The 398,800-nt window shown below is 41.1% G+C and carries 318 protein-coding genes, 3 tRNA genes, 2 rRNA genes, 7 pseudogenes and 1 riboswitch (2 of these 331 cut by a window edge); of the genes and pseudogenes, 181 read left to right on the top strand and 149 right to left on the bottom strand.

Going from position 1 to position 398,800, the window contains the following annotated elements; all coding sequences use genetic code 11:
- Window positions 1-2,898: the 3' portion of an exonuclease subunit SbcC gene (gene sbcC, locus AACU25_RS05030; protein WP_096574179.1), read on the top strand. Its footprint begins 129 nt before the window's first position; the window shows 2,898 of its 3,027 coding nt (coding positions 130-3,027); its start codon lies off the left edge, out of view; it ends in the stop codon at window positions 2,896-2,898.
- 208 nt (window positions 2,899-3,106) lie between these two features.
- On the opposite strand, the gene AACU25_RS05035 is transcribed toward sbcC, so the two are convergent.
- Window positions 3,107-3,547, bottom strand: a complete 441-nt coding sequence (locus AACU25_RS05035; RefSeq protein WP_096574180.1) for an SRPBCC family protein — start codon at window positions 3,545-3,547, stop codon at window positions 3,107-3,109.
- Window positions 3,548-3,923: 376 nt separating this feature from the next.
- Between AACU25_RS05035 and AACU25_RS05040 the strand changes: the two genes are divergently transcribed.
- The gene (locus AACU25_RS05040; RefSeq protein WP_096574182.1) at window positions 3,924-5,582 is read left to right on the top strand and encodes a mechanosensitive ion channel; all 1,659 of its coding nucleotides are present in this window, start codon (window positions 3,924-3,926) and stop codon (window positions 5,580-5,582) included.
- Window positions 5,583-5,742: 160 nt separating this feature from the next.
- Here AACU25_RS05040 and AACU25_RS05045 read toward each other — a convergent pair whose 3' ends face one another.
- Window positions 5,743-5,946, bottom strand: a complete 204-nt coding sequence (locus AACU25_RS05045; protein WP_096574183.1) for a hypothetical protein — start codon at window positions 5,944-5,946, stop codon at window positions 5,743-5,745.
- Window positions 5,947-5,986: 40 nt separating this feature from the next.
- Window positions 5,987-6,382: a hypothetical protein gene (locus AACU25_RS05050; RefSeq protein WP_096574184.1), complete on the bottom strand. Its 396-nt coding sequence runs from the start codon at window positions 6,380-6,382 to the stop codon at window positions 5,987-5,989.
- Window positions 6,383-7,094: 712 nt separating this feature from the next.
- Here AACU25_RS05050 and AACU25_RS05055 point away from each other — a divergent pair.
- Window positions 7,095-7,886: an SGNH/GDSL hydrolase family protein gene (locus tag AACU25_RS05055; RefSeq protein ID WP_096574185.1), complete on the top strand. Its 792-nt coding sequence runs from the start codon at window positions 7,095-7,097 to the stop codon at window positions 7,884-7,886.
- Between the two features lie 574 nt (window positions 7,887-8,460).
- Window positions 8,461-9,318 carry a KPN_02809 family neutral zinc metallopeptidase gene (gene ypfJ / locus AACU25_RS05060; RefSeq protein WP_096574186.1) on the top strand — a complete coding sequence of 286 codons (858 nt, stop codon included), beginning with the start codon at window positions 8,461-8,463 and terminating at the stop codon, window positions 9,316-9,318.
- Window positions 9,319-9,470: 152 nt separating this feature from the next.
- Here the strand turns inward: ypfJ and AACU25_RS05065 are convergent, their stop codons facing one another.
- Both AACU25_RS05065 and AACU25_RS05070 read right to left on the bottom strand, forming a co-directional pair.
- Entirely contained in the window at window positions 9,471-9,809 is a 339-nt protein-coding gene (locus tag AACU25_RS05065) for a hypothetical protein (protein ID WP_096574187.1), read from the bottom strand.
- Window positions 9,810-9,843: 34 nt separating this feature from the next.
- Window positions 9,844-12,363 carry an AAA-type ATPase lid domain-containing protein gene (locus AACU25_RS05070; RefSeq protein WP_096574188.1) on the bottom strand — a complete coding sequence of 840 codons (2,520 nt, stop codon included), beginning with the start codon at window positions 12,361-12,363 and terminating at the stop codon, window positions 9,844-9,846.
- Window positions 12,364-12,826: 463 nt separating this feature from the next.
- Between AACU25_RS05070 and AACU25_RS05075 the strand changes: the two genes are divergently transcribed.
- The 7 genes from AACU25_RS05075 (at window position 12,827) to AACU25_RS05105 (ending at window position 19,848) form a co-directional block, all read left to right on the top strand.
- On the top strand, window positions 12,827-13,825 hold the full coding sequence (locus tag AACU25_RS05075; protein ID WP_096574189.1) for a hypothetical protein: 999 nt from the start codon (window positions 12,827-12,829) through the stop codon (window positions 13,823-13,825).
- An 803-nt stretch (window positions 13,826-14,628) separates the two neighbouring features.
- Window positions 14,629-14,790: a hypothetical protein gene (locus tag AACU25_RS05080; protein WP_190445569.1), complete on the top strand. Its 162-nt coding sequence runs from the start codon at window positions 14,629-14,631 to the stop codon at window positions 14,788-14,790.
- A gap of 423 nt (window positions 14,791-15,213) precedes the next feature.
- Window positions 15,214-15,411, top strand: a complete 198-nt coding sequence (gene rpmI, locus AACU25_RS05085; RefSeq protein ID WP_045872149.1) for a 50S ribosomal protein L35 — start codon at window positions 15,214-15,216, stop codon at window positions 15,409-15,411.
- 21 nt (window positions 15,412-15,432) lie between these two features.
- Window positions 15,433-15,792 carry a 50S ribosomal protein L20 gene (rplT, locus tag AACU25_RS05090; protein WP_096574190.1) on the top strand — a complete coding sequence of 120 codons (360 nt, stop codon included), beginning with the start codon at window positions 15,433-15,435 and terminating at the stop codon, window positions 15,790-15,792.
- Window positions 15,793-15,816: 24 nt separating this feature from the next.
- Window positions 15,817-16,686 (top strand): transporter substrate-binding domain-containing protein, encoded by an 870-nt coding sequence (locus AACU25_RS05095; protein WP_190445571.1) that lies wholly within the window; start codon window positions 15,817-15,819, stop codon window positions 16,684-16,686.
- A gap of 171 nt (window positions 16,687-16,857) precedes the next feature.
- Window positions 16,858-17,382: a tetratricopeptide repeat protein gene (locus tag AACU25_RS05100; protein ID WP_096574191.1), complete on the top strand. Its 525-nt coding sequence runs from the start codon at window positions 16,858-16,860 to the stop codon at window positions 17,380-17,382.
- A gap of 489 nt (window positions 17,383-17,871) precedes the next feature.
- Window positions 17,872-19,848, top strand: a complete 1,977-nt coding sequence (locus AACU25_RS05105) for a primary-amine oxidase (RefSeq protein ID WP_096574192.1) — start codon at window positions 17,872-17,874, stop codon at window positions 19,846-19,848.
- An 18-nt stretch (window positions 19,849-19,866) separates the two neighbouring features.
- Here AACU25_RS05105 and AACU25_RS05110 read toward each other — a convergent pair whose 3' ends face one another.
- Complete coding sequence (locus AACU25_RS05110; protein WP_096583511.1) at window positions 19,867-20,241, bottom strand: hypothetical protein; 375 nt, start codon at window positions 20,239-20,241, stop codon at window positions 19,867-19,869.
- A gap of 482 nt (window positions 20,242-20,723) precedes the next feature.
- Between AACU25_RS05110 and bchB the strand changes: the two genes are divergently transcribed.
- Window positions 20,724-22,250 (top strand): ferredoxin:protochlorophyllide reductase (ATP-dependent) subunit B, encoded by a 1,527-nt coding sequence (gene bchB, locus AACU25_RS05115; RefSeq protein WP_096574193.1) that lies wholly within the window; start codon window positions 20,724-20,726, stop codon window positions 22,248-22,250.
- A 279-nt stretch (window positions 22,251-22,529) separates the two neighbouring features.
- Window positions 22,530-22,751: a hypothetical protein gene (locus tag AACU25_RS05120; RefSeq protein WP_096574194.1), complete on the top strand. Its 222-nt coding sequence runs from the start codon at window positions 22,530-22,532 to the stop codon at window positions 22,749-22,751.
- Between the two features lie 53 nt (window positions 22,752-22,804).
- On the opposite strand, the gene AACU25_RS05125 is transcribed toward AACU25_RS05120, so the two are convergent.
- Entirely contained in the window at window positions 22,805-23,878 is a 1,074-nt protein-coding gene (locus tag AACU25_RS05125) for a tetratricopeptide repeat protein (protein ID WP_096574195.1), read from the bottom strand.
- Window positions 23,879-23,972: 94 nt separating this feature from the next.
- Between AACU25_RS05125 and AACU25_RS05130 the strand changes: the two are divergent.
- Window positions 23,973-24,248, top strand: a pseudogene (locus AACU25_RS05130) (ferredoxin:protochlorophyllide reductase (ATP-dependent) subunit B); the annotation flags it as partial.
- A 113-nt stretch (window positions 24,249-24,361) separates the two neighbouring features.
- On the opposite strand, the gene AACU25_RS05135 reads toward AACU25_RS05130, so the two are convergent.
- A complete protein-coding gene (locus AACU25_RS05135) occupies window positions 24,362-26,536 on the bottom strand; it encodes a serine/threonine-protein kinase (protein WP_096574196.1) in 2,175 nt (724 codons plus the stop codon).
- A gap of 166 nt (window positions 26,537-26,702) precedes the next feature.
- The gene (locus tag AACU25_RS05140; protein ID WP_096574197.1) at window positions 26,703-28,391 is read right to left on the bottom strand and encodes a serine/threonine-protein kinase; all 1,689 of its coding nucleotides are present in this window, start codon (window positions 28,389-28,391) and stop codon (window positions 26,703-26,705) included.
- 604 nt (window positions 28,392-28,995) lie between these two features.
- On the opposite strand from AACU25_RS05140, the gene AACU25_RS05145 reads away from it, so the two are divergent.
- Window positions 28,996-30,654, top strand: a complete 1,659-nt coding sequence (locus tag AACU25_RS05145; RefSeq protein WP_096574198.1) for a dipeptide ABC transporter ATP-binding protein — start codon at window positions 28,996-28,998, stop codon at window positions 30,652-30,654.
- Between the two features lie 432 nt (window positions 30,655-31,086).
- Here the strand turns inward: AACU25_RS05145 and AACU25_RS05150 are convergent, their stop codons facing one another.
- The 5 genes and pseudogenes from AACU25_RS05150 to AACU25_RS05170 form a co-directional block, all read right to left on the bottom strand.
- Entirely contained in the window at window positions 31,087-33,372 is a 2,286-nt protein-coding gene (locus tag AACU25_RS05150; protein ID WP_096574199.1) for an amylo-alpha-1,6-glucosidase, read from the bottom strand.
- Window positions 33,373-34,909: 1,537 nt separating this feature from the next.
- The gene (locus AACU25_RS05155; RefSeq protein WP_096574201.1) at window positions 34,910-35,584 is read right to left on the bottom strand and encodes a rhomboid family intramembrane serine protease; all 675 of its coding nucleotides are present in this window, start codon (window positions 35,582-35,584) and stop codon (window positions 34,910-34,912) included.
- Window positions 35,585-35,637: 53 nt separating this feature from the next.
- Window positions 35,638-36,285 (bottom strand): annotated as a pseudogene (locus tag AACU25_RS05160) (RNA-guided endonuclease InsQ/TnpB family protein); the annotation flags it as partial.
- A 15-nt stretch (window positions 36,286-36,300) separates the two neighbouring features.
- A complete protein-coding gene (ltrA, locus tag AACU25_RS05165) occupies window positions 36,301-38,190 on the bottom strand; it encodes a group II intron reverse transcriptase/maturase (protein WP_199347133.1) in 1,890 nt (629 codons plus the stop codon).
- A 589-nt stretch (window positions 38,191-38,779) separates the two neighbouring features.
- Window positions 38,780-39,352 (bottom strand): RNA-guided endonuclease TnpB family protein, encoded by a 573-nt coding sequence (locus tag AACU25_RS05170; RefSeq protein WP_321206855.1) that lies wholly within the window; start codon window positions 39,350-39,352, stop codon window positions 38,780-38,782.
- A gap of 59 nt (window positions 39,353-39,411) precedes the next feature.
- Between AACU25_RS05170 and tnpA the strand changes: the two genes are divergently transcribed.
- The gene (gene tnpA, locus AACU25_RS05175; RefSeq protein ID WP_096574202.1) at window positions 39,412-39,816 is read left to right on the top strand and encodes an IS200/IS605 family transposase; all 405 of its coding nucleotides are present in this window, start codon (window positions 39,412-39,414) and stop codon (window positions 39,814-39,816) included.
- Between the two features lie 299 nt (window positions 39,817-40,115).
- On the opposite strand, the gene AACU25_RS05180 is transcribed toward tnpA, so the two are convergent.
- Window positions 40,116-40,838, bottom strand: coding sequence for a rhomboid family intramembrane serine protease (locus AACU25_RS05180; protein ID WP_096574203.1), 723 nt, complete (start codon window positions 40,836-40,838; stop codon window positions 40,116-40,118).
- Between the two features lie 536 nt (window positions 40,839-41,374).
- On the opposite strand from AACU25_RS05180, the gene AACU25_RS05185 reads away from it, so the two are divergent.
- Together AACU25_RS05185 and AACU25_RS05190 are read left to right on the top strand one after the other, a co-directional pair.
- Window positions 41,375-41,749, top strand: coding sequence for a response regulator transcription factor (locus tag AACU25_RS05185; RefSeq protein ID WP_096574204.1), 375 nt, complete (start codon window positions 41,375-41,377; stop codon window positions 41,747-41,749).
- Window positions 41,749-43,170, top strand: coding sequence for an ATP-binding protein (locus tag AACU25_RS05190; RefSeq protein WP_096574205.1), 1,422 nt, complete (start codon window positions 41,749-41,751; stop codon window positions 43,168-43,170). The genes AACU25_RS05185 and AACU25_RS05190 overlap by 1 nt, the downstream gene beginning before the upstream one ends.
- A gap of 771 nt (window positions 43,171-43,941) precedes the next feature.
- Here the strand turns inward: AACU25_RS05190 and AACU25_RS05195 are convergent.
- Complete coding sequence (locus tag AACU25_RS05195) at window positions 43,942-45,531, bottom strand: B12-binding domain-containing radical SAM protein (RefSeq protein WP_096574208.1); 1,590 nt, start codon at window positions 45,529-45,531, stop codon at window positions 43,942-43,944.
- Between the two features lie 652 nt (window positions 45,532-46,183).
- Between AACU25_RS05195 and AACU25_RS05200 the strand changes: the two genes are divergently transcribed.
- Window positions 46,184-46,630, top strand: coding sequence for a pentapeptide repeat-containing protein (locus AACU25_RS05200; RefSeq protein ID WP_096574209.1), 447 nt, complete (start codon window positions 46,184-46,186; stop codon window positions 46,628-46,630).
- Window positions 46,631-46,943: 313 nt separating this feature from the next.
- Here AACU25_RS05200 and AACU25_RS05205 read toward each other — a convergent pair whose 3' ends face one another.
- Window positions 46,944-48,284 carry a TldD/PmbA family protein gene (locus tag AACU25_RS05205; protein ID WP_096574210.1) on the bottom strand — a complete coding sequence of 447 codons (1,341 nt, stop codon included), beginning with the start codon at window positions 48,282-48,284 and terminating at the stop codon, window positions 46,944-46,946.
- Window positions 48,285-48,612: 328 nt separating this feature from the next.
- Complete coding sequence (locus tag AACU25_RS05210; RefSeq protein ID WP_096574211.1) at window positions 48,613-50,085, bottom strand: TldD/PmbA family protein; 1,473 nt, start codon at window positions 50,083-50,085, stop codon at window positions 48,613-48,615.
- 259 nt (window positions 50,086-50,344) lie between these two features.
- On the opposite strand from AACU25_RS05210, the gene AACU25_RS05215 reads away from it, so the two are divergent.
- The 3 genes from AACU25_RS05215 to AACU25_RS05225 all read left to right on the top strand — a co-directional run bounded on the left by AACU25_RS05215 (window position 50,345) and on the right by AACU25_RS05225 (window position 53,479).
- Window positions 50,345-51,130: a class II glutamine amidotransferase gene (locus AACU25_RS05215; protein ID WP_096574212.1), complete on the top strand. Its 786-nt coding sequence runs from the start codon at window positions 50,345-50,347 to the stop codon at window positions 51,128-51,130.
- Between the two features lie 178 nt (window positions 51,131-51,308).
- The gene (pip, locus tag AACU25_RS05220; protein ID WP_096574213.1) at window positions 51,309-52,247 is read left to right on the top strand and encodes a prolyl aminopeptidase; all 939 of its coding nucleotides are present in this window, start codon (window positions 51,309-51,311) and stop codon (window positions 52,245-52,247) included.
- 62 nt (window positions 52,248-52,309) lie between these two features.
- The gene (locus AACU25_RS05225; RefSeq protein ID WP_096583515.1) at window positions 52,310-53,479 is read left to right on the top strand and encodes a DNA cytosine methyltransferase; all 1,170 of its coding nucleotides are present in this window, start codon (window positions 52,310-52,312) and stop codon (window positions 53,477-53,479) included.
- On the opposite strand, the gene AACU25_RS05230 is transcribed toward AACU25_RS05225, so the two are convergent.
- On the bottom strand, window positions 53,466-54,194 hold the full coding sequence (locus AACU25_RS05230) for a restriction endonuclease (RefSeq protein WP_096574214.1): 729 nt from the start codon (window positions 54,192-54,194) through the stop codon (window positions 53,466-53,468). The genes AACU25_RS05225 and AACU25_RS05230 overlap by 14 nt on opposite strands.
- A complete protein-coding gene (locus tag AACU25_RS05235; protein ID WP_096574215.1) occupies window positions 54,191-54,439 on the bottom strand; it encodes a helix-turn-helix domain-containing protein in 249 nt (82 codons plus the stop codon). Before AACU25_RS05235 ends, AACU25_RS05230 begins: the two co-directional genes overlap by 4 nt.
- A gap of 116 nt (window positions 54,440-54,555) precedes the next feature.
- Between AACU25_RS05235 and AACU25_RS05240 the strand changes: the two genes are divergently transcribed.
- Window positions 54,556-55,305, top strand: a complete 750-nt coding sequence (locus AACU25_RS05240; RefSeq protein WP_096574216.1) for a DUF429 domain-containing protein — start codon at window positions 54,556-54,558, stop codon at window positions 55,303-55,305.
- Between the two features lie 186 nt (window positions 55,306-55,491).
- On the opposite strand, the gene glgP is transcribed toward AACU25_RS05240, so the two are convergent.
- Both glgP and AACU25_RS05250 read right to left on the bottom strand, forming a co-directional pair.
- Window positions 55,492-58,056: an alpha-glucan family phosphorylase gene (gene glgP / locus AACU25_RS05245; protein WP_096574217.1), complete on the bottom strand. Its 2,565-nt coding sequence runs from the start codon at window positions 58,054-58,056 to the stop codon at window positions 55,492-55,494.
- A 529-nt stretch (window positions 58,057-58,585) separates the two neighbouring features.
- Window positions 58,586-58,900, bottom strand: a complete 315-nt coding sequence (locus AACU25_RS05250; protein WP_096574218.1) for a hypothetical protein — start codon at window positions 58,898-58,900, stop codon at window positions 58,586-58,588.
- Window positions 58,901-59,355: 455 nt separating this feature from the next.
- Here AACU25_RS05250 and AACU25_RS05255 point away from each other — a divergent pair, with 455 nt between their 5' ends.
- The 4 genes from AACU25_RS05255 to AACU25_RS05270 all read left to right on the top strand — a co-directional run bounded on the left by AACU25_RS05255 (window position 59,356) and on the right by AACU25_RS05270 (window position 64,540).
- Complete coding sequence (locus AACU25_RS05255) at window positions 59,356-59,484, top strand: hypothetical protein (RefSeq protein WP_321206854.1); 129 nt, start codon at window positions 59,356-59,358, stop codon at window positions 59,482-59,484.
- A 708-nt stretch (window positions 59,485-60,192) separates the two neighbouring features.
- A complete protein-coding gene (locus AACU25_RS05260; RefSeq protein WP_096574219.1) occupies window positions 60,193-60,882 on the top strand; it encodes an acyltransferase in 690 nt (229 codons plus the stop codon).
- Window positions 60,883-61,475: 593 nt separating this feature from the next.
- Entirely contained in the window at window positions 61,476-61,592 is a 117-nt protein-coding gene (locus AACU25_RS05265) for a photosystem II reaction center protein I (RefSeq protein WP_071989442.1), read from the top strand.
- A 356-nt stretch (window positions 61,593-61,948) separates the two neighbouring features.
- Window positions 61,949-64,540, top strand: a complete 2,592-nt coding sequence (locus AACU25_RS05270; protein WP_096574220.1) for a DUF3769 domain-containing protein — start codon at window positions 61,949-61,951, stop codon at window positions 64,538-64,540.
- Between the two features lie 128 nt (window positions 64,541-64,668).
- On the opposite strand, the gene AACU25_RS05275 is transcribed toward AACU25_RS05270, so the two are convergent.
- The 4 genes from AACU25_RS05275 to AACU25_RS05290 form a co-directional block, all read right to left on the bottom strand.
- Complete coding sequence (locus AACU25_RS05275; protein WP_096574221.1) at window positions 64,669-66,177, bottom strand: hybrid sensor histidine kinase/response regulator; 1,509 nt, start codon at window positions 66,175-66,177, stop codon at window positions 64,669-64,671.
- Window positions 66,178-66,190: 13 nt separating this feature from the next.
- Complete coding sequence (locus AACU25_RS05280) at window positions 66,191-68,257, bottom strand: GAF domain-containing protein (RefSeq protein WP_096574222.1); 2,067 nt, start codon at window positions 68,255-68,257, stop codon at window positions 66,191-66,193.
- A gap of 600 nt (window positions 68,258-68,857) precedes the next feature.
- Complete coding sequence (locus AACU25_RS05285) at window positions 68,858-70,387, bottom strand: SagB/ThcOx family dehydrogenase (RefSeq protein ID WP_096574223.1); 1,530 nt, start codon at window positions 70,385-70,387, stop codon at window positions 68,858-68,860.
- A gap of 288 nt (window positions 70,388-70,675) precedes the next feature.
- Window positions 70,676-71,596 carry a DUF4349 domain-containing protein gene (locus AACU25_RS05290; protein WP_096574224.1) on the bottom strand — a complete coding sequence of 307 codons (921 nt, stop codon included), beginning with the start codon at window positions 71,594-71,596 and terminating at the stop codon, window positions 70,676-70,678.
- A 160-nt stretch (window positions 71,597-71,756) separates the two neighbouring features.
- Between AACU25_RS05290 and AACU25_RS05295 the strand changes: the two genes are divergently transcribed.
- From AACU25_RS05295 to AACU25_RS05310, 4 genes are all read left to right on the top strand, one after another.
- On the top strand, window positions 71,757-72,032 hold the full coding sequence (locus AACU25_RS05295; protein WP_339382004.1) for a helix-turn-helix transcriptional regulator: 276 nt from the start codon (window positions 71,757-71,759) through the stop codon (window positions 72,030-72,032).
- A gap of 345 nt (window positions 72,033-72,377) precedes the next feature.
- On the top strand, window positions 72,378-73,121 hold the full coding sequence (locus AACU25_RS05300) for a gamma-glutamyl-gamma-aminobutyrate hydrolase family protein (RefSeq protein ID WP_045871881.1): 744 nt from the start codon (window positions 72,378-72,380) through the stop codon (window positions 73,119-73,121).
- Window positions 73,122-73,461: 340 nt separating this feature from the next.
- Window positions 73,462-74,202 (top strand): cytochrome c biogenesis protein CcdA, encoded by a 741-nt coding sequence (locus AACU25_RS05305; protein ID WP_096574226.1) that lies wholly within the window; start codon window positions 73,462-73,464, stop codon window positions 74,200-74,202.
- A 3-nt stretch (window positions 74,203-74,205) separates the two neighbouring features.
- Window positions 74,206-75,603 (top strand): cytochrome c biogenesis protein, encoded by a 1,398-nt coding sequence (locus AACU25_RS05310; RefSeq protein WP_096574227.1) that lies wholly within the window; start codon window positions 74,206-74,208, stop codon window positions 75,601-75,603.
- Window positions 75,604-75,906: 303 nt separating this feature from the next.
- Here AACU25_RS05310 and AACU25_RS05315 read toward each other — a convergent pair whose 3' ends face one another.
- From AACU25_RS05315 to AACU25_RS05330, 4 genes are all read right to left on the bottom strand, one after another.
- On the bottom strand, window positions 75,907-76,359 hold the full coding sequence (locus tag AACU25_RS05315) for an Hsp20/alpha crystallin family protein (RefSeq protein ID WP_096574228.1): 453 nt from the start codon (window positions 76,357-76,359) through the stop codon (window positions 75,907-75,909).
- A gap of 472 nt (window positions 76,360-76,831) precedes the next feature.
- Window positions 76,832-77,284, bottom strand: a complete 453-nt coding sequence (locus AACU25_RS05320) for a YlqD family protein (RefSeq protein WP_045871907.1) — start codon at window positions 77,282-77,284, stop codon at window positions 76,832-76,834.
- A 39-nt stretch (window positions 77,285-77,323) separates the two neighbouring features.
- Window positions 77,324-79,297 carry an AMP-dependent synthetase/ligase gene (locus AACU25_RS05325; RefSeq protein WP_096574229.1) on the bottom strand — a complete coding sequence of 658 codons (1,974 nt, stop codon included), beginning with the start codon at window positions 79,295-79,297 and terminating at the stop codon, window positions 77,324-77,326.
- A gap of 236 nt (window positions 79,298-79,533) precedes the next feature.
- Window positions 79,534-79,701, bottom strand: a complete 168-nt coding sequence (locus AACU25_RS05330; protein ID WP_190445984.1) for a hypothetical protein — start codon at window positions 79,699-79,701, stop codon at window positions 79,534-79,536.
- A 634-nt stretch (window positions 79,702-80,335) separates the two neighbouring features.
- On the opposite strand from AACU25_RS05330, the gene AACU25_RS05335 reads away from it, so the two are divergent.
- Entirely contained in the window at window positions 80,336-80,506 is a 171-nt protein-coding gene (locus AACU25_RS05335; protein ID WP_190445983.1) for a hypothetical protein, read from the top strand.
- 869 nt (window positions 80,507-81,375) lie between these two features.
- Here AACU25_RS05335 and recQ read toward each other — a convergent pair.
- Window positions 81,376-83,538: a DNA helicase RecQ gene (gene recQ / locus AACU25_RS05340; RefSeq protein WP_096574231.1), complete on the bottom strand. Its 2,163-nt coding sequence runs from the start codon at window positions 83,536-83,538 to the stop codon at window positions 81,376-81,378.
- A gap of 288 nt (window positions 83,539-83,826) precedes the next feature.
- Between recQ and rtcA the strand changes: the two genes are divergently transcribed.
- A complete protein-coding gene (gene rtcA / locus AACU25_RS05345) occupies window positions 83,827-84,882 on the top strand; it encodes an RNA 3'-terminal phosphate cyclase (RefSeq protein ID WP_096574232.1) in 1,056 nt (351 codons plus the stop codon).
- Between the two features lie 587 nt (window positions 84,883-85,469).
- On the opposite strand, the gene AACU25_RS05350 is transcribed toward rtcA, so the two are convergent.
- Complete coding sequence (locus tag AACU25_RS05350) at window positions 85,470-85,841, bottom strand: zinc ribbon domain-containing protein (protein WP_096574234.1); 372 nt, start codon at window positions 85,839-85,841, stop codon at window positions 85,470-85,472.
- 321 nt (window positions 85,842-86,162) lie between these two features.
- On the opposite strand from AACU25_RS05350, the gene AACU25_RS05355 reads away from it, so the two are divergent.
- The gene (locus tag AACU25_RS05355; RefSeq protein WP_045871901.1) at window positions 86,163-86,486 is read left to right on the top strand and encodes a hypothetical protein; all 324 of its coding nucleotides are present in this window, start codon (window positions 86,163-86,165) and stop codon (window positions 86,484-86,486) included.
- A 748-nt stretch (window positions 86,487-87,234) separates the two neighbouring features.
- Complete coding sequence (locus tag AACU25_RS05360; protein WP_321206688.1) at window positions 87,235-87,588, top strand: hypothetical protein; 354 nt, start codon at window positions 87,235-87,237, stop codon at window positions 87,586-87,588.
- A gap of 212 nt (window positions 87,589-87,800) precedes the next feature.
- On the opposite strand, the gene AACU25_RS05365 is transcribed toward AACU25_RS05360, so the two are convergent.
- Entirely contained in the window at window positions 87,801-88,007 is a 207-nt protein-coding gene (locus AACU25_RS05365) for a hypothetical protein (RefSeq protein WP_096574236.1), read from the bottom strand.
- Window positions 88,008-88,628: 621 nt separating this feature from the next.
- On the opposite strand from AACU25_RS05365, the gene AACU25_RS05370 reads away from it, so the two are divergent.
- Window positions 88,629-89,144, top strand: a complete 516-nt coding sequence (locus AACU25_RS05370; RefSeq protein WP_096574237.1) for a hypothetical protein — start codon at window positions 88,629-88,631, stop codon at window positions 89,142-89,144.
- Window positions 89,145-89,723: 579 nt separating this feature from the next.
- On the opposite strand, the gene AACU25_RS05375 is transcribed toward AACU25_RS05370, so the two are convergent.
- Together AACU25_RS05375 and AACU25_RS05380 are read right to left on the bottom strand one after the other, a co-directional pair.
- Window positions 89,724-89,882: a YqaE/Pmp3 family membrane protein gene (locus AACU25_RS05375; RefSeq protein WP_096574238.1), complete on the bottom strand. Its 159-nt coding sequence runs from the start codon at window positions 89,880-89,882 to the stop codon at window positions 89,724-89,726.
- 138 nt (window positions 89,883-90,020) lie between these two features.
- The gene (locus tag AACU25_RS05380) at window positions 90,021-90,362 is read right to left on the bottom strand and encodes a translation initiation factor (RefSeq protein WP_096574239.1); all 342 of its coding nucleotides are present in this window, start codon (window positions 90,360-90,362) and stop codon (window positions 90,021-90,023) included.
- Between the two features lie 229 nt (window positions 90,363-90,591).
- Between AACU25_RS05380 and trpB the strand changes: the two genes are divergently transcribed.
- On the top strand, window positions 90,592-91,833 hold the full coding sequence (gene trpB / locus AACU25_RS05385) for a tryptophan synthase subunit beta (RefSeq protein WP_096574240.1): 1,242 nt from the start codon (window positions 90,592-90,594) through the stop codon (window positions 91,831-91,833).
- A gap of 91 nt (window positions 91,834-91,924) precedes the next feature.
- Here the strand turns inward: trpB and AACU25_RS05390 are convergent, their stop codons facing one another.
- From AACU25_RS05390 to AACU25_RS05405, 4 genes are all read right to left on the bottom strand, one after another.
- Window positions 91,925-94,384, bottom strand: a complete 2,460-nt coding sequence (locus tag AACU25_RS05390; RefSeq protein ID WP_096574241.1) for an endonuclease MutS2 — start codon at window positions 94,382-94,384, stop codon at window positions 91,925-91,927.
- Window positions 94,385-94,545: 161 nt separating this feature from the next.
- Window positions 94,546-94,791 (bottom strand): hypothetical protein, encoded by a 246-nt coding sequence (locus AACU25_RS05395; protein ID WP_096574242.1) that lies wholly within the window; start codon window positions 94,789-94,791, stop codon window positions 94,546-94,548.
- Window positions 94,775-95,050: a BrnT family toxin gene (locus AACU25_RS05400; protein WP_096583517.1), complete on the bottom strand. Its 276-nt coding sequence runs from the start codon at window positions 95,048-95,050 to the stop codon at window positions 94,775-94,777. Before AACU25_RS05400 ends, AACU25_RS05395 begins: the two co-directional genes overlap by 17 nt.
- Window positions 95,051-95,153: 103 nt before the next feature.
- Entirely contained in the window at window positions 95,154-95,378 is a 225-nt protein-coding gene (locus tag AACU25_RS05405) for a hypothetical protein (protein WP_096574243.1), read from the bottom strand.
- 614 nt (window positions 95,379-95,992) lie between these two features.
- Between AACU25_RS05405 and AACU25_RS05410 the strand changes: the two genes are divergently transcribed.
- From AACU25_RS05410 to AACU25_RS05425, 4 genes are all read left to right on the top strand, one after another.
- Entirely contained in the window at window positions 95,993-97,156 is a 1,164-nt protein-coding gene (locus AACU25_RS05410; protein WP_096574245.1) for a GuaB3 family IMP dehydrogenase-related protein, read from the top strand.
- A gap of 564 nt (window positions 97,157-97,720) precedes the next feature.
- Window positions 97,721-98,044 (top strand): thioredoxin, encoded by a 324-nt coding sequence (trxA, locus tag AACU25_RS05415; RefSeq protein WP_096574246.1) that lies wholly within the window; start codon window positions 97,721-97,723, stop codon window positions 98,042-98,044.
- Window positions 98,045-98,786: 742 nt separating this feature from the next.
- Complete coding sequence (locus tag AACU25_RS05420) at window positions 98,787-99,857, top strand: LOG family protein (RefSeq protein WP_096574247.1); 1,071 nt, start codon at window positions 98,787-98,789, stop codon at window positions 99,855-99,857.
- A gap of 748 nt (window positions 99,858-100,605) precedes the next feature.
- A complete protein-coding gene (locus AACU25_RS05425) occupies window positions 100,606-101,928 on the top strand; it encodes a D-alanyl-D-alanine carboxypeptidase (RefSeq protein WP_096574248.1) in 1,323 nt (440 codons plus the stop codon).
- An 82-nt stretch (window positions 101,929-102,010) separates the two neighbouring features.
- Here AACU25_RS05425 and lptC read toward each other — a convergent pair whose 3' ends face one another.
- The 3 genes from lptC to metG all read right to left on the bottom strand — a co-directional run bounded on the left by lptC (window position 102,011) and on the right by metG (window position 105,669).
- Window positions 102,011-103,273, bottom strand: coding sequence for an LPS export ABC transporter periplasmic protein LptC (gene lptC / locus AACU25_RS05430; protein ID WP_096574249.1), 1,263 nt, complete (start codon window positions 103,271-103,273; stop codon window positions 102,011-102,013).
- Window positions 103,273-103,902 carry a LabA-like NYN domain-containing protein gene (locus AACU25_RS05435; protein ID WP_045869190.1) on the bottom strand — a complete coding sequence of 210 codons (630 nt, stop codon included), beginning with the start codon at window positions 103,900-103,902 and terminating at the stop codon, window positions 103,273-103,275. Before AACU25_RS05435 ends, lptC begins: the two co-directional genes overlap by 1 nt.
- 165 nt (window positions 103,903-104,067) lie before the next feature.
- Window positions 104,068-105,669, bottom strand: coding sequence for a methionine--tRNA ligase (gene metG, locus AACU25_RS05440; RefSeq protein WP_096574250.1), 1,602 nt, complete (start codon window positions 105,667-105,669; stop codon window positions 104,068-104,070).
- A gap of 376 nt (window positions 105,670-106,045) precedes the next feature.
- Between metG and AACU25_RS05445 the strand changes: the two genes are divergently transcribed.
- The 10 genes from AACU25_RS05445 to AACU25_RS05490 all read left to right on the top strand — a co-directional run bounded on the left by AACU25_RS05445 (window position 106,046) and on the right by AACU25_RS05490 (window position 116,979).
- Window positions 106,046-106,771: a lysophospholipid acyltransferase family protein gene (locus AACU25_RS05445; RefSeq protein ID WP_096574251.1), complete on the top strand. Its 726-nt coding sequence runs from the start codon at window positions 106,046-106,048 to the stop codon at window positions 106,769-106,771.
- A gap of 353 nt (window positions 106,772-107,124) precedes the next feature.
- On the top strand, window positions 107,125-107,955 hold the full coding sequence (locus tag AACU25_RS05450) for an alpha/beta fold hydrolase (protein ID WP_096574252.1): 831 nt from the start codon (window positions 107,125-107,127) through the stop codon (window positions 107,953-107,955).
- A gap of 518 nt (window positions 107,956-108,473) precedes the next feature.
- Complete coding sequence (locus AACU25_RS05455; RefSeq protein ID WP_096574253.1) at window positions 108,474-109,580, top strand: EcsC family protein; 1,107 nt, start codon at window positions 108,474-108,476, stop codon at window positions 109,578-109,580.
- Between the two features lie 129 nt (window positions 109,581-109,709).
- Window positions 109,710-111,191 carry a leucyl aminopeptidase gene (locus AACU25_RS05460; protein ID WP_096583519.1) on the top strand — a complete coding sequence of 494 codons (1,482 nt, stop codon included), beginning with the start codon at window positions 109,710-109,712 and terminating at the stop codon, window positions 111,189-111,191.
- Between the two features lie 239 nt (window positions 111,192-111,430).
- Window positions 111,431-112,456, top strand: coding sequence for a phosphate acyltransferase PlsX (gene plsX, locus AACU25_RS05465; protein WP_045869183.1), 1,026 nt, complete (start codon window positions 111,431-111,433; stop codon window positions 112,454-112,456).
- A 121-nt stretch (window positions 112,457-112,577) separates the two neighbouring features.
- Window positions 112,578-113,570 (top strand): beta-ketoacyl-ACP synthase III, encoded by a 993-nt coding sequence (locus tag AACU25_RS05470; protein WP_096583521.1) that lies wholly within the window; start codon window positions 112,578-112,580, stop codon window positions 113,568-113,570.
- A 129-nt stretch (window positions 113,571-113,699) separates the two neighbouring features.
- On the top strand, window positions 113,700-114,581 hold the full coding sequence (gene fabD, locus AACU25_RS05475; protein WP_096574254.1) for an ACP S-malonyltransferase: 882 nt from the start codon (window positions 113,700-113,702) through the stop codon (window positions 114,579-114,581).
- Window positions 114,582-114,715: 134 nt separating this feature from the next.
- Window positions 114,716-115,354, top strand: coding sequence for a lysophospholipid acyltransferase family protein (locus AACU25_RS05480; RefSeq protein ID WP_096574255.1), 639 nt, complete (start codon window positions 114,716-114,718; stop codon window positions 115,352-115,354).
- Window positions 115,355-115,479: 125 nt separating this feature from the next.
- On the top strand, window positions 115,480-116,517 hold the full coding sequence (locus AACU25_RS05485; protein ID WP_096574256.1) for an AI-2E family transporter: 1,038 nt from the start codon (window positions 115,480-115,482) through the stop codon (window positions 116,515-116,517).
- 165 nt (window positions 116,518-116,682) lie between these two features.
- Window positions 116,683-116,979, top strand: a complete 297-nt coding sequence (locus AACU25_RS05490) for a DUF2288 domain-containing protein (RefSeq protein ID WP_096574257.1) — start codon at window positions 116,683-116,685, stop codon at window positions 116,977-116,979.
- A gap of 148 nt (window positions 116,980-117,127) precedes the next feature.
- On the opposite strand, the gene AACU25_RS05495 is transcribed toward AACU25_RS05490, so the two are convergent.
- Complete coding sequence (locus tag AACU25_RS05495) at window positions 117,128-118,543, bottom strand: isochorismate synthase (protein ID WP_096574258.1); 1,416 nt, start codon at window positions 118,541-118,543, stop codon at window positions 117,128-117,130.
- A gap of 310 nt (window positions 118,544-118,853) precedes the next feature.
- Here AACU25_RS05495 and menA point away from each other — a divergent pair, with 310 nt between their 5' ends.
- The 3 genes from menA (at window position 118,854) to AACU25_RS05510 (ending at window position 122,336) form a co-directional block, all read left to right on the top strand.
- Window positions 118,854-119,750, top strand: a complete 897-nt coding sequence (gene menA / locus AACU25_RS05500) for a 2-carboxy-1,4-naphthoquinone phytyltransferase (RefSeq protein WP_096574259.1) — start codon at window positions 118,854-118,856, stop codon at window positions 119,748-119,750.
- A 184-nt stretch (window positions 119,751-119,934) separates the two neighbouring features.
- Complete coding sequence (locus AACU25_RS05505; RefSeq protein WP_096574260.1) at window positions 119,935-120,954, top strand: o-succinylbenzoate synthase; 1,020 nt, start codon at window positions 119,935-119,937, stop codon at window positions 120,952-120,954.
- On the top strand, window positions 120,939-122,336 hold the full coding sequence (locus AACU25_RS05510) for an AMP-binding protein (protein ID WP_096574261.1): 1,398 nt from the start codon (window positions 120,939-120,941) through the stop codon (window positions 122,334-122,336). The genes AACU25_RS05505 and AACU25_RS05510 overlap by 16 nt, the downstream gene beginning before the upstream one ends.
- Before the next feature lie 304 nt (window positions 122,337-122,640).
- Here AACU25_RS05510 and AACU25_RS05515 read toward each other — a convergent pair whose 3' ends face one another.
- The 4 genes from AACU25_RS05515 to AACU25_RS05530 all read right to left on the bottom strand — a co-directional run bounded on the left by AACU25_RS05515 (window position 122,641) and on the right by AACU25_RS05530 (window position 127,381).
- A complete protein-coding gene (locus tag AACU25_RS05515) occupies window positions 122,641-123,087 on the bottom strand; it encodes an acyl-CoA thioesterase (RefSeq protein WP_096574262.1) in 447 nt (148 codons plus the stop codon).
- A gap of 336 nt (window positions 123,088-123,423) precedes the next feature.
- Window positions 123,424-124,512 (bottom strand): T3SS effector HopA1 family protein, encoded by a 1,089-nt coding sequence (locus tag AACU25_RS05520; protein ID WP_096574263.1) that lies wholly within the window; start codon window positions 124,510-124,512, stop codon window positions 123,424-123,426.
- A gap of 189 nt (window positions 124,513-124,701) precedes the next feature.
- Window positions 124,702-125,937, bottom strand: a complete 1,236-nt coding sequence (locus AACU25_RS05525; RefSeq protein WP_096574264.1) for a phosphotransferase family protein — start codon at window positions 125,935-125,937, stop codon at window positions 124,702-124,704.
- Window positions 125,938-127,060: 1,123 nt separating this feature from the next.
- Window positions 127,061-127,381 (bottom strand): TMEM14 family protein, encoded by a 321-nt coding sequence (locus tag AACU25_RS05530; RefSeq protein WP_096574265.1) that lies wholly within the window; start codon window positions 127,379-127,381, stop codon window positions 127,061-127,063.
- Window positions 127,382-127,468: 87 nt separating this feature from the next.
- Here AACU25_RS05530 and AACU25_RS05535 point away from each other — a divergent pair, with 87 nt between their 5' ends.
- The 3 genes from AACU25_RS05535 (at window position 127,469) to AACU25_RS05545 (ending at window position 131,775) form a co-directional block, all read left to right on the top strand.
- On the top strand, window positions 127,469-128,824 hold the full coding sequence (locus tag AACU25_RS05535; protein WP_096574266.1) for a DUF815 domain-containing protein: 1,356 nt from the start codon (window positions 127,469-127,471) through the stop codon (window positions 128,822-128,824).
- A gap of 102 nt (window positions 128,825-128,926) precedes the next feature.
- Entirely contained in the window at window positions 128,927-130,249 is a 1,323-nt protein-coding gene (locus tag AACU25_RS05540; RefSeq protein ID WP_422641099.1) for a tellurite resistance TerB C-terminal domain-containing protein, read from the top strand.
- A 197-nt stretch (window positions 130,250-130,446) separates the two neighbouring features.
- Window positions 130,447-131,775 carry an ATP-binding protein gene (locus AACU25_RS05545; RefSeq protein ID WP_096574267.1) on the top strand — a complete coding sequence of 443 codons (1,329 nt, stop codon included), beginning with the start codon at window positions 130,447-130,449 and terminating at the stop codon, window positions 131,773-131,775.
- A gap of 352 nt (window positions 131,776-132,127) precedes the next feature.
- Here the strand turns inward: AACU25_RS05545 and AACU25_RS05550 are convergent, their stop codons facing one another.
- On the bottom strand, window positions 132,128-132,262 hold the full coding sequence (locus AACU25_RS05550; protein ID WP_255325173.1) for a hypothetical protein: 135 nt from the start codon (window positions 132,260-132,262) through the stop codon (window positions 132,128-132,130).
- 361 nt (window positions 132,263-132,623) lie between these two features.
- On the opposite strand from AACU25_RS05550, the gene AACU25_RS05555 reads away from it, so the two are divergent.
- The gene (locus AACU25_RS05555) at window positions 132,624-135,830 is read left to right on the top strand and encodes a glycoside hydrolase family 15 protein (protein WP_096574268.1); all 3,207 of its coding nucleotides are present in this window, start codon (window positions 132,624-132,626) and stop codon (window positions 135,828-135,830) included.
- Window positions 135,831-135,919: 89 nt separating this feature from the next.
- On the opposite strand, the gene AACU25_RS05560 is transcribed toward AACU25_RS05555, so the two are convergent.
- The gene (locus tag AACU25_RS05560) at window positions 135,920-136,234 is read right to left on the bottom strand and encodes a YkvA family protein (protein WP_096574269.1); all 315 of its coding nucleotides are present in this window, start codon (window positions 136,232-136,234) and stop codon (window positions 135,920-135,922) included.
- Between the two features lie 453 nt (window positions 136,235-136,687).
- On the opposite strand from AACU25_RS05560, the gene AACU25_RS05565 reads away from it, so the two are divergent.
- From AACU25_RS05565 to AACU25_RS05575, 3 genes are all read left to right on the top strand, one after another.
- Complete coding sequence (locus tag AACU25_RS05565; protein WP_096574270.1) at window positions 136,688-137,461, top strand: MotA/TolQ/ExbB proton channel family protein; 774 nt, start codon at window positions 136,688-136,690, stop codon at window positions 137,459-137,461.
- Between the two features lie 108 nt (window positions 137,462-137,569).
- Window positions 137,570-138,244: an ExbD/TolR family protein gene (locus AACU25_RS05570; RefSeq protein WP_096574271.1), complete on the top strand. Its 675-nt coding sequence runs from the start codon at window positions 137,570-137,572 to the stop codon at window positions 138,242-138,244.
- 706 nt (window positions 138,245-138,950) lie between these two features.
- Window positions 138,951-139,316, top strand: coding sequence for a phage holin family protein (locus tag AACU25_RS05575; protein WP_096574272.1), 366 nt, complete (start codon window positions 138,951-138,953; stop codon window positions 139,314-139,316).
- Window positions 139,317-139,503: 187 nt separating this feature from the next.
- Here the strand turns inward: AACU25_RS05575 and psb29 are convergent, their stop codons facing one another.
- Window positions 139,504-140,211 carry a photosystem II biogenesis protein Psp29 gene (gene psb29, locus AACU25_RS05580; protein ID WP_096574273.1) on the bottom strand — a complete coding sequence of 236 codons (708 nt, stop codon included), beginning with the start codon at window positions 140,209-140,211 and terminating at the stop codon, window positions 139,504-139,506.
- Window positions 140,212-140,494: 283 nt separating this feature from the next.
- Here psb29 and AACU25_RS05585 point away from each other — a divergent pair, with 283 nt between their 5' ends.
- Complete coding sequence (locus AACU25_RS05585) at window positions 140,495-141,091, top strand: chromophore lyase CpcT/CpeT (protein ID WP_096574274.1); 597 nt, start codon at window positions 140,495-140,497, stop codon at window positions 141,089-141,091.
- 113 nt (window positions 141,092-141,204) lie between these two features.
- Here the strand turns inward: AACU25_RS05585 and AACU25_RS05590 are convergent, their stop codons facing one another.
- Both AACU25_RS05590 and hemF read right to left on the bottom strand, forming a co-directional pair.
- Window positions 141,205-141,573, bottom strand: a complete 369-nt coding sequence (locus AACU25_RS05590; protein WP_045869161.1) for an STAS domain-containing protein — start codon at window positions 141,571-141,573, stop codon at window positions 141,205-141,207.
- A 394-nt stretch (window positions 141,574-141,967) separates the two neighbouring features.
- Window positions 141,968-143,020 (bottom strand): oxygen-dependent coproporphyrinogen oxidase, encoded by a 1,053-nt coding sequence (gene hemF, locus AACU25_RS05595; RefSeq protein ID WP_096574275.1) that lies wholly within the window; start codon window positions 143,018-143,020, stop codon window positions 141,968-141,970.
- Between the two features lie 612 nt (window positions 143,021-143,632).
- Between hemF and AACU25_RS05600 the strand changes: the two genes are divergently transcribed.
- From AACU25_RS05600 to AACU25_RS05635, 8 genes are all read left to right on the top strand, one after another.
- Window positions 143,633-144,157 (top strand): SRPBCC family protein, encoded by a 525-nt coding sequence (locus tag AACU25_RS05600; RefSeq protein ID WP_045869159.1) that lies wholly within the window; start codon window positions 143,633-143,635, stop codon window positions 144,155-144,157.
- Window positions 144,158-144,373: 216 nt separating this feature from the next.
- Entirely contained in the window at window positions 144,374-145,444 is a 1,071-nt protein-coding gene (locus tag AACU25_RS05605) for an Mrp/NBP35 family ATP-binding protein (RefSeq protein WP_096574276.1), read from the top strand.
- Window positions 145,445-145,640: 196 nt separating this feature from the next.
- Entirely contained in the window at window positions 145,641-146,957 is a 1,317-nt protein-coding gene (gene rodA / locus AACU25_RS05610; RefSeq protein ID WP_096574277.1) for a rod shape-determining protein RodA, read from the top strand.
- A gap of 339 nt (window positions 146,958-147,296) precedes the next feature.
- Window positions 147,297-147,491, top strand: a complete 195-nt coding sequence (locus tag AACU25_RS05615) for an NAD(P)H dehydrogenase subunit NdhS (RefSeq protein WP_045869156.1) — start codon at window positions 147,297-147,299, stop codon at window positions 147,489-147,491.
- 71 nt (window positions 147,492-147,562) lie between these two features.
- The gene (locus AACU25_RS05620) at window positions 147,563-148,219 is read left to right on the top strand and encodes an HAS-barrel domain-containing protein (protein WP_096574278.1); all 657 of its coding nucleotides are present in this window, start codon (window positions 147,563-147,565) and stop codon (window positions 148,217-148,219) included.
- A gap of 247 nt (window positions 148,220-148,466) precedes the next feature.
- A complete protein-coding gene (locus AACU25_RS05625; protein WP_096574279.1) occupies window positions 148,467-150,605 on the top strand; it encodes a cation:proton antiporter domain-containing protein in 2,139 nt (712 codons plus the stop codon).
- A 370-nt stretch (window positions 150,606-150,975) separates the two neighbouring features.
- On the top strand, window positions 150,976-151,926 hold the full coding sequence (locus tag AACU25_RS05630; protein ID WP_096574280.1) for a UDP-glucuronic acid decarboxylase family protein: 951 nt from the start codon (window positions 150,976-150,978) through the stop codon (window positions 151,924-151,926).
- A gap of 148 nt (window positions 151,927-152,074) precedes the next feature.
- On the top strand, window positions 152,075-153,466 hold the full coding sequence (locus AACU25_RS05635) for a UDP-glucose dehydrogenase family protein (RefSeq protein WP_096574281.1): 1,392 nt from the start codon (window positions 152,075-152,077) through the stop codon (window positions 153,464-153,466).
- A 301-nt stretch (window positions 153,467-153,767) separates the two neighbouring features.
- Here AACU25_RS05635 and AACU25_RS05640 read toward each other — a convergent pair whose 3' ends face one another.
- Together AACU25_RS05640 and AACU25_RS05645 are read right to left on the bottom strand one after the other, a co-directional pair.
- Window positions 153,768-154,577, bottom strand: coding sequence for an LmeA family phospholipid-binding protein (locus tag AACU25_RS05640; RefSeq protein WP_096574282.1), 810 nt, complete (start codon window positions 154,575-154,577; stop codon window positions 153,768-153,770).
- A gap of 370 nt (window positions 154,578-154,947) precedes the next feature.
- Window positions 154,948-155,373, bottom strand: coding sequence for a GNAT family N-acetyltransferase (locus AACU25_RS05645; RefSeq protein ID WP_096574283.1), 426 nt, complete (start codon window positions 155,371-155,373; stop codon window positions 154,948-154,950).
- Window positions 155,374-155,698: 325 nt separating this feature from the next.
- Here AACU25_RS05645 and argZ point away from each other — a divergent pair, with 325 nt between their 5' ends.
- From argZ to AACU25_RS05665, 4 genes are all read left to right on the top strand, one after another.
- Complete coding sequence (argZ, locus tag AACU25_RS05650) at window positions 155,699-157,810, top strand: bifunctional arginine dihydrolase/ornithine cyclodeaminase (protein ID WP_096574284.1); 2,112 nt, start codon at window positions 155,699-155,701, stop codon at window positions 157,808-157,810.
- Window positions 157,811-157,842: 32 nt separating this feature from the next.
- A complete protein-coding gene (locus AACU25_RS05655; protein WP_199347305.1) occupies window positions 157,843-158,352 on the top strand; it encodes a DUF2085 domain-containing protein in 510 nt (169 codons plus the stop codon).
- Window positions 158,353-158,360: 8 nt separating this feature from the next.
- Window positions 158,361-158,471, top strand: coding sequence for a DUF2887 domain-containing protein (locus AACU25_RS05660; protein ID WP_321206689.1), 111 nt, complete (start codon window positions 158,361-158,363; stop codon window positions 158,469-158,471).
- A 664-nt stretch (window positions 158,472-159,135) separates the two neighbouring features.
- Window positions 159,136-159,816: a PEP-CTERM sorting domain-containing protein gene (locus tag AACU25_RS05665; RefSeq protein WP_096574286.1), complete on the top strand. Its 681-nt coding sequence runs from the start codon at window positions 159,136-159,138 to the stop codon at window positions 159,814-159,816.
- 538 nt (window positions 159,817-160,354) lie between these two features.
- Here the strand turns inward: AACU25_RS05665 and AACU25_RS05670 are convergent.
- Window positions 160,355-162,109, bottom strand: a complete 1,755-nt coding sequence (locus tag AACU25_RS05670; protein ID WP_096574287.1) for an N-acetylmuramoyl-L-alanine amidase — start codon at window positions 162,107-162,109, stop codon at window positions 160,355-160,357.
- 85 nt (window positions 162,110-162,194) lie between these two features.
- Here AACU25_RS05670 and AACU25_RS05675 point away from each other — a divergent pair, with 85 nt between their 5' ends.
- Window positions 162,195-163,817, top strand: coding sequence for a CTP synthase (locus tag AACU25_RS05675; protein ID WP_096574288.1), 1,623 nt, complete (start codon window positions 162,195-162,197; stop codon window positions 163,815-163,817).
- A gap of 537 nt (window positions 163,818-164,354) precedes the next feature.
- On the top strand, window positions 164,355-164,777 hold the full coding sequence (locus tag AACU25_RS05680) for a hypothetical protein (protein ID WP_096574289.1): 423 nt from the start codon (window positions 164,355-164,357) through the stop codon (window positions 164,775-164,777).
- A gap of 234 nt (window positions 164,778-165,011) precedes the next feature.
- On the opposite strand, the gene AACU25_RS05685 is transcribed toward AACU25_RS05680, so the two are convergent.
- The 4 genes from AACU25_RS05685 to trxB all read right to left on the bottom strand — a co-directional run bounded on the left by AACU25_RS05685 (window position 165,012) and on the right by trxB (window position 168,882).
- Window positions 165,012-165,908 carry an ROK family protein gene (locus AACU25_RS05685; protein ID WP_096574290.1) on the bottom strand — a complete coding sequence of 299 codons (897 nt, stop codon included), beginning with the start codon at window positions 165,906-165,908 and terminating at the stop codon, window positions 165,012-165,014.
- 159 nt (window positions 165,909-166,067) lie between these two features.
- On the bottom strand, window positions 166,068-166,271 hold the full coding sequence (locus AACU25_RS05690; protein WP_096574291.1) for a hypothetical protein: 204 nt from the start codon (window positions 166,269-166,271) through the stop codon (window positions 166,068-166,070).
- Window positions 166,272-166,430: 159 nt separating this feature from the next.
- Window positions 166,431-167,327 (bottom strand): ABC transporter permease, encoded by an 897-nt coding sequence (locus AACU25_RS05695; RefSeq protein WP_096574292.1) that lies wholly within the window; start codon window positions 167,325-167,327, stop codon window positions 166,431-166,433.
- A 181-nt stretch (window positions 167,328-167,508) separates the two neighbouring features.
- Entirely contained in the window at window positions 167,509-168,882 is a 1,374-nt protein-coding gene (gene trxB, locus AACU25_RS05700; RefSeq protein WP_096574293.1) for a thioredoxin-disulfide reductase, read from the bottom strand.
- 472 nt (window positions 168,883-169,354) lie between these two features.
- On the opposite strand from trxB, the gene AACU25_RS05705 reads away from it, so the two are divergent.
- The 3 genes from AACU25_RS05705 (at window position 169,355) to AACU25_RS05715 (ending at window position 173,761) form a co-directional block, all read left to right on the top strand.
- A complete protein-coding gene (locus AACU25_RS05705; RefSeq protein ID WP_096574294.1) occupies window positions 169,355-170,686 on the top strand; it encodes a class I SAM-dependent methyltransferase in 1,332 nt (443 codons plus the stop codon).
- A gap of 174 nt (window positions 170,687-170,860) precedes the next feature.
- Window positions 170,861-171,397, top strand: coding sequence for a type IV pilin-like G/H family protein (locus AACU25_RS05710; RefSeq protein ID WP_096583525.1), 537 nt, complete (start codon window positions 170,861-170,863; stop codon window positions 171,395-171,397).
- A gap of 114 nt (window positions 171,398-171,511) precedes the next feature.
- Window positions 171,512-173,761 carry an O-linked N-acetylglucosamine transferase, SPINDLY family protein gene (locus AACU25_RS05715; protein WP_096574295.1) on the top strand — a complete coding sequence of 750 codons (2,250 nt, stop codon included), beginning with the start codon at window positions 171,512-171,514 and terminating at the stop codon, window positions 173,759-173,761.
- A gap of 181 nt (window positions 173,762-173,942) precedes the next feature.
- Here the strand turns inward: AACU25_RS05715 and AACU25_RS05720 are convergent, their stop codons facing one another.
- The 3 genes from AACU25_RS05720 to AACU25_RS05730 all read right to left on the bottom strand — a co-directional run bounded on the left by AACU25_RS05720 (window position 173,943) and on the right by AACU25_RS05730 (window position 177,517).
- Window positions 173,943-176,495 carry a glycosyltransferase gene (locus tag AACU25_RS05720; protein WP_096574296.1) on the bottom strand — a complete coding sequence of 851 codons (2,553 nt, stop codon included), beginning with the start codon at window positions 176,493-176,495 and terminating at the stop codon, window positions 173,943-173,945.
- 25 nt (window positions 176,496-176,520) lie between these two features.
- Complete coding sequence (locus AACU25_RS05725) at window positions 176,521-176,985, bottom strand: isocitrate lyase/phosphoenolpyruvate mutase family protein (RefSeq protein ID WP_199347307.1); 465 nt, start codon at window positions 176,983-176,985, stop codon at window positions 176,521-176,523.
- A gap of 127 nt (window positions 176,986-177,112) precedes the next feature.
- Window positions 177,113-177,517 carry a tetratricopeptide repeat protein gene (locus AACU25_RS05730; RefSeq protein ID WP_096574297.1) on the bottom strand — a complete coding sequence of 135 codons (405 nt, stop codon included), beginning with the start codon at window positions 177,515-177,517 and terminating at the stop codon, window positions 177,113-177,115.
- An 839-nt stretch (window positions 177,518-178,356) separates the two neighbouring features.
- Between AACU25_RS05730 and AACU25_RS05735 the strand changes: the two genes are divergently transcribed.
- Window positions 178,357-178,578 carry a DUF4327 family protein gene (locus tag AACU25_RS05735; RefSeq protein WP_045869131.1) on the top strand — a complete coding sequence of 74 codons (222 nt, stop codon included), beginning with the start codon at window positions 178,357-178,359 and terminating at the stop codon, window positions 178,576-178,578.
- A gap of 58 nt (window positions 178,579-178,636) precedes the next feature.
- Here the strand turns inward: AACU25_RS05735 and AACU25_RS05740 are convergent, their stop codons facing one another.
- The 4 genes from AACU25_RS05740 to AACU25_RS05755 all read right to left on the bottom strand — a co-directional run bounded on the left by AACU25_RS05740 (window position 178,637) and on the right by AACU25_RS05755 (window position 184,963).
- Complete coding sequence (locus AACU25_RS05740; RefSeq protein ID WP_096574298.1) at window positions 178,637-179,890, bottom strand: FHA domain-containing serine/threonine-protein kinase; 1,254 nt, start codon at window positions 179,888-179,890, stop codon at window positions 178,637-178,639.
- Between the two features lie 122 nt (window positions 179,891-180,012).
- Window positions 180,013-182,007 (bottom strand): serine/threonine phosphatase, encoded by a 1,995-nt coding sequence (locus tag AACU25_RS05745; protein ID WP_096574299.1) that lies wholly within the window; start codon window positions 182,005-182,007, stop codon window positions 180,013-180,015.
- 264 nt (window positions 182,008-182,271) lie between these two features.
- Window positions 182,272-184,008 carry a sensor histidine kinase gene (locus AACU25_RS05750; RefSeq protein WP_096574300.1) on the bottom strand — a complete coding sequence of 579 codons (1,737 nt, stop codon included), beginning with the start codon at window positions 184,006-184,008 and terminating at the stop codon, window positions 182,272-182,274.
- A gap of 376 nt (window positions 184,009-184,384) precedes the next feature.
- Window positions 184,385-184,963 (bottom strand): pseudouridine synthase, encoded by a 579-nt coding sequence (locus AACU25_RS05755; RefSeq protein ID WP_096583527.1) that lies wholly within the window; start codon window positions 184,961-184,963, stop codon window positions 184,385-184,387.
- A 310-nt stretch (window positions 184,964-185,273) separates the two neighbouring features.
- Window positions 185,274-185,370, top strand: a riboswitch (TPP riboswitch).
- Window positions 185,371-185,376: 6 nt separating this feature from the next.
- Between AACU25_RS05755 and thiC the strand changes: the two genes are divergently transcribed.
- Together thiC and AACU25_RS05765 are read left to right on the top strand one after the other, a co-directional pair.
- A complete protein-coding gene (thiC, locus tag AACU25_RS05760; RefSeq protein ID WP_096574301.1) occupies window positions 185,377-186,750 on the top strand; it encodes a phosphomethylpyrimidine synthase in 1,374 nt (457 codons plus the stop codon).
- A 319-nt stretch (window positions 186,751-187,069) separates the two neighbouring features.
- Entirely contained in the window at window positions 187,070-187,345 is a 276-nt protein-coding gene (locus AACU25_RS05765) for a hypothetical protein (protein ID WP_096574302.1), read from the top strand.
- 285 nt (window positions 187,346-187,630) lie between these two features.
- Here AACU25_RS05765 and AACU25_RS05770 read toward each other — a convergent pair whose 3' ends face one another.
- The 3 genes from AACU25_RS05770 to pyrE form a co-directional block, all read right to left on the bottom strand.
- Window positions 187,631-187,945, bottom strand: coding sequence for a type II toxin-antitoxin system Phd/YefM family antitoxin (locus AACU25_RS05770; protein ID WP_096574303.1), 315 nt, complete (start codon window positions 187,943-187,945; stop codon window positions 187,631-187,633).
- Between the two features lie 49 nt (window positions 187,946-187,994).
- Complete coding sequence (locus tag AACU25_RS05775; RefSeq protein WP_096574304.1) at window positions 187,995-188,282, bottom strand: Txe/YoeB family addiction module toxin; 288 nt, start codon at window positions 188,280-188,282, stop codon at window positions 187,995-187,997.
- Between the two features lie 294 nt (window positions 188,283-188,576).
- Entirely contained in the window at window positions 188,577-189,197 is a 621-nt protein-coding gene (pyrE, locus tag AACU25_RS05780) for an orotate phosphoribosyltransferase (RefSeq protein ID WP_096574305.1), read from the bottom strand.
- Window positions 189,198-189,298: 101 nt separating this feature from the next.
- Here pyrE and AACU25_RS05785 point away from each other — a divergent pair, with 101 nt between their 5' ends.
- Complete coding sequence (locus AACU25_RS05785; RefSeq protein WP_096574306.1) at window positions 189,299-189,727, top strand: hypothetical protein; 429 nt, start codon at window positions 189,299-189,301, stop codon at window positions 189,725-189,727.
- Between the two features lie 138 nt (window positions 189,728-189,865).
- Here AACU25_RS05785 and AACU25_RS05790 read toward each other — a convergent pair.
- Window positions 189,866-189,938: transfer RNA gene (locus AACU25_RS05790), tRNA-Ile, on the bottom strand.
- A 322-nt stretch (window positions 189,939-190,260) separates the two neighbouring features.
- Here AACU25_RS05790 and AACU25_RS05795 point away from each other — a divergent pair.
- Entirely contained in the window at window positions 190,261-190,962 is a 702-nt protein-coding gene (locus tag AACU25_RS05795; RefSeq protein WP_096574307.1) for a hypothetical protein, read from the top strand.
- A gap of 295 nt (window positions 190,963-191,257) precedes the next feature.
- On the top strand, window positions 191,258-192,610 hold the full coding sequence (locus tag AACU25_RS05800) for a CNNM domain-containing protein (RefSeq protein ID WP_190445761.1): 1,353 nt from the start codon (window positions 191,258-191,260) through the stop codon (window positions 192,608-192,610).
- Between the two features lie 103 nt (window positions 192,611-192,713).
- Here the strand turns inward: AACU25_RS05800 and queC are convergent, their stop codons facing one another.
- Entirely contained in the window at window positions 192,714-193,388 is a 675-nt protein-coding gene (gene queC / locus AACU25_RS05805; protein ID WP_190445759.1) for a 7-cyano-7-deazaguanine synthase QueC, read from the bottom strand.
- A gap of 589 nt (window positions 193,389-193,977) precedes the next feature.
- Here queC and AACU25_RS05810 point away from each other — a divergent pair.
- The 4 genes from AACU25_RS05810 to fcmC all read left to right on the top strand — a co-directional run bounded on the left by AACU25_RS05810 (window position 193,978) and on the right by fcmC (window position 197,987).
- The gene (locus AACU25_RS05810; protein ID WP_096574310.1) at window positions 193,978-195,060 is read left to right on the top strand and encodes a Gfo/Idh/MocA family protein; all 1,083 of its coding nucleotides are present in this window, start codon (window positions 193,978-193,980) and stop codon (window positions 195,058-195,060) included.
- A gap of 425 nt (window positions 195,061-195,485) precedes the next feature.
- Window positions 195,486-196,109 (top strand): DedA family protein, encoded by a 624-nt coding sequence (locus tag AACU25_RS05815; RefSeq protein ID WP_096574311.1) that lies wholly within the window; start codon window positions 195,486-195,488, stop codon window positions 196,107-196,109.
- A gap of 211 nt (window positions 196,110-196,320) precedes the next feature.
- A complete protein-coding gene (gene fcmB / locus AACU25_RS05820; protein WP_045869118.1) occupies window positions 196,321-197,472 on the top strand; it encodes a filament morphology actin-like protein FcmB in 1,152 nt (383 codons plus the stop codon).
- 5 nt (window positions 197,473-197,477) lie between these two features.
- On the top strand, window positions 197,478-197,987 hold the full coding sequence (fcmC, locus tag AACU25_RS05825; RefSeq protein WP_096574313.1) for a filament morphology membrane protein FcmC: 510 nt from the start codon (window positions 197,478-197,480) through the stop codon (window positions 197,985-197,987).
- 211 nt (window positions 197,988-198,198) lie between these two features.
- Here the strand turns inward: fcmC and AACU25_RS05830 are convergent.
- Window positions 198,199-198,626, bottom strand: a pseudogene (locus AACU25_RS05830) (hypothetical protein).
- A gap of 412 nt (window positions 198,627-199,038) precedes the next feature.
- Here AACU25_RS05830 and AACU25_RS05835 point away from each other — a divergent pair.
- The 4 genes from AACU25_RS05835 (at window position 199,039) to AACU25_RS05850 (ending at window position 204,104) form a co-directional block, all read left to right on the top strand.
- Window positions 199,039-199,194, top strand: coding sequence for a hypothetical protein (locus tag AACU25_RS05835; protein ID WP_168160956.1), 156 nt, complete (start codon window positions 199,039-199,041; stop codon window positions 199,192-199,194).
- 323 nt (window positions 199,195-199,517) lie between these two features.
- Window positions 199,518-201,596, top strand: coding sequence for a thioredoxin domain-containing protein (locus tag AACU25_RS05840; RefSeq protein WP_096574314.1), 2,079 nt, complete (start codon window positions 199,518-199,520; stop codon window positions 201,594-201,596).
- A 175-nt stretch (window positions 201,597-201,771) separates the two neighbouring features.
- On the top strand, window positions 201,772-202,452 hold the full coding sequence (locus tag AACU25_RS05845; RefSeq protein ID WP_096574315.1) for a molybdenum cofactor guanylyltransferase: 681 nt from the start codon (window positions 201,772-201,774) through the stop codon (window positions 202,450-202,452).
- A gap of 752 nt (window positions 202,453-203,204) precedes the next feature.
- Window positions 203,205-204,104 (top strand): ABC transporter substrate-binding protein, encoded by a 900-nt coding sequence (locus AACU25_RS05850; RefSeq protein ID WP_096583529.1) that lies wholly within the window; start codon window positions 203,205-203,207, stop codon window positions 204,102-204,104.
- Between the two features lie 42 nt (window positions 204,105-204,146).
- Here AACU25_RS05850 and AACU25_RS05855 read toward each other — a convergent pair whose 3' ends face one another.
- The 7 genes from AACU25_RS05855 to AACU25_RS05885 all read right to left on the bottom strand — a co-directional run bounded on the left by AACU25_RS05855 (window position 204,147) and on the right by AACU25_RS05885 (window position 209,608).
- Entirely contained in the window at window positions 204,147-205,094 is a 948-nt protein-coding gene (locus AACU25_RS05855) for an FTR1 family iron permease (RefSeq protein ID WP_096574316.1), read from the bottom strand.
- A gap of 126 nt (window positions 205,095-205,220) precedes the next feature.
- Window positions 205,221-205,655 (bottom strand): ferritin-like domain-containing protein, encoded by a 435-nt coding sequence (locus AACU25_RS05860; protein WP_045869458.1) that lies wholly within the window; start codon window positions 205,653-205,655, stop codon window positions 205,221-205,223.
- A gap of 174 nt (window positions 205,656-205,829) precedes the next feature.
- Complete coding sequence (locus AACU25_RS05865) at window positions 205,830-206,870, bottom strand: ComEA family DNA-binding protein (protein ID WP_096574317.1); 1,041 nt, start codon at window positions 206,868-206,870, stop codon at window positions 205,830-205,832.
- Between the two features lie 302 nt (window positions 206,871-207,172).
- Complete coding sequence (locus tag AACU25_RS05870) at window positions 207,173-207,367, bottom strand: hypothetical protein (protein WP_096574318.1); 195 nt, start codon at window positions 207,365-207,367, stop codon at window positions 207,173-207,175.
- Window positions 207,368-207,392: 25 nt separating this feature from the next.
- Window positions 207,393-207,866, bottom strand: a complete 474-nt coding sequence (locus AACU25_RS05875; protein ID WP_096574319.1) for a hypothetical protein — start codon at window positions 207,864-207,866, stop codon at window positions 207,393-207,395.
- A 47-nt stretch (window positions 207,867-207,913) separates the two neighbouring features.
- Entirely contained in the window at window positions 207,914-208,537 is a 624-nt protein-coding gene (locus AACU25_RS05880) for a hypothetical protein (protein WP_096574320.1), read from the bottom strand.
- Between the two features lie 81 nt (window positions 208,538-208,618).
- Window positions 208,619-209,608 (bottom strand): multicopper oxidase domain-containing protein, encoded by a 990-nt coding sequence (locus tag AACU25_RS05885; protein ID WP_096574321.1) that lies wholly within the window; start codon window positions 209,606-209,608, stop codon window positions 208,619-208,621.
- Between the two features lie 820 nt (window positions 209,609-210,428).
- Between AACU25_RS05885 and AACU25_RS05890 the strand changes: the two genes are divergently transcribed.
- The 7 genes from AACU25_RS05890 to AACU25_RS05920 all read left to right on the top strand — a co-directional run bounded on the left by AACU25_RS05890 (window position 210,429) and on the right by AACU25_RS05920 (window position 217,746).
- On the top strand, window positions 210,429-211,352 hold the full coding sequence (locus AACU25_RS05890) for an energy-coupling factor ABC transporter permease (RefSeq protein WP_096574322.1): 924 nt from the start codon (window positions 210,429-210,431) through the stop codon (window positions 211,350-211,352).
- Window positions 211,345-212,010, top strand: a complete 666-nt coding sequence (locus AACU25_RS05895) for an energy-coupling factor transporter transmembrane component T family protein (protein ID WP_096574323.1) — start codon at window positions 211,345-211,347, stop codon at window positions 212,008-212,010. Before AACU25_RS05890 ends, AACU25_RS05895 begins: the two co-directional genes overlap by 8 nt.
- 55 nt (window positions 212,011-212,065) lie before the next feature.
- A complete protein-coding gene (locus tag AACU25_RS05900) occupies window positions 212,066-212,830 on the top strand; it encodes an energy-coupling factor ABC transporter ATP-binding protein (RefSeq protein ID WP_096574324.1) in 765 nt (254 codons plus the stop codon).
- A 597-nt stretch (window positions 212,831-213,427) separates the two neighbouring features.
- On the top strand, window positions 213,428-213,910 hold the full coding sequence (locus tag AACU25_RS05905; protein WP_096574325.1) for a hypothetical protein: 483 nt from the start codon (window positions 213,428-213,430) through the stop codon (window positions 213,908-213,910).
- A gap of 680 nt (window positions 213,911-214,590) precedes the next feature.
- A complete protein-coding gene (locus tag AACU25_RS05910) occupies window positions 214,591-215,247 on the top strand; it encodes a DUF1361 domain-containing protein (RefSeq protein WP_096574326.1) in 657 nt (218 codons plus the stop codon).
- 257 nt (window positions 215,248-215,504) lie between these two features.
- Entirely contained in the window at window positions 215,505-216,677 is a 1,173-nt protein-coding gene (locus AACU25_RS05915; RefSeq protein ID WP_096574327.1) for a baeRF3 domain-containing protein, read from the top strand.
- 247 nt (window positions 216,678-216,924) lie between these two features.
- The gene (locus tag AACU25_RS05920; protein WP_096574328.1) at window positions 216,925-217,746 is read left to right on the top strand and encodes a hypothetical protein; all 822 of its coding nucleotides are present in this window, start codon (window positions 216,925-216,927) and stop codon (window positions 217,744-217,746) included.
- A gap of 81 nt (window positions 217,747-217,827) precedes the next feature.
- On the opposite strand, the gene AACU25_RS05925 is transcribed toward AACU25_RS05920, so the two are convergent.
- Window positions 217,828-220,212 (bottom strand): putative PEP-binding protein, encoded by a 2,385-nt coding sequence (locus AACU25_RS05925; RefSeq protein ID WP_096574329.1) that lies wholly within the window; start codon window positions 220,210-220,212, stop codon window positions 217,828-217,830.
- Between the two features lie 865 nt (window positions 220,213-221,077).
- On the opposite strand from AACU25_RS05925, the gene AACU25_RS05930 reads away from it, so the two are divergent.
- Window positions 221,078-221,515, top strand: a complete 438-nt coding sequence (locus AACU25_RS05930; RefSeq protein ID WP_096574330.1) for an MgtC/SapB family protein — start codon at window positions 221,078-221,080, stop codon at window positions 221,513-221,515.
- A gap of 201 nt (window positions 221,516-221,716) precedes the next feature.
- On the opposite strand, the gene AACU25_RS05935 is transcribed toward AACU25_RS05930, so the two are convergent.
- The 3 genes from AACU25_RS05935 to AACU25_RS05945 all read right to left on the bottom strand — a co-directional run bounded on the left by AACU25_RS05935 (window position 221,717) and on the right by AACU25_RS05945 (window position 226,610).
- On the bottom strand, window positions 221,717-222,130 hold the full coding sequence (locus AACU25_RS05935) for a hypothetical protein (RefSeq protein ID WP_096574331.1): 414 nt from the start codon (window positions 222,128-222,130) through the stop codon (window positions 221,717-221,719).
- Between the two features lie 280 nt (window positions 222,131-222,410).
- On the bottom strand, window positions 222,411-223,544 hold the full coding sequence (gene recF / locus AACU25_RS05940; protein WP_096574332.1) for a DNA replication/repair protein RecF: 1,134 nt from the start codon (window positions 223,542-223,544) through the stop codon (window positions 222,411-222,413).
- Window positions 223,545-223,748: 204 nt separating this feature from the next.
- On the bottom strand, window positions 223,749-226,610 hold the full coding sequence (locus AACU25_RS05945) for a cation-translocating P-type ATPase (protein WP_096574333.1): 2,862 nt from the start codon (window positions 226,608-226,610) through the stop codon (window positions 223,749-223,751).
- 307 nt (window positions 226,611-226,917) lie between these two features.
- On the opposite strand from AACU25_RS05945, the gene AACU25_RS05950 reads away from it, so the two are divergent.
- On the top strand, window positions 226,918-228,588 hold the full coding sequence (locus tag AACU25_RS05950) for a transglutaminase domain-containing protein (RefSeq protein WP_096574334.1): 1,671 nt from the start codon (window positions 226,918-226,920) through the stop codon (window positions 228,586-228,588).
- Between the two features lie 93 nt (window positions 228,589-228,681).
- On the opposite strand, the gene AACU25_RS05955 is transcribed toward AACU25_RS05950, so the two are convergent.
- Window positions 228,682-229,536 (bottom strand): PD-(D/E)XK nuclease family protein, encoded by an 855-nt coding sequence (locus AACU25_RS05955; protein WP_096574335.1) that lies wholly within the window; start codon window positions 229,534-229,536, stop codon window positions 228,682-228,684.
- 105 nt (window positions 229,537-229,641) lie between these two features.
- Between AACU25_RS05955 and AACU25_RS05960 the strand changes: the two genes are divergently transcribed.
- Together AACU25_RS05960 and AACU25_RS05965 are read left to right on the top strand one after the other, a co-directional pair.
- On the top strand, window positions 229,642-231,069 hold the full coding sequence (locus AACU25_RS05960; protein ID WP_096583531.1) for a phosphohexomutase domain-containing protein: 1,428 nt from the start codon (window positions 229,642-229,644) through the stop codon (window positions 231,067-231,069).
- A gap of 84 nt (window positions 231,070-231,153) precedes the next feature.
- Window positions 231,154-231,429 carry a lipopolysaccharide assembly protein LapA domain-containing protein gene (locus tag AACU25_RS05965; protein WP_096583533.1) on the top strand — a complete coding sequence of 92 codons (276 nt, stop codon included), beginning with the start codon at window positions 231,154-231,156 and terminating at the stop codon, window positions 231,427-231,429.
- Between the two features lie 103 nt (window positions 231,430-231,532).
- Here the strand turns inward: AACU25_RS05965 and AACU25_RS05970 are convergent, their stop codons facing one another.
- Both AACU25_RS05970 and AACU25_RS05975 read right to left on the bottom strand, forming a co-directional pair.
- Window positions 231,533-231,922: a hypothetical protein gene (locus AACU25_RS05970; protein ID WP_096574336.1), complete on the bottom strand. Its 390-nt coding sequence runs from the start codon at window positions 231,920-231,922 to the stop codon at window positions 231,533-231,535.
- A 2-nt stretch (window positions 231,923-231,924) separates the two neighbouring features.
- Window positions 231,925-232,899 (bottom strand): hypothetical protein, encoded by a 975-nt coding sequence (locus AACU25_RS05975; RefSeq protein WP_096574337.1) that lies wholly within the window; start codon window positions 232,897-232,899, stop codon window positions 231,925-231,927.
- A 278-nt stretch (window positions 232,900-233,177) separates the two neighbouring features.
- Between AACU25_RS05975 and AACU25_RS05980 the strand changes: the two genes are divergently transcribed.
- Window positions 233,178-233,825: a Uma2 family endonuclease gene (locus AACU25_RS05980; RefSeq protein ID WP_096574338.1), complete on the top strand. Its 648-nt coding sequence runs from the start codon at window positions 233,178-233,180 to the stop codon at window positions 233,823-233,825.
- A 240-nt stretch (window positions 233,826-234,065) separates the two neighbouring features.
- Here the strand turns inward: AACU25_RS05980 and AACU25_RS05985 are convergent, their stop codons facing one another.
- Window positions 234,066-234,698, bottom strand: coding sequence for a hypothetical protein (locus tag AACU25_RS05985; RefSeq protein ID WP_096574339.1), 633 nt, complete (start codon window positions 234,696-234,698; stop codon window positions 234,066-234,068).
- 355 nt (window positions 234,699-235,053) lie between these two features.
- Here AACU25_RS05985 and acs point away from each other — a divergent pair, with 355 nt between their 5' ends.
- Window positions 235,054-237,024 carry an acetate--CoA ligase gene (acs, locus tag AACU25_RS05990; protein WP_096574340.1) on the top strand — a complete coding sequence of 657 codons (1,971 nt, stop codon included), beginning with the start codon at window positions 235,054-235,056 and terminating at the stop codon, window positions 237,022-237,024.
- 84 nt (window positions 237,025-237,108) lie between these two features.
- Here the strand turns inward: acs and aroA are convergent, their stop codons facing one another.
- A complete protein-coding gene (gene aroA / locus AACU25_RS05995; protein WP_096574341.1) occupies window positions 237,109-238,458 on the bottom strand; it encodes a 3-phosphoshikimate 1-carboxyvinyltransferase in 1,350 nt (449 codons plus the stop codon).
- Window positions 238,459-239,286: 828 nt separating this feature from the next.
- Here aroA and AACU25_RS06000 point away from each other — a divergent pair.
- Window positions 239,287-239,793: a hypothetical protein gene (locus tag AACU25_RS06000; protein WP_096574342.1), complete on the top strand. Its 507-nt coding sequence runs from the start codon at window positions 239,287-239,289 to the stop codon at window positions 239,791-239,793.
- Window positions 239,794-240,006: 213 nt separating this feature from the next.
- Here AACU25_RS06000 and AACU25_RS06005 read toward each other — a convergent pair whose 3' ends face one another.
- Complete coding sequence (locus AACU25_RS06005) at window positions 240,007-240,585, bottom strand: thioredoxin family protein (RefSeq protein ID WP_096574343.1); 579 nt, start codon at window positions 240,583-240,585, stop codon at window positions 240,007-240,009.
- Between the two features lie 67 nt (window positions 240,586-240,652).
- On the opposite strand from AACU25_RS06005, the pseudogene AACU25_RS06010 reads away from it, so the two are divergent.
- Both AACU25_RS06010 and AACU25_RS06015 read left to right on the top strand, forming a co-directional pair.
- Window positions 240,653-240,895 (top strand): annotated as a pseudogene (locus AACU25_RS06010) (IS630-like element ISMae25 family transposase); the annotation flags it as partial.
- Window positions 240,896-241,077: 182 nt separating this feature from the next.
- On the top strand, window positions 241,078-242,343 hold the full coding sequence (locus AACU25_RS06015) for an L-lactate MFS transporter (protein ID WP_096574345.1): 1,266 nt from the start codon (window positions 241,078-241,080) through the stop codon (window positions 242,341-242,343).
- A 77-nt stretch (window positions 242,344-242,420) separates the two neighbouring features.
- Here the strand turns inward: AACU25_RS06015 and AACU25_RS06020 are convergent, their stop codons facing one another.
- The 4 genes from AACU25_RS06020 to AACU25_RS06035 all read right to left on the bottom strand — a co-directional run bounded on the left by AACU25_RS06020 (window position 242,421) and on the right by AACU25_RS06035 (window position 246,092).
- Complete coding sequence (locus AACU25_RS06020) at window positions 242,421-243,299, bottom strand: FHA domain-containing protein (protein ID WP_096574346.1); 879 nt, start codon at window positions 243,297-243,299, stop codon at window positions 242,421-242,423.
- Window positions 243,300-243,620: 321 nt separating this feature from the next.
- Entirely contained in the window at window positions 243,621-244,343 is a 723-nt protein-coding gene (gene pgl / locus AACU25_RS06025; protein WP_096574348.1) for a 6-phosphogluconolactonase, read from the bottom strand.
- Window positions 244,344-244,605: 262 nt separating this feature from the next.
- Window positions 244,606-245,349, bottom strand: a complete 744-nt coding sequence (gene rph / locus AACU25_RS06030) for a ribonuclease PH (protein ID WP_096574350.1) — start codon at window positions 245,347-245,349, stop codon at window positions 244,606-244,608.
- A gap of 134 nt (window positions 245,350-245,483) precedes the next feature.
- The gene (locus AACU25_RS06035) at window positions 245,484-246,092 is read right to left on the bottom strand and encodes an adenylate kinase family protein (protein WP_096574351.1); all 609 of its coding nucleotides are present in this window, start codon (window positions 246,090-246,092) and stop codon (window positions 245,484-245,486) included.
- A gap of 342 nt (window positions 246,093-246,434) precedes the next feature.
- On the opposite strand from AACU25_RS06035, the gene AACU25_RS06040 reads away from it, so the two are divergent.
- Complete coding sequence (locus AACU25_RS06040; RefSeq protein ID WP_096574352.1) at window positions 246,435-246,971, top strand: P-loop NTPase family protein; 537 nt, start codon at window positions 246,435-246,437, stop codon at window positions 246,969-246,971.
- 269 nt (window positions 246,972-247,240) lie between these two features.
- Window positions 247,241-247,810, top strand: a complete 570-nt coding sequence (dcd, locus tag AACU25_RS06045; protein ID WP_045870119.1) for a dCTP deaminase — start codon at window positions 247,241-247,243, stop codon at window positions 247,808-247,810.
- Window positions 247,811-247,826: 16 nt separating this feature from the next.
- On the opposite strand, the pseudogene thyX reads toward dcd, so the two are convergent.
- The 3 pseudogenes from thyX to AACU25_RS06060 all read right to left on the bottom strand — a co-directional run.
- Window positions 247,827-248,261, bottom strand: a pseudogene (gene thyX / locus AACU25_RS06050) (FAD-dependent thymidylate synthase); the annotation flags it as partial.
- Window positions 248,262-248,264: 3 nt separating this feature from the next.
- Window positions 248,265-249,590 (bottom strand): annotated as a pseudogene (locus tag AACU25_RS06055) (HNH endonuclease); the annotation flags it as partial.
- A gap of 30 nt (window positions 249,591-249,620) precedes the next feature.
- Window positions 249,621-249,908 (bottom strand): annotated as a pseudogene (locus AACU25_RS06060) (FAD-dependent thymidylate synthase); the annotation flags it as partial.
- Window positions 249,909-250,107: 199 nt separating this feature from the next.
- Here AACU25_RS06060 and AACU25_RS06065 point away from each other — a divergent pair.
- The 6 genes from AACU25_RS06065 to AACU25_RS06090 all read left to right on the top strand — a co-directional run bounded on the left by AACU25_RS06065 (window position 250,108) and on the right by AACU25_RS06090 (window position 255,148).
- The gene (locus AACU25_RS06065; protein WP_096574354.1) at window positions 250,108-250,323 is read left to right on the top strand and encodes a chlorophyll a/b-binding protein; all 216 of its coding nucleotides are present in this window, start codon (window positions 250,108-250,110) and stop codon (window positions 250,321-250,323) included.
- A 455-nt stretch (window positions 250,324-250,778) separates the two neighbouring features.
- Window positions 250,779-252,869, top strand: a complete 2,091-nt coding sequence (locus AACU25_RS06070; protein ID WP_096574355.1) for a DUF4114 domain-containing protein — start codon at window positions 250,779-250,781, stop codon at window positions 252,867-252,869.
- A gap of 564 nt (window positions 252,870-253,433) precedes the next feature.
- Window positions 253,434-254,171, top strand: a complete 738-nt coding sequence (locus AACU25_RS06075) for a M50 family metallopeptidase (RefSeq protein ID WP_096574356.1) — start codon at window positions 253,434-253,436, stop codon at window positions 254,169-254,171.
- Window positions 254,172-254,176: 5 nt separating this feature from the next.
- Window positions 254,177-254,362, top strand: a complete 186-nt coding sequence (locus AACU25_RS06080) for a hypothetical protein (RefSeq protein WP_096574357.1) — start codon at window positions 254,177-254,179, stop codon at window positions 254,360-254,362.
- Window positions 254,359-254,619, top strand: coding sequence for a hypothetical protein (locus AACU25_RS06085; RefSeq protein WP_321206882.1), 261 nt, complete (start codon window positions 254,359-254,361; stop codon window positions 254,617-254,619). The genes AACU25_RS06080 and AACU25_RS06085 overlap by 4 nt, the downstream gene beginning before the upstream one ends.
- Window positions 254,620-254,683: 64 nt before the next feature.
- Complete coding sequence (locus AACU25_RS06090) at window positions 254,684-255,148, top strand: ribosomal protein L7/L12 (protein ID WP_096574359.1); 465 nt, start codon at window positions 254,684-254,686, stop codon at window positions 255,146-255,148.
- Window positions 255,149-255,154: 6 nt separating this feature from the next.
- Here the strand turns inward: AACU25_RS06090 and AACU25_RS06095 are convergent, their stop codons facing one another.
- Window positions 255,155-255,490, bottom strand: coding sequence for a XisI protein (locus AACU25_RS06095; RefSeq protein WP_096574360.1), 336 nt, complete (start codon window positions 255,488-255,490; stop codon window positions 255,155-255,157).
- On the bottom strand, window positions 255,478-255,897 hold the full coding sequence (locus tag AACU25_RS06100) for a XisH family protein (RefSeq protein ID WP_096574361.1): 420 nt from the start codon (window positions 255,895-255,897) through the stop codon (window positions 255,478-255,480). Before AACU25_RS06100 ends, AACU25_RS06095 begins: the two co-directional genes overlap by 13 nt.
- A 209-nt stretch (window positions 255,898-256,106) precedes the next feature.
- On the opposite strand from AACU25_RS06100, the gene AACU25_RS06105 reads away from it, so the two are divergent.
- A complete protein-coding gene (locus AACU25_RS06105) occupies window positions 256,107-257,231 on the top strand; it encodes a phosphotransferase enzyme family protein (protein ID WP_096574362.1) in 1,125 nt (374 codons plus the stop codon).
- On the top strand, window positions 257,228-257,779 hold the full coding sequence (locus tag AACU25_RS06110; RefSeq protein ID WP_096574363.1) for a DOMON-like domain-containing protein: 552 nt from the start codon (window positions 257,228-257,230) through the stop codon (window positions 257,777-257,779). The genes AACU25_RS06105 and AACU25_RS06110 overlap by 4 nt, the downstream gene beginning before the upstream one ends.
- Window positions 257,780-257,811: 32 nt before the next feature.
- On the opposite strand, the gene AACU25_RS06115 is transcribed toward AACU25_RS06110, so the two are convergent.
- The 7 genes from AACU25_RS06115 to AACU25_RS06145 all read right to left on the bottom strand — a co-directional run bounded on the left by AACU25_RS06115 (window position 257,812) and on the right by AACU25_RS06145 (window position 261,989).
- Window positions 257,812-258,474, bottom strand: coding sequence for an MnhB domain-containing protein (locus AACU25_RS06115; RefSeq protein ID WP_096574364.1), 663 nt, complete (start codon window positions 258,472-258,474; stop codon window positions 257,812-257,814).
- Complete coding sequence (locus AACU25_RS06120) at window positions 258,474-259,040, bottom strand: DUF4040 domain-containing protein (protein WP_096574365.1); 567 nt, start codon at window positions 259,038-259,040, stop codon at window positions 258,474-258,476. The genes AACU25_RS06115 and AACU25_RS06120 overlap by 1 nt, the downstream gene beginning before the upstream one ends.
- Window positions 259,033-259,311: a monovalent cation/H(+) antiporter subunit G gene (locus AACU25_RS06125; RefSeq protein WP_071989378.1), complete on the bottom strand. Its 279-nt coding sequence runs from the start codon at window positions 259,309-259,311 to the stop codon at window positions 259,033-259,035. The genes AACU25_RS06120 and AACU25_RS06125 overlap by 8 nt, the downstream gene beginning before the upstream one ends.
- Complete coding sequence (locus AACU25_RS06130) at window positions 259,308-259,559, bottom strand: hypothetical protein (RefSeq protein ID WP_096574366.1); 252 nt, start codon at window positions 259,557-259,559, stop codon at window positions 259,308-259,310. The genes AACU25_RS06125 and AACU25_RS06130 overlap by 4 nt, the downstream gene beginning before the upstream one ends.
- Window positions 259,559-259,945 carry a Na+/H+ antiporter subunit E gene (locus AACU25_RS06135; protein WP_096583535.1) on the bottom strand — a complete coding sequence of 129 codons (387 nt, stop codon included), beginning with the start codon at window positions 259,943-259,945 and terminating at the stop codon, window positions 259,559-259,561. The genes AACU25_RS06130 and AACU25_RS06135 overlap by 1 nt, the downstream gene beginning before the upstream one ends.
- Before the next feature lie 124 nt (window positions 259,946-260,069).
- Window positions 260,070-261,497 carry a cation:proton antiporter gene (locus tag AACU25_RS06140; protein WP_096574367.1) on the bottom strand — a complete coding sequence of 476 codons (1,428 nt, stop codon included), beginning with the start codon at window positions 261,495-261,497 and terminating at the stop codon, window positions 260,070-260,072.
- Between the two features lie 147 nt (window positions 261,498-261,644).
- Entirely contained in the window at window positions 261,645-261,989 is a 345-nt protein-coding gene (locus tag AACU25_RS06145; RefSeq protein ID WP_096574368.1) for a cation:proton antiporter subunit C, read from the bottom strand.
- Window positions 261,990-262,733: 744 nt separating this feature from the next.
- Here AACU25_RS06145 and AACU25_RS06150 point away from each other — a divergent pair.
- Together AACU25_RS06150 and AACU25_RS06155 are read left to right on the top strand one after the other, a co-directional pair.
- Window positions 262,734-263,645, top strand: a complete 912-nt coding sequence (locus AACU25_RS06150) for a hypothetical protein (protein WP_096574369.1) — start codon at window positions 262,734-262,736, stop codon at window positions 263,643-263,645.
- Between the two features lie 225 nt (window positions 263,646-263,870).
- On the top strand, window positions 263,871-265,793 hold the full coding sequence (locus AACU25_RS06155; RefSeq protein WP_096574370.1) for an Hsp70 family protein: 1,923 nt from the start codon (window positions 263,871-263,873) through the stop codon (window positions 265,791-265,793).
- 522 nt (window positions 265,794-266,315) lie between these two features.
- Here the strand turns inward: AACU25_RS06155 and AACU25_RS06160 are convergent.
- The gene (locus AACU25_RS06160) at window positions 266,316-267,500 is read right to left on the bottom strand and encodes a n-acyl-d-glucosamine 2-epimerase (protein WP_096574372.1); all 1,185 of its coding nucleotides are present in this window, start codon (window positions 267,498-267,500) and stop codon (window positions 266,316-266,318) included.
- 250 nt (window positions 267,501-267,750) lie between these two features.
- On the opposite strand from AACU25_RS06160, the gene AACU25_RS06165 reads away from it, so the two are divergent.
- The 3 genes from AACU25_RS06165 (at window position 267,751) to AACU25_RS06175 (ending at window position 270,341) form a co-directional block, all read left to right on the top strand.
- Complete coding sequence (locus tag AACU25_RS06165; RefSeq protein ID WP_096574373.1) at window positions 267,751-267,939, top strand: DUF4089 domain-containing protein; 189 nt, start codon at window positions 267,751-267,753, stop codon at window positions 267,937-267,939.
- Window positions 267,936-269,309 carry an AtzE family amidohydrolase gene (locus AACU25_RS06170; protein ID WP_096574374.1) on the top strand — a complete coding sequence of 458 codons (1,374 nt, stop codon included), beginning with the start codon at window positions 267,936-267,938 and terminating at the stop codon, window positions 269,307-269,309. The genes AACU25_RS06165 and AACU25_RS06170 overlap by 4 nt, the downstream gene beginning before the upstream one ends.
- 402 nt (window positions 269,310-269,711) lie before the next feature.
- Complete coding sequence (locus AACU25_RS06175) at window positions 269,712-270,341, top strand: hypothetical protein (protein WP_096574375.1); 630 nt, start codon at window positions 269,712-269,714, stop codon at window positions 270,339-270,341.
- Window positions 270,342-270,382: 41 nt separating this feature from the next.
- On the opposite strand, the gene AACU25_RS06180 is transcribed toward AACU25_RS06175, so the two are convergent.
- From AACU25_RS06180 to AACU25_RS06210, 7 genes are all read right to left on the bottom strand, one after another.
- Window positions 270,383-271,411 carry a 2-hydroxyacid dehydrogenase gene (locus tag AACU25_RS06180; RefSeq protein WP_096574376.1) on the bottom strand — a complete coding sequence of 343 codons (1,029 nt, stop codon included), beginning with the start codon at window positions 271,409-271,411 and terminating at the stop codon, window positions 270,383-270,385.
- Window positions 271,412-271,911: 500 nt separating this feature from the next.
- A complete protein-coding gene (locus tag AACU25_RS06185; protein ID WP_096574377.1) occupies window positions 271,912-272,229 on the bottom strand; it encodes a type II toxin-antitoxin system RelE/ParE family toxin in 318 nt (105 codons plus the stop codon).
- Window positions 272,229-272,483 (bottom strand): ribbon-helix-helix domain-containing protein, encoded by a 255-nt coding sequence (locus AACU25_RS06190; protein ID WP_096574378.1) that lies wholly within the window; start codon window positions 272,481-272,483, stop codon window positions 272,229-272,231. The genes AACU25_RS06185 and AACU25_RS06190 overlap by 1 nt, the downstream gene beginning before the upstream one ends.
- Before the next feature lie 54 nt (window positions 272,484-272,537).
- Window positions 272,538-272,813, bottom strand: a complete 276-nt coding sequence (locus tag AACU25_RS06195) for a hypothetical protein (RefSeq protein WP_096574379.1) — start codon at window positions 272,811-272,813, stop codon at window positions 272,538-272,540.
- Between the two features lie 281 nt (window positions 272,814-273,094).
- Window positions 273,095-275,698 (bottom strand): tetratricopeptide repeat protein, encoded by a 2,604-nt coding sequence (locus AACU25_RS06200; protein WP_096574380.1) that lies wholly within the window; start codon window positions 275,696-275,698, stop codon window positions 273,095-273,097.
- A gap of 286 nt (window positions 275,699-275,984) precedes the next feature.
- A complete protein-coding gene (locus AACU25_RS06205; protein WP_096574381.1) occupies window positions 275,985-276,383 on the bottom strand; it encodes a hypothetical protein in 399 nt (132 codons plus the stop codon).
- 288 nt (window positions 276,384-276,671) lie between these two features.
- Window positions 276,672-276,938, bottom strand: coding sequence for a hypothetical protein (locus AACU25_RS06210; protein WP_339382005.1), 267 nt, complete (start codon window positions 276,936-276,938; stop codon window positions 276,672-276,674).
- Window positions 276,939-277,262: 324 nt separating this feature from the next.
- On the opposite strand from AACU25_RS06210, the gene AACU25_RS06215 reads away from it, so the two are divergent.
- Window positions 277,263-277,658 carry a hypothetical protein gene (locus tag AACU25_RS06215; protein ID WP_096574383.1) on the top strand — a complete coding sequence of 132 codons (396 nt, stop codon included), beginning with the start codon at window positions 277,263-277,265 and terminating at the stop codon, window positions 277,656-277,658.
- A gap of 194 nt (window positions 277,659-277,852) precedes the next feature.
- Here AACU25_RS06215 and AACU25_RS06220 read toward each other — a convergent pair whose 3' ends face one another.
- Both AACU25_RS06220 and AACU25_RS06225 read right to left on the bottom strand, forming a co-directional pair.
- The gene (locus tag AACU25_RS06220) at window positions 277,853-279,676 is read right to left on the bottom strand and encodes a tetratricopeptide repeat protein (protein ID WP_096574384.1); all 1,824 of its coding nucleotides are present in this window, start codon (window positions 279,674-279,676) and stop codon (window positions 277,853-277,855) included.
- 19 nt (window positions 279,677-279,695) lie between these two features.
- Window positions 279,696-279,971 (bottom strand): hypothetical protein, encoded by a 276-nt coding sequence (locus tag AACU25_RS06225; protein ID WP_190446023.1) that lies wholly within the window; start codon window positions 279,969-279,971, stop codon window positions 279,696-279,698.
- A gap of 10 nt (window positions 279,972-279,981) precedes the next feature.
- Here AACU25_RS06225 and AACU25_RS06230 point away from each other — a divergent pair, with 10 nt between their 5' ends.
- From AACU25_RS06230 to AACU25_RS06245, 4 genes are all read left to right on the top strand, one after another.
- Window positions 279,982-284,076 (top strand): PAS domain-containing protein, encoded by a 4,095-nt coding sequence (locus AACU25_RS06230; RefSeq protein ID WP_096574385.1) that lies wholly within the window; start codon window positions 279,982-279,984, stop codon window positions 284,074-284,076.
- Between the two features lie 925 nt (window positions 284,077-285,001).
- Window positions 285,002-286,573, top strand: coding sequence for an ABC transporter substrate-binding protein (locus AACU25_RS06235; protein WP_096574386.1), 1,572 nt, complete (start codon window positions 285,002-285,004; stop codon window positions 286,571-286,573).
- A 10-nt stretch (window positions 286,574-286,583) separates the two neighbouring features.
- A complete protein-coding gene (locus tag AACU25_RS06240) occupies window positions 286,584-288,884 on the top strand; it encodes an ATP-binding protein (protein WP_096574387.1) in 2,301 nt (766 codons plus the stop codon).
- A gap of 72 nt (window positions 288,885-288,956) precedes the next feature.
- Window positions 288,957-290,264: a response regulator gene (locus AACU25_RS06245; protein ID WP_096583537.1), complete on the top strand. Its 1,308-nt coding sequence runs from the start codon at window positions 288,957-288,959 to the stop codon at window positions 290,262-290,264.
- Window positions 290,265-290,297: 33 nt separating this feature from the next.
- Here AACU25_RS06245 and AACU25_RS06250 read toward each other — a convergent pair whose 3' ends face one another.
- Complete coding sequence (locus AACU25_RS06250; protein ID WP_096574388.1) at window positions 290,298-293,402, bottom strand: plasmid replication protein, CyRepA1 family; 3,105 nt, start codon at window positions 293,400-293,402, stop codon at window positions 290,298-290,300.
- Between the two features lie 388 nt (window positions 293,403-293,790).
- Here AACU25_RS06250 and psb34 point away from each other — a divergent pair, with 388 nt between their 5' ends.
- Together psb34 and AACU25_RS06260 are read left to right on the top strand one after the other, a co-directional pair.
- Window positions 293,791-293,961, top strand: coding sequence for a photosystem II assembly protein Psb34 (gene psb34 / locus AACU25_RS06255; protein WP_045869854.1), 171 nt, complete (start codon window positions 293,791-293,793; stop codon window positions 293,959-293,961).
- A gap of 335 nt (window positions 293,962-294,296) precedes the next feature.
- A complete protein-coding gene (locus tag AACU25_RS06260) occupies window positions 294,297-294,659 on the top strand; it encodes a hypothetical protein (RefSeq protein ID WP_190446022.1) in 363 nt (120 codons plus the stop codon).
- A gap of 109 nt (window positions 294,660-294,768) precedes the next feature.
- Here the strand turns inward: AACU25_RS06260 and AACU25_RS06265 are convergent, their stop codons facing one another.
- Entirely contained in the window at window positions 294,769-295,611 is an 843-nt protein-coding gene (locus AACU25_RS06265) for a phytanoyl-CoA dioxygenase family protein (protein WP_096574390.1), read from the bottom strand.
- A 173-nt stretch (window positions 295,612-295,784) separates the two neighbouring features.
- On the opposite strand from AACU25_RS06265, the gene AACU25_RS06270 reads away from it, so the two are divergent.
- Window positions 295,785-296,930, top strand: coding sequence for an NAD(P)/FAD-dependent oxidoreductase (locus AACU25_RS06270; protein ID WP_096574391.1), 1,146 nt, complete (start codon window positions 295,785-295,787; stop codon window positions 296,928-296,930).
- A gap of 49 nt (window positions 296,931-296,979) precedes the next feature.
- Here AACU25_RS06270 and AACU25_RS06275 read toward each other — a convergent pair whose 3' ends face one another.
- The 5 genes from AACU25_RS06275 to AACU25_RS06295 form a co-directional block, all read right to left on the bottom strand.
- A complete protein-coding gene (locus AACU25_RS06275; RefSeq protein ID WP_096574392.1) occupies window positions 296,980-297,342 on the bottom strand; it encodes a DUF4864 domain-containing protein in 363 nt (120 codons plus the stop codon).
- An 18-nt stretch (window positions 297,343-297,360) separates the two neighbouring features.
- The gene (locus AACU25_RS06280; RefSeq protein ID WP_096574393.1) at window positions 297,361-298,425 is read right to left on the bottom strand and encodes an SGNH/GDSL hydrolase family protein; all 1,065 of its coding nucleotides are present in this window, start codon (window positions 298,423-298,425) and stop codon (window positions 297,361-297,363) included.
- Between the two features lie 741 nt (window positions 298,426-299,166).
- The gene (locus AACU25_RS06285) at window positions 299,167-300,081 is read right to left on the bottom strand and encodes a YsnF/AvaK domain-containing protein (RefSeq protein ID WP_096574395.1); all 915 of its coding nucleotides are present in this window, start codon (window positions 300,079-300,081) and stop codon (window positions 299,167-299,169) included.
- A 146-nt stretch (window positions 300,082-300,227) separates the two neighbouring features.
- Window positions 300,228-301,154: a DUF2382 domain-containing protein gene (locus AACU25_RS06290; protein WP_096574396.1), complete on the bottom strand. Its 927-nt coding sequence runs from the start codon at window positions 301,152-301,154 to the stop codon at window positions 300,228-300,230.
- Window positions 301,155-301,915: 761 nt separating this feature from the next.
- Window positions 301,916-302,755, bottom strand: a complete 840-nt coding sequence (locus tag AACU25_RS06295; RefSeq protein ID WP_096574397.1) for a DUF2382 domain-containing protein — start codon at window positions 302,753-302,755, stop codon at window positions 301,916-301,918.
- 526 nt (window positions 302,756-303,281) lie between these two features.
- Here AACU25_RS06295 and AACU25_RS06300 point away from each other — a divergent pair.
- Complete coding sequence (locus tag AACU25_RS06300; RefSeq protein WP_096574398.1) at window positions 303,282-303,620, top strand: hypothetical protein; 339 nt, start codon at window positions 303,282-303,284, stop codon at window positions 303,618-303,620.
- Window positions 303,621-303,719: 99 nt separating this feature from the next.
- On the opposite strand, the gene AACU25_RS06305 is transcribed toward AACU25_RS06300, so the two are convergent.
- From AACU25_RS06305 to AACU25_RS06320, 4 genes are all read right to left on the bottom strand, one after another.
- Window positions 303,720-305,300 carry a multicopper oxidase family protein gene (locus AACU25_RS06305; RefSeq protein ID WP_096574399.1) on the bottom strand — a complete coding sequence of 527 codons (1,581 nt, stop codon included), beginning with the start codon at window positions 305,298-305,300 and terminating at the stop codon, window positions 303,720-303,722.
- 702 nt (window positions 305,301-306,002) lie between these two features.
- Window positions 306,003-308,942 (bottom strand): RNaseH domain-containing protein, encoded by a 2,940-nt coding sequence (locus AACU25_RS06310; protein ID WP_321206794.1) that lies wholly within the window; start codon window positions 308,940-308,942, stop codon window positions 306,003-306,005.
- A 5-nt stretch (window positions 308,943-308,947) separates the two neighbouring features.
- Window positions 308,948-310,387, bottom strand: a complete 1,440-nt coding sequence (locus AACU25_RS06315) for a hypothetical protein (protein WP_190445870.1) — start codon at window positions 310,385-310,387, stop codon at window positions 308,948-308,950.
- The gene (locus tag AACU25_RS06320) at window positions 310,341-312,302 is read right to left on the bottom strand and encodes a hypothetical protein (RefSeq protein ID WP_096574401.1); all 1,962 of its coding nucleotides are present in this window, start codon (window positions 312,300-312,302) and stop codon (window positions 310,341-310,343) included. Before AACU25_RS06320 ends, AACU25_RS06315 begins: the two co-directional genes overlap by 47 nt.
- A 276-nt stretch (window positions 312,303-312,578) precedes the next feature.
- Here AACU25_RS06320 and AACU25_RS06325 point away from each other — a divergent pair, with 276 nt between their 5' ends.
- Entirely contained in the window at window positions 312,579-312,992 is a 414-nt protein-coding gene (locus tag AACU25_RS06325) for a GIY-YIG nuclease family protein (RefSeq protein ID WP_096574402.1), read from the top strand.
- Between the two features lie 13 nt (window positions 312,993-313,005).
- Window positions 313,006-314,322, top strand: a complete 1,317-nt coding sequence (locus tag AACU25_RS06330) for a DNA sulfur modification protein DndB (RefSeq protein WP_096574403.1) — start codon at window positions 313,006-313,008, stop codon at window positions 314,320-314,322.
- A gap of 284 nt (window positions 314,323-314,606) precedes the next feature.
- On the opposite strand, the gene glmS is transcribed toward AACU25_RS06330, so the two are convergent.
- Together glmS and psaC are read right to left on the bottom strand one after the other, a co-directional pair.
- The gene (gene glmS, locus AACU25_RS06335; protein WP_096574404.1) at window positions 314,607-316,484 is read right to left on the bottom strand and encodes a glutamine--fructose-6-phosphate transaminase (isomerizing); all 1,878 of its coding nucleotides are present in this window, start codon (window positions 316,482-316,484) and stop codon (window positions 314,607-314,609) included.
- Between the two features lie 229 nt (window positions 316,485-316,713).
- Complete coding sequence (psaC, locus tag AACU25_RS06340; protein WP_012411495.1) at window positions 316,714-316,959, bottom strand: photosystem I iron-sulfur center protein PsaC; 246 nt, start codon at window positions 316,957-316,959, stop codon at window positions 316,714-316,716.
- A gap of 630 nt (window positions 316,960-317,589) precedes the next feature.
- Here psaC and AACU25_RS06345 point away from each other — a divergent pair.
- A complete protein-coding gene (locus tag AACU25_RS06345; protein WP_096574405.1) occupies window positions 317,590-317,964 on the top strand; it encodes a DUF6464 family protein in 375 nt (124 codons plus the stop codon).
- Window positions 317,965-317,972: 8 nt separating this feature from the next.
- Here AACU25_RS06345 and fmt read toward each other — a convergent pair whose 3' ends face one another.
- Window positions 317,973-318,974 carry a methionyl-tRNA formyltransferase gene (fmt, locus tag AACU25_RS06350; protein ID WP_096574406.1) on the bottom strand — a complete coding sequence of 334 codons (1,002 nt, stop codon included), beginning with the start codon at window positions 318,972-318,974 and terminating at the stop codon, window positions 317,973-317,975.
- A gap of 223 nt (window positions 318,975-319,197) precedes the next feature.
- The gene (locus AACU25_RS06355) at window positions 319,198-319,332 is read right to left on the bottom strand and encodes a hypothetical protein (RefSeq protein WP_321206792.1); all 135 of its coding nucleotides are present in this window, start codon (window positions 319,330-319,332) and stop codon (window positions 319,198-319,200) included.
- A 642-nt stretch (window positions 319,333-319,974) separates the two neighbouring features.
- Between AACU25_RS06355 and AACU25_RS06360 the strand changes: the two genes are divergently transcribed.
- Window positions 319,975-321,291, top strand: a complete 1,317-nt coding sequence (locus AACU25_RS06360) for a hypothetical protein (protein WP_190445869.1) — start codon at window positions 319,975-319,977, stop codon at window positions 321,289-321,291.
- Window positions 321,292-321,819: 528 nt separating this feature from the next.
- Complete coding sequence (locus tag AACU25_RS06365) at window positions 321,820-322,044, top strand: hypothetical protein (protein ID WP_096574407.1); 225 nt, start codon at window positions 321,820-321,822, stop codon at window positions 322,042-322,044.
- A gap of 340 nt (window positions 322,045-322,384) precedes the next feature.
- Here the strand turns inward: AACU25_RS06365 and AACU25_RS06370 are convergent, their stop codons facing one another.
- From AACU25_RS06370 to AACU25_RS06380, 3 genes are all read right to left on the bottom strand, one after another.
- Window positions 322,385-323,674 carry a Glu/Leu/Phe/Val family dehydrogenase gene (locus tag AACU25_RS06370; protein ID WP_096574408.1) on the bottom strand — a complete coding sequence of 430 codons (1,290 nt, stop codon included), beginning with the start codon at window positions 323,672-323,674 and terminating at the stop codon, window positions 322,385-322,387.
- Window positions 323,675-323,953: 279 nt separating this feature from the next.
- Window positions 323,954-325,453: a carotenoid oxygenase family protein gene (locus AACU25_RS06375; protein ID WP_096574409.1), complete on the bottom strand. Its 1,500-nt coding sequence runs from the start codon at window positions 325,451-325,453 to the stop codon at window positions 323,954-323,956.
- A 125-nt stretch (window positions 325,454-325,578) separates the two neighbouring features.
- Entirely contained in the window at window positions 325,579-327,006 is a 1,428-nt protein-coding gene (locus AACU25_RS06380) for a folate/biopterin family MFS transporter (RefSeq protein WP_096574410.1), read from the bottom strand.
- Window positions 327,007-328,824: 1,818 nt separating this feature from the next.
- Here AACU25_RS06380 and AACU25_RS06385 point away from each other — a divergent pair.
- The 16 genes from AACU25_RS06385 to AACU25_RS06460 all read left to right on the top strand — a co-directional run bounded on the left by AACU25_RS06385 (window position 328,825) and on the right by AACU25_RS06460 (window position 347,130).
- Window positions 328,825-329,691, top strand: a complete 867-nt coding sequence (locus AACU25_RS06385; RefSeq protein ID WP_096574411.1) for a type 1 glutamine amidotransferase domain-containing protein — start codon at window positions 328,825-328,827, stop codon at window positions 329,689-329,691.
- A gap of 67 nt (window positions 329,692-329,758) precedes the next feature.
- On the top strand, window positions 329,759-331,465 hold the full coding sequence (locus AACU25_RS06390) for a thiamine pyrophosphate-binding protein (RefSeq protein ID WP_096574412.1): 1,707 nt from the start codon (window positions 329,759-329,761) through the stop codon (window positions 331,463-331,465).
- Between the two features lie 147 nt (window positions 331,466-331,612).
- Window positions 331,613-331,999: a nuclear transport factor 2 family protein gene (locus tag AACU25_RS06395; RefSeq protein ID WP_096574413.1), complete on the top strand. Its 387-nt coding sequence runs from the start codon at window positions 331,613-331,615 to the stop codon at window positions 331,997-331,999.
- 139 nt (window positions 332,000-332,138) lie between these two features.
- Window positions 332,139-332,582 carry a nuclear transport factor 2 family protein gene (locus tag AACU25_RS06400; RefSeq protein ID WP_096574414.1) on the top strand — a complete coding sequence of 148 codons (444 nt, stop codon included), beginning with the start codon at window positions 332,139-332,141 and terminating at the stop codon, window positions 332,580-332,582.
- 219 nt (window positions 332,583-332,801) lie between these two features.
- Window positions 332,802-333,194, top strand: a complete 393-nt coding sequence (locus tag AACU25_RS06405; RefSeq protein WP_045874463.1) for a nuclear transport factor 2 family protein — start codon at window positions 332,802-332,804, stop codon at window positions 333,192-333,194.
- 185 nt (window positions 333,195-333,379) lie between these two features.
- On the top strand, window positions 333,380-334,096 hold the full coding sequence (locus tag AACU25_RS06410) for an SDR family oxidoreductase (protein ID WP_096574415.1): 717 nt from the start codon (window positions 333,380-333,382) through the stop codon (window positions 334,094-334,096).
- Between the two features lie 6 nt (window positions 334,097-334,102).
- Complete coding sequence (locus AACU25_RS06415; RefSeq protein ID WP_096574416.1) at window positions 334,103-334,567, top strand: (2Fe-2S)-binding protein; 465 nt, start codon at window positions 334,103-334,105, stop codon at window positions 334,565-334,567.
- Window positions 334,568-334,673: 106 nt separating this feature from the next.
- On the top strand, window positions 334,674-335,435 hold the full coding sequence (locus AACU25_RS06420) for an SDR family oxidoreductase (RefSeq protein ID WP_096574417.1): 762 nt from the start codon (window positions 334,674-334,676) through the stop codon (window positions 335,433-335,435).
- A 19-nt stretch (window positions 335,436-335,454) separates the two neighbouring features.
- Entirely contained in the window at window positions 335,455-336,567 is a 1,113-nt protein-coding gene (locus AACU25_RS06425) for an XdhC family protein (RefSeq protein WP_096574418.1), read from the top strand.
- Window positions 336,568-336,637: 70 nt separating this feature from the next.
- A complete protein-coding gene (locus AACU25_RS06430) occupies window positions 336,638-337,585 on the top strand; it encodes an NADP-dependent oxidoreductase (RefSeq protein WP_096574419.1) in 948 nt (315 codons plus the stop codon).
- 13 nt (window positions 337,586-337,598) lie between these two features.
- Window positions 337,599-338,216: an NADPH-dependent F420 reductase gene (locus AACU25_RS06435; RefSeq protein ID WP_096574420.1), complete on the top strand. Its 618-nt coding sequence runs from the start codon at window positions 337,599-337,601 to the stop codon at window positions 338,214-338,216.
- A 659-nt stretch (window positions 338,217-338,875) separates the two neighbouring features.
- Window positions 338,876-339,892 (top strand): medium chain dehydrogenase/reductase family protein, encoded by a 1,017-nt coding sequence (locus tag AACU25_RS06440; protein ID WP_096574421.1) that lies wholly within the window; start codon window positions 338,876-338,878, stop codon window positions 339,890-339,892.
- A gap of 26 nt (window positions 339,893-339,918) precedes the next feature.
- The gene (locus AACU25_RS06445) at window positions 339,919-342,291 is read left to right on the top strand and encodes a xanthine dehydrogenase family protein molybdopterin-binding subunit (RefSeq protein WP_096574422.1); all 2,373 of its coding nucleotides are present in this window, start codon (window positions 339,919-339,921) and stop codon (window positions 342,289-342,291) included.
- Between the two features lie 180 nt (window positions 342,292-342,471).
- Entirely contained in the window at window positions 342,472-344,136 is a 1,665-nt protein-coding gene (locus AACU25_RS06450) for an FAD-dependent oxidoreductase (protein ID WP_096574423.1), read from the top strand.
- Entirely contained in the window at window positions 344,136-345,530 is a 1,395-nt protein-coding gene (locus AACU25_RS06455; RefSeq protein ID WP_096574424.1) for an ATP-binding protein, read from the top strand. The genes AACU25_RS06450 and AACU25_RS06455 overlap by 1 nt, the downstream gene beginning before the upstream one ends.
- A gap of 202 nt (window positions 345,531-345,732) precedes the next feature.
- Window positions 345,733-347,130 (top strand): ATP-binding protein, encoded by a 1,398-nt coding sequence (locus tag AACU25_RS06460; protein WP_096574425.1) that lies wholly within the window; start codon window positions 345,733-345,735, stop codon window positions 347,128-347,130.
- A 64-nt stretch (window positions 347,131-347,194) separates the two neighbouring features.
- Here the strand turns inward: AACU25_RS06460 and AACU25_RS06465 are convergent, their stop codons facing one another.
- Together AACU25_RS06465 and AACU25_RS06470 are read right to left on the bottom strand one after the other, a co-directional pair.
- On the bottom strand, window positions 347,195-349,192 hold the full coding sequence (locus AACU25_RS06465; protein ID WP_096574426.1) for an iron uptake porin: 1,998 nt from the start codon (window positions 349,190-349,192) through the stop codon (window positions 347,195-347,197).
- Between the two features lie 420 nt (window positions 349,193-349,612).
- On the bottom strand, window positions 349,613-349,828 hold the full coding sequence (locus AACU25_RS06470) for a hypothetical protein (protein ID WP_190445868.1): 216 nt from the start codon (window positions 349,826-349,828) through the stop codon (window positions 349,613-349,615).
- A 1,143-nt stretch (window positions 349,829-350,971) separates the two neighbouring features.
- Between AACU25_RS06470 and AACU25_RS06475 the strand changes: the two genes are divergently transcribed.
- The 16 genes from AACU25_RS06475 to AACU25_RS06550 all read left to right on the top strand — a co-directional run bounded on the left by AACU25_RS06475 (window position 350,972) and on the right by AACU25_RS06550 (window position 372,677).
- A complete protein-coding gene (locus AACU25_RS06475) occupies window positions 350,972-353,755 on the top strand; it encodes a hypothetical protein (protein WP_096574427.1) in 2,784 nt (927 codons plus the stop codon).
- A gap of 785 nt (window positions 353,756-354,540) precedes the next feature.
- A complete protein-coding gene (locus AACU25_RS06480; protein ID WP_096574428.1) occupies window positions 354,541-357,627 on the top strand; it encodes a calcium-binding protein in 3,087 nt (1,028 codons plus the stop codon).
- A gap of 378 nt (window positions 357,628-358,005) precedes the next feature.
- Complete coding sequence (gene sufU, locus AACU25_RS06485) at window positions 358,006-358,473, top strand: Fe-S cluster assembly sulfur transfer protein SufU (RefSeq protein ID WP_321206791.1); 468 nt, start codon at window positions 358,006-358,008, stop codon at window positions 358,471-358,473.
- A 565-nt stretch (window positions 358,474-359,038) separates the two neighbouring features.
- Window positions 359,039-359,920, top strand: a complete 882-nt coding sequence (locus AACU25_RS06490) for an FAD binding domain-containing protein (RefSeq protein ID WP_096574430.1) — start codon at window positions 359,039-359,041, stop codon at window positions 359,918-359,920.
- 205 nt (window positions 359,921-360,125) lie between these two features.
- Complete coding sequence (locus tag AACU25_RS06495) at window positions 360,126-361,115, top strand: zinc-binding dehydrogenase (RefSeq protein ID WP_096574431.1); 990 nt, start codon at window positions 360,126-360,128, stop codon at window positions 361,113-361,115.
- 9 nt (window positions 361,116-361,124) lie between these two features.
- Window positions 361,125-361,694, top strand: a complete 570-nt coding sequence (locus AACU25_RS06500; protein ID WP_096574432.1) for a DJ-1/PfpI family protein — start codon at window positions 361,125-361,127, stop codon at window positions 361,692-361,694.
- Between the two features lie 24 nt (window positions 361,695-361,718).
- Window positions 361,719-362,153, top strand: coding sequence for a VOC family protein (locus AACU25_RS06505; RefSeq protein WP_096574433.1), 435 nt, complete (start codon window positions 361,719-361,721; stop codon window positions 362,151-362,153).
- Between the two features lie 124 nt (window positions 362,154-362,277).
- Window positions 362,278-362,955 (top strand): TMEM175 family protein, encoded by a 678-nt coding sequence (locus tag AACU25_RS06510; RefSeq protein WP_096574434.1) that lies wholly within the window; start codon window positions 362,278-362,280, stop codon window positions 362,953-362,955.
- 150 nt (window positions 362,956-363,105) lie between these two features.
- Window positions 363,106-364,920 (top strand): AGE family epimerase/isomerase, encoded by a 1,815-nt coding sequence (locus AACU25_RS06515; protein WP_096574435.1) that lies wholly within the window; start codon window positions 363,106-363,108, stop codon window positions 364,918-364,920.
- Window positions 364,921-365,008: 88 nt separating this feature from the next.
- Entirely contained in the window at window positions 365,009-365,341 is a 333-nt protein-coding gene (locus AACU25_RS06520; protein ID WP_096574436.1) for an anti-sigma factor antagonist, read from the top strand.
- 48 nt (window positions 365,342-365,389) lie between these two features.
- Window positions 365,390-367,510 carry a glycogen debranching protein GlgX gene (glgX, locus tag AACU25_RS06525; protein ID WP_096574437.1) on the top strand — a complete coding sequence of 707 codons (2,121 nt, stop codon included), beginning with the start codon at window positions 365,390-365,392 and terminating at the stop codon, window positions 367,508-367,510.
- A gap of 91 nt (window positions 367,511-367,601) precedes the next feature.
- Window positions 367,602-367,940 carry an anti-sigma factor antagonist gene (locus AACU25_RS06530; RefSeq protein ID WP_096574438.1) on the top strand — a complete coding sequence of 113 codons (339 nt, stop codon included), beginning with the start codon at window positions 367,602-367,604 and terminating at the stop codon, window positions 367,938-367,940.
- Window positions 367,941-368,352: 412 nt separating this feature from the next.
- Window positions 368,353-368,769, top strand: a complete 417-nt coding sequence (locus tag AACU25_RS06535) for an ATP-binding protein (protein ID WP_096583543.1) — start codon at window positions 368,353-368,355, stop codon at window positions 368,767-368,769.
- A 258-nt stretch (window positions 368,770-369,027) separates the two neighbouring features.
- Entirely contained in the window at window positions 369,028-370,476 is a 1,449-nt protein-coding gene (locus AACU25_RS06540; protein ID WP_422641100.1) for a PP2C family protein-serine/threonine phosphatase, read from the top strand.
- A 130-nt stretch (window positions 370,477-370,606) separates the two neighbouring features.
- Window positions 370,607-371,233, top strand: coding sequence for a Coq4 family protein (locus AACU25_RS06545; RefSeq protein ID WP_422641101.1), 627 nt, complete (start codon window positions 370,607-370,609; stop codon window positions 371,231-371,233).
- 52 nt (window positions 371,234-371,285) lie between these two features.
- Complete coding sequence (locus AACU25_RS06550; RefSeq protein WP_096574441.1) at window positions 371,286-372,677, top strand: cytochrome P450; 1,392 nt, start codon at window positions 371,286-371,288, stop codon at window positions 372,675-372,677.
- 80 nt (window positions 372,678-372,757) lie between these two features.
- On the opposite strand, the gene AACU25_RS06555 is transcribed toward AACU25_RS06550, so the two are convergent.
- The 3 genes from AACU25_RS06555 to AACU25_RS06565 all read right to left on the bottom strand — a co-directional run bounded on the left by AACU25_RS06555 (window position 372,758) and on the right by AACU25_RS06565 (window position 374,911).
- Window positions 372,758-373,246, bottom strand: coding sequence for an SLOG cluster 4 domain-containing protein (locus AACU25_RS06555; RefSeq protein ID WP_096574442.1), 489 nt, complete (start codon window positions 373,244-373,246; stop codon window positions 372,758-372,760).
- Between the two features lie 123 nt (window positions 373,247-373,369).
- The gene (locus AACU25_RS06560; protein ID WP_190445867.1) at window positions 373,370-373,948 is read right to left on the bottom strand and encodes a hypothetical protein; all 579 of its coding nucleotides are present in this window, start codon (window positions 373,946-373,948) and stop codon (window positions 373,370-373,372) included.
- A gap of 357 nt (window positions 373,949-374,305) precedes the next feature.
- A complete protein-coding gene (locus tag AACU25_RS06565) occupies window positions 374,306-374,911 on the bottom strand; it encodes a DedA family protein (RefSeq protein WP_096574444.1) in 606 nt (201 codons plus the stop codon).
- A 147-nt stretch (window positions 374,912-375,058) separates the two neighbouring features.
- Between AACU25_RS06565 and AACU25_RS06570 the strand changes: the two genes are divergently transcribed.
- Window positions 375,059-375,841, top strand: a complete 783-nt coding sequence (locus AACU25_RS06570; RefSeq protein ID WP_096574445.1) for an ABC transporter permease — start codon at window positions 375,059-375,061, stop codon at window positions 375,839-375,841.
- Between the two features lie 216 nt (window positions 375,842-376,057).
- Window positions 376,058-378,751 carry an S-layer family protein gene (locus AACU25_RS06575; protein WP_321206795.1) on the top strand — a complete coding sequence of 898 codons (2,694 nt, stop codon included), beginning with the start codon at window positions 376,058-376,060 and terminating at the stop codon, window positions 378,749-378,751.
- 138 nt (window positions 378,752-378,889) lie between these two features.
- Here the strand turns inward: AACU25_RS06575 and AACU25_RS06580 are convergent, their stop codons facing one another.
- Both AACU25_RS06580 and AACU25_RS06585 read right to left on the bottom strand, forming a co-directional pair.
- Complete coding sequence (locus AACU25_RS06580; protein WP_096574447.1) at window positions 378,890-379,441, bottom strand: DUF2231 domain-containing protein; 552 nt, start codon at window positions 379,439-379,441, stop codon at window positions 378,890-378,892.
- Between the two features lie 12 nt (window positions 379,442-379,453).
- Window positions 379,454-380,197: an LmeA family phospholipid-binding protein gene (locus AACU25_RS06585; RefSeq protein ID WP_096574448.1), complete on the bottom strand. Its 744-nt coding sequence runs from the start codon at window positions 380,195-380,197 to the stop codon at window positions 379,454-379,456.
- Between the two features lie 417 nt (window positions 380,198-380,614).
- Between AACU25_RS06585 and AACU25_RS06590 the strand changes: the two genes are divergently transcribed.
- Window positions 380,615-381,667 (top strand): hemerythrin domain-containing protein, encoded by a 1,053-nt coding sequence (locus tag AACU25_RS06590; RefSeq protein ID WP_096574449.1) that lies wholly within the window; start codon window positions 380,615-380,617, stop codon window positions 381,665-381,667.
- Between the two features lie 79 nt (window positions 381,668-381,746).
- On the opposite strand, the gene AACU25_RS06595 is transcribed toward AACU25_RS06590, so the two are convergent.
- The 4 genes from AACU25_RS06595 to AACU25_RS06610 form a co-directional block, all read right to left on the bottom strand.
- Window positions 381,747-382,022 (bottom strand): type II toxin-antitoxin system RelE family toxin, encoded by a 276-nt coding sequence (locus tag AACU25_RS06595; RefSeq protein ID WP_096574450.1) that lies wholly within the window; start codon window positions 382,020-382,022, stop codon window positions 381,747-381,749.
- Window positions 382,015-382,266 (bottom strand): type II toxin-antitoxin system Phd/YefM family antitoxin, encoded by a 252-nt coding sequence (locus AACU25_RS06600; RefSeq protein WP_096574451.1) that lies wholly within the window; start codon window positions 382,264-382,266, stop codon window positions 382,015-382,017. The genes AACU25_RS06595 and AACU25_RS06600 overlap by 8 nt, the downstream gene beginning before the upstream one ends.
- Before the next feature lie 132 nt (window positions 382,267-382,398).
- A complete protein-coding gene (locus AACU25_RS06605) occupies window positions 382,399-383,589 on the bottom strand; it encodes an amidohydrolase (protein ID WP_096574452.1) in 1,191 nt (396 codons plus the stop codon).
- A 175-nt stretch (window positions 383,590-383,764) separates the two neighbouring features.
- Complete coding sequence (locus AACU25_RS06610; RefSeq protein WP_096574453.1) at window positions 383,765-384,295, bottom strand: pentapeptide repeat-containing protein; 531 nt, start codon at window positions 384,293-384,295, stop codon at window positions 383,765-383,767.
- A gap of 935 nt (window positions 384,296-385,230) precedes the next feature.
- On the opposite strand from AACU25_RS06610, the gene galK reads away from it, so the two are divergent.
- A complete protein-coding gene (galK, locus tag AACU25_RS06615; protein WP_096574454.1) occupies window positions 385,231-386,307 on the top strand; it encodes a galactokinase in 1,077 nt (358 codons plus the stop codon).
- 3 nt (window positions 386,308-386,310) lie between these two features.
- Window positions 386,311-386,691: a signal peptidase I gene (locus AACU25_RS06620; RefSeq protein ID WP_096574455.1), complete on the top strand. Its 381-nt coding sequence runs from the start codon at window positions 386,311-386,313 to the stop codon at window positions 386,689-386,691.
- A gap of 48 nt (window positions 386,692-386,739) precedes the next feature.
- Here AACU25_RS06620 and AACU25_RS06625 read toward each other — a convergent pair whose 3' ends face one another.
- Complete coding sequence (locus AACU25_RS06625; RefSeq protein WP_096574456.1) at window positions 386,740-388,008, bottom strand: ATP-grasp domain-containing protein; 1,269 nt, start codon at window positions 388,006-388,008, stop codon at window positions 386,740-386,742.
- A 660-nt stretch (window positions 388,009-388,668) separates the two neighbouring features.
- Between AACU25_RS06625 and AACU25_RS06630 the strand changes: the two genes are divergently transcribed.
- Window positions 388,669-389,454 (top strand): SDR family oxidoreductase, encoded by a 786-nt coding sequence (locus tag AACU25_RS06630; protein WP_096574457.1) that lies wholly within the window; start codon window positions 388,669-388,671, stop codon window positions 389,452-389,454.
- A gap of 113 nt (window positions 389,455-389,567) precedes the next feature.
- Here the strand turns inward: AACU25_RS06630 and AACU25_RS06635 are convergent, their stop codons facing one another.
- The gene (locus AACU25_RS06635) at window positions 389,568-390,479 is read right to left on the bottom strand and encodes a hypothetical protein (protein ID WP_096574458.1); all 912 of its coding nucleotides are present in this window, start codon (window positions 390,477-390,479) and stop codon (window positions 389,568-389,570) included.
- A gap of 930 nt (window positions 390,480-391,409) precedes the next feature.
- Here AACU25_RS06635 and AACU25_RS06640 point away from each other — a divergent pair.
- Window positions 391,410-391,904, top strand: a complete 495-nt coding sequence (locus AACU25_RS06640; RefSeq protein ID WP_045874507.1) for a GNAT family N-acetyltransferase — start codon at window positions 391,410-391,412, stop codon at window positions 391,902-391,904.
- Here the strand turns inward: AACU25_RS06640 and AACU25_RS06645 are convergent, their stop codons facing one another.
- From AACU25_RS06645 to glyQ, 3 genes are all read right to left on the bottom strand, one after another.
- A complete protein-coding gene (locus AACU25_RS06645; protein ID WP_096574459.1) occupies window positions 391,905-394,265 on the bottom strand; it encodes a ComEC/Rec2 family competence protein in 2,361 nt (786 codons plus the stop codon). It abuts the gene before it with no gap.
- Between the two features lie 130 nt (window positions 394,266-394,395).
- Window positions 394,396-394,875, bottom strand: a complete 480-nt coding sequence (locus AACU25_RS06650) for a DUF4079 domain-containing protein (protein ID WP_096574460.1) — start codon at window positions 394,873-394,875, stop codon at window positions 394,396-394,398.
- A 118-nt stretch (window positions 394,876-394,993) separates the two neighbouring features.
- Window positions 394,994-395,872 (bottom strand): glycine--tRNA ligase subunit alpha, encoded by an 879-nt coding sequence (gene glyQ, locus AACU25_RS06655; protein ID WP_096574461.1) that lies wholly within the window; start codon window positions 395,870-395,872, stop codon window positions 394,994-394,996.
- A gap of 310 nt (window positions 395,873-396,182) precedes the next feature.
- Here glyQ and AACU25_RS06660 point away from each other — a divergent pair.
- The 4 genes from AACU25_RS06660 to AACU25_RS06675 form a co-directional block, all read left to right on the top strand.
- Window positions 396,183-397,671: ribosomal RNA gene (locus AACU25_RS06660) — 16S ribosomal RNA — on the top strand.
- 121 nt (window positions 397,672-397,792) lie between these two features.
- Window positions 397,793-397,866 (top strand) — tRNA-Ile (locus AACU25_RS06665).
- Between the two features lie 81 nt (window positions 397,867-397,947).
- Window positions 397,948-398,020 (top strand) — tRNA-Ala (locus AACU25_RS06670).
- Between the two features lie 239 nt (window positions 398,021-398,259).
- Window positions 398,260-398,800 (top strand): 23S ribosomal RNA (locus AACU25_RS06675); it runs 2,282 nt beyond the window's last position.
- Together the 16S and 23S rRNA genes with 2 tRNA genes alongside form the textbook arrangement of a ribosomal RNA operon.

The raw sequence follows: 398,800 nt of genomic DNA on the forward strand, positions 1-398,800 counted from the left end.
ATCACTTGGGCGATTTGGGGTGAAAGCCGCGCCGCTGCTGAAGATGATGTTATTCATACAGGCTCTAAAGAAGTTCGGGTTGATTTCACTTTCCAAAGTAACCAACAAAAATATCGAGTGATTCGCACCCGCGTGCGGAGTGGAACTAGTGTTTTAGAATTCCAAATCGAAACGCCTAATGGTTTTCGTCCTCTGACTGGCAAAGGAGTGAGGGCAACCCAAGATTTGATTCTAGAACATATCAAGCTGGATTATGATACTTTTATTAATTCTGCTTACTTACGTCAAGGGCGGGCGGATGAATTCATGTTGAAGCGCCCGACGGAACGTAAAGAAATTTTAGCGGAGTTATTAAAGCTGAATCAGTATGATGATTTGGAAGAACGCGCTAAGGAATCATCCCGTCAGTTTAAAGCGCGGGTGGAGGAATTGGAACGTTCTTTAGAGTCGATTAAAATTCAGTTACAACAACGTGAAACAACGCAAGCGCAAAAAGTTGAGTTAGAAGCAGAACTTAATCAACTGCAACAAGTGCAAGCTTTTGAAACTATTCAATTACAAAGTTTGCAGGTTGTACAGCACCAACGCCAAACAAAAGTAGAACAACTAAATTTTGTAAGACAACAATACCAAAATCTGACTCAAGATTGCGATCGCCTGCAACAAGAGCAGTTAGCTGTTAAAAACCAAATTGCGGAATTAGAAAAGATATTAAGCCAAGAAGCGGAAATAAAAGCTGGATATCAACAATATCAAACCTTACAATCGCAAGAAGAGGCTTTTGCTAATAAATTTGCAGAATTTACCCGCGCACAACAAAACCGCCAGCAAAAGCAACAGCAGCTGACGAAACAAATTAATGAAATTGAACGCCAACTCCAACAAGCTCAAGCTCAATTAGAAGCTTTACAGCAACAAGAAAGGGAAATTCAGCAAACCCTGACTAAATCTGGTGAGGTAGAAGCTGGTTTGGCGCAACTCACTGCTGCGCGTCAAAGAGTAGCGCATTTCGATCAGTTGCAAATGCAAGTGTCTCCTTTGTTACAACAACGCGCCACTTTACAAAGCCAAATAGATAGATTCCATGCGGGTTTGGTAGCGCGCTTAGAACAGCTAGTAACCACAGAAAATCAACTCCAACGCCAGCAACATCGCCAACCCCAACTGCAACAAGCGGTGATGGATGTAGCGATTCAAATTGAGGAATTGGAGAAAAAGCGGGTTTATTTGCAACGCGTACAGGAGAAAGGACAAGAAAGACGACATTTTATTGAACGTTTACAAGCGCATCAAAGAGATTATGAAAAACTCTTAGGAGAACTAGAGCAAAAACTGCAAATGCTCCAGACTCCGAATGCACTTTGTCCCCTGTGCGAACGTCCCCTTGATGAGCATCACTGGGATCGAGTGGTATCGAAAACCGAAGAAGAATTAAAAGATACACAAGGGCAATTTTGGGTAGTCCGCGAACAGATGGCTGTATCCGATAGAGAGATTCAAGTCCTTAGGCAAGAATACAGAGATATTTATCAACAATTAGCTAGTTATGATACCTTGCGGGAACAAAGGGGACAGTTAGCCGCCCAGTTGGAAGCTACCAGCGATGTTCAACAACAGTTACAACAAATTGCGGCAGAAAAACAACATTTAGAGCGATCGCTCCAATTAGGTGATTATGCCCCGGACAAGCAAGCCGAACTACAGCAGCTAGACCAATATCTGCAAAAACTCAATTACAATGAGCAAGACCATGCGTTAGCACGTAGCGAAGTCGAGCGTTGGCGCTGGGCAGAAATTAAACAAGGGCAGATTAAAGATGCAATTAAGCGGCAAACTCAACTAGCCGCACGTAAACCAGAATTAGAAGCGACTATCGCCCAATTACAAACCAGAATTCAGCAAGAGCAAGTAAATTCTGAGTGCGCCCAACAAATAGCCGCCCTCGATCGCTATATTACAGAACTAGGTTATAGCCCTGAGCAGCACAATCAATTGCGTCTGGCTGTCAAGCAAAATCAAGCTTGGCATTTGCGCTATCAACAAATGCTGTCAGCCCAGCAACAGTATCCCCAACTGCTGACGCGATCGCAAGAATTGGCAGCAGCCAAAACTGCGAGATTAGCAGAACGGCAAACCCTAGCTAGCCAAATTGACAGCATTAGCGAGCAATTAGAGGAAACTGCTAACCCAACAGCCCAAATTCAAACCTTAGAACAGCAACTTCAAATTCGCAGACGACAACTCGACGAACAAATTGCCAAATTAGGGCGTTTGGAACAGTTGGCGGTACAGCTAGAATCACTGCAAATCCAGTACGAACAGCAGCAACAACAATTACAAGCCACTAAACAGCAACAACGTGTATATCAGGAATTAGCGCAAGCTTTTGGTAAAAATGGTATCCAAGCACTAATGATTGAAAACGTGCTGCCACAGTTGGAAGCTGAGACAAATCAGTTACTTTCACGACTCAGCGCCAATCAACTGCACGTACAATTTATTACCCAAAAAGCCGGACGCAATGGTAAATCCACCAAGAAGAATGTCAAGCTAATCGACACCTTAGATATTTTAATTGCCGATGCCAGGGGCACAAGATCCTATGAAACCTACTCTGGTGGTGAAGCTTTTAGAATTAACTTTGCCATTCGCCTCGCCCTAGCCAAACTCCTAGCACAAAGGGCGGGAGCAGCTTTGCAATTGTTGATAGTCGATGAAGGATTTGGTACACAGGATGCCGAAGGATGCGATCGCCTAATTGCAGCCATCAATGCGATCGCCTCCGATTTCGCCTGTATCCTCACCGTCACCCATATGCCCCACTTGAAAGAGGCTTTCCAAGCGCGGATTGAAGTTGATAAAAATCAGGAAGGCTCGCACGTGCGGATTTTGACTTGAGGATTGGGGAATGAGTAAGGCAGGGGGGCAGGGAGCAGGGAGCAGGGGAGAAATTCCCATTACCAATTACCCATTCATGCCCCATGCCCAATGCCCAATGCCCATTTCATACCAAATTAAAAAGAGAATGCGACAGATACACAGCCATAAACCTTGTCCTATCTGGATTCTTAATTTTGAATTTTGAATTTTGAATTTTGAATTGGTATCACATCCTTTCCACCACCTGTTTTAAACGAATCAATTGCGCTTGCATATCTTGTTTTGTCCAAGCGGCGGCGAAGGTATTGAAACCCCAACTGACTACAGGGTTGGGGATATCGAATTCAAAACGATTGATTAGCTGCGTTCCCTTTTCTAGCGGTTGACATTCCCAGCGATCGCGTCCTTGGAAAAATCCTTTAAATTCCCAAACAACTAAACCCGGTTGTCGTTCTGCGACAACCGTTTTTAATGTGGGTTGAATTACTGGAATTTGAATGGTGAAAAGGCTTTGACTACCAACATCTGTACTCCAGACTTCACCCACAGGTTCGCAACGTAAAACCGGATTTAGCCAGCGATGCATAAGAGTTAAATCGGTAATACAATGCTCCACCACTGTAGCTGGGGCATTAATTTGAATCGATTGTTCCAGAACTTGGGGCATATGGTTGATGCAGCTTTTGCAATTAGAGTAACTCAAAATGGGGACTGGGGATTGGGAAAAAGCAGGGGAGCAGGGAGCAGGGAGCAGGGGGAAAATAACAAACACCAATTACCAATTACCAATTACCAATTACCAATTACCAATTACCAATTACCAATTACCAATTACCAATTACCCATTACCAAATGACAAATAACCAATAACAAACCCTGAAGATTAAAAATTACTCCGGATACCAATGTCAAAGATACTTTTACTGGTACATTGTTAGGCTAAATACTCGTGAACTTACGGGGATAAAGGATTGAGTAAGACAATCCATGTCAGAACACTGAAGTGTTTTGGCGTAACAATCAACTTTTAATTCCGAAAAACCATGAATACAACTTGGCTAGGAATAACCCAGGTATTAGATATTGGTTGGTCAATCAGGGTGCAGCAGCTTTTGGCACAATCACCAAGCCTACCACCAGAGCAATCGGTGGTTAATCAAGGAATTGGAGAGGTGCGAGGAATTTTCGACCAGATAATTCTGTTTACACCTCGCTTGCTAGGAGCTGCAGCCATTCTGTTAATTGGTTGGCTAATTGCTGCAATTATTGCCGCAGTCACCAGGGGAATCCTCAATCGCACTGATATAGATAACCGCATCGCTTCAGGAGTAACGGGCCGTGAGAATGTTCCCAACGTAGAGCAATTAATCTCCGGCTTAGTTTTTTGGAGTATTATTCTGTTGACTGCGGTAGCTGTTCTACAGACTTTAGGGCTAGAGGTAGCCTCTCGACCATTAAATAATTTTGTCGATCAGCTTGCAGGCTTTTTGCCAAAGTTGTTTGGTGCAGCAATTCTTCTGGGCGTTGCTTGGTTATTAGCTACCGTTGTGAAGCTAGTAACGATCAGAGGACTGCAAGTGTTGAGGTTTGATGAGCGTTTGAATCAACAAGCGCAAGACGCTGACTCTACACCAGGACTGAATCAGTTATCTGTCACAGAGACAATTGGTAATGCTCTGTACTGGTTCATCTTTTTACTATTTTTGGTTCCAGTGTTAGATACTCTGGGGCTAAGGGAAGCATTACAACCAGTCAAAGCTCTGATAACAGAGATTTTGTCAATTCTGCCCAATATTTTAGCTGCAACATTAATTGCGGCTGTGGGCTGGTTTGTGGCAAATCTCATTCGTCGTGTTGTTACCAATTTATTGATTACAACTGGAATCGACCATTTGGGCAGTCGTTTTGGACTTTCGCCCAATGTTGGAGCGCAACCACTGTCGAATATTATCGGCACAGTGGTTTATATTTTGATTTTGATTCCTGTTGCGATCGCAGCGCTGAATGCTTTGAAAATTGAGGCGATTTCAGTCCCTGCGATCGCCATGTTACAACAGGTGCTTAATGCCTTACCTGCAATTTTTACAGCCCTCGGCATTCTGATTATTGGCTATTTCTTGGGAAGGTTTGTCTCGGAAGTCGTCACGAGTATCCTTACCAGTTTAGGCTTCAACAACATTTTTTCAGTGCTGGGTTTGCCATCCCCAAGACGAACAGCAGTCTACACGGAAGCCGGCGCACCAGTAACTACACCCACCCGTACCCCATCAGAAATTGTCGGTATTATTGTCTTCGTCGGCATTTTACTATTTGCAACGGTAGCAGCTGTCAATATCCTCAATATTCCCGCACTCACCGCGCTAGTATCGGGAATCTTGATTATATTCGGCAGAATTTTATCGGGATTAGTGGTATTTGGCATTGGGCTATTCTTAGCAAACCTGGCTTTTAGCATCATTGTTAGTTCCGAAAGCGCCCAAGCAAGGATTTTAGGACAAGTAGCGCGGATTGCCATCCTGACTTTAGTCTCAGCAATGGCACTGCGACAGATTGGCGTAGCCAGCGATATTGTAAATTTAGCATTTGGGCTTTTACTCGGTGCGATCGCAGTGGCTATTGCTCTAGCTTTTGGCCTTGGCGGTCGAGATGTAGCCCGCGAACAAGTTAAAGAGTGGTTAGACTCTTTTAAGAGTAAGGGTTAACCCATGTTTTTCTCGGCAGCTTGTCTGCAAATCTCGGCACTTGCTGCTAAAAGCATCATAATTTGAGAAAATATCTCGGCAACTCACCTTGAGATATTAAAACTTAAAGCTTTGAACTTGAATGTTCAACCATAGAAGTTGACATTCCGAGTTCAAAGCTTCAATTTTGCTGTTCCAAGCTCGACATTTCTAGTTCCAAGCTCAAAGGTTCTAGTTCCAAGCTCAAAGGTTCTAGTTTCAAGCTCGACATTTCTGGTTTCAAACTCGAAGGTTCTAGTTCCAAGCTCGAAAGTTCTAGTTTCAAGCTCGAAGGTTCTAGTTCCAAACTCGAAGGAATAGGTAATGAGTGAGAATTCCCACCCATTACCAATTACCAATTACCAATTACCAATTACCCATTCCACTTATCGTCCAACAGAGTTAGATATATCTCTACCTGCTTGAGCTGCGCTGTCTTTTACACCGCCAGCAGTTTCCTTAGCACCTTCTACATAGCCGGAGCCGAATTCTTTCAAAGCTTCTCCTGATTGTTGACCAATCCGTTGCAGTCTTTCGCCAGGATTACCTTTTGTTTCGCGAGCTTCGCGGTTCCATTGTCCTATAGTCTTTGGTCTTTGAGCATCATTTTGTTCTACACTTTCCCGAACTTGCTGGCGTAACTGTGAGTTACTGCGTCCAGAATCAACATTTGTGGTGAGTACAATCAAACCAACTACAGCTACAGCCAAAAAGCGCTTTACCTGAAGTCCTTGAAACAGAGAACTGATTTTAGCGATCGCATTAGAAATCCAATTTGTCATGCCAATACTCCGTTGATGCATTCTTAATTTTTGTCAGACCTTCGCAATATCATTGGCTCACTCTAAATTCAGTTAATGACACGATGAATAAGCTGAATTTCTAGATGTCACTAACTAAAAATTTAATTATTTTAGAGATTAAGTAATGCAATCTGGTGCAATACTGCCTATTTTGAAGCAAATTGTCTGTTTTGATTACAAATTCCAGACTAACTGTAAAAAAATAATAATTCCTCTAACAAAAGTCAGAGGTTGTTTCTAAATAAGCAATACTTATTTAGGTCTGTGGTATGGCAAATCTCTTAGTTTGCAACTGAATACAGCAAAATAAATTTCAATTTTCATACACATCATTAATTCTTATCGAGCCTCTATTGATTAAACAAGAGACTATTTATAAAGTAAATCTTAAGTAGGGTGTGTTACGGCTATGAAAGGATTTCGGACACAGAGACAATGATATTTAGCCGTAACGCACCGTCGCGTGGATGGTGCGTTAGGCGCTGGGATAGTTATTCCGTGACAAATTATATTGAAAGTCAGAGCCTAACACACCCTACAGTAATTTTATTTTTACTTTATAAATAACCTCTAAGAGAAAAACCATAAAAGTATATCTTGGTAGTAAAATCCAAGTTATTCTAGCTGCTGCGATTTATCTATTAAACCAAAATCTCAAAAAATATATCTCTAGGCTTATTCCTCAAGAAATATGAAATATATAGTTGGCATCAGCATATTGTTTTTGATTGCTGCCATTGCAATACTCAATTCAATCATTAGAAAAAAACTTTTACCAGAATCTGAGCAGCAATCATTGAAAGTATTATTTATTGGTAATAGCTATACCTATTACCACGAGCTTCCTAAACTGGTGCAAAATTTAGCACTAACCGCAAAAGAAGCTAAAAGATTTGAAACTGAAATGGTGACAGTTGGTGGAGCTACATTAGAACAGCTTTGGCAACAGGGTAAAGCTGTAAGCAAGATTAAGAATGGCAAATGGGATTATGTTGTCTTACAAGAACAGAGTACTTTACCTATCACTAATCCGAAGTTAATGTACGAATATGCTCGGTTATTTAACGAAGAAATTAAGAAAATTAATGCTCAAACTGTGTTTTACCTAACTTGGGCAAGACAGAATAAGCCAGAAACACAACAAGCACTGAACGATTCATATATGACCATTGCCCAAGAACTAAAAGCAATAGTCGCTCCAGTGGGAATAGTTTGGCAAAAAATTCAAGAACAGAATCAAAATTTAATGCTTTACGAGCCAGATAATAGCCACCCCAGCCCGATTGGTTCCTATGTAGCAGCTTGCGTATTTTATGCAACTATTTATGGTAAAAGTCCTGAAGGCTTAAACTATCCGAATAACAAAAATAACTCGAATAATACACCAGAAAATAATAAGACAAAATTAGAAGAATTAAATAATACAGATATGACAATGATTCAACATTTGGCTTGGGAAGTTGTTAGCAGAAAAACATCATAAACCTTACTTTAGCGAGGTTTATATCCCCGACATTTTCAAAAATTCGGGTGTCTAGGCAGTAACTTCTGCTTAACTAAGTGTCTTTCTAATGTAGGGTGTGTTAGGCGCATATTTTCGATATTATTTGTCACCAAATAACTATCCTTGCGCCTAACGCACCGCCGCGTGGATGGTGCGTTACGGCTAAGTTAAATTGTCTCGGTGTACCAAATCCTTTCGTAGCCGTAACACACCATAATTCAGATTTATTTAAGGCGATGCGTTACGGCTAAGTTTAATTGTCTCTATGTCCGAAATCCTTTCATAGCCGTAACACATCCTACATTTTATAAATGGTCTTTAAGGAAATCTGTTTTAGGGTTGATTATATTTTGAGTTTTAAATTTTGAATTTTTAATTCCCTCTTTGGGGGTACAGTATTGCTTTACTTTGGGCGGAAGATTTTGGTTTTCCTAACTATTAATATTTTTGCTTAATTATGCTGTTTTCTGTATGCGATACTCTTGATTTATCGCTATGGGAATATGCATTTTTCTCACTTCTGCCAGGTTAAATAATTTGGAGACTTGAAGTTATGCGCTGGGAATTTGGGCGAAGAAGTACCAATGTTGAAGACAGGCGAGGAACTAGGATTTCGGCTCCTGTGGTAGGAGGTGGTATTGGAGCAGTTATTTTATCGTTGATAGTTGCTTTTTTGGGTGGCGATCCTAGCGTCATTTGGGAGCAAACACAAAAACCGAGCGATCGCCCTAACTCGCAATCTCCCCAAACCCAAAGTTCCGCAAATAGCGATCGCATGGCTGATTTTGTTTCCGTTGTTCTCGCAGATACAGAAGATACATGGAGTAGCTTGTTTCAGCAACAAGGAAAAACCTATCGAGAACCAACTTTAGTTTTATATTCGGATGCAGTGGAATCTGCTTGCGGTTTTACGCGATCAGCTGTAGGGCCTTTTTATTGTCCTAGCGATCAAAAACTCTACATAGATTTGAGCTTTTATCAGGATCTCAAAAATCGCTACCAAGCACCAGGAGATTTTGCCCAAGCTTATGTGATTGCTCATGAAGTGGGACACCATGTGCAGAATCTCATGGGAATTTCCCAACAGGTGCGAACCCTACAACGTCAAGCAGATCAAGTAGAAGCCAATCAACTTTCCGTCCGCCAAGAATTACAAGCTGATTGTTTTGCTGGAGTTTGGGCTTATCATGCTGATCGCTCACGCCAAATTCTAGAATCAGGGGATATTGAAGAAGCACTCAATGCGGCTAGCAGTATTGGAGACGATCGCTTACAAAGTCAAGCCAGAGGATACGTAATTCCTGAGTCTTTTACTCACGGTAGTTCAGCTCAAAGAGTTCGTTGGTTTAAACGTGGTATTCAAACAGGTAATCCTGAACAATGTAATACTTTTAGAACCACAAATCTATAGAAGATAACGTAGTAGGATGCGTTAGCAGCAAGAGTACGGCATCAGCACTAATCCAAAATCCAAAATCTAAAATCCAAAATTGTATAAGGATGCTCAAATACTCGCTAAAGCTTTGCTCCAGCGAGTTGATCTGAGCCGATCAAATCGCCAAATTAGCTGTCAATTAACTTAAAGCCCCAAGGTTTGAGGGCTGCTTTGGCTATTTCTTTATCTATACCCTCATAAGCTTCCCATTCAAATGGGTGATCTTTAGGATGTCCTTCGCCGACATTACCCGCAACTTTAATGATGGGACAATTAGCCAAGCGATCGCGCTCCAGTCGTTTTGGCAATGCTAATTGGACTTTGCGCCCAATAAATTTCGATACACTTTCTTGAGCCACAGATTCACGGATTAAACAGATATCACCAGCCATACCCCAAGTAGTTTGGTAGATATAAAAGAAAGATATGTAGGTTTGTGGCTTTAGGGATCTTTTGATAACTTGCATTACTTGTAATCCTTACACAAGACGGAAAAATTCGTTAAAAAACGATAATCATCCACATACCAGCCGCCAGCCCAATCGTTGCTAAATGTTGCCAGAGTAGGGCTTTCAGCGGTTGACGTGCGATGTTTTGGGTTAATACTACGGTTAGCAACACGGATATAATCAGGGTGCTGCCTTGCAGAAAGTCAATTACTGCGGGGTGTGCTATCAATACGGGTAACTGTTCTCCATTTAAACCAAAGGTAGCAAAAGTTACAGGAAGAATTCGCCCACCTTCTCCTAAACCTAAACGCAGATAATGGGCAAAGTTACCTCCTAATACTAATGGTAGGTAACCATAAGCCAGCTCAATAAATTTTTTAGGTTTTCGTCCAGAATTAAACAGTTGCGTGAAGCCGTAAGCTAATAAGCAAATTCCTGCCGGAATAATCAACACTACCACAGACAATCCTAAATGCTGCCAAAAAATTGTTAAATCTAGGTTTAAGCCTAACCAAGCTTGTAATTCTGGCAAGCGATGCAGATATATACCACCCAAGAGCAAAAATAACAGTGCTACTTCATAGTTGTGGGCAACATGAGTTGTCCAGAGTTCAATTCCTGGCGGGCGTAAGTTAAACTCGACGGAACGATGGGGACAGGCTTTCAGGCAAGTCATGCACAGGACGCAATCTTTGTTATCTTCTAATTGTGCAGGATGGGAGTACAAAGGACAGCCGTTGGTTTCCATGCCCTCACCTTTTTGCGGCCCGCCTTTGTAGCATTGGTAAGTCGTACAACTGGCGGAACAAATACCTTGTTGGGCGCGGAGTTCTGTCATTGAGAGTTTAGCAAATAAACCATTCATACCGCCGATGGGACAAAGATAGCGGCACCAAAACCTGCGTTCAAACAGGGCGGAAAATATCATTGCCCCAGCGGTGATTAATAGCAGCAAGCAACCCGAAAGGTAAGCTGTATCTTCTAACTTCCAGAGTTCTTCCCATAGAAAAATTAGGGTGAATAGCCCAAATAAAAACCAGCCACCCCATTTCTCAGCTTTCTCTCGCGGCCAGCGCTGGAGTTTGTGCGGAAACAACTTCAGCGATAATTTTTGCGTAATTTCACCGTAAATCATAAACGGGCAGACAGAACACCAGATGCGCCCCAGAAAAGGGAAGAGAAACAGAAAGAACGGCCACCACCAAGCCCAAAAAAGATTTAAAGCAAAATTGCGATCGCGTGTTTGCGGGCCAATAAATAATACACCAACCAAAAAAGCAAAGGCTGCAAAGGTAAAACCATAATTAATGCGATCGGGCCACCAGTCACTACGCAAGAACCTCCGCAAACCAGGATAAGCATTTAATAAATTAACGCGAAATTGCTTCTTCTGGGGTTCGGCTGACCAAAAGATTTCTTCTGTGAGTTCTTTCCCTTCTCCTACCTGGACGATCGCCCGTTCTACCAAATTTTTCAATTCTTTGAGATTACCCGGGAAGTCGTAAGTTTGTAGGCGGCGTAAGGCTTCGGGGGTAATATGTGGTTTGGATAAACCGCGCGCACGGCTGTAGAGACTGATGTAATATTCCACCTGTACTTTAATATCTGCTTTGCGTACCCGCAACGGTGGTACTTTAATTACATGACCGATACAGCGCTCAATCTGAGAATCAGCTTTTTCAGAAACAATCAAAATTCTGGCGTGACTTTTACGAGATTCAGCTTTTGGTTCTCCCGGACGGCTAATAGGAGTATATGTATTTTTACTGAGTAAATCGGCAACCTCAGGTAATAATTCTGGTGGCAATTCTTGGAGGTTATTGAGGATTAAACTACCTTCCCCTAACCATTCTAATAATCCTGGTTTTCCGCCAGCACGACCGAATAATTCTGCGCCACTGGTTTGTAGAATCCCACAATTGATTTTAATAATTGGCTCTCGCCGCTTCGGAGAACTAAAGTGAATTAAAGTAGCGATATTATCTTTTTCTAACCCAGGTTCGCCAAAGATTTCTACAGATTTGCGATCGCTGCTAGCTTCTCGGATTTGCTCCCGCAGACGTACAGCATATCGGCTGGTACCCACAATTCCCCGTTGCGCCTTGGTGACTAAATATGGTCGCAAAGCTACAGTACGTTCTTGTTCATAGCTTAAAGCCGATGTTACCTCAGCCAATTCTTGCGCCAATAGCCGGAAAAACGCTTGATTAATTTCTGGGTATTGAGTGACTAAAGCGCGAAATTTATCCGCAGGTACAACCCATAATTGACATTCTGAGATGGTAGTAATTGTGAAGGGTGTTGATTCATCTAACAGTAATTCTTTGAGGTGAATCACTTCTCCCGGGAGAAATCCCCGAGGTAAGGCTGAGTTAGTTTCACTAGGTTCGCTTTCTAACTGACCACTTTGGACAATATAAAGTGCTTGCGGAGGAGAACCTTCGCTTACTAGAGTAGTGTTAGCTGGCACAACTTGTAACTCCATCACCTGAGCGATCGCTTCTAAAACCGTAGGTGAGAGAATTTCTAAAGCTGTACGTTCTTGTAGCCACACTGTATCTGGAGATGTCATCATCAGTTTCTCCATGCAGGCTGCTTACGGTATAAAAGGAATTATCCCTGATAATGGAATGGCTGCGTGATGAGTTGGTCAGATATCCCGAATCTCTGGGTTCCCTTGGCAATGTTAGGTTTAATTGTGATAGCCGCGGTGTTTTTCAGCCGTAGCGGTTAATTTTGCAACGCCAGACGCGATTAATCGCGTCTCTACAAAAGGCAAACAATCTTATTGACTTATCCCGTCAGAGAACTTGGTTTGGGGAAACTAGATTGCAACTGTAGCGTCAAAGAAACTATCTGAATACTCATTCGCTATCAGGATGCACTTAATATTTAGTAACTTCAGCGTCACCGCTAGTAGCAAAGTAGTACGCAAATTTAAATAATTCCCGAAAAATTATCATTATTAAGTGCTTATTCCTGAGAATTGGGATGAGTAGCTAGTTTAACTATGCAATTCTCAAGGTAATCAAAGCATGACAAATATTCATAAACAATCCCATGTGAGCAGCGTTACAAGTCACATACCACAAGGCGTGATTTTAACTCTAGCGCTAACCAGCCTCCTATCTTACGGAATTGGACTTAGCAGTAACAATACTGCTAATGCGGCTCCGCGTGCAGCGCAAGTACAGTTATCCCAAAATGTCCAAAATAGTGGAAACAGACTACCCAAAGCTGTTGCTCAAGCTGTACTTAATGATGCATCAAAGCGTTCGGGAGTAGCGATCGCTAATTTAAAAATCACGCAAGCTACAGCCAAAACCTTTGCTAATCCTTGTATTTTCCAGTTTGGGGAAGTTTGTACAAGAGAATACAGACCAATTCAGGGTTGGGAAGTAATTGTACAAGTTAATGAGCAATCTTGGACTTATCACGCTAATAGAAATGGCTCACAAATTCTCTTAGATCCCAAAATTAATGTATCGGGAAATGTTACTTTACCAAGAGCGATCGCTAATAAAGTTTTAGCAGATGCGGCTAAACGTTCTGGGGTAGCAGTTGCGAATTTACAAATTACCCAAGCTACAGCTAAAACCTTTGGTAACCAATGTCATTTTAATTTTGGCGAAGTTTGTGCAGAGATTTACAAACCAGTAGAAGGCTGGGAAGTTAGCGTCAAAGTAAAAGAGCAATCTTGGACTTACCATGTGAATAAATCTGGCTCACAAATTGTTTTAGATCCCAAAATTAAGACATCGCCAAATGCTACTTTACCAAGAGCGATCGCTAATAAAGTTTTAGCAGATGCAGCTAAACGTTCTGGGGTAGCAGTTGCGAATTTACAAATTACTCAAGCGACAGCTAAAACTTTTGGTAATCCTTGCGAATTTAACTTTGGTGACATCTGTACTAAAGAATTTAATCCTGTTGAAGGCTGGGAAGTCAGCGTCAAAGTAAAAGAGCAAGCTTGGACTTACCATGTGAATAAATCTGGTTCTCAAATCGTTTTAGATCCAAAAATTAAGGTATAGAACAATGTGACGTAAATGATATCGTTTTCGGTAAACGTGAACTCATAACATTGAAATCCAAAATTCGCTTTGGGGAAAATGCTAAAACCTCCCCAATTATCCAATTATAGGAGTTTATTTTTCCTTTTCCGTTTCATATAGGAATCCGATTTGATTTCTGAAAAAATCTCAGAATTTTGTCAGGTGCATTAAGGCTTATGCTTTAATGCACCTTACGCACTAATAGCACTTACTTAAGTACACATTGCTGCCTAAATGCCCGACCTTTTCCAAAAGTCGGGCATATAAATACCGCTACAGTAAATGACATTCCAGCCTAAGCACGTAATTTCAAAAATTAAATCTGAGTTTTATATATTTCCTGATTGATACTTAATTTGCGGGCAAATACTGTATATTTTTTTAAGGTTTTTGTGAACTTAGATTATGTATCCTAAGCAATACGGTAGTAAGATTACTGAGACATTTAATTAAATAAAATGAGGATCTAATTCATTTCGATAAATCATTATTATCTATGATTTTTAGATTTTTGATAACTCAAAAACCTTACACATCAATCATTTTCAATATATATTTCCTTATCCATGATGCAGCTTATCCCAAAAAGAGATACTAGCTATAGTAGGATTACCTGTTATTTATAAAAACTTTATGATAGAAATAAAATTTTTTATAAAACTGTCGGCTTTATTCTAAGTAATATTATTGCCCACTTTAATAAATATTGGTGAAATTGCAATCTTTTCATTCCGTCTATTTAAGTAGAGAATGGATTCACAAAACAATTGAGATGATTGAAAATGAAAAACGTAGTAGAAAATATTAGAGAAATAGACTCTTTAATTGAAGAATTAAGTGATGAAGAACTGGCAAGTTGTGTGGGTGGTTGTGGCTGGTATAACCCAGCAGGAAATGAATGCGAAATTGAAACACAAGAGGATGGAACATTTAAAATCACATAGTATGTTATAGTTGGTGAGCAATGGAATTCATCTTCATATACAACCAATTCCATAGCTGATTATTGGTACGATCCCAACGGTTCAGCCCGCTACAAATTCTATTAAATAGAGAAGATTATGGAATTAAGTATAAATAAAAGATCAGAGGGAAGTATCCAAACAAGATTAATACTATAAAGAATAGCGTTTTAAACTGTTGATTTGGTTTTGATCAAATGTGAATCGCTCAAGGTTAAAGATTTTTCTTTCTCCTTCTTCTCGCAACTGACAAGTATTACCGCCCTTAAAACTATCGCGGCTTTACCTCTATAAACTATATAGATCTGCCAATGGCAGATCTATTCGCATTTTGGGGTTATTTTTGGTCATGCAATCTGATGAGCTTAGTATATAATGATAGATTGTGTCGATCAAAGCCAAACCATGCCTAAACTCAAGACTCGTAAAGCAGCGGCAAAGCGATTCCGTGCCACCGGTACAGGTAAAATCGTTCGTCGCAAAGCTTATAAAAACCACCTTCTAGAGCATAAAACTTCAGATAAGAAGCGCAGTATGTCCAAGTCTGGACTTGTACATGAACGCGACGAAGATAATGTACGTTTGATGCTCCCCTATTTGTAAGTCCCTCAGGAAAATTAAGTTATGACACGGGTAAAACGCGGTAACGTAGCTCGTAAACGCCGCAATAAAATTCTCAAACTAGCTAAAGGTTTTCGCGGTTCCCACTCAACTCTGTTTAGAACCGCTAATCAACAGGTAATGAAAGCACTGCGGAGTGCTTATCGCGATCGCAAAAAGAAAAAGCGCGATTTCCGTCGCCTGTGGATCGCTCGTATCAACGCTGCTGCAAGGGTACATGGTTTAAGCTACAGCAAGCTCATCGGTAATCTCAAAAAAGCCGATATCCAACTCAATCGCAAAATGTTGGCGCAATTAGCAGTTGTCGATCCAGCTAGCTTTGGCAAAATTGCTGAATTAGCCGCCAGCCAAGCTAAAGGTTAAAGGATTAAGGATGAAGTATAAAGTATGAAGGCTGAAGTATACCCCAATAAATTGGGGGGCTGGAAGAAAGACAGCATACTACACAGAATGCGTGTCTCGCAGCAATACTGGTTTTCATCCTTTATCCTTTACTCTTTATCCTTTTTATTAATTGTTTGCTTGTGCTTTTTGGGGACAGTACCAATTGCATCTGCCGCCCAAATGCCAGAAATTCAGCGGCGAGGCTATTTTACTATTGCTGTCAAAGATAACTTCCGTCCCTTGGGATTTAGAGATGCCAATGGTAATTTGCAAGGCTTGGAAATTGACTTAGCACAGCGTTTGGCAAGTGATTTGCTAGGTAAAGCAAACGCTGTGAAATTACAACCCGTAGCCAATCGCGATCGCTTATCTGTAGTATTCAACAATCAAGTTGACTTTGCCATTGCGCGGGTAACAGCAACAGAGTCACGTTCTCGCTTGGTAAGTTTCAGTGTTCCTTACTACTTTGATGGTAGTTATGTAGTTGTAAAGGATACTGGAATACAGCGAATCAATGATTTAGCAAAACGCAAAATCGCTGTACTGAATAACTCCACGACAATTGCCGATGTCAGGTACTATGTGCCGAATGCTGAGTTAGTAGGAGTAAAATCCTATGAAGAAGCGAGAGAAAAAATAGAAAGCAATGCTGTCACCGCCTTTGCCGCCGATGCTAGCGTTTTGAGTGGTTGGGTGCAACAATATCCCCAATATCGGCTACTACCAAGCAAACTATCCACAGCCCCGTTATCTGTAGTCATGCCCAAAGGCTTGCAATACGATGATTTAAGACTAAAGGTAAATGGAGCGATCGCACGTTACATAGACGAAGGCTGGCTCAAACAACGCGCCCAATATTGGGGTTTACCATAAATTTGTCATTTGTCATTTGTTATTTGTCATTGGGTAATTGGTAATGGGTAATTGGTAATGGGTAATTAGATTTTCTCCCCTGCTCCCAGCTCCCTGCCCCCTTGCCTCATCCCCAGTCCCCTTGCAGCTGATAATAAATAAGAAGACTCTTTATATTCGTATTTCAAGACAATGGATAACAGTCTAGCGGTTGTTTATCTCTCGATTTTCATCGGTATACTCACATTTGCTGTTGTGGGTGTTTTTCAGCAAATTTTCAAAACTCGTAAGATTGAAAGTTCCTTGTCTCGCTTAAAAAAGAAGTTGAGTAAGGATAAAGGAACTGCTCAAGAATATTACGAGTTAGGCAGTATTTATTCTCAAAAGAAAATCTATTCCCAAGCGATCGCGCTGTTTCAAAAAGCCCTGAAAGCGGCTGAGGAAGAGGGAGAAGAAGCTGTTGCTCCTATCTACAATGGGCTAGGGTATGCTTACTTTGCCCAAGAGCAGTATGATTTAGCAATTCGTCAGTACAAAGAAGCGCTGAAGTTAAAACCTGATTATGTGACAGCGCTCAATAATCTCGGCCATGCTTATGAGCAGAAAAAATTAACTACACAAGCACTACAAACTTACGAAGAAGCCCTGAAATTCGCGCCTAATAATTCTACAGCTAAACGTCGTGCCGAATCTTTGCGCCGTTTAGTTTCTGCATAAGTAGTTGGTTTTGGGTGTTGGGTGTTTGGTGTTTGTTTTCCCATTACCAATTACCCATTACCCAATCCCCAAAAATATTATTTAGCTAACAGCAGTGAATATTTTCCTGGTAATTTGTAATTCGTAATTCGTAATTCGTAATTCAGAGGTAGGGTGTGTTACGCCGTAGGCTAACGCACCTTGAATTTCTGATTACATTTTGCAAATTCAAATAAATCTATTCGGGTTAGCAACACAACCTAGGAATATAGATAAAACCAGTTCTATAAAATTCGTATATCCAAATTTTGTAATTATACCAATTCAAATAATGTTTGCGACAGATAAATCCTTTGTCAGGGCACGGCATCCTCAATCTTTTGGCATATCAAATATCTTACTGGTGCCGTGCCCCTACTCATCTGTCGCGTTCTTTTTTCAAAATGGTATTACGAACTACGAATTACGAACTACGAATTGGTATTATACTTTCCTGCACATATCTAAAGAATGATTAAGACATTACGGTTCTTTAGTTTAGCTATTGCCATTATTATCTTTATGGTTGGCGCTTTAGGTTATCGGGAAATGTTATTTGCACAACAGCCTGCGATTTCCCATCCTTTAACAGCGTTAACATCAGCAGAAATTAATACAGCGGTTGCAGTGGTAAAGAAAGATAAAAATCTTACTGACAAAGCTGTATTTCCTTTAATAACTTTGCAAGAACCAGATAAAAAAGTAGTTCTTAATTTTACACCAGGCAAATCTTTTCAGCGTCAAGCTTTTTTAGTAGTGTATGAGAGAGAGAAAAATCAAACCTATGAAGCTGTAGTTGATATAAAAACTCAAACATTGAGTTCTTGGAAACAAATACCTAACGCCCAACCTGCATTAATTAATCCTGAATATGATTTAGCACGCGAAATTGTCAAGTCTGACCCCCAATGGCAAGCGGCAATGCAAAAACGGGGAATTACAGATTTTGATCAAGTTAAAATTAATTGTTGGGCACCTGGGATTTTAACTGATAGCGAAACGGATAAAGGTAAGCGTATTTGTCGTGCTTTATCTTACTACAAAGGCAAGAATTGGAATTATTTTAGCAGTCCGATTGAAGGTGTACTGGCTACTGTTGATTTAAACGCAGGTAAAATCGATAGTTTTATAGACAACGGAATAGTATCTTTCTCTCAACAAAATTGGAATTATGATATCCAATCTTTAGGTAAATTACTTTCCCCACCAAAATTATTAAAAATTCTCCAGCCTCAAGGTACTAGTTTTCGAATACGAAATAATACAATTAGCTGGCAAGGTTGGAATTTTCGCTATCTAATGCATCCCCGCAGTGGGTTAGTTCTTTATCAAGTAACTTATGATGACGGGGAAAAAATTCGCCCAGTTTTATACCGCGCTAGCCTATCAGAAATGGTAGTGCCTTATGGTCATCCTAATTTTACCTGGGCTTTTAGAAATGCCTTTGATGTTGGCGAATATAACTTTGGTTCTCTCGCAACTTCAATGGAGTTAGGTAAAGATATTCCCGAAAATGGCTTGTTATTAAATGCAGTGATGGCTAACGAACAGGGAGAACCTTACGAAATGCCCAGGGTAATTGGCATTTATGAACGAGATAATGGGATGTTGTGGAAACATTATGAATATAATATCCAGAAAAATTATGTCCGTCGTAATCGCGAATTAGTGCTGACCATGACGGCGGCGGTGGATAATTATGATTACAGCCTGAATTGGATTTTTCACCAAGATGGCAGTTTAGAAATTGAGAATGATTTAACAGGAATTGTTTTAGTACAAGGGACAGACGCAGAGAAACAGTCTCAAGATAATTCCTATGGAAGGTTGTTAGCGAAAAATATCTTCGGGGTAAATCATCAACACTTTTTCAACTACCGCCTAGATATGGATGTAGACGGACAGGCTAATTCTGTGATGGAAATGAATGTGCAAGCCTTACCGTTGGATAATCATAATTCTCTGGGAAATGCGATCGCAGTTACCGATACTCCCTTAACTACAGAAAAAGCTGCTGTGCGCGATTTGGATATGAAACACAGCCGCGAATGGATGATTGTTAACACCAAGCGCCAAAATACTTTAGGCACTCCCCCAGCATATATGCTGATGCCAGGCGGTAATACAGTATTCTTCCCTGTAGAAGGTTCAAAAATTCGTGAGAAAGCTGGCTTTGCAACACATCATGTTTGGGTGACAAAATATCAGCCAGATGAACTCTATGCTGGCGGCGATTATCCTAACCAAACGCAACCAGGAAAAGGTTTACCTCAATATATTGCCAACGATGAACCTTTAACTGGTGAAGATATCGTACTGTGGTACACAATGGGCGTTACCCATATTCCTCGCCCTGAAGATTGGCCTGTGATGCCAACGCATCGAGTTAGCTTTAAACTTGCCCCTAGAGGATTCTTTAGCCGTAATCCTGCGATTAATTTACCTTGAGCAGAAATTCAACCTCAACTATCTCCTTCTACGTTTTTTTGTTGAGAGTTTTGCAACTGTTCCTCTCATTACAATTAAAAGAGGAACTCCAGAAATCATTAAAGATGGGATTAAAGCGTAGGTGAAAGAAGATATAGCCACACTCAAAAGCAATAAAAACAACCCGCCAAACAATACCCAGCCTGAAATCAGTATCCACCAAGGCATGGTTCCAGAAGACATATTTCTCATTGCCCGACCTCTCAGGTAAATCTCACCCATCGGGTCATACCCAGAGGGAATCCGCTCCTGATAAGTTGGTTGTTGCTTGCTAGGAATCTCAACTCTAATTTTATCTGAGTCAAAATTGCTGCGATCGCCAAAAAAATTTTCTCTTTCGTCGTTATTGCTCATTGTTTGTAGCAGATCATTTTCACGGCACATCAAGGCATTGATATACTATACAACTGCTAATTGAGCAATTTCGGACGCTGGTTAACGCTCATTTTTTTGTTGTTGGGTGCGATCGCTTTTTTGTTTTAGGAAAGAGAAATTTTCACTTTACAGTTGTCTTGATTTCTGTTGGTCTACTGAATACTGCTAATTCATCTGATATCTAAATTCGCAGTTTTCATCTCCCTGGCTTGTTTAATGAAAGGTTGCAGAAAATAAAGATTTATGTCACTTAAACAACATCATTGTTGTTTAAATTAAGCGCTAAAACCTTGATGGTACAAGAGTTTGAGCAATATCACTTGTCTTGAAACTTAATAATTTCCCCGTTTTATTAGGGCTACAAGTTTTGAGACAATCAGACAACGATGAGAAAACCAGCAATCATAAGTCCACCTCTTAACGGACTCTGTGTTATTTCAGTTTAAAAGGGAGAAAACCTGATGAAATTGGCTTACTGGATGTATGCAGGGCCAGCGCACATTGGTACGCTGCGAATTGCCAGTTCTTTTAAGAATGTCCATGCCATCATGCACGCCCCACTAGGCGATGACTATTTTAATGTCATGCGCTCCATGCTATCGCGGGAAAGGAACTTTACTCCGGTAACAGCCAGTGTTGTAGATCGCAACGTTTTAGCACGCGGTTCTCAAGAAAAGGTAGTAGAAAATATTACCCGCAAAGATGCCGAGGAACACCCAGATTTAATTGTTTTAACTCCCACCTGTACTTCTAGTATTTTGCAAGAAGACTTGCACAACTTTGTGGAACGGGCACAAATAGAATCGAAAGGCGATGTCATGTTAGCGGATGTAAACCACTACCGCTACAACGAACTACAAGCTGCCGATCGCACTTTGCAACAAATAGTGCAATTCTACATTGAGAAAGCCCGGAAAAAAGGCGAACTACCAGAAGGCAAAACTGCAAACCCCTCAGTCAACATCATCGGGATTTCTACCCTGGGTTTCCACAACCAGCATGATTGCACCGAACTGAAAAGGCTGATGGCTGATTTGGGAATTGAGGTGAACACTGTAATTCCTGAAGGCGCTTCTGTCAACGAATTAAAGAAGATGCCCCAAGCTTGGTTTAACCTAGTACCTTACCGCGAACTCGGTTTAACAACAGCTCGTTACCTCGAAGAACAATTCGGCACTCCTTACGTAGATATTACGCCAATGGGTGTTGTAGAGACTGCCCGTTGTATCCGCAAAATTCAGCAGGTAATTAACGCCCAAGGTGCTGATGTCGATTACGAAGAGTTCATCAACGAACAAACTCTGTATGTATCTCAAGCTGCTTGGTTCTCCCGTTCCATTGACTGTCAAAACTTAACTGGTAAAAAAGCTGTGGTGTTTGGTGACAACACCCACGCCGCCGCCATGACTAAGATTTTGTCACGGGAAATGGGGATTCACGTTGTTTGGGCGGGAACTTACTGCAAATATGATGCAGACTGGTTCCGCGAACAGGTAAGCGAATATTGCGATGAAGTTCTCATTACCGACGATCACGGAGCAATTGGGGATGCGATCGCCCGTGTCGAACCCTCTGCTATCTTCGGTACGCAAATGGAACGCCACGTTGGTAAGCGCTTGAATATTCCTTGCGGTGTCATAGCTGCACCTATCCACGTGCAAAACTTCCCCATTGGTTACAAACCATTCTTGGGTTACGAAGGTACAAATCAGGTTACAGATTTAATCTACAATTCCTTTACTTTAGGAATGGAAGATCATCTGTTAGAAATCTTCGGCGGACACGACACCAAAGAAGTGATTACCAAAGGAATTTCTGCCGAATCTGATTTGAATTGGACAAAAGATGGTTTAGCAGAACTCAACAAAATTCCCGGATTTGTGCGCGGTAAAGTCAAGCGCAACACCGAGAAATTTGCACGCGATCGCGGCATTAAAGATATCAATTCTGAAGTTCTTTACGCTGCGAAAGAAGCTGTTGGTGCTTAATTGAATAGTTGAATTCAGAAAATTCAGGGTGAAGAGTAAGAGATACTTTTTACCCTGATTTTTTAATTATAAATGTAGCATTTACTACATTATTATAAGCCGACTGTGCGTAGGCTCTAAGCAAGTTGAAAAGACAATGCGACAGGTGGCTAGGCAAAACGCACTACCCACTGTGCTAAGTTAACGTGAAACCCTTGTAAATTTTCACGGTTACCTACTTAGGGATTACAAATAAAACGAAGTGTGTATAATAGTTAATCCTGCTTTCTAGCTATAGGTATGAAATTCCTTAAAATTGGGCATCGACTTATTAACTTAAATGCAATAGCAACTGTTGAGTTTTCCAGCGAAAAAGTGATTATTGGATTAGTTACTCCTACTCAAGAAAATATTGAATTTTATGGGCAGGAGGCTCAAGATATAAAAGATTACTTTTATGATTCAAATTTGATATATATTATTCCCCCACCGCCAAAACCACCACTAGAAGTCCTCAGTTAAATCTTTTTAATTCAAGGGCGTTGGTTAAAAAATGCCCTTGGTTATATAAATTATTAATAATTGTAAAGATAATTTTCTGGATTACTTAGGTCGCTCAAATAACCGTAATCCATAGATGTGTCATAATCCTCTTTATAAAAAGACTCTTGATTCCAAAAATCATCAAATTCTTCAGAATCTAAATATGCTTGCTCCAAAGCTTCTATATTATCTAGTTTATCTTTATTCTGCTTCTGGAGAGGTTTATTAGAATTAGCTCTGAATTCTTGTAATATATTGTTTGCTACTGTTCTATTATATTCCTGTGGATCATTATTAGCTATTTTTTCAATAATTGCAATTGCATTACTAGGTAATTTTATTACTGCGAGAGCTTTCAAAACATACTGCCTAACCTGTGGAGCAGGGTAAGTTAAGTTATCTAACAAAAGTTCAATAGCTAAATCAGGAATATTGCTGAATCTCATAGCAAGTTTACGCATAGCTGATGCAGCTAATCTCTTACCGTCGTAGGAGCTTTTTCTTGATAAGTATGGAATAAGATAGGTAATTGCTTCCTCTCTATTAGATTCACCTAACTCAAAAGGATTCCAAACAGCTAGTTTTTCTGATTGATCATTTTCGCAAAATAATTTGGCAGCTATTTGAAAGTCTTTAGCAGCTTCCTCATTTTTCTTCAGTTTATGAAAGCTTTTACCTCGATTATAGAATGCTGGTGCAAAATTGGAATTTATATGTAAAACTTGATTAAATTCCTTAATTGCTTCTTCATACTCTTGGAATTGTAACTTACGTAGTCCATTTTCATACTTTCTGAGATCTAGTTGAACTGGGTGCCCTGGTGGTGATAACTGTTGCCCATCTATATGTTGATAAATTTTTCCTATTTGATATTTAGCATTTGAAAACTTGGGTTCGAGATGAAGAGTCTGGCTCAAATCTTGAATAGCACCATCATAATCTTGTAGTTCAGCTTTAGTTTTACCTCTATTGTAGTAAGCATAAGCATTATCAGGGTTAATACTTATTGCTTCACTAAAAGCTAAAATTGCTCCTGCTTTATCTCCGTTCTGAAGAAAGTCTACTCCTCGGTTAAAGGCACGCACAAAAGCTGGATTTTCTGACATGACAGCACGATTTGAATATATATCTAAATTTTAAGTTTTAGATTAATAGTTAACCTCAGAAATTCTACTGTTTAGATTCGATGAATAATTTATAGTTACAGATTTAATCTACAATTCCTTTACTTTAGGAATGGAAGATCATCTGTTAGAAATCTTCGGCGGACACGACACCAAAGAAGTGATTACCAAAGGAATTTCTGCCGAATCTGATTTGAATTGGACAAAAGATGGTTTAGCAGAACTGAATAAAATTCCCGGATTTGTACGCGGTAAAGTGAAACGCAACACCGAGAAATTTGCACGATATCGCGGCATTAAAGATATAAATTCTGAAGTTCTGTATGCTGCGAAAGAAGCTGTAGGCGCTTAGGCTAAAAATTTATAATCAAAATAATTTAGAGCATCCATAAAGGACGCTCTTTTTGCTATTGTATTCCTCATTAATTACGAATTACGAATTACGAATTACGAATTACGAATTCTCTAAGGTGTTCTTGTCGGCGTAGGGGTAGCCGTCTCTGTCGGTATTGGCGTACTTGTCTCCGTGGGTGTTGGTATAGGTGTTTCGGTAACTGTTGGTGTGGGTGTTGGGTTTGGTGGGGTAGGAGATTCGGCTTTAATGCTGAGTTCATAATCTGCTGATTCTGAGGCTGTGGAAACAACCACAAACTCATAAAAACCATCTTCTGGGAGTTTGATTGATAAACTCCTTTTCGACGAATCTTCTAAAAATTTGATTTTGCCAGATGGCGAATAAGCTGATAATAAAACTTTGGTACTTGCTTTCAAATTCGCTGTTAAAGATTGTTCTTTAACTAATTGAGCAATGTAGACTTTGCCATTACTAGGAGAAAGAGTACCACTGACAGTTTTACTAACAGTACCTTGGTCAAAAATTATTTTTTCAACAGCGCTTCCAGATAAAATGGCGCTGAGTTTATCACTAACAAAGCCATACCAAACTTGTCCAATTGGTTTATCAATAAAATTTTTGTTGCGCTGGGTGGGAAATGCTGCAAAGAAAGCTGCATCGCCTAAATCATATAAAGAACGGCTACCAACATTAACTTGGTTAACTTCTACTTTCCAGCGATCGCGTTCTGCTGATGTGTAGGTTCCTAGTTGCTGACGTGCTTTGGCGCTGAGTAGGGCTAGTTTGTCTAAAGCTTCTGCGGCTTGTTTATCCCATTGCGCCCGTAAACTCTCATCTTCAGGGCCATCGCTGAGAGTTCTTCCCTGCAAACTGGGGTTTTTCTCCCAGAAAAGCTGATTTACCAAATTCACATAAAAGTTATAGTCTATTCCCAATTGTTGACGGCGATCGCGCAATTTATTTTTGCGTTGCTGTTCGGCTTGGGAATACTGGGGTGCGGGTGTGGTGGGCGTTGCGGTAGGTGTGGGTGTGACTCCGCCAATGTTACCACCGTCGGATTGAATTAAATTCTTGATTCCCCACAAACCAACTCCCGCAAGACTCGCCCCTACTAGCACCGCTAACACAGTCTTTAGGGGTGATGAGGAATTTTGCGGTTCCGGGGAACGAACGGGGATAGGGGGAGGGGGAGAGGGTGAAATCGCAATAGTTCCCGATTCAGTAGGTTGTGTAGGGCGTTGAATCGGCGGTTGGATTGGTGGTTGAATGGGGGGCTGTATTGGTGGTTGAGTCGGCGCTTGAGTTGGTGCATTCCCAATAGTCACTACTGGGGAATTCAGCAGTTGTAAAACTTGATGCACCGATTGATAGCGATCGCCTGGTCTGGGCGATAACATTTTATTGAATAATTGCCCCAAAGCTGGGCTGAGACTAACTTCCCGTTCCCATTGCCAACTGAGGGTATAAGTATCAATTAATTCGTTTGGCTGTTTACCTGTCAGTAAAACTAACATAGTAGCCGCCAAAGCATATAAATCGCTGTGGGGAGACACCAAGCCAGTTTGCATTTGTTCTGGAGGTGCAAATCCCACCTTACCTAGGAGAGTGGGTGAAGGAGGCGAGCCAGCAACACCCGGCTGGTAATATTGGGAAGCGACAGTGGCGACGACTTGCTTCACACCCCCAAAATCAATTAAGACTGGCAATTGATCGCTTTTACGAAGAATTAAATTATCTGGGGAAATATCGCGGTGAATCACTCCCAAGGAGTGAATGTACTCCAATACCGGGAGAATTTGCTGTAAAAGTTGACGAATTTCCGCTTCGGTAAACCGCAAACCTTGCTGCTGACGATTATTTAATAAAGAACTATAAGTTTGTCCTTCCACATAATCTTGCACCAAAAACAGATATTCCTTCCCACCCAAATTGATGCGTAACATTTCCCGAAAGCGGGGAATTTGGGGATGTTGTAGCTGGTAGAGAACACTGGCTTCACGCTGAAACAGTTCTTCCGCCTTTTGTAAAACATAAGCCGTTTGTACTTGCGGCGAAAACTCCTTTAAAACGCAAAGTTCGCGGAATCTGTTAACATCTTCCGCCAAATAAGTGCGCCCAAAACCACCTTGTCCAATTTGACGCAAAATCGCATAGCGATCGCCTAAAACTTTTCCCGCTTGGATACTATAACTTACAGGTTGATCTGCTAACTTCTCGCCGCAATTATGACAAAAGCGACTACCAGCCGGATTTTCATGTCCTTGAGAGCAATACACAGAAGGCATATTAATTTAGTTTAGATTCATAGGGCATGGGGCATGGGGCATGGGGCATTGGTAATGGGTAATTGGTAATGGGTAATTGGTGTTTGGTGTTGAGTGTTTGTCATTAATTATTTCTCCCCCTGCTCCCTGCCCCCTGCCCCGTTGCTTTTCCCAATCCCCAGTCCCCCTAATTGCCAGATTTTACTTTACTTACTTGATCGGCTGCGATCGCATACCAAATTTGACCATAGGTTTGTTGATTGAGTTTCCCACGCTCTTGACCGGGAAACAACCGATCAAATTTGGCGTAGGTATCTTTTGTTAATTGATTCAGGGTGTAATTACCAAATTCACCGTTGCTTGCTTGTCGCCTCCAAGTGTCGAAATCTTTTTGACTGTAGCTTCCTAGTTTACGACGAGCGGCTGAAGAGAGATTAGCTTGTTCCAATTTTTGCAACAGGTTGTCTGCAATCCCACTCCATTCATCTCGTAATCGCCCATCTTCGGCGCTAGAGGTAAGGCTACGCCCTTGTAATTCTGGATGTTTTGTATAGAACAAGTTATCTACCATGCGAATGAAAAAGCCTTCGGGAATTTCTAGTTGTTGACGGCGACTTAAAATATCACTGTTGCTGCTTTTTCCTTTATCGCTAACTGGTTGACCAATGGGTAAGGAAATCGAGGGAATTGATGGGACAGAAATTGAAGATACCGCCCGAATTACACCATTTACTACCGCAAAAGTACCTGCAACAATTAATCCTACTGCAGCCGTTCCTCCCAAGCTGACAATAAAAGGACGTAACCAAACTGGAGCAGGTATTTTATTACTAATTAATTGCGTTTGGCTCTGGATTTTACTAATAATTTTATTAGTCTGTTTACCTTGTTTACCTCCCGGAGCGACAATCATTGTCTTAATTTTGGTAATGTAAGAGTTTGGTGGTTTGGTAGACATTTTTGTGGGTAATTCTTTCAAGACTTGATTGGCATTTTGGTAGCGAGCATTCGGTTGATAAGCTAACATCTTTTTGAATACTGCTTCCAATTTGGGGCTGACTTTGATTTCCTTGCCCCAACGCCACATTCCTTGATAACTATCATAAAGCCCTTGCGGTTCTTTACCTGTGATCAATACTAAAGCTGTCACCGCTAAGGAGTACAAATCACTACTAAAAAATACTTTACCTTGTCGTAATTGCTCCTCTGGAGCATAGCCTTTTTTACCTAATAAAGTATTATTTGCCGCTAATTGCGTAAACCAAAACCCTTGAGAAGCTGGTAATTGTTTCACGCCACCAAAGTCAATTAAGACTGGTAAATTATCAGAACGCCGCCAAATTAAATTATCGGGAGAGATATCGCGGTGGACTACATCTTTTGAATTTAAATAAGCTAATACAGGTAAGATTTTTTCTAATAATAAAAGTACTTCTTCTTCGCTAAAAGTTTTACCTTGACTTTGGCGTTGTTCTAATAGCTGATAATAATTATCACCATCTATATAGTCTTGGACTAAAAAGAAAAAATCCCTACCACCCAACTTCTCTTGTAACGAAGCGTGAAACCGAGGAATTTGTGGATGCTGGAGTTTCGTCAGTACATTTGCTTCTCTCTCAAATAACTCCTTAGCTTTTTGTAAGTCCTGCGGTTCTTCTACCTGGGGTGCAAATTCCTTCAGCACACATTGCTGATCGCCTTGATTTTTATCCTCTGCCAAATAAGTACGCCCAAAGCCACCTTGCCCCAATTGACGTATAATTTTATAGCGTTTATCTACCAGCTGCCCTACAGGAAGAGGCAATGGTTCACCGCAATGAGTACAAAAACGGTTACTGCCATTATTTACGTGTTGTTTAGTGCAATATACCTGCATGGCGCTGAGGGATAAATAAGGATTTTTAATAAATTGCTACAAGAGGCTAGGCCCCATTTACAGAAATTGTCGCAACTTCTACCTTGAATCAGCAACAGGCAAAAAGTTTCCTTACATATATTAGTCGGAGAGACGCGATTAATCGCGTCTCTACAAAAGCTTGCGTAGGGTGTGTTGTCGCCAAGCGCCGCACCGAGACACCATCAAATATTTAAGGTGCGTTAGCCTACGGCATAATACACCCTTGTATATTGAATTTTTATAGCCGCTCATGTTGTTTGAATTGAGATTCAATTTAGCCTCATATAACTTTCATGCAACATCGTGCAGGGTTAAGGCTTAAAGTTGTAACTATCATGCAATATCGTGCAGCATTAAGGCTTAAAGTTGTAACCTAAAGGCAAAACCTTTCAGCATTAAGCCTTAAAGTTGTAACCTAAAGGGTTAATGTTGCAACATGAAGGCTTCAAGCCCATCACTAAGGAACTTCCCATTACCAATTACCCAGTCCCCAGTCCCCAATCCCCAGTCCCCAATCATCTGCTAGACTAGCGTAAATTTGCAATTATAAAAGCTGCTAGCTCAGGGTTGAATATATAAAAATATGAGTGAAGCCTTATTTCGTGTCGAAAATCTGCGAGTTGCCTATCCTCAGTCTAGCGAAGAAGAACTCAATTGGGCGGTTGATGATGTATCTTTTACGCTGCAAGCTGGCGAAAAAATGGGGCTGGTGGGAGAGTCAGGTTGCGGTAAGTCAACTCTGGGAAGGGCTGTCATGCGTTTATTGCCTTCATCTAGCAGGATTGAAGGCAGCGTAAATTTTCTAGGTAAAAAAGTATTTGATTTAACACCTCAAGAAATGAGGAAGTTTCGCGGGGAAGCGGTGGCGCTAATTTTCCAAGATCCGATGACGCGGTTAGATCCGTTGATGACAATTGGTAATCATTGTTTAGAGACACTACAAGCGCACTCACCAGAATTATCAGCGAAGCAAGCCAAAGAAAAAGCGATCGCAACTTTAGAAAAGGTAAAAATCCCCGCAAGTCGCTGGAATCAGTATCCCCATGAGTTTAGCGGTGGGATGCGTCAACGGGTAGCTATAGCTTTGGCTTTACTTCTCAACCCGAAGTTAATTGTGGCTGATGAACCGACTACTAGCTTAGATGTCACCGTCTCCGCCCAAATTTTGCAGGAATTAACTCGCCTATGTGCGGAAGAAAATATGGGACTATTGTTAATTTCTCACGATTTAGCAATGGTTGCCGAGTACTGCGATCGCATTGGCGTAATGTACCAAGGCAAAATGGTAGAGATGGGTTCTACCGAGTCAGTATTTCGCCAACCTCAACATGAATATACGCGATCGCTTTTACAAGCAGCTTTGCATATTCAAGCTGTTGATGATATCGCCAATGAAGATTGGGGATTAGGAAGCGAAGAGATTCCCGCGCAAAACCCCATCTTGAAGATTACGGAACTTAAGCAGCATTACACCATCGAACCAAATTTTATTGAACGCCTATTTAAAGGACAAAACCAAACCATTAAAGCCGTTGATGGGATTAATTTAGAACTATACCCAGGCGAAATTTTAGGCTTAGTTGGAGAATCCGGTTGCGGGAAAAGCACATTATCACGGACAATTTTGCAGCTTATTCGTCCTACTGCTGGTAAAGTCGAATTTTTAGGAAAAGAATTAACCAGCTTATCACGCCAAGAAATTCGTTCCTCACGGCGACAAATGCAGATGGTGTTTCAAGATCCTCATGCTTGTCTCAATCCAGCGATGACGGTGGGACAAAGTATTGGTGATCCGTTATTAATTCACAACTTGGCTGATGCGACGAAAGCCAAAGAACAAGTATTGTCGATGCTGGAAAAAGTCGGGTTAACACCAGCAGAAGTATATTATCAGCGTTATCCCTCAGATTTATCTGGTGGACAACAGCAACGAGTAGCGATCGCGCGCGCTTTAATTACTCGTCCTAAACTATTAATCTGCGATGAACCCGTGAGTATGTTAGATGCTAGCGTACAATCGCAAGTATTAGATTTGATGTTGCAATTAAAAGAAGAGTTTGAGTTAACATACTTGTTTATTACTCATGACTTGTGGTTAGCAAGATTTTTATGCGATCGCATTGCAGTCATGAATGGTGGACAAATTGTCGAACTCGGCCCCACAAAACGAATTTTTGCTAATCCTCAACATCCTTATACTAAAACCCTACTAGCTGCTGCACCTTTATTAGCACGCGCTTAGGAGATTTCAATACTTGACGGGGAAGGGATAAAAGGGGGAAAGGCTTTGTATTTACCCTTTACCTTTTACCCTTTACCCTTTGCCCATTTTTGCAAAATGATACAAATTCTCTGGCTCAAAATTCAGAAGAAAACATAAAAGGATTACAAGGTTAATCAGCAAGAAACAATAGTTACCTCTCCAATTGCTTGTAATCCTTAGACACCACAATAATCTTCCAGCATTAGAGCAAAACTTGTTATTAAAGTACCTAACTTTAGATACAGTACACTTCTATCTAAAGGCAGAAGTCAAGATTAAATCTTAATGTAAGATTTATCACACTTAAATTGATAATTGCTGAGATTGCTTCGTGATAGATTATATCACTAGCTAACGGGGCATGGAGCATTGGTAACTCTTCACCATGCCCCATGCCCTATGCCCCATGCCCTATGCCTCAATCACCACTCGTAAATTGCCGCGTTTTTTAGCTACACGACAAGCGGTAGTGCTACCAGAACGCTCAAATTCTAAATCGAGGACGGTAGGGCCGACGTGCAAATTATGCAGGGAAAGGCGATTGATTGACTCTGGTAAAGCCGGATCGATAATTCGCAAGCAGTTATTTTGCGCGTCAGGAACGAGGTTGACGATCATTTGCAGCAGTTGGAAGATACTACCAGTCGCCCAAGCTTGGGGAGTACAAGCGACAGGATACTGTACAGGCGCATTATCACCGTTGCGTTCGTAACCACAAAACAGTTCTGGGGGACGTTGATATGGTTGCTGGGTAGTCATATCTACCAAACCTTGGAAGAGTTCTAAGGCTTGGTCGATTAAACCTAGCGATCGCAATCCCATTGCAATGATGGCATTATCATGAGGCCACACTGAACCAATGTGATAGCCCATTGGGTTATAAGCTGGCGATAAACTGCTGAGTGTGCGAATCCCCCAGCCATTAAACATATCTGGGGCGCGTAACCTTTCGGCGACGCTGTAGGCTTTTTCGGGTGTAAAGATGCCCAAATGTAAACAATGGCCGGGGTTTGAGGTAATACTATCTACCTGCTTCCCGTCACCATCTAAAGCCAAGGCGCAGAAATCTTGGTCTTCCATCCAAAAATCATGGTTGAACCGCATTTTCAGATTTCTGGCTTCCTCTAGCCAACGATCTGCTAAATCCAGCCGCTTTTTCATCCGTGCAATTTCTGCTAGGCGCATTTTCGCTGCATAGACGTAAGCTTGCACTTCACAAAGGGCGATGGGGCCGTTAGCTAACTCTCCCTTATGGTCTACAATACAATCGCCGGAATCTTTCCAGCCTTGGTTAGCCAGACCGCGTTTGGATTTACGATAGTAGCTCAAGTAGCTAGTTTCTTTAGTGTTGCTGTCAATCCATTCCATTGCTGCTAAAGCATTCGGCCAAAGCTGCTCTAATGTTTCTTGATCGTGCGTCCAGGCATAATATTCAGCATAAAGCATCAGCCATAGGGGTGTGGCATCAACAGTACCGTAGTAAGGTGTATGGGGAATTTCCTGACACCTGGCCATTTCCCCTAAGCGCAACTCGTGTAAAATCTTTCCAGGTTCTTCTTCGCGCCACTCATCATCAACTTTGCCTTGATATGTCGCTAATAGCGTCAAGGTTTCTTTGGCGATGCGGGGGTTTAACATCAAAGTTTGGGAAGCTGTAATGAGGGAATCTCGCCCAAACAATGCCGAAAACCAAGGTACACCAGCCGAAACAGTTTTATTCTTACCAAATGACTGGCGCAACAAATACATATCTTGTTCCGCCCGTTCCACCACTCGGTTAAAAGTGCTTTTATCGGTACTGATGCGGGTAATTTGTTGCACCCAATGCTGTTCTTCCATTAATTCAGCGGCTTTGGCTTGTGCTAAAGTCACCGCCGCACTTACAGTTGAACTCGGCTGATTATTTCGCAACATATTCACCCGATAACCCAACTTTTGGGTTTCGTGAGAAGCCAACTCTAGCTGCCATACCGCAGTGTAACCCTTAAAATAGTCTGGTTGCCGATACTGGAAATTAATCCGCGATTCCATCACCAAACCATCCAAACCTTGATAGGCGAGGGTTAAGGATTCATCCCGCACCATCGTTGGTTGAGTTTGTAGCGGGGAACCACCATCAGCAGCTGTTCCATCTTCTGGTGTTGGCTCTACTAAGCGTAACAGCCTACCGCGCTTGTCTCTGCCATAGCCACGCACTTCAAATAAATCCACAAAATCGGCATCAAAGCTGATACTCAGTTCAAAGCTAACGGTAGTTGTGCTGTAGTTAGAAACTTCAATCTCTTCAAAAAGTGCGCCATTTAGCACCAGTTCGCGACGAATCCCGACGGTATCAGCTTTGAGGCGTTCATCAATTCTGGGATTAGTACACAAAACCGAGAGTGCAAACCCTTTATCTGCAGTACTGCTAAGTAAAACAGGCGATCGCCCTTCAATCTGCAACTCTAGGCGGCTCAAAAAACGCGTATCACAGCAAAACAGCCCCATGCTAGGATTACCATCGTTGAGAGAGCATCCAGAAATGTTACCTATTGTATCTGTGATAAAAAATAAGTCATCATCTTTGACCGTCAGCGTTGGTTGTGGTCTTTCGCTTATAACACAAGGCCACTCCGGTATAGGCAATTGTTCTGCTGGAATATAAGTCTTTCCGTCTAAGAAAATTTTTTCCGGTGTCATCAGTATATCCGATGTCATTAGCCAGTCTTCCGTGTACAGGTCTAGATTTTCGCGTCAGCATAGCCCGCCGTAGGCATTGCATCAGCGTCAACAGGAAACAAGCCCCAGTTGAGGTTTGCCTCATTCGGAACTTAGGCACTAAGCTGAGTAAACTCAGTTGAGCCATTCAAGCCTAGATAATACTTACACAATCTGGAAAAAAGGGCAGCTATTAAATCTACAACAATCAAATTTTTAGCAATTGATAATTTCGACTCAGAAGTGTTGTAAACTCTTGAAAGCAGAAGCTTTTGAGTGTGATAACCCGAAAATATAATTAATCAAAGCTTCAGGTTGCAACTGCCTTTATTAGAAATTTATATTTTTGCTCAATTTTCGAATGTTTCTTTAAGGTTTGAGCAGGAGAAAATTAAGCATAAATACAGATTCAACAATCAACCGATTTCAGAATTGCAGAATTGCGATCGCCTTCTGAACCTGAAACTATACCATTGTGAAAAAAGAACGCCACAGATAGGTAGGGGCACGGCATCAGTAAGATAATGGATACACCACAAAATTGTGGATGCCGTGCCCTTACAAAGAAATTATTTGTCGCAAACATTATTGAAATCAGTATTAAATTCGCGGCTGTGCTGTGTCAACTGTAAATGAAAGCTAGAATAGCCTATAGCTTGTGCGAATTATTCAGCACGCGCCTGAGCATATATTTATAGAAATTTGCTTAAATTAGCTGGTTTATCAATTGTGACGCTAATGCACGATTTGTAAACTTGATTCACGAGTTCGTGCACTTGATTCACGAGTTCGTGCACTTGATTCACGAGTTCGTGCACTTGATTCACGAGTTCGTGCACTTGATTCACAAGTTCGTGCAGTTGATTCACAAGTTCGTGCACTTGATTCACAAGTTCGTGCAGTTGATTCACGAGTTCGTGCACTTGATTTTTGAGTTGAAAAATAACTAATAGCAATTTGAACAAAGAATGCCACAGATAGGTAGGGGTAAGGCAGTGCCCATTGGTGTCAACTTCAGCTAAAAGCTATATGGGGCGCGCATTGTACAAATATCCTTGCCCTCATCCCCTAACCCCTTCTCCCCCGGGAGAAGGGGAACTAAATCTCTTGCTCCCCTCTCCTGGTGGGAGCTAAGGTGTACACACAATTTATCGAATCATTACCATTCCTCGAATTACCCCACCCTAACCCTCCCCTTGCAAAGGGGAGCCACTGCGTTGCGGGGGTTCCCCCCGTTGTAGCAAGTGGCGTGAGGGAACTTGATTTTCCGGTTTCCCCCCTTGCCAAGGGGGGATTAAGGGGGGTAAAACCCGGATCTCAAAATAACTCCGATTTGTGTGTACACCGTAGCCTGGTGGGAGAAGGGCACAGGGTGAGGGCGAAACCTTGCAACCAAGCAGGTTTCACGTTAAGTTGACACCTATGTGCCTTGCCCTTACCCGCATACCTCATCTACCTGAAATAGGCTGTATCATCAAGTCTCGAAGAGTTGATACAGTCTATCCTGTGTCAGCAGTAGAAACGGTAAACAAACAAACTAATACTCTTGCTTAAATAATCCTAATAAGGGAGCAAGAATTATGCCAAATACAAAACCCCCAATATGTGCCCAGTAAGCAACTCCGCCTGTTTCAACACTCATATTAGCTGCTGTTTGTAGGCTAACCACACCAGAAAGTACATTCTGAACAATGAACAGCCCTATTAATATCATTGCTGGAACTCTAATAGTGGTGACAAAAAATCCTAAAAAGGCTAAAGTCATAACTCTAGCGTGAGGGAAGCGGATAATATAAGCACCTAAAACTCCAGAAATGGCACCACTTGCACCCAAAGAAGGAATCCCAGAATTCATGCCAATAAACCATTGGCATAAAGCAGCTAAAGCACCGCAAGTCAAATAAAAAATTAGATATTTGAGATGACCTAAACGGTCTTCAATATTGTTACCAAATATCCACAGAAAAACCATATTCGAGATTAAATGCCACCAACCACCGTGTAAAAATTGTGATGTAAATAACGTTGTCCACTCTGAGGAAAAGTTGGTGGTTAATTCTCGTGGTACTACTGCATATAGTCGAAAAAATTGCTCTAGTTGTGCATTAGATAAACTCACTTCATGAAGAAAAACTAAAACGTTCATCCCAATCAGCCCATAAGTTAAGTATGGGGTGATGCGCGTCGGATTTTCGTCGTAAAGGGGAAACACAGGTGTTTTTCCTAACTATTATTATCTGCAATTTGACACTCGCCCGCTAATTGCTAACGCAATGTAGCGGGAGATTCTTGTTTCTCAGAAACACGCTTTTTGGTACAAGTACCAACGAGTCTTACTGCTTCTCCACAAGCTTGAATTTCTGTGTGCCCCACAGTATTTGTTGACAGTATTCTTATCCCTTCTGCTCTCAAGTTCCGTGATGCATTTTCATCCCTATCATGAGTTGTTTGGCAACCTAAACAAATCCACTCACGGATACTTAAATTCAGTAAATCATTTTTATGACCGCAGCATGAACAAAGCTTTGAACTAGGAAAGAATCTGTCAACTGGAACGAATTTACCTCCCTCTCTATCTAGTTTGTAGGTGATGAAATTGAGCAGCGTACTGAAACCAGCATCATGTATTGATTTGGCTAACTTGGTACGCGCTAATCCTTTAACACAAAGGTTCTCAGCTACTATAACTTGGTTATCGTCAACTAACTTTCGTGAGAGTTTATGGAGAAAATCTTGTCTTGTATTTGATATTTTTTCGTGAACTTTGGCAACTACTTTAACTGCTTTACACCTATTACTAGATCCTTTAACTTTGCGAGATAAAGATTTTTGTCTAACTCTTAGTCGTTTGGCGTATTTTCTTGTGGGTTTGATTGGGTCAACCTTATAACAGGTTTCACCGTCAAAAACAGTTACTAGGCTATTAAACTAAGCCGCTCCGTCACCAGAGCGACTCGTCTTCAAAACCGTGCGTGAGAGTTTCCCCTCACACGGCTCCTCAGTGGTTTGGTGCTTGTCCAAGTGCATACCTCCACCCAAATCATCTTTGGCTGTTTTTGAATCGTGGCAGTGTTTGTGAAGTACCTGAAGGTTTTTATATTCGTCTTTTCCCCCTTGACTCCGGGGTAATATGTGGTCTACTTCTAGGAGGTCTTCCATTTTGAAATACAATCCGCAGTGAGTACATTTTCCTTTCTGCTTTTTCAAAAGTGTTGTCACTCTTTTGGGCATTTCAGGATGTGTACCCATTCTTGAACTCCAGTAAACTAGGTCGCCATTGTATGGGCTGGATTCACCTTTTACTTTTATATGCCTAACTATTGAGGTGTCGGCATGGTCGAAAAGTCGCATTGGGTTTTTGCCTTCTTGCGGGGTGGAAAATACCCAGTTATCACCACCGATTGTGTGCCAATATTTCTTTGACACCCATTTCCCTGTTTTGTTGGGGTGGCGGTGTTGTGCCCAGGCTTTCAGCTTTGGATACATGAGATTATCTAACCTGGAGTAAGCTTCTTTGCTTACGACCGTTGAATAGTAATTAGACCATCCTTTGATTATTGGATTTAATTTTCCAATTAGTGCCTTCTGAGGCAATGCCTTATGGTCATAGATGATATTAGCTATTCTTTCGTAGTGTATCCTTTGCTTTTCTTCGCTGGGGGTGATGATTGTTTTAAAGCCTTGTTTTGAGTGGTATTTACCCACGGGGAATTGCCTAATATTAAAACCGAGAAAGTCGAATCCTGGTTTTTCATTTTCATACTTGTGGAGGGTATGGGTTAGGCGTGTTTTTGATGGCTTTAATTCCAAACCCATGTCTTTTAACCACTCAGATATGATTATCTGGCATCTTTGGACAACGGTTATGTCTTCATGGAGAATCACGAAGTCATCGGCATATCTCACAACAGTGAGAGAACTAATTTTATCCTTTGCTGCCATTATCTTCCCGTTAGGGTAGTATAGCTTTAGTGTCTGGGCTAATTGTTTAGTTCTTTCTTCAATTCCGTGGAGGGCAATATTTGCTAAGAGTGGGGAGATGACCCCACCTTGCGGTGTACCCTCAGATGTCTCTTGAAACTGCTTGTTATCCATCACCCCCGCTTTTAACCAAGCCTTGATTTGTCGGCGAATGGTGGGGAATGTATTTAATTTTTTTAGCAGTGCCGAGTGGTCGATTTTATCGAAACACTTGCTTATATCAGCATCTAATACGAATTTGGGCTTCTTATTGATGCTGTTAAAGATTGCTTCAATAGCGTCATGACATGAGCGTCCTGGTCTGAACCCGTATGAGTTCGGTTCAAATTTAGCCTCCCATTCTGGCTCAAGTGCCATTTTTACGAGGGCTTGCAAGGCGCGGTCATACATTGTGGGTATACCCAATGGTCTTTTCTCTTCCTTACCAGGTTTTGGAATCCATACACGCCTGGTAGGTTTGACCTTTGAGCCTAGTTTTAGTTTGGCAACTAAGGCGAAACGTTGCTTTGGGGTCAGTGACTTAACACCGTCCACACCCGCCGTTTTCTTGCCCTGGTTATCTTGTGTTACCCGCCTGACCGCTAAACATTTTGCTGACCAAGACTTCATCAACGTCTTTTGGAGTCTGCGAACTGCATTGACTTCACCACGTAATGAGGCTCTGTAAATTCTTTTTTGCAACTTAAAGACACGTTTTTCTAGCTGTCGCCAGTTAATATGCCTCCATTCCACCATCGATTTATCATCCTGATTTAGGGGAATTGCTTTGTCCTTCAAGGGAGGGGCACTTGCTTCCTTTGATTCAGTTATGACTTGTCGTGTTTTAGACTTATTCATTACATAATATGACTTTACATTCCAAATCACCGTGAGTTTGTCAGCATATCCCTGGCATTACCCAAGGCGTTCGCTTCTAACTCAATCTTTCCTAGCTGCTGCATACGGTTAGCACCTGCTTGGTATCGACCACCCAAGAGCAAACAGCTTTGTTACTTCGTTCCGATTGACAATTGGTTGAGCCTTTAGAGTTGATGCTATCCACCGGGTTTATTGGGAGTGCTGCTAGTCAGCTAAACATCTGCTAGCCCCTTATCCTTTTGCCTTTTGGCTCCTCCGTGCCAGCCTTATTACGGAGGTTCCTTGTAACGATGGTTTGGGCACATCTTCGCTTTCGCTACTCATAGGTTCTTGCTCGAAGGGAACCAGTTTTAGGCTGCCAGTTTTACCTCCTTTTCACCCCGCTTCAGGCTTTGATGGCTAGTCGCAAACCTGGGGGTGATGCTTTCACCGTTGCACCTACGGGGAAGGACTTTTAACTCCGTACTCTAGGATTTCTGAGTTAATCACCTTCATGGTCAGTCAGTTATCAGGTTTTGTTCTGGTTACCCAGTTCTTTTACCTGTCACTCATCCCTGAGTATTTCTACTCATTTCGAGCGAACGAATCGCACATTTAGCCCAAGGTCAATTCCTGATATCTTCCCAAGATGAGTTGTGGTTAATTCGTCAGTCTCGAACAGTATCGCCGCAAAATATTTATCTGTACTTGTCTTAGAAACAGTTACGGATTTAATCTTGCCATTTACACTCTTGGAAAGACTAACTTTAACCAATCCAAGTTTAGGAAGTTTTAAACTACCATTCTTAATCGAACAGCTTTCAGGAAAGCGGATTGACTGTTTAGAATGTTTACTTTTGAACTTAGGGAATCCAGTACGTTTTGAAAAGAAATTTTTAAACGCAGTTTCTAGATTTTTAAGCGATTGTTGTAGGACGGCAGCAGTCGGTTCTTGTAGCCATTCATAATCAGATTGTTTCTTCAACTGAGTCAGGTCTTTTGCCATTTGGCAGTAAGTCATCCCCGAACCTGTGTCTTGATATTGAGTATTAGTTTTGTTGAGGTAGAAATTCCAAACAAAGCGGGAACACCCAAAGCTCTTAGCTAAAGATATCTCTTGCTCTTTGTTTGGATAAATTCTGACCTTTAATACATCTAACATCAATATAATTTGCGCGAAACTAGTGGTAATATACTATTTACCGCTATGCTTGTCAATATATGTATAATAATGGTTTCAGGTCTGTTTACAGGCTTAACGCTCATATTGTTTTGGTCGTGAAATACCGCAGAAAAGCTATTAATGCAGAAATCCTAAACAGGCTAAAAGAAATAATCACGGACACCCTCAAAAAGTGGGATTGTGAGTTATTGGAATTTAATGGAGAAGCAGACCATGTACATTTATTAGTTGACTACAAGCCTGACAAGCCCCTCTCAACACTCATTGGAAATATCAAAACAGTGAGCAGCAGATTAATTCGCAAAGAGTTTCCCTGGCTAGCTAAAAAATACTTCTACAACAAACCTTACTTTTGGACTGGCGCGTATTTTGTAGCTAGTTGCGGGGGTGTCACAGTTGAACAATTAAAAAATTACGTTGAGAAGCAAGAACAACCAAAATAATGATTCGCTGTGCTCAGTTTTATATTGGTCGCAATTCATCTCCCGTTACAGTCGCAGACTTAACGGGAGATGAATTGCTCCATTAAGATAGCTTGAGCGACGCTTCGTTGCGAAGTTTAGGTATTTACACCTGTTTTGGTCATTTGTCATTTGTCATTTGTCATTTGGTAATGGGTAATTGGTAATTGGTAATTGGTAATTGGTAATTGGTAATAGGAATTTCTCCCCCAGTACCCAATCCCCAGTACCCAGTCCCCAATCCCCAATCCCCAATCCCCAGTCCCCAATCCCCAATCCCCTCACCCCCAATTCCTAGAGGCTGTTCGGGGTTTGTCGCTAAATAAGCCTAAGATGGGGCCGAGAATTGCGCCAAATAAGAACCCACCAGCGTGCGCCCAATATGCTATACCACCGTTTTCCATCCCGATGTTGGTGGGTGTTTCCAGGCTAGCAACGCCGTAAAAGGCTTGTTGAATGAACCAGAACCCTAAAAAGAAGTATGCTGGGACTCGGAAAGTGGGGAAGAAAAACCCTAAAGGGATGACACCAAGAATTTCGGCTGTGGGAAAGCGAAGAATATATGCTCCCATCACACCTGCGATCGCACCACTCGCCCCTAAAGATGGAATACTAGAATTTTGTGAAAAGTACCACTGGCTTAATGATGCCAAAATTCCGCAAGATAAATAAAATAGCAGATATTTAAAATGACCTAATTTATCTTCGACATTATTTCCAAAAATCCAGAGGAACAACATATTACCCGCTAGGTGTAATAAACCACCGTGCAAAAATTGTGAGGTAATTAAAGTAGCCCACTCTGGTACAGGTTGATGTACAGATATCCCAGCAAAACTTAAAGTCAGTTCTTTGGGAACTACCGCAGCCAAGCGTAAAAACCCATCTAAGGCTTGAGGAGGAAGACTAGCTTCATAAAGAAAAGCTAGAACATTGGCAGCAATTAGCCCAAAGGTGACATAAGGCGTGATTTCTGTAGGATTATTATCTCTAATTGGAACCACGGGCGTTTATTCCTCATCTATAAGCAACTAGCCTCACAATACTGAATTTTGCTAGTATTCGCTTCTACCTCATGGATGGATATCAACCTAACCCCAGTTAGGAATTGAATTTTTTCAAACGAAATAGGGAAGAGAATAAATTTTTATTTACAAATTTCTTCTATAAATTCAAGTTTTAAAAGTAGACACAGTTAAGAAGCTATTTATAAATTAAAAATAAAATTATTGTAGGATGTGTTAGGCGCTGGTTGCCAATATGATTATTCATGAAAAAACTATCCTAGCGCCTAACGCATCATCCATGCGGCGGGCGTTGCGTTACTACCATATCCCGAAGCAGCTACCTCATTTACCTAAAATATGCTGTATTTATTATTTATTATTAATAGTCACAATATTTTTTGAAATCAAAACTATTGATGATATATGTTTTAATCAGTATCTAAAAAATAAATTTATTACTTAAGATAGATGTGAAATATTCAGATTAACCAACAGCATTATATTAACAAGTTATCTCAAGCTTAAAAGTTAAAATGCCACACGTCTTACTCGTGGATGATGAAGCAGCACTGCGTGACAGTCTCACATATACATTACAAAAAGAAGGCTACACAGTAAGTACAGCCATTGATGGGCATAATGCAATTAAACAGTTTCACAAGCAAGTACCAGATATCATCTTGCTAGATTTGATGTTGCCAGAAGTTGATGGCATGGAAGTTTGTTGGCGAATTCGAGCCTTTTCTAATGTCCCTATCGTCATGCTAACTGCTAAAGATCAGGATGTAGATAAAGTGTGGGGATTGGAAGCAGGCGCAGACGATTATGTAACTAAGCCATTCAATACTCGTGAACTGTTAGCACGCATTAAAGCAGTGTTGCGTCGTCGTTTAGAGGAGCAGCCTTGATGAAAGGCTTTTTACCTCGAATTAAATTAAATACGATTCATGCGAAGCTGTTAGGCACATATTTAATGTTGACAGCTTTTGGAACATCGCTGTTAGCAGGTTATATTCTGTGGTCGTTCGCTAATTATTTTATGCGAATGCGACAAGTAGATTTGGATAACTGGACGAGTGCATTAAGTGAAAGTGTTGCAGATGGACTCGCAGAACAAGATATTCCCCGAGTACAGTTGCTAGTAAAAAGGTATGGCGCACCGCAAAATGTGACCCTGCGAGTTTTTACTCCAAAAGGTATCCTGATAGCAACTTCTGACCCCAAGCTAGACAGCCGAGTTAAAGACTGGTATGCAGTTCCAGGAATGCGCGCTGCTCTACAAAATCGCATACAACAAGGAATTGGTAAAGGAGTTTTATCAAAGCAAGACCGACTCTACATTGCTAGACCGATTCAACGCAACGGTCAATTTTTGGGTGTGTTGCGAATGTCGATTACTCTCGAGCAGTTTCAGCGACAGTTTGCTAGGGTGTTTTGGAGTGTTTTGGGCACGTTAGCTCTCACAATTCTACTCTGTGCATTAATTAGCAGTCGATTTGCGCGTAGTCTTGCAAAACCGATTGAGATTATGCAGAACTTTGCCATTCGCTTGGGTAGCGGTCATTTTGGCGATAAGCTAACGATCCATGAAAACAATGAGTTGGATCAATTAGCAACAGAACTCAACCGCATGAGTGAACGATTAGCTTCCCTAGATCAAGAACGCCGGGTGTTTTTAGCCAATGTTTCTCACGAACTGCGGACTCCCATCAGTAACGTTCAGGTAACAGTGGATGCACTCAAAGGCGGAGCCTATGAAGAACCAGAAATACGCGATCGCTTTTTTCAAACTATCGACAGCGAAATCAAACGTTTAGCAAGATTAATTCATGACCTCCTAGATTTAGGACGTTTAGAAGCGGGAGTCACGCAACTAGAACAGCAAAGCATCTCACTGCAAGGATTGATTAACCGTGCTGTGAATGCAATCGAACCGCGAATGCAAACTGTCAAAATTTCTGTCCAAGTGAATGTAGATTCCCTCACGATCCAAGGCGATCCAGAAAGGCTATTACAGGCAATTCTCAATTTATTAGATAATGCAATCAAACATTCACCAGCCAACTCGCAAGTTTTGATTTCTGGTTATAGCAGAGGAAAACAAGCAATTATTCAAATTCAAGACCAAGGTAAAGGTATCAAGGAAGGCGATTTACCCCGGATTTTTGAGCAATTTTATACCACAGACCCCTCACGTAAAAGTAGCGGTAATGGTTTAGGGTTAGCCATCACTAAGCGGATTATTGAAGCTCATCAAGGTAGTATTACAGCTACTAGCCTTCCCAATCAAGGCGCAACTTTCATAATTTCTTTACCACTCAAAGCCTAAGCTGGTATGCGTTTAGATCAAAAAATAGCTGTTGGGAAAAAGGTTAAAGGTGAAGGGTTAAAGGTTGTTTTTTCCCTTTTCCCATTCAATACAGTTCATACCAATTCAAAAAATTTTTGCGATAGATAAATGCTTTGTATGGGCACGGCACCTGTAAGATAATTGAATATACCAAAAGATTGTGGATGCCGTGCCCCTACCCATCTGTCGCGTGCTTTTTTAAAAATGGCATCAGTTAAAAAATAAATTGACAACAAAAACAATAATTTTGGAGGGGGTTTGGGGGACGCAACCGTCACCCAATCGGGGGTTTGGGGGAGAATCCCCCAATTGAGCTAGTACAACACGGCGTAAATAGCGCAAAGTTGGCGGTGTCGGTTTCCGTCCCGCCAAACTTTGTAAGAGAAACAGACCATTCCAATCATACAAATTCAAAAAATTTTTGCGATAGATAAATGCTTTGTATGGGCACGGCACCTGTAAGATAATTGAATATACCAAAAGATTGTGGATGCCGTGCCCCTACCCATCTGTCGCGTGCTTTTTTAAAAATGGCATCAGTTAAAAAATAAATTGAAAACAAAAACAATAATTTTGGAGGGGTTTGGGGGACGCAACCGTCACCCAATCGGGGGTTTGGGGGAGAATCCCCCAATTGAGTTAGCTGTTTTCATAACTGACAAATTAATCACTAATAATCTTATCTGAAATGTATTGTTTTCCCATTTCCCCTTAACCTAATTGACACTTGCGTAAGTCCTAGATATCAAATCAAGAAAGCTTCACAAGCACTGGTTTTGGCTGAGATAGAACCGGCGCTTCCAAAGGATCGTAGCCTAATTGTTGAGTAATCCTTTTTCTAGCTAAAATCCGATACTTCCAGAAATGTTCGCCAGCAGCGCATAAACCCAAATACATATTGAGCACTTGCGGCTTTTTCATCAGAATTATCCACAGTTGTCTCCAGAACTGTCCGCGAATTTCTGCTCTTTGAAAGCCTTGCAGCCAGATTAATTGTATAACCAGGCGCAATCCTTGACCTGGAGAAAACTGCATAGTTTGTTTTCCCTCTGTTCTTGAGTCAATATTGAGACATTGCTGCAAACAACGTCTGAGATAGTTTTGCGGTTCATACAAAGTCCAGAAGGTTTCTACATACTCTCTGGCAATTTCAGCTAAGGGGCGAGTCGGTTTAAAATTCATCAAGGAATTCTGATCTCCTACTTCCGTTGCACCCACACCCGTGACTAAACGCTGTTCTTGTTGCAGACGGTTCCATAAAGCAGTATTGGGTAAAGCTTGGAGAATACCCAACATGGGTTGAGGAATACTAGTTTGTTCCACAAAAGCTTGTATTCGTTTTCCTGCACCTGTGCGTTCGCCATCAAAACCGATGATAAACCCTGCATAGATCAACATTCCCGCTTGATTAATTTTGCGACAGGCTTCAATCAGGGGATTGCGAGTATTTTGTAATTTGTTTGTCACTTGCAAGCTATCTTGATCCGGGGTTTCAATCCCCAGGAAGACTGCATAGAAACCCGCTTCTCGCATTAAATGTAGCAGTTCGTCATCTTCTGCCAAATTCACAGAAGCTTCTGTGATAAAGGTGAAAGGGTAATTATGTTGCTTTACCCAAGGAATCAATTCTCTTAAGAAACGTTTGACGTTCCGCTGATTACCAATAAAGTTGTCATCAACAATAAATAGAGAACCCCGCCATCCTAAATCATACAGAGTTTGCAATTCTGCGATCGCCTGGCTTGGTTCTTTGGTGCGTGGTTTTCGCCCATACAGGGTAATGATGTCACAAAATTCGCAGCTAAAGGGGCAACCCCGAGAAAACTGCATCGCCATCATCAAATAAGCATCGCGCTTTAACAAATCAAAACGGGGCATAGGACTCAGGGTAACATCCGGTTTTTCAGCAGCGCGAAAGATTCCGCGGTTTTTACCTTGACTTAATGCTTCTAGAAATAGGGGAACCGTAATCTCTCCCTCATCCAAAATTAGATAATGCGCGCCAGAATCCAGCGCATCCTGGGGTAAAGAAGTGGGATAGGGGCCACCTACTGCGACTTGTTTCCCCAATTGCACAGCTTTTTTAATCAAAGCGTGGAAATCTGGCTTCTGCACCAACATCGCGGAGATGATTACCAAATCGCACCATTGCCAATCCTCTGCGGTTTCCAACGTGACATTGCGATCGCAAAATCTAATTTCCCAATCTTGAGGTAAAAGTGCAGCAACGGTAATAATTCCCAATGGGGGAATCGCCGCCTTTAACCCTGCAATTTCCATAAAGCGATCGTAAGACCAAAAAGACTGAGGAAACTGGGGATAAAGCAATAGTGCTTTCATAAACATCCTTAGAGCATCTGTAGTGGACTTTGAACTAAATCAAGATGCAGGGATTAGTTAAAGCCTTGGCACTAGTCCCTGCGATAGATTTCTCAACGAAAGACTTCGCGATCGCAGTGGCTACAACGCTGGTACATTATCTGTACCTCACAAAGCAATTTGCTGTATGTAATTGATTAGAAAGTACTTCGTATTAAATAGATATTTTGAGATAGTTTCAAACTCTATTTAGAGGTTATGTTTGCTCGTAAATCTATCTGATTATTCATTTGATTACCTCTATCTGTAGGCAGGTTTAATGTGTATTTCTGCACTTCCCTGCGTCAGTTTATATTTTTAAACTATCTCACCTAAAAGGTATATTTTATTGTTCCACTGAGAAAAATACAGAGAAAATTATTTTTCATTTAATCCTCAAACGCTTAAAAATAAAAGCTTTGGCTCACCTTGATATAACCTTGGTATGAGTAAGTAAACAATATTGAAGTTATTAATTACCTCGGTAGCATGAGGACATAATTCTGTAATTTGAGAAAATGAAATTGTAAGAGTGAAATATATTACCAATTAACAAACACAGTTTCTTTAGTAAAACACATCCGTAAATCTTTTACTGATGGTTGAGCTTTTAAAACTGCAGGGAGGAAGAATTATGAGACAGACATTGTTGACAGCAATAGCTTTATTTAGCACGCTATCTTTAGCTGCTCCAATTTCTGCTCAAGCAGGCGAAACCCCAGCTCAAGTAAAACGTTTATTACAAACCGGAGCCTGTTCTGGATGTGATTTAACAGGTGTTAATCTCAGCGGCGCTCACTTAATTGGCGCAGATTTGAGAAACGCAAATTTAAAAGGTGCTAATTTAAAAGGCGCAAATTTAGAAGGTGCTGATTTAGCAGGTGCAAATTTAGAAGCAGCGAATTTAACAAGAGCCTTCGCCAGTGGTACCAGCTTCAATAACGCTAACCTAACTAACGCTGATTTAAGCGATGCTCATCTACATAATGCTCAAGTAGATGGCGCTGTGATGATTGGAACTAATTTAACTGGTGCTGATGGATTTGATATCAATCTCGGTATCGGTGGCGGAGAAGAATAGCCACACAATTTTAGATTTTGGATTCTGAATTGCTGTCTAGTTGAGACTTGTGTGACTCCATCTGTCGCAATGATTTTTTAAATTGGTGTTAGACAATTTGGGATTTTGTTATATACCCCTTTTCTATGGAACGCTCCGCAAATAGGAAAGCAAGCTAATACCATTTTGAAAAATAATGCGACAGATGGGTAGGGGCACGGCATCCATAATCTTTTGGTATACTCAATTATCTTACTGGTGCCGTGCCCTACAAAGAATTTATCTTGTGCAAAGCAAAAGTCAGGAGTAGATAAATACTCCTAACTTTTAAACGCTAATCTCCAGTAATTGATAGTTCATTAACCCAGATGCGAGGACAAACGCCGCCTGGTGTTAACTCAGCTTCTTTTTCTACACAAACAATCGACTTCAGAACTTCTAAGAAATCACCCGCAACCGTTGCTGATTCAATACTCGTCTTCACACCTTTATTGATTAACCAACCATCAAAAGGTAAAGAAAACGAGCCTTGTAAAGCTTTTACCCCTGCATGGAGAGCTTGCAAATCATCAATTAAAACTACATTTTCAGCAGTTTCTAAGCTTAATTCTTGCTCAGGCTCGGCGGCTCTAAATACATGAAAAAAGTTAGGACTAACGCTAACCTTTGCACCAATACTCGCATTTCCTGTAGGTTGGGCATTCATTCTTTTCGCAGTTCCAGCACTGTGCAGAAAGCTGGTTAATACGCCTTTTTCAATTAGAGAAATGCGGCGAGTCGGTGTTCCTTCACCATCAAAACTTTCTGCACCAATGTTAGCAGGATGTAGTGCATCATCTGCCACTGAAAGCATAGGCGAAGCGATTTGCTTACCTAAATCATCAGGAGTAGATAAGCTTTGATTGTCCAAAATATTTTGAGCGTTGTACAAGTTAGAAAACGCGCCCAATAAACTTAAAAAAGCTTCAGGTGAGAAAACAACCAGATATTTACCAGTCTTAATTTTTTCATAGTTTAAGTGGCTGATAGTTTTCTCGGCTGTTTCTTGAATGCAACCATTAATATCGAGATTTTCAACACCACGGTTGATTCTAAAAGCGCCAGCACTGCGTGGTTTTTTCCCTTCTTCTTCAGTTTTGCTGTAAAGATAAACCGATGCTATGGAATGGGATTCAATTCTGGCTGCACCTTCACTATTGAGATAAAAACGGTCAATATCTCTCTGCGCCAAGCCATTATAAGGTACGCCTTTAATTGCTGGGTGCGCTGAAAGTAATTCTTTTTCAGCTACTACTAATTTTTCTATCAGTTCAGAAACAGGTGCTTGTGTGGCTTTATCGTGGGGTGTATTGTCGATAGGAACTGTAGCCTCTGGGCTAAAATCAGGCACATTTTCCTTGACACCAAAGAAACTAGCTTCGTAAGCAGTTTTCAAAGCTAATTCTAATCCTTTGGGGTCTACATCTGTAGTACTGGTAACACCCATTGTATTGTCTTCATTCCAAACACGAACTGTAACACCAGAACGGTTAGAAGCTTTAACTTGTTTTGGCTCACCTTGGTCTACTTGCACGCTAGTTTCGTCTACAGTAGAGCCATAAATGTCGAATTTTTTAATGCCAAGCTTTTCTGCATTTTCCTTGGCGTAATTTGCAATTTCGTTGATAGTTGCCATAGTCAATAGTCAAGTCAATTTGAATTTTTGATTTTTAACCGCAGATGGACGCAGATAAGCTAATCGACATTTATTTTGCATAATCATGGCGGGCAAGATGCCCACCCCACAAGAGTTGGATGAAATTTAATATGCAAATTAGATGTGTTTTAGCTTAGATATTGATTGATGTCCCGCTACAAGACTCACTTTATAAAACGCTTTATTATTTCGTACCCAATTATTTTTAGATACTCTGCGTAACTTTGCGTTTCCTTTGTGTTACTCTGCGCTTAAGAACTCTCAAAGAATCTATAAACGTTAATCTTGTAGCGAGCAGAAATAGCTATTAACGTCCACCTACAGTAATAGAATCAACCTTAATATGAGGTTGTCCTACTGTGGTGTAAATGCTACCGCTAACGGAACCACAGAAACCAGGTGCTAGTTCTAAATCTTGAGAACACATGGAAATTTTATTCATAATTTCCGTTGCTTCACCAATTAGAATTGCGCCTTTTAATGGTTTGGTGATTTTGCCATTTTCAATCAAATAAGCTTCATCAACACCAAAGTTAAATTGACCAGTAGCACCTACGCTACCACCACCCATTTTCTTGCAGTAAATGCCTTTATCAATGGAACTAAATAAATCATCAATACTATATTCACCAGTAGCGATGTAAGTATTTCTCATCCGACTGGCGGCAGCAAAGGTATAATTTTGACGGCGACCGCTTCCGGTTCTGGGGTGTCCAGTCCGCCAAGAACCTGTTCTGTCTGCTAAGAAATTCTTCAGAACGCCTTTTTCTATTAATAATGTTCTTTGAGCGGGCATACCTTCGTCATCCATGTCTATTGTGCCGAAGGCATTGTCAGCTCGCCCTTCATCCCAAGCTGTGAGGCTTTCGTGGGCAATTTTCTCACCTTTTTTGTCAGCAAAGGGAGAAGTATTACGTTCTATTTGAGTAGTTTCTAATAAGTGTCCGCAAGCTTCGTGGAAGATTACCCCGCCAAAGTGATTAGCCATAATAATGGGGTATGTGCCAGATTCTACATAATCTGCATACAGCATTTTCCCAGCAGATTCGGATATTTGCTCGGCTGCTTGTTGGTAATCCCAAGTTCTCAGGAAGTTAGCATCACTGGTATTACCAGCACGTTCGCCAATGGAGGCGCGGTTAGCTCCATCTGCACACAATAGGTTAAATCCTACAGATTGAGTGAGGCGGATATCACGGGCAAAAGTACCGTCACTGGCTGCAACTAATACTTCTTGCCAATCGCGGAAGTAAGTAGCGCGGCGGGATTGTACGTGGCTAGCTTTGCGCTGCAATTGGGCTGTACCATCAAGTAGAATTTCTCCCATTTCTCGGATAGAACTACACAGGGGTAACCAGCCATCTTTTCCTCTTTTTGTGGCGTAGTCTCGGAGTAATTCTAGATTGATTTCTGGGATAAAAGCGTTAGGTGCAGGTAATTGTAATCCCAGGATAGAAAGACCTTTTTCTAAGGCTGCTTTCAAACCGGAAAATGTCAGATTATTGGTGCTGACGTAGCAATCAGCTTTACCGCGAAAGACTCTAACTCCCGCACCTGTGGCGAGGCTAGGTGAAATACTGGTGATTGCGTCATCTTCTGCAAGGCAACTAATATAGTTGCGACGCTCTAGAAAAAATTCCACAAAATCTGCACCAGCAGCCCTTCCTAATCCTAAAAGGGTAGCTAGAGGAGCTTCCCAAGTGTCATCGAATCGTTCCGATGTGGAGGAATACTGTAAATTGGGCAGTTGGTTCGAGAGAAGTAGCGTACTTGTAAGCATTTATAGCCTCTTCTGCTGGCGTATTCAGAGATTTGACCGAAAGTTCCTGGTGTGTTCAGTCTAACAAATCAGTGAAAGACGCAGTCGGCAGTTAAGGTGTAGGGGTTTCCTCACCCCAAACACTCTACGATTTTGGATTTTGAATTACTGATGCTTAGGGGTTCTGTCAAGATAAATTCCCAGATTGAAGCGATCGCACCAGAAATTTTGCAGCGATCTGAAGTATTGTAATTCCATAGTGCAGCCCTGGATTTTTACAATGTGTCAACTGCTGGGAATGAATTGCAATACCCCAACAGATATCTGTTTTTCTTTTGAAGGTTTTTCTCTTCGGGGAGGAAGAACTGACGATCATTGCGATGGTTGGGGTATTGCTTTTTTTGAGGGTAAAGGATGTCGGATTTTTTTAGATGCTAAAGCCTCTGTTCATTCGCCAGTGGCAGATTTAGTCAGACGTTATCCGATTCATTCTACTCATGTAATTGCTCATATTCGCAAAGCTACACAAGGTGACATTGCTTTGCAAAATTGTCACCCTTTCCAAAGAGAACTTTGGGGTAGATATTGGGTATTTGCTCATAACGGCAATTTACCAGATTTTAATCCGGCGAATATGGGTTTTTATAAAGCTGTGGGTGATACCGATAGCGAAAAAGCATTCTGTATCATTTTAGAAACTTTGCGGCAAAGGTTTCCTGAAGGAAAGCCACCGTTAAAGGAACTGTATTCTACCCTCAGTAAAGTTACTGCGGAGATTGCAGCGCAGGGCGTGTTTAATTACTTACTGTCGGATGGGGAACACCTTTTTGCTTACTGTTCCACTAAACTGAGCTATATAGTGCGCCAAGCCCCATTTGCTGCGGCTCATTTAATCGATCAGGATATGACAGTGGATTTTCGCGAGTTGACTTCACCAAGCGATCGCGTCGCTATTATTGCCACTACCCCCCTGACTGACAATGAAGTTTGGACAATTTTGGAACCCGGACAACTCCTAGTTTTTCAGGATGGTTTACCAATCATGTCAGTAGATCGGTGCAATTAAGGCTGTTATTGGTCATTTGTCATTTGTCATTTGTCATTGGTAAGGGTTTTAAGTCTATTTACGTTTTTGAGATTTGTTTCTACCGACTTACTTATTAATATGATACTGTCAGAATTCATCACCTCACTATGAGGATTTCAATCAATCAATTAATAATCAAAATATAAATTTTATATTTATGTACCAACTTTACCCACCTATTGAACCATATAAACAAGGTTATTTACAAGTTTCAGAATTACATAAAATTCATTTTGAAGAGTCAGGAAATCCCCAAGGAAAGCCCATAGTTTTACTACATGGCGGGCCGGGTGGTGGCTGTCCACCTTTCTATCGGCAATATTTCAATCCTGAAAAATGGCGATTGATCATGTTTGATCAACGCGGTTGCGGTAAAAGTACACCTCATGCCGAACTGCGGGAAAATACGACTTGGGATTTAGTCAGTGATATTGAAAAACTGCGGGAATATTTAGGAATAGAAAAGTGGGCTGTCTTTGGTGGAAGTTGGGGAAGTACGCTGTCATTAGCATATAGTCAAACCCATCCTGAAAGGTGTAGCGGCTTAATTTTACGCGGTATATTTATGCTGCGACAAAAAGAATTACGCTGGTTTTATCAAGAAGGTGCTAGCTATATTTTTCCTGATGCATGGGAAGAATATCTCAAACCAATTCCCATTGATGAGAGAGATGATTTATTAACAGCTTATTATCAACGTTTAACTAGCCCAGATTCAAATATCAGATTAGAAGCAGCCCGTGCTTGGTCAATTTGGGAAGCTAGCACTAGTAGATTATTTCCCGATACAGCCTTGATGCGAAATTTTGGTCAAAATGATTTTGCTGAAGCCTTTGCGCGCATTGAATGCCATTATTTCATCAATAAAGGATTTTTAAATTCAGAAAATCAGTTACTGTTAAATGTTGATAAAATTCGGCATATTCCGGCTGTAATTGTTCAAGGTCGTTATGATGTAGTCTGTCCAATAGTATCAGCATGGGAATTACATCAAGCTTGGCCAGAAGCAGAATTTATTGTGGTTCAAGATGCGGGACATTCTATGAGCGAACCAGGAATACGTAGTGCGTTGATTGTAGCAACAAATAATTTGTGATATTGTTGGAATGGTCTGTAATAATACCCATAACTTCAGTCAAAATCAATATTAATCACCAAATGCAAGGGACACAACTTTCTTTTTTTCCTAATGAGGAGGAACACAATCCTACCAAGAAGCAAAAAAAACCTAAGTTAGGACGTTATGAACGTATCAAAAGAGAACTAGAAAAAAATGATTCTGACCCATATAAAGTATTTATTGATGTTGATAAGTTACCAATATCATCGTCTAAGTATACCTTTGTAGATCTATTTTGTGGTGCTGGAGGAATTACACAAGGACTAGTACAAGCTGGATTCCAACCATTAGCAAGTGTAGAAGTTAGTCCTATTGCTTCTGCAACTCATCAAAGAAATTTTCCCCAATCTCATCACTTTTGTGGAGATATTGAACAGTTTTATGCCCAAAATTGGCTTGAACAAATTGGGTCTCCAGAAGTGCATCTTGTTGTTGGGGGTCCGCCATGTCAGGGTTTTTCAGTAGCAGGAAAACGCGACCCTAAAGACCCTCGTAATAGGTTATTTTATGAATTTGTAAGGGTTGTATCAGAAATACGCCCTTGGTATGTAGTGATGGAAAATGTACCAGGGATTTTGACAATCCAAAAGGGAAATGTTAAGCAAGCAATTATTGAAGCTTTTGAGTCAATTGGATATCCTAATATTTCTGTAGCAATTCTAGAATCTGCTGCTTATGGAGTTCCACAAATTCGACCAAGAGCTATATTTATAGCTAACAGATTTGGAATGCAAAATCCCTACCCCAAGCCGCAATTATCACCCGAAGAATACAAACCTATTGAGTCAGCTATTGCAGATTTACCAGCATATACTCCCATCCCAGAAATTAATCATGAGTGGACTAAGCATTCACCAGAGTATATGGAGCGTATTGCTCAAGTCCCACCTGGTGGTTCTTTATATGAAAAATTTGTTGATGCTTTTAAACGTCAATATCCAGGGAAACCAAGTATGACTGTGAAAGAAAATCATGGTGGTACTCATATTCACCCTTATTTAAACCGTGTAATTTCAGCTCGGGAAATGGCAAGATTACAAACATTTCCTGACACATTTATTTTTGAGGGTACTATGAAAAAAGCTATGTGGCAAATTGGCAATGCTGTACCACCACGTTTAGCAGAGTGTATTGGCTATGCACTGATATCAAATCTAAACAATATCACACAAAAGACAAACACAAGAGTTAATATTAACAATCTTTAGCAGACCGAGCCAATTTTAGATTAAGGGCATTACGCCAAGCTTCAAAATCATACCAGCCGCATCCGATACAGCCATCTTCAGCCTCAGCACCTCGCTTATGTATAGAAGGCCAATCTTCACCTGCTTGATACCAAAACCGAATACCAAAAGGCGTACCGCGTTTACCAGTATTGATACAGCGCTCACAACTTCTAGATTTTAGAAGATTGTGATTACCAGATGTGTCTTTTTTAAGTAATTGAAACTTTTTCTGAATTTCTATATCACTCATAGAAATTAAGTGTGGAGGCTCATTATCTCCCCAACGTTCCATAGGAAATCTATGATCAATGACTAATTCATGAGCAGCTCGTTTTCGCTGTTCTATTACGTCTGTATATGAATAAACTTGGAGTATTCTTTGAACTAACGATTTTGGTATGTTAGCAGCAGAATTGGCTGATTTTATCTCTCCTGTCCAGCGATCCCACTTTACTTTTCTGCCACAAACTTCACAATACTTACTCTCAGTTTCGATAACAAGACCAGCACGCTGTTTGTTTCCACGTTGTAATCCTTGAATTCCACCACCACCAGCATACTGATCTGATGCAACGGCTTTGCCTTCATGCTTACGACAATGCCATTTGTGATCCGACAGCAGATCAAAGACTTTGAGTTGTATTGGAGCCGTTTTAAGTTGCGCTCGAATTTCTGCTATTAAGTTGTTACTCACTTTCTTTTATCGGCTTCTATTTCCAGATTTTCCAGAAGAATGGAAACACTAATGCCTAAGCCGCTTGCAAGGCTTACAAGAGCAGTAAGAGAAGGATTTCTAACTCCGCGTTCCACACCAGATATGTATGTGCGGTCTAAGTTAGCACGTAGTCCTAATTCCTCTTGTGAAATTCCTTGTTCTGTTCTGTATTGCCTCACAAGATAACCCAAAGCACAAAGAATCCTCTGTTTCGATTCATCCATGTGCCGATCTTGAATCTCTATGGACTATCAGTCTACGGACGATGTGTCACATTTGAAGGTATTGTCTAGCAATTTAGAAATAATGAGAGAATACACAAATATTTAAATTTATAGAAATGAAATTTCTCGGTATTGATTTAGGTTGGAAATCGCAACCCAGCGGATTGTGTTGTTTAGAATTAATTGATGGTAAATTACAAATTCTGGATTTAAACCGGAAAGAAGCGATCGCAGATATTCTCGCTTGGATTGATACTTTTGTTCTAGCAGAGGAACCAGCACTAATCGCCGTAGACGCACCTACTCTCATTCCCAACGCAGAGGGTAGTCGTCTACCAGATAAACTAACTCACAAGTATTTTGGTAAATATCATGCGGGATGCTACCCAGCCAATTTGGGTTTAGCTTTTGCAGAGCGTACTGTTAACTTTGGCTTAGAATTAGAATCTCGCGGTTTTGCACACGCACCCAGCATTGAAGCGCAAAAGCCTGGTAGATATCAAATCGAAGTTTTTCCCCACCCGGCGATTGTTCATTTATTCAATTTAGAACGAATTCTGAAATACAAAAAAGGACGCTTGGGCGATCGCCGTTTAGAACTGCTCAAACTCTATAATTATATTGGGGAAATCTTGCCCACTTTAGAACCGCCGCTACATTCTCAAATTCTGAGTAGTTCGTTTTTACCAGAAATTCCCCACACAGGTGCCGCGCTGAAAGCTGTTGAAGATAAATTAGATAGCCTCATCTGCGCTTATGTGGCTGCACATTGGTGGTATTGGGGTGAACAACGTAACTTAGTGCTAGGCGATCGCACTACTGGTTACATTGTCATCCCCAAATCAGTTCTGAGTGCTGAGTGCTGAGTAATGAGTAATGAGTAATGAGTAATGAGTAATGAGTAATGAGTGGTTAACTTGTCTACTGACTTGTTACTCAGGAATTGGTACTCGTGTCTTGAAGATACTCATTAGTGATGTACTTGGTAACTTGCAAGGACAATCATAAGCGATCTTTTAACTCGGCACTCAGCACTTTTAACTCAGCACTGTTTACTCAGCCCAAGCAATTAACCTGGGTTCGTAAGAGTTCGACAAATGCGGGTGTTTTGGTAACACGCGCAAAGACAAGCCTTGCAAACCAGAGACAGTGTAAATGATATTAGCCGTGTACACACTTAAACCCTGTTTATCTTCGCCTTGGTAATCCATGACCACAGGTATAGCGCTGACTATATCACCATTGGCATCAATTGCCCCTTGGTAAAGTTCTACTTGGACATCTTTGTTTGTTAAAGTTGCCAAATCTACTTTGGCTTTGACTGCAACGGTTTGGTTAACTTCAATATCTGCTGATGCTGATACGTCAATATCTTTGATTTTGATATTAAACCAGTGTTCGCTCAGATTAGCTTTCCATGCAGCTAATTCTTTAGCTGGCGAGTAATTATTTGCAGTCAGGGTATGGAAGCGATCGCTAGCTGGGAAGTAAGCGCGTTGAGCATATTCTCGCACCATGCGGGCGGTGTTGAAAAATGGACAATTCAGACGAATTGCATCTTTCATTTTGGCAACCCAAGCACGGGGTAAGCCATCAGCATCGCGGTGATCGTAGAATAAGGGCACAACTTCTTTCTCTAACAAATCGTAGAGCGCGTTGGCTTCGACTTCATCCTGGTAATTGGGATCTTCGTAATTTTCACCATGTCCAATCGCCCAACCGGTGCGAACGTAATCAGCTTCATCCCACCAGCCATCAAGGACGCTTAAATTGGGTAAGCCGTTCATAGCTGCTTTCATACCGCTAGTACCGGAAGCTTCCCGGGGACGACGGGGTGTATTTAACCAAATATCGCAACCAGCCACCATTAACCGGGAAATGTGGATGTCGTAATTGGGAACAAATACAACTTGTTTTTCTAAATGTTGTTCGCGGATGAAATGGTTGATATCACGGATGAGTTCTTTACCGGGAATATCTTTCGGGTGCGCTTTCCCAGCAATTACAAATTGGACTTTGCGATTTTTATCAGCTAGTAAAATCCGGCGGATTCTTTCTAAATCGCGCATCCACAGAGTAGCACGCTTATAAGTAGCAAAGCGGCGGGCAAAACCAACTGTTAAAACATTAGGATCTAAAACTTCCTGTGCTTGAGCAATTTCGGAACCTGACGCACCGCGATCGCGTAAATGCTTGACTAAATGATCTCGCACATACAAAACCATATCCAAGCGACAGCGTTCGTGATTGCGCCACAATTCCTCATCAGGAATCGCGTCCATCCTCTCCCACACTTGATTATCTGGTGGTGCTGATGACCAGTTAGGCCCTAAATAGCGATCGTACAACTCCTGTGTAGATTTTGCTACACAACTGCGCGCATGAACACCGTTAGTAATGGCTGCGATCGGGACTTCTTCAACTGGAACTTTCTTCCATAACCCTTGAAACATCTGGCGCGATACCACACCATGCAGTTGCGCTACACCATTAGAAAATGTCGCCATTTTCAGCGCCAACACCGCCATACTAAAGGGTGCAGATAAATCACCTGTATTTTCTCGTCCCAAACCTAAAAATTGTTCTTCAGGTAAGTTGAAGATATCTGCATAGTATCTCAGGTAATCCAAGATTTTCTGGGGCGGGAACAAGTCAATCCCGGCGGGAACTGGAGTATGGGTAGTGAAAATATTACTGGAAGCTACTACTTGTTTCGCATCATCATAATGCAACCCGTCTTCCTGGATCAGCATCCGAATCCGTTCTAGGGCGGAGAAGGCGGCGTGTCCTTCGTTCATGTGGTAAGCAGTAACTTTATACCCCAAAGCTTTTAACATCTGCACGCCACCGATACCCAGCATAATTTCCTGGTGGATACGCATATCGATATCACCACCATACAGCTGGTCGGTAATGTCGTGGTCGTAGGGGTTGTTGGGTTCAATATTGGTGTCCAATAAATACAATGGCACCGTACCCACCTGTACCCGCCAAACTCTGGCGTAAACTTTACGTCCTGGGTATTCTACGGCAATCCGCAATTCTGAACCATCAGAATTACGTTCCAGGTGTAAAGGCATATTGTAGAAATCATTGATGGGATAGCGTTCCTGCTGCCAACCATCGGCGTTAAGATACTGAGCAAAGTATCCTTGTTGGTAGAGTAACCCTACGCCTACTAAGGGTAGCCCTAAGTCACTGGCAGATTTCAGGTGATCTCCCGCGAGAACCCCCAAACCTCCCGAATACACAGGTAGACAATCTACTAAGCCAAATTCAGCCGAAAAATAGGCGTAGCATTCTTTGGGTGAATTAGTGCGCTGTTTTTGATACCAAGACCGTTCTTGTAAATAATCTTCTAGCTGACGCGCAGCTCTATCCATTTGAGCCAAGAAGCCTTCATCTTCTACAACTTCCAAAAGTCGCCCTTGGCTGATTGTACCTAGCATTAAGACTGGGTTATGGTGGCTAGTTTCCCACAAATCGGGGTCTAAGCGGCGAAATAAATCTTTGCTCTCAACGTTCCAGTCCCAATGCAAGTTATATGCCAGCCGCCGCAGCGGTTCGAGTCGCGGCGGAAGGGAAGGAGAAACGTTAAATGTACGAATTGGCTGCATAGGTTGGCAAAACTCCAAGTTTAGCTATGGTTATTGTTTACTGTCTTTAGCCAATGTTGCCAATTCTTTATACTACATTTGTGAAAATGCTATGACTTTGTTAAGCATTGAGAATCGTTCTTGATAATAGTTCCTAACGTTTACACTATATAGTATTTTTCAGCTTACGTGGTCTTGTTTTGCTGCTCCTGACGCTCGTAAAACTTAACTATTTCCTGTGTTTTCAGAATCACTCTCAAGATGACTTTGTGTATTTAATTTTATCCAGTATTTATATTTATTTAAGATTTCCCCCTAGACAGCCTAGAATTACTAAACTCCTCCCTGAGCTTACTTTCGCGGCTTCTAGCTGCAACTAAAAACAGTCTGTTGTTAGTTCCAGCAAAAAATAAATTTTTAATTATTTCTTAAGAAAACTTTCAGTTACTAATAGTTAATTGAGAGCAAAAAACTATTATCATGGCTGGTTGTCTGTGATTTTTTTGATGCAGTAAAGTGTGTTACCTTGACAACTAAATGATGTAGTATTTTATGCTCCTAAATAAGGAGAATCATTAGTATTTTTTGGTAGACTCAAAGCCATCGCCGCAACACAAGCAAGTTCAGCCGCCACCTGATAAGCAAGTTTAATATTTGATGCTTTATCCTTAGAGGTAGAGGAAACAGCAGTTTGATGATGGCGTGCTTCTTTGGTAACATCACCTGCCACAACAGCCCGCTGTAAAATAATGTAAGCATCTAAATCATCTGAGTCATAATCACTAGCGAGCAGCGATTGAATCTGATTTTGGGCTGCAATAGTCAAATATCCAGTAGTTAAAGCCTGTTCAACAATTTCTTTCATAAAAATTGCAATTATAGCTAAGTGTGGTCAATTCTCTTGGCGAGAAGAGTTACTTTGCTAGCCAAGAATCTCTAGGTTTTCTTCAAAATGTATAATGCCGACTGATGAGTACACATCACCCGAATGGGTTATCCAGGCGGGTGATTTACAAATTGTTAGGTAAAAGCGCTTAGGCAATTCCTAATATATGAGCGATGATTAAAAAATTAATGAAAGTAAACTTCAAAACTCTAAAATATTTTTATTTGTATGTATAAAATATTTCTTCTTATGAAGAGTAAATGAAAATTACAGCCTAATATTGTTATTTTTTTAGCCCAAGTTAAAGGAACCAATTAATTTATTATAGCGACCCATAAAAAATAAAATGTGTTATATTGATGGTCAATTGTTGTCAAAAGCCACTCATATAATAGCAAGAGTGATTTGTTTTGTACGTAACATCTGTGTGCAACATGATTAGAGCAGCATACTCTAGAAATCCGTTGCAAGAAAGCCGTCATAATAGTCGGGGAAGCGCTTACTTGTTTGCACCGATGGTTAATTTTAATGTGATGGCTGAAGTCGGAGACACTCCACCCTAGGCGGTTTTTACTAGGGCATAAATACTCATAATTATTTAACAATAATTACATTTTGCTAGCTTGGCTATATAGAAATCCTCAATCTAGCAATTTATCCCATTAATTTTGATGAGTTTTGAGATCCCCGACTTCTTGAAGAAGTCGGGGAGCTGACCACCAGTAAGTAACTTCTCATAACTAATGGGAAAAAACGCTAGTGTAAAAAATCTCAAGTATTGTAGAGCGGATAATGCCCAAAATAGAGTTTTTTTATTAGGCATTATTAGCCCCTAATTACTAGGATAAAAATATCTCATAGGAATTCTATTTGTATCAAAAAATGTAATTTTGTTAACATTAATATTTTGCTATAGCTATTGCATAGCATTTCGCTACAACTAGGTTTTGAAATTAAGCACCTAGAAATCAGCATATTCCTCTTCACTAAACAAATTGTGCAGTTTAGTAGCTGCATTTTTGTTGTTCAAAACTATGGCAATACTGCGCTTGAAAAATACTCAAGATTAAGGGCATAGCAATACTATTCGGTTAAGCGTTTTGAACTCCAAATTAGTTCTGGGGAAAAGGTTAAAGGTTGTTTCTTTTCCTTTCCACATTCCCCTTTTTCCCCTTAAACCACAAGTATCGAATGGCATGAGCATAACCCGAAATATAGTGACGACAAATTATCTTGACGAGTCACAAAATCTATTTGAGACAAATTCAATTATGAAAATTCAGCAATATTCTGCCAAATTTCAACGTATAGAAGAAATTATTGCCACAACTTTACTAGGAGAAATTCCTTCACTACTACTAGGCCCAAAGTTACGCAATTTTGCTTATCGCAGTATATTTGCTCGCTTAGATAGTCCGGTTTATATTCAAAATGGTGTGGAATTTATTAGCACTGATTGTATTGAAATTGGCAAAAATGTATTTATCTTTAAAGGTGTGCGGATAGATGCTAGAGGCAACAAAAATAGAATTTATATAGGAAATAAAGTGGCAATTGAGCGCAATGTAGACATTGGTTCTTTAGATAATACTTCTATATATATTGATGATGAAACATTCATCGGCCCGAATGTGTGTATTGCTGGCCCTGGGAATATCAGAATTGGCAAACACTGCATGATTGCATCCCACTCGGGAATATATGCGAATAATCACAATTTTGCAGATCCAATTGAGCCAATCAGAAACCAAGGGATCAGCCGCCAGGGAATCGTCATTGAGGATAACTGTTGGCTAGGGCATGGAGTAACTGTATTAGATGGAGTGACTATCGGTAAAGGTAGCGTCATTGGTGCAGGTGCAGTTGTGAGCAAAGATATTCCTCCCTTTTCTGTAGCTGTTGGTATACCTGCAAAAGTGATTAAAAGCCGTATGGGTCAGGGACTGGGGGTTGGGGATTAGGGATTGGGGACTGGGGATTGGGGACTCTGACAGGTGTAGGTATTTTACACGAAGGCTAAAACCCTGATGATTGCGTGGTCAATATGTAGGATTATGAATCTTAAAAAGGTGTGTTGTGTATGAATCCATAATTTTTGACCGACTTCTCGAACGATGATTCAAGTGTTCCAATCATTGGACAATTGAAGTGTGAAGTTTTAAGAGAGTTCAAAACGTTGATTTTCAAGTATGGACTCATACCCATGCAAAAAACCTACACCTGTGAGGATTGGGGACTGGGGACAAGGAGAAATTATTATTACCAATTACCGATTACCAATTACCAATTACCCAACACCAAACAAATTCTTTGTCTACAACTGGAAACCTAAACCGTGAGCCAACGTCACAAGAGTAGCGAGTCCACAAGTTCTTGATTGGGAATATCTCAAAGATAGATAGACAACAACAGCAAAAACAAATACTCGACCTGTCTCAATAGAGTCCTCCAAAAAAGGTACGAGATTTGGGTAATATAAAGGAGCTATCTTTTCTGCATAGCAGATACCGAGAGAGAGATTTGCTGTTTCTCATACCTTTTGGAGATATCTCTGATGCTTACTTTAAAAATCGTTGTTTATATTGTTGTTGCTTTCTTTGTGACTATCTTCGTTTTGGGATTCTTGTCTAACGATCCAGCTCGTAACCCCGGTCGTCGGGATTTCGAGTAAAAACGCGATCGCTCATCCGCGTAGGATTGCCGGAAGGCGGAAGACACCAGAAGCTATGGACACTTGCTATTGGGTTCCCTACGCCAGGCTAATCTATGTTGTAGGTTTGGCTTTGAGGTAAATAACTCACTGCCCAGACACATCAATAAAATAGTCAAAGCTAAAGGCATTTGCTACAAAGGAGGGAACCCTAAATTTTGTCCAACAGGAAGCCCTCCTGGCGGATTCTTGTAGTGCAAAAGTGTCCATCTCCGGCCAGCTTGCTGCAAATAGGCAGAAGGCATAGTCGGAAGGCAATAGGTGTATTCTCCTTCCGGCTACTAATTGGCTATTTGTTTGCTTGATTGTGCTGAAATATGCTTCATCCCGTCCTGCCTCCCGCCCTGCCTCCCGTCGCGGAAGCGTTACAACCTGCAAATCCTACCGCATCTGCTATTGATACTAAGTTCAAATTATCTGTAGCAGCCGATACTGGTACGCAGTCAAAACAAGAGAAATCCCAGCCGCAACAAGCAACGCCGCAGCCTTCGACTGTGGGGGAAAAATCTCAACCTCAGCCCGATGCCAACAAGTTGACGCGGGATAAATTAGTAGGTTCTCCAAATCTCAATCAACCAAATCCACCAAAAACCGTTACACCAGACTTTTCGCCCCCGAATGCGCCAATGAGTGCGGCGTTATTAGGGGAGCCGATGGGCATTGCTTACCCACAGCAAAATGAAAGCGATCGCTTAAATATCGGTGATGCGATTGTACCTAACCCCATCAGCAAGGAAAACTTCCCTGCACCTACCGCTACAAATAATCAAAGCTCATTCCCCACGCCGCAAGTAACACAGCCTAGCAAGACTCCAGCAGCGCCCACAACAGTTGCCCAAAACATCCAGCAACCGCCGCAACTCGTACAAAATACGATTGAGTTTAAGTCTCGCAGCCAGACAAACGGCCCGGTAGTGCCCTCAGCTATAGAATTTACTTCTCCTGCGCCAACTCCCACCCCCAGCCCACCCGCAACAGCGCCTCAGGGTGAAACCACGAATCAACAACCAACTCAACCAGCAAATACAACTCCTCCTGCGAATACACCGCCTCGACCGAGAACTGTAGAAGTCATTTCCGATCGCCAGGTATTTGACGACCAGCGCCGGATTGTGACTGCGGAAGGAAATGTGGTAGTCCGGTTTGATGGGGCTGTGGTTGATGCCGATCGCCTACAAATTAATTTAGATAACTTGATTGCCGTAGGTGAGGGTAACGTCGCCTTAACACGGGGCGATCAGGTGTTACGAGGACAAAGGTTTACATATAACTTTATTCAAGATAGTGGGCAACTGCAAAAAGGCCGGGGCGAAATTTATATGCCCACAGTGGAACAAGATGTGGCATTTTTACCCACAGATGTGACGGCGGGAGGAGTTTCACAGCGTCCGCCTAGCGATCACATTCGCGCCAATCAACCGGTTTCTAATGTCAACAGTCCAGGTGGAATTAATGTCACAGTAGGCGGGAGGTCAGGTGCCAGCAATATTCCCGCACCAAGATCAGGGGGTATAATTAAACGCCTACGCTTTGAAGCGGAAAATATTGATTTTTACCCCCGTGGCTGGCAAGCGAAAGATGTCAGCATCACTAACGACCCCTTTTCACCGCCAGAATTAGTCTTACGGGCATCTAACGTCACTTTAACTAGAGAATCGCCCTTAGTAGATAACGTTAAAAGCCAGGGAGCAAGGTTAGTTTTCGATCAAAACTTTGCTGTTGGTATTCCCCGCGAGCAGCAGCAGATTGACCGCCGAGAACGGGAAGTGACTCCCGCAATTGTTTCCCCAGGTTTTGATGGCGATCAGCGCGGTGGTTTGTATTTGGAGCGTGGTTTTGATGTTGTAACTACAGACAAGACACGCTGGACAATTTCGCCACAGTTTTTTGTGCAGAAAGCCGTACAAGATGGGACTGGTGATTTAGGAGCTTTGTTTGGTCTTAGAAGCCGACTGAGCGTGAATTTGAATCCCAAAGCTGTAATTGAGGGAAATGGAGAGTTAACCAGTTTTAACCTCAATAAAGTAGAAGATAACCTCAAAGCCAGCCTGCGTTTGCGTCAGCAATTAGGCAATCAAAATCCTCATATCTTAAATTTAGAATACAGCTACCGCGATCGCCTTTATAACGGTACACTCGGCTATCAAACCGTGCAAAGTAGCTTGGGCGGTGTGGTGAGTTCGCCAATCATTCCTTTAGGTAACAGTGGTATTGTCCTGAGCTATCAAGCCGGCGCTCAATATATTAACGCTAATACAGATAGACTCGACTTGTTAGCTGTGGATCGAGACAACGATCGCATTTCTCTCGGTCGCTTGCAAGGGAGTGTAGCCCTGAGTGGAGGTTTGTTGCTGTGGCAAGGGCAACCTTTACCCCCCACTGCCACTGGAGGCTTACGATACACACCTAACCCCGTGGTTCCTTACTTGCGAGCGATCGCTGGTGTTACAGGCACTACTAGTTACTACAGCAACGGCGATAACCAGAGTACCCTCATTGGCACAATTGGTTTAGAAGGGCAAATTGGTCATTTCTCCCGCCCTTATTTTGACTATACTGCCTTTAATGTCAGCTATTCCCAAGGTTTCAATAGTGGATTATCACCTTTCTTATTTGATCGCGCGGTTGATACTAGAGTGTTGAGTGCGGGAATTACCCAGCAAATCTATGGCCCATTCCGCTTAGGCTTCCAGACATCGGTCAACTTAGACACTGGTAGAGAAACTAGCACCGATTACATTCTCGAATATAGCCGCCGCACCTACGGGCTGACTTTACGTTACAATCCCGTACTGCAATTAGGCGGTATTAGTTTCCGCATTAGTGACTTTAACTGGAGTGGCGGTACCAATCCATTTTCAGGAGAGAATGTGAAGCCAGTCGTAGGCGGTGTGACGCAGGAGCCTTAGTCGGTAAAGCGGTGGGGAGCAGAGGAAGCAGAGGAAGCAGAGGGGCAGGGAGCAGGGAGCAAGGGGGAAATATCTATTACCAATTACCAATTACCAATTACCAATTACCAATTACCAATTACCTATTTTCATTCATTGAAGATAATTGGATTTAAGGGCAAATTCACTGTAAATTTAGTACCAACACCAACTTGACTGGTGAAACTGATTTGGCCATTATGAGCTTCTATTGACTTTTTAACAATTACTAAACCTAGTCCGTTTCCTTGGGTTAATTTAACATTAGAAGCTCGATAAAATGATTCAAAAAGTTTACTATAGTCTATTTCGGGAATACCAATTCCTTGGTCTTGAATTTCAAACGTAGCTATGCCTGTCAAAGAATCACATTGAAGATGCAGTTGAATTCTGCCACCTTCTGGCGAATATTTAACTGCATTGGAAAGTATATTTCCTAATATGTAATGCAAGAGGCGTTCGTCCATTACCGCATCTGTAGTTTGACTTTCGCAAGTAAAGACAAATTCATGGATGCTACCTTCAACAATTGTAAATTCTTCAATGATTTCTTGGCAGAATTTATACAAGTTTATGGGCACAGGGTTAAACAAAAGTTTTCCAGCTTCAGCCCTACCCATGAATAGTACGTCATCCATGAGATGCTTCATGGTTTGCACAGCAGTGAGAATGCGCTTGACGTAGGTTGTTCTTTTAGCATCTGGTAAATTTGCGCCTTTGAGATCAATCAACTCAACTGCGGTTTGAATTACTGTTAAGGGATTACGGAATTCATGAGAAACAGTAGAGATAAATAAAGATTTGAGACGATTAACTTCTTGCTCTTTTTCTAAAGCTTGCTTCAGCAATTCTGTTTCACGTTTAGCACTGAGATCCCAAAAAACCACAACTACACCACTGATTTGATTTGGCCTTCGCATCAACGGTGAAGCTTTATCGTTAATGGGTATTTTTTTACCATCTTTGGCAATTAGAGAAATATAATCTCCTGAAGAAACCACTTTTTGCTCTTGCAGCGCTCTGGTTACAGAGTTTTCTATTGTGGTGTTAATCACATCATCGATTAACCGAAAAATCTTTGTTATGTCATTTCCTAATGCTTCTTCTTTACACCAGCCAGTCAATTTTTCCGAGGCGGGATTCATAAATGTAATAATTCCGCGATCGTCAGTAGCAATCACTGCATCGCTCATGGAGTTTAGCAAAGTTGCTAATTGATCACGATTTTCTCTAAGTTCGCATTCTAGCTGATATTTTAAAAGGGCTATTTCTATCGCTATTTGTAAATCTTTAATCGTAAATGGTTTAACAATATACCCAAAAGGCTGAGTAATTTTTGCCCGTTCTAAAGTATTAGCATCGCCATAGGCTGTGAGAAAAATGACTGGAATATCTAATTGTTCCCGGATATAACTAGAGGCAGCAATACCATCCATTTCTCCTTTGAGAATAATATCCATTAACACAATATCTGGTTTAATTTCTAAAGCCTTGGCAATGGCAATATTCCCAGAAGAAGCTGTACCCGTAACAATATAACCAAGTTGGCTAAGTTGGCTAGCAATAGTTCTAGCCACAATCACTTCATCTTCTACAATTAAAACCCTCACATTAACCATTGGAGATTTACTACTATAAAGTTAATTGTGGAAATTGGATTTTGAATAATGTTCCTCGCGCATTATCTACACTAATATTGCCTTCTAATTGAGCAGTGGCTAAATCATAGACTAACGAAAGCCCTAGTGAGTTAGTATTTCTTAAATCAAAATCATTTGGTAAGCCAATACCATCATCTTGCACTACCATTTCTATGGTATTTACAAGATTATGCAGGCTGATAATAATGTTACCTACTTTTTGGTTTGTAAAAGCGTGCTTAAGAGCGTTGGAAATTAATTCGTTGATAATTAAGCCACAGGCAATTGCTTGATCAATATTCAAGCTCACTGCATCTATATAAGTTTCTAAACTAATTTTGGCAGGTTCTATTTGATAAGAAATTAATAAGTTAGTTGCTAAATTATCGATATATTCGGCAACATCAAGTTGTCCAATATTTGGTGCGGTATATAAGTTTTTATGAATTAAAGAGATAGAATCAATGCGATTTTGACTTTCTCTGAGGACTTTAATGGCTTCTTGGGAGTCGAGGGTTTGAGATTGCAGTTGCAATAGGCTAGAGACAATTTGTAAATTATTTTTAACTCGATGATGAATCTCTTTGAGCAACACTTCTTTTTCTGCCAATGCGCTTCTGAGCTTAACTTCAGCTTGCTGTCTCTGGGAAATTTCCATCTGAGCTTGCTGTAAAATGCTAGATTGTTGAATGGCGATCGCAATTGGCACAGTCAGTTGATCGAGTAAATCTATTTGATGTTCTTCCCATTTGCGAGGATGAGAACATTGGTGCGCCACTAATAAACCCCAGAGGCTAGAGCTAGGATTTTCCTCACTTACCTGCAAGAGAATCGGTACTACTAAACTTGCTTTGACTTCAAACTGTTCTAACATCTTAATATGGCAATCAGTAAGTCCGGCTTCGTAAATATTCGCGATCGCTTTGTTACGGCCTTGATAACACTCCAATCCTGTACCTGTTTGAAAACAGGTATCTTCTATCTCTACACCAATACAAGCAGTCCAGCCATTTTCTACTGATTCGGCAACAATTGTACCACTCATATCTGCAGCAAAGCGAAAAACTATCACTCGATCGACTTGAAGTATGTCTCGTACCTCTTGCACCGTGGCATTGAGTATATCTTGGAGATTCAAAGAGTGGCGAATTCTCCCAGAAACAGTTCGCATCAAATGCTCTCGTTCAAGTTGAGTTTTAATCGCCTGTTCAGTTTTTTTCCGTTCTGTAATATCGCGGTTATAAACTAAGCAAGCGTATTTACCATCATATTCTATGGCGTGTTTAACCACTTCAACATCAATAATATTGCCATTTTTGAGACGATGTTTAGCTTCTCCAGAAAAGCTAAATTTACTATTTTTGTGAACTAAACATTTCTGTAATAAAAGCACGTCTTCTGATAAATCTATTTCCGTAATATGCATTCTTAATAACTCTTTTCGAGAGTAGCCATAATGAATAAGCGCTGCTTCGTTGACATCCAAGAAATTCAGTGTATTGCCGTCATACACCCACATGGGATTAGGATGATTTCGGAATAAAAGATTAATCATTTTTTGTTGATAATTAGTATTTTTATCTCGATGTAAGTCTAAAGCCCTCACTACTTGTTTAGCTAATTTTTGTAAGATTGCTTGCTGTTGCAAAGTGAAGTGCCGAGGTACAATATCAATTACACAAAAGCTACCTATAGCTAAACCATCTGCGGCAATTAAGGGCACTCCCAGATAACTGCGACAATAAGGTTCAGAAGTCACAAGCGGATTTTTGATAAATCGCTCATCTTCTAATATGTCTGGAATCATCAATATTTGATTTTCGAGAATTGTGTAATTACCAAAAGCAAAGCTACGCGGCACTTCAGCTTGATTGATGCCAACTTTAGACTTAAACCATTCACGTTCAGCATCAACTAAACTAATCATTGCAATCGGCATTTCACATAAATCCGCAGCCAACTGCGTAAGTTCATCAAAAAATTCTTCTCTTTCTGTATCTAAAATCCGATATTGATAGAGTAATTCTAGACGTTGCCTTTCATTATCAGGTAACAGCATTAGTGCTTGTATATAAAAAATTTGCTCGATTGATTCCTGAAATTATTTGTGAAGGTAGGAAACAGTAAAGCTGGGAATAGATGTATAAGATAAATTCAAAATTCAAAATTAGCAAAACCCGATAGCAAAAGAGTTTTTGAGTTGGGATCTGTCGCTGAGTTGAGAGAATTGGTATAACAAGAATCTTCATTCCGCCTACTGTTTACTCCCAAATTTGTCACCAAAATATAGGTTAAATTGTCCAGATCCATGTTGGGTGGCGCTGCGCTTAACCCAACCTACATCTGCTATATCTCCTGCTTGCGAGAAATGCAGGTTACTATGGGTTGCCAAATAGAGAATCGGTTTTCTAGCTTCACAAAAATCAAATAGGAGTCCTAGAGATGAGATTGTCACTTAGAGAAATAATACTATCCCTACAAAATTACTAGCAGCCAATAGTTAATTTTTGTAACGGGATTAAGATTAATGGCATCGTCAATGAAGAGCGATCGCTATTTATATAGAAATCCATTTAAATATTGAAACAATTTCAGCATCATGTAGGATGTGTTAGGCGGAAGCCGTAACACATCAAAACCTTTCAAAAAGGTGTCAACATTAACGAGGTCTTCCCAAAGTGGTAATGTATAGAACTGCTTCCTCAATAGGAATACCTAAAACATCATTGACTTGATCGTCAAAAAAGCCACCAATACCGCTAACGCCTACATTGAGTTGAGTAGCAGCTAAATTGAGCCTTTGCCCTAAATGTCCGGCATCCATGTGTAAATAACGGTAAACGCGATCGCCATATTGAGCGATCGCAGATTTCAGATCGGCGGTATGAAATATTACGGCTGCAGCATCTCGCCCTAAATCTTGCCCTAAGCAAAGGTAGTGTAACTCTCTACGGAAGTTTTTAAAGCGAATTTGGCGTAATTCTTGAGCTTTAGGTGCGTAATAGTAACAGCCGTCTTCTAGCCGTTTAACTCCGCACACAGCAATAAAGGTTTCGATTAAATTCAAGTCAAAGTAGTCGGGGGCTGGATCTAAGCTTTGGTAAATGTAATTTTGCGGTTGATAAGTGAAATCTAGTAAGGCTTTGAGTTCATCAAAGGTGATGTCTTCACCACTGTAAGCGCGGGTAGAACGGCGCTTGTGCATGGTGTTTTCTAGGTCTACTAGCTTATTTCCCCACTCAATTGCCGTGGTAGCTGTGGGAATTTTCAGACAGAAGGGGAAGTTATATTTATCCTCAAGGGATTTTTCTTGTTTAACTGCTGGTAAATTGAGTTTGCCAGTTGTACCAGATTGAATTTGAGTGTGGTGATGAAAATATTTAAGTAACTGACCATCGGGTATGTGAGGATAATCGGTTTCGGTAGCAGAAGGTAGTGCTGTTCTTCCCGGTGGTAAATTTTGTTTGATATCTAATAAGTCTGCCAGAGGTAAAACTGCGATCGCACCTTCTTGTTGTGGATCGATATAAAGTAAATCGTTGATAGCTTCATCCACAAAACCGCCGATTAAATGGGGACGATAGTCATTGACAGATGCGGCTAACTCGATATTACCTAGCAGATGTCCTGTATCTAAAAAGATGCGGCGATAAGCGCGGTCTTCATATCGCCAAGCAGAACGGTAAAATACCGCAGTAATCACAATGGCAATTTGTGTACTTTCTAAGGAAGGGTGCCAAAAACAAGCTTCTTGTAAAGCAGTCCACACATCGCGTTCCCAATAATGCATCAGCGAATGACTCCGACATTGGTAGTTATATAGCCCCGGTGGTAACAACTCCGTTCCTCGGGAAACTATATACACCTCAGCTGGGTACAACCCACCCGCACTAGGCGCAGAGCGTAAATATACCGCGCTACCCATAGAAGGCATTTTCGCTGTTAGTCCATAACTACGAAACAGTAACCGAGAAATTCTTTGCCACCATTGAGCATTTGCAGTGTCAGGAACTGGGGTATTTTCGAGAATGTAGGGTTTGAGATCAAAAGACGAGCCAATTCTATATTCTTTAAACGGTACTGGTTGTTTAGCCCAATCTAACCTCTGGCTTTTTGCAGACAGAGTCTCAGGGTCATATTTAGTACGTTCGTGGTAGTGATGAGCAATTGATTGGTGTATTTCTGGCATAGTACTGTCAATAGCATTGGTCGTCCTTGTTTGATCTTGGCATTCCTGCGCCTAATTATTTCGTGTTAATTAGTACAATCTTAATAATTACAACTGAAGTTGAGTAACTCTAGTAATCAAGAGGGAACAGGGAACAGAAAGCTATCAAGAAAACCAGTAGGGAATAGGTAGTTTTTGAATAAAAAAGGTAAGACTCTGATTATTTAAGTAGTTAACTAATTTCTTAGTAAAAATAGCTGCATTAAACTGTTGCTACCCGGAGTTGTTTTTGCCTCAAACCTCAGTTGTTTACTCATAATTTTCTGCTGGTGGTGTTGGTCTTACAGGTTGTGAATTGCGTCGCCAACGGTTCAAACCATAGATAGCCGCAGCCAAAATCAACAAGTAAGGGCTGTATACCATTAACCAAATACCCAACTTCAGCAAACCCACGCTAAATTCCCCAACAGAGTGGCTAGAGTTATTCCAGGTTTCCTGAATTTGTGAACCTAAACCCCGCCCTTGACTGCTGCTAGAAACTGCTGCTTCCAAGTTTAAAGTAATAGTCGAGTAGGCAACTTGATTTTGAAGATTTTTTAATTGAGCGTCAATTTGCTCAATTGATTGCCGCACATTACTTAGTTCTTGAGCAACACTTAATACATCTCTAACGGAACCAGAGCGATCCATAATTTTTTGCAAATTGGCTTCTGTTTTCCGCAGGTTTGTTAATCTAGCTTGGACATCTACAAGTTGATTACTAACATCTTCTGCCGTAATATTACGATTTTCTACTGTACCTAATTTAGCTAGTTCGTTGAGAGTTGAGTCTAGCTGATTTTGCGGTATTCGCAGGGTAATAGATGCAGTATGACGGGCATTTTCTTTAGTTGGTTGATACTCGTTTAATCCGATTAAGTCTCCTTGTTTGTTATTGATAATTTTGGTAACTGCATCAATACTTGGATCTACAGAATTAACAATTACAGTCATCGCCGCCTTTTTAATTAGTTGCGGACGGGTTTGGGGTACTGGTGCAGCATCAGCTTTTTGAGATCCACCGCCACTTTCAACGGCAGGTGCAGCTTGATTAAGGGTATTCCCTGTACTGGGAGGTAATGCTTTACTCCTTGTTTGTGGAACCGAAGCACAGCTAGTAAAAATCACAGTTCCCAACAACGCACTAACAAATAAAGCCGATTTGCCTGGTAATCGAGTCGAGGCTGGCATAATCTAAACCTAAGAGAGATGAAATTAATTTCAGTATGGCTGATGGCACAATCGAAGTTTGTATTGTTGCAATTTATGTAACGCAAGCGGTATAAGCGAAAATAAAATTCTAAGTTTTGCAAAAGTCTGCCCAATGAATGGAAGAGAGTTTTACTCGAGTTTGATTAGACTTCACATTCTGCATCATGCAGTTCAGGAGCCAATTTTTGGGCTAGGCATTATTGAAGAACTGGCACATCACGGCTATAAACTTAGTGCGGGAACGCTCTACCCGATGTTGCACGATATGGAGCGCAAAGGATATTTATCTTCTGTTGAGGAGCGATCGGGGCGACAAAATCGACGAGTCTATCGCGCTACCGATTTAGGAAAAATTACTCTAGAAGATGCCAAAGAAAAAGTCCGAGAATTATTTGGTGAGTTATTTGAGCAATAACAAAGAATACTAGACATATTGCAAAAGTGCTTTTTGCAAGAGATGGAAAAAGGTTAAAGGGAAAACAAATCGCTTATGAATGCTTACAAAATGGACAATCGCATATTTGTCTTTTGAATATTTAAGAGATGATTGATAAAGTAGGGTGCATTAAAAAGATGTTGCCCTGCTTATTGCCTTGCCAGTAGTAGTGCAGATGGTATGATGATGCTTCGCTTCCAGAAACAGGAGAACTGAGGAAATTACTGAAATCTCAGCAACTTTATGAAGGTATAGATATAACAGATGTGGTTTATCTCACAAAAGTACAAATCAAAACTTTAAAAAGTTGAGGAGCAAAAAAAGATGAATAGAAAACTACAAAATGCTTTGATTGGGATTACCACTTATGGGCGCAAAGACGCATCACCATTTTCTTTGCCAAGTACTTACATAGATGCTGTCCGTGCCGCAGGTGGTACTCCCATCTTATTACCACCAGGAGAAACCGATCCAGCCAGGCTTTTAGAACCGCTAGATGGATTGATTATTTCTGGTGGTGGAGATATTCACCCCTTACACTACAACGGCTGTGACCACCCAAGCATTTATTCTGTAGATAGCGATCGCGATACCTTTGAACTGCAACTAGCTCAGTTAGCCCTGGAGTATCATTTACCTGTATTGGGTATCTGTCGGGGTTTGCAAATTCTCATTGTCGCTTCTGGTGGTACTCTCATTCCTCATTTACCAGAGGTATACGGTACTTCCGTCTTACATCGTCTAGATCCGGCACCTGGAAGGCGTTTATCAACAGAACACATGGTAAAAATTAGTCCAGATAGCCGTTTAGCTGATTGTGTCAAAAATACTCATATTTCTGTAGTTTCTTGGCACCACCAGGCTGTACACCAAGTTCCACCTGGATGGCGTGTTGTTGCCCATGCTTTAGAAGATGAGGTAATTGAAGCTGTAGAACACGAACATCATCCTTGGGCTATTGGCGTACAATGGCATCCAGAACTTTCAGCTAACGATCCAAATCATCAAAGAATTTTTCAGGCTTTTATTCAAGCAACATATACTAAACAACGGTTATTAATAGCTTGAATTATTATTAAATGCTGAGTTTATAGAATAATGTAGACGCGGTGTGGCTTGTTGTAGGCTACCGCAAATTATACAAAGAGAAACAACAAAATATAGACAGAAGGGTAGGGTGTGTTACGGCTATGAGAGGATTTGGCACCCAGAAACAATGAAATTTAGCCGTAACGCACGAAAAGCGTTGTGCGGATGCGTTACGCTATCGCTAACGCATCCTACCTGAACTTCAAAAATCAAATATGAGTCCTATATATTGCGATCGCCTTCCCTGATTCCTTCTACCCAAAGTCCCAAACTAAGCTAAAATTCAAGCATAGTAAGCATTTCCCGGTCATAATGCCCCATGCTTGAGACTTTGCAAATCCAACTTTACAAACTAGAACAATTTGCCAATGCCCTAGTCTCTAATCAGCTGGGACACCTCAGCGTGGTGAGTATTGGCGTTATTTTCGCGGCTGGTTTATTAACTAGCCTCACGCCTTGTATGCTTTCTATGCTGCCAATTACCATTGGCTATATCGGCGGTTATGAAGCTAAAAGTCGTCTGCAAGCAGCCGCCCAATCAACTTGGTTTGCCCTGGGATTAGCCACCACATTAGCTGGAATGGGGATTATAGCGGCTTTTGTGGGCAAGGTTTACGGTCAAGTGGGAATGGGTTTGCCGATTATTGTCAGTATTATCGCCATTCTCATGGGGCTAAACTTGCTGGAAGCACTACCGCTACAATTTCCTTCTTTGGGTGAAACAAATTGGATTTCCCAAGATTTACCCCCAGGAGTGCGTTCCTACTTAATAGGTTTAACTTTCGGTTTAGTTGCGTCACCTTGTAGTACCCCAGTTTTAGCCAGCTTGCTGGGTTGGGTGGCGAATACTCAAGACTTAATTTTAGGTGCGGTGTTGCTCATTGCTTACACAGCAGGTTATGTCGCACCATTAATTTTGGCAGGTACATTTACAGCGGCGATTAAAAGGCTGCTGGAATTACGCCGCTGGTCTGGTTGGATTAACCCCGTTAGCGGTGTGCTGTTAGTTGGGTTTGGTGTATTTTCCTTAATTTCGCGGATTCCGTTTGGAAGTTTTTAAGCAATGACAACAGACAATTCCACGACCACAGAATTAAGTTGGTGGTCAATACCTGGGCGATTTTTGCGGCGAGAGTTTTTACCTGTACTGACAGATTTACGATTAGCGATCGCACTTTTACTGCTGATCGCCCTATTTAGTATTAGCGGTACTGTCATCGAACAAGGTCAGTCACCCGCATTCTACCAAGCTAATTACCCAGAACACCCAGCTTTATTTGGTTTCCTCAGTTGGAAGGTAATTCAAGTAGTGGGATTAGACCATGTATATCGTACTTGGTGGTTTCTCAGCTTATTAGTTTTATTTGGGACTAGTTTGACTGCTTGTACTTTTACGCGCCAACTTCCCGCCTTAAAAGCTGCCCAAAGGTGGAAATATTATGATGAACCGCGACAATTTCAAAAATTAGCTTTAAGTGCAGAATTAGATAAAGGTTCCTTAAATAGCCTCATCCCCATATTACAAAAACAGCGTTATAAAATTTTTCAAGAAAAAGACGATATTCTTTATGCCCGTAAAGGAATAGTGGGACGCATTGGGCCGATTATTGTGCATATCGGCATCGTCACTATTTTATTAGGGGGAATTTGGGGGGCTATGACTGGGTTTATGGCCCAAGAAATGGTTGCTAGCGGCGATACATTTCAGGTAAAAAATATTGTCGATGCTGGGCCTTTGGCATCATCTCAAGTTCCTAAAGATTGGTCTGTAAAAGTTAATCGATTTTGGATTGACTACACACCCACAGGTGGAATTGACCAGTTTTATTCAGATATGTCTGTGTTAAATCAGCAAGGGCAAGAAGTTGACCACAAAAAGATTTTTGTCAATGAACCTTTGCGTTATCATGGTGTCACTTTTTATCAAACAGATTGGGGACTGGCGGGGGTTCGCATTCAATTTAATAACAGCCCCATTTTTCAACTGCCAATGGCACAACTAGATACTAATGGTGCAGGGCGAATTTGGGGTACTTGGATTCCCACAAAACCAGATTTAAGCGAAGGTGTTTCGTTAATCGCCAAAGACTTACAAGGGATGGTGTTAATTTATGATGCTACTGGTAAATTAATTGATACCGTCCGTGCGGGAATGTCTACCCAAGTGAATGGCGTAACCCTGAAAATTTTAGAAGTCATTGGTAGTACTGGCTTACAAATCAAAGCTGATCCAGGTATTCCCATTGTGTACACTGGCTTTGCCTTGTTGATGCTGGGTGTAGTCATGAGTTACTTTTCCCACTCCCAAATTTGGGCATTACAAAAAGGCGATCGCTTGTTTGTTGGCGGTAAAACTAATCGCGCCCAAGTTGCTTTTGAACAGCAAGTTTTGGAAATTTTAAATAGCTTGAGTAATCATTCAAATGATGAGCAAGTAATTACTGAAAGCAGCCCAAGTTGATATGAAGTACATGGTTAGAGAGAAATCGATTGACGCGATAAATCGCGTCTCCACAACCCCAAAATATGACGAAACATTTCTAATCTAACCTTGTTGAGGGCACGGCACCAGTAAGATTATTGAATGTACCAAAATATTGTAGATGCCGTGCCCCTACTTAGAATTTATCTGTTGCCAATATTATTAGACTTGGAATCACAAATAAATTCAAAAAAAAGCTCAGTTGTTAAGCAACTGAGCTTTTTTAAATTAAATTACAAAACGCGCAGAGATATTAGACTTGTGCATTCGTTGGAACTAGATTTACGCAGAAGCTTGATCCAAATTCACTTTGACAACTTTATTTTTTTCTGCTTCTACTTTTGGCAGTGTCAAATTCAAAATGCCATCTTTGTAATCTGCGGTAACGCTGGTATTTTCCACTCTTGCAGGTAGAGGAATTACACGTTGGAATTTACCATAGTAAAATTCGCTCTTGGTAGCGCCTTTTTCTTCAGTTTTGGTTTCTTGTTTGCGTTCACCGCTAATGTAAACTGCCTTTTCTGTTACTTGTACATCCAAGTCTTTAGCTTCCATCCCTGGAATTTCCAGCTTCAGCAGAATAGCATTTTCAGTTTCTTCTAACTCAGCAGCAGGAACTCTAACTATACCTCTTTCAAACAAAGCAGATGGAACTCTGGTGTCTGCAAAAATGTCATTAATTTGACGTTGTAGGGTGTCAATTTCTCTCCAGGGATTCCAACGAACTAATGCCATAACTTTTCCTCTTGAAATTTTCTCTTTATTGGTTTATTTGGCGGTTAGCTTTTTGCTTACATATTCATAATATGTAGAGTTTAACTAAGCGTAAATTCGGTTTTTATCACTGATTATTTGATGATTACCGCCCTAATCTAGGGCTCACAAAATAGGTACGGTAGACTCTAATTTTAGAGTTCGGTAAACCGAAATTAGTGTTTGGTAATTGGTAATGGGTAATTGGTAATGGGTGTGTAGGATGCGTTAGCGTCAGCTTAACGCATCTCTTGCTGCTTTCAAATTCCAATTACCCATTACCCATTCCATTAAAAAACCCACGTCCTTGCGTTTACCAATTTAATGCAAGTGCGTGGGCTGAAAATACAGCTAGTAAATAATGTTAGTAGATGCTGGGATTTTAGCCATGAGTCATAAGTTATGTAGTAATTGGCAGGAGAACATTAACAAATGACAAATGGCAAACAAATTTCTAAATATCTCCTCGAATTTCTTCGACAATACCATCGCGGATAACGATTTCAACTTGGGTTTTGCTGATTAAGTTATCGCCTGGTTCGATGCGGAAAAAGCCTTCCATTTGGAATTGGTTGACTTCCTGATCTAATTCCAAATACTGGACTTGCTGGAGATTTTGCAGGAATTGGTTTTTCTGTTCTAGCAATTCGCTTTTCTTTTGATTGACTTGCAGTTGAATATTATCAATCTGTTGGAGAGTTTGGGGCCCTGGGGGTTGCAAACTTTGCTTTTGAATGGCGGTAATCGCTCTTTGTCCTTCAACGTCTAGTTGTTGCAATTGCTGATCGGTTTGGTTAATCTGCGCTTGCAATTGCTGTTGTACTTCCTCTTTCCATAGAGGAGTGACAATGACTTTGACATTCACGATCCGTTTCAGAAGCAATTGTTGGGATTTGGAAGCATCCATAAAGTTTCACGTTCACTCTATATTTTGTAAGTGGAATTATCAAGCAAACATGGCGTTAACAATATCGCGATAGCGTTCGCTGACGACATGTCGCCGGATTTTTAGTGTTTGTGTCATTAAACCATTTTCAATAGAAAACGGCTCTGGAATGAGCTTAAATGGGCCGATGCGGTCATCTGCTCTATAGCCTGGACGATTTTGCACTTCCCGATTCAATTCCTTCCGAAATAATTCCTGGATTATTTTACTCTCCAAGTCTATTTTTTGACTGGCTGAGGCGGTAACATCTTCATTTGGTTTACTCAAATCGATATTTTGAGTTTCTGCCCATTTTACTAATGCTTCCAAATTGGGGACAATCAATGCACCAAGGCTACGCTGATCTTGACCAACTAGCATAATCTGATCGATGTAGGGCGATCGCAAACACGCGTCTTCGATTGGTTGCGGCTCGATATTCTCCCCATTAGTTAAGACAATCGTATCTTTTGCTCTGCCAGTCAGTACTAGGTCATTTTGTGGTGTTAACCAACCCAAATCGCCGCTATCAAACCAACCTTCAGCGTCGATGGCTTTTGCTGTCGCTTCGGGATTTTGGTAATAGCCTTGCATAATTTGCGGCCCCTTCAATAACACCAAGCCTCGCTCCCCGATAGCTAGAGGTTTGCGAGTCTCTGGATCTACAATTTTAGTTTCTGTTGCGGGTAATGTCTGACCGGATGAACCACGGACATTATGCCAAGGGCGGCGCACATTAGTTACAGGAGATGTTTCGGTTAAGCCATAGCCTTGCAAAATTTCTACACCAATAATTTCAAAAAACATATCGATGTGCTTGGGAAGTGCGCCACCACCGCTAATGACTTGCTTGATTCGCCCTCCTGTTGCCTCACGGACTTTAGCATAAACTAGCCGCTCTCCCAAGGCATGGAGGGGAAATAAAGCCGCAGCTTGAATTTTCGCGGTTAATTTCTCTATTCCTGAGGATTCGAGATGATCTAAACTGACTCCTTCAGCAATGCGCTTGGCTTTAATATAGCGATCGCTCTTTTCAAAGAAAAAGTTGATCAGGCGTTGCTTATTAGCTGGTTGTTCACGAAACTGTTTTTGCGCTCCTTCATAAATTGATTCCCAGAGGCGTGGTACAGCTACCATAAAATGGGGTTTGCGGTTTTTTAAATCGTTTTTGACGGCACGCAAGTTAGTATAAATTTGAGTACAACCCTGAGAAAGTAAGAAATACTCTACGGTTCTTTCATAGCTATGCCAACTCGGAAGAATACTCAAAGCTACATCACCGACATTGGGCTGTACTACGGTACCCATAGTTGTGATTTGATGAATTAAATTGCTATGAGCCAGCATCACACCCTTGGGTTTGCCTGTAGTCCCGGAAGTATAAATGAGCGTGGCTAAATTGTCTTGATTGTACTCAACTGGTTGCAAGGCATTACTAGCACCAATTTCTAGCAATTGCGAAAAATTCAAGATTTTCAGGCTATCTTCTGGTGGTGTTTCATCGGAAAGCAGAATTACAAATTGCACGGGTAAATCGTTGAGGCGATCGCGCAATTTTTGCAGTGTCTTTAAATCTTCTAGTACTAGCCCTGTACTGCCGCTATTAGCAATAATAAACAGTAATTCTTCCTTTTCGGCTTGGGAACTCCGCACCGCATCCACCGCGCCAGCCGTCATGATTCCTTGATCGGCTACAAACCACCTGGGACTATTATCGGCAATTAACGACAGGCGATCGCCTGCTTTGATTCCTAAAACCTGTAACCCAGCCGCAAATTTTTGAATTAGCTCTGCTAACAGCTTGTAAGTAATTACCACCTCTGGTTTAGCATGGGGGTTGTGCAGCGCTACTGTATCCCCAAATGACTTGGCTGCTAAGGGCCAAATTTCTGGGATTGCATTGATATGGGTGTAATCTTTTAACCGCTGTAATGCTAAACGTTCTGGTTCACTAATATTAGATAAGTAAATCGCCGCAGATTGAGTTTTTGACATCACACATTACCTAATTACTAAATTTGCTGTTTTTCGAGATGATTTTGCTATTGTGTCTCAATAAATGTCTTTAATATACACAATGCTTTCCGCGTCTATATTTTCGGAAAGTTCTAGCTTCCATTTACAAATATTTATGGTAGAATTCACTTATATAGACTTAAAGCAATGGCTGTCATTACATTAATTGTCATGACATCAATATTTGCTGACAGTAGATCAAAGCGACCACCTATTTACACAGGGGGGTGATTACCTATCGTTGTACAGGATGCTGCATTGCTAACAATCATCAGTACTATTGCTTGCTTGGCATTTCCTAAGCTGCTATCTACTATTCTCTCACTTAAAACCGAACCGACTGAATCATCAACCAGTTCCCAAGCAAGTAGAGTCCCAATCACGACCTTTCCTTATTGTACGGTTCACCCATTGACAGGCAGCCAATTTTGTAGATTCCGTCCTCGTTTTTGCGATCGCTGTACTCCAAATTAATGATACTTTCAGCTTCTTTAGTTGGAGCTTTTAATGAGGAGAACAACCCACCGGTGCATTCATACGATGTTGAGTTCGATTGCCATCCTATTTGACTTGTGAAATCTCTCGTAGCCTCATCAATAGTTTTTCACAAATAATTTGGGACTGCTATATTTGGGAATTTTTTCAGCATTAAATAGCTGACTACGTAATCTTCAAAATTTTTGGAGATAGGGATACAAACTCTCGATTGTTTGTGAGAAATATTTATGAGGGTTAGACGAGCAGTGTAGAATTAGTACGCTGTTTCCGTCTTGCCTATGTTCTGTTGCGAGGAAGTTGACAATTCAAATAGGATATTTTCACATACATGAAAACATCAGCATAAGCGCATCACCAACCAATAATTTTTTCTATGGTTGGCAAAGAAAATAAATATATTTAACTTGCTTATATAAAGTACAAGTAATTCCAAATGATAGGTGTATTTGCAAATACAAAATTTACTGCTAAGTTAAGAAATAGAATCAAAAAAATATTTATTTTATGGGGGGATAATCTATGAGTATGATAGATGCACTACTATTAACTCTGGTGAGTACTGTTATTTGCTTGTCTTTCCCTAAGCTGCTATCGATAATTTTGGCACCCAAGACCAAAGAAGCTCAACCTTCTGTGGTTCCTCTTGAGGTACCAGAACCTATTACAGAAGTACCCAGCTTTTCTTCATAAAATCTGGTAGTATTCACCAAAATTGCGATTAATCCAAGCTCATCATTTTGATTAAAGCGTGATTTACGGAAAGTCAACAGAAAACAGAGAAATCCCCCTTGTCATTACCTACATTTTGTCAAGGTTCCAGTATCAAAACAACCTGTCATCTCACTACAAAATCTAACTTACGATAGGTATGGAAATTTATTTCCAAGTGAGTAGACGGCAAAGCAAAAATTAAGCTAAATCCAATATATTTTGCATATCTACAATATTTTAAGATGTTGTAGAACAGGCATTATGCGCGCCTAAATTATGCAATTTAAATTGGGAATAGCTTAAAGTTTGTAGGTAATGACAAGCTTTTAAAATCACAAGTTGATAATACCTTTTTATAAGCTAATCAGCATTTAAATTGCATGATTTGGGCGGGCAAGATGCCATTGGTGTCCACTTAACGTGAAATCCGCTTGGTTGCAAGGTTTTGCCCTCACCCCCAGCCCCTCTCCCACCAGGAGAGGGGAGCAAGAGATTCAATTCCCCTTCTCCCTGAGGGAGAAGGGGTTAGGGGATGAGGGCACGAGGTATTTGTACAACGCCCGCCCTATATAGCTTTTAGCTTAAGTTGACACCAATGGCAAGATGCCCACCCCACAAGAGATTGATAAAATTTAATCTGTAAAATCATACCATTGTGAAAAAAGAACGCAACAGATGGGTCAATAGGGGCACGGCATCCACAATCTTTTGGCATATCAAATATCTTATTGGTGCCGTGCCCCTACAAAGAATTTATCTGTCGCAAACATTATTTGAATTGGTATTAGATGTGTTTTAGCTTAAACAGGGCAATTACCAATTACCAATTACCAATTACCAATTACCAATTACTTCCTTTTCTCCCTTCGCCATCTTCCCCGTACTAAGCGAATTTCATCATAAGTATAATTCTCACCCAGCTGTTCACGAATGGGGGTGAGAGAAATATCACCTAGCACTTCTAAGACTTGCCAAATCTTTTTTTGCTTTTCTAAAGGAACCAATTGATTTAAATCTACAGGCTGATTATTTTCAATTAAATCTACTAGATGTCCTACAACTGTACTAGAACGAATATTTCTTTGCTCGGCAATTTTGGCAACAGTTAAACCGCGTTGATGCAATTGTAATGTTAATAATTCTGTAGTCGAAGGTAAGCGAAAACCAAAAGCTGGTTTTTCATTCACAACTACATCGATCACACCTTGTTCTTGACGATAGGCGCGAATTTCTGCCAGAAATTTATCACCATATTGGGCGAGTTTGTGGCTACCTACACCAGAAAGTTTGGCAAATTCGCTGAGGGTTGTGGGTTGCACCTGTGCCATTAATTTCAAAGTAGAATCTTGAAAAACAACGTAGGGTGGTACAGATTGTTCATCAGCTAGTTGTTTCCGCAGCGATCGCAATCTCTGCATGAGTAGTTCTACCTCAACTGCTTTTTCGCTAGTTTCTTCCCAAGTAACTTTTTGCACTGCTGACACAGCTAAATTGACGGTACGTTGTCGCCGCATTACTTCCCAACTCAAGGCGTTCAGCTTCAAAACCGAGTAACCATCAGCGGTTTGTTCGAGTAAACCTTGATGTAAAAGCGATCGCCCCAGCATTCGCCATTCATCCACAGTTCTATCTTTACCGATACCATAGGTAGAAAGCTTGTCATGTTCGTTTTGCAGAATTTTCTGGCTTTTTCCACCCCGCAGCACATCTATAATATGCAGCATCCCAAATCTTTCTTTACAACGCGCTACACAAGATAAGAACTTCATCGCCTCAATTGTCCAATCTTGCATCGGTTTGGGATAACGGCAATTATCGCAGTTACCACAATTACCAGCAAAGCGTTCGCCAAAATAACCTAGTTGAATCGTCCGTCTGCAATCTGTACCTTCGGCATAGTCGATCATTTGCCGCAATTGTTGTTTCGCAATCAACTGTTCTTGCTGATCGGTTTTTTGGTTAATACTCCATTCAATAGTTTTAATATCACCATAATTAAAGAACAGCGTACAGCGCGAAGGTTCGCCATCCCTACCCGCCCTCCCGGATTCTTGATAGTAACTTTCTATATTGCGTGGTAAATCAAAGTGAACTACTAAGCGCACATCCGGCTTATTAATTCCCATTCCAAACGCAATGGTGGCGACAATTACCTGCACATCATCGCGAATAAACCGGGTTTGGTTTTTGGTGCGTTCGTCGTCAGTTAAACCCGCATGATAAGGTATGGCAGAGATTTTATCGTTTTGCAATTTAAAAGTTAGTTCATCAACTTTTTTACGAGTTAAACAATAAATAATTACCGAACCTTGAGTTTCGCGAATTAATTCTAATAATTCTGCGTAAGCATATTTAGATTTAGAACGGATTTCATAATAAAGATTTTGACGGTTAAAACTAGCAATGTGGATACTCGGTTGCTTTAACCCTAGTTGTTGGATAATATCACTCCGCACGCGATCGGTAGCTGTAGCAGTCAGGGCGACAGCAGGAATATTAGGGTAACGTTGGCGTAGCGATCGCAATTGCCGATATTCTGGACGGAAATCATGTCCCCATTCCGAGACACAGTGCGCCTCATCAATTGCAAAAGTAGAAATCCCAATTTGGTGATTAACTAAATCCAGAAACGGCAGAAATCTTTCACTCAACAGCCGTTCCGGTGCAACGTAAAGTAATTTCACCTTACCACTGAGGATTGCTTCTTCCCGCGATCGCACCTTATAAGCATTCAAACTACTATTGAGGAAAGTAGCGCTAATATTATTATTCCGTAACGCCTCCACCTGGTCTTGCATCAAAGCGATCAAAGGAGACACCACCACCGTCAAACCCTTCTTTAACAGCGCTGGTAACTGAAAGCACAAAGATTTTCCCCCACCCGTAGGCATCACCACCATTAAATCCCGATTTTGCAGCGCATCCTCGATAATTTGCCGTTGTCCCGGACGAAATCGGTCATAACCGAAGTGATATTTTAGCGCTTGTTCGAGATTCGGATACTGAAGCATAGCGATCGCTTTTTCTGGTGCTTTCTGCGTGAGTAGTTACGAGGATAACAGGATTTTAGCAATCTCCTGGGATGTGTGGGGACTGGGGACTGGGGACTGGGAGATGAGGAAGAATAAAAGACAAACACCCAATTACCAATTACCAAACACCAAACACCAAACACCAAACCCCAAACACCAAACCCCAAACCAAAAGCCATATTGCACTTAGATGAAAACAGCTATAAACTTTGTAATCTGATTACTCAACCGTAGAGATAATCCAAAGTTCAATATCTCAAATTGCCCATGATTGACATTGACGGTTCCTACGGAGAAGGAGGCGGACAAGTTCTTCGCACTTCCTTGAGTTTAGCGGCTATTACTGGTGAATCTATCCGCATTGCAGGTATTCGTGCTAAACGTAGAAGACCAGGATTAGCAGCACAACATTTAACAGCAGTTCGTGCTGCGGCTAGAATTTGTGATGCCAAAATGCAGGGTGATACTTTAGGTTCCATGATGCTGGAATTTATTCCTGGTAGTGCTGTAAAGCCGGGACAATATACCTTTGATGTCACCGAAGCACAACAAAGCGGATCGGCTGGGGCGATGACTTTGGTATTACAGACTGTTCTTTTACCCTTGGCTTTAGCTTCTGCGGAATCGCAAATAATTTTAAAAGGTGGAACTCATGTCCCCTTTAGCCCCACCATGACCTATATTGAACAAGTATATTTGCCAATGCTGCGCCGCATGGGAGTGAAGGCGACAGCTAAGTTACGCGCTTGGGGATGGTATCCCCAAGGTGGCGGCGAAATGCATATTAAAGTGAATGGTAATGGCAAAATTAACGGTATTACTTTGCTAGAGAGAGGTAACTTACAGCAAGTCAGAGGGTTAGCAGTAGTCACAGAATTAGCCTCCCATATTTCTCAACGCATGGCGAATCGCGCCCAGAACTTATTACATCAAGCTGGTTTAAATGCAGCTATTCAAGCCTTGCGAGAAAAAGGAATTGCACCGGGGGCTGGAGTTTTTTTAACTGCTGAATATAAAAATAGCTTGACTGGATTTGGTGGCTTTGGGCGTTTACGCTTACCAGCCGAGAAAGTTGCAGATATTGCTTGTCGCCAATTGTTAGAATTTCATCACACAGGCGCACCAGTCGATGAACATTTAGGTGATCAATTATTATTACCAGCTACCTTAGCCTTAGAAGAAAGCCAATATGGGGTATCTAAAATTAGTACCCACTTAACCACAAATGCGGCGATTATTGAAAAATTTGGACTAGCGCGGATTACAGTAGATGAAGCCAAAAAGATAGTCGCGATCGCACCCATACGTGTCAACTTAAGCTAAAAGCTATATACGGCGCGTGTTGTACAACAACCCTCGCCCTCATCCCCTAACCCCTTCTCCCTCAGGGAGAAGGGGAATTGAATCTCTTGCTCCCCTCTCCTGGTGGGAGCTACGGTGTACACACAAGTTATCGCATCACTACCATTCCTCGAATTACCCCACCCTAACCCTCCCCTTGCAAAGGGGAGGGAACTTGATTTTCTTGTTTCCCCCCTTGCCAAGGGGGGATTAAGGGGGGTAAAACCCGGATCTCAAAATAACTCCGATTTGTGTATACACCGTAGCCTAGTGGGAGAGGGGCTGGGGGTGAGGGCAAAACCTTTGCAGAAAGCGGGTTTCACGTTAATTTGACACCAATGACCTCATACAAAACATTAGACTTATTGTACAAGTCGGGAAAAGCGGAAAGCGAAAGTGGGAAAGGTTTTGTATTTTCCCCTTCCCCTTTAACCTTTAACCCTTTCCCCAAAACCAATAGGGAAAGGGGGAAAGGTTTTGTCTTTTCCCCTTCCCCTTTAACCTTTAACCTTTTCCCCAAAACCAATTTTGAGTTCAAAACGCTTAACCGAGTATTATTATCACCCCCGCTATCCTGTTGACAAAGCCAGCAGTAAACAGATGCATAATAGACCTAATATCAACAGCAAGCCCTGATTACGTTTAATCCAACCTTTCACAACCACACCAAAACTCTGTTCAGCAAGCTGCTGTTGTGACTCCAACTTACTCTCCTCCAAATTTTGGTAAAGGGTACAGTCTTTGGCGTAGGGACGTTTAGGAAAATTGCAAGTATCATCCGCATGATAGGTGCAAGTATCGCACAGATAACCATCACCACTCACACGATGCAAGGGAATACCTGGATGTCCGTAAGCCTTGAGAGTTGTCTGACAATAAGGACAAGTAATAGCCTGATGATCAACCAGTTGATGGCAGCGAGGACAAGTTACAGTAGCCACAACCTAACTAAGCGTAAATTATTATGTAAACATTTCGATTTTAGCGACTTCTCACACCAAAAAGTAAAAAGCAAAATAAAACACTTTAACTTTTACCCTTTAATCTCTACCCCAAAACAAATTTTAATTCCCAAATTATATAGTAATCATCTTTGATTTAAATCCACGTAGGATGCGTTAGCGATAGCGTAAGGCATCTGCATTCACTTAAAATTATCTAATTCATACTTCATCATTTATCCTTCAGCCTTCATCAATTTATCCGGATTAACTAGTCAAAAATTGAAGAATAATTTATATTGATTCAGGCTATTCAAAACTATGGAAATGCCCCAACGCGTATCAATTCGCTACAAAGACGCGTCTTACAACACCAACGAAATTAGGTTAAAAACCTTCAGGTTAGCTTTTCAATTATGGGAAGAAGAAAGCAAACCCAAAAAAACAGAATTATATGAATTTATCTCATCTTGCTTAAAACAAATTGACCGCCAAGACCGATTTATGATTTCTTTTTTATTCCTAGAATTAGCAGACATGATCCGTGATTCTGCTTTGAATAGAGAGATGAAAGAAGTTTTAATTAAAACAGCCTTTAGAGAATTTTCCTGCGCTGTCTCTGATTTTGAATCTAGTTCTAAATAAGAGATTATTTATCAATCAAAAATAAATCTTGTTGTAGGGTGTGTTAGGCGCATATGATAGATATTATTTGCTACAAAATAACTAATCTAGCGCCTAACGCACCGCTGCCGAATATGGTACGTTACTTAATAAAATATAGGAATCCCATTTGATTTAGGAAAAAATCTCAGTAAGCCGTAACGCACGAAAGGCTTTGCTGCGGATGCGTTACGCTATCGCTAACGCATCCTACGTAAACTGAATCAATTTCAGGGTTCTCGGAATTAACATCAGGGTTGGCGTTTCCGTGTTTCGCGTAGTCGGAATCAATTTCAGGGTTCCCGGAATTAACATCAGGGTTGACGTTTCCGTGTTTCGCGTAGTCGGAATCAACTTCAGGGTTCCCGGAATTAACATCAGGGTTGGCGTTTCCGTGTTTCGCGTAGTCGGAATCAACTTCAGGGTTGACGTTTCCGTGTTTCGCGTAGTCGGAATCAACTTCAGGGTTGACGTTTCCGTGTTTCGCGTAATTTGTAGGAAATTTCGCCTTGAGGTTAACAAAAACATACTGGCGTTCTAAAATTCACTAACAGTTTTAAACCCTAGAAATGACATATTTTGAGACTTTCTTAATTAGAAATTGCGCTAAATTACGGAAATTTTGAGATTTTTCTGAAAAATCAACAATTCTACGTATGACAAATTTTTCCATAATTGTCCACTATAGATTTAGGAAAAATTTGCTAATAGGGTGCAAATAATGTCAAGAATGAAACGTAGTTCACGTGTTCTTAGCAAAGCTGAGAAGCGTCTAGCTAGTATTGAATCTATTAATTCCGGCTTAGACGTAGGAGAAGGATTAACAGTCCAAGGTTATACTGAAAAAATCCAAAACCTGCGCGAATCTTTAAAAGCATATAATCGTGCGCTCTCTACTATAGATAATTTATTAACTCAAATTGTAGAGAATGAAAAAGATTTAGCCGATTATTCTGAGAACATTTTGCGTGGTATTGCGTATAAGTTCGGTAGCAATAGCCATGAATATCAGATGGCTGGGGGTACGAGGAAAAGCGATCGCAAACGTGTTGTGCGTCAAAATATAGCTGTGCCTACTTCTTAATTGGTAATTCGTAATTTGTAATTTCAAAAACCGCCATACAAATTGGTAAAAAATTGCATAAATGGGTAGGGGTATGGCATTGCCATGCCCTTAATCACAACTATGGTTTATCATTTGGTAATAGGTAATGGGAATTGAAAATTTCTCCTCCGCTTCCTCATCTCCCAATCCCCAATCCCTAATCCCCAGCCCCCAATCCCCAGTCTCCAACCTCAAGATACTGAACGACCTAAATCTTTGAACTTCCATTTCATATATGCCTCAACAGAAGGAAAGTATTGCATAATGCCATCTAACCCTTCTGGCCTTCCTTTGAGGTAAGCTTCCAAATATGCAGAATCTTGCATTTTAGGCAATAACCCAGCATCGCGATCGCAACAACCTTGTTGATAACGAATTTCCCGTAAGTTATTAAACATACTAATACACCCATTTATATATGTATGTATCCAGCTACTACTTCTACTTTATGCATTCCGCAAGATAGGAGCAAATACTCTTGTTTTTCAAACTCATAAATACAAGTTATTGTTAATACGGAATCATTCAAGATTTAATTGCTACCTTTTCCTCTTTAGTTTTAACGTAACGCACCTGTTCTCAGGCTTTGCGTGCGTTACGTCTTACGCCTAATGCACCCTACAAAATAATGAAAAACTCCACCCACAAGGGGATGGAGTTTTTGGGCATTGGGAATTGGGCATTGGGAATTGGGCATAGGGGAGGCAGTGCGTTGCTGGTTTCCAGTATTGTGCAAACTGCCGTCATGGGAAAGAAAATACCAATGCCCAATGCCCTATGCCCCAAGCGGCGGGGCGGCTATCCCTCTCCACCCACAAGGGGATGGAGTTTCCCGCCGCTTTCAATGAGATTGATTGAGAAATCAAATCTGATTCCTAGAAGTAGCAATTATCGCCAGAAATCATTGCTCTCATGCCGTATCCTCTGAGCAACTCAGCTTTTCTACCAAATATAAAATTGTTACAACATATAAACACGTAGTATCCTAAATGATTAGTGTTTAAAATAAGTCCAAAGTCATGAGCAAAAACTTCTTAGGATTGCTACTAGGCGGAGTGGCTGTTAGCTTGGGACTTTCCTCTGGGTTAGTTCAAGCACAACAGCAGGTTGCGGATGCTCAAGTTACAGCAATGGTAGAAGCGCTACGAAAAGCAGCACCGCAAACTGGCAAGCAAAACGATGGACTATATAGTCAATGGCAAGTCAAACCAGAAACTCTCAAAGGTTGGGGAAGAACTTGTCTCAAAAAAGAGCTAACACCGACGCAGTTTGAAAACAGTCCGGAAACAGCACGCCAAGTTGTCTCTTGTATCACGCGCCGGGAGTTAAATAACCAATTTCGCGCTACTAAAAATAATGAAACTGCGGCAGTTAATGGCGTAGCTTGTTGGTGGATGACTGGGAATTATACAGGCTGTAACAATGGCTTTACTGCTGCTTATGTGAAAAAAGTGTCCCAATTTTATCAGCAAGAACGTGCCAAACCTGCACCAAGTTCATCTACAGCGCCAACTAAGTCAGGGACTTCCAATTAAAAAATTAATCGCTGTGTAAGCACAAGTAAGGGAAAAAGGTGAAAGGGAAAGGGTTAAAGGTTGTCTTTACCTTTAACTCTTGGCAGATGAATTGTTTTTAAGGGCACGGCATTTACAATCTTATAGTGTTTCAAATTATCTTATTGGTGCCGTGCCCCTACCCAGTTGTCCGGTTCTTTTTTCACTTGTCCTGTTATTCGCTACATTTCTTTTATTATTCAGGGAAGCTTCTTTCATAATCTTTTGAAAGAATATAGGAATCCGATTTGATTTATGAAAAAAATTAGTGGATGCGTTACGCTATCGCTAACGCATCCTACGTGAACTTCCACAATCAAAGACGAGTCCTATATTTTAAATAAGGTTAATTATATTGTGTTAAATATTGGCAATAAAAAACAAAAATGAGCATGGAATTGATATAAATATTCACGCTCAAAATAAATATTATTTCTATATGAATTGTAATAATTCTTAGTTTATTTGTAGAGACTATAAGTGAACCTAATAAACTGCGATCGCCAATTTGATCTACAAAATCTAAATAGCGATCGCAAACCAACCTAACCTGATGCCCGATTACTTCTTAGCAATTACCCAAATTGCATGGACAATTCCGGGAATATAGCCGAAAAAGGTCAAAATAATATTAATCCAAAAATCTTTACCTATCCCTACTTGCAAAAACACACCTAAAGGGGGTAAAAAAATCGCGGCGAGAATCCGAATTAAATCCATGTAAGCCTCCTGTGAATGTTAATAGTGAGCAGACATTTAAGTAACAAATTCGCAACTGCTCAGATATCTATTAATATTTCAACGATAACATTAGCCCATTTGTTGCCTAATGCTCGTAATTTGACAACAATCTCTACACTAGCCGCCGCTAATTTTGGCTTTATAACCAAGCTTAGTCAAAATTTCGACAATTTTTTGCTTGTGGTCGCCTTGAATTTCAATTTCCATTTCTTTAACTGTGCCACCTGTACCGCATTGAGTTTTTAATTGTTTTACTAAATCATTGAGGGTTTCTGGCTTGGACTGAAAACCACTAATGACAGTAACAGTTTTACCTTTACGCCCTTTGCGGCTAGCTTGCACTTTCAGATTTTGCTGTTGTGGTGGGAGTTCGGCAATTGGTCTTTCTAAAGCTGGTGAGTCATCGTTGCCAAATTCACGATAGACGAAACGTTTGTCTGAAGAATTGGAAGGAGACATAAATTTTAATCAAAAGTCAAGAGTTGGAGAGACGCGATTAATCGCGTCTGTACAAGAGTCAAGGGTCAAAGGTCATTTATATCCTTATATCTTCAGTGTCTCTTGTCTAGCTAGTCCCTAATCGCAAAAACTTTTTTCTATGTAGCAGCAAGTGAGCGATCGCACTTCTTATTCTATGCAGCTCATACTTTATCTATAATAAAATTCGTTCTGTCGTAGAGATCAGTCCGTGACTACCACACCCATATCTCCAAGTTCCCCATCTACTGCTTCTGTTCCCGATACACAAGGACGCTTTGGACGCTTTGGCGGTAAGTACGTCCCGGAAACATTGATGCCTGCGCTGGCTGAACTAGAAACAGCTTATCAGCAATACCGCAATGACCCTGAGTTTCTTTCTGAACTGCAACAACTGCTGCGAGACTATGTAGGGCGCGCTACACCGTTGTATTTTGCTGAACGTTTAACTACTCATTATGCTCGCCCAGATGGTACTGGGCCGCAAATTTATTTAAAGCGGGAAGATTTAAACCACACTGGCGCACACAAAATTAATAATGCCCTGGGTCAAGTGCTGTTGGCAAAGCGCATGGGCAAACGCCGAATTATTGCGGAAACTGGCGCTGGACAACATGGAGTAGCCACGGCAACGGTTTGCGCTCGGTTTGGCCTGGAATGCATTATTTATATGGGCGTTCATGATATGGAACGCCAGGCATTAAATGTATTCCGCATGAAATTAATGGGCGCAGAAGTGCGTCCTGTAGCTGCGGGAACTGGAACCCTCAAAGATGCAACTTCTGAGGCGATTCGGGATTGGGTAACAAATGTAGAAACAACTCACTACATCCTCGGTTCAGTTGCAGGCCCCCATCCTTACCCGATGATGGTACGTGATTTTCATGCCATCATTGGTCAAGAAACTCGCGCCCAAGCTCAAGAAAAATGGGGCGGTTTGCCAGATATTCTCATGGCTTGTGTGGGTGGTGGTTCTAATGCGATGGGACTATTTTATGAGTTTGTCAATGAATCTTCCGTGCGCTTAATTGGCGTGGAAGCAGCCGGAGAAGGAGTAAATACCAATAAACACGCTGCTACCTTAACCAAAGGGCAAGTAGGTGTACTGCACGGCGCAATGAGCTACTTGCTGCAAGATGAAGATGGGCAAGTAATTGAAGCCCACTCCATTAGTGCTGGGTTAGATTATCCCGGAGTAGGGCCAGAACATAGCTATTTGAAAGATACATCTCGCGCTGAATACTACAGCGTCACAGATGCCGAAGCCCTAGAAGCATTCCAAAGATTATCTCGCCTAGAAGGAATTATCCCCGCATTAGAAACATCTCATGCGATCGCCTATCTAGAAACCCTCTGTCCGCAACTCACTGGTAGCCCCCGCATTATAATTAACTGCTCCGGACGTGGTGATAAGGATGTGCAAACTGTAGCAAAGTTTTTGAATCCGGCGTAAATGGGCATGGGGGATTGGTAATTGGTAATATCCCCAGTCTCCAGTCCCCATTACCCCTTATCCCCAGAGGGGCCCCGAGTTCCCCAATCCCTTACCCCACGTAAGCCACTGTGACACCGCTACCACCATCTACTTGTTCTGCGGCTTCGTATTTGCTGACTCTGGGGTGTTGCTGCAAATAATTATGTACACCTTGGCGGAGTTTACCAGTACCGTGTCCGTGAATGATCCATATTGGCCCTGTAGCTTCTGCCAGTGCTTTATCTAAAAGCAATTCGGCATCGGCTACCCGTTTACCTCGGATATCGATGGTATTTTTGGAAGTCCGAATTGCTAGGGCTGGTGGCGCAGCTGGAGTAACTGGTGCTGGTGCTGGTTTTGGTTTGACGATGGGTTCAGCTTTTTGCCCATCTAAAGATTCTATGTCTTCCAGCTTGACTGTCATCTTCATGATGCCAAAACGCACAGTTAACTCCCCATCTTCATCGGGAGCAACTAACACCTCTGCTGTTTGCCCAAACTGAGAAATGCGGACGCGATCGCCTACTTTGGGCATAAATCCCACTTTGGGTTTGGCTGGTGCGGCTGGTTGAAATTTCTGCCCAATTTGATTTAAAGCATTAGTAGCTTGTTGAGCATCTTGTGCTGTGGGTGTCCCTTGTTGCAAGCGCCGAATTACTTGGGCGATTTCACCTTTAGCTTGAGCGATCGCTTGTTGTACTGCTGCTTCTTGGGAGACTTTTAAAGCTTTTTCCCTCTCTTGTAAGTTTGCCGCTTTTGTAGAAACTTCTTTATATAAGCGTTCGGCTTGCTGCAACAAATTTTGGGCTTCTGCGGCTTTGGTTTCTTGGCGACGGCGTTGGGCTTCTAACCCCGCAATCACTTGGTTAACTTCGTCTGTTGCGCCTCCCAGATGGGTTTTTGCTGTTTCGACAACTTCTAGTTTTAACCCTAAGCGCTGGGCAATTGCTAAAGCATTGGAACGTCCGGGAATTCCCCACAACAACCGATAAGTTGGTGATAGGGTACTTTCATCAAATTCTACAGAGGCGTTTTCAAAGCGCTCATCTTCATATTTCAGTGCTTTCAGTTCTCCAAAGTGAGTTGTCGCCACTGTCAGTCCTGCATGATCTGCGAGATATTGCAGCAGCGCGATCGCTAAAGCACTACCTTCGGCTGGATCAGTTCCCGCGCCGACTTCATCAAGTAAAACTAGGGATTGGGCATGGGGCATGGGGGATTGGGCATGGGGTATTGATGATTCTTCATTGTCCCCCAGTCCCCAGTCACCATTCCCCAGTCCCTTCTCACTGCCTACAGCATTCAAAATCCGGCTAATGCGGCGTATATGACCAGAAAAGGTGGATAAGCTTTGCTGTAGCGATTGTTCATCACCAATATCTGCTAATACTTGGCTAAACCACGGTATTTCTACTGGCTCACGGGCTGGTACAAATAAGCCGACTTTGGCCATTAATGCTGCCAAGCCAAGGGTTTTTAAGGTGACAGTTTTACCACCAGTATTAGGCCCAGTAATAGTTACTACCCTGATATGGGGGTTAATCAATAAATCTACGGGAATTACGGCTGGGCTTTGCTCGTGTTGATGCTGCCACACCAACAGGGGATGACGCAGCTGGCGTAGAGTGATGCTTTCTGTGTCCGCCCAGTCAATGAATCTGGGAGGATTTGCCCCTAGCCAAAAACTGTAACGCGATCGCGCAGTTGCTAAATCTAAAGTGGTAACAATTGCTAGCAACCTCTCTAAATCAGGTTTAACTGCTGCTACTTGCTCTGTTAAGCCGCGTCTAATCGCTTCTTCTTCTGTTTGCTCTCTTCTAATTGTCTGACGTAATTGATTTCCCCAGGGCACGATGCTATGAGGTTCTACATATAAAGTGGCACCACTGGTAGAGGTATCGTGAACAATACCGGGGATAGCGTCTTTGTGTGTTGCTTTGACAGGAATTACAAAGCGATCGCCTCTTTGGGTAATCAGTTGTTCTTGCACTGCCCCTGACTTCGCTTGTAAAATATTTTGCAGTTTTTGGGTGATTTGACTCCGCAATCTCCGCAATTCCGTGCGAATTTCCCCTAGCTTTTGGCTGGCGCGATCGGTTACCTGTCCGCGTTCATCGATACAACGGTGAATTTCTTGTTCAAGTTCGGGATAAGTCCGTAAATCGGCAACCAGCTCTGTCAAGATAGGTAAATCTTCCTGGTTGTCAATGATTCGGCGTAAGTTCCTGCTGCCAGAGAGAGTAGTTGCGATCGCTAACAATTCATCTCCGCCCAAAATCCCTTGGAGTTCTGCCCGTTCCAGGGAATCACCAATATCTTGAATCCCCTCAAAGGATAAACTGGGGGATATACGGCTTTCCAGTTGGTAAACTTCTTTAGTTTGTGCCAACAACTGCGTACTTTCCGCTTGAGAATCGGGAATTTTTAGCTGACGTGCTGCGATCGCCCCTAACTTAGTTGCCGCAAATGTCGCAAGATGCTGGCAGAGGCGATTCCATTCTAGTAGTTCTAAGGTTTCAGATTGGATCAAGGCTTCAATATCTCATCTGAACCTATAGTAACAATTCTAGCTGCTTTAAAGCTTAACCTTGTTGCAGTTAATTGCGTTGGGACAAATTTGTGGAGTCGTAATTAATTACACATCTTGTTTTTCTGTTCTCCGTTGCCCCAAAGAAAGTTCTCTCTCTCCACCTATGCCTCTTTTGATAGAGTTTTAGACTCTAGACTAGGTTGGGATGGTGTCTGTTGAATTAGTCTCATTAATAGACGTAATCCTTCATTAACTGCTCCAGAATCTGGAAAAATTGCTGCTACATCTGGATCTAGCTGAACAGTTAGGGTAGATCGTTTGCGCCCTTGTCCCCTGGCTACAACTGGGAGTCGGGTGAAGTCATATTCAGGGCGTAAGTCATCATCCATTTCAAAGGTCTGACTCATAAGCTTTACGTTCCTTGCGGGTAGCTGGGCGGGCACTGATTAAGCGCGTGGTGCCTGCACGATCGGTGTAAGAGACAACTAGCAATCGTCCCCTAGCTGATTCTCCCATAATAATAAAGCGTTGCTCTTGCAGGGAGTGTTCTGGATCGGCAAAAGTTAAAAATAACGGATCGTCAAACACAGAAGTGGCTTCATCAAAAGAAACATTATGCTTGGCAAAATTGCTTCTGGCTTTTTCCTCGTCCCAATCAAATACCATGTTTCCAAATTGTACGGTTCCAGATTGTACGGCTCCAGTTAATTTTATATTAGGTGCAATCTGGCAAATCACGAGCTTCCCACCTTCTCCTGTATCTTGAAGCTCATTTGCCTGGTTTTCTTCTGTAATGTGCTCTTACAGGTTTCCCATTGCGGATATGCGCTCTAACAGGAACATAATCACTTTGATTAGAAATCCCTTGATATTCTTCTACTGAAATTCTCTTTTCTGTCGCTATCGTCTTAGTAGTTTCTTGTCGTTGTTGTGGAGAAATATAAGTAGGAGTAGGAGATGTCCGTTGGTTAGCTTCTAAAAGTTGTGCCCTCAAATTAGCTATTTATTGCTGTTGTTGTTGATAGTACTGATAGAATTTTAAATACTGTGACTCTAACTCAGATTTTTGAGTATTTAACTGTGAATTTTCATTCTGTAATTGTTCTATTTCAGATACTTTGTTTTTCGCGGAAGCAGAGAATTCATCAATTTCACCAGTCTTTCAAGGTCTTCCTGAAACCTTTTATCCCACTCAGCTTCACTTAATATCGCAGCTTCTAAAAGTTTTGGTTCAGACCCTCTAATTTCAATTTTTCCTTGAAATCGTTGTATCAAAAAGTCTCTAATATCTGCTCCAGCTTTCTCCAATGCCTCACCAGCAGCCTTATCGGTAGAGTTGATGGGCGGTATTTGCTGCTTGTAAAGCTATTACAGATAATTCCATGTCGGTAGTGTTCCTTTTGATTCCAGAGCCTTTGTCAATTTATAGCACATACGCAGATCAAGCAAGCCCATGCTTAGAGCAGTCAGCTTCAATAGGGCAACTGTTGTAAGAATTTTACAGGCTCTCTTAAGCGCTACTTACTGACAGTTACTTGTGAAAAAATTGCACCAACTTTGCCCACAATTTGATACCCTAGCTTAAACAGATTTGAGATAAGTTAAAGCGTGGACATTCAACTTGGGCGGGGAAAAACAGCTCGGAGAGCTTACGGAATTGATGAAATAGCTTTAGTTCCTGGCAGAGGAACACTAGATCCGAGCTTGGCAGATACTAAGTGGCGTATTGGTAATATTGAGCGAGAAATCCCCATTATTGCCAGTGCTATGGATGGCGTAGTCGATGTGCGTATGGCTGTACGTTTGTCGCAGTTGGGAGCATTAGGTGTCCTCAACTTAGAAGGTATCCAAACTCGCTATGCTGATCCAGAGCCGATTTTAGATAAGATTGCTGCTGTAGGGAAAGATGAATTCGTTTCCCTCATGCAACAGTTGTATGCCGAACCAATCAAGCCGGAATTAATTGAAAAGCGTATTCAGGAAATTAAGCAACAAGGTGGCATTGCAGCAGTCAGCGCCACACCAGCCGGAGCCAGTAAATTTGGTGAGGTAGTAGCCAAAGCTGGGGCAGATTTATTTTTTGTACAAGCTACTGTTGTTTCTACGGCACACCTGTCACCAGAGTCAATCGTTCCCTTAGATTTGGCAGAATTTTGTCGTACTATGCCCATCCCTGTGATCTTGGGGAATTGCGTTACTTACGAAGTAACTTTAGATCTATTGAAAGCCGGGGCAGCTGGTGTACTAGTAGGGATTGGCCCTGGTGCTGCTTGTACTTCACGCGGTGTATTAGGTGTAGGTGTACCACAAGCAACTGCGATCGCAGATTGTGCCGCTGCACGCGATGATTACTATCGGGAAACAGGTAACTACATACCGATCATTGCTGATGGTGGTTTAATCACTGGTGGTGACATTTGTAAGTGTATTGCTTGTGGCGCTGATGGCGTAATGATTGGTTCTCCCTTTGCTAGAGCCGCCGAAGCACCTGGACGAGGTTACCATTGGGGAATGGCAACTCCTAGCCCTGTACTGCCTCGTGGGACTCGGATTCGCGTTGCTACCACAGGCACCTTAGAGCAAATTCTCATTGGCCCCGCAGCACTTGATGATGGCACCCATAATCTTTTAGGAGCTTTAAAAACAAGTATGGGTACATTGGGAGCTAAAAACATCAAAGAAATGCAACAAGTTGAAGTTGTGATTGCTCCTTCCTTGCTAACTGAAGGCAAAGTTTACCAAAAAGCTCAACAATTAGGTATGGGTAAATAAAGGTTTAGGGAATAGGGATTATGGACTGGGGAAAAGGAAGCAGAAGCAGCACAGAGGAAAAGTAAAATAAATTTGAACGTCCAATTTTATCTTTCCTCCTCCTGACTTGAAAGTGCTGAGTGCTGACTGAGTGCTGAGTAAAAATCCCCGCCTCGACTTTCATCCTTGGTGGTGAAACTTGTTTCATTGGGGCTGCTTACAAATGCCAAAGATTAAATAAAAAAATATGCCCCATGCCCCATACCCTATGCCCAATATCCAATACTAATACCTAATCCCTAGTAGATATTTCAGGCAAATCCATCAGGAAATTTTTCCAGAGTCTTAAACAACCACTGGAAAAATTACATATGTCGCCTACAATAGAGATAGCGGAGACGCATGTTTCCGTTCACTCCTCACACCACACTCCGCCCGGACTACTGTTCGGGCGGTTCCTTATGTAAATAGAAATAAATTCTCAAGCTTCTTTGCAAATGTACATCCGTTCGCTTCCAAGCAACTGTTTTTGCTATGGTAGAATTTTCACGAAACGCAGAAATATAATTGGCAAGGTTTTTAGGCATGTCAGCAGCCGCACAAGTTACCGATTCTACCTTTAAGCAAGAAGTAATCGACAGTGAAGTACCTGTTTTAGTTGATTTTTGGGCACCCTGGTGTGGCCCCTGTCGGATGGTAGCCCCTGTTGTAGAAGAAATCGCCGTTCAATATGACGGTCAAATCAAAGTTGTCAAAGTCAACACTGATGAGAATCCTAATGTTGCTAGTCAGTACGGCATCCGCAGCATCCCCACATTAATGATTTTTAAAGGTGGGCAAAAAGTTGATATGGTTGTCGGTGCTGTGCCTAAAACTACATTAGCTAGCACATTGGAAAAGTATCTTTGAAACTTCATTGGTAATCAGAGCTTTCTGATTTTTCCATTTGCTCTTGCTTTTAGGTCAATTTTTGTAAAGTTTGAGAGGCGCGATGTTTCGCGTCTCAATAAAACTTTTTACATAGATCAATCTGTATAAATTTACCGCAGTTAAATTTACTCTTTTATTGCTGTTGATACATTCCTACCACAGCGCGGCGGAAATCAACATTCCACACTCCTTGGGAAGCCCCCAGAAGGGGTCTAAAAATCACTGGACACTTCATCAAGGGCAAACCCCTGACTGCGGACTCCGTAATCAATGCAGGGCGACCCTTCCTAATAGCAGCTGATCTATGCAGCGTTGTCTCACTGCTATGCGTCTACAAAAGCACCAAAAAGCCTATGTCAAGGCTTTGAGAGTTGTTAATTACATGTATACGTAAATCTGTCCGTAGAGTAGCGGTAAGAGCGCCTTGGTTGATAATTAGCCAAAGGTGCTTTTTGTTGCCCATCAATAAATAGGCGAGAAGGGAGATCAGAGAGCAGAGACGCAGAGGAGAAAGAAATGATGAACTTTTTGACTCAGGACTTTTTCCAGTAAGCTAATCACGGTAAAAATTTGATTACCCAGTCTCTCTTCTCTAGTCCCTATTGCCTAGTCGGTCTATAAACAAAAATTTTTAGCGATCGGCGTAACGGCTACGTGAAGCAGCTGATAAATAGCACACCAAAATTAGATAAAATATAAAGCCATTGTGGCAGCAGTTATCATGACTTCATCTGCGTCGTTTGATACATTAGAGTCTCTACAGGCGGATATCGCTGAATTAATTGATCGGTTACCGACGTTAAAAAATCAGCAACTTATCAAACAGGCACTTGCTACTATAGTACGCCTGGCTGATAGTAACATTGAGCGCCTCGATTGGAAAATATTGTCTGCGGCTTTAGCAGACATGGAACGGGGTTTTCAACTCTTTTATGACTACCGACACGTTCGCAAAGTTACGATTTTTGGTTCGGCTCGTTTAGCGCCAGAAACCCCAGAATATAAAATGGCATTGCAGTTTGCTTCTGTTGTTTCTCATCTGGGATTTATGGTGATGACTGGCGGTGGTGGTGGAATCATGCAAGCCGGTCATGAAGGCGCTGGGCGCGAAAATTCTTTTGGCTTAAATATTCAATTACCTTTTGAGCAGCAGGCGAACCCGTTTATTGAAGGTGATCCTAAGCTAATTAATTTTAAATATTTTTTCACCCGTAAACTATTTCTGTTGAAAGAAAGCGATGCTGTAGCTTTATTTCCTGGTGGTTTTGGCACCCAAGACGAAGCCTTTGAGTGCATGACATTAAGCCAAACAGGTAAATTTGGCCCAGTACCTTTAGTTTTAATTGATCGCCCTGGTGGTGATTACTGGCGGTCTTGGAGTGATTATATCGATCGCCAACTAGTGCAAAAAGGTCTTGTTAGTCCTGATGACCCCAGTCTTTATACAGTGACGGACAACCTGGATGTAGCTTGTAATGCTATTACCCGTTTTTACCAGGTTTATCACTCTAGTCGTTATGTCGGCGATCAGTTGGTAATACGGCTGACAACAGATTTATCCAACGCTGAAGTCGAAAAGCTTAATGCTAGCTTCAGCGACATTTTAGTTAAAGGAAAGATTGAAAAAAGCCAAGCATTATCTCAAGAAGGACAAGATGAGACAGTTAATCTACCCCGTCTTGTTTTGTACTTCAATCAACGCGATTTAGGACGCTTGTATCAAATGATTGCTGTGATCAATCAGATGGGTGTTCATACTGTAGAGGATACAGGGCATCCAGAAAGGAAATAATACTGAGATATGGGAATAAAAATTACACATTTATTTTGAAAATTTCTCAGGTAGAGTTGCTAAAGCTAGCAAGTTCTAGAGTAGGGGTACAGCATCAATCAGATGTTTGGATAAAGCAAAATCTTGTTGATGCTGTAACTGTCAGGTATATTTTGTTTCTAATCATCATTGATAGATTTAATACCAATTCAAATAATGTTGGCAACATCCCAATAACTAATACCAATTCAAAATTCTAAATTTACAACCTAGACAGAACAAGGTTTTGGCTCTGTGTATCTGTCACATTCTTTTTTTAAATTGGGATAAGTTGGGTTTGGTTCTGGAAACGCCACTGCACTGAAAACTGATAAACTCTTGAAATATTGATACTTGCAGCAGTTAGCTATTGTGCGTTTAAATAGCAAGGCTGAAAGATTTGCTTGTCATTAAGTTCCAGTGACGCAATTTTAGGTTAAAGGCTCAAGCTTAACCAGATTGTGCTATGAATACTGAGAATTTATTCAGGTATTTACATTGCAATTTATTGGTATATACTGTGAGTCGCAGCCTTCAGCATAGTGATAGTAAGTAACTTCTACAATGTACTATTTAATGCTGCTTAAAAAGTTACATCTTATATATGTGATCTACCCTACTCACTAATGGGGAAAACACCAGTTATTATGACTCCATGCTGATGAGCTTCACAAAAACTTGTATATTAGCACAGTAAATAACTTCATACATCCTGATAGAGGAACAAAGAATGCTGGAATTATTGAGTTCAGGTTTAGTATCGCTGTGGCTGGAAATGGCAGGGTTACAAATTAAGCCTTTAGATGCTTTAGATGCATTGGCTTGGCAAAGTAGCCCTGGCTTAGTGCTAGCACCTGATCCAAATCCGGCTAGTGCTAATACAGTGCAAGATTATTTGAAAGGTTTAATTACATCAAAACTCATTGCACAAAATCTGACAGCAAGCCAGGGAATTTGGATGCAGTCAGGGCCGATGTTGATGGCTAATCATGAAGGAACAACACCTTTACCTGCTGCATCTTTAACTAAAATTGCTACTTCATTAGTTGCTTTTAAAACTTGGGGCCCAGATCATCAATTTGAGACTGTAATTAGTGCTACAGGGCCAATTACGAATGGTATATTGCAAGGTGATTTAGTGGTGAATGGCGGTGGCGATCCCATGATGGTTTGGGAAGAAGCGATCGCCATTGGTAATGCTCTCAATAAGATGGGTATTAAGCAGGTGAAGGGAAATTTGGTGATTACTGGCTATTTTTCCATGAATTTCCAACGTCACCCGCTATTAGCAGGGCAATTATTTAAGCAAGCGCTTAATTCTGCTACTTGGACTCGTCCAGCGATTTACACATACTCGATTATGCCCAAGGGTACACCAAAACCCCAAGTAGCGATCGCAGGAACTATCAAAGTTGAACCGCAAGCAAACCCACAACAAGCGGTGCTAATTCGTCATCTCTCTTTGCCTATGAGACAAATTATCAAAGAGATGAATGTTTATAGTAACAACGATATCGCAGAAATGCTCGCAGAGTCGGTAGGAGGTCATACTGTAGTTCAAACTACTGCGGCAAAGCTAGCTAGAGTTCCAGAAGGAGAAATTCAGTTAATTAATGGTTCAGGATTAGGCCCAGAAAATCGCATCTCTCCTCGTGCTGTTTGTGCGATGTTAATGGCAATGCAACAAGAAGCAGTGGCTCGTAATCTCACTTTAGCGGATTTGTTTCCTATGTCTGGGTTCGATCACCGTGGCACACTGCACGCTAGACATATGCCAGTTGGTACAGTTATGAAAACTGGAACTTTGCGAGATGTGAGTGCTTTAGCTGGTGTGATGCCAACACGCGATCGCGGTTTGGTTTGGTTTGCCATTATTAACCGTGGTAATAATGTCTCCGGTTTCCGCACTGGACAAGACCAACTCTTACAACGTTTGGTACAAAAGTTGCAAGTAGCACCCCAAATCCCTGCCGCTTTAACTCCTCATTCCACCATCAACACCTTACCGGAACTCGGTGCTAGTAGCCGCAATCAAATTTTGTTTAAAAGTTAGTCAAGAGTCCAAAGTCCAAAGTCCAAAGTCCAAAGTCCAAAAACTATTGACCTTTGACTATTGACCCTTGACTCTTAACTATTTATTGCCCCTTCACTTTTTCTTGAGGAATAATTTCTGTAACTACCCTACCGCCACTATTGCCGCCTTTAACAACGATGTTTTCGGTTTGCAGATTACCTACCGCTGTCTCCCCGGCAAAATTTAATGGTGGATCAACTTGTCGATACGTTACATTACCCTGCGCTTCTACTAATTTCTTGTCTAGATACCAAGTTAATGTTTGCGACTTTAAAGACTGGCGACGCTGACCAATAGCGTTGACATTGCCTGTTAAATAAACAGTTTTTTGTGGTATCTTCATTTCCCCTTGGTTTGCGGTTACTGTCACATTTTCCGCTTTATGAAAGACACGCACAGGTGAAGTTGTGGTGACAGTTTCAGTATTCATGTTCCAGTTCATAGAGTTACTAGCGATTTGCATTGGTGGGTCTAGTAATTCTAGCTGGGCATTTTTTGTCACCGTGGCAATTTTGGTTTTCAAATTAATTTCCGTAGCATTTCCTCGTCCACGGTCAGTAATTTGATTATTTTTGTAGCGGTCAATTTGTACGGGGCGATCGCCAATTAATTTTTCTTCTTTAATTTGCCAGATTAAATGCTCAGTTCGCATTTGTAATTGCGGATCGGCTGAGTTAGCGATGACCTTACCCGATAATTCCATACGCTGTTCGCGGGTTTTAACTTTGGCTTCTTGGGCTACTGCTTGTAGTTTTTTATGAGTCCCGTTAATTTGGTTACGAACAATTAATAAATCTTCCTTGGGTCGCCATTCTAATTCATTACCTCGCAATACTATGCCATTACGAGGGTCTGTAGCCACTATTTTTCCTTTAAGAAATAGTTGCTTACCATCTTGCTCAATATCTGCCCGTTCTGCTTTAATTTGGTAGACTATTTTGCCATCTTGATACAGTTCACCATAGGGGCTTTCAGCTTGACCAATTTGTTTTTCTTTGGTGTATTTTGCTTGTTTAGCATTGACTTTCCAAATTGGTCGCCCTACTTCATCAAACTGTTCAAAAGCTACATTAAAAAATGTCAAATTACTATCTGTATTTTGTCCAGATGTATTGGAGTTATTTGCTTGATTTTTAGTATTTCTACCGCTACAAGCAAATAACCCAACTATTAAAAATAATGTTAAAGATAGGCGATGCCAATTAACTTTAGTGTTTGTAGCACTCAGAGATGGGAATAAAAAGAATTGGGGGGAATATCTCTTATTTCCCCCCTCTTTCACTAAACCGCTGCTCCCTTGATGCTGATCTGCTTCCTGCTTCATTAATCTTGAATTTCTAAATGTCCGTCAGTCTCTCTTGGATCTTCCAAAAAGCCCATACTTGATAAAGGTCGATAGGGGTAGCTTTGGCGAGGGGTTTTTTGGATATCTTCTTTGATGGCTTCTAAATCGATATAGCGATCGCTCACATTAATTAAGCTGTCGCTAGTCATGGAACGCAAACTCACAACTTCTACCCTGACACCCCGATAACTAACTGAGTTGACGGCATAGGCTAAATCGCCGTCGCCACTGACTAAGACTGCTGTATCATAAGAATCAACTAAAGCCATCATATCTACGGCAATTTCGACATCTAGATTGGCTTTTTTTGAGCCATCAGGTAGCTGTACTAAATCTTTAGCAATCACCCTATAGCCATTTCGACGCATCCATAAAAGAAACCCTTGTTGTTTCTCATTGGTGCGATCTACTCCTGTGTAGAAAAAAGCACGCAATAGTCTCGAACCGCCAGTTAATCGACACAGTAACTTAGTGTAATCAATTTCAATTCCTAGTTGTAGTGCTGCATAAAAGAGATTTGAGCCATCAATAAATATGGCTACACGACCTCTATTCTCTAAAACTTGTTCCGGTGTAAATATTGAGTCATTTTCTAAATTATTCAACATTGATGTCATACCTCAGTTTTTATTCTTGTTATTTTTGATACTAAAAAAATAGTTTTCACAGGCAAGTTAGAACGGTTTATGATAATGTTCCGAGGCTAAATATTAAGTAGCCCCGATATTTTTTTGACAAAATTAGAGATTGAACAAAATCAAAAATTCAAATTACTAATTGTTTTTTGGCAGTTCTATCCGCTTAAATATTGGTTGGGGTGTACCCAACTGTTGTTTATCGGATAGTACGCCCCAGGTTGCATGAACGCTAAAAGGAGCAGCATTGGCAACTTCTAGCTGATCGTTAAAGTTAATTCCAAAGCCCAATTGCTGATAAATATCGCTACTGATATTTGGAATCACTGGGGACAGCAGGTAAGCTGCTAGTCTAACTGATTCTAGAACTGCATATAGCACTTGTGCCAATTGTTGCTGCTGTCCTTGCTTATATAATGTCCAAGGGGCTTGTTCATCAATAAACTTATTGCAAGCTTGCGCTAGCAAGAGAATTTCTGTGCAAGCTTGGTTGAAAGCTAACATTTCGTAAGCATTTTTCACCTTTTCCCCTAAACTTAGCCCAATCGCTTTTAAAGGATTGTCAGCCGGAATCGTCTCATGGGCGATTGATGGCACATTACCGCCGCAGTACTTTTTCACCATGTTCAAGGTGCGATTGAGCAAATTGCCTAAATCATTTGCCAAATCTGCATTTAAAACATTGATGAATCTAACTTCATTAAAATCGCCATCTTTACCAAATTCGATTTCCTTAAGGAAGTAATAACGAACAGCGTCACTACCATAGCGCTCAACTAGTTCTATGGGATTGAGGGTATTACCCAGACTTTTACCCATCTTCTGACCATCTTTGGTTAAAAAGCCATGCCCAAATACTTGCTGTGGTAATGATACGCCAGCTGACATTAACATTGCTGGCCAATACACTGCATGGAAGCGGAGAATATCCTTACCAATTAGGTGCAAATTCATTGGCCACCATTTGGCTAGGGCGTTGGCTAAAGTTGGTTCTGCATCGGGGTCTAATAATGCGGTGACATAACCCAACAATGCATCAAACCAAACATAAAGAGTATGTTTAGGATCTACAGGTACAGGAAAACCCCAATCGAGATTCACCCGCGAAATCGAAAAGTCTTGCAACCCTTGGTTGACAAAGTTGAGGACTTCGTTACGACGACTTGCAGGCTGAATAAAATCTGGTTGAGACGCGTACAGTTCTTGCAGTTGGGTTTGATATTTAGATAAGCGGAAGAAGTAGTTTTGTTCGTCGCGCCATTCAACTTCTTTGTTAGTATGAATTGGGCAACGATTTCCTTCTAGGAGTTCTCTTTCTTCTTTAAATTCTTCACAAGATACACAGTACCATCCTTTTTGTTGCCCCTGGTAGATATCGCCTGCTTGCCAGACTCGATCAAAAAATTCCTTGACAATTGCTTCATGGCGAGTATCAGTAGTGCGAATAAAGCGATCGTATTTAATGTTTAGTAACTGCCATAGAGAAAAGAAGCTTTGAGATATTTCATCACAAAATTCTTGCGGTTCTTTGCCTAAATTTGCTGCGGAACGCTGAATTTTTTGCCCATGTTCATCTGTACCTGTAATCAGCAGTACTTGATTCCCCAACAGTCTCTGAAACCTGGCAATCACATCTGCTGCCATTGTCGTATAAGCACTACCTACATGAGGGACATCGTTTACATAATATAGAGGAGTGGTGAGTGCAAATGTCTTTTCTGTTTTATTTATTAGATTCATGCAAAATAAAAAGCAACTTATTAAAACGTTTTATCTCTTACTTATGTCAGCAAAACCACGTAATTATATAACATTACTCCTGTTTTTTCAAATCACACCTTAATATTAGCAAATCTGGACAGACCACAGTTTATTTTATGCCTGACATAAAGCCAGCTAATTTCTCCTAATAGATTTTAACTAGCTGCTAACAATAGTTAGTAATGCTTTTTATGGCACTTATTGTGGCGAAAAACACAAAAAACTAGACTCAGAAAATATCGTTGTTTTTGATAATTAGACATTTCTACCTTAAGACGGTCGTGATAGGAGTGAAGAAATGTAAATCTTAAGTCAAGATCAGCTGCGATATTTTCAGAAAAATATATTGATTTTTATGAGTCTAAATAGCCCTCTAGACATTTCTCGTTGGTCATTAGCGGCATTATCAACGCAATTGTTTCGTTATTACGAGGATCGAATTCCCTATGACGCTAGTGTGTTAGTTGTCAGCAATCACCGCAGTTTTATGGATGCTTTAGTATTAATGGCAGCGCTATCGCGTCCTATCCGCTTTGCTTGCCATCACTACATGGGACAAGTGCCAATTATGCGGGAATTGGTGACCAGCCAGTTGGGTTGCTTTCCTTTGGAGGATATCAAACATCGGCAACAGAGCTTTTTTGCTCAATCCCAGGTACTATTGCAATCCCAGCAAATGGTAGGGGTGTTTCCTGAAGGCACCGCACCAATGGTAAAATCTACCCAACCAAATCAATTAGGTGAATTTCAGCGTGGATTTGCTCATTTGGCATTACGAGCATCTGTGAGAGACTTGGCAATTCTGCCCATTGCGATCGCCTCTCTAGAAGAAGTAAATACCGCTGGTGTACCTTTAAGGTTGTTGAGTTTGTTTGACCCTTCAGAAGCCTTATTTAATCAACCAGGTTGGCATCCTTTGGTCATTTATCGTCGGGTGGCTGTGTTAATTGGTAATCCTTATTGGATTAAGCCCCAACATCAAAAACAATATCAAGGAAAACAAGCCAAAACTGTTGTCAATGAACTGACAGAACACTGTCATTGTGAAATTGCCAATCTGTTAAGACAAGGTTGTTATTAAAATATCTCGCAGTGTGGATGGATCAACTAACCATCCACTAAATAATAACGATTGCCTCTATAGATTTCAGAGCAATTTATCTGCTAGAGTCAAATCTGTTTATTGATACCACTCCCTTCAATCATCTGTCAAGGAGTGCTAAATTTGTGAATTTCTTAATCTTAGGTCGGCGGAATAAATCAATTAATTGCAAACTTGAAGTTTATCTGGAATTTTGTGCATAAAGCTACGATTTTTAGATAATTTTGAATGTGATAGAACAAATTAAACCTGGCAATTGCTCAAAGATAAAACATATTGAGCTTTTACAAGGTAAATTTTAGAAAACCAACAAAATTAATTAAAATTTGACAATGCTGGAAGTTGAGTTAAAGCCGTGTTTCCTGACTCCTAAGCGCATACAGCCGCAGTATCCCCTGTTTGTATACTTACCGGGAATGGATGGCACAGGTCAACTATTGCGATCGCAAACTGCTGGGTTAGAAGTTGGTTTTGATGTGCGCTGCTTGGCGATCCCCAGACAAGACCTCACCACATGGGAGATTCTCACCAAGAATGTATTGGATTTAATCCACGCGGAATTAGAAAAAAGCGCCCAGCGACCAGTATATCTATGTGGAGAGTCTTTTGGCGGCTGTTTAGCAATGAAAGTAGCTATCCAAGCGCCACATCTGTTTAAGCGGATTATCCTGATTAACCCAGCTTCTAGCTTTCATTTACGTCCTTGGTTAACTTGGGCATCGCAACTAACTAACTTAGTGCATCCTTGTTTGTATGAAGTCGGCGCTTTAGCATTATTACCATTTTTAGCATCCCTACAACGGATGACCAGAAGCGATCGCCAAGAATTACTCAAAAGTATGCGTTCTGTACCACCAGAGACAGTAATGTGGCGATTGTGTTTGTTGCGAGAGTTTGATGTTAAAGAAGAACAGTTACGTTGTCTCACACAACCAGCATTACTTATAGGTGGTGGACAGGATCGGCTTTTACCTTCTGTAGAAGAAGTAAAAAGATTAAATACTATCTTAATTAACAGTAAAACCGTAATCTTACCTCATAGTGGGCACGCCTGTTTATTAGAGAGCGATACTAATCTCTATGAAATTATGAAAGCTAATAATTTCTTAGAAAATAGTGCTGAGGTACTTGAATCATTTCAACTTAAAGATGCGGTGAGGTGAGATGTAAGCAGGCTACTAAGAAATGCATGATCCTATGGTATCGGGAGCAGAGGAGGTAAAAGAGCATAATCTTCAATCTTTAACTTCCATAATTTAAGTTTTGAATTTTCTGCAATAAAGTTGCATATCCTACTTAGGAAATGCAACTCTCTTAATTAAATGAAATAATAAAATTTATATTCTTCTTTGCAAAGACAAATATATGAATAACTCAGAAGAATCGTTGTAATTACACATAAAAACGCGTCCAGGCAAAACTTTATCTATTCAAATACCTATAGACACTTTAGCTTCCTTGGCAAAAGTAGCAAACAAACGTGATATGTCTGTTGAAGCCTTGCTAAAATTCTATATTGGGCAAGCTTTGCGTCAAGACTTAGCTAGATTATTTTCCGATTGAGTCTGGAAATCACAAGTAGATTTTTATCTATCGGCTTATCCTTGAGGAAAGAGGTAAAAATATACGCACCTTTGCTACAACCAAGAATAGAAAGGCTGTACACTGAAGGTGTCATGCAATGGCAGATAAAATTTCTCAAGAAATAGCAAATAAAAAAATCAATAATTTAGCCGATAATACAACAAAAGATAAACTATCATTTTTGACATCTGTTGGCGAAACATTCAACTGGCTAGCGGGGACAGCCGTTGCAGTAGGAGAAACAGTTGCTAAACAAACACATAAGTTAATTGAACAATCAACTCAAACAAGCGGCAAAGTAGTAGACAACCTTAGCCAAAATTGGTTAATTCGCAGACTATCTGGGGTATTAAATCTCAATTGGTTGATTGGTGCTAGTGAAAATGTTGATTTAGCAAAAGCAGAAGCAGCAGTTAATCAACTCAAACAACAATATCCCCAAGAGTCACCTAGCCAAATTTCCCACAGAATCATGGTGGAAAAAGCTACAAAAGCAGGGGGAATTGGTTTAGCAACGAGTATTTTGCCAGGTGTAGCGGCGGCTTTATTAGCAATTGATTTAGCAGCGACAACACAATTGCAATCAGAAATGCTTTATGAAATAGCATCCGCCTACGGGTTAAATTTAAAAGACCCAGCGCGCAAGGGTGAGGTTTTGGCAATTTTTGGTTTAGCTTTGGGCGGTAGTCGGCTGTTAAAAGCTGCGGGGTTAGGCTTACTGCGAAATGTACCTTTTGCTGGTGCTGCGATCGCAGCTAGTTCTAATGCGACGATGATTTATTCTTTAGGCTATGCTGCTTGTCGATTTTACGAAGCCAAGCTGGATGAATCCACCTCGTTGACTGACAAAGAGACATTAGCAACATTAAAGCAACAAAGTGAAAAATACTTAGAAACAGCGATCGCTCAAGAAGCTGTCATGGATCAAATTTTAGTACACATGATCCTTGCCAGCCATCCAGAAAAGACTTGGTCAGAAATTCTCCCAGAGTTAAAAGCTATAAATCTCAGCGAACATTCATTAAATACCATCGCTAAAAATATTCAATCACCCCAGCCTTTAGATAGCTTACTCAATCAACTCAATCGTGATTTTGCTATTCCCTTGTTGGCTCAATGTCAAAAAATTGCCCAACTTAACGGTGAAACTACAGAAGTAGAGCAAAAGATCATTGATGCGATCGCTCATAAGTTTAATCTTTAGGGGAATGGGTAATTGGTAATGGGTAATTGGCAGAGAATCATCATACCAATGCCCCATACCCTTTTCCTAATGCATGAACAGAGAATTTTAAGCAATACTGGTACAAGAACTTTTACACAAAATACAAAAATGGTAATTCGACCTAGCGATACGCCGCTTTTAGAGTGGACAGGAGATACTTTAGCAATTGGATTATTTGAAGATAACCTAGAGTTAACAGGCGAATTAGCGACTTTAGATAGCAAATTTGCCGGAATATTAAAAGAATTAATTACTGAAGAGGAATTTAAGGGTAAAGCCAACAGCACTGTTTTCACTCGGATAGCAGCTAGTACCCCAGTCAAGAAAGTAATTATCGTCGGTTTGGGTAAACCAGACGCGCTAACTACCGATTCCTTACGGCGCGCGGCTGCAGCTGTGGGAAGGGTAGCTAAAAAGCAAAAAGTAAAAACTTTAGGTTTTAGTTTCCCATTATGGAACAACGATCCAGCAGCAACAGCCCAAGCGATCGCGGAAGGCGTGCAATTAGCGCTTTATCAAGATACTCGCTTTAAGTCTGACCCAGAAGAAAAAAAATCACAAGTAGAAACCATAGATTTACTAGGTTTCGGTGGGCAAGAATCCGCTATTAACCTCGCAAATCAGATAGTTTCTGGGGTAATTTTAGCCAGAGAATTAGTAGCAGCCCCAGCAAACTCTGTTACACCAATTACAATGGCGGAAACTGCCGAAGCGATCGCTAAAGATCATGGTTTGCAAATCCAAATCTTAGAACGGGAAGAATGCGAAAAGTTGGGCATGGGTGCTTTTTTAGGAGTCGCCCAAGCTTCAGATTTACCTCCTAAATTTATTCACCTCACCTACAAGCCAGAAGGCACACCCACACGCAAACTAGCAATTATTGGTAAAGGCTTAACCTTCGACTCCGGCGGACTGAATATTAAAGGTGCTGGTAGCGGTATCGAAACTATGAAAATTGATATGGGTGGTGCGGCTGCAACTTTAGGCGCAGCCAAAGCCATTGCCCAAATTAAGCCCAGTGCCGAGGTTCACTTTATTTCCGCCGTCACCGAAAACATGATTAGCGGTCATGCAATGCACCCCGGTGACATCCTTACCGCCTCTAATGGCAAAACCATCGAGGTAAATAACACCGACGCTGAAGGACGTTTAACTTTAGCCGATGCCTTGGTATATGCCGATAAATTAGGACTAGATGCGATCGTCGATTTAGCCACCCTCACTGGTGCCAACGTCATTGCTTTGGGTGAAGATATTGCAGGTTTGTACACCCCCGATGATGCGGTAGCTGCCCAAATAGAAAAAGCAGCAAAAAGCACCGGTGAAAAGATTTGGCGGATGCCAATGGAAGAAAAATATTTTGAAGGGCTAAAATCTGGCATCGCCGATATGAAGAATACTGGCCCTCGTCCTGGTGGTTCCATTACAGCCGCCCTATTCCTCAAGCAATTTGTCAAAGATACCCCTTGGGCGCACCTAGATATTGCAGGCCCCGTCTGGTCAGATAAAGAAAACGGCTACAACGGCCCCGGTGCCACAGGCTACGGTGTCAGAACTCTAGTTGACTGGGTATTAAGTTCAGTGGAATAGGGCATTGGGCATTGGGCATTGGGCATTGGGTAATAGGTAATGGGTAATTGGTAATTGGTAATTGGTAATTGGGATTTCTCCTTGTCTCCCAATCCCCAGTCCCCAGTCACCAGTCCCCAGTCACCAGTCCCCAGTCCCCAGTCCCTAATCCCCAGTAAATTCATCCGGCTACCTAAAAGTTCCGATTTTTGGGCGAAGCCATCTGGTAAAATTTGTAAGGTTTCTAAAAGCTTTGAGCAATGGGATCGACTGGCGTAAGGATCGCAATTGATGCAATGGGAGGGGATCATGCACCCGCTGAAATCGTGGCTGGCGCTGTGCGCGCAGGCGAGGAGCTGGGTGTAACAGTATTGTTGGTGGGTGATCCCCAACAAATTGAAGCTGCCCTGCCGCCAAAAACCAACCTGGCGCAGGTAGAGATCGTTCCTGCTGAGGAAGCGATCGCAATGGATGAGGAGCCGCTAAACGCAGTTAGACGCAAGCGTAAGGCTTCGATCAATGTGGCGATGGATTTGGTGAAGCAGCAACAAGCTGATGCTGTGTTTTCCGCAGGACACTCTGGGGCAGCTATGGCCTCCGCTTTGCTCCGCCTAGGACGCTTGCCGGGAATTGACCGCCCAGCCATTGGGACAGTTTTTCCTACAATCAAAGCTGGCAAGCCAGTACTCATACTTGATGTTGGTGCCAATGTAGACTGTCGCCCGAAATTTTTAGAGCAGTTTGCTGTAATGGGGTCGGCCTACAGTCAATATGTACTGGGTACACCAGAACCAAAAGTAGGGCTGTTGAACATTGGCGAGGAAGACACTAAAGGTAATGAAGTGGCTTTGCGCGCCCACCAACTCCTCAAAGAAAATACTCAAATTTCTTTTATTGGCAATGCTGAGGGGCGTGATGTCCTGTCTGGTGACTTTGATGTCATTGTCTGTGATGGCTTTGTCGGCAATGTGTTACTAAAATTTGCCGAAGCCGTAGGCGGAGTGATTTTACAAATCCTGCGGGAAGAATTACCCCAAGGCTTGCATGGTCAAATCGGTACAGCACTTTTAAAACCCAACCTGAAGCGAATTAAGCAACGGATGGATCACGCAGAACATGGCGGTGCTTTGCTTTTAGGTGTGGATGGAGTTTGTTTGATTGGTCATGGTAGCTCACAAGCGCCTTCAGTTTTTAATGCAATTCGTATGGCCAAAGAAGCTGTAGATAACCAGGTGCTACAACGCCTACGTACCCAATATCAAGCCCTAGAGCGTGAAAGTGGTTAGCAATCAGCCAGAAAGCAACAGAAAATAGCACAAGACGAGTAATTAGTCAAGATTAAATGACTAATTACTCATGATTACTAATGACTAAACGCTGATAGGTGATATTGTGGGAGACTTAGGAGTGCATAACATAGGCATAGCAATTACTGGCAGTGGCTCGGCAGTACCAGAAACTTCTGTGGATAATGAAGCGCTGACTGCACTAGTGGAGACCTCAGACGAGTGGATCGCCACAAGAACAGGAATTCGTCAAAGGCGGTTGGCAAATCCAGCAGAGTCATTGAGTGTACTCGCTGCTCGTGCTAGTAGTCAAGCGATCGCATCCGCTGGAATTAGCGCCGCAGATTTGGATTTAATTATTTTGGCAACCTCTACCCCTGATGATCTGTTTGGTAGTGCTTGTCAAATTCAGGCGGAAATTGGAGCAACTAAAGCCGTAGCATTTGACTTAACTGCTGCCTGTTCTGGCTTTATATTTGGCATGGTCACCGCAGCCCAATACATTAGAAGCGGTGTATATCAGAATGTACTGTTAATAGGGGCAGACATCCTCTCTCGTTGGGTAGATTGGCAAGACCGCAGCACCTGTGTACTGTTTGGTGATGGAGCTGGAGCAGTAGTCATGCAGGCCAATGAGAGCGATCGCTTACTAGGATTTACCCTGAAAAGTGACGGTAGCCAAAACCACTTCCTGAACCTTGCCTATCAAGCCTCTTGTCAAGAATTGATTCCTAACGTCAATATCTCCCAAGGTAAATATCACCCCATTACCATGAACGGCAAAGAAGTCTACCGCTTTGCTGTGCAAAAAGTACCAGAAGTTATAGACAAAACTTTATTTCAGGCGAACCTCAATGTCGATCAAATAGATTGGCTACTCTTACATCAAGCTAACCAGCGCATTCTAGACGCTGTAGCCCAACGCCTCAATATTCCCAAAGAAAAAGTTATTAGTAATCTTGCCAACTATGGCAATACCTCCGCCGCCTCTATTCCCATTGCTTTAGATGAAGCTGTGCGGCAAGGCAAAATTAAACCCAATGACATTATTGCTGCATCTGGCTTTGGTGCTGGCCTGACATGGGGTGCAGCAATTTTCCAATGGGGAAGATAAATCTTTGAGTCAAGAGTCCAAAGTCAAAAAGTCCAAAGAATACATCTTTCAGTTTTGACCCTTGACCCTTGACCCTTGACCCTTGACCCTTGACTCTCAAACGTTGTCTATTGAACTGACTATTGAGCAATGACTAAAACTGCATGGGTTTTTCCCGGACAAGGTTCCCAAGTAACCGGTATGGGAATGGACTTATTAGAGATACCCTCAGCGAAGGAGAAATTTGCCCAAGCTGAGGCCATCTTAGGTTGGTCTGTTATTGATATTTGCCAAAGTGATGGCGACCAGTTATTTCGTACACTCTACACTCAACCCTGTCTTTATGTAGTAGAAAGCATTCTCGCCGATTTGCTTCAAGAAAGAGGACATCAGCCAGATTTAGTGGCTGGGCATAGTTTAGGAGAATACTCTGCCCTGTACGTTGCTGGTGTTTTTGATTGGTCTGTTGGCTTACACTTAGTCAAGCGTCGTGCTGAACTTATGGAAGCCGTTTCTGGTGGGATGATGGCAGCGCTGATGAACTTTGACCGCGAACAGTTGGATGCGGTAATTGCTGCCAAGCCTGATGTAGTGCTGGCAAATGATAACAGTCCGGCTCAAGTCGTAATTTCTGGGACTCCAGATGCTGTACATGAGGTTATGTCCCAAGTAAAAAGCAAGCGTGCGATTCCTTTAAAAGTTTCTGGCGCATTTCACTCACCTTTAATTGCATCTGCGGCTACAGAATTCCAAGAAATCCTTGATGGTGTGGAATTTCAAGCAGCAAATGTACCTGTAGTATCTAATGTAGAACCCATACCAACTGTTGATGCTGAGACTCTCAAACAACGGCTGATTCAACAAATGACCGGTTCTGTCAGATGGAGAGAAATTTCCCTGCTACTACCAACTCAAGGTATTGAGGAAGTCATAGAAATTGGCCCAGGTAATGTGTTAACTGGTTTAATTAAACGCACCACTCCTGGTTTAAGCTTAAAAAACATCCGGAATGCTGCTGAGTTACCGGGTTAGGGGATTGGGGATTGGAGACTGGGTAGAAATAATTGATCAATTTTGACTTTTGAGTACAGACGCGATTAATCGCGTCTCTACAACTTTTGAACCTTTTCCCTTTTCCCCTTTAACCACCACCTAATTCTTTGATTATGAGCAAAAGCCGTGAACCTTTAGTTAGCCTGGCACTTTATCACGCTTTTAAGTGGTCTATTGTCAGTCCAATGCTTCATGCTTACTTTCGGGTCAAGATTCATGGGGCAGAAAATGTCCCGCAATCTGGGCCGTTATTAGTCGTGAGTAATCATGCTAGTTACTTTGATCCGCCAATAGTCTCTAACTGTGTCCTGCGTCCAGTGGCTTACATGGCGAAGGAAGAATTATTTAAAGTCCCTGTTTTGGCGCAAGCAATTAAATTGTATGGTGCTTATCCAGTCAGCAGGGGCGCAGCCGATCGCACTGCCATTCGTTCTGCTTTAGAGTGTATAGATAATGGTTGGGCTGTGGGTGTGTTCTTGCAGGGTACTCGCACAAACGATGGTCGAATTACAGACCCCAAACGAGGCGCAGCACTGTTAGCAGCAAAGGCAAAAGCGCCCATCTTACCAGTCAGTTTGTGGGGTACTGAGCAAATTTTACAAAAAGGCTCGTCTATACCCCGTAATGTTCCAATTACTGTCAGAATTGGGCAGGTGATTGATACCCCTAGTTCCTCAAATAAGGAGGAATTGCAAGCTTTGACCCAAAAATGTGCAGATGTGATTAATCAAATGCATGATTTAGGACGATGAGCCAGAAAAAGCAGAAAATCTACTTAAGGGAGGGTGCGATCGCTTCTGTAGTTTCTATAAAGTTAATTTCAATATTGTGGTGACAATTTGTGCGCCCCAGTTGAAATCTCAACTCTCAAATTAATATGACCGGCTTAGAAGCCAAGAATTTTTGGCAGCGATTAAACAATCTGGCTTTAGTCCGCTTTTTACTTTTAGTTGCTGCAGGTTGGGCAATTGTACAGCTTTTAGCCTACTTTCAAGGGGTGATTGTAATTTTTACATTCGCCGCCATTTTAGCTTTTTTACTCAGTTATCCTGTAAAGTGGCTTCGGCGTTTTTTACCCCACGGTGTTGCTGTTGTTTTAGTTTTCCTACTCAGCATTGTGGTGTTGGGAGGAATTGCGATTACCTTGGGTTTAGCTGTTTTATCCCAAGGACAACAGTTAATAGATAGTATAACTACTTTTTTAAATTCTTTAGCACCTTTAATTGAGCGATTAGAATCTTTTTTACGTAGTCGTAATTTACAAATAGATTTAAATTTTATTGAAGACCAGTTACGCACTCAAGCAATCAATAGTCTGGTAAATAGTTTAGCTATTTTGCAACAATTCCTGACTAACTTTGTAACTTTTATATTGATTGCTGTTATTTCATTTTTTATGCTGCTAGATGGTGAGAAAATTTGGCAATTAATTCTCAAAATAGTTCCCAGTCAAAAACGCAATCGCTTTAATAGAATCATCAAAAAAAGTTTTCTAGGATTTTTTCGCGGTCAGTTGTTATTAACTTTATTTTTAACAACTGCTACATTTATTGTATTCGTAGTTTTAAATGTTCCCTTTGCCTTACTTTTATCAGTCATAGTTGGTTTACTGGATGTGATTCCTGGGATTGGCGCAACATTGGGGGTTAGTACTATTACTTTGATTGTCTTATCTCAAAGTGTTTGGCTAGCATTGAAAGTTTTAATAGCTTGTATTGTACTACAGCAAATTCAAGATAATTTAATTGCGCCACGAATTATGCAAGGGGCGCTAAATCTAAATCCTATCGTCGTATTTTTTGCTTTACTAGTGGGTGCGAGAGTCGCAGGGTTGCTAGGTATTTTTATCTCTATTCCTATAGCTGGGGTAATTGTATCTTTGTTTGAAATAGAAGAGATGCAAGCAGAATCTTAGGAAACAATTAAAGTATTACAATAATGTAAGGAAAAAATAATTAACTGCCGATAGAAGAGGATGTACGCAGATAAATTGGTAATTCCTCAGATGAGGAAAAGCTATAACTATAAATTTCATATTCATGTAAAATTATAATTAGACTCATAAAATAATTGAGGAATTATGCCGGATTTTAGAGCGGAATTAGCAGAAAATTTAGATGAATCTGAGTGGGAATGGCTAATTCCTCATGTGAAAAGAGATGCGGTAATTGTAGTAGCATCGGGGTTAGATTTATTAGATGTGGGAGTTGCGATCGCCACTGATAATATTCCCCAAGTTCAACTATGGATTGATGAGCAATTGATTACCAAACCCAATCCAGAACAGTTGGGAGAGTGGAATGCCAATCCTCAAAAGCGATTTCAAACACTCATTGTTCAGCCTTATGTCATAGTGCAAGAAATAGCAAATACCTAAAAAATAGTCAATAAAATAACATCATTTGTAGGGTGTGTTACGCCGCAGGCTAACGCACCTTAATTTTTTAATACTAGTTTGAATTGAGAATTCCTGTCTATCTGAGATTTGAGTGATAAGTATAACTTTTTTGCTCGATTATTTCTAATTAAACTAAAGCTTTTAATAAAGCCTGAAGTTTCAGTTGCACCTCTGCAAACTCTTTTTCAGGATCGGAACCTGCAACGATACCCGCACCTGCGTATAGTCTAGCGCGATCGCCATCAATGAGCGCAGAACGAATTCCTACAACAAACTCGCAGTTACCCTCAGAATCAACCCAACCCAGAGGTGCAGCATATAAACCCCTCTCAAAGTTTTCGTAGCGGCGAATTTCCGCACAGGCGATATCTCTGGCTGCACCGGCGACGGCTGGTGTAGGATGCAGTTGTGCGACAATTTTTAAGGGATGGACGTTAGCAGGAACTAAGGCGCTAATTGGTGTCCATAAATGCTGAATATTCGATAACTGTCGCAATCGTGGTGGTAATACCTGGGGTAATAAACCGATTTGAGATAGCCGTTGAGTAATAAAATCAATAACTAGAGAATGTTCGTGCTTTTCTTTTTCGTTATTAATTAACAGATTGGCATTAGCTGCATCTTCAGTGGGTGTTTTACCACGTGGTGCAGAACCCGCTAACGCATCTGTAATCAACTTTTGATCGTGAATACAGATTAAACGTTCTGGACTTGCGCCAATAAAGTTTTGTCCCTTGCCATTACTCGTAGAGAATATATAGCAATTAGGATGTATTTGCCGCAGATTATTTAAAGATTTAAATAAATTAAAATCATTGCTAGAGTGAACATCTAAAGCATCCGCTAACACAATTTTGGTTAAATGATTATTACGAATTTTTTCTAAAGCAGATGTTACAGAACTTTTAAAATGATTCGCATTGCTAACGGATTTTTTGCTAAAATTAGCAGGAAAAACTTCCAGATTAGGCGAATAATATTTTAAAGAATTAATTGTGTCGATTTTATTGCACAGAGTTTGTAATATCCGATTAATATTTTCGCTGGCTGTGACAACTGAATTCATCACTAAAATGCAGCGCTGATTTTTGATAGATATTTGCCAACGTGGTAGAAAAATTGTTGCCGCAGAAAATGGGTAATCTGCTTGGGAGTTTTTGGGAAAAAAGCTAAAGTAGCAGAAAAAATGCGGGCCAGAAAAAGGTAAATTATCGTTACTAAATTTAACTATATTTTTGAGAGAATTTTTGATAAAATTTTCGGCTTTACTAAATCGATCAGTTCCATCAATACTTAATGTCGCCACAGCATCAATAGCTGCGATCGCTTCTCCTTTCCCCTTATTTTCAAAATAAAAATTTATCTCATTTACTTCAGCCAGTTCATCTAATACAACTAGGGGATCTACTAGATCAATTTCTAGCGAAATACTCACAAATTGCTTGCAATTATTGTTGAGGCAATTTTCTTGAACTGCTGTGAGAAATTGGTAGAGGTCTTTGTACTCTACGAAGAAGCTGTTGCGACATGGTGAAACTGTCATGGATCTAGTAATAGTAAATTTTTTTTAAGTTAACTTCCTAAAGTGCAATTAAACATGGTCTCGTATTTCTACAGGTAACATATTCAGTCACCATTTAACCAGAGTATGGTTTGCCTTGTTTTTGGTGTTACAAGACCACGACAAGCCATGCTCAGTTTTATGCTGCAATATAGAGTAAGTTTGATCAGCACAGAGTTAACCATTTACAGAAAAAAACGCAGTTTTTTTGCAAATTCACAACATTTAGTGTCGCTCAAACCCATAAAATTTAATATGAGTAAGGTTCTGGCAATTTAGTTAATCACGACTGATGACTACACAGCAGATTTTATATCCCAAAAGCAAGTTATGGATGGCAGCGATTAAACCGCCGATGTATAGTGTTGCCATTATGCCTATTTGGGTAGGAACATCGGTAGCATTTGCAGAAACCAAAAATTTTAATGCAACAATATTTACTACTTTTATTGCAGCAGCAATTTTAATTCTGGCGTGGGAAAATATCAGTAATGATGTCTTTGATTCCGAAACGGGGATAGATAAAAATAAACACCATTCACTGGTAAACTTAACAGGAAAAAAGTTAGTAGTATTTTGGTTAGGAAATCTTTGCTTAATTTTGGGTTTGCTGGGCATACTAGCGATCGCAACTTGGCAAAAAGACCTAACTGTGATTGGGGTAATTCTGCTTTGTTGTGCTTTGGGCTATATGTACCAAGGGCCTCCCTTTCGTTTAGGATACCAGGGTTTAGGTGAAATTCTCTGCTTTTTTGCCTTTGGCCCGTTGGCAGTGGGTGCAGCATACTATAGCCAAACCCAAACTTGGTCAATGACGAGCCTACTAGCTTCAGTAATTGTCGGCATTGTTACCAGTTTAATTTTATTTTGCTCCCACTTTCACCAGGTAGATGATGACATAGCAGCAGGAAAGCGATCGCCTATTGTCCGCCTGGGAACCAAAACAGGATCTCAAGTTCTCATTTGGTTTACCGCGAGTATTTATCTCCTCACCTTGATTTTGGTGTTATGGGGAATTTTCCCTGTCTGGACGCTGTTAAGTTGGCTAAGTCTACCCTACGCTTTCAAATTATGCCGCCACGTCCAGCAATATCATAATCAGCCAGACAAGGTGAGTAATTGTAAATTTATCGCCGTAGCCGTACATTTTTGGGCTTGTTTGCTGTTAGGCGTGGGATTTGTGCTTTAAAGGATGAAGCGTAAAGGGTAAAGGGTAAAAGGTGAAGGGTGAAGGGTGAAGGTAAATACCTTAACAGCTTGATAATTCTCTATTCATCTTTCAGCTTCATCTAACACCGGCAAGGCTTTATTCTTTGTGGTTCATCTTTGTACTGTCATCTAAGGATAAATGACAAAGGACAGAGAACAACAGTGTGACTTACAGATTTGAATTTCGTCTGATAGCGCGGAAATTTTTGCGATCGCTTACTACCAGTCATGGTAATTGGGATATCCGCGAAAGCATTATTCTTCGTCTGATTGATGCAGCTGGTAGAGAGGGATGGGGCGAAATTCCGCCGATTAGTTGGTTTGGTTCAGAAACTCTCCCACAAGCTTTAGATTTCTGTCACCAACTACCACAGGAAATCACACAAGAGATCATCTTTTCGATTCCCGATGCTTTACCCGCCTGTCAATTCGGTTTTGAGTCAGCTTGGGAGGGATTGGGGACTGGGGATTGGGGACAAGGGGACAAGGGGACAAGGGGACAGGGAGATATCCCAATTACCAATTACCCATTACCCATTACCCATTACCCATTACCCATTAGCGCCTTATTACCAGCCGGAGAAGCAGCATTAAATACATGGCAAAAACTTTGGGAAGAAGGATATCGGACGTTTAAATGGAAAATTGCTGTTGATGCGATCGCAAATGAATTGAAGATTTTTCACTTACTGATTGACAGTTTACCAGCCTCTACAAAACTGCGATTGGATGCGAATGCCGGACTTAGCTACCAAGAAGCAGAGTTATGGCTAGAAAATGGTGATAAATTTCCTGAAAAAATGGAATTTCTCGAACAACCGCTAGCAGTGACAGAATTTGAGGCGATGTTGCAGCTTAGTAACCGTTATCAAACAGCGATCGCTTTAGATGAATCTGTCGCTACACTCTCACAGCTTCATGCTGCTTATCAACAAGGGTGGCGAGACATTTTTGTAATTAAGCCAGCGATCGCAGGTTCACCATCCCGTCTGCGGCAGTTTTGTAAGCAGCATAACATTGATGCTGTCTTTTCCTCCGTCTTTGAAACTGCGATCGGGAGATACGCAGCACTCAAGCTAGCAGCAGAATTATCTCAGCCTAACCGCGCAGTTGGTTTTGGAATCAACCATTTATTGAAAAAAGAAGAAGAAACATGGCTTCAACGTTTATGGCAAAACCTGTAAGCTATCTTAATATTCTGAATAATTTAGGTATTGCTGATTGCCTAATAGGTTGTGATAGTTCTCAAATGCAGCAATTAGCAGAGGAATGGTATTCAGAACTCTTGCAATTGTCTGCATCAGGAACAAAACTCAAAATAATTTTAGCCGAACGCCAACCAGAGCGATTTTTAGCAGGTTTTATAGCAGCTTGTGCTGCTAATTTTCCAGTATTTCTCTGTAACCCCGACTGGGGAACACAAGAATGGCAACAAGTTTTCGATTTAGTACAACCAGATATCATTTGGGGAGACTTAAATAAATTAAATCTTTCTCGCCCCTCATCCGCCTCATCCCCCTTATCTCCCCCACCCCCCCACTCACCACTAATCATGATTCCCACTGGTGGATCGTCAGGGAAAATTAAGTTCGCCATCCACACTTGGAACACATTAATGGCATCTGTGCAAGGATTTAAAGAATATTTTCAGTTAAATTATATTAATTCTTTTTGTGTATTACCGCTTTATCACGTCAGTGGTTTAATGCAATTTATGCGCTCTTTTACCACTGGTGGAAAACTAGCTATTTTACCATTCAAAGCATTAGAAGCTGGTCAAATATATGATATTGAAATCTCAGATTTTTTCATATCTTTAGTTCCCACTCAGCTAAAACGCCTCTTACAAAACCCCTCATTAACTAAGTGGATATCACAATTTCAAACAGTTATGTTAGGTGGTGCGCCTGCGTGGGATGAACTATTAGAAAAAGCTAGGTTTCATCAAATTCGATTAGCACCTACTTATGGGATGACAGAAACCGCCTCTCAAATAGCTACCTTAAAACCAGATGATTTTCTCAATGGTAAAGTTAATTCCGGTCAAATTCTTCCCCATGCTCAAATAACTATTTGCAATCAAAAAGGAGAAATCTTAAATTGCAATCAACCAGGAAATATCACTATTCAAGCACAATCTTTAGCACTGGGATATTATCCAAAAATTTGGGATAAACAAGATAGTTTTTCAGTAGATGATGTTGGCTTTTTAGACGCGCAAGGTTATTTAAACATTCTGGGGCGTAACAGTGACAAAATAATTAGCGGAGGTGAAAACATCTATCCTGCCGAAGTTGAGTCAACCATTAGAGCAACTCAAATGGTGGATGATATTTGTGTAATTGGTGTACCTGATAAGCATTGGGGGCAAGTATTAACAGCAATTTATATTCCTAAAGCATCCTATACATCATTAGAAATTAAAACAGCTATCCAAGATAAACTATGTAAATTTAAAATTCCCAAATACTGGATTTCTGTATCAACTTTACCTCGCAATTCCCAAGGTAAAATTAACCGCCAACAACTACAGAAATTAGTACAAGAAGGCTTAAGTATGAAATAATTTATAACTGATAGAATACTCTAACTTTTAGCAATGACAAATGACTAAGGACCAATGACAGCCCTAACTAATAATCTTGAATCGCAACGACTTAGAGACCATTTATAAAGTAAATCTTAAGTAGGGTGTGTTACGGCTATGAAAGAATTTGGTGCTTAGTGACAATGAAATTTAGCCGTAACGCACCATCAATGCGGCGGTGCGTTAGGCGCTAAAATAGTTCTTCTGCGAGAAATCATATTGGAAATAAGCGCCTAACACACCCTACAGTAATTTTATTTTTACTTTATAAATAACCTCTTACCTACATAGTTTCCCTTGCCTTTCTTCTCTCTGCTTCCTCTGTGTCTCTGCGGTTCGTTTCTAACCAATTGGCTATTTCCACAGGCAATTCCTGCTTAGTTCGACTATTCGCATCAATACAAACGTGCCTTGTAATTGCCTTAGCAACTATTACCTCAGACACAGAAATCTCATAAGCAATTTCAAACTTCTCACCACCTAACTTTTGTGGCATTAAACACACTACTAGCTTATCGCCACAAAACACCGGACGGAAAAAATCAACATTAGCATGAACAATCGGAAAAGCTACCGATGGATTGCTAAAAAAAGTTTTTAAATTAATACCTGCTGCTTCTAGAGATTCTTCATAAGCTTCATGACAAATCCCCAAAATATTCGCAAAATATACTACCCCAGCAGCATCAGTATCTTGAAAGCGAACGCTACGGTTATATGTAAAAGGCATAGTTTAATAAATCAAGCATAAAAATAGCAGACTTACTGCCTGCTCTACATAATTTTACCGTAACTCAGCTAACACACTGACATATTGCATTACTGGCATTTATCTACGGCTAATTATCTTATTTGGACTGTATCATGTATCCATATTGATAGGATAGACATCAATACTTCAAGGGATAGCGTTTTGAACTCAAAATTGGTTAAGGGGAAAAGGTTAAAGGTTTGTTAGTTCCCTTTTCCCATTCCCCTTTTTCCCCTTAACCGATAATTATTGGGATGGACATTATTTAACTCTATATGCTGCCCACCCTAAATTTATTGAGAATGCTACAAAATATTAGCTGAGAGGAGAGTAAATATCCTGAGAACTAGGATTGAGGTAAGGACGCTGCACATCTACTAGATGACGGTTAAAGTGGCGGTTAATAGATTGCATCCGTTCATCATAAGCATTCCTGCCTTTATACCAAGCATCCAACAAAGCATTGGCAACAATTTGACAGCGATTCATGCCAAAAGTTTCTTGTGCGGCAAATTTTTTGATGGGTTCTTCAGCTAAACTTAGCCCAGGTGCCAAAAACTTAGTAAATAGAGGAATTTCGGGGTTAAAATGCGCCTCATGTTCTGCATACACACCTTGCAGAACCTCACGGATTGCTAGATAGTTGTTACGTTCAAAGTAGAGTACCCCTGAATCGTAACGTCCATAAGCAGCAGGATTATAGGGAACTTGGAAGCTAAAAGGAATACCAGCTTCGTTGAGTTCCATTGTCAAACTATCCATGAGCGCGATCGCACCAAATGGTGTAAGATTAAAATAGATTCGTCCTGTACCCAAATCATCCTCTGGGTTGTCTTGTCTTTCCTGTCCAAAATTGCTAACTGCTAAGTAACAGCCGTTTTGGATGCGATTTTTCGGCATCCATACTGACACTAATTCGCCAATTTTCGCAGCTTGAGAATGAGCCTTCAGATGGCAGTCTGGTTCGATGTACAGTGTCAAACCACCCTTATTCACAGCCATGCTACCATCTGGTTCGTGCCGCAACACTTCCCAACTAGGATCAAAATAACCTGTCCCGTGGTTGCAATTATGCAGACGTTCGTAAAATTCCCCGTCAATTCCTAAAGCGGAATAGTTTTCTAAATTTTGATGTGGTAATTGGTTTGCAGCATCAGCTTTGACAGCTAAAACATTTTGTAAGGAGCCATTGTAATAGATACCATACAAAAAATTCCGCAGTAATAAAGTTAAATATTTCTGCTGTAAATCTGCAGAATTTTGCTGAAATCTATCTGCTATTTTGGCAGGTAATGCAAATGGTTGATAATTGGGATGGTGGATGCAAAAGTTCGGCTCAATCTGAATATTGCTAGCAATATCAAATAGGGAAGTTAGGGGTTGTTGAACAGAAGAATATACCATAGTTAATTACCACCTCAAAATTCAGAATGGGAAATTGGACAACCAACAAATAGCCAATACTGTGCCTTCCCTAATGCATACTTTAGGTCATAAAGACTTTAGGGAAAATTCAGCAGATAAATATATGATGGGAAAAACTTCAAATGCAAAAATTACAATTTTGCATGTTTAATTGTATGCTTGATTCGCTTAACAACCGCGGAGACGGGTTTTTTCGTAATACAAACGAACCAACTGCTTCTCTCTTTCTGGCTGCGGCAATTTATGTACTTTCGCTACAGGTTTTAAGATTTCGGACTCGGAAATGCCAAACACAGTCAATATACCTTGTTCCGGCATAGTTAATAGGTTTTTCGCCACCGACATCATACAAATGTCAGTATTATCAAAATCTTGGCGATTTTTAATCTTGTCCTGAATTTGGTGAATCAATCCCAACCCAACAAACTGAACAACTCGTAAAATAAAATCACTACGATACTCTAAAATTACGGGGAAAGCATTTAGGTAACCTCGAATTAAAGCCAATATTGAAGGCTGAATCACTTCCAAGGGTGTCACCGCCAGATGCAAAGATTCTTCCAACTGTAAAGTAGGATCTACTACTAAACTAGAAAGCCAAATCTCTAAATAGCTGGCTAATAATGTACCCAAGTCAAAAGCGGGATCTCCCCAACCGCAAGCTTCCCAGTCAATTAATCTAATCAGGCAATTATCAAGCTGCTGCCAGCGAGAATGCACTAAAATATTGTTTAACTTCAAATCGTTATGAGTGAGACAGCAAGGATTCCATTCATAAGCTAAGTCTGCAATTGCTGACTCTAAACTTTCGTAGCGCTGGTAGAGTTGATAGAATTGCAGCGCTTGGGTGGGAACTTGAGCAAAAATCTCTGGTGTAATTGACTCTATCCCTTGAGCCGGATTATAGAAGTGATAACGAAACTGTCCCGCAGGCGCAGTATTCATAAAATCGCGATACTCTCGACCATTGAAAGTAGCACGGTGTAACCCTGCTAAAGTTGTGCCTATAGCTGTAGCAATTTCATCGGCAAAAATATCAGTTTTTTGATAAAAATGCCCTAGCTGTTCATAGTCACTCAAATATTTACGGACAAGGATAGAATTTTCCTCGTCATAATGTAGTAATAATGATGCGATCGCAGAAATATTACCAATAACCGGAAACTGCTGTAGCAATTGGTGAAACAGCCACTCCTTGAAAAACTCTTGGGGAGTTCCATCATGATGATTGCTGACTTCTTGTTTAACCAGCAGTTTGCGATTATCTTCCAGACTAACTATTAAATTCAAATTCTTAGTTCTATCTGGTAACTCAGATTCGTTGGTTGCTCCATCTTCTGAGCTACACAGACCTGCTTCTTGCAGATACCGGATAACATTTTGAGAAGACAGTGATAATACCATGTATTATTATTTCCTAGTACGTAAAATTGCGGGAAGAATCACCTATCTCAGGATTACCTGAAATCTAGTATTTTTAGGTAGATAGCAACTAACGTATGAATATCTATAATTATTCGTACTATCTATTAATATCCCATCTAAATTACAAAAATCTGCCAAAATGCCAATATATTATTTGCTGTTTCTTTAATATCCCTTTACAGTTTGATAACTTAAATTGTGCAATCTTTACATTTATGAGCATAGCTACGTAGGTATATTTTGATTTCTGCGCTTGTGTCTTTTGATGTACACAGGTTTTCACGTTTTGGCAGCTTTAATAAAATCTAATGACATTATTAATACTGCAATCTTGTTGGATTTAACTAAGTAGTGCAGTTATTAAGCTGTATATATCAAGCTAGATATTTTAGGCATTGGCATTTGACATTTATTCTCCTCATACCAATTACCAAATGCCATTGGAAAAAAACTCTTAGTAATGGATGTTGTTAGATGCTAAAAACAGAGTTTTGGAGATGATAAAAAACGGTATTGTGCATCACATAAATGTGATGATTCACGCTTCTACCAATCTTCCAGACTCTTAGATTCTCAAAATATGAGATTCAGCATTCATATTTTTATTTAACATCATCAAGCAAACAAAACCGGATATTTTAGCTGAGTAAAAATTATTTTTTTTAGAGAAATTTTAATATTTACTTTCCAAATTCATTGTAAATTGTCGCTTTGATAACTGAATTTTTAATCATTTCTAGACACACAGCGCAAATTTTCCTGTGCGGCAGGGCTTAGTATGCATATATTACGAGGTCAAACTTAGATATTACAAACTTTCTAACAACTAACTGAGAATAAATGATGTTGTAGAGCAATTGATTGAGGGGTATGACCCATCATTTATGATTTACCTAAATTACAAATGCTAAAACTATTAACCCGTAATTTATCTATGTACAAATAACAAGCGCCAGATAGCACCTGCATCATGAGGCGTTAAACTCTTCTAGGCAATAATAGAACAAATATACTATATAATTACTTAGGGCATTAGGCATTGGGCATTGGGTAATGAAAATATCTCCCAGTCCCCAGTCCCTAATCCCCAGTCCCCAACCCCCTACTTCACACCCACCATTTGATTTACCATCAGTATCAATGCCAACACACCCAAAATAATCATTAATCCTGAAGGCATAAACTTGCGGGTTTTCGCTAGCCGCAAGCTAAAGAAAACCACTAATGCAGCAGTAATAAAAGCTGCTACAAATAAACCCCATATTTGGCCTTGTAATTGCAAAAAGGCAGCAATAATGAGTAATAAACCGCTAATACTACCACTTAGCAGGGAAATTTTACTACTTGCTAGAACATAGCCAATGATGCCGCCAATCAAAGCCAAAATACCATAGACAAATGCGGCAACTATACCTAATTCCATTGTTAAAACCTGTGTAGATTTTGATTTTGCGGCCGCGGTCGCCAGACAATTTACCATAGCTGTTGAAGCTCATCACCCAATTGATTGATGGATAGTCAAGCGATGTTGTCTACCGGAAGCACTTCATCCTCTGCCAAAATTCAGTTCCTCCAGCGCCAAGCAGCCTCACTATTACTTTACCAATCTGTTCTGCAAAGCGAAGTGGGGATTGCTTTTCTGGAGTTGTTGCAAGCGATACGATACACTGATGCCGATGGGCGAGGTTGCCTACAAGCCTACGGCAATTACTTTCACGCCTTGGCTGCGAACAATCAAAATTGGGAAGATTACCTCATTAGTCAAATTCTGATTGCGGAAAATCCCTTTAGCAAGCAGGCGCAACAGCAAGAATTTGCAAATATCCCTGTTGCATTAGTCGCCGCAGCACAAAATGATTTACACCTGTTGCAGAGTTTATATGAGTGCAGTAGCGCGGCTTTGAGTGAGTGGGTACAAACGGTAGCACATCTACCAGTTTCACCTGTCGTTTGGTACAAAGAGCAAGATAAGGCCGAAGTAGAAAATAAGGCAATTGCATCTCTTCACAATTCGGATAATTGGGCTGATGCAGTAGAGGATTTAGCAGCTTATTATCGCCAGTGTGGTACAGGTTTATTTGCAGAATATCGGGCTTTGCGCTGGCAAGGTGGTAACTTTGTGGGTATTAAGCATCCTGACCCTGTGAGACTGGGTATAATTGCAGGTTATGAGCCACAACGGGACGCTTTGTTAAAAAATACAGAATTTTTATTAGCAGGGGAAACTGCACTGCACGTATTACTTTATGGTAGCCGCGGTTCAGGAAAATCTTCTTTAGTCAAAGCTTTGTTAAACGAGTATAGCGATCGCAATCTCCGTTTAATAGAAGTCACAAAATCGGAATTGCGAGACTTACCGCTGATTGTAGAACAATTGCGGGGTGTACCACAGAAATTTATTATTTTTGTCGATGACCTTTCCTTTGAAGAAGATGACGATGCTTTTAAAGCCCTCAAGGTAGTGTTAGAAGGGAATTTAACTGCACGTCCTGAGAATGTAGTTGTCTACGCCACATCCAATCGCCGCCACTTGATTCGCGAGTTTTACACAGATAGGCCTGCGCCCAAAGATCACGAAGAAATCCATGTTTGGGATACCATGCAAGAGAAGCTTTCCTTTAGCGATCGCTTTGGTTTAACCTTGACCTTTGAGGGGGCAGATCAGAAAACATATTTAAAAATTGTCCGGCATTTAGCAGCACAAGCAGAAATTAATATTAGTCAAGAAGACTTGGAGTATCAAGCATTACAGTGGGCTACTCGCCATAACGGTCGTTCTGGACGCACAGCAAGGCAATTTATTGATTTCTTAAAAGCTGACTTAGCAGTTTCTGGTATAAAAAATCATACAGATGAGCCTGAATAGGGCAATTAGTAAGTTGTTAGTTGCAATCTTTGAATACTTTCAGAACCATGTTATGTGCCAATCTTCACAACCGCAGACTTCCCAGAGACAAAGTGAGGGGTCATGTCCTTAAAAAGTAATGATGTTGACAAGGTGACTAGGCCAAAAATCAATAATAATATGCACTCAGCAGTATTAAGCAATCGATTATTTCTAGGAATAGTAGCCTTTAGTGTCAGTTTTGGTCTTAGTCTTGTCCCCAACTGGGATTATTCTAAAGCCTTTGTCACAGGTATCATTACTGTAATTGCTACCTATGCAGCCGCATTATCTGTAGATAAGCGGCGCAAAAATCACGAAATGCTGATCTTAAGTTCTTTGCGAAAGCGCATCAAAGAACTAGAGGAATTAAAATCTCGAATTGCTAGAGAAGTGCATCAACTTGAAGAACACCGCAATTCCTTATATACAGAATCAAAAAACTTACAAAATAAAGTAGCTGAATCTCGCAATCAACGAGATAGTATTCAACGCGAACTCAGTACTTTTGCGGGACAAAAGAAACAGTTCGAGCATGAAATTACCGTTATTAGTACAGAAATTCATAACTTAGAGCAAAATAAAGCAGAACTGAATAATGCAGTTTCTATGCTCAATGCAGAAAAACGCCGTCTGGAATTAAACTGTAACGTCTCTCGTTCCGAAATTAATCAGTTACAGCATCAAATTAGCGAACTTCTGCAAGAAAAAGAAGAAATAGAAAATAATATAACTCTCCTAGGTAGACTGAAACCACAAATCGAAGAAAAACTCTACGAACTGCGAATTGAACTGCAAAATTTAGAAGTTGAGTTTAACCAAAAAAATCAATTATTGCTAAACACCAGCAATAATACAGAAAATATAGAATCTAACTTAAATGACGTACAAACTAAAATAGGAGAACACCAAGCAGAACTCCAGAAATTACAAGCGCAAATATTTTTATTACAAGAAGAACGCGACTTGTTGCAAAGTCAAGTTTGGGAATTACTTCAGCAACTGGAAACACTTAACCCCGAACCATTAGCAGATAGAAGACATGAAGAAAATGTAGAATTATTTCCGTTTGCAGAATTAATTGAACCCCTAGAAACAATAGATATCAAAACTGATACATTTGAGGCTTTATCTGAAGAATGGCATCATTTATTTGAGCATCTACAAAATCATGAAATTGACGTTATCAAAGTCCTAGCATCTCCCGAAAATAGCCAAACTACCATTAAACAGATTGCAGAAGCAAATATTACCATGCCAAATTTATTAATAGATGCAATCAATGGTAAAGCCAGTGATACTTTAGGTGAATTAATTATTAATACAAATGTGGAGCCACCAGAAATTTATCCAGAATATATCAGCAATGTGAAAAAAATGCTGGCTAACTATCAAGAAGATATATAATAGCTCAAAATAATAGGTCAAATTATTGATTTAATTAGCAGTTTCATAGATGACATCGCATTGCTACAAGTAGATTGTCTGCACCAAATTTATTAAAATATTCATACCATTGTAAAATTATTATAAGGTATGGTATATACCTGACTTAACTTGCTGGCTATAAGCCTCTGCTTTCAAAATCAGGTGAGATCAACTACATGGCAAAGCTCAAACTCTCGAAAAAAATATCCACTGCTTTAATTAATTCCCTAGGTGCGGGAGTAGTACCTCGATTAGGAGTTGAACATATAGCAGTAGGTCGGGAACAAGAACTCAAAAGCCTATTACAGAATCTCGATGATATTGCAGAAGGGGTATCGGCATTTCGGTTTATAATTGGCAACTACGGTTCTGGGAAAAGCTTCATTCTCCAATTGCTTCGCAGCCGTGCTATGGAACAAGGTTTTGTAGTAGCGGATGCGGATTTATCCTCAGAACGCCGCCTAGCAGGAAGCAATAATGAAGGTCTAGCAACCTATCGCGAATTAATGAGTCGTTTCGCTACAAAAACTCGTCCCGATGGTGGTGCTTTAGTCTCAATTTTGGAAGGATGGATTAATAAAATTCAACAAGAAGTAGCCAAAGAAACTAGCTTACGTCCCAATGATGAAGGCTTTGATGACAAAGTTGAGGAAAAAATTCGGGAAGTTGTTCAGTACATTGAAGATTTAGTCCACGGTTTTGATTTTGGCAACGTCATTATTGCTTATTGGCGTGGTTATCGCTTGGATGATGATAACTTAAAAAATGCTGCTATGCGGTGGTTAAGAGGAGAATTCACCACCAAAATTGAAGCGAAAGCTGCTTTAGGTGTGCGTGTGATCATTGATGATGATAGTTGGTATGACTACATTAAACTCTTAGCTAAATTTGTCGCAGAAATCGGTTATAAAGGGCTATTAGTTTTTGTTGATGAATCGGTACATTTATATCAAATATCTACTACAGTAACGCGGGAGAAAAATTATAATCGGCTCCTCGCAATGTTTAACGATACTATGCAGTGCAAAGCCGAACATCTCGGTATTTTTATTGGTGGAACTACAAAATTTTTAGAAGACCCAAATCGGGGATTATTTGCAGACCAAGCTTGGCGCAGACGCACCAAAGAAAGCCGCTTTGTTACTCAAGCTGGGGTACAAGAATATTCAGGGCCAGTAATTAGGCTCAATCCCTTAAGCAAAGAAGAGATACTCACGCTATTGCAACGCATAATTGAGATTCATGCTCAAAATTTTGGCTATGAAAAGACTTTGAGTAATCGCGAGTTAAATGAATTTGTCAAAGAAATTGTTAATCGCTTAGGTGCAGAAGCCTTGCTGACACCAGGAGAGATTGTCAGGGATTTTATTAGTGTATTGAATATTCTGCATCACAACCCCAAGATGGTATTTTCGCAATTGATTCATGATGCTAAATTTAAACCCACTGTTGCCGGAAAAGATGCAACTTTAGATGAAGATAATGCAGCAGAATTTAGTTTGTAATTTTCAAATTATAGGGTGTGTTAAGCCATAGGCTAACGCACCCTCTTTTAATATAATTAGTCACGAATTTGTGTAATCCTGTCCTCAAATAAGTTAGTTATAAATTAAATTCGTGCGAAGTCTCGAATAAATTCTCTCTGGTACTAAAATCTCGCTGATAGATCAATACAGTTCAGTTAAGCTCATTAGGGATTGATTTGTCATTTATTAAAGAAGCCAGATCAATTGGGGGAGAATTCCCCAAACCCCCTCCAAAATTATGGTTTTGTTTTTTTGTTGAGTAATTAGTTGTTTGGTTTTGTTATCAATTAATTTTCTTAACTAAACTGTATTTGCTTATAAATATCCAAACTCATCCTTGGGAACGTTTAAGCGAACCATCAGCATATAGTTCTAATGGCACTAGCTGCAGCTTCCCATTAACTTTTACTTGGGAGTAAACTACTTTTACTAGGGGAGCATTATTTTGGTTATAACGTACAGACATAATTCCTTACCCTCTTTATAAACTTATTAACTTCTGAAGTTATATTACCCATAATCTACTCAATTTATGACTGAGTAGTGTTGCTTCTTCTGTATGATTATTTATCCTACTTTAGAATTAATAAAACAGGTTAAAGATAGGTATAAGTATGTCTGGACGCAGATAAAGATTTTAAAAATATTTTCAGTCCTATCTCCGGGAAAATTCTGTCACCAGATGGTTAACAACAGATGATAATAATTAACTGATACCGCTCTCATCTGTAATATCATTGCTAATACCAGAACTCGATCTGGCTTGGCTCACATCTTTAACTTCACAGTCACAGGGTTGATTTCCGCAAGTTGCGCCTACTAATACCATGAACACTACGTCAGAATTGTATGCTCGCCTAGAGAATTACTATCAGCAAATCAAAACAATTATTCTTAGCCGTCAGAATCCCATTACTGGTTTGCTACCTGCGAGTACAGCTATAACAGCCCACGGCGATTATACTGATGCCTGGGTAAGAGACAATGTTTATAGCATTTTGGCAGTGTGGGGTTTAGCACTTGCGTATCGCAAAATTGATGAAGACAAAGGCTACACCTATGAACTAGAGCATAGTGTAATCAAGCTGATGCGTGGATTGCTGTTTGCAATGATGCGACAAGTTCATAAAGTAGAACAATTTAAACATACTCAGTCTCCCTTAGATGGCTTACATGCCAAATACAACACTGCTACTGGTGATATTGTGGTAGGCGATGATGAATGGGGACATTTACAAATAGATGCCACATCAATATTTTTGTTGATGTTGGCACAAATGACTGCTTCCGGCTTGCAAATAATTTATACCATTGATGAAGTTAATTTTGTCCAAAATTTGGTTTACTACATTGGACGAGCCTATCGCACACCAGATTACGGCATTTGGGAACGTGGTAACAAGATAAATCGAGGTAATGCGGAGTTAAACGCTAGTTCTGTCGGGATGGCTAAAGCGGCGTTAGAAGCCATCAACGGATTAGATTTATTTGGTGTACGTGGAAGTCAAGCTTCAGTAATTCATGTTCTCCCAGATGAAATTGCGCGTGCGCGGGTAACTTTAGAATCGCTATTACCGAGAGAATCTGGTTCCAAAGAAATTGATGCGGCGCTGTTGAGTATTGTTAGCTTTCCCTCGTTTGCAGTAGAAGACGATAAATTACGCCATCGCACCCTTAACGATATCATTAGAAAACTTCAGGGGAAATACGGCTGTAAACGCTTCCTGCGAGATGGACATCAAACTGTTTTAGAAGATAACCAACGTCTACACTACGAACCGTGGGAACTAAAGCAATTTGAGCATATAGAGTGTGAATGGCCTTTATTTTTCACTTATTTATTATTAGATGGCTTATTTAGGAACGATAAAGCACAGGTTGAATATTACCAAGAGCGTTTAGCATCCTTACTCGTAGAACGCGATGGCTTGCAGTTATTACCAGAACTATATTATGTGGCTGAGGAGAATATAGAAGCTGAAAAAGCAGCACCCCAAAGTCAACCCCGATTACCGAATGAAAATGTTCCCCTAGTATGGGCTCAAAGTTTATATTTCCTAGCCCAAATGTTAAATGATGGGCTAATTGCCATTGGTGATATTGACCCTTTAGGTAGACATTTATCTAGCGGTAAAAAACGAGAATCCCTCGTCCAAATTGCTTTAGTAGCAGAAGATGAAGAACTACAAACAAAACTCGAAGTTTATGGAATTGAAACCCAAACACCCAAACAATTAGAACCGATTCAAGTTAGAAATGCTGGGGATCTTTCAACTATTTATACCCAAATTGGGCGTAACGATAAACTAGGCTTAACAGGGCGACCAGTGCGGCGCTTACGCAGTTTAACGACATCGCGCATCTTTCGCATTCATGGTCAAACAATTGTATTTTTACCATCTTTCTTAGATGCCCAACAGTTTTACTTAACTCTTGATTACCATTTTCTGCTCGATCAAATTAGAAGTGAACTCGCTTACATTCAAAAATACTGGAGTGATTTAGGTCGTCCTACCCTGACTTTGATGTTAACCCATACCATGTTAGAAATTGGTTCGGATGCCTTATTAGAATTAATGCAAGAATTGAAAAATGGTGTATGCAATGGTGTCAGGGTAAAACTAGGGCGATTAAATCAATTAATGTTAACAGCAGCAATTCAAAGAATTGATTTTCTGCGAGATGATGAATTTTCCCTACCAGCCGTCAAAGATGCAGGGCTACATTGCTATTATTTGGCATATCATCCCGGTAAAAATTGGCAATTAGGGCATACCCAAGAATTCCAAATGGAATGTGAAACTAACTTGGGATTATTGCTATCAGCTTTACGTGCTTCCGAAAATATTTACGAGCAAATTGAGCTATTGCAGACTTTAAGCCGCTTGCAAGGGCTAGATTTTGATACTGGGTTTGGTGGGCCCAAGGCTGTGGTCACAGTAGATAATTTACTGGATGAAGTATATACCAAAGCTGGCGACTTAGGACTGTGGGCGATCGTGCGTCGGGTTGCAGGTTTGCGACAAATGGTTGATATTGGTTTGTCCGATGCTGTCACGAGTATTTTAGTACGGGGTAAGCAAATTTCTGTAGGTAGAGCTTACAGCGAAGATTCGCTCATTACTGTACCCAAGTCTCACCATGAAATAGCCGAGAAGATTAAAAACTTTTGTCGTGAAGATATCCGCGATCGCGTTTTGACCCAAGAGATTATCATCTATCTGGGTGTCCTAATTAGAACTGAACCCGAACTCTTTCGCGGATTGCTGACATTAAAAGTTGGCTACCTCATCCTATTAATTACCAGCAAACTAGCTAGAGAATTAAACGTCACTCAAGATGAAGCCTATGAATACTTAATGCAGTTATCACCGTTTGAAGTCAAGACGCGGTTGCAAAACGTCTTAGCTGAATATGCGGGGATGAGTAAGCTGTTACGCCAGCAAGAATCACTCCACGTCAAACAAAAAGAAAGCGATATTGATTGGGTATTACCATCCACTAATGATCCAGAAATTGAAGTTTCAGCAGGTGGATGGCGGCGATTCCGCCAAGCTGAAGGCGCAACTGGACGCGTACCCAAAGACTTTTTCCAGCAAGTTTGGCTATTAATGAAACATTGCAAAGGGATCGTGATTGGCGATAAACTAGAACGCCGCAATCGCTTGGATAGTGAATTAATGCTGTCAGAAATGACACCAGGCGAAAAAAACTTTGCTTTATTAGTTGAGCATCTGCTGAATAAAATTGAGGCTCCAGAATACCGTCAAGTAAATATTGAAGCATTAGTTGAGCTAGGAGCGATCGCAGCCAATAACCCCAACCTGCAAGTAGAAGAATATATCGTCTTAGATGTATTAATTGGTCATGCCGTCAGATTAGCATGGTTAGATGCCCATCCCGAAAGAGGCGATCGCTATGATGAGGATAAGGCCAATGCTTGGCGATCGTTTTACAATACCTCTCCTAGAGATTGCGCTAACTATATTTTGAAAGCTTTCCGCTTCTTGACGGAGTTTGTCAAAGAGATATAAACCACCCGGGAAATAAGCTTTTACGTCACAAAAAATATCCCCCTACTTAGAAAGCAGGGGGTTCGTCAAATTTTATATTTTTTAAAAAACTACTTGACAGATACAGCATCAACATCGACAGTATTTCCGGTGGCGCTAGAATCCTCGGGTGTAGTACTTGTATTGGTTTCTACATAACCCTTACGAGCTTTCCAGCCTTCAATCACGAGTCCAGATACCTCAGTCACTAGCAGGGTAAGCAGTAGAACATCATCAATTTCTCCCACAATGGGAATAAAATCTGGGGCGATATCAATGGGGCTGACAATATAAACTAGTGTTCCTAAAATTACCCACCAACGGTATTTGGGATTGCGAAGCAAATTCCGATACCAAGTGTAAACTGATTCAAGTGAAAATTTCATGTTTTGAACCTCCAGTTACCTTTAATTTTGGCAAATTGTGCTTGAAATTCCCGGTGGGAATAACCGTCCAATTTTGTCTGGGAGATGCTACTAGGGAACTTCCAACTAAAAAATATACAATCGCTCCCTTGATTATGGGAAGCTGAAGAAGCAGTGGAGGAAGAACTATACAATGATATTTGCTCTGAACTCATTGCATAATTTATTTTCTGGAAGTCCTAAAACAATTCAAAATTCCAAATACCTGTGAAAAGGCTTAGGTCTACAAAATTCAAAATTGTTAACTCTAGAGATGATCAGCATTCTGGCTGCTGAGGTTATGTACAGTGAAAATGCAAGATAAATATTGTGATTATGTAATCCGGCATAAGAGTATGGTAGTGGTGCATTAATCTCTAGAATTAAATTGCTTTGGCATAGTTGCTCTAGATATGCAGAGAGGAGACTTAAACCGTGGATATTTTAGATTTGTTTCACAAAGGCGGCCCAGCGATGTGGCCTTTGCTGGCGCTGTCAATTTTAGCTTTGAGTGTGATTTTTGAGCGTTTGTGGTTCTGGCTGCGAATTCTCACTCAAGAAAAAGAAATAGTTGATCGCGTTTTAGATGCTGCTGCTGAGAATTGGGAAGTAGCAGCAGATATTGCTAGACAAGCTACAAATCAACCTATCGGTCGGTTTCTCTATGCTCCGTTGAGACTCACAAAAAACGATGCAGAAACCTTTCGCTTGGCGCTGGAAGCAAACGCAGAAGACGAGCTAGCTGGAATGCGGCGAGGCGAAAAGCTTTTAGAAGCTGTTATTGCACTTGCACCACTTTTGGGATTATTGGGTACAGTTTTAGGTTTGATTCAATCTCTACGTTCAATTCGGATTGGTGACTTGGGAACCGAATCTGCTGCTGGGGTAACTACTGGTATTGGTGAATCCCTAATTAGTACAGCCAGTGGATTAATAGTTGCTATTGTGAGTTTGGTCTTCTACCGCTTATTTCAAAGTTTTGTAGTTAACCAAGTCAAGGTTTTTCGCAAAGCTGGTAATGATATGGAATTGCTTTACCGTCAGTCGCCGCCAGACTTGAGTAATACTGCATCAATAATTTTGCGAGAATCTGCACGGGAAAATTTCACCCCACCCCGTAAACGCGGTAGAAACAAGTTTTCTAATTCTCCAGAAGTTTCAGAACCAACTGATTCATTAGATTCTGAGAATAATCAAAGCAATTCGTAGTTGATAATTCGTAATTCGTAGTTACCATCGTTAATAGGTTTTCCTGAAATTACGAATTACGAATTAATAATTGGTAATTCCAACTCTCAAATAGCCACCAGAGAAACAATGAAAATTAATTTACATACCCCAGTTGAAGAAGTTCAAATTCAGCTTATTCCCTTAATTGATGTCGTTTTTTGTATTTTGACATTTTTCTTATTGGCAGCTTTGCAATTCACTCGCCAAGAAGCAATTAATGCTATTAATCTAGATTTACCTAAAGCTAACACTGGTACATCACCAACTGCCGCACTACAGGGTAATAGCAATATATTACCTGTAACTGTTGACGCTGTTGGTCAAACCTATGTAGAAAAACAAATGGTCAGACGAGACCAATTAGCAGCAATTTTAAAGAATTATGTTCAACAAAACCCTAATGGCGTTTTAGTACTGAATGCATCGCGGACAGCAACATACAACGATGTTATCGAAACCTTAGACTTACTTCGCCAAGTAGGAGGCGATCGCGTATCTTTGGGAATTATACCAAACCAACCTCAAACACCTACTAATTCTACTCTTCCTGGTATTCCAGCTTTTCCCACTAACCCTGGTGCTAATCCTGTACCAAATAATGCACCAGAACCAGGCATCAATCCCCAAGGTAATGTTAATCCTAACTTACCCACAGCACCTACTTCGCCTCAAACTGGTCAAAATCTTCAGATTGCTCCCAATACCACAACACCCAACACAACTGTAGCACCAGGAAAAACTACTTCAACTCCTGCAAGATGATCTGCAAATGGTGCGTTAATTAAGTAACGCACCTTACTGATTATTTAGATAATTTATTTTTTGTATTACCTAAACTGTCACGTATTTAATTTTGTACTAATATTTTTACTTCTTTTTGTAACTCACCTATTACTGGCATTTTAAATTACAAAGTCACTCATGTTTGGGATTAATAACTGTTAAATATCAACCGTCAACATCCACAATTTAATGATGCAACTTGCATGATATACAGCTTAAAACTAAAAATATTCCAAATAAACTTTGCCGAAATAAAAAAACTCTGCTAATTTAGAAATAGTAAGCTGATTTTCAAAAATTGTTTCCCAGTAGACTGAGCATTTATTCGTCTGTTTGTAGTCTTGGTGGGGGTACATAAGTTCGTAATTAGTGCTTGAGTCTTGAAATTTTCAGCACAAGGCTAACTCATTACGAACTCATCGAGATGAATTACACAGGCTATTAAGTTAAAACAGGTTTATTTTGCATATTTACTCATTAAGATAGCTCTTTCTTGAATAGAGATTGACTAGTTAATTACGCTGGCTTTCTGCGTTTATTAAACTAGCATTCCCAAGCCAAGATAGACAAAAATTAATGCAAGAATGTGCAACTTAAATGGGTAATAGCTTAGTATTTTTATCTCAAGAATCAGCACTTTTTCATTTCAATTCCTATCGCCATTAGCATTTTCAGGGTTGTGGAAATGAGTGAAATTTGGAAAATTGTGGTTGTTTGGATAGTAACATCTATCAGTTTGTTGATTATTAGTAAGCTCCCTTTGGGAGTAGAAATTGATACTTCTGATAAAGCATTACTTTCAGCAGCAGTTCTCGGCATTGTAACAGCATTAGTAAGACCAATTCTCGGACTCGCTTTTGTATTACCAAGTCTGCTTACATTAGATATGTTATCCGGCTTGTTTACATTTATGGTCGCCGTTGTTTGTTTTAGTATTGCTGCTTGGTTAGTAGAAGGTTTTCGCTTACGCTTCGGTATTTGGAGTGCCATATTAGGAGCGTTTGCACTCACTATCATCAACAATTTAATTTACCGATTATTGGGTGTATAGCGATTAATCTGAAGTGAAAAATACCCAATTTTCAACCTTCAGCAACAGAGCCAAAACAAAAACCTATTTTGTTATCTGGCTTGGCTAATTTTAAATTTTGAATTGGTATGACTCGAATCTAAAACATACAAACCCCGTAGCCTGATGGTCGGGGTCAATCCAGAATCGAAAATAGTTTTACTATGTACTATTCGTTGGTACTGGGAGGTGCAACAGTAGTAGTTGATTGTTGCTTGCGCTGTTCGCGTTTTTTGCGATCGGCTAAGAGCATATCTGCCATTACTATTAGCGCCTGTGCTATTTTATCGAGATTAGATCGGTAAAGATCCAAATCTTTAGTGAATTTATCATCAGACAGATGCAAGCCAGTAGCAATCTTTTTCAGAGCTTCATTGCGCTGCTTTTCGTCTTTGACTAATTCAGGATCGGAAATTTCCAATAACGAAAATAAACCAATTGCAAATAAGCGGTTGTATTTAAAGTTAGGATTATTGGCGATCGCTTGCAATTGCGCTTGCAAGTCAGCATCTCTATCTAAAGTAGTACTTTGACTCAGCCAGGCAATTAAATCATTTACTGGTAAGCTTTTAGCTATACCTTGCAATCTTTCAGCATCTTGTCTGTAGCGTTGCTCGTCTTGCTCTACAGCCTGACATAAAGCACTAAAAATCGATTCCTTATCCCGTTCTGGTTGGTAGCCTTGCATAAACCGGTCAAAGGTTGTGACAACGCCCAAGCCATAAATCGGATTGTAGCTAAAATCGACATTTACTGACAGCAGATGCATTTCCACCATCAACTCTTCCACTACCCGACGATAAATCGTGTTGATTGGACGGGTGTGAGCAGAGTAGAATGTTCGTTTTGTATCAGAGACAGTACGGACGTTATTCACAAAGAAAATGTTAAGGGCGACGTGTTTTTATTCTCTCGCTTAAAGTCCACTTTGCCAAGTTCGGGTTTCCACTAGCGAGTAAGTGGTTTACAATATTTTTACATTATTAACTATAGTTTACATTTTCATCATCTTAGCTCTGGTATCAAGCTACAGTTAGTCCCCATAAAAATTTTTATGCTTGAGTAAGACAAATATATAACCAGATATTGGCATTGATACAGAGATTTTTATCTGAATATCAGCCTAAAAGTACTATGTTTAACTTTTTATAACTAAATTTATGAGTCTCTCTCCCGAGTTAATCGCTTTAGGTGAGTACCTAGCTGGCGAATTTGATAATAAAGAACAAGCCATTGCTGATCCTGTTTGGTATGTCCACCTCCGAATGTGGCAAAGACCAGTCAATTTATTTACAGAAGACAGTATTACTTTGTTTGCGGAACAAGCTAGTATTGTTAATCTAGATCATCCTTATCGGCAAAGGATTCTACGCTTACAACCAGGACATAGCTCTGATGCACCTGTAAAAGTACAATACTATATGTTTAAAGACCCCAGCCTTTTCATCGGTGCAGGTCGCAATCCAGCTTTACTCAATACATTAACAGCCAGCCAATTAGATTTATTACCAGGCTGTGTCCTCTCAGTTACTCAGCAAATAATAGCCCCTAACTGTTATAAGTTTGCTGCAACCCCACTGCCCAATACTAATTGCAGCTTTACTTATCTAGGTAACACCATCCATGTTTCTTTAGGTTTTGAAGCCTCTGCAACAGAATTTCACAGTTACGATAAAGGAATTGACCCAGAAACCAGAAAAGCTACTTGGGGCGCAGTTTTAGGCCCTTATCGCTATACTAAGCGAGAGCAGTACTGAGTGGTGACTACTAAGGAAGAAATAACATCAAAGGTAATTTGATTTACCTTTGTTACCTTCGGTTGGGGAAATTTCTCCAACTCAGTACTTATGACTCATAACTCAGCACTGTTTTAACTAGCAATGCTCCGAGGTACACCTTCTAAAGCTTCTTCTTCTGTTTCAAAGATTTCAAAAACAGTATCCATCATTGTTACTTCAAAGACAAGTTTGGCTTCTGTGTGTACGTTACAGATGCGGAAACTGCCTTTGAGTTTATCAGCATCCCGCATACCAGCGACTAAAGAAGTTAGTCCAGAACTATCAATAAAATTGACCTGACTGAGATTCACAACTACATGGCGACTGAGTTTGGAAATACATTCCTGTAACTTCAGGCGAAATTGCCAGGCGGTGGTGATATCCAAGCGCCCTGTCGGTGCCAAGACAATAACGGTGTTACCATCTTGGGTTATATAGGTTTTCTGCTCTATCTGAATCACTTAGCCTCCCTATGGCAGTTCTTTGAGAGTTAACTACGTATTTAAAGCTGTTATTGGCGAGTCAAAAGACTTACTTGTTTGGGACGTTTGTTCCATTACTGGGATGATGCCAGCAAAATTAGTAAATTAATTGACTCACCATTAACAGAAACATTTAATCCTGTACTTGAGATTAACAAGCAACAGCTAAAAATGTCACCTATTTTTACTAGGTGGTTATCTTTAGTAGTTTAACTCACTAAAATGGTGCTGAGTGTCCAGATACACGTCTTGGATTTCCAAAAGCAGAAAATAGCAGAATCACAGATGCAAAGCCCTAAATACCAATTCTCTTCGTTAATTCTTGCAGATTGATACCTGCAGATTTACAGAGAAAACTAGAACTCCACAACCCTTAATCCGCAGTATGATTGGGTGCCCAATTTATCCAATCTTGAGGCTTGAGGAAAGTTTCGTACAATTCAGCTTCTGGAGTATTAGCTTCTGGTTGATACCCGTACTCCCAACGTACTAACGGAGGTAGCGACATAAGAATTGATTCTGTACGTCCGTTGGTTTGGAGTCCGAAAATTGTACCTCGGTCGTAAACCAAGTTGAATTCTACATATCTTCCCCGGCGATAGAGTTGGAAATTCCGTTCGCGATCGCCATATTCCATTTGATGGCGGCGTTCTACAATGGGTAGGTAAGCTGGCAAGAAAGCTGCACCACAGCTTTGTACTAAAGCAAACAATTCTTCCCAAGTTCTTTGTGGTAAAGTTCCTACCTGGTTGCTATAAATAGCTGCTTCCCCATTGGGGTTAGGGCCGTGATATAAGGCACCTTGACCATCTTGATAATCCAAGAATAGACCGCCTACACCTCTTGTCTCATTGCGATGCTTGAGGTAGAAATATTCATCACACCAGCGCTTGAAGACAGGGTAATACTCTGGATGATGTTGATCGCAAGCTTGCTTCAGTGTTTTATGGAAATGCTGCGCGTCTTCAGCAAAAGGGTAGTAAGGTGTCAAATCCGCACCACCACCAAACCACCAGACTGGGCCTGCCTCAAAATAGCGATAATTTAAATGGACAGTTGGTGCATAGGGGTTACGCGGGTGTAAAACCAAAGAAGTTCCTGTGGCATAAAAACCATGTCCAGCTGCTTCCGGACGTTGGGTCAAAATGGAAGGTGGTAAATGGGAACCCCAAACTTCAGAAAAATTTACACCAGCCTGTTCAAATATTGCACCATCACGCAGAACACGCGATCGCCCTCCACCACCTTCTGGCCGTTCCCAACTATCTTCGTGAAAATTAGCTTCACCATCTAAATTAGCCAAAGCTGTACTAATTTCATCTTGTAGCTGTTTCATAAACTGACTAACTCTAAGTTTCGCGTCAGTTGGTGGGAGAAACTTAGATGAGTCTACGGCCAAAGTAGGGGTTTGCGAGTTGATCAACATAGATTCCCGAACCTAAATTACAATTTCCAAACAATCAGAAACTTTTAAATTAAAATTTCTGACAAAACACTTGGTTAAAATTTGCTTTTTTCTTACTTGTCAAGCATTTATACGATTGATTAGCAAGACTAGAGTTTATTGTCCCTCAAATGCGTATAGGCTTGTATATTGACGAAGGTTTTTTTTTGAATTTTTTTGATGACAACATCTGGTATTTACACAAGACTCTGGCACATTAGTTTCAAACACTCTCAACCTTGAGACATCAATAGTTTTGGCTGGAATGCTCACAACTAGAACACCTAATCCCCAATTGTGTTCCACAACAGGGGGGTGTAATCTCTCTATCATCGTACTAGCGTCTGCGACCTACGGGGCTTGCTATGTTTAGGGGCATTTTGAGAAAGTTTGAATGAAAAGTCTGAGTTAAAAGTGCTGAGTTAAAAGCCGGCAACCCTATGCCGTACCAGCAAGATCAGGGACTATGACAGTTTTGAATACCCAGTCATTACCCGAAAATCTTACTCAGCGCTGATTTAAAGTCGAGGGCTAACCAAAATTGCCCACCATGCCAGAGTTCCCAGAAAGTCTGTAGCTAGGAGGATTAGGCACATGCGAAGTTGTTTATCCAAATTCATCAATCAGAAACGTCGCCGATTTTGCGCTTCGCTGGTGCGGACATATCGAGAGATTAGTTCTGCGTCTGTAGATGAACTTTGGCAACAGGTGGTAAACTTCACAGACGTTTCTTGGCACCCTTTACTTAAAAGTACAAATGTACCTTATGGATTAGTACCCAAACCAGGCTTAATTTTCCAGGCAGTAACTCGGTTTTCGCCAATTCCAATTCGGATTTTTGTAGAACGTGTCAACCCCAGAGAAATGTTGAGTATCAGAGTGTTGGCCCTGCCTGGGATTGAAGAACGCATAACTTACCGAGTAGAGTCAACGGTGTGTGGTACTTGTTTATCTTATTCTGTGACACTACGTGGTTGGTTGTCACCCCTAATTTGGTCTTTGTCTCGTCCCTATGTCGATCGCGTGGCTCGTTCTTTAGTCGAAGCAGTAGAGAAAGCAGCATTACAGGCAGTTTCTAGCCAGAAAAAGTCCATTAATGACAGTTGTTTTGATTTTTAGAAATTGAGGATTAGGTAATGGGGAATGAGGGGGATAAGAAATCACAAACACCTATTGAGTAATCCATCAACAAACTGAATATTTACCATCAATAAATTATGTATTTTTTTTAAGATTTATTACAGCGATCGCAGCACAATGAGGGTATCCAGTTACTAGTTAAGATACTTGCCACAAATGGATTTCTTCTTTTTGAAATTAAAATTTTGAATTTTTATGTACGATGTTCTCGATGCTCGCTCGGTGTTAGATGTGTTGCGACCAGTTCAAGACCCAGAACTGCAAAAAAGTCTGGTAGAACTGAATATGATTCGCAACGTCAAAATTGATGGTGGCAAGGTTAGTTTCACTTTAGTGTTAACCACACCTGCCTGTCCTTTACGAGAGTTTATTGTTGAAGACTGCCAAAAGGCTGTGAAAAAACTCCCTGGTGTGACAGATGTTACTGTCGAAGTCACAGCAGAAACACCCCAGCAAAAAAGCCTACCCGATCGCACTGGTATAACTGGGGTAAAAAATATTATTGCAATTTCTAGTGGCAAAGGTGGCGTGGGTAAAAGTACCGTCGCTGTGAATGTTGCAGTTGCTTTAGCACAAACAGGGGCAAAAGTTGGCTTACTTGATGCTGATATCTACGGCCCCAACGATCCCACCATGTTGGGATTGAGTGATGCCCAAATTACTGTACGTCCTGGCGAAAAAGGCGAAATCCTGGAACCAGCATTTAATCACGGCGTTAAATTAGTCTCTATGGGCTTTTTAATTGACCGGGATCAGCCAGTAATTTGGCGAGGGCCAATGTTAAATGGAGTCATCCGCCAGTTTCTCTATCAAGTGGAATGGGGCGAACTAGATTATTTAATTGTAGATATGCCACCCGGAACTGGGGATGCTCAGTTAACTTTAGCCCAAGCAGTACCGATGGCAGGGGCAGTAATTGTTACCACACCCCAAAATGTTGCCCTCTTAGATTCACGTAAAGGATTGCGGATGTTCCAGCAGATGAACGTCCCAGTACTAGGAATCGTGGAAAATATGAGCTATTTTATTCCTCCAGATATGCCTGATAAACAGTACGATATCTTTGGTTCTGGCGGTGGCGAAAAAACCGCAGCCGAATTGGGAGTGCCATTGTTAGGATGTGTACCCCTAGAGATATCTACAAGAATTGGTGGTGATAGCGGCGTACCGATTGTCGTAGCCGAACCAAATTCTGCTTCTGCAAAAGCACTAAGTGCGATCGCCTTATCCATCGCTGGTAAAGTATCAGTTGCAGCATTGACATAAGAATTACAATTTTGTCTGGTTCCTGGGCTACAGCCTAGGAATACAGATTTTAGTAGGCAAAGTCAAAGCTGAAGTAGCAAGTATGAAGTATAAAATGAATACATATCTAGCTGATAACTCCTAGCTTCTATTTAACGCTTCATATTTCTTTAGTCACTAAATTTAAAATTTAACAGTTAAAGTCTAAACTCACACAATGTTGTTAAAAAGTTCGCTCCCCAAAATTCGTTGGAAGTATTGGGTTAAACCTTGGCAGCAAGTAGATTGGTTACTATTTTGTTTGCCTGTAGCCGTCAGTATATTTGGCGGTATTATGATTCTCAGTACGGAACTTAAACAACCAGTAACAGACTGGTGGTGGCATTGGTTAGTAGCTACTATTGGTGCATTTATTGCATTATTTATCGCTCGTACCCGTTACGAAAATCTGCTTCAGTGGCATTGGGTGACATATGGACTGACCAACTTTAGCCTCATTGCCGTCATGATAGCTGGTACTAGCGCCAAAGGGGCACAAAGATGGATTAATATTGCAGGTTTTAACGTCCAACCCTCAGAATTTGCCAAAATTGGCATAATTATTACCCTGGCGGCTTTGCTACATAAACGCACAGCCTCAACCATCGAGAGCGTTTTTAGAGCTTTGGCAATCACCGCTGTTCCTTGGGGATTAGTATTTTTGCAACCTGATTTGGCAACATCACTAGTATTTGGTGCGATCGTCTTAGGGATGTTGTATTGGGCCAATGCTAATCCAGGGTGGTTGATATTGATGATTTCGCCCATAGTCGCTGCTATTTTATTTAGTACCCCTTGGCCTTTATCAGAACCAATCGTTTTGTTGAAAGAACTAACTTTCAGTCCTTTGGGCTTATGTTGGGCAGGAGCAATGGGTATTGTGGGCTGGCAGACTCTCCCTTGGCGTAAATTTAATTTGGGCGCTATAGGTGCATGGGTGCTGAATATGCTGGGCGGTGAATTAGGGGTTTTTGCCTGGAACCATGTCCTCAAAGAATATCAAAAAGACAGACTGAGCGTATTTATCAACCCCGAACACGATCCTTTAGGCGCTGGATATCACCTGATTCAATCTCGCATTGCCATTGGTGCTGGTGAAATTTGGGGATGGGGACTGTTTAAGGGCCCGATGACTCAACTCAACTTCGTACCCGAACAGCATACAGACTTCATTTTCTCTGCCGTGGGAGAAGAATTTGGTTTTATTGGCTGCTTAGTAGTACTTTTCGTCTTCTGTTTAATCTGCCTACGCCTATTACACGTAGCGCAAACAGCCAAAGATAACTTTGGTTCTTTGTTGGCGATTGGTGTTTTGTCAATGATTGTATTTCAGTTGATTGTGAACGTTGGCATGACAGTGGGTTTGGCACCTGTAGCTGGTATTCCCCTACCGTGGATGAGTTACGGACGTTCTGCTATGCTGACAAACTTCATCTCTTTAGGAATCGTAGAATCCGTAGCAAACTTCCGTCAACGCCAGAAATATTATTTATGAGTCAAACAATTTTGGATTTTGGATTTTGGATTTTAGATTGACGCTCTGCCAGAAGCGGATACAGCTTGGGGATTTGAGATTGACGATTTGAGATTTGTTTTCCCACGCCATTGCTCGACAAGAAGCGGGGCTTTTAGCAGAAACAATCCACGCATCCTAAATTTCAAATCTAAAATTGGCATGGTCAAGCCATAAGGATGGAGAGGACGCAGGAAAGAAATTTCCATTACTTAATTATCCAATGCCCAATGCGCCATGCCCCAATGACAAATCCCAAATGACAAATGACCAATGACAAGTATTAAGCTATATAACAGGAAATAAGCGAGGATAAAAATCATGATCCTGCCTGGAGCAACTGTTCGCGTTAAGAACCCCGCAGATACCTATTATCGCTATGAAGGGTTGGTACAAAGGGTAAGTGATGGCAAGGTAGCTGTGCTGTTTGAAGGCGGTAACTGGGATAAATTAGTTACCTTCCGCTTGCCGGAATTAGAAGTTGTAGAGACTATAGGTAAGAAAAAAGGGAAATAACACAAAGCATCAAGTATGAAGTATGAAAGATAAAAATTCATACTTCATCTTTTATCTTTCATCCTGAGATTATGCGCCTTCCTTTACCACAGTTTGCCACAGGCGATCGCCATCCTCATCACATTGCTGAAGTCATTGAAACTACCACTACTGAATTTCTGGCACAGTGTTTGGAACCGGAAGACTTAAGTTTTCCCCCCATGCCACCTTTTGGTAGTTGGGTTTGTTCGACAGATGAAGAATCGGGCAACCAAATTTACGCAGTGGTGTATCATGCTACCACCATGCCCATAGATTCCGTACATCGTGCAGTGGCTTTAGGGCTTTCATTGCAAGATTTGCGAGAAGAACAGCCCCAAATATTTGCCATGTTGAAAACCGAATTTCGGGCTGCGATCGTGGGTTTTGAACAGCCTTCTTATACTGAAGGTTATAATCAACGAGTATACCAGTATTTACCACCTCGACCTCCGCAAATTCATCAGGCAGTTTATCGCTGTGATGCGGAAAAAATTATTCATTTCACTGAAGAACTAGATTTTTTACAGACAATACTTTCTATCAAAGGTGCGCCTATCGAGTCTTTGGCAGCAGCGGCTATTCGAGAGGTTTACCAGTTACGCAAGGCTGATCGTAAATGGTTAATCAAAGCTGGAAGAACCCTCAGTACTCTGTTAAAAGATGACTACGATCGCTTGCGGTTCATTTTAAGCCAGGTTCACCCATAGGTAGCCGTTATCAACTGCCCATACCAGGATGATTTTCGGTAATAGTCAAAAGTTGAAGAGACGCGATTAATCGCGTCTGCACTTTGCTAGTATCCAATCCCCAATACCTAATCCCCAGTACCCAATCCCCAATCATTAAGTTAAGGTTGTTTTTAATTTCTACTCCTGGTAGCTTTTGCAGTTATATTGATCGGTCGATTGCTTTCAGGTAATCGCAGCTTCACCATAGCCCTTTCCAGTTCTACCTATGGAACTCATTTCACAAGTTCTAGCATTAGAACCAACCTCCCAAGTTCTTGGCAAGGAACCAATTGTTCCCTTCGCTATTTTGCTAGTAGTCATTTTAGTGGTGCCAATTTTATTTGAGCGCCTGAGACTACCAGGTTTAGTAGGTTTGGTTTTCTCTGGGGTAGTACTTGGCCCTTCAGGCTGGAATTTATTCCAGACAGAATCACAGACAATTAACCTGCTAGCAGATATTGGGTTAGTTTACTTAATATTTGTAGCTGGACTAGAAGTTGACATAGAACAGTTCCAGCAAAGAAAAAATCGCTCTTTCGGTTTTGCTAGCTTCAGCTTCAGCTTCCCCTTAATTATGGGAACCCTTGCTGGGCAAATTTTTGGCTTTGATTGGGTGATATCAGTATTAATCGGCTCTTTATTTGCTTCCCATACGCTTTTGGCATATCCCATTCTGAGCCGTCTGGGAGTGGTGAAAAATGAAGCTGTTACAGTTACCATTGGAGCCAAAATTTTTACTGATATTGGCGCTTTGCTCATATTAGCTCTCTGTATCGCTTCTGCCTCGCCTCTAGGAGTATTTAACTTAGCAAAGCTACTAACTTTGTTGGGTTGGTTAATTATTTACTCTGTTGTCGTGTTAGTCGGCTTCGATTGGGTGGGTAAAGAATTTTTTCGGCGTTCTGGTGGTGAAGAGGGAAACCAATTTTTATTTGTGCTGCTGACTGTGTTTCTTGCTGCTGTTGGCGCTCAATTGATTGGAGTCGAAAAAATTATCGGAGCCTTTTTAGCAGGTTTGGCAGTTAATGAAGTTTTGGGTGAGGGCCCAGTCAAAGAAAAAGTAGTATTTGTTGGTAGTGTTTTATTCATTCCCATTTTCTTTGTTCACCTGGGGCTACTAATTGATCTGCCCAACTTTATTCACAGCACTAGCAATCTGCAATTAACAGTGTTCTTGGTGTTCAGTGTGATTGCCAGCAAATTTATTGCGGCTTTATTGGCGAAACTGCTATACCGCTATAATTGGCAGGAAAGTATCACAATGTGGTCACTGTCAATTCCCCAGGTAGGTACAACATTAGCAGCAACCCTAGTTGGGTATCGGGCGGAATTATTGCCAGTGGAAGTCTTCAATAGTGTTGTGGTGGTGATGCTAGTTACATCAACCTTGGGGCCATTAATTACTAGTCGGGTCGCGGTGGGTTTAGCTTCTGCAACAGTCACAGAGCCAACAATCACAAACCAACCAGAGCCGCAACCCCCAGATACTAGCACCGCTTTTACTATAGTTGTACCAGTATACAATCCCCAAACGCAGCAGTATTTAATAGAATTAGCAACATTATTAGCCCGCCAAGCCAATGGCAGAATTATACCGTTAGCGATCGCTACTGCTGCGGCTAACATGGATGCACCACAGTTAGAAGTATCTTTACAGAGGAGCGAGCGTTTGCTCGCCAAAGCCACAGCACAAAGCCAAGCTTTAGGTGTAACCGCAGAGCCATTACTGCGAATCGATGATGCTTTTGCTCAAGGAATTAGCAGAGCATCTCGCGAACAAAAGGCTAGTTTGATCGTCATGGGTTGGGGTAAACGTACTGGGTTAAGAGCGCGGTTATTTGGTAACGTAATTGATAACGTTCTTTGGGCATCTCATTGTCCTGTTGCTGTTACTCGTTTAGTAGACTCTCCTAAAAAAATCCAACGGATTTTAGTTCCCGTAGAAAACTTAATGGCACCAACGTTACAGCCTGTGCATTTTGCTCAATTGTTGGCAGATGCCAATCAAGCTCAAGTTACTGTACTCAATGTGTGTGAACGACGCACCAGCTCCAGCAAAATTGCTGCCAGGCGATCGCATCTTGCTGCAATAGTATCTAAATTGGCTTTGCCCAATCCCCCAGAAATTCAGATTATCGCCCATGAAAATGTGGCTCAAGCTATTTTACAAGCCGCACGCTTGTATGATTTAGTTGTGCTACCTTTTACACGCAATCGCACCAGTCCTGGTGGATTAGCCATTAGTGATGTTACAACTCAATTAGCCAGACAATTAACTTGCTCAATTATTATGCTGGGAGAGCCACAACGTACTCACGCAGTACCGCTTCCAACTGGGATTCCCAGTACTACATCGGTTATGTAAAAATACCAGAGATTGCTTGTAGCATGATTTTATAAATTTTTATGTGTTTACTGAAAAATCTCTTGCCCCATTATCTTTGATCTGAGTTATAACAGTTGGCACATCTAATTCTTACAATACTTAATATTGTTAAAGATTTGATGAATTCTCGAATTTGACGCTCCAATCTTGAGACTATGTTTGTTATTTTGCTAATGTAATTGTATAAAAAAAGAAACTTAATGTAATAAAATTACAAGCGTAGAAATACGGGTAAATTTTAAAACCCTAAGTCAGAAAAGTCATACACTTTTAGACTTTTTACATAAATTGCGTAATAAAAAATACGTAAAATAGCAACTGACAATACTTGTACTGACATTGGTAAACTATGAGAATTTTAGTAACGGGCGGTGCCGGGTTTATTGGTTCCCATCTCATCGACCGACTAATAGCTGATGGGCATGAAATTCTTTGCTTGGATAACTTTTATACAGGCAATAAAGATAACATAGTTAAATGGCTGGATAATCCTTATTTTGAACTGATCCGCCATGACATTACTGAACCCATTAGGTTAGAAGTAGATCAGATTTATCATTTGGCTTGTCCTGCTTCGCCCGTACATTACCAGTACAACCCCGTCAAAACTGTGAAAACAAATGTGATGGGAACGCTCAATATGTTGGGTTTAGCTAAACGTGTCAAAGCAAGATTTTTCTTAGCTTCCACCAGTGAAGTCTACGGCGATCCAGAAGTTCATCCCCAAACCGAAGAGTATAGAGGTAGCGTCAATCCTATTGGCATACGTTCCTGCTATGACGAAGGTAAACGTATTGCTGAGACTCTAGCATTCGACTACTACAGACAAAATAAAGTTGATATTCGAGTTGTACGTATTTTTAATACTTATGGCCCGCGGATGTTAGAAAACGATGGTCGGGTAGTGAGTAACTTCATAGTTCAAGCTTTACGGGGCGAACCTTTAACAGTCTATGGTGACGGTTCCCAAACCCGTAGTTTTTGCTATGTATCCGATCTGGTAGAAGGATTTATCAGATTGATGAATAGTGACTATGTAGGCCCTGTAAATCTGGGTAACCCTGATGAATACACCATCTTAGAATTGGCTGAGGCTGTACAAAACCTGATTAATCCCGAAGCCAAAATTAAGTTTGAACCACTACCTTCGGACGATCCGCGTCGCCGCCGTCCAGATATTACAAAAGCAAAAACCTTGTTAAATTGGGAACCTACCGTTCCATTACAACAAGGGTTAAAACTGACTGTAGAAGATTTTCGCAATCGGATTAATAAGGAGAAAAAAGCGTCAGTCTCCTGATTAGCACCGAGTATTGCTCTGAACTTTCGTGCAGGCTGAGTTGATTTGTAGCCCGTACTATTGCGGTAAATTTTTCTACCCCATAAAAGTTTGCACTGAAAACTTCTGAGCTAATAAGAAGAACAGAAACAACGAGGAGTTCAAAATAATGCGTGTTTGCGTCATTGGTACTGGTTACGTTGGTTTAGTTACAGGTGCTTGCTTGGCTCACATCGGTCATGATGTCATCTGTGTAGATAATAATGAAGAAAAAGTTAAGTTAATGAAGTCTGGGCAGTCCCCAATTTTCGAGCCGGGACTCTCGGAAATTATGCAATCTGCTATTCAATCAGGAAAAATTGAATTTACTACAGATTTGGCTGCAGGTGTAGCTCACGGAGAAATTCTCTTTATTGCAGTGGGAACACCACCTTTACCAAATGGTGAAAGTGATACACGTTACGTTGAGGCTGTAGCTCGTGGTATCGGCAGTCATCTCAACGGTGGTTATAAAGTAATTGTTAATAAATCTACAGTGCCTATTGGCTCAGGTGACTGGGTACGGATGATTGTTTTAGATGGCATTGCTGAACGTCAAAAAACCCTAGTAGCAGCAGGTAGCGTTGCAACTGAAGATAAATTGCCAGAGATTGCATCTCATTTTGATGTAGTCAGCAATCCAGAGTTTTTACGGGAAGGTTCAGCGGTTTACGATACCTTTAACCCCGATCGCATTGTTCTCGGTGGTAACAGTCAAAGAGCAGTAGGCTTAATGAAAGACCTGTATGCTCCAATTGTGGAACGGCAGTTTGCTGAGGATAAATCTTTACCACCAGTATCTGTGCTGGTAACAGATCTCAGCTCGGCAGAAATGATTAAATACGCTGCTAATGCTTTTTTAGCAACGAAAATTAGTTTTATTAACGAAGTTGCTAACATTTGCGATCGCGTCGGTGCTGATGTTACTCAAGTAGCAAAAGGTATCGGTTTAGACTCCCGGATTGGTAACAAGTTTTTACAGGCTGGTATCGGTTGGGGTGGTTCCTGTTTCCCCAAAGACGTAGCCGCGCTCATTCATACTGCTGATGACTATGGTTATGAAGCACAATTACTCAAATCAGCCGTTAGCGTCAACGAACGCCAACGGCTGATTGCTTTAGAGAAACTGCAACAAGTCCTCAAAATTCTCAAAGGTAAAACAGTAGGTCTACTTGGTCTTACCTTTAAGCCAGATACTGACGATTTACGCGACGCGCCAGCACTCAACTTAATTGAGCAGCTAAACCGATTGGGAGCCAAAGTTAAAGCTTACGACCCCATTGTTTCCCAAACAGGTCTACGTCATGGGCTGTCTGGTGTACTAGTCGAAACCGATGCTGAAAGACTAGCCGACGGTTGCGATGCTTTAGTACTTGTGACTGAATGGCAACAATTTAGCCATCTAGACTATGTGAAAATGGCTCAACTGATGAATCACCCTGTAATTATCGATGGACGTAACTTCCTTGACCCAGAAACAATGGTCAGAGCTGGTTTCCAATATGTAGGTGTTGGCAGATAGAAGATAAGAAATAAAAATTAAATCTTACACAAAGACGCAGAGGTAATAACAAGCCTTTGCGTTTTTTGTATGGCTATAATGTGATACCAATTTGAAAAAAGAATGTAACAGATGGGTAGGTTGGATTATAGCTTGCTTACCCGTAGGGGTACGTAGTTAAACCCAAGATTTAGAGATTTAGAGGGTTTTTAAGCTTCAGTCGAGGGACGAAACCCAACCCCATCTGTGGTTGAATTCTAGAAAATTGGTATAACCCTGTGTATCAAACCTTGTTTACGTTAACAACATTAGTCTCTAGACGCTAGCTCTTTGCCTGTTGCGAGGTATTAGGTATACGCTCAATCTCAGCATATCCACTGAAGATTAACTTTTGACCTTCAGTTTCTAAACGGTTAAGTCGCATTTTTACCCCATCCAGGTCAAAGCGATCCAAATCGACCATATTATCTAAAATTTCCACCAGTGCGATGCTCAAAGTTCGCGATATTTCCCTTTGCGCTTCTGGCACAAGGTCAAGGTCAAATTGAGGGTCTTGGAAGGAAACTCGTCGCCGACGTTCCACAGCCAAGCTGACAGTCATATTTAGCGGTACGAGTTCGCCATTATCTAAATCTGCTTTTGCTAAAATTCGCAGACGATTCTCTGGTAACAGTTGTACCTGAATCTCAGGGAAAGACACTGGTTTACCCCCAGATAACGCCGTTAAGCTAGGGACAGTCAGGTTGACTAAACGTTTTTTAACCAGTTCGGCATTAAAAGCTTGATTAATACCTGCTTCTGATAATATTACTTGGGCGATCGCCTGGGTAGGCTGCTTAAGAGTTAATTTACCGCTTAAAACTGAGCCAAAGTCAATGGCAACTGCATCCGTTTCAAAAGACATCTCCTCGACTGCGAAATCTCTCCGGATGACTAAGCCACGTCCACTCATTTTGAAACTATCAATGCTGCCTTGCAACAGTTTGCTGGAGGGATAGCAGCGCACAAAGACTTCTACTGACTCGCTTTGGGTAAACAGGTGGCGAATCGTTTGGCTAGCGACTGTGTTGAGCATTCGCTCTCCCCAGTCTGTGCCTTTAGAATCTGTTAAACCAGTAAGTCCGCCGAACATGAGTTTTGGCTCTCTAGAAGTTCTTTGTACTTTTGTAACAAACTGTGAAGAATACAGCAAGCGATCCCCTGATAAATTGTACTGATGGGCAGGAGTAGAATAACTGATGGTTAGCAGCTAAATGTATCAGATATTACTAAATTTTCTGCGAAAAGGAGATTTTTATTACACGAGATGGAGTACAGGTGTAATTTTAGCAGTCTGATACATCGTAAATGCTGTATTAATTAAATTTAACTGACGATGCTGCCAATAAAATAAGTTTTTGTGAATAAATCAAATTAGTTTTTTTAGAGTACTGCTATAAGCAATGGTAATATCCATAATCTATGGCTGAGTATCTATAGTGAAATCAGCAGGTTATATGCAACTAAAGTTCTTTTTTTAAAAAATATCGTTGATGTCCTAGGGGAAAGTTGTCCAGAACACCAAACTTTTGGTAGCCAAGGTGTTCATAAAACCCAAGAGATTGAAAACTAAATGTATCGAGGTAGGCGTAATTACAACCACGCTGTTTAGCAACCTCCTCTGCTTTCAGTATGAGTTGTTTGCCATATCCTTGACCTCGAAGCGTTTCCGCCACCCACAGGTGAGAGATAAACAGCCACCCCCATTGTGTTTTACCAATTAAACCCCCAAAAATTTCGTTTTTATTGTCTCGAATCAAGACGGCTAGCGGTTGGTATACATCTTTTTCTATTAGGCGATCGCTGTTATATTCAACAAGCTTGTTAATAACAGTACGAATATCCTCTGGTATCGGATTCTCCTCGACTATAAATTTTAAGTCTGCCATCTTAATTTCACAAAGCTAAACAACTTTAAATAAAGTATTTTATCAATTCTGTATAGCATTACTATTCTTTACAAAAAGTAGATATTGCTAATACTGATTTACTAGAACCAAATAGCGCTACAATGACACAACCTTGGGTTTTTTTAACCCAATTATTGATTGCTTTTAACGCAGTGTATCCCTTGGGATAATACAATGGAAGCAAAGTTATGTGCTGTTTTAAACTAGCAGAATAAAGACGTTTCGTAGCAAATTTGACAAAATGATACAGTGATACTCTGTATCTAATAAGGCTTGTAGCATCTCAACGCTTGTAATATTTTTTATGACTTCCCCGATTCGCTTTTTGATGTGCGCTCCTGACCACTACGATGTGGACTATGTGATTAATCCCTGGATGGAAGGGAACATTCACAAATCATCGCGCGATCGCGCTGTGGAACAGTGGCAAAAACTCTACCATGTCCTGAAAGACCATGCCATTGTCGATTTAGTACCACCAGAAAAAGGCTGGCCTGATATGGTATTTACCGCCAACGCTGGTTTAGTGTTGGGGGATAACGTAGTTCTGAGTCGCTTTTTACACAAAGAACGTCAGGGAGAAGAGCCTTACTTCCAAAAATGGTTTGAAGCTAACGGTTACACAGTGCATGTATTACCTAAAGACTTGCCCTTTGAAGGCGCAGGAGATGCACTTTTAGACCGGGAAGGACGCTGGTTATGGGCGGGTTACGGCTTCCGTTCAGAATTAGATTCTCACCCCTACTTAGCGAAGTGGTTGGATATTGAAGTATTATCCCTACGGCTAATTGATGAGCGTTTTTATCATTTAGATACCTGCTTCTGTCCCTTAGCCAACGGTTATTTACTTTATTATCCTGGTGCGTTTGATTCCTACTCCAACCGCCTAATTGAAATGCGAGTAGCAGCAGAAAAGCGCATCGCCATTGAAGAAGCTGACGCGGTGAACTTCGCCTGTAATGCGGTGAATGTCGACAGCATCGTGATCATGAACAAGGCGAGTGATGCTTTGAAAGCACGCCTAACAAATGTAGGCTTCCAAATCATTGAAACACCGCTAAAAGAATTTCTCAAAGCTGGTGGTGCGGCGAAATGTCTCACCCTGCGAGTCACAGAACCAGTGAGAGATGAAGTTCATGCGAATGTTTCTGTAGAAAGTCGGATTATTCGCCTAGAAGGTCACTTGCTGGATTCTGGCTTGATTAACCGTGCTTTGGACTTGATTGTCGATACAGGTGGAAGCTTCCAAGTATTGAATTTCAACTTGGGAGAACAGCGCCAAAGTACCTCAGCAGCTGAAGTAAAAGTTTCAGCACCATCCCATGACGTGATGGAAGAGATTATTTCTCAACTGATTGATTTAGGTGCTGTAGACTTACCTCAAGACGAGCGAGATGCCAAACTAGAACCTGTGGTGCAAGCTGGTGTCGCACCCGATGATTTCTATGTGAGTACAATTTATCCCACTGAAGTACGGATTCATGGTGAGTGGGTAAAGGTACAAAATCAGCGCATGGATGGCGCGATCGCGATTACTCAATCTGCAAGTGGGTATGTTGCCAAGTGTAAAATATTACGCAATTTAGAGGTAGGCGAACAAGTTGTAGTCGATGTCCAAGGTATCCGTACCATCCGCAAAACCGAATCGCGGGAACAGCGCAATGCTCAAGAATTTAGCTTTATGTCCGCAGGGGTTTCTAGCGAACGCCGTGTGGAATTAGTCGTAGAGCAAGTAGCTTGGGAATTACGTAAAATTCGGGATGCTGGCGGTAGAGTAGTGGTCACGGCTGGCCCTGTGGTGATTCATACTGGCGGTGGTGAACATCTATCGCGGCTAATTCGGGAAGGTTATGTCCAAGCACTGTTGGGCGGAAATGCGATCGCTGTCCATGATATTGAGCAAAATATCATGGGTACATCTCTCGGCGTTGATATGAAGCGGGGTGTGGCTGTCCGAGGTGGACACCGCCATCACTTGAAAGTTATTAATAGCGTTCGCCGCTATGGAAGCATTGCCAAAGCTGTAGAGGCGGGTGCAATTAAGAGTGGGGTAATGTATGAATGTGTACAAAATCATGTACCGTTTGTACTCGCTGGTTCAATCAGGGATGATGGGCCTTTACCTGATACCCAAATGGATTTGATTCAAGCACAGCAAGAATACGCCAAACACCTGGAAGGTGCGGAAATGATTTTGATGTTGTCTAGTATGCTGCACTCTATTGGTGTAGGCAACATGACACCAGCAGGCGTGAAAATGGTCTGTGTGGATATTAATCCAGCTGTGGTCACCAAGTTAAGCGATCGCGGTTCTATAGAATCTGTGGGTGTAGTGACAGATGTAGGATTATTCCTCAGCCTCTTAACTCAGCAGCTTGATAAGTTGACAAGTCCTTATCGAGCAGTGGTAGGTTAAGAAAAACCTCACAAAAATTTAGAAAGGGAATAATGAGAGTAGCTTTCAACAGAGAGTTGCAAATTAATTGGATCAGTGCAATCGCTGATTTTATGCTAGCGGGTATGGTAATCGGCCCGCTAGCAGCTCCCTTTCTTGCTGCCTCTGGGATATTTTTATTACCAGAAATTGCCAATATTATTTATTTCATGGGCGATCATGTTTGCCCGCAACCGGATATGGGGTTAGATTTAGCACCACCTTATATCATGGCTGTATGTATGCGTTGTTATGGCACCGTCACAGGTTTATTCATAACGCGCTTATTGTATGGTGTAACTGGTGGTAAAGGTTTTTACTGGTTAAGTCAGTATGGTTGGAGTGGTGTAGCCATAGCTAGCGTGTTGATGATGGCTTATCCCTTGGAATTAGCAGCACAAGTTCTTGACTTGTGGAATTTTAATAATTATGTTGTCACGCCCTTTGGATTAATTACAGGTTTGGCGTGGGGGTTATTTACTATGCCAATTTTACATGGGCAGCTTTCATCTGATGAAAACTGACTCTATTTTTGATCAATTGTTTCAAAACGTCCCCAGCATATTTTCTTGAAGTTATAAGCGAACCTGCGACAGTTTGCAATGAGTACACATTTACCTCTGTAGAAATTAAACAGCCCTGACGATGGATTGTGCAACTTAAAAGCAGAATAGCTTACCATAAATAAATTTTGCGTGAAATCGGCGTAGGCGCAGGTAGGGGTCGAGGTGTGCATTACTCACCCCTCCCATCCGAAACCATGCTTGCACCTTTGGGTGCACACGGCTACTGAATGTGGGATCTATTTGTCCTGTTCAGACTCCTACCCTTATGACAGGCCAAAAAACTTCTTACTAACCGTAAATAGGATAGTAAAATCAAGCCTAAATAATCACACCTAATCGTTACTTATATAAAAAAATACAATATCCAGGTGATCGCCAACTTGTGAGAATGTCTAAATTTGCACTCATGAACCGAATATTTAACCTTTGATTCGTCTTACACTTACTCATCATTTTGAGATTCATGTTTCTGATTACAAGATAACAGCATAATCACTTACGTAATTTTAATAGCATAATCATTAGTTAATTATAGATAAAATCAAGTTTTTATACGCTTAATAAAGCTTTTATTCTTATTAGTATTCGCATAAATATGTTATGAAATATACTCGATTGCTATTTTTATTTACGTATAGCAGTGCTAGGTTAATGAATGTAGGAGAAAAACAGTCGCAGACAATAACATAGCTGAATTTTCTTTCTACATGACTAGACTTTTATTTAGCCCCTTGTATTGATATGAAATTTATTCCTGCTGGTCTTCAGAAGCTATCAATTGCTAGTGTTGTTTTTTGTTCAGTTTTGAGTGTTAGCCAAGTTAAGCCTGCTAGCGCTAGCAATCTGGTGGTTAATGGTAGCTTTGAACAAACCTTACTGACTGGTGGTACAGACATCAACGACGGTGGTTGGAAAACATACGACGAGATTTTAGGTTGGAAGGCTACTCCAGGTGGCAAAATTGAAATTCAAAGGGGAGCAGCAGGAACAGCTCAAGATGGGAAACAACTGACAGAATTGGATAGCCATAGCTATACAAATAAGGACAAAATTGGCATTTTTCAGGATATTGCTACCGAAATAGGTAGTAAATATCGCCTATCATTTTTCTATTCACCACGCCCTAATACAGAAGCAACGGAAAATAACTTTACTGTTCTGTTTGGTAACGTACTCAACCAGACTATTTCCGGTGGTAAAGGAGGTACGCAAACAAAATGGTTGGAGTATACTGCTGATATTGTTGCCAATAGTAATTTGTCTCGCTTACAATTTGACTATGATGTCAAGAATGATTCTCTCGATACCTACGGTTCTTACATCGATAATGTTCGCTTAGAAAAAATTCCAGAACCGGGGACACTATTAGGCATTGCACTGGTTGGTTTAGCTTTAGCCTACAACAGAAAGTTTGCTGCTTAGTCCTGTTTAAGCACTCTCGCTAGATAAAGATTTAAAACCCTAATTTTCCAGGCTTTGATTAATTGTACGTGAGTATCCCAGGAAGGCGCATCTGCGGGAAGGGCGAAAGAAACAAAGGTAAGGCAAGGGGATGAAGAAGTTGTAATCTAGGGAGCAAGGCAATTCTTGGGCAGTAAAAACCGCAAGCACAGTGGTGCGAATTCACCCGTCGTGAGTCTGGTTTTGGTTTAAGCGAATTTGGGATAAGATATGACCTCTGTGGTAAGCCTCTCTCCTGGTAGGAGAGAGGCTTAAAGATTTTTTTGAATAAAGTTAGAACTTACAAAGTCATAACTACGAACCTAAAATAACCCTATTTAATAACTTTCGGTAGATAAAAAGCTAAAACTCTGCAATGATCAGAGTCTTATCAATTTAGGCAGAGGTTGGTTTGAGAAACGAAACCCAACACCCAAAGACTTTGGTATTGTTGAGTTTTCATACAGTAAGCGCAACATTGATCTTAAATATCAGCGCTCTCTTCCCTAATTACCAAAGTCTACTGCGCTTTCTTAAACCACTCCACAATCCCATCCGCTAGCACTTTCGCCATTTTCTTCTGTTGTTCTGGGTTCACTACCTGCTCAAATTCCTCAGGATTACTCATAAACCCTAACTCCAGCAACACAGATGGCGCAGCAGTAGGGCGTGTCAGCGCTAGGTTATCCCAAAACACACCATAGGAAGGTTTGCCAAGATTTTTGACTACATAGTTATGCAAAAATAATGCTAAACTATGCGATTGGGTGTTATACCAAAACGCTGCGAATCCCTTAGTTTTTTCGGCATCACCATCATCGGGTAGCGAGTTGTGATGAATCGAAAGTGCGATCGCAGGTTCTTCTTTACTGATAATTGCCTGCCGTTCTCCTAAAGATACATCGCGATCGTCCTCTCTGGTTAGTACTACAGTTGCTCCACGCTTCACCAATTCGTCGCGCAGCAGCTTTGATACTACCAAATTGACATCTTTTTCTAAATAGCCAGTTGGGCCACTGGCACCTGATTCTTTACCCCCATGTCCGGGATCTAGTAAAATCCTGATACCGGATAAGGGTTTGCGTGTTTTGCCTTTAATTATAGGCGGATGACGCAAAGTCAAAATCAAGCTTGTACCTTCATATCTCAGATGATATCCCCACTGTTGAGATTTTTTGAGATTAAAGGTGTATTGCGCCTGTCCGGGAGCCGCCTGTCGCCAATCTAGGCGAGAAATTAGGGGATTTTCATCCGTGCGAACAATATCCGTTTGGGCGGTTGTATTGTAAAGAGTGAGAGCAAAAGAGCGCTCGCTTTGTTGTACACTCACAGGAACGGGAACTTCTAGCGGAAACACAATCTCTGTGGCGCTGGGAAGTCTTCGATAACCTACACTCCGAATAATAGTGTGTGGTGAAATAGCACCTGGTAAAACTTGGGTTTCTTTAGCATTAATCCAAGCACCATAATCTAGACGTAACCATTCACCTTCCTTCCCTGTGACTGCGGCTTGTGTTCCTTTTGGTAGTGGTGTGAGTCTAGAATAGTCAGTACTAGGGCCAGTGCGAGCTACGCCTGAGTCTGCTGTTACTTGAATCACTGGCAATTGTGTGGGTGCAAGAATTTGAATTTTGCCAGTACCCAACTGAGTTATGGTTTTACCATCCAATGCCAGCTGAAACTCAGGTGTTCCCAAATCAGCTGCGGCTGCCATTGTGGTGCAGCCTTGGTAGTTTCCTACGGTAGACTTATTAGCAGGTTGATTTCGCCCTGTTAAGGCAGCCAAATTACTTGGGAGCTGTGCCTTAATAGGTTGGGGTGCAAGGGCAATAGTTTGATTAGCCAATTTGACAGTAACACTGGCGTTTGAAGGTGCGATCGCACTAAAACAAATCAATTCTCCTGGTAGTTTGGCAATGTCGGCTGCTGGAGTGAGAGAATCTTTGGCAAAGGCTAAACCTTGTGGTAGAACAGGCTGAGTACTCAGCCTTGTCACCTTAATCTGACGTTCTTGATTTTGGTGACGTACAGTAAACAGGTTATCTCCCAATTGTAAGGGGACACTGGGAGCAAAATGCCCTGCTTTGCTGCGGGTAACGGCCTTACCATTAATCAAAACCTGACCATTTGATGGTGCGGTACCCAGAAAAAATATTTTTTCTGCACTGGTTTGGTAGTTTGTCTGAGGAAAAACTACTAAGAGAGACGAGTTTGCCAACGCGATTGAGGAGGTGACGAGAAAGCTAAATATTACTAGTAGTACAAGTTTTTTCACAGCGAGAACACAGAAGATTTCACAATAGTGACTGTGGCACAATGACGGGATGTATTTTTAGAAGTGGCTCGAAATTCAAATTACTATGACTAAGTTTATCTTTGTAACTGGGGGCGTAGTTTCCAGTATCGGCAAAGGCATTGTAGCAGCAAGTCTGGGGCGTTTGCTCAAATCGCGCAATTATTCTGTATCGATTCTTAAACTTGACCCCTATCTGAATGTCGATCCAGGTACCATGAGTCCCTTTCAGCATGGGGAAGTTTTTGTTACTCAAGATGGTGCAGAAACTGATTTAGATTTAGGCCATTATGAACGCTTCACTGATACCTCAATGTCACGGCTGAACAGCGTTACTACTGGCTCAATTTACCAATCAGTCATCAATAGAGAGCGTCGCGGCGACTATAATGGCGGCACTGTACAGGTGATACCCCACATCACTAATGAAATTAAAGACCGGATTTTAAAAGTTGCCAAAAATACAAATCCAGATGTAGTAATTACAGAAATTGGCGGTACGGTAGGAGATATTGAATCACTACCGTTTTTAGAAGCAATTCGCCAGTTTCGTAAGGAAGTAGGACGGCAGAATGTGCTGTATATGCACGTTACTCTGTTACCTTGGATCGCCTCAGCTGGGGAAATGAAAACTAAGCCGACACAGCACTCGGTGAAAGAACTCAGATCTATTGGCATTCAACCGGATATTTTAGTTTGCCGTTGCGATCGCCCCTTACCTGTAGGATTAAAACAAAAATTATCCGAATTTTGTGATGTTGCTGAGGAATGTGTCATTACTTCCCAAGATGCCAAGAGTATCTATGAAGTACCCTTGATGCTAGAACGGGAAGGCATGGCAGAGCAAGTGTTAGATTTGCTACAGATGGAAAAACGGGAACCAAATCTCGTACAGTGGCAAAATATAGTACAACATTTGCATAGCCCCAAATACGACATAGAGATTGCTATTGTCGGTAAATATGTACGATTAGGTGATGCATATATCTCAGTAGTAGAAGCATTACAACACGCGGCTATTTCTACTTATGGGCGACTGCGTCTGCGTTGGGTAAACTCAGAAACCTTAGAAACCGAATCAGCCGAAAAGCATCTTGAAGGTGTGGATGGTGTACTTGTACCTGGAGGTTTTGGTATTCGGGGAGTAGATGGAAAAATTGCCGCCATTAAATATGCCCGCGATCGCCAAGTGCCCTTCTTGGGTTTATGCTTGGGAATGCAATGTGCCGTGATTGAATGGGCGAGAAACGTTGAGGGCTTAAAAGATGCCAACAGTGCCGAGTTTAATCCCTATACTAGCGCCCCAGTCATTAACCTCTTGCCAGAACAACAAGATGTAGTTGATTTAGGTGGAACAATGCGCTTGGGTGTTTACCCCTGTCATGTTCTCCCCAATACTCTAGCTTCTAAACTCTACCAAGAAGATGTAATTTATGAACGCCATCGCCATCGGTATGAGTTCAACAATGCTTACCGCAACCTGTTATTAGAGTCCGGTTACCTGATTAGTGGTACTTCTCCCGATGGACGCTTAGTGGAAATTGTGGAATTACCCAAGCATCCATTCTTTCTGGCTTGCCAATTTCATCCAGAATTTCAATCGCGTCCTAATAATCCCCATCCTTTATTCCACGGATTCATGCAAGCTGCGATCGCTCATTCTCTTCCTCCACTCGTACAACAACACTAGTACCGCAAGGCGGAAGTCAAAAGGAGCCAGTGCGTTGGGCGGCTGTGCCGACTTGTAGCAACTGGCGTTCAAAAGTCAAAAGTCAAAAGGTGATACATCAAGGCTTGTGACTGTTTGAAATGGTAGCTTTATTTACGCCGCGTTGTACTAGTTCCCCTGCACCCAAGTCAAAAGTTCAACAGTTCATGGCGTAGACTGTTCTCGATTTTGTCGTCATGAAAATTCTAAGTAAGCCGGTGGAAATAAACCAAACTATGTTACGAAACCTAAGTAGGCTGGAAACCCTTACCAATGACAAGGGACAAATGACAGCCCTGACTAGTTATCTTTAAATACACCGCCCTACTTAATTTAGCCTTCTTGCCCAGAGCGATCGCTATACTCGCAAAAAATAGCATCTTTATTTCCCCAGGGCATTACTGGTGTAAGCTAGCAACAGTAATTTAAAATTCAGAATTATAGAGTAGCTTCTTTGCGATTTGAATTGTGAATTTTTGTGAAGTAGCAGCGACATCACTGGGGACATGAGGAGATTTTGTGGTGTACTGGGTGAAAATCCTTTACGAGAGGAAACAATACGTAGTCAATTTCGACCGTATTAATGCGTTTTGTTATGAACAAAATGGCAGGGTTACCTTTTGGTTACCCGATTGTGCAATTCCGATTGTAATTAACCCACAAAATAACCATCAAGACTATCAAAAGATTTTGACTTATATAGAACGGGTGACAGGAGTAGAACTAGAAGATGCTTATTGGGTAAAAATTATTTATGAAAATAACGAATACGTAATTAACCTCAATTGCATCAGTTCTTTTTGCCAAGAAGCCAACGGCAGGATAACTTTTTGGTTGCCTGATGGTACTATTCCCATCATCATCAATCCAGTGAGTAATCCAGAGTCCTATCAAAAAGTATTGCAATACGTTCAGAAAGCCACAGGATATTCTTTATATTAGAAAATCTGTGAAAAATTTTTATCCAGCCTAATGCTTGCTAATTTAGTAGCAATTGGCAAACTTTTACTATTAATTTTTCCCCTTGTTTAAAAAAATAATGTAACGGATAGGTAGGGGCACAACATTGTTGTGCCCTCACTAATAATTTATATGTTGCAAACAATTGAAATGCCAAAAGTTATAACAAAATCGCATCTTTTGGCATACTTTGTGGTTCGTGGCAAAAACGATAATTCACAACCTGGATAATTGCTGCCATGCCAACTTTGCAGCACCTAACATTCCCGCAGCATTGCCTAATTCTGCTGACAAAATTTGTAAACCTACACGGGATGTCGGCATCACTCGCTGCTCAATTTCAGCTTTCATTGCAGGTAAAAAAAACTGGAAACAGGCACTAATACCACCACCAATGACAATCGCTTCTGGTGTTAAGACGTAAATTAAACTCGTCAAACCAATACCTAAATCTCTACCATATTCCTGCCAGAACTTCAAAGCCTCTACATCTGTTGCATGAGCCAAAGTACTCAATTCATGAGGTTCTTTACCACTACGGCGACGAATCGCTGTAATTGAAGTGTACTGTTCCAAAGAACCGCGATTACCGCTATTACAAACAGGGCCATCTGGGTTAAAGCTAATTAAACCTAATTCGCCGCCTGCACCTTGATGCCCAATAAATAATTTCCCATCAAGGATAATGGCACCGCCAACGCCAGTGCCTAAAGTCAGCATAATAAAATTTTGGAAATAGCGACCAGCACCTAACCAAGATTCGCCTAAACCTGCACAGTTAGCATCATTACCCACAATTGTCGGCTTACCCGTTTTCGCTTCTAACCAATCGGCTAAAGGGACATCTCGCCATCCTGTCAAGTTGATGGCGATTTTTGCAATCCGTCCCTTTGCATCAGCAGGGCCAGGAGTACCAACACCAATAGCTATAGTTTGATTATCTGGATCAATTTGGGCGATCGCATCCACCATTACCGCCACCACAGCCTCGGGTGTGGATGGTTGGGGAGTTGCTACTGTCAAAGATTGCAGGCAATTGCCATCTCGATCAAATCGCCCCAGCTTAATCGCTGTTCCCCCCAAATCAATACCAATTACTTGAGAATTTACCACTTTATTCTGGGGATTGGGGATTAGGGACTGGGGACTGGGGACTGGGAACTGGGGACTAGGAATTTTAGATTTTGGATTCTAATCTAAAATCCAAAATTGTTTTCAATGCCCAATGCCCAATCCCCCATGCCCCATTCCCAATTACTTGTAAAAAGCATATTAGCTTTTTTGCGTTTTGGTACTAAAAAATTCCCAGTCCTCAGTTTTATTAGCTGCAAATTGTAAATTCGTCACGTTCGCCACCCGTGCATTTGATTCAGTTTGCCAAGCGGTGACTGGTGTGCCCCGTAAAATACCAGATAAAGCCACAGAAAGCATAAACCCACCAGTAGCGGCAGCAATTAAAGTCAAGTTGTCTTTCACACAAATCTCCAAAAGGATGAATGATTAAGGATAAAGAATAAAGTAAAAAATTAGGACACGCCCATTATTAAAAAAGATAGGTTTTTCCTTGATGAGTTCCTCACCCCTCTATAGGCGGCTGAATTTCATACTTTATACTTCATACTTCAGTTGACTGAACTATTTCCGAATACTATTTTGTCGTCGTAAACGGGGATTGACAAATTCATTTAAACCTTCACCAAGTAGTGATAACCCTACCACCATCAATGTCATTGCTAAACCGGGGAAAAGCGTAGTCCACCAAATGCCAGTAGGAAGTGCTTCTAAAGCTTGTTTTAAATCATGCCCCCATTCTGGAACTTCTTCTGGTAGCCCTAAACCCAAAAACCCCAACCCGCCTAAGACTAAAATTGCATCGGCAGCGTTGAGGGTGAATAATACAGGTACGCTTTGAATAACGTTAAAAAATAAATACCGAGAGAGCACAATCCATGTAGAAGCACCCATTGCTTGAGCCGCTTCGATGAACACTTCAGTTTTAACGCTCACAGTGTGGTTGCGAACAACTCGGTAATATTGAGGAATGTAAGCAATGCTAATCGCGATCGCAGCATTTAATATTCCCCGCCCAACCACAAATGCTAGCGTTACTGATAGTAGCAGCCCAGGCAAGGTATAAATACTATCCATCAAAAACAGCAGTACTTTATCCAGCTTACCGCCCAGATAGCCGCTAACCATACCTAATGGCACACCAATGACCATACTCAGCGCTGTTGCTAAAATTACCACTTGCAAAGCAGCTTGAGCACCAAATAGCGTCCGGGAGAACACATCATGTCCCAGGCGACTAGTACCAAACCAATATTGAGCTGATGGTGGATCGTGAATTGGGTTAGATAAAAAATCTTTGGGGTTTTGCAGCCATCCCCAAGCTTGAAATACCGGAGCGAAAAATGCCAACAAGAGAAACAGCAGGGTGATAGCTAACCCAATCAACATGAATCGCTGAGAAAGATTCGGATTTTTCGGAAAACGTAAAAAAGACGGCAGCTGCCGTTTTATCATGGCCATGAGCGATCGCCTACATTAAGCGAGATACGCTGACCATTTTACATATCAGAGTAGGTATTGGGAATTGGGGACTGGGGACTAGGGACTGGGGATTTGGTGTTTGTTATTTCTTCCTTGTCCCCTTTCCTTCATCCGCCTCATCCCCCTCATTCCCAGTAAAGAATCCCCAATCCCCAGTCCCTCACAAACTGTTCTCAATCAACTGGCGATATTCGCTCTTTTGCTTTACGCCTTTGACTTCCTTCAACAGTTCTTTATTCTTGAATACTTGAATTGTTGGTGTTCCTGTCACACCAGCATTTTCAGCAATATCTCGGTCTTTATCGATATCGATTTCGACAAAGTGAATTTTGCCGTCAAATTCATCGACTACCTTATTTAATATTGGTTTGAGGGTATGACAAGGGCCACAGCCAGGAGAAACGTATTTTACCAAAAGTAAGCGATCGCTTTCGTGGAATAATTTCCGCAAAGCATAACCACCTTCATGGCGCGTAGCATTTAGATTAAATTCGGCTTCTTGTTCTGCTTCGGTTTTATTGGCTGCTGGCTGATGTTCTAATTCATTAACTGGTGTTTCTGGCTGTTGATGGAATTCTTGAATCAAACCAGTAACAGACAACCAGCGTTCTGCCAACATTGCTGACATACAACCGCTACCCGCAGCCGTAATTGCTTGGCGATACTCATGATCTTGCACGTCGCCTGCAGCAAAAACTCCTTCCACACTAGTTTCTGGGGAACCATGTTTAGTCACTATGTAACCCACCTCATCTAGTTCCAGTTGCCCTTTAAATAGTGAGGTATTGGGATTGTGACCAATAGCGTAGAATAAACCCTTGGCATGGATTGTGCTTTCTTCGCCAGTTTTAGTATTGCGAATTTTTACCCCATCCATGTGGCCGTTACCAAAGATGTCTACGGCTTCTGTGTTCCAATGTACTTGGATTTTAGGATTGCTCAAAATGCGGTCTTGCATGGCTTTAGAAGCCCGCATCTTATCAGAACGTACCAACAGATTCACTTTAGAACCGTACTTGGTTAGATAAATTGACTCTTCCGCCGCCGAGTCACCAGCACCAATCACAGCCAATTCTGCACCGTGGAAAATTGGTGTCGCGCCATCGCAAATTGCACAAGCTGAAATCCCGCGACTCCAAAATTCATGTTCGCTAGGTAAACCCAAGCGCTTTGCCGTTGCACCAGTAGCAATAATAATACTGTTGGTTTTAACTTCCCTTTCTTCTGAGCGTACAGTAAAAGGACGCTGACTCAAGTCAACTGATATTACATCCTCTGTATATAACTCAGCCCCCCAGCGTTCTGCTTGGGCTTTCATCCGATCCATTAGTTCCGGCCCAGTAATACCTTGGGGGAAGCCAGGAAAGTTCTCTACTTCCGTCGTTGTCATTAATTGCCCGCCAGGTAATCCCCCAGCTTGGAAACCTTCAAATACCACAGGCTTCAAGTTAGCGCGTCCTGCATAGATAGCCGCTGTGTACCCGGCTGGCCCAGAACCAATGATTACTAAGTTTTCTACTGTCGGGTTAGTCATACTATTTATACGAACTCATAACGACTACGTTTAATCTAGCATAACAAACTTCAATTGGCTACGCCATAGGTGAAGCTATTTAAACCTTGATCAATAACAAGGTGCAAAGACTCTCGCGAGTTTTTCTGCGCTCATCACTTTGTCAGGCAGGATTCATAACAGCCCTTGCCACCAATATTGAGTTGCATAGCTCTATTTACGAGTTCATGGGCGAATTCTACTGACCATGAATATAAAAATGTTTTTTGTAATCTATCTTATTGTCTTTCAGCATTTACCGACTTAGGTGAATTTTCCCTGAAATTCGTTCTTCAGGCTGCTACAGTGAACTAACAAGTACATAAGTTGTTAAATATAGCACAAAAAATATAAGTGACTTACAATTGCATCTGTACAAAGTTAATGATTCCAAACCAAGAATTTTACTTGAGTCGCATTAACTATTATCACTTTTAAATTCACAGTAGTTATTATGAATAATTCAACCTCTGATTTATGGGATAAAATCCGCCAACAATTTGATAGCGCACCCTACCCTAACATACCGCTAGAAAAGTCTCCTAAAAAGGATATTAGCTTACTGTATATCCATAATTTAGCAACTGCCTACTATTTGCGAAATCAGCAAGTTATAGACAGCCATAATAAAGTTATTTTAGATGCAGGTTGTGGAAGTGGTTATAAATCTTTAGTGCTAGCAGAAGCTAATCCAGGAGCCAAAATCGTTGGTATTGACATATCAGAAGAATCAATCAAATTAGCAAAACATAGGCTGCAGTACCACGGATTTGATAATGCAGAGTTTTATGTTCTGTCAATCTATGATTTAGCAGAATTGAACTATAAATTTGACTATATAAACTGTAATGAGACTTTATATTTATTTCCTGATATTGTTCAGGCACTAAAATCCATGAAATCTGTTTTAAATGATGCAGGCATAATTCGAGCTAATTTACACAGTGCTATTCAGAGGTTTAATATTTTCTGCGCTCAAAAAGCATTTACTATTATGGGTTTAATGGAAGATAATCCTGGAGATTTAGAGATAGAAATTGTTACTGATATGATGAAGTCACTTAAAGATAATGTTTTACTCAAGGATAGGACTTGGAGTCATGATTTTGAACAGGAAGATAAAAAAGAACGTATTTTGATGAATTATCTATTTCAAGGAGATAAAGGCTACACAGTTAGTGATATGTTTGCAGCTTTAAGAGCAGCAGACTTAGAATTTATTAGCATGTTGAATTGGCGGCAGTGGGATTTAATGAGCTTATTTCAACAGCCTGATAATTTACCTGCTTTTTTAGCCATGAGTTTACCAGAAATTTCGATGGAGGAACAGCTAGAGTTATTTGAGTTACTACATCCCATGCATAGACTACTAGATTTTTGGTGTGGATACCCTCAACCAGAGCGCACTTTTACACCCATTGCTGAGTGGGATGATTCTGATTGGCTCAATATTAAAGTCTATTTACATCCACAGTTTAATTACTTAAATTTTAAAAGCCATATTGATAACTGTATTAGCAGAAGTAAAGTGTTTCCCATTTTTAGAAATGTCACCTTGAATAAAGAAACTATTTATATAGACAGTTCTATGGCTCTGTGTTTACTTCCTTTATTTGAAAAACCATATTTAATGATGGACTTAGTAGAGTATTGGCAGCAACGTAGACCTATTGATAGCTTTACGGGAAAACCCATAGAAACTGATCAAGTATTTGAATTCGTGAAAACAACCCTATCAACACTAGAAGGTTTTGACTGCATTATGTTGGAAAAGTTATCTTCCTAGGCTAAAGGCAAGAAGTTCTAGTGCAGAGCATTAGCTGGAATATAGCAATAGCAAGAGTTTCAGGCTTAGAGGACAGAATAGAAAAAATTTTTTCAGTTGGGTGATATGAATTTATCCGAAATGGGTAAGTTCTTTATAGAACAAACAACCCACCCTACTCCTGGGAAAACACTTATGAAAACCGAACTAAAAGCTAAATTTCTCCAACACATCCTCGGTAAAAAGAAAGAAGGAGAAGGTTTTACCCTTATTGAATTGTTAGTTGTAATTATCATTATTGGTATTCTGTCTGCTATTGCTCTACCTTCCTTCTTGAACCAAGCTAAAAAGGCTAAACAATCTGAAGCTAAGACCTACGTTGGTTCTATGAACAGAGGTCAGCAAGCATACATGACAGAAAACGACGCATTTACTGCCAGTATTGATTCAATGGGAATTGGTATTTCCACCCAAACTGCAAATTACAAATTCACTGCTTCAACAGGTACTAACAACACTCTAGCTTATGCCATCAACGACTCAAGCTTAGTAACATCAAGCAGTGGTTTGAAAAACTACGGTGGTCATGTGTACTTGAAAAAAATTGGCGCTAATTCTGAATTAACCAGTATAGCTTACCTCTGTGAAACTAATAACGTAGGGCCACGGGGTTCAGCTACAATCACAGCAGGTGGTACAACTTGTAATAGTGCAGGTAAATTAATTAAGTAATTGTTCTATTGTTACTTATTACCAGTATTAAGAAATTGTAATTCACCTTCCATGCAAAAGATGGAGGGTGGATATTTTTATTTATAGTACAGTTAGTCAAATAAGAAATTATTTATGAATCAATTAGTTAATGAATGGCAAAAACAAGCAAAACAGTATCTTATTGATGAACAGTACAGTTATGCTATTAAACTTTATGAAGAAGCTATTGAGAAAGAGCCTGAAGTTAAAAATTATTATTGGAATTTAGGCTTATTTTTATTACTACAAGGTCAAGAAGCAGAAGCTCAATTTACTTGGTTTACAGGCTTATCTGAATTAGCAGAAGCAGATGGTGATACTCAAGAATTATTAGAAATTTTAGAGACAGAAGCCAACCGACGCACCACAATTGAAGACTTTCATGTTGCTTGGGCGATCCGTCAACATATCAGAGAAATTTCTCCGGAAAATATTAATAATCTATTACATATTGCTTATCTCATTACTAAATTAGAGGCATTTAAAGACGATTGCCCAGAAATATTAGCAGAAATTTGTAATTGTTTACCTCTCAATATAGATAATTGCGATGTTCGTTTATTAATAGATGTTATCACAGAGATTTTAGTTTATTTAACGACAGCCGCCGAAGCACTTGATTCTATATTTAATTTTGTGCAAGTATCTTTACAAGCATATTCAGATACCTATGTAATGTCCATAATTGAGGGTGTAATGCTGCAATGCATTAAATTTTCTGCTTTCTATAGGAGGCCAGATTTAGCATCAAAATTTGCCGAGCTTTGTTTACAACAAGTACCAAAAAATTATCATCTTGAATATACAGAAATACTGACTTTATTATCACATTTCTATCAAAATGAGGAAAAATATACAAAGGGAATAGAAACAGCTAAAGCTTGTTATGATTTGAGTAATACTTTAGCAGATAAAATTTGTGCCAATTACCTTGTTATGCGAGGATTGATGGCTTCTGGTAGCTATTGGCAAGAAGCTCATTCTCGGTTACAAGACCAGATATTATTAACTCAACAGTTAATAGAAAAAGAACCAGATGATGTGAATATAGTGCAAGTTACAAGGCTGTTTGATGCTTTATTTTTCTTACCATACTTTGAAGACCAGCCACAAAGAAATCACACTATTCAGCATCAACTATCTAGTTTTTGCCAATCTAAAGTTATTCAATATTATTCAGAATCCTATCAATCCCACAATAAATATTTAAATTTACGTAAAATAAATTCTACTAGAAATACCGTTCCACTGAATATAGGCTATATTTCTCATTGTTTTAAAAGGCATTCGGTTTCTTGGTTATGTCGATGGATTTTTAAATATCACAATCCAGAAAACTTTAGAATTCATTGCTATTTTCTTCATGAATCTGAAGTATTAGATAATTTTACGAAAAATCATTTCATTAATCAATCATTTAAATTTCATCAATTTGGTCTCCGCAACCATGATCAAATTTGGAGACAAATTCAAGAAGATGAAATTGATATTTTAATTGACCTAGATAGTTTGACATTAGATCAAGCTTGCGAATTAATGTCTATTAAATCTGCGCCTATACAGGCGACTTGGTTAGGTTGGGATAGCTCAGGATTACCATCAATAGACTACTTTATTGCTGACCCTTATGTATTACCAGAATCAGCAGAAGATTACTACAGTGAAAAAATTTGGCGATTACCTCAAACTTATATAGCAGTTGATGGTTTTGAAATAGATGTCCCTGATTTACGTAGGGAAGATTTAGGCATTCCTAATGATGCAATTATCTATTTTATGACCCAAAAAGGATATAAAAGGCATCAACCGCATTTACATTTACAAATGAAAATTATTCAGGAAGTGCCTAATAGTTATCTTTTAATTAAAGGTGATGCAGACCCAGAAAAAACCAAGGTCTTTTTTGAAGAGATTGCCCAAGAAGAAGGCGTAGATTTTTCGCGGATCAAATTTTTACCTTATGCCCGTAGCGAAGCTGTCCACCGTGCTAATTTGCAGATAGCAGATGTTGTACTTGATACATATCCATATAATGGCGCAACAACTACACTAGAAACTTTGTGGATGGGTCTTCCTTTAGTTACAAGAGTTGGTGAACAGTTCTCTGCACGTAATAGCTACACAATGATGATGAATGCGGGTATTACAGAAGGTATTGCTTGGAATGAAAAAGAGTATTTAGAGTGGGGTGTGCGCTTAGGTAAGGATGAGAAACTACGACAGCAGATTTCTTGGAAATTGCGTCAGTCAAGACATACATCACCCCTATGGAATGCCAAACAGTTTACCTATGAGATGGAGAAGGCTTATCAACAGATGTGGCAAAGGTATCTGGATAGTTAATTAACTCTCTTTAACCAATTTTGCATTTTTAGCGATTATTTTTCTATTCTTCAAATTGGTATTAGTTAAGGGCACAACAATCTCTGTTGTGCCCTTCCTTGTAAATTTATTTAGCTGAAAAACGCTGTATAGTTCAAATTTTGTAAAATCCCTGTCTAACTAGCAGCCCAAAAAATTCAATTTAGTCAGTAGTTAAACTCAACTGTGGAAAAGTAGCTATGATATTTTTTATCAAGCTATCTAATTGATAGCTTTGTATGTCAATTACAGGTGCTTCTGCTAAAGCTATTTCATCTTCATTAGTCAGAATTATTCGACCGTAGATCAGAGGTAACAGATATCGCCATTGCATATCCCCTAATTTATCTATTAAAGAAATATTTATGGTATCAGTAATATCTAAATCTTCCATCAAAAGATTCATGGCGACACTAGATAAAAATATTTCTGCATCTTCAGTAGTTATATTAGCTGTATAAATCAGCAAGTTAATCTTTTCACTTTCAGGATGAGTGGCTAAAGCTTGAATTATTTCTTGTAACTCTAACCCGAGTTCTTCTTCTGATTGCGACCAATCGGGAAAGATGATGAGATTAATATCTTTTAGATTTAAGGATAACAGAGTTGCATCAATTAGCGCCTTGCTAACTGTTTCAGCCATCTTTGTCCAGGAGAACTTTTGAGCCTGTGCTAACCCTGCTGTAATTAATGCATTACGTACTATAGGCTTTTGTACTTCGCACAGAGCATTTGCTAATGCATCAACATCATCCTCTTGAACATAAATAACTGCATCTCCTGCTACTTCAGGAATAGAAGCATTAGGACAAGTGATAACAGGACAACTACAAGCCATTGCTTCAACTACAGGCATTCCAAAACCTTCATATTTAGAAGGATACACTAATGCCACTGCACCAGAGTAAGCTATAGCTAATTCTTCATCACTAAGTTGTAGTGTATGAATAGCGCTACCTGAAGTATAAGCTCTATATTCTGGCTCTATCATACTTCCTGCCCCAGTCGAAATAATATCAAATCCGTGGCTGCTAGTAAGTTGTGAAAAAGCACGGAAGAATAAAATACTATTTTTATAACCGCTACCACCACCAACTACTAAAAAGTATGGTTTATGAATACCGTATTTATTTTTAAAAGCATTAACTAATTCTGCTTGGGCTGGTGAAAAAGTATTGCTAACTCCACAATGAGCTACAGTGACAGACTCTAAAGCTACATTATCGAAATATCTAGCTAAGTCATGGGCTGTATTTTCAGAAATTGCTATATATCCTGAGGCATTTTGAATCGCTAGATGCTTTTCTTTCCACATAGGATTATTTAAATCCCATCCCATTACTTCTGGGATCATGTCATAAGCCATGAATACAGAAGGCGTTGTAATTGGAGAAGTATAGTAAGTAGAAATAAATAATTTTGCGTCTTGTTCATCGCAGATGTGTTGAAGCATCTGTTTATCAGCTGCGGTATTGTTATAGTCGTATGGAGGAATTGTCAGATAACGGATACCATTAATTTTTGGTGCAGTGTTGGCTCTATCTAACACTAAAATATGATTTGTAAATTCAGTATTTGCCCATTCTTCTAGTAACGATCGCCAAACTCTAGCTATTCCTGTTTTATAAAGTTGGAAAAATACTCCATCAATGATAACTTGTGGTTGAGCATGGACATTAAAAATTAAGTTTAGATAATTTTTAATGAAATCTAAATCTCTATTTTTATTAAATTTTAAGTGGTTATCTAAATCTTTAGTGTATTGGTAATCTATAAACTGTAAACCTTCTGCTGTTAATAAAATATTCCAAGGTCGAATATCAGCAACATTATCTAGCTTTTCCAACCTATCAAATTCATCTGCTATTTTTTGATTACAAGTTTCATAACTAGGTACTAAAATCTCTCCAATTTGAGCAACATCAGATAGAACTATGCCCGGAACAGTTCTAATATCTTGATTAAGATGTGATTTATGGATGATTAATCCTTCTGCATCAGTCTTGAGAAAATAATTACGAGGTTGTAAAGGATAACCTATATAAGGAAAAATAGATTCTCTGGCATAATTAGGTGAATCTGCATAATAAAATGAACGTTTTAAATCAGTGTCACAATGGGTTGCAGCTTCATAAGGCATTTTGAGAAAAACAGGTTTAACTTGACTAATTTTTTCTAAAGTCAGTTGTTTTTTCAATATATCTTTACCACATACCTTTGACTCATCAGGGTGAGGAAGTTCAATAATAAAAGATTTAGAAATTTCATTTAATTCTGTTAGGAAAGTTTCTGCATCTGGAATATGATGTAAAACTGATAATAAAAGAGTAACATCAAAGTAAACACATGCCTGGGTAGCTTTATATAGCCATTCTGTAGTGACTTCAGAGTGAATTAAAATTACATTATTTACACCTTCTAATTTAATTAATTCCTGTTGCAAGCGTGCATAAGGATATTGTTTTTCAATACTTACAAAAACATTTTCAGGAAATAATTTGGCTAGATTAATGGTAAAAAAGCCTACATTAGAGCCAATATCAAGAATAGTTTGTTTTGGTTTGATATAATCTTTAATAACCTCTAATCTTTCAAAATCATTTGCTCTAACTCCTTCTCTAATTAATTCTCCATGTAAATAAATAGATTGATAAACTTCAGGTAAATCATCTATTAAGTTATCTAATTTTGAGAGGTCTTGTAATTTAATATTCATAAAATTAATACCAAAATTTGATAATTTAACCTTTCCTATGAGAAGAATCAGTATACTGAGCATCTTTAGCCGCTTTAATTTTTCCGCAGAATTCTTCTATATTAGCTAATGGTTGTGTTGCGCCATTAATAAAACTATTCGTTTTTGTAAAAACTTTGTCTTCTATACAAACACCAGCAATCCCTCTTTGCTCTAATTTTTTGACTAGACGACGAACATTATTAAAATTACCGTAACCCGTATCTCCATCTAAGAGAATTGGTATCGAAGTAGTATCACACATGAATTCAAGTACTTCTAGTACTTGTGTCCAACTGGCTTCGTTATTATCTCTGACACCCATAGCAGAAGATATAGAAAGTCCACTTGCCCAAATACCTTTAAAACCTGCTTCTTGAACTATTTTAGCGCTTAAACCGTTATGAGCTTCTATTAAAAACTCAAGATTATTTGAATTAATAATTTGTCTTAATTGCTGTGTTTTTTTCATCAATCATATTTATCAAAAAATTAGAATAATTAATTTGCTAACTATAGTTTTTTAATATGCTTAGTTATTTTCTATACTCTCCTGAAAACACAACTTTAAAATTTCATATTATTTAGGTCGAGACTGATTATTTGGTTTGGGAATTACCTTTGACTTGTTCTTTCTTCAACTTCTCTAATAAAACTTTGTAATTCTGGTTATCAGGACTCAACTTGACTAACTTCTCTAAGGGTTGAATTGCACCTTGAGTATCTTTTAAACCTAAGCGCACATTTACCAGTCCCTGCAAAGCTACTTGATTATCTGGTTCTCGTTGTAAAACTAGTTCAAATCCCGTTTCCCGCTGTTTAAGTGCAGAATCTGGAGATGCAACTACTGTATTGGATGGCTGAATAGCCTTTTGAATTACAGGAACTGCAGAAAACACAATGGAGCCTAAGAAGGACGCTAGAGATACAAAAGTGAGCAACTTTTGTCGTCGCTTAATTTGTTTTTTGCGATTAGTGAGGTAGTCTTCCCCTGAACTAGCCATACTTAATGAATACTGTGGTAAATACTTAGGTGATACCAGTCCTCCCGATATGAGGATACCCACGGCTCACCACAAACTATCATTTTGGCGAAAAATGTTTTACACAATATTCAAAGGTAGATTTTGAATACTTGATGTTATTTGTGCTATGCCAATAAAACATGAATGATTCTTGGTTGCGATCGCCTACACTCAATCGAGCAACACAGCAGCTTTACTAGCGATCGCATTCTCTGCCAAAATCACACATTAATAGTATTGGCATGAGTGATGGATTTATGAGATCTATTCACTCCATCTATCTTGAGCAAGATTTTTATATATGCAAACCGTAAGCTATGATACTGTTGCGCGATCGCAATTGAGCAGCAACATGAAAGTTTTATAAAGATTTGCAATCTGATTGTTGAAGTTTAGATGTTTGCGATATTCTATATAAGATGCAAATACAAAACGGTAAAATTGTTTTGCTGTTGCATAACAAAAATTCTCAACTACCCGTATTGTATGGGTTCTTCAAAATTTGCAAATATTCCGTTGACTAAAACCAATATAGTTTTACAAGTCGTGTCTGCCTATGTTATCCATGCATTGATGAGGACGGCTGTTTTGTGCTTTTAGTGTCTACGATGACTGTGCGATAGGCATCTTTGTTTTGTGGTGGTAATTACCGTACAAAACCGATAGACCGCCAACTTAGTAGAGTAAGTTATGGTATAGTTAAATAGTTAAGACTAGCTTTGCCAGATTAGAACGCTCTACGCATCGGTAGCATTTACAAAACGGAAAGCAGTTTTGATTAAGCATTTACTAAACAAAATCTGAATTAAATCGAGGTTATGACTCAGCAAGTAATTCACCCAATGGTGAAATTGCAGCGTAACGTGCAATCACTCGTAGAATCAAATATTATCAAGCCAACTGATAGCATTTGGAAAATCGCTTTGCTCTATGGCAACGATTGGCCACACTGGAAACAAGAACTGTTAGATTTTGGATTTACTATGCAAGATCCAATCAGCGAATTGTTAGCAGTGGAAGCTTGGGACGAAGAAGAATAAAGGATAAAGGATGAAGGATGAATTTTCAACCTTCAGGCCTGATGCTTATTTACTTAATTTATCGGCAAGTAGCTAATGCTGTAGCCAGTTCTTTCGCAGTTTGATAGCGATCGCGTGGTAATGGCTCTGTAACGCGATCAATCACCTCTCTTAATTGGGGGGTGATTGTAGGAACACTAGCTACTTCAAACCGAAAATGTCGTCCTCGTTGGTGGTAAAACTTGAACGGGTTTTCACCAGTCAGTAAAAAAATTAAGGTTGGGCCGATAGCATACAAATCGGATTGAGTCAGGGGTTGTCCGCGTTCTTGTTCGGGAGCGCAGTAACCCTCTGCACCAATGCGAGTACCTGGTGCTGTACCAATTTCTTTGACAGCACCAAAATCTAGCACGACTATGCGATTATTAGAACTTCGCACCATTAAATTCGCCGGTTTAATATCCCGGTGAATTAGTGGTGGTTGTTGGCTGTGGAGATAGTCTAAAATATCGCAGGTTTGGATCATCCAAGCGATCGCTTGATTGGGTGTTACAGGCCCGGTTGTATAAATCCGTTTTTCTAAATCCTGTCCGTGAACTAATTCCATTGCCAAATATTTTTTGCCGCCTTCCACAAAGAAGTCATAATATTTGGGAATTCCTTCATGGTGCAAGGATTTGAGAGTATGTGCTTCTCGCTCAAATAATTCTTGAGCTTTAGCAATTTTCACCATATCGGCATTCATCTGCTTTAACACCAACAGTTGTGGGTGTTTGGTAGTCACACCTGTTGCATCCCAAGCTAAATAGGTAGTCCCCATACCACCTTGCCCCAGTGTTCGTAAGACTTGATACTGGCGAATTGTCTTTTGCACTGATAAAGGTTGACCACAATGGATGCAAAATAGATTATTTGGGGAGTTACCTTCATGGGTGCAGGGAACAGATCCAGGCGAGAGGGTTTTTTCCATTGAGCCTGGTAGTTCTTTTTGCTGCAACCAAGAATCTGGTGCTGTCACCTCTTGCAGTTGGAATTTGAGTATTGGGCCTCCCTGTGCTAGCTGTAACAGAGAATTATCTGGCAGTTGATTCTGAGTCACAAGCACACCATTTAAGAAAGTGCCATTTGTGCCTTGACTAATGACTTGCCACAAACCACCACTTTTTACAGAATTGACTTGTTTGAGTTCTAGATGATAGCGAGAAACTAAGCTATCAGTTAAAACAACGTCATTATCCGCCGCACGTCCAATGCGAATCACGGAGGAATTCTCGAAATACCATTGCTTAAGCGGCGTTTTTTGTTGCGGTTCTAGCAGTGTCAGAGTAACCACAATACGAAGATAAAGGATGAAGGTTAAAGTTTAACAACAGAGATGTAACTGAGTATTAGCTACAGTTCATTTTAGAAAGTTACAGTCATTAGAATTAAAAATTTATACTTCATAATTCATATTTATTTTTGGCTGTCTAAATTGGGACGCACTTTAGCCCGAATCAGTATAGCTGTAATATTGTCATGGCCATTGTATTGGTTTGCTAAATCAATTAAGTCTATTACGCCGGATTCTAGGTTAGTACCAGAGCCGAGTAGAGGTTTAAGGTGGGTTTGCCAATGTATTTCTAATAAATCATTATCCGATAAACCGTCTGAGGCTAGGATAAATAGGGTATCTTCATTAATCTCGAAAAAGTCTACATCGGGATTAATTGAGTGTTCGTCACGGGGCCCTAGAGCTTGGGTAAGTTGGTAAGCGTCGGCGCGGGCATAAGCGACGCTAGGCTCTACGCCTCTGCTAATCTCCCTTTGACCTACTTCATGATCTACAGTGATTTGTTCCAGCCCCCGCTTATGAGTGACGCAATAGAGGCGGCTATCTCCTACATGAGCTACAGCAGCGTGACTATCCTGTATTAAGAGCATAACTAGAGTAGTACCCATGCGCCCAACTCCCGAACGGGCATCTTTTTGATTCAGGTCATAAATCGCCTGATTTGCTAGGTATACTGCATCCCGGATGCTCTCTTCGCTTGGTAGCTGGTTATTAACCCAGTGTTCTTGAAAATATTCCCGCAGGGTAGTCACTGCCAACTCACTAGCTATCTCGCCACCAGCGTGACCACCCATACCATCACAGAGAATATACAAACCACGGGCTTGTAGAACTCTAGTTTTAGGTAACTCTAGTTTATTAATCTTGGTTTCAATGCCAAAGAAATCTTCATTGTGATGACGTTGTCTGCCAACATCAGTAGCACCCGCGTCTTGCAGGCTACTTAGCTGCATTGGTAGTACCACTGTGGGCATATCATCATTTCTGGCACTAAAATCCTCTGAGTCATCAAATTGCAGCATAGTTGGCGCAGTGGGATATTCTTCCTCTGTTGGCGGCAAAGTTTCAATAGTTGGTGCTACTAATTCAGTAGACATTTCTTCCAGACGCGATCGCAATTGTGCGATCGTTTCAATTTTACCGATTTCCAAATCCCCTAACATCTGAACTACAGAGCCAAATTGAGTGCGTTGAGATTGTCTGAATAATGCCTGCCAAACTCGCCCTAATGCTTTAATTGTTAAAGGCTGCTCTGTTTGCTCGGATGTCTGGTCTGCTAAATCTGCTGTCACATCGCCTAAGAAATCAGTATGTGAGGATTCTGGATATAAACATCCTAGGGTAAGCGTTTGGTCTTCATCCAACAGCAAATTCACCAAATCCAAAAGGCTATGACGACAATTCACTGATTCTAGTACTGTCCACAATTGGGTCATCTGATAACACCAGTGAATTATTTGTAGCGAACTGGTGGTGTTTTCTTGCCACAGGTCGAGTAAACGCGGCAAATGTGAGCGGTCTTGGATGACTACAACTTGCATTTCACCTTGCTGCCATGCATCATGAATTGGCGGTATCCCTGGGTTTCCTTGGGCTTGTAAGGCAATATAAGGTTTAGCGAAGTGGGGGATTCCACTAGCTTCTACAGATGGTGTTACTAAACCCTTTTGCCAATTGCCTAATATGGCTTCCAGCGGTGAAATCTGATATGGTTGGCAGTCTAATACCCTAAGACACACCTCAGTGTTAGCGGGAAGTGCTTCTAAATTTGGTAATGGTTCTAATAATTGATAACGCTGTTCTAAGTCTAAATAAGAGCCTACTGTAAGCTGAGAGCTAGTTGGCATAGGAGATACAGCAGATATTACTGCTTCTTCTCCTGCCTCATTTTCTGTACTATTTTGAGTAGCAATTTCCGCTTCTGCAGTGGCAGCTTTGGCAATTATTGCCCACCAAACAGTTCCGCATTCTGTACCACAATTGGAACAATTGAGTGCGTTGATAGGTACAGAGGTACTGCATTCCGGACAGACCTTGTGGGTCAAGGATGTACCACAATTTTGGCAGAATTTGTTAGAGTTCAAGTTTTCAAATTTACACTGAGGGCAAATCAGCATAGTGGAAGTTCCTCATTCCCATTCCAAGGTGCTTCTTGCCACTTAGATCCAAAAGTGCCACAACTGGCTACCCCTGCCTACAGTAGACCGCTCAGAAATTGTGGTCACTATTAAATTTTGGTGGCAGTATTAATTGTGACGCATATTAGCCTAATATTTCAGATTTCAGCCAGCTAATTTATCTAACAATGGTACAGGGGAGTAGGGTAAGCAGGGAAGAAAACACTAAATCTCAAATACTAAACTTCCATTGTTTAATTTCCCTCACACCTCATTACTCAATGGTAATTGAATCGCAAAACAGGTACGGTTTGACCCACTTTCAACTTCGATTGTTCCTCCTAAAAGTTTGGTAAGTTTTTGTACTAGTGCTAAACCCAATCCTGTGCCACCTTGCTTCCAAGGGTCATTACTGGGAATGCGATAAAATTTATCGAAAATCCGTGGTAGTTCACAACTGGGAATTTCTACACCCGAATTAATTACCTGGAATTGCATATTTTGCGATTTCATTTGAGCAGAAATTGTAATTTCGGCATCCGGAGGGCTGAATTTACAGGCATTGGTGAGCAGTTCGATTAGAATACGCTCTAGACTGAATGGATCGCAAGTTAATAAAGGCAGACTATTCGCGATGCTGAGGCGTAGCTTTTGCTGACAAGAGTTGCGGTTACGTGCTTTAAATAGCTCTACTACTCGCCATAGCCATTGCTGTACTTGAATAGTTTCCAGCACCAAGGGCTTAGTATTATTATCTAGCCTTTGCAAATCTAAGAAATTACTAATGAGATTAATTTCGCGATCGCACTCATTGTCTAAAATTTCATAATAGCGAGCTGCCTTAGAACGTTCTATCTGTGGCTTCTCCATCTCTGAAAAAAAGTTTTGCTCTTGATTGAGCGCTATACCCAACATTTGGATTGCCATTTTCATATTAGTTAATGGCGTGCGTAGTTCGTGCGACACAGTACTGAGAAATTCATCTTTGAGACGATTGAGGCTTTCCATTTCCTCTAACTGTGCTTGCACTGATTCTTGACTATGTTTGAGAGCAACTTCTACTGATTTACGCTCTGTAATATCTATACAGCATCCAATGTAACCGACAAATTTACCATTAGGGGTAAACCGAGGAATACCTGTATCTAACACCCAACGATATTCATTATCATGGCGCTTCAGCCGATATTCCATCTCAAATTTAGCTCTAGCATGAAAAGCGGAATCATAGATTTCTTGGCAGAAATCTTGCTCTTGTGGATGTACTCCTTCTAGCCAGCCTAAACCTTGCTGTTGCTCCATACTACGTCCAGTAAACTTTAACCAGGATTGATTAAAAAAGGTAAAAAGTCCATCACATCCCGCCATCCACAACATGACTGGTGCAGTATTCGCCATAGAATGAAAGCGTTGTTCACTTTCTCTTAAAGCATCTTCCGCTTGCTTGTGAGCGGTGATATCTTCCAATACCATCAGAATTTGCGGATGCTTTTGATGATGTTTATCTGTTGAGTTTGAGCCTAAGTCTAGATGAGAAAATCCATCATCAGCAGGTAATAATCGGGCTACAACCTTTACCCATACAATCTCACTAGCCGGACAATTTAAACGAAACTCCCATTTAGAGACATCGTTAAAAGATGCAGTTTTTGCTAATTCCCCTAATGCATCAGATAACTTTTGCTTGTCGGAATGTTCAAACAAATTCAAAACCGACTTATCAATCAATTCTTCCACACTGTAACCAAGACAGTTGGCACCAAATTTATTTACAGACAAAATAATTCCTGTGAGATCTAAACTGAAATATACAGAAGGAATATTTTCATACAGCCTACGATACAAAGCTAATTCCTCTTGGTTAGGAAGCAGGGTTTCTGCTGTGCAAGGTTCTAAATCTTCGGCTCGTTCAGACACAAGTTCTAAGCGCGCAGATTTTGCAGACAAGATATCTTGTTGACGGCGATTTTTATGCCAGATCGATTGCTGATTACGGCTCATAAGACTGTACAACTTGCACCCAAGGTTTTGATGTGGATATGGGCAGGAATAAAAAAAGATTATTATACTGCTTCTGAATTGATTTTTGTCAAAGGGTGCAAGTAAAAACTTATGTAACAAAAATCATCCCGATTTAGTGAGTTTTTGAGTTCTAATTAAGCACAAATGGCTCAATATGTTTAGCAAAATACATTTATTTGGATATTCCTGTGATGAAAAAAGTAATTTTTTATATACAGGATGACAGTATCCAAATCCGGAGGATTTGGCTGAGTAATCTCTGAATAGAGAATAAGCAGAAATGTTCAAAAATAGCTAACTAATTGTTATGCTTAATAAATGATTTTTTTTAGCAATACAATAAGGGCTTAACCCCTCAAACTAGCAACATTTTCAGTTCAGAGTCAGTGAGAGTACGCCACTCACCTGGTTGTAAACCCTCTAATTTTAAGTGGGCGATACTCACCCTGATGAGCCGTAAAGTCGGAAATCCTACTGCTGCTGTCATCCGCCGTACCTGACGATTTTTCCCCTCAGTGAGAGTCATTTCTAGCCAGGCTGTGGGTATATTTTTGCGAAATCTGATTGGCGGATTGCGATCGCACACTGGTGGTTCTTCAGATAATAAACGCACTTGTGCTGGACGAGTGCAGTAATCTTGAATCTTCACACCTGTTTGCAACTTATTTATAGCATCAACATCTGGAATGCGTTCTACTTGCGCCCAATAAGTACGTTTATGCCCAAATCTTGGATTAGCCAAGCGATGTTGTAGCTGTCCATTGTTCGTCAACAACAGTAACCCTTCGCTATCCCAATCTAAACGCCCTACTGGATAAACATCAGGAACCTCTATATATTCTTTTAAGGTGCGGTGTTTGGGAGTTTCTTGGGTAAATTGGCTCAGAACGCCATAAGGTTTATGAAAAAGAATATATCTATATATAGAAGTCATTTGGCCTTTGTTATTTGTCATTGGGTAATGGGTAATTGGTAATTGGTAATTGGTGTTGGGTGTTTAGGGTTTTTTATTTCCCCTTGTCTCCTCATCTCCCTCATCCCTCTCATCCGCAACAGTTATCATGAACTGTGTACACCAGCACGCATGAAAATCTGTCTTTCCCATGCCCAGCGCCCAATGCCCCATGCCCTATTTTTAAGCTAGTTTCTATTGTTATCCATAAATCATCTTCAATCTCTAGTCCATACACCTCAGGAATTGTAAACAGCGTTGCTCACAGCTATAAGCAAGGTGGTACAATCTACTTCCATGCTAGGGGTGCCCGAATAACCAGGCTGAGATCACACCCTTAACACCTGAGTCTGGGTAATACCAGCGGAGGGAAGCTGTTTATCGAGGAATTTAATATGCGGACAGAATGGGTTGCCAAGCGGCGTGGGCAGAGCAATGTAACTCAAATGCACTACGCGCGTCAGGGTGTTATTACCGAAGAAATGCACTACGTCGCCCAGCGGGAAAATCTTCCTGCAGATCTCATTCGCGAGGAAGTGGCGCGAGGGCGGATGATTATCCCTGCTAACATTAATCACACCAACTTAGAGCCAATGGCCATTGGCATTGCCTCTAAATGCAAAGTAAATGCCAATATCGGTGCTTCACCCAACTCTTCTAATCTTCAAGAAGAAGTCGATAAGCTCAAACTAGCGGTGAAGTATGGTGCTGATACCGTGATGGACTTGTCTACAGGCGGTGGTAACTTAGATGAAATTCGTACCGCTATCATCAAAGCTTCGCCTGTTCCCATTGGTACAGTGCCAGTTTACCAAGCTTTAGAAAGCGTTCATGGCACTATTGAAAAACTCACCCCTGATGACTTTCTCCATGTCATCGAAAAACACGCCCAGCAAGGGGTAGACTATCAAACCATTCACGCAGGAATCTTACTTGAGCATTTGCCTTTAGTGAGAAGCAGGATTACTGGGATTGTCTCTCGTGGCGGCGGTATTTTAGCGCGGTGGATGCTGCATCACCATAAACAGAACCCCCTTTACACACACTTCCGAGATATCATTGAAATCTTTAAGAAGTACGATGTCTCATTCAGTTTAGGCGATTCTCTACGTCCTGGCTGTACTCATGATGCTTCAGATGCAGCACAATTAGCAGAATTGAAAACCCTCGGACAGCTCACTCGCAGAGCTTGGGAAGATAACGTACAGGTGATGGTAGAAGGGCCTGGACATGTACCAATGGATCAAATTGAGTTCAACGTCCGCAAGCAAATGGAAGAGTGTTCTGAAGCACCTTTCTATGTGCTGGGGCCATTGGTAACAGATATTGCTCCTGGTTATGACCACATTACCTCAGCTATTGGCGCAGCAATGGCTGGTTGGTATGGTACAGCAATGTTGTGCTATGTCACACCTAAGGAACACTTAGGATTACCCAATGCTGAAGATGTCCGGAATGGCTTAATCGCTTACAAGATAGCCGCCCATGCAGCTGATATCGCTAGACATCGCCAAGGTGCTAGAGATAGAGACGATGAACTGTCTAAAGCCCGTTATAACTTTGACTGGAATCGTCAATTTGAATTAGCACTCGACCCAGAAAGAGCTAAGGAATACCACGACGAAACTTTACCAGCAGATATTTATAAAACTGCGGAATTTTGTTCAATGTGTGGGCCTAAGTTCTGTCCTATGCAAACCAAAGTTGATGCTGATGCACTAACAGAACTTGAGAAATTCTTAGCGAAAGAAACTGTTACCCAATCTTAAATTACTCAAGTAGGGTGGGCGTTCGTTGCCAACCCTACTGATTTCTAGGTTCGACAATGCGGCCTCAGAAATTGCTTTGATATCACAGGGTAACATAATCCTATTAACTATTTTTGAACTTAAGAGATAGACTTTTATAAATTTTTCTGAGCTGGTTGGGTAGAAATTGTTATAAAAGCTTGCACCGAAAACATTGTTGCCAGGTATTGACATTCGCGCATATCTGTGGAGTTCTCTTAACTTAAAAATGCTGTGGCATAGTAATAATTTTTTAAGCTTGTGGGAATACTAAAATTATGTTTATTTAAAACATCGTCTTATGATTACAGCACGGTTGAGAACTAGAGCATTGTTAAAAGTATTGAAAAAACTATTTCCACAAGAAGAATGGAATTCCAGGAGACTATATAATGATGTGTCTAAAAATAACGATACTTATCGGTATGCTGATACCACAGTAACGTGGGTTGCTCATCCTGATAAACTTATTGGGCAACATCAGCATCTTTATGAAATTACTTCAATAAGGAAACAAGATTTGTTAAATGCGCTAACACATTCTGGAGTACATTATGATTTAATAACAGGTATTTAATAGCTTGCACTATTATTCACAACTGTAGATTGGGCAATAACGGGCAACTTCAAAATCAGCTTTTTAGACATTACCTCAGATTGCCCATCCTACGAAAAACTGAAAGTGAAAGGTTATGAGTCATTCAAATTGGCGGGATAGTAGACATAGTTTTGTAAATTAGCGTAATGCACCATCCATTTATTAGTGCGTTAAGAATAAAGTCCATAAACCACCCTACTAAGTCTAGGCAAGTATTTCAGAACTTTTATATACACTAATATATCTAGGTGATAAAATTTTTCGCTAACTAGCTAAGTTAATATCACTACTTTGATCGTCTTCCTGTATCCCTAACTTTTGGTATAATTCACTAACAGATTGAGGCTCAACAATTTTTTCTTTTGCACGTTGTAAAGCAGTAAATAAACGAGTAGAATTTGCTGGAAAACGAAGTAAATAAAGTGTTTCCAGTAGGCTTTCTAGTTCGGTTTCAGCAATTAATACAACGTTTTTACCATCAGGTCGGCTAATTCTGACTACTTCATTAGTCTCAATAATTTGATTACAAATGCTATCTAAATTTTGAGCGGCTTCTTCTGATGTTATTTTAATTGACATAATAATTGACCGATTTTGACGATTTTTTTAGCTTTTTAAAGCTACATACTTATTCGTAATGATATCGAGCTTTGAGGAAATCAATTCTGTCATTGCTAACTAGGTAAACAAGCCGATGTTCTTGATTGATACGAGGCGACCAACATCCAGAATACTCATATTTTAACGGTTCAGGCTTACCAATGCCTTCAAAAGGATCTCGTAAAATTTCTTTGACTATTTTAAGTATACGCAGCGCCATTTTCCGGTCTTTGTTAACCCAGTATTCTAAGTCTTCTATAAATTCTGGCTGAAATACAGCTTCACGCTGACGTTTAATGTCACCCTCATCACCCATGCAATCAAACCTTTAAGAGCAGTTTTACATTTAATCGCTAATCTATAAATCAGTAAAGCTAATTTGTATCAACACTCACTAAACCTAAATAAGATAATATATTAAGACATGGGTTCTACGTAATTCTCGAAGAGTAGACTCTTAATTACCAAACTGCATTATTTTCCAGAAATTCATACTACTAGTGATTGCATATTAAAGAATGCGATCGCACTCTTTATTAGCTAATTACCAACAAAGCAATTTTGCGATACCTTCGGCACGCCAAAGGCGATCGCATTCTTGATTACCTGACTAATTTCCTAATTCCCGATACCGCTTTTGAATCTCCTCAATTGAGAACAACGCTTCAAACTTTAATCCTGCTGACTGATATAACTCAGCGCCTCCTTGTAGGCGGTCTACTAGTGCAATTACCTGGTCAACGGTATAACCTGCTTCTTTGAGACGGTTAACTGCTTTGAGTGCAGATTGCCCAGTCGTGACCACATCTTCTAAAACTACAACTTTTGCGCCTTCTGGCAAACTGGGCCCTTCAATATAAGCCCTTGTTCCATAACCTTTGGCTTCTTTACGTATAATCAGCGCTGGGATTGGTCGGTTGTCATAGACAGAAACCACACTGACTGCGGTCACAATAGGGTCAGCACCCAAGGTCAAACCCGCTACAGCTTGGGTATCTACAGGTAATAAAGGAAACAGTAAGCGTCCAACAGCTAAAGCGCCTTGGGGATGTAGTGTTACCTGCGTCTTGTTAACGTAATAAGAACTACGTAACCCAGAAGACAGAACAAAATCACCCTCTTGATAAGCGAGTTGACAGAATAAATCTAGTAAATTGTGGCGCAGGGTGGTCAAATCAGCAGTAGCTGCCCAAATATTGGATGGGTTAGTGGTTTCAGTAGAATAAGTCATTACAAGACGTTATAAATTGTGCTACACCAAAGGTTGAACTCATCAGAGTTCTGAATTTAAGCATAAATTAAGATTCGCGCAAAAATTGAGGAGTAGGGAATATGGGTATAAAATTTCAGACCCCAAGTATTTTTTTACTACTGCTAGCTACTAGTATTGCTGTTCCCTCTGTGGCTAGCGCCCAAACAGCAACACCTAATTATGAAACACCAAGTGAGGCTCTGGAGCGAGCTTATTTCCGCCACGATCCTAATTTCTATCAAAATCGCAGCTTACAACGTCAAGTAGACTCCCTTGTTGGTGCTGGTTCCTTTGGCAATTCCTTTCCAGAAAATGAAATTGCCCGTGATGGTGAATTAATCCATAGTGTTTATCAAGATATGTTAAACCAACAAGCCACCAACGACCCTTACCTGCGTACCCCAGATTTACCCAACCCATACGGTACATCACTACTATTATCTCCTCGTGCAAATGCCGAGCAGCTCAAAGTGGGGACTGAGTTTCGTTTCGAGACTTCAACAAGGTAAGAGTGTTGAGTACTAAGTGATAAGTAGGTAGTAGTTAGTTAAAACTTAGCTATGAGATTATGGTAGTTTTTCTAGCTCCTAATCCCTAGCCTCTAGCTCCTTAGTAGCTTAGTGCTCAAAACTTAGTCTTAAATTAAATCCAGGGTGCAGGAGTTGAACCTGCCTTGGGCGAATTATGAGTTCGCTGCCTCAACCGCTCGGCCAACCCTGGTCAATTTTTAATTTTAGCGTAACTTTGGTAGCTCGTGTACCCTCGAAGATAGTTTAGCAGATTTTTTTACTACATAATTTGATTATGGAATAGTGCAGACTAATATTGATTAAGTTCTTTTAAGGATTGAGGTCAACGGAAGGCTGAAGTATGAAGTATAAAGTATGAGATTACTTGAATCATCAAGACAAGGGATAAAACGACTTGTAGGCGATACAGAGTTCTGATTTGCTCACAAAATCCTTTAAACTTGAGATTTCTTTAGTCAACAGCTTCAATCGGTTTCAATAAAAGAGAATTATTCTGCAATAGCCTGTCAGCGATGAAAATTAATTCCACTGTACTTCTAACGTTAATTTTGTTAACCCTGATGTTAGGGGCAGGTTCTGTGAGCGCGTTTTGGGGGTTTACTCTAGGGAGTTCAGCACTTAAAGGGGTAACAACACCAGATGGTCGTCCCACAACCAAATTTACCAGTGCTAAGTCCTCTAACTCGCAACCAGGAACCTTAGCGTTATTAAAAGAAGAAGAGATACTAAAAATTGTTAAAGCCAGAATTGAGGGTAAGACCAAAGCTGCTAAATCGGAAAAACTAGAGGAAGATGATGAAGAAACCAACAATAGTAAACAGAAGCCAGAGGAAAAACCCCAGGAAATAGCTGAGGAAAAACCCCAACAAGGATTTCCTATTAATGCTGAAAACAAGGGCGTAACTCTCTCTGTGCAATCTGCTCGCTATTCCGGTGGAGATCTACTATTAAAGGTGAAGATGCAGAATAAAGGCGCTGATTCTGTACGCTTTTTGTATAGTTTTTTAGATGTTACCGATGACAAAGGGCGAACTCTCAGTGCTAGTACAGAGGGTTTACCAGCAGAGTTACCGGCAAATGGCCCAGCCTTTTCAGGCACAGTGAGTATTCCTACCGCTCTACTTGATGATGTGCAAAAGGTTTCACTGGCGCTGACAGATTACCCTGCTCAACAATTAAAGCTAGAAGTTTTGAATATTCCTGTAGCAAAATAAGCGAGACAATTGTGATATGGGGAATTTGAGGTGGGAATTTAAGAGGAAAAGTCTAGTGAGTTGTTAAAAAAGTTTGCTCTGCCAAAAAGAAATCGCAGTAGAGTGCGACAAGTTGTTAGACAACAGAACTGCGAAAATTTGCTTTCAGATAAAACCCAGTTAATCAGCCTTACATAGCTGTAACTGGGGTAGTTGGGCACCAGGGATGGCGAAACAGCGCAACCACTATCCCCAATTCCCGAATCTCAAATTCTCAATTTAAGAGTGGGTGCGTAGTTGTACACGAGCTTTAGCAGTGAGTGGTTTTCCTAGCTTAATTTGGACAGATGTGGGGCTGCGATTGTTATCAGTGCTGCTACTGATTGCCATCAATGCTTTTTTTGTCACAGCTGAATTTTCAATGGTGACAGTGCGGCGATCGCGTATCCATCAGTTAGTCCAAGCTGGTGACATTCCTGCGATCGCTGTGGAAATGTTGCAACGTAGTATTGACCGATTGCTATCTACCACCCAGTTAGGCATTACTCTTTCTAGTTTGGCGCTGGGATGGATCGGTGAAAGTACGATTGTGGTTTTGGTGGATACATGGCTGAAATCCTTGCCGTTACCTGAACGCATGAGTTTGTTAATGGCTCATTCGTTATCTATCCCCATCACATTTTTTTTAATAGCCTATCTGCAAATCGTTTTAGGAGAACTTTGCCCCAAATCTGTAGCGATGCTGTACTCAGAACAGCTATCCAGATTTTTGGGGCCTTCAGTCAAAGCGATCGTGCGTTTTTTCAGTCCCTTCATTTGGATTCTCAACCAATCAAATCACTGGCTGTTAAGACTTTTTGGTATTGAATACACAGGTCAAGGCTGGAGACCACCTGTGACTCCAGAGGAATTGCAGCTGATTATCTCTACAGAACGGGAATCAACTGGGTTACAGCATTCAGAACGCGAACTGCTCAATAACGTCTTTGAATTTGGGGATGTGATGGCGCAAGAGGTGATGATTCCGCGCACCAGCATTGTAGCTTTGCCCAGAGATGCTACCCTTCAAAGATTACTCAAGGAAATGGCTTCTACTGGTCACTCTCGCTATCCCATCATGGGCGAATCTTTAGACGACATTCGCGGCATTATTTACTTTAAAGATTTAGCACAACCTTTGGCGGTGGGAAAATTAACTTTAGAATCACCCATCCAACCGTGGATACGTCCAGCGCGCTTTGTCCCAGAACATACCCCATTAAGTGAACTACTGCCCATGATGCGGCAGGAAAAGCCAGCTATGGTCATGGTAGTGAATGAATTTGGCGGTATTGTGGGATTAGTAACGCTGCAAGATGTAGTAGCGGAAATTATTGGTAGTGCAGGTGTACTTGATAGTGCTGAAGATTTGCTCATTCAAATGTTAAATGAGCAGACATTTCTAGTACAAGCACAAATTAACTTAGAAGACCTCAACCAAGTTTTAGATTTAAACTTGCCTTTAACTAAGGAATATCAAACACTAGGGGGTTTTTTGCTGTATCATCTCCAAAAAATTCCCGCCAAAGGGGAAACCTTCTTATTTGAGAATCTCGAATTTACAGTAGTTTCCGTCATTGGCCCCCGCTTACACCAAATTCAACTCCGCCGCTTGCAACAGGATAAGTGAATTGGGCATAGGGCATTGAGCATTGGGCATTGGTAATTGGTGTTTGTCATTAATTATTTCTCCCCCTGCTCCCTGCCCCCTGCCCCGTTGCTTTTCCCAGTCCCTAAACATAAGCAACTGGGTCTTTCAAGCCTAATTCAGCAAAAGCTGCTAGCCTGAGGCGACAGGAATCACAGACTCCGCAGGCGACATCCGCACCAGCGTAACAAGACCAAGTGAGTTCCCAAGGAACGCCGAGTAGATTACCCAACTGGATAATTTCGGTCTTTTTCAGGTTAATTAAAGGTGCAGCGATGGTAATGGGTTCGCCTTCTCGTCCTTGCTTGGTTCCCAGGCGAAAAACTTCTTGCATCGCTTGGATATAATCAGGGCGACAATCAGGATAACCAGAATAGTCTAAGGCATTGACACCGATGTAAACACGTTGAGCGGCGATCGCTTCGGCGTAGGCGAGGGCAAAACTTAAAAAGATGGTATTCCGGGCTGGTACATAGGTGACAGGAATATTTTGCGACATCTCATCTAGAGAACGTTCTTCTGGTAAATCAATGCTACTGTCTGTCAGGGCAGAACCACCCCATTGCCGTAAGTCGAAATTGACGACCTGATGTTTAACTACTCCAGCTTTTTGCGCTACTAACCGGGCTGACTCTAACTCGCGCTGATGTCGCTGTTGATAATCAAAGGAAAGAGCGTGACACTCATAGCCATCAGCTTTGGCTTGGTAGAGAATTGTGGAAGAGTCTAATCCTCCTGATAACAGAATTACAGCTTTCATCGTGCTTTTAGTTTTGAGATTTTCAATCGCTAAATCTTATTGCTTGAGCCTTTGGACTTCTATTGGCGATCGCATCTCTCTTACGCCCTAAAAATTCAAAGGTCAATATCTACTACTAGTGTCGTGAAAATTCGCTTCACAATCTGCAATAGTTGCAGATAATTATGTAAAAATTATTAAAGTGTATCATTGGTGATCTTTATCAGTAGATTTTTTAAATTTTTCTTCAGGCAAAGTCTCAGTGTAGTACTTTCGTTTTTTCGTAATTTTACTGACACAAAATTATTAACTTCTAATTATCAATCTCTGATTGATGCAAATAATTATTACCTTTAGGTATTACTTAGATTATTAAGTTAATAAAAAGACATCAATTATTTTGTGTAACGTGTAAAAAATATATCAATGGGAGACTGACTATACAAAAGATACTCAGATTGCGGGAACCCATAACAAACTTTGAAATTCTTCATAAATAGAACCTCTATGTTACCATCTGGATGGTTTTAGACGGATCGTCACTGGCAGTTAAGTATAAAGGCCAACGACCGTAGCGTCTCTAAATTTGGTGGTTGAGGAGAGAATCATAGTGCAGGATAGCATGTCAGTAGCAGAACCCAATCTATATACACAGCGCAACCAACCACGACCAATTCGCATAGGCGTGATTGGGGTGGGTAACATGGGGCAACATCACACTAGAGTCTTGAGCTCAATGAAAGATGTTGAACTGGTAGGTGTTTCAGATATTAATGTTGAGCGAGGATTAGAAACCGCTAGCAAATATAAGGTCAAATTTTTTGAAGATTATTGCGATCTTTTGCCCCATGTGGAAGCAGTTTGTATTGCTGTCCCCACCCGCCTACATTACGCCGTAGGCATTAACTGTTTGTTAGCGGGAATTCACGTTTTAATTGAAAAACCAATTGCCGCAAGTATTTCTGAAGCAGAATCTTTGGTTAATGCTGCTGCTGAATCGCAGTGTATTCTCCAAGTAGGTCACATTGAGCGCTTTAATCCGGCATTTCGCGAACTGAGCAAAGTGCTGAAAACTGAGGAATTACTTGCCCTAGAAGCCCACCGCATGAGTCCTTATTCAGACCGCGCTAACGATGTTTCTGTGGTCTTGGATTTAATGATCCATGACATTGACTTACTTCTTGAATTAGCTGCTTCCCCTGTAGTTAAGTTAACTGCTAGTGGTACTCGTGCCCTAGATTCTGGTTATTTAGATTACGTGACTGCTACCTTAGGATTTGCTAATGGGATTGTAGCTACTTTAACTGCCAGCAAAGTGACCCATAGAAAAATTCGTCGGATTGTTGCCCATTGCAAAAATTCATTCACTGAGGCAGATTTTCTCAAGAATGAAATTTTAATTCATCGGCAAACAAATACCAACTCTTTAAACGATCATCGGCAAGTACTTTATCGCCAAGATGGTGTAATTGAGAAAGTGTACACCACTAATATTCAACCTCTCAGCGCAGAGTTAGAACATTTTGTTAACTGTGTACATGGAGGGAATCAACCTTCTGTTGGCGGAGAACAAGCTCTCAAAGCCTTAAGATTAGCTAGTTTAATTGAACAGATGGCTTTGGAAGAGCGGGTTTGGAACCCATTAGATTGGCAATCGGAACCCAGAGTGCAATCACTCACCCCGACAGTCTAAAAATTAAACAAGATTCAAAAGTCAAAAGTCGCAAGATTTTTGACTTTTGTTTTTTGTGTTCACCTTTACTCTTTTAATCCAAATTACCAGTGAAATTTCTAGTTTTACTACCACTAAGTCTAGCTAGGCTCCAGCCAGCACATATAAATTTTTTGATGATTTTTGTGAATCTAAATTCCCAATTTCTCAGTCCGATAATTTTGGCATCTTGACCCTTGAACGCGACTTCGATATCGAACAAACCCTTACAGTCCTAGGGATAGGAGACGACTGTGCTGAAGTAAGCTACGTCCAATTAATGGGGAGCCAATATCAGACTGCTGTAATTAAAGAAAAAAGCTACGCTCTTAAGTTCGGTAAAGTTTAAAAAAGTTAACGCTGAATTTAACCACCACACTGGTGTAGTATTTGCAGGAAGTAACCAAATGCTCGAATGGATAACTAATACTATCAACTCCCTAGGCTATTGGGGAATTGCTCTATTAATGTTTTTAGAAAACCTTTTTCCGCCGATTCCTTCAGAGTTGATTATGCCACTAGCAGGATTTACGGCTAGTCCCTATCAGCCAGGAGGAGCAAAGCTAAATATCTTAGGTGTATTTGTTGCTGGACTGATTGGTTCTGTACTAGGCGCACTCATCTGGTACTACCCAGGAAAATTTTTAAGTGAAAAGCGCTTGAAATCTTTAGCAGACAAACACGGTAAATGGATTTCTATTTCTGGTAAAGATATTACTAAAGCCAACAACTGGTTTCACAAGCAAGGTAATAAAGCTGTATTTATTGGTCGTCTAGTGCCGGGAATTCGTACTTTAATCTCTGTACCGGCAGGGATGAGTAATATGAACTTGCTAAATTTCTTATTTTACACTACCTTAGGTAGCGCTGCTTGGGTAGGTTTGCTAACATACTCAGGATATTTGTTGGGTAGTCAGTATGAACTTGTGGACAAGTACCTTGCTCCTGTATCAAAAATTGTGCTTGGGAGCTTGGTGATCGCATTTTTCATTTGGGTGTTCAAACGTAAGCAAAAAACTACTAGAAAATGACATACATAAGCCTTTGTCCACAAAATTAGGTTTTAAAGATGCCTAAAATTGGCCTACACTATCCCAAATAATGCTAAATTCGCGATCGCCTGACTTAATTTTTTGCGTATTTCTAGCTACACTTGACGCGGCTGGAAATTTTTGGTACCTCCCATTTTTGTAAGATTGAGCAGGATAAGTTTTTACAGTTAAGTTAGGACTAGGAGCTTTTATGACAGACCAACCTTCCGCTGCCACCCCAATGAATGCCGCTGCTATTCCTATGAATAGAGTATCGGCATCTACCCCAATCAACGCTACTACTACTCCTAAGCCCAGTACCTCCTATTCAGGTAAGGCCATTCTCAGCGTTGATTTAGGTAGAACTTCTACTAAAACTTGTGTCAGCCGCGAACCAAACAATGTCGTTTTCGTACCTGCAAACGTCAAGCAAATGTCCATCGAACAGGTACGTGGTGGTGTGTTTGAAGCGCGTGCTACTGACCCTTTAATGGATTTGTGGTTGGAGTACCAAGGTAGTGGCTATGCTGTCGGTCAATTGGCAGCAGACTTTGGCGCTAATTTAGGCGTAGGTCAATCTAAAGTAGAGGATGCACTGGTAAAAGTTTTAGCTAGTGCTGGCTATTTCAAACTCAAAGACGAAATTTCCGTTGTTCTGGGTTTGCCTTTCCTGTCTTTAGAACAGTTTGAAAAAGAAAAAGCACAGTTGATCAGCGCGGTAACCGGGCCTCATGTTTTAAACTTCCGAGGTGAATCCGTCTCACTCAACGTCACTAAGGTTTGGGTAATGCCAGAAGGCTACGGCAGCCTGCTGTGGACGGAAGCTCAACCTCAAAAAGGTGCAACACTTCCTGATTTTACGAAAATTTCAGTTGCAATCGTTGATATCGGTCATCAAACCATCGATTTGCTGATGGTTGATAACTTCCGCTTTGCTCGTGGTGCTTCTAAGAGTGAAGATTTTGGGATGAATAAGTTTTATGAATTAGTTGCTGCTGAAATCGAAGGCGCTGATAGTCAATCTCTAGCATTGATTTCCGCTGTCAATAAACCCAAGGGCGAAAGATTCTACCGTCCCAAAGGTGCCAGCAAGCCTACAAACCTAGATGATTTTCTCCCCAACCTGACAGAAATGTTTTCCCGTGAAATTTGTAGCCGCGTCCTAGCATGGTTGCCAGAGCGGGTTACAGATGTGATTATCACCGGAGGGGGTGGTCAATTCTTCTGGGAAGATGTACAACGTCTACTTAAGGAAGCTAAAATTAACGCTTATTTAGCTGCACCTTCCAGACAAGCCAATGCCTTGGGGCAATATATTTATGGAGAGGCGCAATTATCCGCCGTTCGCTCTTCTAGGGCTTAAAACTGATGTTCCAATGGTCAAAAAAAGTAGTGAAATCGGTCACGTTCAATCCAGGGGTCGCTGATGAAAGTTTGTTGGCGCTTGTAGAAAGCTATTTGGAGAAACAAGTCGATAAAACTTTCAGCGACCTGTGTAAAGAAGCTCTATGGCAGTCTTTATGTGTACCGGAATCAGTAAAACCTATTCCGCAAACAACAACAGCAACAACAGATGCGGTTGAACAACAAATCGGTAAACTGCAAAATCAACTGGCTGACCTTGAGGAACGTTTTTTTGCCAAGGAATCTCATCGCTTGGAGGTAATGGAAAGCCAAATTCTGCAACTTACTCAACAAGTTGCCCATTTGGCTATTATGGTCGCTGAAAGACCAGTGATTCATTATTCTGCTCCAACAACATCAGCCCCAGCAAGCCCAGTAGTGGAAGTAGTAAATAATACATATGTTCCACCTCCACCACCTCAAGAGGTTGATCCCGTCATCAGCCGACTTAGCCAGTTTCTCGATGATTTTTAGAGTCACATCAGGGTTTTGAGCATCTTTTGCCGTTATGTAAAATCCTTAATAGGAAAAACTATTAAGGATTATTAATATTTGTGTAGATTTATATATTCATTTAAAGGATGCGATCGCAGTTGTTCCCGAACTCAGAACGCCATCTTTTTTGTTCTATCAAGGGAATAAACCCATCCCTAATCCATACTGCTCGGTTAACGCAATGTGCAACTTATTCCGTCACAAGACTATCAAACTGTAATGGTTCCAAACCAAACAGACGATTTAGCCAGACACAAACAGTATGAGCCAAGACTTTGCGATTTAAACGACTTGTCAAATGCCACATATCTCTAGCCCACAATTTTTCAATATTAAAGCGATGCCTGCGGCGAGCTACGCTAACGCAAAGTGTACAAAGGTTGAACGGCTTTTCATCTGGGGAAACATTGAGAACCAATGACGGCGAAAGTATTGCCAGATACCTTTATCCGTATCGATACCTTGAAACTCTGCCACAATTTCCATTGTAATTACTTCACTGTCACTTAAAGATGCCTGAAATCCTCGACTACGCATAGGTTTCCCATTGGTCACTTCCTTCAATAAATCATCTACGCAGCAAAATACTGCTGTGATAAAGTCTTCCATAGATAACATTTGTTCCACCCTGGCAAGAGATAACAATCACAATCTCTGGCTTAAGCATAGGGTGGGACTTTCATCTTTGGAAAGTTGCACATCGCGTTACCAGTCCCCAATCCCCAGTCCCTTCTACCGGGCACTTTTTTTCATCGTATGAGTCTGAATACTTATCCCGTAATCACGCTCACCAACCCTAAAATATCAGGGTGTGCTGCAAAACCTTTGTAGCATGGTGTTCACAGAAATCAACATCTTCACCTAGCTGGTGGTTTTTTGTCAGGTGTTGGTAATATTTTAAACATTTTTTAAGATTACCAACTGTAATTATCCGGAATATTTACTAAATTCCGGTAATGCAATAGTACGGGGTGTAGTTAGAGTAACGAATTCTATCTGGAAACGCTGTCCACCGAAAGGGAGACCTGCCATGCTGGAAAAACTTGTGCAAGCCGCCATCATAACTTTCATACTCCACCTAATAGCAGGAATTAACCCAAATACTAGAGTTGAGACAAAAGCAGCCATGCCTATGTCGGAAACACCAGCTTCAATTGTCAGCTTACTGTTTCCCTCTGGGCGCTAAGAAGATTTTGTGAATTACTAAGTACTGGTTTCGCATTCTCTACACTTTTTGCTTCTTGACTTCAGTCACTACTATTACTGCTATACAGTTACCCCTTTAACCAATCTCGCTAATGCTGGATATTGTTAAAGGGGTAATTTGTCTTTATCCATAATTGTTGGCTTGCGAGTGTAATAGTATTTTCCGATACAGTTTCGCAATCATAATTTATAGAGCGATCGCACTACAATCAGCTTGCAAGATTTTGAGGATGAATGTTGTTTTTTCACTCAGGCTTTTGAACGATAGACTGAGCAAAGAAGGCAACTCACTCCCATCCGATCATGACTAATCGTCTTGTTGAAGCTAAGAGTCTCTATCTCCGCAAACACGCTGAGAACCCTATTGATTGGTGGTCTTGGTGTGATGAAGCACTAGCAACTGCAAAGGAAAAGAATCTACCTATCTTTCTTTCTATTGGCTACTCTAGTTGTCACTGGTGTACTGTCATGGAAGGTGAGGCTTTTTCTGACCTAGCTATTGCTGAGTACATGAATGCTAATTTCCTCCCCATCAAAGTAGATAGGGAAGAAAGACCAGATATCGATAGCATTTATATGCAAGCTTTACAAATGATGAGTGGTCAGGGAGGATGGCCATTAAATGCATTTCTCTCTCCCGATGATTTAGTGCCGTTTTACGCTGGTACTTATTTCCCTTTAGAACCGCGTTATGGTCGTCCGGGGTTTTTGCAAGTTTTACAAGCGATTCGGCGCTACTACGATACAGAAAAAAATGATTTACAGCAACGCAAAGCTGTAATTACGGAAGCCCTCCTGACTTCGACTGTGTTGCAAGATGGTACAGGTGGGGATGTTGCAGAAAATGAATTACTCCGCAAAGGTTGGGAAACTTGCACTGCAATAATTACCCCAAACCCATCTGGGAATAGTTTCCCGATGATTCCCTATGGGGAATTAGCACTGCGTTTAAATCGGTTAAATTTTCCATCACGGTATGATGGCGCACAAGTTGTTACTCAACGTGGGCTAGATTTAGCACTGGGAGGTATTTTTGACCATGTGGCTGGTGGTTTTCACCGTTATACTGTTGACTCTACGTGGACAGTACCGCATTTTGAAAAGATGCTCTACGACAATGGTCAGATTGTGGAGTATTTAGCGAATTTGTGGAGTGCAGGAGTAGAAGAACCAGCATTTGAGCGAGCGATCGCTAAAACTGTACAATGGCTCACAAGGGAAATGACTGCTCCTGAAGGTTATTTCTACGCCGCCCAAGATGCTGATAGTTTCACCAACTCCACCGCCATAGAACCAGAGGAAGGTGCGTTTTACGTTTGGAGTTACGGTGAACTAGAAGAACTACTGACAAATGAGGAACTCACGGAATTACAACAGGAATTTACAGTTAGCGCTAATGGTAACTTTGAAGGGCAGATTGTGTTGCAACGGCGACATCCAGGGAAACTGAGTGACACCTTAGAAATCGCTCTACATAAGTTATTTACGGCTAGATACGGTGTAAATGCTGAATCATTAGATACTTTTCCCCCTGCACGCGATAACTTAGAAGCCAAAACTACCAACTGGCCGGGACGCATTCCCTCAGTCACAGATACAAAGATGATTGTGGCGTGGAATAGCTTAATGATTTCTGGTTTAGCAAGGGCTGCGGGAGTATTTCAACAAGCATCATATTTGGAAATAGCAGCAAAAGCGGCAAACTTCATTCTGGTGCATCAGTTCGTTGATGGGCGGTTTCACCGACTGAATTATGAAAATCAACCCCATCTGTTAGCGCAGTCTGAAGATTACGCGTTTTTTATTAAAGCGCTACTAGATTTACACCAAGCTTCTTTGGGAATGGGAAATGTATCTTCCCCCACATTTTGGTTAGAAAAAGCGATCACACTGCAAGATGAATTCAACGAATTCCTCTGGAGTTTAGAATTAGGTGGCTACTACAACGCCGCAATTGATGCGAGTCAAGATTTAATTGTCCGCGAACGCAGTTATGCAGATAATGCTACACCCTCAGCCAACGGTATTGCGATCGCTAATCTTGTGCGTCTCACTTTACTTACTGATAATCTGGATTATCTAAATTTAGCTGAACAAGGTTTAAAAGCTTTTCGGAGTGTGATGAGTAGTGCTACTCAAGCTTGTCCCAGTTTATTTACAGCTTTAGATTGGTATCGCAATTCTACTTTGATTCGCACTACCAATACTGAACATATCAAGTCTTTAATTCCCAAGCATTTGCCTACAGTGGTGTTTGCCGCAGTATCAAATTTGCCAGAAAACAGTATTGGCTTAGTTTGCCAAGGTTTGAAATGCCTTGCACCAGCAGAAAGCGTAGAACAAATGTGGCAACAAGTGCAGCAGAGTCAGAGTAGGGGATAGGGATAAGGGAGATGAGGAGGATGAGGGAGAAAAGGCGACAAGGGGACAAGGGGACAAGGAGAAAGCCCAATTACCAATTACCAATTACCAATTACCCATTACCAATTACCCATTACCAATTACCCATTACCAATTACCCATTACCCATTACCCATTACCCATTACCAAATGCCCCATGCCCCATGCCCCATGCCCAAACACCAAATTAACAGCAATTGTGCTTGCGGGTGGTCAAAGTTCGCGGATGGGTGAGGATAAAGCCTTGCTCAAAATTCAAGGAATACCTTTGTTAGAGAGTGTTTGTACCATTGCTCAAGCTTGCGCTGATACCGTTTATATAGTTACTCCCTGGCCAGAACGCTATCAACACTTGCTTCTCCCTGATTGTAAATTTATCCAAGAATCCCCCTCATCCCCAGTCCCCAGTCCCCAGTCCCCAATCCCCAGTCCCCAATCCCCAGTACCCAATCCCCAGTCCCCAATCCCTAATCCCCAACCCCACGGCCCCTTAGTCGGATTCGCCCAAGGACTAGCGCAGGTGCAAACAGATTGGGTGTTGTTGCTGGCTTGCGATTTACCTAAGTTAAGGGTTGAGGCGTTGCAAGAGTGGATAGCTAGATTAGATACTGTGGGAGATGATGCGATCGCAGCTTTGGCTCATCATGCTAAAGGATGGGAACCTCTGTGTGGTTTTTATCGCCAAAGATGTTTACCACAACTCTTAGAGTTTATCAATCAAGGTGGGCGTTCATTTCAACAGTGGTTGAAGCAAAATTCTGTGCAAGTTTTGCCTTTGCTGGAACCAGAAATGCTGTTTAACTGTAATACTCCAGAAGATGTGTGGAAAGTTAACTAAATTCCCATGTGCGTGATAGCTGCTTCTTTGTTCCCGCACTCTTGATGAATGTGAAGTATAAAGTATAAAAATTTCTACCTTCGATAGCAGAAATCAAGACTTGATGAAGTATTTTTTTAAGTAAAATAATTTACTATAAACTATCTATGATTTCTAAATATTTGTTCTTGTATGAACAATATTTTAACTACTTATTAACCTATATTAAATATAGTATTTCTCAATAAACCTTGTATAGTTACTGGCGAGTAGCACTGTCACACCTGATTCAGGATTTTTGGCTAGTGTTATTACTCGTCTTTTTTTATTTATACTAAAATGTATAATACATTACAGAAATATTGAGAATATGTTGATTGCTTCTGTCTTAATTTATAAGATATATAATTTGTATCTATAGATTTCATTGAATTTTACATAGTAAATTTTAGGATACTCATCAAATTTAAATTTAAAATTATTTACTAATATCAATTTAAAAAAAGAATGCGACAGACTGTAGGGGCAAGATATTGCCTTGTCCTCTAGAATATTCTTGATGTGTCGCAAACATTATTTGATTTGGTAGAAGTTATTTAAACACCAATAGGACTTATGTAACTGGCACAGTGATACTCTGGCATAAGAGTCAAGGGTCAAGGGTCAAAAATTTAGGTTTTTTGGACTCTTGACATTTGACCCTTGACAAACATCAACGAAAACAATATGACACTTGCGTAAGTCCTAACCAATATAATTACTAAGGATTCATGATGCTTCGTCGTTGGATATTATCTACTTTAGCAATTTTGCTAAGTATCTTTTTGTTTGCTTGCAATTCTGCAAATATTCAGCAGCCATTGGATAAATCAACTGCTAACTCTAATTCTCAAGCGTTAGCAAAAGTATCAGCAAAAAGAGTTGTGGCGCTATCTTCATTATCTGCTGATATTATTTATCAACTTGATAAAACTAAATTAGTAGGTATTACTGGTAGCAAATTATTTAAAGATAACCCCAATTTTGCTAATATCCCCCGTGTGAGTGAAGGTCAAACTCCTCCTAATTTAGAAAAAATTATCGCTTTACAGCCAGATTTAGTAATTGGTGCAGAAGGCTTTTCTAATCAGCCGATTGAGAAACTCAAGCAACTGGGAATTTCTACTATTCTCACCCAAGTTAATAGTTGGGAATCTCTAGAAAAATTGACACAAAAACTTGCTGAGTTAATTGATGTAGATCCTCAGCCTTTATTAAATCGCTACCAAAGCTTTTTAGCAGATAAACCAACTCATAACCCTTCAACTTTGGTGCTTGTTAGCCGTCAACCAATTCTTGCTCCTAATAAAAATAGTTGGGCTGGAGATTTACTCGCTAAATTTGATGCTAAAAACTTAGTTGCAGACTTTCAGGGTAAAAGTCCTATTGGTGGGTATGTGACGCTTTCGGCTGAAAAAGTTTTGGAGGCAAATCCAGATGTTTTAATTGTTGTTAATAGTACAGACCCTCAACTTTTAAATTCTTTGAAAAAAGAAGCTTTTTGGCAGCAATTACAAGCAACTAAAAATAATCGAGTGTATAGTTTTGATTATTATGGTTTGGTCAATCCTGGCAGTATAGATGCAATTCAAAAAGCTTGTCAGAAACTCACACAAGTTTTATCTTCATCATGAATTATTAATGGTGCGTTATGCTGAAAATAACGCACCCTAATTTTATTGTACAGAGCGCAAATTCTTAGTAGCTTGATCAGAAGAATTACCTGTGATACTGCGGAAGTAAAGACCACCAACTGTCAACAAAAATGTTAAATAGCCTACTGCTTGCACAAGATAGAGATTATCTCTATAGCCAAACAAAGACTTGATAATAATGCCGGGGAATTGTTCATCGGGCAAGATTTTAGAAGTATTTAAAACCATTGGTCCTAAAATGCAAGAGTGAATTTTAGTAAAGCGCTCGTAGTAAAAACAAAAGCTTTCTGTAGCGCGGCTACTGAGTGCTAAATTAGCAACGCCATCGTCAAAATGTTTCAACGCAGAAACTACTAATCCTGCAACTATCAAAACTAATAAAACGCCCATAACTTGGAAAAATTGGCGAATATTAATTTTGACACCCCATTTAAACAAGAGTACACCAATCACTACTGCTGATAATAAACCACCAATGGCACCCAACGCAGGCATAAATCCTTGTTGAAAATTAGCAGCAATAAATAAAACAGTTTCAAAACCTTCGCGAATTACTGCAATTAAAATTAATGTAAAAACACCCCAACCTGCATTTGAGTTTTGTGTTAGCGCTTCGGTAACCGCACCCTCAACTGTCGCTTTCATAAATCTGGCTTGTTTCGTCATCCAGATTAGCATCCAACTGAGCATGACTATTGCCAAAACACTAAAAGTGCCTTCCATTATTGGCTCAACTACCGAAGTATATTGAGGATTAATTGCGCCTAAGATTTGAATTAACCAAGTAAAAATTACACCTATAAGCGCGCTTAAAACAACACCAACACCAACACCCGCATATACCCAAGAATTGAGTCGAGATTGTTTGGCTTTTTTCAGCAAAGCCAGCACAATTCCCACTACGAGAGCAGCTTCTACTCCTTCTCTGAGCGTAATTACAAAAGTAGGTAAGGCAGTACTAAAATTCATTATTTGTCCTTTGTCCTCTCTTACAAAGTTCTGATCGCCGGAAGCCGGCGCTCCGACTTTGCGCTTCGTCCTTCGTCATTAGTCATTAGTCTTTAGCAATAACTAGTGACTAATGACTAACGACAATTAACTAAAATCGCGTAACATTTTTTTCAATTCAAGATTATGCATCTCTTCTTGACCAATCATGCCACGGGCAAACTCTTCTAAATAAATGCTGGCATTTGTGACAGTATCTAAAAGAGCCTTATATAAATCTAGCGCTTTCTTTTCGTGGGATAAGCTTTCTGCCAAGATATCTTTGACTGAATGCTTGTAGGTTTCTTCCATTGGGGCGATTTTCAATGAAGGATGTCCATCTAAACCCGTCAGAATTTCTCCTACTTGTTGAGCATGAAGTAACGATTCACTAGCTTGTGCTTTGAAAAAAGCCACGATTGGTAGGCGATTAGGGCCAGTTACCATCAGGGAATAATGTGTATAACGCACTACTCCTGCTAGTTCAAATTCCATGATGGCGTTGAGTAGATCAATGGTCTTTTTTTGGTCAAGTTCTTGCATCAGTTGTTAATTTCAGCAAAGGTTACGAATGTAGAGTAATGAGAAATGAGTTAGAAGTTATACTTTTTTGAAGTGTTAAAAGTTGAAACGAGCTTCACTTTTAACTTCTAAATATTTCCTCACTATTCACTCATTTTAAACTCGTCTATCTACATCTCCAATCCGGCAGAATTGCTATTGTTGTGCTTGGGTGCTAGTTTTGTCAATTACTATTTGCGAGTTTTGCTCAATGGTTTTGATTAGCTTGGTGACATCTTCAGGCGTTTTCACTGGGTTTGCTGGTGGGATAGCTGCGGGCCAAACTTTGACTAAGTCAGCAAAACTTGCTTCTATTGCTTTATTGGCTTCCGGGCTGGTTTGGGTTACCTGGCTAGCAATGCTCTTATATAAGTCATTAGCGTAGACGACAAAGCCACGAGAATCTTGATATTCGATTGCAGCTGCTATTTTACCGTTAGCGATCGCAGCTCCATATTCTGAGTTAGCTGCATCCAATAAGCCATTAATTACCTGGAGTACGAATCCTGGCTTGGAACGTTGCGCTTCTGGTAAAGTTGCGATCGCGCCATCTACGGCTTGCACAGAAGTAGTAAAATCTGTTTTCAGTTTGGGATTTTTGGGATTAGATTTGACTAAATCTTGCAAACTCACCAAAGTAGTCTTAAATTCTTTGACCTTGCGTTCGTTTAATTGCTCTTCCACATCAACATAAATTTCCTCAACTGGATGTCCAATATGAGGTTCAGCCTGTTTAGGTTGATTTTGATCTAAAAGTTCTTTTGCTACTAAAAGATGTCCCTTCATTAACCCCAATTTGGTCATGTAATCAACATCTTTCGCCTCACCTGTGAGTACGACTTCTTGCACAGTTACCATATCTTTGATCTGGTCAAACTGTTCTTGAGTAATTACCTTTTTGCTTACCAAATCCTCTGGAGTTGCATAGGGACGGCTGGCTTGAATTTTGTTTGATAACGCCGGCACCCCTAGCTTGGCTTCAAACTTATCTAACTCAGACAAGATAGCAGTATTGATATTAATTTTTGTTTTGCTACCGTGATTGCTATGGCTTCCTGCTTCCGTAACTTGGGTAGTGGAGCTAGTTGCAACTGGTGCGGGTGCATTACTAGCAGTTGGCGTAGTATTATTACAAGAACTGAGAGAAACGATAGCACAAGCAGAAATAGCCAAGCAGAGATAGCGGAATTTAATCATTGTTGCTCCTCAAAAGTTTTCCAGCCGATAATTTAATGAGTTCCAGGGTTTATCAAAATCTATTGATAGTATTTTTTATTAGGTATTATTTTGATTTATCACAAATGCAATCTTTTATCAACTAACAGACAAGATTGCGATTGTATTTTAAGGGTTTTTACAGCTTTGATTGGTAATTTTTCTCGCCAATGCAATGTATTATGGGGTTTCCCAGGTAAAAGCCTGGGAATGCTAAAATTAAAACACAAGAAAATCTAATCAGACTCCGTATTAGCTATCATTCTTGATGCTGTATGGGGTCTTTACTTTACAGAATTATGGGCAATATGTCCGTCTAATTGCAAAGATTTGACGTGATAACCTTGGAATTTTGGCTTTTGACTCACGCGAATCATTGCTGTGGGATAAGTAGCAGCTAATAGGCTAAAAACTCCCACCAACATCCAAATATATTTGTGCATTTCTCGGCGGGAAATCCGGCTTTTTTGTGTTTCCATAACTTCAAGTTTCCTTAACTTGTAATTAACTCAACGGTAGGTAGGGAAATAAGGGATGCCAACTCATAGCAGCAGCAGCAATAATTAAGGTAGACATCCAAAAAAATATGGTTCTGGGTTGAATTTTCTTGTTATTCCATAACACAGAAAGAATAAACCAACTCACCAGCCAGGCTATCAACAACATTGTTTCTTTGCCTGTATAACTACCAATATTTCCCCATAATTTGCTGGGGTTATGACTTCCTGGTATCCAACTACCAAGATTCCAAACCATATTTTCGATATCTTTCGAGGTATCAGATAAGTGATGAGTAACCATCATCGTAAAACATCCAATACCCACACTTAAAAAAGCTGCTGCTGCTGGCCCATAAACTGTTGGGGGATTATTTGAACCTGCAGCTAAAATTCTGGGAAAACCTTTTAATGTTTCCCAAATTTGACTGTATAAAGGTTCAGATTGTAATTCCTGGCTACGATATCTTGTTCTACTCATTTAACCATCCTTAACGTCAATCATTGATTGCATCTTGGTACTTGCTTTTACAAAGCATGGATTTTCGCAACACCAAGTCCTGTCACTAATCCACCCATAGAAAAAAACATCATCGCCATTAAAGCTACACAAGTAGCTGTCAAAATTGGACGATTTTGCTTTTCTAAAATCGAGTCACCATACTTCCACAAAACCCAAGTACAAGCTACTCCTAATGGCAGAGTAAACAGAACACTAAATTCGTGATATTCCATTAATACGTATTGCGTTAATGGCGAGTTTTCTTTCAGCCAAGCGCGCGCACCGCCAAATTCTAAACCTGCACGATAACGCATATATGCCAGGTTACCTGTAGCGATCCCCAAAAAAGTAATTACACTCGACCAAAAAGTCAGAGTACGCATTTGAGGCAGAATATTACTAACTCCTCGCAATAAAGGAAAAGCTAAATGTCCTGTGTAAACAGCAACAACTGTTGCTAATAATGCACCACAACCATGAATTGTCCCCATCCATCTTTGCCAAGGACTAGGATGCAATAAATTCATGAATGGCAAAAACAAAAATATTCCAGCAGATAAAATGCTTAATCCATAAACAGCGACTTGTGCAATATCTAGCTGTCGTGGAAACTGACTGGAACCAGAATCAACTTGTGAATCTAACGCCATAAGCAACACCTGGTAATTCAAAAATGGCTGTTGACTTTAAATCTCAACAGCAAAAAAACTTGATACAATCACTAAAGATTGCTAAATCACTTCAAATACACCCATACAACCGTTTTCTGCGATCGCATCTTGATGGGGATGAAACATATATTTCCCTGGATAGCGAAACGCAAATTCTAAGATGTGCCTTTCAGCTACACCCATCGTGATCACATCAGCTTTCTCGCTAGGAGTCATCGTCATACCAGTACGATAGACATCAAAGAAATTGGCATGAAGATGAAATGTCACTGCTGGGTCATATTCGATGATGTTGAGGACATAAAGCCGAATTAACTGATCTTTGTAAATTCGGATGGGATTGTCCATGTAGTGATGAGGTAAACCATTGAAAGCGTAATATTCATTACGGCTATCGTCATTAACGTCATACCCAGCCATTACCAACACAATTTCATCGGCTGGCGGACGTGGTTTTGGGGGATCGATGATAAACATCCCATATAGCCCCTTAGCAATGTGACGGGTAACTGGCTCAATATGGCAGTGATATAAATGAACGCCGTAGGGTTCAGCATCAAATTCATAAATTGTCGCACTCCCATTACTCACAGGGCGAATACCATCCATATCTGATGAATGAACCCCATGAAAGTGTAAAGAATGAGAATGTCCTGCCTTATTGAGAAATAATATCCGTACTCGTTCGCCTTGTTTGACGCGTAGTGTTGGCCCTGGTATGTGACCGTTTAAATCCCAAATGTTATAGGAAACAGCACTATTAAGCTGGATGACAGAAGTACCCGCAGTTAACTGAAACTCTCGGATAGTGCGTCCATTTTCTTTTTTCAACGTCCCATAATCGAAATTTCTTAGCATCTTCATGGGTTGAGTAACGCCTTCAGATGCAGCAATTTCTAGGGGTGGCACTTTGACGATTGACTGACTATTGACACTCGCCGCGTGCCACAAGGCCGCTGCTCCCGCCATACAAGTACCACCTAAACCCAGCTTCAGTAACTGACGACGGCCCCAAAGTTGTTCTTTTCCCAAAGCTAAGTTGTTGGGCATGACATTAAATAACGGTTAGCGCTAGAATAGAAAGTTGCAAATATTTTGCAATTACTCTTGGTATATTAGAGTGATTAAGAATTATTGTCAATAAATTAGTAAATCTTTTCTCATCAATAATCGCTGCCACTTTTTGGTGGATGTCAGAATTTTTTGACTTTTAGCTATAGATAAATTGGCGTTAGCAAAAACGCAAAATAGTTTGTGGCATACCAGTGAATTGCTACACACCACTTAATTAGCCAAGATTAATAAATTAAATTTTATTAAAAAATTTTAAAATATATTTAGAAAATTATTTTTATAATTCCTGCATAGCTTTTAACTGATTGACTGCTCAAAGATTGGCTCACTATGTGTTATTAAATACTATTGCTGCGAAAAGTAGCAAATTTAGTGATGAGACAGAATTAAATATCACTAATTTGTCTTATGAGAATTGTTGGCTAGAAAAATAAATTTATTTTTAGCTTTCGTTTTTTACCGTAGATAGATATCAAATTAATTTGCATCTAATCATAGATATATATAAATATTTGTCAATTGAGCAAAAGCGTAGATTCCAGGTTTAGCATCTATCGACAGCTTATTTTCACTAATTTTAGTATTTAATTGAAAAATAAAATTAATAAAAGTTGATATATTAAAAAATAAGTATATTATTTAACGTATATTGTATTGTCAATCTGTCGAAAGTATCAGGATAAAATCCCCCAAGAGGGCATTGCAAAAAGGGGAAGTTTTCTGCTTTTTATTAATTTAATGCCGCAATTACATGACGTAATTTGTGTGAATCAAAACATCATACACGGGGCAAATCATGCATATTCCTGATGGATTTGTTTCTATACCCGTAGCAGGTGCTACGGGTATAGCGAGTGCGGCAGCACTCTTAATTGCATTGAGGCGATCGCAAGACGCTTTTGGGGTACGCCGCGCTCCAGTACTGGGTTTAACTACAGCTTTTATTTTTGCTGCCCAGATGGTTAACTTTCCTGTCGCCGGGGGGACTAGTGGACATTTATTAGGAGGAACCTTAGCAGCAGTTATTTTAGGCAGTCCTTGGGCTGGAGCATTATGCATCGCGACGGTCTTAATTATCCAAGCGGTGCTGTTTGCAGATGGAGGAATTACAGCCTTAGGTGCAAATATTTTGAATATGGCCTTTATTGGTGTTTGGGTTGGTTGGGGGTTAACTCAAACTTTGCAAAGGCTTTTAGGAGGGTCGAAACAGCGCTTACCTTTAGCGGCTGGGATTGCAGCTGGTATCAGCGTAGTAGTAGCAGCTATAGCTTGTGCCTTGGAGTTAGCGCTTTCTGGAACTGCATCGATAGCTGTAGTTTTACCAGCCATGACTGGTACTCATATTCTGATTGGCATTGGTGAAGGGCTAATTACGGGTAGTGTGTTAGTTTACCTCGCTAGACAGAGACCAGATTTATTACCCGGGGAACAGCAGCAATTTCGCGGTTGGTCGGTACCAGTTGTTAGTATTTTTTTAGTGGCGGGTGTCCTGTCACTTTTTGCCTCAGCTTGGCCAGATGGCTTAGAAAGAGTTGCCGAAAACTTAGGCTTTATTAACTTATCCGAAAAAGTAAGGGTAATTGTGCCTACACCCTTAGCTGATTACGGTATCCAAGGTTTGGGAACAATAGGCACCAGTATCGCTGGGCTAGTAGGAGCTGCAGTTTGCTTTGCTGTCGCCTTTGGCATAGCCAAGGTGGTGAGACCGAATAATGCTTAACATCTCCCTACCATTACGTCTGCAACTGTCGCTAGTGATTGTGATTGGCGCAGCATTATTAAAGCATCATGCTTGGCCTTACTTGGCTGTATATGGTGCGATCGCACTTTTTTGGGCCTGGTTGTTGCGCGTACATCTTCCTCATCTGGGAAAATTACTCGGTACAGAGTTGCTGTTTTTATCCTTGCTGGCTTTGCCTTTGGGGTGGGAACGAGCAAGCTTTTTGCTGGTTCGTTCTGTAATCTGTTTAATTGTGATGAATAGTTTCTTGTTAACTTTACCTGCTCATAGTTTCGGCATTGCGCTGAAAAGCTTACCTTTACCATTACCTTTAAAGGAGAATTTGCTATTAGCTGGACAATATCTAGAAATTTTATTGTCAGAAGTCACAAGAATGCAGCGCAGCGCTCAATTGCGCGGTCTTAATGGTTCTGCTGGCTGGCTGCGTTACGCTAGTGCAGCGATGATTGGAGCCTTATATCTCCGGAGCTTAGAACGGGCAGAACGAGTTTACACCGCAATGATCGCTCGTGGTTACAACGGTCAGTTACCAATAGACTCAGGATTAAGACCAAAAGAGAGGCTGGCTTTGTTAGCAGCTTGTGCGATCGCGGCTTGTTTAACCATTAGTTCCTACCAGTTAACAGTCAACATTTAACAGTTAACTATTAACTGTTAGTAACAGCGCAGTTGTGAATTTCGAGTTGTGAATTTTGAAATCTTTAACATCTAATCCCCAATCTCCAACCCATCACCCTCACCCGGCTGCGGTAGAGGTGCAAAACTTGGTATACGCCTATCCCAATCAAGAACCAGTATTGCGCGATATTTCTTTTACATTAAAAGCAGGCGATCGCGTGGCTTTGATGGGAGCCACTGGTTCAGGAAAAAGCACTTTGCTAGAGAATCTCATTGGCTTAAAACAACCACAAAGCGGGAGAATTTGCATTAATGGCATTCCCGTAGAACCTAAAACTCTATCCCAAGTGCGTCGTCACATTGGCTTTGCTTTTCAAGATGCCAATGACCAATTATTTATGCCCACCATCTTAGAAGATATTACCTTTGGGCCACGTAATTATGGTGTTTCCCCAGCATTAGCAATTGATCGCGCGCGTCAGTTGTTAGCTGATTTTGGCTTAGAAGCCTATGCCAACCGTTCAGCGCATCAACTTTCAGGTGGACAAAGACGCTTGGCAGCCCTCGCCGCAATTTTAGCTCTAGAGCCGGCAATTTTGATTTTAGATGAGCCTACTAACGGTCTCGATCCAGCATGGCGGCGGCATTTAGCACAGGTGTTATTAAAATTGCCAGTACAAGTAATATTAATTGCTTCCCATGACCTCCATTGGTTGGGTAAAGTTACTCAACGCGCTTTGGTACTGGCTGGAGGTCAGATTCCCATAGACAGAGAGATTCAGCCACTTTTAAAAGATGGCGATACCTTAGATCGGTTAGGTTTGCCAGTAGATTGGTAAGCTTTTACGCATTTAATTTGCATAAGGGACTTCCAAATAAAAAAATATCCCAGTATTTATTGTGGGGTGGACATCTTGTCCGCCCAGTTTATGTGGCGGGCAAGATGCCCGCCCCACAAGATGGAATAATTTATTTCTTGGAAATCCCTAACTACTCATTAGGATTGTCCAGAGTCAAGGGTCAAAAGTCCAAGTTTAGCCTTGACTCTGGAACGCCAGTTCATTCAACCGAGGGAACTTCCCGACGTGACTGGCTCCTCTTGACCTTTGACGACCTAAACAAGAAAATCTGCAATTTAGATGTGCATCAGCTTAATTCACTAATCAAAGCGGGATGTAGTTATTCCCGCTTTTTGCCGTTGAGTCTAATTGAGGATTAGAAAACAGTCCCTAGCCCTTCGCCCCTAGTAGTCTGTCAAGAAATAATTGACGGATAGATTTCTGTAGAGACGGCGATTTATCGCGTCTCTCTAACAGTCAAAATGAATTTGACAGACCACTAGTCCAGTAACGTAATCAAGTAACCGATTTAAGTCACAACAAGACTGTGGCAATATTGGGTACTATTATTGGGATTTTACTGCTAGTGGTGAGTTAATGTTTATTTTACGTAAATATACTGTTATTGTTCCTGTTAGCTTGACTATTGCGTTGTTAATGGCTGGATGCAATGAGAATAAAGCTTCTCAATGCCAGCGACTAATTCAAGCGGTAAACGAAGGTAATTCTCTGATTGATAAGAAAAAAGGACAGCAAGTAATTACCAGCGTGCAACTATCTAAAGATTTACAAGCTGTAACTAAATCTATAGAAGACTTAAACTTAAAAGATCCCAAGTTACAAGAATTTCAAGGCAAATTTGCCCAGGTGTTCCGGAATTTAAGTCAAGCGATCGCCAAAGCAGCTCAAGCACTTGGTTCAGCTAAAACAGCCGAAGCCTCAGAAGCAGGGAGAGAAAAGCTGCAAAAAGCCAGAACACAAATTGACACAGCACTAACAGCTGCAGCTAAAACTGCTGGCAAGGAATCTGATAAGTTAGTAGGCGATCTGAATAAATACTGTAGTCAGCCTGAAAATTGATTTTTCATTTTCACTGAACTAGCAGAAGAGGGAGAAGAAGACACAAGGAAATAATTCTCCCTTTTCTTGTATTCTCTGCTTTCTATGTTTAACAGCTAAAGAAAAAGATATACAGCGTTTTATCAATAATGTTTGCGATCTATATCTTGGGAGAGGCATACAAATGTATGCCTCTACAGTTATTCCAGGTATCGTATTTTTTTGTCACCAGATATAAAAGCTATAACTGTGCGCCATGACAATAATCTCTAAATCTTGTTGGCGTAGCCTTTCGTAAATCAGGTGAAATCTGCTGTATCTAGAAATAGCAGCTTTTCTAATATGTATTTTTTCTTAAAAAATGTGCTTTTTATAACCACTAATATTTATAAATGCTTAAGATTTCCCACTCATGTTTTTCTAGTTATACTAGTGGATTAGTCCGATTAATAACTAAATGAGACATTAGTAGGACTGGTAACACCTCATATGTAAGTTAAAATCACTCTGTAATCTCTTCACCAAATACCCAGTATTTAGTTCTTACAAAGAAAATTACCTTATTTGGAGTTTCAATAAATAGATTTCATGAGGCTGGGGCATAAAAACTTTATTTCATCTTGGGAGTGGTGACAATCACTCAATTAATTTAACAGTATAGAGTAAACCAACATTAATTAAACGATTGCGAGATAGTGCTTATGAAAACAGAATTAGTTGAATTGCTCATCAAACTAGTACATATATTACGAATTAACATGAGATGGATGACCTGGAATCTATTTCTAGCTTTCATCCCATTGGCTTTGAGCGTTTGGCTATTTCGCAGAAATCGCGGTAGAAGTTGGGTTTGGTGGCTAGGATTTCTAGTTTTCTATGCTTTTCTACCAAATGCGCCCTATTTATTAACAGATGTCATTCACTTGATAGATGATATCCGCACCATTCAATCAGTGTGGGTTATTACATTAGTGTTAATTCCGCTCTATATTTTAGTAATTTTCGCTGGATTTGAAGCGTACGTCGTATCTTTAATTAATTTAGGCTACTATTTACACCGGATTGGAAAAAGCCAGTGGATTTTATGGGTTGAGTTGATTACCCATGCGCTATCTGCTGTTGGTATTTACTGGGGAAGGTTCTTGCGTTTCAATAGTTGGGATTTTATTACACAGCCAGATACATTGCTCACCATAGCTGTAGAGGAAACTTTAGGTAAACAGCCTCTAGTGATTATTGCCATCACCTTTGTCATCCTGATAGGTTTGTACGCCATCATGAAACGAGTAACTTTAGGCTGGGTTCAACAACGGAATATCCCTATACCCATGAATTCGCAACAGACTAAAAATGGATGAGGGAGATGAGGCAAGGGAGCAGGGAGCAGGGAGAGGAATTCCTATTACCCATTAGCAATTACCCATTACCCTTTCCCCCACAAAATATACTCCCCTCGTAAGTCCACAGAAAGATGAAACTTTACCCTCCTTGACGTGAAATAAGTCCAGATTCAAGGATTGTGGCTGCAAAAGCTGCATCAAAAAAAGATGAAATCAGTTCTTTGAATGTATGGTGCTGATGTCATTGTCTGGTCACGTTGCTAGGAGGGATATTTATGCAAATAATTTCTAGAGAAGAAATCAAGCCACTGCTAGAACAGCCTAAGGGAAATTGTGTTTCTATTTATATGCCAGCGCACCCAGCCGTGCCAGAAGTGCGACAAGATCCAATAAGGTTTAAAAATTTAATTAAAGAAGCTGAAGCACGTTTGGTTGATGCGGGTTTGGAACCCCAAGAAGCAACGAAATTGTTGCAAAAAGCTATTGACCTTGATACCCCAGCATTTTGGGAACAAATGGGAGAGCCAGGACTGGCAATTTTTATTTCTGAAGACTTCTTTCGTTACTATCCCTTACCAATCAATTTTCAAGAGTTGGTTGTAGTTACAGATAGATTCCATATTAAGCCACTGCTACCAATTTTAAATGGTAATGGTCGGTTCTATGTTTTGGCTCTGAGTCAACAAGATGTGAGGTTTTTTGAGGGAACACGCTACACAATTAATGAGATAGAAGTAGAAAATATGCCTAAAAGCGTCGATGAAGCTCTACAAAGAGATGAAACGGCGAAAGAGGGTCAATTTCGGATTGCTTCTTCTAAAGGTGGCACAGCTAATACTTTTGTACAACCCGGTGAATTTCACGGACAGGGAAGTCCTGACAGGGATCAGCACCAAGAAGAAATTCGCCAATTCTTTTACATAATTGATCAAGCATTACACGAGAAACTTCGAGAAGAAGCAGCACCTTTAGTTCTAGCTGGCGTAGAGTATCTTTTACCTTTGTACAGACAAGCCAATTCCTATCAACATTTAATGCCAGAAGGGATTACTGGTAATCCAGAAGTTCTCTCGGCTCAGGAGTTACACGAGCAAGCTTGGCCAATTGTTGAAGCTGATTTTCAAAAGTCACAACAAGAATTTGTAGAACGTTTTCAGCAGCTATTTGGTGGTGATACTGGCAAAGCTAGCAACGATTTACAACAAATCATTCCCGCCGCTTATTACCAGCGAGTCGATTCACTCTTAGTTGCAGTTGGTCAGCAGCAATGGGGTTTGTTTGATCCTGGTTCGGAAACAGTGTATTTGCACGACGAGAAAGAAACTGGCGATGAAGATTTGTTAGATTTGGTTGCTACTCATACCTTGTTAAACGGTGGTACTGTTTACGCCGTTCCTCCAGAACAAATTCCTTACAGCACTCCTGTTGCAGCTATTTTCCGATATTGATGATTATGATGGTGTTGTATTAAATCAGTAAGATTTACGCGAGTGTCACATTTTTTCGTTTAGGCTGTCCAGGGTCAAGAGTCAAAAGTCCAAAAAACTTGAATTTTTGAACGCCAGTCGCCTCAAGTCGGGAAACCCGCCCACGGCGCTGGCTCCCCTTGACTTTTGACTCTGGACTCTTACACCAGAAGATGGGTGTACCAAGTGCATAAGTCCTAATACAGTCTTAATAGATACAACACCATCAATGAGTGCTATTCGTAGCTTTATTAGTCAATCTTTAGTTGGTTTAGCTTTTTTAAGTGCTTCATCTGTATTGTTGCAAAGCGCTACAGCAGAAAGTATCAGTGGCAAATCTGGTAATGTTCAGGCACAAATTACCTACGAAAAACCACAGGAATATCAGTATAAAAATGTGCGGTTACAAATTAGCCGCTCGGGTCAAACTGTTTTGGATAAAAAGCTACCCCAAGAAAGTGAATATGACAGACCTATAGGGGACTTACTGGAAGGACAAGAAAAGAATATTCCAGTCCTAGATTTAGATGGCAATAAAGAACCAGAAGTAATTGCCGATTTCTTTACAGGCGGCGCACATTGCTGTACTTATTCGTTAATTTACCGTTACGACAGCAAAGCCAAGCAGTACAAAAAAATTCGTCATGAATGGGGTAATGGTGGTTATCGACTCAAGGATTTAGATAATGATGGATTACCAGAGTTTGATAGCCGAGACGATCGCTTTGCTTATGCTTTCAGTTCCTATGCTGCTTCTGGCTACCCCCTACAAATTTGGCAGTATCGCCAAGGCAAAATGGTGAATGTTACGCGCCGCTATCCCAAGCTGATTGCCAGTAATGCGGCAGAACTCTGGAAAACCTACAACGAAATCCGCCAGCAAGGTGAAGACGGTAAAGGCTTCCTCGCCGCTTATTTAGCAGACAAATATATGCTTGGTCAAGGACAACAAGGCTGGCAACAAGTACAGCAAGCTTACAAAAAAAGCGATCGCACCGAATTTTTCACAGAATTACGCAAGTTTCTACGTGAGACGGGGTATATAAAATAGGGCATGGGGCATTGGGCATTGGGGATGGGGTAATGGGTAATGGGAATTCTTCCTCTGCTCCCTGCCCCCTGCCCCTCTGCCTCACCCCCTCAACTGCCGGCGTGCGGCTTCTAAAATCAGGCGGTGTTCTGCACGGGCGATCGCGTCGTAGGTGCGACTTACTGCTTCTGGTTCTACGGAAATGGCTGTGATGCCCCATCGCACTAGATGATCGATGATTTCTGGATAAGTCACTGGGGCTTGACCGCAGATGGCACAAGGAATTCCGGCATTTTTCGACATTTCTATGAGTTGAGCGATCGCATTCATAACTGCGGGTTGGAGTTCGTTAAATACTCGCGCTAGCTGTTGTTGCTCTCGATCTACTCCTAGCAGTAGTTGGGTTAAGTCATTTGTGCCAATGGAAATCCCATTTACTCCCGCTTTCACATATTCTGGCAGTAAAAATAGTACGCTGGGTACTTCTGCCATCATCCACAATTGAAACTGCGGCTGTTGGGTTAATCCAGCTTGCTCTACTTTGTGGCGACAAAAAGTAAATTCTTCTACACTCCGAACAAAGGGCAACAAAAGGTTAATGTTGCTGTAACCAGCTTTTTGCACTGTTGCTAAAGCATTCAGTTCTAACTCAAAGACTGCGGGATTGAGTAAATAGCTAAATATTCCTCGTTCGCCCAAAACCGATTTTGGTGAAGATTGCTGCTGATTGGGGAAGGAGGGTAATTCGTGCGATCGCCAATCTAAAGAGCGGTAAAATACTGGTCGCGGCGCAAAGCCACGGGCAAATTGCATAATCTGCTCAGTCCAGAGTTCTAATAATTCTGCTTGTCGTCCATCTATGAGCCAACTATTAGGATGTTCGCCTGCTAGGATGTTGAGGATCATCAGTTCTGAGCGTAATAACCCTACTCCATCTACAGGCAAATTTTGCACTTGCTCTATGAGGTTAGGCTGGCTGAGGTTGAGTAATAACTGAGTAGCAATTAGCGGTTTGGCTGACGCAAAACTAGAATCAGGAGATTCCCAAGAATTGGTAGGCGAAGACATGGAAGAATGCAGGTAATTCAGTTCTAAAGCTTCTGCTGAACCCCATCTGGGCTGAACTTCTTCTAGCGCTACATCTGCTTTGATGCGATAAACTTCTGCGCGATCGCCATCTAATATGAGTTTTTCACCGTTCTGTATTAAAGCGGTGACATCTGTAGCACTAACAACTGCAGGGATACCCAATTCCCTCGCAAGGATTGCTGCATGGCTCGTCAAGCCGCCTTGCTCCGTAATAATACCTTTAACTTGTTGCAATAAAGGTAACCAATCAGGTTTGATAGAACGAGCAACTAAAATTGCTCCATGGGGTAGCTTTTCTGGTTGAAAGTGAGAATTGGCAACGACATAGGCAGTTGCAGTTACACGTCCTCTAGCTGCCCCTAATCCTTTGATGATGTGTACATTAGGGATGGCAGATTGAGGAGATTTAACTTGTGTCAGGTAGAGCTTGGTAACGGGATTTTCCTGCAAAATCGTCCATTTCACAGAAAAATGTTTACCGAATTCACCCACAAGTTGACTAGCTAAATCTATCACTTGTGGCAGGTGTTCTTTTGGTAAAGCGTATTGTTTTTGTTGGTTATCTGGCAGTAAATAGGTATTTAAAGCCGTGTCATCTGCGATTAGTACTGAATCTGGTAATGCTTGCCATTCATCTGTACTAGCTGGCTCGTCAACATAATAAGCCAAGATTTTATTACCGAGGTGTTTCTCGAGCAGTTTGCCTGTATCTGGTTGAATATAGTAAACATCTGGCTGAACTTCACCATTAGCGATCGCTACTTCTAATCCACAAGTAGCAGTGATTTCCCACGCAGATGTATTCGCATTAATTGAACCACTGGCAATGGCATTGCGAACTGGCTGTACTAAAATTGCTAAATTAACTTGTTGCAGGTTAATTCCTGCTTGCTGCCAATATAGTAGACTTCTGGCTCGAAATAACTGACTCCAAGTTTGCTTTAATGCTTTAGCGATCGTTTCTTGATCACAGTGACAAAAAATTGACTCCAGCAACCCAGAAATATTACCAACTTGCTTGTTATTATTTGGCACAGTTAGGCTAGGGCGCAAAATTAGATAGCTACTTTCCCATTCTCTTGCAGCTTTGAAAAGCTTATTCATCCATGACGATGGTAAAGTGGCAGCAATAATTTCCTGACGCAAACGCCCTGCTACCTGCTGGAGTTGTCGCCAATTACCAACATCTAGGTGCAAAGAAGAATATGGCAAATCAGCGACTAATGACTCTGAACTATTGAGAGTTTCTAAGAATTCTCGCAAAACTTCTGCCCCAATGACAAAACCCGGTACTACCGGGTAGCCACGCTGCATAATTCTGCTCAAGTAAAACGCTTTGTCACCTACTTTGGCGCGGTCTTGGAGTTTAATTTGGTCAAGCCAGTAGAGTTTGTCCACTCAATTTTTTGTACTCAGTTGTCATTCAATTGCTTGGGTCACCGTAATGACCATTTATACAAACTTAAGCTCTAATCCTCTCTGGTACTTAACGCCAAATTCCTCTGTTTTCTCTGATTCTACGTCTTCTAAATTTTAGAGTAGTTACTCTGCTGGAATTTTTGGTTTTTGCAAAGGCGTAAATGAGAATGGGTAATGTCGTCACCAGGGATGAGTTTGTTGGGGAAATTACGCTGCTTGTGAATCGCTTGTTAACTCACCGATGCGCTTCTAGTTTTTTGTATCTATTTTTAGCACAACTTAATTTTGGAAAATCAGCAGCAAAGCCCGAAAACTTTACTGGAATTAGCTAATGATTGAAAATTAACAATCAAAACACTAATTATTAGTGCTTAAATTGTCCAATATAAGGAATCCATAATTTTTTTAATTCATAATATTTCCGCTCTCCAAAAGTGTTATCTCATTTAATTATTGAGTGTATGGTTAAATTTAGCAATTTGTAGTGCATTGTGCAGATTAAACTAGTTTACATAACTAAATATCGATATAATAAGCTTTAAATTTAGTAATTTTTATCTCTAGGATAAAAATTACTGTGAATTCATATTGCCATAATATGTATCCAGCTTAAGGTAGAAATTTGCCAATAAATTAGCCGAAATTAGGAATTTATTGCAAAAAGAGTCCAGAATAAAAACGTTAATAAGTGCAAAACTTTCAGATAGGTCTAGAATATCTTCTCAATCTACATGAGAAAATATGGACAAGAATGATAAACAATTAGCAATTTTTATCCTTCACATTTATTGCTCAACGCTGAACTTAGCTCAGTATTATTAAACACTTATCATATTGATACTTAATGACCAACGATTGGCTAAATATTATCTTTAGGTTGTGTATTGCATTGGTGAGTGGGGCGATTATTGGCTGGGAACGCCAACTGCGACACAAACCAGCAGGTTTAAGAACTCATATGTTAGTCAGTCTTGGTTCTGCTTTGTTTACCCTCATACCTTTGCATACAGTTGGGTTGCAAGCTAACGCTGATGCACTTAGTCGCGTGATTCAAGGTATTGCTGCGGGGATAGGATTTCTGGGTGCTGGTGAGATTTTGCGTGAATCTTCCAACGATTCGCAGCGTCCGGAAATTCATGGGCTAACATCAGCTGCGGCTGTTTGGGTGTCAGCAGCGTTAGGAATTGCTGCGGGATGTAATTTGTGGCAATTAAGTTTAATTGGCGCTTTCCTCACTTTTTTAGTTCTCAATATTTTTAAAAAATTAGAAAAATGGAATTAAAAGATGATCTATAAGGTAGGGTGTGTTAGGCGCTGATTTCCAATATGATTGTCACAAAATAACTATCCTAGCGACTAACGCACCGCCTCATAGATGGTGCCCTGCGGCTAAATTTCAATGTCTCTAGACCCCAAAACCTTTCATAGCCGTAACACACCCTACATATAGTTGATAAATTGAAATCAAGAATAAAGACTTTATCTAATTGAATAATTTCAGAGTCTTAGCAAAGATAGGTTCTTCCATCCTAGTTTGGAGAATCAATTTTACTGAAGTAATTAAATCTAAATTAGGCTGTATATCATTCTCAATTGTTTTACTAGCTGCATAAAAGCTAACATCGTTGCAATTGAGTTCATTAGTGGTACCAGTTTGTAATTGCCCTTTTTGATAGTCCCAAGAAACTGATTTACCTCGTAAAGTAAATTGAAACCATAATATTTCCTCATCTTTTAATTCAAAGAAAACATCTAAATAAGGTTCCTCTCCTTGGAACCACATTCTTGTTATTCCTGGTTGTTGACATTTTTTGAGTAGCTTTGGCTCAATTTCTCGCAAAGATGCGCCTAGTGCAACAATCTCGTCTTTATTTAATAAATAATTTTTTTGCAGCATATCTAAAACTTAATGTAAGATCATCACGTTATTATTTGCTTAAATAAAAGGCTATAAAATAGTTGATAAACGCAACTCCAATTTAATTGCAGTCATGCTAAAAGGCTGGATAAAAATTTATGGAAAAGCAAATACTTTATCAATAAAAATTATTTAGTAAAAATTTTTATTGATAGCTGAAATAATATTAAGCAAAATTTGTCATTTTGCTATAAAACACCTTAATCTTTATTCTGTCGGTTGTGGAGACTAGTGAAGTTTCACACTTTATTATGTTGGCTTAGTCAAGCGGATTTGGCAATGATATTTCTCCGGCTTTTACCAAGAGAATTTGCGAGGAATTCAACCACTGTGAGTCAAAAGAACCAAGATGAGTTGTGGTGATTATCGTTTGAAATCGGTCTTGAATTGTATCAAGTAACTGATTTTGGCGATATAAGTCTAGCTCTGCTAAAACATCATCCAGCAATAGCAATGGTGGTTCGCCAACAACTTCTTCAATTAATTGCAATTCGGCTAATTTCAACGCGAGTACTAGGGTGCGCTGCTGACCTTGAGAACCGTACTGACGCGCTGGCGTTTGGTTAATGATTAATTCTACTTCGTCACGATGAGGGCCTACTAGGGTAGTGCCTTGGCGCAATTCTGCGATCGCTCGCTGCTGAATTTTCTCTAAAAAAGCTTGTTGTACTTCTTGGGGATAATTTTCTCCCAAGGGAACGTTGGGTGCATATTTAATTTGCAATTCTTCCGTACTACCACTGATGCTAGCGTGCCAATTAGTTGCAATTGGTGCTAGCCGTTGTAGCGCTCGCTCACGCCTTCTAATAACGCGTGTACCGTTGGTAGCTAACTGAGCATCCCATACAGCTAATTGTTCTGATTGCTGGCTACTGAGTGCTGAATCTTGAGTTTGTTTTAAAAATGCATTGCGTTGTCGCAAAACCTGATTGTATTGCTGCAAAATGTGAGCATATACAGGTTCGAGTTGAATTAATAAAGTATCTAGCCAGCTACGACGACCTTCCGGGCCACCACGTACCAAGTCTAAATCTAAGCTAGAAAACTCTACAGCATTCAAAACACCAAGAAAATCCATTTGGCGACGCACAATTTCACTATTGAGCGCCACTGTACGCCGTCCATTGCGGCGGAGAGTTAAAGTCAAGTCACTAATACTAGATTTGCGCTCTAGGGAAGCATTAATTTGGGCGATCGCTTCTCCTTCTTGAACTAAATCGCGATCGCGGGCCATACGATGCGATCGCAATGTGGCTAATAACTCCACCGCTTCCAACAGATTCGACTTTCCCTGAGCATTATTACCTACCAAAATTGTTTTGGCAGCCGTAAACTCAACCTTTTGGTCTTGGTAATTACGAAATTGTCTCAGGTGAATCGATTTGAGAAACATAGCAAAGAGATGAGAGAGCAGGGGAGGGGGGGAAGCAGAGGGAGCAGAGGGAGCAGAGGGAGCAGAGGGAGCATTTTCTCTTCCATCCCTTGTCCTACCTCCCTTGTTATTTCCTCCTCATTCTCATCTCCCTCATATTTCATCTTCTGGGTTACAGCATTAATCCAAAATTCAGCATTTTGAATTTTGAATTTTGAATTGTTATTAAACGGTCTTTTTACCCATTAAGCGGAAGAATATCTTCTCCAATTCCACCCATACAAACATTAAGGCACTAAAGCCAATACAAATAGCTAACTCCTGTGGTGGTAACCAGTGGGTACCAAAGAAATCTCGTAGGGGTGGAACGTAAACTAGCATCAACTGCAAAATTGTTGTCACAACCACAGCACCCAAAACAAACGGATTCGAGAAGGGATTCATTTCTATGGTGAGTTGGTTATTCGAGCGGATAGCTATAGCATGACCCATTTGGGCAATACACAAGGAAGTAAATACCATTGTCTTCCACCGTTCTGGGTCGAGTCCTGGCCCCGTTACGGCTTTGGAATGGAAATATGCCCATTCCATGAGAATAATCGTGATGATCGCAAAGATAATCCCGATGCGAACCATATAAGAACCCAATCCCCTAGCAAAGATACTTTCTCGGGGGCTAAAGGGTGGACGCTTCATCACGTCTGGTTCTGGGGGTTCTACCGCTAAGGCTAAGGCTGGTAAACCATCTGTCACGAGGTTCATCCAGAGAATTTGTAAGGGAGTCAGAGGAACACCGCCCAGCCCTAAAATTGGTGCAGCGGCGATTGTTAGCACTTCACCGATGTTACTGCCCAGAATGTATTTAATAAAGCGGCGGATGTTGGTGTAAACTACCCTACCTTCCTTCGTAGCAGAAACGATGGTGGCAAAGTTGTCATCTAGCAGCACCATGTCGCTAGCTTCTTTACTGACATCTGTGCCGGTAATGCCCATCGCAATCCCGATATCGGCTTGCTTCAAGGCGGGAGCATCATTAACACCATCTCCTGTCATCGCCACAAATCTACCACGGCGTTGCAGAGCTTTGACAATTCGCAGTTTGTGTTCTGGGGAAACTCGGGCATAAATACTGACTAAATCGACATTTTGCTCCAATTCCTCATCACTCATGCGCTGTAATTCTTGCCCTGTGAGTACACGAGAGCCTTCCTCGGCTATGCCTAAATCAGCCGCGATCGCTCTGGCTGTTAATTGGTGGTCGCCAGTAATCATCACTGGACGAATCCCAGCTTCCCGACATTCTTGCACGGCGGCTCTCACTTCTGGGCGTGGTGCATCTAGCATCCCCACTAACCCCAGCCACACTAAATCTTGTTCTGAGGCTTCATCGGCACCTTCTGGGGGGATTTCTGCCCAAGGTTTATAAGCGAAACCCAGTACCCGCAACCCCTTACTGGCCATTTGATCGTTTTCCGCCAGAACTTTTTGGCGTTGTTCTTCTGTTAAGGGGGCTGAGTGTCTACCCAGATAAATTTGACTGCAACGCGCCAAAATCAACTCTGGGGAACCTTTGGTAAACATTAAATAATTTTCCGATTGCAGGAAACCTGCGATCGCCGGGTCAATTCCTGTTCCCGAAGCATCCCCGGTTGCAACCTCCTGTACCTGAGCAATCACGCTCATACGCTTACGTTCTGAGGAAAAAGGAAATTCCGCTACACGAGGTAATTTACTTTCCCATTGGTCTTTTTCAATACCTGCTTTCCCCGCCAAGGTCATTAATGCGCCTTCGGTGGGGTCGCCCAAAATCGCCCATTCCCCTTTTTCTTTTTGCAGTACGGAATCGTTACAAACAGCACAAGCAACTAGTAAAGCGGAGATTTCGGGGTACTCATCTGCAGAAATTTTTTGTCCGTTTAATTGAAAATCTCCGGTGGGGGCGTAACCTTCGCCTGTAACCCTAAAAGTAGAATTATTTGTATAAACTGATTGCACCACCATTTTGTTCTGAGTCAGCGTACCGGTTTTATCAGAACAAATTGTGGTGACTGAACCTAAGGTTTCCACTGCTGGAAGTTTACGAATCAAGGCATTTTGCTTGACCATCCGCTGGGTTCCCAATGCCAAGGTAACGGTGATTACGGCTGGTAAACCTTCCGGTACTACAGCCACCGCCATACTCAAAGAAACTTCTAAAAGTTCTTGTAAGTTGCTAAAACCTCTGGCCTGGATGATACCGCCAATGACAACAATCGCCACCAAAATTAAAGAACCGCTGACTAGGACATTACCTAGTTGCGTCATCCGCTGTTGCAGAGGCGTTGGTTCACTTTCCACGGACTGTAACAAAGTAGCAATTTTGCCTAACTCTGTTTTCATCCCAGTACTAGTAACTAGAACCTTGCCTCGTCCTTGGACAACCTCGGTTCCTTGATAGACAACATTAATGCGATCGCCTAATCCTGTGTCTTCAGGTAATTGTAATGTGGCTTGTTTATTAACAGCTTCGGCTTCACCTGTGAGCGCCGATTCTCGCACTTGTAAATTAGATTGTTCAATTAAGCGTCCATCTGCGGCTATCTGTACCCCAGCTTCCAGCAGCATCACATCCCCAGGAACGATTTCCTTAGCGGCGACATCCAATAGTTTGCGATCGCGGATGACTCGCACTAAGGGAGAGGAGAGTTTTTTCAAGGCTGCGAGGGCTTTTTCGGCACGGCTTTCTTGCACATAGCCCAAAATCCCATTGAGGATGACAATCGCCATAATCGCGATCGTATCCTTGAATGGCACTTCCCCGGGTTTGAGGTTACCTCCTTGCCAAGCCACGAGGTCTAAAACCCCAGAAATGATAGCTACAGCAATCAGCATCAACAACATAATGTTCTTGAACTGATCCAGCAGAATCTCCCAAGCGCTACGGCCGCCATGTTCTTCTAGTTCATTGGGGCCATATTTGTGCAACCGTTGTTCCACTTCTTGGGGTGTCAAGCCACTGTCTGCATTACTATCAAGCAGTTCGAGCGCTTTTTCAACTTCTAAACTATGCCAAACGGCGGCACTTTCAGGCAGAGAATTAGCAGACATCACTTAAGTTACAGGAAAAGGTTACAAAATTCGATCATAATTTAGTGATGGTCAGAAAACCATCCACTAAAGTTACATAAAGGCTCTCGCCAGTTTGTATCAGTTCAGTTTAGATGTGATTCCTGACATTTGTCATCTGAAGGATTAATCCTTCATGAGTATTTTTATGTGTTATTTCCTAGGTCAGAGTTTTTTTGGAACACATTGCACTGATAATTGTAAGCAGCACCACTCTGAAAACTTGGTCACATTGGATGTACCACAATTTATTCTAGGCGTGCTAAACGGTTAAATGAATATGCTTAATATGAGTTTTGCACTCCCCAGTATGACCGTTAGCCAGATGTTTGGTCAAAGAACGATTCGACCGCTAACTGCTGCCGCACTAGGTGGCATTGCTTTTATTCAAGATAGACTGATCGCTATTGATACGATTAAGGGACATCTACTGGAGATTGACCCAATATCTGACAACAGTAAAATACTGAATCCTCATCAAGTTAAGGAATTTACTGATGTCACAGGTATAGCAGTCTGGGAAGATACCCTGTGGGTAACTCGTGGTAACACTGTTTATCGCTGCCAAATGAATGCTTTAGGATTAGAGCATTTTGTGACATTGCCTTATCCGGCTGAGGGTATTGCTGTTTGGGAATCCACGGTCTACATTAGTTGCCAAAAGTTAGGCTATATCTTGATTTATGAATCGGATGGCCGCAAAGAAATTACTAGGTTTTATGCCCCAGGCGTAGGACAAGAGAATTTAACTGTCAGTCAAGATACTCTGTGGGTGAGTGATCGCACCGAGCAAACAGTTTATTCTATGGATCGGGCGACAGGGGAAATTCAATTTAGCGTCCTTACGCCCTTTGACTCGCCTACAGGTATCGCGGTACATAAAGATAGCGAAACAGGCAAAGAAAGTCTTTATGTCGCCTACGCCTCAGAGGAGCCTTATATCCGGGATAATCCCAATGCCGATCCAAATCACGAATTAACATACCGCGATCGCACTTTTATTCATCCCCTCTATTATCATTACGAGCCAGAGAAACGTTACGCCCTCTCTAATGGCTACCTGATTGAAATGTCCTACGCTGAGGAAATTGCCCCCTTAGAAGAGGTCTATTTAACAGACTTAGAATGGCGGATTGCTTTACCTTCAGAAACTGAACGCCAAAAAGTCAAACAAGTCGAACCGATTGGGCTACCCTTTACAGAAGAAGTTATTGATGGGCAAAGAATAGCAGTATTTAAATTTGATACTCTTACTCCTGGGGAACGCCATATCTTTGGCTGGAAAGCTACTTTAGAAGTGCGCGGCATTAAGTATCGCATTACACCCAAAGATGTGGAAGATATTCCCCCAGTTACTCCAGAATTTGCTAGCCGCTATCTGGTAGATGACGATGAGTTAGCAATGGAGACTAGCATTGTCCGCAGGGCTGCACGCGATGCAGTTGGTTCGGAAACCAATCTGCTCAGGAAAATGTACAGTATCCGTAATTATGTTTACGATGAATTGTCATATGGTATTAAACCATACATTGATACGCCAGATGTGGTTTTAGAACGGGGTGTAGGTTCCTGTGGTGAATATGTAGGCGTATTATTGGCTTTATGCCGTTTGAATGGTATTCCATGCCGCACAGTCGGTAGATACAAATGTCCACCCAACGGAGAATTGCAAGGCATACCCCTGCAACCAGACTTTAACCATGTGTGGTTAGAATTCTACATTCCCAATTTCGGTTGGTTGCCGATGGAATCTAACCCTGATGATATCGGTAATGCAGGCCCCTATCCCACCCGCTTTTTCATGGGCTTATGCTGGTATCACATTGAAATTGGCAAGGGAGTTTCTTTTGAAACCATCAGCAGTCAAGGTGTACGTCTCACCAAAGAAGATATCCCCCTTGGCGACCTAGCAATTAATCACATCCGGTTTACAATTCTTAAAGAATTACCACCTTTCTAAACCTTGTAGAGACGCGATTCATCGCGTCTCTCATCACAAAACAAACGTAATTTATTCCTCTTGTCTATTTTTCCCCCAGTCCCCAATCCCCAATCACCCATTCACCCTTAAAATCGGCATAGATTGAGACTTTAACTTAGGATTATCTGCAAAATCACAGATAGAACGAAATGGACAATATCGACAGTGAGAACCAGGATTAGGGGGAAAAATTTTGCTGAAATCTTGGGTTTGTTGGTGATATTTTTGTAAATCTTGCTGATGCTTGCGGGCAATATGTGCCAATTCAAATTCTAAGGAGAGTAATTCTTGATGGGTGATGTGAATTAAGTCAGATTTTTTACAAAGCTCTAAATTATAAAATGAGGCAACAGCTTCTTGTTCAGGGTAAAGATAACGCGCAGCCAGGAGATAAACTAAAGCTTGTCGCTGGTCAAAAGCAGCTTTGCCAGTTTTAAAATCTAAAATATGTAAAGTGCGATCGCTATCAATAAACACACAATCCATCGCAGCATATAACCGGAAGCAATAATCATCTTGGTCAATTAAAATCGGTTTAGGAAAACCTTCGTCGCCCGGTGTTAATTGGATGATGCGTTTATTCAACAGCAACGGCTCATTGTGATATTTTGTCAAAATTTGCAGCACCCGCTGTTGCACTTCTTCCGAGGAATGGCTTAATTTCAGTAACTGAGCAACTTTTTCCACACCATCTGTTTGGCTTAATAGATGTCGATGATGATGAAATTCATAAACGCCTTTTTGGGCTAGTATGCCAATCCTTTGGGGTGCAGTCGCCGTGGCTAACAGCGCTTTTACTTTCGGTTCATGCTGACGTGCTTTAACAAATCCTCGTCTCATCTGGCAATGCCAACGTTCTTGTCCCGTAGCTGGGGCAACTAAAGACCAAAGGTGGTAACTGGCAAAAGGGCGATCGGGGATTGACATTGCAAACAAGCAGTGAGAAAAATAACGATGGGGATAGTTGCGGCTACACAAGCTTTGCGCGAAGCTTCCCATAGTACAGAAGTTACAAGGGAAACTGTGGCAAACATGAGTGCTAGTAGCAAATCCAGCAAAATTCAATTTGGCACCGATGGTTGGCGAGGAATTATTGCTGATGACTTTACTTTTCCCAATGTGAGGAAAGTCACAAGAGCGATCGCTAGCTATCTGGAAACGGCCTATAGCAAAAATAGACCAGTTCTTGTTGCCTACGATACTCGATTTTTAGCTGACCAGTTTGCCCAGACAGCCGCCCAAGTCTTAGCTGAATTGGGTTGGAAGGTAAAAGTAACAAATCGGGATTGCCCCACACCAGTCATTGCCTACAACGCCCGTCACCTAAATTCGGCGGGGGCGTTGATGTTTACTGCTAGCCATAATCCTGCACCATACTGTGGGATAAAATATATCCCAGATTATGCTGGCCCAGCCACTCCAGAGATTACTGATACTATTGTGGCAAATATAAAAAGTGCATCAGATGCACCGGCTAGTAGTAATCCATCGGATTCTATTTCTATTTTCGATCCGAAACCTAATTATCTGCAATTTCTCTACACCTTAATTGATATAGAAAAAATCAAAAGTGCCCAGTTAAAGGTAAAATACGATGCTTTGTATTCTACCTCTCGGGGTTACTTAGATGAAGTTTTGCAACAAAGTGGTGTAGAGTTAGAAACTTTCCACACTTGGCGGGATGTGCTGTTTGGTGGTGGAATGCCAGAACCGAAAGGCGAACAATTAGGTGAATTGGTAGCAGCAGTACGCGCCGATCAAGCCGATTTGGGTTTAGCAACTGATGGCGATAGCGATCGCTTTGGGATTGTGGATGAACAAGGTAATGTTCTCACTCCTAACACTGTGCTGCTAGTTTTAGCCAGTCATTTAATCAAAAATAAAGGTAAAAGCGGTGCTATTGTCCGCACTGTCGCCACAACTCATTTATTGGATAATTTCGCAGCTAAACATGGGCTACCAATTTATGAAACTCCAGTAGGCTTTAAATATATTGGGGAAAAAATGCGGGAAACCACCGTATTAATTGGTGGTGAAGAATCTGGTGGTTTAAGCATTATCGGGCATATTCCCGAAAAAGATGGCATTTTAGCCAATATGCTAGTCGCAGAAGCGATCGCCTATGAAGGTAAGCCCCTCAGTCAGTTAGTTCAAGAAGCGATCGCCGCAGCTGACGGCCCGTTGTACAATCATCGCTTAGACTTACACCTTACCGAGTCTCACAAAACTGCTGTCATCGATTCCTTTACCAAAAATCCCCCCACAGAGGTAGCAGGATTTAAAGTTAAAGAAGTTGGTCGTAAAGACGGAATTAAGCTGTATTTAGAAGCAGGTAGCTGGATATTACTGCGTCCCTCCGGTACAGAACCACTGGTGCGCGTTTATTTAGAAACCAACTCACCAGAAAAAGTGACTCAAATCGCCCAAGCTATGGAAAGTGCGATCGCTAAACTAGAATAAGAGTTTCAAGCGCTTTAAACACAGAGGAATGTTGATGATTATCTGTGCTTGTCTGTGTTTAGCTTTGGTTTTATTGAATTTGTTATGAAAAGTATTGCTAATTTGCTGATATCTGTAGTTATAGCTGTATGGGTAATGGCGATCGCTATTCTCTCAGTGCAAAACGCTACTTTAGTATCTTTAAAGTTTTTGAGTTTCCGATCCATTCAAATCCCAGTTGGTTTGGTGCTGGCTTTTTGTGTTTGTATCGGCTTAGTTGGAATAGCTGTGCTGCAACCTTTGTGGGGGCTGGCTGAGGGGCGCGGTAATTCTCGGTTAGATGAGGATGCTGAATTTTTTGTTGATGATGAAGATTTTTAGCGCATAAAAAAGCCCTCAGACCAGAAGCCTGGGGCTATCAAAACAAAGCCTGCCGAACCATGCTATTAAAGTTTTTAGAAAGAGCGATCGCACTGCTATAAAATCAAAATGTCCATTCGTGGTTGGGATCATTCAAAGCAGCACGAACATTAGTTAAGTTGGCAAGGTCTTTGAATGGGCTTGATTTAGCGATTTCTGTGATTGTATTTAAGGTAAGCGCTAGTTGTTCGTTATTTCCGGATGCGATCGCACTATCAACCACAGCAAATAAAGCTCGAAAGTTTTCAGCACGTTCATCAAAAGAGCGATCAAGATAAGCCATCAGCAAGTCACGCTGGGCGTTAATCTTGGTGATTGATGCTTTTTCCCAAGCATCAATCTTATGTCGTTTAGTTTTTTCTTGTTGAGCAACTATTTTGTACTCAGCGTAAGCCGAAACAATTTGCTGTATACATTCAACAGGATTTAAAAGTGCAATTTTTTGTAATGACACTTCTAATTATCTCCGAGATTACGATACTTACATTGGATAGTCGCAGTAGTAGGATTAAGCTGGCCTTCAGCGTCCAAAATAGGAGTTTTCATAATTTCTGCTAGTGCTTTAATTAGAAGTGCTACTTTTTGAAATTTGCCAGCATCGCGGTTACGATCAAACGGAAGAGACTCTAGAGCGTTGAGACTAAGAATTGCATGATAATTCAAATTTTCCACTAACCTACTTAACTCAATAATTCGCCGTCTAACCTGTGGCAAAAAATCTCTAACAATTTCGATTTTTGCAATTTCAGTGTTAATCTTGGCTTCATATTCTCGTGCTTTTGTCAAAGCCTCCTCTCCTTTACCAGCTAGCATAAATCCACCTACAGCCAAAGCTGGGCCAAGTGCAACACCCCCAAGTACAGCACCACCAACTGCCATTCCGCCGCCTCCAAGAAAAGATACTGTACCTTGTAAAGCTGCAACACCACTAAGTTGGGAAATAGCGACTTGGGTACTAAACAATCCAAATAATTGGGGAACGGCAACTGTTCCAAAAGAGTAGGCTAAACCAACTGCACCAGCACCAGCTGTTGCTCCGGCCCCAGCGGCTGAAGCAAATCCCTTATATATTTCTTCAGCTTCAACAGCAGTAATCCTATACTCTTGAATTTGTTGAATTGAAATCTCCTTTATTCCAGCTAAAAACTGCCTATCATTTTGAGAGCCTCGCTGGCCAATTCGCTCAATAAAAGCAACAAATCTCCCAATTGTTTGCACTTTAACATCTATTTGGAGTTCCCCATATTCTTCTGCTGTCTTGTTTGTATTCTCCCAAACGATTTTTAACTGTCTGATGTGACTCTCATATAGTTTTTGAGCCTTTTCCCCAATTTCCTTTGCCTGATTCATATTGCCAATACCTTCAGCACCTTTTACTGCTCCTATAGCTCCAGTAGCCAAAGCAGCAGCACCCAAGATAATTGGAATCATTTAATACTCCTGAAATTTGCTTTTAACAATGTTCATCCAGAAATTTGGCAGGCTAACTATAAATAGCTCTATAAATAGATTTCCCTTAATTAACAGCTATTAACTGTTTAAAAATCCTATAAGTGTAAAGTTTAGGTAAAATTTTTATAAGATTATTCTGGAGATGCAAATATGCATAATTTTATTCAAGGTAAGCGAGGAGCAATCGAGCCTACACCACCAAGCAAAACTTGCATTACAATTCGCCTAGATGATGAACTCAAACAAAGGTAAAAAGTATGACAAAATCTCTACAAAAGTTATTTACATTTGATGAATTTTTAGAATTTCTAGAAACACAATCAGAAAACATTCGTTATGAGTTGTACGATGGAGAGATTGTTAAAATGCCACAACCACTGGGAACACATGAACAAATAATAATGTTTTTAGCAAGGATGCTTTTGTTAAAAATAGTAGAACTTAAACTTCTTTATGATATAAGTAGTAAAAATGTTCTCGTGAAGCCAGAGAATAAACAATCAGGTTACTATCCAGATATTCTTATACTAAACCTTCCTAACTTAAAAAATGAACCTTTATGGAAACAAGTATCGACTGTTAGTAACCCAGATTCAATTCCCCTAGTAATTGAAGTAACTAGTACTAACTGGAGAGATGATTATCATAAAAAGTTTGCTGATTATGTTCGCGTAGCGTCTCGAAGAGAAGAAATGGGTATTCAAGAATATTGGATTGTTGATTATGCTGCTTTGGGTAGTAAGGAATTGATCGGTGATCCCAAACGACCAACAATCATAATTTACTCTTTAAGTGATGAGGGTGAATATCGTGGTAAGCAATTTAGAGGTGATGACACTTTAATTTCACCAACATTTCCAGATTTAAATCTCACGGCTGCACAGATTTTTTCCGCGAGTTATTGATAGCATCAAAAATCAGCCAATTAACTGGTAAATGCTATTATTGACTACTTATCTAAGAGGTTGTTTGAAAAGTTTTTCCCTGTGATTTTAATTGCACTGTTACCCCCCTTAATCCCCCCTTGTCAAGGGGGGAGACCGGAAAATCCAGTTCCCTCCCCTTTCTAAGGGGAGGGCTAGGGTGGGGTAAAAAATATTTGATACACTACTACAGACTTTTCAAACATCCTCTAAGTTTTATGATTAATTTTCCGTTGTCTGCCAGTTGAGTGGCATACTTTGTCCCATATTCATACATAATTGGTATGTAATGTGTCTGAATATTTCCTCGGCTTCTTGTGGAAGAAATGGAAATAATTCTTCAGTGGCGATCGCAAACCGAATTGGTACTGGTGCATAGCTATAAAAGTCTGGTGCTAATTTGATGAGTTTTTGCTGCACAAAATCGTTAATCCACAACACCAAAGGAAAGGGAAAATTGTGCAGAAAATCATCTCGTAAGCGATTCAAGGAAACTAAAAAATCATCGACATTCTGCAGTGATTCGATGCCAAATACAATGACAGCATTGGGGTGTGGAGAACCAATTGTGGCTGTCATGGTGGAATAAAGGCTATGGGATGAGGCTCGTAGGTTGATGGCTAAAATTTCTAACCCAGAACGCTGCCTTAATTCTGCTAATATTTGTTCTTGTAAACCTGCGTAATTGCAGCGTACTAAAATTAAAGTGAATCGTCCTTGGGCATGGGTAATTGCCCTACTCAGAGTAGTAAGCGATCGCTCATGTTGGACTGTCACATCATCTTGGTGGTTTGGCTTATTCATAACGGCGATGGTTTCGCTGCCCTGAGAACAGGTAGAATCAACCACTGCCATTGTTGACTATGACATTCAAACCCGAACAAACTTATTGATAAAGTTTGGTAGTTCGCTTCGCTACTACCGCTTTGTTTATATACCACTGTTCGTTATCAATTTTTTAAGCCTCTGTAATTTATAATACTCAAGCTTTACTTAACTGCCTAGAGTGAGACTGTTTAAGATCTGTATCAAAAAAGAATTGTTCGTGAAGAAGCAAGCGGATAACAACTTGATGCCTAAAGAATAGTTTGAAATATCAACATTCTTGTGCTGCATCACTAGGGCACTTCAGGAACTTCTTAACGAAAATCAAAATACTTATGAGTAATTGCAGTACAGAATAGTTTTCAGTCGCAATTTCATTACAGATATGTCCCAACCGACCATAGAATCAATCCTACAAGAAAACCGCTTATTTCATCCGAGTGCTGAATTTTCACAAAAAGCGCAAATCAAAAGTCTGGCAGATTATCAAATTCTTTACGATCAGGCTAAAGCCGATCCCGAAAAATTTTGGGCAGACTTGGCAGAAAGTGAGTTGCATTGGTTCCAAAAATGGGACACAGTCTTAGATTGGCAACCACCTTTTGCTAAATGGTTTGTTGGTGGTAAAACTAACATTTCTTATAACTGTCTTGACAGACACCTGACTACTTGGCGTAAAAACAAAGCTGCACTGATTTGGGAAGGTGAACCAGGAGATTCGCGGACTCTTACCTATGCTCAATTACATCGAGAAGTTTGCCAGTTCGCTAATGTACTAAAGCAACTGGGAATCCAAAAAGGCGATCGCGTGGGGATTTATATGCCCATGATTCCAGAGGCGGCGATCGCAATGTTGGCTTGTGCGAGAATTGGCGCACCCCATAGTGTTGTGTTTGGTGGTTTCAGTGCTGAGGCTTTGCGCGATCGCTTAATTGATGCGGAAGCTAAGTTAGTGGTAACGGCTGATGGTGGTTGGCGCAAAGATGCGATCGTTCCCCTCAAGGAACAAGTAGACAAGGCGATCGCCAATAACGCTGTCCCCAATGTGAAAAATGTGCTGGTAGTGCAACGTACAGCACAACAAACTCACATGGAGCCAGGACGTGACCATTGGTGGCATGATTTACAAAAGGGTGTATCAGCCGATTGTCCGGCTGAACCAATGGATAGCGAAGATTTGCTGTTTATTCTCTACACCTCTGGTAGCACTGGCAAACCTAAGGGCGTTGTTCATACCACTGCGGGATACAACTTATATAGCCACATCACCACCAAATGGATCTTTGATTTACAAGATACAGATGTATATTGGTGTACTGCTGATGTCGGTTGGATTACGGGGCATAGTTACATAGTTTATGGGCCGCTTTCCAACGGTGCCACAACTCTGATGTATGAAGGCGCTCCCCGTGCTTCTAATCCTGGCTGTTTCTGGGATGTGATTGAAAAGTACGGTGTCAACATTTTTTATACCGCACCTACAGCCATTCGTGCCTTTATTAAAATGGGCGAACATCATCCTAAATCACGCAACCTCTCTTCCTTGCGCTTGTTGGGAACCGTGGGCGAACCAATTAACCCAGAAGCTTGGATGTGGTATCACAAAGTCATTGGTGGTGAACGCTGCCCAATTGTGGATACCTGGTGGCAAACTGAAACTGGCGGGATTATGATTACAGCCCTACCAGGCGCAATTCCCACTAAACCAGGTTCTGCAACCCTGCCTTTCCCCGGCATTCTTGCAGATATCGTAGATTTGGATGGTAATTCTGTCGGGGACAACCAAGGTGGTTATTTAGCAGTGCGTCACCCCTGGCCGGGAATGATGCGAACAGTTTACGGCGATCCCGATCGCTTCCGCCGCACCTATTGGGAACATATACCACCAAAAGATGGTAAGTATACTTATTTTGCTGGTGACGGGGCGAGAAGAGATGAAGACGGTTACTTCTGGGTAATGGGACGGGTAGATGACGTATTAAACGTATCAGGACACCGCCTCGGCACAATGGAAGTCGAATCAGCCTTAGTTTCCCACCCAGCAGTTGCAGAAGCGGCGGTTGTGGGGAAGCCAGATGAACTTAAAGGTGAAGAAGTCGTGGCTTTTGTGACTCTGGAAGGGACTTTCCAAGCCAGCGATCAGTTGAGTAAAGAACTCAAGCAGCACGTCGTCAAAGAAATTGGTGCGATCGCCCGTCCTGGTGAAATTCGCTTTACTGACGCTTTACCAAAAACGCGATCGGGTAAGATTATGCGGCGCTTACTGCGAAATCTGGCTGCGGGACAAGAAGTATCTGGCGATACTTCAACTTTAGAAGACCGCAGTGTTTTGGATAAGTTGCGCGAAGGGGCTTAAATAAGTCTGGGGACTGGGGACTGGGGACTGGGGACTGGGGAAAAACCTTTAACCTTTTCCCCTTTCCCCCTTAACCTCTCCTACTCAATTAACGATCGCAGTGAGAGTTTGGAAGAAACTTGGATAAGAAATCGCAGCAGCTTCGGCGCGGTGAATGGTGGTTACGCCATTGGCGACTAAGGCGGCGATCGCTAAACTCATGGCGATACGATGATCTGTATGGCTATCGACATCTGTACCAACTAGGGGAGTACCGCCAGTAATTTCCATCCCATCGGGTAGTTCGCTGACCTTAGCTCCCATTTTATTGAGTTGCTGGGCCATGACAGTAATGCGATCGCTTTCTTTTACCCTTAACTCGGCTGCGTCGCGAATAATTGTGGTTCCTTGGGCAAATACGGCTGCTACTGCCAAAATGGGAATTTCATCAATCATTCTGGGAATTATATCCCCAGCGATGGTGCAGCTTTTTAAATTGCTGGAACGTACCCTGATATCGGCTACTGGTTCACCTGCGACTTCGCGCTGATTTTCCAGTTGAATATCTGCTCCCATCAGCTCTAAAGCTTCTAAAATACCTGTGCGGGTGGGATTTACACCCACGTTTTCTACTACTAGTTCTGAACCTGGAACAATTGCGCCAGCTACCAACCAAAAGGCTGCGGAACTAATATCGCCGGGGACAACTACCTTTTGTCCAAACAATTGCGCTGGCCCGGTTACGGTAACACTATTAGTTTCGGGATCAACGCTGAGTTCTGCACCAAACGCCCGTAACATCCTTTCACTATGGTCGCGGGAAAGGGCGGGTTCGGTAACGGTGGTTTTTCCTGCTGTGGCTAAACCAGCGAGGAGGATACAGGATTTAACTTGCGCTGAGGCGATAGGAGAATGATAGTGAATTGGTTTGAGGGCTTGTCCAGCAATTGCTAGGGGTGCTAAAGAATTCCCCTTGCGTCCCCAAATTTGCGCCCCCATTTGTTGCAAAGGTTTAACTACCCGGGACATGGGACGCGATCGCAAGGAATTATCGCCTGTGACCGTAAAAAAACGCCCTGCATGGGATGCTAACAATCCCAACATCAAACGCAACGTTGTACCAGAATTCCCAGCATTTAAAACATCTACTGGTTCTTGCAAATTTCCTAAACCAATACCCTTCACCCGTACTAACTCTGTATTGAGTTCCGAAATTTCCGCCCCCATTGCTTGAAAACAACTAGCAGTGCTGCGGGGGTCTTCACCTAAGAGAAGACCTTGAATTTCCGTTTCACCTTGGGCGATCGCACCCAACATCAAAGCACGGTGGGAAATAGATTTATCACCTGGAATGCGAATACGACCTTGCAAGGATAGCCCAAAAGGAGGTCGTTGAATAACTAACTTATCTGAAAGGTCTTTTTGCTTTTCTAGGGTTATAACAGCAGCCGACATTAGGATACACTGGCTTTTGAATACATTGAAAGTACATGAGCGACTACATATGCCGCTACTGTGAACTTCTTCCCTAGTATCCTATCGTCTTTTGCTTGCTCAAACTTAATCAAATCTTCCAAAATTAGTAAAGTTAGATGTGCAGTTGTAAAAAAGTCTAAATGTATGGGATTTTTGACTTTTGATTTTGCAAAACCTCAATCAGGGACTTCCAACTAAAAAAATATTCCATTGCTGTGTATACAGAGGAAGCTATCCCAATGAAATAAGTTTCACCACCAAGTATGAAAGTCGAGGCGGGCATTTTTACTCAGCAACGCTACTTGCTTTCAGCCGGGAAACCCGTAAGGGCGCAGTGGCTCCTCAGCACTCAGCACTCAGCACTTTCAAGCTAGTCCAAGCATAATTACTCATTTGGGTTGTCAACTCTGAAAAGACAAGGTTAATCTGGAATTTGGACTGCCAAACGTGAAGAAATGAAGAATTTTATTCGCGCATTCACTTGCCATACTAGCTCTTATAAAAGCAAAGAAAATTGTTCTTCTTGTGTTTTAGCGAATAATCCAGCTATATTAATTCCGGAATCTAAAGATTATTTACAAAATATTCCGTAAGTTTACTTTTAAATCACATTTCCGGAGAAAAATCGCAATTTTTGCTTTTTAAATTAGCACCCTAACTGTTTGCATTTTTGTTGATCTGGCTTACCAAATTAGCAGATTCAGTTAATATCTAAGCATGTTTTACTATTAGTTTTTGGCCTGAGACTGATAGAGACCTTGGTGTTGATTTCATTTTGTTCACTAGCTTTTAGCCCTTATCGCTCCCATGCTGACCCATCACCGCAAGCCCGTGTGCTTATCACTCATTTCCACTGACCTGCCAGTTTGGTCTGTTGTGGAAACTGCCGGGACATTGTATCAAAAAGATACTAATCGCTTTCATTTACTATTGACTGCACCGCCTTTAATTACCTGCGAAGTAGCGGGTTCCCTAAATCCTGAAGATAAGCTTCCGCACAAGAGAAACAACGTACCCACCAGTCCCAGAGTTTTGTGGTTAGAGATTTCGCCTTACCGAGTCATCATGACCATGCAAGGTAACGCCGAAGTCAGTTATCGCCATTTCTGGGAACAGGGTGTTTATGGTATTAGTCGCTATTGGTTGCCAACTGAGACATGGCAAACCAATGAGCCAATTCGCCTCCGTAACTTTACCAATGTTATGGCGCTTACTGGTCATCCATTGCCAGAGCATTTACGGATAGAATACGAATTATGGGCAGACAAAGTCCAGTTAGGGCGCTACATCCTCAATTTGGAAATTAAGCACTAATCGCTAATTCTCACTCTGACAGTTTGAGATCAATCGAACCACATTTCCTGACTCATTTTTCGACTTTGGATGAAAATCTAAGTATTTATGGTGCAACAGGTGCATTTACCATCCCCAATGCTTTCACAGCATTGGGGAATATTTTTAAATTTTGGATTTTGTAGCCAAAGCTTTGATGCGTTACGGCTTACGCCTAACACATCCTACAGAATATTAACTATAATTCGGTGTATTTCCAGCTTTCCATTTGATATTGCACCCAATACTAGGCTTTTGTTCATCATCTATAGGTTTATCTGCCAGTACAGCCTCAATTGCAGCACGTAAATCTGCACCAGTTACAGGCTTACCATTGCTGGGTCGGCTATCATCTAATTGCCCGCGATAAACGAGTTGGCGATTGCTATCAAATACAAAAAAATCAGGGGTGCAAGCTGCGGTATAAGCTTTAGCTGTCTCTTGAGTTTCATCGTAGCATAAAGGAAATTTAAAACCCAATTCTGTAGCCATTGTCTTTAATAAATCTGGTGCATCATCTGGGTAATTTTCAACATCATTGGCGCTGATAGCAACAATTCCCAAATCACTTTCAAAGTAGTCTTTTCCTATTAGCGCTAGTTGTTCTTGTACATACTTTACAAAAGGGCAATGCCGACAAATAAACATTACTAGCAGAGTCTTTTTATCAGCAAAACTAGCTAACGAAATTATCTGTTGAGAGACTACATCTGGTAGCTGAAAATCTGGAGCAAGCGTACCTAAAGGCAACATTGTAGATGCAGTTAAAGCCATAGTTATAACCCTGGTAAATAATTGCTAATTCGTAATTCGTAATTAAGAGGCTATTTATAAAATAAGGAAAAATCTTAAAAAACACAAATTACGTCCGTGGGAAATACAAAGGTTTCGTATTCCAGAACGGGACTTAGCACGCTTTATTTCTCAAATGGAAGTAGTGTTGGATCTTGATAGTCACCTGCATAGTGAACTAGAACCCATGATCTGTATGGATGAAGCTTCTATTCAACTAACTGGCCATGTTTTTGAGCTAATTCCTCTCAAACCCGGTGATGATGCAAAGAAAGATTACCACTACACTCGTGCAGTGAGAGAGTCGGCAGAGCGGCCTAACGCACTGGCTCCTCTGGACAATCCTGATGAGTAACCATGCAATTGCAATGTGGAACAGCTGATTAGTCAGAGCATTGATAAATCCAATTGGTGCATGATTAAGCTGCATCTATCTAATGGTAGATTGTAGACTAGTTGCGACCATTTTAAAAAATGAGTATCAATCAAAATTTTGATAATTCTACATTTGATGAAGTAAAACTATTTGGCTTACCTGCACAAAAAGGTCGTTGGCTACTAATTCCCTTGGGTGTACTTGTTCTACTTTGTTTAGGAACTGCTTATTCTTGGAGTATTTTTCGGAATACGATTGAAAAATCTCTCGCAGTAGGAGCAACAGAAAGCTTACTACCTTTCACAATTTTATTGGTTGTATTTTCAATTTTGATGCCCATTACTGGGTTTTATATTGAAAAAATTGGCCCGCGTCTGGTAACTGCGCTGGGGGCAATTGTGATGGGGATTGGTTACGCCACGTCGGGTTTGGTAAATAATATCCCTTTGTTAACTATTACTTACGGGATCATTGCTGGTGCTGGTGTTGGGATTGTTTATGGTGTACCACTCGCCGTTAATGCTAAATGGTTCCCCGATAAAAAGGGTTTAGCTGTAGGTGCAACTGTGATTGGCTTTGGTTTATCACCCCTTGTAACGGCACCTTTAGCTAAGAATTTAATTGCTGCTAATGGTGATAAGGGTTGGCAACCAACATTAATCATTTTTGGGATTGCTTTTACCCTGATAATTTTAGCGATCGCCCCTGTAATGAAATATCCGCCCAAAGGATGGCAACCTGCTGGGTGGACACCGCCTGTTAAACTGAGTGAATCTGCCAGCAACAGCAGTACACCTTTATTAAAATCCCTCAGCTTTTACGGCTTGTGGTTATGCTTTACCATTGGTACTTTTGCTGGGTTAGCTGCTATTGGGATCGCTAGTCCAGTGGGTACAGAAATTATTGGTTTAGATAAAAATACAGCAGCTAGTGCGGTGTCATTATTTGCAGTGTTTAATGGTTTAGGCAGACCGTTATTTGGTTGGCTGGCCGATAAATATAAACCGAAAAATGCGGCAATTATTTCCTATATATTGATTATTGTTGCCTCAATAATGATGCTCAGTACCACTAAGGGAGCGATCGCAACTTACCTAGTGGCTTTTAGTTTGATTTATCTTGCTCTTGGTGGTTGGTTAGCTATTGGGCCGACATCGACTTTAATTCTGTTTCGGAGCCAAGATTATGCCAAAAACTACGGCGTAGTTTTTACTGCCTTTGGCATGGGTGCATTGCTAGGAACTTTACTTGTTGGTAATATCCGCGATATTTTTGGTAATTATTTACCGTTTTTTAATGTCACGATTGGATTATCAGTTTTAGGGATTATCCTGGCTGTATTTTTGTTGAAGCGCAAAGATTAAAAAATTTCAATTTAATATTCGTAGTCAGAACTTTAGTCCTGATTTGAAGAACTAAAGTTTCTGACTACAAAATTTGTCTAAGCGAGTTGGAAGAGGAATGTTACCATATCGCCTTTACCCAAACTGATGCGATCGCCTGGGCGCAGACGGTGTCTATTCCCCGGTAAAAGCGGCAAATTGTTGATGTAGGTGCCATTGGAACTACCAACATCTTCTATATAATGAGCGTCTCCCTCAACACGAATATCTGCATGAATCCGCGAGACAATTTCTGAATTGGGAAATCCAGAAACATCTATATCTGGGGGAATCCGGTCATTAGGCTTGCCGATATGAATTACAGACAAAGTTTGAGGTAATTCCAGATTCGCGTTGCTTTGAACGTGGAATAGGCTGGCTGTTACCTGTTGTAATTGCGTTCTCGCAGGACTAACTGCGGGCGCTGGTGCTGCTACAAATGGTTCGGGCTCAGGTGGTGCCACTGGCTCGGGTTCTGGTTCTGGTGCTGGCGGTGGTGCAATTGGTTCAGGCTCGGGTGCTGCTGCCACTGGTTCCGGTGCTGGTGGTGCAGGAGTAATTTCTACCGCAGCAGGTGGCGGTGCAACTGGTGGGACTTCTGCAGGAACTGCCACTGCTGTTGGCGGTAGAGTTGAACCCGGAGGATTAACAACGGCTAAAGGATCTGGTTGTATCAGTTCTACAAGTGGATCGGGAGTAACCAACGGTGGTACTTCTAAAGGCACATCGGGAGCAACTGTAGGTGCTACCGCTGTTGGGGGCGCTGCTGCGGCATTAGCGCGCAGATTAAAACCACACTGACCACAGAAAGCGGCATCTGCCTGCACAGTTGCCCCACAGCTGGGACAGTTATTAGTCGCTGGTAACGGCGTATAACAGGCTTCACACTGGACAGCGCCGTCTGGATTGGGATGATTGCAATTAGGGCAGACGATCATGGATTTAAGCCTTTGTTCAAGCTCATCAAAAAATGGTACTGGCAAGCACAGAAAACTCCCAGTGGCGGCTACCCTTCAGGAGGGCTGAATACCAATTCCAAATTCAGAAAGCTAGATTTCTCAATGATGAAGAAATTTACATTTGTTGCTGAATTTTGGAGTATTGGTATAATAGCTAACTGTTGTAGACGCGCCCGGGCTTGCCGCAGCGAAAAGTCAGAGCGGGTTTTCCGCCGTGAACTTTTCAAAACAGGTATCGAAAGTAGGTATAAGAAACACCTAGCTTTCGATTCTAACAATTACCCCTGATAGGTAAGATACTTAGGTTTGGAGTTCCGCACCCGCCGCCGCATCTAGCAACCACCAAAGCTCTCCTTGGGGTTGAATGAGGCGGGACGGATAAGTCAACTCATCGGCTTGGGGTGCAAAGACTTGAGCTAATGCTGGTCGTTTATTGGCACCTGCAACTACAAACATAACGCTGCGAGCCGCATTGATAAATGGGTAAGTAAAAGTAATGCGGATACTGCTATCTTTATTACCCACAGTAATTAAGCGATCGCGCACTTGCAATGCTTGAGTGTGGGGAAACAAAGATGCAGTATGTGCATCATCACCCATTCCTAGCAAGACTACATCTAAAGCAGGAAACTCTCCAGATGCAGTATTAAAAAAGTTTTGCAGATGCTTGTCGTACTTAACTGCTGCAACTGCGGGGTCAGCTTCCAAGGTAGGGATGGCGTGAATATTCGCAACTGGCATATCAACGCGGTCTAACCACGCACGACGCGCCATCAGCTCATTGCTATCAGGATGATCTGGTGGTACATAACGTTCATCACCCCAGAACACATGAATTTTATCCCAAGGAAGTTTTTGTTGAGCGATCGCCTCATACAATGGCTTAGGCGTACTGCCACCAGACAAGGCAATGGTAAACCGCCCTCGCTCTTTAATAGCAGCGTCTATCTTAGACAGAATCAACTCTAGCGCTCTTCCAACTAGCGCCGACTGATCTGGTAGAACTTCGACCTTTTTATTCATGGCTCGATCATCACTTTGCCTGCTTCCAGCAATACCATACCTAACTTATAGCGGTTCTCCTTTTTAACTTTTGAAACTTTTAACAACATTAAGGGGGATTGGGCATGGGGCATGGGGCATTGGGCATTTGTTATTTGTCATTTGGTAATGGGTAACGGGTAAAGGGTAATCGGTGTTTGGTGTTCGTCATTATTACTTCTCCCCTGCACCCTGCACCCTCCCCCCTTGCTTTTCCCAGTCCCCAGTCCCCAGTCCCCAACCCCTAACCCCCCACAAATATCGCATTCCAATCGGTAATCGCTTCTTGCTGGGCGATTAATAATTCTTGGATTCCGGTTTCTGCTAAATCTAATAACTGATTCAATTGGTTGCGGGTATAGCTTCCTTCTTCTGCTGTTCCCTGCACTTCGATGATTCCCAAATCTTGATTCATCACCACGTTGAAATCTACTGTGGCGGCTACGTCTTCGATATAGTTGAGATCTAAAAATCCCTCTCCTTCCAATAAACCTACTGAGACAGCGGCTATTTGTCCGCACAGGGGCGATCGCGTTAATACTCCTTGGTGCAATAATCGGGAAATCGCGTTAGCTAACGCCACAAAAGAACCTGTAATTGCGGTTGTTCTCGTTCCCGCATCGGCTTGCAATACATCAGCATCTACAGTTAAAGTGCGTTCGCCTAATACTTCAAAATCTAATGCTGCTCTTAAACTACGCCCAATCAAGCGTTGAATTTCTTGCGTCCGTCCGGATAATTTCATCAATTCTCTTTCTTGCCGTTGTTGAGTGGCGCTTGGCAGCATCCGATATTCAGCAGTTAACCACCCCTTGCCACTTCCGGCTAAAAATTTTGGGACTCCCTCGGTAACGCTAACAGTACAAAGTACTTGAGTATCACCACATTTTGTCAGCACAGAACCAGGCGCATAACGGGTAAAGCCACTGTCAAAGTTGATGGGACGGAGTTGATAGGGTTGCCGACCATCTGGACGCTGCCAAGCCATTGGGGTTTCCTCAACATTTTCATAAGAGAATATCCATTAAGGTTACCTTAGTGTCGCAATCTCTCTATACCCCTAACAATTGAGTCAGCACAAAACTTAGGTAGTGAAGCTTGGTAGTTAAATTAAAGATTTTTTTAAGAAATGGAAAGCAGGTTAAGAATACTTTGATGTACTGCGTCCGGTAGTTGGTCGCCATTAATAGTCAATAAACGGCGACGACGGTCATAATATTCCAAAATCGGGATAGTGCGATCGTAGAATAACTCTATGCGACGCTGTACGATTTCTGGCTGCTCATCGGGAAGCGATCGCCCCAAACAGCGATTTACCATTGTCGCTTCTGGTACTTGTAAATAAATTGCCCAATCTAATTTTTGTCCTAAATATTCCAATAAAAAATCTAATTCCTCAGCTTGGAACGCCGTACGCGGATAGCCTTCCAATAGCCAACCCGATGGGATATTCAGCTGTGTTAGCTGCATCCGAATCAAGTCAATCATCCTTTCATCCGGGACTAGCTCCCCTTTTTCTACGAATGGCTGTGCATATTGTCCCAAATCACCGAAATTAGCGTTAACGTACAGCCGCGAAGCATCTTCCCGTAAGGCTAGTGACTTGTCACCAGACATTGCTTCTCGTAAAATTTCACCTGTAGAAACCTTTGGAATATCAAAGTGTCTACAAAGGCTTTGTGCTTGAGTGCTTTTCCCCGATCCTGAACCTCCCAGAATCACTAATCTCACAACAATTCACTCCTCACCTGTCAAATTTACTACTTGCCAACCATGTTGTGCCCAAACGAATGGGAAATCTAACATCTACAATTTTCAGCCCTTGCACCCAACTTTTTTCTTGAATCTTACTATTATTACTACGTTATTATTTTTACAGCCACTTGCTTTTACCAGCTATTCATGTCAATATCATTAACTCTTGACTTGAACATAAACCTAGTGGTTGACTAAGAATGCAACTTGCAAACTACAATACACTTGTAAAATTCAGATTGATTATACAGCTAGATTTGCGATCGCTTACCTCAGCAATATCTCTTTGATAATTTGTAATATTTTAAACTCAGCTATATGGTTGCCCAGTTAGATACCCCAAGTGTCAATTCGACCCTCAGTGTAGCATCTCCTATTGCCGGACTAGTACAAGTTTTCACTAGTAGTCACCGTAACTTTTTTACTAACGTCATGGCCCAAGCACTGAGAATTGCCGGTCAAGGTACTTCAGTGTTAGTCGTGCAATTTCTCAAAGGTGGTATTCGACAAGGGCATGAGCGACCCATGCAATTGGGGCAAAATTTAGATTGGATTCGTTGCGATTTACCTCGTTGTATCGACACACCCCAACTAGATGATACAGAAAACGAAGCTTTACAAAAGCTGTGGCAACATACACAACAGGTAGTATTCGAGGGTAAGTATTCTCTCGTTGTCTTAGATGAGTTAAGTTTAGCGATTAACTTTGGTTTAATTTCAGAACAAGAAGTTTTAGCGTTTTTAGCAAAACGCCCTTCCCATATTGATATTATCCTCACCGGGCCAGAAATGCCAAAATCTCTATTAGATGTAGCAGATCAAATTACAGAGATCCGCCGTAGTCATAGCCCATAAAGAATGGTCATTCAATTTTGGAGTTTGGATTGACGATTTTGGATTAACCTCTCCTTATAAAGAAGAGGCTTAAACATTGAAAAATTTTGGTTTTTCTTCTGGGTTAACCCAGAGGCTTGAGACCAAATATTTTAGATTTCAAATTTTCATTTAATCCAAAATCTAAAATCTAAAATCTAAACTCGCTTCGGTCAACTTCACGATATTCTAGTAAGTCGATTTAAATTAGCCTTGAACTTGTGATTAAAAACGATATCTGGATTACAGAAATGGCTCAAAAGGGCATGATTTCCCCCTTTGAGCCAAGTTTAGTCAGAAAAGTACAACCACAGGCAGATGTAGCGGTTCGTCCTGTAATCAGCTATGGTTTATCTTCCTATGGCTACGATATTCGCCTGTCTCCTGCAGAATTCCGCATTTTTCGCCACATTCCTGGCACTGTAATTGATCCCAAAAACTTTAATCCCCAAAATTTGGAATCAACCCCACTACATACAGATGAAAATGGTAGCTATTTTATCCTACCTGCTCATTCCTATGGATTGGGCGTTGCGTTAGAAAAGCTAGCTGTTCCAGACTATATAACTGTAATTTGTATAGGTAAATCCACCTACGCACGTTGTGGAATTATAGCAAATTTAACACCTGCAGAGGCAGCTTGGCGAGGTCACTTAACCTTAGAATTTTCCAATTCTTCCAGCGCTGATTGTCGCATCTACGCTAATGAAGGTGTAGTGCAACTGCTATTTTTAGCAGGCGAACCCTGCGCTATCAGTTACGAAGCAAGACAGGGTAAATATCAGGATCAAGCTGAGATGGTAACTTTGGCTAAAGTGTAAACACCTCACAGCAGTACTAAGGCGCTAATCTCGCTTTACCTAAACGAGACTTTTCATACCATTCTGCGATCGCAGGTACCCACTCAGCAAAATGGGGCCACATCATTTCACATAACTTTTGAATTTCAAGTTGAGCGTCTTTCTTATTTCTCAAATCACAGAAATGTAAGAAAGACCTTAAATTGAAACTCACTACAAAATGTTGGCGATAATCAAAGGGCATTTTACCTCTAGCGTGTTCCTCAGACATACCACCTTCAAAGTCAGCTTTATATCGTTTAGCTGCTTCTAAACACCACTCTAAGTCTTTTGCTCTTTGCTCTGGTGAATAATAATATTTTTTACCTTGTCTATCAGTGTAATAACCAACAGGACGCAGATAGAAAACATCTTCAATATCTTTCTTACCGGTTACTACATCAATAAACTGGTTTCCGGTGTAACGAAATGAGTTGTGAACTACAATGCCATTAGCGACAAAATTATGCCAACTGCCTTCTACTTCTAGGTCATAAGTCATTTTTTTTCCAATGTACTGCACAGTTTTTACTTTAACTGGATGGGCTTGTAATTTTCTACCTATTGGCTTTGGTTTAGGTCGCCAATTTTCAGTATCTATTATGGGGTTAAAAGAGCTAGCAAAATCAGCTTCTTGATGATTTTGGTGAATATATTCGTGACACTCTTTGCATAAAGTTACTAAATTATCGAAGTCATAAGCCAAAGATTCGTCAGCATATACTGGGATTAAATGATGAGCATGAAGGCTACCACCCCTAACTCTACATCTTTGACAAATATAATTAAACTTCTCATGTACGGCTGGAGCAATATCTCTTGTCCAGGCACCTATTAGTTCCCGTTCTGTAGATGTTCCTCCTTTCCAAAAATTAGATTCTTCTCCTCTTTTTGTATAAAGCTTCGCGTTTTCTCTACGTTTTTGACGACTTGCTTGAGAAAGGTTTAAGTGGTAACCAGTTTGACCCTTATTCCAAGGGTTTCTGGAACCTCTTGATCTCTTATTTAACGACAAACCGTAAGCATAAACCCATTTTTTTATTGCTTCTATTGAGCAGTTAGCTAAGGCTGCCATCTCATCAACATAAAGTCCTTTAGCAATTTGCTCTTCTAACCAAATTTTGTCTCGATAAAGCGCATTAGGATTATAGTTCCAAGGCTGATGTTCTTTAGGGAATTTACTATCATTTTGATTTAAATTTAGTTCATACTTATCAGCCCAATTTCTCACAGTATTTATAGAGCATTCAGATAGTTGGGCAATCTCTAATGTAGATAATCCTTTGAGAATTTGAGATTCAAGCCATTCTCGATTTCTATAAAGACCATTGCCTACTACTGCCATACCATTACACATTAAATGGCAAGGCTTAGTGCTTTTAACTACACTGCCATCAGGGTTAGTAATTAAACCAACTGCATCACCCATTGTTTGCCAACCATCTGATGTAAATAAGCGATGATTAACAGTGCAATCTAAAGTTTTTCCATCCTCTAAAGTTACTCTGTAAACTGGCTGAAGACCACTGCACATGACATCTTTAATATGTCCAACCTCAAATAAGCCAGTCTCTTCGTTGAGAACTCGCAGGCGCATTTTGCGAATCCGTTGTTTACAATCACGCCGATATTCACCAGGTGGTTCTCCATTCCTACCTTTAATTGACCTTGTACGGATTGCTTTTTCTCCGTTAGTCCAGAGTTCGTATAACTCTCCAATAGTTTTTTTCAATTTCTGGTTACTGTCGCCTTCACAGTTCACAAAAGTAATTTCATTATCAGCAGACAGACATTGAACATCAAAGGATACACTAATTCTATGAGTACGGGCCTGTTGCATTACACTGTGGGGGAAGTAGCCACAGTTAAAAACAATTTGGGGATGCTCTAGAGGCCCGTAATGTCCTCTTTCTCCTGCTAAAAGTCGCTTCACAATAACTTCACCACATTGAGACTCCGAGGGCCATGAGTCCCGTTCGTCATACACGAACGCCTCAGTGTAGTCCTGGTGCATGGCGGCGTAAATCACCTGCTGAGGATTTGGTGTTTTAGCAATAACCTCTACCCGGAATCGATCCATGATCTGCTAGTTAAAACTTGATTGGTGGCTGGGAGTGCTTACTAATCAGTTGTTTAGCCTGTTCGTGAGACATCTCCATGAGAACGATTCATTATCATATCTCTGCCTTGGGCTTCATCTTCAAGATACTCATTTACTTTACAAAAATTAATAACTGCGTTACACTTCGTTACATAGTAAATAAAAACGGGAAAATCTTATGCGTACAAATGCTTCTATCGTTGACGACCAAGGTTTAATGAATAACTTTGCAATCGAGCCTAAAGTATATGTAGATGAGCAAGGAAATCGCACTGGATTTACAACCTATGCAGAACTCCTCAATGGTCGTTTAGCAATGATTGGTTTCGTCTCCCTCATTGCATTAGAAGTTGTCACAGGACATGGTATTTTTGGTTTGTTAGCAAATCTGTAAAATCTAATTTTAATTTTTAATATTACAAGTTTGACAAAATGTAGAGGCAAGATTTATCCTGCCTCTACATTTTTTTTGCATAAAAATTGATGCAAATATTCAAAATTTGCTATTTCATCCAGTAAATTATCTACAACACTTTATTCAATAAGTAAGCTTACTTAAGAGATTACCGAAATTATTTGAGTAAAAAATTAGTAGTAAATAACTAAATAAGTAATTTAGACATTTATTATCTCGCAATACTTTTGTTAGGCTCATAAGTATTCATCTATGAATAATGAGTTGATTATTTACTATTGCTCAGTCTATCTCCTTCATATTAGTAATACAAAACTATTTGTTAAATAAGTTATTCCTTAACAATTCATACAAAATTTACTGATTGGCAAAGAAATAATTATATGACATAACTTTATTCTAACCACATACCAACTATCTCAAACTTATTAATTATGGATTTGTCTATTATTTGTGCAACAGAGCAAAGTTATTTTAATCCTCTAGAAAACTCTATTCTGCAAACAAGTTACTGTAGCTTTACAGATTTATTAGGGGAATCTCAATATCACGGACAGATGGCGATAGAACTATCTTCTGTCCTCTCGGAAGTAGGCAGTAAACTAGATAATTTTCTTCAGAAACCAGATTTTATTAATCAGATGCAACTGGCTTTTGGCAAAGGCTGGGATCTGCAACAGGCAACAAATTTAATAAAGGGGATCGTTAATGGCAAGTCTATACCCCAAATTGATATTTTGCCTATTGAGTCATTACAAGCTAAAGGGGCTTATGCCGGAGATAGCATCTATTTAGCACAAGAATTATTCAGTAATCCAGAAAAACCAGAAGCATTAGTTTCAGTTTTATTAGAAGAACTTGGACATTATGTTGATTCGCATTTGAATGTTCAAGATTCTCCTGGAGATGAGGGGGCAATCTTTGCCCAACTCGTATTAAACCAACCTCTACAAGGTGAAGAACTGTTAGCTTTAAAAGCTGAAGATGATAGCGCAATATTAAATTTAAATGGCAAAAGCATTTTAGTAGAGCAAGCAGCTTTAGACTCTGGTACATTTACCGTCGGAGTGGATGGCAAAGTCAGCATTGAGTTTTTAGCTGATGCTGGCAGTTATCATAGCGAACTGGGTATTTTCAGTTTGCAGGGAATGGGAAACTTACAGCCAGGTTCCCTGGAATTTATCCAAGAATCTGCGCGTCGTGTTATCAGTAATTCTAATTCTGGTTACCTAGCAATTTCTGATGCAACTGAAGGAGCAAAATTTAGTGGTGATTTAGGAGAAAGTGAAAGGAATGATGGCAGATTTTTAGGAGAGAAAAACTTTGTCATGAACCCTGGCGATCAGTTTGCTTTCTTACTGGTACCGGATGGAAAAATTAGAGAATTGTTAGATAATCCCAATTTAGCTAAGGATAAAAATCCGCTATTTTCCATCGCCTCAGCTAATGCTGACGGTTCTGTACATTTTGCTCAGTTAGGACAAGGAACAACGAAAGGCGGGACTTTTGGCGTAGAGGATAAGCTGGCTAGCCAAGGATCAGATTGGGATTACAACGACTTCGTATTTCAAATTAAAGGCGCTACCGGAAAAACTGCTCCCCTAGAGACATTTATTCAGTCGAAACAAGAGTGGCGCAATACCCAATCAGGGAAAGAATTAATCGAATATGCTAAACAAGTCAGCCTATTTCTGACTTTAGCTGCTCCCTTCAGCAGTTCTTACACTGTCGCCAGTTTGGGTGAATTACCAGGATTACCAACTCCTTACGTAGGATTAGCCTTTAAAGCTGACGATCCTAATACTTTATATATCGGTTCAACACCGCAAGGAGAAAAAGGCGAAATTTTTGCGATCGCACTCAAACGCGATGCTAATAATCACATTGTAGGATTTACAGGCTCGGCAAAATTGCTCTCCTCTGCACCGGGACTCAGTGGCGGTTTGAATGATGCTGGCTTGACCTTTGGCCCCAATAACGTTTTGTTTTATACAACCTGGAATGACAACACAGTTGGACAAATTAAACTGGGAAGTTCTAGTCCTGACAAACAAGTAGAGTTAAATTCCCTGGGCTATCAGCCTTCTGTCGGTGGCTTAACTTTCGTTCCCCAAGGTTTCCCAGGTGCGGGAAGGCTAAAAATTACCTCCTACGATACTGGCAATTTTTATGACACAACTGTGTCCGCCGATGGTACAGGTACTTGGAATATTGCACCTGCAACAAAATCAGTGCAAATTACCGGGGGGCCAGATGCTTTTATTTATGTATCTGCTTCTATGCCACAATTTACGAGCGCACGTATTTTACTTGCAGAGCAAGATACAGATACAGTCAGCGCCTATAATATCGATGCTAATGGCGATCCCATTCCTACCACTCGCCAAGAATTTTTAACCGGAATAGATGGCCCCATCGGTGCAGCCATTGATCCTTTGACAGGCGATTTCTTCTTCTCTACCTATTCTTTTGGCGATTTTAATCCTCAAGGATTTAATCAGGTGGTAGTCGTGCGGAAGGGATGATTCAGGGGAACTGGTAAGAATTTCGTTTTTATAATTAGTGATGGCTTGCCCTTAGATAGTATTGATTAAGTAATAATAAATTGGTGAGTTACAGCAATATAAAATTAACCGCCGTTCGCGTAGCATTCCGCAGGAATGGCAGAAGATGAATCAATTCAAAATTCAAAATTCAAAATTTAAAATTAAATACAGCCACCCACAAGGGGGTGGGGTTTCTACATACCTTGAGAAATAAGGATTTTTTTACCCACCAGGGGCGAGGTTTTGAGCCTAGCTTTTTCCTATAAACGCAGCTAAGAGTTTGCGCGTCCGGGTCTCCCGGCGCAAAACTTTTCAAGACAGATACACACCGATAAATTGGTAATTCACTAAACTAGGAAACGCAATAATTGGTAATTGTTAAATAGTAGTGATCACCTAACAAACGTTAAGTAAATCGTTATAGGCTGATCAGCAAAAAAGCGAAGCTACAATTAGTTTTGCTTTCCCGTTGAAACCTAAACAAGTAGATTAGCATGGAAGAAAATACAGCCTTGCAAGTAATTACGTTAAGGAAAGTGATCCATGCGGGAACCAGGAAAAAATTTTGAAAACTTGCTCCCTCAAGAAGCACCTAAAGAAGTAGAACGAATGGGGTTAACCTGGCTAATTGCGGCTGCGATCGCAACGGTTGTGTTGTGGCAAGTGCCAGCAGGCGATTATATTTTATACCCGTTTACTATCCTGGCTACTTGGTTTCATGAAATGGCTCACGGCTTAATGGCGCTGATTTTGGGGGGACAGTTTGATAAATTACAGATTTTTGGCAATGGTTCGGGTGTTGCAACTTACCGCATTGCTAGATCATTAGGGCCTATTGGGCCAGCATTAGTAGCCGCCGCCGGGCCAATGGGGCCGCCAATTGCTGGTGCAGCCTTAATTTTGGCTTCCCGCAGTTTTAAAGCTGCTTCCCTGAGTTTGAAAATATTAGGTGGTTTTTTACTACTGTCTACATTAGTTTGGGTACGTTCCTTATTTGGATTTGTGGCAATTCCTCTACTAGGTTTAATTATTTTAGGTATTGCTTTCAAAGCACCGCGCTGGGTACAAGGTTTTGCAATTCAATTTTTAGGTGTACAAGCTTGTATCAGTACATACCATCAAGTTAATTATCTATTTAGCTATAGTGCAGGCCCGCTGGGACTTTCAGATACAGCACAGATGGAAAGGTATCTGTTTTTACCTTATTGGTTTTGGGGCGGATTAATGGCGATCGCATCTTTGGTGATTTTAGTCCGCAGTCTCCAAGTTGCTTATCGTTGAGTGTGATGGGAAAAAAGCATCACAAAAAAGCGATTGTTTCCTTAAATCAAAGGATTGTCGAACATCAGGAAAAGATTAGACTGGAATCAGCAAAGGATTTTCCCGACGAAGGTTTAATTCGACATTGGGAAAAAGAGATTCGTGCTTTTGAAAAGGCAATCGAACAAGTGCGTAAAAGATTGGGAGAATGAATATGCAGATTAGCGATCGCCCTCTGACAGTCACGAATTCAACTCTCAGTACTCTAATTGCTGAATTAGGTGCAGAATGCAGTAGAGTACAAGCCTTAATCAATCAATTACAGTTACCAAGTTTAACTACTAATCAGCAAGCAGAAATTCTGGGAGAACTACTAGCGGCTACTGTTCATCTCCATACTCACTGCGATATGGATTTTCAAACTCTCTTAGCTGATGAGATGGAAAAATTGCCTGATGAACAAAAATGATGATGTAGTGTCTGCTTAACTCTCCCACAGGGTATTTTGAATTTTAAATTCTGAGTGCAGCGATATGAGTAGCCCGCCAGCAGAAATTACTGTAGAGTGTCCACAGTGTGGTCAATACTACGATGCATGGTACAGACCCTCACTTAATTTTATGCTAGAGGATTTTGATGATGAATATATTGAACGAGTATCTACTAGTACTTGTCCTTATTGTGGTTGTAAAGCTTCGCTGGGGGTGCTGATTGTCAATAAAACAGGAGACTTTAACTTTCAGCTACCGCAGGCAAATTTTAGGCGCAAGGATGAGGAGGCTATGTGTAGTATTAAAATTGAAAGCTTTGACTCCTCAAAGCGCCTAGATGTGATGAAAGTTTTACGAGAAATTACTGGTTTAGGTTTGATGGAAGTTAAGAGCTTACTTGATAATATCCCCGAAATTATTATGAGGGATATAGAACAAAGAAAGGCAGAGTTATTCAAGAGAGATTTAGAAGCAGCTGGCGCAGAAATATCTCTCAAATGTTTTTAGTCAGGTTCAAGCAATACCATAACCTGTATATTCTCTTGCATAAACAGGCTGCAAGCCCAATATAATATCCTGCTTGGGTACACCCATTGCCACTAATTCATCAGCGAGTAATTTATCAGTCTGGTTACGCTGAATCCAGATTTTGCCATTTTTAATATCTAAATGCATTACACAATTGTAGATGCGGCGATGTTTATCCCACCCTACATTCAGAATTTGATAATGTTCGTTTTCCGTATCAAAAATTCTTTGTACTTCAATATCTTCATTGATTGGCGGTACTTTGCTGTATTCGGTTAATAGTTCTTGAATACATTGACGATAAAATGTTAATTTATCCATTTCACTATTACCTCATCTACTGGGTCGTACACAATGAGCTTGACTTGATATTGTCGTACTGATGCTTGTGGTAAATCACGTTGAAAGAACGATTCATAAATTGCAATTGGGATGGCGAGATATAAAGTTCGCTCTTGTTCTTTTGTTTCTAAAACTAAACGATAATTCAAAAATTGACCCAATGCCAAATGAAAATCAAACAGTGCTGAGTCACTTAAAAAACTTTTAATTTCTACAGCTATCTTCTTTCCAGCTTTTTCTGCTGCTACTAACTGTTCTGCACCTAAATCAATTCTAACTTCATCTTTTTCACCAAACTCAATTCTTAAAGGGTCGTGTGTAATTACCCACTGCTCTTTCTGAAGGCTAGTTTTAACTGCTTCATGAAATCGGTCTTTGGCTGACATTGATTCTCATACAATCTGTAACTTGATTTTAAATGGCTAGCGTGTTCAAAAAATACCTAACTACAGATGATTTTGCCAAGTACTGCAAAGGACGCTTTGTAGCCGATTGCAAAAACTGCAACACTTATACACAGACCTAACGTAAAACTTAGGCTACTATATCCCCTATTCCTCTTGGTTCGTTGCGTGGGGAGTAGTCCAGGTTAAATATGAGCATCATAGAAGATATCAAAACCCAAAGTACAGACAATCTAGTTTCTATTGCTGAACAATTCGCGCTTCAGGGTGAGGTGACAAGTGTTCAGGCTTTTGGTAGCGGTAATATTAATGACACTTTTTTAGTAAATATAAATTCCTTAGAAAATCAGAATTTTGTTCTCCAACGTATTAATACACAAGTATTCCGCCAACCGCAACTAATTATGCATAATATGTGTATTTTTACTGAGCATATTCGGAAAAGGCTGGAGCAAAAACCACTTAACCGCCGTTGGGAAGTACCAAGTGTATTATTAACCAAAAATGCACAAGACCATTGGCGGGATGCAGATGGTTCATTTTGGCGGGCGATTAGTTTTATTGCAGGTTCGCAGTCTTTTGACACAATGGGCGATCGCTCTCAAGCTCCGGAAGTCGGCTATGCTTTGGGGATGTTCCATAATCTCATCAGCGATTTACCACCAGAAAAACTCGCTGATACTTTAGAAGGCTTCCACATTACACCCCGCTACCTGCAACACTACAACGAGGTTTTGCCGAAAACCACTGTTAAGAGAACCCCAGAGGTAAATTATTGCTTGCAATTTGTGAGCGATCGCCAACTTTTTGCCAGTACCCTGGAAGATGCAAAAGCTGCGGGTAAGTTACCACTGCGGCTAATGCACGGCGATCCGAAAATTAATAATGTGATGTTTGACACCGCAACTGGGCTTGCTGTCAGTGTCATTGATTTGGATACTGTGAAGCCAGGTTTAGTACATTATGATATTGGCGACTGTCTGCGTTCTGGGTGCAATCCCGTTGGGGAAGAAACAGAAGATTGGGAAAGCGTGACTTTTGATACTGAGACTTGCCAAGGTATCTTACAAGGTTATCTTGCTGTTGCTAAGGCGTTTATGACAGAAAATGACTATGCCTATATATATGATGCAATTCGTTTGATTGCATTTGAATTAGGGTTGAGATTTTTTGCTGATTATTTAGCAGGGAATGTCTATTTCAAAGTTAAGCATCCAGAACATAATTTAGCGCGGGCGCTGGTGCAATTTGCACTGACAAAAAGTATTGAATCTCAGGAAACAGCAATTCGCGCCATTATTCAGGATGTCAAATGAATCATCAGTCATTTTCTCTGCAACCTTTTCCGGGTACTGGGAAATTTCCCGATGTTAAAATTGCAGGTAATATCGCTCGTAATGGTAATCAATTGACTATTCAATATAGCCTATTGGGTGACATCAAAGAAATTGCCATTACCCTACCATCAGCCACACCATCACGCAAGCATGAACTCTGGCAAAATACCTGCTTTGAGTTCTTTATTGGTATTAAGAATTCTCCCCGATATTGGGAATTTAACCTGTCCCCTAGTGGCGATTGGAATATTTACCGCTTTGATGATTATCGTCAAGGAATGGAAGAGGACACAGCTTTTTCTACACTTCCGTTTATTGTGAAACAGCAAGCAGAGAGTGTAGAACTAACTCTAGATTTAGATTTGGAGAAAATTATTACCCAAGAACAAGCCTTGGAAGTCGCAATTACCACTGTGATTAAAAATCAAGATGGTGATGTAACTTATTGGGCTTTAACTCATCGAGGGGCTGAGGCTGATTTTCACTTGCGAGATAGTTTTATTTTAGAATTACCTGTGGCAAATTAAGCTGTGGGATGCGTTGCAACGCATCCTACAAATCACAACAATCCGCGATAGCGAATAAATACTAAAATCGCCGCCCAAGAACCCAACGCAACTTTAATTGCAACTAGGATATTGAGGATTGGTATAATTCCGCCGCTAAAAAGTGCGCCCATTTCTCCTTGGGGTAATTCATAACCGGATAAGGTGATTACCGACAGTACAATGAAAATCAGTACCGAAATTTTTTCCCATTTAGCAGCGTGCCAGCGTTGGTAAATTGCTTGCATCCACTCTGGGGATGAGGTAATTGCTATAAGTCCGATCGCAGTTCCGCCGGCTACACCAGCCGCAAAACCACCACCAGGTGTCAAATGTCCGCGAATGGCTAACTCGATACTTACTAATGAGGTAATTGTGGCACCTAAACGCGCTAGCACAATTGAGGGTTTATCGGTGAAATTATATATGGCGCAGGATGGCCTTTCATTCGCTAGCAGAAAATAAGCGCCCATGATGGCGATTGTAAATACTATGACCTCAAAAATCGTGTCATAAAGACGATTGCGGAGAATAATGACTGTTACCGCATTGGGGATACCACCATCTTTGACAATTGATTCCACAATGGAGAAATCTGGTAGTTGTGGTGCAGGATTGGGTAAGACAATCATTTTGATATACAGCGCTATCCCGGCGGCGATGTAAATCCATTTCATCATGATTTATGCCCCTCCCCTAACTCTGGTGTATCTACATAGTTGAGGCTGGTTGTTGGTGATGAAAGTTCGCTTTGCATGATGTCATAAACTCGTTTCACCCTCACAGCAGTGTGATAAAGCAAGTTTTCATCATTTTGTTCGAGTTTGCTACAGCTAGCATGAACTTCCTTATCTAGCAGCGCCCGTTCTAAAGCTTGTTCATTTGGGTAAGGAACAAGTTCTAGGCGCATATGGCGTTTGCCAAAAATTCTGCGTAACTCATCGGTAATTTGCCCAAAATGGCTGTCTGGTAAAGCGTCGCCATCTTGGATGACACCTAGACGCATAACTAGGGATGAACGCACTGCGATCGCATACAGTGTAATCGCCAGCATTGTACCCACTAATGCTTCGGTTAAAGCTACATCGGCAGCGCCTAAAAGCACATATAATAATGCTGCTAAAGCTCCCAGTATTCCCCGCATTACTAAAGCATTGTAGGGATTGACTTGCATGATCAGCATACAAGCAGACATGGGCAGTAAGGCAGTGATGAAATAGATAAACAAATCGTATTTAGTCATCATTACCTCCACTTGTAGAACAGTACGCCAACACGTAACCCAGCATTGTGTTCCAGATTGCCAAGCAAATAATGCCGAGAATCAACAATGGCCATTCTCTGGGTATTTTCAGCAGCAAACCAAAGACGATACTCATTGAACCCAGGGTATCGGAAACCGAAAGAGTATGCAGCTTGAATAAAAGCGATCGCTTCCCCAAAAGAAATGATGTTCCCCAAAACCAGAAGCAAATACCGATAATTATGCAGGTATAACTTAAAACGGTAATCATACATCACCCATGCGTTTTAGTACATTTGCCAGTAGCATTAACGCCGCATTCCCCACACTCAGGATGATCACCCCAACAATGCCAATCATCCAGTCATCACGTAAAACTGAAACAACCAAAATCATCACGGAAGCTTTAGAAGAGATACTGGCAAATGCCAACATCTTCTGCCAAACGCCATCGTTTCTCCATGCTTCATAGATGGGTATGAGTAAAGCCAAAATCATGGCAATTACTATCAGGTTCATCAGGCTTTCCTCCGTTGAATCCGGTGGACTTCATACCAGCCATCTTCGTGATATTTCACAACAATGGTTTTGGGTGTAAAGGTAATAATGAAAATATCTAAAAAGATGAGTCCGGGTGTTCTTCTGGCGGGAACACGTTCCATGACTATTTCTTCTTGAGTATGGGGCTGGAAAATGATTTGCAATGCTTCGATATAGGCGGTGGGAATTGCTTTTAATCCTTGCCACAAAGCCCGCAGCCAATCTTTTAATTTTTCTCGTGATTGGTGATTATGTGGCAATAACAGGGCAATACTGACACCAATGATGATATTTGCCACAGTAAAATTAGCGGTAAGCAAGAACCAAATAGCCAGCCGCAATAATATATTTAGATATCCAGTCAAGTCGCTTCCCTCCAATTCAAAATTCAAAATTCAAAATTGCTATTAATCGGGACTTGTACCCAAAATTGTTCAATTCAAAAACAAGTTTTTTAAGCTGGATTTTGGCATTTTGAATTTACATAAATTATGGAAATGCCATCCAGAAGATTAGTACTAACATCAAACTCATAAAACCGATGAGATGGTCAAATTGCTCAAGCACACGAGGCAGCTTGACTACGAATCTTTGCACTATGAAAAAATATACAAGCCAGCCAATAGCAATGGTTGCCAGTGATTTGCTGATATCTGCAACATTGTATGCTTGGAAATACACAATATTGGCAGCAATTAATCCACCAATTAACAGCATTACCCCAGGCCAAAAACCAGGTTTGACTTCTCCTGTACCGCCACGGGGTAAAAAGATAAATTTGGCAAAAGATATTGCTGTTCCTACCGCTGCAACATTCATAGCAATAACTTGCCAAGGTGCGAGATTTTTCATGGTCAATACTTTTGCCCCAAACCCAGATAATAAGGGAAAGCCGGATATCGACAAGCTGGCAATAACAAGGGCAATCCAAATAGTAGTATTGATGGGCTTGTGTTGCAAATCCTTAAAATTGCGGCTGGGTAAAGCACCTGCAATTAAAAACAGCGCCGATTTGACTAAGCCGTGAGTTAAGGCATAAAAACCACCGACAACAGGTGCAGCTAGGATAAAACCTAATTGGGAAACAGTGTGAAACGCCAACATTCGCTTGGTATCTTTCTCAAACATGGCGTAGGAAACTCCCAAAAGTGCTGTACCTACGCCAAAAATTCGGATGATAGGATCAGTCTCACCCATAATCAGCGCACAACGCACTAGGGGATACACTCCGGTTTTTACCACAACTCCTGATAGCAAAGCTGATACTGGCGTTTCTGCTTCCGAGTGGGTTAACGGTAGCCACAACCCCGATACAAATACTCCTCCTTTGACTAATAATCCCAAAAATATCAGGGCAAACGCCTCTGGTGGCGCGCCGCTTAAGGCAGAAAAAGCAAAGGAATGATTTGTTTGATAAGCCAGTACTGCACCTACCAGATAAAACAACATAGAAACGTTGCTGACAAATAGATAGCGCAAAGCCACCCAAATTGACCTATCAGTGCGGGGATAAGCTATTAACAGAAAGGCAGCAATTCCGCTAACTTCTAACGCCACATATAAACTGATAAAATCCGTACTGGCAAAGGCCGCATTGACGCTACCATGTAGCATCATGGTTTGGGCGTAAAAAAAAGTTGTCTTATCGCTTTGCCAACAGTAGAGGATAACCGCAGTTGTTACCAGGGCATTTGTTAGAATAAAGTAACCAGTCAATGCATCCAGTGTTAAAGTCACACCGAAGTTATCCAGCAGTTTTAATTCCAGTGGCGATCGCTGCCAAAATAACTGCGCTGCATATCCAGCCGAAGCCAAACCCATAGCTAACGCCAGGTATTTGTCCAGCTTGGGTAGTAAATAAATGACGAACCCCACCAAAAATGGTAGTGTAATCCAGACGAGTGTAATGGTAGTCAAGTCGCTTCGCTCCAATTCAAAATTAAAAATTCAAAATTCAAAATTAAAGACAATTAGCGGGGGCTTGAAACCCAAAATTAATTAATTCAAAATTATTTTTATTATTCATTTTGAATTTTGCAATTTGCATTTTGAATTCAAAAAAGGTCATGGTGTATTATTTTTCTCAATTTCGCTGCTTTCCAAGGTGGGATTATCCCGTGACAACTTCATGACACCGACTAGCATTAAAGCTTGAATCGAAAAGCCGATGACAATCGCCGTCAAGATGACAGCCTGGGGAACTGGATCGGCAAAAGCGCCTTTTTTAACAGTTGATAAAATTGGTGTAAATAAGCCTTCCCGTGATGCGATTAGCACGTAATAGGCAATCACCCCCGTACTCATGACATCCATTGAGACGATTTTCATCACCAGATTTTTTTTCAGAATGATGCCAAAAAATCCGCATAATATGGTGGCGAATACACTTGCTTCTAATACAGGAATCATCTGTAGAGTAAGGGTTAACCTTGATTAATTTTGCAGAATGCTGATAAGTAGAAAAGCAAAATATAGACGATAATTACAGTCTTTTACTTAAGAAAAAACTGCAATACTTTTTCGCACGTTAGAGATACTAACGCTTCATTTGCCAGGAAATCTTGTATTTGATTTTGCTTGACTACCTAATATGAAAAAAAGCTTTTACCACAATCAGGATATGCAAATTTTAAGAAATCCTTGATATCAAGTAATTTCCCCAACCTCTGATGACAAGAAACGGAGTTCTTGTTTTTCTTTGGGATTGAACAAATTTGGAGAATGTTCTGACCACACCCATGATTTTTGACACTAGGCTTTAGTGCTTTTAACGATTTAACACGCTTATTAACTCAACAATATGCCGTCTGCGGTACTCAAAGCAAGAATTTGGCATCAGCAGTCCTTATGGACTGCATATATTAAGACAATGATTCGCTATGAGGATAAGGTTACAAACACAAGCTAGGGCAATACTTGGCGGTTAAGGGGGAAAAGGGGAATGGGAAAAGGGAAAGACAATACCTTTACCCTTCACCTTTAACCTTTAACCCTTGGAGGCTGGAAACCCAAAAGCGTAGGATGCGTTACGCCAAAGGCTAACGCATCCTACTAATTTTCATCTTCGAGATATTTTCATTTGGGAATTACATCCGGCAAATTCCTAATTGAATTACTCTAATATTAGTAATATTTAAAGTATATTTAAAAGCTATGAAAAAAATTATCACGCTTTTTACTGAAGAACGCAACCAACTACAGATAGATATTGAAAATGCCAAGAGTATTGATGCTGTAGTAAAGCTAGTTCAAAATCGATTAGATAATTTAGAAAGAGTTTACATTAGTGAACTAAATTTAACACAAGTGCGATTGGCAGCATTTTTTCTAGATATGCTGAGACAATCAATTAGCAGTCTAGCAGCAGCAAATTTTCAGCCTATTACGACAAAAGAAGCACAGCAAGTTATTAATCCAGTTAGCAAAGTTTCTGCCAACAGATTAATTATCAAACTACTAAAAGTGCTGCTTTATTTAGGAATTGTCGCTTGGTTATTTTATTTAAGTAAAACTACACCCGGCGCTTGGATGGGGATTTTATTAACTGCTGTGCTTTTGGGTTTAGAAGTAGTGCTACAACTCGATAAAAGCAATGCAGAAGAAAATTCAATATCAGCAGCAACCTTGAAATTATCTCAACCTACCCTACGGGTTGATAGCAAAATTTTGTTAGATAACCTAGCTGATGCACTCAACACTATCGACTTAGCAGTTGCTAGATTTGAAGAAGGAAACAAATCAACCGGTGAAACTGGTATAGAAGAACTTCCAGAGTTGTTGGGTTTTTTGCAAAAGCTGATGGGCGCATCATTTTTGGATAAACCCCAAATGGCGATCGCACTCACGCAACTTCTCCCCCAGATTTTAATGGAACAGGGCATTCGGGCGCAAATTTACAAAGCCAACGACCCCACAAGCGATCGCAATTATTTCGATTTTGAGCCGAGTATCGACCCTGACACCCAAGATTACGTTACTTTAACACCAGCGCTGCTAAAAGGCGATCGCTTGCTGCGACGGGGTAGAGTCATTGAACCAGCGTATTCCCAGGCTAAAGAATTATAAGGGACTTCCAAAATATATTATTGCTTTTTTGGCAGGGGGCAGGGAGCAGGGAGCAGGGGGAAGAAAGAAAATATTCTCTCTCGTAAATTGAATCATTGATTTTATAAAATTCTCTAAGTAAAAACACATGAGGTTGTCCTTTGTTATTTATTATTAGTCATTGCATTGACAAAGGACAAAAGACTAATGACCAATGACAAATGACCAATGACAAATAACAAGAGTATGGAAATTTTAGAAACAGTCGGTTTTGATTTAGGACATGGTGAAACAGCTGTAGCCAAAGCTATAGTCGAGAGTATTGAACCTCCACAAATGCTAGAGGTGAATAATAAGAAAAATCAAATTACAGCGCTTGGTTGGCATCCTAAATTGGGCTATCTTGTAGGAGAACAAGCCTTAATTCAAGCTGGTGTTACTCGACTAGAAATTTCCTTTAAAGAAAAACCCAAAAATGATGCTAAATATCGCGAAACTCTTAGCACATTTGTGGCAACTTACTACCGCCTGTTAAAAGAAAGTAAACAAATTGAAGGTGGCGAAACAACATACTTTTATGTGGGTTGTCCTTCTGGGTGGTCAGTTAGCGATCGCACCGAATATCAAAAGCTACTCCAATCAGCCGGCATTGATTTACTAAATGTTGTGCCTGAATCACGGGCTGCTTTTATGCAAGCCAAAGAAGCCGGAAAATTAGAGTATGAAAAACTGCTTTCATCAGTATTAATTGTTGATATTGGTTCTTCTACAACAGACTTTACTCTGGTGAAAAGCTTACAGGAAATTCCTATAGATTTTGGTAGTAATATTTTAGGTGCATCATTAATTGACAAAGCGATTTTTGAGCGTACTCTTGCCAAACATGAGCAAAAGCAATTACTAGAAAAAGTCTTTGCGGAATATCCTCACCACCAAGCACGTTGTGAACTAGCTTGTCGGAAAACTAAAGAAGATTACTTTTCTAACGAACAGCTATATAGCGATGCTCAATCATTTGCCCGTGGCTTTGAGTCTATCAACGAACAAATTTATTTTATCCCCCAAGTTAATAAGTTAATTATGGAGGAAATATTGCATCAACCTTTAGCTGCGTTGGCGAGAAAAAGTTGGATGCAAGCATTTCGTGAAGCAGTCAAAGAAGCAAAAGAACAGCTAGATAAACAAGGAATTGTACCGAAAATTTTGCTGATGACTGGGGGTGCATCGCGAATGAAATTTACCCACCAAATCTGTCAAGAAATCTTTCCCGAACCTGAAACCTTCGTGCGTCCCGATCCCGAACCAGAACGTTGTATAGCATTGGGTTTAGCACGTGTTGGGAGATGGGATTTACGGGCTACCGCTTTTAAACAAGAAGTTAATAAACTGGTAGAATCAAACAAGCTAGAAGAATTAATTTCGCGGCATATTCCCGAATTAATTGAATTGTTAACCCAGCCCCTAGCAAATGGTTTAATTGAAAATGCAGTACGCCCAGGAATCAAAGACTGGCAGAAAAACAAAATCAAGACCTTAGCCGATTTAGAAACCTCAATGAAAAATCGGGCAGAGGATTGGTTGCAAGGTAATATCGCCCAGCTAATAATTAACAATCAATGTATTAGTTGGTTTAACAAAAAAATCCAACCAGACTTAGCCGCAGAAACTGATCCCATCTGCCGAAAGTTTCAAATACCTAGAAGTAGTTTAAGATTTGAAGATAGTATAGACCCGGCTTTTGTTAACCCAGAATTAAGAATTGGTGATGCAATTCTTGCCGAAACTGTAGGGTTGATTGTTAACGTCATCATTGGTGGCGGTACTCTTGCTAGTATCATCACCCTAGTATTAACTGGACATTTTACCTGGCCAATTGCATTAGTATATGGCGCTTCCGCGATCGCAGCGGGAATGGAGTTAAATCGTAAAGGTGTACAAGATGCAATCAAAGCTAATGTTGATGTTCCTGGCTGGTTGCGTTCGAGTTTTTTAAATGACAGAAAAATTGACGAAATGTGCGAGAGAATCCAGCCAGAGTTAGAGCAAGTTTTTCAAGAACAGCTAACAGCTAATCAAGAAGCTTTTGATAAGTTAATCGCCAAAGTTGAGCAAGGATTAGAAACTGCGCTTTCCACCAAAGTGCAAGAAGCAATCATCCTCATCCAATGAAATATCATCTAAATAAATTGGCTAATTTCTGTTCTGAAAGTCCCTAATTTCAAAATATCAAGATAGAAGTTGCTGCAGCTTGCGCGGAACACGGAAATGTTCAAGCAGAAGCTGCTACAGCTTTTACAGAAGCTGCTACAGCTTTTACAAAACAAAAAAACATCAAAGCAGAAGTTATGGCAATTTGAAAAAAGAATGCAACAGATTGTAGGGGCAAGGCATTACCCATTGGTGTCAACTTAACGTGAAACCCGCTTGGTTGCAAGATTTCGCCCTCACCCCCAGCCCCTCTCCCACCAGGAGAGGGGAGCAAGAGATTTAGTTTCCCTTCTCCTGCGGGAGAAGGGGTTAGGGGATGAGGGCGCGAGGGATTTGTACAACACCCGTCGTATATAGCTTTTAGCTTAAGTTGACACCAATGGGCATTACCTTGCCCCTAACTGTGCAATTCATTTATCAGAAAAACCCAGCATTACATCACGTGAATTTTATCGGTGTGTATCGGCGTTTATCTGCGGTTAATTATCCAACAACTTGCGAACTCAACGCCTCAAATTGTTGCCAGCAAAGATACAACGCACGGGGTACATGGAAACAGCCTTTCCATTTACCGCCTTTAAGATTTAACAACACTTCCCCACGCCGATTTAAATAACCAAACCACTCACCATATTCTGGATCGGCAAAGTGCGACCAAGTATAATTGTGCATCTTATTATACCATTCTCGACACTCCGCACGACCTGTTAAGCGATCGCCCATTGCCAATGCAACCAAAGATTCTAAATGCACCCACCACAACTTTTGATCCCATTCCAGTTGTTGGGGAGGATGTCCCGCCGCATCCATGAAGTAATACAAACCGCCATGTTCATCATCCCAAGCAAAATTCAGGATATTTAGCACTACATCCACCGCTTGGTTAATGGTTTTGGTATCATTGCGGCGGTTGGCAATATCCATAATGAACCACATCGCTTCGATACCGTGTCCGGGGTTAATTAATCTCCCCTCAAAACAATCTACGTGAGAACCATCCGGGGCAACGCTTTCATACATCAGCCCTCGTTCTTTGTCGAAGAAATCGTTCATCACTTCCTCAACAGTCATATCTAAGACTTTCTCCAAGGTTTCGCTAGGTAGCAACCATGCCATTTCCAGGGTGAGGTTAGCTAAAATCATCGGTACAGCCAAGGATTTCATCGGGCGTGTACCTGGGTAAGCCTTAGTATATTTGCCCTTGGGGTTATCCTTGCGGCGCAAAACATTATTGTAAGCTTGCATGGCGATATCTCTTGCCCAATCTTCACCACAGGCGAGGGCGTATTGGCTAAAAGCCATCGCTGCAAAGCAATCAGAAAAAATATTGTAAGGTTGGACTAAAGGCTCACCTTCACGAGTTAAGGCGAAATACCAGTTACCATCGCTATCTCTACCATGTTGAGAAAGGAAATTTGCGCCGTTAGTAGCAATTTTGAGCCAATTGTCGCGTTTCTCTAGCTGGTTATACAGCATCGAGAAAGTCCACACCTGACGATTTTGCAGCCAGATAAATTTATCTGTGTCATAAACTTTACCCTCACGATCCAGGCAAGTGAAATAACCGCCTTGTTCCCAATCAATCGAGTATGTTTCCCAAAATGGGAGTACATCGTGCAGCAATGTGTTTTTGTAAAGTTCAGCTAGTTCTTGAAAATCCTGCCCCATAAATGCCCCCAGCCTTGTACTAAAACTAACAGCGTTAATTATTACCGAATTTTAGATTTGAGATTTTGAATGTTGGATTGACGATTGAAAATTTAAAATTTCCACAGGTTTGTTCGCGTAGCGTTACCAGAAGCTAGCCTCAACTTTAGAGCTTTGGAGTCATAATTTGGTAAATTTTGTTTCAGGTGATTAATTTGGCATCAGGGGCAAATAGCTGTAAATGTAGCTGAAACAATTGCGAAGAGGAAATATGGAAAGTCGAGAATTCGATGTGGGTGAGTATGTTGAGCAGATGGCGTTGTTGGTAAATTTACAACTGCGAGATGAGTACCGTGATGGAGTGGTGGCAAATTTTGAGAGAATTAAAGCGATCGCTCAACTCGTGAATGAGTTTCCTATAGCTGAAGAAGTTGAAGTTGCACCTGTGTTTGAACCATGAATGATGCTGTATCAATAGCGGCGGCTATACGTGCGGGTAAGGTTAGCGCTGTGGAAGTTACTAAAGATGCTTTAGCCACAATTGCAGCACGCGATCGCGAAATCAATGCTTTTACGGCGGTAATTGCGGAAACGGCTTTGACTGATGCAGCACGCATCGACAAAGAAATTGCCCAAGGTAACAATCCTGGTGCTTTGGCAGGTGTACCTTTTGCCGTCAAAAACCTTTTCGATGTCGCTGGGTTAACAACTCTCGCAGGTGCAAAAATTAACGCCGAAAATCCCCCAGCTACCCAAGATGCAACCTTAGTAGCCAGGTTGAAACAAGCTGGTGCGGTGTTAGTGGGTGCGTTAAATATGGATGAGTACGCCTATGGGTTTATGACAGAAAATGCCCATTACGGTGCTACTCATAATCCTCATGATTTACAGCGCGTCACTGGCGGTTCTTCGGGTGGTTCGGCGGCGGCTGTGGCTGCGGGGTTAGTTCCGTTAACGCTGGGTTCTGATACTAACGGTTCGATTCGCGTTCCGGCAGCTTTTTGTGGAATTTTTGGTTTAAAACCGACTTATGGCAGGTTATCGCGGGCTGGGGTAGCTTTATTTTCTACCAGTTTTGACCATGTTGGCCTCTTTGCTCGTTCGGTGCGGGATATTGCCACGGCTTTTGATATTCTCCAAGGAGAAGACGATCGCGATCCGGTATGTACAAAACGCCCACCGGAATTATGTTTACCCCAAATTCACGAAGATATATCTGGGATTAAATTTGCCATTGCTGGGGATTATTATACTCAGGGTGCAGAACCGGAAGCATTGTTAGCAGTCGAACAAGTTGCGCGGGCTTTGAATGCAACTGAGTATGTAACCCTACCAGAATCACATCGCGCCAGGGCTGCAGCATTTGTGATTACCGCCAGCGAAGGCGCAAATCTGCATATAAATAAATTGCGATCGCGTCCCCAAGACTTTGATTTTGCCACACGCGATCGCTTTTTAGCCGGGGCATTAATCCCGAGTCAATGGTACTTGCAAGCCCAGAGATTTAGAAGATGGTATCGCGATCACGTGCGAGAAATCTTTCAAAATGTCGATATAATTCTGGCACCAACTACGCCAATGGTAGCCCCATTAATTGGGCAAACCACGATGGTTTTAGATGGACAAGAAATTATCATTCGTCCCCATCTAGGATTATTTACGCAACCATTATCTTTTATTGGCTTACCTGTAATCTCAGTACCAATTCAACGCCCCAATGCCTTACCTTTAGGCGTGCAATTAATCGCTGCACCCTATAATGAAGTCTTAATTTTAAAAGTCGCATCTTTCCTAGAAGCGCAGGGTATAGTCTCCGCGCCTGTGGTTTGAAGCAGGGGAGAGAAATAAAATATTAGTTCGCGTAGGATGCGTTAGCGATAGTAACGCATCAGCACCAAAGCTTTTTGCAATTATATGGAAATACAGTTCAGTTAAGAAAATTCATTGATAACAAAACCAAAAAACTAGTTACTCAACAACATAGCAGAAGAATACTTTTGGAGGGGGTTTGGGGGACGCAACCGTCCCCCAATCGGGGGTTTGGGGGAGAATCCCCCAATTCTTCTGGCTTCTTTTATAAGTGACAAATCAATCGCTAATGAGCTTATCTGAACTGTATTGAATTATATGGGGGAAAGGTTAAAGGTTTTTCCCTTTCACCCTTACCTTTTCCCCCTTGCCCTTCTGACGTGTTGATCTACCATACGATCAGAGAATTTCAAGAGTGTATTTATGACTGCTGAAGTAACACCTACGGCTACACCTGATTTGGCGATATTATTCCAAGCTGCAGCTGCTTATCGCGGTGAAGGTGGTAAACTTCCGACTGCTGCTTTGGTAGTGGATGCGTTGCTAGCAGCAGAAAAGGCAGCCAAGCAGGAAAGATTAACTTATGATTTTGAGTCGCTGGTGGGTAAATGGCGGCTGTGCTTTGCTACTGGTACTCGTAAAGTCAGACAACGTGGAGGAATTGTCTTAGGTAAGGGTGTATATATGCCCAAATTTGCCGCAGCACATATTTCTTTTAGTCAAACTTCCGAAGCAGATTTAGGTAAAGGCGAAATAGGGAATCAAGTGCAAGTCGGCCCAGTATTATTGAAGCTGACAGGGCCAGCAAAATATTTAGGTAAGAAGAATCTCTTGGCGTTTGACTTTACGCAAATGCAAATTAGCTTATTCAATTATATTGTTTACAACGGGCAAATTCGCTCTGGTAAAGTTGAAAATCAAGATTTTTACACCCAGCCAATCGCAAAGCAAGCCTTTTTCGCCTTCTTCCTAGCTACAGAAGATTGTATTGCAGCTCGTGGTCGTGGCGGCGGATTGGCGATGTGGATTAGAGAAGGTAATACCAATTCGTAATTCGTAATTCGTAATTCGTAATTAAGAATTGGTATAAATTTTTAGCTTACCAAGACCTTATTATGTCCAGGTTGTGGTTGCGGACAGATTTCGTAGGGACAATCTCTTCCCTGTTCAAAGTCGGTGATATTTGATAGAGTTGTCTCCGCAATATTATGTAGAGCTTCTTCTGTAAAGAAGGCTTGATGTCCGGTGATGAGAACGTTGGGGAATGTTGTCAGGCGTTGGAATGTGTCATCTTTAATGATTTCGCCTGACAAATCTTCAAAGAATAATTCTGATTCTTGCTCGTATACATCAACACCTAAGTAGCCAATTTGACCAGATTTTAAGCCTTCAATCACGGCTTGGGTATCAATGAGGGAACCTCGGCTAGTATTAATTAACATCACACCCGGTTTCATTTGAGCGATCGCATTTTCATTGATCAGGTGATGAGTTTCTGGAGTTAGGGGACAATGGAGGGAGATGATGTCAGATTTAGCGAATAGTTCTGGTAATTCTACATACTTACCACCCATTGCTTCTATTCCAGGGTTTTGATAGACATCATAGGCGAGGAGGTTACAGCCAAAACCTTTCATAATCTGCCCTAAAATTAAACCGATTTTGCCAGTCCCAACAATCCCGACTGTGCGTCCATGCAGATTGAATCCTAGCAAGCGATTGAGGGAGAAATTACCTTCCCGAACGCGGTTATAGGCGTGATGAATTTTGCGATTGAGGCTTAAAATTAAACCTACGGCGTGTTCTGCGACACCATAGGGTGAGTAAGCTGGGACACGCGATACTCGAATTCCTAATTCTGCTGCTGCATTGAGATCTACGTTGTTAAATCCGGCACAACGGAGAGAAACCAGGCGAGTTCCGTTTTTGGCGAGAATCTTTAAAGTTGAAGCGTCAACCTGGTCATGGACAAAGGGACAAACGGCTGGAAAGCCAGAGGCTAAAATGGCGGTATCTCTATCTAAACGCGGTTCAAAGAATACCAATTCGTGCTGTTTAGAAGAATTTGCAGCTTCCAAAAACTGCCGGTCGTAGGCTTTAGTACTGAAGACTGCTACTTTCATGCAAAACCTTTAGTTTGATGCTGCATAGTTTCCGACTACATAATAGCTTGACTTGAGGACTTGCGATCGCTCTTGCAATGCTTGTCAGTCCTAGGTCTGAAGCGGTATGTCAGCTATGGTGGAATTACAGCAAAAATTTAGAATTGGGAATTGGAGATTATCTTGTACAGACGCGATTCATCGCGTCTCTCTTTCGCATCTCCCCATCGCGTCTCTCCATCGCGTCTCTCTTTCGTGAGATAAATAGGCGGATGGGCCTTGCCATCGGTATCCGCCTCAGATAAACAACAATACTATGAACTTAGTCCATGATTACAGCTAATGCAGCCCTTTTGCTAGGGCTAAATTGCAAAATAATCATTAATTTAATGTAATAACTGTATTTTACTGTAGCGATCGCATCTATCTCGGTGAAGAAAGCAACGCCATTGACAAGTATTTACTGGGGAAATTGTACAATTTGAGCCTTTATCTGGTAAAGCTGCGAGTGCTGCTCAACATCATTCCTGTTCTAGAATATTCTCTATATCTTGTCCAGCATAGAGAAGGCGTACAATTTCAATGCTTTCATCTCGCTCAAAATAAAAAATTAGATACCTTTTAAATCCCTTAACAGCCCATTTACGCAAACCTTGTAGACGCGGATTGTCTACAGGATAACGACTACCCATTCCAGACATTCTGGCTAACTGTGCAAAAGTTTTTCTTACAGAATCAAAAAATAAAAGAGCTGTGTCCCGGTTTTCTTGAGCAATGTAAGCAAAATACCCATCAATATCTAAACTGGCTTTGGGCGTAATGACTATCCGCTTTGTCATTATTTATCTTCATGTAGCTGGTTTATCAGGTGTGTGCGTTTTTGCTCCCACCATTCATCATTAACTTCTATTACCTCTCCACTTTCAAGCCCAGCAATTAAATCTTCTTCTATCTTGTTTTGTGCTTTACGTTTTTGGTCTTGGCTGATTAATGCTTGTAAGTATTCGCTGATTGAACCGTAACCACCTTGCACTACTTGCTCTTCAACAAAGGCTTGCATAACTTCAGGTAAGGAAATATTAATGCTGCTCATCACGTTGATAGTTCAGTTGAACTGTTTTCTCTATATTATCAAGGTCTTCAGGTACTATCTTTGGATAAATCTCTGATAGCATCTGGCATCAAAGTTTTCTGGTAATTGTCCATCTACAACTAAAATGCCATCTTTGCGGTAAAGTTTTGCTGATTGATGAGGCAATAAATTATTCGTTTCTGAGGGTTGGGAAGTATGTTCTTCAGCTACTTGCTGACTTAGAAATTCTATTTTTTCTATAATAGCTTGCAATATAAATTCCTCAGTCGATATTCCTTGACTGCTTGCCCATTTTTCAATTTTTTGTTGGAGTTGGGGAGGAAAATTCATAAGTATGAATATAAATATTACTCTAATTGTAAAAGGCGATTTCTACGACGAGCTATATCTACGCAGTGTTGTTGATGAAAGCGATCGCCTTCATCGCCCATTGTTATACCAATTTTAAAAAAGAATGTGACAGATGTAGCGATCATTCTTCAAGTTGGTACAAATTAGGAATTTTGCAGACTTGGCGATCGCACTTTTGTTGAAGAGAGGATGCGATCAATCGCACTTGACATTCAAGACAGTCGCTACGTAACTGCGTATCTCAGCCTTTTAATTACGAATTACGAATTACGAATTATTCTCTTAGTCAATCGCCACAGCAAGTAAAACGGTAAAATTACTATAGCTAAAAGAATTTGCAAAACCTGACCTAATCGACGTTTCCAAATGCCAAAGGGAGTTAACTGGCGTTGCAGAATTGTGAGATTTTCTCTAGCTTTTACCGTATAAGGATGATTAACACCTAACACCCGTTGATACATCGCCAAGGCATCAATGTAGAGGGGTTCAGCTTGGCTGTACCTCCCTTGGCTATGGTAGAAGAAAGCTAAATTGTTCAAGCTAGAAGCCACATCGGGATGGTCGCCTACAAACAGGCGCTTTGTCATCGCCAAGGCATCAATCCAGAGGGGTTCGGCTTGGCTGTACCTCCCTTGGCTATGGTAAAGACTAGCTAAATTGTTCAAGCTAGAAGCCACATCGGGATGGTCGCCAGCAAACAGACGCTTTCTTATCGCCAAGGCATTAATGTAGAGGGGTTCGGCTTGGCTGTACCTCCCTTGGCTATGGTAAAGACTAGCTAAATTGTTCAAGCTAGTGGCGACATAGGGATGGTCGCCAGCAAACAGGCGCTTTCTCATCGCCAAGGCTTCAATGTAAAGGGGTTCGGCTTGGCTGTACTTCCCTTGGCTATCGTAGAGACCAGCTAAATTGTTCAAGCTAGAAGCGACATAGGGATGGTCGCCTACAAACAGGCGCTTTCTCATCGCCAAGGCATCAATCAAGAGGGGTTCGGCTTGGCTGTACCTTCCTTGGCTATTGTAGAGACCAGCTAAATTGTTCAAGCTAGAAACCATATCGGGATGGTCGCCAGCAAACAGGCGCTTTCTCATCGCCAAGGCATCAATGTAGAGGGGTTCGGCTTGGCTGTACCTCCCTTGGCTTTTGTAGAGATAAGCTAAATTGTTCAAGCTTTGTGCTATATCGGGATGGTCGCCAGCAAATAGGCACTTTCTCATCGCCAAGGCATCAATGTAGAGGGGTTCGGCTTGGCTGTACCTTCCTTGGCTATGATAGAGAAAACCTAAATTGTTCAAGCTTTGTGCTATATCGGGATGGTCGCCTACAAATAAAGCTTGGGAAACGTTTACGCATTCTTCACGCCAAGGTTCTGCTAATTGAAATAGTCCCTGCCCTTCGTAAAATATGCCAATCCCCACAAAGACCGAAATTACTTGCTCACGGGAAACTGATACTGAGGAATTTATCTGCTGTTCTTTTACTTGCTTTATTTCTTCAATTAACCGTTGTCCCAGGTCTTCAAGATGGGGAATCACATCCCTGATGCGTTCAATATCCTCAGAGATGGGTGACAGGGGAACGCTTTGAGCTTTAGTTATCATCGCATTGGCGAAAGTTGTTTCTAACACTGGTTTCATTTCACCAACATCGGCTAACTGCTCTTGCAAGAACCAGCGCACTAAGGCATGAATTTTATAATATCCTTCGCTGTCTTCTACCTGTTGCAACAAGTTACGCCCGTAAAGTTGCTTTTTCGCTGTGTTTAATTCTTCTGCATTCCACCCAAGCAAAGCTGCGTTTTCACTTCCCTCCTCACTGGCGTTTAGGGTTTCGGGGTGGGGTGCTGCTATTTCTGTTTGCTCAAGGTTTTGACTTTTCGTCGCTACCCAAATTACTAAATCCCAAAGAATTAATTGGGGAGCAAATAAACTCAAAAATCTGCCTAATTGTTGCGCTAGGGGGTTAAGTTCTGCCCAGGTTAAGGCGAAGGCGGCTTTAACTCCTAGTTGAGTTGCAGTGAGAGTTTCCCGGTTTTGTAAGGCGACTTCGGCTAATTTACGTGCTTGCAATTGCCTCAACATCATATCTAAAGCTAAATCCGGGTCGCGGACTAAATAACCTCCCACTAACTCGATACCCAAGGGTAAATATTCTAAACATTCACAAATTGCGGTGGCTTCAGTTAATTGGTTTTCTACGCGTCTGTCTCTGATTCCTAACAATCCTTTTAACAGTTCTACGGCTTTACCTGGTTCCTTTTGAGGCGAGAGAACATCTAAGGGAATTGCTTGAATAAAGTTAGGGTCTAAATATCGCAGGCGAGTAGTTACGAGAACGCAAAAGCGGTGGTCTTGGGGAACGACTTCGCGGAGATTGGCTAGGTCGGTGACATCATCAAAGATGATTAAAATGGGTAAATTCGATTGGGGATATTGCGCCCAGCACCAAGCGACTTGTTCTTTGAGGCTTAACAGTCTTCCGCTTTGTTCTTGGGGAATCTCGAAGCCGAATTTCACGAAAAATTCCAAGACTGCGGCGGCGAGGTTGGTTTCTCGGTCGTTGAACCAGGCAATTCCACTATAATCTTGTTGATAGCGTCTGGCGTATTGGGTGGCTAATTCTGTTTTCCCTACCCCTCCCATCCCGGCGATAGCTACATAATCTCCGCGCTGCAATTGTTGATGCAGCATGGTGAGTTCGGTTTCTCGCCCAACAAAATGGACAGAACCGCGATAGGGGATATGATATTTGATCAGGTTTAGCTGTTTTTGCCCTTCAATGATTTGAGTACCGATGTTTACCTGAGCGCCAGGAGCAGCAAAAACACCAATCTTATCAGCAAACTTCCCAGAATCTTCAGGCATACATAGTTAAATTAACTGCGATCGCACTGCTGTGAATAAAAATGTAGGGTGTGTTGCAATACTGCTCGGTTAAGAATTTTCAACTCTTAATTTGGTTTGGGGAAAAGGTGAAAGGGTAAGGGTTAAAGGTTTTTTCTTACCCCTTTTCCCCTTCCCCTTTTGCCCTTAACCGACAAGTATTGGGGTGTGTTGTCGCCAAGCGCCGCACCATCAACGATTCAAAATGTGACCATAGTCATTGGCGGTGCGTTAGGCTTCGCCGTAACACACCCTACGATTCAATGCTTTAAAAGGACTGGTTTTCAATATTGCCGGTTCCACCTGGCATAACTACCTGACCAATTTTATCAGCCAATTTTGTGAGGTTAGGCGTACCCATAATTTCCGCAAACTTAGGATTGGTTTCCGCTTTAGCGGCTGTTGCTAGTTCTTGTGCAGCTTGCGCCAGTTCAGGATTAGCCTGAGTCGCAGATTCTACTTCTAGTACAGCTTTGCCATAATCGAGTGGTTGGTCTGGTGCTTTCTCAATTGCAACTACAGTTTGGGGAGAGTGTTTTCTCAACTTGACGATAAACTCACCTGTCTTATCCCAGACAGCTTGTCCAACATTTTCGCCTGTTTTTTCTAAAGCTTTAGTGGCAATTGTCGCGCCAATTGCGATCGCAGCAGTAGTTAAAGGTTCCATTTGCTACTTTCTCTCGATGTCAGCTATTTATTTATTAACACATAGGTTTTGCGGGATTTTCCGTAATTTAGCTGGGAAATCTTTATCTTGCAGGTTTTTCAGGGTTTAGCAATGCTCACCTGTGTCAACTGAAGCTAAAAGCTATATACGGCGAGTGTTGTACAAAAACCCTCGCCCTCATCCCCTAACCCCTTCTCCCGCAGGAGAAGGGGAACTAAATCTCTTGCTCCCCTCTCCTGCTGGGAGAGGGGCTGGGGGTGAGGGCGAAACCTTGCAACCAAGCTCTTTTCACGTTAAGTTGACACCAATGAGCAATGCTAAACTCCTACGAAAATTTTGTTTGTGGTCACCAACGCGACGATGTTGGTCACCAACGCGACGATGTTGGTCACCAACGCGACGATGTTGGTCACCAACGTGACGATGTTGGTCACCAACGCGACGATGTTGGTCACCAACGCGACGATGTTGGTCACCAACGCGACGATGTTGGTCACCAACGCGACGATGTTGGTCACCAACGCAAACCAATTCCCACAACAACATCATTACCATGCCCCATGCCCCATGTCCTATGCCCTATGCCCTATGCCCTATGCCCTATGCCCTATTTCCGATAATTTACGGTCATTTTCCCAAAATCTTGTAAAAAAAATTTCAAATTCCAGAAATTATGCTGAACCGGAATTCAGGTTGTTTAAGGCAAGCTATTTAAGTAGGCATGATTAATCCTAGCTATATATAGTGTTTTAACGAAAAAGGTTAAGGGAAAAAGGTAACGGTTTTCTCTTTTTTCTTTACCTTTTTTTCTTCTCAATTATAGTTACGTGCAATTGCCGACTTAATTAACTTTTAAACTATTTGCGATTGGGTGTATTTATGACGCGACAAAAACGCACATCTCGCGTGTTAGAAAGGGCTGTTTTGAGGGCGCATGGCTTTAAGGCAATTGATCCCAATATGAACTTTGGGGAAGATTGCGACTTACAAAGTATGCTAGAGGAAATGGAGAAATTACGCAATAAGCTGGAAATTTATAATACTGCTTTAATCGTAATTGACTCTACTAAAAGTGAAATTGAGGAAATAGAGAAGGCTTTGGGCAACATTTCTGAGAGGTTGCTGTTAGCAGTTGCTTGGAAATATGGTAACGATAGCAACGAATATAAGATGGCGGGTGGTGTGCGGAAAAGCGATCGCATTCGTAAAGGTACGGCTACTCGTCTGAAAGCTGGAAGTAAGGCGAAACCTGCGGAAGATACTCCTACAGCTTAAGTAGTGTTGGGAATAGGTAATGGGTAATGGGTAATTGGTAATTGGTAATTGGTAATTGCGTTACTCATTACCATCATCGTCGGGTGTGTTGTCGCCAAGCGCCGCACCATCGGAGGTTGTTCCCAAGCATTGAAGATATTACAACCGTGTCATCATTGGCGGTGCGTTACGGCGAAGCCTAACGCACCCTACGGTTATTGCTGTAATTCGGTGATTAAGTTGAGGATTTCGCGATAATATTGGGTATTTCCTTCTTTGTAATATAGATGGGCGGATTCTTGGAAATCGGTAATTGCGCGTTCGTAATGTCCGAGGTTGCGGTAAATATCGGCGCGGACAAGATAGGCTTCTGTCCAATGTGGTTGTAATTGTAAGGCTTTGTTGAGGTCTTGGAGTGCGGTTTCTAAGTCGCCGATTAAGGAATAGCTGCGGCCTCGGTTATACCAATCTTCGGCAAAGTTAGGCTCAATAGCGATTGCCTGATTATAATCTTCGATAGCGGCTTCATAATCTTCTAGGGCATAGTAGGCATTACCGCGATCGCTATAAAATGCGGCGGAGTGGGGATTGAATTTGATAGCTTGGGTATAATCGGCAACAGCACCTTCATATTCTTCCCACGCGTAACGCAGGGAACCACGATTGTAATAAGCTTCTATTAGTTCGCGGTTGAGTTTGATGGCTTGGTTATAATCAGCCATTGCGCCTTGTTCATCCCCAATTTGGCGGCGGGCGTTGCCTCGATTACAATAAGCTTCGGAAAAGTCGGGGGCAATTTCTATGGCTTGGGTGTTATCGTTAATTGCACCTTGATAATCTTGTAAGGCTTCGCGGACAATGGCTCGACCATAGTAAGCTGTGGCTAAGTTGGCATCAAACATCAAAGCCCAATCGTAATCTTTGATCGCCCCTTGATAGTCGCCTAAGCTACGACGGGCTGAAGCGCGATCGCAATATCCTTCTGCTAATAAGGGGTTGAGTTGCAGTAATTTAGTACTATCTTGAATGGCTTCTTGGTAATCTCCCATGCGTCGGCGGACGTTGGCGCGTAAGCCGTAGACTAAATCTAAGGTGGGGTTTTCTTGTAATGCTTGGTTATAATCTGCGATCGCACCTTCATAGTCTCCTAAGGCGCTGCGGACTAAACCCCGTTCGTAGTATGCTTGTACATCATCGGGATTGAGAGCGATCGCTTGGTCTAAGTCGGCAATGGCTTGTTGATACTTTTCTAAATGAGCGTAAACTAAACCCCGATTATAGTAAGCTCCAGCAAATTTCGGGTTAAGTTCAATAGCGCGGTTGTAATCGGCAAGCGCTCTGGGATAATCTGTCAGGGCATAGCGGGCATTACCGCGATTATGGTAAGCTTCCGTTAAGTGAGGATCTAGCTGTAATGCTTGGTCATGGTCGGCAGTAGCTTGGATATACTCGCCTAAGATTTGGTAAACATTGCCGCGATTAGTATAGGCGGCAGCAAAGTCAGGATGAAGCTGCAAAGCCTGATTAAAATCTTCTATAGCCCCTTCATTATCACCGCGATCGCAACGTGCCACACCGCGATTATGGTAAGCATTAGCAATATCAACATCTATATAAGTAGATAACTGGGGATTAATTTGAATTGCTTGCTGAAAATCGGCTAATGCTGTTTCGTAATTTCCCAGGGCAAAGTAAGCCTTACCTCGACTATGATAAGCTTCCGCTAGTTGGGGATTAATTTTTACAGCCTGGCAATAATCAGCGATCGCCGTTTCATAATCTTCTAATAAATAATGGGCGTTCGCTCGGTTACAGTAAGCTTCGGCAAAATCAGGATTAATCGCCACAGCCCGACTAAAATCTGCGATCGCACCGTGATAATCTTTGATTTCATTAATCAAAATAACTCCCCGGTTATAATAGGCTTCTGCATAGTCAGGATGAAGTTGAATGGCTTGGGTATAATCTGCGATCGCCCCTTGATAGTCACCTTGAGAATTCTTGTTGAAACCCTGATGAAAAAGATTTGTAGCATCCATAATTTAAATTGGTCATTTGTCATTTGGTAATTGGGTGTTTGGTGTTTGGTGTTTGGTGTTTGGTGTTTGGTGTTTGGTAATTGGGTGTTTGGTAATTGGGTGTTTGGTGTTTGGTGTTTGGTGTTTGGTGTTTGGTAATTGGGTGTTTGGTGTTTGGTGTTTGGTGTTTGGTGTTTGTTATTTCCCCTTGTCCCCTTGTCCCCTTGTCCCCAGTCCCCAGTCCCCAGTCCCCATTCCCCAATCTTGATAAACTAAACGGAGAAACTATATTATTTTTAAGCTTTCTGCTATCCATATAATTACTTATGAGTCAGATGCAGCGCACTGTTTTGATAGTTGATGATAACCCAGAAGATTGTGAGCTGTATCGGCAGTATTTTTTGCATGATCGGGAATACCAATATACCGTTGTGCTAGCAGAATTGGGGCAAACTGGATTACAACTGTGGCAAGTTCACCAACCAGATATTGTATTACTGGATTACCGATTACCAGATATTGATGGTTTAGAATTTCTCAAGCAACTACAAGCAATTACCCGTCAGCCGTTGTTACCTGTAATTGTAGTTACAGGACAGGGGAATGAAGCGATCGCAGTGCAGGCGATGCAAGCAGGGGCGCAAAATTACTTAGTCAAGGGTGGGATTACTTCTGAGGAAATGCGTCTAGCAGTGAATGGGGCGATTGAGAATTTACAGTTACGCACTCAACTGCAACAGCGCATCGAAAAAGAGCGATTAATTACCCAAATTACCCAACAAATTTATAAATCCTTAAATTTACATGAAATTCTGCAAATTACTGTCAATGAGGTGCGGCAATTCCTGCAGACGGATCGGGTAATTATTTTTCAGCTATTTGCAGATGGTAATGGCCAAGTAGTTGCAGAAGCGGTTGGGGAAAACTGCCAATCTGTGCTGGCTTCCGCAATTTTCGATCCCTGTTTGGCTGAGGAATACATTGAACGCTATCGTCAAGGACTGCTAAATCAAGAACCCAGTGCAGTTGAAGAGTATATCGAACGCTATCGTCAGGGTTTAGTTACCGCCACAGCAGATATTTATGATGGTACTGTTGAACCTTGCCACAGGGAAATGCTAGCGCAGTTTCAAGTCCGGGCAAATTTGGTAGTCCCAATTTTGCACGATCGCTATTTTTGGGGAATGTTAATTACTCATCACTGTACAGCACCCCGCAAATGGCAACAGTTAGAAATTGATTTGCTGCAAGAATTGGCAACTCAGGTCAGTATTGCCTTACGTCAGGCGGAAGCACTACAACAGGCACAAACTGAACTAGCTGAACGCAAACGTGCTGAGAAAATTTTACAAGAAAATGAAGTCAGACTGGGAAAAGCCTTAGAAGCTGCGCGGATGGGGACTTGGGACTGGAATATCATTACAGGTGAAATTCAATGGTCTGCCAACTTAGAAGCTTTGTTTGGCTATGCACCAGGCGAGTTTGATGGCAGGTATGAGACCTTTGTATCTCGCCTACACCCAGATGATCGCGATCGCGTCCTCGCAGCAGTTAATACTGCGATCGCTACAGGTGCAGACTACAACATTGAATTTCGCGTAGTTTATCCCAATGGCAATATTCGTTGGGCCCTTAGCCAAGGTAAAGTTTTCACCGACGAGACAGGGCAACCTGTACGCATGACGGGTGTAGATTTAGATATTACAGAACGCAAACACTCAGAAGCAGAACTGCGAGAAAATGCCGCTTGGTTGAAATTAGCGCAAAAAGCTACAAAATCAGGATTATGGGATTTAGATCTGACTACAGGTAAAGCCAAAATATCCGAAGAATACTGTATGCTGTTGGGGCTTGACCCAAGTATCAGAGAAATTAGGGGTGATGAGTGGTTGCAGTGGGTACATCCTGACGACCGCAGCCGCATCAGCGAGTATGTTGGTCAAATGATGCGTGAGCGACGGCAATATTATGATACAGAGTTCCGTGTCTTGCATCCTGATGGCGAGCGCTGGTTGGCTGGGAGAGCGCAGGTATTCTATGATGCAGCAGGTAACGCTGTGCGTAAAACAGGTAATGTCCAAGATATTACCGATCGCAAACGCGCCGAGGAAGAACTGCGAGAAAGCGAACGCCGTTATGCAACTTTAGCTGAAGCAGTACCAGTAGCCATTTTTAGGTTTGATAACAATAACAACTGTATTTATGTCAACAATCGCTGGTCGGAAATTACAGGTAGACCAACGCATACAGCATTAGGCATGGGATGGCTAGAAACCTTACACCCAGAAGACCGCGATCGCATTTTGAGAGAAACACCCCTAAGATTACAGCCAGGAGAATTTTATCAGAATGAAGGCAGGTGTTTACGCCCAGATGGGAGCATCATTTGGTTTTACGCCCAGATACTAGCGGAAACTGACTCCAATGGTAATGTTATTGGTCAAATAGGCTCTCTCACGAATCTTACTGAGCGCAAACGTGCCGAGGAAGAACTGCGTCAAAGTGAAGAGTTTAACCAACGAATGCTAGCCAGCAGTAACGACTGTATTAAAGTCTTAGATTTAGATGGTAGACTTTTATACATAAATCCTGGCGGCATCTGTCTATTAGAAATCGATGACCTCACACCTTTGCTCCACACAGAATGGCGCTGTTTCTGGGAAGGAGAAATGAGGCAAGAAGCAGAGAATGCGATCGCCATAGCTAAAGCTGGGGAATTAGCCAGATTTCAGGGTTATTGCCCCACCGCCAAAGGTACGCCGAAATGGTGGGATGTGGCGGTTACGCCCATCCGCAATCCCGCAGGGCAAGTCATGCAGTTGTTATGTATCTCTCGCGACATAACCGATTACAAACAAGCTGAAGAAACTATCCGCCAAAGTGAAATCCGTTACCGTTATTTAGCAGAAGCCATTCCCCACCTTGTCTGGACTTGTGACGCTCACGGCTATTGTGATTATGTTAACCAACGATTATGTGAATATACTGGATTAATATTTGAGCAAGCCTTGGGTTTTGGTTGGCTAGCAGCCGTGCATCCAGAAGATATGCCAGAATCTCAAGAATTGTGGATCAATGCTGTTGCAAATAGCACTTTCTATAAACATGAATATCGCTTCCGGCGTAACTCAGATGGTAGTTATCGTTGGCATTTAATTTTGGGCTTACCCCTCAAAGATGAACAAGGGCGGGTAGAGAAATGGTTTGGCACCTGTACAGACATTCACGATCAAAAAGAAATAGAAATCGAACGCGATCGCATTTTGCAACTAGAACAAGTCGCCCGCAATGAAGCCGAAAAAGCCAACCGTGTTAAAGATGAGTTTTTAGCAATTCTCTCCCATGAATTGCGTTCCCCCCTCAACCCCATCCTCGGCTGGACAAAACTACTGCAAAGTCGCAGACTGGATGCTCACAAAACAGCCGAAGCCTTAGCCACAATTGAACGTAACGCCAAGCTGCAAACTCAACTGATTGATGACTTATTAGATATTGCCAGAATTCTGCGGGGTAAACTCACCTTAAACGATGATGCCGTTAATTTAATATTTGTCATTGAAGCCGCCATTGATACCGTCAGAACTGCCGCCGTTGCCAAATCAATTCTGATTCATCCAGAATTACGCAACGTCGGGCAAGTATCCGGTGATGCCGTACGCTTGCAACAAGTATTGTGGAATTTACTGACTAACGCCATCAAATTTACCCCCAACGGCGGCAGGGTAGACATTCGCTTAGAAAGGGTAGAGAACCAAGCCCAGATTACCGTCACCGACACAGGTAAAGGCATCAACCCCAACTTTCTCCCCTACATATTTGAATCTTTCCGCCAAGAAGATGTCTCCATTACCCGCAAATATGGCGGATTAGGCTTAGGGCTAGCAATTGTGCGCCACATCATCGAAGCCCACGGCGGTACAGTAGCCGTTAACAGCCCAGGCGAAGGACAAGGGGCTACTTTCACCGTCAGTTTACCATTACAGAACATTGAACCAGAGAGCGATCGCACCGCAGATTTAGCAGCCGATGAACTCAATCTTGCAGGGATCAAAATCTTAACCATCGATGACGAACCAGACAGCCGTGATTTTCTCACCGTCTTGCTAGATTATTACGGTGCAGAAGTCGTAACAGTGGCTACCAGCTACGAATTTTTAGCCGCCCTAGAATCATTCCAGCCAGATGTCATAGTCAGCGACATCGGTATGCCCGAAGTCGATGGCTACACCCTGATAAAACAAGTCCGTTCCCTGCTACCAGAACAAGGCGGACAAACTCCTGCGATCGCTCTTACGGCTTATGCTGGAGAAATCAATCAACAACAAGCTTTAGCCGCCGGCTTTCAAAAGCATTTATCCAAACCCATCGATCCCGATTTGTTAGTACAAGCAGTTGCACAAGTGGTAATGGGTAATGGGTAATTGGTAATCAATACTTGTCGGTTAAGGGGAAAGGGGGAAGGGGAAAAGGGGCAAGAAAAAACCTTTAACCCTTACCCTTTAACCTTTTCCCAAACCAAATTAAGAGTTTAAAATCCTTAACCGAGCAGTATTGAATTGGTAATTGGTAATTGGTAATTGGTAATTGGTAATGGTTTTTTCTTTCCCTTTTCCCATTCCCCTTTGTCCCCTTAACCGACAAGTATTGTATGACTATGCAGCAAGGATTTTTATCTTGCTTTCCTGGGCCTGTTAGAATGCTATCTGTTTTTGGAATACTAATGGGTAACACCAGATATCAGGAGCTTTAGATGTATAGATAGTCACAGTGCTGTTAATAACAAGGATAAGAGAACAAAGTTATATTTTTTGGGCAATTCTATCGCTGCAATGTTTAGGAAGGAAAATTAATTGAACCGAAATTATTAATGTTTGAAAGCACTGTTCGCAAACATTCAGTTTTAAGTTTAGTTACATTCATCATCCTTAGCGTGTAAGGAATATAGAAAAAATCTAGAAATGCCAACTTCCCCATACATGATGGGGCATTCCTAAATACAAAATCCTTATAGAGTCTTTGTGAGATAGGTTTTTCAGTTTTTATATGGCACTAAAAGCAGCTTTTTTATTGTTAATGCTTACAGAAAGGGTAATCCAATGAAAAACTCCATCCCGTTGTGGGTGGAGTTTTTGGGCATGGGGAATGGGGCATAGGGGAGGCAGTGCGTTGTGGGGGTTCCCCCCGTTGTAGCAACTGCCGCTCTCCACCCACAAGGGGATGGAGTTTCCCGCCGCTTTCAATGAATTTCTTAAAACTTGTATAAAAGCTGACAACCTCTGTGGAAATTAAAACTCATCTGAGCTGCACCAGGACAACCGAATGTATTAATTAAAAGGTTAATCAGATATGAACCTCTCATCCCGGCAACATTTACGCGCTGGCATTAAATTCCTGAAGTATCTAACAATACTGCTGACAGCACTGTGGTTCAGCATTTCCCTTCCCGGATGCAGCTTGTTCCCAGCTAATGTATCTCCAAATGCCTCCACTCAATCCACCAAAACTACAGCCCCTCTACAGCGCTTTGACGGGATAACAGTCAATGTTGTCACTCGTTCAGGTGTAATTGGTGCAGGGCTAGAACGACGAATTCCTGAGTTTGAATCGCTGACGGGAGCTAAAGTCAAATTGACGATGCACGACTTTGGCAAGGTCTATGATATGTTGCAAGCCGACTGGTCGAGTGCATCTCCTAAATATGACATGGCGGTGGCCATGCCCCAGTGGTTAATTGACTTCGTTAATGCTAATTATCTGGAAGATTTAACCGCTCGTGTCAAGGCTGATGCAGCGTTGCAGTGGGAGGACATTGTCCCCTTCTTTCGCAATGCCAATGCCATTCATAATCAGCGCATTTACGGTGTTCCGCTAGATGGGGACTATCATCTACTCTACTATCGTACCGACTTGCTGCAAAAAGCCGGATTAACGCCACCCTTGACTTGGGATGATTATTTGAAAGTAGCGCGGAACTTTCATGGCAAAGACCTGAATGGGGATGGAACTCCAGACTACGGCTCTTGTATTGCCAAGGAACCGGGACACGTCGGATTTTTTATGTTTAGCTCGATCGCCACATCCTATCTACAATCCAAAGGCACAGGGCAGGGGGCATTTTTTGACTCGGAAACCATGAAACCATTGGTAAAAAATGAGGCGTTTGCCAAGGCTTTGGATGTTTACAAACAAACGATGGCCTATGGGGTGCCTGATGATGCCAACTTGAAATTTGTTGAGGCCCGCAATGTTTTTCTGGCAGGGCGATGTGCCTTGATGATCGACTGGGGCGACATTCCCACGCTGGCAATCGATCCAACCCTTTCAAAAGTAACGAATAAGGTTGGGGCAGCCATGACACCGGGTAGCTCCCAAGTGCTTGATCAAACCACAGGCAAATTCACAGTCTGTGATAAGTTTGTCTGTCCCTACGCCATTGACGGCATTAATCATGCCCCTTTTGCGGCTAACTTGGGCTACACCGGAGTCATTTCTGCCAAAGCCGCGCCCAAAGTAAAAGATGCTGCCTATGCCTTTCTGTCCTATATGAGTCAGCCAGCCCAGGCAAATGTGGATGTGACAATTGGTGCAACTGGGTTTAACCCCTATCGGGTTTCACAGTTTAAGGACGTGACTCCCTGGATTCAAGCAGGGATGTCAGAGGAAGCGGCCAATAACTATTTAGGAGCTATTGGCATTACCTTAAGCAATCCCAACATGGCGTTAGACCTGAAATTACCCCACGCCAAACGTTATCAATTGGAAATTCTTGAGCCAGCGCTGACAGATTTCATGGCCGGAAAAATCAGCCGCGAACAGACAATGGGGCGGGTTGAGCAGGGTTGGGAAAAAATTACGGATCAGGTAGGACGGGAATCCCAAAAAACAGCGTATCGCTACAGCTTGGGATTGCAATCTTAGAGGAAAAACAATGCAGAAACAAAGCCTCAGCCGCAAAATTGTTTTAGCCTATTCGCTGCTAGTAACACTAGCGGCTGGGCTGTTGACTACAGGGTTGTCCTGGCAACTCCGCACCGTCCAGCGTCAAGAAATGCGCGATCGCCTGATGGAACTGTTGCGCCTATCTGTCCCCCAAATCGACAGCGATTATCTGGCGTTGACAGTGACACCCAACAGCATGAAGGAGCCATTTTACAAAATCAATCAGGAACGGCTGAAAAATATTCAAGCTGCTAGCCCCTCAATCAACCACATCTATACCCTACGGCAACAGTCGGACGGGAAACTGGTTTTTGTGTTGGATTACTACAACGAAGGGCGTTCTAATGCGCTGGTGGGAGAGCCTTTGCAATTCATCACCCCTGGACTAAAAGGCGACATTGCAGACTTAGAAGCACCGCTTGTTGAACCCGATATTCTATCAAGTTCGGCAGCTAAACCTGTTCTCTACGGCTATGCCCCAATCAAAAATCAGTTTGGGCGCACCAATGGCGTATTAGTGATTGAACTAGATGCCAATTCGGTGATTCAAAGCGAGCAGCAAGCTGGTGTCATTGCCTTAGCCATTCTCTGTCTGGTCTTGCTGTTGACTCTAGTAGTGATTTGGTGGCTGTCTCAGTCATTGGTAATTCGTCCTGTTCTGCAATTAAATCAGGCGGCTAAACAGCTAGCAAGCGGTCAGTGGCAGCAAGCCCTGCCAAGCGATCGCAGCGACGAGCTCGGTGATTTGGCTAAGTCTTTTGATTACATGGCCAAGCAACTGCAAGAATCTTTCGCCACCCTGGAACACCGGGTGCAAGAGCGCACTACTGAGCTGGAAGCCGCAAAACTAGCTGCTGATTCGGCGAGTCGGGCTAAAAGTGATTTTTTGGCGAATATGAGCCACGAACTGCGTACACCTCTCAATGGCATTCTCGGCTATGCCCAAATTTTGCAGCGCTCTAAATATTTGCAACCATCCGACAAAAAGGGGATCAGTGTTATTTATCAATGCGGCAACCATTTATTAATGCTGATCAATGATGTCCTGGATTTGGCGAAAATCGAAGCGGGAAAACTGGAGCTAAACCCGTCAGATATCCATCTGTCATCGTTTTTGCAAGGGATTGCTGAGATGAACCGGATCAGGGCTGAACAAAAGAAAATCATTTTTGCCTGCGAACCTGCGGCAGATTTACCGCAAAGCATTTATGCTGATGAAAAACGATTGCGCCAGGTGTTAATTAACCTATTGGGCAACGCTATCAAGTTTACAGAGCAAGGAAGTGTTTACTTTCGGATTACGGCTCATCAGCATCATGAATCCCTCGACTCCTACAGAATCCGCTTTGAAATTGAAGACACGGGTGTGGGGATGAGCCCTGAACAGCTAGAAAAGATTTTTCTGCCGTTTGAGCAAGTGGGGGATGTGAAAAAGCAAGATGAGGGAAGTGGCTTGGGACTGGCGATTAGCCTAAGAATCGTCTCTCTCATGGGCAGTAAAATTCAGGTAGAAAGCACCTTGGGGCAAGGTAGCTTATTTAGCTTTGAAGTTGATCTCCCAGCATCGCTGAACTGGTCAATTCAAGAGCGTCAGGACGGGAAAAACATCATTGTGGGCTATGGTGGGCAGAGACGCACAGTCCTGGTGGTGGATGACAAATGGGAAAATCGATCGCTGATTGTCAGCTTGCTAAAGCCGATGGGATTTGATGTGGTTGAAGCCAGCAATGGTAAAGAGGGTTGGGAGCAGATCATGGCTCACAAACCCGACGTACTGATTACTGATTTGGTGATGCCCGTCATGCACGGCTTTGATTTGCTTAAACAACTACGCCAGTCTACTGAGTTGTCGCACATCTTAGCGATCGCTTCATCTGCCAGCATTTTTGCCCAAGATGAATTTCAAAGCTTGGAAGCAGGAGCTAACTGCTTCTTATCCAAACCCATCCAAGTGGATGAGCTACTGGAGATAATTCAAACCCATCTCAAGTTGACCTGGATTTATGAAGAACCAACTACAACCATAGAATCCTACAGCCAAGAAAGCTATACGCCTGCTGTGATGCAACTGCTTCCTCCACCAATAGAAATTCTTAATCAGCTACAAAAGCATATTCAGGAAGGCGATCTAGATACAGTGATTAACTTATGCGAACAGATTCAAAAGTCTCATCCCACATCATTTGAGTTTGCCAAAAAATTGATTCAACTGTCTGAAGATTGTCAGCTCAAACAGATGCGTGAATTGCTACAAGAGTCCTTAATTATTGCTGATAGCAAAATGCGCTAAGACACCTGAAATACAAATTTTCTCAATTTTATATATCGCTCATGGAGGACAGCAATGACAACAGACCATCCGATGACCAACAATCAAAGTCGTGAATTCGTTTTGGTTGTGGATGACAATCCCACTAACCTATCGCTCTTGCGGCAAGTGTTAAAAGAAGCAGGCTTTCAAGTGCGGCTAGCAGAAGATGGGAAGAGTGCAATTGAGCAGGTAGAGCGCGCCTTACCTATCTTAATCTTGTTAGATGTGCAGATGCCTGTCATGGATGGTTTTGAAACCTGTACCCGCCTCAAAGATAATCCTAAAACTCGCGATATTCCCGTGATTTTTATGACTGCACTCTCCGACATCAGTAACAAGCTGAAAGGGCTATCCCTAGGAGCAGTAGACTACATTACCAAACCCTTTGAGCAACAGGAAGTCTTGGCGCGGGTTATGGTACATTGGCGTATGCACAAGCTGACGCAGAAATTGCAACATCTGACCGAGACCCTGGAAGAGCAAGTTGCAGAGCGAACCGCATCCCTTCAGCAAGCGCAGATACGCCTAGTGCAGCAAGAAAAGCTTTCGACACTGGGGGAATTAGTCGCAGGCGTGGCCCATGAAATGAACAATCCCATCAGCTGTCTGGTCAACAACATTCCCGAGGCTAAAGAACATATCAGCACTTTGCTACAAGCATTAGCACTCTATCAATCTGAGGTCAAGCAGCCCTCCGCTTTACTTCAGCAGTCCCTAGAAGATTTAGATCTAGAGTTTGTGGCAGAAGACTTACCAAATTTGTTAGGTTCAATGCACCTCAGCACCGATCGCATCAAGGAGATATCCCTTGCCCTACGCACCTTTTCGCGGATCGACAATACATCCAAAATACCCTTTGATTTGCATCAAGGGCTTGACAGCACGTTGCTAATTTTGCAGCATCGACTCAAGGCATTAGGGAAACGACCAGCAATCCAAGTTATTAAGCAGTACGGAGTATTGCCCCTAGTAGAATGTTACCCTGGACAGATTAATCAGGTATTTATGAATCTTTTCGCCAATGCTATTGATGCGTTGGAAGAAGCCAATCAACAACTTGGCATAGAGGAGAATAGAGAAAATCCTAATTGTATTACCATCACCACTTCATTGAAAGATCAACAGATGGTAGAAATTCATATTGCAGATAGCGGCATTGGCATGAGTGAAGATATCAGAAGTCGCATTTTCGACCATTCCTTTACAACCAAAGGGATTGGTAAAGGAACAGGGTTAGGACTAGCGATCGCTCACCAAATTGTGGTGGAGAAACACCAGGGCCATATCGATGTCTACTCCCAGCTTGGACGCGGAACTACCTTTGTCCTCACCCTACCCATTCATGGTCAATTTGGATAATTTATTTTCTAGAAGTCCCTTACCCATTACCCATTACCCAATCCCTAATCCCCCTACCATCTGCCATTCCGATATCGAATTAACCGCCTCATCCCTCATATTTCGCAAATGAGTCAACATTAATTCATCGCGTTGTTGCCAAATTGCAAATACTTTCTGTCTACCATCTGCAAGGGTTTCTGCGTCAACTTGATAACCTTTATCTCCTCGCCTCAACCTTAACCCCAGGAAACTTAACAAGCGACTGAGGATTTTAATTCCTGAAAAACTTTCCGGCGCGCTTCCCAAATTAATACCCAGTACTCTTTTAATATGTTTACTATTTTGCACAGCCAAATTCTTCAATAAAATTAAATCTGGCTCATCTTCTGTAAATTCTCTCCCTACTTCTAGAAAATCTACCATTCCCAAGGCTCTCATGGCCTCAACCTTCAGCGTATAAGTCTTTAAATCTGGGAGAAAAACCTGCCCATCACCCCATGATAATTGTTGGTGCCATTCCTGGCGATCGCGAATATGGAAATACTCGCTTTCGTGGGTTAGATAATAGTGAGTTAACAGTTGTCCGTAATAGCCTCTATCATCTTGCAACTTTAGATTCGGCGTAACTTCTATACCGTATCTTTGCCTGAGAATATATTTCTCAACGGCGTTCCGTTCATCTTGCGTGAGGGAATGTTTAGCCAGCAAATTCTCATGCTCAACATAATCAATATCCCTAGCATTAGCTACAGCCGTTGCTGCTAATAATTGATTTTGCTGTTTTATATCGCGAATTTTCCGTTTGATTTCTTTAGACTTTTGCCGTTTTTCTGTCCATTCCTTTTGGACTTTGACAATTTCTAAAATCAACCGCTTGCGATTAGTGAAGTCTTGCGGATCTGTTGCCAAGAATGCTAGGCGTAAATCGCGGATAATATTATTGTGTACAGCGTTGCTTCTTGTCCAAACTTGATGCCCATCCGCCGTTAATCCTTCTTGTAAAGATTGACGATAAAGGCGAATGGAAGCATTTACCCTAGCAGACAACTTCGCCCAGGTTCGTAAATGAATTGGGTCATACACTAAGGGTAAATCAACATCAATTTTATGTAGAGGACTGAGCAAAGCTAAATTATCTTTTTGATTTTCTTGATACCAATAGGAAAGCAAACGATAATTTGTACTACCACTACCAATTAAGCCAATACCCCGCTTGGCACACCAAACCACACGCGGCACATTATCCCGCACTCTTGCTAATGCTTGGCGAGCTTCTGAATCTGGAATTACGCCTTGAAATATGCCATATACTCTATCAAAATGTTGCACATCAATGCTAATTCCTGTGCCAATACTAGGAGTAACAAATACCGTCTCATATTCAGGAATCTTGTCATTAATTGCTGCTACAAAATCAACTGCTGGATGTCCGGGTGTATTTGTAGTTTGGCTGCTAACAACTAAGGTTTGAGGAAATTGGCGGCGTAACTTCTCTAACCGTTCTTTTAAATAACGCTCAATAGTTTCGCAACTGTAACGCCCAGTACGACTATCAGTAGTGACGTAACATTTCCGCCCAGCAATTAAATCTAATTCCAACTGATGAATTAACGGTGTTGGGTTCGGAGAATCATAAAAAGTCACATCCCAGCCGCGCTCTGGTTGCCATTGATTTAAAACTATCCAAGGCGTTAATTTATTACCTGCTAAACCTTGTAAATATTCTAAAGATACATCAGATAAATCTGCATCTTGAGCAATGATTAATCCGCCAGTGCTTAAAACTGTAGCAATTAGTTGTTGGAATATCTTTAATATTCTGACGCGCTTTTGTTTACAAGTATTACTGTTGAGTAGATGCCATAAAGACTGCTCTACTTCATCTAAAATTACGATTGCTCCTTGCCAATCATCTGGGTTTAGCTTCCAAATAGAATCAACACACAATCCAAAGGATTTGGGCATGGGGCATGGGGCATGGGGCATGGGGCATTGGTAAATATTTTCTTGGCGTTCTCCGTAATTAATGCCCCAGTTAATGCCGATTTTTTCACATAAAAATTTTCCCAGTTGGATTCTATGGGTAATTAATAAAATAGGTTGATTTCTATTTTTGGCTTGATGAACGACAGCTTTTAAGCCTGTAGTTTTACCTGTTCCTTTAGCTGATTTCACACCTACTAACCCAGAGGTAGGAAAAGGAATTTCACCTAAATAAGGAGAATTAACTGTAATTGCAGCCGGAATAGTTAACTCGGTATGGGGTTTAGTTAAAGCTAGATAAACTTCTAAATCAACGCTTTGGCGATAAACCTTTTCAAAACTACCCGCACCTTTAGCAACAATAAACTCATCAACGCCTTTTTCCAACCCTGGTAATTCAATAACTTTTACAGGGCAGTTTTTTTCTTGAAATAAAAAGCCTAGTTGAGAAATGGCGTTATTAACTGCGGCGATAGTTTTGGGTTTAGTTTCAAAATCAAAGCAAATATAAAAGGTACGTTTTTTGAGAGCAAAAATTCCTAAGTCAGGAATTAGCTGACGACGAGTGACTTTTCCAAAATCATCTTTAACAACGCGATAGCCGCTAGTGATTCCCGGAATTGCGATCGCAGCGTATCCTTGACTTAAGAGTGTGGCGGCTTTCTTCGCGCCTTCGCAAATAATCAGGGGAATGTTCTGTTCCATCACCCATTGCCAAAAGCCTACAGCTTCGCCACTGGCAGCAATACTAATATTGTTGGGTAGAGAGATATTGTAACGCTGGGCAACTTGCTGCCAAACATCTAGTGTCACGCGCAGACAAAACACCCGTGTTGGCGTACTGGGGGGGTGTTCGTACTTGATAGCCTTACCATTTTGATTGATTCGCGGCTGATTTGGCTTAAAGCATCCCCATTCCATCATTTGCCAATGATTTACCGGATCGAGTCCCGAACACCACCAGCCGCCTTCGGTGATATGGGCGTAACGCTGCAACCAGGCGTTTTTTACCATCCCGGTATTGGTGCGGGGAAGCAACTCAGAAATCAACAGGTACTCATAGGCGTTGATCCCCTGAAGGGACAAAAAATTCAGCTTCGCAATGTGTAAATTTATGCCACTGCTCTTGACTAATTCCTCAAGGTGTTGGGGGTGTAAATAGTGCAGATGCATAGTGCGAGGCTCTAAGCGAGGACGTTGGATTTAAAACTTATCATGCATCTGCCGATTTTTTATCATGGTTTTCATGAGGGTTTAATGATGTTTTTTTTACTCAGTGGCGGGAGATACATCGGTAAAAGACAAACTAAACGATTTTCTCTTTTATCTTGGTGCGGTAATAAGTTTGTATTGTGATAATTGTTCGCAATTAATTTTTAATTATCAGTAGAATCCTAGATTAAGGAATGCGATCGCACTGACACAGCAGTTCAGTTGTATTACCTGCCTAATAAGCTCAGTTTATAGATACTATTTAATCTTTGTTGTCAACGTGTATTGACCAATCGTAACAATATTAGTTAAATTACTTTACATAAAGTAACAACCCAAAGAAAAAACTATGTATACCACCATTAACGAAAACGGCATTCTTAACAATTACGCAACCGAACCCGAACTTTACTACGCGGAGTATCCCAACCAAGAGTTGCAAAATCGTTACAAGTTTCAAGCTGCAATTGGTACTTTATTAGTTACAACTCTATTTCTAGTTGCTTTAGGCGTTAGCTAAGATTTTTTACTTCGGTACAGCTATTTCTCATCCAAGAAGGGACTACTTTTAATTACCTCAGCTATTAAGCTGAGGCTTTTTATTTTTACAGATGATTTTATTGCTTAAGCTAATGCGCGTCCAAATTGCATAAATACTAATAAGGGCTGTGAACTGTTGACAGTCAAAAGCCTTCACGATGGATTATGTGTTAAGCTTCAGCCGTAACGCACACACCGTCATTTCGTTACTTTCATCACGTTTGCATTAATCAAATTGGTAAATTCTGAACTATATATTTACTCAACTTAAGTATTAAATAAAATGACTACCAATAAACTAGGAAAAGCAAAAACGTGAACCGTTTCCAAAAGCTGTCCTCAATGGTTGTCCTGCTATTAGCTTTCATCTATCCGCCTACTCTGGCTGAAGCTAAGGATACTACCCTCAATCATGTGTTCAATGAACAGAGTATTGACACACAAACAACATTATTAGGAGAGCAAAGTGAAGAGCTTTTGTTAGCTCACCGACGCACTCAAAGACGTTACCATAGACAGCGACATGGTGGACAATATTATCAGCGCCACCGGAATCGCAAAAATTATCATAGACGAGGTTATCGTTCTACACGTTATCGCGGACAAGCATATCGTTATGGGCAATGGGAACTTGTGCGCGATCGTCATGGCAGACTAATGTATGATTGGCGGCGTTAATCATTAACGTTGTCCTAATTCCTCAAATATTTTTGATGCGTAAGTCCTCATATATTTAGACCGATTATAGATAAGTTCTTATTTCAAAAATATCCTCATATTCATTAAATTAACCGTAAGCTCCATTGGGGATAAATCCTAAAAGTTGTTTTAATCTTTCGTCTGCTTCTTCATAGCAGTGACTCGGCATTTGATAATTCATAAATGGTGCATACTTGTGACCAACCAGTCTCTTAGCGTAGGTAATTTGTGTAATGTAGCGAGTCATAGAAGAAGAGTTTCTAGAGCCTCTATGCCATACCTGATTGTTAAAGCAAACGGCAGAACCCATAGCACCCAAGCAGCTATAAATTTGGTTTTCATATCCAGAAATATCACCATTGCAGAACTTACCAAATAGATGAGATCCAGGAATCACCTGAGTAGGCCCATTTGCTTCAGATAATACATCTGTGAGGTAATAATTCACAGTAAATGCCAGAACATTTAAACGAATATTAGTTAAAGGTTTACCATCCAGCGAAATTATGTGCGGTGTATCGTCTTGATGCCAAGCATTTTTCGCCAACCCGTCAGTTTCCGAAGGAATTTTAAATGAGTTATTGTGAATCACATGAATGACATTAGCATTGGGAATCCCATCATGTATTGAGTATCCTATGCCATTTGCTTCACCAATTAAATGTTCTGCAAATGTCACAACTGGTTCCAAAGCAAAAAGATTCAGATTATTCTGAGAATGTTCAAACATTCGCTTCATAATCTTTTTGGATTTATGATAATTTTTACCTTCAGTCTGCTGGAGAGCAGCATCTAAATCATTTCTTAAAAGCTCACATTGGTAAGGTGTTAACACATTGTCAATTACCAGAAAGCCATTAGTATGAAAAAACTCAATCCATTTCTTTAATTGCTCTGTAGTTGGCTTATTTCCAGCTAAATATTCAGACATTTTTCCTTGAGATTTATATTTATATTGGTATGTAATACAGGCTTTATTGTTGAGCCAGTTAATTCTAGTCTAAGAGATGATCAGGTTATATAATCCATTGAGTAGGCGATCGCTCTACTATCCACCGTTACCAAAAAAGCCTAAACTTGGACAGGTACGTGCTGGTGAGCAGAATGAAGACTTACGACTGGATTGTTGTTGGCGCAGGAATTACAGGTGCGACACTTTCCTACGAACTAGCAAAAGTTGGCTTTTCGGTTCTCTTGTTAGAACAATCGCCAACACCAGACAACGCCACCCGCTATAGTTATGGTGGGTTAGCTTATTGGTCAGGAACTACACCGTTAACTCGCCTACTCTGCGAAGAAGCGATCGCACGTTATCAAATCCTATCGCAAGAATTAGACGCTGATATTGAATTTCGCGAATTAGATTTATTACTAACTATTCCAGCCGATATTAATCCAGAAATTACAGCCGCATCCTACAATAATGTTCGCGTTCCACCTCAGCTACTCACTGTTACTGAAGCTTGTGAACTAGAACCACTGCTAAATCAAGATGCAATCTCAGGTGCTTTAACAGTAAAACACGGTCATATTAACGCAGAAAAAACTACACAAGCTTACATCCAAGCTTTTCTCGGGATTGGCGGTGAACTCAAGATAGAACAAGTATTACAGATATTACCTAACGGCGTTAAAACAAATACTGCGACTTTCAATAGTGCTAATGTTGTGATTTGTGCTGGTGGAATCAGTCGCCAGTTACTTAAATCTGCTGGAATTCCCGTCAAAGTGTATTTTACCCACGCAGAAGTGATTCAAACTCCACCTGTTGAACAGCGGTTAAATACCTTAGTGATGCCAGCAAATATGCAAAGATTTCAACTAGAAGCCAAATCTACTCAAGTTGATGAATTATGGAATCAAGCAGGGAATGAGCCAGTACCACCAATCCTAGATGCAGGTGCGATTCAGTTTCAAGATGGTAGTTTGCGCTTAGGACAAATTAGCCGCGTCCTCACAAATCCCGATGCTGAGGTAAATCCCCAGGAAAGTGAAAATTGGCTGCGAAACAGTATTGGCAAAGTTTTACCAGCATTAGCAAATTTACCTGGTACTTGGCACAAATGTTTGGTGGCTTTTAGTAGCAATAGCTTACCTTTAATTGGTGCGGTTCCAGAATATGAGAGCATACATATTTTTTCTGGCTTTAGCAATCCCTTAGTTTTAGTACCACCTTTAGCACAACACTTTGCTAACTTTGCCAGCAGCAAGCAAGATGATATTATTCCCCAGCTATTATTAAAGCGATAAATTTAACTATTTACTCTTGTACAGACGCGATTAATCGCGTCTGTTGCAACTAATTAAATTCAGCCTCCACAGGTAATAAAACACATCCGTTAATTTTCCATGTAATATCAGGCTGCCTTTCCATTACATATAATGCCTTAACAGGTACTCCATCCGGGCCAAGTAGCAGTACTGGTTGAGTAATTTTGCCGTGAATATTTATTATATTTTGAAATAATACAGAACGAGGACGATAAACAGCCGGATAACTTACCCGCACCATTTGCATAAAGTTTTCTGCGGTGCGGAATTGGGTTTGAATTCCTGGACTAGCAAAGGCAAAAGCGCCTAAAGTATCATCCCTTTGGAAAGCTTCTAATTGACGTTCAATAACATAACGTATGGCGATCGCATCGCTATTAGTGATATTCATAATCTAAATTGCGATAGCTTAATTATCGCGCTGACTTAGCCTTAATTCTATCTGCTCTAGGGCTGCCTGCCACACTTCATAGCCATCAGGGGATAGATGTAAACCATCAGTGGTTAACTCTAGGCGCAAATTACCTTCAAAGTCTGTAAACCACCTATACATATTTGCATAACTAACTTTTTCTTGTTTAGCCATTAATGCCAGTTGATTATTGAGATTACGAATCCGTTGGTTAGAAATTGTTGACAAGCGAGTAGGTAAAATCGATTGCACAATAATTTGCGCTTTTGGATGATTCTGCTTTAAGCGGCGCATAATTTGGCGATGATTACGCAAAATTACATCATCACTTAGACCTTTGCGTAAATCATTAATCCCAGCCATCACATATATTACATCTGGTCGCGTTTGGGAAAATGCTCCTAATCTTTTTAACACACCACCAGAAGTATCTCCAGATATACCTTGATTGAGCCACAATTTAGTGGATGGCAGTTTTTCCTCAGGAAACCACATACTCAAAGAATCGCCTACCATAATCCCTAGATGATTTCCGCCTTGACTTTGAGCAACGGCTTTGGCTTCTAAAGCTAATAAACGTTTCCAGTCTTCGTAACTTAACTGTGGTTTCTTAGCTGACTCCGAGAGCGATCGCAAGGTATCATCATCTACAGCTTTAGAAACTTGACCTGATTTTAGAGCTGCGAGTCTTTGATAATACAGTTGGCTACCTGATGCCAAAATGCGGTTTGTACCCACAGAAATAGGATTAAGTGATGATTGTAATGGCGTTGCTAACTCCTGGTTAGTCAAATCTGGTAAAGAGAAATTACCACTAGGGATAGTTTTTTTTGCTAATGCTGGCTGCGTATTTAAAAACTGCAAAGCCTGACTAGTAAAGTCCGATAGGGAGATGTCAAAACTAGGGATGGCTTTTTCGCCTACTGTTAGCTGTGAATTTTGATTTAATTCCCACTGTAATTGAGAATTTTCTGGCAGGATAATCGACATCTGGGGAAGAGCCGATGCTGGTATTGCCAATCCTGTTAACAAACTTGCTGCCAACAGATAAGAATCCCTCATCGCTTTATCTCTCCTATACTCATTACTTAATTTGATGACAGTATTACCTGAATGCACTCAGGCAAATTTTACTTCGGTTAAGTCTTATTGTGATTGACTTCGTCTAGGTCTGTAAAGCAGGTTCACGGACTCCAATTAGACAATTTACAATCTCTTTAAAGCAGGTTTTTGCTCAAATTAAACAACTTTGCCCTATAGCAAGACTTTAAATACCACACTGATTTTACTATCCCTGAGACTGGTATCTCTGATATTTCAGTGTTTTACGCGAATCTTGGCTGCCTCAACAGGATAAATCTATAATTTTTGTGTAATCTATTGGACTATTTATTTAAGTAAATACACATACATCAAACTGTGAATGCTTTTTGATGTTTTCATCAACGCCCGATCTAAGTGGAACATACCGCATACCACGGATGACAATTTCATGCAGTACAGTATTACAGAGGTGTTTATAACTTTGCACCGTACTTGTTGTAGAGAACATCTGCAATCTTCTGTTACATACAAATTTAAATTCTATATTTCGCGTACAGGTGGTCAAAAGTCAAGAGTTTACGTAGGATGCGTTAGCGATAGCGTAACGCATACTAAAACAGAGATGTTTTTACATCAAATTTCTATAGACCTGTATCCCTACACCTTGGTCTATTTACCTAATAACAATTTGAAACCTCAAAACTTTGAGGTTTTGAGGTTTAGGCTTTGGGGTTTAAAGTTAATTGTCTCGCGCAAAGTTTATAATTCTGGCTTTGATACTTGACCTAAAGAACAACGGTCAAACCACTCTTGATATTTTTGGCGGTGTTCTTCATCTTCCACAACAATTGAAACTTGTACCTGCTTACAACCTTGCTGCTTTTCAAGTGCGATCGCATTTAACAGTAGGCTAGCAATTTTCGGAGAGGTAAACAAGCCACTCACTGTTAAACCATCTGCCAAACTTGCAACTTGTGGTATCTCCCCTGCATTCAATCCCATCCCAGAAATTTCTTCTTGTCCTAAATCAATTTCAGCTAATTGTTTATGTTCTGGACTAACTTGTTCCACAATTAGCTTTTCACGCCGCACAGGAACTTGCACCATCCTGGTTTCAATTTCTTTACGGACAATTATATCTCCAACTTTCCGCTTTTCACTATTAATTACCAAGCGTTCTTCTAGTAATTTAATAGTTCTTTCTTCGCTAATTTCTGAAGATTTAGCAGTATCTAAGCTGCCATTTACAGTTGGGCTATAAGCCATTTCCCCAGTTGAGCCATTAGATACTATTTGCTCGCTGGGTTTATTTTTTCCTAAATTATCTGACATATTTTCTATCTCTGATTTTTCTAAATCTATGAGGATTGATTTAGTAGGATTATCAATTTTTTTAATTCTCTGGCTCCTGAGTAGAAATGACTTATGCTTCTCAGCGACTCGTTGAGAACCAGATTCTATATTATTTTGATTTATCTGTTTAGATATAACTAAATTTAGTCGATTTTGAGCATCTAAAACTAAATCTTTAACGACACCAAGCAGTTGCCCTTGCCTATCTATAACCGCAAAATTCCTAACTTTGCTTCCCAAATTATCCAGCAAGTTGCTAATACGTTGATTAATGGCTGGACTTACTTGCCCATTATTGCGTGACAAAGTTTGGCTATTCATAAGGCAAATTTTATTTAACTGCTATGTGACCAGCAAACTGCTATTTTGAGCTAAATAATTGAGTAGAAGTACAGGCAAAGCTATCGGCTAACTTCACCTGCACTTTATTTAATTAGTTATTAGCTATTAACTAATAACTAAGCAAATTAGCGTTCTTCAATTGGTAGACCACCAGTGGTATCTATATCTAATTCTTCACGACGTACAGTTGCTTGAGCTTCTGATGTTTCTTGCTCAACAACTTTTTTGACTCTGACTTCTTCACGAACTACTGCTTCTTTACGAATGTCAGGAGTTTCTTCATAAAGTTCTACACGAGCAACTTCACCTTCACGGAAGTTAGCTTCTCCAGGAGTCACAGCAGTACCCGCATCGGTTGGTGTAACACGCTCAATTACTACGCGTTCTCTTTCTAGAGGAATCGCTACTCTTGCAGTGTCAGTTTCGACGCGCTTACCAATTGCTACTTCTCCAGCTTTTTGGCGTTTCTTATTAGCAATTAGCCGTTCTTCATATAATCTCAGAGTCTGATTATCCGCCTCGTTAATTCCAAACAAAGAAGGCTCGTTTTCGTAACGGTAACTATCGCGGTTGTAAGCTGGGGTTGGTGTAACTGCTGGTTGATAATTTCTATCTAGAGGTGCAGCAGCATCTACAGGTGTTGCTGATTCTAAAGTCGATGTGCTTTCTACAGCTCGGTTTGATGCTAAGTCACCGGGACGACGATATACACCACGCACCCGTTCTTCATAGTCATAATCAACGCCTGAGCGTTCATTAAACTCAGGTAAATCATCTGCTTGCTGTCTGGTCATGCCAATAGCATAAACTCGATCAACGTTATAGTCGATGCGCGCACGTCCAATGGGTAACAATACTTTTTTACCAAAAATCCAGAAACCCAAATCAACGACTAAATAACGGAAATGTCCTTCATCGTCTACTAAAACATCGCTCACGCTACCAATCTTGTCATCAGTGCCTTCTGCATAGACACCAAGTCCCTTAATATCATCACCTTGAAAAGTATCGCGGTAATTGGGATCAAAATCTTCTAGTTTGTAAAGAGCCATTTTATATTTACCTCAAATTATTCTCTTTCATGCGTTAATAACTAAAGTAAAAAATTATATATTTTTTGCCATCTGACCAACGACTGAAGTAATTCAATATTTTTTTATCTCAAGTAGTATATTTTTTGTAATTTATATAATCCTTAATCCTCGATTGACTCATATAAATTAAATATTTAAAATCCCTCAATCAGTATTTCAAATTTATTAATTTTAATTACAATGTTTATTCTTAAAAAATTAGTTAATACATATTATTTCATCTCATCTAGGTAGCCCAGTAGCATTCAAAATGCCTGTACTATAAGATTCATAGCAATTTGAAAAAATGTGACAAATTGTAGGAGCAAGGCATTGCCCATACGTGTCAACTTAACGTGAAACCCGCTTAGTTCAAGGTTTCGCCCTCACCCCCAGCCCCTCTCCCTCAGGGAGAGGGGAGCAAGAGATTCAATTCCCCTTCTCCCTGAGGGAGAAGGGGTTAGGGGATGAGGGCGAGGGTTTTTTTACAACGCCCGCCCTATATAGCTTTTAGCTTAAGTTGACACCAATGGGCATTGCCTTGCCCTCTAGAATATATTGATGTATATCATCCTTATCATAAAAAAATAGATGGGTTAATAACACCCATCCAGATTTTCTAGTGGAATTGTGAGCTTTTACGTCAGTTTGTTCTAATTAGAGGACTGCATATAATGGATAATATGTCGTTCTCTTGTGAAAATAAAACTGGATTTGATATCTTGAAATCTTGAATGTGACTAAATTAAGTTATCTCTACCAGGAGCAGTTTCATTCACATTCAAATTACCAGAAGTATCAATATCTAACTCTTCACGACGAATTGTCTCTTCTGCTTCAACTGTGTCGCTATCAACCACTTTTCTGACTCGAACTTCTTCACGCACAAAAGTTTCTTTCCGAATCTCAGGGGTTTCTTCGTAAACTTCTATGCGTGCTACTTCTCCTTCTTGGAAGTGGGATTCTCTAGCATCCACTACAGCATCTTCGACTGTAGGAGTAACTCTTTCAATTACAACGCGCTCTTTTTGAATAGGTACGGAAACTTGTGCAGTTTCAGTTTCAATGCGCTTACCAACTGTAACTTCTCCAGCCTTAACCCGATTTTTATTAGCAATCAATCTTTCTTCATAAAGTTTGAAAGTTTGATGATCTCGCTCATTCAAATCGTATAAATCAGGCTCTTGGTAATTATATGTTTCTCGGTCGTAAGTGAATTGGCTATTTGGCGAACGATAAGTACTGCGGACATTCTCTTCATAGTCGGGATCGACGACTAAGTTATCTCTATATTCAGGTAATCTTGCTACCTGTTCTTTACTTAATCCATCAACATAAACACGTTTTTGATCGTAATTAATCCGAGACAGCCCTATTGGTAGTAATATCTTTTTATCAACAGCATCTAAACGTGTATTAATAACTAAATAGCGAAAACGTCCATCTTGGTCAACTAAAGCATCATCAACAGCACCAATTCTATCTCCACTTTCAGTGTAGAGATCCAAGACTTTAACGTCTTCACCACCAAATATTTCTTTGTAGTCGGGTTCAAAATCTTCAAGTCTGTAGAGAGGCATAGGTTATTCCAATGTGGCTGAAAATATCTATGCATTAGCCTAAAAATTATAGAATTATTTTTCCTCCTGCTGGCGACTGAATTACAGAAAAATCTTCATACTTAATAGGTGAAAAATTTAGAAGTATCAACTAATTTAATTACCAATTGGCATATAACTTAAGATATAGGCATCCCCTATAATTGCTGAAATTACTTGCATGGCTAGAGAATAGGGAAAAATATTCTTAAAAATTAACTAAAAGTCTTATATAAAATAAGCTTATTAGGTGAGCGATATATTTGTAATCTAGAACACAAATTATCCCAAGGTGAATTATTAAGGTTTCCTTGGATATTGGCTGCTTATGTTAAGCGCGATCGCAATCTTAAATCATCACTGCCTACTTTCAAGCCACTACCTCTTACTTTACGTTTAGTTCACAGAACTATAGCAAACTTATGTTGATTTATTTCTACTGAGTGATTTAATTGGCAGTTAGTTTAGAGTGAAATTAAAACCTCGCTCATCAACATGGAAAAGTTTTATGTGGAAAACTGTGTTCTTCACACTGATACTATTGATTGCTTCAGTGTTACTAATTGCTGAAACTACCTTTGCAACTCCTTGGATTGAAGGAAACACATGGCTTGCTGAAACGGCTTTAAACGCTTCTAAACCTGAGGTAACACCATCACCAGAATTACCAAAGGCTAATGATGAAGCGACAAAAAATCAACAACCTCAAGAAAACGAAACAGAAAATCAGAATACAGCAGCACAAACACAATCAGCTATCAAGACCATCCGTCCCCAAACTGCTAATCCTTACGATATAGATGCGATCGAAAAATATAATGAGGAAAATTACGGCGCTGGTAACTAATAGTCCATCAAGCAAAAATTTCTTGATTTGGGCGGGGAAAAGGTGAAGCAGTTAAAAATCTTTTCCCTTTACCCTAGCTTATTTAGCGAATTACTCAGACTAAAGCGTCGTCAGTTGCGAAATTGGTAGCGCAGGTGCTGTTGTCACCGGGTCGGGGCCACCTTGACCAATTTCAAACTGAGTCATCATGGCATGGTCTTCGTGAACAAGATTATGACAATGCATCATAAATTTACCTTTGATGTCTCTGTTATCCCGACTGCGAAATTGAGCAATCACTCTTACAGTCTCGAATTCACCCACTAAGAACACATCTTTCCAGCCTCGCTCGTAAGGACGAGGTGGTAAGCCGTTGCGGTCGAGTAGCTGCAAGTCCACCAGATGTATATGCACAGGATGTATCCAGCCACTACCAGGGTTGACCAATTCCCAAATCTCTACATCCCCTGGTTGTGGATTAGCATCTACGCGCTTAGAGTCCCAAGTCAGGTTATTTATCTTCCACTGTCCATTGTTGCGTTCAAAACGGAAGTTGCGAGTTCTAGCAATTGGCTTATCTGTGAGTGAATCTACAGGGCGTAATTGATTGGGAATAATACTATCATCCGGTTCTTGGCGCACAACGTCAAAACGCATAATTGTATGTGTGCGGACATCATTATCGACTGTACCAGAGGCAACATTGCGTAAGTACAGTTGGGAACCAATGGGATATTTAGAAAAATCAATGACGACATCATAACGTTCTGCCATGCCAATTTGTAGACCTTGCAATGGCGCAACCAACTCTACTGGTGATGCTAGTAAACCGCCATCGCTACCAATCACAATTAATCTTTCACCACTGGTTTGGGCTTCTGGTTTTTGGCTCAACACCAGTCGGTAATTTCGAGAGGCTGAAGCGTTTAAAATTCGGAAGCGGTACTTACGATTAGCCACTTGCATTTGCGGCCAAGGTACTCCGTTAACCAGAATCACATCTCCATATAGGCTTCTTTGATTGTTGTCATTAAAGATTAAACTGCCATCGCTAGCTAATCGTTTATCTTGAATAATTAGCGGCACATCATACTCACCTTTGGGTAAAGGCAAATTCAATTCATAGTCATCTTCCACAATGTACATTCCGGCTAAACCCATATATACATTGCGTGAAGTTAAATCAAGAGTGTGGTCGTGGTACCAAAGAGTAGCAGCGCGATCGTTAGGATAGATATAATCTTTGAAATATTGTGGCGGAATATAATCAATAGCATAGCCATCATATTGCGGCAGAGATGCCATGCCATGTAAATGGATGACATGATTGATTGGCCGTCCTTGAGCATCTTTATCTAGCTGATTAATAAACCTAACTTTCGAGAATCTTCCCCCTTCACTACGCTTACCGCCTCGTTGTCTAATTGTTGGGCCGGGACTGATGCCGTTATAGCCCCAAATCTCTGTTTTTAAACCTGGTAAAATCTCAATTGCAGATTTCTGAATGGTGATTTCATAGTAATCTGTGGTGTCATCACTACGTTGAGGTTTGAGTACAGGCGGTACTCGAAAAGGTAACTGAAACCGAGGGATTTGCGGACTCAATTGTGCAGCAGCAATACTGGGAAATCCAAAAGGTGATAGTAGCACACCACCGCCCGCTAAACTGAGTTTAATCGCCTCTCGTCTGCTAATTTTCATAATTTGTCTTGCCTAGAAATGACCCAGTGATTCCACTATTTCTTGACGAATAGTTGGTTGAAAAATAAGCAATTAGGAAGACTCAGGAAATTAATTTTTTCTGACAGCAGAACTTGCACCGCAAAATTAATGTACAATCCGCTATCTATGAGTGCAAATCAACGTTTAAGCACAGATAGGCTGTACATTACTTAATATTGTCTTCCGTTTGCATCCAGGAGTACGCCAATAATAGATATATTTCTATCTACTGAATATAAAGAAAAATCTAGGACGTTTGGTAGTAATTGATTGAGATAGATATAAAAATTTAAACCTTATCTCTCTTCTAAGAAACAGAAATGTTTCTTTACATCCATTGGGAATGCGATCGCTTCCCTCAGACGCTTTTGTTACTACGAGGAAAGTATAATCAGGAAGAAAACCAAAAGCAGTAGGCTTTGTTGCATAAAAGAGAAAAAGAACAAACCAATCCGAAGTATGGAGATGTGTTAACCTGGCGCTAACGCATCCTACTATTGCCGTCCAAGTGTCCGTAATTGCTGTGAAATAAACTCAGCTGGTGCTAATATTGCGTCTTACACACAATTTGGCAGTCAATGTTAGCTTTACAGAGAGTTTAATGGATCAAGCAGCAAACCGCACTATACATTTTGCTGCGATCGCTCAGATTTTGATACAGATGAGCTATAATATCTCAGATTAAATTTGCAAATTTACACCAAGTATGCATAAGTGATCCTCTATGACTTCCTGACCTAAGTGCATTGGGTATGGCGAAATGATATTTCCCATAGACCAAGCAGGTGAGTATCTTAAATAGTGAGGAACACGACATAGTGCTTTTAAAGCTTCTTCTGGTTGAAAATCTGGGCGTACAAAGAACGGTACAATTTCCACTAGCTGTTGATGTTTGAATGGAAAGTTAGCACCGAATTTATCCTCTTGATAACCGAGTTTATAAAGTTCGGGTATTGGCTTTTCATCTTGCGCCTTCTGTGTTTTTGGGAGTTTTCCCACAGAAAAGTAATGCAGTAGTTCTGGTACTGATTTATCGTAAAAACCGCTCAAATGTTGAAAATCTCGTGCTGGACAATCTTGGTTCCAAACCTGTCGATTGGTGATGTACTGTGGTGTTTCTTTATCAGTGCGAATCCGAATTACTGCTAGCAAGTTCTCTAGTTGGTTACTCTCACGGCTGTACTCGCAATTATGACCAGGAACATGGCGAAAGTCTAGAACGTTGCGTTTTGCCAGCAGGTACTCATTTTTCAACTGCAACCAGACTGAGCCATCATTATCTTCACCACGTTCGTTACGCCACCCTTCGGCTTCAACTAAAACAATGCTTGGCCTGTCTAAATGTTTGGTTACTACCCGCGCAACAAACTGTACTAATTCTGTACCGCTCAACTTGATTTTACTTTGAATGCGTTTTGTATTTTCTTGGCGATCGCGGCGTGCTTCAGCAAAAATCTTTCCGACAGTGATCCCCGCCTGTGAGTAAGGAATCCAATCATCACTATCAGGAAGCATTACATCTACCGCACCCGTTGCACGCAAACGAACCGCAAGCACATAGTGAATATCACCTTGATATTGGTTAGTTTTGCGACGACAAAAGGCAATTACATCTAGTTCTTGGGCAATTTCTTTGGGTATATTTGCTTGTTCATAGAGTTGAGAAGGTAGTCCGTATAGTACCCCAATTTGACGTAATGTCCCATCCAGTACAGCATTCATCACTCTTCCTTTTGTGGCTTTGCTGTAGGCTGGCGATTTGTCTTCATCGTCTTCTGTGTCACTTGATTTTGCTGTAACTGTCTGTATCATTTGGGAGCTAATTCCCTCTCTGACACAAGCTTCACGAATAGCTCCTTTGATATTTTGTTGCGGAAGAACTCCCTTTGTTTTGATGCGGCTAATTTCGATAATCGCTAAACAGTGGGGATTAGTCTCAAAATTTATCTGTGGAATAGCGTTTTTTTGGAGAAAAATTCGCCATGCTTCTCGCTTTGCTTGATGCTGCTTACGTATTTGATCATCGAATTTCTTACGATCTTTAGGCAAAAATCCACCTGTATTAAGTGGCTGCAAAAGCGTCGCATCATCAATCAAAATTTTTGAAACTGTTATATCTTGTGGAAAATCTTCATTTTCATTGAGAAGAAATACATCACGTAATTGCTGGTAAACTACTTCACAAGTGTCTTGTTCTCGATAAATCAGAAAAATGTGCATTGCTTTACCCTGCAATGCTCGGTAAATAGCATCAGTAGCAATTTGTTGATAAGGTTGGCGTTTTTTGCGAGGTCTAGAAATAAATTCATAATCCCGCATTGCTAGTGGTGCTTTTATCCCAGATGGTGCTGGAATATCAGATTGCATAGGATTATCTGGGATTAAAACGCCGTTGAGTAGTTCTAATACCCGTGCAATAATATCGCCCCGTTCCAAAAAACTAAAGCCAGTTTTTATACTGTGTCCTCGTTTAGATTTATCATGCTCGTACTTATATCCTTCAGCATGAACTATATAATATTCGTCCCTGTCACCCCAGTTATTTGAGTTATCTAAATTACCAAATACTGCGGGATTATTCAGAATATTTTCTGGCTGTTCTAAAGCGCGTGCTTTAAATGCAGCAAGTAATTCTGGTAGTTGTAATCTCCACAAATTTTCTTCTTCTTTGCCATTGTTCTCAATAACAAGACGTACTAAAGTTGAATCCACCTCATAATCAGATAAACGTGCCTTATTCATACCCATGAGAACAGAGATATCACGTCCATAGTTAGCTTCTAAAAGTGGTTTATGGGGGTATCTTTGACAACTCAAATATAAGAAAATCCACGGTTCTAGATTGCCATTATCATTGAATCTTCCTGCTTGTGTTTCAACATTAAAGTCTAGACGGTAAGCAAAATAACCTTCTTTTTCCTTACCATAATCATCTGTATAATTCGCCTTAAACGGCTTACTAATTAAGTAAAGTCCTACTCTACCCGAACCGCCTCCCTGTACTTTGCGCCATTGAATTTCATGTTGTCTTTTTTTAGAGTTAATGATGCACTTTTGACCATGCAACATGGTTGCTAAAAGACTGGGAATGGCTTGAAATCCCAATCCTCTCTCTGCGTTGATATCACGCACAAGTGTTTCCGGTTTAATCCTTTGCCAGTCCCAATCAGGTGGTATGATAGCCATTCTTTCGAGAAAGCGATCGCACACGCTATTCACTTCATTTTTTGAACCATACTGTTTCGTCCACTCCTGCGCCCAAATTCTCACTAATTCATGTATCTGCTGTGGTGTGGGAGTTTTCAATGGGTTCTCAGGTGTTCCTACAGCTAATGCTTGATATAAAGGAAGCTTGGTTTCCTCGTCAGAACCAACATACTCAAAGCCATATGTCAGCGTAGATGCACAAGCAAGCAAAGCATTATTTAACTGTCGATATGGTGGTGTAACCTCCCTGTTTTTACCACGATACAGGGTTGGTTTGATATCGTGGCAAAAGTCTCTTACTATCTGGACAAAAGGAAATGACAACACAGCAATCTCTAGGTTGGCAAAGGCATTTTTTACCAAACTCATCCGTGCAGGTAACAGAATATTTTCTGGTGTAATTTTGCTCGTCATACTCTTTATCTATCTCTTGCATCTATTTCCCAGTTGAAGCCATCAATATCAACCAAAGCATCTGCTATTGATTGGTATAAAGCTTTACTTATCGCATCTTCTTCAACATAATCACAAAGCAAATCAATGATTGCGGCTAGCAAGCTAGTACGTGGTGTATCGGGCTGTTGTTCTTTGGCATAGTTTGGCCCCCAAGCAGCATCAACAAAGTAAGCGTGAAAGGGAACACCTCCGCGCAAAAGACGACCTACAGCTTGAACGATTACGCCAGCCGTAGTCGCGGCTAAATCTTGACGGGGAAAGGCGCGTAATTCTTCATTTTTATACAGTGTTTTGTAGTAAGAACGATGTTCTACCGATCGCCAGTAACGTGCAGCTAATTGGCGCACAGCTTCCGCACGACCTAAAATTCCGTCTTTTTCCCAAGCTATGAAATTCGCATCTTCTACCCAATCCAAAGCACGACGGTTAATTTCTTGAGCGATCGCTTGAGTATCATGGGGATGAGGATAGGGACGGGTGAGAAAGTAAACCGCACCGAAAGCCGCTTTACCATTAGCATTCAAAATGTTGAATCCGCGCCCTATAGCACTTATCGGTGCAGCCAGGATTTTACCGCCAGTCAGTGCGAAAGTTTCGATATCAGCACGGTTGAGCGCACCAACTTCCATCCTTGAGAGATAGTTGATGTCATCCTCATTCAAAGTTTCTGTGCGATCGCGCTGCAAATGGTAGACTTGCTCGCGCATACCCCACCAACATTGACGAATTTCCTCTGCTACCCATCGCGCCTGATCGTAGGAGTTGACGAGTAATAGTATGCGTTCCCTATCCTGCCAAAAATCTGGATTGCTCTGGCCAAGCTGTTTCAATTCCTCAAGTTCCTGTCCTAAATCGCCACTACCGTTGTTACCAACTAATGCTTGTGCCATCTCTTTAAACATTCCCATCTTTTGGCGTTCTGGTGTCCCAGAAATACGGATAGGTTCATCTTTGTGGTTCGATTGGGGTAGAAACTTGAAGCGACTTTGAGCGATCGCTTCTGTTGCACTCACCTCGGGCATTAAAATACCTTGGGGATTGCCAACATGAAACTGTGTAGAATCTTGTAGATAAGATGTTCCTGATAGTGCCAAGACGTTAGGGCCGCGTTGACCATCCAAGTCTGTCAGCAAGCGATGAAAGTTCAAAACATAGTAACGACCAATGTTGGTATAGGCAAATATAGATAAAGCATTTTCGCTGCTATTCTCAGATTGGTTGTGATTGTCATCCTTGCGGGAATAGTAAGTACCAAACTGCCGTCCTGTTGGCGGTAAGGGTAAAATATTTAACATTGCTGTCGGCATCCGACGATGTGGTGGCTCGTCATCTAAAGTGGGTGGTCGATGATGCCATTCATAAAAAACAATGCGCGTGTGCCGATCTAAAAGGGTGATGGTCAAGGCAAACTGTAAACGATAAGCTAGGGTTTCGAGGGTATCTACCGGATCTGATTCTTCCTCCTGTTTTGGGGAAAAAATCAACTATCCAGGCTTTGCAAGCACGATAAATATTATCGTCGGTAGCACTTTCGCCAATACTATTAATCTGTTGAATCAACAGTGCTAGTCTCTGAACTTTAGAATTTGGTCGAGGTTGCCCAAGTAAAGGGTCATCATCAAGTAATGCGTCAAAATATCGCATTATCTGCTGTACACGTCGATTATTAGCTTTAATTTCTTGCTCAGTAACATCAGGATGATCTAACTCTTCAAGTCCAGCTAGGCGACGGGAAAATTTATACAGGAGAGAATTAGGTGTAAAGTAGCCACGTTCTATCCATTTACGTAAAAACTCGTGACCTAAATGCTTATCTAATAGGGTTAAAGTTGCTGTAACTACACTTTGTACATGACGTTCTGCGGTTGTCCATCGCTGCATCAATGGTGGGGTGACACGGTTGAATCTCATGTAATCTTCAGTTTGTACCCCAATGTCATCAAAAACACCACCATTGGTCAGTAAAACTTCTTCAGCATATACGTCATCAAACCACTTAATAACTGTGTCTACTTCATCAAACACAACAATATCGGAATGTAGATAAACGAGTTCCCCTATTTTGATCGGACGTAATTCTAGATGACGCGGTAAACCAGCCATTGCCATTGCACCTGGAGTTGTAATCCAAACACGGGCATTTGGCATATCACGATAGACCTGTTGTGATGGGCAAGCGGCAAAAAACGGACACAAGTGAGAGACACTAGGGTAATTGTTTTGTTTTTTACGCTTGCTTTCGCTTTCTGGTGCTTCTTTCAAAGAGTGACATGGCTCTGTTCCAGGTATGAGTGGCTTACCATGCAAACGGTCGAAGATATCGCTAGCTTGTAGTAGTCCTTGCAAAGCACAAGCCGTTCCCAAAAAGCGATCGCCCCAATGTGGTTGTCCGCGTTGCCAGTGTTCCTGAAAGTCTTTTGAGGCATAGAAGCTTTTCAGAGTGCGTCCTAATAAAGGTACTGCAACAGGCTCATCGTTTTCGGGATCGTCACAGAACCACCAATTAATTTGATTTGCTAACCGAATTGCTGATTGTACGTCACTGACAACTAAGGTGATGCGGCGATCGCTATGATTTCGTAATACATCAACAGCAAGCAAAGTTGACAGGGTAGACTTCCCAGAAGCAACCTGTCCTGCAATATGTACAAAACCATCCAAATCTAGTGGTTCTGTATTGCGATCGCTCACCGTCCCGTCTTCCTGAATTTTATGAAAGTTGATTTTACGAAAGCGGCTTACCCAGTGTCCTTTTTGGGTTTCATGCCAACCATATCGGCGTGCTAATAACTTTTCACGGACATCAAGGAACTCTGCATCTGATTCTAAATCTGAAATTCGCACTGAAAAAGGGTTGCGATCGCAGCACCAATAAGATTCATTTTCTTTACAGTCTTCGTAAAGTTCGCCAACATCATTAATAGATATGTAACGTGTCTTAGAAAACGTCTTGCGTAGGGTCTCTAAAGTAGTATAAGGATTCTCAATTAAGAATCGCCGCAGCAAAACATATTCTTGCACAGCGCGTTCAGCATCCGTTTCATTGGCTTCTTGCAGTCTCTCCAACAACCTCTGAAACAGGAAGTTCTCCAGCGCAATTTGCTGTATTTTCACAGAAGCAAACTCAGGCAGTTGTCCTCGTTTTATCAACTGTTCGTAGAAATACTGACTTGCTTCTTCACTTAGGGCTTTATCGTATATGAAGCCATATTCTGAGTCAAACTCTTTCGGTATTGATAAGGGATACCATGTTTGCAAGGGTTTTTCTAAAAGACTAAAAAGACCTTCTAAAGTACGTGGATAAGGAATACCTGTCATCTTTAATGCCAGTATTGCAGGCACGCTGTAAAAAATCAGGGTACGGGTATTTAGGGATTTGATATTGAGTATCTAGATGGAAAAACTCTACTAAACCAACAATCAGGAAATCAAATATGATAATTTCGCTGTTATCCAAGCAGTACCTTCCTTGTATAAAATAAACTTTGGAGCTTATAGTATGGTAAACTAAGCAACTTATTTTTCAACAAAACACTCTTGCTTTTGTACAAAATATGCTACTGTTTGTATAATCAACTATTAAGTTTGTACAAAATGAGGGGCGCAGCACATCATAATACTGAAGTAAATGAAAAATTTATTGCTGATCTGTTACGAGCACGCGCTCGTCTGATCTCAAATCCTCCTGCAATCAAGCTTGAGAAAACAATCCCCTATCGCCAAGGATTTGCGCTTACTGTCCCCAATACTTCAGGGATTTATCTATTTCATGATTTGCGTGGAGTCTTTTACGTTGGTCAGTCATGTGATCTGCGGCGGCGCTTCGATGAACACTTTTGGGAAAAGGATAATCCTCTTTTAGCTAGAGCACTTAACAATTTTGTTGGCGAAGTTTACTTTAGCTTTGTCAAAGTAAATGCTTTAGAGATGAATTCATCTGAACGTCAGCTAATTCACGACTTTTATCCCCTTTGCAATCGTATCTTGTATCTTTCCAGCAATAACTAAACAGAGAGAATCTATGGCAAATGTAATTCCTGCTATTGAAGCCAGAATGGGTAGTATTACTTACTATGAAGCTATTATGTCAGCCCGTGCCTTGGTCAGTTCAGTTCGTCCAGCGAACGAGTCAGATGAATGGGCAATGTGGGGAATAGAAGAACGGATGCAGCGCGAGGTTGATGAAAAGCGCATTCGTGAAGAAATCGTTCCTTATCTTGCTAAATCTCCTGATCGGTTTTTTGGATCTATCATTGTGCTTGTCTATAAACCGGAGGTCTTTTCTTTTGAGCCAGTAGGGACTCTTGGCAAGCTGCCTGCTGCATACAGCAGTGTGGCAAGAAACATGGGTTTCCTTACATTGGAAGGTGGAGAGTTGATTATATTAGATGGACAGCACCGTACAGTTGCGCTACGCGATATTATTAACAGCAAAGAAAAACCAGAAGGAGAGTTTATCTCAGAAGTTCCGAGCGACGAGGTGTGCGTCATTTTTCTTACGCATGAGAGTAATGAAAAGACTCGTCGAATCTTCAACAAAGTCAACCGCTATGCTAAACCGACGAGCCGTGCTGACAATATTATTACCTCCGAGGATGATGGCTACGCGATCATTGGGCGACGATTAATGAGGAAGGGAGCACCTTTAGGAGGGGAGTATTCAGATGATAAGAGCGGACGCGAACTGATTGTAGATTGGAAGAACAACACTATCACAGGACGGAGCAAGAAATTAACAACAGTAAGCGTGCTTTATGAGACAGCACGGGACATCTTAGCCTATGAGGGTATTCGAGACTTTGATGAGAAAACGAGAGTTCGCAGACCTTCTGAAGATGAGTTAGATGAAGCTTATGCACATGTAGCAAATTGGTGGGAAGACATTTTGGCAGAGATCAAACCATACAAAGAAGTTATTGATGAACTTTCTAAGGGTCAATCGCCTTCTTGTGCAGATAAAAGAGACGACGAATACCAATATTCCCTACTCTTTAAGCCTGCTGGACAAATTGCTTTAGTTAAGGGCCTTATCTGTGCAGTGGAGCGTGGTTTAAACCGCAAGGAAGCTCTGCGACGGGTAAACAAGGTTGATTGGCGTACCACTTCTGATATTTGGACTGGCACTATTGTTACTGCTAGTGGGCGTATGAGTACCGGTAAGCAGTCTTACGACTTGGCAGCAGAACTGATCGCGTATTTGATAGGAGCGGAATATATAAAAGATGAAGATATAGAAATTCTGAAAGAGCGGTATAACAAGGCTCGTGGATACGACTACAAAAATCAGAAGCCGGAAACAAACCCAGAGGAATTACCACAACCGGTGTCCTCACGATAACTGGCGGAGGACTTACACAAAAAATAACGAACGTAGAGGTAATTGGTGAATTATCTCTATCCAAGAAGGCTTTTGGTCTCATCCTGCGTAAGTCCTGTTGCTAATACCATTGCCTTGTACCTTTAACTATAAAAATAACCTCTGAGAGTTATAGCACCTTTACTTGGTACAATAGTACTCCATCAGAGGTTATTGTTGAATCGTTTTATTAATTGTTGAATCGAATTATTTATTGTTCAACTTTATTATGTTTCGACAACAACAACTATATATCTAACTTGCGACTACTCTACAGTGACACTTTTTGCGAGGTTACGAGGTTGATCAACATCTAAACCACGACGGGCAGCGATATGATAAGCCAATAGTTGCAGGGGTACTACGGAAACAAGGGGGGAAAGTAGTTCATCTACAGTTGGTACTGGTAATAAATCGTTGAAGATTTCGCCTGCTTCGCCATCTTTGACAGGAGTTACGCCAATTAAGCGAGAATCTCTGGCTTTGGCTTCTTGGGCGTTAGAAATTACTTTTTCGTAAACGCTACCAGGAACTGCGATCGCAACTACTGGTACTTTAGCATCCAAAAGGGCGATGGGGCCGTGCTTCATTTCGCCGGCGGGATACCCTTCAGCATGAATATAGCTAATTTCTTTTAATTTCAAAGCACCTTCTAAAGCGATGGGGAAGTTAATTCCTCTGCCTAAAAAGATGAAATCTTGGGTTTCGGCAAATTGATGAGCTAGTTGTTCTGTTAAACTTTCTTGAGTTTCTAAAGTGGCTTCAATTTCTTTAGGAATTTGTCGCAATCCCTCAATAATATCGGCAATTTTATCAGGGGAAATTGATTGACGATGAGCAGCTAAATCTAAGGCTAAAGCATAAAATGCCATTAATTGAGCTACAAAGGTTTTTGTGGCTGCAACCCCTATTTCAATCCCTGCCAATGTATTAATAATATGGGGAACTAGATGACCTAAGCTGCTTTCTGGGCGATTAGTAATACCCAACAATCGCGCTTGATATTTAGCTTCTTTACCTTGGCGGCGTTCTTTTTCCATCGCTAAAGCTGCCAAAGTATCCGCAGTTTCTCCTGATTGCGTAACACCAATAATTAATGTGTTAGCCATCAAAGGTGATGGTGCATAGCGATATTCCGAAGCATAATGTACTTGTGTAGAAATACCAGCTAATTGTTCTAGCAAATATTTTCCTACTAAAGCTGCGTGCCAACTAGTACCACAAGCCACAATTTGAATTTGTTCTATATCTGCATAGAATGATTCAGGTAAACCTAAATTAATCGGTGACTGGCTAGATCTAGCCGCATTAGCATCATTATTAAAATAAGCTTCTAAACTAGCGCGTACCACTCCCGGTTGCTCATAAATTTCTTTGAGCATAAAGTGTTTGAATCCCTGCTTTTCTACCATCGTGGGATTCAAGTTCAGTAGTCGGGGTTGTTTTTTCAGCCTATCGCCAGCAAAATTATAAACTTCTACGCCTAGAGGTGTTAAACGGGCAATTTCGCCATTGTCTAATGGTAGTACAGCCCTGGTATAGGCAACGATCGCGGGCGTATCGGAAGCGCAAAAGAACTCGCCTTGCCCAAAGCCAATTACTAAGGGTGCTTGTTGCCGAACTACAATCAATTCATCTGGATAGTCAGCAGAAATTACAGCCAGTGCAAATGCGCCTTCTAAGTGGCTAACTGCTTGACGCACTGCGTCTAATAAAGAAGAGGGAGATTTTTTGATAATTTCTGCAATCAGGTGGGGAATGACTTCGGTATCTGTTTCCGAACGAAACTGATGTCCTTTCGATTTTAAGTCTTCTCGCAACTCCCGGTAATTTTCAATAATGCCATTTTGCACTACCGCCACTCGCATTGCTGTGTCTAAGTGGGGATGAGCATTATACTCTTCTGGTTTACCATGAGTTGCCCAACGAGTATGACCAATACCAATTTGGGCAGGGGTTTCTAATTGTTCTAGTTTAGAACGTAAGTTATGCAGTTTACCCTTAGCCCGCACACATTGAACATCACCTTCCCAGATGGTAGCAATTCCAGCAGAATCATACCCACGATACTCGAGTTTTTCTAGTCCAGCTAGTAGGATTTCTGTTGCTGCTTGGGTACCGATATAGCCAACAATTCCGCACATTTAGTTCACCATTCCCTGTTGAGGATGACTCCAACCTGTTTAAGTTGGTATCATAGATGTGACATTTTAGCAAAGAAAAAAGGAGCGTATTACTCCTTTTGATAGTCACTATTTTTAAAGAACGATACTGTAGGGTGGCAAGTTCCCACCCTACGTTGCTAAAGGTGCTTGCTAATTAAGACAATAGATTGCGAGCAAAATGAGAAATTAAAATGAATTCCTCAAAAACCTAGTAAGCTAGACCCATGCTGCGAGTAGTTTCAGCACCAAGGTAAACCCGGATGCTTAAAAAGTCTGTAGGACAAGCGGTTTCGCAACGTTTGCATCCTACGCAGTCTTCTGTACGAGGAGAAGAGGCAATTTGAGCAGCTTTGCAGCCATCCCAAGGTACCATCTCTAATACGTCAGTAGGGCAAGCGCGGACACACTGAGTGCAGCCAATGCAGGTATCGTAGATTTTTACGGTATGAGACATTGAAAAAAGGCTCCTTTCGAGTGTTCTTCTCTGCGAAGGAATTATAATCAAGGCATAGTTTACCGCAGTGGCTGAGGCTCCGTAATCAAAAGGCTACATAACTTTAAACAATGTAATAGGCTCCTAGGAAAAATTGCCTTTTTGATCGCGGTCTCTATCGCCTGTTCCCCCTAATAAATCAACCACATCATAGGCTGGAATCGGCTTTGCCGACTCCCAAGCAGCGCTCCGCCTTTGTGAAGATTTATGAATCAAAACTCAATCTATATTAAACAGCAAAGAGCAGGCAAGAAAGTCGCATATGGTACTTAGCAGGTTGAGCTTCAATGCAAAACACAACTGCAGCACTGACTAAGCGATCGCCTAGATTGATTTCGATGCCAATCATAGCATTTTGTCAATCATAATTTGAAGCGCGATCGCCGTTGAATCAAGAGTGTTTAAAATATGCGATCGCGCAGTTTATTTAGTAGCTTAAATAACCGATTAATTCGCGTAACTATGAGATGCGATCGCTAGATAGTAACTGTTAGGAAAATCAGCAAACTATTAATTATAATCTAAATCCGATAAGCTAGAAGAGGTTATTACGATACCATTTTTATAATGTAAATCACATCACATCAGCTTATGGAGCCAGACTCTTTACCAACCGAGGTAATATTGACGCATCCGCGTCAGTACCTCGGTAGAACGCAGCTTGATTGGACACCGCAACCCGGAAACTATCTCGATTTTGACGGTAAAACCTACGCAGTTTTAGAGCGCCGCCACAAATATCAATTAAAAGCGGGGCGCTACCGCTTGCATAATATAGCCCTTTATGTACAGTCTGCTCAAAGACCATCTGAGAAAAGTTTGGTACAGGGGCGATGGGTAATCGGCGATGCTACCTGTAGCTTCAATGCCCATTCAGAAATTGTACGTTGTGCAGTCAATCCCAGTGGCCCTTGTGATTCTTGCCGTTTTTACGAAAAAACCAAGGATGAAATTCCGACTACATAATTTATCTCTTAGCCATTTGCAAACACTTCTCCTACAGTTAAGCGGGTACCATTAACGAAATCCCATCCCGATTGAGGACGTTTCCCAGCTAACTGAACCTCTCGTAGCAACAACATACCTTCGCCAGTTTGGACAATAGCGCCAATTCCCTTGGTAATGCTTACCACTTCTCCCGGGCTACCAGATAAAGTTGACAAATCCGGCAATTTATCAAGTATTTTCGTTAATTCTGGTGGTAGCTGATAGCTATAGGCACAACCAAGGGGAACGGTAGCAGTAATTTTCATAACTTGATTGCGGAAGCTAGCTGTGCAGTTAGGATAAAAGCCTCGAATTTGATTATGTAATTGCAGAGCGCTCTTAGACCAATCCAATCCATAATCTGGTTTTTGAATTAACGGTGCATAAGTCGCAGCACTATCATCTTGAGGAATCGGGGTAAGTTCTTGCTGTTTGAGTTTGAATAGGGTTTCCACTAATAAGTCAGCACCAATGGTCGCCAGCCTCTGGGCTAAATTATCGGTATTATCCAGTAACTCAATAGGTGTAGTGCCCTTGAGCAGCATGGCCCCTGTATCCATACCCGCATCCATCAACATCGTTGTAATCCCCGTTTCTAGCTCGCCATTATACAAGCACCACTGAATGGGAGCCGCACCCCGATACTGTGGCAAAATTGAGCCATGAACATTAATACAACCCAACTTAGGCATATCTAAGATTGTTTGGGACAATATTTGCCCGTAAGCTACAACCACAAATGCATCTGCACCTGATTCTTTGAGTTTAGTTAAGGTTGCAGTATGCTTTTTGAGCCTCTGGGGTTGCCATACTGGAATATTAAAAGCAGTAGCAAGGGTTTTGATCGGAGAAGGTGTTAGTTTATTCCCTCTTTCTCGGCGTTTATCTGGTTGGGTAACCACTGCCAAAACCTCAATTTCTGGGTGATGCAGCAATTTTTCTAAAGTAGGAACAGCAAATTGAGGAGTACCAAAAAATACGATTTTCATCTGGGTTAATAGTTAAGGATCAAGAAGCACAGAGACACAACTAATCGCGTCTTTACTCAAGAGTCAAGCGTAACAGCCCAGTAAAACTGAGACTATGGATACTTGACCTTGAATATTTGACTTTTACACCATAAACTTTTAACAAATTAAGTTTTTTGGTGCTAAAGTGTTTTGATATTGGTGAAATTCAAGGTTCCTTGATAGACTTATAATTAAGTTTATGTTAGGTAGCAACTAGGCTAGTAATAACAGCTTTTGCTCTAGCAAACTTAGTTTTTTGGCGATGTCTGACGACAATTCCTGAGGATTTTAAATCGCGGAAGGAAAACCACTGCATCGCTACCATACCACCGTGCATCTACAAGAGTAGTTTCGTTTCTTTGTGTTTCCTTGACGTTAGCTGTAGGTGTATTTACATCGCTAAAATGTCACTGTCTTCTCACAATTAATGTAGAGCAGATGACAAAACTACGATCTTGAGTAGATACTAGTAGTGGTTTTTGAGTAGTCAATATGTTGCGCGTCAGCTTTGCTAGCTTTTCAACTAACGCCTCAAATTCCCCTAGATTCGGCTTCTGCGCTGTTGTCGCAGGTTATATATAAGGAAGCAGCTTATCGGTTAGCTATCCTCAAAAAAAGTCCTGACAGCCCGGTTATTTAAATCTTGGCTGTAGTTATTATCTGTCTGAATTTGCGTTTAATACCTATATGCCCATGCCCCTCGGTACGGTTATGGTATTAGATGCTGAATACTGAATAGTTTATTTGGTGCCTTATATTGCTTGGTTAATCTGCATTACTACTGTAATAGCAGATAACAGTATACTAGGAAAACAAGGAGTTAAATATGATACTTAAAATTTGTAAAGCAGTCATAAATTTGAACAAATTATCTCGTTAAAGTATTTAGTTTCTTGTTATACCTATATTCATAGCCTAATTCATTGCTGCATAGGCTTGCTCCCCACACAGCAACTGCCACCCCCTAGAGAGTCAACACATGCTTAAACCTCTTTTGCTGTCAGGATGGTTCCGCGTGCAACCATTTGTTAAATATGCTGTCGTTGCGATACTGATTGCACCTCTCGTGGCAGCATCAGGTCACTCTACCTCAGCTAAACAATCAGAAGTAGCAAATAGCACTCCTGATATAGAAAAACCGAGTTCAGCACCAGTAGAAATAGCTACTGCTAATGAACCTAATGTAACTGAATTATTAAAAGCAACTGCAATTGATTCCTTGACAGGAGAATCTGACTCTCAGCCACAAGCAATGGCTACTGTTGGGGAACCACAATTATTACCATCAGAAGCAATTGACCCTTCGGCAGTAGCAGCAAATTCTCACTCTGTACCTAGCAGCAATGTACCTGTGAGCGATCCATTATCAAAAGTGGAACTCGCGCCATCCACAAAGCTGAATTCTAGTCAATTAAATTTATTGAAAAAATTAAAAGACTCGAAAATTCAATCTTTGACAGCAGGTAATTCTCAGATACAAGAGTTAAAGATTGCTCAAGCTTTGACAGCAACTCAACCGCTTCCTAGAGATGCACAGCCAAACTTTGCAACGGAAGTTCCTGTTTCTGAACAACCAGGGCCAGAGCAAGCAGCACAAGCAGATCCTATAGGTAGTCCTCATCCAATTCCTTGGAAATGGATCACAGCTACTCAAGAAGCTTTTAGTTCTCAAGGTCGTTCCGGAGTCCGTTACTACCGCAGTGTACCTGTAGTTTCTCCGGATGGTAAGTATGTGGTTTATAGTAGAGTGCGCCTAGAAGTACAACCCCAAATGTACAATAGCCGCGTTACTAGCGTTTTGTTTGTTGAAGATGTTCAAACCAAGAAGTTACGGGTGATTGCTTCAACTTCTGTACTTAACGATCCGCTATTAGCAACAAAAGCCCAATCTCCAGAAGCAATACAGCCAAATGGCACAATTGGTGTATTAGTTCCTGTGAGTTGGTCAGAAAAAGGCGATCGCTTCTTAGCTCGTCGCTTTGAAGGTATATTCAATACAGCAGATTCTACAGATCGTGCAGTGATTTGGGATCGACAAAATAATCTTGCTAACACTGTATCTCCAGCACAAGCAGAAGACGAGCATGAAAAGATTGCAGTGTTATTAGGCTGGAGTAAGAGCCAACCAGATCACGTGCTATTTAGAGCTGGCGAACTAGGCGAAGAAGACTGGCCTTTAGTGAAAGTAGCAAGTGATGGTAAAACTGTAACTACAAATACAGATACAGATCAGCCTATTACTTTCGGTCAAAAGCTAACAGAAGTTTGGGCAGGCCCACAAGTCGCTTATCGATAGTTCAATTTATATAACATTCTATTGATCCCGTTGTTGCTGAGTTGACAACGGGAATTTTTTTCAATACTCGGAATAGCTAATGTTCACGGATAGATAACCTTAAGCTTTATTCGTTACAACTATAGAGTTTTTGATGGTGATTACCTTGATATCGGAAATTTTTTGAGCTAATAGGTATTCCTCACAAGTTCCTCAAATTTTGTCTTTATAACAAATCAGTAAGATGAGAATCAGAAGTTAAAAACTCTTGTAACTACTGATATTCATCATTTTAGATCGTGCCAACTTGTCATCAAACCAATACCCAACTCTGATGCAAGACTTCTTGTTCTCACTCTCTCGAAACTAAGACGATGGTAGTGGTGTTAGACAAGTCTGAAGATAACCCTGATGAAGTGTTGCCTATCCAATTGTTGCGAGTTGAGTTCAATCAATTACTAATTAATAAATCCCTGCCCTACAGGAAAACCTAACAGCGCACAGTGCTACGTAATTTCTCATAAAGAAACTCAAGCCCCTATTATTGTTATGAACCACTACACATTTCACGATGAAGCTACCTTAGCAGAACAAGCAGAATCATGGGGAAGAAAGGCAGTTAATTTGAAACTGATTCCTTCTTTTGTTGTTCGTCACTATGCTGATAGCCCGGTATTCTATATTCCAAGTGAAGAAGATTCAATCGGTTTGACAGCACCAGAAGCATACCTAAAATTTAAAAGATTAGTTGAGGCTTCTTTATCGAAGCTATAACTCCAGTTGTGTTGGAAGCAAAATTGCGATCGCAGGCAGGGATTTGTCGAATTCCTAGATTTCAGCTATATTAGTGTTCCCTTAAGTGTAAGTTATGGTTCCCAAGCTAGAGCTTGGGAACCATAGTTTTATGAGTGAAGCCAAGAGCGATCAATAATTCTTAATATAGGCTGTGTCATATATTTGTATTGCTGCTGATGTACTTCAGCGAATTTTATCTGAGTTATATAACGCCCCACAGAGGCGCAGAGAAAAGAGTTTATGGTGAAAATCGCTAATTTATTCCCAAAAAAAGAGGCAGATAATTGATCTGCCTCAGAACACTATCAGGGATAAAAATTTATGGATAAAGACCTCTGTCAGTTAGTGCTTGCGCTACACGACCAACACCCAAGGTATAAGCTGCTAACCTTAGAGGAATTTGCCGCAACTTCGATTGTTGAATTACTTGATGGTAAGCTTGCACCATCAAATGTTCCATTTCGCGGTTAACTCTTTCCTCATCCCAAAATACGTAAGAAAGACCTTGTACCCATTCCAAATAACTCACGACAACACCACCAGCGTTCGCCAAAATATCAGGTAGGACGATCGCACCTCGCGCCTCTAAAGCCCGGTTTGCTTCTAGAGTGACTGGGCCGTTAGCCGCCTCTGCAATAATCTGGGCTTTGATTTGGTTCACATTCTCTTCGGTGATTTGATTTTCCAAAGCTGCGGGAATCAACACATCGCAAGGTAAGGTAAGCAAATCTGCATTGTTAATTGCGATCGCATCTGGAAAACCCACAACACTGCGATGATTTCTACTGGCGTAGGCTTTCACTGCGGGAATATCTAAGCCAGCTTCCGAATATATTCCCCCACCACTGGTAGAGACAGCAATAATTTTTGATCCGGCTTGGTGTAGTAATTCAGCGGCGGCAATACCTACATTACCAAAACCCTGAATAACTACTCGCACTCCGTCTAAGGATCTACCTTGATCGGCTAAAGCTTCGCGGACAATAATCATCGCACCCCGTCCCGTAGCCATTTCCCGCCCTCTGGAACCACCTACAGAAATTGGCTTACCAGTAACAACGCCAGGAACAGCATGACCCACATTTACAGAATATGTGTCCATCATCCAAGCCATCTCACGGGCAGAAGTTCCCATATCTGGCGCGGGAATGTCTACAGATGGGCCGATATCTTTAATTAATTCGCTGGTGTAACGTCGGGTAATTCGTTCTAATTCGCTAGCACTGTACTGTTTTGGATCGATCGCAATTCCTCCCTTAGCACCACCGTAGGGAATTCCTAATAACGCACATTTCCAAGTCATCAGCATTGCTAAAGCAGACACTTCTCTTAGTGTCACCGCCGGATGGTAACGAATACCACCTTTATATGGCCCTAAAATATCGGAGTGTTGTACCCGATGTCCTGCAAAGACGCGAATTTCGCCGTTATCTAGTTTTACCGGAATGGACACTGTCACTACTTTGCGTGGGTGGCTAAGAATTTCTAAGACTCCTTGGTCTAGTTTTAATTCTTTAGCTGCTGCTTCTAAATAGCTACAAGCTTGATCGAATGGACAAATATACGCTGGAGAGGCAGGTTCCAGCGGCAGCGTAGGTGTTGCAATCATAAAATTTTCTCCCAATCGCGGTATCTTTGCGAACCGGAATATATATATGTCTGGGGGGAAAGGTTAAAGGGTAAAGGGTAAAGGGTAAAGGATTTTTCTTTCCCTTTTGCCTTTAACCGACCAGTATTGATATATGCCTAGCTTATCCTTTCTGATCAAGAAATTAGAAATTTTGTAGTTTTTGTTACAATTTTATTTGAGTTTTATGCAGTAAAAGCCAAAGGAACACAGAATCAATAATCTGTGTTCCTTGGTAATGAGGCGATCGCTATTCTTGAATTAGCCTTGTACAAAAACTTCAGGTGTAAAGCTACCATGTAAACCGTAGGGTATATGATGCTGGAGATGCAAACGCGCGATCGCACCTTTATGCAAATCCCGTGCATCCAAAATCACCACATCTGAGCGCTGATGAGCCGCATCATAAACTAAAGCCAATAGCCAGCCGTCATCTTCTGTTTGAGAATTGGGACGGGGGACAAAAATTGGCTCGCCTATAAAACCGCGGGGTGCAGCACTCCACAGTTGTCTTTCACCAGAATCTAAATCGATTTTCAAAATTGCTTGTAAGGGCGCATTACCTATTTCTGCATGAGCTGCACCTATATATAGATAACGATATTGGCGACCTACGTTATCTGGATGAATAGTAGGAAACTCACAGCAACGGCTTTCTATTAATTGTCTTTGGACTGTGCCATTTTGCAGTTGTAGTGCAAACCGCCAGATTTGTCCCGGTGCAAGTGCGTCAAAGTTAACTTGGCGAAAATCGCTTTCGGGTTCGACTTGTGATAAGGAATCGTAGCAAATCGAGTCAATGACAATTTCATCTCCCACCTCAAAAGCATTGACGTGATGAAAGACGAAACCTGATTGAGTTTCCAGAATTTTCACACCTGCTTTTGCAGTTTCGGGGTTGCGGGGAATGACTATGATCCGAGTTGGTTGATTTGGCTGAAACTTGATACATTCCCCAGCCGAACGGATTCCCAAAGCGAAAGGTAGGGGATTGAAAGTAACAGGATTTTGGAAGAAGATGCAGTAATTAGGCGTAATCAAAAAATCGTGAATGAAGCAGAAACCAGGCACACTATGAGCCTGTTTTCTGATAATTTCCCCTGCTGGATTAAGTTCAAAAATCGTAATTGTGGTAGATAGTCCTGGCTGAATCGAAAAGTTGACCAAACAAGGCGCGCCATTATCTTGGTTGCAGCTGGGGTCAAGGCGGGGATGAGCGCTAAAAGCTTCACCTGTTGATAATACACCATTGAAATATTCCCTTTCCAAGGTTTCTAAGGTGTTGGGGTCGAGGCGATGAGGTTCAGCAGCTTCCCACAGTGCTAAAAGTTTACTACCCCAGTAGATGACGTTGGTGTTAGCAATATCTTTCATTTTGAAGTCAAAAATATTAGCTAGCCAACCGCCTGGTTTTTGTGTACCAAATACACCGCGATACAGAATTTTTCCTGCTTTTTGTTCTTCTAAGTAGCCTTCAGTGCGGATAAAGCGATTGCGAAAATGAGCGCGCCCATTAATAAAGCTAATCCGGCTAATCATGCCATCGCCATCAAAGGGGTGATGAATCTGTTGACCGTTGATATCCAGTAAACCAGGGCCGTTTCTAAATAGCGTACCTTGCAGTTCTGGGGGAATTTCTCCTTCAATATCATCAATCCAATAATCAAATTCTTGCTTTAAAGATTGATATCCCCCCTGCCAATCTTCACGATTGTAGGATTTTTCTAAAATTGCGTTTTCTGAAATTTTTGAACTCTGCATCTGAGTATATATTCTTAAAAAGGATGAAGGATCAAGAATGAAGTCAGAATAGATCAACGCTTAAATCTGGACTAATGCGTTATCTCTTGTTAGGTGAAGTAATTTCACACTTCTGACTTCAGCCTTCAGTTAACTCGGGTGATGGTAGCCTCAACGTCAGTGATCAACTCAGGTAAAAATGCTTCCCCTTGAGTTGCTGAGGCTGGTTGCAATGCTGTGGATATTTGACTTTGGTCTTCTGCTGCTGGTAGCCAGTTAAGAAACGGTAGTGGTAACAAAGTACTGAGGTTAGTAATCATCACCAACAACCACAGAGAATCAAAGTTAGTTTCTGTAATTCCCAGCCAATGCATAATAATGGCCCCAAATTCATAGGAAACCATTCCTGCTAAATTCGACACCGACATTAATAAAGCAAATAATGTCGCTTCTACTCCCGGTGGGCAAAGTCTAGCAGCCAGTACCAAGACAGGCATATAGGCGATTTGCCCCATGACGGTGAGAATTAAGCTATCACCTAAACTAAACCAATGGTCATCTATACCTAAAGCGCGGTTTGTATGGGTGACTAATAGCAGCATTGTCATTCCTAAAGCTGCTGATAGCACCGTACTCCAACCAAAAATCACGCGAAAAGGTAAGCTTTTCAGGTATCGCTGGAAAATCCAAATCCCTACTAAAGATGCAAGATTTGTAACTAGGCGCACTCGTCCCAAAAATTCTGGTGCAAAGTGCAATTCGTTGGTGGTGAAAAAGAAAAAGGCTGAGTCAGCAGTTGGTGTCGCTTGCCAAATAAAGACAAATGCTGTTGGTAGCCAAATTGCCTTTTGGGTAACAGCTTGGCGGAGTTGGCTTAGTTGATGCTTAACGCTGACACTGTTATTTTGAGAGGAATTTTCCGCACTTTTATTTACAGGAGATTCGGCAATTAACCAAGCTACAGCCGAAACCAACAGGGGAAAAACGGCGGTAATCAAAAATACAGTGTGTGTAGAGAAATGCTCTAGCAGCCAGCCGCTAAAATATGCTGTAATCAAACCACCAAATGCAGAAGCACCCCAGCAAATAGATTGTAGTGAACCTGCATCGGCTTGGGATTCTGCTCTGGCGCGTTCAACTACTAGGGAGTCAACGATTACATCACTGACTGCAACTGAAAGTGACCCCAACGCGATCGCTAGTGTTGCTGCCCAGGTAGTATGAACTAATGTGGCGAGGCTTACCCAGGAAATGGTTCCTAATATCCCCGATAAAATGAGATATGGGCGGCGACGATAGCCAAATATGGGCAAGCCATCGGAGATAAAACCAAATACTGGCTTAATAATCCAAGGTAAGGCGACTATTCCTAGTAGCGCCGATACTTGGGTGGGACTCAGCAACAGTTCATCTTTCAGGAAAAAGCTGACGGCTAAACGCGCCAACCCTAAAATTCCTTGGACAAAGTAGACGGTAAGAATGGCGATTAACTCGGCACTGGGTTCATGGCCGAAGAAAATTTTCTGTTTTACTGAGTCTTTGACCTTGGACAAGCCAGAGGAGTGAATCAGCATTAGGTAAATATTTTTTAAGCTTTATCTACTTTTCTATATTATCTATGTTCTGAGAAATGGGGGTAAAGGTAGAGCCAGCGATCGCGGATGTACAAATTCCCTACGCAAGGCAATAGCGTTCAGTTAGCGTCAAAAAGCAAGTTTTGTGATCAACCTGAAAATTAAATGCGATCGCACTCAGCCAGATAATAGCGACCAAGCTAAATCATCAACTATCTTCTGTCAAGGTGACCTTGAAGGGTTAAAGGTGTTTTCTTGCCCTTTTTCCCCCCTTTTGCCCTTAACCGACAAGTATTGAAAGTATACCTAACTATAAAGTAGCTTCTGTAACATTAGTGATATTTATTGTAATTAGATAGTTCAGCAGGCTTTTTGATTGATAACCATATTTGCTATCAATGATAATTTTTATACTTTCAATTGTTTGTATGAGACGATCAACTGCCTATTTTCCATCAGTATCACACTTTAGTTTCTGGTTAAGATTAGCTCATGATTAAGTAAATTAATGATTACTATCTGAGGGTTGCAAAGCTGAATAGTCAGCTGTAGCCAAAATTCCTGGGAGCGCATTCAGTAAGTGATTTGCGGCATTCGATGGCATTTATACATATCATTGATTCTGCTAAATAAAGGCTCTCATAATCAAAGCGATCGCTTGTTGGTGATGGCAATGCATAAATTGCCAATTAATTCTGTAGCCGCCATTATTTAAATATAAATACAATAGAAAAATATTTTGATAGATTGTTATTTATTCATGGGTTAAATAATGCTTAAGTAGCAAGATATTTTAGGTTAATTTAACTCACCATTATAGATTAAAAATTATTAACTAAAGTCTTGATAGTCATAAGGTAGACAGATAAAAAATTTCTAGCCAGCAATGAAAAATAATTTTTTAGCCCAGCTACCCTAGCCGAAAATTAAAATACAGCAGGCAGAAGCAATCTCATGAATAGATTGAAAGCGTTCAAGTTTCACTAGAACATTGACAAACAAATCTTATCTTCAGGAGCTATATTTTCCGAATTGCTGTCCTCTGGCTTTCTTTGCCACTTCTAAGAAATTAACTTTAACTATATTGCTATTTAGCGATATCGCCAATTTGAGAATTAGATTGATAAAAATAAATGTACATAATTCCTGTACATCTGGATGAGATTTATGCGAAGATAGCTAGGTCAACAAGTTTTTTGTTTTGATTGTCCAAAAATTAAGTTAATTAACAAGCGATCGCGGCCTGTCTAGAGTGGCTAAAAACAAATCGCCCATAACAATTTTGTCAGAATGACAAGCAAATTTTACAATTTGTTATCACCAAGAGAAAATCATAATTTACATAAAAAATTAAGAATCTGATTGGACAAACTGGAGAAGTAAATATTATTCTAGTAGCGTGTTTTAAAAATTACCCTCTAACAAAATTACTTGATCAGGTGAGGTAATTTTCCGAAATCACCAAAGACGCAAGTGTAGGCTTATAAGTTGCCTACTTGAATACACAAGATAGATACTATCTGGCTTTATGGTTTTCCTCATATAAGCCTGTAATCTGGTGGGCTTTGTCTCAATCCCAAAGATCAACTTTTCATTAAGTATCAAAGCTGTAGATGCGTATTCCTGATCAGGATAGCTAGCGACTCAGCTGCTTCTAATAGGAGTGGGATAGAGGGCGCAGTCGTATCTCCAGCAAGGGTAGTATAGTTACAACAGGATTCTGAGAAAACCCTGGGCTTTTTCACTAATAACCTGTAACTATAAATACCATAACTGTGATATTTCTATTTCTGTGAGCCGTAACAAGGAAATAAGACAATGACAAAAAATGTTCTCTTTATCATTTCAGAATGGGGCTACTGGGGCGAAGAACTCATTGGGCCCTTAGAGGCATGTGATGCTGCTGGATATAACATCACCTTTGTCACCCCCAACGGCAAAAAACCAACGCCACTATCTGTAAGTTGTGCGCCTGGTTATATTGATCCCCCATTAGGACGTGGCGTGACCTCAGAAGAAATGGGAGCAAAGACCACCCGCGTTCATGAGTCAGACAGACTCGACAGTCCTAAGAGTTTAGCTGATTGGTTTCCTTTAAGAGCTTATCCTAGCTCTCCTACATATCTTAGAGATATGGAAGCCTACTACCAAAAAATAGACAAAATTATTGCCGAAGAACTAGTCAATTACGACGCGATGGTCATCGTTGGTGGTAGTGGTGCGCTAATTGATTTAGCTAATAATTCCCGTCTACACGAACTCATACTTGGCTTTGTCAAACTCAACAAACCTATTGCAGCTGAGTGTTATGGAGTTACCTGTCTAGCATTTGCTAGAGACTTCCGCGAGAAGAAGAGCTTGATTTGGGGTAAGCACGTTACTGGGCACCCAATTGATTACGACTACCTAGACGGTACCGGATTTGAAGGGCCCCACGCTATTGATGGCTCTAAAAAGGGATTTGGCGACGGCTACATTAATTTTGGCCCTCCATTCTACCCTCTAGAATTCATTCTTCGTGACGCTGTTGGCCCCGATGGAGCCTTTATTGGTAACGTTGGTCACCAAACTTCCGTTTTAGTTGATTATCCTTTCATTACCAGTCGTTCTACAGCTTCTTCTGTTGAGTGCGGTCGGATATTAGTAGAAGTCCTAGAGAAAGGACTGACCCGTTATGGATGGTAAACCTGATTAGTCTTTGCTACTCAAACAAGACCAATCAATGACCTAAGCACTAATAACGACAGAATCCATGACTCAAAAAACTGGTCGTTTTGCCATTCTTGAGCAATTCCTCGCAGATGGCATCCACTATATGTTTGGTAACCCAGGCACAGTGGAACAGGGTTTTTTGGATGCCCTGTGGGAATATCCAGATCTCAAGTACATTCTGACTTTGCAAGAAACCGTGGCTGTGATGACAGCCGATGGTTACGCTCGAGCTACCAAAAAGCCAGCATTAGTCCAAATTCATAGTGGTGTTGGTTTAGGTAATGCGATCGGCGCACTTTACCAGGCCATGCGTGGTCACGCCCCTTTGGTAGTTATCGGCGGAGATGCGGGTATCAAATATGCAGCAATGGATGCTCAAATGGCAGCAGATTTGGTCGGTATGGCCAAACCCGTCACTAAATGGGCTGCCACAGTCAATGAGCCATCTTCATTGCTGAGAATGCTCCGCAGAGCTATTAAGATTGCCTCTACACCCCCAATGGGGCCAGTTTATCTCTGCCTTCCTCAAGATATTTTGGATGCGCCTGTAGTCGAGCCAATCATACCTACCTTGACTCCTTCTACTCGTGTAGTACCAGACGATGAGACAGTTAAGGCAGTAGCCCAGACTCTAGTAGCTGCCAAAAAACCCATGATTTTTGTTGGCGATGGAGTTGCTTATTCTGGAGCCCAGGCAGAGTTAACCAAAGTTGCTGAACTTCTAGGGGCAGAGGTTTGGGATGTAGACTCTGGAGAAGTCAACATCAGCTATGCTCACCCTCTATATCAAGGGGCGACAGGGCATATGTTTGGCTCTAGTAGTCTGCCAATTACCACCAAAGGGGATGTCAATCTAGTTTGTGGCACTTACATGGTGCCAGAGGTCTTTCCGGAACTAGGAAATATATTTGCTCCTGGCGCAAAGGTGATTCATATTGATTTGAACGCCTATGAGATTGCCAAGAATCACCCAGTAGATGTAGGGATTGTTAGCGATCCCAAACTGACGCTAGCTAAACTAGCAGATGCGATCAAAGACATCCTTACTGCACAAGAGCAAAGCGCAGCGCAAACCAGAGCCGCAGAGATTGGTAAGGCCAAAGCAGACAAGATTGCTGCAGCGAAAGCAGCCGATCAAGCTGTCAGAGACTCAGTTCCTCTGCATTTCTCTCGGTTTATGGAAGAGCTTGCACCTCTGTTACCAGAAGATGCAATCTTCTTTGATGAAGCTTTGACCTCTTCACCCAATATCGTTAGATACAAACCACCCAGTAAGCCAGATCACTATTTTCTGACTCGTGGAGGTTCTCTAGGGGTGGGAATTCCTGGAGCAATTGGTGCTAAGTTAGCTAATCCCGACAAGAAAGTAATTGGCTTTACAGGTGATGGCGGTGGGATGTATACCATCCAAGCTCTCTGGACAGCAGCTCGTCATAATGTAGATGCCATATTCATCATTTGCAATAACCGTTCTTACAAGCTATTGCAATTGAATATTCAAGCTTACTGGCAAGAACAAAGTGTTGCCAAGCATGACTTTCCTTTAAGCTTTGATTTGTCAAAGCCAGTGCTGCGCTTTGATGAAATGGCTCGTTCTATGGGGGTTGAAGCCGTAAGAGTTGAGAAGCCAGAAGAAATTGCCCCAGCAATTAAGCAGGCATTAGCACACAATGGCCCTTTCCTCATCGATGTTGTCTTAGAGGGTGATGTTCGCCCAGATATGATTGGAATTCGGTGTGGTCAATAAAGGAGCTAGGGGATGAGGGGGTAGGAGAGCAGAGGAAGCAGAGGAAGCAGAGGAGAAATCAAATACGCCCAATGCCCAATGCCCAATGCCCCATGCCCCATGCCCCATTCACAATTTTGAGTCTAGTTTCATAAGGATGCCTTAAGTATGAGTACTACTACTACACCAGGTCGCCAATTCTTCGATGAACACATGAAGTACATCGTCGCTAAAGACGTGGTTGGCATGGTGACCAATACCTATACAGAAGATGCAATTCTGTATAATGCTTTTCCTTTTTTAGATACTCCACCCCCAAATGTAATCAAGGGCAGAGAAGCATTAATCAAAGCTTTTGAAGGTTACCTAGAATATCAAGGTGAAATTCAAGTTGATTCTTTATACAACTTTTTAGAAACTGACGACGTAATTTCCTTCCAAGCTACAATTACCTCTCCCAAAACAGGTAAGTGGGCAGTAGGTGATGTGTGGGTACTTCAAGATGGCAAAGTGGCTCGTCACTTTGGTTTTGCTCACAGGCTAGGAGATGCTTAATCAGCATTTTGGCTGGTAAGGTGTCTTAGTACTACGAAAGTTCATTTAAGTTGTAGATCTGTTGCGTTGATCAAATCTGCGGTTCTGTAGCAACATCCAAACCTTTGAGTAATTAACTTTTCAAAAAAGGAAATAAATCATGAGTGAGCTAGCACCACTAACTCAACCAGAAGTTCTAGAATTTGCAAAAGCTTGGTATAGAAAACTAGACGTTCATGTACCTGTGGAAGAATATGCTCCTCTGTTGGCATCAGACGTAGAATTAAGATTTCCGGAGGCCACAGTCAAAGGCTTTGAAGGATATAGTGGTTGGTACGATCGCGTCATCAATATTTTCTTTGACGAAGTTCATACCGTTAAAGAAGTGACAGTCAAATCTGCGACAGCCGAAAAAGCAGATGTACAGGTGGTAGTGAAATGGGAAGCCAGTGTGTGGAAAGCACCAGCCGCTAACAGCGAACGGATTGTTTTAGATGCTTATCAAACCTGGGAAGTTAAGCGATCGCCCGAAACGAATAAACCAGTAATCTCTGTTTATATAGTTGATGAACTCAAATACTACGAGGGTTCAGCTACATTGTAAATAATAGAGAACTCTTAACAGATAACGTAAAAAACAGAAGATTACATAGATAGATTTATAGCAAAATAAATTGTCCCTGAGAGAATGGGAAAAATCTCATCTATTGCTGATTCTATATACAGAATAAAGCTCCTATCCTCTGCTTTTTTTGTCTTTTAAGAGTTCTTTTTACCTAGTCTAAAGGGTTTGTGTAATCAAAATTTACGGAGAATCGAAAATATGGGCAAGCCTCCCGATACTGCTTTAGGAAGACTATACGAAGAACACATTCAATTAATCCTGAAAAAGGATATTGAAGCATTATTAAATCAATATACTGAAGATGCAGTTTTAATTAGCAGCTTTGAGAAAGTTCCTAAATATTTTCGCGGACGCAAAGAACTCGAAGAACACTTTCAAGGCATCCTAGGAATTGAAGGTTTACAAACAGATATTGCTTTTTGGGCAGAAACAGAAAATCCCCAAACCCTCATGATTGTTGAAGCTATTACTATGCAAGCTGGGGGACAAGAAGCTAAGATGCGGTTTGCCGATAGTTGGGTTTTAAGAGATGGTAAAATAGCCATTCACTTTGCTGGCATGACTCAATATCCCGATGGCACAGTAGCTTAGATTTAGTTACAGATTGCTGAGTTATGAGTGCTGAGTTCAATACCATTACAGCAGTTGTTAACCTATAAGTACGTTAGCAGTTAGCGTCTTCATGGGTAAGTCCTGGGTAGAGTATGTACAGAGTCAATAATTGCTGAGTAATTTATTGACTCAGCAATTATAACTATCTATTTATTACCGAAATCATGGATTTAACCAATCAAAAAATAGTCATCATTGGTGGTAGTTCGGGAATTGGATTAGCAACCGCAAAAGCAATTGTAGCTGCAGGGGGAAATGTCGTAATTGCCAGCCGTTCAGAAGCCAAATTAAATGCTGCTAAAGCTGAGATTGGTGAACGGGTAACTACCTTTAGCTTAGACATCACCAATGAAGAAGAAGTGCAAAAATTATTCTCTTCAGTTGGTAGCTTTGATGGTTTAGTCATCACTATTTCTGTAGAAGCTATGGGTGCATTTGTGGAACTAGATTCCCAAGTAGCCCGCCAGATATTTGAAAATAAATTTTGGGGGCACTATTATGCAGCTAAATATGGTGCAGCCCAATTAAAACCGAGTGGTGCCATCATCTTCTTTTCTGGTTATGCATCGCAAAAACCGGTACCTAATCTTTCTATCATGGCATCTGTGAATGGAGCGCTGGAAGCATTAGCTCGTTCTTTAGCAGTTGAACTCAGCCCAATTCGCGTAAATGTTGTGTCTCCTGGTTTAGTAGCAACTCCTCTCTATGAAGGAATGCCAACAGAACAACGGCAAAACTACTTTAATTATGTAGCTGATTCTCTACCTGTAAAGCGGATAGCTCAACCAGAAGATATTGCTGAGACAGTTCTATATTTAATCAACAACAAGTTTACAACTGGTGCGGTTATTGATGTAGATGGTGGAGCGAGGTTAGTATAAGCAGGTATGGAAATTTCCTTGACAGTTAACGGTAAGAAATATACAGCAGATGTTGAACCCCATTTACTGCTATTAGATTTTCTTAGAGATCATCTGGGTTTAACAGGTACAAAAGATGATGGCGGTTCAACTTCTGGTGTGTGTACAATTCTACTCAATGGCGTATCGGTAAAAAGCTCATTTGTGCTAGCAGTACAAGCAGATGGTGGCGATATTGTTACCATTGAAGGTATTGCTAAAAATGGACAACTGAGCGTTATTCAAGAGGCATTCTGGGAAAAGCACGCAGTGCAAAACGGCTTTTGTACGCCAGCAATGATCTTGTCTTCAATGGATCTCTTACAACAAAATCCCAATCCTACAGAAACAGAAATCCGTGCTTGGTTAGATGGGATTTATTCACGAGATACAGGCTATCAAAATGTTGTCAGTGCCATTAAATATGCGGCTGAAAAATTACAGCAAAGCTAGGTAATGGTGATGGCAGAGATGCGGGAAATGCGGGAGACAAATAATATTCCCAATTACGCCCTATTCCCTGTTCTCTAAATAGAAATAATATGGAGCAAATAAAGCTATGAAACTTGAAGGTAGTGTAGTTCTAGTTACGGGTGCTAGTGGTGGTATTGGAAAAGAATTCATCCAAGGATTACTAGCAGCAGGTGTGGCGAAAATTTATGCCGCAGCACGTAAAGTAGAAGCTCTGGAAAATTTGAAGGCTGCTAATCCTGACAAAATTGTGCCGATAAAACTTGATGTGACTAACCTAGCTCAAGTTAATGAAGCAGCTGCCCAATACCATGATGTCAATGTACTGATCAACAATGCTGGGATTACCCGTGACCAAGGAGTAATTTCTGCGCCAGACATTGATGGTGCGCGCCAGGAAATGGAAACCAACTACTTTGGTACGATGGCGATGTGTCGCGCCTTTGCTCCTGTACTGAAAGCGAATGGCGGGGGAGTGATAGTTAATCTGATTTCTTTATTAGGTAAAATTAATCTCCCCTTTATGGGTACATACTGTGCTTCTAAAGCCGCAGAACTATCCCTAACTCAATGTGTACGCGCAGAATTAGCAGCCCAGGGAACATTAGTTGTTGGTGTGATGCCTGGTACAGTCGATACTGCATTTGCTAAGGATTATCCACCGCCAAAGGTGGCACCCGCAGAAGTTGTTAGAGTAGCTTTAGATGCTGTCATTAATGAAGTTGAAGATGTCTATCCAGGCGACCAAGCAACTTACTTGTCAGCTGAACTGCTTAGAGATCCTAAAGGATTAGAAAAACAACTGGCAGGAATGTTACCAGGTATCTTGGAGCAGCTAAAACAGCAATAGCAATCGAGGTAAAGCACCGATGAAAGAAGTAATAGACGAAGTCGAACAATGGCTAAATCTGGGACATACTGTAGCATTAGCGACAGTGGTCAACACTTTAGGTTCCAGCCCTAGGGAAGTCGGTGCTGTAATGGCGGTTAACGATGCTGGAGAAGTTCTCGGTTCTGTTAGCGGTGGTTGTGTAGAAGCAGCCGTGGTAGAAGAAGCGCTGATAGTCATAGAATCAGGTAAACCACGGCTGGTAAGTTATGGGGTCAGTGATGAATTGGGTCTATCGGTTGGCTTAACCTGCGGCGGTACAATTCAAATTTTTATCCAGCAGTTCTCAGACAAATTACATAGCAGTCATCTCAGTTTGAGGGAAATTTTCCAAGCAATTCGCCAATCATTACAGACACCCATAGCTATCTGTACAGTGGTAGAGGGACTGCAAGCGGGAGCCAAGATGATTGTCACGGAAAAGGGCGATCGCTTGGGTTCTCTCGGTAATGCAGAGATTGATTGCATAGTGGCTGATGATGCTCAAGGAATGTTGCATCAAGGGCTGACTAAATTGTCTGACTTTGGTTTAAATGAAGAATGTCGGCAAGCAGAAGTCACAGTTTTTATAGAGTCCTTTGCACCACCACCTCACTTAATTATTTTTGGTGCCATTGACTTCACGCGATCGCTCTCTGTCTTAGCTAAAGTCCTGGGTTACCGGGTGACTGTTTGCGATGCGCGCGATAGCTTTGCTACAGTTGCCCGCTTTCCTGCAGCTGATGAAGTGATTGTGGAATGGCCGCATAAATACTTAGACAGCACTCATGTAGACCACCGCACTATGATTGTTGTTCTCACTCATGATCCCAAATTTGATGTCCCCGCTTTAGTTAGCGCTGTGAAGACACCAGCCGCTTATATTGGGGCAATGGGTAGTCGCAGAACTACTAAAGATAGAATCAGTCGTCTTCAAGAAGCTGGGCTAACTGAGGCGGAAATTAACCGGATTTCTGCCCCAATTGGGCTAGATATCGGCGCTCGTACCTCAGAAGAGACAGCAGTTTCAATTATGGCTGAAGTAATTGCCCTCAGAAGCGGGCGCAGTGGCGGACGGCTATCTCACAATGAAAAACCAATTCACGCCAGATAGTCAAGCATTACCTAGGAAAATCACGCCAGTGGCGTGATTTTCCGCTAGCGATGAAGATTTAGGAAAATCTATGAAAGCAGTACGCACTCATGCCTACGGCAAACCAGAGGTACTTGTTTATGAAGATGCACCTCTTCCTGGAATTGGTTCGGAAGAAGTTTTAGTAGAGGTTCATGCTGCTGGAGTAAATCCCCTAGATTGTAAAATCCGTGAAGGTCGCATGAAAGCGATTTTTGATTATCCAAAACCCTTCATTTTGGGATTGGATGTATCCGGTAAAGTTGCGGCGATCGGGTCAGCAGTGCAAAACTTTCATTTAGGTCAAGAGGTTTATGGAGTTGCAGAAGTGAGCCGTTCTGGTGCTTACGGCGAATATGCGATCGCGCAACCGCAAAAGTTAGCCGCAAAACCAAAAACCCTCGACTATGTTCAAGCCGCATGTATTCCCGTGGTCGCTATGACAGCATGGCAAGCTTTATTTGATGTCGCGGGAGTATCACCAGGGCAAACCGTACTCATTCATGCAGCATCGGGTGGTGTGGGGATATTTGCTGTACAGTTGGCTAAGTTAAAAGGAGCCAAAGTCATCGGCACAGCATCAGCTAATAACTTGGAGTTTGTCAAAGAATTAGGCGCTGATGAGGTGATAGATTACAAAACTACCAAATTTGAAGATGTCGTCAGCAATGTAGATCTGGTTTTAGATACAATCGGTGGCGATACGCGGGAACGTTCTTGGGGAGTTATTAAACCTAATGGTATTTTGGTTTCATTAATTTCCTCTCTTCCTCCCTCTCAAGCCACTGCTCTAGAAAAAGGCGTTCGTGCGGTGGGATTGGTGATGCAGCCTAACGCTTCGCAATTAACAGAAATCGCAGCCCTGTTAGATAGCGGCAAAATTAAAACTGTTGTTGGTAAAGTATTACCTCTGGCTGCAGCTCGTCAAGCGCACGAATTGATTGAGAATGGCGGGACTCGGGGAAAAATTGTGCTGCAAGTCGAACAATCCTCAACATAGTTAATAGTCAATCATGAAAATCGGAATTCTCGGTGCAGGTAATATTGGCGGTAATCTGGGTAAAATCTGGGCAGCAAAGGGACATGAGATTTTTTTTGCTGTGCGAGAACCTCACAGTGATAAGGTAAAAGCTTTATTAAATGAGTTAGGGTCTAGCGTTCGCACAGGTAGTTTACAAGAAGCTGTCTCTTTTGGAGAAGTGGTGTTACTAGCTGTACATTGGCAAAATGTGCCAGCAGTTTTACAAGAAATTCAAGGGCTGATGAGCGATAAAATTCTTATCGACAGCACTAATCGCATGATACCCCCGCCTCCTGATACTACTGGTTCAGCAGCTGAGGATATTGCTAGGGCACTCCCTGGAGCTAAAGTAATAAAAGCATTCAGTACTTTGGGTGCAAACAATCTCACTAATTTAAAGTTTGGCTCTGAGGATGCTAGCACTTTTATTTGTGGTGATGACCCAAAAGCTAAAGCTATAGTTACCCAACTGGGGGAAGAACTTGGTTTTGATGTAGTGGATGCAGGACTATTAAATACTGCTCCTTTAATAGAGTCCTTAACTAAGCTTTGGGTACAAATATCACGTAACTATGGTAGAGAAATTGCCTTGAAGCTATTGCGACGGTGAAATTTATAGGAATATACTATTCAATTAAACTAAAAAAGAAGATAAATTGACAAATTGAGTTTCTTCTTTTTCCCCAACAATTGATTTTAAATTTTATAAATTACTAATGAGTAACTTTTCGGGCGTTACGGCTCAATACTTGTCGGTTAAGGGCAAAAGGGGAAGGGGAAAAGGGGTAAGAAAACACCTTTAACCCTTACCCTTTCTCCTGCGGAGACGCTACGCGTAGCTTGCTTAAGCGCAGGGGTACACCTTTTCCCCAAACCAAATTCCGAGTTGAAAATCCTTAACCGAGCAGTATTGCGTTACAGCTTACGCCTAACGCACACTACAAAATACTTAATTTATATTAATTAATCTTGTTAAATTTTATGAATTACTAATTAGTTATATATAAAACCAAAATTTTCATATATTTAAATAAATGAAAGTATTTATGCTGATATAAAACAATTACTTATCATAGATAGACAAGACAATATCAATCAAAGCTAGTACTAGAAAAGATTTCCAGATAATTGTCAACCTTGATACGTTTCGTAAAAGTGTCAATTGAAGCAACTAGATGACCATCATCTCGCTTGATTGCCGTCTTAATTAACAGTTATTCTGTTCTTAATTATCAGGGACTTTTGCTTTAGTATTGGGATTGACAATTTATGAAAAATCAATGCGTACTAGTGACAGCTAAAGGTGGTTCAGAAAATTTAAAGTTAGTTGAGCAAGATATTTCTGAACCAAAACTTGGACAAGTGCGGATTAAGATTTTAGCAACCGGGGTTTCTAGTGCAGATATATTAATGCGTGAGGGAGTGTATCCAGTAGATCCTCCCTCTTTTCCATTTGTTCCGGGATATGACATTGTCGGAATTATTGACAAATGCGGTGATGGAGTCAAAAAATTCCAAGTAGGTCAGAAAGTCGCAGCATTAACTAAGATTGGTGGCTATGCAAAGTTTATTAATTTATCAGAAAATGACTTAGTATTAATGCCTGATGGACTTGATCCCATAGAAGCTGTAGCTGTCATCTTAAATTACCTCACAGCTTATCAAATATTGCACCGCATAGCAGAAGTCAAAGCTGGTGAAAAAGTATTACTTTACGCTGCTGCTGGGGGTGTAGGTACAGCATTTCTACAGTTAGGTCAATTAGCAGGGCTGGAGATGTATGGTACAGCATCTCCAGGAAAACATCAAACAATTACCGAATTGGGAGCCACTCCCATTGACTATAGAAATGGCAATGTTGAAGAAAAAATTAAGAGTCTCACTGGTGATGGTGTAGATGTGGTTCTGGATTCCATTGGGGGAGAAAATTGTTTCCGTTCTTATCAAACTTTGCGACCACAAGGTAGGATAGTAACTTTTGGCGCTTCATTCATTTTGCATGGACAAGCAGAACCAGATTTACAAGAAGTATTCTTTTGGTGGCGTGCGTCTTTAGCATTAAATTTAATATCTAAAGATAAACAAGTCTTAACTTATGCCATTTCTACTTTTAAACAAGAACATCATGGCTGGTATTTAGAAGATTTAACAACTCTTCTTAAATTGTTAGCTGAAAAGAAAATTCAGCCATTAATTGATAAAACAATGAGTTTATCAGAGGCAAGAGAAGCACATCATTTACTTGATACACAAGCTGTAAGAGGTAAGATAGTTTTATTGCCTTAATTTAGAAGAGTTAACTAAAAGAGAATATGGCTCAACCAATATTGGGAACCTCTATTAAACGGCGGGAAGATCCAGAATTATTGCGCGGGGAAGCCAAATTTACAGCAGATATTACTCTGCCAAATATGTTACATATGGCAATTTTGCACAGTACTGAGGCTCATGCTCTCATTAAGAGCATTGATACCAGTGTGGCAGAAAAAATGCCAGGAGTGGTGCGAGTAATTACAGGAGCCGATACTAGCGCCATTTTTCCCCTCCCTGTGATTATGAATCCTGGCGGTGCAGAGGCAAAATTCCCGCCCCATCCCTATGGCATACCAGCAGGTCAAACTATCTTAGCCATCAATAAAGTCCGCTATGTTGGCGATTTTGTGGCTGTGGTGGTGGCCCAAACCCGTCAACAAGCATATGACGCTCTTAAAGGCATTAAGGTAGAGTACGAGCCGCTACCAGTTGTGACTGATGCGGAGGAAGCGCTGCAGCCAAATGCACCGCAACTATATGACAACATACCTGGTAATTTGAATCAGTATGCCAGTTATGGAGATAAAGAAGCCACAGAAAAAGCGATCGCATCTGCTGAGGTGATCATTAAGCAAAAGATTCGCATTCCCCGGGTGATTGCCAATTCTAGCGAAACCCGCGCCACGATCGCAGATTACAATCCCGAAACTGGAGACTATACCCTGTGGACAAATACCCAAATTCCCCACGGTAACCGCTTTTTGCTATCACAATTAGTTTTAGGAATTCCCTTCAACAAACTGCGGGTAATTGTTCCCCACATGGGTGGAAGCTACGGTTCTAAAGGATATCTGTATCAAGACACAGCCATCACATTATTTTTAGCTAAAGAACTCGGTCGCCCTGTTAAGTGGGTAGATACTCGTCAAGGGTTAGCACGTACCACCGTCCATTCCCATGATCATATAGAGTATGCCACCCTCGCTGGTAACAGAGATGGCAAAATTACAGCCCTCTATTGCACCAACTACGCCAACCTCGGCGCATTTTCTGGCACCAACGGCCCTGGTGCGCCTACAAGTTTGACAGGTCGCAGCATATCAGGGGCTTATGCCATTGAGCATCCTTTTTATGAAGTTTACTGCGTATTCACCAACACTACCCAAACAGGCCCAATTCGCGGTGCAGGACGGACAGAAGCCCACTGTGTAATTGAGCGTTTGGTTGACCTCTTTGCTGATGAAATTGGTTTAGATCCAGCCGAAGTGCGCCGTCAAAACATGGTTCCTCCTGATAAGTTCCCTTACAAGAACGGTTTGGGCTGGACTTATGACTCTGGTAATTATCAAGTCGCCCTTGATAAAGCTTTAGAAATGGTGGATTACAAAAATATTCCCCAACTCAAAGAACAAGCCAAGGCGCGAGGTAAATATTTAGGTGTCGGAATTGGTTCCTTTGTCGCCATATCTGGTGTAGGCCCTTCGCCAATTATGGCTACAGATATTGGTCTCAATGGTAGTACCTGGGGTAGCGTTCACCTGCGTGTACATCCTACAGGTGATGTAAGTTTAATTACAGGTAGTCAGCCCCACGGTCAAGGTCATGTAACCACTTTCTCTCAAGTTGCTGCCCAAGAACTAGGGATTGATATTGAACGTATTGAGGTAATACATTCCGATACCAGAGGAGCTATTTACGCTCAAGGTAGTTATGGTTCCCGTAGCTTTAGCGTTGAAGGTGCGACAATCTATAAAGCTGCCCAAAAGATTAACGAAAAAGCCCGGAAAATGGCAGCTCATATCTTCAAAGTTCCAGAGGATGAGATTATTGTTGAGGACGGTAAATTCTATCCTAAAAATCAACCAGATCAAGTCAAGACTATACAGGATATAGCTTTGGCTCTTTGGTATGCTTGGGATTTACCACCAGGAATGGAACCAGGATTAGAAGTCATTACCTTCTTCGATCCACCAGATTTTAGCTATCCCTTTGGTACTCATATCGCCGTCGTGGAAGTCGATCAAGAAACTGGTGAAGTTGAAGTAGTGCGCTACGTCGCAGTCAATGATTTTGGCAATGTGGGCAATCCGATGATTGTTGATGGTCAAACCCACGGCAATATTTATCTAGGGATTAGCCAAGCCTTATTTGAAGAAGCTGTTTATGATGAGTCTGGCAAAATCCTCACAGACGACCTCACCAGTTATGCGATCGCCAAACCTTCCGATTTACCCCATTTTGAACTGGCGCGTACCGTCACCCCCACCCCCCATAATCCTTTAGGAGCCAAAGGCGCTGGGGATGTCAGCAATCCACCCGTAGCACCTGCAATAGTGAATGCTGTTTGCGATGCTCTTAGTCCTCTCGGAGTCAAGCATCTAAATATGCCTTTGACACCAGAGAAGGTTTGGCGGGCGATGAATGGGGTGTAGGTGATTGGGGACTGGGGACTGGGGACTGGGGACTGGGGATTGGGAAGATGAGGGAGATGTGGGGGAAATTTCCATTACCAATTACCAATTACCAATTACCCATTCCCCAACCCCAATTTTATAAATTAAAACCCACGGCAATTAATAATAAGTAAAGACATAACAACATAGGTAAACTTTATGGCTAAACCAATGATTCTGACCGTGGATGACGATCCTCAGGTTTTACAAGCGATCGCGCGGGATTTGCGGAAGGAATATGGCGATCGCTTCCGGATCTTACGTGCAGATTCAGGCGCAGCAGCACTAGAGGCCATCAAAGAATTAAAATTACGTAATGAAACAGTAGCACTATTTCTGGCTGACCAGCGAATGCCCCAAATGACTGGGGTAGAGTTTCTCGAACAAGCAATTGCTATCTTCCCCGAAGCGAAACGCGCCTTGCTCACTGCTTATGCAGATACCGATGCCGCGATCGCGGCTATTAATAAGACAAGTATTAATTACTACCTAACTAAGCCTTGGGACCCACCAGAAGAGCGGTTGTATCCTATCCTCAACGATTTGCTAGATGATTGGTTCGCTTCTTATCGCCCACCTTTTGAGGGAACTCGCGTAATTGGTCATCGTTGGTCGCCTAATTCCCATAAAATCAAAGATTTCCTTGCTCGTAATCACGTTCCTTATCAATGGTTAGATATTGAACGAGACCAGGAAGCCCAAGAGTTAGTTAACTATAGTGGTGTAGATAACGCCGAATTACCTTTGGTGATTTTGCCAGATGGCGAGCGTTTAGTAAAACCCAGCAATATTGAAATTGCCGCCAAGGTGGGATTGCAAACCCAAGCTAAACAGCCATTCTACGACTTAGCAATTGTTGGTGGCGGGCCTGCTGGGTTAGCAGCCGCAGTCTATGGCGCTTCTGAAGGGCTGCGAACAGTGATGATTGAACGCGAAGCCCCTGGCGGACAAGCGGGAACTAGTTCGCGGATTGAAAACTACCTCGGTTTCCCCATTGGTTTAAGTGGTGCAGATTTAGCCAGACGCGGTGTTACCCAAGCCAAACGCTTTGGTGTGGAAATTCTCACACCCCAAGAAGTGGCAGGAATTCGTACCAACGGTAACTATCGTTATGCATTGCTCAAAGATGGTTCAGAAATCGCTTGTCATGCCTTAATTTTGGCGATGGGTGTTTCTTGGCGGCGGTTAAATGTCCCCGGAATCGAAAAACTCACAGGTCGGGGCGTTTATTATGGTGCAGCCATGACCGAAGCAATGGAATGTAGTAACGAAAAAGTCTACATTGTGGGTGGTGCTAACTCCGCCGGACAAGCAGCGATGCATTTCAGCAAGTATGCCCAGCAAGTACATATGTTAGTACGTGGTGACGATCTGGGTAAAGGGATGTCACAATACCTCGTCGATCAAATTGGCGCTACAGAAAATATCATCGTGCAACTCAATTCCAGCGTCGTTGAGGTCAAAGGTGAAGAAAGTTTAGAAGCCTTAACTATTCTCAACAATGTGACTGGTGAACAAGAAACCGTCCCGGCTAACTCTCTGTTTATCTTCATCGGTGCTGTTCCCCATACCGATTGGTTAGATGGAATTGTCGAACGGGATGAACGTGGCTTTATCCTGACTGGCCCAGATTTAATCAAAGATGGCAAACGTCCCAAAGGCTGGAATGTAGATAGAGATCCTTACTTACTCGAAACCAGCGTACCGGGAATTTTTGCTGTAGGTGACGTACATCATGGTTCTGTGAAGCGCGTAGCTTCTGGAGTGGGTGAAGGCTCGATATGTGTTAGTTTTGTCCACCAGTATCTTGCTAAGGTGTTGTAATGCTGGACATAGAAGAATTACGCCAAGTGGAATTGTTTGCCAGCTTAAGTGATGAGCAATTGCGGTGGCTGTGCGAACAAGGAAAAGAAATATGGCTACAACCTGGTGATATCCACCGTTCTGCGGGCGATCCTGCCGAACAAGTCTTTATTATGATTGATGGTGAGGTACAAGTTACCCAGAAGGTAGGCAATCAAGAAATTGTCTTAGTTACTTATGGGCCAAAAACTTTCTTTGGGGAATTGCCCATTTTAACTGGGGAAACTCACTATTGGGCGGGTGGCAAAGCTGTGCAGCCTTGCCACATCCTAGAATTGGACAAAGATAAATTCTGGCAAATGCTAGCCACCATGCCGGCTGTCACCACCTTGATTCTGCAAACAATGGCGCAGCGGGTACAAGAGTTACAATCTATGTCTCAGCAGCGAGAAAAACTCGCGGCTTTAGGGACAATGGCGGCGGGACTTTCTCATGAAATGAATAACCCGATGGCCGCAGTTAGGCGGGGGACTGGGGAATTGCAAAAGCTATTTCAACAGTTACCCTCGCTAGTGTTGCAACTGAGTCAAAGACAATTCACACAACCGCAAATAGAATATTTGGGTGGTTTGCAGCAAGAAGTAATTGCCAAGCAGCAGCAAACTACTCAATTGTCTCCCCTTTCAAGATGCGATCGCGAAGATGAACTGGTTGATTGGTTAGATGACAATGGTGTCAGTGATGGTTGGAAACTCGCGCCTACCTTAGTTGCAGTTGGCTTAGATGCCAATGACCTCAGTAAAATTACGCAGCAAGTCCCAGCGGAGTCTTTAGGGGATATTTTGGCTTGGCTAGAAGCTAGCTTGAGCGGATTAAACTTACTCTCCGAACTAGATGAAGGTTCATCCCGCGTATATGAGCTAGTCAAAGCTCTGCAAGACTACTCTTACATGGATCAAGCACCCTTACAAGAGGTGAATGTCCATGACGGTATTGAAAGCACCTTAAAGATGATGCATCATAAACTCAAGGATGGAGTAGCCGTAATTAGAGAGTATGGCAATTTACCCAGAATCAGCGCCTATGGTAGCGAATTAAACCAAGTCTGGACTAACCTGATTGATAATGCAATTGATGCAGTTAAGGGTCAAGGTCAGCTTCGTATACATACAAAGTGCGAAAATGAGCAAGTTTTAATAGAAATTATCGATAATGGCACAGGAATCGCGCCAGAAATCCAATCGCGCATTTTTGAACCCTTTTTCACCACCAAAGGCGTAGGTGAAGGTAAAGGATTAGGCTTAGATATCGTTTACCGCACTGTAGTTGGGAAACATAAAGGAGATGTCCGATTTACCTCCTGTCCTGGTAACACTTGTTTTCAAGTTCGTCTACCAGTTGTGTTGACGGATTGATGGGGGATTGGGGACTGGGGACTGGGGATTGGGGACTGGGGATTGGGGACTGGGGACTGGGGACAAGGAGAAAATTCCTATTACTCATTACTCATTACTCATTACTCATTACTCATTACTCATTACTCATTACTCATTACTCATTACTCATTACCCATCCCCCATCCCCAAACTATAAATTAATTTCTATAAGGTATTTTCTATGCTGCAAGAACCCAATGCGATCGCACTGTTTCCCCAGTTATCAGATGAAGTGTTGCAGCATCTTCAAGACTATGGGACTGAGATTGATTTAAATGTAGGTGAATATCTATTTAAAGAAGGCGAACATAGTTACGATTTCCATGTGGTTTTAGATGGAGAAATTCAAGTAACTAAGCAGGTGGGGGGACAAGAAAAGTTACTCGCCAAGCATCAGCGAGGTGAGTTTATTGGTGAATTGTCTATATTAACGGAAGCTGATTCCTTTGCGACTGGCTATGCAACTCAGCCTAGTCGGGTATTAAAGCTGGAACTGAAGACTTTTAAGCAAATTATTGCCACTTTTCCACCATTGGCTGATGTTGTGCTTTCTACTTTCGCCGCCAGAACCAAAGCTGTAGAATCGCAGTTACAACAGCAGGAACAATTAGCATCATTAGGTAAACTCTCCGCCGGATTGGCCCATGAGTTGAAAAATCCTGCTGCTGCTGGCGCTAGGGTAGCTGAGGAGTTACGGAAAAGGTTTCAAGAATCGCAAACTTTAGCGCTGCGTCTCCATCAATATTCCTTTACCCCAGCACAACTAGATTTTTTAGCTCAGTTACAGCAAGATAACCGTGTGTCCCATAAACTAGATTTAATTAGCCAAAGCGATCGCGAAGATGAAATTACAGATTGGCTAGAAGACCATCAGGTAAATCAAGCTTGGGAAATTACCTCAACTTTAGTTGATGCTGGATTAGATGCTGAAAAATTAGATGCTTTAGCCGATCAAATCCCAGATGTCGCCATCAGCGATGTTGTGCATTGGTTAGGCGCAAATTTAACTACTCTGGGACTAATTGGGGAAATTGAACAAAGTACAGCCAGGATTTCCGAATTGGTGCAATCAATCAAATCCTATGCTCATATTAATCCGCTTTTACAACATCAAGTAGATGTACATCAAGGCATTGAAAATACTTTAACAATGCTTGGTCATAAGCTCAAGGGAGGTATTGCTGTTACGCGAGAGTACAGCCAAAATTTACCACTTATCAATACTTATGGCAGCGAACTCAACCAAGTTTGGACAAATCTTCTGGATAATGCTATTGATGCGTTAGAAGGTAAAGGCAAAATCTGGATACGTACTTATCAAAAAGATAATTATGTGATTGTAGAAATAGCCGATAACGGGCCTGGTATTCCCCCAGAAATTCAGACCCGAATTTTTGAACCATTTTTCACTACAAAAGGAGTTGGTAAAGGTAGCGGTTTAGGTTTGGACATCGTGCATAGTCTCATAGCTGATAAGCATCACGGCCAAATCCACCTCCACTCTCAACCAGGAGATACCAAGTTTCAGATATTGCTACCGATAGTGGGGAATGGGGAAGGGGTAATGGATAATGGGTAATGGGTAATTGCAAAGAATCTATCAACCTTTGACCCTTGACCCTTCCCCCTTCCCCCTTGACCAATTAAAAATTAAACTGCGTCCTTAAATTACCCACAAAAATAGTCGGGTTGTTATCGAAGTTATTTGCATTCATCACCACAGAAAAAGAGGGGACGAGGGCGATATTGCTTGATATTGGTAAGAAATAACTGCCCTCAACCTCATACCAAGTACCACCATTACCGCCTCCAGATACTAGGTACTGGCGACCCGATAAAATATCCATTGGCATGAGGAAAGAAAGCTGTCCCATTGCACCTGGTTTTCCTAAGTCTGGGAAAGCCATACCAAACTGGAATGACTGAGTGTTGATTTCTCCTCTGGGGATACTGGGGTTAACTGGACGAATAGCGGTACTACCGTAAGTATAACGGCCAAAAATGCCAAATTTCGGGGTAATTCGCCAATCAGCGTTAATACCAAAGGTGTCTGCAGTCCCATTATTGAGATCGCCACCAAAACCGTCATCAGCTACGCCATAAAAAGGTTCTGTGAGTCCATACCCTAGTTGTCTCACACCATCTCGATTGAACCGATAGCCTTCAATATTTGTACGGGTGTAGAGAAATCTGATATTAGACGTATTACTGGGTCTAACAGTTAGTTCTGCTGTCAGGGTGTTAGTCCCGCCAAATAAACCCTGAAACGGGTTGCTAGCTGAGTTAAATGGTGGACTAGGTAAATATTCATCTGTCTCACTGAGATAAGCCAGTTTGAGCAGAAAGTTTTTATTAATATCCCACATTGCTACAGCACCAGCACCACGGTCAATGGCGTTTACTAAGGTACTGTTAGCAGAGTTAAATGTAATGTAGTTAAAGATTGGTGGCCCTTGGGTGAAAGCAAAGGAAAATTGGTTTCCTTCTAGGAAGCGGAAGAAGTTAAACCTGGGCCCTACTACGAGTTGAAGGTTATTGGAGACGGGAAATTGGTAGTAAAGTTCTCGAATCGTGACCTCAGTCGGGATGACTGCCCCAGGGCCAGTAGTAAAATCAGCGTATGAATAATCTAAGCCAGCAGAAGCATAAGAATTAGCTAAGGGGCCGGGAAATGCAGTGCTAGTACCCATTGCTAGTTGTAGTACTAGGCTATCTTTACCTGTGAAAGAAGTGACAAAGTCCAGCCAGACTAAGCCTGTAAGGGTAGCATTGGGGTCGTCAACTCTGACAATTTCGCGATCGCTACTTCCTCTAACTACCCGGTTCCCAGTCTCCTTCTGTATACCACCTCCAGAAAATCCGGCTGCTAAGTTCATCCAAGCAAAACCAAATAGTTTGGTAGTGGTAGAAAATTGTTGGTTTTCCAGTTTAGCGGTTCTTGCTTCTAACCCATCTACACGTCCCCGTAGGGTTGCTAGTTCAGCCGTAAACTCTTCTTGTAACTTTTGTAGAGTTCCCAGGTCTTCTTTTTTAACTAAATCGGAGGTAGCTGTGGAAATTAACTCTTGTACTCGTTCTAAACAAGCATTCAAACCCGCCGCAAATTCATAGCGAGTCATGGCACGGTTACCCAAAAAAGTCCCACTTGGATAACCCGCGATACACCCGTAACGTTCCACCAAGCTTTGCAAAGCTGTAAAGGCCCAATCTCCAGGTGACACATCCCGTAACTGCGATACGGAGTTGACTTGCTCCATATCATTATTAGTATTCTCTTCACCTGGCGTTAAGCTGAGGTCAGCAGCATTCGAGCTAAATTGACTTAACCCAGTTGATGGAGTGAGATCGGATATTGTCAGAGGCGATCGCAATTCCTGTTTGTTCTCAGCCAAACTAGAGTTATTGGTTGACGGATCTAAGTGATTTAAAGGATTTTGATCGACTACAGTTTGCTGAGGAGTAGTCAGTGGCTGTTCTACTGTACTAGTATTCTCTGATTTAATATTATTTACTGCATCACCCTCAGCCTGAGCTAATACTTGTAGAGGGTTGGCTATCACGCCCGAAGAGAGCAGCAAAGCAATCCATACAGCTTTTAATGCAGCAAGTTTAGCTTGCCAATGAGTTAAATTATTCAACATGGAATTCTCACACCTGTTTTTAAGTCTTCGCCACAGAATTCACAAGCACCAACTCATGAGTCTTTAATAGGATACCTGAGAAGTATTATTTACTAGTCTTTTGGGCGGCTATTACCGTCGCTATCACTTAGCATTGAATTATCTTCTCTTCAGACCTTCCAGACATCCTTATAAGTTGCAAGATCTACCTTTGTCAAATCATACAGTAGTCTAGGATGTCTGAATAGTAAAGAAAAATAACTCGTAATTAACCAACTATATAGTCTCTCACTTTGTAGTAACGGTCTTTGATAGTTATGGTAAATAAATTTTTGCGCCCTCTTTGCGATCGCGTCTTTGCCATTCTCTGTTGAATGGTGAAATCAGCTAAAACACATCTAAATTACATAACTACCCATGAAGGTATGCCTTCATCATTAGTCATTCGTCATTTGTATTTACATTAGACAAGAGACAAATGACCGTCTTAAACAGAGCGATGGAATATTTTTTTAGTTGGAATTGCCTAACTCTCACAGGCTGCGATCGCCAATAGATAACTGCATAGGAAAATATTAATTTAGTAATATTATTTACTGTAACATCAGCGTAAGCACTTATATAAAGTTTTAATAAGGTTAAAATTGATCGCCGCATGAGCGTGAATCGCCAGAATCCTCATCTTTTTTAGGTTTGACTCGATTTCTGTGCAGCGTTTTTAGATTTGCTTTATATTGATAATAGTGATAATACTGAAAGTTAATGAGTTTTTATACTTTATAAAATGCAACTTTTCTGGGGTTGGCATCTTGCCGCCCTGGTGATGTAATTAGATATAGAAGCTACCAAACTAATCAGTTTTTATGCTTAAATTTACATAAACTCAGCAGTATATCTCAGTTAGATTATACCTGTCTCAGTAATTACTAGGTCATCAATATTATTATGGCACCACTCAGGTAAATTATTATTCAATATCATCACCAAACCAATTGCTAGCAAGCTCTTCAATAAATATCTCAGACACCTTGTCATAGAGAGAAAATTCTATAGCGTTCATAGGTATCATAAATGTTATAATTCTGACTGTATTGACAGCATCTATCCGACAAGGTAACTCAATTACATTACTAGAACTATTGAAGGTATCAAATATCAAGCTAAAAGCGAGCAATTATCCAAGCATCAGCTATTTTTTTAGCTGCTGTTTTAGAGGGTAAAACACTAGTTGAAGGTATTGAGATATTGCCAATTTTTCGGAACATCATCACAAGAAAAGGTGAAGTTCCTGTAATGTGTATCTAAATTAACCTGTGCAACTAAATGTCCTAACTTAAAGCACAGGCGCAAAGCTGTACCAGATTCATGACTGCAAAAATTTGGTTTTAGTACATAGTATGCTATTTGCGGCTTGGTAATGTATAGAGAGCGTCTAAACAATTCCAAAGTAATAGAAAGAATGCTATTTATATTTTTGATTTTTCCTGCTTCCTGGCAATAATAGGTTTTACAAGCTTAGTTAAAACCTATTATAAAATTAAAAATTTTTAGCAATATTTTCGTTACTTGAGGTTGAGTTTTAGAGAATAAATTGCTCAGAGCTAAAAATTTTGAAAAACTACTATTTAGTAGATAAAGTACTAAAAATCAATTAAAAAATTAGCATGGTGATTTTTAATAATTGCCATGCATAATGCAATCACAGAACTTTATTTAATGATGATTTTGTAGAAACAATACTGGAGAAGTAGTAACTTTTTGGATTGTCAAATATCATAAATACTCAACAAAGAGGATAATATGGCTTACACTACCCAAGAACAAAACAATATCAATGTAGTTAAAGGCTTTTTCGCGTCTTTTCGCCAGAAAAATGCCACAGCGCTTAATCAATACATTGATAGCAATGTCACATCCGATGGCAGATTTATCATCGTCCGTGGTGGTAAAGAACTATACGATGGCTTAGACGCAAACAATCAAGTCGTATTTCAACTAGCTATTCCCGGTGGAGAGACACCACAAAAAAATCTCAATGATACCAATGCTTATGCTGATGATCGATTCTCTCACGAGCGCAATGCTCTGGTTCCAGAGACCACAGAATACATCGGCCCAGCAGGTGTTAAGAATTTTATCGCTGCGTTGGAAGCTGACTTTGACTTTAATAGCAAGTTTTTCCAATTCAATGACCTAAAATATATTGCCGATGGTAATAAAGTCGCAGTTTACGGCTACCTGCGGTACGTTCACTCGCGTACAGGTAACTTTGTTAGTACTCCTTTTGCCATCAACATTACGATGAGTAATGATGGCAAGATACAGCTATATCATTATTACGATAACTCTTTTGCTTACGCAGCCGGCTCCCGTGAAGGTGGCACTTGGCAAGGACAGTATGGTGTCAACCTATGGGAGCAAAATGCTAGCAGTCCTCTAGGAGCAATCCATCCCGTCAATATTCGCTGGGGTACTAGAGCCAGTGAAGCTTTAAATGGTGACAGTAACCCTAGTCAACTCAGAGATGTCATTTATGGTTACCAAGGCAATGACACTATAACTGGTGGTATCGGTGATGACTACCTCAACGGTGGTAGTGGTAACGATATTCTCAACGGTGGCGATGGTAATGATATTCTCTGGGGTGGTATTGGTTTTGATACTGCTACTGGGGGTGCTGGTAATGATTTCTTCGTGTTGTACTCCGATGCCAAAGTTGCTAAACCTGGTGACGAAGGATTCTTGACAGTTACCGACTTTGCCGATGGCGCAGATAAGTTGGTAGGAGCGCCAGCCCTTTTAGATTCGACAGATGGAATAAATGTCACTGAATTAGCGCCTAAAATCACCTTTAGTATGCTCAAAATTGAGCAACAGGGTGCTGATACAGCGATTAGTCTCAATAGCACAGGTGAAAAGCTAGCACTTCTGAAGAACATTAACGCTAGCCAAATTACAACAGATGACTTTATTGAAGCTGGCCCTCAGACTAAATCTACTGTTTTACAGGAATTTCCGGCTTTTCGCGGTTACCCAACCGACAATGCTGACCCAGCAAACTTTACTACACAAGCAGAAGCAGGTTATCGCCAAACAGTTCTTGGCTTCTTTAACGCTTTTGGCAACGGCACCATAATAGACTACATTGCTAATAATTTCGCCAGTGATGTTAAATACATCATCATTGAAAGCCAGAACTCCTATTTTGAAGAATACAATTCTGATATCAACGGTTACTCTGTATCTTTCTCTCACGAGCGTTTTGGCATCACCCCTCCCACTCAAGAATGGCAAGGAATTGCAGGTGCCCAAGCATTTATCAATAGTCTTGGTGAAGCTAACGACTTAACAGATTCAGTCACTAAGTTTTTGATTGATGATGTTTTCCAAAATGGGCCAGATTTAGCCTTATTTGGACGGTTTGAATATCGCGATAAAAATACCAAAAACGTTCATGATGTGCCCTTTGCCTACGACTTTCACGTCAACCCCACCAGTGGCAAAGTAGATTTTATCCATTTCTATGAAGATGCCTATTCTTATAGTATCGCTGCTCGTAAAAGTGGTACTTGGACTGCTAATTTAAGTGCAGATCAAACCGTTGATTTTACCTTTGGTACCACAGGCGAAGATGAAATTACTGGTGGCGATCGCAAAGACCAAATCTATGGCTATCAGGGTGATGATACCATCAATGGTGGAAAAGGTAATGACACCTTGATCGGTGGTGGCGGACAAGATACTTTTCTTTTAGCTGCGGGTCAAGGAACTGACACAATTAATGACTTTGAAAAAGGTGCTGACAAAATTAAACTGCTCAAAGACCTGAATTTTAGTCAGTTAACCATTACTCCCACTAGCGGGAATGTAGAAATCAAAGTAACTGCGACTAACGAAGTCTTAGCTGTAGTTAAGGGATCAGTGCAGCTTGATGCATCTGACTTTATCGCCAGTCTCAAGATTGGCACACCAAATGCAGATGATCTTTTTGCTGGATTAAATAATTTTGATGGTAACGCCAACGTCGTGTTCACTGGCGCAGGTGATGACAAAGTCGATCTCAGTACTTCCAAAACTGGGCGTAACCGCCTCTTTGGTGGTAGTGGTGGCGATGAGATATATGTAGGCAAGAACGATCGCGTGTTTGGTGGTTCAGGTAATGACACCTTCGACGCTACTGATGGTCAAGGTGGTAACCGCATCTCTGGTGGCGTTGGCGATGATACATTCTTCCTGCGTGCAGGCGATCGCGCGCTGGGTGGTGAAGGTAATGACATATTTATTCAGATCGGCGATAAAGACAAGACTCTGATATACGGTAATAACATCCTGACTGGTGGTGCTGGTGCCGATGAGTTCTGGCTGGTGAATGCGGAAATCCCAACTGCTCCTAACACCATCACTGATTTTGTACTAGGCACAGATATCGTGAAAATTAACGGCTATCAAAAAACTGACCTCACCTTTACCCAAGATGCTCAAAGCAACGCCATTCTCGCTGTCAGTGGTACTAATGTTGCCACATTCTTGGGGATTACCCAAGCTCAACTACAAACCGAAAGCGCTAAATTCGTGTTTGCCTAATCTCAAATTTGTGAGTTTGCTATTATTACAAATTCAATTGTGAATTTGATTTAATTTTTAAGCCCGCTTGTACGGGCTTTTATTTTTTCTACGTGTATTAATAGGCTATTGAAAGTATATATAAAGCGTTGCTTAATTAAATACCTTGCAAGTAATTAACTATTTAGCTATTCAGAAAAATATCAATACTAAAACTCTCTCCACGTCTTCTATAGATTCAATGTGATGACTGGAGTTAGAACAGTTGCAAAACAGCATGATTTTTTTTCAGTACTGATTGCATAAATCTATTTTTAGATGTTGATAATTTAAATAATGGTGAGTTACGCCAATTCAAAATTTCCCATTAATAAACCTCGAAACCATCTAAGTTTTGGGGTTTGAATGTGTTGTCTAATTGGCGAGAATTGGCGTTAACAGTCTTTATTTTGTATTTTTACTGCTGCTTTTTAGCACAAATTACGAGGTTCAGATGCACAAAATAACACAGTAAAATCCCACGGTCAAGAAGTTACCAGTAAAAGAATCCTTTAACAATCAGGGTTCAGGCTTTCGATAAATTTATTCTGGTAGATTTCAGAAATACAGCACATTCGGTCTGTAGTCTATATAACCCCCAATACAATCTCAAATTTATTCCAGATATTTACTTTTTAATGATGCAACAGCACTAGGAAACTTTGGGATAAAGCTTTCATGGGTTTTTTCGCTTTGAAAATCTCTGTAATTCATGGTGTTTACCAAGACAGTACACACAACACACTAGACGGAGTTTATTTATTAATATGACCGGATATAGCTTAGAAGAACAAAAGCATATACAGCTATTAGAAAATTTCTTTAAAGCGCAAAAAGACGGCACTATATCAGAAAAAGCGGCTAATTTCTTTACTAACAATGGGCGATTTATCTTTATCCGTGGAGGTGAAGAAAGGTTAGGGAGAGGAGATGAAACAGGCCCGGAAAGTCTCATTTCTAAAACTCCCACAAAATATTCAGATTCCAAAGGTGGTTTACCACTTAAAGGACTTAACTTTCTCACTTCTGACCCATCCAAAGGGATATTTAACCTTTACGATGTCAAAGTCGTTCCTAGAGTTGGTGGTTATACAACAGAAACTACTCAGCAAGACACCAATGCTTACACAGATGCATCTGTAGCTCATGAAACTCGTGACTTGATTCCATTTAGTGACAACTTTGTTGGGCCGGATGGAGTAGTTGATTTTTACAAAGACTTTTTCAATAACTTTGAAATAGTTTCCTTTATCACCAACACAGATGAATATGCTGCTGCTAAGGGTAAAACTTCACCATATCCCTATGGAATAATTGCCAATGATGATAATTTGGCAGTATATGGGGAATTTGAATTCCGCAACAAGTTTACCGGAAATACTGCTAGGTCACCTTTCCGTATTGATATTGAGTTTGAAGATGGTTTAGAAGGAAAAATTAAAACCTATCACTTTTGGACAGATCCTCATACTTTAGCCGCATCTATGCGTGAAGGTGGAACCTTTAGAGAACAATATGGTTTGCAGGTCACACCAATAATTAAAACTGGGCCAAATTCAGAAGATTTTCGTTTTCCGACGGTTCCTGAATTAAACCCAAATGACTATGTACAGCATCCATTATTTGGTCGTCAATACGATCCCAAGGGCTATCTGATTGATGAAAATGGCAATCCTGTTAACAATAACCCCTTTCAACAAGGCAAAATAGATGAACGACTATTTTTGCCACTTTATATTCAATGGGGTACTGGTAAGGATGACCTCCTCACAGGCTTTGCAGATAAGACAAAGTACTACGACCCCAACTATCCCAACGACCAACTATATGGCTTACAAGGTAACGACACCTTAATTGGTTTGGAGGGTGATGATGAGTTTTATGGGGGTAGTGGAAATGATGTGATAGATGGTGGTTCAGGTAATGATTTGATCAATGGTAATACAGGAATCAATACCCTCACAGGTGGTTCTGGAAGAGATACATTTATTCTTGATGATCTATTTGATTTGACATCTGAACCTACAACTTCTACAATTACCGACTTTTCTATTGCTGAGGGTGACAAAATCGGTCTAGGGGGAACATTAACCTACAGTAAATTAACTATTTCTGATGGTGTTAATGGTGCAGAAATTAAACTGACTGGTTCAAATTTACCCACTTTAGCTATTGTTAAAAATGTCACTGCTGTTCAGTTGACAGCAGATAAGTTCCAAGAAATTAGACCAGATTTTCAAATCGGTGTAACCACACCAGATAATGTGATTGGGGACGCAAATGAGAATAAATCTCTAGTACTTGGTTTCTTCCAATCTTTCTTTACTGGTGACATCTTTAAGTACATTAAAGAGAATTTTACTCAAAACTCTCGTTACATAGTTATTCAAGGAGAAAATAACACCTATACATCAGACGATGCATTTTCTGCTGAACGCTATCGCATTACACCAACTACAAAAGAATGGACTGGGATTGATGGCGCTCAAGGTTTTATTTTCAATCTCTTCCAAGTAGTTGATGTTCTAGGAACACGCTGGCCAGATCAAGCACCAGCTACTAATTTTTATATTGAAAAAATTGTTCCTGACTCCGCAGACCCCGATAATGTCGCCATCTTTGGACGGTTCTTGTATAGGAATAATAGTACCGGGATTCTCACAGATGGGCCGTTTGCTTACAACTTCCACATTAAACATGAAGTCGATCAAGCTACAGGTCAACAAGTCGCCAAGATTGATACAGTTAGCTTCTTCGAGCAGTATAACGCCTTCGGTTATTCATCCCGTCAAGGTGGGACTTGGACAAGAAATTATAATGGCAAACTAACCAATATTTATTGGGGTACAACAACCAAAGACACTATCGATGGTAGTGACATTGAAGATATCATCTCTGGATATCAAAGCAATGACACAATTAATGGTAAAGCTGGAGATGACACCATATATGGTGGTGAAGGCGATGATACGATCGCAGGTGGTTTAGGTAACGATAATATCTGGGGAAATCCTGGTAAAGATACTTTTGTATTTGCTGGAAATGATGGCACTGATACCATTAATGACTTTGAAAAAGATCAAGACAAAATCAAACTCTTAGATGATTTGTCTTTTGATCAGTTAACCATTACTCCTACTAATGGGAATGTCGAAATCAAGGTAACTGATACTCAAAAAGTCTTGGCTGTAGTTAAGGGTGGAGTTCAGCTTGATTCATCAGACTTTATTGCTAACCCACAAAAGCAAAATTTTGGTACTCCTAACGCAGATACCTTAATTGCAGGACAATCAGAATTTAAGGGTAACCGGGAAATAGTTTTCACCGGCGCAGGTAATGACGAAATAGATGTTACTACTTCGCAAATTGGGCGCAACCGCATTTTTGCTGGTAGCAATGACGATATTATCTATGTCAGCAAGAGCGATCGCGTGTTTGGTGGTTCCGGTAACGACACCTTTGATGCTACCGATGGTCAAGGCGGTAACCGCATTTCAGGTGGCGTTGGCGATGATACCTTCTTCCTGGGTGCAGGCGATCGCGCTTTGGGTGGTGAGGGTAACGACATTTTCTATGTTCAGAGTGGCGGTAATAACATCCTGACTGGTGGTGTTGGTACCGATCAATTCTGGGTGGTGAATGCGGAAATCCCAAATGCTGCGAACACCATCACTGATTTTATACTAGGCGCAGATGTCGTAGGAATTGGCGGTTATCAAAAAGCTGACCTTACCTTTAGCCAAGATGCTCAAAGCAACGCTATTCTAGGTGTCAAAGGTACTAGTGTTGCCACATTCCTGGGGATTACCCAAGCTCAACTACAAGCCGAAAGCACTAAATTTGTATTTGGCTAATCTCAAACTTGATTGTAAATTTGAGTTAATTTTTTAGCCCGCTTATGCGGGCTAGATTTATATCTATAACAACACTTTTTAGAGGGTCTAAAAAGGCATTTTTGGTTTAACTTTGTAAATCACTTAATAACTATTTGGCTATTCATAAATGTAATAATTTATATTAACAACCTCATCTATTAGAGGAAAATTAATTGCAATACTGGCATTCCATAAGTCAGCTAGAGTCCAATTTTGCTAGCTGAAAGCTATTCATATCAGGCAAAATATCAAGATGCTAGAATTTCGCTAGCAATGATTGAAAAATTTACATTCACTGGGAATGAATAGTGTTATATTACACTCGTCTCATCTAATTACTAGATCCTTAAAAGTGAAATGAGTTCCCAAAGGGCAATGGCCTCTCCGGATAATCAGCGACACACTTTCGAGCAAGTAATTCAGGAACGCTCTAAAAAACCTAGGTATAGGGGTACAACAATCCCAGTTCATCGCTATCACAAGTGTTCTAACCCCTATTGTGGCGACAATATCGAACTAACTTTAAAACTCAATCAAGCTAGCGACACTATTGAGGAGATTAAATTCCAAGGTGAAGGTTGTGCTATCTCCATCGCGTCAGCTGATTTAATGGCTGGTTATGTTCAAGGGAAAAGCATTAGCGAAGCCCTCAAGATGATCGAATCTTTTCATAGCATGATGCAAGGAGAAACTGAATTTCCCAGAGAATTACAAAAGCTCAATCTTCTTAAAGGAGTATCTAACTTTCCTTTGCGAGTTAAATGTGCAACCTTGGGATGGAAAACGCTGAAAGCAGCAATAGAATCCTCAGCACCTATGACATAGTTATGCTTTTTCTGGGCGTGACTTTCGTTTTCAACTGTGATAAATAATACAGCAGGAGTAAGAAAACCTTTCTGCTCTACTTTCTATTCTCAAATTTAGAAAAGTTATATTCAAATACAGTTATGAATCTTTAAAGTAATTCAAAAAATCGCTAGATGGCAAGAGAATATTGATTTATATCCTTTTAGTTATCTATAGGTGTATAGCTAGCCGGGGTCATGGAAAAGTACCAAGCCGTGATTTAAGCTGATTAACTAAAAGTTAAATGTTTGATAAATGAAGTAGCATAAAATCTTAAATTGAGAATTTTGAGATCTGAATGTAAAAATGATTTATTCGCATACGAAATATTAAAAATATAGAAAATCTTAAGGTTTTCTAGCTAGAAATATTAACTCGAGAAACCGCATAATTTCTATTAAATTCTTATCAGAACTAAAAACAAATATTAGCAGACACCTGATAAAATAATTACCCAGTACATAGATGGGGAAATTTATCGGTATCAAAATCATTTAGTTCAGCCCTGATGTTTAAACAGCCATAATCAAGAGTAAAAATTAATATGCTTCCCGTTCAATTTGACTATGTAGCGCCAGAAAGCCTGGAAGCTGCAGTAAAGTTCTTGAAAGATAACGCCGAGGCTTTGATTTTAGCTGGTAGTCACAGCCTGATTGCAGAAATGAAGCGGGGTAGTATTTCTCCTTCCCATCTGGTAGATTTAGGTAAAATTCGCAGTTTGCGAGGAATTAACCATCAACCAGGTAATATCCTCCAAATTAATGCCATGACTACTTATGCTCAAGTAGCAGCATCCCGCGAAGTTCAGGAGAATTATCCAGTGCTGTTTGAGGCTATTAACAACATTGGAGACGCTCAAATCCGTAACTGGCAAACAATTGGTGATGTTTTTGCCTATCGCGATCTAGCTTGTGATTTCACAGCAGTAGCTTTAGCACTAGAGGCAACTTTCAATACTCTTGATACAGAAGGTAGCCATGAGATTGAAGCAGCACCATTGATTGCTAAAGCTTTTCAAAATAATTGGCAGTTAAAAGAAATTGTCACAGCAATTAATTTACCAACTGATGCTTCTACTAAAGGTAGTGCTTACCAAAGTTTTAAGCATCCTGCAACTGGCTATACTCTTTGTGGGATTGCCGTCGCTGTTGGTGAAATCAACAATGGTATAGTCGGCAAATGCCATGTGGCAGTGACTGGTGCAACCCCTTATGCTGTCAGACTAACTGCAGTCGAGGCTGCTATAGAGGGTAAAGCACCCACAGCAGAAAATATAGCAGCAGCCTCTACATTGGCAAAAGCAAGTGTGGATTCTATATTAGGCGATCGCTATGCTTCTGCAGAATATCGTGCCCATCTGATGGAGGTCAACATCAAACGCACCCTGATTCGCGCCTTAGAAAGAGTTGGTATTGTAGTTGTTTAACTTCAATTTTATTGATTTTCCTAGGTTCTACAGCCTATTGGAGTTATAAACCAATACTGGACATATAAATAAAAACCAGACTTTCCGTAAAGTCAGACCGAGAAATTGTAGAGAAGAAAGAAAAACATTATTTCCCAGAACTTGAGGATAGCGGTAACTGAATTGTCTACTAATCAAAAGGGTAGCTGAGGTGCAAGCAGAGTTAATGAAAGCACTGATTCTCGACCGACCAGGTTCTCCAGAAACCCTCCGCCTTGCCCAAGTACCTCAGCCCCAACCCGCAGAGGGAGAAGTTAGAGTTAAAGTCAAGGCTGTCGGCTTAAATCCAGCAGATTATCAATTTATGGGGCGGGGATTTCCTAGTTGGAATTATCCCTTTATTCCTGGTCTAGACGTGGCTGGTACTATAGATGCTATTGGTGCCAATGTCACAGGTTGGGAAATAGGCGATCGCATTTATTATCACGGCAATTTCTCTAAGCCAGGTGGGTTCGCCCAATGGGCCATTACCACCGCCCATACTATTGCAGCTTTACCCAATCATCTCTCTTTTACTGCGGCTGCGGCTTTACCTTGTGCCGGGTTTACCGCCTACCAAGTTCTTTATCGCAAATTACATATCCAACCAGACCAAACCATCCTGATTCATGGAGGTGCGGGAGGGGTGGGAGGCTTTGCTGTGCAATTAGCGGCCCTCGCCGGACTCAAGGTAATTTCTACCTGTTCTAGTCGTAACAAAGAATGGGTACGTCAACTAGGCGGTAGTGAAGTCATTGATTACAACAGTGAGGATGTTAGCGCTAGAGTCAGGGAAATTACCCAAGGACGAGGCGTTGATGCGATAATTGATACGGTCAGTTCAGCTAATGCCACCTCTGGACTAGATTTGCTAGCTTTTGGTGGCAGTATTGCCTGTGTAGCAGGATTACCTGATTTCAGCCATTTACAATCCTTTGGCAAAGCCATTTCTGTGCACGATATTGCTTTAGGAATGGCTTATTTATTAGGTGATCTGAAATCCCAAGCAGAACTAGCAGAAATTGGTAGAGAGTTAGCGAAATTAGTTACCCAACATCAAATTAATCCTATCCTCCAAGAAGTAATTTCTCTAGAAGAAATTCCTCAAGCATTAGTGCGTCTTGCTGGTCGCCATGTCAGAGGAAAAATAGTTGCTCAAATAGATCCTGAAGGTTAAGCCAAAATTATGAAACTCAAAGGAAAAAAGATTGGTATCCTAATTGAAAGCGACTTTTACGAACATGAGATTTGGTATTACAATTACCGCTTTCCCGAAGAAGGTGCAGAATTGCATTTTCTCAGTCGCCTTTGGGGTCAATCATATCTAACTTTCAAAGGACATGAATATCATGCACCCTTTGAGTGTCACAAAAGTTTTGAAACTATAGATGATGAAGAACTTAAAACCTATGCGGCAATCATAGTGCCATCAGCAATGGTTTCTGACCGCTTGCGATACACAGAAGATGTGACTCAACTTCCTCCCGCCTGTGAGTTTCTTAAAAGAGCATTCGCAGACAAAAATATTCTCAAGGGAATTATTTGTCATGGTATGTGGTTAGTATCTCCCGTACCAGAATTAGTCAAGGGTCGCCCCGTAACTTGTCATAACAACCTGCATGGTGATGTAGTAAATATGGGCGCTATCTATACCAACGAAGATGTCGTTGTTGATGGTGATTTAGTCACAGGGCGTAGTGGCGGTCATGCTCACTTATTTGCCAAAAAAATCATTGAAATTCTAGCAGAACGTTAAGAAAAATTAAGGATAAAACCAGTTATGGGTTTACAAATTTTTTCTCAGGTTGCACTTACTTGTAAAGATCCGATCGCCACTGAAAAATTTTACAGCAAATATTTTGGCTTTAAGCGCGCTAGAGTCGCAAAACTCCCTGATGGCGACCAGATAGTTTTTATTAAAATGGCAGATAGTGCCTTTTATTTGGAACTATTTAAAGCCAAAGAAGAATCTCCCGTACCACCACCAATTAATGACGGGCCGCAATACCCAGGAGTACGTCAATTAGCTTTTAAAGTTGATAGCGTAGATGGCAAACTTGCAGAAATGGGAGGCGATGCCAAAATTACCCTTGGCCCTCTCAATTTTGATGATTATATTCCTGGCTGGCGTACTGTTTGGGTAGCCGATCCAGATGGCAATATTGTGGAAATTAGCCAAGGTTTTACAGATGAAGACAATCCTCCGCCACTCTAATTTGGTTGAGGCAATCATCAGAGTTTCACAGTTTTGCGTAGAACTTTAATAATTTATACTTTTCCTACATTATGTATGCCATACTGACACAAAATTAGGAAGAGGATTCAGGAGATCGCTACTAATGTCTAACGAAGACAACACTGTTAAAAATGAAAAACCAGGGGCGGCTTTTCATGGAAATGAGCGCATAATAGCCTTAAGTGATGGCGTTTTTGCGATTGTCATCACCTTGTTAGTGCTAGAGATTAAAGTTCCCCATATCGAACCAGATTTGATAGATAAAGAACTGCCTCATGCACTGATGCATTTGTTACCAAAAATTATTGCTCATATCATCAGTTTTATTGTCTTAGGCATTTATTGGATCAGTCATCACAACACATTTATGCACATCAAACGCCATGATAGAGTCTTGTTATGGCTAAATATTCTCTTTTTGCTATGTGTTGCTTCGATGCCTTTCCCCACAGCTTTACTCAGCGAGTATCCTAATCAACGAATTGCAATCATTGCCTACGCTTCAACTTTAGTCATGGCTGGCATAGCTATGGATGTAATGTGGTGGTATGCTTCAACTTATCGCCTCTTAGATGAGACTCAAGAGGATAAAAACTTTATTGCTTTTGTTCACCGTCGTAACTTAATTGCACCCCTAGCTTATTTATTTGCTATCGCCGTATCTTTTGTCAGTCTCACATTAGCAAAATTAGTTTTTATCATCGTTGCCTTGTACTACATATTGCCAAATCCCTTAGACCGCAAGCGTCTTCAACAATTATCCCGTCGTTTTGATCGCTAACTGAAGAATAAAGGATGAACTCTGTTCGCGCAGCGTCTTTGATAGGAGAAGGTTGCAGTATATACAACTAAATCCAGGCGGGTATAACGATTTTTTTCATCCTTTAGCCTTTCTCTCATCCTCCTCTAAAATTTCTTGGAGAAGCCTACCATGAGTATCAATTTCCCCTTCTCAGATTTGATCGCTGGCTACGTTACTCACTATGACGCAAATGGCGATGTGTTTGGACTCAAAACCTCTGATGGTAGAGAGTTTAAAGCCAAACTGAGTCCGATGGCTTATGCCAAACTAATTCAGAATTTTGACGAAGGCTACCCTGATGCCACTGGTAGCATGAAATCTATGCTGGCTCCAGGTAGATTTTTATTTGCCTACGGGGTATTTTATCCAGATAGCGATTTATTTGATGCTAAACAAATAGTATTTGCTGGTCGGCAAAAAGGCGATTACGTATTTGAAAAACAAGATTGGTGGATTAAGCAAGTTAATGCTTTGGGTAAGTTCTACCTCAAAGCTCAATTTGGCGATAAAGAATACGACTATCGTAACTATCGCACCACTCTGAGTTTGAGCGGAGTTCTATCAACTACCAATTTCCGTCAAGAAACCGATACGATTTCCCGCCTAGTATATGGTTTCGCCACAGCTTTCTTGATGACTGGTAATGATAGCTTCTTAAGGGCCGCCGAAAGAGGTACCGAATACCTGCGCGAACACATGCGGTTTGTCGATTCAGACGAAGGCATTGTCTATTGGTATCATGGCATTGATGTAAATGGCGATCGCGAAGAAAAAATCTTTGCTTCCGAATTTGGGGATGACTACTACGCGATTCCCGCCTACGAACAAATTTATGCTTTAGCTGGCCCCATCCAAACCTATCGCTGTACTGGCGATCCCAAAATTATGGATGATACCGAGAAGACTATTAAGTTGTTTAACAACTTCTTCTTGGATAAAGGCCCAGAAGGCGGATACTTCTCTCACCTCGACCCCTTTACCTTAGATCCTCTCAGCGATTCCCTCGGCCATAATAAAGGCAAAAAGAACTGGAACTCTGTTGGTGACCACGCCCCAGCTTATCTAATTAACCTGTGGTTGGCTACAGGTAAGCAAGAATATGCCGATATGTTGGAGTATACCTTCGACACCATCGAGAAACGCTTCCCAGATTACGCCAACAGCCCATTTGTCCAAGAACGTTTTTATCAAGACTGGTCTGCTGATACAACTTGGGGTTGGCAGCAAAATCGGGCTGTAGTTGGTCATAACTTGAAGATTTCTTGGAACTTGATGCGGATGCACAGCCTCAAAGCCAAGGAAGGCTATGCTAACTTAGCCCAAAAAATCGCTGATATCATGCCTGGGGTAGGTAGCGACCAACAACGTGGCGGTTGGTATGACGTTGTGGAAAGATTGCTAGGAGAAGGCGAAAAACATTATCGCTTTGTTTGGCACGATCGCAAAGCTTGGTGGCAACAAGAACAAGCCATCTTAGCTTACTTGATCTTAACTGGCATTGTGGGTAACAAAGAATATCACCGTTTAGCTCGTGAATCCGCAGCCTTTTACAATGCTTGGTTCCTCGATTTAGAAGAAGGAGGCGTTTACTTTAACGTTCTCGCCAATGGTATTCCTTACCTAGCTGGTGGTAACGAACGGGGTAAAGGGTCGCACTCCATGAGTGGTTATCACTCCTTTGAGCTATGCTATTTAGCAGCAGTTTATACCAACTTGCTAATTACTAAACAGCCAATGGACTTTTACTTTAAGCCCATTCCTGGAGGCTTCCCTGATAATATTCTCCGAGTATCACCGGATATTTTACCACCTGGAAGTATTAAAATTGGCAAGTGTGAAATCGACGGAGAACCTTATAGCAACTTTGATGCTCAAGGTCTAACTGTAACTTTACCCAAAACAAACGAACGGGTGAAAGTTAAGGTGCAGATTGTACCTGTGTAGCTATAGATGAAACAATGGGAGTAAGAGAAAACCCTTCTCTTTATTCCCATTCCTTCATTACGAATTCAGTGGAACTTGGCAATAAATCATGGAAATTAACATCAAGACAATTGAAGACGTAAAGGTAGCTGAACTTACAGGTGATGTAGATGCAAGTACAGCACCATCTGTTACTAAAGAAGTTTTACCTTTGGCTGAACCAGAAAGTAAGATTCTTCTCGATATGACTGGGGTACCTTATATGTCCAGCGCTGGCTTGCGGATGTTGCTGTCCCTATATCGCCAAGTCACTGCTAAAGAAGGCAAGCTAGTACTGGTTGGCTTAACTGAAGATATTCGAGATACCATGTCAGTCACCGGATTCCTCGACTTTTTTACAACTAGCGAAACTATCGATGAAGCATTAGCAATACTGACATAGGAGGATTGGCAGTGACTGCTGACAACGGGAAAATAAGGACAAGTAACAATGGAAAGAATTGATATTCATCCAACGCATACTTATGAAGGTTTTAAATTACGTAACGGCAAACCATTCCCGTTCGGTGCAACTTTAGTACCGGGAGGGGTTAACTTTTCTATTTTTTCGAGTCAAGCCACATCCTGTACTTTAGTCCTATTTAATAAGCACGCCCAAAAACCGTTGGTAGAAATTCCTTTTCCAGAGGAGTTTCGGATTGGTAATGTCTATTGCATGGTCGTATTTGACCTAGATTACGAAAATCTGGAATACGGCTATCGCATGGACGGGCCAAAGAATTTCCGTGAAGGGCATTGGTTTGACAAAAGTAAAATATTGATGGACCCCTACGCCAAAATTATTGGCGGTCGGGATGTTTGGGGAGTTACTCCAGATTGGAATGATATCTATCACCATCGAGCTAGAATTGCCTTTGATGATTTTGATTGGGAAGATGACCGTCCGCTAGAAATCCCACCATCAGATCAAATCATCTATGAAATGCACGTCCGCAGCTTTACCCGTCATCCTTCCTCGGGAGTCAAAGATAATCATAAAGGAACATTTGCCGGAATTCGGGAAAAAATTCCTTACTTAAAAGAATTGGGTGTCAATGCGGTGGAATTGATGCCCATTTATGAATTTGATGAGTTTGAAAACAGTCGCCCTAACCCGCAAACAGGGGAAACTCTTTACAATTATTGGGGTTATAGTACAGTTGGTTTTTTTGCTCCCAAAGCTGGTTACGCAGCTACAGGTAAATTTGGGATGCAGGTTGATGAGTTGAAATCTTTAGTCAAAGAATTACACAAAAACGGTATTGAAGTAATTTTAGACGTAGTATTCAACCACACTGCGGAAGGTAACGAACACGGGCCAACTATTTCTTTCCGAGGCATTGACAATAAAACTTACTATATGCTGACCCCTGAAGGGTATTATTATAACTTCAGTGGTACTGGTAATACTCTCAATTGCAACAACCCCGTAGTGCGGGGGATAGTACTAGATTGTCTGCGTTACTGGGCATCAGAATATCATATAGATGGCTTCCGGTTTGACTTAGCCGCCATTTTAGGGCGCGATCCTTGGGGCGCACCTCTAGCAAATCCACCGCTGCTAGAATCTTTAGCCTTTGACCCGATTTTGGCTAAATGTAAACTGATTGCGGAAGCTTGGGATGCAGGCGGTTTATACCAAGTAGGTTCTTTCCCTGCTTATGGACGTTGGGCAGAATGGAATGGTAAATACCGTGATGGTATCCGTAAATTCTTAAAAGGAGATGGTAGCGTTGGCGATGCAGCTCAACGTTTACAAGGTTCTCCCGATTTATATGCTTGGTCTGGTCGCGCGCCAGCAACTTCTATTAATTTCATTACTGCCCACGATGGTTTTACCATGATGGATTTGGTTTCCTATAACGGGAAACATAATGAAGCCAATGGTGAAAACAACAACGATGGCAGTAATGATAATGATAGCTGGAATTGCGGTTGGGAAGGGCCAACCGACGATCCAGGAATTAACGCCTTACGTCATCGCCAGATTAAAAATGCTGTGGCGATGCTGATGGTGTCTCAAGGTGTGCCCATGATTCTCATGGGTGATGAAGTGGGACGCACTCAAAAGGGCAACAATAACACTTATTGCCACGATAATGACTTGAACTGGTTTGATTGGACATTGCTAGAAAAGAACGCAGATTTGTTTAAGTTTTTTAAACACTGCATCGCCTTCCGCAATGCTCATCCAGCGTTGAGAAATGAATGGCATTTCCAAAATCGGGATTATGTAGGTAGTGGCTATGCAGATATTACTTGGCATGGTACTCAAGCCTGGAATGCCGATTGGTCTGATTCCTGTAAGACTTTGGCGTTTATGCTTTGTGGCAAACACGCCAAACAGGGAACAGTAGCAGATAACTACATTTATGTAGCGATGAATATGCATTGGGAATCTGTTTGGTTTGAAATTCCGCGATTGCATCCGGGGATGAAGTGGCATATCTTTGCTAATACTGGTGCCAACCCAGCAGAAGCTAGCTGGGAACCCGGTAAAGAACCAGTACTAGAAAATCAAGCTGCATTGCTGATGGGCGATCGCTCTGTGGCAATTTTAGTAGGTAAATAGGTTAAAAGTTGGCAAAATTCAATTGCCATTTTTTAACCTTTTATCTTTGGTTAATCAATCACAACTAAGAACTTATAACTCAAAAAAGATCATGGCTTTTTCAGCAACTCTCGAAACAGTTGGTAATGTCGCTAAAATCACCTTAGCTGGCGAACTAGATGCGAGTACCGCACCCGAATTTAAGCAGAAAGTTGAGGAGGCTGCAGCACAAGAACCCAAACGGTTAGTGCTAATTCTCAACGAATTGGAATATATGGCCAGTGCCGGATTACGGGTGTTAATCTTTGCTAAACAAAAGATGGGTAAAAATGTTGATATGTATGTAGTAGGAACTCAGGAAATGGTGCTGGATACTATCACCAAGACTGGCTTCCATCACAGCGTGATTGCGCTGGATGAATATGACGCATCTGTGATAGAAAACGTCTAGATGGCAAAAATGAAGTGTGAAGTAGAATTTTTATCCTTTACACTTCAAACATTTTTTTCTAAATAATTGAGAAAATTAGCAAAACCAGATCAGAAAGTTGTCTGAGTTGGCATCTGTTGCTAAATTTTAGAGAATTGGGATTATTGATGTTTCGTTGATTGATCAAGGTTGGTGCATCAGGGCTGCTTTGAAGAAACATCGTACGCAACAGTGAAATTAATCATCAAAATATTGGTTTAGGCAGAGATATTTGAGAACACAAAGCAATATTTTGCTACTTCAAATATAAAATGCTAATACTTTGTTGAATATTGGGAATCCTAATTACAACAAAGCAAATAAATGCAAAATACTTCAGCCATTGGACAAAAAGATTCATCTTTATGCTGATTCAGCAAAGGAAGTGCTAGGTATGACAACTTTAACTTTACCAGGAACTCTCGACTCTTTAGGCGCGATCGCTAAATATGTCATGGAAGCAGCACAAACAGCTGGTTTGGATAAAAAAGCCGCCTATAAGCTGCGTTTGGCAGTGGATGAAATTGCCTCTAATATTATTATTCATGGCTATGAAGAAGCTCATTTAGAAGGCGCAATAGATCTGTCTGCTGACATTAATGAGTCAAGCTTAACCATTATTATTGAAGATACAGGCGCTAAATACGATCCTTATGAAACTGTAGCTGTAGAAGAAGAGCAATTGAAAAAGCCCTTAGACGAGAGACCTATAGGTGGGTTAGGAGTATATCTCGCAATTCAAGGTGTGGATAAGTATCTTTTTGAGCGTGTTGGCAACCGCAATCGCAATATTTTTGTGGTTAATTGTTGAACAAACTCCAACATCCAAAGTTACATTATTAACAACCTGATATAAGCTATATTAAGGTATATATATCTTACATGGCTTGAATATTAGGTGTTACAGCTGTTGCCAAATTTTTCAGTAATAAGTATTATTGAAAACACCAGCTAAGAATACACTTGCTTATTTGTTAAAATATTTGCTTTACCTTATCTTAAAAAATCATTCGAGTCAAATTTATTTTCAATTAACAGTTTTAATCCCTGTGTAGGTAACAAGATGGGCGTGCAAAATCAATTCAAAGAATGTGATGAAGATGAATTAGAATCACTGCGCCAAGAGGTCGCAGAACTGAAAACAGCACTTAAAAATGAAGAAGCCGCTTTCCAAGCTCAATCAAAACTACTCGAGAAGTTCGTGATGATGGCACGTTCTTCTACGGAGGAAGTGCTAAAAACAGCATTACAAATGACATTAGATGTCGCCGCCGATCAAACAGCTTCAGAAAAAGGCAGTCTCTTTTTACTTGAGCCTTCAGGGAAAGTATCTGACGCAATTCTGTCACGCACTGAAGTTACAGCAGAACAGAGAAAACGTCTCATTGGTACAGTCATAGATAAGGGTTTAGCAGGCTGGGTAATCCGCCATCGCGAGCTAGGATTAATTGATGATACCGAAAATGATGATCGCTGGCTGACCTTACCCAATCAACCTTACGTTGTGCGTTCTGCCTTGGCTGTGCCGATTCTTCGGGGAGATGAATTACTAGGGATTATCACCTTACTACATTCTGAACCAGGACATTTTAGCCATGAAGCAGCTAACCTCATGCAGGTGACAGCCGATCAGATGTCCTTAGTTTTAGAAAATGCGCGGCTTTACTCAAAACTAGAGAAATATTCTAAAGCTCTAGATGCAGAAATGGAAAAAGGGCGGCAGATTCAGATAGATTTTCTGCCCTATGAAATGGTGAAGCAGCCCAATTGCGAGATTACAGCTTGTTTCTATCCTGCTCGTCAAGTAGCTGGCGACTTCTATGATGCCTTTGAGCTGGATGATAAACAAATAGGATTAGTGATTGCAGATGTCTGCGATAAAGGCGTAGGTGCAGCGCTATTTATGGCTCTAATGCGGAGCTTAATCCGGATTTTTTCTGCAGAAACTCAATTACGCGGTATCGCCCACGAAATTCTAGAACAGCATAAACCGCTTCCAGATGGGTGGATTGGAAAATCTATGTCTGCTAACTTAGCTCACCTGAATGCGCTGCAAGCAGTTACCCGAACTAATGAATATGTCGCCGAAAACCACTGGCAATTGAGTATGTTTGCTACGCTGTTTTTTGGAGTGTTAGAGCCGGATACGGGCATACTCACTTATATTAATGGCGGACATGAACCACTATTTATTTTGGGTGAGTCTGGTATCAAGAAAACTCTGAAATCTACAGGGCCGGCTGTGGGGATGATGGCGGGGATGAAATTTAAAATTCAGCAAGTGCAGATGGAGCCGGGAGATATCTTAATTGGTTATACGGATGGTGTGACTGAAGGTAAAAATCCTGATGGCGAGCTATTCACCGATAAAAGATTGCGATCGCTCTTAGAACAACCATGTTCTTCAGCTTGTGATTTGTTAGAGCGGATTAAAACCCATTTATTCGCCTTTATTGCTGATGCACCACAGTTTGATGATATTACCATGCTGTCTGTGCGTTGGAATCCGGTGAAGTGAGTTCTGAGTAAGTTTATTCTGCTTGATATGAAAAGTGTCAGAGTTAGCGATTAGCGATCGCAGTAGACTCAAGAAATACAGCTACCTATCTAGTTGACACAGTGTATGCTTGTCATTGCGAAGGCTCGCAATGACAAATTTTATGATGTTGAGCAAACTCAAAGCTATTTTTGCTGCCAAAAACTCTGGGAATTTAGGCGATTTTGCGATTCTCAAGTCGGATTTCTTGGGTGCAAAAGTTGCTCCCGAAGTCGCTGAAAAATTGCGATCGCTTGCAGGATATCATCCGCCAATCGATTTAGCAAAATTAATTCAGTACCCTCAAGGTTCCTTTGGACGAGAGTACGCCGAAAACATGAATGCTAACCATGTCCAGCCATTAAATGTTAGCCCTGAACTTGATGAGGTAGCTAAACGCAATGTTTTTGCTTTGCGCTATGTCGTCACTCACGATATTTTTCATGTTTTACTCGGCTTTGATACTACCTATGCTGGAGAAATTGGCGTTTTGGCTTTTGCGGCTGCTCAGAACTACAGCAAATCGCTAAAAATTAGTTTGTGGTTAGCAAGCTTACTCTATCCAATTTTGGCTCCTCAACAATTTTCAGAAATTTTTGTTAACCTGCAAAAAGGATATCAATTAGGTAAAAAAGCTGAGTTTCTCCTCAGTTACCGCTTTGAAGAGCATTGGGAAGAGCCAATTATTGAATTGAGAAAACATTTAGGTTTATCTCCAAATTCCCCAATCTCATCTTGAATTTAGCCCAAATTGTAGCTGAAGCTTGTTAATAAATATCAGGGTAAAAGTCATGATTAAACTTCAAGAAAATTCTGCTGAAACAACTGTTGCTAAACTCCCATCTGGGAGGCAAAAATCTCAATTATTGCAAACCATCAAAATAATTTTACAACCGATTCAAAATCTGGAAAATCTGCGCCAGCGTTATGGAGATATTTTTTATAGCGAATTTGCTAGCTTTCCACCGCAATTAATTATCAGTGACCCAAAAGCTATTCAGGAAATTTTTACTGCTGATTCTCAGCTATTTGAATCAGGTGCAGGAAATCAAGTTATTCAACCCTTGGTAGGAGCAAATTCACTAATTTTATTAGATGGCGATCGCCACGTACAACAGCGTAAGCTTTTAATGCCTCCTTTTCACGGTGAACGGATGCGAGCCTACGGCCAAATTATCCGCGACATTACAGCGCAAGTCACTAGTCAATGGGTAATTGGCAAACCTTTTGTAGCGCGTTCCAGTATGCAGGATATTTCCTTACAAGTGATTTTGCGGTCTGTTTTTGGTCTGGAAGAAGGAGAACGTTATCAACAAATTAAGCAGATCTTAGTTGCAATGTTGAATACATTTAATACGCCATTAAGTGCGATTTTACTATTTTTCAAATCGCTACAAAAAGATTTAGTCCCTTGGAGTCCTTGGGGAAAATTTGTGCGGCGCAGAGAGTTACTTGATAAACTGCTTTACCAAGAAATTCAGGAGCGTCGAGAGCAAAATAAAACTGACGGTGAAGATATCCTTAGTTTATTAATGTCTGCACGTGATGAAGCTGGACAGCCAATGAGTGATGCAGAGTTACGCGATGAATTGATGACGATGTTATTTGCAGGTCATGAAACAACTGCGATCGCACTGGCGTGGGCTTTATATTGGATTCATTATCTCCCCGAAGTCCGCGAAAAATTGCTACAAGAACTCAATTCTATTGATATCGCCAATGCAGACCCAATGGCGATCGCGCAATTACCATATTTAAATGCTGTTTGTTACGAAACTCTGCGGATTTATCCAGTGGCTTTCTTTACTTTCCCCCGCATTCTGCGGACTGATATGCGATTTATGGGCTACGATTTACCAAAAGGGATGTACCTATCAATCTGCATTTATTTAACTCATCAGCGCCCTGATATTTATCCCGAACCTAAGCGTTTTCGACCAGAACGTTTCTTAGAACGGCAATTTTCACCCTACGAATTTATACCTTTTGGCGGTGCTAATCGTCGCTGTCTGGGTGCAGCCTTTGCCATGTTTGAAATGAAACTGGTATTAGCAAATATCCTATCGCACTACTCCTTAGAATTGCTCGATAAAGTGCCCTTGCAACCAGTGCGTCGCGGTATAGTATTTGCGCCTCCTGGGGGTGTGCGTTTGGCGGTGAGAGAGAAGGTGGGGAAGGGGTAATGAGTAATGAGTAATGGGTAATGGGTAATGGGTAATGGGTAATGGGTAATGGGGAAGGGGTAATGGGAAAACAAACACCGTTACTTTAATATTGCTTTGGTAGTTGCGATCGCATCTATTGCACTATCAACTAAATAAACATTGTCTGGCGAAAGTTTTTTAAAAAACGCTTTACTTTCTGCATCGTCATTCAATAAAATTACTGGCTGATTTGCTTTCACAGCCAAGGCGATTTCCAAACCAGTTCCCGCACCCATTCCACAAGCGATAATCACATTACTAGAGAGAACATTAATATTGTTGCGAGCGTTCCCCATGTCTGTGAAAATTGCAATATCCACCTCATCAGAAATGCTATCTTGTTCATTTCTCGGTAAGATTCCCAGCGTTAAACCATTCGCAGATTTTGCACCCTTGTTTGCTGCATCCATCACCCCTGCATTTCTCCCGCCAGTAAGCAAAATCCATTTTTCCTGAGCAATGAGACTACCTAATTGATAAGCATTTTGCAAATCACTTGCTGTAGCCTTCTCTCCTGGCCCCATCACTCCTACAATAATTTTTCTCATGGCGGTGTCAATTTTTGAAGAGTCAAGAGTCAAGGGTCAAAAGTCAAAAGTAATATTTGATATTTCCTGTAATTCTCCATTCAATTACCAATTACCAATTACCAATTACCCAATCCCAAATCCTTACCATTGCTCCGCCCAATATACAATTTCCGAAGCTGAACTATCAATTGCTACACCATAGCTACTACCATGATTCCACTTGAAGCCTGGGGTACCCCTATCTTCAGCATTCAAAACTAAGATTTCATAACTAGGTGGGAAGGATTCTTCAGATTCGTCACCTGTATAAAAAAACGTTGTTGGCACTCCGTTTTCAAGATTAATGTGTTCATTAGTGTTACCACCTCTAAACTCACGTTTAGCAACAGGTTTATATTGCGAAAGTAATTTTTTTACCTCTTGTGGTGACTGTTTCATGCGTACTTGAAAAAAACTACCACCTTGTAAAACCCCTGGTGAATAAGCAATCCGAACATCTTTTGCGTCATTAGGAACCTGAATCGGAAAATGTTTTATCTTGTAATCTTTAGATAATAATGTATTCAGTATTTCCGTGTAACGTGACGCATCAGTAACTACTTCAGGTTCGCCAGAACTACTAAAAGCTTTTCTGAGAAAAAAACTTCCCCCAACAACACCCAGACTGCCAAGGGAAAATAAAACTATCATGGCGATTTTGACAAGATATGATCGCTTCATGGAGTTGGATAAGGAGAAAATTTAGAGTTATATATCCAACTACTAAACTAAACTCGTACTATTTCGGAGATGAACTAGAAATTTTGATAAAAACTTTGTGTACTCGGGAAAAATACTGCTTGTTTGTGAAACTTTGATGAAGCGAATTAGAGTAAGTAGTCAAAAACCGCAGGTAAGTATACTTAGCATCTATTAATACTAGTGTTTTCTTCTCAGTGTTACTTGATTACGGGGAAAAGGTTAAAGGTTAAGGGGAAAAGGTTTTTTCTTTCCCTTTTTCCATTCCCCTGTTTCCTCTTAACCGACAATTATTGAGGTTGGCTTTGGTTATATAATAAAATTTCTAGCGTTGAAAAACTATTTGTTGTTCGCTCTACTTTCTTGGATTACATGAATAATTGATGGCAGTAGGGAAACAACAATAATTAATCCAATAATGGGTAACAAATATTTATCTACTTGTTCGGCTGGTAAAGATTTTCCTAAAAAGAATCCGAGAAAAGTAATTCCAAATGTCCAAACAAAGCCACCTACTAAGTTATAAGACATAAATGTCTTATAATGCATAGCACCAATACCAGCAACAATGGGAGCAAAAGTGCGTACAATCGGTACAAAACGCGCTAAAACAATAGTTTTTTTACCATGTTTTTGATAGAATTTTTGAGTTTTAACAATATGTTTTTTATGAAATAACCAGGAATCTTCTTTGCTAAATAACTTGCGTCCAAATCTATAGCCAGTGGTGTAACCGACATTATCACCAAGGACGGCACAAATAAAAGCACCAATAATCAAAATCCAAATATTGAGTAATTGCTGAGAAGCAACAAATCCAGCTGTAAACAGCAAGCTATCACCAGGCAGAAAAAAACCAATTAGCAAGCCAGACTCAGCAAAGATAATTCCCCATACACCAAAATAGCCAAGTGATTTAATCAGCGCTGGTAAATCAAAATGCATAGACATCTTACCTTTAAGCAGAAACATACAACATATTAACGTTCAGCAAATTTTCGGAGAGGAAAATACGATTAATTTTACGAAAATTTATTGCTTAGTATAGAAAATATTCATGAAAAACAGTAGATTTTGGTTTAAGGGTACAAAATGCGAAGATACTTGAAAGTACTCAGACTATTTTGGAGTACTGCGATCGCAGCTGAGATGGAATATCGGGTTAACTTTATCGTTGCTACCATCACCAGCGTGGGGAATTTAGCAGGTAGTCTGTTTGGACTGTTCTTGTTTTACCGCACTGGCTATACTTTCGCTGGTTGGTCATGGAATGCAGCTTTAGTTGTTCTCGGTGTTTTTACGCTATTACAAGGTTATTCTTCAACTTTTTTGGCTCCTAACCTCAATCGCATTGTCCGTCATGTGCAGGAAGGGACGTTAGACTTTGTGCTACTGAAACCTATACGCAGTCAATTTTGGCTTTCTACCCACACTATTTCACCTTGGGGTATGCCAGATTTAGTTTTTGGTACAGTGATTATTGCTTATGCAGGTATGCGCCTTGGTTTGAGTCTCAACAATTATTTAGTCAGTGCATTACCTCTAGCATTAGGCTTGGTAATTCTTTACAGCCTGTGGTTTATCCTAGGAGCAACTAGTATTTGGTTTGTCAAAATATACAACGTCACTGAAGTGCTACGGGGTTTATTAGAAGCTGGCAGATATCCAATGACAGCATATCCTGCAGCTTACCGCTTTTTCTTTACCTTCGTTGTGCCAGTAGCTTTTTTAACTACAGTGCCAGCAGAAGCCATGTTAGGAAGAGGACAAATTACCTGGTTAATAGGTGCAATAGTATTGGCATTAGGGCTATTTTCACTTTCTACTTGGTTTTGGCGTTTTGCGTTGCGTTTTTATACTAGTGCTTCTAGTTAAACACATAAACGAAGCAAAATTGAATTTTGCTTATTTTAAAGTAATTTCTGACTGTAAGACGCTTTTCCTGCACTTAATATTATTGCAACACTTCCATGACAGAAGTGTTTAAAAATATACGCATTTGGGCATATTAAATTGCGTATAAAAAGAGGTAGGAAAATGCGATCGCTCTTTGTTGTCTCAAGTTTAGTGAATCGCGTATTGGCAAGTTTGATGCTGCCATTAGGAATGATTTTTCTTGGCAACAGCTATGCTCATGCTCAGGTGATCTCTGATGGCACTATCAACACAAATATTAAATCTAGTGATAATAATTTTACAATTCTTAATGGTATAGCTAAAGGAAATAATCTATTTCATAGCTTTAGTAATTTTTCTGTTCCCACTGGTGGTACAGCAACCTTTGATTTAGTCAACACACCAAATATTACAAACATATTTAGTCGGGTGACAGGTGGAAATGTCTCCCAGATTGACGGGTTGATTAGCACAATCAATCACAATAACTCAGTCAGTTTATTTTTGCTGAATCCAGCAGGAATTGTATTTGGGCCGAATGCCAGCTTAAATATTGGTGGTGCATTTGTGGGGACAACGGCGAGTAGTATCAAATTTGCTGATGGGGTGGAATTTAGTGCAGTAAACTCCGCGACACCACCATTATTAACGATGAGTGTACCTGTGGGATTGCAACTAGGAGCGAATGCTGGAGCGATTCGCACTCAAGGTAACTCATCAGCCAACATCCTGTATGGTTCTCCACAAATATTTAAGGCGCAAACTGTAGCGTTAATAGGTAGTGATCTTGATATTAATCAAACCTATTTGGCTAATCCTGATGGCAAAGTCGAATTATGGGCATTGCGAAATGCAGAAGTAGGTTTAAATAATCAAGGCGGCTTACAACTCACTAGCCCTGCTGCGGCTGATTGGGGAAATATTTTGCTCAGACAGTCCTCATATATCCAGACTAATGGCATGAATGGCGGAGCAATCAATATTCGGGGGCGAGGTTTGACACTTCAGGACGGTTCGCAAATCAGTTCCAGCACTGGAACCTTAGGAAAAGGGCAAGGGATAAACATTAAAACTACAGAATTTGTAGATTTGTTAGGCGCATCTGCTGCAGACCAATATTCTACCCCCGGTTTACACACTAGCGTTGTGGGGAATCAAGGTAGAGCCGGAGATATTACAGTCGAAACAGGGCGTTTACGTTTAGCCAATGGAGCTTGGCTTGAGTCTACTCTGAGTTCTCCCTTCGACTTTATATCCTTTAGCCCCATCCCCAGTAATGACTCCAGAACGGGAGATATTAATATTAAAGCTGCAACTGTGGAAGTTACTGGTTACAATCGATTTCCTTATTTCTTTATAGGTTCTGATTTAGGTCTATACTTTGCTAGCGCTATTACTACTTTAATTAGCGGTGGTCACTCGAATGAAAATGGCAAGGTAACTATTGATGCTCAAAGGGTGAGTCTGCTTGATGGTGGTTTTATTAGTGCAGATGTGATCGGTTTTTATATCCCTGGTTTTTCTGAGTCTCCCACCATTGGTAAGTCTGGAGACATTGTAATTCGAGCCTCCGAGAAACTAGAGATTTCAGGAGTGGGCGTGGATGGCTCAAACAGTGCTGTGATTAGTTCAATTCAACCTTTTACAGTAGGACAAGCTGGCAATATTTTAATTAATACTGGCCACTTGACGCTGTCAAAGGGTGGCTCAGTGGCTAATGATGTCACAGGAAATGGTCAAGCGGGAAATATAGAGATTCATGCTCAGGATGTAGAAGTTAGTGACCCAGTAATCAATAGTTTTAACCAAGCGGTGAGTGGTATTACTGTGGGAGTCGGTAAGGATGCTGTTGGTCAAGGTGGAACAATTAACCTGACAGCAGATAGTTTGCGTGTGTTTAACGGTGGACAGATAACTTCCTCCAGTTTGGGTCAGGGATCTGCTGGTAGTGTTAACCTCAACGTGAAAAATATTGAGGTACAAGGAACTTCCCAAAGCCTAATTAATGGCAGTTATCTGCCCAGTGCGATCGCTGCATCCTCCGCTAATAGCTTGCCTGCGGGGTCTATAAATATCAAATCAGACAATGTGACTGTTAAAGATAATGCAGTAATTACTGTCAGTAATACAGGCAATGGCGATGCAGGTAACCTCAATATTACAGCTAAGAATCTTTTCCTAGACAATTCTGCTAGCCTACGTTCTGAGGTAAATGGCGGTGGTCAGGGAAACATCCACCTCAATGTCAATGATGTACTGCTATTACGGCGCGGTAGTAAAATTATTACTAATGCTTTGGGTGCTTCCACAGGTGGCAACATTAATATTAACGTGGGGTCGATGGTAGCTGTACCCAGCGAAAACAGCGATATTTCAGCCAATGCTGTCTTAGGAAGTGGTGGTAATATCCAAATTACCACTCAAGGTATCTTTGGGTTAGAGTTTCAAGCCCAACCCACACTCAATAGTGATATCACTGCCAGTTCACAATTTGGGCTGAGTGGTAATGTACAAGTGAATACCATTGGTGTTGACCCAAATTCTGGTTTACTCGAACTACCAGAGAATGTCACCGATTCATCGCAGCAAATTGCTTCAGGTTGTGCAGCAAATACTGGTAGCACATTTGTAGCGACAGGTCGAGGTGGAATACCTCAAAATCCGATGCAAGAAGTCAGGAGCGATCGCACTTGGTCTGATACTCGTGATATCTCTACATATCGGAAAAATAGTGGAGTGACAGCACGAATACCTCAATTGCCCAACAAAACTCTCGTGCAAGCTACTGCTTGGCATCGTCGGGCTGATGGCAAAATTGAGTTAGTCGCAGCGTCATCTCCCGCCAATATCCAGCCACCGTTAACTTGTGCTGCACTTTCTCAAATTTAATTGATTCAGGCAATTAAATTTGAGAAAGTCGATATCAATTTAAAAAAAGAAAAAGGGGAAAGGTTTTAATTTACTCTTTCCCCTTAGCTGTCTCTACGCTCTTCAATTTATGTATGAGGCTTCGCCCTTATGCTTTAACTAAGGGTATCTTTTACTACCCGCGCCTACGACTCCGATTTTGTGGCGATAGGAGAGTTCTGCACCGAACCACCCAGAAAGGCTAGTCAAAGTTCCTACAACCAAGGAGATTAACAATCCCCAAGGTAGTATGCGTGACTCTACATCACCAAGACGAATCAGGAAATTAACAAGAGTTAAAACGAGGACAGAAACATTTAGTATCAAATGTGCCCAACCAGCCTGACGCTTACGGACTCGCTCTATTTTCATAAAGTCGCTGAGGCCGATGAGTGCGGCTAAGACACCTCCGGCTAATCCTAATCCGATTAACCAGAAGGAAGCCCTAGCCCAAAAGAAATCTTTGGTTAACCAATAACCGAAATCACTTCCCAAAGCTGCGGCTAAAAAGGCTATAGGAAAGATCACACTTAGAGGGTGTAGAGGATGACCTGCGATCGCAACTGTACTGGGTACACCGCTATCATGATATTCGCGATCGTCACTTTCAATAATTGGTGGCAGATTAGGAAATGGTGTCGAGGTCGTTTGGGTATTCTCTGTAGTTTCCATTATTTTAGTACCTTAATTTGAAGAAGGAATTTGCTCAACATAAGCTTGAGCTTGAAGTATGAGTTTCCCTGGTTCTACCTTTAAACTGTTAACTTGTAAGGTCATTCCTTCCAAGTCAAAGTTGCTCAAGTTTAAAAGTTCGCTGGTTTGATTAACCAAAGCTTTTGTGAGTTCTGGAGATATTTCTTCACCTTCTCCATACTCAACATTCTCTAAAGAAACAGTTTTGCCGTTAGCACTAACACGGGGTACTGCTTCAAAAGCAACTTTGTGTGTTTCACCAGTTTCTACTAATAAAATGTTGGCATTGATAGCAACTTTCCCGTCACCTGGTAGGCGAAAATCTACATTTTGTGGGTTAATTGTTCTCACTTCTCCATTGACTTGTATTTTCTGACTTTGAAGTTGCGAACGAACATAATCTGAGTTAAAAGCGCGGTTAATATCTGCTTCATTTAAAACGACTCGCGCACTTCCCACAGTGGGTTTTGTTAGCTCAATTTTGCCAAATGCAACACTTAAAGGATTGATGGCAACGCTTTGGATTTGCATATCCATTTCCTCCACTCGGAGGTCTTTTTGCATTACCATACCCTCTCCTTCAATGGAGACTGAATCTACCTGTCCTTGAACCAATTTGAGCGGATCGGTTTTAATCTCGACATCTAAATTTTCTACTTCATCTAACTGGCTAGATAAACCGACTTCTGCCGCTTTATTCAGCGCTTGCTCTCCTAGCCCAGGACTGTCAGTCATGATAATTTAATCTCCGATTTTGACCATAAAAATGAACTATAAAAAATGATAGATATTTGTATTTTTTACGCCTGTAAACTAAGTAGATAAATATCTATTTTCAAGATTTATAACCTATTTATAGAATTAGAGCGTAATTTTATACATCATCTTTCATTCTTGAGCATTCATCTTTTAATTGACTACCTTTGAGTCAATCTAGAAAATTGGAGCAGAAAAATTATCTATCTGACGGCGGAGTAAATATTGAATATCTCTATATCTAAAAGTAGAAGTATTTATTTATGAGTAAAAATTTTTATTTTTCTACCCGAGGTTATTAAGGTAATCACTCAAAAGAAAGAGGGAAGGATTCTCAGCCGTATGCAAACTTGGTATTAGTGACAAATAAGAATTCTTTCTGAGGAGAACTGAATAATGGTAGCTAGTTTAGATGATACTAAACGTAATGCAATTGCCGTTAAATTGGCAGATATGAAAGCTTTGCAAGAGTTGGTTCTACAAAATGAACAACAACTTTTACAGCAAGGTCTAGATTCCGAAATTTCTGACCGCATTCGGGATTTCATCAAAGACGATCAAAAGAATTTAGGGATTTTGGAAACCGTAATTGGTCAGTATGGTATCCAAGCTCAACCCAGACAAACAGTTCAACAATTTATTGATAAAGCACGTCAACTGTTCCAAGGTTCCGAACTCAGCTTGTATGAGAAGGTATCTCAGCATGAATTGTTGAAGCATCAAATAGTAATGAGTGGCTTAATCGTTCATAAGGCTGCTCAAAAAGTTGGTGCTGACGTAATGGTTGCGATTGGCCCTTTGAATGCAGTTAACTTTGAGAACCGCGCTCACCAAGAACAACTCAAAGGCGTTCTGGAAATTCTAGGTGTTCGCGAACTCACTGGTCAAGAAGCAGATCAAGGTATTTGGGCACGTGTTCAAGATGCTATGGCCGCAGTTAGTGGTGCAGTAGGTAGCGCCGTTACCCAAAGCAGTGACAAAAAGGATATGAATATCCAAGATGTCATTCGCTCAGATCATGCCAAGGTAAATACTCTATTTACTGAACTGTTGCAAAGCAACAATCCCCAAAAAATTCAAGAGTACTTCGGTCAAATCTACAAGGATTTAACCGCCCACGCTGAAGCAGAAGAAGAAGTAGTTTACCCACGTGTACGTGCTTTCTACGGTGAAGGTGATACCCAAGAACTGTATGACGAGCAAGCTGAAATGAAGCGGGTGTTGGAAGAAATTAAAGCAATTAGCCCCTCTTCAGATCAATTCAAAGATAAAGTCAGACAGTTGATGAATGACGTTGGCGATCATATCCGCCAAGAAGAAAGCACAATGTTTGCTGCTATTCGCAACAACCTCAGCAGCGAACAAACCGAACAATGGGCTACTGAATTCAAAGCTGCTAAGAAGAAAATTCAAGAAAGACTTGGCGTTGTCAGCGAAGCTAACGTCTAGGATATCTTCAAGCCTTCTTTGGAAGCTAGTAAAGGTTAGTTAGAAGCTACTCCCAGCACCTCGGTGTTGGGAGTATTATTTATAAATTCTTGTAAACTTCATCATCATTGCGCTTCCCAACTCTAAACACATCAACTAATTGAGTCTCGTCATCAATAGTGTAAAGAATTCGGTATTCGCCAGAATCTACACGATAACCACCTTCATAGCCTTTTAGAGTTTTACAGTCTTGGGGTCTAGGATTACCTTGCAATGATAAGATTTTCGAGACAACTTGCTTAAATTGTTTAGCTTGCAATTCAAGTAAGTCTTTTTCAGCTGTCTTTGTAATCCTCAATGTATAACGCTCACTCATCACCACGCTGTGCCATGATTGCTTCTATTGTGGTAAATCCGTCATTCTCTTCTACAGCACGCCGAAGTTTAGCTGAGTCAAGCGCATCCTCAATAGCTTCTAGCAACTTCAGATCCTCAAGATTAATAATCGCCACAACCGCTTTACCGTGACGCTCAATTACAATACGTTCTTTGCCGTACTCAGCACGGTTAATTAATTCTGGTAAATTAGCACGAGCTTCCGTTGCACTGACAATATCCATATTTTTAGCAATTTTGTACAAATTAGTAATATTGTACAAAATCTACATTATTTTATTTAGCAAAAAAGCGATGCCTGCGGCGGGCTGCACCAACGCACTTTATCAGGCGATCGCATCAAGATAAACAAGATTTTAGACAATTTGAGGAGACTGCCAATACTTATAAGCTGTATAAGCCATAGTCACCACCCCAGTGATAATTGCAGATTCATCAACCTCAAATTCTGGATGGTGTAGCGGGTGATTAATAATTCTATCTTTGTAGCCTACGCCCAAACGGAACATGGCACCAGGGGCGTGTTCTAAATACACAGAAAAATCTTCAGCACCCAGGGAAGATTCAGGTAAGACTTGGACGCGATCGCTACTCCATGCTTCTTCTGCTGATGATTGCAATAATTGTGTCAGGGCATAATCATTTTGCACGCTGGGTACACCCTGGTGATAATTGACTTGATACTTGGCCCCAAAGGAATGGCAAACATTAGCCACAATTTTTTCAATCCAGTTAGGGAGACTAGCACGAGTTTCGGGGTGAAGCGATCGCACAGTTCCCAACAACCGTACTTTATCAGCAATTACGTTGGGCGCTCTGCCACCAGTAATCTGCCCAATGCTCAAAACTACAGGCCGTAGGGGATTTTGTGTGCGGCTAATGGCTTGTTGCAATGCAGTAATTACCTGCGCTGCAATCCAAATGGCATCTATTGCCTCATGGGGACGCGCCCCATGTCCAGACTCACCAACAATGATAATCTCTAAATCGTCAGCCGCAGCAGTTAACGCACCATAACGTACACCAATGGAACCTGCAGGTATAGAAGGGAAAACATGAACCCCCAAGATGGCTGAAACTTTTTCCATTGCCCCATCTTGTACCATCCAGCTTGCACCCTGGGCAATTTCCTCGGCTGGCTGAAATAAGAATCGGGTTTTACCGCCTAATTCTTCTGCTATTTGGGATAATACCATTGCTGTACCCAAACCCACGGTAGTGTGGACATCATGACCACACGCGTGCATCACACCTTCAGCGCGAGAGGCGTATTCCAAGCCTGTGCGTTCTTGGATGGGTAAAGCGTCCATATCGGTACGAATTGCCAATAAACGCTCATCACTACCATTACCTTGTAGTTCTCCAATCACACCAGTTTTTCCCACACCCTCTTGCACATGAAGGCCACTGGAAGAAAGTACACCTGCAACAAAAGCAGATGTTTGGTATTCCTGACCACTGAGTTCAGGGTGAGAGTGAATATGACGGCGAATTTCAATCAGACGAGGTGCTAGTTTTTTGGATAAATCTTTAATCTGGGTAAGCATGGATTGATCGCAAGTGACAGGCTTTGTTCCCATGATAAAGAAAGGGTTAAGGGTCAAGAGCCAAACAATTGTAGATTTTGCGGAAAGTCTGAGCGGCGGCTTCCGCCGATCAGAACTTTCCAAGACGGATTTTAGATTGACCATTACCCATTACCCATTACCCAGTCCCCATTCCCTATTTCTTCTTCTGATTCGCTTGTGCGTCTGGCCCTTCTTGTAAAGACCAACCATAGGGTTTATCAGAAGTAACCACACCATTAGCCATAGTTGTCAGCCGGAAATGTGCCGCCCGGAAATTAGTGAACAGCAATGTAGAGCCTTTGAGGTTAGCTGCTTCTAAATTGGCACTGATAAAACCAGCATAAGAAAGATTGGCATTTTCTAAAGTTGCTGATTTTAAATTTGTACCTGTTAAAGAAGCACCAGTAAGATTTGCAGAAGTCAGAACCGCAGCTTCCAAATCCGCACCAGTGAGGTCAGCATTTGTCAGGTTTACTTGAGAGAAATTAGTTGCCCTCAAATTAGCATCTCGTAAGTTTGCACCAGCTAAATTCAGTTGTGTAAGGTCAGCACCGCTTAAATCGCACCGGGGACAGGAACTTGAAGCTTTTAATTGATCAACGTCTTGCTGATTGAAGGCTAAAGCTTGTTCTGCTAACCCAAAACAAGCTAACAGGCTAAGGATAGCAACAATCTTGAATTTCATATTTGTTACGGATATTTGCTAACTAGATGATATGTAATATCTTGTACCGTTTAAAATCCATAATACTTACATTGTTCCCTTACCTTACAGGTGAGGCAGCGTGACAGATTACAGTTTATTCGCGGATACAAGATGTAGTATCACAACTATAGCCGTTGTCATACCAAACATATCCGAATTTTTCGCTAAATTACAGCTAATGAAGCGTCAATGAAGAAGTGATAAAATTAGTATAAATTCTCGTGGTTACACTACCCAAAAGCAAGTCTAGGGTTTAGAATCGTTTCGTAACCAACTATACTGAACCTCTTATAGACTACCACATATTGCGATCCCCCAAGCTCACGAGAAAGAGCAGTTTGGGGGATCTTAAATTTTTTAGAGGAAAAGCAATCAAGAACATTGAAAATATAGCGGTCTGAAAAATCAGGGCTAGCAGAGGAACTCCCGAAAAACTGACACATCAAAAATATTCTTCTTACTGAAATCTGAGCAGGCTAGGAAAATTAGTCAATAATAATCTGATACCCAAATTAAAAGTGATAATTTTGCAATCATATCAATAAAATTTCCTAGAGAAATCCTACATTTTTAGTAATAAAGAATTGCATATTTAAAGTTGAAAAATACAAGTATTACGTAGGCTGTGTTAGGCGAAAGACGTAACATATCAAAACATTTATAAAAGATGCCGTACTCTCAACATCACATATCCTACTTATAGAATCCGATTTGATTTCTAAAAAAATTTTAGTAAGCTGTAACGCACAAAAAGCTTTGGTGCTGATGCGTTACGCTATCGCTAACGCAATGCCAGTTGCTACAACGGAGGACATCTCCGCAACGCACTGGCTCTCCTACATGAACTACATCTTACAGATTAAACCTATAGATAGATGTTGAATATTTGCTAGCTTTGTTATCACAAAACAATTATGAACTTCCACAAAATATTTGCTCAACAACCCGAAACCGAAGCCAGTGCACCAGGAAGGGTAAACCTTCTAGGAGAACACACAGATTATAATGATGGCTTCGTTTTACCAACAGCTATTCCACAAAAAACAACGGTACAGTTAGCTTTTAGTAGTGATGGAAAACATCATTTTTACTCTGAAAATTTAGATGAGATAGTTAGCATCTTAGGAACCAACCATACGCCATCAGGATTTGCAAGTTATATATTTGGTTGTATCCAAGTTTTACAACAAAAAGGATATACAATTCCACCACTTAATTTGTATGTAAAGTCATTGGTACCAATAGGTTCGGGTTTGTCTAGTAGTGCGGCTTTAGAGGTTAGCACTCTCAAAGCAATGCGCCAACTTCTTAACCTTCCAATTAATGATGTAGAAATTGCCCAACTCGCACAGCAAGCGGAAATTCATTATGCAGGTGTGCAATGCGGCATTATGGATCAGATGGCTTCCAGCCTAGCCGATACTGAGCATATGCTATTTTTAGATACTCGTACTCTAGAACAGCGTGTGTTATCTTTACCTTCAGATGCAGAGATTGTAGTCATAGATAGCGGTGCGCCTCGTAGTTTAGCAAGTAGCGGATATAACCAAAGACGCGCAGAATGTGAAGAGGCGGCGCGATTGCTAGGAGTGAAAGCACTGCGAGACATTAGTGATGCTAGTGCTGTGCAAGATTTACCAGAACTCTTAAAACGGCGGGCGCGTCACGTAGTTACAGAAAATAACCGCGTTTTGGAAGTGTTGCAAGGAGTTTCATCTCAGCGCTTTGGCGAATTGATGAATGCATCCCATGCTAGTTTGCGGGATGATTACGAAGTTTCTGTACCAGCATTGGATACATTAGTTGATATTTTGCAGAAAACCCCAGGCGTTTTAGGCGCAAGGCTAACGGGCGCTGGTTTTGGTGGTGCTTGTGTTGCTTTAGTATCAGGTCAAGGAAAAGCCTCAGCTTACGCAAATCAGGCCCTAACAGCATACAATCAATCTGGTTACACCGGAAAAATTTTGGTGCCAGAAACTTTCGCCAAATAACAAATGACAGATAAAAAAGTTGTTTTCGGTAACGCACAACAAGAGGGCGCAAATCGCTGGGGATGGTTCATGGGACACTTTATTACCCCTGTGGACGATCCGCGTTCCACAGAAGAGTTAGAAGTTAAATGGGGTGTTCATAAAGCTGGTGATAGTAGAACTCAATGGGCAGTAAATAACCAAGCTGCTACTATTTCAATTCTGATTAATGGAAAATTCCGTTTGCAATTTGAAGACAGAGAAATTGTATTATCGCGTGAGGGTGATTACGCTCTGTGGTGTGTAGGTGTACCTCATACTTGGATAGCTGAATCTGATTGTACAATTTTAACTATTAGATGGCCTTCTAAACCTGGTGATAGTGTTGGAATTACAACCAACTAGAGGTGCATAGATGTGCGCTTGTACTCGAGTTACTAGAGAATATTCTTTTTAAAACTCTAACCCTTTGTTCTGTAAATTCTGTTCAATCTGCTGTATATTTTCTACCGTTTCTCCTGCTACTATTCCATAAATTTCGGTGTAAATTTTGCCGTATTTAACCTTTTCCAAAGCTGACAAAACTATCAAGTCTTTGCGTTCTAACTCTGGTTTTAAACTTACTAAAATAGAGTCTAATGTCCCATCTATGCGGTAGTCAGTAGAATATTTAGCTACTGTTTTGCCTAGACTTAATAGAGTATGGCGCTGCAAGCAAAGTGGAGTTGAGCCATTAACGCGGAAATTAGCATCTATCACATAAAACTGTCCTTCTTTATCTTCCAAAACATCGAAGCCAATCACCCCAAAATAGCCCTGGTTGTGAGCATACTGACCAATTGCCGCAATCATGTCATAAAATCGGCTCATGTCAGTATTGCGGTAATCAATTAATCCACCTAAATAGTCGCCTTGTGGGGTAACTACTTGACTTGTAGTACCAATGAGGTTGATATCTCCTAATTTATTGACATAGAATTGGACACACCAATTCTGGATAGCATTTTTGACAAACTCGGAAACAATAATTGTTGTGAGTAACTTAATATCGAGATATTTTTTAATTTCTGTCAGGCAATAATTTAAATCGCTAGTACTTTTAATAATATAAGTACCTTCGCCAGAAAGCCCGTGAGATGTTTTGATGAGATAGGGGAATTTTTCTGGTAATTGAATATCTTCAAGATTGACAGATTGTAGATTGTAGCTTTTGTATTTAGGACATTGCACTCCTAATTCAGCTAAACTGACTTTGCTGAGTAAACGGTAATGGATATCGGGTGCGATCGCGTGTTTTTCTTCCTTCAGATGATCGAAGGGAAATAGAGTAATGATTTTGTCAAAGTCATCACTATGGCTGAGTTCATCTAAATAAACCGAGCAATCTCTCATTTCCATATTGCTATATTTACTGGGAAAATGCGATCGCCAGTACTCAACTAGCAACTTATGCGGCGGAATAATCACAATTCCCGGAATAGCATCGCCTAAAACAGCTAGATTTTTCCAAGGTTCCTTTTGACAAATTTTGTCGAATGAGGTTTTACTAGCTTCGCTGCTACCATCTTGAATAAAATATTGTTTTGTGTTGGGGTAAGCCGCCCAACTAGCGGTTGCTGGATAGTTTAAGAGGAACCCATAAGCTTCATCAGTGATGTCTTGAGCAAACAGATCGGACAAAAAACTCCCTTGAAAATATTGAAATTTATATCTAGATTTCATAAGCAAACTTTTCAAGACATATTTCTGCAATTACCTGATCAACAGGGTATTAATTGTAGAGTTGTGTATCTTCTGTCTATAAGTATAAAAAAAGCAGCTATAAGTATTAAAAAAATATTTTACATCTATAACTTTTGTATTAGTAATTTCCAATGCAATTACTAATGCTCAATTATTTATATTATTCCTGTTATTTCAGCCTTGACATTACTAACAGTATATTTAGATTTCACAAAATACATTGATTATGTATAACTAATGACAGAATTTAAAATATAAACATTAGATTAGCTTAATATTTATCGAAGATTTAAAATTAGCCCGAAGAAGCATTTTTACTTATAAAAAAGCCGTAATAAATTAAAAAATATTTTTCTAATCTAAAATTTTTAACTCAACAATTATATATATAGTAATCTGCTGTCAGAATGTGTCTTATTCTGCATCTACCAATTATCCACAATCAACCAAAATTCACAAACATAGAAAATTAGACAAAATCTAAATTTCTTAATTTGAATTTTGAATTGCTACTAAGCATTGATTACAAGAATCAAGAGAGTTTATTCCTTTTCGCAGTATTTCTTCTAATTCTGTAGAGATTTTTGGTTAGCACCCATACCTACACACTAAATTTTCGTTTCAATTGAGGAAATTAAAATGGTTAGCATACAACCTCAGAACTCCCAAATTGATCGGTTAATGCGCGATCGCGTTGTTCTTATTACTGGTGCGAGTCGCGGAATTGGTGCAGCTACCGCCAAATTGTTAAGCCGTCATGGTGCAGCAGTAGGAGTAAATTACTACAGTAGCGAGGAAGCTGCTCAACAAGTTGTGGAAGAAATCTCGTCAGATGGTGGGAAAGCACTAGCAGTCAAGGCGGATGTGAGAGACTCTCAGCAAGTAAATGCAATGGTGCAAGCAGTTTCTGAGGCTTTCGGTGCAATTGATACTCTTATAATTAACGCCAATGCGAATTTTCCTATTGCACCTTTCGTAGATTATCGCTGGGAAGATTTTGAAACCAAATTACTAGGAGAACTTCAAGGAGCTTTTTTTCCTTGTAAAGCAGTTGTACCATCAATGATGAAACATCAACGGGGTTGCATTATTGCAATTAGTAGTGGGCTATCTCGTAATCCTGGTGAGGGATTCTCCGCTCATAGTACTGCTAAATCAGGATTGGATGCTTTTGTGAAAAGTTTAGCATTAGAACTCGGGCCACACGGAATTAGAGTGAATGCGATCGCACCGGGATTGACTATCACAGATGCAACAGCAAGATTACCACAAGAACACAAAACAGCATCGGCTCAATTTACACCTTTGAAAAGAAACGGAATGCCAGAAGACATCGCTAGTGCAATTCTCATCTTAGCTTCTGATGAAGCCAGATTTATTACAGGTGCTTATTTACCTGTTAGTGGTGGTGATCAAATGCTTTGATCCCACTTTGAAAAAATAATACAAGAACAATCTAGGGACACAATATACGTTGCGTCCCTAGATATGTTTTTATTTCCTTTTCAACTTGGTAGTTCTTGCTTCTACCGAATTAATTACGAATTACTAATTAATTTCGGTGCTTTCGTATGTGAACCATATAGCTCCACAAATCTTTTAAACAGCAACATTGTTTGATGATTGGAAGCAAAATTTATATTGAATAACCGCTCAAGATTTTTTTCGCCCAAGTTGCGTAAATAAGGTAAATCTTCAAACAGCGTCAAACAAGCAGCGAAATGCAATAATATTTGCATGATAGGCTTTGGCCATTCTAAATCACTGTAGATTTCTATAAACAGATAATGCTCCCTTTGAGTTAAAGGTAATGCATAAAACATGACAGTGATGCGTTTGCCATTATAAACTGGAATACTAAGTTCAACTGTATAGGGAGTATGCAAGATTAAATCCACTTCTACAATTGGTTGCCGCCAAATTCTAAGTGCGTTAACTGGAGACTCTAAAATTGTTTGAAATTGGATTTTTCCCCCAATTTCTGTAGGCTGAAATGAGTTGATATTAATTACTCGTAGATTGTTCAGGCTGAACTTATGGATAGTTTCTAAATGTTTTAAATTCAACAAATGATAGATTTGGCAGAGATAAGGGAAAGGTAAAATATATTCCTGGCTGATCATGTGCCGCTTTTTCAAATCAAACTTGCTATCTTGAATCGGGCATAGAGAACCTGCATTGCTATTTACATCTTGTTCTGGTCTTAAATAGAGCCAACTCAAAAAGAAAAATGATGCTGTAAATAGCTGAAACACTTCCAAAGCAGATATATAACCATCGGCAAATGCAGCCAAACTTCTATCAGTTATGCCAAACAGCCAAGATGGAATCCCCGCTAGCCAAATACCATTCCTGAGATTTAAGATAAAAAGACCAAATTCAAATTCTAGAGATTGAGTAGTATTTTCAGAAGTTGGATTACTCTGCTCATGTATGAGGTTAGTAGGCATATTCTTCAAAATAAAATTTATCGCTATGGCAATAATTACTATCTGCAATTGCCTCGATTCTAGCTATGGATAATTTCATCAACCTCTACCTATGGCTGGAAATAAAATTACCCAATGGGCTATGTAATTTAATGGAGTTAACATCAAAAAATACTACTCAAATAAATAATATACATTTATCCAAAAAGTAATTTTAGCTACTGTATAAATCAATGATTGTATATTTTATGTTTGAGATTTACTTAGCAGATTTATAAAATATATTTCTTGAAGAAGAGGTCAAATCATATAACCTGATTCAGAAAATTAAGACTAGAGTAAAGATAAGCTGATACGCGCATCAATCGAATATCCTGGCGTTAGGACTGTCAAGGGTCAAGAGGAGCTAGTTACGTGCGGAGGTTCCCTCCGTTGAGTGAACTGGCGTTCCAGGGTCAAAGGCTAGCTTGGACTTTTGACTCTTGAACGCTAGTTACTTCAAGTCGGCAAAGCCGCACAACGCACTGGCTCCTTTTGACCACCTGAGCGCGAAATATACAATTTAAATGCGTAACAGCTTATTAAGTTTTAGGGTGCAAGATTAGGTTGATTATTTAGTTTTTGAAATAATTCTGGATGCGCGCCTTAGTGTCATTTAGTAAAAGCTGTGGATCACTCGTAACTATTTTTTCTACCGTACATTACAAAAGCAATCTGATCAGCTGTAACAGCAGTAGTTGCACTGATTGCTACTCATATTGAAATAGTTACACTAATTGAGGTTCATGAAATTTCCATAGATGAACTCATCAACATATTTAGTTGCACCCAGCAGCAACAACGGCTCGTGCAATGTCAACAGAACAATTAATACCTCAACCTATAGAATTACTACCACTAAAGCGGTATTATCTTTAAATATTTTCGCCAAAATTCCCAGAGACAGCAGCAATGACTATTCGCCATGCGACTGAAATTGACTTACCAGCTATTGTGGCAATTTACAATGCTGCAATTCCTACCCGCATGGCTAGTGCTGATTTAGAGCCGGTGTCAATAGAAAGCCGCCTCAATTGGTTTCGCGGGCGATCGCCTTCACACAGACCCCTGTGGGTGATAGAAGTAAATAGTGTAATAGCTGGGTGGCTAAGTTTCCAATCTTTTTACGGACGACCGGCTTATAGTAAGACTGCCGAAATTAGCATTTATATTGCCCCAGAGTTCCAAAAATGCGGTTTAGGACAACAGCTTTTAGCACAAGCAATCAAGCAAAGCCCAGATTTAGGCTTAAAAACTTTAATTGGCTTTATTTTTGCCCATAACCAGCCCAGTTTAAAGCTATTTGAACGATTTGGATTCACACCTTGGGGACATTTACCCAACATCGCAGAACTTGATGGCGTAGAACGTGACTTAGTAATTATGGGGCTACGACTCACGAACTAATCACAACACAGAGGACTTATTTTCTGTAGCCTGAATAAAGGCTTCAAAATCACTCCCTTGTGTCCACTGAATTGCGCCATCTCGCCCCGTAAAGAAAAGTTTCGTTTGACTTTGGCTAAGTTCAGACAAAACCTTTGGTTCCAAGTCAGGGGAAGATGCGATCGCAATTTCTGGTTGTAGTGCTAAAACTAAATCTTTCAACGACTCAGGCACACACCATAATACTTGGGGACGTGGTAAACTCCCAGACTTGACTAGCTGTGCTATTTCTTTAGACTTGAGGTTACCTACTAATAACCAATTCTGACCTTGAATTTGCAATTGCAACATCGGCAACTGGTCATTAATTAATTGTGCAACTACTGAGCCAGTAGTGATTGCTTGTCCCAATGCCAAAGGCTGATACACACCTTGACGCTGTTGTAATTCCTGTTGAATTACCTGCGCTTCCACAATGTTTTCTGGCTTAGGGGGATAGCTGTAAAAATTTTTGATGGGTAAGCGTTGCATCACTTCCAGCCAACCGCTACTCTCATGATCTTGAAAATCAGTTGCGATCGCCCAATCGATTTTATTCACACCTTGCTGTTGTAAAAACGGTAAAATTGTAAAGCGTCCTGTACTTTCATCTCCACTATTAATCAGAGTAACTGTTCCCCTATCTTGAATCACTAAAACTGGTTCTGCACCTGCTGCTAATACAGTAATTCTGAACAAACTGTTAGCAGAATGCCAAACAGGAATGAGTACTAAACCAATAGCAATAAAACTAGCAAACCACCAACGTTGTCGCCACCAGCGTGCCAAAACAACTAATAAAATTAATGTATATAGAGTGAGCATTTGCCAAGGAGAAATGCTCCCAACAGCAAAGGAATTCCCTGGTAACTTGCTAAAAAATTCTACTAATTTAATTAGCCAATCAGTAGGGGCATGCAAAATTCCCGCTAAAAAACTGCCAGCGGCTGGCCAAATTAATGCTGCCAAGGCACTAATAATTCCACCGATACTAATAACAGAAATCAATGGGGTGGTAATAATATTGAGGATTAAGCTATAAGACGGTACTACCCCAAAGAAAAACAACTGCAACGGTAAAGTCCAAATTGTTGCAGCTAAGGGGACAGCAATTAAAGATGCGATCGCAGGTGGTAACCAACCTAAGCGTTGAATTATCGGTGGTACTGTTACCACTAATCCCAGCGTCGCTAAAAAGCTAAGTTGAAAACCCAAGTCCCAAATCCATAACGGATTAAATAGCAATAATATTGTTGCCGCTAGTAATAGCGAGCCTAACTGTTTTACCTTTCTTTTTAAAGCTAATCCTACTAATGCCGCAAAACCCATAATTACGGCTCTTAAAACCGCAGGCTGAAAACCAGTTAAACTCAAGAAAATCAGCAATCCTAAACAACCAAGGATAAATTGAGTTCCCTTTTTTGCACGCCTCGTTAATTGTAATATCACTCCTAAAATCAACGAAGTCTGGAACCCGGAAGCTGCTAAAGCATGAGCCAAGCCAGCCTGGACAAATAAATCGCGGATATCATAAGGTAAATCAACAGTTTTGCTACCTAAAACCATTGCACTGACAAGGGGCCCTTCTGGAATACCCAGCCAACGAACTTGCGATCGCACAATTCGCTCCCGAATTTGCCACCATCCCCATTTACGTGGTTCTTCATCCAGAATATTTATCTGTCTGCCTGTTAAACCTGCAAATGTAGCTTCCTGTTTGAGAAACTTTTGAAAATCAAAAGCACCAGGGTTAGATGCTGCTTTTGGCTTATACAAAACTCCAGTTACCGCAATTTGTTGACCTGGATATAAGCCAGTTGCCTGAAGTATTGGCACTGTCACATATAACTTACCCGTTACCCCTTTACTTACACCTGCGGGGCCATCACCTTTTTTAACCTCATCCAGTTGAGTCGCTTCCAACCAAAATTGTCCTCGCTGAGTGCGAGTTAAACGTGGTGTACTTGCCACTTCACCACGCACACTTACTACTTGTTCTTGATTACTACTATTTCCTGGCGGGACAAATTTACTAATATCTTTTGGACCTGGTTCTGGTACTCGCCATTGAAAATACAGGGTAGCCAATAAACCTACTAAACCTGCAGCTAACCAAATTCTCGGTTGCGGAGTATTTTGCCAGAAACTAGATATTGCCTTAGTTTTAGTTGCAGCATTTTCTGGTTTTTGAGTAAGTTGCCGTGATTTAAGAAAACGTAGCCGCAACAGCACTGCTATCAATATTCCTAGCAACAAAATCCATACACCGCCCCAAGGAACTGCTGTAAATAGTAGTCCCAGAATATAGCCAAGACAGATAATTACACCACTAGCCTGAATCATAAGACTTCTAATACAAGTACTTGCTGACTATAAAATGAAACCCGCATCTGCGGGCTGTGTTTGTAGAGCCAGTGACTACCAGTCTTATGGGGCACAGGCTTTATTTGTACAACTTTTTGCAATAACTTTATCAAAAAGATGTGCCTAAATTAAACCCTAATACTGCATGGATAAACAAAATCAAAATTGCTGTAGTCCCTAAGTATGCATGAAGGCTGCGTAATCCTGTATTATCACCAGCAAATCCATTTAGAGAAATCACAGCATTAACAAGTAGCAGCAACAGCACAATAGTACCAGTGTAAAAATGGGGGCTTTCAAAAATTGGTTGACGTTGCATCACCAAAGACAATACCCCACCTGTATAACCTGCTGCTAGAAAGAAGAATAACCAGGGTGCTAGTTTACGATGATCGCTGCGGCTTTTAATTGCTACATCTTTATCTGCACTAATTCTCCCCCTCCAACCTGCTATTGCTACAAAACTACCCATGACAAATACAACAATCGCCATCATCACAGGATGTCCCCAATGCACAATTGGATAGGGCAGTCCTAAAGAACGAAACCAAGCTGCGATCGGTTCTAGTAACTCGCTCCAATTCAACATTTCTCACACACCATCACTATTTGCTTGCTGGGATAATATAATACCAAACCTCCCTTTTTGAAGGAGGTTATAGGGGTTTAGCCAAGTTGTAATTATCCTCAGTGTTAATCTCTACTGTTTAACTTACGGCATTTTTGAGTAGCGGAAAACCTAATTTCTCTCTTTGCTCAACATATAAAGTAGCTACTTTCCGCGCTAAATGCCGAATTCTCCCAATATATCGAGTCCGTTCTGTCACGGAAATTACACCCCGTGCATCCAGTAAATTAAAAGTGTGAGAACACTTAATGACATAGTCTAAGCCAGGTAAAACCAATCCCTGCTCAGTCAATTGAGTAGCTTCCTGCTCATACAAATTAAATAGTGTCAGCAGCATCTCCGGATTCGACGCTTCAAAGTTGTAAGTACACTGTTCAATTTCTGCTTGCAGGAAAACATCACCATAAGTAATGTTGTCCGTCCACTGAATTTTAGTGATGGCTTCTACCTGCTGGAGGTACATCGCCAATCTTTCTAAACCGTATGTAATCTCAATCGATACTGGACGGCAATCAATTCCCCCACATTGTTGGAAGTAGGTAAATTGGGTAATTTCCATTCCATCTAACCAAACTTCCCAACCAGTACCCCAAGCACCTACAGTTGCATCTTCCCAGTTATCTTCCACAAACCTTATGTCATGGTCTTCAGGATGAATCCCTAACGCTCTTAAAGAATCAAGATAAATCTCTTGGATATTATCTGGTGAAGGTTTAATCAGAACTTGGTACTGATAATAGTATTGAAAGCGATTAGGGTTTTCACCATAGCGCCCATCTGTAGGACGACGGCAAGGTTCCACATAAGCAACCGCCCAGGGCTCTGGCCCCAGCGCCCGTAAAAAAGTATGGGGATTTTTCGTACCTGCTCCCTTCTCAATGTCGTAAGGCTGGGCAATCAAGCAACCGCGATTTACCCAAAATTCATGCAGTGAAGCTATTACCGACTGAAAATTCACGCTCTACCTTTCCTTCTTCAGCACAGTGCATCAACCATTGTTACCTAAACCCAGCACTGTGAGGAGTTTTGCGACGCAAAAACAGACTCAAAAAAATTTTCCCAAAAAAAAGTTGACAAACCAAAGGAGGCTCGATATATTAGATAAGTGCCTGAGAGCGGAGCGCGAAAAGCGGCGCTGGTAGGGACACCGAACCTTGAAAATCATATAGTTTGAAAGCCAGTATATAACATATACCCTGCGTCAGTAAAGAGAATTACCAGACTGAGGTATAAATCAGTCGAATAAGAGCTAAACGAACTTTATCTACAAAATGGAGAGTTTGATCCTGGCTCAGGATGAACGCTGGCGGTATGCTTAACACATGCAAGTCGAACGGTCTCTTCGGAGATAGTGGCGGACGGGTGAGTAACGCGTGAGAATCTAGCTTCAGGTCGGGGACAACCACTGGAAACGGTGGCTAATACCGGATGTGCCGAAAGGTGAAAGATTTATTGCCTGAAGATGAGCTCGCGTCTGATTAGCTAGTAGGTGTGGTAAGAGCGCACCTAGGCGACGATCAGTAGCTGGTCTGAGAGGATGATCAGCCACACTGGGACTGAGACACGGCCCAGACTCCTACGGGAGGCAGCAGTGGGGAATTTTCCGCAATGGGCGAAAGCCTGACGGAGCAATACCGCGTGAGGGAGGAAGGCTCTTGGGTTGTAAACCTCTTTTCTCAGGGAAGAAAAAAATGACGGTACCTGAGGAATAAGCATCGGCTAACTCCGTGCCAGCAGCCGCGGTAATACGGAGGATGCAAGCGTTATCCGGAATGATTGGGCGTAAAGCGTCCGCAGGTGGCTATGTAAGTCTGCTGTTAAAGAGTGAGGCTCAACCTCATAAGAGCAGTGGAAACTACATAGCTAGAGTGCGTTCGGGGCAGAGGGAATTCCTGGTGTAGCGGTGAAATGCGTAGAGATCAGGAAGAACACCGGTGGCGAAAGCGCTCTGCTAGGCCGCAACTGACACTGAGGGACGAAAGCTAGGGGAGCGAATGGGATTAGATACCCCAGTAGTCCTAGCCGTAAACGATGGATACTAGGCGTGGCTTGTATCGACCCGAGCCGTGCCGGAGCTAACGCGTTAAGTATCCCGCCTGGGGAGTACGCACGCAAGTGTGAAACTCAAAGGAATTGACGGGGGCCCGCACAAGCGGTGGAGTATGTGGTTTAATTCGATGCAACGCGAAGAACCTTACCAAGACTTGACATGTCGCGAACCCTCTGGAAAGGGAGGGGTGCCTTCGGGAGCGCGAACACAGGTGGTGCATGGCTGTCGTCAGCTCGTGTCGTGAGATGTTGGGTTAAGTCCCGCAACGAGCGCAACCCTCGTTTTTAGTTGCCAGCATTAAGTTGGGCACTCTAGAGAGACTGCCGGTGACAAACCGGAGGAAGGTGGGGATGACGTCAAGTCAGCATGCCCCTTACGTCTTGGGCTACACACGTACTACAATGCTACGGACAAAGGGCAGCGAGCTAGCGATAGCAAGCAAATCTCATAAACCGTGGCTCAGTTCAGATCGCAGGCTGCAACTCGCCTGCGTGAAGGAGGAATCGCTAGTAATTGCAGGTCAGCATACTGCAGTGAATTCGTTCCCGGGCCTTGTACACACCGCCCGTCACACCATGGAAGCTGGCAACGCCCGAAGTCATTACTCCAACCATTCGTGGGGGAGGATGCCGAAGGCAGTGCTGGTGACTGGGGTGAAGTCGTAACAAGGTAGCCGTACCGGAAGGTGTGGCTGGATCACCTCCTTTTAGGGAGACCTACCCAACTTTGAAATCGAAAGCAAACAGTGAATAGAGACAAAGATGGTCTACTCTAGGTCGGTCGCAGGAATAGTTAAGGCTTTCAAACTATAGAAAGGTTCTCAATTATGGGCTATTAGCTCAGGTGGTTAGAGCGCACCCCTGATAAGGGTGAGGTCCCTGGTTCGAGTCCAGGATGNCCCACCTGAAGATAATTAGTAATTACTAATTCGTAGTTCGTAATTAATTACGAATTATGCAATATGAATTACGAATTATTTTGATGGGGGTTTAGCTCAGTTGGTAGAGCGCCTGCTTTGCAAGCAGGATGTCAGCGGTTCGAGTCCGCTAACCTCCACATTATCTCTGTAGTGAAAGTAAAAAAAGCAATAAAATTGTTTTTGAGACGAAAGCAGAGAATGTGGTAAGACGAAAGATTGTGGATAAAATCAGCAATTGACTCTTTGTTTAAATAGTCAAACTGCTGGAATAATTCCAGCCAGAACCTTGAAAACTGCATAGTAACGCGATAGAAAGCAGGCAGACACAGGCACGAATAGTGTTGGTGAATGCAAGTTGGAAAACCAATGGAATAGTGGTCAAGCTAATAAGGGCTGATGGTGGATACCTAGGCACACAGAGGCGAAGAAGGACGTGGTTACCGACGAAATGCTCCGGGGAGTTGGAAGCAGACTGTGAGCCGGAGATATCCGAATGGGGGAACCCTAAATACTACCTGCTGAATATATAGGCAGGAAAGAGCCAACCCAGCGAATTGAAACATCTTAGTAGCTGGAGGAAGAGAAATCAAATTAGAGATTCCCTAAGTAGTGGTGAGCGAAAGGGGAAGAGCCTAAACCAGAGGGTTTACCTTCTGGGGTAGTGGGACAGCGAGAACGAATCTAGCGGTTAGACGAAGCAGCTAAATACTGCACCAAAGAAGGTGAAAGTCCTGTAGTCAAAAACTCAAGGATAGGAGCTGAATCCCGAGTAGCATGGGGCACGAGGAATCCCATGTGAATCAGCGAGGACCACCTCGTAAGGCTAAATACTACTGTGTGACCGATAGTGAACCAGTACCGCGAGGGAAAGGTGAAAAGAACCCCGGAAGGGGAGTGAAATAGAACATGAAACCATC

Source organism: Tolypothrix tenuis PCC 7101 (assembly GCF_963874875.1).
Taxonomy (GTDB): domain Bacteria; phylum Cyanobacteriota; class Cyanobacteriia; order Cyanobacteriales; family Nostocaceae; genus Aulosira; species Aulosira tenue.

Excerpts from the sequence above, each read along its gene's own strand:
- AACU25_RS05035 (WP_096574180.1), bottom strand. The coding sequence starts at position 3,547 with ATGCCCCAAGTTCTGGAACAATCGATTCAAATTAATGCCCCAGCTACA.
- AACU25_RS05040 (WP_096574182.1), top strand. The coding sequence starts at position 3,924 with ATGAATACAACTTGGCTAGGAATAACCCAGGTATTAGATATTGGTTGG.
- AACU25_RS05045 (WP_096574183.1), bottom strand. The coding sequence starts at position 5,946 with ATGGGTGGGAATTCTCACTCATTACCTATTCCTTCGAGTTTGGAACTA.
- AACU25_RS05050 (WP_096574184.1), bottom strand. The coding sequence starts at position 6,382 with ATGACAAATTGGATTTCTAATGCGATCGCTAAAATCAGTTCTCTGTTT.
- AACU25_RS05055 (WP_096574185.1), top strand. The coding sequence starts at position 7,095 with ATGAAATATATAGTTGGCATCAGCATATTGTTTTTGATTGCTGCCATT.
- ypfJ (WP_096574186.1), top strand. The coding sequence starts at position 8,461 with ATGCGCTGGGAATTTGGGCGAAGAAGTACCAATGTTGAAGACAGGCGA.
- AACU25_RS05065 (WP_096574187.1), bottom strand. The coding sequence starts at position 9,809 with ATGCAAGTTATCAAAAGATCCCTAAAGCCACAAACCTACATATCTTTC.
- AACU25_RS05070 (WP_096574188.1), bottom strand. The coding sequence starts at position 12,363 with ATGACATCTCCAGATACAGTGTGGCTACAAGAACGTACAGCTTTAGAA.
- AACU25_RS05075 (WP_096574189.1), top strand. The coding sequence starts at position 12,827 with ATGACAAATATTCATAAACAATCCCATGTGAGCAGCGTTACAAGTCAC.
- AACU25_RS05080 (WP_190445569.1), top strand. The coding sequence starts at position 14,629 with ATGAAAAACGTAGTAGAAAATATTAGAGAAATAGACTCTTTAATTGAA.
- rpmI (WP_045872149.1), top strand. The coding sequence starts at position 15,214 with ATGCCTAAACTCAAGACTCGTAAAGCAGCGGCAAAGCGATTCCGTGCC.
- rplT (WP_096574190.1), top strand. The coding sequence starts at position 15,433 with ATGACACGGGTAAAACGCGGTAACGTAGCTCGTAAACGCCGCAATAAA.
- AACU25_RS05095 (WP_190445571.1), top strand. The coding sequence starts at position 15,817 with ATGAAGGCTGAAGTATACCCCAATAAATTGGGGGGCTGGAAGAAAGAC.
- AACU25_RS05100 (WP_096574191.1), top strand. The coding sequence starts at position 16,858 with ATGGATAACAGTCTAGCGGTTGTTTATCTCTCGATTTTCATCGGTATA.
- AACU25_RS05105 (WP_096574192.1), top strand. The coding sequence starts at position 17,872 with ATGATTAAGACATTACGGTTCTTTAGTTTAGCTATTGCCATTATTATC.
- AACU25_RS05110 (WP_096583511.1), bottom strand. The coding sequence starts at position 20,241 with ATGAGCAATAACGACGAAAGAGAAAATTTTTTTGGCGATCGCAGCAAT.
- bchB (WP_096574193.1), top strand. The coding sequence starts at position 20,724 with ATGAAATTGGCTTACTGGATGTATGCAGGGCCAGCGCACATTGGTACG.
- AACU25_RS05120 (WP_096574194.1), top strand. The coding sequence starts at position 22,530 with ATGAAATTCCTTAAAATTGGGCATCGACTTATTAACTTAAATGCAATA.
- AACU25_RS05125 (WP_096574195.1), bottom strand. The coding sequence starts at position 23,878 with ATGTCAGAAAATCCAGCTTTTGTGCGTGCCTTTAACCGAGGAGTAGAC.
- AACU25_RS05135 (WP_096574196.1), bottom strand. The coding sequence starts at position 26,536 with ATGCCTTCTGTGTATTGCTCTCAAGGACATGAAAATCCGGCTGGTAGT.
- AACU25_RS05140 (WP_096574197.1), bottom strand. The coding sequence starts at position 28,391 with ATGCAGGTATATTGCACTAAACAACACGTAAATAATGGCAGTAACCGT.
- AACU25_RS05145 (WP_096574198.1), top strand. The coding sequence starts at position 28,996 with ATGAGTGAAGCCTTATTTCGTGTCGAAAATCTGCGAGTTGCCTATCCT.
- AACU25_RS05150 (WP_096574199.1), bottom strand. The coding sequence starts at position 33,372 with ATGACATCGGATATACTGATGACACCGGAAAAAATTTTCTTAGACGGA.
- ltrA (WP_199347133.1), bottom strand. The coding sequence starts at position 38,190 with ATGAATAAGTCTAAAACACGACAAGTCATAACTGAATCAAAGGAAGCA.
- AACU25_RS05170 (WP_321206855.1), bottom strand. The coding sequence starts at position 39,352 with ATGTTAGATGTATTAAAGGTCAGAATTTATCCAAACAAAGAGCAAGAG.
- tnpA (WP_096574202.1), top strand. The coding sequence starts at position 39,412 with ATGTATAATAATGGTTTCAGGTCTGTTTACAGGCTTAACGCTCATATT.
- AACU25_RS05185 (WP_096574204.1), top strand. The coding sequence starts at position 41,375 with ATGCCACACGTCTTACTCGTGGATGATGAAGCAGCACTGCGTGACAGT.
- AACU25_RS05190 (WP_096574205.1), top strand. The coding sequence starts at position 41,749 with ATGAAAGGCTTTTTACCTCGAATTAAATTAAATACGATTCATGCGAAG.
- AACU25_RS05195 (WP_096574208.1), bottom strand. The coding sequence starts at position 45,531 with ATGAAAGCACTATTGCTTTATCCCCAGTTTCCTCAGTCTTTTTGGTCT.
- AACU25_RS05200 (WP_096574209.1), top strand. The coding sequence starts at position 46,184 with ATGAGACAGACATTGTTGACAGCAATAGCTTTATTTAGCACGCTATCT.
- AACU25_RS05205 (WP_096574210.1), bottom strand. The coding sequence starts at position 48,284 with ATGGCAACTATCAACGAAATTGCAAATTACGCCAAGGAAAATGCAGAA.
- AACU25_RS05210 (WP_096574211.1), bottom strand. The coding sequence starts at position 50,085 with ATGCTTACAAGTACGCTACTTCTCTCGAACCAACTGCCCAATTTACAG.
- AACU25_RS05215 (WP_096574212.1), top strand. The coding sequence starts at position 50,345 with ATGTGTCAACTGCTGGGAATGAATTGCAATACCCCAACAGATATCTGT.
- pip (WP_096574213.1), top strand. The coding sequence starts at position 51,309 with ATGTACCAACTTTACCCACCTATTGAACCATATAAACAAGGTTATTTA.
- AACU25_RS05225 (WP_096583515.1), top strand. The coding sequence starts at position 52,310 with ATGCAAGGGACACAACTTTCTTTTTTTCCTAATGAGGAGGAACACAAT.
- AACU25_RS05235 (WP_096574215.1), bottom strand. The coding sequence starts at position 54,439 with ATGGATGAATCGAAACAGAGGATTCTTTGTGCTTTGGGTTATCTTGTG.
- AACU25_RS05240 (WP_096574216.1), top strand. The coding sequence starts at position 54,556 with ATGAAATTTCTCGGTATTGATTTAGGTTGGAAATCGCAACCCAGCGGA.
- glgP (WP_096574217.1), bottom strand. The coding sequence starts at position 58,056 with ATGCAGCCAATTCGTACATTTAACGTTTCTCCTTCCCTTCCGCCGCGA.
- AACU25_RS05250 (WP_096574218.1), bottom strand. The coding sequence starts at position 58,900 with ATGAAAGAAATTGTTGAACAGGCTTTAACTACTGGATATTTGACTATT.
- AACU25_RS05255 (WP_321206854.1), top strand. The coding sequence starts at position 59,356 with ATGATTAGAGCAGCATACTCTAGAAATCCGTTGCAAGAAAGCCGTCAT.
- AACU25_RS05260 (WP_096574219.1), top strand. The coding sequence starts at position 60,193 with ATGAAAATTCAGCAATATTCTGCCAAATTTCAACGTATAGAAGAAATT.
- AACU25_RS05265 (WP_071989442.1), top strand. The coding sequence starts at position 61,476 with ATGCTTACTTTAAAAATCGTTGTTTATATTGTTGTTGCTTTCTTTGTG.
- AACU25_RS05270 (WP_096574220.1), top strand. The coding sequence starts at position 61,949 with ATGCTTCATCCCGTCCTGCCTCCCGCCCTGCCTCCCGTCGCGGAAGCG.
- AACU25_RS05275 (WP_096574221.1), bottom strand. The coding sequence starts at position 66,177 with ATGGTTAATGTGAGGGTTTTAATTGTAGAAGATGAAGTGATTGTGGCT.
- AACU25_RS05280 (WP_096574222.1), bottom strand. The coding sequence starts at position 68,257 with ATGCTGTTACCTGATAATGAAAGGCAACGTCTAGAATTACTCTATCAA.
- AACU25_RS05285 (WP_096574223.1), bottom strand. The coding sequence starts at position 70,387 with ATGCCAGAAATACACCAATCAATTGCTCATCACTACCACGAACGTACT.
- AACU25_RS05290 (WP_096574224.1), bottom strand. The coding sequence starts at position 71,596 with ATGCCAGCCTCGACTCGATTACCAGGCAAATCGGCTTTATTTGTTAGT.
- AACU25_RS05300 (WP_045871881.1), top strand. The coding sequence starts at position 72,378 with ATGAATAGAAAACTACAAAATGCTTTGATTGGGATTACCACTTATGGG.
- AACU25_RS05305 (WP_096574226.1), top strand. The coding sequence starts at position 73,462 with ATGCTTGAGACTTTGCAAATCCAACTTTACAAACTAGAACAATTTGCC.
- AACU25_RS05310 (WP_096574227.1), top strand. The coding sequence starts at position 74,206 with ATGACAACAGACAATTCCACGACCACAGAATTAAGTTGGTGGTCAATA.
- AACU25_RS05315 (WP_096574228.1), bottom strand. The coding sequence starts at position 76,359 with ATGGCATTAGTTCGTTGGAATCCCTGGAGAGAAATTGACACCCTACAA.
- AACU25_RS05320 (WP_045871907.1), bottom strand. The coding sequence starts at position 77,284 with ATGGATGCTTCCAAATCCCAACAATTGCTTCTGAAACGGATCGTGAAT.
- AACU25_RS05325 (WP_096574229.1), bottom strand. The coding sequence starts at position 79,297 with ATGTCAAAAACTCAATCTGCGGCGATTTACTTATCTAATATTAGTGAA.
- AACU25_RS05335 (WP_190445983.1), top strand. The coding sequence starts at position 80,336 with ATGAGTATGATAGATGCACTACTATTAACTCTGGTGAGTACTGTTATT.
- recQ (WP_096574231.1), bottom strand. The coding sequence starts at position 83,538 with ATGCTTCAGTATCCGAATCTCGAACAAGCGCTAAAATATCACTTCGGT.
- rtcA (WP_096574232.1), top strand. The coding sequence starts at position 83,827 with ATGATTGACATTGACGGTTCCTACGGAGAAGGAGGCGGACAAGTTCTT.
- AACU25_RS05355 (WP_045871901.1), top strand. The coding sequence starts at position 86,163 with ATGGAAATGCCCCAACGCGTATCAATTCGCTACAAAGACGCGTCTTAC.
- AACU25_RS05360 (WP_321206688.1), top strand. The coding sequence starts at position 87,235 with ATGAAACGTAGTTCACGTGTTCTTAGCAAAGCTGAGAAGCGTCTAGCT.
- AACU25_RS05365 (WP_096574236.1), bottom strand. The coding sequence starts at position 88,007 with ATGTTTAATAACTTACGGGAAATTCGTTATCAACAAGGTTGTTGCGAT.
- AACU25_RS05370 (WP_096574237.1), top strand. The coding sequence starts at position 88,629 with ATGAGCAAAAACTTCTTAGGATTGCTACTAGGCGGAGTGGCTGTTAGC.
- AACU25_RS05375 (WP_096574238.1), bottom strand. The coding sequence starts at position 89,882 with ATGGATTTAATTCGGATTCTCGCCGCGATTTTTTTACCCCCTTTAGGT.
- AACU25_RS05380 (WP_096574239.1), bottom strand. The coding sequence starts at position 90,362 with ATGTCTCCTTCCAATTCTTCAGACAAACGTTTCGTCTATCGTGAATTT.
- AACU25_RS05395 (WP_096574242.1), bottom strand. The coding sequence starts at position 94,791 with ATGAGTCAGACCTTTGAAATGGATGATGACTTACGCCCTGAATATGAC.
- AACU25_RS05400 (WP_096583517.1), bottom strand. The coding sequence starts at position 95,050 with ATGGTATTTGATTGGGACGAGGAAAAAGCCAGAAGCAATTTTGCCAAG.
- trxA (WP_096574246.1), top strand. The coding sequence starts at position 97,721 with ATGTCAGCAGCCGCACAAGTTACCGATTCTACCTTTAAGCAAGAAGTA.
- AACU25_RS05420 (WP_096574247.1), top strand. The coding sequence starts at position 98,787 with ATGACTTCATCTGCGTCGTTTGATACATTAGAGTCTCTACAGGCGGAT.
- AACU25_RS05425 (WP_096574248.1), top strand. The coding sequence starts at position 100,606 with ATGCTGGAATTATTGAGTTCAGGTTTAGTATCGCTGTGGCTGGAAATG.
- lptC (WP_096574249.1), bottom strand. The coding sequence starts at position 103,273 with ATGAAGCAGGAAGCAGATCAGCATCAAGGGAGCAGCGGTTTAGTGAAA.
- AACU25_RS05435 (WP_045869190.1), bottom strand. The coding sequence starts at position 103,902 with ATGTTGAATAATTTAGAAAATGACTCAATATTTACACCGGAACAAGTT.
- metG (WP_096574250.1), bottom strand. The coding sequence starts at position 105,669 with ATGAATCTAATAAATAAAACAGAAAAGACATTTGCACTCACCACTCCT.
- AACU25_RS05445 (WP_096574251.1), top strand. The coding sequence starts at position 106,046 with ATGAGTCTAAATAGCCCTCTAGACATTTCTCGTTGGTCATTAGCGGCA.
- AACU25_RS05450 (WP_096574252.1), top strand. The coding sequence starts at position 107,125 with ATGCTGGAAGTTGAGTTAAAGCCGTGTTTCCTGACTCCTAAGCGCATA.
- AACU25_RS05455 (WP_096574253.1), top strand. The coding sequence starts at position 108,474 with ATGGCAGATAAAATTTCTCAAGAAATAGCAAATAAAAAAATCAATAAT.
- AACU25_RS05460 (WP_096583519.1), top strand. The coding sequence starts at position 109,710 with ATGGTAATTCGACCTAGCGATACGCCGCTTTTAGAGTGGACAGGAGAT.
- plsX (WP_045869183.1), top strand. The coding sequence starts at position 111,431 with ATGGGATCGACTGGCGTAAGGATCGCAATTGATGCAATGGGAGGGGAT.
- fabD (WP_096574254.1), top strand. The coding sequence starts at position 113,700 with ATGACTAAAACTGCATGGGTTTTTCCCGGACAAGGTTCCCAAGTAACC.
- AACU25_RS05480 (WP_096574255.1), top strand. The coding sequence starts at position 114,716 with ATGAGCAAAAGCCGTGAACCTTTAGTTAGCCTGGCACTTTATCACGCT.
- AACU25_RS05485 (WP_096574256.1), top strand. The coding sequence starts at position 115,480 with ATGACCGGCTTAGAAGCCAAGAATTTTTGGCAGCGATTAAACAATCTG.
- AACU25_RS05490 (WP_096574257.1), top strand. The coding sequence starts at position 116,683 with ATGCCGGATTTTAGAGCGGAATTAGCAGAAAATTTAGATGAATCTGAG.
- AACU25_RS05495 (WP_096574258.1), bottom strand. The coding sequence starts at position 118,543 with ATGACAGTTTCACCATGTCGCAACAGCTTCTTCGTAGAGTACAAAGAC.
- menA (WP_096574259.1), top strand. The coding sequence starts at position 118,854 with ATGACTACACAGCAGATTTTATATCCCAAAAGCAAGTTATGGATGGCA.
- AACU25_RS05510 (WP_096574261.1), top strand. The coding sequence starts at position 120,939 with ATGGCAAAACCTGTAAGCTATCTTAATATTCTGAATAATTTAGGTATT.
- AACU25_RS05515 (WP_096574262.1), bottom strand. The coding sequence starts at position 123,087 with ATGCCTTTTACATATAACCGTAGCGTTCGCTTTCAAGATACTGATGCT.
- AACU25_RS05520 (WP_096574263.1), bottom strand. The coding sequence starts at position 124,512 with ATGGTATATTCTTCTGTTCAACAACCCCTAACTTCCCTATTTGATATT.
- AACU25_RS05525 (WP_096574264.1), bottom strand. The coding sequence starts at position 125,937 with ATGGTATTATCACTGTCTTCTCAAAATGTTATCCGGTATCTGCAAGAA.
- AACU25_RS05530 (WP_096574265.1), bottom strand. The coding sequence starts at position 127,381 with ATGGAATTAGGTATAGTTGCCGCATTTGTCTATGGTATTTTGGCTTTG.
- AACU25_RS05535 (WP_096574266.1), top strand. The coding sequence starts at position 127,469 with ATGGATAGTCAAGCGATGTTGTCTACCGGAAGCACTTCATCCTCTGCC.
- AACU25_RS05540 (WP_422641099.1), top strand. The coding sequence starts at position 128,927 with ATGTCCTTAAAAAGTAATGATGTTGACAAGGTGACTAGGCCAAAAATC.
- AACU25_RS05545 (WP_096574267.1), top strand. The coding sequence starts at position 130,447 with ATGGCAAAGCTCAAACTCTCGAAAAAAATATCCACTGCTTTAATTAAT.
- AACU25_RS05550 (WP_255325173.1), bottom strand. The coding sequence starts at position 132,262 with ATGTCTGTACGTTATAACCAAAATAATGCTCCCCTAGTAAAAGTAGTT.
- AACU25_RS05555 (WP_096574268.1), top strand. The coding sequence starts at position 132,624 with ATGAACACTACGTCAGAATTGTATGCTCGCCTAGAGAATTACTATCAG.
- AACU25_RS05560 (WP_096574269.1), bottom strand. The coding sequence starts at position 136,234 with ATGAAATTTTCACTTGAATCAGTTTACACTTGGTATCGGAATTTGCTT.
- AACU25_RS05570 (WP_096574271.1), top strand. The coding sequence starts at position 137,570 with ATGAAAATTAATTTACATACCCCAGTTGAAGAAGTTCAAATTCAGCTT.
- AACU25_RS05575 (WP_096574272.1), top strand. The coding sequence starts at position 138,951 with ATGAGTGAAATTTGGAAAATTGTGGTTGTTTGGATAGTAACATCTATC.
- AACU25_RS05585 (WP_096574274.1), top strand. The coding sequence starts at position 140,495 with ATGAGTCTCTCTCCCGAGTTAATCGCTTTAGGTGAGTACCTAGCTGGC.
- hemF (WP_096574275.1), bottom strand. The coding sequence starts at position 143,020 with ATGTTGATCAACTCGCAAACCCCTACTTTGGCCGTAGACTCATCTAAG.
- AACU25_RS05600 (WP_045869159.1), top strand. The coding sequence starts at position 143,633 with ATGCGAAGTTGTTTATCCAAATTCATCAATCAGAAACGTCGCCGATTT.
- AACU25_RS05605 (WP_096574276.1), top strand. The coding sequence starts at position 144,374 with ATGTACGATGTTCTCGATGCTCGCTCGGTGTTAGATGTGTTGCGACCA.
- rodA (WP_096574277.1), top strand. The coding sequence starts at position 145,641 with ATGTTGTTAAAAAGTTCGCTCCCCAAAATTCGTTGGAAGTATTGGGTT.
- AACU25_RS05615 (WP_045869156.1), top strand. The coding sequence starts at position 147,297 with ATGATCCTGCCTGGAGCAACTGTTCGCGTTAAGAACCCCGCAGATACC.
- AACU25_RS05620 (WP_096574278.1), top strand. The coding sequence starts at position 147,563 with ATGCGCCTTCCTTTACCACAGTTTGCCACAGGCGATCGCCATCCTCAT.
- AACU25_RS05625 (WP_096574279.1), top strand. The coding sequence starts at position 148,467 with ATGGAACTCATTTCACAAGTTCTAGCATTAGAACCAACCTCCCAAGTT.
- AACU25_RS05630 (WP_096574280.1), top strand. The coding sequence starts at position 150,976 with ATGAGAATTTTAGTAACGGGCGGTGCCGGGTTTATTGGTTCCCATCTC.
- AACU25_RS05635 (WP_096574281.1), top strand. The coding sequence starts at position 152,075 with ATGCGTGTTTGCGTCATTGGTACTGGTTACGTTGGTTTAGTTACAGGT.
- AACU25_RS05640 (WP_096574282.1), bottom strand. The coding sequence starts at position 154,577 with ATGTTCGGCGGACTTACTGGTTTAACAGATTCTAAAGGCACAGACTGG.
- AACU25_RS05645 (WP_096574283.1), bottom strand. The coding sequence starts at position 155,373 with ATGGCAGACTTAAAATTTATAGTCGAGGAGAATCCGATACCAGAGGAT.
- argZ (WP_096574284.1), top strand. The coding sequence starts at position 155,699 with ATGACTTCCCCGATTCGCTTTTTGATGTGCGCTCCTGACCACTACGAT.
- AACU25_RS05655 (WP_199347305.1), top strand. The coding sequence starts at position 157,843 with ATGAGAGTAGCTTTCAACAGAGAGTTGCAAATTAATTGGATCAGTGCA.
- AACU25_RS05665 (WP_096574286.1), top strand. The coding sequence starts at position 159,136 with ATGAAATTTATTCCTGCTGGTCTTCAGAAGCTATCAATTGCTAGTGTT.
- AACU25_RS05675 (WP_096574288.1), top strand. The coding sequence starts at position 162,195 with ATGACTAAGTTTATCTTTGTAACTGGGGGCGTAGTTTCCAGTATCGGC.
- AACU25_RS05695 (WP_096574292.1), bottom strand. The coding sequence starts at position 167,327 with ATGGCCATGATAAAACGGCAGCTGCCGTCTTTTTTACGTTTTCCGAAA.
- trxB (WP_096574293.1), bottom strand. The coding sequence starts at position 168,882 with ATGACTAACCCGACAGTAGAAAACTTAGTAATCATTGGTTCTGGGCCA.
- AACU25_RS05705 (WP_096574294.1), top strand. The coding sequence starts at position 169,355 with ATGAATAATTCAACCTCTGATTTATGGGATAAAATCCGCCAACAATTT.
- AACU25_RS05710 (WP_096583525.1), top strand. The coding sequence starts at position 170,861 with ATGAAAACCGAACTAAAAGCTAAATTTCTCCAACACATCCTCGGTAAA.
- AACU25_RS05715 (WP_096574295.1), top strand. The coding sequence starts at position 171,512 with ATGAATCAATTAGTTAATGAATGGCAAAAACAAGCAAAACAGTATCTT.
- AACU25_RS05720 (WP_096574296.1), bottom strand. The coding sequence starts at position 176,495 with ATGAATATTAAATTACAAGACCTCTCAAAATTAGATAACTTAATAGAT.
- AACU25_RS05725 (WP_199347307.1), bottom strand. The coding sequence starts at position 176,985 with ATGAAAAAAACACAGCAATTAAGACAAATTATTAATTCAAATAATCTT.
- AACU25_RS05730 (WP_096574297.1), bottom strand. The coding sequence starts at position 177,517 with ATGGCTAGTTCAGGGGAAGACTACCTCACTAATCGCAAAAAACAAATT.
- AACU25_RS05735 (WP_045869131.1), top strand. The coding sequence starts at position 178,357 with ATGACTCAGCAAGTAATTCACCCAATGGTGAAATTGCAGCGTAACGTG.
- AACU25_RS05745 (WP_096574299.1), bottom strand. The coding sequence starts at position 182,007 with ATGCTGATTTGCCCTCAGTGTAAATTTGAAAACTTGAACTCTAACAAA.
- AACU25_RS05750 (WP_096574300.1), bottom strand. The coding sequence starts at position 184,008 with ATGAGCCGTAATCAGCAATCGATCTGGCATAAAAATCGCCGTCAACAA.
- AACU25_RS05755 (WP_096583527.1), bottom strand. The coding sequence starts at position 184,963 with ATGACTTCTATATATAGATATATTCTTTTTCATAAACCTTATGGCGTT.
- thiC (WP_096574301.1), top strand. The coding sequence starts at position 185,377 with ATGCGGACAGAATGGGTTGCCAAGCGGCGTGGGCAGAGCAATGTAACT.
- AACU25_RS05765 (WP_096574302.1), top strand. The coding sequence starts at position 187,070 with ATGATTACAGCACGGTTGAGAACTAGAGCATTGTTAAAAGTATTGAAA.
- AACU25_RS05770 (WP_096574303.1), bottom strand. The coding sequence starts at position 187,945 with ATGTCAATTAAAATAACATCAGAAGAAGCCGCTCAAAATTTAGATAGC.
- AACU25_RS05775 (WP_096574304.1), bottom strand. The coding sequence starts at position 188,282 with ATGGGTGATGAGGGTGACATTAAACGTCAGCGTGAAGCTGTATTTCAG.
- pyrE (WP_096574305.1), bottom strand. The coding sequence starts at position 189,197 with ATGACTTATTCTACTGAAACCACTAACCCATCCAATATTTGGGCAGCT.
- AACU25_RS05785 (WP_096574306.1), top strand. The coding sequence starts at position 189,299 with ATGGGTATAAAATTTCAGACCCCAAGTATTTTTTTACTACTGCTAGCT.
- AACU25_RS05795 (WP_096574307.1), top strand. The coding sequence starts at position 190,261 with ATGAAAATTAATTCCACTGTACTTCTAACGTTAATTTTGTTAACCCTG.
- queC (WP_190445759.1), bottom strand. The coding sequence starts at position 193,388 with ATGAAAGCTGTAATTCTGTTATCAGGAGGATTAGACTCTTCCACAATT.
- AACU25_RS05815 (WP_096574311.1), top strand. The coding sequence starts at position 195,486 with ATGCTCGAATGGATAACTAATACTATCAACTCCCTAGGCTATTGGGGA.
- fcmB (WP_045869118.1), top strand. The coding sequence starts at position 196,321 with ATGACAGACCAACCTTCCGCTGCCACCCCAATGAATGCCGCTGCTATT.
- fcmC (WP_096574313.1), top strand. The coding sequence starts at position 197,478 with ATGTTCCAATGGTCAAAAAAAGTAGTGAAATCGGTCACGTTCAATCCA.
- AACU25_RS05835 (WP_168160956.1), top strand. The coding sequence starts at position 199,039 with ATGCTGGAAAAACTTGTGCAAGCCGCCATCATAACTTTCATACTCCAC.
- AACU25_RS05840 (WP_096574314.1), top strand. The coding sequence starts at position 199,518 with ATGACTAATCGTCTTGTTGAAGCTAAGAGTCTCTATCTCCGCAAACAC.
- AACU25_RS05845 (WP_096574315.1), top strand. The coding sequence starts at position 201,772 with ATGCCCCATGCCCCATGCCCAAACACCAAATTAACAGCAATTGTGCTT.
- AACU25_RS05850 (WP_096583529.1), top strand. The coding sequence starts at position 203,205 with ATGCTTCGTCGTTGGATATTATCTACTTTAGCAATTTTGCTAAGTATC.
- AACU25_RS05855 (WP_096574316.1), bottom strand. The coding sequence starts at position 205,094 with ATGAATTTTAGTACTGCCTTACCTACTTTTGTAATTACGCTCAGAGAA.
- AACU25_RS05860 (WP_045869458.1), bottom strand. The coding sequence starts at position 205,655 with ATGCAAGAACTTGACCAAAAAAAGACCATTGATCTACTCAACGCCATC.
- AACU25_RS05865 (WP_096574317.1), bottom strand. The coding sequence starts at position 206,870 with ATGATTAAATTCCGCTATCTCTGCTTGGCTATTTCTGCTTGTGCTATC.
- AACU25_RS05870 (WP_096574318.1), bottom strand. The coding sequence starts at position 207,367 with ATGGAAACACAAAAAAGCCGGATTTCCCGCCGAGAAATGCACAAATAT.
- AACU25_RS05875 (WP_096574319.1), bottom strand. The coding sequence starts at position 207,866 with ATGAGTAGAACAAGATATCGTAGCCAGGAATTACAATCTGAACCTTTA.
- AACU25_RS05880 (WP_096574320.1), bottom strand. The coding sequence starts at position 208,537 with ATGGCGTTAGATTCACAAGTTGATTCTGGTTCCAGTCAGTTTCCACGA.
- AACU25_RS05885 (WP_096574321.1), bottom strand. The coding sequence starts at position 209,608 with ATGCCCAACAACTTAGCTTTGGGAAAAGAACAACTTTGGGGCCGTCGT.
- AACU25_RS05890 (WP_096574322.1), top strand. The coding sequence starts at position 210,429 with ATGCATATTCCTGATGGATTTGTTTCTATACCCGTAGCAGGTGCTACG.
- AACU25_RS05895 (WP_096574323.1), top strand. The coding sequence starts at position 211,345 with ATGCTTAACATCTCCCTACCATTACGTCTGCAACTGTCGCTAGTGATT.
- AACU25_RS05905 (WP_096574325.1), top strand. The coding sequence starts at position 213,428 with ATGTTTATTTTACGTAAATATACTGTTATTGTTCCTGTTAGCTTGACT.
- AACU25_RS05910 (WP_096574326.1), top strand. The coding sequence starts at position 214,591 with ATGAAAACAGAATTAGTTGAATTGCTCATCAAACTAGTACATATATTA.
- AACU25_RS05915 (WP_096574327.1), top strand. The coding sequence starts at position 215,505 with ATGCAAATAATTTCTAGAGAAGAAATCAAGCCACTGCTAGAACAGCCT.
- AACU25_RS05920 (WP_096574328.1), top strand. The coding sequence starts at position 216,925 with ATGAGTGCTATTCGTAGCTTTATTAGTCAATCTTTAGTTGGTTTAGCT.
- AACU25_RS05930 (WP_096574330.1), top strand. The coding sequence starts at position 221,078 with ATGACCAACGATTGGCTAAATATTATCTTTAGGTTGTGTATTGCATTG.
- AACU25_RS05935 (WP_096574331.1), bottom strand. The coding sequence starts at position 222,130 with ATGCTGCAAAAAAATTATTTATTAAATAAAGACGAGATTGTTGCACTA.
- recF (WP_096574332.1), bottom strand. The coding sequence starts at position 223,544 with ATGTTTCTCAAATCGATTCACCTGAGACAATTTCGTAATTACCAAGAC.
- AACU25_RS05945 (WP_096574333.1), bottom strand. The coding sequence starts at position 226,610 with ATGTCTGCTAATTCTCTGCCTGAAAGTGCCGCCGTTTGGCATAGTTTA.
- AACU25_RS05950 (WP_096574334.1), top strand. The coding sequence starts at position 226,918 with ATGAGTTTTGCACTCCCCAGTATGACCGTTAGCCAGATGTTTGGTCAA.
- AACU25_RS05955 (WP_096574335.1), bottom strand. The coding sequence starts at position 229,536 with ATGTCAATCCCCGATCGCCCTTTTGCCAGTTACCACCTTTGGTCTTTA.
- AACU25_RS05960 (WP_096583531.1), top strand. The coding sequence starts at position 229,642 with ATGAGTGCTAGTAGCAAATCCAGCAAAATTCAATTTGGCACCGATGGT.
- AACU25_RS05965 (WP_096583533.1), top strand. The coding sequence starts at position 231,154 with ATGAAAAGTATTGCTAATTTGCTGATATCTGTAGTTATAGCTGTATGG.
- AACU25_RS05975 (WP_096574337.1), bottom strand. The coding sequence starts at position 232,899 with ATGATTCCAATTATCTTGGGTGCTGCTGCTTTGGCTACTGGAGCTATA.
- AACU25_RS05980 (WP_096574338.1), top strand. The coding sequence starts at position 233,178 with ATGACAAAATCTCTACAAAAGTTATTTACATTTGATGAATTTTTAGAA.
- AACU25_RS05985 (WP_096574339.1), bottom strand. The coding sequence starts at position 234,698 with ATGGCAGTGGTTGATTCTACCTGTTCTCAGGGCAGCGAAACCATCGCC.
- acs (WP_096574340.1), top strand. The coding sequence starts at position 235,054 with ATGTCCCAACCGACCATAGAATCAATCCTACAAGAAAACCGCTTATTT.
- aroA (WP_096574341.1), bottom strand. The coding sequence starts at position 238,458 with ATGTCGGCTGCTGTTATAACCCTAGAAAAGCAAAAAGACCTTTCAGAT.
- AACU25_RS06000 (WP_096574342.1), top strand. The coding sequence starts at position 239,287 with ATGCTGACCCATCACCGCAAGCCCGTGTGCTTATCACTCATTTCCACT.
- AACU25_RS06005 (WP_096574343.1), bottom strand. The coding sequence starts at position 240,585 with ATGGCTTTAACTGCATCTACAATGTTGCCTTTAGGTACGCTTGCTCCA.
- AACU25_RS06015 (WP_096574345.1), top strand. The coding sequence starts at position 241,078 with ATGAGTATCAATCAAAATTTTGATAATTCTACATTTGATGAAGTAAAA.
- AACU25_RS06020 (WP_096574346.1), bottom strand. The coding sequence starts at position 243,299 with ATGATCGTCTGCCCTAATTGCAATCATCCCAATCCAGACGGCGCTGTC.
- pgl (WP_096574348.1), bottom strand. The coding sequence starts at position 244,343 with ATGAATAAAAAGGTCGAAGTTCTACCAGATCAGTCGGCGCTAGTTGGA.
- rph (WP_096574350.1), bottom strand. The coding sequence starts at position 245,349 with ATGGCTTGGCAGCGTCCAGATGGTCGGCAACCCTATCAACTCCGTCCC.
- AACU25_RS06040 (WP_096574352.1), top strand. The coding sequence starts at position 246,435 with ATGGTTGCCCAGTTAGATACCCCAAGTGTCAATTCGACCCTCAGTGTA.
- dcd (WP_045870119.1), top strand. The coding sequence starts at position 247,241 with ATGGCTCAAAAGGGCATGATTTCCCCCTTTGAGCCAAGTTTAGTCAGA.
- AACU25_RS06065 (WP_096574354.1), top strand. The coding sequence starts at position 250,108 with ATGCGTACAAATGCTTCTATCGTTGACGACCAAGGTTTAATGAATAAC.
- AACU25_RS06070 (WP_096574355.1), top strand. The coding sequence starts at position 250,779 with ATGGATTTGTCTATTATTTGTGCAACAGAGCAAAGTTATTTTAATCCT.
- AACU25_RS06075 (WP_096574356.1), top strand. The coding sequence starts at position 253,434 with ATGCGGGAACCAGGAAAAAATTTTGAAAACTTGCTCCCTCAAGAAGCA.
- AACU25_RS06080 (WP_096574357.1), top strand. The coding sequence starts at position 254,177 with ATGGGAAAAAAGCATCACAAAAAAGCGATTGTTTCCTTAAATCAAAGG.
- AACU25_RS06085 (WP_321206882.1), top strand. The coding sequence starts at position 254,359 with ATGAATATGCAGATTAGCGATCGCCCTCTGACAGTCACGAATTCAACT.
- AACU25_RS06090 (WP_096574359.1), top strand. The coding sequence starts at position 254,684 with ATGAGTAGCCCGCCAGCAGAAATTACTGTAGAGTGTCCACAGTGTGGT.
- AACU25_RS06095 (WP_096574360.1), bottom strand. The coding sequence starts at position 255,490 with ATGGATAAATTAACATTTTATCGTCAATGTATTCAAGAACTATTAACC.
- AACU25_RS06100 (WP_096574361.1), bottom strand. The coding sequence starts at position 255,897 with ATGTCAGCCAAAGACCGATTTCATGAAGCAGTTAAAACTAGCCTTCAG.
- AACU25_RS06105 (WP_096574362.1), top strand. The coding sequence starts at position 256,107 with ATGAGCATCATAGAAGATATCAAAACCCAAAGTACAGACAATCTAGTT.
- AACU25_RS06110 (WP_096574363.1), top strand. The coding sequence starts at position 257,228 with ATGAATCATCAGTCATTTTCTCTGCAACCTTTTCCGGGTACTGGGAAA.
- AACU25_RS06115 (WP_096574364.1), bottom strand. The coding sequence starts at position 258,474 with ATGAAATGGATTTACATCGCCGCCGGGATAGCGCTGTATATCAAAATG.
- AACU25_RS06120 (WP_096574365.1), bottom strand. The coding sequence starts at position 259,040 with ATGACTAAATACGATTTGTTTATCTATTTCATCACTGCCTTACTGCCC.
- AACU25_RS06125 (WP_071989378.1), bottom strand. The coding sequence starts at position 259,311 with ATGATTACCGTTTTAAGTTATACCTGCATAATTATCGGTATTTGCTTC.
- AACU25_RS06130 (WP_096574366.1), bottom strand. The coding sequence starts at position 259,559 with ATGAACCTGATAGTAATTGCCATGATTTTGGCTTTACTCATACCCATC.
- AACU25_RS06145 (WP_096574368.1), bottom strand. The coding sequence starts at position 261,989 with ATGATTCCTGTATTAGAAGCAAGTGTATTCGCCACCATATTATGCGGA.
- AACU25_RS06150 (WP_096574369.1), top strand. The coding sequence starts at position 262,734 with ATGAAAAAAATTATCACGCTTTTTACTGAAGAACGCAACCAACTACAG.
- AACU25_RS06155 (WP_096574370.1), top strand. The coding sequence starts at position 263,871 with ATGGAAATTTTAGAAACAGTCGGTTTTGATTTAGGACATGGTGAAACA.
- AACU25_RS06160 (WP_096574372.1), bottom strand. The coding sequence starts at position 267,500 with ATGGGGCAGGATTTTCAAGAACTAGCTGAACTTTACAAAAACACATTG.
- AACU25_RS06165 (WP_096574373.1), top strand. The coding sequence starts at position 267,751 with ATGGAAAGTCGAGAATTCGATGTGGGTGAGTATGTTGAGCAGATGGCG.
- AACU25_RS06170 (WP_096574374.1), top strand. The coding sequence starts at position 267,936 with ATGAATGATGCTGTATCAATAGCGGCGGCTATACGTGCGGGTAAGGTT.
- AACU25_RS06175 (WP_096574375.1), top strand. The coding sequence starts at position 269,712 with ATGACTGCTGAAGTAACACCTACGGCTACACCTGATTTGGCGATATTA.
- AACU25_RS06180 (WP_096574376.1), bottom strand. The coding sequence starts at position 271,411 with ATGAAAGTAGCAGTCTTCAGTACTAAAGCCTACGACCGGCAGTTTTTG.
- AACU25_RS06185 (WP_096574377.1), bottom strand. The coding sequence starts at position 272,229 with ATGACAAAGCGGATAGTCATTACGCCCAAAGCCAGTTTAGATATTGAT.
- AACU25_RS06190 (WP_096574378.1), bottom strand. The coding sequence starts at position 272,483 with ATGAGCAGCATTAATATTTCCTTACCTGAAGTTATGCAAGCCTTTGTT.
- AACU25_RS06195 (WP_096574379.1), bottom strand. The coding sequence starts at position 272,813 with ATGAATTTTCCTCCCCAACTCCAACAAAAAATTGAAAAATGGGCAAGC.
- AACU25_RS06200 (WP_096574380.1), bottom strand. The coding sequence starts at position 275,698 with ATGCCTGAAGATTCTGGGAAGTTTGCTGATAAGATTGGTGTTTTTGCT.
- AACU25_RS06205 (WP_096574381.1), bottom strand. The coding sequence starts at position 276,383 with ATGGAACCTTTAACTACTGCTGCGATCGCAATTGGCGCGACAATTGCC.
- AACU25_RS06210 (WP_339382005.1), bottom strand. The coding sequence starts at position 276,938 with ATGGTAATGATGTTGTTGTGGGAATTGGTTTGCGTTGGTGACCAACAT.
- AACU25_RS06215 (WP_096574383.1), top strand. The coding sequence starts at position 277,263 with ATGACGCGACAAAAACGCACATCTCGCGTGTTAGAAAGGGCTGTTTTG.
- AACU25_RS06220 (WP_096574384.1), bottom strand. The coding sequence starts at position 279,676 with ATGGATGCTACAAATCTTTTTCATCAGGGTTTCAACAAGAATTCTCAA.
- AACU25_RS06225 (WP_190446023.1), bottom strand. The coding sequence starts at position 279,971 with ATGGATAGCAGAAAGCTTAAAAATAATATAGTTTCTCCGTTTAGTTTA.
- AACU25_RS06230 (WP_096574385.1), top strand. The coding sequence starts at position 279,982 with ATGAGTCAGATGCAGCGCACTGTTTTGATAGTTGATGATAACCCAGAA.
- AACU25_RS06235 (WP_096574386.1), top strand. The coding sequence starts at position 285,002 with ATGAACCTCTCATCCCGGCAACATTTACGCGCTGGCATTAAATTCCTG.
- AACU25_RS06240 (WP_096574387.1), top strand. The coding sequence starts at position 286,584 with ATGCAGAAACAAAGCCTCAGCCGCAAAATTGTTTTAGCCTATTCGCTG.
- AACU25_RS06245 (WP_096583537.1), top strand. The coding sequence starts at position 288,957 with ATGACCAACAATCAAAGTCGTGAATTCGTTTTGGTTGTGGATGACAAT.
- AACU25_RS06250 (WP_096574388.1), bottom strand. The coding sequence starts at position 293,402 with ATGCATCTGCACTATTTACACCCCCAACACCTTGAGGAATTAGTCAAG.
- psb34 (WP_045869854.1), top strand. The coding sequence starts at position 293,791 with ATGTATACCACCATTAACGAAAACGGCATTCTTAACAATTACGCAACC.
- AACU25_RS06265 (WP_096574390.1), bottom strand. The coding sequence starts at position 295,611 with ATGTCTGAATATTTAGCTGGAAATAAGCCAACTACAGAGCAATTAAAG.
- AACU25_RS06270 (WP_096574391.1), top strand. The coding sequence starts at position 295,785 with ATGAAGACTTACGACTGGATTGTTGTTGGCGCAGGAATTACAGGTGCG.
- AACU25_RS06275 (WP_096574392.1), bottom strand. The coding sequence starts at position 297,342 with ATGAATATCACTAATAGCGATGCGATCGCCATACGTTATGTTATTGAA.
- AACU25_RS06280 (WP_096574393.1), bottom strand. The coding sequence starts at position 298,425 with ATGAGGGATTCTTATCTGTTGGCAGCAAGTTTGTTAACAGGATTGGCA.
- AACU25_RS06285 (WP_096574395.1), bottom strand. The coding sequence starts at position 300,081 with ATGAATAGCCAAACTTTGTCACGCAATAATGGGCAAGTAAGTCCAGCC.
- AACU25_RS06290 (WP_096574396.1), bottom strand. The coding sequence starts at position 301,154 with ATGGCTCTTTACAAACTAGAAGATTTTGATCCCAATTACCGCGATACT.
- AACU25_RS06295 (WP_096574397.1), bottom strand. The coding sequence starts at position 302,755 with ATGCCTCTCTACAGACTTGAAGATTTTGAACCCGACTACAAAGAAATA.
- AACU25_RS06300 (WP_096574398.1), top strand. The coding sequence starts at position 303,282 with ATGTGGAAAACTGTGTTCTTCACACTGATACTATTGATTGCTTCAGTG.
- AACU25_RS06305 (WP_096574399.1), bottom strand. The coding sequence starts at position 305,300 with ATGAAAATTAGCAGACGAGAGGCGATTAAACTCAGTTTAGCGGGCGGT.
- AACU25_RS06310 (WP_321206794.1), bottom strand. The coding sequence starts at position 308,942 with ATGACGAGCAAAATTACACCAGAAAATATTCTGTTACCTGCACGGATG.
- AACU25_RS06320 (WP_096574401.1), bottom strand. The coding sequence starts at position 312,302 with ATGACAGGTATTCCTTATCCACGTACTTTAGAAGGTCTTTTTAGTCTT.
- AACU25_RS06325 (WP_096574402.1), top strand. The coding sequence starts at position 312,579 with ATGAGGGGCGCAGCACATCATAATACTGAAGTAAATGAAAAATTTATT.
- AACU25_RS06330 (WP_096574403.1), top strand. The coding sequence starts at position 313,006 with ATGGCAAATGTAATTCCTGCTATTGAAGCCAGAATGGGTAGTATTACT.
- glmS (WP_096574404.1), bottom strand. The coding sequence starts at position 316,484 with ATGTGCGGAATTGTTGGCTATATCGGTACCCAAGCAGCAACAGAAATC.
- psaC (WP_012411495.1), bottom strand. The coding sequence starts at position 316,959 with ATGTCTCATACCGTAAAAATCTACGATACCTGCATTGGCTGCACTCAG.
- AACU25_RS06345 (WP_096574405.1), top strand. The coding sequence starts at position 317,590 with ATGGAGCCAGACTCTTTACCAACCGAGGTAATATTGACGCATCCGCGT.
- fmt (WP_096574406.1), bottom strand. The coding sequence starts at position 318,974 with ATGAAAATCGTATTTTTTGGTACTCCTCAATTTGCTGTTCCTACTTTA.
- AACU25_RS06355 (WP_321206792.1), bottom strand. The coding sequence starts at position 319,332 with ATGCACGGTGGTATGGTAGCGATGCAGTGGTTTTCCTTCCGCGATTTA.
- AACU25_RS06360 (WP_190445869.1), top strand. The coding sequence starts at position 319,975 with ATGCTTAAACCTCTTTTGCTGTCAGGATGGTTCCGCGTGCAACCATTT.
- AACU25_RS06365 (WP_096574407.1), top strand. The coding sequence starts at position 321,820 with ATGAACCACTACACATTTCACGATGAAGCTACCTTAGCAGAACAAGCA.
- AACU25_RS06370 (WP_096574408.1), bottom strand. The coding sequence starts at position 323,674 with ATGATTGCAACACCTACGCTGCCGCTGGAACCTGCCTCTCCAGCGTAT.
- AACU25_RS06375 (WP_096574409.1), bottom strand. The coding sequence starts at position 325,453 with ATGCAGAGTTCAAAAATTTCAGAAAACGCAATTTTAGAAAAATCCTAC.
- AACU25_RS06380 (WP_096574410.1), bottom strand. The coding sequence starts at position 327,006 with ATGCTGATTCACTCCTCTGGCTTGTCCAAGGTCAAAGACTCAGTAAAA.
- AACU25_RS06385 (WP_096574411.1), top strand. The coding sequence starts at position 328,825 with ATGACAAAAAATGTTCTCTTTATCATTTCAGAATGGGGCTACTGGGGC.
- AACU25_RS06390 (WP_096574412.1), top strand. The coding sequence starts at position 329,759 with ATGACTCAAAAAACTGGTCGTTTTGCCATTCTTGAGCAATTCCTCGCA.
- AACU25_RS06395 (WP_096574413.1), top strand. The coding sequence starts at position 331,613 with ATGAGTACTACTACTACACCAGGTCGCCAATTCTTCGATGAACACATG.
- AACU25_RS06400 (WP_096574414.1), top strand. The coding sequence starts at position 332,139 with ATGAGTGAGCTAGCACCACTAACTCAACCAGAAGTTCTAGAATTTGCA.
- AACU25_RS06405 (WP_045874463.1), top strand. The coding sequence starts at position 332,802 with ATGGGCAAGCCTCCCGATACTGCTTTAGGAAGACTATACGAAGAACAC.
- AACU25_RS06410 (WP_096574415.1), top strand. The coding sequence starts at position 333,380 with ATGGATTTAACCAATCAAAAAATAGTCATCATTGGTGGTAGTTCGGGA.
- AACU25_RS06415 (WP_096574416.1), top strand. The coding sequence starts at position 334,103 with ATGGAAATTTCCTTGACAGTTAACGGTAAGAAATATACAGCAGATGTT.
- AACU25_RS06420 (WP_096574417.1), top strand. The coding sequence starts at position 334,674 with ATGAAACTTGAAGGTAGTGTAGTTCTAGTTACGGGTGCTAGTGGTGGT.
- AACU25_RS06425 (WP_096574418.1), top strand. The coding sequence starts at position 335,455 with ATGAAAGAAGTAATAGACGAAGTCGAACAATGGCTAAATCTGGGACAT.
- AACU25_RS06430 (WP_096574419.1), top strand. The coding sequence starts at position 336,638 with ATGAAAGCAGTACGCACTCATGCCTACGGCAAACCAGAGGTACTTGTT.
- AACU25_RS06435 (WP_096574420.1), top strand. The coding sequence starts at position 337,599 with ATGAAAATCGGAATTCTCGGTGCAGGTAATATTGGCGGTAATCTGGGT.
- AACU25_RS06440 (WP_096574421.1), top strand. The coding sequence starts at position 338,876 with ATGAAAAATCAATGCGTACTAGTGACAGCTAAAGGTGGTTCAGAAAAT.
- AACU25_RS06445 (WP_096574422.1), top strand. The coding sequence starts at position 339,919 with ATGGCTCAACCAATATTGGGAACCTCTATTAAACGGCGGGAAGATCCA.
- AACU25_RS06450 (WP_096574423.1), top strand. The coding sequence starts at position 342,472 with ATGGCTAAACCAATGATTCTGACCGTGGATGACGATCCTCAGGTTTTA.
- AACU25_RS06455 (WP_096574424.1), top strand. The coding sequence starts at position 344,136 with ATGCTGGACATAGAAGAATTACGCCAAGTGGAATTGTTTGCCAGCTTA.
- AACU25_RS06460 (WP_096574425.1), top strand. The coding sequence starts at position 345,733 with ATGCTGCAAGAACCCAATGCGATCGCACTGTTTCCCCAGTTATCAGAT.
- AACU25_RS06465 (WP_096574426.1), bottom strand. The coding sequence starts at position 349,192 with ATGTTGAATAATTTAACTCATTGGCAAGCTAAACTTGCTGCATTAAAA.
- AACU25_RS06470 (WP_190445868.1), bottom strand. The coding sequence starts at position 349,828 with ATGCGGCGATCAATTTTAACCTTATTAAAACTTTATATAAGTGCTTAC.
- AACU25_RS06475 (WP_096574427.1), top strand. The coding sequence starts at position 350,972 with ATGGCTTACACTACCCAAGAACAAAACAATATCAATGTAGTTAAAGGC.
- AACU25_RS06480 (WP_096574428.1), top strand. The coding sequence starts at position 354,541 with ATGACCGGATATAGCTTAGAAGAACAAAAGCATATACAGCTATTAGAA.
- sufU (WP_321206791.1), top strand. The coding sequence starts at position 358,006 with ATGAGTTCCCAAAGGGCAATGGCCTCTCCGGATAATCAGCGACACACT.
- AACU25_RS06490 (WP_096574430.1), top strand. The coding sequence starts at position 359,039 with ATGCTTCCCGTTCAATTTGACTATGTAGCGCCAGAAAGCCTGGAAGCT.
- AACU25_RS06495 (WP_096574431.1), top strand. The coding sequence starts at position 360,126 with ATGAAAGCACTGATTCTCGACCGACCAGGTTCTCCAGAAACCCTCCGC.
- AACU25_RS06500 (WP_096574432.1), top strand. The coding sequence starts at position 361,125 with ATGAAACTCAAAGGAAAAAAGATTGGTATCCTAATTGAAAGCGACTTT.
- AACU25_RS06505 (WP_096574433.1), top strand. The coding sequence starts at position 361,719 with ATGGGTTTACAAATTTTTTCTCAGGTTGCACTTACTTGTAAAGATCCG.
- AACU25_RS06510 (WP_096574434.1), top strand. The coding sequence starts at position 362,278 with ATGTCTAACGAAGACAACACTGTTAAAAATGAAAAACCAGGGGCGGCT.
- AACU25_RS06515 (WP_096574435.1), top strand. The coding sequence starts at position 363,106 with ATGAGTATCAATTTCCCCTTCTCAGATTTGATCGCTGGCTACGTTACT.
- AACU25_RS06520 (WP_096574436.1), top strand. The coding sequence starts at position 365,009 with ATGGAAATTAACATCAAGACAATTGAAGACGTAAAGGTAGCTGAACTT.
- glgX (WP_096574437.1), top strand. The coding sequence starts at position 365,390 with ATGGAAAGAATTGATATTCATCCAACGCATACTTATGAAGGTTTTAAA.
- AACU25_RS06530 (WP_096574438.1), top strand. The coding sequence starts at position 367,602 with ATGGCTTTTTCAGCAACTCTCGAAACAGTTGGTAATGTCGCTAAAATC.
- AACU25_RS06535 (WP_096583543.1), top strand. The coding sequence starts at position 368,353 with ATGACAACTTTAACTTTACCAGGAACTCTCGACTCTTTAGGCGCGATC.
- AACU25_RS06545 (WP_422641101.1), top strand. The coding sequence starts at position 370,607 with ATGACAAATTTTATGATGTTGAGCAAACTCAAAGCTATTTTTGCTGCC.
- AACU25_RS06550 (WP_096574441.1), top strand. The coding sequence starts at position 371,286 with ATGATTAAACTTCAAGAAAATTCTGCTGAAACAACTGTTGCTAAACTC.
- AACU25_RS06555 (WP_096574442.1), bottom strand. The coding sequence starts at position 373,246 with ATGAGAAAAATTATTGTAGGAGTGATGGGGCCAGGAGAGAAGGCTACA.
- AACU25_RS06560 (WP_190445867.1), bottom strand. The coding sequence starts at position 373,948 with ATGAAGCGATCATATCTTGTCAAAATCGCCATGATAGTTTTATTTTCC.
- AACU25_RS06565 (WP_096574444.1), bottom strand. The coding sequence starts at position 374,911 with ATGCATTTTGATTTACCAGCGCTGATTAAATCACTTGGCTATTTTGGT.
- AACU25_RS06570 (WP_096574445.1), top strand. The coding sequence starts at position 375,059 with ATGCGAAGATACTTGAAAGTACTCAGACTATTTTGGAGTACTGCGATC.
- AACU25_RS06575 (WP_321206795.1), top strand. The coding sequence starts at position 376,058 with ATGCTGCCATTAGGAATGATTTTTCTTGGCAACAGCTATGCTCATGCT.
- AACU25_RS06580 (WP_096574447.1), bottom strand. The coding sequence starts at position 379,441 with ATGGAAACTACAGAGAATACCCAAACGACCTCGACACCATTTCCTAAT.
- AACU25_RS06585 (WP_096574448.1), bottom strand. The coding sequence starts at position 380,197 with ATGACTGACAGTCCTGGGCTAGGAGAGCAAGCGCTGAATAAAGCGGCA.
- AACU25_RS06590 (WP_096574449.1), top strand. The coding sequence starts at position 380,615 with ATGGTAGCTAGTTTAGATGATACTAAACGTAATGCAATTGCCGTTAAA.
- AACU25_RS06595 (WP_096574450.1), bottom strand. The coding sequence starts at position 382,022 with ATGAGTGAGCGTTATACATTGAGGATTACAAAGACAGCTGAAAAAGAC.
- AACU25_RS06600 (WP_096574451.1), bottom strand. The coding sequence starts at position 382,266 with ATGGATATTGTCAGTGCAACGGAAGCTCGTGCTAATTTACCAGAATTA.
- AACU25_RS06605 (WP_096574452.1), bottom strand. The coding sequence starts at position 383,589 with ATGCTTACCCAGATTAAAGATTTATCCAAAAAACTAGCACCTCGTCTG.
- AACU25_RS06610 (WP_096574453.1), bottom strand. The coding sequence starts at position 384,295 with ATGAAATTCAAGATTGTTGCTATCCTTAGCCTGTTAGCTTGTTTTGGG.
- galK (WP_096574454.1), top strand. The coding sequence starts at position 385,231 with ATGAACTTCCACAAAATATTTGCTCAACAACCCGAAACCGAAGCCAGT.
- AACU25_RS06620 (WP_096574455.1), top strand. The coding sequence starts at position 386,311 with ATGACAGATAAAAAAGTTGTTTTCGGTAACGCACAACAAGAGGGCGCA.
- AACU25_RS06625 (WP_096574456.1), bottom strand. The coding sequence starts at position 388,008 with ATGAAATCTAGATATAAATTTCAATATTTTCAAGGGAGTTTTTTGTCC.
- AACU25_RS06630 (WP_096574457.1), top strand. The coding sequence starts at position 388,669 with ATGGTTAGCATACAACCTCAGAACTCCCAAATTGATCGGTTAATGCGC.
- AACU25_RS06635 (WP_096574458.1), bottom strand. The coding sequence starts at position 390,479 with ATGCCTACTAACCTCATACATGAGCAGAGTAATCCAACTTCTGAAAAT.
- AACU25_RS06640 (WP_045874507.1), top strand. The coding sequence starts at position 391,410 with ATGACTATTCGCCATGCGACTGAAATTGACTTACCAGCTATTGTGGCA.
- AACU25_RS06645 (WP_096574459.1), bottom strand. The coding sequence starts at position 394,265 with ATGATTCAGGCTAGTGGTGTAATTATCTGTCTTGGCTATATTCTGGGA.
- AACU25_RS06650 (WP_096574460.1), bottom strand. The coding sequence starts at position 394,875 with ATGTTGAATTGGAGCGAGTTACTAGAACCGATCGCAGCTTGGTTTCGT.